Origin of the sequence: Mesorhizobium robiniae (assembly GCF_040545535.1) — a bacterium.
Taxonomy (GTDB): Bacteria; Pseudomonadota; Alphaproteobacteria; order Rhizobiales; family Rhizobiaceae; genus Mesorhizobium; species Mesorhizobium robiniae.
This window is the reverse complement of sequence record NZ_JBEPMC010000002.1, coordinates 1-456,132: the sequence shown is the minus strand read 5'-3', so window position 1 is coordinate 456,132 and position 456,132 is coordinate 1. Positions and strand designations below refer to the sequence as shown.

Here is a 456,132-nt window from a genome sequence, read left to right as displayed (position 1 = left end):
GCATCGTCGACGGCGCGGCGGCCGTTCTGCTCGGGTCCAAGAAGGCTGGAAAGACGCTCGGCCTGAAGCCGCGCGCACGCATCCGCGCATTCGCCAATATCGGCTCGGAACCGGTGCTGATGCTGACCGGTCCGGTCGACGTGACCGAGAAGCTGCTGAAGCGCGCCAAAATGAAGCTGACGGACATCGACTTGTTCGAGCTCAACGAGGCTTTCGCCTCGGTGGTGCTGCGCTACATGCAGGCTTTCGACATTTCGCACGACAGGATCAACGTCAATGGCGGCGCCATTGCCATGGGCCATCCGCTCGGCGCCACCGGCGCGATGATCTTCGGCACGGTGCTGGACGAACTGGAGCGCCGGAACCTGAACACCGCGCTGGTCACGCTCTGCATCGGCGCCGGCATGGGTACCGCAACGATCATCGAACGCGTCTGACGGGAGAGAGACCGATGAGCTACACCAATTTCACCCTTGACACCGACGCAGACGGCATCGCGCTGATCACCTGGGATATGCCCGACCGGTCGATGAACGTCTTCACCGAAGACGCGATGCTGGAACTAAACGCCATCGTCGACAAGGTGGCGAGCGACGCGGCGATAAAGGGGGCGGTGATCACCTCCGGCAAGGACACGTTTTCCGGCGGTGCCGACATCACCATGCTGCAGAAGATGCTGTCGAAGTTCGCAGCCGACAAAGCCAGGGACCTGGAAAAGGCGACCAAGGCGCTGTTCGACAATGCCGGCTATATGACCGGCCTGTTCCGCAAGCTAGAGACTTCAGGCAAGCCGTGGGTATCGGCGATCAACGGCACCTGCATGGGCGGCGCGTTCGAGCTGTCGCTCGCCTGCCACGGCCGTGTCGCAGCCGATTCCGACAAGGTCAAGATGGCGCTCCCCGAAGTGAAGATCGGCATCTTCCCGGGCGCTGGCGGCACCCAGCGGGTGCCACGGCTGACCGACCAGCAGCAGGCGCTGCAGATGCTGACCTCCGGCCAGACGCTGTCGCCGCAGAAGGCCAAGTCGATGGGCCTGATCCATGAGATCGCCGAGCCGCAAAAGCTGGTCGAGACCGCCAAGGCCATGATCAAAAATGGTTTGAAGCCGGTGGCGCCGTGGGACGAGAAGGGCTTCAAGCTGCCCGGCGGCCCGGTCTATTCGGTGGCCGGCGCCAATCTGTGGCCGCCGGCAATCGCTATCCTGCGTCGCGAGACCTATGGCAACTATCCTGCTGCCGCTGCCATCCTGAAATGCGTCTATGAAGGCCTGCTGGTCCCATTCGACACCGCCCTTCGCATCGAGCAGCGTTATTTCACCGAGATCATGCAGACCAGGGAAGCGGCGGCGATGATCCGCTCGCTGTTCGTCTCGCTGCAGGAACTGAACAAGGGCGCGCGCCGCCCGGCCGGCGTGCCGGAAACCAAGTTCAAGAAGATCGGCGTGCTCGGCGCCGGCTTCATGGGCGCCGGCATCGCCTATGTCACGGCCAAGGCCGGCATTCCGGTGGTGCTGCTCGACCGCGATACGGAAGCTGCCGCCAAGGGCAAGGCGCATTCGGACAACCTGATCTCGGATCAGGTCAGGAAAGGCCGCGCCAAGCCGGAGGACAAGGACAGACTGCTGTCGCTGATCACGCCGACGGCGGACTATGCCGATCTTGCCGGCTGCGACCTGGTGGTCGAGGCGGTGTTCGAGGATTCAGGCGTCAAGAAGGACGCTACCGAAAAGGCAGAGGCCGTGCTGAAGCCGTCGGCGGTCTTTGCATCGAACACCTCCACCATCCCGATCACATCGCTGGCGAAGAATTCGGCGCGGCCGAAGAATTTCATCGGCATCCATTTCTTCTCTCCGGTCGACAAGATGATGCTGGTCGAGATCATTTTGGGCAAGAAGACGGGCGACAAGGCGCTGGCCACCGCTATGGATTTCGTCCGCGCCATCAAGAAGACGCCGATCGTCGTCAATGACACGCGCGGCTTCTACGTCAACCGCTGCGTGCTGCGCTACATGTCGGAAGCCTACAAGATGCTGATCGAGGGCGTTCCGGCGCCGATGATCGAGAATGCGGCGAAGGCCGCCGGCATGCCGGTCGGTCCTTTGGCGCTCACCGACGAAACGGCGATCGACCTTGCCCAGAAGATCATGAAGCAGACCATGCGCGATCTCGGCGAAAAGGCGGTCGACCCGAAGCAGATGGCGCTGATCAACACGCTGGTCGATACGCATGGCCGTTTCGGCCGCAAGAACGGCAAGGGTTTTTACGACTATCCGCAAAAGCCTGCCAAGAAGAAGCTGTGGCCGGGGCTGAAGGATCTCTATCCGCAGTTGGCACCCGAAAAAGTCGACTACGAGGAACTGAAGCAGCGGCTCCTGGTCACCATCGCGCTGGAGGCGGTGCGGGTGATGGAGGAGGGCATCGTCACCGATCCGCGCGAAGCCGATGTCGGCTCGATCCTCGCCTTCGGCTTCGCGCCCTTCACCGGCGGCGTGCTGTCCTACATCGACGGCTTCGGTGCGAAGAAATTCGTCAAGATCGCCAAGGGTCTGCAGAAGAAGTACGGAGCCGAGTTCAAGGCGCCCAAGCTCCTGCTCGACATGGCGGAGAAGGGCGAGACCTTTTATCAGCGCTTCGATCCCTACGCGAAGGGCGAGGTGAAGAAGGCGGCATGACGCCGCCTTCGGTGGTGGACAAAATCTCGGCCACCGGTTAGAACGGGGAAGGTATTTTTTCCTGTTCTGAAGGAGAGCGAAAGTGCTCTCGCATGATCGCGTATGGGCCGCTATCGACGCTCTCGCCGAGCGCTATTCGCTCTCGGCGTCGGGGCTGGCGAAGCGCGCGGGCCTCGATTCGACTGCCTTCAACAAGTCGAAGCGGCTGTCCTCGGACGGGCGACCGCGCTGGCCGTCGACCGAATCGCTGGCCAAGATCATCGAGGCGACGGGCGCCTCGCTCGACGAATTCACGGGATTGGTCGAGGGCCGGGGCAAGCCCGGGCTCGGATCCCTGCCCGCGCAGAGGTCTTCCGTGCCGCTGCTCGGCTTCGCCCAGGCCGGCGCCGGCGGCTTCTTCGACGATGCCGGCTTTCCGGCGGGGCAGGGCTGGGACCTGATCGAGCTTCCGGCACAGGCGACCGAAACCTCCTATGCGCTGCAGGTCCAGGGCGATTCCATGCTGCCACTCTACCGCGACGGCGACGTCCTGATCGTCGAGCCGGGCGCCGCCACCCGCAAGGGCGACCGGGTCGTCGTCAAGACCAATGCCGGCGAGGTGATGGCCAAGGTCTTGGACCGTCAGACGGCCAAGTCGATCATGCTGGTCTCGCTCAATCCTGATCACCCCGACCGCGACATCCCAATGCGTGATGTCGAATGGGTGGCGCGGATTGTCTGGGCAAGCCAGTAGGGGCCGCCGGTGCGTCCGCTCCATGCCGCCGCGGCGGTGTTGACGATCCTGGCGACGGGGGCCGCGATCGTCGCCGGCGGTCGCGCCGTGCTGCATGACGAAAACGTCCGTGTCGCAGCTCGGGCGCAGGCCGGCATGGCGGCGCAATCCGAAGCGCCTGCTACATCAGCGATTCCCCGACCCGAGGTGGCAAGGCCGGAGGCGCATTCGAGGGCAATCGATCCCGAGGTCATCGCGCCGCCGCAGCTTCAGGCCGAAGAGCTTGAACGGGTCGAGCCGCGTGCGCCGCTGAGCGAGCTGGCGCTGGCCAGACCGCCCAAACCGCCCAAGCCGAAAATGCCCGACGACTGGAACGGGACGAAACTGTTTCAGCCGGTCGCGCCGGCCGCAGGAGTGATCGAGGCCAAGGGCTACTCGGTCGCGATTTCCGGTATCGAGATTGTCAGGCAGGACGAGACCTGCATCGACGGCGGCAAGTCCTGGACGTGCGGCACCCGGGCGCGAACGGCGTTCCGTGCTTTCCTGCGCGGCCGGGCGGTGGTCTGCACGGTGCCGCCCCAAGGCGGCCGTGATCTGATCGCCGCTGAATGCCGCGTCGGCAACCAGGATGTCGGCCAGTGGTTGATCGAAAACGGCTGGGCGCGCGCCGCCAAGAACGGTCCTTACGTCGAGGCCGGCGAGAAGGCGCGTACGGCGAGGAAGGGCATTTTCGGGCCGGCGCCCAGTCTCTCCGGCCTGCCTCCGGCGCCAGCCCCTGTCGCGGCTACGTCGCAGCCGATTCTCGATCCATCGGCGACGACGGCTACACCGCCAACCGAGACGGCGGCTACGCCGCCAGCTGACCAGCCAGCGCCTTCTGAATGAGCGCGCGGGTTTCTGCGGTGCCGTAGAGCGCGGCGAAGGAACCGAAGCGCGGGCCGCGCTCCTGTCCGATCAGCACCTGGTAGATCATCTGGAAGAAGGCGACGGAGACGCCGGGACCGCCTTCCGGGCTCTGCTTCGAATGGTCCTGATAGCGTTCGATTTTGCGCGCGACGTTGAGGGCGGCGTTCTGGATCACCTCGCCATCGGCGCCTGACGGCAATGCAGCGAGCGCTTCGGAGAGCTTCGTCAGCGCCTCGCGCTCGACCGCGTCGGCGGCGCGGTACACCTTGGCCGGCTTCACGAAATCGTCGAAATAACGGATCGCATATTCGGCCAGCCGGTCGAGCTCGGGGTGGGTCTTCGGCGTGACGCCCGGTGCATGACGCGAAATGAACCCCCACAGCACGTCCTTGTTCTGCGCGTTCGAAGCGCTGACCAGATTGAGCAGCAGCGCGAACGACACGGGCAGATCGACAACAGGCGGGTTACCATCATGCATATGCCAGACGGGGTTTCCCAGCCGCTCCTTCCACTCCTGCCGGCGATAGGCGGACAGAAACGCGTAATACTCGTCCACCGCCTTCGGAATGACGTCGAAATAAAGCTTCTTGGCCTGCCGCGGGCGTTGGTACATGTAGAGCCCGAGGCTTTCGGTCGGCGCGTAAGTCAGCCACTCGTCTATGCTCAGTCCGTTGCCCTTCGACTTCGAGATCTTCTGGCCGTTCTCGTCCAGGAATAGCTCATAGACGAAATGCTCCGGCGCCCGCCCACCCAGGATGTTGCAGATACGGTCGTAGATCACCGCATTCGTCTGGTGGTCCTTGCCGAACATTTCGAAATCGACGCCGAGCGCCGCCCAACGCATGCCGAAATCCGGCTTCCATTGCAGCTTCACATTGCCGCCGGTTATGGGAAGCGTCGTCTCGGTACCGTCATCGTCGAAAGTGATGGTGCCGGCCTTGGCGTCGACATGCTTCATGGGGACGTAAAGCACGCGGCCACTCTTGGGGGAAATCGGCAAGAACGGACTGTAGGTCGCTTGGCGCTCTTCGCCGAGCGTCGGCAGCATCACGTCCATGATTTTGTCGAAACGTTCGGCAGCACGCAGCAGGACTTCGTCGAAACGGCCAGCCTTGTAGTATTCCGTCGCGCTGGCGAACTCGTAGTCGAAGCCGAACGTGTCCAGGAAGCGGCAAAGCATTGCGTTGTTGTGGTCTGCGAAGCTCGCATAGTCGCCGCCGAAAGGGTTGGGGACGGACGAGAGCGGCTTGTGCAGGTGCGGTTCGAGTGCGGCGCGATCGGGGACGTTGTCCGGAATCTTGCGCATACCGTCCATGTCGTCGGAAAAGCACAAGATCTTGGTCTTGACCGTGTCCCCGGTGAGCACACGGAAGGCGTGGCGCACCATCGAGGTGCGTGCGACCTCGCCGAAAGTACCGATATGCGGCAGCCCCGACGGACCGTACCCGGTCTCGAACAGTACGATCTCGGGAAAGTCAGTGCCTTTGTAGCGCTCTACGATCTTCCTGGCTTCCTCGAACGGCCATGCTTTGCTTTCAGCCGCTGCCGCAAGCACCTCGGGATTGAGATCGATGATGTTTGATCCCGCCATGTCACTGTTTTCCAAATCATTCGCCGGCATCGCCGCAAACAAGGGGGCCGGACCAGGTTTTTCAACCGGTCTCTAGGCGCGCGTGCCGTGGGCGTCAACGATCGCAGCTCTTTTTCCTTGCGGCGTCGATGCCTCGTTCCTAACTTCGGAGCCCATTTGAGGAGTTTTTAAATGTCGTTGCCGCCGCATGAAGCCCTGATCTATCTGATGGTCATCACCTCCGCGTCCGATCGCGACATGACCGATGTCGAATTAGCGCGAATTGGCGACGTCGTTCGCTCGTGGCCGGTGTTCGAGGATTTCGACCACGACCGGCTGGTCGGCGTCGCCCAGGACTGCCAGAAGATGCTGCATGAAAAGGACGGACTGGAAGGCGTTTTAGCGCGCGTCTCGGAGGCACTGCCCGAGCGGCTGCTTGACACCGCTTATGCTGCAGCTTTCGAGGTTGCGGCCGTCGACCTCGAAATGCGCTTGGAGGAGGTGAGGGTGCTGCAACTCATTCGTCGCCAGCTCGATCTCGATACGCTCACCGTCGCCGCCATCGCCCGGGCCGCCAAGGCTCGCCTTCGCACGCTGACCTGATCCGGGTCCCGAAGGTTCAGAAAAAACTGACCGGGCCGGATCAGAAAAAACTGACCGGGAAATAGCGCAGATAGAATTCGGCGAAGATGCCCTTCACCGAAATCTCTTGCAATGCGTAATCGAACGCCGCGGCCAGCGCCGGATCGCCGGCCCTTGTGGCGATGGCCATGCCCGAGCCTAGATATTCGGGCGCAAGATAGGGGCCGCCAGCAAAGCGGCAGCAGGCCGCGGCATCCGAACCGCCCAGCCAGAAGGCGAAGCGCATGCCGTCGCCGAACGCCGCGTCGACCTTGCCGGCCTTGAGACCATCGTAGAGCTCTTCCGGCCGGTCGAAGGGGACGACCTGAACGCTGCCGAAATAATCGCGCAGCATCCGCTCATGCGCGGAGCCGACGACCACGCCGACGCGTTTGCCGCGAAGTCTGTCGAAGATCGGTTCTGTGAGCGCTTTTGTCTTCTGCATGATGAAGCGCGCCGGAAACTGCAGGTAAGAGCGCGAGAAAGCATATTTCGACCGCGACTCCGGCGTGGCGGCGATGCCGGCAATGATCGCTTCGCCTTCGCCCTTCTGCAGTGCCCCTTCGAGCTCGGCCCAGGGCAGCGCCTGGATCTGGCATTTTTCCGCCACGCCGAGTTCGGTGCAGATGGCGCGCGCCAGATCGACGTGGAAGCCGGACAAGCGGCCTGCGCCGTCGAGGAAATTGAAAGGCGGGAAATCGGTGGTGGTCAGGAATCTCAGACGCGGCAGCGCGGAAAGATCGGGCTTCGGCAGCCGCTCCTTGGCATCCCACAGCACCGGCACTTGCGGCTCCGCGGCACGCGCACCCGTGAGCCATTGTGCTCCCGTCATTGCCAGCATCAAGACGATGGACATCCACCGAATTACCACGATCGAGCTCCGTCCTGTCCTGTCCAATGTGGCTTTTGGTACGAAAATGACACAGGCACAACGGTTTTTGATTTCATCACGCCGATTTAGGGATATGCTTTGGCGAGCTTGCAAACATGTGTGGCGTCGGCTGGAAGGGCAGCTGCAAGGCGCTGTAAACAGAGGAGAGCAGGTTTGTAATCCGGGGTTGATGGCAAGGTGCAGGCCAAGCACTGGACCCGTTGATCTCAACGCGGAAGGCAACATGGGGTAGATGTTGCGATGGGCCACTTCGATAGAACACTGGAATTCATAGATCAGCTGCAGCACGCCAGTACGGCGGCGGCGGTCTGCGAGAAACTGCTTGGTATAACCTCGGAGTTCGGCCTGACGGCGCTGATGGCCGGGACGGTTCCGCAGCCAGGCACGCCGCGAGGCCAGCAAAAGAACCATGTGCTGCTTTGTGACTGGCCGGGAGAGTGGCTGGAGCGCTATGTGGCGCGCAACTACGTCGATCATGACCCCGTCGTCAGCCATATGAAGCAGCTCCAGGCGCCGTTCCAATGGCGGGAAGCGTCTCAGGGCATTCGCATCGACAAGAGCAGTGGCGAGGTCATGGGCGACGCCTGCGAATTCAAGCTGCGCGACGGCATGGCATTCCCGCTGGTCACGCTCGATGGTCAGATCGTCATGGTGTCGCTCGGCGGCGAGGCCGTGGAACTGTCGGAGGCCGAGTTCGGGCAGGTCTCGTTGGCGGCGACCTATGCGATCGGCCGCGCCATGCAACTCCATACGATGGCGGCCAAGACCATCGACCACGTCGAACTAACGCCGCGTGAGCGCGAATGCATGCAATGGGCCGCCGTCGGGAAGTCCGAATGGGAGATTTCACAAATTCTCGGCATTTCGGAACACACGTCAGAGAAACACCTTCTTAACGCCAAAAGCAAACTCGGCGCCGTCAACCGAGTGCAGGCGGTCGCGGAAGCGATAAGGCGCGGCTATATTAGCTAGCTCGGCCGCGCCGGCCTAGAAATTCTTGCCTACGTGATCGCGTAATTTTCTGGGGAAAGCCCGGCCGTATCTTCCTATTGAACCCAGGAGACGGCAGATGCTTTTTTCCCTTACCACACAGGAACTTATGGAACGCCCCGACCTTTGGGAGGCCGTTCATCGTTTGCGCTACAAGATTTTCGTCGAGGAAATGGGGTGGACCGACCTGCAGCGTCCCGACGGCCTTGAGGTCGATCAGTTCGACCACGACGAGGCGGTGCATCAGCTCGTCATTCGTAACGGCGAACTTGCCGGCTATCAGCGGATGTTGCCGACAACGCGGGCGCATCTTCTGACCGAGGTGCTGGCGGACCTCTATGAAGGGACGCCGCCGTCCGGGCCCAGCGTCTGGGAACTGACCCGCTATGCTGTGGCCCCGGGCTTTCGTGACGGCAAGCGCGGCGTATCGACGGTCGGCACCGAGCTCATTGCCGGCTTCGTCGAGTGGGGGCTGAAACGCAACGTCAATCAGGTGATCATCGAGTTCGAGCCGATGTGGGTCCTGCGGGCGCTGCAATTGCACTTCCTGGCGAAGCCGCTTGGCTACCAGCGCACCTATGGCAACCAGCAGGTCGTCGCCACGCTGCTCACCTTCAACGAGCATACGCTTGAGGTGATCCGTTCGCGTCGCAGTCATTTCGCGCCGGTGCTGGCCAGGGGGTATCCCGACAGGCTCGGACTGAGGCAGGCCTCGTGAGATGGAGATGGCCATGAACGTCCACACGCAAACAGAGTTCCGCAACCATACGCTGATCGTCACGGTGTCGTCGGATGACGGCCGGCCGGTCTTGGATAGGCGAGCCTATGAAAGCCTGGCCAAGACCTTCCATGAAGCCGCCGTCGACGACGATGTACGCGTCGTGGTGCTGCGCGGCCTCGCCGGCTGCTTCTGCCTCGGGGGCGACTTCTCCGAGTTCCTCGATGCCACCAAGCATCAACGGTTGATCGCCGCCGTCACCGACATGTTCCGCACGTTGGCGACGTTCCCCAAACCGGTCCTTGCCTGTGTCGATGGCGACGCCGTCGGCGTTGGCTGCACCATCCTGTTCCATTGCGATATGGTGATCGCATCTGATGAAAGCACGTTTCGGGTGCCGTTCGTCGATTTCGGCCTCGTGCCGGACGCAGCGACCAGCATCCTGGCGCCGCAGAAACTCGGTTATGCCGGCGCTTTCCGTTTCTTCTGCCTGGGCGACACGCTCAGTGCCGAGGACGCCAGGATGCTTGGCCTGGTCACGGAGATCGTGATGGGCGATGTCGAGGAAGCCGCGCTTGGCAGAGCCAGGCAACTCGCCAAGAAGCCGGTCGCCGCACTGTTGCAGACGCGCGACCTGCTCAAGGGCGACACAGGCGCGCTTTGCGATCGCATCGACCAGGAGATTTCGCTGTTTCAGCAGGCGTTGCAGGACGACACCACACTGCGGCGGCTGCAGCGGATTGCCCGGCTGGCGGCGTGATAAGTCATTCGGGAGAATGACAAGAATATTCCGTAATCATGCCGCGCGTCCTTGAGGCGCGCGGCAGTGCTCAGGCCCCCGTTCCCAGGAATGAAGGTCCTTCTCCGATGATCTTCTTGTCTTCTTTGCCGATGGTGTCGAGATCGCGCCCCTCATAGGGAAGCGACAGCAGAATGCGCCGGATGACGGCAAGTCGCGCGCGCCGCTTGTCATTGGCCCGCACGATAATCCAGGACGCGAATTCCTGGTGCGTGCGTTCGAACATGAGATCGCGCGCCTTGGTGTAGTCGTCCCATTTGGCGATGCCGGCAACGTCGATCGGCGAGAATTTCCAGCTTTTCAAAGGGCTCCAACGGCGATCGTGAAACCGCTCAAGCTGTGTTTCCCGACCGATGTTCAGCCAGAATTTGAAGAAATAAATGCCTTCGTTGCAGATCATCCGTTCAAAATTCGGCGTCTCGTCCAGGAACTTCTGATGCTGCTCCGGCGTGCAGAAGCCCATGACCGGCTCGACGCCGGCACGATTGTACCAGGAGCGATCGAAGGTGACGAACTCGCCGGATGTCGGAAAGTGCGCAACATAGCGCTGGAAATACCACTGTCCGAGTTCGGTAGGCGTCGGTTTGGTCAGCGCTACGTTGCGCGCTGTCCGGGGGTTCAGGTATTGGCGCAGCACGAAAATCGTACCGCCCTTGCCGGCGGCATCGCGTCCCTCGAACAGCGACATCACCCGCTTGCCGGTCGATTGCAGCCATGCCTGCGCCTTGACCAGCTCGATCTGCAGCCGTTCGAGCGTCTCGTCATACTCGTCGCTTTTCATTTTCTTGTCGTAGGGATAGCCGCCGGCGGTCAGCTTGTTGTCCTCGACCCAATCCGGAAGCTCGGGATTTTCGATGTCGAACTCGAACTCCTTGCCGTCGATCCGTATCTTCAGCGGACCAGCAACGGGCGCGGCGGCATCTTCCTTGGGATTTTTCATCGAGACGAACCTTTCCAGCTTCCGAACTCATGCTATTGGGAGCCTTACTGCATCAGCCCGAAAATCGGAATCGATTTTCGGAAAGAACGATGCAGCGGACTAAAGCTGGTAAAGCGTTCTTGTGCGTCCGATTGGACGCACAGCACCCTAATGCCGGTCCAGTGGCAAGTTTCCAACCGGCCGGCCGGTTGAGGCGGAGGCACGGCGCGCGCGAATGGCTGACAATGGCTGACATGGGCGCAGAACAGCGAAGCACGGCTCAAGCCATTGCCGTCCGGCTGTGGAACAGCCGCTGGCTGCTGGCTGCTGGCATCGTCGCGGTCTTGACGGTCTATGTCTTCGCATCCGGCTACGTGGTGATGCTGGCATGTGCCGGGTTGCTGCTTGTCGCCGCGATGCTGCCGACCGGCGCTCCGCGCCAGTCCGCCGAGGATGCCGCGGCGATAGAGACGAGCGGGCTGCAACAGCTGTCGGGAGAATATCTCGCGGCGGCCGTTGCCGATCCTCTGATCATTTTCGATCGCGCCGCCACGATCGTCCATGCCAACGCTGCCGCCTTTGCTGCCTTCGGCGGCATCGCACCGGGCATGTCGCTGTCGCTGAAATTCCGTGCGCCAGAGATGCAGGCCTTGCTGGACAGCATTTTAACGGGAGTCGCCGCTTCGGACGTCGTCGACTATACCGAAAAGCTACCGGTCGAACGTGCCTACCGGGTGAGTGCGTCCTCGGTCGGCCATGGCACCGACCTCTATGTTCTGGTCTTCAAGGACCAGAGTGAGGCGCGCCGGATCGACCGGATGCGCGCCGACTTCATCGCCAATGCCAGCCACGAACTGCGCACTCCGCTCGCCTCGATCTCCGGCTTTATCGAGACGTTGCGCGGCCCGGCCCGCAACGACCCGGCGGCACGCGAGCAGTTCCTGCAGATCATGCAGAACCAGACCGGCCGCATGGCGCGGCTGATCGACGACCTGTTGTCGCTGTCGCGACTGGAGATGAAACCCTATCTGAAGCCGGGAACCGAGGTCGACCTCCGCCAGACCCTCGACAGCGTCATCGATTCGCTCGGGCCGCTTGCAAGGGAGAACGGCATCGCCATCGAGCGGGAGTTCGCGGAAGGGCCGCTCGATGTGCCCGGAGATCGCGACGAACTTTTCCAGGTCTTCGAAAATCTGCTGGAAAACGCTTGCAAATATGGACAGTCAGGCGGGCGTGTCGTGGTGACGATTGCGCACAACGATGCCGGCCCCGAGCCGGGCATCGACGTCACTGTCAGAGACTTCGGTCCCGGCATTCCCGAGGAGCACATTCCGCGCATCACCGAGCGCTTCTACCGTGTCGATGTCGAGAACAGCAGGACCCAGAAAGGCACCGGCCTCGGCCTGTCCATCGTCAAGCATATCCTGACACGTCACAACGCCAGACTCTCGATCAAGTCGGAGGCGGGCAAGGGTGCTGCCTTCTCGGTTCATTTGCCGGCACACTAGCGCTGCGCTACGTATTAACGGGCTTTTTCTTTTTTCTGTCATCCGGCTAGCGTATCAGCGGGGATTCGAGGAAACGACTCACTATGGAAGGCATTTCCATGCAGTCCGTGCACATCGTCAGCGCCTATGACGAGGAGCTGAAATATCTGTCGAAGCGCATCGCCGCCATGGGCGGGCATGCCGAACGCATGGTCGAACAAGCGATTGCGGCCCTGGTCAACGCCGACCCCGGCCTAGCCCAAAAGGTGATCCGCGACGATCTCGTTCTGGACGAAGGACAGCGCGAGATCGACGACAAGGCGATTGTCATCATCGCCAAGCGTCAGCCGATGGCGACGGATCTGCGTGAGATCGTCGGCGCGATCCGTATCTCGGCGGACCTCGAACGGGTCGGCGATCTCGGCAAAAATGTCGCCAAGCGCGTGGTTGCCGTCACGGAAGGGCGCCAGCCGACCAGCCTGTTCCGTGGCATCGAGGCCTTGGCCGACCTGGCGTTGACGCAGCTCAAGGAAGTGCTCGACGTCTACGCATCGCGCTCGGTGGAAAAGATCGGTTTCGTGCGTGACCGCGACGACCAGATCGACGCGGTGTACACGTCCCTGTTTCGCGAGTTGCTGACCTACATGATGGAAGATCCGCGCAACATCACGCCTTGCACGCACCTGCTATTTTGCGCCAAGAACATCGAGCGGATCGGCGACCACGCCACCAACATCGCCGAGACGATCTATTACATCGTCACCGGCGACCAGATGCCGGCCGAGCGGCCAAAGGGCGACAAGACGGACAAGATTGTTCTACCGGCAGCGCTACCCGCTAAGTAAACGGCCCGCCTAAGGGCAGTAGGGCATCGCCTCGTGAGGCGCTTCTCTGCAATTCACCACATACTGCCGTACTGCCTTATTCCCCTATTCCCTTAACTACCTACTGCGCCGCCGCTCCGAGGCAGGCTGAAACGCAACGCGAGCATGGTACTTGCAATAGGGCCCGGTTTCGGCCGCGTCGTTGCCGCAGAAATGGAACTCTTCCGAAAGCGGATCGCCATTGGGCCATTTGCATGTCCGCTCGGTCAGCTCGACGAGTTGCAGATGCCGTGAAATCGGCACGACGACATTCTCGACCGGGCGGATGTAATGACGCGCGACAGGCTCGGCGTCGAATTGCGCCTGCAGCGCCGTCGCGCCGATCGACGTGGTGATATGCCGCGCGGTGCTCGCGGCCCGTGACACCGATTTCTGGATGCTCGATCCCTGTACACTTTTTTTCTGACGCGCCGGCGTGGCGGTTGAACGCCCGCGGCCCGACAGTTTCAGCCGATGCACTTTGCCGATGACCGCATTGCGGCTGACGCCTCCAAGCTGGGCGGCGATCTGGCTGGCACTTAGTCCCTCCGACCACAATTTTCTAAGAAGTTCTACTCGCTCGTCAGTCCAGTTCATGACCGCGCTCCTGCTGAGGCGTGAGGCAATCGGAATCCAATCCCGACCCGGCTTCTGCCGGGCAGACACCACATATATCGGGTGATTAGGTCCGCCGCACGAAATCTAGTTATTTCTCGACTACAATTACCTTATGCGCTGACTCGGTGACAAGAGTCCCGAGGGCAACACGAATCGGTTTTTTCGGTTTTCCCCAACTTGCCCGGTCGCTTATGAGCCGGCATCTGGCTGGGAGGCTTGTCGCGTGTCTTTGCGCGACGTTTTCGTTGACTTCATGGCCGAAAAACACGATAAGCCGCAAAGGCCGCCGCTTTGGCGGCTTTTTGATTTTCCGGTTCCGGAGACGCATATAATGAGCGGTTCGGCGCTTTTCGAGACCTTTACCCGCGCACCCCTGGCCTTCGACCACGGGGAAGGCACTTGGCTGATTACCGACAAGGGCGAACGATACCTCGATTTTGCTGGCGGCATTGCCGTGAATTCGTTGGGCCACAGCCACCCACATCTGGTCGCTGCACTTACAGAGCAGGCCGCCAAGCTCTGGCATATCTCCAACCTCTACGAGATTCCGCAGCAGAGACGGCTGGGTGAGCGGCTGGTCGACGCCACCTTCGCCGACAAGGTGTTCTTTACCAATTCCGGCGCCGAGGCGCTGGAATGTGCGATCAAGACGGCGCGGCGCTACCACTTCGTCAAGGGCCATCCAGAGCGTTTTCGTATTATCACCTTCGAAGGCGCTTTCCACGGCCGCACCCTGGCGACGATAGCGGCGGGCGGCCAATACAAATATCTCGAAGGATTTGGGCCCAAGGTCGAAGGCTTCGATCAGGTCGGTTTCGATGATATCGACGCCGCCGAAAAGGCGATCACGTCGGAGACCGCAGCGATCCTGATCGAGCCGGTACAGGGCGAAGGCGGCATCCGCCCGGTGCCGACACAGTCGCTGAAGCGGCTCCGGCAGCTCTGTGAGCAGCATGACCTGCTCTTGATTTACGATGAGGTCCAGTGCGGCATCGGCCGCACCGGAAAACTGTTCGCGCATGAATGGTCCGGTGTGACGCCTGATATCATGGCAATCGCCAAGGGCATCGGCGGTGGCTTTCCGATGGGCGCCTGCCTGGCCACCGACGAGGCAGCGGTCGGCATGACCGCTGGCGTGCATGGCACCACCTTTGGCGGCAATCCGCTGGCGATGGCGGTCGGCAACGCAGTGCTCGACGTGGTGCTGGAAGACGGCTTCCTGGAGGATGTCCAGCGCAAGGCGCTGTTGTTGAAGCAGGGGCTGGCGGGCGTTGCCGACGAATTCCCTGATGTCATCGAAGACATCAGGGGAACCGGCCTGATGCTCGGCCTGAAATGTGCGATGCCCAACACCAAGGTGAACACGGCGCTGCGCGATCAGCATCTGCTGACGGTTCCGGCGGGCGACAATGTCATCCGCCTGCTACCACCGCTCACCGTCACCGATGCTGAGATCCATGAAGCGCTCGACCGCATCCGCACCGGTGCCCGGGGCCTGGCGGACGCCATCGCCGCGGCTGCCGCGAAGTAACAGTCGAAAGACCCCAAATGAGCCTTCGCCATTTCACCGATCTTTCCGCCGTTTCCGAAGGCGATCTGCGCTTCATGCTGGATGATGCAGTCGTGCGGAAGGCAAAGCTCAAGGCCGGTGAGCGGACCAAGCCGCTCGAAGGCAAGGTGCTGGCCATGATCTTCGACAAGCCGTCGACGCGCACGCGTGTGTCCTTCGACGTCGGCATGCGCCAGCTCGGCGGCGAGACCATCATGCTGACCGGCACCGAGATGCAGCTCGGCCGCTCCGAAACCATCGCCGACACAGCCAAGGTGCTGTCGCGTTATGTCGATGCGATCATGATCCGCACTACATCGCATGACCGGCTGCTCGAGCTGACAGAGAACGCCACCATTCCCGTCATCAACGGGCTGACCGACGATACCCATCCCTGCCAGCTGATGGCCGACATCATGACCTTCGAGGAACATCGCGGTCCGGTTGCCGGCAAGACCATCGCCTGGACCGGCGACGGCAACAATGTGCTGCATTCCCTGCTGGAAGCCTCGGCGCGGTTCCGCTTCAACCTGAATGTCGCCGTGCCGGAAGGCAGTGAGCCGGCGCAGAAGCATATCGACTGGTCGAGGGCGCATGGCGGTAAATTCAATTTCACCCGCTCGCCCGAGGAGGCGGTGCACGAGGCCGACTGCGTCGTCACCGACTGCTGGGTGTCTATGGGCCAGGAGCACCGTGCGCGCGGCCACAATGTCTTTTCACCCTACCAGGTCAATGCGGCGCTGATGGCGAAGGCAAAGCCGGACGCATTGTTCATGCATTGCCTGCCGGCGCATCGCGGCGAGGAGGTCACCGACGAGGTCATCGACGGGCCGCATTCGGTGGTGTTCGACGAAGCCGAGAACCGGCTCCACGCCCAGAAGGCGGTTTTGGCCTGGTGCCTCGGCGCTTGATCCGGGCCACCCTGATCCAGGCCAGCTTGATCCGGCCCACCTTGATCCGGCAATGCGTGGTGCCTATCTCAGGCGCATCACGCAAATCGAGCGCGTTTCGACGCATGCGCCCCGGAGGGCGGCATGGCCGCGCCCCGGAGCTTTGTTATGTTGGAAACTCATCAATTGGCTGAACATCAACCCAAACTCGGCGAATTCGGCTACGCCGGCGACGATCATGTCGTGCCTTTTGAGGTCGGCCCGCTCGACGTGCGCGGCCGCACCGTCCAACTCGGGCCGATGCTCGACGCGATCCTCAGCCGTCACGACTATCCCGAGCCGGTCGCCCGCCTGTTGGCGGAAGCCTGCGTGCTGACGGTGCTGCTTGGCACCTCGCTCAAGTTCGAGGGCAAGTTCATCCTGCAGACCCGCACCGACGGGCCGGTAGACATGCTGGTCGCGGATTTTTCCACGCCGTCGGCGCTACGGGCCTATGCGCGTTTCGATGCCGACCGGCTGGAGGCGCTGACCGCCGCCGGCGAGTCCTCGCAGCAGACGCTGCTCGGCAGCGGCGTCCTGGCGCTGACCATCGACCAGGGCGCCCACACGCAGCGCTATCAGGGCATCGTCCAGCTTGACGGCGAGACGCTGGAGGAGGCCGCGCGCACCTATTTCCGTCAGTCGGAGCAGATCCCGACCGATCTCAGGCTCTCGGTGGCCAAGCTGTTGACCCCAGGCATCGGCGGCGCCCGCGAGCAGTGGCGTGCCGGTGGCATCCTGGCGCAATTCCTGCCGCAATCGCCCGAGCGCATGCGTGTGCCCGACCTTCCGGGCGGCGACGGCGATCCGCGCGACGAGATTCACGATCCGGTCGACAATTCCTGGCAGGAACTGCTGGCACTGCTTGGCACCATCGAGCCGACGGAACTGATCGACCCGACGATCGGCGCCGAGCGGCTGCTTTACCGGCTGTTCCACGAGCACGGCGTCCGCGTCTTCGGCGGCGTTCCGGTCGCCGACCAGTGCTCATGTTCCAAGGAGAAGATCCGCGGCATTCTCGAAGGTTTCTCCGCCGACGAGATCAGGGACAGCACCGAGGATGGCGGCATTCACGTCGCCTGCGAATTCTGCTCGAAGCAGTATGACTTCGACCCAGCGGAATTTACCGCGGCGCAGTGACAGCTGTCAGTTGACGGTGCGCCGTGTGCCCGGCAGGTCGAGCGAAAAGGCGGGGATGGCGATATCGAACGTCTCGCCCCGCTTGTTGCGCATCGTGTAGTGGCCAACCATGATGCCGGAAGGCGTCGGCAACGGGCAACCGGACGTATATTGATAGCTGTCGCCGGGGTTGAGCTCGGGCTGGTCGCCAACGACGCCGGCGCCGCGCACTTCCTCGACGCGGCCGGCGCCGTCCGTGATATGCCAATAGCGCGACAGAAGCTGAACGAACTCGTCCGACTGGTTGTCTATGGTCACGTGATAACCCCAGACATAGCGGTTCTCCGACGGGTCCGAGCGATCTTCCAGATAGAACGGCCTGACCAGCACTTCGATGTTGCGCGTGACGGCGCGGTACATGGATTACTCCGGTTGCTGCGGCAGGGAACATTTGTCCCGCTGCGCGGTTTGATGCGGGAGCGCAGACCCCGTTTGCCGACCTCAAAGCGCACGTGCCGAAAAACAATGTCATTTAAGTGACACATGACAATGCTGGTGTGCACAGACCGTGCCGGGCGACTCGGGCGCTCTGTCGACTACCACATCGGCCCGAAAATCGAGTTTGATTTTCGGGCCGATGCGTAGACTCAAATGCGTTAGAGCGTCCTTGGCGCGTCCAAATGGACGCGGCGCTCTCATGAAACGGCCGCAGGCGGCCTTTCCGGAGTGACCAGATCTCGATGGAACTGACTCTCGCAGCCGCCGTTGCATCTTCAGCCCTTCTTTTTTCAAATCTCGCCAGCATCATGCTCGCCTCGTCGCGGCTCAAGAAGCGGCAGGTCATCGCTGCACCCTCCGGGAAGCCGCCGCCTCTCTCGATCGTCGTGCCGTCGCGTGGCGTCGAGCCGTTCACCGAGGAGACGCTTCAGCGCGCCTTCTCGCTCGATTGGCCACACTATGAACTGATCTTCTGCGTCGCCCATGCCGACGATCCAGTGGTCAATCTCATCAACGCCGCTATTGCCCGTTATCCCCATGTGCCGGCGCGGCTGCTCACCGGCGATGACCGCATTAGCGCCAATCCCAAGCTCAATAACTGCGTCAAGGGTTGGGAAGCCGCACGCCACGACTGGGTCATCCTTGCCGACTCCAACGTGTTGATGCCCAAAGACTATATCCAGCACCTGATGGCCGCATGGCGGCCGACCACAGGCCTTGTCTGCTCGACCCCGATCGGCTCGCGGCCGGATGGCTTCTGGGCCGAAGTCGAATGCGCTTTTCTCAACACGCTGCAGGCGCGCTGGCAATATGCCGGCGAGGCACTTGGCCTCGGCTTTGCCCAGGGCAAGAGCATGCTGTGGAACAAGCCGATGCTTGACGCGAACGGCGGTATCCACGCGCTCGCCGCCGAGATCGCTGAGGACGCTGCTGCGACCAAGCTGGTCAATGGGCTCGGCTTGCGCGTCAATCTCGTCGCCTCACCGTTCGAGCAGCCGCTCGGCCAGCGTACATTTGGCGAAATTTGGTCGCGACAGGCCCGCTGGGCGCGGCTGCGCCGCGTCACCTTCCCGCTGTTCTTCGCGCCCGAGATATTAACCGGCGCGGCAATGCCACTGCTGTTGGCGCTGATCGCGGCGGCCAGTGCCGGCGTCAGCTTGCCCACCACGGCTTTATGCGTACTGCTGATTGCCTATCTGCCGGAATGCATGCTCGCCTGGTCCAAGGGCTGGTATCTCTCGCCACGCACCGTCACTGCGATGATCGTGCGGGATACGGTGCTTCCCGCCATCTGGGCACGTGGCTGGCTGGGCGGTGCTGTCGAATGGCGCGGCAATGCCATGACCATCCGCACCAAGGCTATGACCGAGTTGGAAGAAAGCGTCTGAGAAATCCCTGCCGCGCGGCGACTGCTATTTGGCTGATTTGAGTGCCTGCTCGACATCTGCGAGCAGATCGTCCGTGTCCTCAAGTCCGACGGACAGCCTCAGCGTGCCCGGCCCGATGCCGAGCTCGGCGCGCGCCTCATCGCTCAGATTCTTGTGCGTCGTCGTCGCCGGGTGGGTGATCAGGCTCTTGGCGTCGCCGAGATTGTTGGAAATCAGCACGATATCGAGCGCGTTCTGCAAGGCGAAGGCTGCCTGCTTGCCGCCCTTGACGTCAAGGCAGATCAGCGTCGAGCCGCCCGACATCTGCTTCTTGACGACCGCCGCCTGCGGGTGGTCGGCGCGGCCGGGATAGATAACGCGGGCGATTTCCGATCGCTCGGCAAGAAAATCCGCGATCTTGCCGGCACTTTCCGTCTGCTGACGCACGCGCAGCGGCAGCGTCTCCAGGCCCTTTAGCAGCGTCCAGGCGTTGAACGGAGACAGGCTGGGACCGGTGTGGCGGAAATAGTCGTGCAGGTTCTCGTCGATCCACTTCTTGTCCGACAGGATGATCCCGCCGAGGCAGCGACCCTGGCCGTCAATGTGCTTGGTCGCCGAATAGACGACGATATGGGCGCCGAGCTGCAACGGTTTCTGCTGCAAGGGCGTGGCAAAGACATTGTCGACGATCAGCCGCGCGCCGATCGAATTGGCAAGCGAGGCAACGGCTGCGATGTCGACGACTTCCAGCGTCGGATTGGTCGGGCTTTCAAGAAAGAACAGCTTGGTGTTGGGCCTGACCGCCTGTTCCCAATTGGCGATTTCGGTGCCGTCGACCAGCGTCGCCTCGATGCCGTATTTCGGCGCCAGCGTCTCGACCACCCAGCGGCAGGAGCCGAACAGCGCGCGCGCCGCCACGATATGGTCGCCGGCCCTGGCGCTGCACAGCAGCGCCGCCGTCACCGCAGCCATGCCCGACGCTGTGGCGCGGGCATCTTCGGCGCCCTCCAGCGCACACATGCGCTTCTCGAACATGTCGACCGTCGGATTGGCGTAGCGCGAATAGATGAAGCCCGGTTCCTCGCCCTTGAAACGGGCCTCGGCCGCTTGCGCGGTGTCGTAGACATAGCCCTGGGTGAGGTACATCGCCTCGGAGGTCTCGCCGAAACCGGAACGCAAGGTCCCGCTATGCACGAGTGCTGTCTGAGGTTTCCAATTGCGCTTCTTGCTTGTCATCACTTTTGTTCCAGACACAAAAAAACCGGCCGCGAAAGTCGCAACCGGTCCATACGGCCTTGCGGCCCGACGGTCCTTTAGCGACTTGTTTAACGTGGCTGCAAGCCGACCGGCCAAATCACCACGGGATAACGACCCTTTAGACCCGGACCTCGCTTGCGTCAATTGCCGGCATGATTAAGAGGTTTGTACCAGCAGGTTCCGCAAAAGCCTGCCCTTGGGTCTGACCTGAGGGCGTCTCACGGTTTTGCGGCATAAGACTGCAAGAAACGAGACCTTGCCCGGCCTTCAAGCGGAGCCAGACTTTGCGGCAGACAGGCATTCTTCCCGATCAGGACATTTCCGCACTGTTCCAGTCGGGTGCGCTGACGTCGCTGCGCGCGCTCGACGCCGACCAGATCCAGCCAGCCAGCCTCGACCTCAGGCTTGGCGACAAGGCCTGGCGGGTGCGCGCCTCTTTCCTGCCCGGCCCAAACCACAGGGTCGCTGAAAAACTCGACCGTCTGAAGCTGCACGAAATCAATCTCGCCGACGGTGCGGTGCTGGAGACGGGCTGCGTATATATCGTGCCGCTGCTCGAGAGCCTGGCGCTTCCGGCAAATATTTCGGCCTCGGCCAACCCGAAGAGCTCGACGGGACGGCTCGACATCTTCACTCGCGTGATGACCGATCGCGGCCATGAGTTCGACAAGATCGCTGCCGGCTACAACGGTCCGCTCTATCTGGAAGTCAGTCCGCGCACCTTTCCGATCGTCGTCCGCGCCGGCTCGCGGCTGTCGCAGATCAGGTTCCGCACCGGCAATGCGCTTTTGTCGGAAAGCGAGCTGCACGAATTGCACCGTGCCGAGACGCTCGTCGCCACCGAGCCACCCAACATTTCCGGTGGTGGCATCGCGCTGTCGATCGATCTCGATGGCGATAAGGATGGCCTGGTCGGTTACCGCGGCAAGCACCACACCGGGCTGGTCGACGTCGACAAGCGCGCCGCGCAGGATGTCGTCGACTTCTGGGAGCCGCTCTACAAGAGCGGTGCCGGCGAATTGGTGCTCGATCCGGACGAATTCTATATCCTCGTCAGCCAGGAGGCGGTGCATGTGCCGCCGCTCTATGCCGCCGAGATGACGCCCTTCGATCCGCTGGTCGGCGAATTCCGCGTCCACTATGCCGGCTTCTTCGATCCGGGCTTTGGCCATTCGGCGGCCGGCGGCACCGGCAGCAGGGCGGTGCTTGAAGTGCGCAGCCACGAAGTGCCGTTCATCCTCGACCACGGCCAGATCGTCGGGCGCCTCGTCTACGAGCACATGCTGAAGCGGCCGCAGGCACTCTACGGCACCGATCTCGGCTCGAACTACCAGGCGCAGGGCCTGAAACTGTCCAAGCATTTCCGCGCCGCGCGCTGATCGCCGATCACGATCAGACCGTGCTTGCCTGAACCCTGCGGGTCGTGCTTGGCTGTGTCCAGCCGTCAGGGTGGCTCTGAACCAAGGGAACAAAAAAATGCAGATTTCAAGATGGATCGCATCGGCAGCAACAGCCGCCATGCTGGTGATATCGGCCGGCTCCTTGTCGGCGCAAGCACAGGAAAAATTGAAGATCGCCACCGAAGGCGCCTATCCGCCGTTCAACACCATCACCGCGGACGGCAAGCTCGTCGGCTTCGATATCGACATCGCCGAGGCGCTTTGCGCTCAGATGAAGGTCGAGTGCGAACTTGTCACGCAGGACTGGGACGGCATGATCCCGGCGCTCCAGGCCAGAAAATTCGACGCCATCGTCGCGTCCATGAGCATTACCGAGGAGCGCAAGAAGCAGGTCTCCTTCACCAACAAATACTATACGACGCCGCTTTCGCTGGTGGCCTTGAAGGACAGCGATATTGCCTCGACCGAACCCGCCGCAGTCGCCGGCAAGACGGTCGGCGCCCAGGCTTCGACCACCCAGGCCGACTATGCCCAGGATGTCTATGGCAAGGCCGGCGCCGAGGCAAAGCTCTATCCGACCCAGGAGGAGGCGGTTGCCGACCTGATGAACGGCCGCCTCGATGCCGTCCTCTCAGACAAGTTCGTGCTGACGGACTGGATGAAGAAATCGAGCGACGGCTGCTGCAAGATGGTCGGTGACGTCAAGGGCACCGAGACGGAAGCAGGCATCGCCGTGCGTCAGGAAGACAATGCGCTGCGCGAAAAGCTCAACGCCGCCATCGATGCGATCGTCGCCGACGGCACCTACAAGAAGATCCAGGCCAAGTATTTCGACTTCGATATTTATTGAGAGTCAGCTTCGCTGGTCAGCCGCGAAAGAGATACTCTTTCGCGGCGCCCAAGCAGCCATGAAATTGGCCGATAAAGCGCAGTTCGCGTATGGCCAAACGCTTCCTGCCCCAAAACCCTTCGGTCTGTTTTTCCTCGTCGAGCGCCGCCTTTGAGCCGCGCTTCAAGAGGAACAACTGCTTGTTGAGGCAACCGAGAATATGGGCTCTGGCGGAGTCGATACCGCAAACCCTGCCATTGTCGTTCAGCCTGTCGCTGCGAAGCGCTGATGTCATGCGATCCGTGTTGCGCATCAGAAAGCCCACCTGCACTTTCGAATAGCCGGTTGCCAGAAGACGGCTTGTCATCGCCGAGCGGGCTTCACGGTAGGATTTCGGGCTGCATTGGCCGGCGCTAAAGACCACCGATGGCTGGATCAGGAGCAGGGCCAGGCCAGCGAACACAATGACAAGCCGCATTCTGTTCATTTCCAGCTCCCAAATTGTGACGCTGCCTCACAGCGCCCTCACCGCCACCTTCACCGGCTGCTCGATTTCGAGCGGATTGCGCAGCGGCAGGCCGAAATCCTTGGCCTCGATCTCGAACACGTCGCCGGCCTCGGTCCTGACGCCGTCGGCGAAGGACAGCGTCGCCGTGCCGAACATGTGCACATGCACGTCGCCCGGCTGCCGGAAGGCCGAATATTTGAAATGGTGATGTTCGAGATTGGCGATGGTGTGCGACATGTTCGCCTCGCCCGACAGGAACGGCTTTTCCCACAGCAGCTTGCCGTCGCGAACGATGCGCGAGGACCCCCTGATGTCGGCCGGCAAATCGCCAATCAGGATCTCCGGCCCGAAAGAGGCGTTGCGCAGCTTCGAGTGCGCCAGGAACAGATAGTTCACGCGCTCGGTGACGTGGTCTGAAAATTCGTTCGACAGCGTGAAGCCGACACGGAACGGTGCGCCGTCGTCGCCGATGACATAGATGCCGGCAACCTCCGGTTCCTCGCCGGCATCCTGGGCGAATGCGGGCGACAGAAGCGCCGCACCGGGCGCCACCGCCATGGTGCCGTTGCCCTTATAGAACCACTCAGGCTGGACGCCCGTCTGTCCCTTGGCCGGCTTGCCGCCTTCCAGTCCCATGCGGAACATCTTCATGGAATCCGTGAGCTGCTCCTCGCCGTCGGTGCTGAGCTTCTTGTGCATGGCATCGCGTGTCGCGGCAGAACCGAGATGCGTCAATCCAGTGCCGGTGAGGTGGAGATGCGCCGGATCGGGATGGTTGATCGGCGACAAAAGCCGTCCCTTTTTATAGGCGGCATCGAGGTCGATCGCTTCACCGAACCCTTTGCGCTCGATGAGAGCGACAAGTCCGCTGCCGGTGCGCGCAGCCTCCATTGCCAGCGAATAGACGCTGCGGGCGCCGTTAATGATCCTGGTCTTGCCGCCATTGCGGGCAACGACGCGAATCGTTTCGGCCTCGTCGAGGATCTGGGAGATCAGCATGATGTACCCTCTCTCTGGTGCTTTGGCCCGGCTGCCCATTTGGCAAACCCTGACCTGCGCGGCTCGGGACCAATCCGTGCCACGGGTGAAATTCTTCGTCCGGATTGCGCTCGCTGGCCTGGTCTCTCAGGAGACTTCTTCGCGCCGGCCCTTGCCGGCAGCCGCGATCTGACCCGTATGGTTTCCTCGTCCGGCCAGGTTTCTCCCGGCTTCAACCCTTGTTCTTGTTGTAGACGTCGAAGACCACGGCACCGAGCAGCACCAGGCCTTTGACTACCTGCTGCCAGTCGACATTGACGCCCATGATCGACATGCCGTTGTTCATGACACCCATGATGAAACCCCCGACCACAGCGCCGATGACCTGGCCGACGCCGCCCATCGCCGAAGCGCCGCCGATGAACACGGCGGCGATGACGTCGAGCTCGCTGCCGAGGCCCGCCGCCGGCACGGCTTGCCCCAGGCGCGCCGCGATGATCAGGCCGCCAAGCGCCGACAGCACGCCCATATTGACGAACACTAGAAGGGTCAGCCTTTCGGTCTTGATGCCTGATAGCTGCGCCGCCTTGGCATTGCCGCCCATCGCATAGATGCGGCGGCCGATCGTCATGCGTTTGGTGACGAAGACGAACAGGGCGATCAGCGCGCCCATCACCACAAGGACGATCGGGAGGCCTCTGTAGGTGGCGAACTGGTAGACCAGGAACAGCGCCAGGGCGCTGGTCACCAGGGTCTTGACGACGAACAGCATGAAGGGTTCGGCTTCATAGCCATGCCGCTCGCGGCTGCGCCGTGCCCTGAGCCCGAAGTAGGCATAGGCGAATACGGCGACGAGACCGATCACGATCGTCGTCATGTGCAGCGTCAACCCGCTGCCGACGATCGTCTTGCCGGCGGCGTTCACGACCGGCGGGATCAGCGTCAATGAACCGATCACATCAGGAATGAAGCCGGAGCTGAGCGCCTTGAAGCCGACCGGAAGCGGCCCCACGGAAGACCCGCCACCCAGCAGCGCCTGGCAGATGCCGCGGAAGATCAACATCCCGGCCAGTGTGACGATGAAGCTCGGTATTCGGTGATACGCGATCCAGTAGCCTTGCGCCGCGCCGATTGCGCCACCGACGATCAGGCAGATGATCGACACCACCAGCGGATTGCTCAAAGGGCCAAGCGGCCAGATGACCATCATCATCGCCGCGAGCGCGCCGATGAAGCCGGCGACGGAGCCGACGCTGAGATCGATATGGCCGGAGACGATCACCAAAAGCATGCCCAGCGCCATCACGATGATGAAGCTGTTCTGCTGCACCAGGTTGCTCAGGTTCACCGGCTTGAACAGCGTTCCGGACGTCGTGAACTGGAAGAAGAGCATGATGGCGATCAGCGCCAGGATCAGGCCGTATTCGCGCAGATTGGTGACCAGGGCCGAGACGGCAACGCGAGGTGTCTGTTGGAGGTCCTGGGCGACGCCGCTCTGCGGCCCCGGAGCGCTTTCGGTGCTCATGATGCTTTTCCTTCTCCCCGGACGATGGCGCGCATGATTTTTTCCTGATTTGCGTCGGCCGCGGCCATTTCTCCCACGATGCGCCCTTCATTCATGACGTAGATGCGGTCGGTGATGCCGAGCAGCTCGGGCATCTCGGACGAAATGACGATGATCGCCTTACCCTCGGAGGCAAGACGCGCGATGATCGTATAGATTTCATACTTGGCGCCGACGTCGATGCCACGCGTCGGCTCGTCGAGGATCAGCACTTCCGGATTGGCGAACAGCCATTTCGACAGCACCACCTTCTGCTGATTGCCGCCCGACAGATTGCCGGTCATCTGATAGACGCTGGACGAGCGGATGTTGGTCTTGGCCTTGTATTCGTTGGCGACGGCGAGCTCGCGCATGTCGTCGATCACGCTATGGCGCGACACGCCGGGAAGGTTGGCCAACGTGATATTGTGCTTGATATGATCGATCAGGTTGAGCCCGTAGGTCTTGCGGTCTTCGGTGACGTAGGCAATGCCGTGTTCCACCGCCTTGCTCACCGAAGAGATATCGATCGGCTTGCCTTTGAGGCGCACTTCGCCGGTAATGCGGCGGCCGTACGACCTGCCGAACAGACTCATCGCGAATTCCGTGCGTCCGGCGCCCATCAGCCCGGCGATGCCGACCACCTCGCCCTTGCGGACGTCGATGTCGATGCCCTTGATCACCTGCCGATCGGCGTGGATCGGATGATAGACCGACCAGTCCTTCACTTCGAGCACGGTCTCGCCGATCTTCGGCTCGCGCGGCGGGAAACGGTTATCGAGCGAGCGGCCAACCATCGAGGTGATGATGCGGTCCTCGCGGATGTCTTTCTTGGCCAGCGTCTCGATGGTCCGCCCGTCGCGGATGATCGTGACTTTGTCGGCGACCCGGTTGACCTCGTTGAGCTTGTGCGAGATCAGGATCGAGGTGATGCCTTGCCGCTTGAATTCGAGCAATAGATCGAGCAGCGCCTGGCTGTCCTTTTCGGACAGGCTCGCGGTCGGCTCGTCAAGGATCAACAGCTTCACTTCCTTGCTGAGCGCCTTGGCGATCTCCACCAGTTGCTGCTTGCCGACGCCGATATTGGTGATCAGCGTCTTGGGATCCTCCTTGAGGCCCACCTTCTTCAGCAGGGCGCTTGTGCGAGTCTCGTTGGCATTCCAGTCGATGACGCCATATTTTGCGTGTTCGTTGCCGAGGAAAATGTTCTCTGTGATCGACAGCATCGGCACCAGCGCAAGTTCCTGGTGGATGATGACGATGCCTTTGTGTTCGCTGTCATGGATGCCTTTGAAATGGCATTCTTCGCCACGGTAGATGATCGCGCCGTCATAGGTGCCGGACGCATACACGCCCGACAGCACCTTCATCAGCGTCGACTTGCCGGCACCGTTCTCTCCGACTACGGCGTGGATCTCGCCTTCTTCGACGCGCAAATTGACGTTGGACAGCGCTTTGACGCCGGGGAACGTCTTGGTGATGTCGCGCATCTCCAAAATCGTCGAGGTCATCAGGAATTAAGCTCCTCCGAGATCGGCAAAACATACCGGCCTCGCTGGTTAACGAAAAGGGGCCCTGCATTGCGCAGGACCCCAGTCTTCATATCAGAGATTACTTCAGCTCGTCGGCCTTGATGTAGCCGGAGTCGACCACCAGGGCCTGGTAGTTCGACTTGTCGACCTCATGTGGCGTCAGCAGGATCGAGGGAACGACCTTGACGTCGTTGTTGTAGGTCGTCGTGTCGAGGCCTTCCGGCTTGCCGCCCGAGAGCACCTTGTCGACGAGCTCGACCGTCGCCTTGGCGAGTTCGCGGGTGTCCTTGAACACGGTCGAGTACTGCTCGCCGGCGATGATCGCCTTGACCGAAGCGGTCTCGGCGTCCTGGCCGGTGACGATTGGCCATGGCTGGTCGGCCGTGCCGTAACCGACGGCGCGCAGCGAGGCGATGATGCCGCGCGACAGGCCGTCATATGGCGAGAGCACGCCATCGACGCGGCTGCCATCCGAGTAGTTGGCGGAGAGCAAATTATCCATGCGGGCCTGAGCGGTCGCCGCCAGCCAGCGCAGCGTGCCGACCTTGTCCATGCCCATCTGGCCGGACTTCACGACCAGCGTCTTGTCGTCGATCAGCGGCTGCAGCACCGACATGGCACCGTTGTAGAAGAAGAAGGCGTTGTTGTCGTCCGGCGAACCGCCGAACAGCTCGATGTTGAACGGACCCTTGTTCTCGGGATAGCCGAGGCCCTTGAGCAGGGATTTGGCCTGGATGACGCCGACGCCGAAATTGTCGAATGTCGTGTAGTAGTCGACATTCGCCGTCTTCTTGATCAGACGGTCATAGGCGACGACGACGACGCCCGCGTCAGCCGCCTTCTGCAGTGCGTCCGACATCGTGGTGCCGTCGATCGAGGCGATGATCAGCGCTTTCGGTCCTTTGGTGATTTCGTTTTCCAGCTGGCTGAGCTGATTGGGGATATCGTCCTGCGCATATTGCAGGTCGACAGTGTAGCCGAGAGCCTCGAGCTGGGACTTGACGGCGTCGCCGTCGTTGATCCAGCGCTGCGAGGTCTTGGTGGGCATCAGCACGCCGACGAGGCCTTCGCCTGCCTGTGCAGGCAACGTCATGGCCGCGATGCCAAGGGCCGCGACGGCGGCCAGTGTCTTGATGATCTTCACATTAACTCTCCCTGGTTGATGGACGCGCACCCTGGGTTTCGTGGGCCGCGCGATCGTGCAGGAGCGCCCAAACGCGCCGCTGCCGTCATATCGATCTCCGGTATCCTCCCAATCGGCCCTGAGACTCTGGTTCCAGTCGATGCGATTTTTCTCGCTGGCGACGGTCAAGCCTCAGGACCGGCAAAGGGTGTGGCTCTTTGCCATAACTGTCAAATGCGATCTTTGATGGTTGCTATACCGAAACTGATATATTGAAAGCCGACGAAGACCTGGCCGGATTGCCGGGTCGGCCACGAGCGGGACAAGAAAAGACCATGGCGGCGCTGCGGAATCCTGATGGACTTTCAGCCAGTTACGAAGAACTCTCCGGCGACGGAGAGATCCTGCTGCGCAGCGGCCTCAGCCTGCGCCACATGCGTATGATCGCAGCTCTCGACGACCATGGCCGGGTCAGTGCGGCAGCCCAGGTCATGAACATTTCTCAGCCCGCCGCCTCGCGCATGATCGCCGAGATGGAGGCCGTGCTCGATGTGAAACTGTGCGAAAGGCTGCCGCGCGGCATCACGCTGACGCCCTATGGCAAGGCGTTGGCGAGGCGCGCGCGTTCGATCCTACTCGAGATGCGTGAGGTCGACCGCGAGATTTCAGAGCTCAAGGCTGGCAAGGGCGGCTCGGTATTCCTGGGCGCGGTAACTGCCCCTGCGATCGAGCTCGCCGTGCCGGCGATCCGCGAAATCCGGCGCATCTATCCGCGCATCGAGATCACCATGCAGGTCGAGACCTCCAATGTGCTGGCGCGCGAGCTGATCGCCACGCGTCACGATTTCATCATCGCGCGCGTCCCCGACGACCTCAATCCGCGGCTGTTCGAGGCTCGCGTCATCGGCGTCGAAAAAGCCTGCCTGATCGTGCGCCGCGGCCACCCGCTCGCCAAGGGCAAGGCGGTGGGGCTGGAGGAGACCGCCGCGTACGACTGGGTTTTCCAGTCGGGCGGCTCGCCGCTGCGCCAGGCGATGGAAAGCAATTTCCTGAACCGCAACATCGCGCTGCCGGACCGCATCCTCAACACTAGCTCGCTGCTGCTCACCCTGGTCATGGTCGCGCAGTCGGATGCCATCGCGCCGGTGTCGATCCAGGTGGCGAAATTCATCCAAAACCCCGAGGGGCTGGCCGGCGCCATCGACGTCGTCCAGACCGAGTTCGACATCGAGGTCAGGCCCTATAGCCTGATCACCGTGAAGAATCGCGTGCTGTCGCCGGCGGCCAAGATGCTGCACGACTTCATTTTGAGAGAGGTGGGCTGACGGCTGGAGCGGGTAGCGAACCCGCATCAGGATCAGTGAACCCAACGGGTTAGTCGTGCCCTCCGGAGGCTGTTAACTCAAGCGATTCGTTGCATAGCTATCGCAGCTGTTCCGCTTGGCATCCAGGCGACAAATCGTACTTTCGCGGCACGGCTCGTCGGCCAAGCCGCTTCAATTCAGAATATCGCTCGGGTCGCCCACACCGCCGACGAGTTTGCTCTGTAGCAAAATCGATTGGCCAGCAGTCCTGCTCTTGCAGGCTAGCGCTGCTATGAGCTTGCAGAAGACCCGTCCGACGACCCCGGCAAACGATCGCGAATGGCTTCCTCGGTTCGCTTTGCCCCCGATTCCATGACTTTGCCGACCTTGCCTGCCAGTGTGTCGGCATCTCCACCCCAGCTTTGCCGGTCGGCCTCTTCCTTGACCGTTTCGTAAGCCTCGGCGGCAACTTGCTTTGCTTGCTCCAGACCGGTTTCGAAAACCTCCTCCGCACTGTCGCGAATTTTGTCGCGGTAGGCGCCAAGGTGCTCGTCCTCTGTGGCTGTGTGGGGCAGCATCACCCCGATGGCAGTGCCCAGCGCAAGTCCGACTGCGGCGATAGCCAGCGGTTCGCGCTCGAAGAGGTCTTGTGCCGATTGGCGCGTCCGAGCCGCTATCTCGCTGGCGCTTGAGCCGAGCTGTCCGGCGGTTTTTGTCGTCCTCTCCTTGGCGCCAGTTGCAGCGTTTGCTGCAGCTTCGGCCGCGCCGCTTGCTGCTGAGGTCACTGAACCGGCGGTATCGGAGAGCATCGCCCCTATACCGGACCCTTCGTTGCCCTGGCTGAAATCATCGCCGCGCAGGTCGGAGAAAGCGTCGGGAGCCATGCCTGTCCGATATGTGGCAGCAGCTGAACTGGTTCCTGACGTGCCGTTGCCAAGCATAAGCCACGCCAGCCCGGCTCCAATCAACGTCAGCGGCAACGGGTTGTCCCTGACTTGCGACTTGAGATTGCCAAGCATGGCAGGCCCTTCGCCGCCGGCGAACATTCCGGTAAATTCGTCGATCAATTGACCCGGTGTCATCTTGCTGCGGATCGAATCGGCGGTGTCTGCAATTTTCGCCCGGGCGATGTCGGCCTCGCGTTCGAGTTCGGCTGCGGATTTGTCGCTCATCTTATTTGATCCTTGATCACGCGCGCGTCGCGCTTCAGTTGGTCTTGTGTGCGACCGGGGGCCAGCTCGGAAGGTGCAATGCTTTTAGTGCCAGAACGCAAAAGAATGATTCCCAGTATCGCGACGACGATCCCGACCAGCAGCGAGGACCATCCCGCTCCCAACCCGGCACTCGCCAGGGCAATCACAAGTGCTTGCAAAAGCACCATCAAGGCCGCGAGGAGGCATATGGCGCCACCCAGAACCTCAGCCGCGCCAGCGCCGGCCTTGCTCATTTTTTCCGACATTTCGGCCCGCAACAGCATACTTTCGGTCTGAAGCAGCGTCGTGACCTGCTGTGCCAGATCGCTAACCAGGGTTGCGAGGCCACGGCTTTCCTGATTGTCGGTCATGGGTTCTGCTCCAGGTTTGCCCCCGCCCAGTCGTCGCCGGCCAAGTCACCGTCGCGCTGGTTGGAGGGCGGCGTCGGGTCGGGGGCCTCTGCCGATCGCAATACGGACTCGTCCGAGGTCGAAGCCGTTTCGGAAGGCCGATCTGTTGCCGATCGACGCTGTGTTTCGGTCGGGGCAGATGGCGGCGAGCTCTTGATAAATCGCCCCAGCGCCAAGCCTGCCAATACTGAACCGGCGATCATCGCCCCCGAGTTTTCGCGGCCGAACGACCGCATCTCGCCGAGAACATCTTCGAACGGTTTGTCCTTCAACGAAGATGAAAAGCGCTCAAGTGCGCCGGCGGCGTCGAGGGTGAACTTCGAAGCGGTCCGTTGATCATTATTGGCCAGATGCTCGCTTGCCGCTCGCAGCGCTCCGCTAAAGGCCTTCAGGTTGGAGCTGATATCGCGCTGTGTTCCCTCGGCCTGGCTGAGTAAGGCCTGCTTCGCTTCCGAGGCATAATCGCCCGCCTTATCGCGAGCGCCATGGAGTGCCTCCGTCGCGGTCTGCGCTTCCTGCTGAAACCGCTCGGACAACTCGCTTTTGGCAATTTCGAAATCGGCCGGCTTACGCCCCTGATCGTCTTCGCGCTGCATGGTATCTCTCCTATTGGAACCCGAGGAAGGAGAGGATCGCAAGCACGACGACGACAAGGCCGATGAGATAAATGACACTGTTCATGGTGGCAATCTCCTCCATTGCCTAACGAACTTGCCTGGGGCAAACAGGTTCCATCACTAGTAACTAAATTAGATATTTCTAAATGATATGTGAGCCTGGCAGACTTCCTGGAAAGTTCGCACACGTAGGTGTTCCAAGGAACGGACCCTGGTCCGCGTCTTGCGCATCGGACTTCAAAGGCCCATGGTCAGGCTGGTTTTATGGAGCACCAGGCCTAACCCGCATTGAGGTCAAAGCTCACCGGAAGGTCGTGGTCGATTGCACGATCAGCAATCATGTTTGCCAGGTCAGAATCAGAGACCGGACATGTCGGAACAATCTGTTTGAGGGCCTTTACGGCGAGCCCAGTCGATATGAAACTATGGCGCCGCCTCCGAATATTTATGTACTGTTCGATGAGGTTTTCGAGCTCGCGCATGCGCAATCCTTCTTGGACGTGAACCGTGCTTACTAAACCCAGCAGTAATCGATCCGGAGCGAGGGCTCATTCACATTGTTTATTTGGCCAGAAATCTTGATGCCGCATTCGTGCGCCCTGGCCGAGGCAGTCACCGCGGTTCATGAAAAAGATTTAGGTAGGTCGCATCAAAGTCGGCCAGCAACGCCAACCGCTCGAAATCCAGGATAACAATCCTCCTGTCTTTCCAGCTAACCAGGTCCGTTGCTCGAAGTTCCTGCAGCGTCCGGTTCACGTGAACTACAGATAGACCAAGCACGTCGCCCAATTCCGCTTGCGTTAGTGGGATCGCGAACGACTGGTCAGAGGCCAAGCCAACTATTTCTAACCGGATATACAACTCGCAAATTATATGTGCGAGATGCTGTTTGGCGGACCGACGGCCGAGGCAGGTTATCCAAGTTCGCTGGATTGAGGCATCGATGGCGGTTGAAAGCCAGAACATCCGGGTAAGATGTGGACTTCTATCCATCGCTGTGAGCAGGTCTTTGTGTCGAATGAAAACTACATCGCACGAGCCCAGCGCGCTCACGCTATGATCCATCATTTTTAGCAGTAAACTATGCAGATCGACAAAGTCTCCCGGGACGTGGATTGCCGTTATTTGACGCTTACCTTCCCGAATGGCCTGGTTTCGAACTGCGAAACCACTCGCGACAAGACAGCTTTCGGCAGGGCGGGAACCCTCCCTGACGATCTCCTCATCGGGTCCGAAAGTTACCGGCCGGACCGGAAGAGCGTCAATAAGCGCGATCTCGTCTGTCGGCAGGGTGTCGCGGCGGTCGAGCATACGAACCAAGAGGTCTTTGCCGAACATCGCGGTCCCTTTTACTAGGTCAGGAATCGAGTTCCAGCGGCTCGCGCCTCGGCTGATCGTGCCAGATGGCCTGCCGCAGGTCCCCAGCATCTACAACTTTGCCGGCTGTCGAACACGGATAGAAATGGTTTCTCTTATGCTCGAACTCGTCAATATATCGCTCGCCGGTAATGGGTCCCGGTTGTGAAAGTTTGATCATTGTTCGAGAACCGTTCTCTGCGTTCCGAGCTTCCGAGCCTCCCGATACAGGGTCTCGCGATCGTTACCGTGTTTGCCAAAAAGCTCGCGGATCTGCGGTATTGAAAGGCCAAACTTGTTGGCGAAATAGCGGAACTCAAATTCTCCGTCACTCGCGACGCGGTTTTCGCCGCCAGAACCTCTATTGCTCTTGTCTTCGGCCATTTTGGTGCCTCCCTGCTGGCCTTCAGATCAAGCGCAACGCGGATCAGCGTCTTTTGTTGCTGCTGCTTATTAGAATCACGGTATGTTCTGGAAGCTGATATACGCCGCCGACCAAGACTCGATCAGGTGGCCAAACCGCTGCGTGCCGGCGCCGACCGGCCCGAAACCGCGACGGTCGTCATCCTCAGGCGGAGCAAGGTGGAGCGGGTAGCGGGAATCGAACCCGCGCGTTCAGCTTGGGAAGCTGACAAGCTACCATTACATCATACCCGCGCAGCAGCCTCGTTACCACGCAAGCCGGCGTTCGGGCAATCGCTAAGCGTGCATTCGTGCCTTGTCAGCCGCCCGACCGTTACTCCGTCGTGGCAAGGGCATCGTCTACGGCAAAATCCGGCCAGTATTTCGAAATTGCCAGCGTGGCCCCGATTGAAGAGAAATGGCCATAGTCGAAATAGAGAAACTGGCCTGCGTCGGCGTAGGAGCAGCGTCCGGCGCTACAGAGGGATTCGAGCGGATCGATGAAGGTGGCGCCTTTGGTAAATGAGCGCACACGGTTGTTGATGTCGGGATCCATGGCCATCGGCCAGGATGTATCGTCCAGGTTTCCACGCTTTGCGAAGAACGCGATTTTCCGAACATCGGTTATGAACTGAGGAGACTGGCCGATGACAAACACGCGCACACCCAGCTCGCGAAGCGTATCGATCGTTTGCTGGAGACCGTCGAAACTCCTGGCCTCGTAGTCGGTCCACCGGCCGCTGAGCACAACCGTCTTGATGCCAGCGTCCTGAATAACCTTCAAAGCCTGCTGGTTGAACCGCATGCAATCCGGGCGCGCGTAGGAGAAGTAGGAGAGTATCGGCGGACAACCTGCGTAAGTATATTCCACGACGTTGGCCTGTAGTTGATTTGCGTTGGCGTCCAGGCCTGAGACATAGTGGGCGGCGAACGAGTCTCCCCACAACAACACCGTTCTTGAGAAGCCGCGAGTGCGCGTGCAATCCTCGATATTCCAGCTTTCGATCCGGCTGGAGCCCTCGTTGAAACAAGTGCCATTGAGCCAATCCCCGACAGGAATCTGCTGTTGAGCGTAGTCCGGAAACCGTTGCGGGAAGCCGTTGCCGAGCGCCCCGGCCGCCCCGCCAGCGCAAAGAAGAGCGATCGCGCCCGCTGAGAAGGCGAAGATAGGCACCGGGGCGGTGAAGCTCCTTTTCTGCCGAAACGGTTGCTCGATATATTTCCAGGAGAATGCCGCCAGTGCGAAGCTTGCCACCGTCATCGCAACGGTCATCGAGGGTTCGAGTTTTTGCAATGAAAGATAATGCGCGAATGCGTTGATCGGCCAGTGAACAAGATAAAGCGAATACGAGATGAGACCGATCCAGACCAGCGGCCGGACTTCGAGGATGCGGGTAACGACCGTCGAAGGGGTATTCTGGCCGACATAGATGAGGAGGGCCGTTCCGAGGCACGGATACAAAGCGTTGTAGCCCGGGAATGGGTCGCTCTCCGAAATCGTGAAGAAGCCGACGGCGAGAAGGCCAAATCCGGCCAGTCCGACCAGTTCAAGAAGAAACCGGTTGCTCAGGGGTGGGGGTCGTTTCAGCATGAGCACGGCGCCCAGCATAAGCTCCCAGATCCGTGTCGGCAGCAGGTAGAATCCGGCGTTCGGCGCCAGCCATGTCGCCATAACCGCCAGCACGAAGCTGCCGACAATGATCGGCAGGAGTACCGTCAGCCAGCGCTTCCCAAAATAGCGATAGATCAGGAACATCAGGATTGGGGCAAAGATGTAGTACTGCTCTTCGACCGAAAGCGACCACGTGTGCAACAGCGGTCGCAGCTCGGCATCGATCGAGAAGTAATTTGACGTTTTCCAAAAATAAATATTCGACCAGAACGTCGAGGCCGCTATGACGCTGAGGCTGAATTCGTGCAGATCTGACGGCAGAAGAATGAATAATGCCGCAATGCAGGTGAGAAGCATGACAAAGATCAGCGCCGGCAGAATGCGCCGGGCACGGCGCCAGTAGAAGCTGACGATCGAGAACTGGCCGCGTTCAAGGTCGTCCAGAAGGCTTCCGGTGATCAGGTAGCCGGATATGACGAAGAAAATATCGACGCCGGTAAAGCCGCCTGGAATTGCCGAGATTCCGAAATGGAACAATACAACCGGCAGTACAGCAACGGCCCGGAGGCCATCGATATCGCGCCTGTACTTCATTCAAGAGGCCCTGTGTTCGCAGGTCACGGTGACACAGCGCAATCCGTCCACAACAGGGCGATGAGTCTGGCAGATCGAGATCAACGGGTTACCCTCTGTCCTCCAATTTTGCTGCACTGCAACATAAGTGTCAAGCTTGGCGAACACACAATCCGCAAACCGCCGTGCTGAGCAACTGGATTCAGCGACCACCTTGATGCCAGCGCGGCAAGTGCGTATTTCTGGACCTGTACCCGAATCGGGTTAACCGAATCTGGAGACACGCCTTGTCCGCACTGACGCGCTTTCTTGGCGATACGCCGCTCCGGGTGCTTCTGAAGCTGCTGGTGGTATCGTTCCTCGTCGGCCTGGTGATGAACGCTTTCGGCTGGTCGCCGGCGGATGTGCTCTACGGCATCCGGAATTTCTTCGTCGATCTCTGGAATCTGGGTTTTCGCGCTATTGACCGTTTCCTCGGCTATATCCTGCTGGGCGCAGCGATCGTCATTCCGGCCTTCCTCCTGCTCAGGATCGCCAACTACCGGAAATAGGACATGGTCCCGAACCAGCAGTTCGCAGGATCACGTCAATCGGTCAGGCCTCACGCGAAGCCTGAAGCCACTTCGAACAGGATGGCATGGCGCGCGGCGAGCGCCGCCACGTCAGTCGAATAGCCGCCGCCGATAACGCCGCAGACCGGGATCCCGAGCCCGCGGAAATGACGGATCACCATGGTGTCGCGGGCGCGCAGTCCCTCGTTCGACAGCGACAACCTGCCAAGCCGGTCATCGGCATGGACGTCGACCCCGGCGTTATAGAAGACGATGTCCCAAGGCGCCATGGCGGTGAGTTCCGGCAGGATGGCGCCCAGTCTTTCGAGATAGGCCGCATCGCCAGTGCCGTCGGGCAGCGCGATATCAAGGTCGGAAGCGATCTTGCGCGTCGGATAGTTGCGGTCGCCATGCATGGAAAAGGTGAACACGCGCCGCTCGTCGCCGAGAATATCCGCCGTTCCGTCGCCCTGATGGACGTCGAGATCGACGATCAAGATGTTGCGGGCGGCAGCTTTGGAAAGCAGCACGAGTGAAGCAACCGCAACGTCGTTGAAGGTGCAGAAACCGGCCCCTTGCGCACGCCGCGCATGATGGCTGCCGCCAGCGGTATTGCAGGCGATGCCGTTCAGCAACGCCAGCCGAGCCGCCAGCACCGTGCCGCCCGTTGCCAGTTGCGCCCTGAGCGAGACCCGCGGGCTCACCGGAAAGCCGATCTCGCGCTCGATTTTTTCAGGCACTTCGCAGGCCAGCACCTGATCGACATAACAGGCGGCATGGGCAAGCTTCAGCCATAATGCCGGCGCCGGGCTCGGCATGTTGAACGCCTCGGATACGGCAAGTCCGCGCGCGCTCAAGGCTTCCATCAGCAGTGGGTACTTGCTCATCGGGAAGCGATGGTTGACGGCAAAACCGGCGTCGTAGTCGGGATGGTGAACGATCTGCAGGGGCATGAGCGGCAGAGGCCAGAGGCGAGTTTCGGTTGGCCGTAGCGGGATGAGTGGTTGCACGGCGTCGGGAAACTGAGGCACATCGGCTGTTCGATCAAGCCGCAATAGAGGAGCGGATACTGGATCAGGTGCCAGCAACGGCCAATGGCCGGACCTTTATCGTCACCAACCGCTCGGTGCTCACTATCGCGGTGCCGATGACGCTCGCCTATCTGACGACGCCGCTGCTCGGCATCGTCGACACCGCAGTGGTCGGGCAGTTCGGCGACGCTGCCCTTCTCGGTGGCCTGGCGGCAGGCGCCCTGGTCTTCGACGTCGTCTTCACCTCCTTCAACTTCCTGCGCTCCGGCACGACCGGCCTCGTCGCCCAGGCGTTGGGGCGTGGCGACGAACTGGAGGAACAGGCGGTGTTCTGGCGCGCGGTGCTGATCGCGGTCGTCGCCGGCATCGTGCTTGCCGCCCTTGCGCCATTGGTCGCCATCGCCGGGCAATGGTTCATGGATGCCGAGCCGCGCGTCAGCGAGGCGATGGCCGTCTATATCCGCATCAGACTGCTCGCCGCACCGTTCTCGCTGATCAACTACGCCATCCTCGGCTATGTGCTGGGGCGCGGCGAGGGCGGGCTGGGACTGATGCTGCAATTGGTGCTCAACGGCATCAACATCGCGCTCTGCATTCTGCTGGGGCTGGAACTCGGCTGGGGCGTTGCCGGCGTCGCCTGGGCGACCGCCACCGGTGAGTTCGTCGCCATGCTGCTTGGCCTGGCGATCGTCATCAGGCGTTTCTCGGCAGCACCCCGCCTGCCGCGCCATCGCATCCTCGATCTGTCGGCATTCCTGCGCATGATGTCGCTCAATCGCGACATCATGATCCGGTCGTTCTCGCTGCTCGCTGCTTTCGCGCTGTTCACCCGCCAGGGCGCACAATTCGGCACGGTGACACTGGCCGCCAACGCTGTGCTGATGAACTTTTTCCTTATCGCCGGTTATTTCCTCGACGGTTTCGCCACGGCAGCCGAACAGCTCGCCGGACGCGCCGTCGGCGCGCATGCCGCCATGCAATTCCGGCAGGCGGTGCGGCTGACCCTGTTCTGGGGCTTCGGGCTGGCGGCCACGGCGACGCTTGTCCTTTTGCTGGGCGGTACCGGCCTGATCGCCCTGATCACGACGTCACAAGATGTTCGCGCCGTTGCCGACATCTATCTGCCCTGGGCGGCATTCACCGCGCTCAGCGGCGTGCTGGCGTTTCAGATGGATGGCGTCTTCATTGGCGCGACCTGGTCGCGCGACATGCGCAACATGATGCTTCTGTCGTTCCTCATCTTCAGCGGTGCGCTGCTCGTCCTGGCGCCGGCCTTCGGCAATCACGGCCTATGGGCGGCGCTGCATGTCTTCCTGCTGGTGCGTGGCTTCAGCCTGCTTGCCATTTTGCGCTTGCGGATGCGGACGGCGTTTTAGCCAGTGTCCTAGGTCAACTTTCGCGCAGGGTGGAAAGCGATCCTATTCTCCATAAGTTCTGGCGTCAGCGGACCGCTTGCACTTCCAGTCGATTTCGTTACGTTTTTCGGCAGCTTGATGCAGCAATTGTTCTGGGGGAAGCCTGTGCGAAGTTACCTGCCATACGTCTTAGGCGCGGCGCTGGGGCTGCTCGTTGCGTTCATTCTTTCCGCAATTTTGGGCGTCGGCGGAACTGCTCAGTTGCTTCTTTTTGGATTGTTGCCTGCTATCGGCGGCGCCGCCTGCGAGCGGATCGTCAGTCGCAATTGACCCTGGACGAATGAGCGCAAAGGGGTTGTGAACGGATGCGTCTCGAACTGAAACATTACGCTTTAAAGCGCAATTTAGAGTTGCTTCGACGCCCAGAAGTCGAGGCGGCTGTCACGTAGATCGCGTACAGATTTGAGCCGCTCTTTTTCCACGAAGCGGACCATCCCTGCAAGAATGCGGCCCGGCAGCGAAGGTCCGGCATAGATCATGCCGGTGTAGAGTTGGACGAGATCGGCGCCGGCACGGATCTTTTCCAGTGCCGTCTCAGCGGTAGAGACGCCGCCGACGCCGATGATGGCGCGGTGCGGGCCAAGCAGTTTGCGCATCTTGGCCAACACGATGGTCGAGCGCTCGAACAACGGTTTTCCCGAAAGCCCGCCGGCCTCGCCGGCAAATTCGGCGTTGCGTAGATCCGGTCGCGCAATCGTGGTGTTGGAGACGATGATGCCGTCGATTGCTTTGTCGGTGACCTCGGCGGCGATGTCTTCCAACTCGGCCTCGACCAGGTCCGGCGCGATCTTGAGGAAAACGGGCGGTTGCGCCGCCGCACCCGCACGGGCGGCTATGACGCGCGAAAGGAGATCGCCGAGCTGCTGCCGCGCCTGCATGTTGCGCAGGCCGGGTGTGTTTGGCGACGAGATGTTGACCGTCAGATAGGTGGCGTATGGCGCAAACCTGATAACGCCGCGTTCATAGTCGCTGACGCGGTCTGTGCTGTCCTTGTTGGCGCCGATGTTGACGCCGACGATGCCGGGCCGACCCTTGCGGGCGGCAAGCCGTTTCTCAGCGGCTTCGTGCCCCTCATTGTTGAAGCCCAGCCGATTGATCACCGCTTCGTCCGATGTCAGCCGGAAGATACGCGGCTTCGGGTTGCCCGCCTGTGGCAGCGGCGTGATCGTGCCGACCTCCGCAAAACCGAAGCCGAGGCCAAGCAGGGGATCGGCAACCTCGGCGTTCTTGTCGTAGCCGGCAGCCATGCCGAGCGGATTGGGGAAATCGATGCCGCAGACGCTGACTTTCAGCCGGTCGTCGCGCACGGGACGCCCGGCGACCGGCAACCCGCATTTCAGCGCGGCGATCGACAGGCCGTGGGCGGCTTCAGGATCGAATGCGAACAGGAGCCTCTGGCCGAGCCGGTCAAACACGCTCATTCGGTCTCCAACGCCGGGAATTGGTGCAGGCCGTCGCTGCCGAGCGGCAATGGTTGCACCCAGACGACGGTCTTCAGCTCGAGCGGCCCGTAAAGATGCGGGAACAGCGCGCCGCCGCGCGAGACCTCGTATCTCAGCGCATCACCCAGCTTAGCTCCATCGATGGCGACCAGCAGCAGCCCGGTCTGGCCGGCAAAGTGTTTTGCTGCCGTTTCCTTGGCCTGGCCGGCGGTGGAAAAATGGATGAAGCCGTCGGCGACATCGATCGGCGCGCCGGTGAAGCGGCCGTCTCTTTCGGCCTCGCGCCACAGCGGTTCAGGTACTATCTTGTAGATAATCTGAGACATGATTGCGCTATAGTCCGAACCAACCATGCGGGGAAGGGTGCGCCAGAGTTCTTCCCCATTTCCGGCGCAAACATGCGATAATTGCGCTCGCTAGCCTATGGAGGACAATATGCGTCCGCAGCACGTCTTGATTCCCGCAGCGCTCGTCTCGCTCGTCGCGGCATCGGCCTTTTCCGAGGAAGCCGACCGCTACCGGCTGGAAAAGTCGGCCAACGGTTATGTCCGCATGGACACGCAGACCGGTGCGATGTCGATCTGCGAGGAACGTTCCGGCCAGCTCGTCTGCAAGATGGCGGCCGACGAACGCACCGCCTTCCAGGACGAGGTCGACCGACTGCAAAGTTCGGTCAAAGCGCTCGACGAGCGCGTCGTCAAGCTCGAAAACTCACTGTCCGCCCGCCTCGAGTCGACCTTGCCCAGCGAGGAGGATTTCAACAAGACGATGAGCTACATGGAGCGCTTCCTGCGCGGCTTCATGGGTATCGTCAAGGACATGGAAAAGGACAGCGGCGAAGATGGCGCCAAGCCCAATTCGCAAAAAACCTGAGCACCATGCGCCGGGAACCCGGCGCATGGCCTTTGCCGCTTGAAAACGGCTGATATCGCCGCATATTCGTTCGACAGATCCCGCAAGAAGCAGACAATCATCAATGGGATTCGGGGAGGGTCATGTGCCGTCAGGCTACACTTTCGTCATCGCCGACGACCATCCGCTTTTTCGCGGCGCGCTGAGAGAGGCGCTTGCCGGCGTCGGCAATGTTGCCGGCATTCATGAGGCCGGCGATTTCGAAAGTGCCAAGGCGCTGGTCTTGTCCAATGAGGATGTCGATCTGGTGTTGCTCGACCTGTCCATGCCGGGCGCGAGCGGCCTTTCCGGTCTGATCTCGTTGCGTGGCATCCATCCGACGGTGCCGCTGGTCGTGGTGTCGGCGCATGACGATCCGGTGACCATCCGGCGCGCACTCGATCTCGGCGCTTCGGGTTTCATCTCCAAATCGGCCAGCATGGAGGAGATCCGCAGCGCCGTGCGGTCGGTGCTTGCCGGCGATATTGCCGCGCCCACGGGCATCGATCTCGGCGTCGAGCGTGATCCCGAAATCTCCGATCTGATCAAGCGGCTGCAGGCGCTGACGCCGCAGCAGACGCGCGTGCTTGGCATGCTCGCGGAAGGACTGCTCAACAAGCAGATCGCCTACGAACTCGGAGTCTCAGAAGCGACGATCAAGGCGCATGTCTCGGCCATTCTGCAGAAGCTTGGCGTCGACAGCCGCACTCAGGCGGTGATCCTGCTGTCCAAGATCGGCAGCGACCCGCTGCCGGCAGCCAGCTGAGTTCGCATGCAGATTGACACCGTTACTCGGCCGCCGATGCCAGCGGCCTGACCCTGGCCATCATCGAGCGCAGCACCGCTGGTTTGAGAGGTTTGTTCATCACCGGCACGTCGAGCCTGCCGGCACTGGCGCGCACCTCGCTCGATCGGTCGGCGGTTACCAGCACGGCCGGCATGTCCTGGCCGTGTATCGCGCGCAGTTTAGCGATCACTTCAAGACCGGTCTCGCCGTCGAGATGGTAGTCGGCAAGCACGATGTCGGGGCGACGCATGACCGATCCCTCGAGATCCTCCGAGCCCGAAAACGTCTCGACGCTGCAGCCCCAGCCTTCGAGCAATAGCCGCATGCCGTCGAGGATGCGGGCGTCGTTGTCAATGCAGAGTACGCGGAGCCCGGCAAGCGAAGCAGCAGTGCGGACCGGCGCCTTCGCCGCGACCTCGCGCCGCGGCTCCTGCGCTGCCGCGACCGGCAGAATGACGGAAAAGCGCGTACCTTTGCCTGGGTTCGAAAAGATCCGGATTTCCAGGCGCAAGACGCGAGCGATGCGGTCGACGATGGAGAGGCCGAGGCCGAGGCCTTCGGCCTCGCGCGCACCCTCGTCGAGCCGGGTGAATTCGCGGAAGACCGTGTTCAGCTTGTCGCCGGCAATGCCGATGCCGGTGTCGATCACCTGTATCTCGACCAGTTCGCCGCGCCGCCGCACGCCGACTAGGACGTGGCCGTGGCGTGTGTATTTGACGGCGTTGGATATGAGGTTCTGGATCAGGCGGCGTAAGAGATTGCGATCCGTCATCACGCTGAGCGACGACGGCACGATCGTCAGGCCGAGCTTCCTCTCGGCGGCAAGCGGCTGGAAGTCGTTGCCGATCTGTCGCAGCAGTTCGCCCAGGCTGAAGACGGTGTCGTCCGGTTTCATCGCGCCGGCATCGAGACGGGAGATGTCGAGCACCGCGCCGAGAATGGTCTCGACCGATTCCAGCGAGGATTCGATGTTGATCGCCGCCTTGCCTGCCCGCCCCTTGCCGGCCTTTTCGATCAGCGACGAGCAATAGAGGCGGGCGGCGTTCAGGGGCTGCAGGATGTCGTGGCCGGCGGCAGCAAGGAAGCGCGTCTTGCCGAGATTGGCCTCCTCTGCCAGCATCTGCGCCTGTGCCAACTCCTCGTTGACGCGGGTCAGTTCGACGGTGCGGTCCTTGACGCGCTGTTCGAGCGATTCATTGGCGCGCTTGAGCGCCAGATCCTGCTCGACGCGTCCGGAGATGTCGGCATAGGTGGCGACGATACCGCCGTCAGGCATCGGGTTGGACCGCAATTCAAGGATGCGGCCGCTGGTCTTCAGCTCCATCTGCCAGGGGCTGACGAAACTGGTGAGGCGGTTGAGCATCGCCACCCGCTGGTCGGCCGGAATATCGCCACGCTCGGCAAGGTGGCGCAAGATGCGGTCGAGCGAGACGCCGACCTGGCCCATTTCGTCGGGCAGATCGAATAGCGCTCGATACTGGCGGTTCCAGCAGATCAGCCGGAAGTCCCTGTCGAAGACGGTGATTCCCTGCTCCATCTGGTCGAGCGCGATCTGCAGCAGGTCGCGATTGTGCTGCAGCGCCTCGGTGGCGTCGTCGAGCAGGCGGAAGGCATCCTTGGATTCGCGGTCGTTGCGGCGCAGCAGCAGCGACAGGATCAGCCGCGCCGAAGATGAGCCGACGGCACTCGCCAGAAGCTGCTCGGAGAAACGGATGACGTCCATGCTGGCCTGCTCGTTGCCGTGCAACGAAGCACCACTGCTCTCTTCGAACGTTTGAAATGACCGCTCGGTGCGTTCGACGCCGAGATAGCGCGCGATGGTATCCTTGAGGTCATTGACGGTGACAGTGGTGCGGAAGCGGCGCAGGCTCGGCATCGGGCTCGCCTCGCGCGGCACGAAGATCGACGCCTGGATGCGTTCCAGCGGCACAGAAGCGCGCGATAGCGAGCCGAGCACGAAGAACAGCGTGTTGATCGACAGGCTCCACAAGACGCCGTGGTTCAGCGGCTCGGCGACGGTGCCGAACAGCGCTTGCGGCCGCAACGCTTCGAAACCGAACAGGCCGTGGACGACGATGCCGGTATCGGAGGCAGCCAGCGACGGCAGCAGCAGCGTGTAGCTCCAGACGACGATGCCGGCGACCATGCCGAGTGCTGCACCCCTGCCGTTGGCGCCGCGCCAGATCAACCCGCCGATCAATGCCGGCGCGAACTGCGCGATCGCGGCGAACGACATCAGGCCGATCGAGGAGAGCCGCGCGCTGTCGGTGCTCTCGCGATAGTAGAGGAAGGCGATGAACAGCATGATGAAGATCGCCGCCCGCCGCACGTTGAGGATTAGTGTCGACCAATCCTCGTTCTCGGAAGTCGTGGTCCTGAGCAGGCGGCGCACGAACAGCGGAATGACGAGGTCGTTGGAGATCATGATCGACAGCGCGACGCTTTCCACGATCACCATCGCGGTCGCCGCCGACAGGCCGCCGATGAAGGCCGCCATGGCCAACAGATCGTGACCGCTGAGCAGCGGCAGCGACAAGACGTAGAGATCGCTGCTGGTTCTGGTGCCGACCAGCGCCAGGCCGGCGAGCGCAATCGGCGGCACGAAAAGGTTGATCGCCACCAGATAGAGCGGAAACACCCATGTCGCGGTGCGCAGCTCGGCCTCGCTGCGGTTCTCGACGATGGTGACGTAGAATTGGCGCGGCAGCATGATGATGGCGAAACCGCTCAAACATGTCAGCACCAGCCAGGTGGCGAGCGATGTGCTGTAGCTCATCGCCTGCTGCACTTGCGTATTCTCGGCGAGCTTGTCGACCATGTCGCCTGGGCCACCGAAGATCAGGAAGGTCACCATCAGGCCGATCGCCAGGAAGGCGGCGAGCTTGACCACGGTTTCGACCGCCACCGCCAGCACCAATCCGTCCTGGTGCTCGGTGGCGTCGGCGTGACGCGTGCCGAACAGCACCGCAAACAGCGCAAGCAGCATGGCGACGACGAGTGAGATGTCGCTGAGGAAGGGATCGAAAGAGGGCGGCGAGCCGGTATAATGCTCGACCATCAGGCTGACCGAGCCGGAAATCGCCTTCAACTGCAGCGCCATATAGGGCACTGCGCCGACCGTCGCGATCAACGTGGCGATCGCCGCTACGGCAAAACTCTTGCCGTAGCGGGCACCGAGGAAATCGGCGATCGACGTGATCTTCTCGGTCTTGGCCAGCCTGACGATACGCCGAAGCAACGGGAAGCCGAACACGAATACCAGCACCGGTCCGGTATAGATGCCGAGGAATTCGAGGCCGCGCTCGGAGGAAAGGCCGACCGAACCGAAGAATGTCCATGAGGTACAGTAGATGGCCAGGCTGAGCGCATAGATAAAGGGGCGGGCCTTGCCAGGCCCCGATGGCACCGAGCGTCGGTCGCCGAGGCTGGCGATGACGAACAGCAACGTCACATAGGCGATCGCGATGATGACGATGAACCAGCCCTGCACGGCCTGAAAATCCTCCCTTGCCGATTTTGCACCCGGCTTGCTGAGACGCAATCACAGCTTGGCGATCAAGTCCATCGCGGCTTTCGGCGCAGGATGGCAGCGGCTTCGACGATCCTGGCCGGTGGAAACCGTCTTTTGCGCATGTTGCAACCGGAGGTTTTTGCTATTGTGGCGTGGGCCGGACGAAGCGGGCAGAGGCGCCGGCACGGTCCGTCATGACAGGAGGGTCGAATGCTGAAAGAATTCCAGGAGTTCATTTCCCGGGGCAACGTGATGGACCTGGCCGTCGGCGTCATTATCGGCGCCGCCTTCGGCAGAATCGTCGATTCGCTGGTCAACGACATCATCATGCCCATCGTGGGCGCGATTTTGGGCGGACTGGACTTCAACAATTACTTCTTGGCACTGTCCTCTGCCGTCAACGCGACCTCGCTGGCCGAAGCCAAGAAGCAGGGCGCCGTTTTCGCTTATGGCAGCTTTATCACCGTGGTGCTGAACTTCATCATTCTCGCCTTCATCATCTTCTTGATGGTCAAGGCGGTGAATAATCTCCGCAGGCGGCTAGAACAGCAGAAGCCCGCCACCCCTACGGCTCCGCCGGCCGATGTCGCGCTGCTCACCGAAATTCGCGATCTCCTCGCCAGGAAATAATCCGAAGGCAGTTCGCTGGACCAAAACCCCGGTCGTTTTCGGCCGGGTTTTCTGTTTTCGCCTGCCGCAAAACACGCTAGCAGTCCGGAAGACGAAAACGGATCTATCATGACCTTGATCGAGAATTTGCGCGCCGAGGCTCGGGCCGCGCCGGAAAGCGGCATTGTCGCCGTCATGAATCGCGGCCGCGACCGCGACGGCATGATCCCGCTTTGGGCCGGCGAGGGCGACCTGCCGACGCCCGCCTTCATCACCGATGCCGCTGCCCGGGCGCTGGCCGGCGGCGAGACCTTTTATACCTGGCAGAGGGGCATCCCCGAGCTGAGGCAGGCGCTCGCCCGCTATTACATCAGGCATTTCGGCAGGAGCTTCGCCGAGGAAGAATTCATTGTCACCGGTTCGGGCATGCATGCCATCCAGCTGGCGCTCGACGCCGTCGCTGGGAAGGGCGACGAGGTCGTCTACCTGTCGCCGGCCTGGCCGAACTTCGCCGCTGCCGCCAGCCTGGCGGGCGCCATCCCGGTCGCGGTCACGCTCGACCAGTCCGGCAATGGCTGGTCCTGCGACGTCGGCAAGATCGAGGCGGCGATCACGCCAAGGACAAAGGCGCTGTTCGTCAACACGCCGTCCAACCCGACCGGCTGGACTGCCGACAGGGAGACGCTGCAGGCGATCCTCGACCTTGCCCGCGAAAGGGGCCTGTGGATCATCGCCGACGAGATCTATTCGCTGTTCCACTACGGCGACAGTCGCGCGCCTTCCTTCATCGACATCATGGCCGACGAGGATCGTATCCTGTTCGTCAACAGTTTTTCCAAGAACTGGGCGATGACCGGCTGGCGCGTCGGCTGGATCAAGATCCATCCTTCGCTGCAGCAGGTGTTCGAGAACCTGGTCCAGTATTCGACCTCAGGCGTCGCCCAGTTCATGCAGCGCGGCGCCGTCGTCGCGCTCGATGAAGGCGACGTCTTCATCGCTGAGCAGGTGGAGCGGGCAAGGGCTGCGCGCGACCTGGTCTGCGGCATCCTGGCTGCGACCGGCAGGGCACGCTTTACCGTCCCGCAGGGAGCGTTCTATCTGTTCTTCGCGGTCGACGGCATCACTGATTCACGCGCCACCGCCTTCGACATGATCGATCGCGCCAATGTCGGCCTGGCACCCGGAACCGCCTTCGGTCCCGGCGGCGAGGCCTTCCTCAGGCTGTGCTTCCACCGCCGCCTCGACCAACTCGAGGAAGCGGCGCACCGGCTGGCGAAGTGGATGAAGACTGCTTGAGGGCGCCGGAGCCTGAGGCGACCTCAGCCGCCGGACTTCGGCACCAGCAACGGAATGACGCGGTCGCTCTCGGCTACTGAAGGCCCGCCCGCCGAGCCGTAAGGAATGCCCAAAGCATCCCAGGTCTCGACCAGCGCGTCCTGAAGTTGCGCGATCAACTGATCCGAATGGAACGGCGTCGGCGTGATGCGCAGTCGCTCCGTGCCGCGCGGCACGGTCGGGTAGTTGATCGGCTGGATGTAGATGCCGTGGACGCCGAGCAGGCGGTCGCTGGCCATCTTGCAGAGCTCGGGATCGCCGACCAGCAGCGGCACGATGTGGGTAGCGGACTCCATCACCGGCAAGCCGGCGGCACCAAGTATCTCCTTGGTCCGTGTCGCCTGGCGCTGCTGCGCGTCGCGCTCGGCCTGCGAGCGCTTCAGATGGCGGATCGACGTGGTCGCCGCGGCGGCGATGGCCGGCGGCAGCGCCGTGGTGAAGATGAAGCCCGGCGCATAGGAGCGCACGGCATCGATCACGGCACTTGTGCCGGTGATATAGCCGCCGAGCGTGCCGAATGCCTTGGCCAGCGTGCCTTCGATGATGTCGATACGGTCGGCCAGCCCTTCGCGCTCGGTGATGCCGCCGCCGCGCGGTCCGTACATGCCGACGGCATGGACCTCGTCGATATAGGTCATGGCATTATAGCGCTCGGCGAGATCGACGATCTGCTTGATCGGCGCGATGTCGCCATCCATCGAATAGACGCTCTCGAAGACGATCAGTTTGGCGCGCTCGCGGCCCGCCGCCTGCAGCAGGCTTTCGAGATGCGCGACGTCGTTGTGGCGGAAGATCTTCTTCTCGGCGCCGGAACGCCGCACGCCTTCGATCATCGAGGCGTGGTTGAGTTCGTCCGAGACGATCAGGCAATTGGGCAGGAGCCGCGCAATGGTCGAGATCGAGGCTTCGTTGGAGACGAAACCGGAGGTGAAGACCAGTGCGGCTTCCTTGTCGTGCAGGTCGGCCAGTTCCAGTTCGAGTTCGACCAGCGGGTTGCTGGTGCCGGAGATATTGCGGGTGCCGCCGGCGCCAGATCCCATCTTGCCGGCAGCGTTCTGCATTGCGGTGATGACATCTGGATGCTGGCCCATGCCAAGATAGTCGTTGGAGCACCAGACGGTGATTTCCTGGGCGCGGCCGTTGGCTCGCCAGATGGCACGGGGGAATTTTCCTACGATGCGCTCGAGGTCGGCGAAGATGCGGTAGCGACGCTCGGCATGGAGTTGGTCGATCGCATCTTCGAAGAACCGCTGGTAATTCATATCGGCTTTCCAATTTTTGCGAGGGATCATAATCATTGCTCTATTCGACGTCCACCTGGCCTTTTTGGTCAAAATGCCACGCCCAAGGCCTGTTCCTAACGAGCGCGGATCATGGCCTATTCCCTTGATGTGCATGAATTTTGTTTCAAGACTATGCCACGCGCCGATGAGACCGGTTACCACAGATACTGATGGGCATGTACTAATGGCCTAGCGGCAGTCTTTCCAGTAAGGCGGGTGTTGAGACAGTTCCCGACAAATCTTGAGCAGCGAGGACATGGGATGACGGTTTTGGTGACAGGCGGTGCCGGCTATATCGGCAGCCATATGGTCTGGGAGCTGCTGGACGCGGGCGAGAGCGTCGTCGTCCTCGACCGGCTTTCGACCGGTTTCGAATGGGCGGTTGCGCCCGAGGCAAAGCTCGTCGTCGGCGATGTCGCCGACAAGGAGCTGGTCGGCTCGATCATCCGTGACAACAAGGTCGATGCGATCATCCATTTCGCCGGCTCCATCGTGGTTCCCGAATCGGTCGCCGATCCGCTCGGCTATTACGAGAACAACACCTGCAAGACCCGCACGCTGATCGAGACCGCGGTGCGCGAAGGCGTGCCCAATTTCATCTTTTCCTCGACCGCCGCCGTCTATGGCGGCGCCGGGCTGGAACCGGTGCGCGAGGATGCCCGCCTTGCACCGGAATCCCCCTACGGCCTGTCCAAGCTGATGAGCGAATGGATGCTGCGCGACGCCGCAATTGCCTACGGCTTGCGCTATACGGCGCTGCGCTATTTCAACGTCGCCGGCGCCGATCCGAAAGGCCGCACCGGCCAGTCGACGCCGGGCGCCACGCATCTGATCAAGGTCGCCGCCGAGACGGCGCTCGGCAAGCGACCGTTCATGCAGGTGTTCGGCACCGATTATCCGACACCCGACGGCACCTGCATGCGCGATTACATCCATGTCAGCGATCTGGCGGCAGCACACCGGCTGGCGCTCGAGCGGCTGCGCGCCGGCGGGACCAGCCTTGTCGCCAATTGCGGCTATAGCCACGGCTATTCGGTGCTCGAGGTGATCGACAGCGTTCGCCGCGTCTTTGGCCACGATTTCGAGGTGCGGATGGGCGAGCGTCGTCCGGGCGACGCCGCGGCGGTGGTTGCCAATTCGGAGCTGGCGCGCCGCGAACTCGGCTGGACGCCGCAGCGCGACGATCTCGACCAGATTGTCGCCGACGCGCTCGCCTGGGAGCGCATCCTGACCGGCAAGAATTCGGCGCGGAGCTGAGAGCGTTTCGGCCGTATTCGGTCCTTTGGGGGCGGCATGAAGATATTGGTCCTTGGCGCTGGCGTCGTCGGCACGGCCGCTGCCTATTACCTGGCCAGCGACGGCCACGAGGTAACCGTGATCGAGCGCCATCCGGCGGCGGCGCGCGGCACCAGTCGATCGAATGCCGGGCTGGTGTCGCCAGGCGACGCCACCGCCTGGGCTTCGCCCGCCGCGCTGAAAACATTCCTGCGCGCGCTTTACAACCATGATCTCGGCATCAAGGTGCGGCTGCGCTTCGATCCCTATTTTCTCGCCTGGAGCCTGCGCTTCCTCAGGCAGTGCACGCAGGCACGGCTGCGCGCAAACAGCCAGGTCAAGCTCCGCTTGGCGCTTTATTCGCGCGACTGCATCAACGCCATCTCCGCCGACACCGGCATCCACTATGATGAGCGCAAGAAGGGCATCCTCTATTTCTTCCGCTCGCAGCAGAGTTTTGACAGCGGCACCGACAATTATCGCTATCTCGCCGAACACGGCCTGCCGATCGAGATCGTCGGCCGCGACCGGCTGGTCGAGCTCGAGCCGGGCCTTGCCGGGGCCAAGGACAGAATAGCCGGCGGCGTCTATTCGCCGATCGACCAGACCGGCGATTCCAGCCAATTCACCCAAAACCTCGCTGCCTATGCCGCCGAGAAACTCGACGTCCAATTTCTCTACGGCACATCAGTCGAAGGCCTCGACATCGAAGGCGATCGGGTGCGCGCGGTGATGACCTCGGCCGGCCCGGTCGCCGGCGACGCCGTGGTCATCTCGATGGGGCCGGAAAGCGGCTTGCTCGGCCGCCGCTACGGCATCGATCTTCCGGTCTATCCAGTAAAGGGCTACACCGCGACGATCCCGCTGGAGGACGAGAGCAAGGGGCCGACCCTGGGCGGCGCCGACGAGGATCAGCTCATCGCCTATTCCAGGCTCGGCAACCGGCTGAGGCTTGCTTCAACCGCCGAGTTCACCGGCTTCGACCGCAGCCACAAACCGAGCGATTTCGCCGCCATGTTCAGGACCGGCAAGGAGCTTTTCCCGGGCGCCTTCGACGAGAAGAAGGCCGAACTTTGGGCCGGTCTGCGGCCAATGATGCCGAACTCGGTGCCGGTCATCGGCCGGGCCCGCTACCACAATCTCTATCTCGACACCGGTCATGGCCATGTCGGCTGGACCATGGCCTGCGGCTCGGGAAAATTCCTCGCCGATCTGGTCGCCGGCCGAAAGCCGGAGATCGATCCGCAAGGGCTGGCCTACAAGGGCTAGTGAGCGCGGCGCCCTGTCCGCATCATGTCTGTTTTCGGCCCTGCGCGTCGACCGCCGCATGCCACGAGCGGGCATAGTTCGCCCAGGCTGGATCGGCCGGCGGTTCGATCCGTTCGCCTTTGCCTTGGACCATTCTTTGGTCCGACGCCAGCAAGGCTGCGCCGATGCTGGTTCCGGTTGCTGCCTCGGACGCAATGACGGGGCGCCCTGTCGCTGCAGCAAGCATGCGCGTGAAAAGCCGGTTGCGGGCGAATGGACCCTCGACGATAGCAGGGCCGTCGGCGCCGATCAGATCGAGGCAGGTCGCGGTCATCAGCGCCAGATAGAAAGAGACGGCGGCAAAGCGCTGGCCGTTGCGGATGGCGTCGGCGTTGAGCCATGTGGCAACGTGGTGCGGGAACGGCCCCGAGCCCTGTTGTGTGGCCGGCAGCAGCAGGACCGCTCTGGCGAACACCGCCTCGACATCGTCTTCGGTCCAGTCTTCCGATTGGCCCTCCGTCAGCAGCGAAAACTCACGGCCGCCCATGAAGCGCGCCGAGGGAACTGGATCACCGAGCGCATTGACGTTGACCAGCGTGTCGCGCGTCGGGTCGAGTTCGACCTTCCTGCCACCGACCGCCATCGATACCACCCAGGTGCCGGTTGAGACGACGGAGAAAGGCGGCTTGTCGGACAGAATATGCGGCAGCAGCGAGGCGTTGGAATCGTGCAGGCCGCAAAACACCGGCGTCTGCGGGTCGAGCCCGGTTCGCGTGGCAAGGGCGGGCAGGATCGGGCCAAGGCGATCCTTCGCCGGCCGCACCGGCGCCATCAGCCGGCGCCATTGCATCTTGTCGACCAGCGACGAAAACTCCGCTCTCCACGGGTTCCACAGATCGGTGTGACAGCCGAGCGAGGTCACTTCGTTGGCAGCGACACCGGTCAGGCGCAACGCCCAATATTGCGGATACATCAGCATCGCGGCGGCTTTTGCGAACTCCGCCGGGAAGTTCCTCTGCTGCCAGAAGAACTGTGCGCCGAGATTGAGGCCGACCGGCAGGCGCGGCGTGCCCGTCTCGGCGAAAGCCGGACGGATCGCGGCGTAGTCCCCGGCAAGAGCGTCGGGTCCGGCGAATTCATAGTCGAGCACCGGCAGTGCCAGTTTGCCGGCAGCGTCGACCAGTACGCCCGTCGCGCCATGGGTGGTGATCGATATCGCGTCGATGCGCCGTTCGCGATTGATCCCGGCGAGGCTGTCGAGGATGAACGACCACAGCAGCTCGACATCGTGGTGCGGGTAGGGACCGTCGGCAACGGGTGCGTTGGCCATCCGGCGCAGCGCGACTTCGCGCATATCGGCGAGATCGACCAGCGCCACCTTGGCATTGGTCTTGCCGATGTCGATGACGGCGACGTGGCGGGTCATTCCATATGGAACATTGTTTCCAGCGGCACTGCCACCGGCTCGTTATCAGGCTTGGTTTCCATGATGTCGGCCATTTCGACCCACCAGCGCTGCATCACCGGGTGTTTCGGCAATTCGTCCATGCCGTGGCCGTCGCGGCGCCACAGCACGCCGAACAAAATGTTGGTCTCTTCGTCGAGATGGATCGAATAATCGGAAACGCCGGCCTGCTTGAGCAGCGTGATCAGCGACGGCCAGATGTCGTCGTGGCGTCTTTTGTATTCGGCCTTCATGCCGGGATTGAGCTTCATCTTGAACGCGTATTTCTCGGCCATCAGCTGAAGCGCTCCCGCCGCACGCGCCGCCAGACGATCGGCAGCGCGATGACGATGATCAGCAGCAGGCCGATGAAGATCGACATGACGATGCCAGGCACATTGAGCAGGCCGAGGCCGAAGGTAACCAGCCCCATGATGAAGGCGGCCAGCACCACGCCCACTATGCTGCCGGCGCCGCCCAGAATGCTGACGCCGCCGAGCACTACCATGGTGATGACTTCCAATTCGTAGCCTTGCGCGATCGACGGTCGGGTCGAGCCGAGGCGCGAGGTGATCAGCACCGAGGCGATGCCCGCCATCAGGCCGGTCAGGCAGAACAGGATGAATTTGATGCGGCCGACGCGCACGCCGGAAAACTGTGCCGCGACCGGATTGTTGCCGATGGCGAAGACGCGGCGGCCGAAACTCGTCCGGTGCAGCAGGAACCAATAGATGACGGCCGCGACGAGGAAGAACGCCAATTCGAACGACACCACCCACCAGACATAGCCCTGACCGAAGAAGGCGAAGCTCGAGGGATAGCCCTTATAGGCCTGGTCGCCGAGGACGATGAAGGCGATGCCGCGAAACAGGCTCATCGTGCCGATGGTGATGACGATCGACGGCAATCCCAGCCTGGTGACGAGCAGCCCGTTGAAGGCGCCGCAGCCGAGCCCGACCAGGATACCGATCGCCACCAGCACCGGCGTGCCGGCGCCGGCCTGCACCGCCATGCCCATCATCGTCGACGCCAATGCAATGATGGCGGCGACCGACAGGTCAATCTCGCCGGAAATGATCAGCAGCGCCATGGCGAGCGCGATCAGCGCCTTTTCGGTGAAGTTGAAGGTCAAGTCCGACAGCGACCACGCGTCGAGGAAATAGGGCGAGGCGAAGCTGTTGACGGCGAAGATGGCGACCGCCACCGCCACCAGCAGCGCCTCCCACGAGAAGATCGCCGCGTTGAATGGCTTGTCGAGCCGGTCGGGAATGTGGCGTGGGGCAGGGGTGTCGGTCATGCCGCTTCCGCCTTTTTGAGGATGATGCGGCCTTGCCGGCGTTCGCCGCGCGCGTTGAGCACCACTGCCAGGATGATGGCGCTGCCCGAAATCGCCATCTGCCAGAAGGGTGAGATGTTGATGACCGGCAGCGCGTTGGAGATGATGCCGAGGAACAGCGCACCGAGCACCGCGCCGCCGACCGAGCCGATGCCGCCGGCGATCGAGATACCGCCGATGACGCAGGCGGCGATGATGTTGAGCTCGTAGCCGTTGGCGACCTCGACCGAGGCGATGACGTAGCGCGAGATCCAGAGATAGCCGCAGAGACCGCCGATCATCCCCGAAATGCAGAAGACGATGAATTTGGTGCGGCCGACATCGATGCCGGCATAGACCGATGCGGTCGGGTTGACGCCGATGGCGTAGATCGAGCGGCCGAGCGCGGTGCGCGTCATCAAGAGGAAGAACAGTGCGATGACCAGTATGGCGATCCACGACAGGACCGGAATGCCGAGGAAAGCAGCGCGCTGCAGGCCGATGAAATCAGGGCTCATCTGATCGGCATTGACCCAGGCGCCGCCCGAAATGACGAAGGTGGCGCCGCGGTAGATGGTGAGCGTGCCGAGCGTCACTACGATCGACGGGATATTCAGCCGCCAGACAAGCAAGCCGTTGATCGCGCCGAGCACCAGTCCGACCAGTAGTGCGATGACGATCAGCAGCGGGATCGGGATTGCCGGATGCGCTGCGTTCAGCATCGCTACCACCATTCCGGTGAAGCACAGGTTCGACGCCATCGACAGGTCGATCGAGCGGGTCAGGATCACCACCATCTGTCCCAGCGCGAGGATCATCAGGATCGAGGTGTCGTTGAACACCTGGCGCAGATTTCCGAGGGCGGCAAAGCCCGGAAAGCGCATCGAGATCAGCCCGATCAGCACGACGATTGCCGCGAGCAACCAGACTTCGCGGTATTTGAGAAGAGCCTTCATGCCGCGATCCCCGCTGCCGTCTTGACCAGCGTTTCGGCGTCGAGCCCCTTATTGTCGTAGACCGAGGCGATACGGCCCTCGCGCATGACGACGACGCGGTCGGACATGCCGAGAATCTCGGGCAGTTCGGACGACACCATGATGACCGACAGGCCTTGCGTGACGAGCTCAGCCATGAAGCCGTGCACGGCGGCTTTCGAGCCAATGTCGATGCCTTTCGTCGGTTCGTCGAGGATGATCACCTTAGGCGCCGTCGCCAGCCATTTGGCGATCACGATCTTCTGCTGGTTGCCACCCGACAGCGTGCCGACATCCTGGCTGAGCGAGGAGGCGCGCAAATCGAGCCGCTCGGTATAGGAGCGGGCCAGCGCGAACTCTTCCGCGAGCTGTAGCACGCCCGATTTGGATGTGCGCTTGAGCGAGGGCAGCGAAATATTCTGGAAGATCGGCAGGCCGATCACCACGCCCTGCTTGCCGCGCTCTTCCGGCACATAGACGATGCCGGCATCGATCGAATCCGCCGCAGATTTCGGCACGATTGTCTTGCCTTCCAGCGTGATCGTGCCGCTGCTGGTGCGGGTGATGCCTGATATCGCCTGCATCACTTCGCTGCGGCCGGCGCCGACAAGGCCGTAGAAGCCGAGGATTTCGCCTCTATGCAGCTCGAAGCCGATGTCGTCGAACTCGGTCGGATGCGACAGGCCGGAGACGGTGAGCACCGGCGCGCCGATCTCGGCCCTGCGCTGCGGAAAGATATGATCGACGGCGCGGCCGACCATCATGCGCACGATCTGGCTCTGGCCGGCGTCCTTGATCAGGCCTTCGCCAACCATCTCGCCGTCGCGGAACACCGTATAGCGGTCGGCAATGCGGTAGATCTCGTCGAACTTGTGGCTGATGAACAGGATCGCCTTGCCCTCGCTTTTCAGGAACTCGATCAGCAAAAACAGCTCTTCGATCTCCTTCAGCGAAAGCGCTGCGGTCGGCTCGTCCATGATGACGATCTGCGCGTCGATAGACATGGCGCGGGCGACGGCGACGAGATGCTTGTTGGCGATGCCGAGGTCCTTCAGCCGCGCATCGGCGTCGATGTGCCCGGCACGCATCGTGTCCAGCACCTCGCGAGCGTTTTTGCGCATGGTGCGCCAGTCGATGGTGCCGAAGCGGGTGCGCGGCGCGTGGCCGAGAAAGATGTTCTCGGCCACCGTCAGGTCGTCGAACAACACGGTTTCCTGGTGGATGGCGGTGATGCCGTGCCCGAAGGCGGCATGGGCGCTGGGCAAGGTGACGGCCTGGCCGTCGATGCTGATGGTGCCAGTGTCAGGCTGATAGATGCCGGTCATGATCTTGACCAGCGTCGACTTGCCGGCGCCGTTTTCGCCGATCAGCGCGGTTACCTGGCCGGGATAGAGCGACAGGCTGACATCATGCAGCGCGCGCACGCCGGGAAAACTCTTCGAGATCCCGGACAGCGTCAGGCGCGGAGCCGGAGCCAAAGGCTGCTCGATCGTCGGGTTGAGTTGGGCTGTCGTGTCCATAGTCGTATCAAGCCCTGAAGCAAGGTTCGTTTGAAGGCGCGGCGGGGCCTGAGCCCCGCCGCGCAAGGTTGAAGGCTCCAGGATCAATAGATCTTGGAGAATTCTTCGATGTTCGACTTGTCGAACTTGAAGGGCGGAGCCATTGCAGCCGAATTGGTGTCGTCGAGCGTGACCTTGCCGACGCGGCCGATCGACAGCGTCGCACCCGGCTTGGCTTCTTCCTTCTTCACCGCCAGGTCATGGGCGAGGTAGACTGCCGAATAACCGAGATCGATCGGATTCCACAGCGCAACCGCCTGGCTGGCGCCGTTGTCGATGAACTTCTTGAACTCCGACGGCAGCGCCAGGCCGGTGACGTTGACCTTGCCGATCAGGTTCTCGTCGGTCACCACCTGGGCGGCGGCAACGACGCCGACCGTGGTCGGGGCGATGATCGCCTTGAGGTTCGGATAGGATTTTAGCAGGCCCTTGGCCTCGTCCGTGCTCTTGGCCGAGTCGTCGTCGCCATAGACGGTGGCGACGAGGTTGATCTTGGGGAATTTCTCCGGCAGCACCTTCTTGGCCGCGTCGATCCAGGCGTTCTGGTTGGTCGCGGTGGACGAAGCCGACAGGATGGCGACATCGCCGCCTTCCGGCAGATAGTCGGCGGCAAGCTTGATGATGGTCTCGCCGATCAGGTTGGTGTCGGACGGGTTCAGGTGAAGCTGGCGGCCTTCCGGGGCGACACCCGAATCCCATGAGATGACGGTGATGCCGCGATCCATCGCCTTCTTCAGCGCTGGAACCAGCGCGTCGGCGTCATTGGCCGAAATCGCGATGGCGTTGACCTTCTGGGCGATCAGCGAATTGATCACTTCGATCTGCGCTTCGGCGGTCGCCTTGGTCGGGCCGGTGTAGATGATGTCGACGCCGCCGAGTTCCTTGGCCGCCTCTTCGGCGCCCTTGTTGGCGGCATCGAAGAAGCCGTTGCCGAGTGACTTCACCACCAGGGCGATCTTGACGTTCTCGGCATAGGCGGCATTCACGAACATGGCGGCGGAGATCGCCGCCGTAACCATCAATTTCTTCAGAAAGCTCATCGAAAATCCTCCCTTGAGCGTTGCATTCCATCGCCGCTGCGAGCCTCAGGCCTGCAGCGAAGATTCTTCCTTATCGCCTAGCGCTGTGCGGGCGACGATCAGGGCCACTCCAGCGGCTTCCAGCATCTTGGCCTCGCGATCCTCGATGCCGTCGTCAGTGATGACGGTGGCGATGCGCGACAGCCCGCACAGGATCAGGCTCGAGCGTTTGCGGAACTTCGACGAATCGATCAGCACCACCAGCTCGTCGGCCTGATCGATCAGTTTCTGCTCGGCCTGAATCAGCAGCGGATCGCCTTCCATCAGGCCCAACGGCCCGAGCCCTTGCGCGCCCATGAACATGCGGCGGGCATAGAAATTGCGCGTCACGTCATTGTCGAAGGGCGACAGGATGATGTTCTGCTCGCGGTAGATGGTGCCGCCCGACAGCATCACCGTGTTCTTGGAATGCTTGAGCAGGTGCTCGGCGATCGGGAAGGAATTGGTGAAGATCGGCATGCGGCGGCCGGTCAGGAAATGCACCATCTGGAAGGTGGTGGTGCCGCCATTGATGATGATCGGCTCGCCGTCCTTGCAGAGTTCCACCGCATCCCGCGCGATCGCTCGCTTCTGCGAAGCGTTGATCGTCTCGTTGACCGAAAAGGGCCGGCCGGCAAGGCCGATGAACTGCGGTGGGGTGATCGCTTCGGCGCCGCCACGCACGCGGCGCAGGCGCTTTTGCACATGCAATGCGGCGATGTCACGCCGGATCGTCGCCTCGGACGAGTCCGTCAGGTCGACCATCTCCTGCACCGTCACCACAGGCTTTTCCTGGACGGCGGACAGAATGATCCTGTGGCGCTCTTTTTCGTGCATGGTTCCTCCCTGCCTCAGCATCTAGGCACCCAAAACGCGCAGTGTCAATCATTTCCGATCAGATAAATTGTTTGTGCAATGCAATATGATTGATATTGATCGTTTGTGATTGACAACGCCGCCGCTTGCGTAGAAATTCGGAAAAAAGGGACCGCGCCGTTTTGCGGTCTCGCGTCACGGGAGGATACCTATGCTCGACAAGCGCTCCGGCACGCGCCTCGCCAATCTTTGGGATGAGGCGAAAGCCCAGGCAATGAGCGAGCCGGAACGTCTCGTCTATCGCTCGAATGTTCTCGGCTCCGACAAGCGCGTCACCAACTATGGCGGCGGCAACACCTCTTCCAAGATCTGGCAAAAGGATCCGCTCACCGGGCAGAGCGTGGAGGTGTTGTGGGTCAAGGGCTCGGGTGGCGACAGCGCCTCGATCAAGCTGGACGGTTTCGCCACGCTCTACATGGACAAGCTCAGGGCGCTGAAGGGCCTCTATCGTGGCCTCGATCACGAGGACGAGATGGTGGGCTATCTGCCCCATTGTACGTTCAATCTTAACCCACGCGCGGCCTCGATCGACACGCCGCTGCACGCTTTCGTGCCGAAGCCCCATGTCGATCACATGCATCCCGACGCCATCATCGCCATTGCTGCGGCGAAGGATTCCAAGGCGCTGACCAAGGAGATCTTCGGCGACGCGATCGGCTGGCTGCCATGGAAGCGTCCGGGCTTCGAGCTCGGCCTGTGGCTGGAAAAATTCTGCGTTGAAAACCCAGAGGCTAAGGGCGTCGTACTGGCAAGCCATGGCCTGTTCACCTGGGGCGACACCCCTAGAGAATGCTACGAGACGACGATCTCGGTGATCAACCAGGCGATCGAATGGTTCGAGCGCAAGTCTGAAGGCAAGCCGATCTTCGGCGGCGAGGTGGTCAAATCGCTCGATGCACCGGCGCGTCGTGCCGTGGCAGCAAAACTGATGCCGAGGATCCGTGGCCTGATTTCGGAGAAGAGCCACAAGCTTGGCCATTTCGACGATTCGCCCGCCGTGCTCGAATTCGTCAATTCGAAGGATTTGCGTCCGCTGGCAGCGTTAGGCACGTCCTGCCCGGACCATTTCCTGCGCACCAAGATCCGGCCGCTGGTCATTGAGTTCGATCCCAAAACCCCGGATGTAGATGCCGTCATCGCCCGTCTGGCCGACGACGTGGCGGAATATCGCGTTGGCTATCAGGCCTATTATGACAGGTGCAAGCATGCGGATTCGCCACCCGTGCGTGATCCCAACGCCGTGGTCTATCTGATGCCCGGCGTCGGCATGTTCACCTTCGCCGGCGACAAGGCGACGGCGCGCATATCGGGCGAGTTCTATGTCAACGCCATCAACGTCATGCGCGGCGCCTCGACGGTGTCGACCTATGTCGGGCTGCCCGAGCAGGAAGCCTTCGACATCGAGTACTGGCTGCTAGAAGAGGCAAAGCTGCAGCGCCTGCCGAAGCCGAAGGCTCTTGCCGGCCAGATCGCGCTGGTCACCGGCGGTGCCGGCGGCATTGGCCGGGCAACGGCCAACCGGCTGCTGCGCGAAGGCGCCTGCGTCGTGCTGGCCGACATCGACGAAGCAGCACTTGCCAGCGCCAATGACGAGTTGGCCCAGGCTTATGGCAAGGATTTCGTGCGGCCGCTGGTCATCAATGTCACCGCTGAGGACCAGGTGATCTCCGGCTTCGCCGAGACGGCGGTCGAGTTCGGCGGCATCGATATTCTGGTGTCGAATGCCGGCCTGGCAACCTCGGCGCCGATCGAGGAGACGACGCTGGCACTGTGGAACAAGAACATGGACGTCTTGTCGACCGGCTATTTCCTCGTTTCGCGGGAAGCTTTCCGGTTGTTCCGCGCACAAAAGATCGGCGGCAACGTCGTCTTCGTCGCCTCCAAGAACGGTCTTGCGGCATCGCCCAACGCCGCCGCCTATTGCACGGCCAAGGCGGCCGAGATCCATCTGGCGCGCTGCCTGGCGCTGGAAGGCGCGGAAGCCCAGATCAGGGTCAATGTCGTCAATCCCGATGCCGTGTTGCGCGGCTCGAAGATCTGGACCGGCGAGTGGAAGGAACAGCGCGCCGCCGCCTACAAGATGTCGACCGACGACCTGGAGGAGCATTACCGCTCGCGCTCGATGCTGAAGCGTTCGGTGTTCCCCGAAGACATCGCCGAGGCGATCTATTTCTTCGCCTCCGACATGTCGGCCAAGTCGACCGGCAACATCGTCAATGTCGACGCGGGCAACGCCCAGAGCTTTACGCGATAGCGTCATGGCTCTGACAGTTGTTCTATTTGGTCGAGGTCGTGTTGCGAGGCTCCACAAGCCCTGCGCCGTCATCCTCGGGCTTGTCCCGAGGATCTGCGCTCCAAAGGGAATGTGACGCGATCCGGATCCATAGGCCTGTGGATCCTCGGGACAAGCCCGAGGATGACGCGCTTGGTGGGCGGATGAGGGTAGCGCCGACCGAGTGCTTTTTAGGAGGGAAACCGCAGTGTCCGAAACCATCATCTCCGCCGATGTCGTCGAAACGAGCAATGCCGCGCGTAAGGCCGACCTCAAGCGCGACTACGCCTCGCTCGGCGAACGGCTCGACCGGCGCGGCATCACCATCGACGCCATCCGCGACAAGGTCGAGAAATTCGCGGTCGCCATCCCGTCTTGGGGCGTCGGCACCGGCGGCACTCGCTTTGCCCGCTTTCCCGGCGCCGGCGAGCCGCGCGACATCTTCGACAAGATCGAGGACTGCGCCGTCATCCGGCAGTTGACGCAGGCGACGCCGACCGTCTCGCTGCACATCCCGTGGGACAAAGCCGATCCAAACCGGCTGAAACAGGCGGCCTCCCGCTTCGGCCTCGGCTTCGACGCGATGAATTCGAACACCTTCTCCGACGCCAAGGACCAGGAGCTTTCCTATAAATTCGGCTCGCTGTCGCATGCCGATGCCGCAACGCGCCGGCAGGCGGTCGAGCACAACCTCGAATGCATCGAGATCGGCAAGACCCTGGGCTCCAAGGCGCTGACGGTGTGGATCGGCGACGGCTCGAACTTTCCCGGCCAGGTCAATTTCGCTAGGGCGTTCGAGCGCTATCTCGACGCGATGAAGGAGATCTACGCCGGACTGCCGGACGACTGGAAGCTGTTCACCGAGCACAAGATGTATGAACCGGCTTTCTATTCGACGGTCGTGCAGGATTGGGGCACCAATTACATCATCGCCAAAGAGCTCGGCGACAAGGCGTTCTGCCTGGTCGACCTTGGCCATCATGCGCCCAACGTCAACATCGAGATGATCGTCTCGCGGCTGATCCAGTTCAAGAAACTCGGCGGCTTCCATTTCAACGATTCCAAATATGGCGATGACGACCTCGACGCTGGTTCCATCGACCCCTACCGGCTGTTCCTCGTCTTCAACGAGCTGGTCGATGCCGAGCTTTCCGGCGCCGACGGCTTCGATCCGGCCCACATGCTCGACCAGAGTCACAACGTCACCGATCCGATAGAGAGCCTGATGCTGTCGGCGGTCGAGGTGCAGCGCGCCTATGCGCAGGCGCTGCTGGTCGACCGCAAGGCGCTGGAAGGCTATCAGGACACCAACGACGCGCTGATGGCGACGCAGACGCTGAAAGCCGCCTATCGCACCGATGTCGAGCCGATCCTCGCCATGGCGCGGCTGAACACGGGCGGCGCCATCGATCCGGTCGCCGCTTATCGGGCGGCCGGTTACCGGGCCAAGGTCGCGGCGGAACGGCCAGCGGTTGCCGGCGGCAGCGGTGGAATTGTTTGATGTCAGGGTCGGTCTGAAAACGAAAAACCCGCCGGAGGCGGGTCACTGGCGCAAATCAGTATCGTGCCGGAATTACTAGCATAACTGCCGGCACAAAGCAAGAACAAAATGGCTGTGCCAAGCAGGACAGGGAGGGGCGCGAAGGATCGCGGCTTCATTCCAGCTTGGGTTCCTCGCCCCACGAAAGTGGGGAAAGGTGGCTCGGCGAAGCCGAGACGGAGAGGGGACCGCGCTCTACGAAGCCCCTCTCCGGCCGCTTCGCGGCCACCTCTCCCCACTTTCGTGGGGCGAGGAACCAGGTCTTGAGAGTTCGTAGAAGGTGCAAGCCTCGCGGAATCCTCATTAATGTCAGTAGACTCAACCTCTCCAAGCGGCTTTCTTAGGCGCATCCAACGCCCCTCGGAGAACGGCCATGCACCGCCGCACCCTAATCGCAATCAGCCTTTCCATCACCTTGACCTTTGCGCCGCTGGCGGCCGCCTTCGCCGCTTCGCCGCAGCCGGCGAAGGGTGAGCATGGCATGGTGGTGACCGCCCAGCATCTTGCGTCTGAAGTCGGCGTCGAGGTGCTGAAGAAGGGCGGCAACGCCGTCGATGCGGCGGTCGCCGTTGGATACGCACTGGCTGTGGTCTACCCGAACGCCGGCAATATTGGCGGTGGCGGCTTCATGACCATTCGCTTCAAGGACGGCCGCTCGACGTTCCTCGATTTCCGCGAGCGGGCGCCGCTCGCCTCGACGAAGACCATGTATCTCGACAAGGACGGTAAGCCGGTGAAGGGCGCCAGCTTGGACGGCTATCTCGCGGTCGGCGTGCCGGGTTCGGTGGCCGGCTTCGAGACCGCACGGGAAAAGTACGGCACGCTGACGCGGCAGGACCTGATGGCGCCGGCGATCCGCTATGCCAAGGACGGCTTCGTGCTGGAGCAGGGCGATGTCGCCTCGCTCGAAGGCGGCGCCGAGCGGCTGGCCAAGGACCCGGCCGCGGCCGCCATCTTCCTGAAGCCGGACGGCAAGCCTTATGCCATCGGCGAGCGCCTTGTTCAGGCCGATCTCGCCGCCTCGCTCTCAGCCATTTCGGAGCGCGGTCGCGATGCCTTCTACAAAGGGCCGATCGCCGACGGTATCGTCAAGGCGAGCGGGGAGAAGGGCGGCATTCTGGCCAAGGCGGATTTCGAGAACTATGCAGTCCGCGAACTCGAGCCGGTGACCTGCAACTACCGTGGCTATGAGATCACCTCCTCGCCGCCGCCAAGCTCCGGCGGCGTCATCATCTGCGAGATACTCAACGTGCTGGAGGGCTACCCGCTATCCTATCTCGGCGCGGGTTCTGCCGAAACCGTCAAAGTCATGGTCGAGGCGATGCGCCATGCCTATGTCGACCGCAACTCGGCGCTCGGCGACCCCGATTTCGTCGACAATCCGGTCGAAAAGCTGCTGGACAAGGCCTATGCGAAAGAAATCCGCGAGAAGATCGATCCGTTCCGGGCCGGCGTGTCGCAGGAATTGATGCCGAAGGGTTTTGGCGAGAGCCAGGAGACGACGCATTATTCGATCGTCGACAATGACGGCAACGCCGTCGCGGTGACTTATACGCTGAACGGCTCGTTCGGAGCCGGCGTCGTCGCCGACGGCACCGGCATCCTGCTCAACAACGAGATGGACGATTTCACCCAGAAACCGGGCGTGCCCAATCTCTATGGCCTTGTCCAGGGCGAGGCGAATACGATCGCCCCGAGGAAGACGCCGCTTTCGTCGATGAGCCCGACTGTGGTGGCCAAGGACGGCAAGCCGTTCATGGTCATCGGCAGCCCCGGCGGCTCGCGTATCATCACCATCACGCTGGAAGCGATCGTCAATGTCGTAGATCACGGCATGAACATCCAGGAGGCGATCGACGCGCCGCGCATCCACCACCAGTGGCTGCCCGATACGGTCTATATCGAGCCGTTCGGCCTGTCGCCGGATACCGAAAAGCTGCTTGCCGGCTTGGGCTACCACCTCGATGTCACCGAGACGACCTGGGGCCAGGCGGCTGGCATCCTGGTCGGCGGCAAGAGCCTGGCCGAGATCGAAAAGGGCGGCGGCGCCCGCTACAATGGCGCCATCGACAGCCGCGCCGCATCCGGCGAGGCAATCGGATATTGATTTGCCTGGTCAGATGACCAAGGTGATGGTGGACGCAATCAGCATCACCGCCGCGATGCCGACAAACACGGCATAGATACGGGGCCGGTCGAGCAGGAGCGCATTTCCGGATATCCAGGCCGCGGTGGCGCCGCCAAGCGCGTAAAGGAAGCCGTTACGGTGCCCCAAGGCCAGGGATGCGGCCATCAGGCCGCCGATGATGAGGGCGCCGAACACGATGATCACGGCAACCGCGTATTTCTCGAAATCGTTGCTGGCCACAGCCGGGCCCATCGCGTTCAACGTCGACAGGTCGTCCGGGTCGAAGGGGTTGGCCGACCCATATTCGTCTTGACCGACAGGCTCGCGCATCATTCATTCTCCTTGAAGCGGCAACAAATCACCAAGCCTTGCCGAGCGCAACTGGATCGCGCTGCGTGGAATGCGATCGGCACGGTCTTCAACACTTTCTGGCGGCGGCTTGCTACCGGTTTTTTGGATTTATGTTGGGTCGTCCTGCCGTTCCAGGGGGATCTGTCCAGCTGGAATCACCAGTCGGAGCCGTTTCAGCATGCAGTGCGTTCATGGAGGAAACATGATGCCGGAGCATCGGACCCAAAGTGGGGCCGGTTTGCGAAAATCCGTGTTCAGAAAAAAGCTCGAGCGGCGGTACGAATCGATTCGTCCGCCGCTCTGGAGCTGGATGCCTTTAGAACTTCATGCTGAGGCTGCCCTTGATAACGCGGCCTTCGCCATAGATGCAGCTGAGGTCTTCATTGCTGCCGGCCCTATAGCAGGTCGAATAGTAGGTCTTGTCGAACAGGTTGGAGACGTTGAGCGCGGCCTGCCAGCCATTCTTCTTGTAGCGCAGTGCTGCGTCGACCAGCGTGCGGCCGGGCACACTGACTGCGTTCGCGTTGTCGCCGAAGCTTGCACCAATGTACCGCACGCCCGCGCCGACGCTTAAGCCCTCAAGCGTTCCGTTGCCGACCTCGTAATTGGCCCACAGCGAGGCCTGGTGTTCCGGCACCATCGACGGGCGATTGCCAACGACGTCGGTGGTATCGCTGGTTATCTCCGCGTCGAGATAGGTGTAGGCGGCAGTCATGCTCAGGCCGAAAGCAAGGTCGGCATTGGCCTCGATCTCGAGGCCGCGATGGCGGACTTCTCCGGTCTGGACCTGGAAGAGGGGATCACTTGGATCGGTCGCCAGCACGTTGGTCTTGCGCAGGTCGAACAGCGAAGCAGTGATGAAACCGGGGAAGAAGCTTGGTTCGTACTTTACGCCGACTTCGTACTGCTTTCCCAGCGAAGGCTGGAATGCACCTCCAAACTGGGACTGGCCGATATTGGTGGTGAAGGATTCGGCATAACTGGCATAGGGCGTCAGACCGTTGTCGAAGAGATAGCCGACGCCGATATTGCCGGTGAAGGGGTGATCTTTCTGATCGTAGCTACCTGCGCTGCTGAGCCGGTCCCGGTTGGTATTGTCAACCCAGGCCTGCCTGCCGCCGAGGGTCAGGATCCAGTGATCGTCGATCTTGGACTGGTTCTGCGCATAGAGACCGACCTGGCTAATCGTCTGCACGCGATCCGTAATAATCAGGCTCGGCGGCGTGATCGGGATTGAGTAGTCCGGGTCCAGCGTGTCGAGCGGCGGACCCTCGCCGTAACCATTTTGCCCGTCGACCGACTGCCTGTTGTAGTCGAGACCGAACAGTAGCTTGTTTTCGACGGAGCCGAAGTTCGCCTTGTATTCGGCCTGGTTGTCGACGCTGAACAGCCTCGCCGTTTCTTCCACCGTGAACAGCGTGCGCGCCATCGTATGGTCGTTGATCATGTCTGGGCCGCCAAGCCATTCGCCATAGTAGAGCTGGCGGTAATCGGTCTCCTGCTGCGAATAGCGGAGGTTTTGCCGCACCGTCCAATTGTCGTCGAACTCATGGCTGAACTGGTAGCCGATCGAGCCGTGGTTGGCATCGAAGCGGTCGAAGTCCGGCGAGCCGGTGAAGAAATTGCGCGGCAGATTGCGGTACTCCGCCGGCAGAAACTGAATCGGCGTCAGCCGGTCCCACTGATAGTTGGCCAGGATGGTCAGCGAGGTCTGCGCATCCGGCTGCCATGTCAGCGCCGGCGCGACGAAGATGCGATCGTTGCGCGAATAGTCGGTTTGGATCTCCCCGTTGCGAACCAGCCCGGTCAGCCGGTAGGACCACACGCCGGCATCATCGATTGGCCCGCCGACATCGAGCCCGGCCTCGACCGTGTTGAAGCTGCCATAGCTGAGGAAGCCGTCATAGATCGGCGTACCCGTCGGCCGCTTGCTGATCGCGTTGACCATGCCGCCGGGCTCGTTCTCGCCATAGAGAACCGAGGACGGCCCCTTCAGCACCTCGACGCGCTCCAGTCCGTAGGGCTCGATCTTGAATCCGGAGAAGTCGATCACTTTCTGCGGCAGACCATCGCGGTAGATCGCCGAGGTGCAGAGGTCGAAGCCGCGGATCAGGCACTGGTCGAAGCGCTGGTCAATGCCCCATGGCGAAGTGGTGACGCCGGCAAGATAGGACAGCGCGTCTTCTAGCTGCCCGGGCTGGCGGTCGTCGAGCTGTTTGCGGGTCACCACCGATACCGACTGCGGAATTTCCCTCAGCGGCGTGTCGGTCTTTGAGCCGGTGGTGGTGTTCTTGGCGATATAGCCGTCATCCGGGCCGATCGGGCTGTCAGTCTGTCCCTCGATATTGATCGGGTTGAGCTCGACCGTATCTTCCTGCGTGAAGGCCTGGGTGCAGAGCAGGGTCGAGAGGCATATCGCAGCGATGAGGGTGCCTTGGCTTGGAATGCCGTTTCGCCGACCTGCCGCACGATATGCGCCCAACCTCATCGCGATCACCCTCACCGTCTGCGAAGCGCGCGGCATCGATTCGGCCTGCGCAACAAATGTTGACTCTCTTACTCATCTTCAATGTTGACTATTAAAGTCATGTTTCATAGTCAACCGGTATCGACGAACGCCAGCCAAATTGCGGAAATGCCCACACCGCGATGAAGAGAGAGACCAAGGACCGTGCCTGAACGTCACATCCAGACGGCCATCCACCCTGGCAACCGAATGACCCGGCGCGCGGCGTTCGGGCTTTTCGCGCTGCCCTTCACCGGCATTGTGCTCTCGACGGTCGAGGCGAAGCCGCTGCGCATCGTCTGCCTGGATGACGGGCTGGCCGAGACCTTGCTCATGCTCGGCGTCAACCCGGTGGCCATCGCCGGTCGCGACGTTTGGGAGAACTGGGTGGTCGAACCGCCGCTGCCGCCGGAGATCGCCGATGTCGGGACCTTGCTGGAACCCAATCTCGAACTGCTGCAGCAGCTTGCCCCGGACATCATCCTGGCGATGCCCTATCTCGACGGCATCAAGCCGCTGCTCGAACGCGTCGCGCCGGTGACGACGATCGGGCTCTATACCGAAGCGGGACAGCCCTATCAGCGCGCCATAGAGGCAACCCGCCAGTTGGCCAGGCTTGTCGGCAAGGAAAGGGAAGGCGAGGCGCTGATCGCTGCGACGGACGCCTATTTTTCCGAAGTTCGCCGGGAGCTGGCGCCGCTTTCGGCCCGACCGATCTATGTCGTCAGCTTCTTGGATCCGCGCAACGTACGCGTCTACGGCAGGAAAAGTCTGTTTCAGGAGGTGTTCGACCGTATCGGGCTGCGCAATGCCTGGACGGGCGAGACTAATTATTGGGGGTTTTCGACCGTCGGCATCGACGGTCTGGCGACCGCGAGCGACGCGCGCCTTGCCTATCTCGAACCCTTGCCCGAGGGCGCCGGCGGCACGCTGACCGAAAGCCCGGTCTGGAATGCCATGCCCTTCGTGCGCAACCGCTCGATCATGCGTCTTCCCGCCGTACTGATGTTCGGCGCGCTGCCGTCAGCCACCCGTTTCGCCCGCGTCTTGACCAAGGCGATGAGCGGGGAAGCTGCCCGTGGCTGAGGACGCAACAGCCTTGGTGGAGGGTGGCAAGCTGGCTGCCCAGACATGGCCGCGCCGCATGTTCGGCAATCAGCCGGTGGTCGCGATCCTGCTCTGTGCGGTGCTGTCAGTGGCAGCGGCTGCGGCAACTGTCTCCAATCTCACCGTGCAGCTGCCTTCGGCACTTTGGCTGCAATCGCTCACCGCCCCCGATATCGACGACATGCAGCAGGTTCTCGTCCACTATGCCTTCCTGCCCAGGCTTGCGGTCAGCCTTTTGTGCGGTGCCGCGCTTGGGCTAGCCGGGACCGTTCTGCAGCAAGTCTTGCGCAACCCGCTGGCCTCGCCGGAAACGGTCGGCGTCTCGGCCGGCGCCTATCTGGCTTTGGCCTTGGCGACGCTTCTGGCTCCCTCCCTGCTTGCCTACGGCCGCGAATGGGTGGCGCTAGCCGGCGCTTTCGTCGCCATTGCAGCCGTCTTCGCCCTGTCCTGGCACAAGGGCCTGTCGCCGCTTTCCGTCGTGTTGGCGGGGCTTGTCGTCAGCCTTTATGCAGGCGCGATCGGGGCAGCCCTCATCGTGCTGCGGCACGAATGGCTGACCAGCCTGTTTATCTGGGGCGCCGGTTCGCTCGGCCAGCAGGACTGGACGACGACGCTTTGGCTGTTGCCGCGCATCGGTGCCGCGGCTTTGGCGATCGGCCTGATGGTGCGGCCGCTGACCCTGCTTGGCCTCGACGATGAAGGCGCGCGCAGCCTCGGCCTTCCGCTTGGCGTATATCGCTTCGCCGGGCTTGGCGCGGCCGTCGCGCTGATCGCTTTCGTCGTCGCTGCCGTCGGCGTGGTCGGCTTCGTCGGCCTGGCGGCGGCGTCCCTTGCCCGCATTTGCGGCGCGCGCCGGCTGAGCCAGCGGCTGGTGATCGCGCCGCTCATCGGTGCAGCACTGTTGTGGGCCGCCGACCAAGCGGTGCAATTGGCGACCGGGCCGCAAGGCGACCTGCTGCCGACCGGCGCGATCACAGCCCTGCTGGGCGCGCCATTGTTGCTGTGGTTGCTGCCTCGCCTTGCGCTTGGCCTCGAGGTTCCGGCACTCACCGCGGAGCGCCTGCCCAGAATAGGCCGGCCCGGCCTCGTGCTGGCGGCGATCGGCCTGTCCCTGCTTCTGCTGCTCGGGCTGGCCTTGCTCTGCGGGCCGGGGCCGAATGGCTGGACGTTCGCCTTCGGCGATCAATTACAGCCCTTGCTGTCATGGCGGTGGCCCCGCGTGTCCGCCGCGTTTGCCGCCGGCGCAATGCTGGCGCTTGCCGGCCTGATGATGCAGCGGTTGACCGGTAATCCGATGGCGAGCCCCGAGGTGCTCGGCATCAGCGCCGGTGCGGCGCTCGGCATGATGATGGCGCTGTTTTCGCTCTCCGATGCGGGCCGCTCGGGCCAGACCGCGGCGGCAACCGTCGGCGCCTTTGCCGCTCTGCTGGTGACCCTGGCGATCGGGCGGCGCGCCGCCTATGCGCCAGAGCGCCTGCTGCTGGCCGGTGTGGCTTTGACGGCACTGTTTGACGCGCTGATCCTGGTGCTGACCGCCACCGGCGACCCGCGCGCCGTGAAACTCCTCAACTGGCTCACCGGCTCGACCTATGGCATCGATGCTGGGGCCGCGCTTCTGACCGGCGCCATCGCCTTTTGCCTGTTACTGCTCGCCCCGCTTTTCCTGCGTTGGCTGGATATGCTGCCGCTCGGCCACTCCGCCGTCCAGTCGCTTGGCGTCGATGTGCCAAAAACCCGGCTTCTCGTGCTGCTGATGGTCGCCGCGCTCACGGCTTCGTCGACGCTGATCGTCGGTCCGCTGACCTTCATCGGCCTGATGGCGCCGCATCTCGCCCGTCGCCTTGGGTTCGCCCGTGCGCTGCCGCAAGCCGCCGGCGCGGTGCTGGTTGGCGCTTTGATCATGGTCGCCGCCGACTGGATCGGCCGCACCGTTATCTTCCCGCGCCAGGTTCCGGCCGGGCTCGTCGCCACGCTTATCGGCGGCCCGGTGTTGATGTGGTTGCTGCGCCGCCGCTGATCCCGATGCAAGAGGCACCGATGTCCGAACGACTGATTTCGACACCCGCTTTGATCGCCGACACCACAGTCCACGATCTTGTTCCCGCGCGCGGCGGTGAACCCTATCGGATATTCCTGCATGTGCCGGCAAAACCAGAGCCACAGGCCGGCTGGCCGGTTCTCTACATGACCGACGGCAACGCCGTGATCGGCACCGCCGTCGACGCCATCCGCGCGCAGGCGGGTTACCCGCTCGGCACCAATGTCGAAGACGGGATCATCGTCGCCATCGGCTATCCCGTGGCAGGCGCCTACGATCCGCTCAGGCGCTCATGGGACCTCGGTCCGCCACCGGGCAAGACCTACCCGCCATTCCATGATGGCGGCCCGGAGGTCAGGACCGGCGGGGCGGAAGAATTCCTCGCCTTCATCGAGGACGAATTGAAGCCGTGGGTGGCGAGCCGCGCCAGGATCGACAGCGGCCGGCAGGCGCTTTACGGCCACTCCTTTGGCGGGTTGTTCGCGCTCTATGCCCTGTTCACTCGCCCTCTCACCTTCCAGACCTGGATCGCGGCCAGCCCAGCCATCTACTGGGAGGATCGCCTCATCGACCGCTTTCTCCAGTCGTTCGAAACCGCCGTGCCGGATGGCTTGAAGGCGCAGGTGATCCTGTCGGCCGGCGAATACGAGACGGAAAAGCTGGCGCCTTTCCAGATCGGCGCTGCGGACGAGGCAAAGCGCCTGGAGCACAAGAAGGAGACGCGCACCGACGAATTCGCGCGCCAGATGACGGAGCGCCTCAGCGCAATCCCCGGCCTGAGCGCCAGTTTCGAACTGCATGCCGGCGAAAACCACATGTCCATCCTGCCGGTCACGGTCAACCGTGCCGTTCAGGCGGCGTTCGCGGTGCATCATCCCTAAACACAAGGTGCTCGGGCGCGCCGGCGCGGCGCCGAGGGCGCCTCTGCCGGTCGCGGATCCAGATGTGTACCCGATATGAGGCCAGCTTGTTGACCATCGGGCCTGGCAAAGGCTCGCCCTCGCAAGGGCCGTGTTTGACAATGTCGGTGGGGAAGATTGGCCGGCGCCACTTTGGGGGGGCGTTGGGGTAGATTGCCTGATGGGCGCCGGCCAGGCGGAAATCAGGTCCGCCGCAAGGAAACATAGCAGGAATGGCGAGGTATGGCAGTGGTGTGATCGCGGAAGATGGTTCGCGCTTCCCGGATGCGGTGACCCATTATGGGTCAACATGTCTGGCACCTGAATTGCACCGTAGGCAATGCCGGGCAACACCCCGGCAATCGTCCCCGAATATGGGGCCTCGCCGCTTCGCAAATGGAGCGGCGGGCCTTTTTTGGTTGGCGCGCGGCGCATGGATGATTGAAACTTTCAGCCGGATTTAGCCATCGCCACGCCGAGGCGAGCGCGGCGCCGGCTGAACCCAAAGTCAGGTTTTCGCAGCACGCCTGGATTTACTATGCGGCGGGAGCCGGCGGCAGTTCGAACAGGTTGGCGCCATTGTCCTGGCCTCGTTCGACATAGCCGATTATTCGAAACCACTTTGCGACGTCCGGTCTCTGGAGCCAGCTGCGCGAGTGAATGGGGAGGTTGCCGGCAAGCGCCTGGATGTGGCGAATGTGCCGCTTGCAGAAGCGAACGGTCACGGCACTGAAGAAATCCTCCTGCGCGGCAAATAGCGTATCAGCGGCGTCGCTATGCTCGTGCCACGCGATGATCGCCACCGTGTCTTCGCCCTGGACAAGCGCGTGAGCACGGCCTTCTTTCAAGTTCATCATCAGATTGTCGTACGCGATCTTGCTGTCCTTGCCGGCCGCGGCGTACTCGTCCGAGATCCGCTTGGACAGATCACTGAAAACAGCTTCCAGATCTCCAACCGTTGCTGCGCGTGCTCTCATTTCTCCTCCTCGAGCCCCGGCAGGCAGTTTGCCCTAAGGAAGGGGGATCACCAAGCAAATCAAATCCGTCATTTGTCCGGTGCGAGCAAAGGTGTTTCGCCGGACGAGCCCAACCGTGTCGGGCGCAGGTAATGCTTGAAAGGCGGCGGGAATGCTACGCGACATGCCGTGTGGAGGCCATGCGCGGACGAACCCGATTGGCATGCTGGTGAGCAACACATGAGTGGAACCGGTCCAGACTTGAACCGTGAATTAGACCATGTCGTAGGCCACAGTCCGAGCGAACGTCTCGGCGATCGCGAGAACCGCAGCATGAATTGGACCGCTTGTAAGGCTAGGCATGATCGAAGCATCTACGATAAAGAGATTGTCGAGCGCTTTTAACCGCAAATCCGAATCGACGACAGCATCCGCATCCTTGCCCATCCTGCAGGTGCCGCAAGGATGATGGTGGGTGATGACCGACTGCGCTACGAAGTCGTCTATCTCGGCTACACTGTTCAGAGTCCCCGGCAGGAGTTCCCGCTCTCGCCAATCGGCGAGTTCATCTCGATGCCCGACCGCCCGTGCCGCCTCAAGAGCTTGGCGAAACAGTTCGCGGTCGCGACCGGTTTGCAAGTACGCGGGGTCGATGATCAGTCGATCGCCGATCTCTGCCCCGCTTATACCTATGCTGCCGCGACTCGTCGGATGGGTGATCCCGAACAGCAGCGAGTACGCCGTGCCGGCGGCGGGTGCCTGGAAGCATTCCGACACGATCGGAGCGATGCCGCAACCGACTACTATTTCAGGCTGCCCGTTAGCGGCGAAGGTGCCCGCTCGCATGTAGGCCATCGACTCGGAATGCTGGAGGCGTGACGGAGGAACCGGCTTGCGGGCTGCGTAAAAGTTGCCGGCGCCAAGCAGGTGGTCCTGCAGGTTTCGACCGACCCCCGGCATGTCGATCACACAGCCGACGCCCGCTGCGTCCAGCTTACCTTGCGGACCTATGCCCGAGCGCATCAGCAAAGCCGGACTTTCCAGTGCTCCTGCACAAAGCACAACCTGATCCGCAAAAGCTTCGACCAAACCCTGTCGCCCAACGATTTCCAGACTGCAGACCTGATTGCCGTCCAATTTGAGCCGCCGCACCCGGGCTTGCGTAAGGATGGTCAGGTTTGGCCGGCTTCGAACAGCTGGCGTCAGCCATGCGTCCGCCACTGTAACCCGCCGCCCGTCACGAATATTCAAGGAGTTGGGGGTAACACCGATCATCTCCCCGTTGTTGTGGCCCTGAAGCCGAGGCAGACCCAGCGATGCGCCTGCTTCAATGAAGGCGCGAGCAACCGGACTGACTTCATCCGCCGGCAAATAGACCGGCAACGGCCCCTCCTTGCCATGGATGCCGTCGCCACCAAGCGGGTGGTCTTCGATAGCCTGGAAAACAGGCAGAAGTCCCTCCCAACTCCAGCGGCTATCACCAGTCGTATCGGCCCAGGCCTGGTAGTCGGAAGGATGACCGCGCATATACCCCATGGCATGAAGGCAACTCGAGCCGCCGACCAACCGCCCGCGCGCCCAGCGATGTACCCGTCCCGCAGTCCCGGCTTGCGGCTCCGTGCGATAGTCCCAATCATAGTCGCGGCCCTGAAGCAGCGGCCACGCGGCAGGGTTCCATATGTCGGGATCCGCTGCCTCTGCGCCTGCCTCGATCAGCAGCACGCGGCGGGCTGGATCCTCGCTCAGCCGTGCTGCCAGCAACGCGCCAGCCGAGCCGCCGCCGACGATGGCAATATTGCAGTCCAGTCTCCGCTCAACATTGGCACTGGTCATCATCACTCCGTCTGGCGCTTACATGGCCCGGTAGCCGGCGTTCCGGTGTGGTGAAGGCCGGCGCACGGATCCGCATTAGGCGGATAGTCTCGATACGCAATATCGTGAACGGACGCGCCGTCAGACGCTTTCGACAACTCAAACTGCGCCGTCCATGGATCTCTTGGCGGCGGCTTTTGCCTTCAGGACGTGCTGCCTCGAGGCCTTGCGGGCGGCTTCCTCGTCGCCCGCGGCGATGGCTTCGACTATCTCCCTCATCTCCGTCAGGCTGCTTTGTGCTCTGCCTTCCAATGACATGGATCGTCCTCGAAAGAAGCTTATCCTGGCCACCAGACCGCGATGGACTTCCTCCAGGACCGGATTCCCGCAATTGGCCAGTATGATCGAATAGAAATCCGCGGCCGTCATCACCTGCGCCAGGCTGTCATTGCTGGAGGCCGCCTGTTCGAACGCGGACAGGGATCGCTTGAGTTCACGCAATTGTTCGGGGGAAATTCTCAAGGCGCATCGTCCCGCTGCTTCGACTTCCAGCAGCTCTCGAACTTCATAGATGGCGGTGGCCACCTCCCACGAAAGTGCCGGTATCGAGGGTCCGCGGTTGGGTACGATCTCGATCAGGCGCTCGGCCTCGAGACTGCGCAGGGCTTCCCTGAGGGAGGGGCGGCTGATGCCGAGTTCCGTGCACAGCTGACTTTCGATAAGCCGGCTTCCCGGCTGAAACAGCCCGGAAAAGATGGCCAGCCGTAGCTTGTCCACCGTCTCCTGCTGCACGGTTCGTGGCGAGATTCGAAAATTGAAATCTACGGGCATGGGTCAGTTCTCGTGGGCCGCCGAGTCGTTGTTGAGCATGATACGCCCGGCAGTGGGAGTTTGACAGCGGGATAGTCAGATTGTCAAATATGAAGATTGTCTGACAATCCTCTTGACGGGCATTGGCTTCCTATGATCCTTTTGCAGGGCACGGGCAGTGGCGGCAAGGATCATAAGCATGGCGGCAGATAGGCCTTCCGATCATTTGGACTCGCGACGTCTAGACATTGGCCGCATCGCCTTGAACGTGCGCGAGCAGGGCAACGGCCCATTGATGCTGTTCTTCCATGGAATAACCTCCAACTCCGCCGTCTTCGGGCCGCTGATGGCCAAGCTGTCCGATCGGTTCACGACCATTGCGGTTGACCAGCGGGGACACGGTCTCAGCGACAAGTCCGAAAGCGGCTACGAAGCCGATGACTACGCGGACGACATTGCCGGCCTGATACGGGTTCTCGACCGGGGCCGTGCCATCCTGGTCGGACATTCGCTCGGTGCCAGAAATTCCGTCACGGCCGCAGCGAAATACCCGGACCTGGTGCGGTCGGTCGTCGCGATCGACTTCACCCCGTACATCGAGACTGAAGCGTTCGACGCGCTGGAAGCGCGAGTGAACGCCGGGGACCAGCTTTTCGACAATGAAGCGGCCATCGAAGCGTATCTCGCCGGGCGCTATCCCAACATTCCCGCCGATGCCATCAAGATCAGGGCCCAAAGTGGCTATCAGCCGGTCGAAGGCGGGCTGCGGCCGCTGGCCTCCCCCGCGGCTATGGCGCAGACCGCCAGGGGCCTTCGATCGGACCTGGCGCCGGCCTATCGGGAGGTCACGAAACCTGTTCTCATCGTTCGGGGTGAGGCAAGCAAGCTGGTTTCCGCGGCGGCTCTGGCCAAGACAAGTCGCCTGCGGCCCGACCTGCCTGTCGTCGTCGTTCCGGGCGCCGACCACTACGTCAACGAGGTCTCTCCGGAGATTAGCCTGAAAGCCATCACGAACTTCATAGACGCCTGACAGCCAAGTGCCGACCTTTGTATGCAGCGAGATCAGAAAATGGCCAACGTAAATATAACTTCCGGCAAAACGCGTCGTGCCCAGATCGCCGGCGGCGGCTTTGCCGGCCTGACAGCCGCCATCGCTCTCAGGCAGAATGGCTGGGAGGTGACGCTGCACGAGAAGAGCTCTGAACTTAGGGCATTCGGCGCGGGCATATATCTCTGGCACAATGGCCTTCGCGTGCTCGAAGCGCTGGGTGCGCTGGACGACGTTCTTCAGGGCTCCCACACGCCTCCGACCTACGAGACGTGGATGCACAACAAGTCGGTCTCGAAGGAGACGTTTAACGGTCTCCCCTGGCGCATCATGACCCGGCGCCATCTGCACGATGCTCTGGTCAGTCGCGCTCGTGCCGTAGGTGTCGAGATGCGCGTCAATTCCGAAGCGGTCACCGCCGATCCGAAAGGTCGCCTTACCCTCGGTACTGGCGAGGTCCTGGAAGCCGACCTGATCGTCGGCGCCGACGGCGTCGGCTCCAAGGTCAGAGATTCCATCGGCTTCAAGCAGGATCGATGGAGCGCCACGGACGGTATCATACGCCTGATCGTGCCCCGCAAGAAGGAAGAGCTCGGCGATGGCGAGTGGGATAACACCATCGACATGTGGAACTTCAGCCCTCGGGTTCAGCGCATCCTCTATTCGCCCTGCAATAAGAAGGAACTTTACCTCGGCATGATGGCTCCGGCGGCCGATCCGCGCGGATCGCGCGTTCCGATCGATCTCGAGGTCTGGGTAGAGATGTTTCCGTTCCTCGAGCCGTGCCTCGTCGAAGCGGCGAAGCTCACGACCGCCAGGTACGACAAATACGAGACGACCAAGCTGGATAGCTGGACGAGAGGCAAGGTCGCGCTGGTAGGCGATGCCGCCCATGCAATGTGCCCTGCCCTTGCGCAGGGCGCGGGTTGCTCGATGGTCAATGCCTTCAGCCTGTCGCAAGACGTGGAGGCGGTTGGGTCCGTGGAGGACGCGCTGGTCGAGTGGGAGAAGCGCATCCGCCCGATCACCGATCGCTGCCAGGCTTTATCCGCCGATTACGCCGCGAATCGCTCGCTCTCGAAAGGAAACATGTTCACGCCGGCGGCTTTGGAAGCTGCCCGCTACGACCCAATCCGCCGCGTCTACTCATGGCCGCAGTAGCATCGGGCAACACGGGTCGAAAAGCTCGGCCATACCAAAAGCGCCTTCCCTTCAGGAGACGAGGATGACCTATTCTAGCGAAGTCGAAAAACACTATGAGGTCAGGGGGTGGTATTCCTCGGTCCAGGAAATCCGTCATGACGGCGGCAAACCGGGCGACAGCCTCGTCAAGATTGCGGCGGGCGTTGTCATACGCAATCCGTTTGCCGGAAAGTTCCTCGCCGAGCTGTCCGATCTGACGAATCCAAGCGCGGCCATAGGCCATGCGCTCGGTGAACGCGCCGTCGCCCTGCTCGGCAACAGGCAGGTGGAAAGCTATGGCAAAGGCGGTATCGCCGGCATCGCCGGCGAACAGGAGCATGTCGTCGCGTGCATCACCACGGTGTTCGGCGATCCGCTGCGCCAGCAGGTGGGTGGTGGCAAAGCCTGGATCTCGTCGGTGAGCAAGGTTGCTGTGGCCGGGACCACCATCGACATCCCGCTCGCCCACAAGGACGAGCTCTACATCCGGTCCCATTACGATGCCGTCACCTTTTGCGTGCCGGATGCCCCGCGCCCGGACGAGCTTCTGATCTGCGTGGCTGTCGCATCGGGTCCGCGTGTGCATCAGCGCGTCGGCGGCAAAACCGTCGCTGACCTCAAGGCTGCCGCTGTCTAGTCGATCGAAATTACTGAAAGGACGAAGTTTCCATGCCCCTGAACATCAAGGACCTCAAAATAACGTCTGGGGACTTCCAGCCGCTCGGCAAATTGCGCGACGAGCATGCGGGCGACAAGGGCAATGTATTGCCCAAGCTAAAGGTCAGCGGCGTCCCGGCAGGGACGAAAGAGCTCGCCGTCATCTGCCACGATCCGGACGCGCCATTGCCCAACGGTTTCACGCACTGGGTCGTCTACGGCATCGCTCCGTCGACCACCGACCTCTCGGACGCGCAGGAAAAATTTCGCGTGGGACCCAACGGCGCCGGCGGCATGCAGTATTACGGGCCTCAGCCGCCCGTGGGCCATGGAGAGCATCACTACTACTTCTGGGTCTATGCCCTGGACACTGAGGTCGAAGGGACGCCCACCAGGGAGGAGTTCCTCCAGAAATATGCCGGCAACATCATCGAGCAAAACCGGATCGTCGGCATCTACGAAAACAAGTGAATTCCTGCATCGGCGATCAATAACAACAATAAATATGATCGCGGATGCCATGCAACGGGAGAATTTGAAATGGCAGAGAATAAATCCGTCCACGCCAAGGTTTTCGAGGAGCTGGTTACGGCCACGAAAATCTTGGTAAACGAAGGGATTATGGATACTTTCGGCCACATCAGTGCCCGTGATCCGGAGGATCCCGAAAGCTTCTTCCTGGCACAGAAACTTGCTCCAAGCGTGATAACGGTCGATGACTTCCAGCGCTTCAACCTTGACGGCGAGACGTCGGACAATCGCCCCTCCTATCTGGAGCGCTATATCCATAGCGAGATCTATAAGGCGCGTCCCGACGTTCAATGCGTGCTCCACACCCATTCTCCGGCCGTGCTGCCTTACTGTTTCGTCGACCAGCCGCTTCGGCCCGTCACCCATATGGGCGCCTTTCTCGGCGATGCCGTCCCCGTCTACGAGATCCGCGACAAGCACGGCGACGAGACCGATCTCTTTGGCAACAGCCCGAGCGTCTGTCGGGACATCGCCGAAAGCCTCGGAAGCTATCCTGTCGTTCTCATGGCGCGTCATGGTGTCGTGAATGTAGGCAGTTCCGTCAGGCAGGTCGTCTTCCGCGCCTTCTATCTTGAGCAGGAAGCGGCAGCGCTCACGGCCGGCCTGCGGATCGGCACGATCAAGTATCTGTCGCCGGGCGAGATCGATACGGCGGGAAAGCTTGTCGGCGCGCAAATCGACCGGGGATGGGATCATTGGTCACAGCGTCTCAGGCAGGCAGGCCTGGCTTAGTGCCCCTGCCTTGAGGATTGCTTGGACCGTCCTGGTCTTTGCCAGGATTTTCCGGACTCCGTTCCAATAGTTCCCTGACGCAGGGCGTCAGACGAAGGCAATGAAACACCATGCCGCACGCGGAAAGTTACGATTACATTATCGTTGGGGCCGGATCGGCCGGCTGCGTGCTCGCCAACCGGCTGAGCGCTGATCCGAGATGTTCGGTGCTGTTGCTGGAGGCCGGCGGCTGGGACCGTGACCCCATGATCCATATCCCGCTTGGCTGGGGCAAGATCCTGACCGAGCGACGCCATGACTGGATGTATTTCTGCGAGCCGGAAGACAATGTCGGCGGGCGTAGGGTCGAGTGCGCGCGCGGCAAAGTCATCGGCGGATCGTCCTCGACCAATGCAATGGCCTATGTCAGGGGAAATCGCGGCGACTACGACCGCTGGGCCGCCAGCGGGCTCCATGACTGGTCGTATGACAAGGTGCTCCCCTACTTCAAGAAGCAGGAAAGCTGGGAAGGCGGAGAAAGCCATTTTCGCGGCGGAGCCGGCCCGGTCAACACTCAGTTCTGCCGTTACAAGGACACCCTGATCGACGCCTTTGCGCAGGCCAGCGTCCAGGCAGGCTATGAGCAGACGGACGACTACAATGGCGAGCTTCAGGAGGGTTTTGGCCGCCTGCAGATGACGATTGCAAAAGGTCGGCGCTCGTCGACCGCATCAGCCTATCTGCGGCCGGTGCTGAAGCGGCCAAACCTGACAGTCCTGACAGAAACGAATGCTACCAAGGTCGTGCTGGAGGGTGCGCGCGCCACGGGCGTCACAATCAACCACAAGGGGGGTGAACGCACCGTCGTCGCGCGCAAGGAAGTGCTGCTTGCCGGCGGCGTGATCAACACGCCGCAACTCATGATGCTGTCGGGCATAGGCGCCCAGGAGGAGCTTGCTGCTCACGGTATACAGACGAGGGTCAACCTGCCCGGGGTTGGCAAGAACCTGCAGGATCACGTCTCGGTCATTCTGATGTACCGGCGCCGGACTCCAGGCCCCTTCCTGCGCAACATGCGCGCCGACCGCATCGGGCTCGATTTCCTCAAGACTTACCTCACGGGACGAGGTTTTTCGGCGGATGTGCCCGGCGGGGTGGTCGCTTTCCTGAAGAGCGGTCCGGCGCGACCGTTGCCGGATGTGCAACTGCTCTTCACGGCGGCCCCGCTCGCCGCATGGCCATATCTCAAGCCGTTCAAGGCACCGTTTACCGACGGCTTCGCAACGCGGATCGTGGCGACACAGCCTGAAAGCCGGGGGGCGGTGAAACTGGCGTCGGCTGATCCTTCCGCGGCGCCTCTGATCCACCAGAATTTCCTCGCCTCGCCGAAGGATTGGGAGTCCCTCAGGGCTGGCTTCCGGGTGGCACGGGATCTCGCGGCGCAGCCCTCCATGCAGCCCTTCATCGAGGCGGAGTTTTTTCCCGGCCCGAACTGTCAGAGCGACGACGAGATCGACGAGCATATCCGCCGGACCTCCATCACCGTGCATCATCCGGCCGGGACTTGCCGGATGGGGGTCGATGCAGCCTCGGTCGTTGACCCGGAATTGCGCGTTCGCGGCCTCCAAGGTCTCAGAGTGGTGGACGCTTCCGTCATGCCCGACCTGGTCTGCGGAAACATCAATGCGGCAGTGATCATGATCGCCGAGAAAGCCGCCGACCTCATCGCGAGCTCAAAAGAAAGCGGGGCAGTGCAATGATCCGACGTATCGCCGTCATCGGTCTGGGGACGATGGGACCGGGCATGGCCGCCCGGCTCGCCAGAGGCGGTCTGCAGGTCGTCGCCTACGACGTTGCCCCGGCAGCGATCGAGCGCGCGCGATCCATGCTGAGTGTGGCCGAAACCGTTCTCGACTCGCTGGACATCGCGCCTCCGCCGGCCGGCGTTGGGACCGTTCGATTCACGGACGACATCGCCGACGCGGTGTCCGGCGCCGACCTGGTCATCGAGAACGTTCCTGAAAACATTTCGGTGAAGGCCGATGTCTATCGCACGATCGACGGGCTGATAGCATCCGATACGATCGTCGCGTCCGACACGTCGGGTATCCCGATCACCAAGCTGCAGGAGCATATATCGCATCCCGAGCGGATGGTGGGCATGCACTGGTCGAACCCGCCGCACATCATCCCGATGATCGAGGTGATCGCCGGCGAGAAGACCGCGCCGCAAACCGTGGCGACGATCCGCGACCTGATCCGCTCCATCGGCTTGCTGCCGGTGGTGGTGAAGAAGGACGTACCGGGCTTCGTCGAAAACCGCGTCCTCTATGCACTGCTGCGTGAGGCGGTCGACCTGGTCGAGCGCGGCGTCATCGATCCGGAAGATCTCGACACCTGCGTCTCGTGGGGCATTGGCTACAAAATCGCCGTTATCGGACCTATGGCGCTGCTCGATATGGCGGGCCTGGATATCTACAAATCCGTCTCGTCCTTCCTCAACGCCGATCTTTCCAATCGCGACGATGTCGCGCCGATGGTGTTGGAAAAGACGGAAGCGTCGAAGTTCGGCATCAAGTCGGGCGAGGGCATGTTCTCCTATACGCCCGAGCAGGCCAAGGCGCTGCAGAGCGAACGGGCGCGCAAACTCGTTGCGGTGCGGCGCATCCTGGAAGGTCGGGAGTAGCCGGTGGTGTATCGTTCTCACAGGGTCAGCAGGGCTGGGGAGGTCGCCACGGCGGCCATCCCAGCCATGTGTGCCTTTCCGGATCGAACGGTCCGGCCACGGCTGACGGCAGCGAATGGAGCGGCAAGCCATGCGCATTGAAACCATTCGAGCAGCCGACGGCCAGCCGTCCCGTATCCGCCATGACGACCTGATCTCGGCCAAGGGCGTTTCGGTGGTCTTGGCCAGGCAGCAGGTTCTGCAGAATATCGACCTTTCAGTACCGGAAGGGTCGTTTGTCTCGCTTATCGGTCCTTCCGGGTGCGGCAAGAGCACGTTGCTCAAGGTTCTGGCCGGGCTTGCAAATCCGACAAGCGGCAGCGTTTCGATCGCCGGGCTTTCGCCGGTGGAGGCGGCGCGCAAGCGCATGATCGGCCTCGTCTTCCAGGACGCCAACCTGCTTCCCTGGAAGAATGCCGTCGACAACGCATCGATGCTGCTCAGCATTGCTGACAAGTCGCTCTCACGCGCCGAGTTGCGGGCGCGCGGCCAGGAGATGCTGGAACTGGTGGGCTTGGGCGACAGCGCTCACAAGCGCCCGCATGAATTGTCCGGCGGCATGCGCCAGCGCGTCGCCATTGCACGCGCACTGGCGCTCGATCCGGCTGTGCTGCTGATGGACGAGCCATTCGGCGCGCTCGACGCCATTACCAGGGATTCGATGGGCCAGTCGCTGCTGGAGATCTGGCAGCGCACCGGCAAGACCATCGTGCTCGTCACCCACTCCATCGACGAGGCCATTCATTTGTCCCTCCATGTCCATGTTATGGGGATCAAGCCGGGGCGGATCACCGAGAGCCTCGACGTTGAGCTGCCCTATCCGCGCGATCTGTCGGTGACGGAGGATCCGGAGTTCGTCAGGCTGGCGGTTCAGTTGCGGACGATGTTGCGCGCCAGCCATCAACCGGGGGGCGTGTCGTGAGCGATCAACCCGTCACCAATCTCGCGCAGTCGCGGCTGGCCTCAGGCTGGAGTGCGGCGACAGCCAGCTGGCTTCCGGCGGTCATCCTTCTGCTGGCGACGATCATGGTGTGGGAAGCTGCGGTGCGGATCTTCGCCATATCCGCATTCATCATTCCCGCCCCGTCCGAGATCGCGCGATCACTGGTCGCGCAATGGGGAACGCTGATGCAAGCGACATTGGTGACGGCGGGCGAGATCCTGTTCGGTTTCCTCGTCTCCGTCGTGGTCGGCATCGCCATCGCACTGATCATCGTGCGCTTCGACTGGCTGGGGCGAGCGCTTTATCCGCTGGTGGTGCTGTTCCAGAATGTGCCCAAGGTTGCACTGGCGCCGATCTTCATCCTTTGGTTCGGCTACGGGCTCGCGCCCAAGATCGGGCTGATCCTGGTCATCGCCTTCTTTCCGGTGACGTTGTCGATGCTGGCGGGTATGCAGTCGGTCGATCGCTCGCTGCTGTCGCTGATGAATTCGGTCGGCGCCAGCCAGACGCAGATCCTGTTCAGGATCCGTGTCCCGCATTCGCTGCCGAACCTGATGGCCGGAACCAAGATCGCTGCGACGCTCAGCGTCATCGGCGCCATCGTTGGCGAATTCGCCGGCGCCTCGGATGGGCTCGGCTACGTCATCCAGTTCGCCTCGACCCAACTCGACACCGCACTGGTCTTTGCGGCCCTGTTCCTCGTTTCGGTGCTGGGCATCGCCTTCTACTACGCAGCCGAAATTCTCGAACGCATCGTGGTGCCGTGGGCACCGAAATTCAGCCAGTCCTAGTTTTCTGGGACAGTCAAAGTCAGGAAGGATCGATCGAATGCTGAGACGCTCACTGATCAAGGCAGCCACGTTTGTAGCCTTTGCCGGCGCGGTCGGCTTCTCCGGCGTGGCGCTGGCGAAAGACACCGTCAACGTCCAGCTCGACTGGGTGGTGCGCGGCAATCACGCCATGTTCTTCGTCGGCAAGGAAAAGGGCTTCTTCGCCAAGAACGACATCGAGGTGGCCGAGATCCGGAAGGGCTCCGGCTCGCCGGACGCCATGCGGTTGGTGGGCAACGAGAACGCGGATTTCGGTTTCGGCGATCTTCCAACCCTCGCCGTCGCGCGGTCGCAGAATGTCCCGGTGGTGGCGTTGACGGCCGTCAACCAGCATTCGCCGCTGGCGATCATCTCGCTCGCCAAGACGGTGAAGCTCACCAAGCCGGCCGATCTCAAAGGTCTTACAATCGGCATTCATCCGGCCGGCTCAACCTACATCTTCTTCAGGGGCTTCCTGGCAGCCAACGGTCTGACCGAGAAGGACATGACGCTGAACAGCGTATCACCGCCCTACGAAAGCTACCTGCTTCTGGGCCGGGTCCAGACCGTCGTCGGCTATGTCGACGCCGAGGTTCCCGAGCTTGAGGCCAAGGCCGGCGGTCCAGGCTCGCTCAGCATCATGATGGGCGCCGATTTCGGCTGGAAGGCCTACGGTTCCGGGCTGTTCACCTCGCAGAAGATGATCGAGGACAAGCCCGAAATCGTGGCCCGCTTCGTCAAAGCGTACAGGGAGGCGTTCGACTATGTCGTTGCGCACCCCGAAGAGGCAGCCGAGATCACTGCCAAGGCTGTACCCGGTTACGCGGACAAGAAGGACGTGCTGTTGGCGCAGATCAACGCCGATATCGCGTCGACCTTCACCAGTCCGGACACCAAGGAACACGGCCTTGGCTGGATGACGAAGACGCAGTGGGAGGAAACGCTGAAGACCCTTACCGTCCAGGGCGTGCTCAAGTCGCCTCTGTCCGCTGACGACGTCTTCACCGATAAATTCCTGGCGAAGGAATAGGCGCGGTGCCCCGGTCGGACCGATCAATGCGTGGCTACCTGCACACCAGCCTGTCCTCGGCCAAGCTGCAGGACACGTTGCGCATGCCCTTGGTCGCGTCGGTGCGGTCGAGCGTGATCTGCACGCGGGTCGCGTACGCCCGGCCTGAGAGACCGCACCATAGCCGCTCGACCGGCAGGTTCTCGCGTTTGTCGTTGAGAATGGTGAAGGTGCCGGTCTTGGCGTCGAACCAGAGTTCGATGCGAGCGCTCGTGCCCGGCTCGACCGTCGCGATCCCGGCCGAATACCAGTGGGCCAAGTCGGCATTGCAAGACAACCCATCATTGCCCGCATTCGAAATAGTCAACGGCACCATGTCGAGCCCTTCGGTGCCGGTGCGGACGATGACATCGTGCAACTCGACGGCGTTGGCGAAGGACGTGAACGCCAGCGCCGCCGGAAGGAGATAACGGATCTTCACTTTGCCTGAGCTCCATAGGGTGAATTTATCAGGCAGTCTATCTCGCTTATGCGCAATAACAATAAGAATATTGGTTGGTCAATCAAACAGAGAGGGTAACATGTTTAAGCTTCTGAAGAGCAATGTAAGTGCAGTTATATTGAGTGGAGCCTTGATGGGTGGCGCGCTTGCTGGCGAAGTCAAATCGATCGCTATCCTGACGCCTGAAGAAGGCACCGACTACGGTTGGAACCAGCAGGGCATCGATGCCGCCAACGCGGCCGGCAAGGCCGCCGGCGTCGAAGTGGTCGTGGCCCAGGGCCTCGGCTATGGCGATGTTCGTCCCACGTTGCGGGAACTGGCGTCCGACGGCGCCAGCCTGCTGATCGCCCACGCCAGCGGTTACAACACCTCGGCGCCTGAGATCGCCAAGGAGTTGAAGGTCCCGGTGGCGATCGTCGATACACCGACCGGCCTGGAGAAGGGTCTCGTCGCCGACTACACGCTGAGTGGTCACGAGGGCGCATATCTCGCCGGCCGTCTCGCCGCCAAGACGTCGCGCTCCAAGTCGGTCGGCATCGTCGTGTCGGGCGAACCGCCTTCGTGGAATTCGCAGTCGGCGGCGTTCGCGCAAGGCGTGAAGGCGGAGAACCCCGACGTCAAGATCACTTATGCGGTGATCGGTCCGGCCGCCTACAGCGATGCGGCCGGGGGCAAGCGCGTAACCGAAAGCGTGATCGCGTCGGGCGCCGACATTATCTTCGGCCAGGGCAATGGTTCGAGCTTCGGCATGCTGCAGGCGGTTGAGACGACCAAGGCGGCTGACGGCGGCAAAGTCTATTTCATCGACGTCATCGGCGACAAGTCGCCGATCGACAAGGGCTTCCTGCTGTCGTCGGTAGTGTGGAACATCGAGCCGGTCTACGCGGCGATGATCGCCGATCTCAAGGCCGACACGTTCGGCACCAAGAACTACACGATCGGCCTCAAGGACGACTCGGTCAAGCTGCTGCAGACCGCTGCGATCCCGGATGATGTCTGGAAGGATATCCAGGCCCTGCGCGAAGACGTCATTTCCGGCAAGATCAAGGTCGATCCGATCTATGACGCGACCGCCGTCAGGGCGCTGATGACAAGCGTCGCCCAGTAAGGCGAGCACAGGTCATCTGCCGGAGGGGCGAGCGATCGTCCCTCCGGAAGTTTCCCGTTTCTCAGGACTGGCTTTCATGAGCAGTGTTTCCTCATCGTCCCTCGACAATCGCGACATCGTCGCGCTCGAAGGCGTGACCAAACGCTTTCCCGGCATTGTCGCCAATGACAGCATCGACCTGTCGATCCGTCCCGGGGAGGTGCATGTACTTCTCGGCGAGAACGGCGCGGGAAAATCCACCTTGATAGGCATGCTGTCTGGACTGCAGCAGCCGGACGAGGGACGCATACTGGTCGACGGCCAGCCGACGCCGATCACCTCGCCGCGTCATGCGCTGGCGCTGGGCATCGGCACGGTGTTCCAGCACATGATGCTGGTACCGACACTGACGGTGGCGGAAAACCTTCTGCTTGGCGGGCCATGGTGGCAGCGCCCCAGGACCGAGGAGCTTGAGGCGCGCGTGGCCGAGATCACCCGCAGTCTGGGCATCACGGTCAAACTGCATGCCAAGGTGTCGGAGCTTTCGCTGGGCGAGCAGCAGCAGGTCGAAATCCTGCGCGCCGTGGTGCGCAATAGCCGCTTGCTGATCCTTGACGAATCCACCTCGATGCTGACGCCAAAAGGCATCGACGAGCTGGGCGCGCTGATGCGCCGACTTGTCGAGCAAGGGCTGGCGATCGTCTTCATCACCCACAAGCTCAAGGAGGCGGCGGCTTTCGGCGACCGCATCTCGGTGCTCAAGCTCGGCCGCAAAGTCGGGGAGATCCCGCCAGAGCGGTTTCGCGTGCTGGGCGAACAGGAGATCATCTCGGAGATCGTGGAATTGATGTTCGGCAAGCAGAAGGATGATCCGGAAGCCGTCGAGCGTCCCATCCGAACGGTCCGAGCCGAAGCGCCTCCGCTGCTTCAGGTTACCAATTTGGCGGTCGCGCCGACGGACAACGCACCTGGCCTGTCGTCGATCTCGTTCGACATTCGCCCGGGCGAGATCCTAGGCATAGCCGGCATAGACGGCAACGGCCAGAAGCAGCTGGCGGAAGCAATAGCCGGCCAGCGCACGGCGACCGGCGGCTGTGTGCGGCTGGACGGCGCTGCCATCGAGACATTGAGCGTTGGCGAACGCCGCCGGCGCGGCCTTCGCTACTTGACCGACGACCGGCTGGGCGAGGGCACTGTCGGCACCTTCCCTGTCTCGATCAACTTCTTTCTCAAGCAGGTCGGCGAGGCCCCGTTCTGGCGCAAGGGCGTCGAGCAGCGCGCTGAGATCGACAAGCGCGCCGGCCAGCTCGTGCGCGACTATGATGTGCGCACGCCCAGCCTCAAAACGCCCGTGGCGCGGCTGTCCGGCGGCAACATCCAGAAGGTGCTTCTGGCACGAGAACTCGCTGAAGGCGCAAAGGTGGTGATCTTCAACAAGCCGACCTACGGGCTCGACCTCGCCAACACGCTGGCGTCGCGCCAGCGCATCCGCGATACGGCGGCACGCGGCCTTGCCGTGCTCTTGATCTCCACCGACCTCGAGGAACTGCTTGGCATGTGCGACCGCATCGGCGTCATTGCCAATGGGGCGTTGGTAGGCATCGTCGAGAATGCCGACGACGCGCGCACCAAGGTCGGCCGCCTGATGATCGGACTTGCCGCATGAGCATCGATACCGCCCCCCAGGTCAATGTTACCGCGCTCGAAGCGACCAGCGGGGCGGCCACGCGTCGCGACATCCTGCATCGGCTGCTGATGACGCTCGGTCCGATCCTTATCGCTCTGGTGATAGCCGGCTGTATCCTGCTTGCAGTCGGCGTCAACCCGCTCGCCTATTATGGCTTTGTGCTGGAGAAAGGACTGTTCTCACCGCTCGGCATCCAGCAGACGCTGACGCGCATGGCGCCACTCCTGTTCCTTGCCGCCGGCCTGATCGTGGCCTTTCGCGCTGGCATGTGGAACCTGGGCGGCGACGGCCAATTCCTGCTCGGCGCGGTGACGGCGGCCGCCTGCGCCCCCGTGTTCGTTCAGATCATGCCGGGCTGGCTGGCGCTGACCTGCTCTTTCCTAATAGCCATGGCGGTGGCGATGATCTGGTCGCTGGTGCCGGCACTGCTGCGCGCCTACCAGGGCGTCAACGAGATCATTACCACTCTGATGATGACGTTCCTTGGCACCTCGCTTGCCAATGTTCTGGTCAAGCTGGTGTTTCGCGATCCTAACACGACCGTGCCGCAGACCCGCACGCTGCCCGTGGAGGACCGGCTGCCGCGCCTGTTCGAGACGACCATCACCAGTGGCCTGCTGCTTGGGCTGGCGGCGATCATCGTCGTGCATCTGGTGATGACCCGTACGGCGTTCGGGCTGAAGCTGAGGATCGTCGGCGCCAATCCGCGCGCGGCGGTCCACTCGGGGCTCAACGTCCCGGGCCTGACCGTTGCTGTCTTCGCCATTTCGGCTGGGCTGGCCGGGCTTGCCGGCGCTGTTGATATCGTCGGGGTCCAGGGCAATGTCCGTGCCGACTGGAATCCCGCCTACGGGCTCGCCGTCATTCCTGCCGTATTTCTCGCCCGCATGAACGGCTTTGCCGCGATCGGCTTCGTGTTCCTGCTTTCGGTGCTGTCGATAGGCGGCGAGAGCGCGGCGCGCAGGCTTGGCGTGCCCAATCATTTCACGCTGGTGCTGGTTTCCATCGTGCTGATCGTGCTCGCACTCGCCGAATATTTCGATCATCGATATAGCCAGTCGCGGAGGGCCTAGGCATGACCGGACTCTTCAACGAAGTCTTCCTCAGCGCGCTGCTGTTCGGCGCCGTCACCGCTGCGATCCCGCTGCTGCTTGCCGGGCTTGGCGAGCAGATCTCCGAGAAGGCGGGTGTGCTCAATATCGGCATAGAAGGGATGATGCTGGCCGGCGCCTATCTAGGCTTCGTCGGCGCCTTCTATTCGGGCTCGCTGTGGCTGGGCTTTCTCACCGGTGCCGCCGGCGGCGGCGCGGTAGCGCTTGTCATGGCGCTGCTTTGCGTGCGCATCGGGCTGAACCAGATCGTCATCGGCATCGCGTTGACCCTGGGGCTGGAAGGGCTGACGGCACTGCTCCACCACTTCCAGTTTTCACGCAGCTACCCGCGCCTGCCGGCGGCGGATGCAACCGTCATTCCACTGCTTTCAAAGATCCCGGTGATCGGGCCAGCATTCTTTCAACATCATCTGATCGTGTATCTCGCGGTCGCACTGGTTTTCGGCATGGCTTATGTCTACCGGCGCACGCAGTTGGGGCTCAACCTGCAGGCGGCGGGCGACAAGCCGGCCGCGCTCGATGTCGCCGGCATCGACGTCGTGCGGACCCGTACTGTCGCCGTGTTGACCACCGGAGCGCTGGCCGGGCTCGGCGGCGCCTATCTCGCTGACGTCGGGGCCGGGCTGTTCATTCCTTTCATCACCAATGGTGCAGGCTTTCTCGGCATCGTGCTGGCCATGCTGGCGCGCGGTCGCCCGATCTGGGTGCTGTTCGGCGCGTTGCTGTTTGGCGTGTGCCTGTCGCTGACGACGGCCATGCAGGTCGCCGGAATCAACATACCGACCGACATCATCCAGATGCTGCCGTTCCTGGCCGTGATGATCATGCTGGTGCTGTTTGGCCGGCGCGCCAGCCTGCCGGCTGCGCTTGGCATTCCATACGAGCGCGGTGCGCGCTGACCACGATTTCATGCGCGGACGGGACCCGCGCCAAATAGGAGGAAAGAATGTCGGATACCAAGGTCTACCTGCTCGACGGCGGCTCGCTCGTCCTTGATGGATATCATGTGTTCTGGAACCGGGGTCCTGGCGGCGAAGTGCGCTTCCCCGTCTATTCGATCCTGATCGAACATGCCGAGGGTCGGTTTCTGATCGACACCGGCTACGACTACGACCACGTGATGAAGGTGCTGCCGTTCGAAAAGCCGATCCAGGAAAAGCACCAGACCATTCCCGGCGCGCTGGCGCTGCTTGGCCTTGAACCGAAGGACATCGACGTCGTCGTCAACTCGCATTTCCATTTCGACCATTGCGGCGGCAACAAGTATTTTCCGCATGCCAAGAAGATCTGCCACCGGACCGAGGTGCCGCAAGCCTGCAATCCCGAACCTTTCGAGCATCTCGGCTACTCCGATCTGAGCTTTTCGGCGGAGGCCGCCGAAGCCCGTGGCGTGACAGCACAATTGCTTCCGGGAACGACGCGGGCGAATTCGACCTTCGAAGGCGTCGATGGCGACGTCGACCTTGCCAAGGGCGTCCGGCTGATCTCGACGCCGGGTCACTCGATCGGCCACTACAGCCTGCTGGTCGAGTTCCCTAGGCGCAAGCCGATAATGTTCACGATCGATGCGGCATATACGCAGAAAAGCCTCGAAACCCTGTGCCAGGCGGCCTTTCACATCGACCCCGTCGCAGGCGTCAATTCGATGCGCAAGGTGAAGAAGTTGGCCGAGGACCATGGCGCCGAGCTGATGTACTCGCACGACATGGAGAATTTCAAAACCTACAGGACAGGCACGCAATTCTACGGCTGATCGCCGTCAATCGGGAGACAACATGATGCGCTATCTCGAACACGCCGATCCGGTCATCACGTTGACCGCGGGGCCGGTGAACGCCTATGCCGAAGTGCTGCGCGGCCTCGGTCGCACGGTGCTCTACGATTACGACCCCGCGTTCCAGCTTTTCTACGAGAAGGTGGTCGACAAGGCGCAGAAGGCGATGCGCCTGTCGAACAAACCGGTCATCCTGCATGGCGAGCCGGTGCTGGGCCTCGAAGCCGCCGCAGCCTCGCTTATCGCTCCCAACGATGTTGTGCTCAACCTGGCGTCCGGGGTCTACGGCAAGGGGTTTGGCTATTGGGCGAAGCGCTATTCGCCACATCTCATCGAGATCGAGGTGCCCTACAATGAGGCGATCGATCCGCAGGCGGTTGAGGCAATGCTGAAAGCGCATCCCGAAATCACCGTCGTTTCCGTCTGCCACCACGACACGCCGTCCGGCACCATCAATCCGATCGACGAGATCGGTGCGCTGGTATCAGCGCATGGCGGCTATCTCATCGTCGATGCCGTCTCGTCCTTTGGCGGCATGAAGACGCATCCGCAGGATTGCAGTGCCGATATCTACGTCACCGGCCCGAACAAATGCCTGGGCGCGCCGCCCGGCCTCACGATGATGGGTATCAGCGAGCGGGCCTGGGCCAAGATGAAAGCCAACGAGGCAGCACCACGCGCGTCGATGCTCAGCATCGTCGACTGGGAGCATGCGTGGTCGAGGGACGCGCCGTTTCCATTCACGCCGTCGGTCTCGGAGATCAACGGTCTCGATGTCGCGCTCGACCTCTATCTCAATGAGGGACCGGAGGCGGTGTGGGCGCGCCATGCGCTCACTGCCAAGGCCATGCGCGCGGGAGTCGCCGCGATGGGCCTGTCGATCTGGCCTGCCAGCGACAGCATCGCGTCGCCGACCACGACTGCCGTGCGCACGCCCGAAGGCATCGACGAAAAGGCGCTTCGCCAGGCCGTGCGTGCCCGCTATGGCGTGGTTTTTTCGTCAGGGCGCGGCGAAACATTGGGAAAGCTGACACGCATCGGCCACATGGGTCCAACCGCCCAGCCGATCTATGCGATCGCGGCGCTGACGGCACTTGGCGGCGCGATGAACGCCTTAGGCCAGAAACTCGCGGTCGGCAAAGGCATCGACGCGGCGCTGGCCGTTATCGACGCCGACGCGTGAACAGACATCAGCAGATCACGGAACGAGGGAGCATTTTCATGACTGAGCGGCTCGCAGGAAAGACGGCGCTGGTTACGGGCGCCGCGCAGGGTATCGGCAAGGCCATCGCAGCGCGGCTTGCCGCCGACGGGGCAACCGTCATCCTCAGCGACATCAATGCCGAAGGCGCCAAGAGCGCGGCCGCGACTATAGGCGGAAAGGCGAGGGCGATCGCGGCCGACATTTCCGACCCGTCATCGGTGAAGGCACTGTTCGCCGAAATCCAGGCCCTGACCGGGGGCATCGATATTCTCGTCAACAACGCAAGCATTGTGCCCTTCATTGCCTGGGACGATGTCGATCTCGACCATTGGCGCCAAATTATCGACGTCAACCTGACCGGTACCTTCATCGTCAGCCGCGCAGGCACTGACCAGATGCGTGCGGCGGGCAAGGCCGGACGGGTGATCAGCATCGCATCGAACACCTTCTTTGCCGGCACGCCGAACATGGCGGCCTATGTCGCGGCCAAGGGCGGCGTCATCGGCTTCACCAGGGCGCTGGCCACCGAACTTGGCAAATATGGCATCACCGCCAATGCGGTGACGCCTGGTCTGATCGAGAGCGACGGCGTCAAGGTAAGCCCGCACAACGAGGCGTTCGGTTTCGTCGAGATGCTGCAAGCCGTAAAAGGCAAGGGACAGCCCGAGCATATTGCGGACGTTGTGTCATTTCTTGCCTCGGACGATGCGCGCTGGATGACGGGCCAGACGATCAACGTTGATGCAGGAATGGTCCGATATTAGGTCGTAACTCATAGGCGCGTAGCCACAGTCGGATTAAGGCAAGTTGGACCATAGCGAGGAAGTTGACTCGCGAGCTTGTCATAGCGGGTTGCGTTGTGAACCGGGTTGGCAAAGTCCGCGATGTGGCCGGCAAGATGCTGGCGAAGACAACTGATCGACATGCTGAAAGCTATCGCGACCAGGTCACGTTGGCGCTGCTCAATCCTCTGACCCGTCTTGGGGTCTCTGAATACGAGCAGGCAGCTCGGCGCGTTCTGGTCGGCCGTCCAAGTCGAGATGATCAGGCAGTCCTATCGTGGCAGTCAGCCTGGCGGGACCGCTGCGTGACCCGTGCGAACTGTGTCCGTGCTTTCGGGATCGATCTTCGTCAGCCGCGATCTCGCCTCGATGACGCGCCGTTGCGCGGCCCGTATTCTGCTGCACAGCGCGATATTGATACCGACACCGCAGTCTTCATCCAGCATCTCGTTCGCACGCTCGAGGGAGCGCTCCGCCCGGTTAAGCCGCTGTCGGGCTTTCGCCAGTTCCATATCCAACAGTTCCATGATTCCGAATCCATTGCGGTCCCTTCGGTTGGTAAACCGCTTGTGGTCGCCGTTGGTTCCGCCTGTTCGCGAGCATGGAGCCCAGACGGTCGATGTGGCTGGAACAGTTCTGGAGCGAGTGGTCGCGCCACTGGACCCAAGGTCGCGACGAATGAAACGCCGGCGCAATTCAACCCGCGCTACGTCCTTCAAAGCTGGGGGAATCGATTTTTACCAAGCGGTCTGCGGCCTCGACCGCAATTCGCATCCTGCTGCGCAGCGCGAGATTCTCGGCCAGCATTTCTTCAGTGCGTTGAAGCGCGAGTTCGGTCCGGTGGATGCGCTGCCTGGCATTGGCAACTTCGGATGTCAAAATATCGGCCGCTATCCCGTGGCCCCGGGGTTCCATCGTGTCCATGGATTTCCTAACACATGGGGGCCGACATGGTTCCCTGATGTCGTGCGAAACGGGGTGTCGCAGTTCCTCTATCAGTGGGGTGCGGGGGCGCAGCCACTGTTATGTTCAAGCGCTTGCTCCGCGCGCGATAGCCTATCGTTCCGCTACTGCGCTCATCTTCGGAGCGTTCCGGTGAAGCTCGGTTTAGTCTGCTCCGGCGCATTCGAAGCAGCCGGCGACAGGAAACCCATGGAAATCAACGGTACCCGTTTGCAACATGGCGCGACATGAACACCGGCCGTTGCTGCAACCAAGTATCCCGCAAAAAAACCCTTCGGGCCAAAAGTGTTACCGATGTCTCCGGTATAAACCGTAACCTATGTGTCCGGAACGGACCGGAATGGAATGGTGCCCAGAGGCGGATTCGAACCACCGACACGCGGATTTTCAGTCCGCTGCTCTACCAACTGAGCTATCTGGGCCTGTTCCGGCACGCGGGCAGTCTGCACACCGGATTTCATGAAGGCACCGCAGGCGCCCTTTGAAAGCGCGTGGGTTATAGCACGGGAATCCGGGCTGTCCAGCGCTTAAGCGTTGATTTCAAGCGGGAAACGAGGAGTTGCTCGACAGGCCGATTCATCGGGCGCGGTCGAGACCGGCGGACTGCTCCCGAACGGCTTCATTTGGGAGGATCGCCGTCCGTTTCTTCCTCATCGTCGCGGGCCGGAATGACGTAGGCGCCCTTGAGCCAGCGGTTAAGGTCGATGTCCTTGCAGCGCGCCGAGCAGAATGGATAGGTCTCGCGTGCCGATGGCTTGCCGCATTCGGGGCAGGGCCGCTTGGGGCGCAGCGGCGTGACCTTGTCGTCCGGGCTCATGGTTGCCCCGAGTTCATGGTTGCCCCGAAATTCATGGCCGAACCGACTGCCAGTTGGCGTGCACCTTGAACCCTTCGCCGGTCAGCAGCGCCACCGTCTCATAGAGCGGCAGCCCGACGACATTGGTGTAGGAGCCGACAAGCTTGACGACGAAGGCGCCGGCCAGCCCCTGCACGGCATAGCCGCCGGCCTTGCCGCGCCATTCTCCCGAGGCAACATAAGCGTCGATCTCGGCGCGCGGCAGCCGCTTGAAACGCACCCTGGTCTCGACCAGCCGCTGGCGCAGCTTGCCGCCCGGCGTGATCAGGCAGATGCCGGAATAGACCCGGTGCGAACGGCCGGACAGCAGCCCGAGGCAATTGGCGACGTCGTCGAATGTTTCGGCCTTGGGCAGAATACGCCGGCCGACGGCGACCACCGTGTCGGCGGCCAACACGAAGCTGGGCGCATAGTCCTCTTCGCTCTGCAGCGAGGCCAGCGCCTTCTCGGCCTTGTCCTTCGACAGGCGCTTGGCCAGCGAGCGCGGATGTTCGGCGCGCAGCGGCGTCTCGTCGACACCGGCCGGCAGCACGCGGTCCGGCTCGATCCCGGCCTGCTGCAAGAGTTCGATCCGGCGCGGCGAACCCGAGGCAAGCACGAGCTTCTGCAAAATGCTCATCGCGATCCCGGCCGAACTCTGGCGATCTTACTTGAAACGGTAGGTGATGCGGCCCTTGGTCAGGTCGTAGGGTGTCATCTCGACCAGGACCTTGTCGCCGGTCAGCACGCGGATGCGGTTCTTGCGCATGCGGCCGGCCGTGTGGGCGATGATTTCGTGTTCGTTTTCAAGCTTCACCCTGAACATCGCGTTGGGCAACAATTCCGTGACGACACCCGGAAACTCGAGGACTTCTTCCTTCGGCATTCGATACCTTTGCTTGGATGGGATTCCCAGCGCCTAGAACATGATGCCGAAAAGTGTGAAGCGGTTTTCGGACGACATCATGCTCTACTTCTTTAGAGGCGGATTCAGACTTCAGGTCGAACAGACCTGAAATCATCCGACTCCAGCCGGAATTTGGGCGGAACCTATATGATAATCGCGCGCTTGTGAACATGCTTAATCAGCGCCGTTTTTTGCTTCCGGCGCCAGAAAACGGCTGGATATCCGCGCCTTCAGCCGTTCGCGCACCTCGCGATAGGCGGCCATGATCTGCTCACGCGTGCCGCCCACGTCGGTGGGGTCCGGCATCGGCCAGTATTCGACGTCGACGGCAAGCGAGCGGGTAAGCTCGAGCGCGGTGTGATGCGCCTCCGGCGACAGCGTGACGATCAGGTCGAAATAGTCGTCCTCGAGGTCGTCCAGCGTTCTCGGGTGTCGCCCACCCAGCGAAAGCCCGTCCTCGGCCAGCACGGCGTCGACGAACGGGTCGCGTTCGCCGCCGCGCACCCCGGCCGATGCCACGAAAGTGGTCGTCGGCAGCGCCTTGCGCGCCAGCATCTCGGCCATCGGCGAGCGCACGGCGTTCATGCCGCAGACAAACAGGATCGAGCGGGGCAGGATCGCGCGGGGCAGAGGGGCTGGCAGTTCAGCCTCGCCAGTGCAGCACGCAGACCAGCGTGAACAGCCGTCGCGCCGTGTCGAAATCGATGTCGATCTTGCCGGCCAGCCGGTCCATCAACGTCTGCGAGCCCTCATTGTGCAGGCCGCGCCGGCCCATGTCGATCGCCTCGATCTGGCTGGGCGTCGAGGTGCGGATGGCGTCGTAATAGCTTTCGCAGATCATATAATAATCCTTGACGATGCGCCTGAGCGGCGTCAGCGACAGGATATGGGTGACCACGGTCGCGCCGTCCTCGCGCGTTACCGCGAAGACCAGGCGGGATTCGGCCAGCGACAGCTTTAGCCGGTAGGGCCCAGCGCCGTCGTCATTGACCGGCTGGAAGCGGTTCTCCTCGATCAGGTCGAAGATCGCCACCGCCCGCTCATGCTCGACATCGGGCGTCGAACGGCCGATCGACTCGTCGAGTTCGACATCGATCAGCCTGGCATGGGTTCGATCGTAGTCCGACATGTCAGTCTACATGTTCAGCCGGATAGTGACGGAGCGTCCATGCGCGTCGAGGCCTTCCGCCTTGGCCAGCGTGATGGCCGCCGGCGCCAGCGCCCGCAACTGCTCCGGCCCGAGCTTCAGGATCGAGGTGCGCTTGACGAAATCGAGCACCGAAAGTCCGGACGAGAAGCGCGCCGAGCGCGCCGTCGGCAGCACGTGGTTGGAGCCGGCGACATAGTCGCCGATGGCTTCCGGCGTATGGCGGCCGAGAAACACGGCGCCGGCATTGCGCATCCGCGCCAGGAAGGCTTCCGGCTCATCGATGGCAAGCTCGACATGTTCGGCCGCGATGCGGTCGACCAGCGGCAGCGCTGCCTCGATTCGGGGAACGAGGATGACGGCGCCGAAGTCGCGCCAGCTCGCCGCCGCCGTCGCGGCGCGAGGCAGGCTTTTCAACTGGCGTTCGACCGCCCGTTCGACCGCCGCGCCAAAGGCAGGATCGTCGGTGATCAGGATCGACTGCGCCGACACGTCGTGCTCGGCCTGGGCAAGCAGGTCGGCCGCGATCCAGTCCGGATCGTTGCTGCCGTCGGCAACGACGAGCACTTCCGAAGGCCCGGCGATCATGTCGATGCCGACGGTGCCGAACACCTGGCGCTTGGCCGCGGCGACATAGGCGTTGCCGGGTCCGACGATCTTGGCGACCGGCTTTATCGTTTGGGTGCCATAAGCGAGCGCGGCGATCGCCTGTGCGCCGCCGACACGGTAGATCTCGGAGATGCCGGCAAGATCGGCCGCCACCAGCACCAGCGGCGGCACCTCGCCGCCTGAGGCAGGCACAACCATGGCAATGCGCTCGACGCCGGCGACCTTGGCTGGAATGGCGTTCATCAGCACCGAGCTCGGATAGCTCGCCGTGCCGCCGGGCACATAGAGCCCGACCGCCTCGATCGGCGTCCAGCGCGAGCCGAGCTCGACGCCGGCGGCGTCCGTATAGCGGTCATCCTGCGGCAGTTGCCGCTGGTGATGGGCGCGGATGCGCTCGCGCGCGAATTTCAGCGCTTCGACCGTCTGCGGATCCGCCGCATCGTACGCCTTGGCAATGTCATCCTTGGAGACGGCAATGCCGAGCTTGGTCAGGTCGCCGCCGCCGAATTTTTGCGTGTAGTCGACCAGCGCCGCGTCGCCCTCGGCGCGCACTCGTGCGATGATCTCGCGCACCACCGCGTCGACGTCCGCCGAGACCTCCCGCTTGGTCAAAAGGAACGCGGCAAAACGCTGCTCGAAATCGGCATCGGACTGGCGAAGGGTGATGGCCATCTTGCGCTGCTCAGGCTCTGTGGAAGGGGCGCGAGGTCGCTTCCCAGGCGCCGCCGATGTCGGCGAGCCGCGCCTCGATGCATTCGACATCGAGCATGATCGCGCCGCCGCCTGAAAAGATCAGCTCGACAATGCCGGCAGGCTTGTCGAGGGCGAGGAAGCTGATCGCCAGCAGCGACAGCACCTCATCGGGCTTGTCGCGGGCAATGCCGCTGGTCTTGGCGCCGAGCACGCGGTCGAAATGCAGCACGCTTTGCCGCCGCTCATTGTGCTGGCGGAAGAAACCGGATTTCGCCTCCCAGACGAAGCGGTTCATGGTCATCACGAAGCGCTTGAGGGCCGGCATGTATTCGAGGTCGCCGACCTTCAGCACGGCGTCCTGGACATGGGCCGAGACGATGCTCAGATCCTGATCGTCGAGCGCGACAAGCTTGAGAGCCATGCGGATTTCGTACCTGAAAGTTGACTATTCAACCTCCTGTTAGAGCATGATCCCAGAAAGTGGAAACCGGTTTTTGGAAAAGATCATGCTCCAGGCAACAAAACAGCCGGTCTTGGCGATCCGTGCAACCGCGCCAATCGCTTCAGGTTTGCGCTGCCCTCATCGCCCTACCGGGCACGTCTCCCCGTATAGTGAAGGGGACAAGGACGCCTTGGCACAGGATTTCGCCAATCTCCAGAGTTGCAGAAACGGAGCCGAGGTTGTGGCCAGCCCCTTCTCCCCGTTTAGCCCTAGGGTCCTGCCGATTTCGGTTAAGCCGAGATCCGCTCGATTACTGCGCCGCAGCCGGACAGCTTTTCCTCCAGCCGCTCGAAGCCGCGGTCGAGATGATAGACCCGGTTGACCGTGGTCTCGCCCTCGGCCGCCAGGCCGGCGATGACCAGCGACACCGAAGCGCGAAGATCGGTCGCCATGACCGGGGCGCCCTTCAGCTTCGAGACGCCGTCGACGATCGCCGTCTGGCCGGAAAGCGTGATGTGGGCGCCGAGCCGGGCGAGCTCCTGGACGTGCATGAAGCGGTTTTCGAAGATTGTCTCCGTGATCCGCGACTTGCCCTTGGCCATGGTCATCAGGCCCATGAACTGCGCCTGCAAATCGGTCGGGAACGCCGGGAACGGTGCCGTCGCCACGTCGACCGGCGCAATGCCGGCGCCGTTGCGCCGCACGCGGATGCCGGAATTGGTCTGCGTGATTTCCGCACCCGTCTGCGAAATCACGTCGAGCGCGGTCTGCAGCAGGTCGGCGCGTGCGCCTTCGAGCACGACGTCACCGCCGGTCATGGCGACGGCCATCGCATAGGTGCCGGTCTCGATGCGGTCGGGTATCACCCTGACGCGGGCGCCCGAAAGCGCTTCGACGCCGTCGATGGTGATGGTCGCGGTGCCGGCGCCGGAAATCTTCGCGCCCATGGCGTTGAGGCAATCGGCAAGGTTGACGATCTCGGGCTCGCGGGCGGCGTTTTCGAGCACCGTCTCGCCCTTGGCCAACGACGCGGCCATCATCAGCACGTGGGTGGCGCCGACCGATACTTTCGGGAAGACGTAGCGGTTGCCGACAAGGCGGCCGTTCCTGGTCTTGGCGATGACATAGCCGGTGTCGACGTCGATATCGGCGCCCAGCACCTGAAGGCCTTCCAGGAAAAGATCGACCGGGCGCGTGCCGATGGCGCAGCCGCCGGGCAGCGACACCTTGGCCTCGCCCATGCGAGCAAGCAGCGGGCCGATCACCCAGAAAGATGCGCGCATCTTCGAGACCAGCTCGTAGGGTGCCGTGGTGTCGACGATGTTGCGGGCGGAGAAATTGATGGTGCGCGAATAGCCCTCCTGCTGCTTTTCGCGGCGGCCGTTGACCGAATAGTCGACGCCATGATTGCCGAGGATGCGGATAAGCTGCTCGACGTCGGCAAGGTGCGGCACATTTTCCAGGGTCAGCGTGTCGTCGGTGAGCAGCGAGGCGATCATCAGCGGCAGCGCGGCATTTTTCGCGCCCGAGATCGGAATTCTTCCGGCAAGCTTGTTGCCGCCGACAATTCTGATGCGATCCATTTGAAGAGGGTCCCCTCGGCCGAAAGGCCGGTTTTCAATCGGTTGAGTCTGTTGCGGCCCGTCTAGACCATTGGCCGGCTTGGTTCAAGAAACAGGATTCCCCACCCTGGACCCAGCCTGTTGATATAGGTCAATCCTTTTGCGTTTCCCTTAACGCGCCGAGCCCGTCCGGCCGCTTGTCGGCGTCCCCAGTGCGCCGCTTGTCGGCGTCCCCAGTGCGCCGCGAGCGCGACTGCGCCTTGCGCTTCTGCAGATTGGCGCGCAATTGCGCGGCGAGCCGGCTCTTGCGGTCGGCCTTGTCAGGTGGACCGTTCTTGTCAGGTGGACCGCTCTTATCAGGTGGAGTTGTCGTGTCGTTCATGGTCCCGTCCCGGCTAGCGATTAGAGCGACATGCGTCCGCCGCGCACTACGTACGCTCTAACACTTTGTATCTACGCATCGGGCTTTCCGAAAATCGATTCCGATTCTTCGGGCCGATGCGCCAGCCCGCCAATCAGGGATAGCCAACATTGTGGCGCCGCCATGTCCGGGAAATCTCCAGTCCCGGCTTTCAACATATGCCTTGCACCCGGCCTTGCGCTTGCCGGTTCGATATGGCAGAAGCCCCGCCATCAGCGGCTGCGGTAGCTCAGTGGTAGAGCACTCCCTTGGTAAGGGAGAGGTCGAGAGTTCAATCCTCTCTCGCAGCACCAGCCTATCCCATTGAAATTGCTCAACCCCTTGACACGCAAGGCCTTGCGTCCATTATCTTGTTACAAAGTTCGTAACAAACGGGGCGAGTGTTTCGTGGCTGGACGTAATCGGTATCTGCTTTTTCGGGACGGTCGCTATTACGCCCGGTTGGTCGTTCCTAAAGACCTTCGACCGTTTCTGGAGCGCAAGACCGAATTGCGCACCCCTCTTGGGGCAGACCGCCGCACCGCCTTGTCTAAGCTCCCCGGTGCCGTTGCTGTCCTTCAGCACCGTATAGCGATTGCGGAACGCGCTGCGGCAAAGGCGAGCGGCCATCGTGTCGAGATCGGCAGATATCCGCTCACCGTTCCGCAGATCGCCAGCCGGGACTACCTTTCACAAATCGAATTTGACGCGGAGCTTCGCGCGAATGATCGACGTTATGCGTTGGCGGGCGTCGACTATGACGAGGCTCACCGATTCCGTGATGGCTTCGCCGGCTTGCTTTCCGATGATGAGCTAGAGGAGTTGGTTGGTGCGCGTGTCGAGAAGTTTCGAATGCGCGGCCACCATAACGCGACAAAAGGCACTTCGGAATGGAGGACCATAGCGCAAGGTCTGTGTGTCTCGACCTATGAGTCTTTGCTGCGGCAGGATGAGCGCAACGAAGGGGATTTCAGCGGCACGCCGAAGCACCCGTTGCTGGCAAACGCCGAACCAGCCGCCGACGACCTCCCGCCTGTCCCGCTGAAGGGATTGCTGATCGATTATATCACTAGTCGCAAAGCAGTAGGAAAGGGCAGGGAAGCTGAAAGGCGCTGGACGCCCGTCTTCGCGGACCTCGCCAAATTCATTAGGCACAACGACGCGAGACGCCTGACTAAACAGAACCTCATTGATTGGCGCGATGAGCGTCTGAAGACGTTGAGCGCTAAGACGGTTGGCGACGTGTATCTTGCATCTGTGCGCACAGTCCTGTCATGGGCGGTCGGTAATGACCGCCTGGAATCGAACGTGGCCGAAAAAGTTCGGCAAGAAGTGCCGAAAAAGTCGCGCGATCGCGAAAAGGGTTTCACTCTGCCTGAAGCTGTCGCGATCCTCCGCAAGGCTCGCGACTATGTTCCTACCCGGACGGATAATCCCCGCACTACCGAATCGCCGCATACAACGGCCGCAAAGAGATGGTCACCAATCTTGTGTGCCTTCTCGGGCGCGCGCATCGCTGAGATTACTCAGCTTCGGAAACAAGACTTCCGTATGGAAGGCGAAACGCCGGTCATGCGTATCACGCCTGCTGCCGGCACTGTGAAGGCTGGCGGATACAGGGACGTGCCGCTGCATTCGCAAGTAATTGATATGGGCTTCATGAGCTTTGTCGAAGCCGCACCTGACGGTGCTCTTTTCCATTCCGGTGACAAGGAACAAATTACGGCGGCGCGCACCGTCGCCGGCCGAGTAAGTCAGTGGCTTCAATCCCTCGAATTGATCCCCGATGGTCTAAGCCCCAACCATGCGTGGCGGCATCGGTTCAAGACGGTCGGAACGGAACTGCAAATTTCTGGCCGCGTCCTTGACGCCATTCAAGGTCATGCCAGCAAGACGGCGGGTGACGATTACGGCGATGTGACGGTGGCGGCGAGGAAGGCAGCAATCGAGAGCTTCCCTCATTATGAGCTAGATAGCAAAAATCCCGAAAAGTCAATGGAATAAATTCCTAGATAGTGCAAATAAAGGACTTTGTTCCTATTCTCCTGCGTGAGACAATAATTCCGAAATGAGTTTTCGGAGTTGTTGTGCGTCCGCGTCCAGTTGAGTTTCTGAAGAGCATCTTCGGAAGCGGGATCGAAAAGAAGTCGGTTCCGCTTTCTGATTCATACGGCATGGAATCTATCTTCGGCACCCCGAACACGGTTGCTGGCCCTGCCATCAATGCCGCGACTGCTTTGCGCGTCCCGGCTGTCTATTCCGCTATCGTCCTGATCACTGACGCGATTGGTTCGCTCCCTGCCAAAGTCTTTCAAACGGCCGGTGGGGAAAAGCAAACTGCTGACACTCACCCCGCCTATCGCCTTGTTCATGACGAGGCGAACGATTGGACGTCCGCTGGCGCATTACGCGCCACGCTCACCGTCGACGCCCTTCTGCACGACCACGGCTATGCACTCGCCAATCGCGTTGGCGACGGCAAGGTCCAAGAGTTCAACCGCCTGGACCCGCGAAGCGTCACGATCAAGGCCGATGAGATCACCGGTGAACCTGTCTATGAGGTGCGCGACGGTAGCCGCGTTCGCCGCTACGGCTACCGCGACATTCTCCATATCTCGGCACCGTTAGGCTTGGCGCCGATCAAGGCCGGGCGCGAGGCCATCGGCCTTTCGAAGGTCATGGAACAATACGCGGGATCCCTCTTCGCCAACCGTGCCCGCCCGGGCGTCATCATCAAAAGCCCATTGAAGCTTGGCGACGAAGCCAAAAAGAGAATTCGCGACAGCTGGAACGCCGGTTTCCGAAACGACGGCAATGGCGGAACCGCTGTTTTTGACGAAGGCATGTCGTCTGAGACAGTCAACGCCATGACATCGGCGGATGCCGAGTTCTCCAAAAGTCGCGCTGACCAAGTTGTCGAAATCGCCCGCCTGTTCCGCGTGCCACCGCACCTACTTTTCGAGTTGTCGCGCGCCACGTGGGGAAATGCTGAAGAGATGTATCAGGCGTTCTTGGACCTCACACTCCGGCCATGGCTGGACGCTTGGGAGTGGGCATACGCTCGCGTCCTGCTGACGCCCCAAGAGCGCGCCAGCGGCTACTACGTCGAGTTCGTGATCGACGATCTTATGACCGCCAACGCCGCAACCCGCGCCGACGTCTATGCGCAGTATCGCGCCATGGGCGTCCTAACCGCCAATGAAGTCCGCGCCGGTTTGAACCGTGCGCCAATAGACGGCGGCGACACCCTCGACAATCCGAACATCACGCCCGGCAAGCCCGTCGGGGAGAACGACAATCGCAAGCCGGGCGAGGTGGCAGCATGAAGACCTACGCATTCAATGAGTTGATTTGGACGGCGTTTGTTGCCGCTCTGCTGATCGGGGCCGTGTTGCTGGTATGAGCTACACCACTTTCTTCGGCGACGGTGAGCGCACATTCGCGCTCACGCCCGATTTGATCCTTGAACTTGAACGCAAGACCGGCATGGGCATCGGCTCGCTTTGCCTGCGCTTTCCTGACCTCCATTTCCGCCACGCCGAGCTTGTCGAGATCATCCGACTGTCGCTGATAGGCGGCGGCGCGTCGCCACAAGAAGCCGCCGCGCTTGCTGACACCTACGCGGCGAAGCGTCCGCTCAAAGAATCCTTCCCGATCGCCGTCGCCGTGTTGCGGGCCGTCTGGTCTGGCACCGCCGCCGCCGCGCCGTCTGAAGGTGAGGCATCCGCCAATGGATAAGCTCGAAATCAAAGCCTCTTTCCGCGTGTCGGATGCCGGCGAAATCACCGGCCTTGCATGGCCGTTCGGCTCACCTGACAGCGTCGGCGACATCATTCAGAAGGGCGCGTTCAACAAGGCGGCGGCCATGCCGATCTTGTTCGAACATGACCCGAACCGTGTCGTCGGCAATTGGGAGTCCGTCGAGGAAACCGACGAAGGGCTTCAGGTCAAAGGCCGGCTCTTTCTCGACGGCGTGCCGCGCGCCCGTGACGTTCACACCAGCCTGAAGCTTGGTCGCGTCAACGGCCTGTCGATCGGCTTCCGCGCCACGGAAACCAAGACACGCGCGGACGGTAATCGAACCATCCTCGCCCTCAATCTCGCTGAAATCTCAATCGTCGCGAACCCTAGCCATCCGGACGCGCGAATTCTCACCGTCAAGTCCGCCGATGGCGCGGCACAATCCAAAGGAACTGAAATGCCCAATGAGAATACGGCACCCGCGCCGGAATACGCGGAACTTGAAAAGAAGGTGGCGGCCGTCGCCGATGAGGTGAAGACCGTCGCCAAGCTCACCGAACGTTTCGACAAGCTCGAAGCGAAGTTCAATCGCCCGTCCGCTGCCAACTCCAACGTCCCTGCCGCCGACAACGACAACGGGGTAACCGACGAACGCAAGGCGTTCCGGTCCTACCTTCGCGAGGGTAAAGACGCCAATGCGCTGGAACTGAAGACGCTCACCGTCTCGAACGACGCACAGGGCGGCTATCTCGCGCCGGCCGAAGTCTCGACCGACTTCATCCGCGATATTGCCGAGTTCTCGCCCATGCGCGCGCTCGCCACGGTTCGCCAGACGGCAGCGCCGTCTGTCATCGTTCCCAAGCGTATCGGTCGCACGAATGCCCTGTGGAAGGGCGAGCTTGCGCCGACGATTGGTAGCCAGCCCGGTTTCGGTCAGTTGGAAGTGCCGGTGAAAGAGATCGGCACCCATACCGACATTTCGAACTGGCTTACGGAAGATGCGCCGGCCGCTGAAGCCGAAGTTCGCCTTTCGCTTGCGGAAGACTTCGGCCAGAAGGAAGGCCTTGCCTTCGTATCTGGTGACGGCGTTCTGTCACCGCGTGGCTTCATGACCGTGACCGAAGTTGAGTTCACACTCAACGGCCACGCCACCAACCTGTCGGCCGACGCTCTGATTTCGCTCATGTATGCCATGCCGGCTGCCTACCGGAACCGTGGCACTTGGACGATGAATGGCACCACGCTTGGGACCATTCGCAAGTTAAAGGACAGCCAAGGCAACTACCTGTGGCAACCCGGTTTACAGGCTGGCCAGCCTGAAACGATCCTTGGCCGCCCCGTGGTCGAAATGGTCGACATGCCGAATGTCGAGGCCAACGCCTTCCCGATCGCTTTTGGCGACTTCGCCACCAGCTATCGCATCTATGACCGCCTGTCCGGCCTGTCGGTCTTCTCAAACCCGTATCTGCTTTCGACCGAAGGTCTGGTCCGCATTCACGCCCGCCATCGTGTCGGCGGCGACGTGGTGCAGCCCAAGGCGCTCCGCAAGCTGAAGATGGCAACGAGCTAAGGAGCAAATGACCATGCGTGATCTTGCAAACAACCTTGGCGCCGTGCTGGCGCTTTCCCCGGCCGTGCAGGCTGCCACCATCAAAGGCGTTGCTGTCGATCTACTCGGCTTCGAAAGTGCCATGCTTGTCGTGAATACCGGCGCTATCGTCGGCGCTGGCGACTACACCGCCAGGCTTCAGGAGTCCGACACGACCACTGACGCCGACTTTGTCGACGTAACCGCGCCGAAACTGATCGGCGCACTTCCGGCTAGCCTCACCGCAGATGGTGCCTTTAAACAGGGCTACATCGGCACGAAGCGGTATATCCGCGTCGTGGTGACGAAGAACAGCGGCACGTCGATTGCCGCTGGCGCTGTCGTCGTCAAAGGCCGTGCCCGCTCCAAGCCGGTGGCGTAACAATCATGCGGCTCGCATCTGACATCATCGCCATTCGGCACGCCGGTAAGGTGTTGCCGTTGCAGCCGTCATTGCGAGCCGCCCTGACCATTCATCGCAAGTATGGCGATAAGATCGTTGTTGCCGCCCTTCAAGAACTCAATCTCGGCACCATGACAGACATTGCCGTCATCGCCGCATCCGACGAACAAGGCGCGCGCCAGATCATCGGCAACAAGTTCGCCCGTGAAGGGTTTGCCGGTCTAGTTGAAATCCGCAAAGCGGTAGCTCGCCTGCTTAGGGCGCTCTATGCCGACGACTTCGAAGACGACCAACACCCTGCAGAAGTCAAAGCCGACACAACGGGCAAGCCGTTTGACCTTGGCGAGTTCCTTGAAGACCTCTTCGAGATCGGCACCGGCTGGCTAGGCTGGTCGCCTGCCGAGACCTGGGCAGCGAGCCCAAGGGAAATCCTTATCGCCCGGCGTGGCCTGATCGCCAAGCTGAAGGCCGTCAACGGCGTTGCTGACGACGCGCCCAAATATGGCAGCATCGAAGAAGTCACGCCCGAGCAGGTCAAAACCGGCTTGGCGACGCTGCGCGAACTAAGCGGCAATCCCTAAGTGAAAGCACCCTGAAATGTCCGATCCATTTGAAAAATACGCCCCTTCACCCGTCGGGCCGGCCACGCATGCCGTCGAAGTAACACCTAGCGACGATGCCGACCTTGCCACCATTCCGCGCGCGCTCTGGATTGGTGTAGGGGGCGACGTTCGCGTCACGACGATTGGCGGCGAGACAGTCACGTTCAAATCTGTTCAAGATGGAGCTTTCCCCGTCCGGGTGACGCGCGTCTACGCAACGGGCACGACTGCAACAGATATCGTGGCGGTCTGGTAAAACCATGCCTATCCTCCCGCCACGCATTTGCTCTTGCGGCAAGGTCGTCGCGTCTGGTGAGCGCTGCGCCTGTCAGATCGTGCGCGACCGTGAGCGCAGAGCCCGGTTCGATCGGACACGCCCCAATGCCCGCCAGCGTGGTTACACGCGTGAATGGGAGAAGGCGCGCGCCAACTTCATCGCCCTCCATCCTACCTGTCGCTACTGCCCAGCGCCGGCAACCGTGGTCGATCACGTCAAAGCCCATAAGGGCAACATGACCCTGTTCTGGAACAAGGCGAACTGGCAGCCGCTCTGCACGCCCTGCCATTCCAGCATCAAGCAGAGCAGGGAGCGGCGCACATGAGCGACGCAACCAAGCTCTGGGTTAACGTCATCCTTCTAGCCGCCCAGGACGCTCTGAAGGACAAGCAGGAACGCAAATGGTTTCGGCTATCGAACGCTGATTTCATCGAGGTCTGTAGCCTAGCCGGCCTCGACCCGGAAGCAGTGCGCGATCGTGCCACCGATGCCTTCCACCGTTACGACGAAGCCGAAGCGGCTGGCGTCAAGTTCAAAGCCGGCTCGAAGATACGCGGCTGTGCAACCAAGCCAGCCATCAAATATCTGCACGATGGTAAGTCACTCACCGTGTCGGAATGGTCGCGCCTCATTGGTATCAAGGATCGGACTATCCGCGCCCGCTTGCGAGCGGGCTATTCAATTGCTGAAACACTCGACCCAGCTTCTAAGCCAAAGTCCCGCACCTTCAACAGAGCGCACGTTCGCAAGCCTCGCCGCTTCATTTTGCCTGGTCGGCAGCCCAACCTTCATTCTATCAACGGCGTGTCCAAGAGCCTCGCACAATGGGCCAAGGAATACGGCGTTAGCTATGCTGTTCTCACACGCCGCTTGAGGCTTGGCGCTACACTTCAACACGCACTGAATCCCCCTCAGAGCCGGGCCAAGGTTCACACCATCAATGGCGTCGGCAAGACCTATGCCGAGTGGGCCAAACATATCGGCATCTCGATCGGCACCCTTCATCAACGAATGAGCCATGGGCGCACCTTGGCCGAAGCGGTCGCCATGGGCGGTCCGCGCGGCAACCGGGGGGTAGTCGACAACTTCCCTAGGGCGTCGGGGACCGGCGGGGGGAGCGTCGCGCAAGATCGCGCGCAAATAGAGTTTTCTGCAAACCCCGAAAAGACATCGCCATGACTATCGTTACCACGGCCGAATTGAAGGCCCATTCGAACCTTTCCGACGACGAATCCGACGCGCTTCTGACTCAGAAGATCGCGGCGGCGGAAGATTGGTGCGCCGGCTACATCGGCGCTGCCCTGGCTGACCTTGACCCGCTCCCGGCTGGTATCCGCGAAGCCATCCTTCGCATTGCCGCCGACCTATACGAGAACCGTGAGGCAACCGTGATCGGTGCAGGCGGCTCGACCCTGCCGTTTGGTGTTTCCGACCTACTGGCACCACACCGGACTTGGACCTTCTGACATGGCAAAATCCAGACAACTAGAGCGCCTTCAGCGGCGACTTGAAGCGATTCCGAAGTCAGTCCGGGAGGCGGTCGTTCCGGCGCTGGTAAAGAGTGCTGACGAGCTTGCCGACACCATGCGCCAGCTTGCCGAACCGTCGCGCGATACCGGCGCACTCATTGAGAGCATCGCCGTCACGCCACCCGGCCAATCGACGCCGCCGTATTCGCAGCCCGGTGGGATGCGGGTTGCTGGCGAATTGGAAGTGCTAGTGACGGCTGGCAACGAAGGCGTGCGCTATGGGCATCTGGTTGAATACGGCACCAGCTCGGCCGAAGCGCAGCCGTTCTTTTGGCCGGCGGTCCGTCTGACTCAGAAACGCACTCGAAATCGGACCCGGCGCGCCATTGGCAAGGCCGTTCGCGATGGATGGAACAAGCCATGAGCGAATTCACGATGCTTGAACCGACCACTGCACTTCAGATTGCCATCCGCGAACGGTTGATTTTGGACGCCAATGTTTTTGCCCTCGTTCCGCGAGAGAACATCCGCAGCAATTTCACCCGGCCCGACAAGATGCCGGCTGTCCTTATCGGCAACGGCACCACGGAACTGCACGGGCATGATTACGCGGGGCAGCGCGCGGCGTGGGTCTATCTCGACATTCACGTCTGGACAATCGGCGAAGGCTTGGACGCCACCAAGGCCCTGGCCTTCGCCGTCTCTAACTCGCTCGACCATAAGAAGCTCCAGATCGAAGGCGGCTATTGCGATCATTTCAAGGTAACGCGGATCGTTTACCCGCGTGATCCCAACCCCGACTACGGCCACGGCGTTCTGTCGGTTGAAGCCCTCATCCGGTGGGTGGTGTGATGCGCGCCGGGAAGCTCGACAGAACCATCGTCCTTCAGCGCCGGGTGCAATCGGTCGGTGACTCGGGAAACGTGCTGTCGTCCTGGACGACGATTGCCACGGTGCGCGCTGAATTGGTGCAGGCCACGGCGGATGAGTCGGCAACCGACTTTGGCGAGGCCGAAACCGACCTGTGCACGTTCCGCATCCGCTGGCCCGCCAGTGAGATCACAACGGCCGAACAGGTTTTCTATGCCGGCGCTGCCTACAACATCAAACACATTGTCGAGATCGGTAGGCGGCGTGGCCTCGAATTGCGGTGCGAGCGCATCCGCCTATGAGGGGAAGAAAGCCTTCCGGCATCGTCGCCGGCACCTCGCCAGTCACCAAAGTTCCTGCCGTCCCGGCTTGGCTGTCGAAAGACGCCAAAGCTGAGTGGCGGCGTGTCGCGCCGATCTTGGTCAATGAGCGCAAGGTGCTGACTGAGGCCGATCTTGGCACCCTGGAATCCTACTGCATCGCCACTGGCACCGTGCGTGAGGCGCACCGCGCTTTGAACCGTGACGGCCTTGTCGTCGCCGGCAAGCGCCATCCTGCATTCGGCATGATGAATGCCGCCCAGACAACCGCCCGCCTGTGCGCCGCCGAACTTGGCCTGACGCCTGTTTCGCGCTCCCGGCCTGCAATCCGTGACGACCAAGACAACAACGATGACAATCCGCTCGACATTTCCTGAGTGGATTTATGACGGCTCGCCGATTGACGATCCGCTAGGGCTCGGCGAACGCGCCGTGCGCTTCCTTCGTGCGCTGAAGCATCCGAAAAGCCGCGCGCCCAAACGGGCGTTCCAATTGGACGAATGGCAAGAGCGCATAGTGCGCCGCATCTATGGTCCGCGAGATGCACAAGGCAGGCGTCTTGTCTCGACGGTCGTGCTGCTCTTGCCCCGCGGAAATCGCAAGACCAGTCTCGCCGCGGCGCTTTCGTTGCTGCACACAATCGGCCCCGAGCGAGTGCCGGGCGGTGAAGCCATATTTGCGGGATCGGATCGGAACCAAGCTAGTATTGGCTTCCGAGAGGCGCTGTCGATTGTCTTCGCCGATAGCCGCATCACAACTGCCGTGAAGGTGTCCGACGCTGTCAATTCGGCGAAGTCGATCACCCTGAAGAAGGATGGCACCCGGCTCGAAACCATCTCAGCCGACGGCAACCGGCAGCATGGCCGGACGCCGAATTTCGTGCTTGCCGACGAACTCCATATCTGGCGCGGCAAAGAGCTTTGGGACGCGCTACGCACCGGCCTCGACAAGACCGACGACGCGCTGCTTGTCGTGGCAACCACTGCCGGACGTGGGCAGGAAAACATAGCTTGGGAGATCGTAGAAGACGCTCGGAAGGTGGCGCGTGGCGACGTTGTCGATCCGTCTATTCTGCCGATCCTATTTGAAGCCGACCGCGATTGCGATTGGCGCGATGAGAGGCTTTGGCATCGCATCAACCCCGGCTTAGTGCACGGCTATCCGTCATTGTCTGGTTTCCGGCAGCACGCCGAACGGGCCGAGCGCAGCGTTTCAGAACGCGAGAGCTTACGGCAACTGAAGCTCAATATTTGGCTGGACCACTCGACCGACCCGTTCGTTGATATGGCGATCTATGACCAGGGCAACGCCCCGGTCGATCTGGACACCCTTCGCGGCATGCCATGCTGGCTTGCCGTCGATCTATCCAACACGACCGATCTAACGGCCATCGTTGCCGCTTGGCGCACCGATGATGGCGGATACGTTGTGCATCCTTGGTTCTTCTGCCCGAGTGACAATCTTCGGCGACGTGCTGAGCGCGACGGCGTTCCTTACGTCTTGTGGCGCGACGATGGATTCATTTCCGCCACACCCGGTAACGTGGTTGATTACGATTACGTCGAGCAACGCATTCGCGACCTTTGTGCCGAGTTCGACGTGCAAGAGATCGCGTTCGATCCGTGGCAAGCTCGCCAGACTATTACACGTTTGCGCGCCGATGGCTTGCCAGCGCACGAAATGCGCCAAGGCTGGGTCACGATGGCGCCAGCCATCAAAGAGCTTGAACGGGCGATCATCGCCGGCAAATTCCAACACGGCGGACACCCCGTCCTGCGCTGGAACTTCAGCAACATTGCCGTCGAGACCGACAAGGCCGGCAACAAGACCTTTCACAAGGGCAAATCCACCGATCGCATTGACGGCGCACAAGCGGCGGCGATGGCCGTTGGTCGTGCCTTCATCGGCGAAAGCAACGTCTCTGCCTACAACGCGCCGGAAAGCGGCGGCCTGTTCATTTTCTGAAAGGATTACCTATGGCCAATGACGATCAAATCTTAGTTGTCTCGTTGGAAGCGAGGCTTAATCAGTTCGAAAAGAGCTTTCAGCGCGCCGTCCAGATATCGAACAAAAACTTCGGCGACATCGAACAGCGCGCGAAGACGATGACGTCGCGCCTGGACTCATCGTTCGCCAAAATCGGCACCGGGTTGAAGGGCGGCGCCATCGGCATGTTCACTGGTGTAGGTGCTGCCGCCACGGCAGCATTAGCGCCCATCGCGCTCTTTCAGAAGGCGCTCGATACCATCGATATCGCGTCGCACTTGGTCGACACGGCCGACCGTATCGGTCTGTCCACGACGGCGTTGCAAGAGCTTGGCTTTGGGTTTGCACAGGCCGGCGTTGAGCAGTCCGAATTTGAAACTGGAATGGAACAATTCAGCAAGCGCATCGGCGAGGCGGCGACGAAGGGCGGCGAACTGGCGAAAATTCTCAATACGAATGGCATCGCCATGCGCGATGCCAATGGGCAGATCAGGTCATCTGAGGATTTGCTGGGCAGCTACGCTGAGTTGGTTCGCAATGCGACAACCGAGCAAGAGAAAATGCTCCTCGTCACCGAAGCCTTCGGCCGTGGCGGGGGCGCTATGCTGGTTGGATTGAACGACGGCGCAAAAGGCATTCTCAACATGAAGAAAGCCGCCGAAGATGCCGGCGGCGTCATCGATGAGCAGCTATTGCGCCGCGCTGAAGAGATGGGCGACCGGTGGGATGCGGCGTGGCATCGCTTCACGGTAAGCTCGCAATCGGCCATCCTTACCGCCGTCGAAGGCCTCGACAGCCTTAACGGCCGGATGCAGGAATTCCTGAAGAACCGGCAGGCCGTCGAGATGGGAAGCATGGCGGGCTCGCTTGTCGGCAAGCCCGGCGACGTGCTGACCGGGCCAGGGAAGGGCGGCAAGCCAGACGCCATTGACGTGCGCAGTGCACAAGCTTTCGGCGGCGAGATCGCCAAGGCCGACGACAAGCTAATTGAGCATCTGAAAGCTCGCTACGGCGACGCCTCGCGCCGGGCAACCATCATTCCCGGTGAACCTAGCACGGGCGGGAAGGGCGGCGGCACGGCGAGGGCAGTATCGCCAGACAGTTTCGAACGTGAGATCGCCCAGACTCAAAGGCGCACCGCGATCTTGCGCGCCGAGACGGCGGCGCAGGCCAGCATCAATCCGCTCATTGACGACTATGGCGCTGCCGTCGATAAAGCTCGCATTAAGCAAGAGCTTCTGAACGCCGCACAGGAAGCGGGCAGAGCGATCACGCCAGAATTGGCGGCAGCCATTGACGCCACGGCGCAAGCTTATGGTGACGCCAGCGCCGACGCCCAGAGATTGGCCGACACGCAGGACGAGGCCAAGGAAAAGGCCAAGCAATGGGCCGACCTTCAGCAAGACCTTGTGGGCGGGTTCCTGCATGACCTGAAGGACGGCGTGAAGCCGGTTGATGCCTTGTTCAATGCAGTCAACAGGCTAGCCGACGTGGCTATCGACAATCTTCTGAAGAAGCTGTCTGAGGTGAAGGGTGCGAGCGGCGAGGGCGGTCTGTTCGGCGGTCTGCTAGGCTTTGTCGGCAATCTGTTCGGCTTCAGTGCTGGTGGCGAGGTAAAGGCCGATTCCTGGGCCGGACTGAGGCTTGCCGGCGGGGGTGGTGTCCGTGGTCCTGGCACCAGCACCAGCGATTCAATCCCGGCGATGCTTTCCGATGGCGAGTATGTCGTGAACGCCGCCGCGACCGCCAAGCACCGCCCGCTCATCGAGGCGATCAACGCCGACAGGCTGGTGGCGTTCGCAAGGGGCGGCGGCGTCGGTGATGACGGCAAGGCGGCTAGGCTCTGGCGGGCCGCCAACCAGAACGCCGCGCCTGCGATCAACATTTCAACGAACGTCACCGTGAACGCCCAAGGTGGCGATCCTGCCGCCAATGCTGACCTCGCCAAGCAGACGGCCCGTGAGACGAAAGAGGCTGTCCGGGCAGTAGTCATCGAGGAACTGTTGACGCAAAAGAGGCAAGGCGGCCTCATGACGGGGCGCTACGCATGAGTTGGGAAACCTTCAACCCGCCCGTCGCGCCGTCGTCAGGCACGCGCAACAAGCCTGAGATCAAGCTGCTCAAGGCTGATTTCGGTGATGGCTACACTCAGAGCTCTCCCGATGCCCTGAATCACGTCCGGCGCGTGCTGACGCTGGGCTGGGACTGCCTGCTGCCCTGGCAGAAAGATGAGATCGTTGAGTTCTTGGAAAAGCGCGGCGGCTATGAGCCGTTCTACTATACGCCCTCGAATGAGGATCTGCCGGTCAAGTGGACCTGCGAGGACTGGGACGACACCCGCGCCAACGACGGCTTCAAAGTGTCGGCCGTGTTCCGGCAGGACTTCACCATACAAATGTGAGCCTTTAGGAGCCGGCACGGCATCGCTAGCCGGAGGATGTTTCCTTGTCTCGCTTTACGTCACGCTTTTCGCAAGCCGGAAGGGTTTCCGGTTTTTGTTAAGGCGACACGAAAGACTCTTACTTACTTACTTTCTTACTTCTCTTATTACGTGTCCGTTTAACAAAAACCGGAAACACCCTCCGGCTAGGTGCAACGTCACGAAAACCGGAAACACCCTCCGGCTAGAGGTAGGACGATTTTCCCGACTTTTTATGCAGCGCCTCGCGAGATTAGCTACAATGTGTGGGCGAGGCGGGTAGCTCCCACTCATTGCCGACCGGGATTTTCACCGGGTCCCGGTCGGCCCCACGGTGAACGGTGAACGGTGAACGGTGAAATGACTTCTTACGATTGGCTCTGCCAAGAGCTAGACGCGCTCGACCACGTGAAGGTCGATGCGGTGATACCAGCCCAGACGCTTCAGGCATCGGCGACGCCCCTTCCTGCCCTGGTCCATTGGCGCGAGGCGGCGCGAAAGTGGCGGGCCCAAAATGTCGAGGTGGTAGCTGAATATGAACGACGGGAAGCGGAACGCCAGATGAACCTCATGCTACGTCTGACGTCTGAGAGAGCAGAGTTAGGGGAAAAAAGGCGCACATATTATCGTGACTACATGGCGAAGAGGCGCGCCGAGAGTGCAAAGGCACAAGGCCGGACAGTGAGACAATACCGCAGCCTGAAGGACATGACACCGGAAGAGCGCAAGGCTCACGAACGCAAGCTTGACCGGGAAAGGAAGGGCCGCAAGGCTGGCATCAATGCCCTATCCCTTCACCCGTTGTTCGGCCGATTCTAGGCGCTTGTCTGCATCCCGACCGCCAGAACGCTATAATGTAAGCGTCGAGATTGGTTCTCTCGACATTCCTGAAACTGCCACAACCCGCCCAAGGTCGTTCTCCCCTGCCTTGGGCGGTTTTTTGTCGAGACATAAGTAAATATTTACTTATGCTAACTATTTGAAATTATTCAATTTTATGACTTGACGAGTCACCGTGTGCTGATTCACATTCGGCCCTGTCGAAACACAAACAAGGGGTTTGGAATGGACCACTACCTGAGTGATGAAAACTGGAATGCCCTGGTCGATCGCCTCACCGGGCCGCATGACCCAAAAGCGCCCGGCTGGACGAAGCGTGACGAGGTTGTCGCGGCGCTCATGGATGCGAGCGTATGGCCGGCGAGGATTGCGGAAGAGGAGGTGGCATAATGGGCCTGCTCACAGATGCACCCGAGCCGATACGTGACGCTTTCAAGGCTTGGACAGAAGGGAGCCTCACCGGGTCAGAGCTCCGCGAGCACATTGACCAACTCGCCCTGACAGACCCCGCCGTAAAGAGCTTCCGCGAATCCAAGCTTTCGGCGCTCGATGGTTCAAACGATGTGGAATGGCGCGCTCTTTTGTAGGTGATCTTTGGACCGCACAATACATCCGGTTGCCCACGCCCTTGCCATGGGAAAGCCGCTGCTTAGCGGCGACGATGGTGCGCGGCGCTTTGTGCTCAACCATGGTTGCGCCTTTAACCCCGCGCCATTGCCGCGCGGGGTTCGAAAGTGCAGGCAGGGCACGTGCTTTGAAGCCACCGGTCGCTTTGTCATACGAACGCCGGATGCCGGTTTTGGGTATGTCGAGGGGTTCGCTATCGGTCCGGGGCACCTCGCGCCGGTTTGGCACGCATGGTTGACGAAGGACGGAACCGCCCTGGACCTGACATGGCCGGAGTCCATTTCAATGCGATCGTCCTACTTCGGCGTTGAGTTCGCGACGAAAATCCTTGCGGCTATGCTCGTTTCGCGAGGTTACGACGGAATCTTGGACCCAGTTGACGACGGACTAACGTCGGCTTTCGAAAAGGACAGAGCCATTTAGCTCTCCCATCCTCGCCGAACTACCAGAGGCCCGCCGCTCACCCCGGCGGGATATTGTAGCTGATGCCGTGGCTCCTCTCAGCGGCCCCACCGTTCGATCAAATTTCTGAAGAAGCCGGTCGATACGTAGCAGGTGGCGGAAGTGCGCCTCCATAGGTTGTTATTGCAGTCGCTCTTGATGTCGTGAGGAACGGGGCGATAGCCCTTCGATCTCATGCAGGTCGAAACGTAATCGGATTGTTCCCACATGTCGCCCTCGCTTGGCTTGTCTGGACCGTAAATCGCTACTTCATCGAGCCGGCATTGAGCGATAGCAACCTCTTTGCCATCGTCACACCCAGCCAGCGCCAACAGCGGCATCGCGACAAACCATTTGCTCATGAACATCCCTCCACCCGGCGGCGAGCCTAGACACTCGACCGGCATCCTGCAAATTTGCAGTCAGCGCTTGACTCTCGTGTTCTCTTTTTGTTCCTATACCATATGGTGAAGCGTAGCAGCGGGCCGTCGCCGGCTCGGATCGATCGCGAGTGGCCCCATCAAGTCGCGCTGCTCGACGACCTTTGCGTCGATCGGAATTTCACGCTGATCAGGGACTTTTGCCACCAGCGCGGACTAAGCTTCATGACGAGACACGCGACGGCGATCTGGTCGAACGGCAAGGAAGAGCTTTACCGGCTTCATTGCTTCGCCGATCCTGCATCGGCCGAAGCCTTCCGTGACCATTTCAACGGCATCATGTTCGACCCAAGGAAGGACCGGGCAGACGGGAAGGCGCGTGGTGCGTGGCACCGCAGCGAACCATGGCAGAAAGTGTCGGACGTTGGCCCGCTTAGTATTCCGGTCAGCCTGCGAGATTAGAGTGCTGATATGTGGGGAGGGGTCGCGGATCACAATCCGCACCCTTTCGGAGGCCCACTCTGTGCAGTAGGCTGTTACGCAAACGGGGGACGGAAGGTGGATTTGCCGGAGGCATCTAACGCAATCCTAGCCGCATTGGGCAGTGCATGGGTGCAATTTGCCTCAGACACTTTCTCTACGCTCATTGGGGTGATGGCAGGTTTTGCAGTATCAATCTATCTGAGTAGAAAGCAGATCCAGTATGACTCAAGAAAGGATCAAGAAACCGTAATACAGGTCGGTATTTCGAATCTGAAGCAGGTGGTATACGCTTGTGCTTCGAACCTAGAAAACCTGCTAAATATGAAATATCAGATGATAGGTGATTTGAAATCAGATTGCGATAAGGTGAGGCCGGCAATCAATGAGTTCCGAGATCCCAAGGAAATTGTAGCCATTTCAGAGCCGCTCAGGACATTCTTCGTAGGGTTCCCCAGATTAGGCGTGATGAAATTTCCAGACTATGATAAGTTTAGTGAATTCATAAATGACATACCTATGCTTCTTTCAATAATACACAAGACGGAATTCACCCTGGAAGATTTGAATAACAGAATAGCGTCTAGGAATTCCTTAATAGATAAGCACTCTATGAAAAATATGGATGGTTTAAATGCGCATGCCGTTTTCTATTTTCATCAGATGATACTGTCGGAGTCAGATAACATTATCCAGTATGTGGATGATGCTTTATTCTTTTCAGATTTGTTGAGTGAGCAGCTTATCAACTATATGAAATGTAAATATCCAGAACAGAGAAATATAAAATTCGCTCCGTCGGATCATCTGAAGGCGATTATGCCCCCAAAAGATTACGTTAAAACCTATCGGGACCAGTTTCGCGACTTCTCGACCATGCCCAAAAAAAAGAAGCTATTTACTCTTGCTGACGCCTTCTCGAAGCAATCCCTGTAGGTCGGTGTCGCGCGCAAAACCGCAGCGCGAACAACAAGGTGCTAGGAGATCGGCGACCAGAAGCCCGCCGCTCATCCCCGGCGGGCTTTGTTCTTTTATGCGGTATACTGCCGATTGAGTCGGGCAGTTATAGGGTGAACTCGAATGACCGAAAGCAATCTTGTCTACAACGAGCGGCTGAAGGCCCTTGCCGGCATGTTTCACAATCTGGCGGTGGCGTCGGTCACTGGCGGCGTTGTGTTGCCGCTGATCAATGCGAACTCCGGAGCGGATACGAACCTCACTTTTTTCGTCACGATCCCGGTAGGAATGGTGTTGGCCCTGTTCTTCGGCTTCTGGGGCCAAATCATGCTCAAAGACCTACAGGGCTAGGGCTGATAGCCTCCCTCTTGCTTGTGCATGGTGCTGCCGTCGCCTTCCTCGCACAAAACGATTCGCGATGGTTGAATGGTAAATTGGGGCAAACAGAATGGTTAAGGTGGTTGCTTGGGGTTCGACTTCGCGTCGAATTGGCGCGCTGTCTATATCCGTGGATCAAATGATTGGCATAATAGAGTCCCATAATATTAAGGAGGTAAGCGCTAAGAAGACCTATTGGAAGAAGACTATTCATTTTGAATCTATTGATGACATAAAGAAAAATAAGGCAAGGTTGTCAGGAAATCCGCTATTCTATCTTGATGGTGTTAATTTAGAATTCTCATTTGGAGCTGCAAAGTTATGGTTTTGGTTGAGTGACAAGGAGAGCCACAAAGAAGATCTAATGTTGTCTCTATATCATGAGCTTGCCGCCCATAAATCAAGCATGGACAAGATATTCGATTTTTGCTACAAGTTATATATTCCGACATTGACGTTTTTGCTTCTATCCGCGATTTTTAAGGGGAAATTTGAAAGCTACATTAATCTTAATGGCGATAAATTGGCGACGTTTGTATTTCTCCCCTGCCTTGCGATAGTCCTTATTAATGGGTCCAGAGTGTTGCGGAGCGGAATCACCTATACGCCGGTGCCAGGTTTCTGGACGCGGCATGGCAGCAACATTGCAGCCGGACTAATCGGCGCAATAGTTCTCGGCTGGCTTGGGGTAGTCGGAAAGATTTTGATGAGCGGCGCTAAGCCTTGAGCTTTAGCCGTGTTGGCACAAACGCTGACGGCCGCCTTTCAGAGACACGGGAAAGAAATGCCCCGAAAAAATCGCCAAACCGCCGCACGTCACAATGTTACAAAACGTCGTGTAACTCATTGAAATTAATAGCTTAAGCCAGAGTTCAATCCTCTCTCGCAGCACCATTCCAAGCCTTGTTTGATAACGAGCGCGAAGGCGCTGTCCGCTGCCTTCGCAGTACGGATTGATTTTCACGTCGCGACTGAACGATCAGGTGAGGCTTCTAGACCAGTCGTCTATCTGGCGCTCTGCCTCTTCCTTGGCGATGCCATACCGCTCCTGAATACGTCCTGCGAGTTGGTCACGATTGCCCTCGATGCGATCAAGGTCATCGTCGGTTAGGTCGCCCCATTGCTCCTTGGCCCTGCCTTTGAACTGCATCCATTTTCCCTTGATCTGATCCCAGTTCATGGAATTTCCTCCTTTGTTGCTCAGAGGAAATGCAAATGGACGCCACATGTTCCCGAACAGCGGATCGGCCATGACGATTATCGTTGGCGACGCAGCAAAAGCCGCCGGCCGGAGCCTGCGCGACGAATTGGCGTGGGATCGAGTGGAGACGATCCGCGTCTTAAAATCACACCCGCTCGACAGAAAATTCCCGGATCAACTGGCGCGTGCCAAGGCGATCGATATGACGTTGTCTGCATCCGCCTCCGGTAGATCGAACAGCATCGGGAGTTGGCGGGTCATGGCCATTTCAACGATCAGCTCTTCAATGGAAGCTGTCTGAAGGTCGGTCTCGACACTCTTCGAGATCATCGCAGCAAGCTTGTGGACCGGCACTGGTGCCGACTTTGCATGGTCGTCGAGCAACCTGCTGATTTCGATTACAACGTCTGCGTCAATGCTCTTTGGCAATTCGCGCATGGCTCTTCCTCCCTACCCATATCATGCGCGTGCCAGAGGCCCGAGTCTCGAAAAATCGACGTGTTGAGAGCATAGGCCGGTCCGTTTGCTTTGGCATACGCTCGGCCTGCGGCGAATGGCCGAGGCGCACCGGTGTCGCATATGGCAACGAAATCGCTCCTTTTGCGTTGGCCAACCATGCGTCGTTAGCAAACGTAACCAAAGGAGATTAAGCATGACAGCCGACGCGGCGAAGCTCTATCCCCGCCACCGGGATCGGATCTCCGGCAGCGAGGACTACATAGTAGCGCACTTTGCCCGGCAGAACGGCATCACCCCAGCGCAAGTCCATCAGTTGATCAAGAGGCATGGAAGCAACCGCACCAAACTGGTGGCCGCTGCGAAGGAGCTTCGCGCGTCGCTTCGAACGGATTCCCCTAAGGCGATCCCTTCGCGGCGTCGCGTCGGATACCTCAGCGCCGGTGTCGATGCCAGAAATGGTTTAGAAACACGGTGAGGAGACTGCCGAAAACAATCCAGCCGAGGATTTCGTTTGCTGAGTTTTCACTCCTGGCCGCCGTCGCCAGCTTCTGTTCGCGATCACTTGCGTCGATGGTCGCCCGCAGATCGGACCGGCTGCCGTGCCGAACCGAGTAGGCGCGTGTAAATTCAGCGCCCAATAGAAAGATCTCGGACGAATAAAACACCCACAGCAGCACAACCAGCAATGCGCCGGCTGCCCCGTATGACGATGCGATCGCGCTTGCTCCGATATACCAGCCGATCAGCGACTTGCCGATCGTGAAGAGAAACGCCGTCACCACCGCGCCGACGCCAACATCGCGCCATCGCAGTGCGCGGTCGGGCAGGACCTTGTAAATTGCCGCGAACAAAAGCGCGATCAGGGCAAACGAGACGATCCCGTTGATTGCACTCAGGATAGTGGTGCCGAAGGGCAGACGCTTGTTGATGATCTCGCCAAGCGCCGAGATTGCAGCGCTGGCGACCAGGGACACCAAGAGCAGGAAGCCGAGCGCCGCGACGAGGCCAAGGCTTGCGGCGCGGGCGCGCACAAACCCGGAAATCGATGTTCTGCCCGGTTTGACTTTCCAGATTTCGTTCAGCGCAACCTGCATTTCGCCGAACACGCCGGACGCGGTGACGAACAGCGCGACGAGGCCCACAATGGCAGCAAGGGTGCCCGCCGTTCGACGTGATGCGTTTTCGATTGTCGCTTGCAAAAGCTCGGCGCTCTGCGGACCCATCAGTCCCGACAGCTGGGCCGAAAGCGCCAGTTGCGCCGCATCGTTTCCGAAGGCCAGACCAGCGATGGCGACAACGATGAGCAGGATCGGCGCAAGCGAGGTTGTCGCATAAAATGCCATTGCTGCGCCGTGGCTTAGGGCATTGTCATTGATGAAGCCGAGAATGCTCTCCGTAAGGAGCATCCAGCCCTCTTTCGCCACATTCCACATGTTGCGTCACCTGCTTCTCAGCAAGCAATTAGAGGCAATACGGCAGCGGACCAGAGCAGCAATTGAGAAGTCCTGGCCCGTTTGAATCCGGAGTTTAGGTGATGGGTTTCAGGTTTTTGGGGCCGACCTGAGCCGAGGCCCTTTTCGTAAGACCATCCTGCGTCGGGAAGGCCGAGAACGCTGCGATGGCTAAAAAGATGGGAATCCCCAATTCGAGGATCTCCTCGAACACCATGGCGGTATAGGTCCGGGTGACGTGGATGTCGAGAAATGTGAGATTTGATGGCGCCCCGTCGAGAGCCTTGGAAAGAACAGTGCAACCGATAGCGGCGGCAATGGCAAAGGCAGTCGCCTCACCATGGCGAAGCCCGTGCACAAAGCTGCGGAAGCCGTCCCTCAGAAGCAAATAGACGGCAAAGCCGAGGATACCAACGATCGTCACGCCGATCAGCTTTTCCAACAGTGGAACGTTAGGCGAAATGTAGAGGGTGGTCTTGGAGATGTTGTAGGTCGTGAAATGCGCATGGAAGTCCAGCTCGCGCAGGCACATCGCGATCGGTATGGCAACGAGATACCACCGCTTGAACAGGTCCCGATAGGGCATTTCCCGGATAAGCGTTGCCACGACGATCAGATAGCCGGACGCCGAGAAGACCTCAATCGGACCACCCTCGCCGAGGTACACTTTTCGTATGGAGTCGGGAAGGAAGACGAGCGGCAGGGCGACGAGAACGACGAGCACCAGCAGGGCAAGGCCCATTTGGTTGAAATAATGGCCTTTACCGTAGTCGCGCGTTCTTTGGCTCCACGCCATGTCCATCTCGCCCATATCTGTCTTTAGCCGACTCTCTATTGATGGCGTTTCCACCCAATTTGAAAGATCGGGTCTTTGTCAAGTTTGCCGCACCTCATTCCGCCCGCTTGCCTTGGTGGCATAGGCCGAAAAAATGGGACTCGTCGTATGGCCGCCATGAGATCGGCGATGTATCGGCCGGGAGGTCGCCATGCCGAATCTTTTCCAGCAGCGTTGCAGTTCAGCAACAGTCGGCCGATCTGGGCGGACCATTTGTTGAAGCGGTTGCGCCCGGCACTTCCCCTCATCTCCGAACTGTATCCGGCCTGAACACCAATCCGCCCGCGGCGTACCACAAGAAATTGCCGATTGCGGCCGGTTTCGTTGGCAAAAGGTTACCGTTCCCTGCTATTCCCCCTTGAAAATCAAAAGCAGTGGACTTGCGCATGACCAATGTTGCCCTGACCGGGCTTGCCCGCGATCTCGCCAAGCGCGCCGCGGAAGGGCATCCGGTGCGCATCGGCGTCATCGGCTCAGGCGAGATGGGCACCGACCTGGTGACGCAGGGCATGCTTATGCCGGGCATTTCGGTGTGCGCCGTCTCGACCCGCCGCCCGCACACGGCACGTGATGCTGTTCGCATCGCCTATGGCGACGAGGCGATGGCACGGGAGGCCGATACGCCGTCGAAGGTCACCGAGGCGATCGAGAGCGGAAAGATAGCCATCACCTCAAACGAGCTGCTGGTAACCAATCCGCTAATCGACGTGGTCATCGACGCCACCGGCAAGCCGGGCGTCGCCGCCGATTTCGACCTGATGGCGATGGAGCACGGCAAGCATCTGGTGATGATGAATGTCGAGGCCGACGTCACCATTGGCTGTTACCTGAAGCAGCAGGCCGACCGGCTCGGCGTCGTCTATTCCGTGGGCGCCGGCGACGAGCCGTCGAGCTGCATGGAGCTGATCGAATTCGCCTCGGCGCTCGGCTACACCATCGTCTCGGCCGGAAAAGGCAAGAACAACCCGCTGAACCACGACGCGGTGCCCGACGACTATCGCGCGGAAGCGCTGCGTCGCAACATGAACCCGCGCATGCTGGTCGAATTCGTCGACGGCTCCAAAACCATGGTCGAGATGTGTGCCATCGCCAACGCCACTGGGCTGATGCCTGATGTTGCCGGCATGCACGGCCCCAAGGCCGACCGCGATGAACTGGCCAAGGTGCTTATCCCGCGCGCGGATGGCGGCATCCTGTCGAAGAAGGGCGTCGTCGACTACACTATCGGCAAGGGCGTGGCGCCTGGCGTCTTCGTCATCGTCGAGGCGACGCATCCGCGCATCATCGAGCGCATGGACGATCTGCATATCGGCCACGGACCCTATTACAGCTTCTTCCGGCCGTATCATCTGACCTCGCTCGAAGTGCCGCTCACCGCCGCCCGCATTGCGCTTTATGGCAAGCCGGACATGGTGCCGCTGCCGAGACCGGTTGCCGAGGTCTGCGCCGTGGCCAAGCGCGATCTCGCCGCAGGCGAGACGTTCGATGCGATCGGCGAGACCTGCTACCGCTCCTGGACCATGACTGTCGAGGAGGCTCGCGCCAACCGCGCCGTGCCCGTCGGCCTGCTCGAAGGCGGCAAGGTCCTGAAACCGGTCAGGAAGGGCGAGCTGCTGACGTCAGGCAATGCCGCGCCCGACCCGACGACCAGGCTTTTCGCCTTGCGCCGGCTGCAGGACGAGATGCTGTACGGGACCGCCTGAGCGATTACTTCCCCAGTTCGATCGACCTTAGCCGCGCGGCCTCCACGGCTTCTGTTAGCAGATTTGTCAGCCGCTCCTCGCCCATCAGCACCGCAAGCGCGGCGGCTGTCGTGCCATTGGGGCTGGTCACTTGCTGGCGCAGCACGCCCGGATCTTCGCCGCTTTCGGCGGCGAGCGAGGCGGCGCCATAGACCGTCTGCATGGCGAGCAGCCTGGCGGTTTTGGTCGGCAATCCGGCCTTCTCGGCCGCCACAGTCAGCGCTTCGATGAAATGAAAGATATAGGCGGGGCCGGACCCGGACACCGCCGTCACCGCATCCATCAGGCCTTCGTCGTCGATATCGGTCACTTCGCCGCTCGCCGAAAGCAGGTCGGCGACGAGGCGCTTGGTGTCGTCGGACACCAGCCTGTTGGAAAACACCACCATCATGCCCTTGCCGATGGCCGCCGGGGTGTTGGGCATGCAGCGCACGATTGGTGCGCGGTTCCCTAGAATGCCCTCGAAAGTGGCGACCGGCGTCCCGGCGGCAATGCTGACGAAGGTGGTGCGGCCATCATTGAAGCGCTGGTAAGCGGTGGTCACGTCGCGGATCACTTGCGGCTTGACCGCGATGACGACGAGGGCCGGCACCACGTCCGCTGGAATGCCTCCGGCATCCGCGGCAGCACTGCAGCCCAGCGCTTCGGCGCGCTTGCGCAGATCGGCATTGGGCTCGACCACGAAAACCGCCGCCGGGGCGAGCTTGCCGGATTTCAGCCAGCCCGAGAGCATGGCGTAACCCATATTGCCGCAACCGGCGAGAACGAGCCTGATCGTCATGGAAAACCTCCACTAGAGCAATTCCAGGAAAAGTGCGTAGCGGTTTTCGTCCGGAATTGCGTAAGAAAATACTTAGAGCGGTTCGGCGATTCTATCAAAAGCTGAACCGCTCTAGAAGGTTCTCCCATAGACGCTCGCGACTAAGCGGGAAAGCCCTCTTGGGAAGGATGGGTTCAGGACGGACCCTTAACCGCCATCGGCCGCAGCGACACCTGCCGGAGGCCGAACATGCCGAACACGAAGAATAGCCAGACCGGATCGGCGCGACGAAAGAAGAAGCTTTCGAGGAAGGCATTCAGCGCTGCGAACAGCACCACCATCATGAAGAAGTCGCCGAGATAGATGTTTTCCTTGCGCAAGGGGATACGCATGTAATCGCGCAGCGGTGCGATCAGGAACGTGTAGACCGCCACGCAGAGCGCCGGGATGCCCATCAGCACCGCAACATCGAGATAGCCGTTATGGCCGTGCACGATGGTTCTGATATCCCAGGCCCGGTCGAAGGGCTGGTCCTGGTTGAGCAGCAGCGGCGTGCCCCAGAAGCTCTCGTAGCCGTAGCCGGTCCACGGCCGCTTCGCCAGCATCTCGCCGGCGAACTCCCACAGCGTCGTCCGTCCGGTGTAGGTCAGGTCGGGAAAATAGAGTGCCGCCAGATGCTTCACCGGCGGCAGGAAGACGATGCCCAGCGTGGCGATCGCCGTGGCGATTACGGCCAGTGCAAACAGGATCGGCGTGCCGAGCCGCATGCCGATCAGCCCCGGCAGCACCACGATCAGAATCGAAAACGGCACCAGCCCGGCCGTCGTCTTGGAACCGGTGTGCAGCATGAAGATCATCGCCGCGCAAAAGATCGACGCGCCCCATAGCCGCTGCCCGCGGCGACAGAGATACAGCCCGGCGAAGCTGAAGCAGGCCATGACAGGCCCGGCGATGTTCTTGTGGGTGAACACGCCGCGCCACAGGCCGGCATGTTCCGGCTCCAGCGAAGCGGTGGTGTGCAGTGCTTCGTTCGGAAAAACGATGAGCCCGATGTAGGAGAGGCCCATCACGACGACTATGGTAAAAATGATGGCTTTCGAGAAAGCCTCTGCGCCGCGCGGAAGCGCCAGGATCGTCGCCATCGTCAAAATGCCGATCAGCGTGAAGAATGCGGCGCGCATTGCCGACGACGGGTCGGTCGCCATCACCACCGACAGCATGAAGAAGCCCAGCATCAGCAGCCAGGACGGACTGAGCAGCGAGCGCACCACGCGCGGGTCGGCAAAAGCCATCAGCGAGAAGATCGAGATCGCGCCAAGCGAGCCGAAGCCGAGCTGGTTGACGATGTCGCCACCATCCCCGGTCATTTCGGCGCCGGCCGGCTGGAACGGCCGGAACGACACCAGGATAACGGTGAACAGCAGCGCCGCGATCGCGGTCGCGATGCCGTCGCGCGTGAACGCCGCGCTGAGCGGCGCGCGCTCAGTTCTTCTCAGGCTGCCGGTATTGCTCATTGGCATATCCGAATTCGGCAAGCACGCGGCCGGCGGCGACATGAATGGGGTACAAGGCCGCTGCCAACGATCCCGTCCGCGCCAGCCTGATCGCGCCGCGAAACGGCGAGGCGGCAAGCAGCGCCAGGCTCTTCAAAAAAACCTTGGTGTCGGCGAACGGCGTGCCGGCCCGTTTCTTCTTCTCGACCAGTGTCGAGATGACGCCGTTGCGCAGGCTGCGGGCGCGTATCCAGTCGGCTTCGACGCGCCGGGCCGGGACGCTTTCGTGCACTTGTGCCTCGGCGCACCAGCCAAGCACAAAGCCTTTTTGTGCGGCACGGCTCAGGAAATCGGAATCGCCGCCGCCCATGAAGTTGAATTTCAGGTCGAGGAAGGGTGACCCCATGGCGGTGAGCACGTTGCGCCCGACCAGCAAATTGCCGGAGGAATAGAGCGCGGGCACGCGCCCGGTCTCCCGGTAGGGTGGCGCAAAGACCGGGTGCTCGGACCATCTGGCATGGGCCGGGTCGGCAAAGTCAGGTATTTGCGGGCCGCCGACAATGTCGGCACCGAGCGTCTCAGCCGTCTTGCACATGCGTTCGAGCCAGTGTGAATCGGCGATCTCGTCGTCGTCGATGACCAGCAGGTGCCTGAAATCGGGGAAGTGCAGGATTGCCGTCTGCCAGCCGGCATTGTAGGCGCTGCAATTGCCGCGCTCATGCGCGACGATCACCATGCCTGATATCTCGCCGCGTTCGAACAGCGGCAGCGCCGCCTTGGCGCCGGCGCGCGCCTCGGTTTCGTTTTCGATGACGATGAGCGCGAAGCGTCTGCCGGTTTGCTGGGCCTTGAGCGATGCCAGCGTTGCCAGCAGCTGCTCCGGCCGTTTGAAGGTCGGCAGCGTGACGACCGCTTCGACGGCTTCCGTGACAAGCCCCGGAGACCGCCCAATGATCGATACCGAACCGTCCGATGGCAAAGGGATCATCCGTGTCCAACCCGGGATGGTGAGTTGGGTCTCGATAGCATCGCGACGATAACGTTTCGTTAATCACCTTTGGCGGACAAGCCCGCAAATCGGCGACCTCGGGCCGCCAAATATCGTCACTTAATCAAGGCTTCACCGCGCTTTGCTAGCCGTATCCGCTCAGGATAGGTGAGATGCATCTGCTGTTCGCCACATCGATCGTGCCCGACGGCGCTCTTGCCTCGGGCTATGAGATCGCCAATGCCGCGATCATCGCCGCGTTGCGGCGTGCCGGCGCGCGCGTCACCGTGATCGGCTTCACCTGGCCGGGCAAGCCTGCAAGCGATCCGCAAAATACCATCGTGCTCGGCGCCGTCGATGTGCGCACCGAGAGCGCATCATCGCTGCAAAAGCTCGGCTGGGTTGCCAAGGCGATGCTCTCCGGCCTCACTTTCGCATCGGTCAAGCTGCGCGTGGTTACCGACAACGAGGTCCACGCCGCCATCGAGCGCGCCGGCCCCTTCGACGGCTATGTCTTGAATTCCGTGCAGTTCGCTGGCGCCTTCGAGAGCCTCTTCGGCGACCGGCCGTCGATCTTCGTTGCCCACAATGTCGAGCACAGTTCGGCGCAGCAGAACGCCGCTGCCGCCGCCGGTCTCTTCCAGCGCCTGTTGTTTCGGCGTGAGGCCAAGCTGCTCGAGGCCGTGGAAGAACGGCTTTGCCGCCGGGCGCGCTTCGTCTTCACATTGGCCGAGGAAGATCGCTCAGCACTCGGCGTCGCCTCCAACGACCGTTCGGCGGTGCTGCCGCTGGTGACTTGCGCCGAGCCGCCCGCGCAAAAGAAAACGCGCCGTATCGATTGCGACGCGGCGCTGATCGGCACCTGGACCTGGCAGCCGAACCGCATCGGCCTCGATTGGTTCCTGGACAAGGTGGTGCCGCATCTCAGGCCGGATTTCCGCATCAGGATAGCCGGCCGAGTGCCGTCGGGCGTCACGTCGGCACATCCCGGCGTTAAATTCGTCGGCCGCGTGCCGGAGGCGCAGGCTTTCGTGCGCAGTGCGGCTGTCATCCCGCTGATCAGCACTTCCGGCAGCGGCGTGCAGCTCAAGACCATCGAAACCTTCGAACTCGGCCTGCCTTCCGTCGCCACCAGCCATTCGTTGCGCGGCATCTGCTATCGCCCGGTCAATTGCACCGTGACCGATGATCCGGTTGCCTTCGCCGACGCTCTGCAAGCCGCCGCGGCCGATATCAGGGATGTCGACGGCAGCGCTTTCCACCACCGGCAGGTGAAGGCGCTCGATGCCGCAATCCGGCTCGGCCTGAAAAAGCTCGGGCCTGTCGGGCAGGAGGTGTTGGCATGAACATGCACACCGCCCGCGCCGCGTTCGGGGTCGACAGTTTGAAGTCGATCCTCGGCATTTCCGTTCTCGCCATCCGCTGGGACGATGCGGTCGCCCTGCTGGCCCGGTTGATTGCGGAGCGACGCTTCACCAAGGTCAGCTTTCTCAACGCCCACAACGCCAATGTCGCCTATACGGACCCGGTCTTTGCCGAGGCGCTCGACGATTTTCTCATCCTGCCGGACGGCGTCGGCGTCGATCTGGCGGCGAAACTGCTCTACGGAACGTGGTTTCCGGATAATCTCAATGGCACCGACTTCATTCCTGCCTTCCTGCAGGCGTCCGCCAGGCCACTGACTGTGGGGCTGCTCGGCGCGACGCAGGCCAACGCCGAGGCGGCGTCGAAGAAGCTGGCGGCGCTCGCCTTGCAGCACAGGTTCGTCGTCATCCACGACGGGTATTTCTCCCCCGCAGAGGAACCGGCAATCGTCGATCGCATCGCCAGATTGCGGCCGGACGTGCTGCTTGTCGCCATGGGCGTGCCGCGCCAGGAATTGTGGATCGCGCGCCACATCGATGCGCGCCACTGCACGCTGCCGATCGCAGTCGGCGCGCTGCTCGATTTCCTGAGCGGCGCGGTGCCGCGGGCGCCGCTGTGGATGCGCCGGCTCAGGCTCGAATGGCTGTTTCGGCTGTGGATCGAACCGAGCCGCCTCTGGCGCCGCTATGTGGTCGGTAATCCTGTGTTTCTGTGGCGCGTCGTCGGCCAGAAATTCTTGGGCAGGCCCGCCCCTGCCAGATCAGGCCGCGGAGCGGGCCATTGAACAGCCGGTTCGTACCGAGTTCTGCCGCCGGACCCGATGTCCTTAGCCAGACGCCTACGGCGGCCGTGGTTACGGCAAGCTATGCGCCGGATTTGGAGCGTTGCCGCCTGCTGTGCGAAACCCTCGACCGCTACATGTCCGGCGTGGCGCACCACTATATCCTTGTCGAGCATCGCGACGTGGCGTTGTTTCGCCAGTTGGAGAACAGCCGCCGCACCATCGTCGACGAGCGGGACCTGTTGCCGCACTGGCTGCATGCCTTCGACGATCCGCTCAGCCTGTTCCGCCGGCGCATCTGGCTCAGCCTGAAGACCATGCCGCTGCGCGGCTGGCATGTGCAGCAGCTTCGCCGCATCGCGATATCGGCGCACGCCGGGGAAGACGTGCTGATCTTCTGCGATTCCGATGTGGCGTTCCTAAAACCTTTCGACTGCAGCGCTTTCTGGCGCGACGGCAGGGTGCGTCTGTTCCGCCGCGACGGCATGCTGTCCGGCGAAGGCCATGAAGAGCATCGCATCTGGTCGCGCAATGCGGGCTCGGCGCTCGGCATCGAGCCGTCATTGGTCTCCACCCACGACTATATTTCGACGCTGATTGCATGGCGCCGCGAAACCGTGACGGCCATGTGCGCGCGGATCGAGAAGATCCATGGCCGCAACTGGGTCGAAATCGTCGGCGCTGTGCGCAAATTTTCCGAATGCATGATCTACGGCCGCTATGTCGACGACGTGCTCGACGGTGCTGGCCATTTCCACGGCTCGGAGGAGTTCTGCCGCGTCCACTGGACGGGAGAAGCGCTGTCGGATGATGAGTTCCGCCGCTTCGTCGCCGCCATGGCGCCGGAACAGGTGGCCATCGGCATGCAGTCCTTCATCGGCACGGATATCAGCCGCATCCGCCGCCTGATCGGGGTTGATTAGTTCCGGGTCAGACCCGATCACCCTGAACGATGGGTTCGATCGACTTTCCCTCTTCCCGGCAGGGGATGATGAAAGGCGGGGAAATAGCCTGCTACTGACGGAAGCGCAGGTTCCGTCGCGTGAGCTCGTTGACCGAGGTGCAGCCCATCAGCTTCATGCCGCGCTCGATTTCGATGTGCATCAATTCCAGTGCGCGTTCGACGCCGGCCTGCCCGGCCGCCGCCAGCGGGAAAAGATAGTAGCGGCCCAATCCGACAGCCTTTGCGCCCAGCGAGAGGGCCTTGAGCACATGCGTGCCGCGCTGGACGCCACCATCCATCATCACATCGATTCTGTCTCCCACCGCATCGACAATCTCGGCAAGCTGGTCGAACGCGGTACGCGAGCCGTCGAGTTGGCGGCCGCCGTGATTGGAGAGGACAATTCCGGTGCAGCCAATCTCGGCCGCACGCCTGGCATCTTCGACCGACATGATGCCTTTCAGGCAGAACTGTCCGCCCCAGTGCTGCACCATCTCGGCAACGTCGTCCCACGACATGGCGGGGTCCAACATCTCGGTGAAGTAGCGGCTGATCGACATCGCGCCGCCGCCCATGTCGACATGGCCGTCGAGCTGCGGCAGCTTGAAGCGCTCATGCGTGTAGTAGTTGATCGCCCATGACGGTTTGACCGCGAACTGGGTGATGCCAGCGAGATTGAGCTTGAAGGGGATAGCGAATCCCGTTCGCTTGTCACGCTCGCGGTTGCCGCCGGTGATGCTGTCCACGGTCAGCATCATCACCTCTACCCCGGCCTGCTTGGCCCGAGCCATCATCTCGCGGTTCAATCCGCGATCTTTGTGGAAGTAGAACTGGTAGACCTGCGGCCCATTGCTGATCTGGCGCGCCTCTTCAAGGCTGACGGTGCCGAGCGAGGAGACGCCGAACATCGTGCCATATTTCGCTGCCGCGGCCGCCACCGCACGTTCACCCTGATGGTGGAACAGGCGCTGGAGCGCCGTCGGCGAGCAGTAGACCGGCATCGCCAGCTTCTGACCCATGACGGTCACCGACATGTCCACATTGGTCACGCCGCGCAGGACGTTAGGCACCAGGTCGCAGTCGTCGAAGGCTGCCCTGTTGCGCCGATAGGTGACCTCGTCATCTGCCGCACCGTCAATGTAGTTGAAGATCGGTCTGGGAAGGCGCTGTTTGGCCATGCTGCGGAAGTCATGGAAGTTATGGCAGTTTCTCAGACGCATCTCATCACTCTGTTGGCCCATAACTCTATTGGCCCGGGCACAACTCCGTTGGCCTGAGTTCACCTGCCCGAAAGCACACTGCCGCGCAATGCCTAAGCTTCAAGACAGGATGGCATGCGATTGACTTCAAGCATCGCGGCCAGATGCCACCGATCGCGCATCGTCAGAGTCCCGCCAAATGGTGGGTGGCGTCAGTTGCCTAAAATCTGCCGGCCGGCTGCTGCAACGCGTTTCCCTTGATGTTCCCAAACGGGTTATGGCAGGCAAAACGGCGATGACCCTCGGCTTCGGCCAGTGGCGGCTCGATCTCGCTGCAAAGCGGCAGAGGCTGGAAACAGCGCGTGTGAAAGCGGCATCCGGCCGGCGGGCTGGCGGGGCTGGGCACATCCCCGGTGAGCAGGATGCGCCGGCGCGCCCTTTCCTGGTCCGGGTCGTGCAGCGGAACGGCCGAAAGCAGCGCCTTTGTGTAGGGGTGGCGCGGCGTTTCGTAGAGTTCCTCGCGCTCGGCAAGCTCCACGATCTTGCCAAGATACATTACCGCCACCCGGTCGCAGAGATGACGGACCACCGAGAGATCGTGCGAGATGAACAGGTAAGATATTCGCGTCATCTCCTGGATCTCCTTCAGCAGATTCAGGATTCCCGCCTGGATCGACACGTCGAGCGCCGAGACCGGCTCGTCCAGGATTACGAGATCCGGCTTTGCGGCGAGCGCGCGTGCTATGCCGATGCGCTGGCGTTGCCCGCCTGAGAACTCGTGCGGATAACGCGTGGCGTGCTCCGGCCCCAGTTTCACCAGGTCGAGCAGTTCCGCCACTCGCTCTCGCGTCTCCGCTTTTGACAGTTTCAGCATTCGCAGCGGTTCGGCGATAATATCGCCGGCCATCATGCCGGGATGCAGCGAGGCGTGCGGATTCTGGAACACGAACTGGATGTTTCTGCGCAGCGGACGCATTTCGGCGTCCGAAAGTCCTGCTATATCCCTGCCTCGAAAGACGATGCTGCCGCGCGTCGGTTTGATCAGTCGTGCCAGACACCGCGCAAGCGTCGACTTGCCGCAACCGGACTCGCCAACCAAACCGAGCGTTTCACCCTCTCTGAGATCGAACGAAATGTCGGATACCGCCTGGATGCGGGTTGGGGCGCCGAAGAAAGGCAAGTTGCCGCCGGTGGAGAATTCCTTCACCAAGCCCCGCACCGATAGCAGCGCGGGTTGGGCAGGCGCCACATCTCGGGGCAAGGATATGGCAGGAGCCGTCGCCATCACACGGTCTCTCCCGTTGTCCGAACCGGCGAAGAGACCTCGTCCGCGCGGTGACAGGCGACATCGACGTGACCGATCCGGCGCAGCAAGGGGTCCTGGTATTTGCACATGTCGACCGTCCGCCGGCAGCGTGGATGAAAGGCGCAGCCTTTGGGCAGGAAAGCGAGCGAGGGCGGCGCGCCGGGAATGGCGCTCAGCCGCGCCACGCGCTGTTCGATCCGCGGCAGGCTGTCCAGCAACGCGCGCGTATAAGGATGGCGCGGCGCCCTGAAGACGTCAGCAACTTCGCCGCACTCGACGATGCGTCCCGCATACATCACTGCGATCTTGTTAGCGACGCTGGCAACGACGCCGAGATCGTGGGTGACCAGAACCAGCCCCATTCGCCTTTCCGAGCACAGTCGCTGCAGCAATTCCATGATCTGCGCCTGGATCGTCACATCAAGCGCCGTCGTCGGCTCGTCGGCGATCAGCATTTGCGGATCGTTGGCCATTGCCATGGCGATCACCGCACGCTGGCGCATTCCGCCGGAAAACTCATGCGGATACTGTCCGGCCCGTTGTCTGGGGGAGGGGATCGAAACAAGATCGAGAAGCTCCACGGCCCGCTGCAAGCCTGCGCGCGCGCTGACGGAACGGTCGTGGATCCGCACCGCCTCGGCGATCTGTGCGCCGACGGTGAGCAGGGGATTGAGCGTTGTCATCGGGTCCTGAAATATCATCCCGATTCGTGCACCTCGATAGCGGCGCAGGAAACTTTCCGCTTGCCCGATCAGTTCTGCGCCGCGAAACTTTACCGAGCCAGTGACGCGCGCACGCGGCGGCAGCAGACCAATGACGGCCATCATGGTCGCGCTCTTGCCAGAACCCGACTCGCCGACCAGTCCCATGATTTCGCCGTCCTCGATCGTGAAGTCGACGTCGCGAACGGCAGGCAGCAAGGTTCGCGAGCGGCTTTCGAACGAGACGCTCAAACGCTCGACGGCGAGCAGGGGGGAGGCATTGCTCATCGCGACCTCGGATCGAGATAGTCGCGCAAACCGTCGCCGAGAAAATTGAAGCCGAGCACGATGCTGAGGATGGCGATGCCGGGACCGGCTGCGATCCACCAGCGGTAGAAATGCAATGCGCCCTCGGAGATCATCTGCCCCCATTCCGGAGTCGGTGGCACAGCCCCGAGGCCAATGAAGGAGAGGCTCGCCGCGAGCAGCACGATCTGGCCGAAATCCATGGTCGCGTTGACGATGACCGGGCTCCAGCACAGCGGCAGAATATGCTTGAACAAGATGCGCGGCGGACTGGCGCCCGAGGCGATCGCCGCTTCGACATGCTCGCGCTCCCGCACCGAGAGCACCTGCGCGCGCATCAGCCTCGCGTAGATCGGCCACCAGACGACGACCATGGCAATGGCGGCGTTGCCGAGGCCGGGTCCGAGCGAGGCGGTGACGGCCATGGCGAGCAGGATCGGCGGAAAGGAGAGCGTCACGTCGACGAAACGCATGATGGCCTCGTCGAGCAGCCCGCCGACGAAGCCGGCTATCGCGCCGAGCGCTGTGCCGATCAGCACCGAGCAGACGATGACCACCAAGGCGATAGGCAGCGATTGGCGCACGCCGTAGAGCGTTCGCGAAAACACGTCACGGCCGAGCGCGTCGGTGCCGAGCCAATTGGCGGCGTCGGGCGGCGTGAAGCGCTTGCCGGCGAGCATGGTCGGGTCGTAAGGCGCCCACCACTGTACCGTGAGCAGGATGATGAACCAGGCGATGATGATGACGCCGCCTATTATGACAGGCGCTGTTGCCCAGCGTGGCAGACGCACGGATCGAAGCGTATGCACCTGAATACTCATGCAGCCCCGCGCGACCCGAGTTTGACCCTGGGATCGACGGCCAGGTAAGCGAGGTCGGTGACGAGGTTGGTCAACAGGAATGCCGCTCCGCCAACGATGGTAACGCCGATGATGGCCGGATGGTCCAGCCCTTGGGCCGCCTGTACGGCATAGGAGCCGATGCCGGGCCAGGAGAAGATCGTTTCGGTCAGGATCGCTCCGGTAATAAGATATGCGAAGGAGAAGCCGAGGATCGTGAGCGTCGGCAGGATTGCGTTGCGCAGCGCGTGGTTCAACAGCACGCGCATGCGTCCGGCGCCTTTCGCACGGGCGGCGAGGATGAATTCCTGTCCGAGCACATCGAGCATCGATCCGCGCACCATGCGGGACACGATGCCGGTCACAGTCCAGCCCAGCGCCAGTGCTGGCAGGATGAGGTGCGTCAGCGCATCGCCGAATTTGGCGAAGTCGCCGGCAATCAGCGCGTCGATCGTGAACATGCCCGTGACAAAGGGCGGCGCCTCGGAGCGAGGATCAATCCGTCCCGGACCCGGCAACCAACCGAATTTGACGGAGAAGATGTAGAGCAGGATGAGGCCCGACCAGAATACCGGGATTGACGCACCCAGCAGCGCGAAAAGACGTGCGAAATGGTCGGCCAGGCGGTCGCGAAAATTGGCGGCCAACACGCCGAGTGTGATGCCGCTGATGCTGCCCACCAGCATCGCCGCGATAACCAGTTCCAGCGTCGCCGGCAGGCGCTTGAGCAGGTCTTCGGAAACCGGCCGTTTGGTGCGGAACGACGTGCCGAAATCGCCGGAAAGCAGGTTCTTCAAATAGATCAGATACTGTTCGGGCAGCGAGCGGTCGAGGCCCCAGCGTGCCTTTGCGGCTGCGACCACTGCCTCGTTGTGCATCTGCCGCTCGCCGATGAGCGAGGTCAGTGGGTCGGCATTGGTGAAGTGCGACAGTAGAAACGCCAGCGTGACGACGCCAAGCAGCAGGAGCGGCATCGCGATCAGACGTCTTGCTATGTAGCCGACCATCGCGATGCCTCTGAGTGCGAACCCTGCCTATTTACGGCTGAGCTCTGACAGCGGAAGGTTGCAGCAGGCGGAATAACGAACACCCTCGATGTTGCTGCGGTAGGCTAGCACCAGGTTCGGGCTGACGACAGGGACAATGATCTTGTCTTCGATCATTTGAAGCGCGATCTCATGATAGATGCCGTCGCGTTCGGCGTCCGACGCCGCCATAGCCTTTTTCATCAGGTCGGTTTCCTTTTGATTGAGCAAATCGACTTTGCCCTTTTGGCCGGCGCGGGTCAGCCAGAACGAATCCGGGATCATGCCGAAGAACTGGACGTACTGGGCCGAGCCGAAATAGTCAGGCGCGTAGAAGCGGGCCGAGAATGGCACGCCGGGGCTGGCGACCTGTTCGCGCCAGACGGCGGAAGCCACCGGTTGAATGTTGAGTTTCACATTGACCCGTGCCAGGTCCTGCTGGACCTTCTGCATCAAGAGCACGAGGTCGACACCGTAGACGTTGAGCTGCGCGACGGTGACGTCGAGCTCGAACCCGTCCGCCAGTCCGGCGGCGGCCAGCATGGACTTCGCCTTCTCCAGATCCTGCTTGGGCATCGGAAGATCGGCGGTGCCCGGGAAGCCGTTGGGTATCGGCGAAGCCTGCGGCTTGCCTTCGCCGCCGACCGTGAACTGGATGATGCCGTCATAATCGATCGCGTAGGCGAGCGCCTGGCGGACTTCCTTCGTCAGGGGAACCTTGTTGCCTTCGGCACCGGGACTGAACATGACGTAGATGAAGTTGTAGGACGGCACCGTTTTGATCGCCACATCCGGCGAAGAGATCGTTTTTGACGTGTCCGGATCGACCTGCATGGCGATGTCAGCCGCACCGCTTTGCAGCATCTGCGCCTGCGATACCGCGTCGGCGGTTTCGTCAATGACAATCTCGCCGATTGCCGGCGCCTTGCCCCAGAATTTGTCGTTGCGGACGAAGCGCAACTCGTCATCGGGTGCATAAGACTTCAGTACATAAGGGCCGCTGCCGGCTGAATTCGCCAGGAACCAGCCTTCCGCGGTGTCGGTCGTCGATGCGTCCGCATCAGCCTTGGCGCCCGCCGCAGCCGCGACGTCGCTGTTGATGATCACGGTATAGGGCGCGGTCAGCACGCCGATGAATTCGGAGTTGGAGCTTTCCATTGTGACGACCACGGTCTTCGGGTCGGGCGTGTCGATGGACTTGACCAGCGACATCATGAAGGAGGCGTCGGCCTTGATATTCTTCAGCCGTTCGTAGCTCCACTTGACGTCCTTCGATTCGACCGGGCTGCCATCGGAAAAGACCGCGTTGGGAGCAAGCTTGAAGGTGAACACGGTCTGGTCGGCGTTGACCTCCCAGCTTGTCGCCAGGAGCGGCTCGATCGACTTGTTGTCGGCGGCGAGCGAGACGAGGCCCTGATAGGCCGAGCTCAAATAGATCTGGCAGGTGTCGCAGAAGGCACGGCTCGGATCGAGTGAGTTGATCTCCAGGTGGCGTGCAATGATCAAGGGTTGGTCTTGAGCCAAGAGCGGGCCGGCGTGAAACGCGGTCGCGGCGGCAAGCACCAGCGCGGCCCCTCGGAATAATTTTGGAAAATTCAGTGCCATCGGATTCTCCCATTCGCAAATCGATGATCGTTCGGCTTGCGCTGATCGCAAGCCGGCAGGCGCCGTCTGACGGGTCTCATCCCGCTCTTTTCAAACCGTTCCCGTTCCCGCGAGAAATTCCCGCGCCACAGCCGTGACCCCGGCAGCGTCAAGCCTGTAATGTGCGTAAAGCGCCGCCGGCGGGCCGATCAGCGAGAATTCGTCGACGACCCCATGGCGCTGGAAGCGCACAGCCGGTCCGCCGGCGATCACTTCCGCAACGGCGCTTCCCAGCCCGCCAATGACATTGTGCTCTTCAACCGTCAGGATAGCGCCCGTATCGGCCGCGGCCTTGCGCACGGCCGATACGTCGAGCGGCTTGATCGTGTGCATGTCGAGAACGCGGACGCTCTTCCCTTCGGCCGCCAGCGTGTCGGCTGCGGCGAGGCTGGCATGGATCTGCGAGCCGGTCGCGATGATCGTGAGGTCGGTTCCGTCGCGCAGCATCTTTGCCTCGCCGAAACGGAAATCGATCGGCACTTCGGAGTAGACCTCCGCATCGCGTCCTCGGCCGAGCCGGATATACATAGCGCCCGGGTGATCCACGGACGCGCGCAGGATGGCCCGCAACTGGTTGGCATCCGCCGCGCAGACGATTGTGAGTTCGGCGATGCTGCGCATCATGCCGAGGTCTTCAAGCGAATGGTGGCTGGTGCCGTAAAAACCCATCGAGATGCCGGAATGGTGGCCGATGATGCGCACGGGCATGCGCGGATAGGCGCAGTCGGTCCGGATAGGTTCGGCGCAGAGGATGGCGCAGAACGAGGCGAAGGTCGCTACGTAAGGGATCATGCCGCACGAGGCCATGCCGGCGGCGGCGGTGATCATGTTGCGCTCGGCAATGCCGAAGTCGATGAAGCGATCCGGGTGACGCGCATGGAAATCGCGTGTGCGGCTGGAATTGGCGAGATCGGCGGTCGCTACCACGATACGTTCGTCGTGGTCGGCCAGCTCTGCGAGCTCTTCGCCGAGGATGAACGCCGGCATGAGCTTGTTCGGCGTGCCGCGTACCGACTTCTCATCTTTCAATGCTATTTCGGTGTCGCTGCCGCGAAACAGCGTGCTCTGGTCCTGGCCGGCATTGGACGTCACAGTGCTCATCACGCGTCCTCCCTCTGATAGGGTGTCAGCCCGGAAGCGATCTCGTTGTAGGCGTCGTCGTAGTCAGCGCCGACCAGATTGCCGACATGCCAGTTCAACGACAGTTCCATATGCTTGACGCCACGGCCCTTGATCGTGTCGGCGACGATCATCTGCGGTTTGCCATGACCGGCCGGCGCCAGCCCGTCGAGCGCCGCGAGAATAGCTTTGAAGTCATGCCCGTCGATGCGGCGGACATCCCAGCCGAAGGACTCAAACCGCCCATGGATCGGCTCAACCGACATGACCGCTTCCGTCGGGCCGTCGATGCACAGCTGGTTGCGGTCGACGATGGCGACCAGACCGCTCAGCTTGTAATGGCCGGCCGCCATTGCGGCTTCCCAGATCTGGCCTTCATTGAGCTCGCCGTCGCCGAGCATGACATAGGTTCGGTAGTCGCGTTTCTGCAGCCGTCCTGCGAGCGCCATTCCAAGGCCGATCGACAGGCCGTGCCCAAGAGAACCGGAGGAAAAATCAATGCCGGCTATCTTCTTCATATCCGGATGGTCGCCGAAGGCGCTGCCCAGTTTGGTGAAATTGTCGAGCAGCTTCGGATCGAAGAAACCAAGATCGGCCAGAACCGGATAGAGCCCGATCGCGGCATGGCCCTTGCTGAGTACGAAGCGATCGCGATCCGGCCATTTCGGCTTGCCTGGATCGTAACGGAGGTGCGCGTAATAGAGCGCTGCGAACAGTTCGGCGGCCGAAAACGTGCTCGAATAGTGACCCGCGCCAGCGATACGCGTCAGGCGCAGTGTCTCCAGCCGGATGAATTTCGCACGGTCCGCGAGAAATTCCTCCGAAACGTTGCGGCCACGGTCGGACCGGCGGTCAGTATCCAAACCTCAGCCTCCAAACTGATACATGATATATCAAACCACACGCGTCTGGCAGCGTCAATGCCGTGCAGCGCCATACATTGGCTTGCCTAGAGACGCGCGACGGCGGCAAGCGATTCATCCGCCGCTTGCAGCGCGGCGTCTATGTCGGCCTTGGTGTGCGCGGCCGATAGGAACATCGTGTGCGCCGGATGCATGTAGACCCCCCGCTCGAGCAGATTCAGGCAGAACGTGTTGCCGAGACGCCGGTCGGCGTCGTCTTCGAACAGGACAACCGGCATCTGCACGGGGCCACTCTGCCGCAACTTGAGGCCGTGGCGCTCTGCCTGCGCGTCCAGTCCGTCGCGCAGCCGCTGCCCCATCGCTTTCATGGTGCCGATGGCGTCGGTCCTTACCAGTTTGTTGATCGTGGCTATGGCGGCCGCCATCGACACGGATGCGGTCCAGAACGAACCGGTCGTGAAGATTTTCGTGGCGGCCTCGCGGAACCGGTCATTGCCCGTCACCGCTGCAAGCGCGTGCCCGTTTGCGATCGCCTTGCTCCAGGCGGCGAGGTCGGGCCTGACGCCGACCAATTCCCAGCTTCCGCCCATGTCGAGCCTGAAGCCGGCTCGCACGTCATCGACGATCAACGCCGCGCCGGCTTCGTCGGCGCGTGCCCGTGCCCGCTCGGCGAATTCGGCGGTTGGCAGAATATGCTCCTTGCCGAGGTCATGCTTGAAGGCGGAAACCATGATGGCGGCGAGATCGCCCTTGGCCTGCTCGACGGCCGTATCGAGGCTCGCCGGATCGTTATAGTCGAAATAGATGAGGTGGGCGCGATCCTCTTCGGTCACGCCGGCGACGGAGGGCGTGCACCACGGGATAGCTCCATGGTAGGCGCCACGTGCCAGCAGAACCTTGCGTCGTCCGGTGCCGGCACGCGCGATGGTGACGCAAGCGGTGGTGGCGTCGGTGCCGTTCTTGGAGAACATCGCCCAGTCGGCGTGCGGCACGGTTTGGACGACGAGTTCGGCCAGTTCGACCAACCGTTCGCTAGGCCCGTTCATGGCGTCGCCGCGATTTCGCTGGGCGGTTGCCGCCGCCTCAACGTCCGTGTCGTTATACCCGAGGATCATCGGTCCCCAGCCGCAGATGAAGTCGATATATTCGCGCCCTTTGGAGTCCCAGGTGCGGCAGCCTTCGGCGCGCGAAAAATACTGGGGATAGCCCTCAGGCAGCCGCGCGGCATTCTGATGGCCCCACATGCCCCCCGGGATGACGGCGGCGGCCCGAGCACGCAAGGCACGATCCACATCTGTGACCCGCTGGTCCATCAGCGTCTTCTCCGGTTTTGTCGTCCGGGCAAAGGAATTGCGCCGGCACGGCTGTAAGGCAATTGCCTGATTTGATATATCATGTATCAATGCGTTGCAAGTTGACGGCAAGCGTAGCGCGGGTCGACGCGGTTCGCTTCGTGAGAGTGTGGAGAGTGATGCAACCGATTTTTGGCGTGATCGCTGACGATCTTACCGGCGGCATGGAGACAGCTTCCATGCTGGTCGCGCTCGGCGTCGGTGTCGGCTTTGTCACCCGGCCCGAAATGGTGGCTCAAATCCCGCTCCAGCCCGCCATGGTGGTTGCGCAGAAGACGCGCGTTATTCCGGCTCCCGATGCGGTCGGAAAATCCGATGCCGCGGCACGCGCGCTGCTCGCCGTCGGCGTTCGCCAGCTTTTTTTCAAATATTGCGCCACCTTCGATTCGACTGACCAGGGCAATATCGGCCCGGTCGCCGACCGGCTCCTTGAACTGGCCGGCGAAACCAGGACCGCCTTTTGCCCTTCGGCGCCGGAAGTCGGCCGCTCGGTATTCAACGGACACCTGTTCGTCGGGTCCCAACTCGTCTCTGAATCGCCCAAACGCCTCGACCCGCTGACCCCGATGACCGATCCGGATCTGGTCCGCGTTCTGCAGCGCCAGACGAAGTCGCGCGTCGGTCTGCTGCCGCATCGCTTTATCAGGGGCGATTTCCAAGCGCTTCGCGAGTACGCCGACGATCTGGTCGAGCGGGGTATTCGCCATATGATCGCCGACGCCATCTACGAGGAAGACCTCGACGCAATTGCAGCACTTACACTCGACTGGAAGGTGATGACCGGCAACTCGCCGATCACCCAGCACTATCCCTCACTTTGGCGGAAGCGCGGCTGGCTCGACGAGGCACGACAAAAACCGGATCTTCCCGCCGTCGATGGAGCAGGGGTTGTCCTATCCGGCAGTTGCGCCGAGCGCACCCTCGAACAGCTCGCCGCCTTTGAGCAGTCCAGACCGGTGTATCGCATCGACATCACAAAAATCGAAAGCGCCGAAGGTGCGATAGGCGCTGCGCTGTCTTGGGCGGGCAAACATCTCGAAAGCGGTCCAGTGGCCTTGGCCACCTCCGCGTCAAATGAAGACGTCCGTATCGCTCAGGAAAAATATGGCCGCGACGGTGCAGCACATCTGGCGGAAGCCATACTCGGCGGCTTGGCGATCCGCTTGCGCGAAGCAGGCGTTCGCCGCTTCGTCGTCGCCGGCGGCGAGACATCCGGGACGATCGTCGAGCGGCTCGGCATCGACCGCTTGCGCATCGGATCGTATCAGGGTCCAGGGATCGCCCGCGCCACGACAGAGGAGGAAAGGCCAATCGCGCTTTGCCTCAAATCCGGCAAGCTCGGCCCCGTCGAGATGTTCCTCCCAACGCTGGAGTCGATGAAGAATGCGGGAAATTAGATGAGCGACCAGAATGAATTGAAGCAATCGATCTTGTCGGTCGTCCGTCGATTGGAGGACAAGGGCTTCAATCATGTCAGCACGGGAAACGTCAGTTGCCGCGCCGGCAATGGGATTCTGATCACGCCGACCGGCGGTAATAGCGGCAACATGAGTGCCGATCGCCTGGTCCAGATCGACTATGACGGAAGCGTCGCGGGCGAAGGGGTACCTTCCAGCGAATGGCACATGCACGTCTCGATCCTTCGCGCCTTTCCTGCCGCCAACGCCGTCATCCACACGCATGCCGATGCCTGCGTGGCACTCTCATGCCTGCGCAAACCGATCCCGGCATTCCACTACATGGTCGCGGGTTTCGGCGGGGAGGACATTAGATGCGCGCGCTATGCGACATTCGGAACCGCCGATCTCGCTGCCTCGGCGGTCGAGGCGCTGCAGAACCGGACCGCCTGCCTCCTTGCCAATCACGGCATGATCGCGATGGGCAAGACGCTCGACGCAGCCTTCAACGCGACCGTCAAGCTGGAAACGCTGGCGAGGCAATATCTTCTGGCACTGCAGGCGGGCGAGCCCGTGCTGCTGCCGGCTGAGGAGATGGCAAGGGTAGGCGCGCGCTACGGCAATTATGGGATTGGGTTGCTGCCGGGCTGATGGCCGGCTCGGGCTCAGTGGAGAACCAGCTTGCAAATCACCGGCCAGACAAAAATCATGTTCGTGCTTGCGCATCCAATCGGGCATGTTCGCGCCCCAGCTGTTTTGAACGCGCATTTCGAATCCACTGGCAAGAACGTCGCCGCTTCGCCGCTGCATGTTGCTCCCGAAGACCTTAACGGGGTCGTCGCCGCGATCCGTCACATGCGAAACGTCATCGGTTTCGGCACGACAATTCCGCACAAGATCGAGGTGATGCGTTTTCTCGATGAACTCACGCCGAATGCGAAAAATGTCGGGGCGGTGAACTTCACGCGCCGCGACAAGGACGGCCGCCTCATCGGCCACAACACCGATGGTCTCGGTTTCGTCGCCGGCTTGCGTCTCAACGACGTCGACCCCGCTGGCAAACGCATCCTCCAGCTTGGAGCCGGAGGTGCGGGACGAGCGGTCGCCTTTGCGCTCGCCGAGGCCGGAGCCGGCAAGCTGCGCATCAGCAATCGCGATGGCGGAAAGGGCCAGGCACTGGCCGAGGCCATTGCCGCGCACTATCCGAAGTGCGATGTGACGGCGGGACCTGCCGCTGCCGAGGATTTCGACGTTATCGTCAACACCACCTCGGTTGGCATGAAGGAAGATGATCCCATACCCGTCGATATCGATCGGCTGGCGCCTGCCACCGTGGTGGCCGACGTCATCATGACCCCTCTGGTCACGCGTTTGCTTGCCAGGGCCTCGGAGCGCGGCTGTAAGACAATCGGCGGCAAGATCATGCTCGACCAGCAGATGAACCTCGTCACCGATTTTCTTCGCGCATGAGCCAAGGCTCGGATTTTTTTGGGATTGCCGGTGGATGGGCCGTTAATATCGGCAACCACGCTTGACGGAACGACGGTTTGGTCGGCAAGCCGATTGGATGCCGAGACCGGTTCGAGGACAACGATGGCGGAACTGAGCGAAATCCAGACGACGAGCCTGTCATCCCAGATCTATCTGCGGCTGCGCCAGCAATTGATGTCGGCGCGGTTCCACCCTGGCGACCGCCTCAAGATTCGCGACCTGGCGCAAAGTCTCGGAACCAGCGAGACGCCTGTGCGCGAGGCGCTGTTCCAATTGGTCAAGGATGGCGCGCTCGAGATGAAACCCGGCTATTACATCCGCGTGCGCCGGGTCAACCTGAAGGAATATCTCGAGATCAGGGACATCCGCCTGCTTCTCGAACCTTATGCGGCCCAGCAAGCCCTGCCGCACATCGACAATTCGTTCATCGAGCAATTGTCGGCGACCCATGACAGGCTCGTCGAGGCGGAGCGGACGAAAGACTATCCGGCCGCCTTGCAAGCGAATTACGATTTTCATTTCTCCGTCTACCATAAGTCGCAGATGCCGCATCTGATCGAGATGCTGGAAAGGCTGTGGATCCAGATCGGACCGCTGCTGACCTTCCTCTACCCTCACGGCCACCCGACCTATGACGGCCAGCATCAGCATCTCAATGTCTTGAGCGCATTGAAGGCGCGCGACAAGAAGGCCCTGCGCAAGGCCTTTGAGCAGGATCTGATCGAAGGCGGCCGGAAATTCGTCGATTATCTCACCGAGATCGAGGGCAAGGACTTCTCCGACCGGGAAGAAACTCCGCGCCCGACGAGACGCAAGCGTGCCTGACTGTTGTGCCATGAGAGGGTGAAGCCAATGAATGTCCGCGACGGGAATCTGGCGCTTGCCGCGCGCGCAAGCAAGGTCATGGCCGGTGGTCACCTCAGCCCCAGTCGCAAGCTTGGCGCCTCGATCGCCTTTACCCGCGCTTCCGGCTGCTATCTCTTCGATGCGGATGGGAACCGCTACACTGATTTTCACTGTGGTTTCGGCGCAAATGTGCTCGGCCACTGCCATCCGGCGATCGCCGCGCGAGTTCATGCCGTATCGCATGACATCGACCTGATCGGCGCCGGCATCACCCAGCTGGAGGTTGAAACTTGCGAGGTCATCGCTCGCAATATTCCCTGCGCCGAACTTGTGTCGCTCTGCAGCAGCGGTTCGGAGGCGACCTTCCATGCGCTGAGGATCGCCCGTGCCTTCACAGGTCGCAAGAAGGTGATAAAATTCCAGGGCGGCTATCACGGCTGGCATGACGCCGTCGCCATGAACGTCCAGTCCGAATCCGGCGCGATTGGCCGCTACGATCCCTTGTGCGACGGGATCATGGAAGAGACGGCGCGCCACACAATTGTCCTGCCCTACAACGACGCAGGCGCTGTTGAAGCCTATCTGAAGGCCAATCCCGGTGAGGTCGCGGCGATTATCGTCGAGCCGATTGCCCACAATATCGGTTCGGTGATCGCCACCGATGCTTTTCTGTCCGACCTGCGCACGATCACGCGGGAGCAAGAGGTCGTGCTGATCTTCGATGAGGTGATCACGGGCTTCCGTCATGCTTTGGGCGGCTATCAATCGATCTGTGGCGTCACGCCCGACCTGGCCACCTTCGGCAAGGCGGCCGGCTCCGGCTATCCGATTGGCATCGTCGCCGGCCGCCGCGACATCATGGAATGCGTTGGCCGCACCGGGAAAGGGTCGGTGTTCATGGGCGGCACCTTCAACGGAACGCCATCGAGCCTCGCGGCGGTGCTGGCGACCATCGAGGAATTGTCGAAGCAGGGCACGTACGAACGGTTGTCGGCGCTCGGCATGCACATGCGAAAGGGCTTGGATGCGATCGCTTTGCGGCATGGGCTCGAAGCCCAGAGCGCCGGCTTCGGATCGGTGTGGCTGTTGTATTTCTTCTCGGGCGCCTACAGCCGCTACGACGATTTGCTGCGCAATGACGACGCGCTTGACCTCGCTTTCCGGCAGAAGATGATCGAGCACCGCTTGATAGGCCAGCCGCTGCCGTTGAAGCGGCTTTATCTCTCGCTCGCACACACGCCCGAGGTTCTTGATGAATCGCTCGGTGTCATCGACAGCATATTGGAGCGACTGATAGCGCGGCGCTAAAGCCGTCAGGAAACGGCGGCAAGCGGCCGGGCGCCGAGATAGGCGAGGATGCCTTCGCCGCCGCGCTCAATATCGCCCACGAGTGCTTCGCTTGCAGCGGCGCCGTCGCGCCTTTCGAGAGCCGCCATCACGTTCACATGCTCCTCGGCGCCCAGATAGTGGTCGTCAGCATGTTCGCGGTAGTAGACCTTCAGGATCGGTCCCATGGAAACCCATAGGTTCTCGATCTGTCCGAGCAGCATTTTCATGTTGCAAAGCTGGTAGACCCCGAAGTGGAATTCGCGATTGAGCCGGATCGAGTTGAAATTGTCATGCGCACGGCTCGCCTTGACGAACCGCGCGTGGCAGTCGGCCAGCCGCTCCACATATTGCGGCGTGGCATTGATTGCGCCCTCCCTGGTCGCCAGGCCCTCGAGCGCGATCCGTATCTTGCGGATTTCCAGATAGCGCCCCAGATCGAGATCGGGCACTGTCAGGAATCGGCCCGAGCGGATCTCCAGCCCCTGCTCGCTGACCAGGCGAAGGCATGCCTCCCGCACCGGGGTGACGCTGGTGCCGAGGCGTTCGGCGATGTCGTAGATGACGAGCCGCTCGCCGGGTGCAAAATCGCCGTCGATCAAGGCGGCGCGGATCGACGTGTAGGCCCGGGTCGAGAGATTGTCGGTGGCAAGCGGCTTGATGCTCACGAAGGTCCCCGATTCGACATGGTCTCGATCGCATATGATTCGATACCCTTAGCATCCAGCCTATAATGGGCATAGAGATGCGTCGGCGGTGCGATCAGGCTGTACTCGTCCATGATGCCATGACGCACCAGGCGCGGTGCGCCGCCGATGTCACCAAGCACCTCGGCGACTGCGCCTCCAAGGCCGCCGAGCACATTGTGCTCCTCGACCGTCATCAGGCAGCGTGAACGTCGCGCTGCTGCGATAACGGCGTCCCGGTCGAGCGGCTTTATCGTGTGCATGTCGATGAAGCCGACGTCGCGCCCGCCCGCCCGCAATGCGCGCACCGCGTCCAGCGACGGATGCACCATCGAGCCGCAGGCGATAATGGTGAGGTCGGCGCCCTCGTGATGGGTCACAGCCTTGCCGAACTCGAACAGCGCCGGTCTATCGTAGACGACCGGATCATGGCCGCGTGCGATGCGGAAGTAGATCGGCTCCGGCCAGGTCATCGATGCACGGATGGCGGCAGCGAACTGCGCCCCGTCGGCCGGCGAGACCACGGTCAGATCGGCAATGCTGCGCATGATCGCCAGGTCTTCGGTGGCGTGATGCGAGGTGCCGTAGAAGCCGAGGCTGATCCCGGCATGATGGCCGATCAGCCGGACAGGCAGAGCCGAATAAGCGACGTCGGTACGGATCTGCTCGCAGCAGAGCAGCGCCAGGAATGACGCGAAGGTCGCGGCAAAAGGCATGTGTCCGGTCGTCGCCAAGCCTGCGGCGGCAGACACCATATTCTGTTCGGAAATGCCGAACTGGAACAGCCGCTCCGGATATTTGCGGGCAAAGCCGATCAGTCCGTTGGAATATTGCAGGTCGGCCGTCACCGCGACGACCGGGCGACCTTCGGCGGCGAGTTCGTTCAGCGTGTCGGCAAGCACTGAAAGGCTCGGCGCGCGTGCGTTCAGTCCGCGATACTGCCAGCTTCCGGGATCGAGCGCCTCGCTCATTGCAAGCCTCCTCTCGCCCTGATTTCGGCCAGGACCTTCTCTTCGTCGCTCGGCGCGAGAAAACCGAGATGCCAGCCCGGTTCAGCTTCCATGAAGCCAACGCCCTTGCCCTTCATCGTATGGGCAATGATGCAGGCCGGCTTTTCGCGTACCTGCTCGGACTTCAGCCGTCGCAAAAGCAGCGTCAGGGCCTCAACGTCATGGCCGTCGACATCATGCACGTCCCAGCCGAAGCTGCGCCATTTGTCGGCGAGCGGTTCGATGTCGATGACGTCCTCGACCGTGCCGTCGAGCTGGTAGCGATTGCGGTCGACGATCGCCACCAGATGGCTGAGCCGGTGGTGGGCGGCCGACATCGCTGCGGCCCAGACCTGGCCCTCCTGCATCTCGCCATCGCCGAGGAGCACATAGACGTCGAAATCCTGGCCGTTGAGCCGACCGCCAAGCGCCATACCGACGCCGGCCGACAGCGCGTGGCCGATCGAGCCGGAACTGAAGTCGACGCCCGGCACCTTGCGCATGTCAGGGTGATCGCCGAGCGGGCTGCCAAGACGTGTGTAGCTATCGAGCCATTCCTTTGGGAAGAAATCCCACTCGGCCAGCAGCGGAAAGAGCCCGACCGCCGCATGGCCCTTGCCCATCAGGAAGCGGTCGCGACCGGGCCACTTAGGCTCGGCGCGCATGAGCCGCATGACCCCGCCGTAAAGAACGGCGAAAATTTCGGCGCAGGAGAAAACCGAGGAATAGTGACCGACTTTGGCGATCGAAATCAGCCGCACAGTCTCTGTCCGGACAAACAGGGAGAGCTCCTTGAGGCGGCGTGTTTCGGCCTCCGATAGCCCATTCGCGAGGCTCGGCGATGAACTCATTCCCATAAACCTCCGGTACGAAATTCGCTTGCAAGGCTGCTGATAGTGGTATCATATATGATATATGTGGCAGCAAGCCAAGCCCGGCTGGGCTGAATAAAAAAGAGGGATGAAGATGAAAATGCTCTCCAAAGTCATGGGAACGGCTCTAACCCTTCTGACGTCGACATTCATCGCTGCATCGGCCTTTGCCCAGGATCCTGCTACCTTCGTCTACGCCGATGCCGGCGAGCCCAGCACGATCGACCCTGCCAAGGCCAATGTGAATTGGGAGTTTACGGTCACCCGCAATGTCTATGACCGCCTTGTCGATTTCGATCTCGATGATCCATCGAAGCTCTTGCCGGCGCTCGCCACCCAGTGGAAGCAGGAAGGCACTGCCTGGACCTTCACGCTGCGCGAGGGCGTGACCTTCCATGATGGCAGCCCCTTCGACGCCAACGATGTCAAGGCGACACTCGACCGGCTGCTCAAGATCGGCCAGGGGCAGGCCTATCTGGTCGACGACATCGCCAGCGTGACGGTCGTCGACCCTAAGACGGTCAGGATCGAGACCAAGGCGCCGACCGTGTTCCTGGCATCTAATCTCAGTCGTATCGAAATGATCGCCGACGAGGACGTCGCCAAGCACAAAGACGATCTGGGCGAGGCCTGGTTCAGCGAGAACGCCAACGGAACCGGTCCCTACGCGTTCGTCGCCTGGACTCGCGGCACCCAAATCGAACTCAAGCGCAACGATAAATGGTGGGGCAAATTCCCGGCGAAGCCGTTCGACCGTGTGCTCGACCGCTTTGTGGCTGACGGTGCCAACCGGGCGCGCGGACTTGAAGGCGGCGAATTCGATCTCGCCAATTTCGTGCCGCTCGACGAGGCGCTGCGCATTGGCGGAACCAGCGGCTTCCACATGATCGAAGGCAACAATCTTTGGGCTTGGCCTGCCATCTATCTGAACATGGATCTCGCGCCGACCAACAACAAGGACTTCCGCAACGCGCTGGTGAAGGCGTTCGATTACAGCGCCATGGTTCAGTCCTTTCAGGGCAGGGCCGAAGTCGGTCGCGGACCGATACCGGCATGGTTCCCCGGCAGCCCGGAAAAGGGCGCGCCGGAAATCAAGACCGACCTCGATGCGGCGAAGGCGGCCCTCGCGGCATCCGGCCTGGCGAACGCGACGATGAAATGCTCGGTTCCAGCCGGCTTCCCGGAATTCCGCTTCGCCGCCACGGTTCTTCAATCGTCGGCGGCCCAGATCGGCGTCACGGTCGAGATCGAGGAAGCCCCCTTTGTCGAGGCGATTACCGCCATCAAGACCGACAAGAGCAATTGCTTCATCCTCGGCAATGCCAATTTGAGTCCGCAGGATGCGACAAAGTTCTTCTCCGCGCATTATCTCAAGGGCGGCTTCTACAATTCCGGGAAGTTCTTCGATCAGAGGCTTCAGGACCTCGTGGCCAAATTGCCCACCGTCGAGGATCCCGCTGAGCGTGCGGTGCTTCTGAAGCAGGCCGCGGAAATCGTCGTGGATGCCCACGCCATCATCTGGACGGCACGGCCCAAGACCGTTGTTCCGGAGCCCGACCGCATCGGCGGCTATCGCATCGATCCGGCCGAATACATCAACGCCCGCTTCTGGGAACTGTATAGCAAAGAATAGGCTGAGCACGATCGGAGCGACACGGGCATGATGAATTTCTTGATGAAGCGGCTGGCTTGGGGGGTGCTCGTGCTCCTGGCAGTCGCGGTCATCACCTTCTTCCTCAGCCGAGTCGTTCCCGCCGACCCTGCCGCCTTCCTGGCCGGCCAGAATGCGTCCGAGGCGACGGTGCAGCGGATCAGGACCGAACACGGGCTGGATCGCCCGATGGCCGAGCAGTTCGTGTCCTACATGGCCGGGCTGGTGCGGGGCGATCTCGGCGATTCCATCCGTACGAGGCGCAGCGTCAGCGCCGACCTCGCGCAATATCTCCCGGCGACCATCGAGCTTCTGCTGGTCAGCTTCGTCATCTATCTCGGGGCGAGTTTTTCACTTGCCGTACTAGCTGCCAAGAAGCCGGGCGGGATGGTCGACGGGTTCATTCGCCTCATGACCATGATCGGCACTGGCATACCCGTGTTCTGGCTCGGCATGACCTTGCAGTTCTTCTTTTTCTACAAGCTTCACTGGTTGCCGCTTGGCGCACGGTTTCCAATCCGCGAGTCGGCGCCGCCGGTCGTAACCGGCTTGATGCTGGTCGACTCCTTACTTGCGGGTAGCCTCTCGGCCTTTGCCGGCAGCGTGAAACATCTCGTTCTGCCGTCGCTGACGATCGTCGTGAACCTGCTTGCCGTGGGCACGCGGCTGTCTCGCGCGGCGCTCATCCAGGAGCAGAGCCGGCTCTATGTCCGAACCGCGCGCGGCAAGGGACTGGGTCCGCGAACGATCCTTTACAAACACATGCTGCGCAATGCGTTAAGCCCCATCCTCACCGCTACGACCATGCAGTTCGGCTATATGATAAGCTGGGTTATCCTCGTCGAGGTGATCTTTGACTGGCCCGGCATTGGCCTCTACGCCTACCAGTCGTTCCAGGTGTTCGACTACTCGCCGGTAATCGCGCTGGCCATCGTATCGACAGCCGGCTTCGTCATCATCAACCTCGTTATGGACTTGCTCTACCCGATCATCGACCCACGCGTACAGAGTGTCGGCTCGTGAGCGTTTCGACCGAATTCAAGCGCCACCGGCTTGCGCGCCCTAAAGGCATTCTGACGCCGCTGGCGCTGCTGGTTGTGGTCGTATTGGCGGCGTTCACATTGCTGCCCGGCTTGATTGCCCCGCACGATCCGGTCGCGCTGGCTATGGCCGATCGTCTCAAGCCGCCGAGCCTGGCGCATTGGTTCGGCACCGACGAGGGCGGCCGCGACATCTTTTCACGCGTCGTCTACGGCACCCGTTATTCGCTCGGCGTGGCGGTTGCCATCGTCTTCGCCTCTGCCCTGTTCGGCGTGGTCTATGGCGCGGTCTCCGGCATGGCGCGCGGCTGGGTCGACAATCTCCTCATGCGCATCGTCGATTTGTTCTTTGGTTTTCCCGCCCTGGTCTTGGCACTCGCAGTCGCTGCTTCCATCGGGCGTGGCCTCGACAGCGTCGCGCTGTCGCTCGCCATCATCTGGTGGCCGGGCTATGCCCGTCTGGTGCGCGGCGAGGTGTTGCGGCTGCGCGAGCGCCCGCATGTCGAAGCCGCACGCGCGCTCGGGGTCTCAGATCTGACCATCCTGCGCCGCCACATCATTCCTTTCGTCGCGCAGGAGGTAAATGTCCGCGTGACGACAGACATCGGCTACGCGCTGGTTGCCGTCACCGCGCTTTCTTTCCTTGGCCTTGGGGCGAATTCGCCGACTCCGGAATGGGGCTTGCTGATCCGCGACTCGCGCTCCTATTTTGGTTCGGCCTGGTGGTATTTGGTCTTCCCCGGCACAATGATCATGATCACTGCGACAGCCTTCTCGCTGATCGGCGACGCGCTGGCATCGAGGCGCGGCGTATGATCCTGTCGGTGCGTGACCTGGCTATCGGCTTTCGACGCCCGGGCGGCGAACTCAATGCGGTCGATCGTATTTCCTTCGATGTCGAGCAGGGTGAGACGTTCGTGATCATCGGCGAGTCGGGCTCCGGCAAGTCGCTGACCGGTATGTCGATCGCAGGTCTGCAGCCGCAGACGTCCTTCGTATCCGGCTCGATCCGCTTCAAGGATCGTGAATTGCTTAACCGCCCCGACGCCGAACTGCGCAAGACGCGCGGGCGTGAGATTGGGCTCATCTACCAGGACCCGCTCGGCTCGCTCAATCCGGTCTGGCCGATTGGAAATCAGATTGCCGAGGCGCTGACGGCGCATGGTCTCGCCAATCGTGCCGATGCGGCCAAGAGGGCCGTGGAAATGCTGGACCGTGTCCGTATCCCCGACCCGGTGCGTGTCGCCAGCGCCTATCCGCACGAGATCAGCGGCGGCATGCGCCAGCGCGCCATGATCGCCATGGCGCTGGCCGCCGGGCCCAGCCTGCTGATCGCCGACGAGCCGACGACGGCGCTGGATGTCACGATCAAAGCTCAGATGCTGGAGTTGCTGGCCGAACTCAAGCGCGAGATGGACCTCACCATCATCCTGATCACCCATGACATGGGCGTCGTGGCGGAGGTCGCGAACCGGATCCTCGTCATGTATGCCGGCAGGATCGCAGAAATCGGCCCGGCTGATTCCATCATGCGGCGGCCGGCGCACCCCTACACCGCCGCGCTGATGGCCAGCGCGATGATCTCCGAGACAACGCCGAAGCACGACCTCAATGCCATTGTCGGTGTCGCACCGGGATTGGGCGCTTTTCCGTCGGCCTGCCGGTTTCATCCGCGTTGTCCGATGGTTCAGGATGGCTGCCGCACCACCGAGCCACCGAAGCGGCCGTTCGGCGGTGTCCAGCTTGCCTGTCATCATCCGATCGCGTCGGCAGACGCCGCATCGTTGGTTGGGGCCTGAGCCATGGCGGCGCTTCTCGAACTCGAAAACATCACCAAGACATTCACGCAAAAGCGTGGCGGCAAGCGCGACGTGCAGGCCGTCGCCGGCGTGTCGCTTGCGGTCAGCAAGGGCGAGACGGTGGGGTTGGTCGGCGAGAGCGGCTGTGGCAAGTCGACCCTCGCGCGGCTGGCGCTGAAACTGCTCAACCCGACGGCCGGCCGAATCCTGTTCGACGGCGCCGATATCACCGGGATGAGCGGCCGGCAAATGCTCCCGGTTCGCCGCCGTCTGCAGGCGGTATTCCAGGATCCGCTCGCCTCGCTGAATTCGCGTATGACCATTGCCGAGATCATGCGGGAACCCTTCGACACCCATGGCATCCGGCTTGGAACCGGATTGCCGGCGCGCATACGCGAGCTTCTGTCCTTCGTCGGTATGGAGAATACAGACATACAGAAGCTGCCACCGCAGTTTTCCGGCGGCCAGCTTCAGCGCATCGCCATTGCTCGCGCACTGGCGCTCGAGCCGGACATCATCGTCGCCGACGAGCCGACATCGGCGCTTGATCCATCGATCCAGGCGCAGATCGTCAATCTGCTGCTGTTTATCCAACGCAAGCGGAAAATCTCTTATCTCATCATTTCGCACGACCTCGACGTGATCGGCCATGTCGCCGACCGAATCGCGGTGATGTATCTCGGCACGGTCATCGAACAGGGGCCTGCCGACCAGATCATGGCGCGGCCGCTGCACCCCTACACGCAGGCGCTGCTGTCGGCGGCGCCGACGCTTGCCGCGCGCCGACAGCGAGGCTGGAAGCGCATCGTGCTCCAGGGGGATCCGCCGAACCCCGCCAACGTGCCGTCCGGCTGCCGTTTTCATCCGCGTTGCCATCTGGCGCGCGACATTTGCCGGCTAATTACGCCGCCGCTCCGCGCCGTCGAGGACGGGCGTCTCGTTGCCTGCCATCTCGCGCCGGACGGGACCGCGGCGATAGGGGTCGAGATCGGCCGGGCGCGCAAGGGCGAGGCGGCGGCGTAGCGGGTAGGGAGGCTAAAACAATGAGCTGGAAGCAGGAAATCCACGCGACCGGATTAGGTTTTCCCGAGGGACCGGTGGCGCTCGCGGATGGATCGATCGCCTTCGTCGATCTGCTGCACGCCAAGATCAGGGCGTTCCGCGACGGTCATGTGCGCGAACTCGCCACGCTGCCGGGCGCCCCAAACGGCATGCGTCTCGGCAACGACAACAACCTGTACATCACTAACAATGGTGGCATCGCGCCGCTCTCGCTGGAACAGCTCAACTACACCGATCCGCAGATCCCCGGCTGCATCCAATGTGTGAAGTCAGATGGGAGTTGGAGCGATGTCGCGGTTGATCTGCCCGGCGCAAAGCCGTCGCGACCAAACGACCTGGTCTTCTCCCCGGAGGGTGAAATCATCTTCACCGACCCGCAGAACTGGGAAGTGCTTGGGGTCGACGATGGAGCCTACCATGGCGGCCAGCTGCTTGCCGTGGGCGCCGACGCGAAGGTGCGCCTGTTGGCGCCGATGACCGGATTCCCGAACGGCCTGGTCTTCCACCCGGACGGCTCGTTGCTGGTCGGCATCACCATGGAGCACAGGGTCGTGCGTTTTCCCTGGGACCATGGGCGCGTCGGCGCGATGGAGGAGTGGTGCCGGCTGGGTGACACCTTCAATCCCGATGGCATGGTGTTCCACGAGGACCGCCTTTTTCTCACCGGTAGCGGCGGCGACCAGATCGCAATCCTCGACACGGCCGGACGCGTGCTCGACATGATCGAAACCGGTCCCGGCAGCGATCCGACCAATTGCTGCGTCCATGACGGTAGGCTCTGGGTAACGCTTGGCCTTCCAGGCCAGCTCGTTTCATACGGGCTGTAAGCGATGGTTGCCACGATCCGATGTGTGCGGCCTCCGAGGTTCCCGCATCGACAAGTTCAGGCTGCCCTCAGCGTAGAGATCACAGCACACCCGCCTTCATCCTGAGTGCGAGCCAGCGAGCCCCGAAGGACGCACCACAACACTAGGGATATCGTATGTCGACAAACATCCCCTTTCTCCCCCCCGAACTGGGCTCCCTCAATATTGCGCCGCGCGTCGCGCGGCCCATGCATGCGGACGACCATTGGCACAGCAAGCCCTGGTACGAAGCCCCGCGTGACGACCCGGCGCTGCCCGAGGTCTACAGCTACACCGACGCGATATCCTATGATCCCGGCGACGAGGTGGTTTTTCACTCAAGCAGCACAGCTCCGGACTGGACGCTCGAAATCTACCGCGACGGCTTCGAGCCCGAGGCCGTCTACAAGGCGGAAGCCATCGAGGGCGTATTCTCGCCGACCCCAGAGGCTGCCTACCGCAACGGTTGCGGCTGGCCGGTCAGCCATCGCTGGAAGCTGCCGAATGATCTGCGCTCTGGGTTCTACCGCGTGGTCTCCACTTGCGCGCGGGCGAATGGCGGCAAATTCGTCCAGCATCATTTCTTTGTCGTGCGGCCGACGGAGAAGACCCGCCGCGCCAGGATTTTGATGGTGCTGCCGACAGGCACATGGACCGCCTACAACGACTTTGGCGGCGCCAATCATTATTTCGGCATAGTCGGGCCCGAGCGCAATCTGCCGTCGCCGGTACTGAGCACGCAGCGTCCATGGACGCGCGGCATCGTCTGGTTGCCGGCCGGTGCGCCGCGCATCTGCGCCGATCCATTGCCGGAGATGGGCGACGCGCCCCGTTACCCAATGAAGGAATGGGCCTTTGCCAACGGCTTCGGCCAATACTATGCGGCCGCCGGCTGGGCGCAGTTCGACCGGCACTTCGTGCTCTGGGCCGAGAAAGAAGGCTATGCGCTCGACATGATCACGCAGACGGACTTGCATTACCGTCCGGAACTTCTCGATGCCTATCCATGCGTGACGATCGTCGGCCATGACGAATACTGGACCCGCGAAATGCGTGTTGCGATTGAATCCTATGTCGATCGCGGCGGCCACCTGGCGCGGTTCGGCGCGAATTTCCTCTGGCAGATCAGGCTGGAGGACGATGGCAAGAGCCAGCATTGCTACAAGTTCAAGGCGATCGACGACGATCCGGTCAGTGGGACCGAGAATGCGCATTTGCTCACCACCGCGTGGGAAGACAAGGACGTGTGCTGGCCCGGCGCTTCCACGGTTGGGGTTAACGGCCTGCATGGCGTCTATGCGTCCTGGGGCGGCTTTGCGCCGCACGGTCAGAAAGGTTTTACCGTCTACCGGCCCGAGCATTGGGTCTTTGAAGGCACCGGCCTCCACTATGCCGACATCTTCGGCGACAAGGAGCGTATATTCGCCTACGAAGTCGATGGGCTCGACTATACGTTTCGCCATGGCCTGCCCTACCCGGTGCCGGTCGAAGGGCAGCCGGAGACGATCCAGATACTTGCCATGGCGCCTGCCGTGCTGGCCGAAGACGAGCCGGATGGCGAAGGCTTTCGCTACTATGTGCGCAGCAGCGATCATGAAGGCCTCGTCAAATGCGTGACGGGCGAGATCACGCCTGAAGGTTTGGCGCGCTACAAATACGGGTCGGGCATGATGGTGCACATGACCCGCGGCAAAGGCGAAGTGGTGACGGCCGCAACCTGCGAATGGGTCATGGGCCTGAAGCGCGGCGATCCGTTCACGCAGCGGATCACCCGCAACGTGCTCGACCGATTCATCCAGGGGTGAATTCAGGTCGGCTTTGGTCGCTCTACCCGGTCTGCAACTCGGCGTGCACGTCGTCCAGCGCGCGCGCGAGGCGAGTAACGAGAAATTCTACCTCGTCTTCGGTGACGATGTAGGGCGGACAGATGGCGATGACGTCGCCAACATTGCGCACGATCAGACCATGCGCGCGTGTCCTGCGCTCGACCATGGCGCCGACCTTGAGTTCGGCCGGGAACGATTGCCGCGTCGCCTTGTCGGCGACAAGCTCGACTCCACCGATGAAGCCTACCGAGCGTACATCTCCCACCAGCGGGTGCGATGCGATCCGCTGGAGGCCTGCGGCGAGCTTGCGCCCGAGCGACCTCGATACTGCCGGGAGATCCATCTCCTTGTAGATACGCAAGGCTTCGACGGAGATAGCGGCGGAAACCGGATGGCCAGAATAGGTAAAGCCGTGACTGAACAGGCCGTTGCGGCCGCTTTCCTCGGAAATTGCCTCGAACACCGGCGCTGAAACCACCACGCCGCCGATCGGCGCATAACCCGAGGAAAGGCCTTTGGCTATCGACATGAGGTCGGGCTGGACGCCAAAGGTCTCGCAGCCGAACCAGCTTCCCGTCCGTCCAAATCCGCAGATGATTTCATCGGACAGGTAGAGTATTCCGTGTCGTTTGACCACTTCGTGAATTGCTGGAAAATAGCCTTCTGGCGGCACGATGACCCCGCCCGCGCCCATCACCGGTTCGGCAATGAAGGCGGCGATGGTTTCGGGCCCTTCCGCAAGGATGAGGGCATCGAGCTCGCGCGCCAAGCGTGCGGAAAAATCGGCCTGCGTCTCGCCTTCCAATGCGTCCCGATAATAGTGCGGCCGGGCGGTATGGATTACGTTGCAGTCGGGCAGGTTGAAGGATTTGTGCATCGCCGGGAGACCGCTGATCCGCGCCGCCATCACCGTCGACCCGTGAAAGGCTCCGGTTCTGGCTATGATCTTGCGCCGTTCGGGCTGCCCGATCGCCGAATGGTAATACCAAGCCATCTTGACCATGGTGTCGACGGCCTCCGAGCCGCCGTCGGTGAAGAACATCCGCCCGCCCGGAATCGGAACAATTGTCGCCAACTCTGCTGCCAATTCGGCCACGAAGGGATTCGAGCGATGGTTGAATGTATGATAGACGGGCAGCGTCTCCAGCGCCGCAGCACCGGCCGCGGCCAGCCGCGCATTGCTGAATCCCAGGCTCGCGCACCACAGGGACGCCACCGCGTCCAGATACTTCCTGCCGTCGATGTCGATCACATGCGGGCCTTCGCCGCGCACGATCATCAGCGGGCCGGTCTCGGCGTGCCGCGCCGGGTCTGTCTGGGAATGGAAATGAAAACGTTTGTCGGCGTCTTCGAGGTCGGCCGAAGCGTTGGAAAGCACCATGAAAGCCTCCGTCAAGCTTATATCATATATGGTATATGATATCGCAGGTGTAAGCTCAAGCGTTTACTCCGCCCCAGCGTTGGGCCAGATGGAGGATAGCAGCGGTCTTTGATCCTAACTGGTTGCCATGAGGGCTCGCGCAGCCCGCCCCCCCGCCGGACGGGGGAGGCATGGAATCTCGCTACGCGTGGAGGTACATCCGCGGCACCCCCTCGAGACTTCTATTGCGCGGAACTCAGCACATATTCCGCCTTCGCGTCGTCGAAGCTGACGCTGACGCCATAGACCTCGACCGCCTTCTCAGGGCTGAGCCAGCCGCGATTGATGCTGCGCACCACCCGCTCGGGCGCCCGCGCTTTTGGGTCGCCGTAACCGCCGCCGCCCGAAGCCAGGAACATCAGCTTCTGTCCCTGCTCGCAGATTTCGGCGTTGAAGGCAGGCAGCGTCGCGACAGTGCCATCGGAAAGACGCTTTTCGCTGCGTGTCGGCGAGGCGGCATGGCCGCCAAGCACGCCCCGTGGGGGGAAGGTGGTGCCGTCGGCGGCGTAGACCAGGGTCATGTCGTGATCGACCGGATAAAACACTCCGCCGACCCCGGGAGAGCCTTCGAATTCGCCAAAGCCTTGCGTGTCCTTTTCGACGCCGCGCGACTCGATGACGAACGGGTACATAGCCTCATCGACCTCAACGGAATCGAGGTTGATCATGCCGCCGTTCGCAGGGCCGCAGTAGGTCAGCCACCCGTCATAACCATGGCGCGCGCCACTGCCGGCATACCCGACAAAGACCTGGTTCACATAGGGCTGGCCGTCCTTGAACGGATCGAAGCCTGAGACGACGCCGACACCGACCGGCAGGTGGCCTCCGCCTTCCGCCTGGCCGAACGGGGCGCCCATTTCGGAGAAGGCGCAGCTTCCGGCCGAGATCAGTCGATCGTTGACATTGGTGGTCGCAACCGACGTGCCGACGGGATAACGTGGTTTGCCGATGGCGCTGCCTTCGCGCATCAGCACCTTGATCCGGCTGGCGCTACCGTGGTTGTGTGGGATCGAGGCGTCGATATTGTTGAAGACGGCCATCCGGCAGGAGCCGGTGCAGGTGTTCTCGGTCAGGTTGAGGCCGCCAGGCACGTTGTCGATATTGTCGCGCACGTCGACCGTGATCATGCCCTCGACCGGATCGACGGTGACTTCGACGCACACCGGGATGCCGTCGTCGGCGACGCCGGGCACCGGATCATGGCGGGTCTGGTAACGGTATGTGCCAGCCGGCAGCTTCTTGATCTCTGCGATGGCCATCGTGCGGCCGTATTCGAACCAGTCTTCGACATAGGTGATAATTCCGTCGCGGCCATATTTGGCCAGCAACTCGCCAAGCCGGCGCTCGGCCGTCCTGCAGGCGCCGATCTGCGCCCTCAGATCGCCGAGCCACAATTCCGGTACGCGGTTACGCGTCAGGCCGATACGGATGACGTCGTCGATCTCCTTGTAGTCACGCATCATGCGCACGCAGGGGAAATGGATGCCCTCTTCGTAGATCGTTTTCGCGAAGGGCAGGTAGGTGGTCGGCACCGGCGCTCCGGTGTCGGCGTGATGCGACAGCGCCATCGCCCAAAACAGCGGCTCGCCGTCGAAGAACACCGGCATGCACAGGGTGAAGTCGGCGTGGTGCGTGCTTCCGTGATAGGGCGAGTTGTTGATGAAGATGTCACCCGGCCGAATATCGTCGAAAAGCTCGGTGATCGGCTTCGTCACCAGATCCATCGAGGCGACATGGATCGGCAACGCGTTCTCTGTCGAGACGATGCGGTGGTCGTAGGTGAGGATGGCGCAACTGAAATCGCGCGCATTCTTGATGACCGCCGAACGGCTGGCGCGCATCACGACAAGCGTCATCTCGCGCACGATCGCCTCGAAGCGGCTTTTCAGCACCGACATCAGCAGCGGATCGCTCCGCTTTGCGCTTTTCGCAGTCATCTCATCCATCATATCGTCCTTCACGGTAGGGCTGTCCATCAAGCGACCTCGACCAGAAAGTTTCCGTATTCGTCTGTTTGAGCCCTGTGTCCGTCCTTGAGCATCGCGGTGAATGTCGGCGTTTCGATCAGGCATGGACCGGTAAAACTCGCGCCTGCGCCGATTGTCTGTCCATCGAATACCGGGACGTCGACGGCGTCGCCGCGCTCATGCAGATAGAGTGCACGCCGGGCCTTCTGCACCGGCGCCGTTTTCTGCGGTTCGAAACGAAACTCGCGGTAGAGATTCTGTTCCGGCCTATGGCCGATCGCCCGCACTTTCCAGGTGATGAACTCGACCACGTCCTTGTCGGCGCGGATCGAGTAGATGCGTTCGTGCATCTTGTGGAAATCCTCGACCAGTTTGGGCAGGTCGTCATGCGAAATTGGCTTATCGCGGTTGAAATCCACCGAGATTTCCCAGGATTGATACTCGTAGCGGCCCATGAAGGAGAACTCGTATTGCCGCTGCGCCTTCGGGATGCCGGCGCCCTCGAGGAAGCGTTCGCCCTCGGCCTGGAGGCGGTCGAGCATCGCGTTGACCGCATCAGGATCGAAGCGCTTGCTGTCGGTCGGAGCAACCCCGCTCTGCTCCCAGCGGATATCGGAGATGAGGCCGCCGAAGGCACTGAGACCAGCGACATAGCGCGGTATCATGTAGCGTTTGAGCTGCAGGATATCGGCCATGTCGGCGATATGGCAGGGGGTCGCACCGCCACCGCAGACAAAGTAGCTTTCGCGCGGATTGATGCCTTCGCGAATGGTGATCTCCTCGATCGCTGCCACCATGTTGTGATTGCTGGTGGTGTGAATCGCGTGTGCGGCCGGCAGCAGGTCGATGCCGAGTCGGTCGGCGATGCGCTGCACGGCGGCCTCGGCTAGCTTGCGGTCGAGCTTGATACGGCCGCCCAGGAAGAAGTCCGGGTCGATGATGCCGAGCACGACATTGGCATCGGTGACGGTCGCGTCCTCGTTGCCATTGCCGTAACAGGCCGGACCGGGCCAGGCGCCGGCGCTGCGCGGGCCGACATGCAGCAGTCCGCCCTGATCGACCGAAGCGATAGAACCGCCGCCAGCGCCCACCGAACGGACATCGACCTTGGGGATGCCGAGCGAATCATCATGGATCATGGAGTCCGGCGTGACGATGAGCTGATGGTTGCGCAGCGCCGAGACATCGAAGGTGGTCCCGCCCATGTCGCCGACTATGACGTCCGGCTCCTCGGTGAGCGCCAGGGCCGCCATAGGGGCCAAGGTCGGGCCCGACATGACGCTGTAGATCGGACGCTTGATCATGTCGGGAACCGGCATCATGCCGCCGACGCAATTGGCGAGCAGCAGCTGGCCGCCGAAACCTTCGGCGGTGAGCGCGCCTTCCAGCGCTTTGATGTAAGTGCTGACGATCGGGCTGATCGAGGCGTCGATGACGGCAGCGATGATGCGCTTGTATTCGCGCGGCATCGGGTTGATCTCATGGCTGAGCGTAACAGCGACCTCCGGCCACTCGCGGTGGATGATGTCGCGAGCACGCAGCTCATGCGCCGGGTTGACGACCGACCACAGAAAGCCGACGGCGATCGCTTCGACGCCGAGCTTGCGGAATTTCCGGACGGCGGCGACGACATCGTCGTTCTCGAACGGTACGATTTCCTTGCCGCGCGCGTCGATGCGGCCGCGCACCGGCATTGTCAGGTTACGACTGATATAGGGCTCGGGATAATCGAGTTGCCATTCGAACGCGCCTTTGCGTGGACCCTCGCGTAGCACGAGGATGTCGAGATGGCCTTCGTTCACGAGCACGGCGGTACGCGCGACCTTGCGTTCTACCAGCGCATTGGTTGAGACTGTCGAGCCATGCACGATGATGCCGATACGGCCGATGAATTCCGCTGCCGTCATGCCCAGTTCGCGCGCGGCTACATGCAGCACGTCGATGAAGCCCTTGTGGAACTGACCCGGCGTCGTCGGCGCCTTGTAGAGCGTGATCCGGCCGGACTCGTCGGATACGAGACAGTCGGTGAAGGTGCCGCCGATATCGATGCAGGCTTGAAATGACATGCTGGACAATTCCTAGGATGAGCGGGAAGAACCACGGGACAGCTGGTCGAAGACCAGGCTGAGGATGATGATGGCGCCGATGCAGAGCTGCTGGATGTAGCCGTCGATGCGGGCGAGGTTCATGCCGTTGGACAGGACGGTGATGAACAGCGCGCCGGCGAGCGCGGAGCCGACACCGCCTTCGCCGCCACGCAAGCGTGCGCCGCCGATGACGGCGGCGGCGATCGTTTCGAGCGCCAGGCTGCCGCCGATATTGGGCTCTCCGGAGCCGGCACGGGCGGTGAGCAGGATCGCGCCGAACGCCGCGAGCCCGGAGCAGAGCATATAGGCGCCGAGCGTGTGCAGACGGACATTGATGCCGGCGACGAAGGCCATGCGCGGATTCGAGCCAATCAGATAAAGGCTGCGGCCGAAAACTGTGCGGCTCAGAATAATGCCGATGGCGGCCATCACCACAGCTGCCATGACCAGCGGGATCGGGACGCCGAGCACATTGGCATTGACCAGCCAGTCGCCGAGCTGCGGCGGGAAGCCGGAGACCGGAAACCCTTTCGTGACGGTGGAGCTCAGCGCCAAAAGGATATTGAAGGTGGCGAGCGTGACGACAAAGGGATTGATGCGCACAATCGAGACGAAAAAGCCGTTGAAGGCGCCGATCAGCAGCCCGACAGCCATGCCGACCAGCATGAAGACGCAGACGGCGAGCAGCGGATTGTCGGTGACCTGCACCATGGCAAGCGCGGCGACCACGCTGACATAGGAAACCGCCAAGCCGATCGACAGGTCGAGCCCGGCAGTTATCAGCACGATAACCTGGCCGAGTGTGAAGATAGCGAGGTAGCAGGTCTGCAGCGCGATGTTCCACAGATTGCCCGGAGAGGCGACGACCGGCTGATAAAGCGCAAAGCCGGCAAACACGACGATCGTCGGTACGAGGCGAATGAGGAACTCCACTCCGAACGACGTCCGGTTGAGCTTGGCGAGAACGCGGCTAGTCATATTTGCGGCGCCCCTTCAACAGCAACTCGCTGCACAGTGCCGCGATGAGCACGACGCCCAGAACCAGGGTCTGGTACTTGCTGTCGATCTTCAGCAGGTTCATCGAATTCGAAACGACTGAGAGGAACAGCGCGCCGGCCATGACGCGCTCGGCGCGTCCCGAGCCGCCGATCAGCGAGACGCCGCCGACCACCGCCGCAGCAATCGATTCCAGCACATAGGTGCCGCCGAAGGTCGACTGGCCCGAGCCGATGCGCGCGGTAAGCAGGATGCCGGTCAGCGCCGCAGCGGCGCCGCTCGCCGCGTAGACGGAAAGCAGGATGCGGGTGACCGAGACACCGGACTGACGCGAGGCGATCGGGTTGCTGCCGACAGCGTAAACATGGCGTCCGAAACTGGAGAGGCGCTGCACGGCGACGGTGAGCAGCACAACCACGATACCGACGACGACCACCACCGGCAGGCCGAACAGGAAGCCGCGACCGACTGCCGTCATAAAGAAATCCGGCATGCCGTAGATCGGGATGCCTTTGGTGACGTAGAATGTAGCGCCCGCGACGACGGAACTCATGGCTAGCGTGACCATGAACGGCGATAGGCCGACCAGCGCGACGAGCATTCCGTTAGCGAGGCCGATCGCAGCGCCGGTGCCTATCGCCAGCGCAACCGCCAGCACAACGGCCAGCACCTGCATCTCAGGCATCCAGGCGATCAGATAGCCCATCAGAAGCGCGGATTCGATCGAGGCGAAGGCGACGATGACACCGACCGACAGATCGAAGCCGCCTGCGATCATCACCAGCATCTGGCCCATCGAGATGATGGACAGGATCGACGCGTTGCGCAGCACATTGATGATGTTCTGCTGGCTGAGAAAGCGTGGTTGGATGTAAGCGCTGACGGCAATGACGATGGCGATCAAAAGCAGAATCAGCCCGCCATTGGCGAGCAGATGCATGGCCCTTTGCTTGTGGCCTGCGACAAAGGCAGTCATGGCCGCGCCTCGATGCCGACGACTTCGGCGGGCTGCTTGCCGAAGAAGCCGGCAAGCACTTCGGCCTCCGTCCGGCGCGCGCCTTCGAGTTCGGCGACGATTTCGCCCTCGTGCATGACATAAATCCGGTTGGAGAGATTGAGGATTTCAGGCAGTTCCGACGACGCCAGAAGGACGGCGGCGCCCGCCTCGGTCAAGTCGCGCAGCAATTCGTAGATTTCACCCTTGGCGCCGACATCGATGCCGACTGTCGGCTCGTCGAACAGGAAGACGCTGATGTCGCGCATCAAGCCACGCGCAAGCATCACCTTCTGCCGGTTTCCGCCCGAGAACTGGGCGACATTTTGATCCGGCATGAGCGGGCGGACATGAAGCGTTTCGAGAACCTGCAGGACCCTTCGCGCTTCGGTCTTCTTACGCAGCCATCCCTTGCCGCCGATCTCAAGCAGATCGAGCGCCGCAGCCGAGGCGTTCTCCTTGATCGGCCGGTTCGGCGCCAAACCGTCAGTGCCGCGATCGGCCGGAAAATAGCAGACGCCGCGCTGCAGCATCTTGCGCGGGGAGGGCGTTTCGGAGGCGCCGTCGCCAAGCGTGATGCGCCCGCCGGCAATCGCTTCGAGGCCGAAAACCAGCCGCCCGACCTCGCCTTTTCCACAGCCGACAAGCCCAGCAAGCCCGACAATCTCACCAGCGCGCACGTTAAGAGAGACGTCGCGCACCCGGCCATCGGCGCTGGACAGGCCGGAAATTTCCAAAAGGGTCTTGCCAGGTACGTGCTTGATGGATGGATAGAGGTCGCCGACCGGTCGCCCCACCATCATCTCGACCAGCTGCGCCTCGGTAACGCCGGCGCCTTCGACGGTCGCAACTTTCTTGCCGCCGCGCAGCACGGTGACGCGATCGGCGAGCTGGCGGATTTCACGCATGCGATGCGACACGTAGACAATGCCGACACCGCCACGTTTCAGCTCTGCAATCAGCTTGAACAGCGTGTCGGCATCAGTATCGGTCAGCGACGCCGTCGGCTCGTCGAGCACGAGGATGCGCGACTTCTCAAACAGAGCCTTGGCGATTTCGACCATCTGGCGCTGGGCGCGCGACAATTCGGCCACCATCCGCCCCGTTGGAATGTCGAAGCCGAGATCGGCAAGGAGCGCTCTTGCTTCGGAACGCATCTCGGATTTCCTAAGCAGCCCCAGGTGTTTGCGTTCCCGGCCGAGGAACAGGTTTTCTTCGACCGTAAGGTCGGGAATAAGGCTAAATTCCTGGAATACGGCGGCGATGCCGTTCTGTCGCGCGCCTTGCGGAGACATGCCGGAGATCTCCTCTCCGGCCAGCCGGTAGCGGCCATTATCCGGCGCGACATTGCCGGTGATGACGTTGATCAGCGTGCTTTTACCGGCGCCGTTCTCACCGAACAATACATGCAGTTCGCCGGGGAAAAGATCGAAATCGACTTGGTCCAGCGCCAGGGACGGGCCGTAGCGTTTAGAGATCGCGGTGAGTTCCAAGAGCGGAGCGTCAATCGCCATGAAAGGAAAATGCCATTTCTATCCAACGTCGAAAATGTGACCGGTGCATCGAAGTGGGGGCGAAGCAATTGCCGGAAATTCTCCCATCGCTTGCGCGCCCACTTGCAGGGAAGCGACCGCACCATTGCGCGGCCGCGATGTGTCGATCTATTCCGTATCGAACACCGGCTGCCAGTCGGCCGGCGCGTAGATTTGCGTCAGATCGACCTTGTCGATGTTGTCCTTATTGACCATGCCCGGCGTCGCACGCAGCACACGCACGTCAGGATGCGCTGCCAGGAACTCAAGTGGTTTCTTCTCCAGTGCCCGGACGGCAAGATCGACGCCGATGCGTGCCAGGATGACCGGGTATTCAGCGGCGAAGCCCAACACTTTGCCTTCCTTGATGCGGTCCGGCATCTTCTGGTCTTCCCAGGAAGAGACGACCTTGATGTCGTCACGGCCGGCTTCCGATATTGCGCTGAGAGCCGCCTCGGCTGTCGGAGCGCCGCCCCAGATCGCGGTCATCTCCGGATAGGTCTGCAGCGCGTCCTCTACCAGCGTGAGCTGTTCGGCAACGCCGGCCTCGCCGAACTTGGCTTCGAGCATCTCGACCTTTGTTCCGGCGATCGCTTCTTGAAAGCCCTTTAGATAGGTCTCGGCCCAGCCTGAATTCTGCGGGCCGGGGAACGCCACGACCTTGCCGCCTTCCGCACCAAGCGATTCCACGAGGTACTTTCCGGACAGGAGGCCTTTCTGGTGGTGGTCGGTGGTGATCAGCGCGGTGATCGGGTTGTCATAGATCGGGTTTGCGACGGCGATGATCGGAATGCCCTTGTCCATGCCGGCCTTGAGACGGCCAGCGACACCGGCTTCGGTGATGGCGCCAATCAGAATGGCATCCGGATTGGAAGCGAGGCAATCATCGAACTGAGCGAGCTGTTTCGGCAGTTGATCGTAGCCTCCTGCCTGGAAGGTATAAGCCCGTACGCCGAGCCGTCTGGCTTCATCGACAATGCCGTAATTAGAGGCGACCCAATAGCTGTCCTTCAGGTGCGGGAAGAGGACGCACAAATTCCACTTCTTGGACGCCTTTTCGAGCGGCACATATTTGATCGCCTCCATCGGCTTCTTATCCGGTCCGTCCGGGACGATCGTGAACGGCCACCAATCGGCGGCCATCGCTGGAAGGGAGAACGACAGCACTGTCGCCAGCGCCATTGCCGATGCAATTTTCGATCGCAGTCTCATCGCTTCATCTCCGTTGCTGATATTCACAGCCTTCGCGGATATCGAGCTGGGAATGCGCAAAGAGCCGGCGCCTAGCCTCGGATCAAGGCGAACCGCAGATGTTCGGAATGCATGTCGTTCCCAGATCAGCTATTCGCCGATTTCTCATATACGATATATGATGCATCACACTGCCACGCCGTCAAGTGATATTGTGCGTTACGTCTATCGTCGGAGAATTTGAGACAAGCTGGAAACCCTGGCGCGCATCTCGGTTGTCTGAGGCGGCGCCTCCGCAATGTCGTGCCGTCAGCTCAGCACGATGCCGCCGTCCACATTGAGCGTCTGGCCCGTGATGAAGGCCGCATCGTCGGAAGCAAAGAAGGCCACCGCTCCAACGACATCGTCCGGATCGCCGATGCGCCGCATCGCGGTCTTGTCTTGCCACGACTTCCGCACCGCCGGATCGTCCAGATTGACGCGTCCCATATCAGTCAGAATGATGCCGGGGCAAACGCAGTTCGCGGTGATGCCGTCGACACCGACCTCCTGCGCAAGCACGCGTGTGAAACCCATCACTGCCGCTTTCGAAGCGGAATAGTGCGCTTGCTCGGGTGCGCCGTGCTTGCCGCCGATCGATGCAATGTTGACGATACGGCCGTAACCGCGCTTTTTCATCAGCGGCAGGACCGCTTGTACGACAAGGAAAGTGCCCTTGGCGTTCACGTCCATGACGCTATCCCAGTATTCTTCCTTCAAGCCTTCGACGTCGCCGGAAATGAGGATGCCGGCATTGTTGACGACAGCGTCGAGGTGGCCGAATTCGACGCTGATCTTGTCGATCATCGCGGTGACCTGATCCTTGTTGCTGACGTCGGCGAAGACGATAACGGTCCGGCGACCCAGGCTCTCGATCTCCTTTACGACTTCGGCAAGCGCATCCTTTTGCCGCTCGATGTCGTTGAGCGCGACGTCGTAGCCCCGCTTTGCCATGCCGATGGCGATCGCCTTGCCAATGCCGCGACTGGCACCCGTGACCAGAATTTTGCGTGAAATATCAACCATTTCAATTGCTCCAGGATCATAGTGCGGTGTAGCCGCCATCGACAGTCAACACCGTGCCGGTGATGAAACTCGATGCGTCGGCGGCGAGAAACAGCACGGCGTTGGCGATTTCACGCGGCTCGCCGAGACGGTTCATCGGGGTCATCCGCATCCAGGTTCCGAACCATTCCGGATTGCTGCGGCCCTTCAGCGTGAGCTCGGTGGCCGTGTAGCCTGGCGCCACGGCGTTGACGCGGACGCCTTGCGAGGCCCATTCGACGGCAAGCGATTTGGTGAGCAGGTTTACGCCGGCTTTCGCGGCGTTGTAGGAAACCTGCGGTTGGGGATGTACGACGATCTCGCCGCACATCGACGAGATGTTGACTACCGCGCCACGGCGGGCCTCGACCATGCGCCTGCCGAAAAGCTGCGAGCAGGTGAACACGCCGCCGAGGTCGATGTCGATGACGGTTTTCCAGTCGTCCCAGCTCATCTCCGTCGCCGGTGCATTGCGGACCACGCCTGCGTTGTTGACCAGCACGTGCGGCACGCCGAACTCGCTGCAGATGGCCTCGCAGGCGCGCGCCACATTGTCCCGGTCGGTCACGTCGACGCGGACGAACCTGGCGGTCGCACCGGTCTTGGCGATGGCCGACGCGGTTTTCCTCCCTTCGGCCTCGTCCATGTCGGCAATCACAACATCGGCGCCTGCTGTGGCCAATCGCTCGGCGATGGCCCGGCCGATGCCGCGTGCCGCGCCGGTCACCACGGCGAGCCGTCCGTCCAGCCTGAAGTCACTCTCCATACACAAGATCCTCAGACGATTTCACGAACGGACTTCAGTGCCGGATAAAGCGCGAGATACTGTCTGTAGATGTCGTCGTAGAGCGCCGCTTCGCGTCGGCGCGGCTCAATCCGCCGGCCAGGCTTAACCATGGCGTCGATGCCCTCATCGATGCTGGCAAAATGACCAGCGCCGTGCGCAGCCAGTACGGCCGCACCGACCGACGGTGCATCGCGAGACGCCGGAACACAGACGGGCATGCCGGCCGTGTCCGCATGGATCTGCAGCCACAGGTCCGAGGCGCCGGCGCCGCCGCCGACGGTGATTTCTTCCCCGCGATAGCCGGCCTTCGCCATCGCGTCCAGAATTGCACGCGTACCGAAGCCGATGCCTTCCATGATCGCGCGGAAGATGTGGTGAGGCTCGTGCGCAAGGGTAAGGCCGACGATGGCGCCGCGTGACAGTGCGTCCGTATAGGGCGTTCGATTGCCCTGGAAATGGTCCTGCACGAGAAGGCCGTCGCAGCCAGGCTCCAAGCCAACGGCCTTCCTGTTCAGCTCGTCGAAATCCATCGTGCCGTTCATGAGCCGGCCGAGCCAGGCGATGATGGAGCCCGTAGAGGTCTGTCCGCCTTCAACGATGTAGCGCTTCGGATAGACGCAGTCGGGGTAGGTGCCCCAGATGCCCGGGGCGTGGAAAGGTTGCTCCGTAACCCCGAATTGCAGGTGCGACGAGCCCGTGATCAGCGCAAGCTGACCGGGCTTGGCGACACCCAACCCAATCATCCCGATCAGTGCGTCGGCTCCACCTTGCACGACCTTCACGGTGGTCGACAATCCGAGCTCGGACGCTGCTGCCGCTGACAAGGTGCCGATGACGCCGCCGGGTGCGACGATGCGCTGCGGCCATTTTTCCTGCAGCGCTGAAAGGCCGATCTTTTCCAGCATGCTCGTCGCCCAGCCGCCACGATCGGTCGAGTAGTGCCACCGCAGCGAGACGTTGTTCAGGCTGGCGGCCCGCTCGCCTGTAAGCTTGAGGGTCATGAAGTCCTGATACTCGCAGATCGTATAGGCCTTCTCGAATATCTCAGGCTCGTTGCGGGCCAGCCACAATGCCTTCGGGATCATCCACTCGGCGGAAACCGGGCCCTTGCCGCCGCCATTTGCCTTCAGCGCTTCGTCGCCGGTCGCCAGCACGGCATCGGCCTCGGCATTGGCGCGCACATCCATCCAGATGATCGCTGGGCGGAGTGGTTTGCCGTCGCGATCCAGTGCAACGACGGTGCAACTCGTCGTCGCCAGCGCGATGGCCTCGATATCGGCCGCGGCGATGTCCGCCTCATGGATAGCCCGGCGCGACGCCTCGACGAAGGCGCGCCACCAATCTTCGGGATTCTGTTCGGCGCGCGCGCCGCTGGAGAATTTGGTCTCATAAGGCACCGCGACGCTGCCGAGGCATGCGCCGGCGAGATCATAGACGCGGGCGCGCAGGCTTTCCGTGCCACCGTCGGCAGTCAGAAAATAAGGCATGTTCGCTCCTCCCAGGGTTTCGTCCGCTCAGCGCTCCTGTAACGACTTGAACGCAGCGAGCGCTTTGGCTCCGTACATGATGGCAGGGCCGCCTCCCATCTCGACGGCGACCTCTAGCGCCTCGATCGTTTCGGCCTCCGTCGCACCATGCTTGATGGCTGCGTCGACGTGGTAGACGATGCAATCCTCGCAGCCTTTCGAGACGGCGATGGCGACCGCGATCAGCTCCTTTTGCGCTGCCGAGAAGGCGCCCGCCGCCGTCGCAGCCTTCGAGACCCGCGCAAATCCGCCGAACAGGTCGGGACTTGCCTTGGCGAAGGCTGCCAGCCCCCGCTGGGCATCCTTCAGCTGTTCCCTGGCGTCGGTCATGGTCCTCTCCCTCTATCTCGTTCCCGAAAGGATGATGTTCACCACCTCGCCGGGCTGGTCCCATTGCGGCATGTGACCGGAGCGGGCAAACAGGTGCAACGCGACCCGTGGCGACACCGACATGGCGTGTCGCCACGGGATAATGCGGTCTTCGACGCCGACGAGAATGCGGATCGGGATCGCTTCGGCAAGCTTATTCACCCTGCCGAGCCGATCGACCGTCTGGCCCGCGGGGCCGACAATCGAGTCGGCCAGCGCGACCAGCCTTCCACGTGCGAGATCCTGCGCGAGTTCGCCAAGAGCAGCGGGCGACAGCTCCAGACGGCCAACGGTAAGCCGGCGAAGCAGATGCGCGATTTCGCCTGGTGTCTTGGCGTTTGCCATTCCGAAGATGAAGTCGGCGTCGATCTCAAGCCCCAGCCCGGCCGGCGTGATGAAGTCGAGGCAGCCAACGCGGCCGGGCAGTGCGCTTGCAAGGTCGATCGCGGCGACGGCTCCAAGCGAGTGCGCGACGATCTGGACCGATTGCCGTGACGCCACGCGGTCGAGAAACGCCTCGAGATCCACCGAAAGATCGTCGGCGGACGCCGCACCGATTTCCGTGAGACCATGAGCAGGCAGATCGGGAATCAGGACCCGCCGACCCGCACGCCTCAGCCCGGCGGCGACCGTGGCCCAGGTGGTACGATCACCGGCAAAGCCGTGCAGCAAAAGGATCGGCTCGCCTGTGCCCGACTGATTGTCGAGATACGCCATCCTTCCACGTGGCAGCTCGGCAAACAGCACGTCCTGGGTCGCCGCAGTGATTGCGGGCCTGATCGTCGCGCCGCCGATCGCCGCCAACACATCTGCCTTCTCGATCCGCGCTCGACGGCCGGTTCCCAAGAGTTGCCGTATATCCAGACCATTCTGTCGCGCGAGACGACGCGCCAGTGGCGTGGCGCGCACCGGCCCGTGTTCTGAATCTATCGGTGCGCGCGGCTGGTGGTCGCCGATCCCCGGGGATGCGCCGATGTTCTCTACTGACGGGGCGGCAGGATGCGTGGGTCCAGGCACATGCGACGCCACGGTACGAATACGCGCGATCGCATCGCCGACTGTGACTATGTCGCCTTCGCCGTGCAGGATGTCGACCAGCGTTCCGTCGGTCAAGGCTGGAAACTCGGCGACCGTCTTGTCGGTCTCGATCTCGATGATCGCCTCGCCACGGGTAAATGCCTCCCCCGGGGCTTTCAGCCATTTGACAATGCGGCCTTCTTCCATCGTCTCGCCGAGGCGCGGCATTTCCAGCTCGGTTTCGATCAGGCCTGTTTCCAGAGCGGGAGCTGTGTCGGCCGATGGCGGCTTTTCCGCGTCGGTGTCACCATCCGCCGCCGTCCAGTCCGGGCCTGCGCCGATGTCGATGCGGGCCAGCGGCGCGCCAACGGCCAGCACGTCGCCGGTCGAAGCCAGCGTCTCGTTGAGGATGCCGTCTCCCAGCGCCGGATACTCGGCCACGGTTTTGTCGGTCTCGATTTCGATGATAGCGTCGCCACGGCGAAACCGGTCACCTGGCTTGATCAGCCAGCCGGCGACCTTGCCTTCCTCCATCGTCTCGCCGAGGCGAGGCATCTTGAGGATGCGCTCGGTCATGCGACCAATCTTTCGGCCACCGCCGCAATGCCGGCTGCTGAGGGCACGCTGCCGGTTTCGAGTTCCTGCGAGACCGAGATCGGAATGTCCTCGCCCGCAACCCGCACGACTGGCTGCTCGAGGAAGTCGAAGCACTCTTCCGTAATGCGCGCCGACAGTTCGGCGGCAACGCCGCATGTCATCACGCCCTCGGAGACGACCATCGCCTTGCCAATGCGCTCGACATGTTCGCGGATCGTGTCGAAGTCGAGCGGGTTGAGCGTTCTGAGGTCGATGACGGTTGCTTCGATCCCTTTCTTGGCCAAGACTTCGGCGGCCGCCATCACATAGTGGACCTGGCGCGAATAGGTGACGATCACCAGGTCGTCGCCGTGCCGCCGCACCGCCGCCTTGCCCCACGGCAACGGCTCCGCGTCGAGGTCGACCTCTTCCTTGTGCGTGTAAAGTGCCTTGTGCTCGATGAAGACCACAGGGTCCGGCTTGGTCAGGCTTTGGCGTAGCAGATGATAGGCGTCGGCGACCGTGGCCGGCATGGCAAGCCGCAGACCCGGCGTGTGCATTACCCACGCTTCGAGGCTCTGTGAGTGCTGCGCGCCTGCCGACCGGCCAGTGCCTCCTTGCGTGCGAAGCACCATCGGGACGCCGATCTGGCCACCGAACATGTAGCGGATCTTCGCCGCCTGATTGGCGAGCTGGTCCATGCTCATGCCGAGAAAGTCGATGTACATCAGCTCGGCGACTGGCCTGAGCCCCGTCATGGCGGCGCCGACGGCAGCGCCGACGATGGCCGGCTCGGAAATCGGCGTGTCGATCAGGCGCTCTGGACCGTATGTCTTGATCAGGTCCTTGGTCACGCCATAGGCGCCGCCATAGAGGCCGACCTCCTCGCCGATCACCACGATCGACGGATCTTCCGACATGGCGTCGTCGAGCGCCTTGCGCAGCGCGTCACGATAAGTCAGCGAAATCATCAAGCTTCATCCCTAGCGAGCACGCGGTCAATCCGGACGCGCACCGGTTCCGGCTCCGGTTCTCCGGCCGCATAAACGTCGCGATACATCGAGGTCGTCGCCGGCGCCTTCGATGCGACCGCGAAATCGATAGTCGCGTCCATCTCCGCGGCAATCGCCTTGTCGAGCGTGTCGAGTGCCTCTGCCTCTTCGAGCCCGGTCGATATCAGCCGGTCACGAGCGAAGCGCACCGGATCCTTCGAGCGGCCGACGGCCTCTTCCTGCTCGTCACGATAAGGGCTCTTGTCCATCCGCGCGTGGCCGAAGAAGCGATAGCACTCGATCGACAGGAAGCCCGGCTTGCCGGCGCGCGCGTCGTCGATCAGCGCGCGCGCAGTGCTCCCGACCTCTTCCACGTCCAGACCGTCGACGACTGCGCCGTTCAGGCCGAAGGCCTTAGCGCGCTGGTCGAAAGCGGTGTTCTTCGTTGCCCGGTCGACGCGCGTGCCCATGCCGTATTGGTTGTTGATGCAGACGAACATGACCGGCAGGCCCCACAGCGCCGCCATGTTCATGCTTTCGTACAGAATTCCCTGCTGCATGGCGCCGTCGCCGAAAAAGGCGACCGACACCGAGTTCTTCTTGAAGTGCTTGCTCGACAGACCCGCGCCGACCACCGCCGGGATGCCGCCGCCGACAATGGCGTTGGCGCCCAGATGCCCGAGAGCCATGTCGGCGATGTGCATGGAGCCGCCTTTGCCATGGCAGTATCCGGTCTCCTTGCCGGCAATTTCGGCCATCATCGCTTTCGGATCCGCGCCGCGCGCCAGGAAGATGCCGTGCCCGCGGTGGTGGGTCGTGAAGCTGTCCTGCGGCTGCATCGCCGCGCAGACGCCCGCCGCGCCGGCTTCCTCGCCTATCGACAGATGCAGCATCGAGCCGGCCGACTGGCCACGCACGAACAACTCGCCGACGCGTTCCTCGAACGAGCGGATACGCCGCATCGTCCGGTAGAAATCGAGCAGGTTTGAGTTGGATGCCGCCTTTGCACGGCCGCCTTGCGTGATGCGTTGCTGGGTCTCGTTCATACCGGCCTCGCTCCTTTCTGTGTCAAAGAAGCTTCAGCTTCGTGGTTCGGGAGACGATCGCAACGGCAACCAGGATGATGATGCCTTTGACGATGCTTTGAATGTAGGTGTCCATTCCGATCAGGTTCAGGCCATTGTTGATGACTCCGATGAACAGCGCGCCGAAGAACGTGCCCACCACGGTCGCCGTGCCTGGCCGGAACATGGTCATTCCAATGAACACGGTAGCGAGGCCGTCGAGCAGGTAGCGCTCGCCGGCGTTCGGCTGTCCGGACCCCAGGCGTGCGGCCAGAAGGGCGCCGGCGACGGCGGCGAAGATGCTGCAAACGATCAATGCTGCGGCACGATAGAACCGTCCGTTGACGCCCGAGAGTTCGGCGGCCTTCAGATTTCCGCCGACCGCATAGATGTAGCGGCCGAAGATCGTGCGCTCCATCACAAACCATGCCAGCAGCACGAATATCACCATCGCATAGGCGAGCACCGGGATACCGAGGATCTGCCCCTGGCCGAGCCACAGATAGGTGCCAGGCAGCCCGCCATAGATCGCCCGGCCTCCGGTCATCAGGAAGTTGAGCCCGTAGAGGATCGACCCGGTCGCGAGCGTTGCGATCAGCGAGGGGATGCCGATGAACGTGACCAGCGCTGAATTGACGATGCCGACCATCAGTCCAGCGCCGATGCCTGCCAGCAGCGCGAGCGGCAAGGGCACATTCGAAATAAGCAGCAACGGTACCAGGATGCCCGACAAGCCGACCATATAGCCGACCGAAAGGTCCATTTCGCGGGCCGCGAATCCGAAAGTCAGGCCAGCACCGACAATGGTCAGCATCGAGATTTGCTGGATGATATTGAGCAGATTGGACGTCGTCAGGAAACGGTCGACACTCACGGCGAAACCAAGGAACAGAATCGCCAGCGCTATCAGCGTGCTGTACCTCAGCAACCAGTCCCTATGCTTGGGATCGGACGTTGCCTTCGCCGCGGCTTGTGAACCTGTTGTCATTGGGCATCTCCTGCCATGGCGGAAATGAAGCGTTTTTCCGAGAATGCGTTTTTCGGAATCGAGGCGCCGGGCCGGCCATTTGCGAAGGGCACGACGCGGTCGGCAACCTCGTTGATCTCATGCAGGTCGGACGAGGTGACGAGTACGGCGGTTCCGCCGGCAGCAAGGCGCTTCAGATGGCTGTGGATTTCGCGCTTGGCGCCGACGTCCACGCCTTCCGTCGGCTCGACGAAGATCATCAGCCTGTAGCGTTCGCCGGCGCCATAAAGCCATTTTCCGATCGAGACCTTCTGCTTGTTGCCGCCAGACAGGCTCTTGATCATCTGCCCGGGCGAGTTCGCCTTCACGTTGAGCTGCGCCATCACCTTTCGCGCCTCGCGGCCTTCACGGGAGGACGACAGAACGCCGGTCGCGCCGAAGGACGCATGCTGTGGGTGGACCATGGCCAGATTTTCGCGGACATCCCAATCCGCGACGAGGGAGTTCTCCATGCGCTGGTCCGGAATAAAGGCGACACCGCGCCGCTGCATGGACCGCGCGTCGATGCGGTCAAGTATCTCGCCCCTGAACCGGCAGGTGCCGGAAAACACGCCGGTGCCGGTATAGAGCGACCGCGCGAAGCCGAAGTGACCCGCCCCGGTCAGGCCGATGAGACCGACGATCTCGCCAGCTCGGATCGAGAACGTATCGACTTCGATGCCGCCGAGCTTCCAGTCTCGGATTTCGAGCACCGTATCCCCGAGCTTGCGTTGAATTTCGATGTGCCCGTTTTGCGCGTCCGATCCAGCCGAGCGCTGCAGCATCAGGTCGATCAGCCCGCCTTCGGAGGTTTCCGACGCCTGCAGCGTGGCAATATGCCGACCATCGCGCAGCACCGTGATCCGGTCGCTAAGCGCCTTCACCTCCGAGAGGAAATGGCTGATCAGTACGATGCCCACGCCTTGCGCCGGCAGGGTCTTGATGATTGCCCAAAGGCTTTCCTTCTCGCGTGCGGGAAGCGTGGCGGTGGGTTCGTCGAGAATGAGGAGCCGGATGTCGCCGCGCAACGCCCGCACGATCTCGATGATCTTCTGATCGGCCATCGGCAGGCTTTCGACGGGTAGATCGAGTTCGAGGTCTACCTGCGGAAACCAGCGGGTCATCAGCGCGCGTGCGCGCCGCCGCAGCTCTGGCTTGTTGATGATGCCGAGCCCGAGGCGGGGTTCGTCGCCGAGAAGTATGTTCTGGGCGCCGCTCAGACCGGCAACCAGGCTGCCTTCCTGCGAAACGTGAGCGATACCCTTGCGCAACGCGTCGCCAGCGCTGTGCAAAGTGACGTATTGGCCATCGATGGCGATCCGGCCGTCGGTCGGCTGCTGGCTGCCGCCAAGGATGCTGACGAGCGTGGTCTTACCCGCTCCATTTTCGCCGATCAGCCCATGCACTTCGTCGAAACGAAAATCCATGCTGACGCGATCGAGCGCGCGCGTTCCCGGATATTGCATGACGATTTGGGACAGGCTGACGGCCATGACTTGAAAAACCTGGGTTGACCCGTTGGGTCGCTTACGACGTGTCACTAACCAATCGACCCCGGCGCATGCCGGGGCCGATCGTGCAGGTCACTTCGGGAGGAAGTCCTTGCAGTTCTGCTTGGTGACGAGCGGCGCATCCATGTAGACCGTCTTCGAGGGAATGACGGTCGCCGGATCCTGCTTCTTCTCGACGATCGCCTCGAGCCATTCACCGGCCTGGGCGCCCATTTTCTCGAAGGGCTGGCTCACAGTTGCGATCATTAGGCTGTCGGGCTTGCAGATTTCGGCTACGGCGTTCGGATGCCCGTCGATGCCGATGACCTTGACGTTCTTGAGACCAGCAGCGGTCAGCGCGTTGATGGCCGCCTGCGCCGGCTCGTCCCATGGCGCCCACACGGCGTTGATTTCTTCGCCGAAGCGCGACGCATAGTCCTGCATCGTGCTGGTCGTATCCTCGAAGAAAGCCGTGTAGTCGATGTTATGCTCGGCCAGTACTTTCACGTCGGGATATTCCTTGAGGATCGTCTCCATCACATCCCCGCGCTTTCGGGTCCCGTGATGTTCGGCCATGCGCAGGAAGATGATGTTGCCTTTTCCGCCCAGTTCGTTCAGCAGATAGGGCGATACGTCAGAAGACATCGCCCAGTTGTTGGTGGTTACATCCACAAGAACGCCATCGATATAGCCGCTGTCGACCGTGATGATCGGAATCTTGGCGGCAATAGCCGCGTCGATCGCCGCGCGCGAGGCGCGAAGGTCAGCCATGGTGATGATGATAGCGTCGACGCCGCGCGACGCTGCGTCCTGCAGGTTGGACGCCGTGCGCTCGCCGGAGCCACCGCTGTCGAGCAGGCTGACATTCCAATCCGTCTTGCCCTTCTCCTTGACCCAGGCATCGAAGCCCGCCTTCACGCGCTGCTCCGATTGTGCCGCGGCGTTGGCATGTACCCAGGCCAGTTCCAAGGCATTTGCACCCACGGCGCTCATGAAAAACGTCGCCGCGGCGGCGGCAAGCGCCGCCTTCCTCAACAATCCAGACATCCGATCTCTCCTCCACCGCGGGTCATTGCATTGACCCGCTTCTCCATTCGCGCTGAGTAGCCGAATGTCCTAGATATGAATTGACCGAATTACAAAAGTCAAGTGAACTTACATTTGTAACAGAGCGGACGTAGCAGACCTACGTTGTAACAAGGAGGATGAGGAGTGGCCGAAGGCGACGAGGAGCTGATGGTGCGCGCCGCGTGGTTCTACTATGTGGGCGGGCTCAACCAGGAAACGACCGCGGCGCGCCTCGGACTGACTCGCGCACGGGTCAACAAGATGCTGTCCGAGGCACGCGAAAGCGGTCTCGTCAGCATCTCCATCGACCACCAGCGCATCGGTCTGCTGCCGGTCGAGACCCAGTTGCGCGATCGCTATGGTCTCGACTTTTGCATCGCGACGCCGGCTTTCGGCTTTGCGGCTGACGAGTTGGGCGAGCCCGAAGTGCGCAAGCAGATCGCTTTTCGCGCAGTCGGCGTGGCTGCGGCGAACTACTTGAAGGCGCTTCTGTCGGAAACCGAGACGGCAACGGTCGGCACCGGATGGGGCCGCACCATCGAGCAGATGACATTGCAGCTTGCCGGCGTAAGGGCGCCGAAGGCCCGCTTCATCTCGATTATGGGCTCGCTAACGGCAAACAACGCCTACAATCCTTTCGAGGTGGTGCACGCACTGGCGCGCCGGACCGGTGGCGACGGGTTCTTCCTGCCCGTGCCTTTCATTGCCGACAGCGTGGAAGACAAAAAGGTGCTGGTTTCGCAGCGAACCGTCGTGGAGGCGCTGAAGATCGCCCGTGGCGCGGACGTCTGCATCATCAGCGCCGGCGAGTTGACGGAGGATTCCCTGTTGCGCAGGCAAGGCATGCTTTCCACCGCCGAGCTTGAGAGCCTGCATGCCTGCGGGGCTGTGGGCGACACGAATGGCGTGTTCTTCGATCGGCATGGCCGGCAGGTTGATCACGAATTGAATCAGCGCACGATCGCCTTGAACTTCGACGATCTTGCCGCGCTGCGTGTCATACTTCTGATTGCCGGCAGCCAAAAGGTCGACGCGGCACACGCCTTGCTGCTGAGCGGTATCGTAAACGGGTTGATAATTGACGGCGATTCAGCCGAAATCCTGAATGCCGGAGACCGACCAGGCCGAAAACGAGATGTCGGTGGTGAAGGTTGAAAGAGTTTGAGGAGGCAGCGTTTCACCGCTGGGAGTTTCCATGAATTTCGACATTCCCGCCCGCACCGAAGATTACCGCGTCCGCATTGCCGACTTTGTCGAGCGTGAGATCCTGCCGCTCGAGGCCGACAAGACGTCCTATGACGCGCATGGAAATATTGCCTTGCCGCTGCTGGAGGGGCTTCGCGCCAAGGCGCGGATGGCGGGCCTGTGGTGCCTGCAACTCAAGCTGGAAAGCGGTGGCGCCGGTCTCGGCAAGATGGACATGGCCGTCTGCTACGAGGAGATGAACCGGTCGATCTTCGGACCCGTGGTGTTCAATTCGGCAGCGCCCGACGATGGCAATATGATGGTTCTGGAGGCGCTCGGCACGTCAGCACAAAAGGAAAAATGGCTGAAGCCGATCGTCGAGGGCAAGGTGCGCTCGGCCTTTGCCATGACCGAACCGCACCCCGGCGGCGGCTCGGACCCTTCGATGATCATGACGCGTGCCGAGCGGCGCGGCGACAAATATGTGGTGACCGGCCGCAAATGGTTCATCACCGGCGCGGAGGAGGCCAGCCATTTCATTTTGATCGCGCGAACCTCGGACGACCCGCGCCATGGTCTGTCGGCCCTGATGTTCCATAAGGACCAGCCGGGCTGGCGCATCACGCGCCGCATCGAGATCATGGGCCCGGAGGAGCATGGCGGGCATTGCGAGCTGGACTTCGATGGGCTCGAAATCCCTGTCGAAGACATGCTGGCCGGCGAGGGCAGGGGCATGAAGGTGACGCAGGTGCGGCTCGGCCCGGCGCGACTTACCCATTGCATGCGATGGCTCGGATTGTCCAAGCGCTGCGTCGAGATCGCGCGCGCCTACGCCGCCGAGCGCTACGGTTTCGGCCAGCGCCTCGCCGACCGCGAAAGCGTCCAGCTGAAGCTCGGCGACCTCGCCATGCGCATCGAGATCGGCCGCATCCTGGTGATGAAGGCTGCGTGGGAGCTGGACCGCGGCGGCTTTGCCCGCAAGGAAGTATCGATGGCCAAGGTCCAGGTCGCCAATGTGCTGCATGACGCAGCCGATGTGGCGATCCAGATCAATGGCGCGCGTGGCTATTCCAGGGACACGGTGCTCGAATGGATCTACCGCTATGCTCGCCAGGCGCGGCTGGTCGACGGTGCCGATGAGGTCCACAAGATGGTGCTGAACCGTTTCCTCAACGAGGAAGAGAAGGGCTTCTGGCGCTGGACTGTCGAAGGCGAGGCATAAGCGACGCGCGGTGGCGTCTCAGGAGGAAAAGATGGCGCAGCCGTTGAATGCGGATTTCGATCCTGCTGCATTGAAGGCTTTTCTCTCGAACCGCTTCGGCGACGCCGCAATGACGCTCGAGCGGATTGGCGGCGGACAGTCCAACCCTACCTACTTCGTCGATTATGGTGCGCATCGCATGGTGCTGCGCAAGAAGCCGGCCGGGCCGATCCTGCGCGGGGCGCATGCCGTCGATCGCGAGTTCCGCGTGCTTGAAGCGCTCGCACCGACCAACGTCCCGGTGCCCAGGCCGGTGCTCTATCTCAACGGTGTCGAGCCGCTCGGCACGCCCTTCTACCTGATGGAGCGGCTGGATGGTCGCGTCTTCCACGACTGTTCGCTGCCCGGCCTTTCGCCGGCGGAGCGACGCGGCGTCTATTTTGGCATGGCCGAAGCGATGGCCAAATTGCATGCTGTCCGTCCCGACGAGGTCGGTCTCGGCGACTACGGCCGGCCCGGCAACTATTTCGAGCGCCAGATTGGCCGCTGGACCAAGCAGCTCAGGGAGTCGCCGAGCGACAGAATTCCGGCACTCGAAGCGGTCGCCGACTGGCTGCCGCAGCATCTGCCCGCGGATGATGGGCGCGTGTCGATCGCCCATGGCGACTTCCGCCTCGGAAATCTGCTGTTCCATCCCGGCAAGCCGGAGGTGATCGGCATTCTCGATTGGGAGCTGTCGACGATCGGCCATCCGCTCGCCGATCTCGGCTTTTGCTCGATGGCCTGGCATTCGACCCCGGACGAATATGGCGGCATCCTCGGCCTCGATCATGCTGCACTCGGCATCCCGAGCCAGCGCGAATTCCTCGACTATTATTTCGCGCATGCCGTGCCCACTGCGCCCCTGGAACGCTTCCACCTGGTTTTTTCGCTGTTCCGTTTCGCGGTGATCTTTGTCGGCATCGCCGACCGGGCGCGGGCAGGCAGCGCGGCGTCGGCCGATGCCGCCAGCAAATGGCCTCTCGCCGGCCGCTTTGCCGTACGTGCCCAAGAGATCATCCAAGGAGCAAGACCGTGGAGCGCGGTCTGAGGGGAGCGTTCACGCCTGGTCCCACTCAATCCACCCGAGAGGCTCGCGAATGCCGGATCACGACCGGCTGGCCGCACTTCGCCGGCTGGCGACCAGCTTCAGCCAAGGCGCCAAATGGAAGGCGCTCATCAGCAAGTACATCATGACCATTCCGCTCAACGGCGACGCATCTTGCGCGGCCGAGCAGATCATGCCCGCATCACCGGTAACGGCCGTCAGCAGCGCCATGATCGCGAAGGTCGGCGCGGCCGCCAGCGATAACCAATCGCTGGCGCCGAGCGCGGCCGTGTTGTCGCTGCCGGCACAGGCACCCGCAGTTTCATGCCGAGCAGCAATCATCGTGCCGGACCTCCCGGGGAAATCGCCTGTCATCGCTGTTCTCCTTCGTGTCCCGCATCGTTCGCATCATATCGATACGCACCGTTTCGATATGGCGCGCTGGCTGTCGGTCTTGAGATAGACTAGGACCTGAGATCGAATGGTGAGAGTTACAACTGTGACGGGATTCCGATGGATTCGCTGATCACCGCTGCGGCGCGTGCACTGGCGACGGGTGATCCGCTCGGGGCCTTGAAGCGGGTCGCCCTGCGTGACGATGCTCCGGCGCTTGCGCTGCGTGGTATCGCGATGGCGCAGCTCGGCGATCTCGTTCGAGCAAAGGCTCTCCTCAAAAGTGCTGCGCGCGCCTTCGGTCCGAAAGCGGCTGTGGCCCGCGCCAGGTGCGTGGTTGCCGAAGCCGAGATCGCACTCGTCTCGCGCGACCTCGGCTGGCCGGCGAAGGCACTCGACGCCGCCAGATCGACGCTTGAAAAGCACGGCGATCGCGTCAACGCCGCGCATGCGCTCAACCTCGAGGTTCGCCGCCTGCTCCTGATCGGACGCCTCGACGAGGCCGAGCGCAGGCTTGCCGGGTTCGACCCTACACCGCTCCCACCCGCGTCGAGGGCAGCCCACGAGATGGTGGTTGCGGGGATCGCGATCCGCCGCCTCCAGACCAAAGCGGCGCGCGCGGCGCTCGCTCGCGCCGAGCATGCCGCGCGCGAGGCGGACATCCCGGCGCTGACGGCAGAAGTCGAAAGTGCATCCCTCGTGATGAACACGCCCGCGGCGCGCCTGATCGCGCGTGGCGAGGAGCGCCCGCTCCTGCTTGAGGAGGTCGAAGCGCTGCTCGCGTCGGGCGCGTTTGTCGTGGACGCCTGCCGCAATATCGTGCGGGACGCCGGCATGGTGGTCTCGCTCGCGACGCGCCCGGTCTTGTTCGCGCTTGCCCGCGCGCTGGGCGAAGCCTGGCCCGCAGACGTGCCGAGGAGCACGCTCGTCGCCCGCGCGTTCGGCGGCAAGCATGCCGATGAATCGCATCGCGCACGGCTGCGGGTCGAAATCGGTCGGCTGCGCGGGGAGCTGCGGCCGCTGGCGGACCTTAGCGCGACCAAGCGAGGCTTTGCGCTGAAGCCGCGCCGCGCAGGCGATGTCGCCGTGCTGGCGCCACCGGTCGACGAGCAGCATGCGACGGTGCTCGCTTTCCTTGCCGACGGCGAGTCGTGGTCGAGTTCGGCGCTCGCAATTGCGCTCGGAGCCTCCTCGCGCACCGTGCAGCGATCGCTCGAGCAGCTTGCCGCCGCAGGCAAGGTGCAGTCGTTCGGCCGCGGGCGAGCGCGCCGCTGGATGACCCCACCCGTGCCGGGTTTCCCGACAATCTTGTTACTCCCCGGCTCACTGTCGGGCTACTAGGATAGAACCATGAAACGATCTGCAGCCGAAATCCTCCGCGAATATGGACCCTTCCCGGGCGCCGACCAGGTGGCTGGGGTTACGTACGACGGTCAGCACGTCTGGTTTGCGTCGGGAGACAGGCTGAACGCCTTCGACCCCGCGAACGGCGAGGCGGTACGCTCGATCGACGTCGCCGCCCACGCAGGAACGGCCTTCGACGGTCAGCACCTGTTCCAGATCGCCGAAGACCGCATCCAGAAGATCGATCCGAAGACCGGCCAAGTGCTGGCCACGATCCCGGCGCCTGGTGGCGGCGGCGACTCGGGACTCGCCTGGGCCGAAGGGACACTTTGGGTGGGGCAGAATCGCGGTCGCAAAATCCATCAGATCGACCCCCAGACAGGGGCAGTTCTTCGCACAATCGATTCAAACCGTGTCGTTACCGGCGTCACCTGGATCGACGGCGAACTTTGGCACGGCACCTGGGAAGGTGACGAGAGCGACATCAGGCGGATAGATCCTGAAACGGGAAAGGTCCTGGAGAAGCTCGATATGCCGCCTGGAACAGGCGTTTCGGGGCTCGAATCCGATGGCGGCGATCAGTTTTTCTGCGGCGGTGGAAACAGCGGCAAGGTGAGAGCCGTCCGCCGGCCCAGGCCAGGCTCCGGCTCCTAAATCCCGATCGGCTCAACGAGCAGAGTAACCGAAGCGCCCTCGCGGGTGCGCTTCGACGAACCGTCTGCTGGGAACCGTCAGCATCGGTTGGCCACGATATGGCCGACTCGATCGCGGGAGCCCTTTTCCCAGCCGATTGCCTGTCACCGCGCCTCTGCTTTTCATCGCGCCAGCGCCGTTCCGCCGCCGTCACCGGTCCGCCAGATCAAAACAGTATACATTATAGACTTAAAATATCTTGCCAGGCGGTCCAGCCTATGCTCAACTTGTGCCGGACATAGGGCTGACAGGTCGAATCCAGCCGAGATAAGGCTGCATTTCAAAAGGCGCGACCGCGGGAACACAGCCGTAACCATATACGAAATCTTCGCATGGGAAGGCGTGGATGGCGGAGCCGATAGAGTTCAAACAGGTTGGCGAGGGCAATCTGCGTGCCCAAGTCTATCAGCAGGTCCGCCTGACCATACAGCGCGGCGAACTGGCGCCTGGCCAGAAGCTCGTCGATGTCGATATTGCCGCCCAGCTCGGCATCTCCAGGATGCCCGTCCGCGACGCGTTGATGCAATTGGTGCATGAAGGCTATCTCGTCGGCACGACGCGCGGCTTCACACTGCCCACACTTACTGCGACGGATATCGCCAACATTTTCGAGGTCCGCCGCCTGCTCGAACCAAGGGCCGCAGCGCACGCCGCACGCACACTTGACGCCGCTGGCCTCAAGACGCTGGCAGCCGCACTTCAGGAGGCAGAGGCGGCGGCCGTTGCCGGCGATGCCGCCCGCTTTTTCCAGGCCAATTCGGCATTCAGGAATTGCTGGCTCGGCGCCGTCGAGAACGACCGCCTTTCGCAAACGATTGCCCGCTTCGCCGACCACGTCCTCGTCGTCCGGTTGAAGACGCTGTCGCACCAACCGACGCAGGCCGTCATCGTTGCCGGCATGCGCGCCATCTACGAGGCGTTCGTCAAGCGCGACGCCGTCGCGGCTTACGACCGCATGACCCACTTCATCCAGAACGCCGAGGAGCGTTTCATGAAGCTGAGCCCAACGTTGCAGCAGTTCGACGACGAAGCTGTAGGCATCCCGCGGCAGGGAAAATCATGATCAGAAAGCAGCATCCGCTAAAAGGGCCGAACAGGTTCAAGCTCGGCGTCTTCTCGATGAACGCCGATGGCGGGCTGGCAATGACCACCGTTCCCGAGCGCTGGCGTGCCCGCTGGGAAGACAACCTCAATTCTGCCTGCATCGCCGATCGGGCCGGCCTGGAGTTTCTGCTGCCGATCGCCCGTTGGCGCGGCTTCGGCGGTTTGACGCATGTGCGGGAGTGGTCGTTCGAGACTTTCACCTGGGCGGCGGGTCTCGCCGTCGCGACGGAGAACATCGGTCTGTTCATGACGGTGCATGTGCCGCTGGTTCATCCCCTGCAGGCTGCAAAAGCGCTGGCGACGGTCGACCACATCTCCAACGGGCGTGCCGGCTTGAACATTGTCTGCGGCTGGAACCCGGACGAGTTCGCCATGTTCGGGCAGACGGTCGGCGATCGGACCTACGATCAGGCCGAGGAATGGATCAACATCATCGAGCGTGCCTACCAATCCAGGGAGCCGTTCGACTTCGGCGGCGAGTTCTATGATCTGAAGGGGGTTGTCAGCCGTCCGCCAAGCCTGCAGGCGCCGCGCCCGGTGACCATGAACGCCGCTTTCGGCGCGCCGGGGCGCAACTATGCGGCGCGCCATTGCGACTATTTGTTTTCGACATTTTCCGAAATTGCCGATGGCCGTGCCCATGTCGTCGATATCACCAACCGCGCCGCGGAGGTCGGACGCGAAGTCGGAGTCTACACGGTCTGCCACGTCGTCTGCCGGGAGACCCAGCAGGAAGCCGAGGATTATTACCGGCACTACGCGCTTGAATGCGCGGACGAAGGTGCGGTCGACGAGCATATGCGCAAGAAGAAGGAATTCGCGAATTCGCATGACGCGAAAGCCTTCACCGAATATCGGCAAAGGTTCGCCGGCGGTGCGGGAACGTTTCCGCTGATCGGCACACCGGAAAAGATCGTCGACGATCTCACTAAGATTATGGACCAGGGCTATTCCGGCGCCGCCCTCACATTCGTCAATTACACCTACGAATTGCCCTTCTTCTGTGACCGCGTGCTGCCGCTGATGCGCCAGGCCGGGCTTCGCGTAAATTGATGCCGGCGGCCGCCATTTCGACGCCATGGGCGCATGGGCACGACGCCATCAATCCACGCGCCTTCAAGCAGGCGATGCGGGCCGTGGCGGGGTCTGTCGCGATCCTCGCGTCGGAGCATGACGAGATCGGCTTTTGCGGCATCACGGCGACGGCCGTCTGCTCATTCAGCGCCGAGCCGCCTTCGCTGCTGGCCTGCGTCAACCGCAGCAGCACCTTTGCCTCGGCCATTCGCGAAGGCGTGCCCTTTTCCGTCAATCTTCCGGCCGGCGACCAGGAGAATGTCGCGCGCGCCTTTGGCGGCATGACCAAGGCCAAGGGCGTGGCGCGGTTCTCGTCCGGATCATGGGTGCGCGGCGAAACCGGCGCGCCTTTGCTTGTCGGCGCGCGGGCAATGTTCGAATGCCGGGTGGCCGAACTCATCGTGCGGGCGTCGCATATGATCGTCATCGGCATCGTCTCGGGCGTCGCGCTGGATCGCGCTGACCGATCGCCGGTCTTCTACGCGCATGGACGGTTCCTGACAGTAGGAGATGATGCCAACTGACTGCCACGTGGCAGCGCAGCGATTGCAATTTCAGATCGGCCCGATCGCGGGCCCAACATAAGCGAAGTGATCTATCAGAGGGAGTACGGCAATGCGCATTTGGAAGTCCCTTGTTCTGGCTGCACTTATGTCTGTCGTAGCGGGTATCGCCACGGCCGAAGAGGTTGTCCTCAATGCTGTGCATTTTACGCCGACGCAGAATGGCTACGCACAGAGTTTCCTGAAGTTCGTTCAGAAGGTGAACGAAAAGGGCAAGGGCGTGGTTCAGATCAATGTGCGTGGCGGGCCGGAGGTCGTTCCGCCGATTCAGCAGGGTGCGGCGCTCAAGAGCGGCCTGATCGATATGATCGACACGCCGGCAGGTCAGTTCCTGGAGCTCGTTCCCGAAGGCGAGGTTTTCTCCGCATCGACGAAGACGCCCTGGGAAGTTCGCGAGAATGGCGGCTGGGATTTCATCAGCGGAATTTTCGAGAAGAAGGCCAATGCCCATCTGCTGGCCCATGTCGACGCCGGCTCGGGCTTCAACATCTTCACCATCGACGAGCCAAAGCTCAACGATGAAGGCAGCATCGACTGGGCCAGCCTAAAGATCCGCTCGTCGCCGCTCTATCGTGATTTCCTTGAATCCTTGGGCGCAACCGTCATCGTGCAAGCGCCTGGAGACGTCTACACCTCGCTCGAGCGCGGCGTCGTCAATGCCAACGCCTACACGGTGTTTGGCTATGCGTCCTTCGGCTGGGACAAATTCACCAAATACCGCATCGACCCGCAATTCTTCAAAACCGATGTGCTGGTCTCGATCAACAAGACGAAATGGGACACGCTGTCGCCCGAGGCGCAGAAGCTGCTTGCCGATACGGCCGTCGAATACGAGCGAGAGAGCTACGACGCCAATCTTGCCGAGTCTGAGAAGCAGGCGCAGGCGATGATAGACGGCGGGCAGAAGGTGGTCAGCTTGACCGGCGCCGGCCGCGACAAATTCCTGGCGGCTGCCACGCAGGCGAGCTGGGCAAGAATGACCGAACGCGATCCCAGCAACATCGAGCAGTTGAAGAAATTCTTTCAGTAGCCCGAGCTGAGGGCGCCCTCGTGCGTCCCTGTCAAAGCTGGCATGAGGCCATCAGGAATGGACAGTTTGTTTGCAGCGATCGGGAAGTTGAGCCTTGCGCTGGCGGCGGCGGCAAAGGTGGTGCTTGGTCTGATCATCGTCGCAGTGGTCGCCGATGTGTGCGTCCGCAACCTGGGTCTGAGACCGCTTGCCTGGGCGGTGTCTGCGACGGAATATGGTCTGCTCTACGCGGCATTTCTGCCGATGCCCTGGCTGGTCCACAGCAAGGGCCATGTCTTCGTCGAGTTCCTGCGCAAGGCGCTGCCTGCACGGGCCCGGGCTGTGCTTGAAAAGCTGGTCTATCTCGCCTGCATCGGCGTCTGCCTCTACCTTGGCAGCGTCGCACTCACTTCGCTGATAAGCGCCGTGTCGGGCGGCGAATATGAGACGCGCAGCTTCGACATGCCGAAATGGCTGGTCTTTCTGCCCATTACGCTCGCCTTCTATCTCTCGGCGCTGGAATGGCTCAGATACTTGCTCGGCTATGACACGCTGTACACGCTCGACCCTCTGGAAATGGAAGGGCTCTGATCGATGGCCTGGCTGTTTCCATTCGCCGTGCTCGTCGGCGCCATCCTTGTGCTGATGGGCCTTGGGCTGCCGGTCGCCTTCGCGTTCTTCGTCACCAATGTGATCGGGCTGTATTTGTTCTTCGGCGGCTCGATCGGCGTGACACAGATGATCGCCAACTTCTCGGACGCCGTCTCGACCTATGCGCTTGCGCCGCTGCCGATGTTTCTTGTCATGGGCAGCCTGTTCTTCCGCTCCGGCCTCGGCGAGAAGGTCATCTACGCGCTCGACCTGTGCATCGGCAATCTGCGGGGACGTCTTGCCTATGTCGTGCTCGCCGCCGGCACGATCTTTTCGGCGCTGTCAGGCTCGAGCCTCGCCAATACCGGCATGATGGGCTCGCTGATGGTTCCCGAGATGCTGAAGCGGGGCTATAAGCCGCACATGGCCTACGGACCGGTGCTTGGTGCCGGAAGCCTTGCGGTCATCATCCCGCCATCCTCGCTGGCTGTCTTGCTCGGCTCGCTGGCCCAGATCGACGTTGGCGCGCTGCTCATAGCAGGGGCTCTGCCTGGGCTGCTTCTCGTCGTCATGTACGCGATGTTGATCTTCGCACAGACGAAGATCGACCCTGACGCCGCTCCGCACTATCCGGTGCCCGCCGTTCGTGCGGCCGAGAAGGTGAGGGCGGTTGCCGTCAACATCATTCCGATGAGCGTCATCGTGTTCATGGTGGTCGGCACGATCATCCTTGGAATAGCGACGCCGACGGAGTCGGCGGGGCTCGGATGTGCCGCCGTCTTCGCGTTGTTGTTTGTCTATCGAAGGTTCAGCTGGTCGGTTGTCTGGAAGTCGCTGGACGATGCGATGAAGGTCACGGGCATGACCTTCCTGATCATCTCGGCTTCGACGACGTTCTCGCAGATATTCGCCTTCTCCGGCGCGTCGAACGGCTTTATCCAGTTCATCGTGGGCTACGATCTTGGACCGTATTCCATGCTGCTCATGATGGTGCTCGTCATCCTGCTGCTCGGCATGTTCATGGATCAGGTCTCTATGATGCTGATCACGCTGCCGATCTTCCTGCCGATCGCCCAGCAATTCGGGTACGATCCCGTGTGGTTCGGGCTGATCCTGCTGCTCGCCTACGAAGTCGGCTTCACCACGCCGCCCTTTGGTCTGCTGCTGTTCATTATGATCGGCGTTGCACCGAAAGGCACGTCGCTCAAAACGGTCGCCATGTCTGCGGCGCCATACATCGCGCTGACGCTTCTGCTGATCCTGTTGATTGTCCTCTTTCCGCAGATCGCCCTCTTCCTTCCGAATTTGATCTAGCCGAACTCGATCCAGCAGGTGTCCACATGCGCTTTGCCTATCTCGCTTTCTTCCATGACGACCTCCCGGCAAGCCTGGCCATCGCCTGTGAAGACGTTGACGCGGTGCGGCGCGTAATCGCGACAACGCCGGGTCTTGCGCTTGCAAACATCTATCTGCCCGAAGTGGCGACGGACATGTTCAACAAGGATGGGCCGCCGCCGGTCTTTGGCTTCCAGCTCTATTTCGACGAGCTGGCGGACATGGAGGCGGCGCTCGCGCCGTCCGGCCATCTGCAGGCGCTCACCGCACCGGATGTGCTGTCGAGCATCGCCGGTTCGAGGCCAACGCAGCAGGCAATGTGCGTGCGTCCGTTCCCCGTCGATGACGCTGGCCTGAAGACGTCTGGACTGCCCTGCAGCTATCTTGTCCACTACCCCGGGCCGGCCGAAGACATGAATGCCTGGCTCTACCACTATGTGACGCATCATCCGCAATTGATGCGGGGCTTCCCCGGCATTCGCCACATCGAGGTTCTGTCGCGGCTCGATTGGTGCGGCTCGCTGCCCTGGCCGCGGGTCGACCATATGCAGCGCAACCGGGTCATGTTCGACAGTCCTGCGGCGCTGACGCACGCACTGCAATCGCCGGCGCGGCTGGAGATGCGCGCCGACTACAAGACCTTCCCGCCGTTTTCAGGCGGCAGCCTGCACTTTCCGATGTCGACGGAAGCCGTGCATCCTTAACCGCGGACCACCGCCAAGTAAGCGCGAACTGTTTTCGCCGACGCCGAAAAATCTCTGGAGATTTCATGTACGACTTTCGGAAAAAATGTGTCTCTCTCGATCGCCTCATCGGTACCTTCTGCGCCATCCCGCATCCGGTGGCGGTCGAAGTGGCGGCTGCAAGCGGGGTCGATTTCCTGTGCATCGACTGGGAGCATTCGCAGATTGGCCGCGAGCGGCTTGAGGATCTGGTCCGCGCCGCCGATGTCCACAAGGTTCCCGCGATGGTGCGTGTGCCGGGCCACACGCCGGAGTGGATCGCGGCCGCGCTCGACGCCGGTGCGTCAGGCGTCCTGGTGCCGCGCGTCTCGACGGCCGAGCAAGCGCGCATGGCGGTCATGGCCTGCCGTCACCCGCCTGTCGGCGCGCGCGGTGTCGGCCCAGGTCGCGCCGCTGGTTATGGGTACAGGATTCCAGATTACCTCAAGTCGGCCAACGATGTCCTGACGGTCGCCATCCAGGTCGAGACGGCCGAAGGCCTCGCCAACATCGACGACATTGTCCAGGTCGACGGCGTCGACGTGATCTTCATTGGCCCCGGCGACCTGTCGGTCTCGATCGACGCCATGGGGCCAGCCGGCCAGGACAAGCTCAATGCCGCGATCATCAGGATCGCGGCCGCAGCGCGCGCGGCCCACAAGGCCGTCGGCATCTTCCGTCCCTCGGCGGATGATGTCGGCAAATGGTCGAAGCACGGCATCAGCTTCTACATGCTGGCCAGCGACACCATGTTTCTCGGCGCCGGCCTTGCCGCCGGTGCGGCCTCCGCGCGCAGCGCCTGATAGCAAGAGATTGGCATGAAGATAATCAAGACCGACGGCGTGTTATCAGTCGAGGCAGAGCAACTGCGCTACCTCGACGGCTTGAACGCCGAGTTTATCGAAAAGACGCTCCTTACCGAGGATGCTCTGATCGAACAGTGCCGCGAGGCCGATGCATTGATGGTATTGCGGGAGCCGATCACGGCCCGCGTGCTGGCCGAACTGAAGAACCTCAAGGTCATCGGGCGGTTCGGCGTAGGCCTAGACTCGATCGACGTCGAAGCCGCCAGTCGTGCCGGTGTTCAGGTCACCTATGTGCCGGACGCCAATCTGGTGGAGGTCAGCACGCATGCGATGGCGCTGATCCTTGCCCTGACGCGCAGGCTGAAACAGTTTGACAGCGCAGTTCGCGCCGGCCGCTGGGCTGCAATGGCTGACGGCGCCGGCATCACGCGGCCGGACAGGCAGGTTCTCGGCCTGATCGGCTTCGGCCAGATCGGACGCCTGACCGCCGAGCGGGCGCGGGCGTTCGGCTATCATATCATCGCCTACGACCCGCATATGCCGGCAGAGCGCATAACGGCCGGTGGTGCTGAGCCGGTTGGTTTCGACGAGCTGCTTGCCAGGGCCGACATCGTCTCACTGCATGTTCCCGCAACACCGGAAACCAGAAACATCCTATCGGCCGAAGCCCTGTCGCGCATGAAGGAAGGGGCGATACTCATCAACGTGTCCCGTGGCGGCCTCGTCGACGAAGTCGCGCTGGCGGATTTGATCCGGCGCCGCCATTTGGCCGGCGCCGGCATCGACACATTCGAGCAGGAGCCGCCTTCGCCCGACAATCCGCTGCTGGCGCTGGACGCCGTGCTGGTCAGTCCACACGCGGCTCACTACTCGACCCAGTCTTACGCCGAGGTCCGCAACAAGGTGTTTGCCGATGTCGCATTGGTCCTGCGCGGCGGCAAGCCGGTCTATCCGGTCAACCGGGTGTGACTGCTCGCGGCAGCAAATAGGTTAGCCCCGCTTGGGCTTGTCGCGGCGCTCGACGATGTAGATGTGATCGGCCGCCAGGACCACGTCACCATGCTGGTTGATCACCTCGCAGCGCTCGATAACACGGCCGCAATCCGGCCGCTTCGGGTCGTCTTCCCTAGCCGAGATGGTGGTGCGGGTCTTGATCGTATCGCCGATGAACACCGGCTTGATGAAGCGCAACCTGTCATAGCCATAGGAGAAGGCGACCGGGTTGATGACGCTTGCCGTCAGTCCAACGCCGACCGAAAAGACCAGCGTGCCATGGGCGATGCGCTGGCCGAAAGGCGTCGTCTTCATGAACTCGGCGTCCATATGATGGGGAAAGAAATCGCCGGTATGGCCGGCATGGACGACGAAGTCGGTCTCGGTGATGGTGCGCCCGCTGGTCATGCGCGACGAGCCGATCTGGTAGTCTTCAAAGTAAAGCGTCTGCTCCATGTCAGGGCCTCGCCGCGATCGGTGTTGCCGGCGCCGCGCTCGATCGGTAAGCGGCCTCGACCAGCGCCATGGTGTTCCAGCCGTCCTCAACGGAACTGACCAGTTCGGCGTCTTCACCGCAAGCGTAGCGCTGGACATTGGCCATGCGGCCGACAAAGGCGTCCGGAAACCATTCGCCGACGAGCGGCACCGTAACCCAGTCGGAGCCGCCTTTCGGATAGATTTCAAGAATATCAGGCTCGCCGCGCGGATAGTCGAGATTGAGCCCGAGTTTGAGGTAGGCGGCGCCCTCTGTGCCGCAGATGCGGAACTCGCACGCTTGGTGTTTTCGGCCAAATTTGTGGTCATGATTGATCGACAGCGCACAGCGCACCGTATCGCCATAGTCGAGGATCGCGCTGGTGCGGGTTTGCGCAACCTTGTGGCCGGGATGACCGAGCGTCTTGGCGTGAACGCCCCGGGGATCGCCGAGCAATTGCCGGATCAGGTCGAGATAATGGATCGAATGCATGGCGATCTCGACGCGCGGCGCCTTGAGCAGAAACTCCCAGAGTTGCCAGGGCGTTGCCAGCGCCAGCCAGGCGTCGAAATCGACCACCTCGCCAAGCCAGCCCTTGGCGATCGCATCCTTCAGCGCCAGCATCATCGGCGCGAAACGGAGCTGGAAATTCACCGCAGCCTTCAGATCTTTGGAGCGGGAGATTTCAAGGATTTCGGTGGCCTCGGTAAGATCGCCGCCCATCGGCTTCTGGATCAGCGCCACGGCCCCGTCAGGCAACGCCCTGAGCACGCCGGCATGATGAACCGGCGGCGTCGCCAGATCGAAGACGACGTCCCCGTTCACCGCCGCTTCCTCGACCGACCGGTAAGCCGTGACGCCCCATTTTTCCGCGAGGTTTTTCGCCTTGGCGTGGTCGGGATCGAAAAGCCCGGCGACCGGAAACCCGGCTTTCGCATAGGCCGGGAAATGCGCATCGCCGACGATCGAGCCGGCGCCGAAAATCACGATCGGCCTCGGCTTCGACGGCTGCGCCCAGGACTGGGAGAGCGACGTAGGGTTGAAAACGCCGTCAGTCATGATGGAAGACTTCGTCCATCGAGGCCCACCATTCGCCGTCCTTGCGTGTCGGCAGCGGCTCCTGGCAAGGCATGCACAGCGCCCACCATTCCTGCGTCTTGGGATCCGCGGCCATCTTCGCCATGTCGGCGGCATAATCGGTGCCGTGATATTCGAAAGTACTGAACAGCAGGTGCTCCGGCTCCTTGAGGTAGATGGAATAGTTCCTGATGTTGCAGGCGGAGATCATGGCCAGCACATCGGGCCAGACGGCTGCGTGAAGCCGCACATACTCGGCGACCTTTTCCGGCTTGAGGCCGAGCACCATTCCCATCCGCTGCATGTCCGGCTCCCTATTTCGTTATGTCGGTCGTGAATTCCGCAATGCTCTTCGCTTTTACCGCGTCCCAATCCCAGTCGATGCCGATGCCGGGCTCGTTCGGCGCCAATGCGTACCCGTTCTCGATGCGCATTTTCTTGCCGGTCAGATCGTCAAGCTGGGGAATATACTCGACATATCGGCCGTTCTGAACCGCGCAGGTCAGGCTGACATGCAGTTCCATCAGGAAATGCGGGCAGACTGGGATGTCGAACGCCTCGGCCGCATGCGCCACCTTCAGCCAGGGCGTGATGCCGCCGATGCGGCCGACATCGACCTGCACGATCGAGCAGCCGCCTTTTTGCATATATTCGCGGAAATGCCGGATCGAATAGAGCGACTCGCCGATGGCGATCGGCGTCGACGTCGCATTCGACAGCCGCACATGGCCGTCTATGTCGTCTGCCGGCAGCGGCTCCTCGATCCAGGCGAGGTCGAGGTCGCGCAGCCGCTCCGCCCGGCGGATCGCCTCGTCGACCGAAAAGCCCTGATTGCAGTCGGTCATGATCTCGTAAGCATCGCCGACTGCTTGGCGCACCGCACTAAGCCTAGCAAGATCCTCGGAGCCGTGCGGCCTGCCGATCTTGACCTTGGAGCCGCGAAAACCCTTTGCCTTGGCGGCCAGCGCGTCCTCGACCAGCGCCTCGGTCTCGATATGCAGCCAGCCGCCTTCGGTCGTGTAGAGCGGACAGCGGTTCTTGGCGCCGCCGGCGAGCTGCCACAGCGGCAGGTTTTGCTTCTTCGCCCTGAGATCCCACAGGGCGGTATCGATGGCCGCCAGCGCCATGGCAGTGATGGCGCCGATCGTCGTAGCGTGGGTGGCGAATTCGAGCTCGTGCCAGATCGCCTCGATCATGTCGGCGTCGCGGCCGATCAGCCGCGGTGCAAGATGGTCGGACAACAGCCGCATCACCGAGGAGCCGCCGGTGCCGATCGTGTAGCTGTAGCCGGTGCCGACCGCACCGTCGGCGTCGGTGATTGTGACGATCGGCGTTTCCTGGCTGACGAAACTCTGGATCGCATCGGTGCGCTTGACCTTCGGCACCAGGTCGACCATGCGCAGTTCGACTTTCTCGATCTTGGCCATGATATCAACCTCGCAATGTCTTGCCGGTATCGGCAGAGAACAGATGGGCCTGCGACAGGTCCAGGCTCATTTTCACCCGGTCGCCAGCCTTCAGCGGTTTTGGATTGAGCATGCGCGATACCCAGTCGCTGCCGTTGAATTCGGCGAACACCAGCGTTTCGTTGCCGAGCGGCTCGGTGACGGTCACCGGCAGTTCCAACTGATGCACATCGGCATCTTCACCGGAGCTGATGCCGTGTCCCGTTGGATAGATATCGTCGGGCCTCAAGCCGAACACCACCTTGTCGCCGGTTTTGACATTGGCCTTGAACTGGCTGGGCAGGGGCAGCCTCTCGCCGCTGGCGAACAGCAATTGTCCGTCGTCGATTGTTGCCTCGTGCAAATTCATCGGCGGCGAGCCGATAAAGCCGGCAACGAAGCGCGTCTGCGGCCGGCGAAAGACCTCGTCTGGCGTGCCGACCTGCTCGATGAAGCCGTCGCGCATGATGACGATGCGGTCGGCGAGCGTCATCGCTTCGACCTGGTCATGGGTGACGTAGATCACCGTCGACTGGACCTTGGCGTGCAGCTTCTTGATCTCGGTGCGCATCTGCGTCCGAAGCTTGGCATCGAGATTGGACAGCGGCTCGTCGAACAGGAAGACGTCGGGATCGCGCACGATGGCGCGACCCATGGCGACGCGCTGGCGCTGTCCGCCCGACAGCTGCGACGGCCGGCGGTCGAGCAGTTGGTCGAGACCGAGAATACCCGATGCCTCGGCGACGCGGCGGTCCATTTCTTCTTTCGCGGCCCCCGCGATCTTCAGCGAGAAGCCGAGGTTCTCGCGCACGGTCATGTGCGGGTAGAGCGCATAGGATTGGAACACCATCGAGATGTTGCGCGAGCGCGGCGGCAGGTCGTTGACCATGCGGCCGCCGATCTCGATCAGCCCGTCGCTGATGTCCTCGAGGCCGGCGATCATGCGTAGGGTTGTCGACTTGCCGCAGCCGGACGGCCCGACCAGCGCGATGAACTCGCGGTCGGCGACTTCGAGGTCGATGCCGTGCACCACGGCCACCGGGCCGTAGCTCTTGGTGAGTTTCTTCAGGGATACGGTTGCCATGTCAGCCTTTCACCGCGCCGGAGGTGAGGCCGCCGACGAGGTGTTTCTGGACGATGAAGGTAAGCGTGAGTGCCGGTATGATCATAACCACGGCCAGCGCGCACATGCCGCGCCAGTCGATGGTGAATTCGGCCGTATAGTCGAGCAGGCCGACCGGCAGCGTCTGGGAGTTGATCGAGCGCGTCAGCTGCGAGGCCAGCGCGAATTCGTTCCACGAGGTGAGGAAGGCAAAGATGCCGGCTGAGGCGATGCCGGGCCCGGCGAGCGGGAACTCGACCTGCCAGAAAGCTTGCCAGCGCGTGCAGCCGTCGATCTGTGCGGCCTCGGCGAGGTCCTTCGGCACCTGGCGGAAAAAGCCGTCGATCAGCCAGATGGTGAAGGGCACATTGAGTGCGACATAGACCAGGATCAGCCCGAAATGCGTGTCGATGATGCCGAGCCGCGCAAAGACGAAGAACAGCGGCAGCGACAGCGCGATGCCGGGCACTGTGCGCGTCAGCATCAGGCCGAGGAACATCGCCGACTTGGCGCGGAAGCGATAGCGGGCAAAAGCATAGCCGCCGGCCATGCCGATGGCGATGGCGATCACCGTCGAGGTCACCGAGATGATCAGCGAATTGCGGAAATAGTCGAAGACCGGGATGCCGCCCTTGCCGACGCCGCTGAACATGGCGACGTAGGCGTCGAGCGAAAGCTCCTGCGGGATCCACACCGGCGGCTTGGCCATGATCTCAACGGTCGGCCGCAGCGATGACAGCACGATCCAGATGCCGGGCAGGCAGATGACCAGCATGGCCAGGAACAGCCCGATGCCGTGAGCGATGCCGAGCGCCTTGTTGCGGACGCGATGCAGGTTGTTTTGGTCCATCCTCACCACTCCGCCGCGATCTGCGTGCGCGCCGCGGCGAGCTTGCGGTAGAAATAAACGGTGAACAGGATCGACAGCAGAATCGAGAAATAGGCCATGGCGTTGGCCATGCCCATCCTGGCGTCGCTGTAGGCGGTGCGGGCGACGAGCGTCCAGACGAGTTCGGTGCGGCCGGCGGGACCGCCGTCGGTCATGATCTTGACGATGTCATAGGCGCGCGCGACGTCGAGCGAGCGGATGGTCATGGCGATGAAAGCAAACGGCATGATGAAAGGCCAGGTGACATAACGAAATGTCTGCCACGGCGTACAGCCGTCGACGCGGGCTGCCTCGACCGGCTCGCGCGGCATCGCTAGCAATCCGGCAAGGATCAGGATCGCAAACACCGAAGTCGACGACCAGATTTCGGCGGTGAGGATGGCGATGAAGGCGAGATTGCCGTCGATCAGCCACGGAATGGCGCGGTCGGTCAGGCCGAGCGCCTGCAAGGCGTTGTTCACCAGGCCGATATTGTCGTTGAACATGAATTTGAACTGGAAGCCGACCAGGATCGGCGAAAACATCATCGGGAACATCATGATGGTGCGCAGGACCCGCTGTCCGCGCGACGCCTTCTCAACCAGCAGCGCCAGCCCTAGCCCGATCAGCATTTCCAGATTGAGCGCCACCGTCAGCAGCACCACGGTGCGGGCGAAGGCGATCCAGAAATCCCCGTTGCTCAGGATGTTGACGTAATTGCGCGCGCCGATGAAGACCCAGAGTGTCTCCGGCTTGGTCAGCCGGAACGGCGTGAAGCTGGAGTAGAGCGAAAGCAGCAGCGGCAAGACCACCACCGCCGCCAGCACGATGACCGCCGGAAGCAGCAGCAGCAATGGCGGCGAGGGTCTCCAGCCTTTCATGTCGATCCGGTTCTGGTTGGTGCCCGGACACCGAAGGCCGTCATCGGCGAGCTCGGATCAAGACAAAGCGTGTTGCGCATGGTCGGTCTAGAAACGGTTCGGGGGCGCCGCTCTTCGATAAGCGCAGCGCCCCCGTGGGAGATGTCAAAGCTTGCCGGCGTCTTCGAGGATCTGGGTGGCTTTGGCGGCAGCGTCGTCCAGAGCCTGCTTGGAGGTCTTGTCGCCGAGGATGGCCGCCTGCAACTCGGGATAGACGGCGTTGGAGATTTCGATCCATTCAGGCGTCTGCGGCACGGCGAAAGCGTGCTTGGCCTGTTCCTGGAAAGCCGCAAGCACTTCCGTCTTGTAAGGATCGCCGGCCGCTTGCTGGATGTCCCAATCCCACACCGCGGTGCGGGTCGGCAGCGGTCCGCTTGCCGCTTCAAGCTTCTGACTGTCCTCGTTGGTCAGGAACCAGACCAAAGATGCCGCAGCTTCCTTGCTGGCACAGTTTTCGGTGACCGAAAACCCGTGATGCCCCGACCAGCCGGTGCGAATGCCGGCCGAACCCTTCGGCGCCACCTTCACCCCGACATTGCCGGCGACCTTCGACGATTTCGGATCGTTGAAGAACCCTGCCCAGCCCGGCCAGTCGAGATTGATGGCGACGGTGCCCGAGGCAAAGCCCTGGCCGAGATCGTCCCAGAGATAATTGGTGGTGCCGGCCGGCACCGCCTTGGCCTTGTAGAGATTGACGAACCAGTCGAGCGCCTGCACGCCGGCCTCCGAGTTGAAGGCGGGCTTGCCGTCCTTGTCGAGATATTCGCCGCCGTCGGCGATGAGCATCTCGTAGAAGCGGCCGTTGATCGCCTCTTCCTTGCCGGCGAACTGGGTGCCGTAGAAATCCGGCGGGCTGGCGAAGAATTCCGCCTGCTGGGCAACCTCGTCCCAGGTGTCGGGCGGCACCAGTTCGGTACCGTACTTGGCCTTGTAGGCGGTCTTCTTGGCTTCGTCCTGGTAGAGGCTCTTCTGGTAGTAGAGCGCCGAGACGTCGAACTGCGCGCGCGGCAGCATCACCAGCTTTCCGTCGAGCGTCGATGCCTTGATCGTCGACGGCACGAAGGCGCCTACCTCGTCCTTGGGCAGCAGCGCGTTGAGATCGGTGTAGATGTCAGGATATTGCGGCGCGAAGGACGAATGGTTCGAGCCGACGCACCAGTTGATGCTGCCGGACGCGATGTCCGACTTGATTTCCTTGTCGAGCTCGAAGTGGTTCTTCTTCGAGATCACGTTGACCTTGGCGCCGGTCAGCTTTTCCCATTCGCCGATGCGCCCGTAGAGCCCTTCATATTGCTGGCCGCCGATCAGCTTGGCGTCGATGGTGACGCCGTCGAACTTGCCTGGCAGTTCGGCAGCAAAAGCAGCGCCCGCATCAAGCGCAAGCAGCGCCACGCCGGCCGATAGGCCGTAAAACAATCTGGTCATTTGGTTCCTCCCAAAAGCCTGTGTCGGCGAACTCGTATCGATCCGACTGCAGCGCTTCATTCATATACAAACAAAACATTTATGCAGCCGTCAAGTTGAAAGTTCTTTCCGGATGCTGCCTTTGTGCGTATATGAAAGCCGAAATTCACTGGGGAGCGAATATGGCGGAGGACGAGGACGATGACCGATATCGTGCCCCAGCGCTGGACAAGGGGCTCGACATTCTCGAGCTTCTGGCCGGCGTCGACGGCGGCTTGACGCAAGCGGAAATCGCCAAGAAGCTCGACCGCAGCCCCAACGAGTTCTACCGCATGCTGGACCGGCTGGTGCGACGAGGCTACGTCACGCGGCCCGACGGCGATCGTTATTCGCTGACGCTCAAGCTGTTTGGCCTGGCGCAGCTGCACGCGCCGGTGCGACGGCTGGTTTCCTACGCGACGCCGCTGATGCGCGAGCTTGCCGAAACCTCGCAGCAGGCAAACCAGCTTGTCGTCTTCGATCGTGGTTCCGCCGTGGTGATCGCGCAGCAGGAAGCCCCTGATTACTGGGGCATCTCGATCCGCGTCGGCTCCCATATCAGCCTGTTCGACACCGGCTCCGGACATGTGCTGCTGGCCTTCCGCTCGCCGGAAGAGCGGCAGATGATGATCTCCGAATATCTGCGCAGCACCGACAGGCCGCCTCAGTCACCGGAGTTCTTTGCCCGCCTCGACCAAGTCCGCGAGCGCGGCTATGAGATGATGGCGTCGCTGCAGACCGCCGGCGTGTTCAATCTGACGGCACCCGTTCTTGGCTCTGACGGCAGGGCAATCGCGGCGCTGTCGATCCCCTATATAACACTGGTCAATGCCCCCAAGGCGCCCGACATTACCAGGACAATCGAATTGCTGCGGGCGGCGAGCGAAAAGCTCTCGCAACTGGCGGGATCGGCCGTCAGCTCGAAGTGAATTCTTATTTGAATGAAGAATTTCTCCGTGAGATGATCCCGAAACGCCAGAGGAGGAGCGCGCCGTCATGATCTTCGATACCCATCTGCACCTGATCGACCAGTCGGCGCTACGCTATCCCTGGCTCTCCGGCGTGCCGGCGCTCAATCGCGATTTTTCCCACGACGAATATGCAGTCCAGGCTCGCCGCGCCGGCATAGAGGGCGCGTTGCACATGGAGGTCGATGTCGATCCAGCCGACATCGAGGCCGAGACCAGCCATGTGAAGGCGCTGTCACAACAGAGGGGTGGTCTGTTGCGCGGCGCAATCGCCTCCTGCCGACCGGAAGAGCCTAGCTTTGCCGCCTATCTGGAGACACAGCGCGCCGATCCCTTCGTCAAGGGTTTCCGCCGTGTGCTGCACGTCATGCCGGACGAGCTGTCGGAAGGCGCGCTGTTTCGCGAAAATATCAAGCGGCTTGCCGGCACCGGCCGGACTTTCGATCTCGTCGTTCTGCCGCATCAAATCCCAAGAGCGATCGCACTCGCCGATCTCGCACCGGATGTGCAGTTCGTGCTCGATCATTGCGGTGTGCCCGACATCAAGGGCAGCGGCGAGCATCCCTGGCGCGAGCATATTGCGGAGATCGCGCGGCGTCCGAACGTCACGGCCAAGATCTCCGGCGTGGTCGCTTATGCGGATGCCGGATCCTGGACCGTCGATACCTTGCGCCCGTATGTCGAACATACGATCGGCTGTTTCGGCTGGGACCGCGTCGTCTGGGGCAGCGACTGGCCGGTCTGCACGCTTGGCGGCGGGCTTGCGACTTGGGTGGCGGCGACACATGCGCTGCTTGCGGGCGCAAGTGCCGGTGAGCGGTCAAAGCTGCTGTCGGCCAATGCCAAACGGCTGTGGCGTTTGTAGCCCGCCTCAGATCGTCGCCGAGACGTGCCTTTCGCGGCCGTAGAGCGAAACCAGCAATACGATGACCAGGCCAAGTGCTGCCTGCACGGTCGAGGGCCGGAAGCCAAGGCCGATCAGCAGCGTGTTGATCTCCGTCAGCACCAGCACGCCGGCGATGGTGCCGAAGTAATTGCCGCGGCCGCCGACAAGGGCGGCGCCCCCGACTACCACCGCCGCGATCGTCTGGAACAGATAGGGCTGGCCGACATCGCCATAGGCCGAGCCGGTGAAGCCGAGCAGCAGCACCCCGGCGGCGGCAGCGAAGAAGGCGCTTGCGGCATAGGTCACCATCCACATGCGGACCGGATCGATCAGCGCCAGCGGGGCAGCCCCGGGATTGCTGCCGAGCGCATAGAGGCGGCGGCCATAGGGCGTGCGTGCCAGCACCAGCGCCACCAGCAAGGTCAGCACCACCACGCATGGCACCAGCGCCGGCACCGGCAGCGGTCCGACCGAACCGCCGATCGAGACGAAGGCGGAAACGGCTGCAGGCGCCGATCCGGATGGAAAGCCGCCGGTCCATAGCAGGACGGCGCCTTGCACGATCATGCCGACGCCGAGCGTGACGATCAGCGGGTGGATGTCGAGCCCGCGCGAGATCAGGCCGTTCAGCGCCCCGATCAGGATGGCGAGTACGCCGACAATGACGCAGACAAAAGCAAAATTCCAGCCGGCGCCGTAGAGCTGTGCCGCAACGACATTGGCGAAGCCGATGATGAAGGGAATCGACAGGTCGATGCCGCCGAGAATGACGACGAGCGTTTGGCCGATCGATGCCACCGCCAGCAGCGAAGCGATGACCAGCAGCGCACGGATGGCAAACGGCGCGGAATACCCCGGGATGAGCAGCGTGCCGACAATCTGCAAGGCGGCAGCGACCGCAAAGGCGCCGGCAACGCGGGCATTGGTGGACTGAAACCAGGTCTGGCCCATGCTTCTCAGCCTTTCCGTCCCGAGAGCCGTTCCTGCAGCGCCGTCATGATGACGGCCACGACCAGAATGACCCCATAGGCGATCTGCAGCACATAGGTGGAGACGTTGAAGGCGGTCAGCACGCTCTGCAGCAGGAAGATGTCGACGGCGCCGATCGCGGCGCCTAGAAGTCCGCCGCGCCCGCCGGCAAGGCTGACGCCGCCGAGCGCCACCGCCGCGATCGCGATCAGCGTGTAGGTCGGTCCGATATTGGGATCGGCCGAACCGACCAGCGCCGTCAGCATCAGGCCCGCGCAGGCGGCGAGTATGCCTGTTATGACATAGGCGATGAGACGGACTTTGGTGACCGGAACGCCGGCCGTGTAAGCGGCCCGGTCATCGCTGCCCACCGCCATCAGCTGGTCGTAGTAAGGCGTCCGCCGCACCAGCCACCAGAACAGGAAGATCAGCGCCAGCGGCAGTGCCGACCAGGGCCCCGCCATAGCCTTCAGCCAGGCCGGCGCCGGGCCGATCGGCGCCGGCAGGATGGTCAGCGTCATGCCGGTGAGGATCAGATAGGTGCCGAGCGTCGCGACGATCGGCTGGATGCGAACGACGGTCGCCAAAAAGCCGTTGGCGGCACCGATGATCGCGCCAATCAAAAGCGCTGCCGGCACGATGACCAGCGGCGAAGACATGCCGAGCTTGAGAAACAGCAGCTGGATGACGATCGCATTGACGAAGCCCATCAGCGGCCCGACGGAAATGTCGATGCCGCCGCGCCCGGCCAGGATGACTGGAGCCGAGGCAAGTGCTGCCCCGATCAATGGTGCGGCGAGCCCGATCAGCGCGCCCCAGGCGGAAGGATGGAAGCGTGTCGGGTTGAGCAGCAGATTGACCGCGATCAGGATGACCAACAGCACGGTCGCGAAGCCCGCGCCACGCCATCGCTCCGCCATGCGCCTGAACGCGCTCATGCCGCGCGTCCGAACATGGCGGCGATCACCGTATCGCTTTTCATCTCGTCGCCGGTGATTTCAGCCGCTACCTGCTGTTCGCGAAACACCAGCACGCGATGGCAAAGCAGGAGGATCTCCTCGATCTCGCTCGACAGGATGACCAGAGCCATGCCGTCCGCCGCCAGTCCCCGGAAGACATCGTAGAGAACATGGCGCGTCGCCACGTCGACACCGCGCGTCGGATCGTTGAGGAGCAGGATCGCCGGCTCCAGTGCCAGCGCCCTGGCCAGCAGCACTTTCTGCTGGTTGCCGCCGGACAGCGTGGTGATCGAGGCATCCGGCCGCGGCGCGACGATGGAGAGTTTTTCGCGGTAGGCCTCGTAGCGCCGCCGCCGCGCAGTGAAGTCGAGCAGACCGAAACGCATGTCGTGCGACAGTGTCGAGACGGCAAAATTGTCGAGCACCGACTGGGTCGGAAAGATGCCGGTGGCACGCCGGTCGCGCGGCAAATAGGCGATGCCGCTGGCGACCGCCTTGCGGAAGCTGGTGATCGCGCGCGCGTCGATGGTCACATCGCCGCCGGCCGGCCCTTCCAGCCCGGCCAGTACTTTCAGGAATCTCTCCTGCCCGTGGCCGTCGAGACCGGCAAGACCGACGATCTCGCCCGGCGCAATGGTCAATGTCACGGGGCTTGCGCCCGGCGCGATCACCAGGCCGCGCACCGAAAGGCTGGCTCCATCAGCCATGCGCCAGCTCCGCCGCCGTGCGTGGCGCCATCGCCTTGAGAAGCTCGGAGGCGGTGGACGTGCCGCGCTCCTCGGTCGTCACCACGCTGCCGCCGCGCAGGACGGAAATCCGGTCGGAAAGCGCCATCACCTCGTCCATGCGATGGGTGATGAACAGGATCAGGCAGCCTTCCGAGGCGAGCTTGCGCATCATGGCGAAGACCGCCTCGCGGTCGGCGAAGTCAAGCGCGGCCGTCACCTCGTCAAGAATGAGAATGCGCGGGTTGCGGACTACCGCACGGGCAAGCACGACCAGCTGCTGAACCGCCAGCGGCAATTGCCCGGCCAATTGGTCGAGCGGAATCTCGGTCACCGCGAACCGTTTCAGCACCGCTTGCGCGCGCTGCCGCCGCTCGGCGCGCGGCACGGTGCGCGTCAGCAAGCCGTCGAGGCCGAGCAGGATGTTATCCGTCACCGAACGGTCAGGCGCGATCAGCACTTCCTGGAACACGGTGGCGAAACCGGCGGCCTGGAACGCCGCCGGCCCGAAGCCGGCAAAGGGCGCTCCGTCGAGCAGGATCGTGCCGCTGTCCGGCTGCACAATTCCCGACAGCAGCTTGACCAGGGTGCTCTTGCCCGAACCGTTCTCGCCCAGGATGGTGTGGATCGTGCCGGCGCGGAACGCGATGGAGGCATTCGCGAGAGCGACCGTTTCGCCATAGCGTTTCGAGACACCCTGGACTTCCAGCATGAGGGATTCCTGATAGGGAAAAGCCGGCTCAGCCTGCGCGGAGCCGGCTTCATGAACTTACTTGGCGCAGGCGTCCGGCACCTTCGAATAATCCCAGCCCTTGGTCGGCGCGGGATTGGCGAAATAGGCATCGAGCCATTCTTCCGGCATCGGATCCTTCGGCGGAACCGGGAAGATCGATACTGCGTCCGCCGTCATGCAGTCCTTGTACCAGGTGCCAAGGTCGGCATTGTGGACCGGCGGAATCGGGATCAGCAGCGTGTTGAGCTTTGGCTTTTGTCCGTCGAGCATGCGCGCTCCGATGCGGAACAATGTCTCGGCGGTCCAGTGCGGCAGAACCGCATGGCCTTCGAAGCGATATTTGTCCGGATTGGCTTTCCAGTAGCCGAGCGCGTCGCCGGTGATCGAGCCGGTGATGAGCGGGGCAGGGCGCCCGGCTTCGGCAAAGGCCTCGGCGACGACGCGGCTTTCGCTGCCCGTCGTCCACACCGCATCGATCGGCGCCGGATTGGTGGCGATCGCCTGCAGCACGGTCGTTTTGGTGACGTTCGCCGTCCAGTTGCCGTTGACGCTGCGCGAGACCTTGAGCTTAGGGTTCTCGGCCAGCGCCTTGTCGGCGCCCTGGCGCTCCTGCACGACGATCGGATGACCGGCGATGCCTTCGACCAGAAGCACGCTGCCGCCGTCCGGCAGTGCCTTGCCGATCGCCGTCATCATATCGTAGCCCCAGCGCGCATAGTTGGAATCGACATTGATGGCATTCGGGCTGGTCACCGACCCAGCCGCGGTGATGAAGGGGATGCCGGCTTTGGCGGCGGCATCGATGGCGTCGTCCAGTGCAGTCGCCGAGCCGGGGATCGAGGTTATGATCGAGCATTTCTTGTCGATGAAGGCGCGGATCTGGTTGATCTGCTGGCTGGCATCATTGTTGGAGTCCGACACTTCGAAGCTCGCCACCGTCCCGTCGGCGATCAATCCGTCGACAAGCCGCTTTAGCTCCTTGGTGACCGTGACGCGCCACGGATTGCCCTGGTAGGATTCCGAGTGGCACCATTTCCACGGCTTCGCCGGCGGCGTGAAATTGTCCCACGCCGATGGCAGGATTGTCTGCGGCGCGCCGTCATATTGCGCCTTCAGTTCGCTCGGCAATTCAGCGATCACGCCCGAAACGTCCTGGGCGCAGGCAATTGTCGTGATCGATGCAAGGGCGGTCGCAGCCATAAGGCTGCGGATCAGGCTGTTCATGTTCTCCTCCATTTAAGTTGTTTCAGGCTCCTCCACCGGCAACGCCGGACACCCGCGACGGGAAACTCTCCAGAAACAGGCGATTGAGATCGGCAACGACGCGGCCGGCATCGTGCTTTTCGGTCAGGCCGAGATTGATGCGATCGGACGCGGCCTGCTGGAAGGCCATGTAGCCATCGTGGCGTGGCCTGACCCAGGCGCCTTCGAGCGTGGCGCGCGTATCCTTGTAGAAATTGCCGGCGGCTGCATTGACGGCCGTATCGTCCCACGCCGCGGCATGGCCGGGCTGGCCGCCGGCCGCGGCATAGAGACCTTGCTGCACCTCGCCGCTAGCAATCCAGTAGGCAAAGTCGATGGCCGCCTGCCTCGCCTTCGAAAAGGCCGACACGGCAATGCCGGTTCCGCCGAGCGCCGAGCCGACCGGGCCGGCATTGCCGACGGCCGGAATGTCCGCGAAGGCCAGGCTGTTGGTCCGGAATCCAGCAATGGCATAGGAGACATAGCCATAGATCAGCGGCACGCAGGCGATCCGCGAGCCGGACCTGGCCATTTCCTCCAGGACGTCGATAGGGTCCATGCCAAGGCAGGCCGGATCGACGAGAGCTGCGATCTCGCGCATCATCTCGAAAACGCGGCGGCCCATCTCAGGGTTTATGTGGACGCCAGCTTCTTCGGCGGCGGGCCGGCCGAGATTGCCGGAAAGCGTGTAGAACACCATCAGCGAATGCGGCGGCCTCAGCGGCAACAGCACACGGCCTTGCCGCGTCAGATCGAGCACTTCGGCCCAGTTCGCCGGGGCGGCAGAAAGCACGTCGGGCCGCCACGCCTGTACCTGGCTCGCCGTATCGATCGGAAACGCCCACTGCCGGCCTTGCCAGTTGTAGCTCGGATAGGATCGGCCGACGCTGCCCGCCGCCAGTGCCGCACGCTCCGCTTCGCGGCCCGCGACATCGAGCGGCGCCAGGCAATTCTCGGCGGTGATCTGGCCGACATGCGGATGGTCGATGACGATCAGATCGTAGGCACGGGCCAGTTCCTCGACCGGGAAGGATTCGAAATCCTGCAGCGAGCGCTTGTCCCATTCGATGGTAACGCCGGTCCGTTCCTTCCACAGCGCCGAACAGGCGACCATAGGATCGTAGCCGCGCGGATGGCTCCAGGTCATGCCTTTGAGCCTCACGTCGCTCACAGCCCGAACTCCTTGCGGATCTTCGCGCTGTGCTCGCCGATGCGTGGCGCGGCCCGTTCGACCTTGGCGCGGACGCCGTCGACCCTGAGCGGCGAGCGCGTGGTGAGGATCGAGACGTCATCCTCGCGCGTCACCGTCTGCAGCATGTCAAGCACCTGAAAGCCCTCACTGGCCATCATCTCCGGCCAGGTCAGCACCTTGGCGCACCAGATGTCGGCAGGCTCGAGGATGGCAAGCCAGTCGTCGACCGTCTTCGTCGCGATACACTGGGCGATGATCGCCTTGATCTCGTCGCGGGCGGTGAACCATGTCGACGGCTGGTCGCGGTAGGGCGCTAGCTCTGCGAGCTCCAGAAGATCGGCGAGCTTCGGGATCGGCGTCATGGCGATCGCTAGATGGCCGTCCTTGGCCGGATAGACGCCGTAGGGCGCCGACAGATAGGCATGGGCACTGCGGAAAGCCGATCGCCGCGGCAGGCGGCGGCCGTCATTGAGATGAGTGGTCAGCACCTCGAACTGGAAGTCGACCAGCGCTTCGAGCAGACTGGTCTCGACATGGCTGCCCGTGCCGGTCACGCCGCGCCGCACCAGCGCGGCAAGGATGCCTTGCGCGGCGGCGGACCCCGCCAGCATGTCGGCAATCGCCAGACCAAAAGGCACCGGTCCCTGGTCCTCGTCGCCGTTGAGCCACATAACGCCCGAGCGTGCCTGCGCCAGCAGATCCTGCCCCGGTCGCTTGACCCATGGACCTTCCTCGCCATAGCCGCTGATCGACGCATAGACCAGACGCGGATTGATCTTGCGCACCGCCTCATAGTCGAGACCCAGGCGCTCGATGACGCCGGGCCGGAAATTCTGAATCAGCACGTCGGCCTTGGCCAGCAGGCCGCGCAGCGCCGCAAGGTCGGCTGCGTCCTTGAGGTCAATGGCGAGACTCTCCTTGGCACGATTGATGGCATGGAAGATGGTGGAATCGCCACCGATCTCGGTGTCGCTGAGATAAAGCCGGCGCGACAGGTCACCGCCATCCGGGCGCTCGATCTTGATGACGCGGGCACCGAGGTCGAGCAGCCGCAGCGAGCAGTAGGGCCCGGACAGGAACTGGCTCATGTCGACGACGACGAGCCCGGTCAATGGCAATTCGGCAGTGGCGGCCACCGCCTATTTCTCCGTCTTGCCGGCGAAATCGGCCGGATTGCGGTACTTCACCGTCTGCAGGTGCTCGCAATAAAGCACAAGCTCTCCTTCACCCTTGAAGACTTCATAGCTGGCGCGGATCAGCCCCATCTCCTTGTATTTGGGTTTCTTGTCGAGGTTGGAGCGGATCGAATAGATCGTGTCGCCGATGAACACCGGCTTGATGAAGCGCAATTTGTCGTAGCCATAGGAAAAGGCGTTGATGCAATTGGTGGCAACGAGCCCGAGCCCGGCCGAGAACACGAAGGCCCCGGCGACCAGGCGCTCGCCGAAAATGCCTTCCGTTTCGGCGAACATCTGGTCCTGCACGTAAGGGTGGATATCGAGCACCAGCGCGTTGAAAAGGTGGCTGTCGCCCTCGGCCATCGTTCTGCGTAGCGAGCGGATTTTCTGGCCGACCGGCCAGTCCTCGTAGAACCAGTTCTCCGCGTTCCAGACGGGGAGATCGGCGTGTTCCTTCGGCATGTTGGCGGGATGTGTCGACGCCACGCCCACGGTCGGCGCGAAACCAGTCATGACGGTATCCGTTGGAAGCATGGATCATCCGTCCGGGCGCGCCGCGGACCAGCGAATTGCATGATCGATCCTCCCGTCAATCTTCTTTTGTGAATACTATTTTCACATATGGGGTTGTGTTGCAAGCGTGAACAGGCGAAATTTTGCTCGGATCCGCAGCGGGCAACGCCGGCGGAACAAGGGAGGATTTGATGCAGAATGCCTGTCTGGTCTTCGTTGGCAGCCTCAACCGTGAGGCGCCTTATTTTCAGGGCGCGCGCGGTGTCGGGCTGGGTGTCTACAGCTTCGACGAAGAAACGCTGGAGACGAGGAAATTGGCCGAGACGGGTGACGTCGACAATCCGACCTTCCTGGCGGTGACGCCGGACGGCTCCCACATCTATGCCAACTCCGAAGTGTTCGCCTGGCGTGAAGGCGTGGTCTCGGCCTATCGCTTCGACAGGCAAACCGCCGCGCTGTCCTACGTCAACAAGCAGCCGAGCCTTGGCAGCATCACGGCGCACAATACCATCACACGCGACGGCACGAAGCTGCTGGTCGCCAATTACGGCATGGGCGAAGGCGGTCCCGATCGCTCGGTCGTTGTCTACGGATTGCGCGAGGATGGCGGCCTGACCGCACCGTTGTCGAGCGTCGCCCACGAGGGAACCGGGCCTGACACAGCTCGTCAGGAGCGCCCCCATGCTCACAGCGTCACCGAGACGGTTGCCGGCGGGGTGGCGATCGTCGCCGATCTCGGCATCGATCGGCTTGTCTCGTACCGCATCGGGCCTGACGGCAGCCTGACCAGACTGGCGGAGTCGGTGCTTGCCTCAGGCGCCGGCCCACGTCACGTGGCGCTGCATCCTGGCGGCCGCTTCGTGTTCGTCATGAACGAACTGGATTCAACGATAGTGTCGCTTGCGCTCGATGATGTGTCAGGAAGGCTCATCGTCATCGACACGAAGCCGGCCGTGCCGGCCGCGGCGCGCGACGGCAATCATTGCGCCGACATCCAGATGTCGCCCGACGGCCGCTTCCTCTACGGATCCAACCGCGGCCACGATAGCGTTGCGGTGTTTTCCGTCGACCAGCAAACAGGCGCGCTTGCGCTGGTCGATTACACCCCTTGTGGGGGCGCCACGCCGCGCAATCTGGCACTGACGCCCTCGGGCCGCCACCTCTTCTCCGCCAACCAGAACGCCGACCGCATCTCGATTTTCGCGCGCGACATGGCCACCGGCCGGCTGGCCGACACCGGACGATCGATCGGTGTCGGCACGCCGATGTGCGTGAAGATCGTGCGTTAAAGCCATCGGTCCTCCCAGGGCACGCACGGTCCTGTGATTTCGGCTGAGCCATCAGCGTGGTAGCTTCCAGTCGTTCCGCTCCGGAGGCGTCATGCGTACCAAGCTGCTAGAAATCACCCTCGCTATGCTGTTGCTGGTTGGCGGCGTTCCAGCCGGCCATGCGGAAGTGGCCGAGCGGCCGTCGCCTTCGGGTGGCGTTCTGTCGCTGCTTCCACCGCCCCAGATCTCCGATCATTCGATCGTGATCGCGGGACGTACACTGAACTATCAGGCAAAGGCCGGCACTCTGTCGTTGCTATCCGGCAAGGGCGACGTCACCGCGGAAATTTTCCATGTCGCCTATACGCTGCGTCCCGAGCCAGGCCGGGAACCTGATCCCAAGCGCCCGATCACTTTCGTATTCAACGGTGGTCCGGGCGCGGCTTCCGCCTATCTGCATCTCGGCGCGCTCGGCCCACGCGTAATGGCGACGGCGGCTAATGGGAGCTTTCTCCCATCGCCGCAGAAGCTTTTGGACAACCCGAATACATGGCTCGACATGACCGACCTGGTCTTTGTCGACCCGGTCGGAACCGGTTACAGCCGCGAGGCACCCGGCACCGAGGCACGCAGCTTCTGGGGCGTCAGCCAGGACGCCGCCTCGATGGGCGCCTTCATCAGGCTCTATCTGGCACAGGCGGGCCGCACCGCGTCGCCGGTATTTCTTGCTGGCGAAAGCTATGGCGGGTTTCGAGCGGCGCTGCTTGCCAAGACGCTTCAGGAAGATATCGGCATCAGTCCGAGCGGTATCGTGCTAATCTCGCCGGCGCTCGAATTCACCCTCGTGCGGCCAGACGAGTTCCAGCCGCTCCACTGGGCGCTTGAGCTCCCGTCGCTGGCGGCGGTGCGCCTGCGCAGTGAAGGCGTCACCGGTTCCGAGTTGCAGGAGCGGTTGGCCGATGTCGAACGCTATGCGCTCGGCGACTATCTCGTCGCGCTTGCCGGCGGGCTCGAAGAGGGTGGGCGCCTGGCGAGCCCGCGCGTGGCCGAAATCACCGGCCTGCCGCTCGAACTCGTCAAACGAAACTTTGCACGCATTCCCACCGCACTCTTCGCCAGGGAGTTTGCCCGGGCAAGGGGCAATGTTCTCAGCGCCTATGACGGCACCATCGAAACCGCGGACATCGCCCCGGAAAGCCTGAGGTACAGCGGCCCTGATCCGGTACTCGATCGAAGCGTGCCGGTGCTCACTTCGGCCTTTGTCAGCTATCTCAGGGAGGAATTGAAATTCCGCACCGATCTAAGCTACCGGCTTCTCAACCGTGAAGTCAGCGGCGCCTGGGATTACGGGACGAGCCCGACGCGCCAGGGCTATGCCGGCGTGATGGATGACCTTCAGCAGGCGCGCGCGTTAAACCCCGACCTCGGCGTTTTGATCGTCAACGGCTACACCGACCTGGTGACACCCTATTTGGTGTCACGCTACCTTGTCGGTCAGGTTCCTTCGCTTCCTGGCGCAAAGCCCATCCGCGTCGACCTGCTGGAAGGCGGCCACATGATGTATTTCAGGCCGGAGAGCCGGCGCGCGCTGAGAGAGGCCGCATCAGAGCTTTACCGAACGCCGAACTGAAACGGTTTTGTGAAGCAATTTTCGCTTTCCGAATTTGAAAGACGCGCTGGCCGCCTTCGAACGATGCGTGCGGCCATGAATGCGGCGATTGCGACCGGGTAGTCGATCATCATCTGATGGTCCTCGTCTAACCGGACGGGTCCAGCCGGCGTCACTGCGGGCGTGGCGCCGGCCTGAATGCCGGGCGAGAACTCTTTTCGATGAGCGCATTGACAAAAAATCTCTGTCGCAATAATCCAATATATTGGATGCAAAACGCAGATCACTTGCAAACAGAAGCATGCCGGGCGCGTGATGATCGTCGACAAACCTGGACCTGAGGATAGAAGCCAATGAACCTGGATCGCGTCATCACGGTCGTCGGGGCCCATGCCGAAGGCGAGGTGGGCCGGGTGATCACCGGCGGCGTCCTGCCGCCGCCCGGTGCCACGATGTTCGAGCGCATGGAGGCCCTAGAACGCGACAGCGCCTGGCTCCGCAACATGCTGCTGTTCGATCCGCGCGGCAGCGTCAATGCAGCCGTCAACCTGATCACGCCGCCGATACGCGCCGATGCCGATATCGGCATGATCGTCATGGAGTCGGATTATTTCGTGCCGATGTCGGGCTCGAACCTGATCTGCACGGTCACGGTCGCCCTCGAGGCGGGCATGATCCCGATGCGCGGCGCTGAGACCATTGTCAGGGTGGATACGCCGGCCGGCCTGGTCGAGGTAACGGCGGACTGCAGCGGCGGCAAGTGCCGCCGCATCACGTTCCGCAACGTCCCGTCGTTCGTCATGCATCGCGACCGGATGGTCGACGTGCCAGGGATCGGATCGCTGCGGGTCGATGTCGCCTATGGCGGCATGATCTACTGTATCGTCGATGCCGAGGATGTCGGCGTGACGCTGGCCCGCGACGAGGCGCGCGACCTGATCGAGCTCGGCGAGCGCATCAAGGCCGCCGCCGCCGAACAGCTTCCGTCGACCCATCCGGAGAACCCGTCGATCAACACCATCAACCAGACCGAGTTCGCTGGTCCGCTGCGGGTCGTCGACGGCGTGAAGACCTCGAAGAACGCCGTCGTCGTTTCTCCCGGCCGGCTCGACCGTTGTCCCTGCGGTACGGGAACCTCCGCGCGCATGGCATTGCTGCACGCACGCGGCGATCTCGCTGTGGGCGAGAAATTCCGGCATACCTCGATACTCGACACCGTCTTCGATTGCCGCATCGTTGAGACGGCCACGGCGGGCAATGTGCCCGCGGTGGCTACTGAGATCTCCGGGCGCGCCTGGCTGACCGGAGTGAGCCACTACGGGGTTGATCCGGAAGATCCCTTCCCGGAGGGCTATCGCCTGTCGGACACCTGGTTCAGGTAATCGCCGGCATAACTTCGCCGGCTAATCAGATTGCGCAAGGCCCATCATGCAACACGAACCGGACAGGCAAAAGCGATGACGAAATCTAAGAATACCGACCTGACCTGGCTCAACCCGCCACCACACCACGCGTTTTCCGGCAACACTTTAAATGTGCGCACCGGCAAGGAGACCGATTTCTGGCGCGAGACATTCTACGATTTCTGGCGCGACAGCGGTCATTTCCTTTATCGCCAGGTCGAAGGCGACTTCAGCGCCGAGGTCACGGTCAAGGGCGACTACAAGGTGCTCTACGACCAGGCCGGATTGATGGTCCGGTTGAGCGAGACGCACTGGATCAAGGCCGGCATCGAGTACACCGACGGGCTGATGTACTTCTCCGTCGTCGTCACCAACGATGCGTCGGACTGGTCGCTGGTCAGCATTCCGGCAAGTCCGGACGGCGTCAGGATTCGCTTGACCCGGCATGCCGAAGCGATCCGCGTTCAATATCTCGATGCGTCCGACGGCCACTGGAAGCCCGTGCGGCTTGCCTATTTCCCGCCTTCGAAAACGATCGATGTCGGCATGATGTGCTGCTCGCCGCAACGCGAAGGTTTCGAAGTCACATTCAGTGACTTTTCGGTCGGCCCGGCGATTTCGAGGGAACTCCATGACTGAGACACCCCAAGCGGTGCGAGCCGCGAGCCGCGCGCGTCGAGATGAGGGCAAGGTCCGCTGGGCGATCGTGGGAGCAAGCCAGATCGCCCGCTCCTGGGTCGCCAAGGCGATCCAGTCCGTGCCGGATGCGGAATTGGTGGCCGTTGTCAGCAGGAGTGCGCAGCGCGGCCGTGCGTTCGCCGACGATCTCGGGATACCGGTATCCGCGACAAGCCTTAAATCGCTTCTTGCCGAAACCGCTATCGACGCAGTCTACGTCTCGACGAACAATGACAGGCATTGCGACGACACGCTCGAGGCTGCGGCAGCCGGCCTGCACGTGCTTTGCGAAAAGCCGCTGGGGCTGACGCTGTATGATGCCGTCAAGATGGCCAGGGCCTGCGACAGCGCCGGCATAGTCCTGGCGACAAACCATCATATGCGTGGCGCGGCGACGCACAGGGCCATCCGCGACCTGGTGCAAACAGGCCAGATCGGCCGGCCGCTTGCCGCACGTGTGATGTATTGTGAATACCTGCCCAAGGAATTGCAGACCTGGCGCACGAAGGACAAGGAACAGGGTGGGGTCATCTACGACCTGACCGTGCACAATGTCGACGTTCTGCGCTTCGTCCTTGCGGACGAACCAGTCGAGGTCATGTCGATGAAGGCGAGCAGCCTGATCGGCGAGAATGGCGTGGAGGACCAGGTGCAATCCATCGTCAACTTCGCTTCCGGCTTGATTGCCTACATGCATGAGGGCCAGGTCTTCGCCCATCACGAGACTGCGCTTGAGATTCATGGCACCGAGGGGTCGATCTATGGCCGGGGCATCCTGGATGAGGCGCCGTCCGGTCGGGTCTATCTTCGCCGCGGCACCGAGATGACGGAAATCCCGGTCGAGACCGCCAACCTCTACGCCACTACGATCGCACAGTTCGATGCGGCAGTGCTTCATGGCGAACTACCGGCGGCGACGGGCTGGGACGGGGTCGCCTCGCTTGCCACGGCACTGGCCGTCAGGCGTTCGGCACAAGAGGGGGTGCGTGTGTCCGTGCCGCGCTTCGAGGGAAATCCGCCCGTTCCGGTGGCATGACATGCCCGTATAGGCGTGCAGCAAGGTCGATTTCAGGGTGGACTTTCAGATAGAATATTGTAGATTGGATACATTATTGCGAAAAGTGAGTCCAAGGAGAGACCAGACGATGACGCATTGGCAGGGGGTATTCCCGGCGGTTACGACCAAGCTCGACCAGGACGGTTCGATCAATCTCGAAGCGACGAAGGCAAGCATCAACCGTCTGATCGACAATGGCGTTTCCGGCATCATCGTCCTGCCGATGCTCGGCGAGAATGCGTCGCTGCTGCCGCAGGAGAAGGAAGCCGTCATCCGGGCTGCAAAGGAAGCCATTGCCGGCCGCGTTCCGCTTCTCTCCGGCTTGGCCGAGATTTCGACCGCAGGCGCGGTCGCCAGCGCCCGCAAGTTCCAGGATTACGGCGCCGAAGGGCTGATGGTTTTCCCGAGCCTCGGCTACAAGACCGACCCGCGCGAGACGGCGGAATGGTACAAGGCGATCGCCGGCGCCAGCGACCTGCCAATCATGATCTACAACAACCCGATCGCCTATGGCGTCGATGTTACGCCCGCCGTCCTCGAGGTGCTGGCCGATTGCCCGACCATCGTGGCGGTCAAGGAAGAGACCGGCGACGTGCGCCGCGTTACCGACATGTTCATCGCGCTGGGCAATCGCTTCGACATCTTTTGCGGCGTCGACGACCAGATCGTCGAGAGCATGTCGCTCGGCGCCACGGGCTGGGTTTCGGGCATGACCAATGCCTGGCCGAAGGAATGCGTCCAGATTTTCAACCTGTGCGCGGCCGGGAATTTTGCCGCGGCACGCGACCTCTATCGCGTCATGACGCCGTCCTTCCACCTCGATACGCATGTGAAGCTCGTTCAATACATCAAAATGGCCGAGCACCTCGTCTACGGCGCGCCCGAATGGACCAGGGCGCCGCGACTGCCGCTGACCGGCGAGGAGCGCGAGCGCGTCATCGCCACGATCACCGCAACGATCGAACAGCTCAAGCAGATGCAGTCACGCCGGGCTGCCTGATCTCACGCCAACGTCTGGGTCGAGGGGCAAAGCTCCGCGTCGGTTGCGCTTCCAAGCCGCAGCCGATGTGTCAGGGATGGACTGTATGGATAAAGTTCCAATGTTCGGCGTGTCCGACCTGAAGCAGACGCGCGATATGGCGCGGCGGCTGGACACTTCCTGGATCGGCGGCGGCTTTTCACGCGACGGCGGCTCCGAGATCGCAAACATCATGTCTCCCTTCGACGGGGAGACGATCAGCGAGGTCGCCTTTGCCAGCGAGAGGCAGGTAGATCTCGCGGTGCAGGCTGCCCGTACGGCGCTGACGGCGGATTGGGGCGGGATGGGGCACGAAGGGCGTGCGGCGTTGATCCGTGCGCTGGCGGACGCCATCGAAAAAAATCGGCTCGAATTGGCGCTTCTCGAAAGCCTCGACGTCGGCAAGCCGATCCTGCATTCCTACAATGACGATGTGCCGACGACGATCGGCGTGCTGCGCTGGTATGCCAGCCTGACCGAAACCGCCTACGATCTCAGCCCTGCCCGTCGCAAGGGCGTGCTCAGCCAGATCGTGCGCGAGCCGCAAGGCGTGGTCGGCATCGTCCTGCCCTGGAATTACCCGCTGACCACGCTGGCGCTGAAGATCGGCCCGGCGCTGGCCGCCGGCAACACGGTCGTCTGCAAGCCGGCCGACGATACGCCGCTCACCACGCTGCGGCTGGCGGAATTGGCGATCGAAGCGGGTTTCCCGGCTGGCGTCATCAATGTCGTGCCCGGCACCGGCGCGGTTGCCGGAAAGGCGCTGGGCCTGCATGGCGATGTGTCGGCGATCAACTTCACCGGCTCGACCGCTACCGGACGGCGCTTTCTGCACTATTCGGCCGATTCGAACCTGAAGGAAATTTCGCTGGAATGCGGCGGCAAGAATCCTGCCATCATCCTGCCTGACGTCAAATCGCTCGACCGTTTCGCAGACGAAATTTCGACCGGCTTTCTGATGAATTCCGGCCAGCTCTGTTCGTCGATATCGAGGGTTCTCGCTCCGCGCACGCTGGAAGCCGATCTTCGCGACATGCTTGTCGCGAAAATGAAGGAATGGCCGATCGGCGATCCGTTCGATCCGGCTACGCGCATCGGGCCGCTGGTCAGCGACGTCCATGCGGCCAAGGTCAATCGCGCCATCGACGTCGAGAAGCAGCGCAACAATGATTTCAGCGAGTCGGCAGCCGAAGTCACGGGCGCGTCGCCACGCCTGACAAAGCCGGTGGTGTTCTTCGACGTCGCCGAAAATGCCGATGCCTGGAGAGAGGAAATTTTCGGGCCGGTTTTGTCCGTCAGGTTCTACGATGAATTGGATGATGCCGTTCGCAGCGCCAATGACACGCAATATGGCCTGAGTGCTTATGTCTTCGGCGAGAATCCAGACGCAATTGGCGAGGCATCGGCCACGCTCGACGCAGGATTCGTGGCGATCAACGCCTTCTGCGAGGGCGACTTCACGACGCCGTTCGGCGGCTTCAAGACGTCCGGCTTCGGCGGCAAGGACAAAGGCATTCATTCGCTCGACCAGTATTCCCGGACCAAAAGCATCTGGTGGGCGACATAGGAACTCAGCCTGGCCCGAAACAACCGCCCAGGTGCAAGTGAAGGTAAGTTCGACATGGCTTCCAAGGCGTATGACTACATCGTCGTCGGGGCAGGTGCCGCCGGTTCGATCGTCGCCGCCAGGCTAGGCGAGGACAAGAGCGTTCGGGTGCTGGTGCTGGAGGCCGGCCCGAGCGACAATTCCATCTACGTTCGAATGCCGGCCGCCATGTCCTACCCGCTGACCGACCAGCGCCGGACCTGGAGTTTCGAGACAGGACCCGAGGCCGCGCTCGGCGAGCGCATGATCACGCATGTCAGGGGCAAGATGCTGGGCGGCTCCGGGTCGCTCAACGGCATGGTCTACGTCCGCGGCAATCCGCGCGACTTCGACGGCTGGGCGCAGGACGGTCTGCCGGATTGGTCGTATGCGCATTGCCTGCCCTATTTCAAGAGGCTGGAGACTTACGACAAGGGCGCCAATGCCTATCGGGGCGGCGATGGGCCCATAGCGATCACGACGCTCAAGGGCGATCTGCCGGTCTTCAAGGCGTTTCTCGAGGCTGGCCAACAGGCCGGCCATCCACTCAATCCTGACTACAATGCCTATCGCCAGGAAGGCGTCCATATCTACCAGGCAAATATCGACAGAGGCGTGCGGGCGAGCGGCGGCAGGGCCTATCTCAGGCCGGCCATGCGCAGGGGCAATGTCGAGCTGAAACTGAACGCGCTGGTGCATCGGGTTAATTTCGACGGCAAGCGCGCGGTCGGCGTTACCTACGAGACGGATGGCGCGGTCCACACCGTCGAAGCCGGACGCGAGGTGGTGCTGTGCGGTGGCGCCTTCAACTCGCCGCAGCTTTTGCTGCTGTCGGGCGTCGGTCGCTCAGACGAACTGGGCAGTCTGGGCATCAAGTCCGTCGCGGACGTGCCAGGTGTCGGCAAGGGGCTGGTCGACCATGTCGCCGTTTCGGTGCGTTACAGGGCATCGCGTCGGGGTGTCTCCCCTGCCATGGACCTGAACATGTTCAAGATGGGCCTGATCGGCGCGCAATGGCTGTTCCTGCGCTCCGGGCTCGGCGTGACAAATCTTTGGGAAGTCGGCACGTTCTTCAAGAGCAGTGCGGCTGCCGATTATGCCAACATCCAGCACGAATTTCTGCCGATGCTGGGCGAACTCATGCACGGCAAGGTCAATATCGAGGAGGGGTTCCAATACCAGACCTGCCTGATGCGGCCTAAGAGCCGAGGCGCCGTTACGCTGAAATCAGCTGACCCGCGGATGCATCCGTCGATCGTTTCCAATTACCTCGCGCATCCGCAAGACCAGCGGGATCTGATCGACGGCGTGCGTCACACCGACGAGATCATCCAGCAGCGCGCCTGGGACGGCATGCGCGGGCAAGCCTTGACGCCTGGGCTCAGAACGATGCCCGATGCCGAAGTGCTTGCCTGGCTAAAGGAAAACCTCGGCACGCAATACCACCCCTGCTCGACCTGCCGTATGGGCGTCGACGACATGTCGGTGGTCGACGCCAACGGAAAGGTGCACGAGACCGAGGGATTGCGTGTCATCGATGCATCGGTCATGCCGCGTATCACCAGCGGCAATTTGCACTGCCCGACGATGATGATTGCGGAAAAGCTTGTCGACCGCGTGCGCGGGCACGCGCCGCTGTCGCCAGAGGCGGCTGAGTATGCGGATCAGCGTTGATGCAATGCCGACATTGGACCTCAAGGAAATATTGGATACGATCCTGCGACAAGTAGAACGATTCTGAAAGCGCCGCTATGCCGACACCGCCTAAGCCTCTGTTGCAGCGCCAGACCGTAACCGCGATGGTGGCGGAATATATAGCCGCCAAAATTATTGGCGGCGATTATCCCGGCGGCCATCAGATCCGCCAGGAAGCGATTGCGGCCGAGTTGGGCGTCAGCCGGATTCCGGTGCGCGAGGCGCTTCTGCAACTGGAAGCCGAAGGTCTTGTTGTCATCAGGACGCATCGTGGCGCAGTCGTTTCCGATCTGTCGGCTGACGATGCGATCGACCTGTTCGACGCACGGCTTCTGCTGGAACCCTTCCTCGTCAAAAAGGCCATAGCGCGCCTATCCAATCAGGACATCGCCAATGCCGAGCGGGCGCTTCAGGATTACGAGGCTGCTATCGCCAGAGGCGATCCGAAGGAGCTTAGCCGTCTCAACTGGGCCTTTCACACGGCGCTGCTCGAACCGTCGATGCGGCCGCGTTCGATGGCGGTGCTTCAAACGCTCTACAGTTCGGCGGATCGCTATCTGCGCCTGCAGATCGAACCGTTGAAGGCGCAGACCAAAGCGCTGCAGGAGCATCGTGACATTTTTGAAGCCTATCGCCGGCGTGACGCGGTCGAGACATCGAGACTGCTCAAGAAGCATGTCGCCGATGCGGCCGATGAGATCGTCAGCCAGCTGAAGCGGGGCGAAGCAGCCGGCTGATCCTGCTTCAGCTGTATCGGCCTTTTTGTAGCGTCGAATCCTCCCTCCAAATCGACTGACGCGATTGCAGCCGAGCTGGATGGCCGGGACGCCTCCGCAAAATCTCCACAAGACATTAGAAGCCGAGCGGTAACGGACGATTTCGTTTGACTCCGATGATTATTGTATCCAATATCCTGTAAAGCAAGATTGTCGAAGCTGCCAACAAAAAAGGGGAACTCACCATGGCGCGCAAAGCAGGAGACGAGGTCAATACGGGCTTGTTCACGTCAGCAATCAGCAGGAGAGCCGCTCTTGCCGGGATGGCCGGCCTGGGAGCCGGGGCATTCCTGTTGAGACTGTCCTCGCTGCCTGCGCAGGCCGCCGCGGGCGGCGAACTCCAGGTCATGGCCTGGGAAGGCTATGACCTGACCAACGAGCTTTCTGACTGGCGCAAGGCAAATGGCGTGACGGTGGAGGCTACCTCGATCGCCAACCAGGATGACGTCCAGGCAAAGTTCGTGGCCGGCAACCCGCCGCCTATCGATCTGGCCGAATACAATCAGGCCTATGCCGATCTCTACATCAGGGAAATGAAGATCGTAAATCCGATCGATATGTCGAAGGTGCCGAACTACAATGCCGACAATCTCTTCGGCCAGTTTTACGACCAGCCGACATGGTTCGCCGACGGGCAACATTGGGGATCGCCTTATATCTGGGGCTTCAATACGATCCTGTTCAATGCCGACAAGCTGGCCAAGCCGGCATCCTATGCCGATCTGCTCGATCCCTCGCTCAAGGGCAAGATCGCCATCATGGACGACACGGTAAGCTCCTGGCCGGTGGCTGCGCGCGTTGCCGGCTTCGGTGACAAATATCCGCTGCTGACCAAAGACGAGCTCGGCAAGACTTTCCAGGAATTCTCCAAGTACCGCGCTCAGGCCCGCGTCATCGCCCTCAACCAGGGCGAGCTTGTCAACCTCATGGTTTCCGGCGAGGTCGTAGCAGCCCTTTGCGCCGATCCCTCGATCATCACGCAGACGGACCAGCAGAACATGAAGATCGAGATGGCCATTCCAAAGGAAGGTCCGATCCTGTGGGTGGACGCCTGGTTCATTCCGGTTTCGGCGGACAATATCGAGGCCGCTCACGCCTTCATCAACCAGTCACTCGATCCCGCGGTGCAGGCCAAGGTTGCCATGGCTGTAGTCCAGGCTCCGGTTTCCAGGAAGGCGGTCGCACTGCTTGATGAGAAGTCGCGCAGCCGCATCGACTATGACGCCATCGACACGATGTTCGCAGCCGGCCTGCCCGGCATTCCGCCGCGGGCGTCCGACACCCATGCCACCTATGACGACTGGATCGCGGCGTGGCAGGAATTCAAGGCAGGGATGTAGATATTCCCCGTTTCAACAGGTTGAATTGAGAATGGCTGTCGGCGTTGTTGCCGATAGCGCGTTCTTGCGTGGGATCGGTCCATGAAGGCATCAAGAATTACCGCATCGGCCCGAAAATCGCACTCGATCTTCGGAAAGCACGATGCGTAGATTTAAAGTGTTAGAGCGTCCTTTGCGCGTCCAAAAGGACGCGCGGCGCTCTAATATGGGCGGGCTGCTGGCGGCGCCCGCCGTTCTGTACATGGTCGTGTTTTTCGTCGTTCCGAGCCTGATCCTGTTCGTCTACAGTTTCTGGACGGCGGCCTCGTACAAGATCGTGCCGGACTTCGTGTTTTCGAACTATCTGAACTCGCTGATGTCGCCGCTGTTCTGGACGGTGACGATCAACGCCATCTTGATCGGGCTGGTCACGGCATCGATCACGCTGATACTGGCGATCCCGGTCGGCTATTACCTCGTCTATGTCAGCCGCTCCCAGGTCATTCTCTATCTCATCCTGATCACCTGGTTCTCCAGCTACCTCGTCCGCATCTATGCCTGGCGCACCTTGCTTGGCACCAGCGGCGTCCTCAACACCATTTTGATCCAGGCCGGCATCGTCGACACCCCGGTCGGGGTATTCCTGTTCAGCCGCTTTGCGGTCGCGATCACGCTGATCCACATTTACCTGCCATTCTGCATCCTGCTGGTGGTGTCGTCGCTCAGCGAGATCAAGAAGGATCTTGTCGACGCCGCGCGCGACCTTGGCGCCTCTCCGCTCGGGGCCTTCTTCCGCGTCATCGCGCCCAACGCCGCCAACGGCCTGGTCGGCGCCTTCATGCTGACCTTCGTCATGGTTGCGGGCGACTATGTGACGCCGCAGATGCTGGGCGGCTCGTCGGGCCAGACGACGGGGCTGCTGATCGCCGATCAGTTCCGCAAGACCGGAAACTGGCCGCTGGGGGCTGCCCAGGCCTTCCTAATGTTTCTGGTGTCGATCGTCATTTACTTCGCCGTGATGGGGCTTGGGCGCGCGACAGGCCTCGTCGTGAAGCGCCGGCCTGCAAAGAAAGCGGGAGCGTAGCGCAGTGGTGCTCAAATTGGTGGTCTGGTCGATCCTGGCTTTCTTGCTAATGCCACTGATGATCATCGTTCTCTTCTCTTTTCACGCGAGCCCTTCGCTGTCCTTTCCTTTTGCCGGCTTCAGCCTGCGCTGGTACGCTGATGTGCTCGGCAATGCCCAACTCGGCTCGGCTTTGGTCAAGAGCCTCACCGTCGCCGGCTTCACCGCCTTGATCACGCTGGTCCTCGGGGCGGCCGCCTCGCTTGCCTGGCTTCGCCTGGGGCATCGGGGCCGCGCCTTGCTGGAGGTGCTGTGCCTGACACCGATCGCACTGCCTGGCCTCTTCGTCGGCGTTTCGCTTCTGGTGCTGTTCGCGCAAGCCCGCGTCCAACTCTCGACGGTTACCATCATCATCTCGCATGTGGTGCTGGCCCTGCCCATCCTGATCGTGGCGATGCGCGCCAGGCTTGCTCTGTTCGACCCATCGCTGGAGGAAGCATCGCGCGACCTCGGCGCCAGCCAGATGCAGACCTTCGGCAAGGTGACGCTGCCTCTGATTGCACCGACCCTGATCGCCTCGGCCATATTGGCGTTTGCGGTGTCGTTCGACGAGTTCGTCGTGACCTCCTTCGTCGCCGGCACCGAGACGACGCTGCCCATGTATATCTGGTCGATGATGCGCCGCACTGTCACGCCGCTCATCAACGCCATTTCCACGCTGGCGCTGGCCTTCTCCATCGCCATCCTCTTCATCGCCTGGCTCATCGGCCATCTGCGCAGAAGATCGGCCGTCGCCGGCCGCACCGTGTCATAAGGATCGACAGGCATGACAATCCGCCCGCCCGTGATCGAGATCACCGCGGCTCAGAAAATGTTCGGCTCGTTTCAGGCGCTGAACGACATAGACCTGTCCATCGAACAGGGCGAGATCGTCACGTTGCTTGGTCCCAGCGGCTGCGGCAAGACGACCCTGATGCGGCTCATAGCAGGCTTCGAGACAGTGACTGCGGGTACCGTCAAGATCGACGGCAAGGATTGTGCCGACCAGCCGCCCGAGCGGCGGCCCGTGAACATGGTCTTCCAGCGCTATGCACTCTTTCCGCATCTCGACGTGTTCGAGAACGTCGCCTTCGGCCTCAAGGTCAAGGGCACGCCGAAGGCGGAAATTCGCGAGCGGGTCCAGCGCATGCTGCACATTGTGCAGCTCGACAGCTTCGCCAACCGCTATATCAACGAGTTGAGCGGCGGCCAAAGTCAGCGTGTGGCGCTCGCCCGGGCGCTCGTCAATGGTCCGAAAGTCCTGCTGCTCGACGAGCCGCTTGCCGCGCTCGATCTGAAAATCCGCCAGCACATGCTGGTCGAGATGAAGCGCATTCACGCCGAGACCGGCGCCACCTTCGTCTACGTCACGCACGACCAGGACGAGGCGATGATCCTGTCGGACCGCGTCGTTCTCATGGAGAAGGGCCGCATCGTGCAGATCGACCGGCCCGAAATCATGTACGCAGCACCAAAGTCGTTGTTCGCCGCCAAATTCCTCGGCGAAACCAATTTGTTTGAGGCGACGATGGCAAGCGACGATGCTTCCGGCATGACCGCCATCACTGGATCGGGGCTCCGCTTTCACAGCACTACCGTTCCCGCCGGTGAATTGCGCGGCAAGGTGATCGTCTCAATCCGACCGGAGTCCTTCCGCTTCAACAGGGACAACGACACCACGCAATCGGCGATGGGGCGGGTTGAGGATGTCATCTTCATCGGCAGCAGGTCGTTCTATACAATCTGCCTGGCTGACGGCGCCCGCGTTCGCGTTCAGGTCCAACGGAGTACCCGCACAAGCCTGCCGAAACCGGGTGAGACGGCAGAAATTTTCTGGGACGCCGAAAATGTCGTCATCCTTCCGCAATCCTGATTGCCGGCTGTCGATCAGATCCGCGGGAGACCAGCCGAAGCAACTTGGCCTGCCGGCAGTCATTTTCACGATGCGAGCAAACTGCCCCAGGCAGCGTTTAGCGCCTGAACCGACGGGTCTTCCTCGGCGGCGGTATCAGGGTATCCTGGCGCAGTTGGCGGCTGTGTAGGATGTGATTCGAGCCGAAATAGACGAAAATTGTCAGGCCGATCAATCCACGTGAAATGACGTTGTTGCACTCGGGGTCTACTGCTGTACCTTCGAAGCTTATGGAGGCGTGAGCTTTTATGCTGCTTGAGCGAGAGGGGCCGCTTGGAATTTTGTTGGCCAGGGCCGAGAGAGCTGCAGCCGGACACGGCGGCACCGTGTTGGTGGACGGCGAAGCGGGCGTCGGCAAGACTTCCCTCCTGCGCGAATTCGCGGAAAGCGCCGACGGGAACTACCGGATTCTATGGGGTTGGTGCGAGGCGCTCTTCACACCCCGTCCGCTCGGTCCTCTTCAGGACATGGCGCATCTGCTAGACCTCCGCGTGGCGGCGCTGCTCGAGGAGACCGCCGCGCCGGAGCGGCTTTTTCCGGCGTTGTTGAACGCGCTTCAGCACACCAGGGGCACGACCGTGCTCATTTTCGAGGACATGCATTGGGCCGACAATGCGACACTTGACCTGGTAAGATACCTCGGTCGCCGCGTCTCCCTGCTGCGCACGATGCTGGTGCTCAGCATGCGCAGAGACGAGATCAGTGCCGATCATCCTCTGACCCACGTGCTCGGCGATCTTCCGTCCGCCTCGGTGCGCCGCGTGACGCTGGAACCGCTGTCGCCCCAGGCGGTGACGGTGCTGGCCGAGCAGGCCGGCCGCTCCGTCGACGGGCTTTATCGCATCACCGAGGGCAATCCCTTCTTCGTAACAGAACTCCTGTCCAGCAGTGAGGCCGAACCGGGGCGCGTGCCCGATTCCATACGCGACGCGGTCTGGTCGCGCCTGGCGCGCCTGACCCCGGGAGAGCGCGAGGTGCTGGAGGTCATGAGCATCATGCCGGGCAGCGTTGAGCCGTGGTTGATCCGGGCACTTCTCGGAGACGAGACCGAAGTTCTCGTGGATCAGTGCGTGGGGCGGGGATTGCTGCGGCGGGATGCTCAGGGCGCGCTGACGTTTCGCCACGAGCTTGCCAGGGAAGCTACGCTCGACCGGCTTGCCCCGTCGGTCCAACGGTCGCTGCATGCGAAAGTCGAAGCGGCACTCTCCGAACTTCCGCCGGCGCAGGCAAGCGCCCTGTTGTCGCGACGGGTGCACCATGCCGGAGGCGCCGACAACGGCGAACGCGTCCTGGAGCTTGCACCGCAGGCCGCCGGCCAGGCCGCGCGCCTGGGCGCGCATAGAGAGGCGGCTTCACATCTGGCGACCGCACTCAGATACGTTTCAGAGGCTCCATCGGCGCTGGCCGCCCAGCTTTGTGAAGACTGGGCCTACGAGGCGGGCCTGTCACAGTTCGTCTACGACGAAATCATCGAGGCACGGCATCGCGCCATTGCGATCTGGCGGGAGCTTGGTCGCATCGACAAGGTCGGGGCCAATCTGCGCTGGCTGTCGCGTCTCCACTGGCGCCGCGGAGAGGGTCAGGAGGCGGAAGACTACGCGGATCAGGCCGTGCGCGAAGTGGAGAACCTACCGCCAGGACCGGAGCTGGCAATGGCCTACAGCACGCGCTCGCAGCTGCACATGCTGCACTATCGCTTCGACGAGGCGATCGAGTGGGGGGAGCGCGCGATCAGCTTGGCGGACCGGTTTGGTGAGGTCGAGACACGCGTCCACGCCTTGAACAATGTCGGCACAGCGCTGATGTTCGCCGACCGCCCGGGCGGTCGTGAGCGGCTGGAGGAAAGCCTTGCACTGGCGCTCGATCACGGGTTTCACGACCATGCGTCGCGAGCCTATACGAACTTCTCCGAATGCGCGGTGGTGGCCAAGGACTTCGCCTTGGCCGAGCGGCTGCTCGCCGAAGGGATTGCCCACTGCGCCAGGCACGACCTCGATTCGGCGGCGCAATACCTGCTCGGCAGGCAGGCACAGCTTCGCACCGAGCAGGGGCGCTTTCGCGAAGCCGAGACGATTGCCCAGGGCGTCATGAGTCTGGAGCGGCTGCCGATGGTGATGCACCTGCCGGCACTGACGGAACTCGGCAGGGTGAGGGTCCGCCTGGGCGAGCCTGATGGCCCGGCGTTGCTGGAGCAGGCGCTCCAGGAGGGTCTGACGACCGGCGAGGCTCAACGTGTCATACCGGTTCGCTTGGCGCTGGCCGAGGCTGCCTGGCTTGCTGAGGAGCCCGGCGCCAGCCGGGAGCCGCTGACGGCGCTTGCCGAAATGGATCTCGACAATTTCCGCCCGTGGGATATCGGCGAACTTGCAGTCTGGTGGCAGCGCTGCGGAATGGCGGGATCGCTGCCGGTGCCGATCGCCCGCATTCCTTTGCCGCAAGCTTTGGAACTCCGCGGCGACCCCATGGCGGCCTCGGCCGAATGGTCCCGCCTGGGTCTTCCCTATGAATCAGCGCTCGCCCTTATGCAGGTTCGCGGAAACGATGCCGGCGCGGCGCTGGCCCGCGCCGTGACCACATTCGAGGGCGTCGAAGCGCGCCCCGCCGCAGCGCTGGCACGAAAGCTGGCGCAGCGCATCGGGGCTGCCAATCAGCTGCCGAAGCAGCGTCGGGGTCCGTACACAGTGGCCAGGCAGCATCCACTGGGCCTGACGAGGCAAGAACAACAGGTGCTCACAATGATTGCTCAAGGTTTGGGCAACAAGGAGGCGGCACGGCGCCTTTCGCGCTCGCCGCGGACAGTCGAGCACCAGGTTTCCGCCGTGCTCGGCAAATTCAACGCAGCAAACCGGATGGAAATTCTGCTCCGCCTTCGCGGCGAGCCCTGGCTTTTGCCGCCGACAGGCGCACTGCAAGCCGGTGAAAATTAGGCAAGCCCGTGAAAACTAGGCAAGCTTGCGAAAACTAGGAAATCAGCTGCTGGGAAACTAGGTGACCGTACCGATGTGCGTGGGTCCCGCCGCGTGCAGGATGAGTTCATGAGTTTGGAACGGACTGCCTAGCAGTCCATGAGCTCGCCAATCGGAGGGAACAGCAATGGTCAGATATTCTACTGCATTTGCAGCGGTCTTGCTCGCCACCACGGGCATCGCCGCAGCCTCGGAACTTGCGCCGGGGAACGGCCACAGCATCCGTCTCGGCCACGTCAAGGGTGCCGTCTATTACACGGTCGAGCAGGGCGGCTACCGGGTCGTTGCAACTCTGGCTTCCAGGGCCGATGCAGTGCCGATGCGGTTCGTCTCCACGCTCGGACCGGGGCAACGCATGATGATCTCCGTGCCTCAAGCCGTCGGCCAGCCATCTCTCGATTTGGAGATCATGCGGGACGGCGCCACGGTTCTCGTGAGCGAGCCCGCCGCCACTCCGACGGCTGATCCGATGGAACAAGCATCGATCCAAGGCGCTCTCAACCGGTGAGCCGGTAGTATCAGCCGCTCAGTGCGGTCTCGACGGGCGAGGCGATGCAGGCCAGCCGAGTCCTCCGTCGCGAACGGCCCGGCAGACCAAACCTGGCGACCGCCGCCCATCGAGTGCTTCCCCAGAGTCCATGAGGTTCCCATGACCAGGATCGAAATGGCGCTCCTCGCCTTCACTTCATTCAATGCGGTTCGTGTTCTTGCATACTTTCCTCAGATGGCGGCCATTATCCGGGATACGAACGGTGCGACTGCGGTCTCTTATTGGACCTGGAGCCTTTTCGCCGCATCGCATCTTTCCACCGTCGTTTACGCCCTCGTAGCGGTGGGGGACTGGCAGATGGTGACGGTGTTCGCGATCAACGCCGTTTGCTGCATCGTCATCATCCTGCTCACGTTTCACAAGCGTCGCGAGCATCGCAGCCACCACCAACCGGATGGCGATGCGGATCCCGAACGCACTCAGCCCGAGGCCCTCAACCGCTTTCCCACCGCTTGGCGAACGTCGTGAAACCTCGGTGCGCCGCATACAACAACGCTTAGTCCCCGAAGCGCCAGAACCGCACGAAAATTGGGTAATTCCGCAAAGCAAGAACATGCCCGCGAAACCATTCGCCCATGGGGCGCCGATTTGCGCACCCGCCAGCCCGCTTCGGGTAGCGGTGGACGCAACAATCAGGGAGGGGTGCCATGTCAAGCTCGCTTCTTTTGTCGACGGCGATGCTCCAATTCCTGGCGGCCTACACGGTGATCACAATCACGCCTGGGCCGATCGGACTGGCTACCGGCAGCCTCGCCTCGCTGCATGGCTTCGGCAGGACGATCCCGCTGCTGGCGGGCATCGGCGCCGGAACCGCCGTTCTGGCGGTCCTGGTGGCGTTTGGCGCCGTTCACCTTGCTGCCTCCCTGTCGATGCCGACTGTCAAGATCGCAGGGGCGGCAGTCCTTGGCTGGATGGCACTGCGCATCGCCAGAACAGCGCCGCCTGCCACGGACGAAACGCCTCACAAACGGCAGGCCGGCTTGTTCGCCGGAGGGTTTCTCATCAGCTTTCTTTCGCCTGAAGCCGCCACTTTCTTCGCGGTCGCCTTCATGGGGCTGATGCTGCCGATCCAGAACCCGAGCGAGATGCTCCTGGTGGCGGCCGTCGTCGCGATCTTCGACATTGGCTGGTACGGGTTTCTGGCCATTGTCCTTTCGCGTCCGGCCGTGCGCGCTGCCGCAATGCGGCGTCACCGCGTTATCTGCCGGGTGGCGGGTGCCGTGCTCGCCATCCTGGCTGTCGTCACAGCTCTGTCCGCCTTTCAGTCCACCTGAGGAGCTACGCACGGCTATGCCGTCGGTCGGGAAGTTGCGCAGGATGTTTACCATTGGGGAACTGTCACTGAATGGCCACTAAGAGATTCCGGGTCGTTCTTTCAGGCACTTGGCCGAAATGGATTGGCGATACGCAGCCATTCACAGCAGAGTTCATCGGGCCATCCGTCAGCCCGGATGCTTGAAAGTTTCGCCAAACCAGTTCCGCCACTTAGGCTCGCTCTCCGCGGCGCGCTGCTCCGCGTCGTCGCCATAAAGATACAGGGCCATACTGGCATTTGCGCCGCCGTCGGAGCCGTGGGTTCCGATCAGGGCGATGCCGGGAGCAGGCGTATTCAGGCGCAGCATGATAAAGCGCTGCTTGTCGTCCTGCCGCACGCATTCGACTATGCCGGACAATCTCTCCGGCTGTTGCGGGCCCTCCCGCTCCTCGCCGACATTCGCGCCGGCGAGACCGAGCGTCTCGGTGAGCCGCCTCCAAATCGAGAGCTGGTCGGCCTCCGTGCTGGTCATGACGATGAAGCTGGCGGCCTTTTCGCCGGCGAAGTGCGAAAGGTAAACGCGCAGCACCTCGAAAAAGCCGGGCCAGCCGCCCTCGAATCCTTCCAATTGATCGTCCCAATCGTCGGTTGAGGCAAACAGTGAATGGATCATGCGAACAACGCAGCGATCACCCGACCGGCTGGTCACGGTGATCTCTGTTGCGACGGGCGGTGCCCCTTCGCTCCAGTCGCGTTCGACATAGCCGAAACGGAACGGCGGCTCCCAGATCGTCACTTCGCCGGTGGAGGCTCCATTTGGGCCGAAGTCGAAATGAAGCGCGCCGCCGACATGTTCTTCGATCCTGGTTTTTGTGAACCAGGCAGTGTTACCGGGACCTGTCGCCATTGCCCGCCACACCTGCTCGGGTGTCCCGGGCGCAATGAACTCCATCTCGACCCAGCGTTTGCCGGTTTCGTCTTTCTTGATTGGCATGGGAAACTCCTTTTCAGGGTTTGGCGTCGCCAGGGGCGGGATAGGACGCCACCACGAGCCGATGCGGCCGCCCGCCCAGCGCACTCTCGTCGTGATAACGAGCCGCGAGCGCAGCTACGGCCTTGGTGAGGTCGGCAGTGAAAGCCGCGCGATCGGCGGGCGATCTGAACCGGATCACCGTGTCGATCGAAAGCGTCGCGAGACGCTTGTCGCTTTGGCGGGCGGTCCGCCACAAGCCACCGACTTCGCGAATGATACGCGCCGCCAAGGCGATGAGATAACTGGCCGAAAGACGATCGTTGGTGCGTTCCGGATCGACCGCAATAGGACCCAACGCCGCCGGTGAGACGACATACGAAGCTGCGGTTGCGACCATCAGGCGTTCGGTCAGGCCGCCCCATTGACGTTCCTCAGCCGGCTCGACCAGCTTGCAGTCTTCCAGCGCCCGCAAATGATAGTTCACTCTCTGCCGCGTGAGGCCGAGCCGACCAGCAAGCGAGGCGGCCGACGCAGGTGCCGCAAGCTCCTGGAGTAGGAGGGTTTTCATCGGATCCAGGGCCAGCGCTGCCGCTGCCGGCAGCTCAATGACGTCGAGCTCAAGCATTCTCTTTTGTTGCATTGACAAAATATTTTGTCAATGCCGTGGCGACGAACGGTCAAGAGGCAGCTATGGCGCGTATTGCCTTGTCAGCAGCGCGCTCGATCCATGAAGGATGAAGGCGGACAGAGCGACCTGAGACACCGAGTCGGGCTTAGCGCCTTGGCGCCGCCCAGCCTAATCCCGCAGCAGATCGAACATCAGTTTGAAGAAGCGGTCCGCATCGACTTCGTGCGCAATGCGCGCATTGTCCTTTTCGCCACGCTCGCCCCAAAAATCGGCAACGGTCGCGCCGAATGCGTAGGTGCCCGACAGATTGACGCCGATGTGAGCGGGGCGCGTGCGCACCAGCGTCGGGTCGATAGCCAGCGCCAGCACCAGAGGATCGTGCATCGCCCCACCGACGCCCATCGAATTGCGGTGCAGCTTCTCGTAGAACAGCAGCCAGTCGTTGACGAGCCGGCCGAGCGGCGTGTCGATCGTCGCGAGCTCGGCATATTGCGGCGCCTCGATCAGCACCTGCATGGTGACATCGAGGCCGACCATCAGGATCGGCACACTACTGTCCAGGACGATCTTCAGCGCCTCCGGGTCGCAGAAGGCATTGAACTCGGTCGGCGTGATGATCTCGCTCTTGCGGTAGAACACGCCGCCCATCCAGATCAGTTCCTTGATCTTGGGCAGCACGTCGCGATGCTTGAGGATCAGAAGGCCGATATTGGTCAGCGGTCCGGTGGCGACGAGCAGGATCGGCTCGGGCGCGGCGCGCAATGTGTCGGCGAGGAAATCGACCGCATGCTGCTTGACCGGTTTGATCGTCGCCTGCGGCAGATAGGGCGAGCCTTCCAGACCGCTTGGCCCGTCGGCGGTGCCGAGCACCAAGGGCCGCGCCAATGGACGATGGCAGCCCTGCGCCACCGGCACGTCGCCGGCGCCGATGAATTCGAGGATCCGCAGCGCGTTGGCGGTTGTCTTTTCGACTTCGGCATTGCCGCAGGTCGTGGTGACGCCGAGCAGTTTGATGGCCGGTGAGCGATGCGCCATGACCAGCGCGATGGCGTCATCGTGACCCGGGTCGCAATCGAACAGGATGGGAGTTGCAGTGGTCATCGTATCGTCCCTCACGCCGCCCGCTCGTACTGCGCGACAGTCTGTTTGAACATGTCGAGGAAGCGCCGCCCGTCGAGGTCGGTGCAGATGCGGGTGGTCTTCGGTCCGCCGCCGGGCAGCAATTGCCGGCCGCGATAGGCAACGGTCTGTCCGCGCGCTATACGCCCGTCCAGCACGACGTCGACGAAAAGCGGCTCGGTCGTCGTGGCAAGGCCTGGATCGAAAGCCAGCGCCACGGTGATCACGTCGTCCATCGGGAACCCGACAAGGTCGAAGAATTCGCGCCAGATGTCGATGTAGATCGGAAAGCTGTCGGCGATCATTTCGAGAACGGGATTGTCCATGGCGCCAGCCTGCATGTCCGCGAGGTCGTCGCGCGTCAGCATCGAGGCGGCGACGCGGTTGTCCTCGCAGATGTCGAGCGGCACGAGGATCTTGTCGACATCGGCGTTCAGCACGATGCGCGAGGCCTCCGGGTCGGCCCAGATGTTGTATTCTGACAGCGGCGTGATGTTGCCGGGCGTTTGAAAATTGCCGCCGAGCACCAGCAGGCGCTTGAGCGCCTCCGTCAGGCGGGGCTCCTGCAGCAACGCCATCGCTGCATTGGTCAGCGGACCTGTCGTCACCAGCGTGATCTCGCCGGGATTTGCCATCACCGTTTCGATGATGAAGTCGACCGCGTGCCCAGGCGTTGCCTGGCGCGACGGGGTTGACGCCGGCGGGTTGAATTTCTTCAGGCGGTCGCCGAAGCGGGCGACGAGCCGCTTTTCGAAATGGACCGGCGCTTCCATGTCGGCCTTGGCGTTGCCGACGATCGGCCGCCATGCCCCGGCGTGAACCGGGATATCGTCGCGTCCGGCAAGCGCCAGCGTGTTGAGGACGACATTGGTGACCTGCTCGATCGGCCCGGCAGCACCGGTCACGGTGGTCACCCCTTCGAGCCGAAGATTTGGATTGGCCGCGGCAAACAGCACGGCGAGAATGTCGTCGCCTGCAGAATCCACGTCGAGGATTATGCGTTCCATGGATGGTTCCTTCATGAGGGATGTTTGCCGTCAGGCCCGGGATTCTTATCCACCGACAGCAGCCTTTGCATCGAAGCCAGCGTCTCCATGATGATCCTTGGCCGCGCCCGGTAGGAGAGGGCGAACAGCGCCGTGAGCGCGACGACATAAGGAACTGTGAGAACCAGGTAGGACGGAAAGCCGAACGTCTGCAGGCGCAGCGAAAAGGCATCGGCGAAGCCGAACAGCAGGCAGCCGGCCAGCACCTTGAGCGGATCGCCGTTGGAGAAGATCAGGATTGCGACCGCCATGAAGCCGCGGCCCGACGACATATTCTCGGTGAACATGGTGATGTAGCCGAGCGACAGATGCGCGCCGGCCAGCCCCGCCAGCAATCCGCACAGCAGCGACGCGATATAGCGGACGCGCGTGATCGAAATGCCGAGCGCCTCGGCGGCCTCGGGTTTCTCGCCGACGACGCGGATGTAAAGCCCGAGGCGGGTGCGGTTGTAGAACAGCACCAGCAGCGGCACCGCGATGAAGGCGACATAGACGATCGGCGTGAAGCCGGAGATCAGCGATACCCATGAACCGAGAAGGTCGCGGGCGCCGGGTATCTGGATTTTCGGCAGGCCGACGATACCTTGACCGACGATGGAGCCTCGCGTGCCGAAGATCGCCTTCATCAGCGAGATCGTCATGCCGCCGGCAAGGATGTTGAGCGCCAGCCCGACGACCACTTCATTGGCGCGGAAACTCACCACCAGAACCGCAAAAACCAGGGCAAAGGCGAGCGCTGCCACTACGCCGCAGGCGACCCCCAGCAGCGCGGAACCCGTCCAGATCGAGCCGAGGACGGCGAAGAAGGCGCCTGCCAGCATCTGCCCTTCGAGGCCGATGTTGAAAATACCGGCCTTGGTGGTGAACGAGCCGCCGAGCGCGACCAGGAGAATGGGCGCGGTGGTGCGAAGCGTCGCGGCGATCAGTGCGACATTGACGAGCTTGTCTAGAATTTCCATCGCCGCTCCCCAGCCTGGCTGTCGCCGCGGCGCCTGACCAGAACCTGCGCCGAGACGCTGAGTATGATCAGCGCCTGGATCACGGTTATGATCTCGCGCGACGCGCCAGTGTCGACCTCGAGCAGCAGCGATCCGTTGCGCAAGGCGCCGAAGAACAGCGCGGTGAAGATGGTGGCGACCGGCGAGCCATTGGCGAGTAGAGCAGCAATCAGGCCGTCGAAGCCGAAACCGGGAGCAAAACCTTCCATGAAGCGGTGATGGACGCCGAGCGTCTCGACGCCACCGGCCAGTCCGCCAATGGCGCCCGAAAGCAGCAGGACGACAAAGCCCTGCCGTTTCACGTTGATGCCGCCATATTCAGCGAATTTCGGCGCCGAGCCGACCATCGTCACGCCATAGCCCCAGCTGGTATAGCGGAAGACAAGTGCCGCGCCGATCGCCAGCACCAGACCGATGACCAGGCCCCAGTTCAGCCGCGAGAAGTCAAAGATCCCGGGCAGATAGGCTGTCGGCAGGATCGGCGGCGTCTCCGACCAGCCACCCGGCCGCTTGAACAGGAAGATGGTGAAATAGGAGGTGAGGAGCACCGCGACGTAATTCGACAGGATCGTTGAGACGACTTCGTTGGTGTTGTAGCGGGCGCGGAAATAGGCGGGGATGGCGACCCAGGCAGCACCCGCCACGACCGCGAGCGCCAGCGCTGCCAGCATGTGAATGCCCGCGGGCAGCGGAAAGGCGAAGCCGACCCATGCGGCAGCAAAGCCGCCGAGGAAAAGCTGGCCTTCGATGCCGACGTTGAACATGCCGCCCCGCAGGCCGACGCAGGCAGCGATGCCGCAGATCAGGATCGGCGTCGTCTGCAGCAAGGTGCCGGCAATCTTTGCCTGGTCGCCGAAGGCACCACGCAACAGCGTCATGAAGACACGGACAGGGCTTTCGCCGACCATGAGGATGATGATCGCGCCCATGAGCAGCGCTACGGCGACGGCTATGATCTGGCCGGAAACGGCACGCAAGCTGTCGTTCATCATGAAGACTCCGGCATCATGCAGTTTCCGCGGCGAATTCCGGCACGGCCACGCCTGCCATCATCATGCCGATGCGGTCCTCGTCGGCATCGTCGCCGGCGACCTCGCCCATGATCCGCCCGTTGAACATCACCAGGATGCGATCGGCAAGGGCGGCAAGTTCGTCGAGCTGCACGGAAATCAGCAGGATGGCGCGGCCGGCGGCGCGTTGGCGCATGATCTCGCCATGAATGGCTTCCTGCGCTCCGATGTCGACACCGCGCGTCGGCTGATCGATCAGCAGGAAGTCGGCGCCGTTGGTGAATTCGCGCGCCAGAACGACCTTCTGGATGTTGCCGCCCGAAAGCCGCTTGACGGCATCGCCTGATCCTTGTGCGCGAATATCGAAATCCCTGATCAGCTTGGAGGCGTTTTGGCCGATGGCGTTCCAGTGGAGCAGGCCACTGCTGCTCCACGGCGCGCGATGCTGGCGGCCCATCAGCATGTTTGCCGCAATCGAAGCATTGCGATCGACTCCGCGGACCATTCGATCGCCCGGAACATGCGCCAAGCCGGCCTCGCGAATTTCGGCGGGCGAGAGGGTGGCGAGGTTGCGGCCCTTCAGCTGGGCTACGCCATGGCTTGCCGGCCGCAGGCCCGAAAGCACCTCCGCCAGCTCCGTCTGGCCATTGCCCGCGACGCCGGCGATCCCCACCACCTCGCCGGAACGGACCTTGAAGCTGACGTTGCGCACCGCCGGCAGGCGGCGGTCGTCACGAGCCCAAAGTTCTTTGACCTCGAGGACCACCTCGCCGTGCTGCGGTTCGCGCGGACGGCGATCGAAGCTGACCTCGCGGCCGACCATCATGCGCACCAGTTCGTCCTTGCTGAGCTCAACTGTTGGGCGCGTCGCCACCCTCCTGCCGTTGCGCAGCACCGTCACGGTGTCCGAGACCTCCATCACCTCTTCCAGGTGGTGTGAGATGAAGATCACCGTCATGCCATCCGCCACGAAGCTGCGCAGCGTCTGGAACAGCTCACGGCTCTCCTGTGGCGTCAGCACCGCGGTTGGCTCGTCGAGAATGATGGTGCGCGCGCCGCGCACCAGCACCTTCAGGATCTCGATGCGTTGCTCTATGCCGACCGAGAGCAGTCCGACGCGCTCGGTCGGATCGACCCGCAGCCCGAAACGCTCCGACAGTTCGCGCGTGCGCGCAATCTGCGCGGCGTGATCGATCAGCCCATGGCGGCGGATCTCCATGCCGAGAAAAACATTGTCGGCAACCGAGAGCGAGGGAACTAGCTTGAAATGCTGATGCACCATGCCGAGACCGGCCTTGATGGCGACGGCCGGGTCGGCGACCACCGTCTCCTCGTCGTTCAGTCGGATTGAGCCTTCGTCGGGTTGCAGGAGGCCGAACAGGATGTTCATCAGTGTTGTCTTGCCGGCGCCGTTCTCGCCGATGATGGCGTGGATTTCGCCCCTGCGCACGGCAAGGTCGATGCCGTCATTGGCAACGAAGGCGCCAAAACGTTTGGTGATGCCCGTCAACGCGACGGCCATCCCAGCGACATTGGGGCCGGCAACATTGGCGCCGGCAGCATTGTTGCCGGCATTGTGAAGGGTCGGCGACCCCGGCACGTTCGACACCTTGCTTCTCGCAAATTGGACGCTGATCCGTCGCGGCAAGCCGCAGCGGATCAGCGTAGCGCTTTCCTGGGAGGATGCGCTGTTGTTGTTCCTACTTCGCCTTGGCAATCTCGATCTTGCCGTCGAGAATGGCTTTCTTGATCTCGTCCAGCTTCGTCGTCACGTCCGCCGGGATCGTCGGGGCGATATCGTCGCAGACCTTGACCTCGACGCCGCCCGAAGCCAGGTCGAAGGTGTGGGTGCCGGCGGTGACCTTGCGGCCCTCGACTTCGTCCTTGATCAGCGTGTAGACGGCGATGTCGCCGCGCTTCAGCATGCTTGCAAGCACGTTCCCGGGGGCCGTGCCGCACATGTCGATGTCGACGCCGATCGAGTATTTGTCGACCGCAGCACTTGCCTGCATCACGCCTTCGCCTGTCGGGCCGGCGACGTTGTAGACGATGTCGGCGCCCTGGCCGTAAAGCGCCTGGGCAAGTTCGCTGCCCTTCGCCGGATCGTCGAAGGTTCCGGCGAAGACGGAGTTCACCTTGACGTCGGGCGCGGCATATTTCGCGCCTTGCTCGTAGCCGCCGAGGAAGTTGCGGATCACGGGGATATCACGGCCGCCGACGAAGCCGATCGCCATGCCGTCGCCGATCTTGGGGAATTCGCTGCCCTTGGCCTCGATCATGCCGGCGAGCGCGCCGGCGACGAAGGATCCCTGCTCTTCCGCGAAATTGGCATAGATCATGTTGGGGTCGTCGAGCACGCCGTCGATAAATACGAAGCGCTGGTCGGGATAGGCTTTGCTGACCTTCTGCAACGAGTCCACCAGCTCCCAGCCCATCACGAAGATGAGGTCATACTGCTTGGCCTTGGCCAGGTTCTCGAACTGCTCCTCGTAGTCGAGCGCGCGATTGCCGGTGTCGACCAGCTTGAGGTCGATGCCGAAGTCGGTCTTGGCCTTGTTGAGGCCGTTGACGATGGAGACACCGAAGCCTTGTGCAAAATACCCCGAGATGGCGGCCACGGACACCTTGTCCTGTGCCGCGGCGGATCCGAACGACATGGCAAGCATCGTGCCGGCCATGAACAAACTTTTGAGCGCCCTTTTCATGTCATTCCCCTTCAGCTTTTTCAGCTTTTGAAGCCATGCCTTGACCACCCGCTTGTATGCCGAGACAACGGCTATTTCGTTGATGGTCATATGAGTTTATGAGCGGCCCCGCAGGCTGTCAATCGTCATCCGGTGCAGTTTCGTCGTGCCTTTTCTCGTCCCCTCCATGTCGAAGCTTGACAAATCCCGGCAAGGGATAATTGTTGGTACTCTAACGAGTTTGCGTGAACGACGAAATAAGGAGCGGACAATGCCGGCTGTGGTCGTCAGGAAATTTCTGGTTCAGGTCGAGGAGATCTTCCATGAGGGCGGGCCACCTGCGACACGCCCGCTCAAGCGCGGTGCGATCGTCGCTATTATCGCCAATCCTTTTGCCGGGCGGTATGTCGAGGAAATCACCGGCTTCATGGACGATCTGAAGCCGCTCGGTCTCGACATGGCGCGACGCTTGATCGATGCCATCGGCGACGGCGCCTCGGCAATCGAAGGCTATGGCAAGGGCGCCATCGTCGGTGCTGCCGGTGAGCTCGAACACGGTGCGCTCTGGCATAACCCCGGGGGCTACGCGATGCGAGAGTTGCTCGGAAACGCGAGGGCAATCGTGCCTTCGACCAAGAAGGTCGGCGGCCCCGGAACCCGGATCGACATTCCGATCACGCACATCAATGCCTCTTACGTGCGCAGCCATTTCGATGCGATCGAGGTCGGTATCACCGATGCGCCCCGCGCAGACGAGATGGCGGTCATCCTGGCGATGACGACAGGCGCGCGCGTTCATGCGCGGGTGGGCGGCCTTGCCGCCGCTGACATCAAGGGTGAGGACGGATTGAGATGAGCGCAGAAATCCGCCGGATCATCACCATCGTCGAGGAAACCCTGATCGAGGGCGGGCGTCCCGTCGATCCACCGACCCGCCGCGCGGCGGCCGTAGCCGTGATCCGCAACCCCTATGCCGGGACCTATGTCGAAGATCTGTCGATGCTGAGCGACATCGGCGAAGCGCTGGGCGACGTCCTGCCGAAGCGCGCGGTCGCCGCTCTCGGCATTCCCGGCGACCGGATCGAAAGCTTCGGCAAGGCAGCCGCCGTCGGCGCCGACGGCGAACTCGAGCATGCCGCCGCCATCCTTCATCCCAAGCTCGGCGCCCCGTTTCGCGGTGTGCTCGGCAAGGGTGCCGCGCTCATTCCCTCGTCGAAGAAACGTGGCGGTCTCGGCGTGCCGCTCGACATTCCGCTCGGCCACAAGGATGCGGCACGGGTGCGCAGCCATTTCGACGGCATGGAGGTTCGCATTCCCGATGCGCCACGTGCCGACGAGATCGTCGTCGCCATCGCGGTGACCGATTCCGGCAGGCCGCATCCGCGCGTTGGCGGGCTGACCAAGGACAAGATCATTGGCAAGGATGGCGTCAGCTAAACGTCGCTATCCCTGAATAACTTCAGGAACCCTTATTGCCGGCGGGGTGTTGCGGCTTCGACGGGTCTGTACCACGCCGTCGATGACGACCATTCCGATTCCCGGAAGGTTCCCCTGCGCCACGCTGTCGAGCATCCCGTCTCCGGCGCCGCCGATCGCCTGGTCGATGAAGATCAGGTCGGCGGCGCGGCCGACTTCGATCATGCCGCGATCATGCAATCCGCGGACGCGCGCCGTGTTGCCGCTGGCAAAGCAGAACGCCACTTCCGGCGCGACGCCGCCCAGCGAAGCCAGCATGGTGAGGATCCGCAGGATGCCGAGCGGCTGCACGCCGGATCCGGCCGGGCTGTCGGTGCCGACGATGATGCGGGAAAGTTCGCCGCGCTGCCTGGCGAGGTCGAGCACGAACAGTCCGGTCCGTAGATTGCCGTTGTGGACGATTTCCAGCGCCCGCGAGCCATTCTCGCAGATCTGCCGGATTTCCGCTTCGGGCAGTGCCGTCGGGCCGCCATTGACGTGCGCGACAATGTCGGCGTCGACCTCCAGCACGACCTCCGCACCGATGCGGCCGGAGCCGGGCAGAGACGGGCCGCCGGTGTGGGTCATCGAGGTCATGCCGTATTTACGCGCCCACGCGACCATCTGCCGGCCGGTCGGCCCGTCCTTGACGCCGCCGAGGCCGACCTCGCCGACGAGCGTCACGCCGGCTTCGGCGAGAGTGCGGAAATCCTCCTCGACCAGGCCGGGTTCCAGGATCGGCGCGCCGGCCAGTATCTTCATGCCGCTCGGGCGAAAATTGGAAAAGGTCCTCTGCGCCGCGATGGCCAGCGCCTTCAAGCCAACCAGATCGCGCGGACGGCCCGGCGTGTGGACCTCTCCCGCGGAGATCATGGTGGTGACCCCGCCATGCACAGTCGAATCCATCCAGCCGATCTGGTTCTGCCGCGGCGTCCAGTCGCCGGCCACCGGATGGACGTGATTGTCGATGAGGCCCGGAGCGACCGCGCAGCCCATTGCGTCGATCACAACGCCGGCAGCACTGGTATCAAGCGCGCCGGCTTTGCCGATCGCGGTGATCTTGCCGTCGACCGCGACGATCGTGTCGGCGTCGAGGATCGGACGGCCGAGATCGCCTGAGAGGACAAGGCCGATGTTGCGCACGACAAGCGTGTTGGATTTCGGGTCGAGCGACATCGGCACCTCGTCTGTTATCTCAGGGGAATGTTTCGGGACGCGCGTTATTTCCCGCCGTCGCCATTCGATGGATCGTCGTCATTGATGCGGTTGAGCAGGCGAAGCAGCGTCGCCTGTTCGGCGGGCGAAAGCGGCGACAGAAATCGCCGCCCGACTTCGACGCTGCGCTCAAGCCGGTCGAGTGTGTATCTGGTGCCCTTGTCGGTCAGCGCGATCATCGACAGGCGCTGGTCCGTATCGGAAGCGCTGCGGGTGATTAGTCCGTTCTTGAGAAGTTTGCGAACGACGATGCTGATGGTCGAGGGGTCCATCGCGGTCAGCCGTCCCAAATGGTTCTGCGAGACCTCGCCATGCTTGAGTATGGTGGCGAGGGCGGCGAATTGCGTCGGTGAAAGATCCTCGCCGGCCATGACTTGCTGGAAGCGCAGCGTTGCGCGCTGGTGTGCCCGGCGGATCACGTGCGCCGGATGACGGTCCAGCTCGTAGCCGGTCTTGGCATATCGCTGCAGCACTTGTTCGCGGCTCAGCGGCTTGGAACTGTCGCCCGGCCCTTTGGGTGCCGCACTTTCGGGTTGCGATTCGATGTCAGTCGTCACGCCGGGACTCCTCTGGTCGCTATCTCGGATGCCGCAGGCTCGAAAAAGCTCAAGCCGCAACACTCGCCGGTTGAAGCGACGTCCCGTCGCGAAGGGCTGCGACGACGCTTGCCGAATCGCTGACCACGCCGAAATGCGTCGCTATGTCGTAGAGCGAACTCTCCTGCTCGCGCGGTCCCGTCGCCGCACAGCAATCGCTTGGCACCACCACTTCATAACCCTGGAAAAAGGCATCATGGACGGTCGAGCGCACGCAGATGTTGGTGACCACGCCGAAGATTACCAATTGCTCGACCTGCATATCCTTAAGCGTCAGGTCGAGATCGGTTTGAAAAAATGCCGAATAACGCCGCTTGATCACATGGATTTCATCGTCGCGGGCACCGAGATCCTCGATGATCTCCGGCCCCCAGCTGCCCTCGACGCAATGCGGCGTTCGCTTCAGCCATTCGCGCTCGCGGCGCATGCCGACCCGGTGGGCATCGTGAACCCAGATCACCGGCACACCGCTGGCGCGTGCCGCCTCGATGACGGTCAATTGCGGTGCAACCAGCGTCTCGTATCCCGGCAGCACCATGGCGCCGCCGGGTTTGCAAAATTCATTGACCATGTCGATGACGATAATTGCTGTGCGTTGCGGATCGAGGCGCATCGCGTCATCGTGCCGATGTGAGGAAAAACTGTCCACGGGCATGGCGAGCTCCTTTGGTCGATCGTTGATACTCATACAAAAAACCGTCGCAGATGCCAAGTCAATCCCGATAGGGACAAAGGCTGGTCGCCGAGAGTGCGCAGGCCCACCGACAAAGGTCTGCGCCGTTTTCCGATGCGAAATGACCATTGACAAGGTTCCGCAATCGGGTGTTCGATTTGTATGACCATCAACGATATTAAATTCGCTGAATCTGCTGCGCCGAGGGCTGAGACATGAAGACGATCGTCACCGGATCCAGCGGTCTGCTTGGCCGTCATGTGGCTGCGGCGCTCGTCGCTGCCGGCCATGATGTGCTGGGCATTGATGCCGTAGCGCCGGGTGACGTGGCATGGCGGCATGCGACCGCCGACCTGACGGACCTGGGATCGGCGCTGCAGCTGGTGCGCGATTGCGACGCGGTGGTGCATGTCGCGGCCATCCCGCGCCCGACCGGACGAGCCGGCGGCGAAGTGTTCAAGACCAATATCGCGACCGCCTACAATGTCGTCGAGGCAACTGTCATGGCTGGCGCCACGCGCTTCGTCTATGCCTCGTCCTTCAGCGTTTTTGGCTATCCTTTCTTCGAGAAGCCGGTGCGCCCATCCTACCTGCCGGTCGATATGGACCACCCGGTCGGTGCGCAGGATCCATACGGCCTGTCGAAATGGCTCGGCGAGGAGATCGTCGACGCTGCGGTGCGCCGCGGCGCGTTCTCGGCTGTCAGCATTCGTATGCCATGGATCCAGACCCCGGCCAGCTTTTTCGCGGGCGTCGGCCCGCGCCGCGCCACCGCCGACAGCGCCCGCGACCTGTGGAGCTATCTCGACGCGCGTGACGCTGGGCAGGGCTTCCTGCAGGCCCTTGAATGGCAAGGCGACGGTCATCTCCGCGTTCTGCTGAGCGCAGCCGACACCTTCATGGAAGAGGAAACCGAGCCGCTCGTGCGCCGCGTCTACCCGGATGCCGTATTGTCGCGGCCTATCGCCGGCTACGGCGCCGTGCTCGATACGAGCCATGCGCGCGAAACGATCGGCTTCGAGCCAAGCCATTCGTGGCGCTCATACCCAAAGCCGGAGTCTGGCAAATGAAGCGATTCGACGAAAAGAGCGTGCTCGTCACCGGTGGCGCAGGCGCGATCGGCAGTGCGGCGGTAAGGCGCTTCCTCGATGAGGGGGCAAAGGTCGCGATTGTCGACCGCAATGGCGCCGCGGCGCAAACTTTGGCCCGGTCGCTCGGGGAGAACACCATTGCCATCGAAGCTGATGTCACCGACGAGGCAGATGTGCGGCGCGCCGTTGCAACGACCGTCGAGACGTTCGGCGGGCTCGACGCCGTGTTCAACAATGCTGGGATTTCCGGCGTCGTCGCTCCGGTTCACGAACTGCCCGTCGACGACTGGGACGCCATCATCCGCATCAATCTGCGCGGCATGTTCCTCGTCTTACAGGCGTCGCTTCGGGCGATGATCGCGGCCGGCAATGGCGGCTCGATCATCAATATGGGCTCGTCCATGGCCGGCTGGGACGTGCTCGCGGGCGGCGCCGGCTATGTCGCCTCAAAACATGGCGTGGTCGGCTTGACGCGGGTCGCGGCCATCGATGCCGCGCCCTATGGCATACGCGTCAACGCCATCTGCCCCGGTGTGATCGAAACGACGCTCGGCGTGCCGGCCAGCGACGGTGATTTCAAGAGCAGCGTGCAGCATTTTGCCGACCGCATCCCGCTGCGCCGCATCGGCCAGCCCGACGACGTCGCGGCCGCCGTCGCCTTCCTGGCTTCCGAAGAGGCCAGACACGTCACCGGCGCGGATTGGCTGATTGATGGCGGCCAGACCTTGCAGAGCTGGGCCAATGCGCCAGCCGGCGGCGCGTTTCCGAAATTCAGTTAGGTCGTCGTCATAAGGCGCCATTTGGCACAACAGCGGCCGTGCTGGCGCCGAGACGATCAATGCCATAACAATCCAACCGCGCCACTCGATGGGCTGGATCACGGAGGACCGGATGGCGACGGGACGTTGTCTCTGCGGCAGTGTGCACTACGAGATCGCGGGCAAGCTTGCTCAGCCGATCGCCTGTCACTGCTCACAATGTTCGCGCACCAGCGGCAACTTTGCCGCCATGGCAGCCTGTAAGTCGGTGGACCTCAGGCTTTCGGCCTCCGAGACCCTGAGTTGGTACCAGTCATCGGAAAATGTCCAACGCGGCTTCTGCTCACGTTGCGGCGGCAATTTGTTCTGGAAGGCCGCGCCGGGCGTGGAAACATATGTCACGGTCGGGACCCTCGATCGGCCGACCGGCCTTCGTCTCGGCGAACACATCTATGTCGGCTCGAAATCCGACTTTTACGATCTGACCGACGGTCTGCCCCAGAAACGCGAGTGGTAGCAAGCGGCTTCGCAACGTCCGTTGGAACGTTATTTGCCTGCCGGTCGTCAAACGCAGCGCTGACTTTCTTCCATTTGCATCGAGATTGGGTCGAGCGTTGCTTTGATCGCGACGACCTGCGTGTCACCGTAAGGGCCTGATCCAAGCCTGAGCAGAAGGAGGTTGACCATGGCCAGGATTGTACCCGTGCTCGATCTCAGCCGTCTTGAGCAGGGCGCGTCGGAGCGCCGGACCTTTCTGTTCGACCTGCGCACGGCGGCCCGCGATGTCGGCTTCTTTTACCTCAGTGGCCATGGAATTTCGACCGTGGAGACCGATGAGGTGCTCGATGCCTCGCGTCGGTTCTTTGCCTTGCCTGAAGCCGACAAGCTGGCCATCGAAATGGTCAAGTCCCCGCAATTCCGCGGCTACACGCGCACCGGTGGCGAACTGACCAGGGGAAAGGCCGATTGGCGCGAACAGCTCGACATCGGCGTCGAGCGTCGAGCCATTCCACAGGGGCGAGGCATTCCTGCCTGGACGCGGCTGCAAGGGCCGAACCAATGGCCTTCGGCCCTGCCGGAACTCGAGCCGGCGCTGCTGGCATGGCAGACCAGGGCGACGGCGGTGGCGATCCGCCTGCTGAAGGCATTCGCGTCGTCGCTCGACCAGGCCGAGGACGCTTTCGATCCGATCTATAGCGGTGAGCCCAACCATCGCATGAAGATCGTGCGCTATCCCGGACGCGACGCAACCGGCGACGACCAAGGCGTCGGCGCGCACAAGGACGGCGGGTTCCTGACGCTCCTGCTTCAGGACGAGAACAAGGGGCTGCAGGTCGAATATAACGGAAGCTGGGTGAATGTGGATCCGATCGCCGGAACGCTGGTGGTCAACATCGGCGAGCTCCTCGAACTGGCGTCGAACGGCTATCTCAGGGCGACGGTGCACCGTGTCGTCACGCCGCCGGCCGGCGTCGAGCGGATCTCAGTTCCGTTCTTCTTCAGCGCCCGGCTCGATGCGACCATCCCGTTGCTCACTCTGCCTGAAGAACTGGCTGCCGAAGCACGCGGACCGGCGAGCGACCCGGACAATCCGCTGTTTCGCGATGTCGGGACCAATGTGCTGAAAAGTCGCCTGCGCTCGCATCCTGACGTGGCGCGTCGGCACTATGCAGATCTCCTCGAGACGAGGACGTCGCCGGTCTGAAGCGTCGGAGCAATAGAACAGAAGTTTTCGTCATTCCGGCTGCTTTGGAATTTTATTCGTCGCCAACGCTCCCAAACAAGTCCAAACAAGTAAAACTGTTCGGCGGTTTCCTCCCATTCCGCTGAACGGTGTTCCCCTCTGAAGGTTGTAACCTTCTTTTGGCCGGGCCGCATTCGCGCCCGGCCTTTTTTCATGCGGTTTCGGCATATCACCTGTCGGTCCTCGAATCGTGAACCTGGGAGCGGGCCTGCCGGCCTTTGCCGTAAGCGATCCATATGCGCCTGCATTCGACACTGCGTCGCGTAGGAGGCCGCAGATGCACGAAAACGCGCGATCGAAAAAACCGGGTGACGTCGCATGACGGCCGACGCCCTGTTGTCGCCGGCAACGCTATCCGGCTTCGTGTTCGGCCTCGGGCTGATCTTTTCCCTTGGTCCACAGAACCTCATGCTGATCCAGGCAGGATTGACGCGCAGCCATCCTTTCGCGGTCGCTTCCACGGGCTACGTCTCGGAGATCGCCCTGGTGACTATGGGGATCGGTGGATTTGGAACGCTGCTGACCGACAATCCGGCGATCTCCGGCATGCTGCAGGCCGCATGCGCCGGATTTCTCGCCTGGTGGGGCGCGCGCACCTTGCTCGCGGTCAACGGGACATCCCACATCGAGACTGTTGCGTCAGGCCGCAAATCCCGATTGCGTGCGATCGGCTCGATGCTTGCCGTCACCTGGCTCAATCCACTGGCCTGGTTCGAGGCGATGTTTCTCGTCGGCGTGCTCTCGTTCAGCTATGGCAGCGAGGAACAGGTGGGGTTCGCTGCCGGGTTCCTCGCGGCCTCCGCGATCAAGTTCTATGGCTGGAGCCTGGCCGGGGTGAGCCTGTCGCGCCGTTTCGACCGGCCGATCTACCGCAAGCGGATGGATGCGGTCGCAGGTCTCGTTCTGATCCTGGCAGCCCTTCTCCTGGCGGCAAACATCCTGAACGGGGCTTGAGCTGACCGCCAGACCTTTCGCGAGACAGCGCCGTACATCGCCTTCAGCGCGTGTGCCGCACGAGATAGGGTTCGACCAGGGCGCGTATTTCCGCTGCCGGCGCCGCTTCGCCGGCAGCATCCAGCGCTCTTTCATAACGTGCATACTCGTCGACCGCGGCTTCAAAATCACGGCGTGCCAGCCGCTCCTTGATCAGCGCCTTGCAGACCGGTCCGGCATCCGGATAAAGGTCTAACGTCCTCATATAAATCGAGTGCGCTTCATGGGCGTTGCCGGTCGCCTCGAGCCGCTGGCCGACCCGCAATCCGAAATCGATCAGGTCGCGGCGGACTTTTTCGGCGGCAGCGAACGACCAGAAACTGGTTCGCTCGTGCAGAAACAGCGGACCGGGAAATGCGCGGAAGAGCGCCTCGGCGTCCGGGCGCAGTCCGGCCGCGTCGCCATTGGCGGTCGTGACGGCCTTTAGCCGTGCATCCCAGTCGGCAAGGTCGACCCAGACCTTGTCCGACGCGAGGCGAAGCTTGCCTTCGCGCTGCGCGATGAGATCGGTCCGCCCGAGCAGCTTACGCAGCCGATGCAGCGCCTGCTCGCAGGCCGCCCGCGCCTGATCGCCGTCGAGGTCGGGCCACAGCCAGTCCTGAAGCGTCTCCAGCGAGCAGGTGTTGTCTTTCGAGATCGCCAGCACTCGGAGGATGTCGAGGGCCTTCGTCGGTGGCTTGGCGCCGAGATGGAGAGGCTTTCCATCGAGTTCGAGCCGAAAGCCTCCGAGAACGTGGACCTTGAGCGGCCATGGCCAGGCCGCGGGTCGCCGCTGCGGTGCGTCCAGCCGCCGTTCCTGAATCAGCGACCGGCAAAGTTTCGGTTCGATGCCGCGGTCCAGCGCGTCGCCAAGCAGTTCGGCGAGCAAATCAGGAACGTTGAGGAGCACCATTGGCCAGCTGACGTCGCGGATCGCTTCGATAAAGGCCTTCAGCCGGTCGCCATAGTGCGGGCTCTGGTCCCACAGGTTCTCCAGCGCGACTGCTGCCAGAATGCATATCTCGGTCCGTTTGCGGGCGCCGCCGTTCAGTCGCGGCAGCAGATCGCGGAGAAAAGTGGCGGCTTCGCGCGGCTTCCTATCGGCCAGCAGCACTTGGAACTTTGTGATATAGTGCGCCCAGCGCTCGACCATCGGCTCGTTGGCGGCCTCGCTCGCCGCCATGAAGCGCTCGCAATCCTGATAGGCGGCCGCGAAATCGCCCTGCCTGGCATGAAGCGTAGCGTAGCAATTGGCGACGACAGCGACCTGCGTGCTGAAACGGCTGTCGGCGGTCTCGGCCAGACGCTCGACCACTTGGTGGAACTCGGCAAAGTCGTTGCGGAACTTCATCTGCATCTGAAGATGGTAGAGGCCGCCAAACTCCACGCCCTTGAGCGACTCGCGCTCACCGATGGCGATTGCCTCCCGCAACGCCGCTTCGGCCGAAGGATAGGGAAAACCCCGCCTCTTGTATGGGAAATACCGGCCGCTCTTGGCCCCAAACTCGACCAGCCACATGCCGAGGACCCAAGGCGACACCTCCTTGTCGCTCAAATCCTCGACAACGCTGTCGACGGCCTTCGTGAACAGATCGGCCCGCATGGTCGATACCGAATGCTCGATCAGGGATTCGCTGGCAAGCAGCCGCAAGCTACTTGGATCGTGCTCGGGATTCCGGGTCAACCGCTCCAGAAGTTCGGTTTCCAGCGCTTGTCCGGCCGGGCTGTTGCCATAGTAGTCGTCGCCGAAGTTCAGCGCCCGCACCATGCCGATGCGCACCAGCATCGCTTCCTTTGAGGGCAGTTCCGGCAGGCCGCGCTCGATGATTTCGAATGCCCGGCGGGTCCAGGCCGAAAGACCCTCATAGGTTCGCCAGCTATCGGACTTGACCAGCACCGCGCGCGACACCGTGAGGCAAAGCCCGCGCTGATCGTCGGCCTCGCCAAAGGCGCGCCATGCCTTCGATAGCCAGTGCTCTGCCGCGGCGTCGTCCGGCATGTGGGCCACGCCCAGCCAATAGAAATGCCAGCCGTTCAGGACAGTTTGCGGCAACCGGCCGACCCATTCGATGAAGGTTGTCCGATGTCCCTGCGCCAGCACGGCCTCTGCCCGGCTCAGCATGAGCTCGCTCGCCCGCTCCCAGTCCTCTGCCTGCAAGGCCAGGTGTATGGCTTCGTCATAACGATCGGCGTCCGCGAGGACCTTTGCCGCCCTTTGTTTGAGCGATTTCTGTTCATCCGCCGAGATACGCTGTGCGAAGCGTCGGTCGAGGAAGTCTCGCAAGAGGTCGTGCAGGTGGAAGACGTCGCGGCTGTTTTCCGTCCGGGTGACCATTAGTTGCCGCTTGTAGAGCCTGTCGAGCAGCTTTCCCGCTTCGCCCGACCCGATCATTACGTCTGCCAGTTCGGCGCTGATTTCGGGCAGGAGATTGAGTTTCAGCAGCATGTCCTGATCGGCGGCTGGAAGGGAAAGGAAGAAATGTCGGCCGAGGGCGTCCGACAACGCGTTCTGGCCGCCGGGTGCTGCCCCGTTCGTGTCGTCGGGTCCGACCGCCGAGCCGTGATCGGCGAGGAGAGCCAGCCCGATCGCCCAGCCGCGTGCCGCTTCGACGTCCACTGAAACGGCGCCGTTCTTGGAACGCAGCTTGATGAAATCGCGCGCTTCCGATGTCGAGAATTCGAGCGCTCGTCGATCGACAATGGCCATTTGGCCCTTGAGAACCAGGTCGCCCAGCTCCTCCTGAGGCAGCGTGCGCGAGACGCAGATGCAGCGGACCGTCTCAGGAAGTTCATGGAACATCACGGAAAGCACCGCCCGGAATTCGGGCGTGTCGGCGTCGTGCAAATCGTCGAGGACCAGGATGGTGCCGGGCCTTAGCCGCGTGAAATAGGCTCTGAAGAAGCGCCTGGCGAACTCCTTCGGCTGCTCGGCATATTCGACGCCGAAAACCGGCATGCTTCCGACCGCAGGCGAGGCGATCGACTGCCCCAGATATTGAAAGAAGCGCGCAATATCTTGGTCGCCCTCATCGATGCGGAACCACACATGCGGTGCCTCGACGCTTTCGAGGTAGTCGATGACCGCTGTCGTCTTGCCGTAGCCGGCCGGCGCGGCCACCCAGCACACGCCCGATCGTGATTTCAGCTCGATCGCTTCGAGGACGCGGTTCCGCCTCAATATCCTGGCGCTGCGTGGCGCCGCCAGTTTGGCGATTCGGCCTGTGCCCGTGTGCGGGCGTCTCGCATCGGCTTCAATGCTGTCTAGGGGGGTCATGGGGGCTCCCGCTCGACCAATCATAGAGCGTCGGTCGTGCCGCCATGACCGTCCCGCCGCCCAGATTGACCTTAGGGTAGCGTAATCACGCGACAATTCGTAGTGCCTTCGCGGATGAAGCGGCAATGGCCGATTCTGGGGGTGCGGAGCTCGATGTCCGGGCAACCGGAAACCAGGCAGCAGACCGGGCCGAATTGCGAGAGGGAATGCGCGGGCGGTGGATCCCCCAACCCATCTTCGGCCAAATGGGGTAGAATATCGGATCATTGCTATTTTCTCCGATTGGGGAGCTCATGGGCTGCCGGGCAGTCCCTTCCAACTCACGAGCTCATCCTGCCCGCGGCAGCATCCGCGCACATCGGTACGGTCACCTAGTTTCCGAGCAGCCGATCTCCTAGTTTTCGCGGATTTGCCTAGTTTTTAGTCATGCCCAGTGGCTTCGCAGATGAAGCGGCAATGGCCGATTTCGGACTGGGAACCTACCGGAAATCGGAAGCAGACCGGGCCGAATTGCAAGGGGGAGCAGGCGACCGGTGAATCCCGCACTCCATCTTCGACAGTCCGCTCCAGCGGCCCGCGCGCGGATCGTCCGCGCTGCCGCACGCGACCGTGCAGGGCGCGCAGCCGATCGAGAGATAGCCTTTTTCGAGGAGCGGATGTCGGGGGAGATGATAACGGTCGAGATAGGCCTCGATCTGCTGGCGGGTGAAGCGGGCAAGCGGATCGATCTTCAGGCGTCCGTCAGTCTGCTCGAGCGTCGGAACATCCGCGCGAAGCCCGCCATGATATCGCTTGCGACCGGAAATCCAGGCCTTGAAACCGGCCAGGGTATTTTCGAGCGGCAGAACCTTGCGGATGTGGCAGCATCGGTCCGGATCGCGGCGGTGCAGCGATCCAGCGCCGTCGAACACCCGCAAGGCATCCGCCTGAGGCCTGACGACACGCAGATCGGTGAGGCCGAGCAGACGTGTCAGCTGAGCGCGATAGGCGATCGTTTCGGCGAACAGCTTTCCGGTATCGAGTGTGATGACGGGAAGCGAACGGTCGATCGAGGCCGCCATATGCAGCAGCACCGCGGATTCGGCGCCAAACGAGGACACGAGCGCTATGTTTCCACAGAACAGGTCTGTGATAAGCGGCGCCAGCAGCTCGGGTCCATCGAGATGGTTTAGCTCTTCGATGACGGCTTCATACATGGCGGTTCTCCCGATCGAAAACGGTGGTGGCGTGACAAAGCCGGCTCATAGCTTGGCCACGAAATCGAGGATCGCCTCGCGGTCGGCATCCCCAAGGTCGAAGAAGCGGTCGCGCACGATCTGCGCTGTCCCGCCATGGGCAAAGACGGCATCGCGCAGCGTGGTCGCGCGGCCGTCGTGCAGGTAGCGCTGGCGCAGTCGGATTCCGACGAGCGGTGTCGTCCGCCATTCAGCGCCGATGGCATCGCCCTGGACGATCTTGTCATCGAGCGCCGGCCCCATATCGTGCAGCAAAAGGTCAGAGTAGAGCTGGACTTCGCCGTCGACGCCCTCCAGTGCCGGCACATGGCATTTGGCGCAGCCGACCGAGGCGAAAAGCCGTCCGCCATGGCTGCCAAGCATCGCGCTTTGGCTCGATGAAGGTGATGCGGCCCGGAAGGTCGCGGAGAAGGGGATCAGCGCCCCATAGGCCAGGGTCGCCGACAGAGCCGCCCCGACGAGGCCCACGCCGATCAGGCGCCAGGCGCCGCCGGCCTCTCCAAGCCGGCCGACACGGGTGGTGATGCCAAGCGCGATCATCACCATGAGGAACAGGAACTGGTCGATGTCGAGGATGACGCGACGCAGTTGCGGATCGAGGGTTATCTCCGAATTGAGCATCACCACGCCGATGAACGCGACGATGAACCATGGGAACGGGATCGGCGCCGCCTCTTGCGCCTTGTTGCGGCTGCGAAAGACCAGGCTGGCGGCCAGCAGAAGCGGGACGAGCATCAGCACCTTGCTGAGCTTGACCAGCGTAGCGGTATTCAGCGCGTCGTCGGAAATGGCGAAGGAGGCGCCGTAGACCTGCGCCAGCTCGAAAATGCTCGCCCCGACGAACACGCCGTAGAGGCGGTCGTCGAGATGCGGCAGCCATCCGCCCAGGAACATGACCGGATAGGCGAGCAACGCCACGGTGCCGCTCAGCGTGATCAGGGCGATGGCGATGCCGGCACTCTGGTCGCGCGCACGCACGAGCGCGGCCATGGAGAGGATCGCCGCGGCGCCGCAGACGGCGCTGCCGACCGCAACAAGCAGCGCGATCTCGGCGTCGAGCCTGAACAGCTTGCGCGCGATGGCGTAGAGCAGCGTCAGCACCAGGATCAGTTCGATAGCAGCCACGGCGAGCGGCATGAGCCCCAGATCCAGGAACAGCCGCGTCGTGATACGGAAGCCGACCAGCACCACGGCAAGCCGCAGCAGGTAGCGCTTGGTGAAGTCGAGCCCCGGCCGCAAGACGTCTGGACAGGCGAAGCTGCTGCCGATCATGAGCCCGAAGAGCATGGCGACGAGGACCGGGTTGCGCGACAGCGGCTCGCCCAATCCGCCGGCGATCCAGCCGGCCGCAAAGGCAAGTGCCGCAGCAACGATGACGCCAGGCAAGACCGGGCGCATTTTTCCGGGCGCATGGGAGAGCGTCAGCGCGAGGCTCATGGCTTTGCCCCGTCGGGCAGGCGGAGCGTTCGCAGATAGAAGGCGACCGCCTCGATCTGTGCGGACTCGTCTTCGATCGGCAGCGCCCCCGCCTCGCGGCTGACAGTTGCGCTGGCGATGCCGAGTTCGTTTGCGAAAGCGTTCGCCACCATGTCTTCGAGGGTGGCTATATCAGCCTTCCAACCGTATCGGCCGACCCGCGATGCGCCTCGGGCGTCGACGACATGATGCGCGCGGCCTTTGATGCCGTCGCCCTTGCTGATCGCCTGCGCTTCGATGACGCTGTCGGGTATCTCGTCGATCCCAGCGATACCGTAGAGGGCGAGCGGCATGCGCAGCGAAATCACATTGGCTTGGCTTGGCATCGCCGCCGACACGATCCTCATGCCATCACGCAACGCATGGCGTCGGGCGACCGGACTGTTGGGATGATCGATCGGAACCGTGCGCCCAGAGCCCGGATCCATATGGGCTATTCTGCGCGCAAAGTGGCTTTCATCGATGCTCGCACCGCCAGGGCCGGGATGGCAGGCCACGCAGGACGTTGCATTGAACAATGGGCCGAGGCCCATGCGCGGCGTGAAATCGGTCTGGAACGACTTTTTTCCGCGCGCCGCAAGATTGGCGTCGGCGGCAGCGCTCTGCGTCCCCTGCATCGCTGCCGCCGCGCCGTGCTCGTCGAAGGCCCCAACCTCAACGAGCGCCCCTTCGAGGCCCGGAAATCCCGGTACCTCGCCGCCAATCGTTATCCAGATATGCTGCGCGTCCGCCGACGTCGCGATCGCGCGTAGGCGATCGGCTCCCAAGGGGCCGATCCCTGGAACCTCGATCGTCGCGCGGGCGAGAAGCCGGCCGTCCTGGCTCAGACGCAGCAACGAACCGTCGCCGCGATTGGCGACGAACAGATCGGAACCGCCGGCGAGAGTCGTGTGGCTCGAGAATTGCGGATTGGCAATTTCGGGAATGGCAGCGGCGACGTCGACCGGACGGTCGAATTCCGGCAGTGAGATCGTGCGGGTCCTGGCGACCGTGAAATGCCGCCGGTCGTCCTCCAGTTCAAGCAGCACCAGCCGGTCACGGCCGGGATCGGCTACGTAGAGAGCGCGGTCCGGGTTCCATTTGAAGGCAACGCCGATCACGCCGGGATCGTCACCGATGTCTTGGCCGGCGCTCGCTGCGCCCAGGCCGGCGCTCAGCGTGCCCAGGCCGGTGCTTACTGTGCCCGGATCGGCCAAGCCGTCGACGCCATCCTGGACATGGATCTGAACCACGCTCCCATCCGCGGTGACGGCGGCGAACACGGCAAAGCCGCTGCCGTCCGGCGACGGACCGAGAAACGCCGTTCCGAGCGCGCCCGTCTGCATTCCGCCTGATGTCAGCTGGCCACTTGCCCGATAATTCAGCAGCTTGCCAAGCCAGCCGCTGGGCTGTCCTTTCGGCGTCTGCTCGCGATCGGTTTGCCGGCCGGCGAATACGCCGCCGGCCTCGCGGCTTGGTGCGTTGGCAAGTGGCGCACCGTCGGGGTCGACGACCGTGACACTGCCCTCGCCATTAATCCCGTTCGGCGCATTCGCTATCCAGGGTCGTCCGAACGCGTTGTTGATCGAAACATATCGCGGTCCGGACGCAGCGGCGAAGCGCGCGGTTCGCGCCTTGGCATTGTACCGCCGATTGAGAAATCGTTCGCTCTGCGTCGTGTAGAGCTGAACCCTCGCATCTCGGTCGTTGCCGGCGAGGTCTCGCGGAACGATGATGGTGCCAGCAGAATTGCCCGCGCGCGCGTCGATCGACAGGATCGCTCCGGCCTCAAGTGCCGGATCGCCCGGCGGTGCGCCGAAGTTGCTGCCCACGGCAACGAGAACCCTGAGCGGATCGAGCACCCGCCCTTCGCGCGTTGCCATCAGGAATTCCGGATTCCCCGGTATCGGCCCGCCGATATGAAAGCGCCCCACCTCGCGCACGCCGGCCACCTCAGGCAGCCCGACCGCGACGACACGAGCGCTCAGCCGCCAATGGGGGATCTGGTCTCCAGCAAGTGCCGGAGTCGGCAGCAGGCCGAAAAGCATCGCCGCCGTCGCCATATTCCAGAGAAAAGAAAACCCCGACAGAGAAGAAAATCCCGACGGCGCGAACCATCGCCGGGGCCGACGAGTTCCGGCAAAATCAGCTCTGGGTACTGCACTGCCCTTTGGCATGGCGATGTCTCCGGCATCGGCAGTTCTGCACGCATGGTGGTGCTTATCGGCCGAAACTTTGACACGCCCGCGCATACGGATGACTTACGGGTTCCGTCGTGGTTCACAGCAATCGCCATGCTGCGCCGGCATGGCCAGGCATGGCGCCTATGCAAACCCGTTGGCAAAGCCGTATCGTGGCGCATTGAAGTTGCCGCCGAGTGATCGCAATGTCCCGAACCATCAGAACGCTCGCACTTGAGGAAGTGGAAACCCTTGTCGACTGGGCGGCGGCGGAAGGCTGGAATCCCGGCCTCGGCGATGCCGTGGCGTTCCACGCGGCGGATCCCCAGGGCTTCATTGGCGCCTTTGTCGATGGCGAGATGGTGGCCGGAATTTCGGCCGTCGCCTATGGTGACGATTTCGGCTTCATCGGCCTCTACATCTGTCGGCCTGACAGGCGCGGCGAGGGCCATGGCAAGGCGGTCTGGGACGCCGGCATGGCGCGGCTCGGCAACCGCACCATCGGCCTCGATGGTGTCGTCGAACAGCAGGCCAACTACCGCAGCATGGGCTTTGCGCTGGCCTATCGGACCATCCGGTTCGTCGGACCGCCGAATGTTTCGGCGGGCGCCGACGGCGGCATTCGCGCCATAGGCCCGGAACTCTTGGCCGATGTCCTGGACTACGATAGCCGGTTCTTTCCCGCACCGAGACGATCCTTCCTCGAACGCTGGCTGCGCCCGCCGCATGTGTCGCTTGCGATCGTCAGGGGCGGCGCGATCGAGGGATACGGCGTCGCGCGCCGATGCCGGGACGGCTGCAAGGTTGGGCCGCTCTTCTCCAACAGCCTGGATGCGGCAAGCCGTCTCTTCGCCGCGCTCGCCGGCGTCTCCGGACCCGGAAATATCCATCTCGACGTTCCCGAGACCAGTGGGGACTTTGCAGCCTGGCTGACGTCGGCGGGTTTTCAACCGGGCTTCGAAACGGCTCGAATGTACAAGGGAAAAGCGCCTCAGCTCATGCAGGCAGGGGTCTTTGCGATAACGACCTTGGAGCTGGGCTGAGGCGTCGATTAGCGTCCCTCATCCAGCCGGTCGCGCAGCATGCTCCAGGGGAGCAGCATGTTTGGCGCATGCCGCATCAGGCTGTGGAGCGGGATCGGCGACGGCGGCGCAAATGGCAGCGGCAAGTCCTGTGGCTTCGCGCCATCAGCCCAATCGGCAAGCACCTTGCCCATGCTCGTGGTCATGGCGATGCCGCGCCCGTTGCAGGCAAAGCCTGCGATCAGGCCGGGCCCGAGATCGACGAGGCGCGGCAGGAAGTCGGGCTCGACGGCAGCCATCCCCGACCAGCTATATTCAAGCGGCGAGATCTCCGGGAGGTCGAGATGCTTTACCAGCCGCCGCCAGATCGCTTGCGGCACCCGCGCTTCGGCGCCCGGACCAAAACTATGCATGCCGCCGGTTATCAGCCTGTTTTCGCCATCGAAGCGGAAGGTGAAAAGATTGCGCCTGGTGTCGCCGACGCCTTGCCTGCCGGGAAGCAGGCGAGTGCGACATTCGCGCGGCAGCGGAGCCGTCGCGATCTGGAAGATTTTCAGCGGGAAATAGGTTCGCTCAAGCGTGCGGTTCAGCGGCCCGCCATAGGCGTTGGTGGCAATCAGCACCTTTCCGGCGCGTACCGAGCCCGACGCCGACTTCAAAACCCAGCCATCCCCTGTGCGATCGATCGATACAACGCGCGTATGCTCGAAGATGCGTGCGCCGGCGTTTTCCGCCGCATCGGCGAGTCCGCGCGCATATTCGACCGGATTGATGACACCGCCCGAATTGTCCATCCAGCCACCGACATAGCCGTGAACGCCGGTCAGCTCTTCGATCGCCTGCCTGTCCAGCGTAACAGCCGGCCTTCCGCGCCTTGCCCATTGCTCGGCGCGCGATCTGGTTTTTTCGAGAGCGGTCTGTGAATGGGCCGGTTGTATCCATCCGCTCTGGACCGCGTCGCATTCGATACCGTGCCGCCTGATCAGGTCGAAGACGAGGTCGGCGCTGCCGGCCGCGAAATCGATGAGGCGTTCGCCGCGTTCGGGGCCGAGCTGGGCAATGATATCGTCCGGGTCCCTTTTCGCGAAATTCGGCACGACGAAGCCGGCATTCCTGCCGGTCGCGCCCCAGGCGATGATTTCCGCTTCGAGGACGGCGACCGAGATGCCTTTTTCGGCGCTGTGCAGCGCGGTGGAAAGGCCTGCGAAACCGCCGCCGACAATTGCCAGATCGACATCGTATGCGCCTTCGAGGGCGGGCCGGTCACGGCGGTTGCGGCTGACGGCATGCCAAAGGGAAACGCCGGGTGACGCGGCAACGTCGATCATGACTTGGCAATGCTCTCGTCCGGAGCCTCTTTCGCGCGCTTGCCGAATCTTGGACGCCGCGGCCTGTCGCCAAACAGGCCGTTCGGCCTGACCAGAAGGATGACGCACAGCATCACGCCGATGGCGACGATCTGCAGCGAGGCGGCGCGGGCCTGCTGTTCCGGCGAGAACAACACGCTGGTCAAGGCTCCCGATCCGGCCCATATCGCCCAGACCAGGATGCTGCCGATGACGGCGCCTGTGTTGCTGCCCGAACCGCCGACGATCAGCATCACCCAGACCTGGAAAGTCAGTGCCGGCAAATAATTGTCCGGCGCGATGAAGCCGGTGAAATGCGCCTGCAACGCGCCGGCCAGTGCCATGATGGCCCCGCCGACGGCAAAGGCCTGGACACGATAGAACCGTGCGCTTTTACCCAGGGATATCGCGGCCTGCTCATCCTCGCGGAGCGCCTTCAACACGCGCCCCCACGGGCTGCGTGACAGATGCTCCAGCGCGAGATAGACGATCAGCGTCACCACCGAGACGACGGCAAGGTTCGACAGGTTGAACAGCAACGGCGTTTCGGCAAGGCCGCCGAACGGACGCGGGATGAAGCCGATGCCGAACGGGCCGCCGGTCAGTTTTTGAGCGTTGAGCGCCACCAGCTGCACGACGACGGCGACGCCGAAGGTGGTGATTGCCAGATAGTCCGATCTCAGGCGCAGCGTGGCGATACCAGTGATCGCGGCGGCGATGCCGCCCACCAGCATCGCGCCGAGCCAGCCGACAAGGATCGGCAGGCCGAAGCCGCCCAGACGCGCGGCATCATCGGGCGTGGTCAGCAGCGCCGAGGTGTAGGCGCCGATGGCGACAAAGCCGGCGACCCCAACATTGAAAAGCCCCGTCAGCCCCCATTGCAGGTTGAGCCCGAGCGTGACGAGCGAGAAGATCAGCGCGGTGGTCAGGAAGAAAGCGCCATAGCCGAGCAAATCCATCAGCGTTCTCTCACTCCGAAAAGGCCGATGGGCCGCACGAACAGCACAGTCATCAGGATGATGAAGGAGACGGCCGCCCGCCATTCGGCGCCGATCAACTGCACCGCGCCCGCTTCCGCGAGACCGATGATCAAGCCGCCGAGGACGGCGCCAGGCACGCTGCCGATGCCGCCGAGGATGGCGGCCGCGAACATCGGCAGCAGCATGTCGAAGCCCATGAATGGGCGGATCTGGATGAGAATGCCGATCATGACGCCGGCGACGCAGGCAAGCGCCCCGCCGACGATCCAGGTGACGCGCACGACCTTGGCGACGTCGATGCCGACGATGCGGGCCAGCGCAGCGTTCTGGCTCAATGCCTGCATGGAGCGGCCGGTTTGCGTGCGGGTCATCAACAGATGCACGCCGAGCACGAGAACGGCGGTCAGCAGCAGCAGCGCAATCTGGTCGGGGGTGATGCGAATGCCGAAGCCGACCGGCATGGCGATCTGGATCGCCCGGCTGAAATAGGTCGGTCGCGAGGTGAAGATGAATTCGAGCAGGCTTCTCAGCGCCATCGAGGCACCGAAGCTCGCCATCACCACGATGATCGCCTGGCCCTTGGCGCGCAGCCGCGCGAAAAGGACCAAGTCAAGCAGCAGCGCCAGCAGGCCGGTGATCGCCATGCCGAGCACCACCGCGGCGATCAGCGGCCAGCCGAAGGAGAGGGGAGCGATCGGCGCGATCTTGCCGAACATCGCGCCGATGGCGCCGACGATGGCGAGCGTCGCATAGGCGCCCCAGGCCATGAAGTCGCCATGCGCGAAGTTCGAGAAGCGCAGGATCGAATAGGTGAGCGTCACGCCGATGGCGCCGAGGCCGATCATCGAACCTGCCAGCAGTCCGTCGACGACAAATTGCAGGTTCATGCCGCACTTCCTTTGCCGGAGTGCCGGTCTCTTTCAGGATCGAGGCGGCGCTGGCCAAGGTAGAGTTCGGCGACGACCGGATCGTTCCAGAGCTCGGAGGCGATGCCCTCGTGCCGGTCCTTGCCTTCGACCAGCACATAGGCACGATCGCCGATGGCAAGCGCTGCCTTGGCGTTCTGTTCGACCAGGAGAATAGTGACGCCGGATATGCGTATACCGGCCAGCATCTCAAACACCATCGCCACGAATTTCGGCGACAGGCCGGCCGACGGCTCGTCGAGCACCAGCACCTTGGGATGGACGATCAATGCCCGGGCGACAGCCAGCATCTGCCGCTGTCCGCCCGAAAGGTTGCCGGCGACGGTCCTGCGCTGACGGGCGAGATCGGGGAAGGCCGCATACATTTCCTCGACGCGGGCAGGGGTCTCGCGCGGCTTCAGGATGCCGCAGGCGACCTTCAGATTGTCCTCGACGGACATCAGCGGAAAGATGTTTTCGGTCTGCGGCACGAAGGCCAGGCCAAGGCGGACCATGGTGTGGGCGGGTGCGGCAGTGATATCCTTGCCGTCCAGCCGGACCGTGCCGCCGGTGATCGGGACAAGGCCGGCGATCGCCTTGATCAAGGTCGACTTGCCGGCGCCGTTGGGACCGAGAACGACGACGATCTCGCCCTTGGCGACGGTGATCGAGGCGCCGCGCACGATCGGCACGCCTGGCTCGTAGCCGGCTTCGAGATCGCGGACATCGAGAACCGTTTGGCTCATGCCGCGCCTCCGAGATAGGCCTCGATGACGCGCGGGTCGCGTGCCACCTCGTCTGGAGTGCCTTCGCACAGAAGCTGGCCGCTCGCCATGACCAGCACGCGATGGCAAAGCCGCGTCACCATATCGATATTGTGCTCGATCAGCAGGAAGGTGATGCCGCTCCTGTTGATGTCGCGAATGCGGTCGATGATGACTTCGAGCAGCGTCGCATTGACGCCGGCCGCAGGTTCGTCGAGCAGGATGATCGCCGGGTCGGCCATCATGACGCGGGCGAGTTCGAGCAGCTTGCGCTGGCCGCCGGAAAGCACGCGCGCCGGTTCGTATGCAAGGCGGGCAAGCGTGACGAGCTCGAGCAGCTCGATGGCTCTCGTCTCGGCAGCCCGCTCTTCGGCGGCGACCCGCCGTGGCGTCAGGAAATTGGCGAGCAGCCGCTCCCCGGCCTGTCCCTGCGCCGCCAGCATGACGTTTTCGATCAGCGTCAGGTTGGGCAGCGGCCGAGGAATCTGGAAGGTGCGGCCAAGGCCGCGGCCGATACGGCGATGAGCAGCTTCCCCCGATACGAGTACGCCGTTGAGGAGAATTTCGCCGCTGGTCGGCAGGATGCTGCCGGCCAGCAGGTCGAACATCGTCGTCTTGCCGGCGCCGTTCGGGCCGATAAGGCCGAGTATTTCACCCGGCTGGACATCGAACGAGACATTGTTGACCGCAACGAGGCCGCCGAAGCGCCTGACGACGTTCCTGGCCGTCAGAACTGGCGTGCGGATCTCCTCCTGCCGTCCTGTCGTGTCGCTCATCAATCCCTCTGGCCGAAAGCGTTCTTCGCCGCCTATTATTTGATTTGTGATCACACTTGCTTTGATCACGCTATTCGGCTTTAATTTCTTCCGCAAGCCGAAAACGCCAAGACCGGGACTGCCCATGCAGAAGGCCGCCATCGAACGGAACAACGAAACGATCGCAGCCCAGCTTACGCCGGTCGGCCGCGAGACCGTGCAGGATCGCGTCTATTCGGAGCTGCGCCGGGCCTTGATCGGCGGCCTTTTCGAGCCAAGCCAGGTTCTGACCATCCGTGGCCTTGCCGACGCGCTGGTCACCAGCACCATGCCGGTGCGCGAGGCGCTCGGACGGCTGATCACTGAAAAGGCGCTGGAGGCACTTCCCAACCGTTCCGTGCGCGTGCCGCCGATCACGCTGGAGCGTATCGACGATCTCTTGCGCGCCCGCTCCCTGATCGAGGGCGAAGCCATCGCGCTGGCCGCCACGCGCATGAACCCGCGCCAGATTGCGTCGGTCGAGGCCATGCTCGGCGAGTGGGACGAAATGCGGGCACTGAAGCACAAGAAGGAAATCGATCGCGAGGCGACGCTCAACCAGAGCTTCCACTTCGAGATCTACCGCTGTTGCGGTTCCGCCGTGCTGATCCCGATGATCGAGAGCCTCTGGCTGCAATCCGGGCCCTGCATCCGCGTCGCCATCTATGCCTTTTCCGATGCCGGCGAGGTCGATACCGCCCATTATCACCGCAGCATCGTCGCAGCGCTCGCGAGGCAGGATGCTCAAGCAGCGCGCGAGGCGCTGGTGGCCGACATCAGCCGGCCCTTTGCCTTCCTGCGCGACAAGCTGCAATCGGCGAAAGGCCAGACATGACCATGCCCGCTATCAGGATCACCGAGCCACGCTCGAACCTTTCCGTGACGGCGCTGCTGTTGCCTGAAAAGGCGCCCGACAACGCTGCCTTCCTGCTGGCCTATCTCGACAAGCCGCGCGTCGTTGCCGGCATCCATGCGATGTGGACGGGGCCGGAAATCTCCTGCCCGGTTCCTTCAGCGGATATTGAGGGCCAAACCTATGCCAGGCCGTTGCCGGCGGAGAACGCAACGCTGACGCCGCAGCCGGGCGACATCGTGCTATCCTACGTGCCGCCCCGCATGTGGGGCGGCAGTCCGAATGCGATTTTCGACATCGGCTTGTTTTACGGACAGGGCGCGCGCCTGCTGTTCCCGATCGGCTGGCTTGCCGGAAGCGTGGTCGCGCAGGTGCATCCCGAGGAGCGCGACCGCTTCGCCGCCGCCTGCGGCGTGATCCGCCGCAATGGCGCCTGCGACATCACCTTCACCCGTGTGGAGATATGAATGGCTGAGGACGACGACAGTTTCGAACTCTTCGATCTTCGTGTCGAGGCGGTTATCCCCGAGGGCAAGCCGATCTATTGCGGCGCCAAGGCGGGTGATTATTTCGAGCTCAAGGGCGAGATGCTGTCGATGCCGGCGGGGCAGGGTTTTTCGATCTATTCGATATCAGCCGTGCTGCCTCTGCTCGCGGCCAAACAGCGCCCGACCCACAAGAACGACTGGATGACGTCGGACGCCGAGATCGCCTGTCCCGATCCCAATTGCGCCAGCCGGCTGAGGATCGTCAGGACTGGCAAGCGCCGGTTCAGCCATGCCGAGACCACGGCGGTGCCGCTGCCGAAGGAGAATGACCAGAGATGACCGAAAAGTCGTTCGAGCTCAGCCCCGGCTATACGATTTCGCGCGTCATTCGCGGCGGCTGGCAGCTTGCCGGCGGGCACGGCGCGATCGACCGCGAACAGGCGGTGACCGACCTGATCGCCACTTTTGATGCCGGCATCAGGACCTATGATTGCGCCGATATCTATACCGGCGTGGAGGAACTGATCGGCGCGGCGCGGCTGCGGCTTGCCAATGAGCGCGGTCTCGACGCCGCCGCCAAAATGAAGGTTCACACCAAGCTGGTGCCTGACCTGGAAAGGCTTGCAAACATTAGCCGCGACTACGTCAGAGGCATCGTCGACCAGTCGCTGCGGCGGCTGAAGACGGAGCGGCTCGATCTCGTGCAGTTCCACTGGTGGGATTATGCGCTGCCCGGTTACGTCGATGCGATGGATTGGCTCAACGACCTCCGCAGCGAAGGCAAGGTGCGCAATGTCGGCACCACAAATTTCGACACGCCGCATTTGGCCGAGATCCTGGCCGCCGGTGTGCCGCTGGTCAGCCAGCAGCTGCAATATTCCGTGCTCGATCAGCGGCCGGCCAACAGCCTTGCGGCACTCGCCAAGCAAAACGGCGTCAGTTTCCTCTGCTATGGTTCGGTGGCGGGCGGCTTCCTCAGCGACAGATGGCTTGATGTCGCCGAGCCGCAGACGCCGCTCGAAAACCGGTCGCTGGTCAAATACAAGCTGATCATCGACGATTTCGGCGGCTGGGAGCTTTTCCAGGAGCTGCTTCGCACACTGAAGGCCGTCGCCGACCGCCACGGCGTCGACATAGCCACCGTCGCCAGCGCCTGGGTGTTGGAGCAGCCGCAAGTCGCAGCCGTCATCGTCGGCGCCCGCAACCAGGCGCACGCCCTTGCCAATGCCGGGATCATGGACGTCGCGCTCGATGCCGAGGACCGGGCGCGGATCGCCGCCGTGATCGAGCAAAGCCGCGGCCCCCTGGGCGATGTCTACACGCTGGAACGCGACCGCCACGGCCGCCACGGCTCGATCATGCACTACAATCTGAACGCAGGCCGGATATGAGCACAGCCATGGACGAGAAGTCTTCTCTGCTTTCCCGCGCCAGCGCCGAGGTCGTCGATCTCCACCGCTTCTTCGTCGACTGGTTCGTTGCAGGGAGCGCGGACAGGGCGGATTTCAGCCGCTTCGAACGCGTCATGGCCGAAGGCTTCCAGATGGTTGCGCCGGACGGCCAGATCCTCGATCGCGACGCAGTGCTCGACCACGTCAGGACAAGCCGCGCTACCTGTGATGGCGACTTCACCATTTCGATCGAAGACATCAGGGCCAGCTGGCAGGCCGACGACGCGATAGTCCTCTGCTACGTCGAAACGCAGCAGCGCGCCGGCAAGACCAGCCGCCGTCGCTCGAGTGCCGTTTTCACCACCAGTTCATCGGCGCCCAATGGCGTTGAATGGCGACATCTGCATGAAACCTGGCTGCAGGTGCCGGAAGGCTAACAGGCTCAAGACATCAATGAGAGTCGTGTAACGAAAGGGGAACAACAATGAAAAAGACGATACTTCAGATCACCACCGCGCTGGCTCTGCTGACAGCCGCCGGTGCAGCGCAAGCCGCCGATTGTAAGATCACGGTCGGCCTCGTCATGGAACTGACCGGCCCGGCCGGCGAATACGGCCAGGCCGGCGCCAAGTCGGTCGAAATGGCCTTCCGCGATATCAATGACGCCGGCGGCGTGCGCGGTTGCGACCTCGCGACCGACACCCGTGACAGCCAGAGCCAGGGCAACATTGCGGTCGACGCCGCAACCCAGCTTGTGCAGGTCAAGAAGGTGCCGGTGATCATCGGCGGCATCATCTCCTCGGTGTCGATTCCGATCCTGACCTCGGTCACCGCTCCTGCCAAGATCGTCCAGGTGTCGCCCGCTTCCTCGTCGCCGACGCTGACGGCGCTCGGGCGCGACGGCAAGACCAACGGCATCTTCTTCCGCACCATCACCTCGGATGCGCTGCAGGGCGTCGCCGCAGCCAAATACGCCATCGACAAGGGCTTCAAGAAGCTGTCGGTCATCCACGTCAACAACGACTTCGGCGTCAACATGGTGGCGGAATTCTCGCGCGCCTATAAGGCGCTTGGCGGCACCATCGTCTCCGACACGCCCTATAATGAAAAGCAGTCGAGCTATGCCTCGGAAGTCACGGCGGCAATGGCCGGCGAGCCCGACGGGCTTTATCTCGTCAGCACGCCTGTCGATGGCGCGACCATTGCCCGTACCTGGATCTCGCAGGGCGGTGTCCAGAAGTTCCTGCTCAATGATGGCATGAACAGCCCGGACTTCATCGAATCCGTCGGCGCCGATTACCTGAAAGACGCTTATGGCACTTCCTCGGGCACCAGCCCGACCGCGTCGACCGAATATTTCACCAAGAACTACAAGGAATTTTCGGGCATCGAACCATCGAATCCGGCAGCCGACCGGTCCTATGATGCCGGCGCCATCGTCGGCTTGGCAATCGCCATTGCCGGTTCCGAGGAGCCGGCCAAGATCAAGGACGCGATGTACAAGGCGGTCGACCCGGCCGGCACGCCGATCTACGCCGGCAAGGACGAGTTCGCCAAGGCGCTCGGCCTGATCAAGGATGGCAAGCCGATCCGCTACGAAGGCGTCATCGGCCCGGTCGCCTTCGACAAATACGGCGACATCACCGGCCCGTTCCGCCTCTGGAAGATCGTCGACGGCAAGGTGACGACCGACGGCGAAATGACGACGGATGACGTCAACGCCCTGCAGGCGAAGCTTCAGTAAGGCGCCTATATCTGTCCGGCATCATTTCATCGAGGTTGATGCCGGACACTTGCATCGTCCTGTTTGTACCCGAGCGTTCGCCGGTTAGTCCGGGATGGAAATGACCACCGCCCTGGCCGCCGGCATCATCCAGGGACAGGCGTAATAATCGGCAATGCGGTTTATGACCCCGTCGACCGCCTCGATCCGAACCGGATGGGCTGGTTTCCAACCGTCTTCGCCGCGGTGGAGCACGAGCAGCACCGCTTCGCCATCGATCTCACCAGTCACAATCTTCCAGGTCATTTGGGCATTTTCGTACTCGACAAAATAGGGCGATTCCGACAGCCGGCCCTTGAAGCAATCCGCAACCCGCAATTGGGCATCGGCGCTGGTCAACGCCCGCACGCCGTCCCAGTCACGGCGGTTGAAGAGTTCGACATAACGGTTGAGCAATTTTGAAAGCTCGGGATCGCGCTGGGACTCCGAACGGACGATTGGTTTGTTTGGCAGCATCGCCAGCTTGGAGCGTCCACGGCTCAACGCCGCCTTGACGCCACCCACGGTCGAGTCGACGAGGCCGGCGATCTCTTCCAGCGAATAGTCGAATACATCCTTGAGCAGGACGCAGGCGCGTTCCTTGGGCGGCAGGTGGATCACCAGCCGTTCGATCGCGCGATCGGCGCCCTGGCCCGCCGGTTCGACCGGCAGGATGATCTCGTCTTCGACGAAATTGGCCTCCGCACGCTCGCGCGCCTGTCTGCTTCGCAGGAAATCGATGCAGCGATTATGCGCAATGCGAAACAGCCAAGGGCGAAGGGAGCTCGGATCGTCAAGTTTCTCGATCTTCCGATAGGCTTCAAACAGCGCTTCCTGCATAACGTCTTCGGCATCAAGCGTCGAATCTGTCATGCGTGCGCAGTAGCGATGCAATCGTCCACGCAAATGCGTGACCGTCTCCAGGAAGGCGGCGTAGCGGACGTCAAAAAGTCCGGTGGGATCGATTCTTGGCTGCATCTTCATGGCATCAATATCCAGTGACGGATCATCGTGGGATATAGGTCAGCGTGATGACGCCGTTCTCGAACCGGTGCGTGTTCACAAGCTCCAGCTTGACCAGGGACGGGTCGACATCCTGGAAAGCGCGTTTGCCCTGGCCCACACGGGTGGGCACGATGGAGAGCTGATACTCGTCGACAAGCTTGTTGGCGAGCAGCGTCTGGTCGAGATTGCTCACCCCATATTTCAATATGTCCCCGCCGGCCTGCTGCTTGATCCGAGCGATTTCGGCGGCGACATCACCCACGATCAGCGACGCGTTCCAGCTCACGTCTTTGAGGCTGCGCGATGCGACAAGCTTCTTCAGCCCGTTCATGCGATCCATATACTTGCTGCCCTTGACCTGCGGCCAGCGCGCCGAAAACATTTCATAGGTCACGCGACCGAGCAGGAAAAAATCCGCCTCGCCAGCCTTTTGGTAAGAATGCTCCCTGGCTTCCTCGTCGAAGAAGGGCGAAGCCCAATCCATTGGTGCTTCGATGACGCCGTCCAGCGAAACGAAGCTGCCCACGATCAATTTTCTCATTGCATGTCTCCGGTTGCGCAGCAGGCCTTCCCGTCATGATCGAGAACCGGCGAACGAACCGGTCCCTCGATCGTGACAAGGCCGATAGCTAAGACGGTCCCGGTACGATTTTGGATACGTGCTTGAAGATCGTTTGAGCTAATAGAGCGGCTTGGCCATGTGCCGGGGCGTTGGCCATTCGGTCGTGATCCCGGGCTGCACCGGCCGCTCCAAATAAGTCGACAGAACCACGTAGCTTCGCGTCGAGGTGACGCCGGGCGTTTCGTAAAGCCGCGACAGCAGGCCTTCGAGCGCCCGAGTATCCTCGGTGCGGACCTTGATCAGCATGCATGTGTCGCCGGCCACTGAATGAATCTCCTCGACTTCCGGGTGCTCGGAAATCGCCATCAGTTCGGGGGTCTTTCCCCAGCCCTTGGTGTCGATGTGCACAAAAGCGAGCAACGGCTTGCGCACTGCCTTGGGATCGATGATTGCGGCGGTGTTACGGATGGCGCCGCTGCGCCGAAGCCGCTTCACCCGTTCATGGGCTGCCGGCGGCGACAGGCCGACCCGTTCGCCGAGCTCGGCATAGCTGATCGTGGCGTCGCCGACCAGGACGCCTAATATTTTTCGGTCGGTTGCGTCGACATCGCGGGCAGTAGGCCTGTTCTGCGGAATGCCATCTGTTTCTTCATCCATAATGAAATTCCTTGTTGATACAGAATTTAATACGGCCACTATCGCTGTATGACGAACAGTGATCAAGTCGCAACATTGACGGCAAGGCCGCCTATCCCGGCACTCGCTTATCTGCTCACCGGATGCATTGCCGTGATCGGCTCGAACTCGCTGGTTCTCGGTCCGATAGCACCGGCGGTGGCCGCGTCGTTTGCGACAAGCGTGCCGGCCGTCATGATCGCGTCCGCCGCGTTCGGTCTCGGAACATCCGCCAGCGCCTTGTTCCTGGCGCGCTATATCGATCGGCTTGGCGCTCGCCGCATGCTGCAAGGGGCCTTGCTGCTGCTTGCGATAGCGCTCCTCGCCAGCGCCGCTGCGCCGACGGTGACGGCGCTGGTTTCGGCCCAGCTTCTCGCCGGCGTCGCCGCTGGCGTCGCCATGCCGGCAATCTATGCCAGCGCCGCGGCGATCGCGCCGCCTGGCCGCGAAAGCGGGACGATCGGCGTCGTGCTGACCGGATGGACGCTCAGCATGGTGGCCGGCGTGTCATTGTCGGCGGTGCTTGCCGACCTGCTGCATTGGCGCGCCGTTTTCGCGGCTGTCGCGGTGCTTGCGGCGCTCGCGTTGATCGGCCTTACGCTAACGTCGCTGAGCGACGTCAGGAAAGGCGGCCCGGCGCCGACGCCGCTCGGCGCTTTGGCCGTGCCGGGCATAGTGCCGCTTCTGGTTGCCTGCGGCGCCTTCATGACCGCCTTCTACGGCGTCTATGGCTATCTCGGCGATCACCTTCACAACGGATTGGGACAGCCAGTCAGCGCTAACGGCTTGGCCGCACTCGCCTATGGCGCCGGCTTCGGCATGGGGGCACTTCTTGACGGCGTCATCGATCGGCTGGGTGCGCGACGCGTCATGCCGTTCGCCTATCTGCTGGTCGCAATCGTCTATGTCGCGCTTGCCGCATCAAGCGGCAGTTTCGGCTTGACCATCGCGATGGTGGCGGTCTGGGGCCTCGCCAATCACTTCGGACTGAACGTCCTGGTGATGCGCCTTTCGGCGCTCGATCCGGCGCGGCGCGGCACGATCATGGGTTTGAACAGCGCGGTGACCTATCTCGCGGTGTTTGTCGGCACCACGGCCTTCGGACCGCTCTATTCCAGCTTTGGTTTTGCGGCATCGGCCGTGGTTGCAGCGTTGCTCATGCTGGTTGCCGCTTCGGCGGCGGCGTGGCATTCGCCGCGGTAGTCGCGGACTATCGCAAGTCGCCGGTTTAAGCCACGCGGCGGCAAAACTTGCGCGCCGCTCCCGCCTGTCGATAAATGCAAATGAAGGTGCCACAGCGTCCGGAATGGCGCTGTATACCGATATCCGGCTGTGAACCCGTCTGGACATGCGATGAACACGACGCTTGAAATCACCGCCGCCCCTTCGCCGAAAGAGCTCGCTTTTCTCGGCGAGCGGCTCAGCGCGTTCAACGACAGCGATGTCGGCACGGCCAACAGGGAGGCGCTCGCCGTGTTCGTGCGCGACGAGCACGGTGCGGTTGTCGCCGGCATCTCGGGATACACCGCCTGGGGCTGGCTCTATGTGCAATGGCTGTGGGTCGATGAGCGATTGCGCGGCCAGCGCATGGCCGGCCGGATGCTGGACGCAGCCGAACAGGAAGCCGTCGCGCGCGGCTGTCATGGCGCCCTGATCGACACGTTCAATCCGAAAGCGGCCAAGGCTTATGAGCGTCAGGGATATCGGCCCTTTCGGCGTGCTTCCCGATTTTCCCGTCGGCCGCGCCCGCGTCTTCCTGCAGAAGAAATTGTTGGCTTAGAGCATCTTGCTCTAGTTAGCCGGCGAGGCGTCCGCCGCGCATCGGCTGTGGCACACCGGTGGTGGTCGGAAAGCTGATCGGCAGGCCCCTGAGCACGCGAACCGCAAGGAAGGCAAAGCACTCCGCCTCCACCGCGTCGCCTTTCCAGCCGAGCGCCTCCGCCGGCACGGCTTCGACGCCGGCGCGGCTGGCAAGCATGGCCATGATCGTCGGGTTGTGACGGCCGCCACCGCTGACCACCAGCCTCTTCGGCCGATGCGGAAGGAGGTCGAGCGCCTTGCCGACGGCGGCGGCGGTGAATGCCGTCAGCAGCGCTGCGCCATCCTCAGCGTTCATCCCGTCCGCCATGGCCGCGCCGAAATCGAACCGGTCCAGCGACTTTGGATAGGGCTTGGCCAGATAGGGATGCTGCAACAGTTTGGCCAGCCGGGCTTCGTCCACTGTGCCGGTCCGCGCGAGCGCACCGTCGCGGTCCATCTCGCCAAGCCCCTTCGCCTTGATGAAATCGTTCAGCGGCGCGTTGGCCGGCCCGGTGTCGAAGGCGACGACATTGTCCTTGCCGTCCCACCAGGTGATGTTGGCGACGCCGCCGAGATTGAGCACGGCCGTGTCGCCGCTGGCGTCGGTATCGCGTAGCAGCGCGGCGTGATAGGCGGCGGACAGCGGCGCGCCTTGCCCACCGGCGCGCATGTCGGCCGAGCGGAAATCATAGGCCACTTTGGTGCCCAGAATGGCATGCATCAGGGCACCATCGCCGAGCTGTCGGGTCTGGCCGAGCCGGCCGACTTGCGGAGCGCGATGCAGCACGGTCTGGCCATGAAAGCCGACGACCCCGATATCGGCCATCGACAGCCCGTAGCTTTCGACCAGGTTCTTGACGGCTGCGGACTGGGCGCGCGTCAGGGCTTCTTCAGCTTCGCGAAAGATCGCCGGCTCCGGTCCGGCGAAATTCCACCCCCTGGCTTGGCGCAGCGTCTCCTCCAGCAGGGTCCGGATCGATCTGGGGTAGGGTGCGAGCGTGTAGGTGCCGAAATCCTCGATCCGTTCGCCGTCGGTCTTGATCAGTGCAACATCGATATTACCGTCCAGCACGGTGCCGGTCATCAGGCCGACGGCCCAGATCGGTTCCCCAGTTTTCGCAATCATGATTTGTTAGGCTCCGTTGACGAGGTCGCCGACCGATTGGCGAAGAGCTGCGATTCCGTTGTTGAAATGATGTGTCGGATGGATCCGGCTGGTGAGCAAGGTCCATGCCTTGCCTTGTCGAAGTCGATCCACAGCCCCGGTATCCGCACGGCTTCACAATGCCTTTTCGCCTACTGCCTTTCGCAGGAAACCTCCGGCATTGCCAAGTGCCTTGCGCGCTTCTTCGACGCTCATGCCGGTCATCGTCACCAGTATCGCCAGCTTCACGTCATTGCCGGTCTGGTCGAGCGCCTGTCGTGCTTGGCGTGCCCCGCAACCAGTCGTCTGCATCACGATCCGGACCGCTCTGGCGAGGAGCTTTTTGTTGCTGGGATTGAGATCCACCATCAGGTTTTGGTAGCTCTTGCCAATGCGGATCATGCTGGCGGTCGTCAGCATGTTGAGAACCAGTTTTTGCGCCGTCCCCGACTTCAGCCGGGTCGAGCCGGCGAGAACCTCAGGGCCGACAAGCGGAGAGATGGCGATGTCGGCAATGCCGGCGATGGTCGATCCGGGATTGCAGGAGAGCGCCACAGTTGTGGCCCCCACTTGCCTTGCATAGGTCAAGCCGCCGATCACATAAGGTGTGCGCCCGCTGGCAGCGATACCGACCACGACATCGTCGGCGGTCAGCTTGATCTCCTGCAATGCTCTCATGCCTTGTTTCGGATCGTCCTCGGCGCCTTCCGCGGCCCGCGCCAGCGCCTTGGAGCCGCCAGCGATCAGGCCGAGAACCATATCCTCGCGCACGCCAAATGTCGGCGGACACTCCGAGGCGTCGAGGAGCCCCAGTCGGCCGCTCGTGCCGGCGCCCATATAGACAAGCCGCGCACCTTTTTGAAACGCAGTAACGATCCGGTCTACCGCCGCAGCAATTTCCGGGATGACCTTCTCGACGGCGGCCGGAACGCCGCTGTCCTCGTCATTGATCCTGTGCAGAACCTCGATGGTCGGCAATAGGTCGATGTCCATCGTCTTTGGGTTCCGCTCCTCGGAAACCAACCGCCCCAGCTTCGACATCAATTCTTGTTGGCCCATCCGCCTGCTTTCAAGTTCTTGCCGTCGGCCCTAAATAATGTGATGCCGCGCCGAGTGCCAACCAGTACCAGCTGGCTCGGTTTTGTGTCGGCCATTCCTGTTCAAATGCGGACCGCGCCGTTGCATTATCTGGCCGGGCGTCGGTATTTCGTCGCTCAGCCGGTCGACCTCGGCCGCGGTCCAAGAAGCTGGACTCGCGCCGAGAGGGTGCGGCTTTCGGAACTACCGGCCCAGAAGGTTGCGCTCGACTGTCTTGAGATGGGCAAGCATCGCTTGGTTGGCGCCTTCCGGATCACGATGCAGCAATGCGTCCAATATGGCCTGATGCTCGTCGCAATAGGTTTGCCGCCGCTCTTCCGAAAACGAACGTTTCTTCATTTCGAACCAGGGCGACTGGTTGCGGATCGTGCGCATGAGATTATGGATCTCTTTCAGGAAATCATTGCGGCAGCATGCAAAAACGCGGTGATGGAATTCGGCGTCCCAATGCTCGAAGTTCGGCATGTCCTCGGCCTCGCATGCGGTCTGGTGTGCTTCACGAACCGCGTTCAACTCCGCCATGCTGGCGTTGGTCGCGGCGAAGGCCGCCGCGGCCGGTTCCAGCAACTGCCTGATCTCCATCATGTCGGCAGGGCTGGTGCCCTCCATCCGCGCGACTGTCGCTGCGATGGAGCCCGGATTGGTTGCGGTCAGGAAGGTGCCTCTTCCCACATGCCGGACAACCGTTCCGTCGTCCTCCAGGAAACCGACGGCGCGCCGCACCGTATTGCGCGCGACGCCGAACTCGACCGCCAAATCGCGCTCGGGTGGCATCCTGCCGTCTTCAAGCCATTCCCCGGATGAAATCCGCTTCTTGAGCATTGTGGCGATGTCGTTGGCGACGAGCTTGGGCATCCGGCAAATGTTCTTATCTGATCCAATGTTGAGCCAATAGTATCAGCGTTTGCACCGTTGGTCTAGCGCCTGAGCGAATCCAGGCGCCTATAGTGGCGTATTTTATCGGGTTCTCCTCAAAACTCCTCTTGCAGCCTAAACCAATCGGCGGTAGCGTGTAGTGAAAGAGCGGATATTGGCTCATAAAAGGTTCAGGGAGAGACGGGATGAGGGTCGCGACATTTTCGATCGCAGGTGAGCGTCGCGTCGGAATTGTCGACCTCGACAGTCAGTCGGTCGCCCCTTTTGATATCCCCGTCGAGCAGGCACAATTGGGAGTGCTGGCGCTATTGCGGCGGAACGGGGCCGGGATGCCGCGGACGCTTTCACCGCTGCCGCTCGCGCAGGTCGAACTCGACGCACCAATACCGCTGCCTGCCCGCAATATCTTCTGCGTCGGCAAGAACTATTACGAGCATGCGCACGAATTTGCGCGCAGCGGCTTCGATTCGAGCGCCGGTTCAGGCGCCATTCCACAGCACCCGATCATTTTCTCGAAAGTCCCGGAATCGGTCGTGGCAACGCATTCGAGCGTGCTGATCGACCCTTCCGTGTCGACGGCGATCGATTATGAGGCGGAACTGGCCGTCATCATCGGCAAAGGCGGGCGCGGCATTTCGAAGGCGGACGCTTACGATCATGTCTGGGGCTACACGATCGTCAACGACGTCACCGCGCGCGATCTGCAAGGCAAATACAGCCAGTGGCTGATCGGCAAGTCGCAGGATACTTTTTGCCCGATGGGGCCGTGGGCGATCACCAAGGACGAGTTCGATCTAGAAAACGCCTCGGTGCGCTGTTTCGTCAACGATGATCTTCGCCAGAACTCCAAAATATCGCTGCTCATCTTCGATATTCCGACGATCATCTCGACGCTGTCGCAAGGCATCACCTTGAAGCCGGGCGACATCATCGCCACCGGCACGCCGGTTGGCGTCGGCATCGGCTTCGATCCGCCGAAATATCTCAAGGCCGGCGATCTTGTCCGGGTCGAGATCGACGGCATCGGCACGCTGGAGAACCGGATCGTGGAGCGGGTCCAATGACGACTGTCACCGTCGGCCAGATTGTTGCTGAAGTCACCGGCGAGGGTCACCCGGTCGTCATGATCCACGGCCTCGGCGGGACATCGAACATGTTCCAGCCGCAGATGGAGACGCTCTCGGTCTACCGTGTCATCCGGCTCGATCTGCCGGGTTCCGGGCGCTCGGCAAAGCCGCTCGAGCCGCTGACGATCCAGATCATGAGCGAAGCCGTCATTCGCGCCATGGCTGGCATAGGCGTGACGCGAGCCCATTTCGTCGGCCATTCCATGGGCACGATCGTGTGTCAGCAGATTGCAGTAACCCAGCCGTCGCTGGTGAGTTCGCTGGCGCTGTTCGGTGCACTGGCCGAGCCCATCGAGGCGACGCGGCAAGGCCTTGGCAACCGGGCACGGCTGGCACGCTCGGGCGGTATGGCCGACATTGCCGACCAGATCGTCGCCAATGCACTATCGGCGCATACCAGGGAAACGTCGCCCGCAGCCGTCGCCTTCGTGCGCGAATCCATCACCAGGCAGGATCCGGAATCCTACGCTCGCACCTGCGAAGCCCTGGCCAAGGCGACGGCCGTCGATGTCAGGCGGATTTCGGCGCCGACCTTGCTGGTCACCGGCGATGCCGACATGGTCAACCCGATGAGCGTCGGCCAGGCGCTTGCCGACAGGATTAAGGGGGCCATATTCTCGTCTCTCGATCGGTGCGGACATTGGGCGACGGTAGAGTGCCCCCGCGAAAGCAGCCAGAAGCTCGCCGATTTTTTGAGACGCGTTGATAGGTGAGGATCGGAATTCGGGCGTAAAAAAGTGCGCTCGACAGTTTGGGAGGTTTTCTGATGGCAGACGACGGCTGGAACGGCAACGGTTCGGGCAATACGCTCTTTACCAATGTGCGTGTGCTCGATGCGACCGGGGAGTATCCATACACCGGCGAAGTGCTGGTCCAGGGTAACCGCATCAAGCAGATCACCAAGGGCTCATCGCGCTTTGGCTCCTCCTCTGCGTCGTCGTCCTATGCCGGCGCGCCCGCAGGTGTCACGACGATCGACGGCATGGGCGCGACGTTGATGCCCGGCATGATCGACGCGCATCTGCATTTGTCCTGGAACAACGCACCCGGCATCGACCCGATCCAGATGATGGAGGTCGAAGAGCACATGCTGGTCACCATGGAGATGGCCAAGCTGGTGCTCGATGCCGGCTTCACCGCGGGCAGGGGGGCGGCAGCCGCCAAGCCCCGCCTCGACGTCGTTGCCAAGAAGTTCATCAACCAGGGTCGCTTCCCAGGCCCGCGTTACCTCGCGGCGGGGCCGGAAATCACCACCGTCGGCGGCCTCGGCGATTCCGCGCCTTCGCACATCCCGCATGAAGGCCTCAACCTAGGCATCGTCGTCTCGGGTCCCGAAGAGATCCGCCGCACGGTGCGCCAGTTGATCAAATACGGCGTCGATTCGATCAAGCTCAATCTGTCCGGCGAGAGTATCACCGGCATGGGCGCCGAAGAGACACCGATGTCGGAGGAAGAGGTTGCCATGGCCGCCTCCGAGGCACGCTGCCGTAACAAGGTGCTGTCGGCCCATGCGCGTTCGTCCGGCTCGGTCAAACAATGCATCCGCCACGGCATCCAGAACATCTACCATGCCTCGTTTGCCGACGAAGAATCGCTCGACATGCTCGAGGCGGCGAAGGACAAGCATTTCGTCGCACCCGGCATTGCCTGGCTGATCAACACCGCGCGCCATGCCGAGCAGTGGGGCATCAAGCCCGGATCGCCGCTGTCGCTCGAATATGAGCGCGAACTCGAAATGTGCGTCGACACGATGAAGAAGATGCACCGGCGCGGCATCCGCGTGTGCATTGGCGGCGACTATGGTTTTGCCTGGACGCCGCAAGGCACCAACGCCAAGGACATCCATACCTTCGTCGAGATGCTCGGCTTCTCGCCGATGGAAGCGATCCAGGCCGGAACCAAATATGGCGGCCAGATCATGGGCATGGGTGATGAACTCGGCATGATCAAGGAAGGCTATCTCGCCGACCTCCTGCTGATAGACGGCGACCCGATTGCCGACGTGCGCATCCTGCAGGACAAGAACCGCATCCTCGCCATCATGAAGGACGGCAAGTTCCACAAGGCGCCGCGCTTGAATGAGCAGCGCCGCCGGCTGACGGCATGAGCATCCTCGACCAGCCATCGTCGTCGTCCCAGCTATCCTCCTCGTCAGTGGCGGGTGGGGGCATGACGCGCCGGCAGGCATGGGGCCTTTTCTGGCTGCTTGCCGCCGCGCTCATCGCATGGCTGGTCTTCGCCGTCTGGCCGGCTTGGCTGAACGCCATCCTGATCTCGAAGAAGGCTTTCGTCAGCGCGATCCTCAACGGGGTCACACTGGCTGGCCTCTATTTCCTGGTTGCCAGCGGCTTTACGCTGATCTTCGGGCTGATGCGCAATGTCAATCTTGCGCATGGCTCACTTTATCTGCTCGGCGCCTATATCGGTTACGAAGTGGCGAACCGCACCGGCTATTGGCTGCTGGGTGTCGCCGCCGGCTTCATCGTTCTGGCGGCGGTCGGCATCGTCATGCAGATTTTCGTCTTCCGTCGCCTGGAAGGCGACGACCTGCGCCAAACGCTGGTCAGCATCGGCATCTCGATCGTCGCCGCCGACCTGATGCTGGCCGTCTGGGCCGGCGGCACCTATCAGATCGCGGTGCCGGAATGGCTCGACGGTGCACTGACGCTCCCGGTGATCACCGCGGTGCGATCGAACGGCGCATCGGTTTTTCTCACCTATCCGCTCTACCGCCTTGTCGTGCTGGCGGCGGCGATCGTCATCGGCGTCGGTCTCTGGCTGATGCTGAACAAGACGCGCGTCGGCATGATGATCCGCGCCGGCGTCGATGATCGCGCCATGCTGTCGGCCTCCGGCGTCAACGTGCATGCAGTATTTGCCATCGTCTTTGCCGTCGGCGCCGGGCTTGCCGGCTTTGCCGGCGTCGTCGGCGGCTCGGCGCTCTCGGTCGCGCCCGGCGAAGATATCCGCTATTTGCTTGCTTCGCTTGTCGTCGTCATCGTCGGCGGCATGGGCTCGATATCAGGCGCCGCTATTGGCGCACTGCTGATCGGCCTCGCCGAGCAGATTGGCCTCGTCTATTTCCCGACTTACGGCATCGTGCTCACCTTCGTCATCATGGTGGTGGCGCTGGCCGTCCGGCCGCAAGGCATCATGGGGAAAGCGCGATGAGCCTGACCCTTGCCGCGGATGCCCGAGCGCCCCAACAGACATGGCTGGAAAAACTCGGCCCGGGCCACATTATCCTGGCCGTTGCCCTGGTCCTCTATCCGCTGGTGGCATCGGATTTCTTCCTGACGCAGATCGGCGGCTATTCGCTTATCTTCGGCATGCTCGCTTTGTCGCTGATGATGCTGGCGGGTTATGGCGGCATGGTCAGCCTGGCGCAGATCACCGTCGCCGGCATCGCCGCCTATGCCATCGCCATCCTCGGCAACAACAATTCGAACGTGCTCGGCTTCGGCTGGCCGTGGTGGCTGGCGGCGCCTTTCGCTGTAATGGCGGCCGCGGTGGCATCGGCGCTGATCGGCTGGATCTCGGTGCGCACCGAAGGCATCTACACCATCATGATCACGCTGGCGATCGCCACCGCCACCTACTATTTCGCCCAGCAGAACTACGCGATCTTCAATGGCCATTCCGGATACGCCGGCATCCACGCTCCCTCGTTCTGGGGCATCAACTGGCGCGATCCGAAAGCCTTCTATTACCTCTGTCTCGGTTTTGCGGTCCTGTCCTATGCGGCCATATTCTACGGCTCCCGCTCCACCTTCGGCTTGACCTTGCAGGCGATCCGCGACAACCCGCGGCGGATGCGCGCGCTAGGCTATGACGTCACCGCGCACAAAGTCTTCGCCTGGTTCCTCGCTGGCATCATTGCCGGTCTGGCCGGTGTGCTCCTGGTCTGGTTCAACGGCCGCGTTTCGCCCGGCACCATCGGCGTGGACGCCGCGCTCGATGTGCTGATCATCGCCGTCATCGGCGGCTTGCGGCATCCGATCGGCCCTTTCTTCGGCGCGCTCGTCGTAGTCCTGATGCAGACCTTCGCCATCGACATCGTCGGAGCCGAGCGTTTCAACACGCTGATCGGCCTTGTCTTCCTGGTGATCGTCTTCGTCTCGCCAGACGGAATTCTTGGGTTGTGGGGGAGGATCAAACCGCATCTTGCCCAGGAGTCCTTGCGTCCCGGCCCCTAGTCGCCGGGATGGAATGAACCACTGCGAAAACGTCAATCAAAGGGAGGAAAACATGAGGATACATCGACGCACACTGCTTGCGCTGGCGCTGGCGACTGGGCTGGTCGCTCCGTCGCTTTCGCTTGCTGCCGACGACACGATCAAGATCGGCCTGCTCGCCACCTTCGAGGGCCCATTCACGGTACTCGGCGAAGATGGAGAGCGTGGCGCGAAGACGGCGCTCGACGAGGTCAACGGCATGGTCGCCGGCAAAAAGGTCGAGATCGTCAAAGGATCGTCCGACGCCTCTCCGGACAGCGCCGTGCGCGCAGCGCGCAAGCTGGTCGAGCAGGACGGCGTCAAGGTGCTGGTCGGTCCGCTTTCGGGCGATGAGGGTCTGGCCGTCAAGGACTATGCCAAGACCCAGCCGACCGTGACATTCCTCAATGGCGCCTCGGCAGCCCAGGACACGACATTCCGCAATCCGGCGGACAATTTCTTCCGCTTCGGAACGGACGGCGCCCAGTGGATGGCGGGCCTAGGCACCTATGCCTTCACCGACAAGGGTTACAAGCGGGTCGCCACCGTCGCCGAGGATTATTCCTTCCCGTACACGCAGGTCTTCGGCTTCATGGCCGAGTTCTGCAAGGCCGGCGGCCAGGTGCCGTCCAAGTCCTGGGTGCCGATCGGCAACAAAGACTACTCCTCCGTCATCGCCGCCATTCCCGACGATGTCGACGCCATCTATGTCGCACTCGGCGGCGCCGATGCCGTGAATTTCCTGACGCAATACCAGCAGTCCGGCGGCTCGGCACCCTTGATCGGTGGCTCCATTACCGTCGACCAGACCGTGCTGACCTCGAAGGGCAAGTTGCGTGACGTCCTGATCGGCACGCCGGCCGCCGGCCCGACTGCCGATACCAACGACTCCCCATCGTGGACGAAATTCGTCGAGCAGTACAAGAAACAGCCCGGCGCCTTCCCGTCGCCCTCGCTCTTTGCCCATGCCTATTACATCAACATGAAAGCCGCGCTGCTCGGCCTCGACAAGGTCGGGGGCGACGTGTCCGATGGCGGCGCAAAGCTGCGAGATGCACTTTCGACGCTTTCGTTCGAGACGCCGACCGGCAAGGTTTCGCTCGACAAGAACCGTAACGCGATCGCCGACATCTACCTGACCGAGGTCACCGAAGGTTCGGATGGCAATCTCATGAACAAGCTGATCAAGGTTATTCCGCAGGTCAACCAGACCCTCGGAATACCGGAGGCGGATTTCACTGCGCTTGGCGCCGTCAGCCGTGACAATCCGAGCTGCCCGTAACCGGCCGTAACGCGGGAGCGATCGCCAGTGGCCGAAAACGACATGGCAGCCCGTCTGCAGGGAACCGGTGCCTATGCACTGGAACTGGACGGCGTTGCGCGTCATTTCGGTGCTCTGGTGGCGCTCTCGGGCATCAATATGAGGATCGCGGCCGGCGAACGGCGCGCGGTTCTCGGCTCCAACGGCGCCGGCAAGACCACACTGTTCAATGCCGTGACCGGCGACTTTCTGCCGACCGCGGGCCGCATCCGTTTTTTCGGCGAGGATATCACCGACCTGCCGCCGCATGAACGCATCCGGCGTGGCCTGAGGCGCACCTATCAGATTTCGCAACTGTTCAAGGGCCTGTCGGTCCTCGATTCCATCTTCCTGGCATGCCGGGGCGTGTCGCGCCGGCGGTTCTCGTTGCTTCGACCCAAGGCAACCGACGTCAACAGGGTGCAGGCGGAATCGATCCTGCACGCTGTGCATCTGGAAGCCTGGCGCGACGCGCTGGTGGCGACGCTCAGCCATGGCCAGCAACGGCAGTTGGAGATCGCATTGGCGCTGGCCGGTGCACCTCGCTTCATCCTGTTCGACGAACCGGCGGCAGGGCTGTCGCCGACCGAGCGCCGCGATCTGGTGGCGATCCTCAATGGGCTGCCGAAGCATATCGGCTATGTTATCATCGAACACGATCTCGACGTTGCGCTGCGTGTCTCGGAGTATGTTTCGATGATGCACAATGGCCGCTTGTTCAAGGAGGGCACGCCGCAAGAGATCGAAGCTGATCCGGAGGTCCAGGAAATCTATCTCGGAGGCAAGCATGGCTGAACGCCGCGTTCCTGCCGGCCCCATATCTCCGTTCGGCCCAACGCCTCCGTCCAGGAAGGCGGTCCTCAGAATAGAGGATCTGCAAGTCTATTACGGCGAGAGCCATGCGCTGCAGGGCGTGTCACTGACGTTGGACAGCGGCGTACTGTCGGTCGTCGGCCGCAACGGCATGGGCAAGACGACGCTCTGCAACACTATCACAGGCTTGAAGCGCGCGCGCTCCGGGTCGATCCGGGTCAACGGCCGCGAGATTTCCTCACTCGAACCGCATGAGATTCACCGGCTCGGTGTCGGCTACGTACCGCAGGGCCGCCGCGTCTGGCCAAGCCTGACGGTCGACGAGCATCTGCGCCTCGCGGCCGGCAACCGGCGTGATGCGAATTGGACGGTCGAGCGCGTCTATCAGATCTTTCCGCGCCTCGCCGAACGCCGGACCAATGGCGGATCGCAGCTCTCGGGCGGCGAACAGCAGATGCTGGCGATCTCGCGCGCGCTGCTGAGCGACCCCAAGCTGCTGGTCATGGACGAGCCGACCGAGGGGCTCGCACCTGTCATCGTCGAGCAAGTCGAGCGAATGCTGGTGACGCTGGCCGAGGAAGGCGAGATGGCGATCCTCGTCATCGAACAGAATATCGGCGTCGCCACCGCTGTGTCCGATCGCGTCGCCATTATGGTCAACGGGCGCGTCAACCGGGTCATGGATGCCGCAGCACTTGCCGCCGACCGTGAACTGCAGCAGCGACTGCTCGGTGTCGGCCGCCATTCAGACGAGTCCGCTATGACGCCAGCGGCGGCGGCACAGGCGCAACAACAGCTGGCCGAAGTCTATCGCATCGATCGAGGTGCTTCGCAGGACGCTGCTCCGCAGGACGGTATCTACCGCCCGGTGACCGAACTGCCGAACCGCTGGAATGTGCCGGTGACGGCGATGCGGCAAGCGGCGGTCGAGAAGGCAGCGCCGCAGGACGAGCTGAAAAAAATCTTCGCCATACCCTTCGCCGAGCGCATCGGCAGGACCGTTCTGGTCGCCGGCACTTTCGACACCAAGGCCAAGGAACTGCGCTTCGTCGCCGATCGCCTGAAATCGCTGGGTGTGCCGGTGCGCACCGTCGACCTGTCGACGTCGGGAAAGCCGTCGAGCGCCGATGTTCCCGCCATGCAGGTCGCCGGCATGCATGCGCTGGGGTCTTCGGCCGTTTTCATCAATGATCGCGGCGGTTCGGTAAGCGCCATGGCCGAAGCCTTTGCGCGCTGGATCGAGCGCGAGCCGCGCATCGGCGGGGTTATTTCGGCGGGCGGTTCCGGCGGCACCACGCTGGCCACGGCTGGCATGCGCAGGCTGCCCGTCGGTATACCTAAGCTGATGGTCTCGACGGTCGCCGCCGGCGACGTCGCCAAATATGTCGGTGGGGCCGACATCATGATGTTCCATTCGGTGGCAGACGTTCAGGGGTTGAACTCGATTACCGAACAGGTGCTTTCCAACGCCGCGCATGCGATGGCGGGTATGGTCGCGCAGCTTCCCAATGCCGAGGCATGGGAGGCCAAACGCAAGCTGGCGCGTCCGGCCGTCGGCATCACCATGTTCGGCGTCACCACGCCGGCAGTGCAGGCGGTGACCAAGCGTCTTGAAGCGGACTATGACTGTCTTGTCTTCCATGCCACCGGAATTGGTGGGCGCGCCATGGAAAATCTCGGTGACTCCCGGCATCTCTCAGCCTTCCTCGACCTGACCACGACCGAAGTCGCCGACATGATTGTCGGCGGCGTGTTCCCGGCGACCGACGACCGCTTTGGCGCGGCGATCCGCACCGGCTTGCCCTATGTCGGCTCGACCGGGGCGCTGGACATGGTCAATTTCGGCCCGCGCGATACGGTGCCGGAGAAATTCAGAAGCCGTAACTTCGTCATCCACAATCCGAATGTCACGCTGATGCGGACCACGCGCGACGAGAACCGTGCCTTCGGCGAATGGATCGGCGCGCGGCTCAACGCCATGAATGGCCCGGTGCGGTTCCTGCTGCCGGAGGGCGGCGTGTCGATGCTCGACGCCCCAGGCCAGCCGTTTCACGATCCGGAGGCCGACAATGCGCTGTTCGAGGCGATCGAGAAGACCGTCCGCCAGACGCCGCTGCGCCATGTCGAGCGCGTCCGGTCGAACATCAACGAACCGTCTTTCGTCGACGCAGCCATCAACGCGTTCCACGCGATCACGCCGAAATTGCAGAGGCGGGCGTGATGGTTTTCGCGTTGGCGGATTATGGAATTGATGCCGGTCGCCGGTGGCTGACCGCATCCTGTTTGGGAGGGTAGAAAGAATGGCCGCGCAGACCTTTGGCGCTTTCCTTTTGTGGCTGATCATTGCCGCGATCGTCGTGGTGATCGCCGTCTATGTTCTCAGATGGCTTTATCGTCGCTCGACCAAGGAGACGGCGTTCGTGCGCACCGGCTTCATGGGCGAGAAGGTGGTGGTCAATGGCGGCGCCTTCGTCATTCCGGTGCTGCACGAAATCACGCCGGTCAACATGAATGTCTCGCGCATCGAGGTGCGCCGCGAAGATGGTTTTGCGCTGATCACCAAAAACCGGATGCGCGTCGATCTGGTCGCCGAGTTCTTTGTCCGTGTCGGGGCGAGCCGCGAGCTGGTTGCCGCAGCCGCTCAGACGCTCGGCCGCCGTACGCTGCAGCCCGACAGTCTGCGCGAACTGCTTGAAGGCAAGTTTGCGGGCGCCATGCGCACGGTCGCGGCCCAGATGACGCTCGAGGAGATGCACGAACTGCGCGGCGACTACGCCGCCAAGGTCCGCCAACTCGCCTCGGAATCGCTCGCCGCCAACGGGCTCGAACTGGAGAGCGTCGCCATCGTCGACCTCGACCAGACCAGCCTCGAATATTTCGACCCCTCCAACGCCTTCGACGCCGAAGGCCTGACCCAGCTCACCGAATCGATCGAGACCCGGCGCAGGATGCGCAACGAGATCGAGCAGCGCACGCTGGTCGATATCCGCAACCAGAACCTCGACACCCAGCGCAAGGTGCTGGAGATCGACCGCGACACCGAATATGCCCGCCTCGAACAGGAGCGCGAAGTCGAGATACGCCGCGCCTCGCAGCGTTCCGAACTCGCCATCGAGCGCGCACTGCGCGACCAGGAGTCGGAGCAGGCGCAGCTTTCTTCGCGCGAAGCGGTCGAGAAATCGCGCCTCAACCAGGAACGCAACATCACCGAGGAGCGCATCAAGAACGAAGAAGACACCCAGCGCCGCGAGATTGCCCGACGCCGTGCGCTCGATGAGACGGAAATGAAAATGCGCGAACTGACCGAGCGCGAGCAGATAGCGCTCGAGCTTGCGCTGGAGAAGGCGCGCATCGAGCGTGAAGGCACGCAGAGCCAACTGGAGATCGAGCGCAAGAAGGCGCTCGAAATCGCCGAGCTCGAACGTCAGATCGCCTTGGCGGAAAAAGCGCTCGAGGTCACCAGGGCCGAAGCGGAAAAACGCCGCGCCGAAATTGTCGAGAACCAGACGACCGAAACGGCCCGTATCGATCAGGAGCGCGCCATCGACGAAGTGAGGATTGCGCGGGAGCGTCACCTCGAAGCGCTGCAGATCGCCAAGCGCCAGGCTTTCGAGGAAGCCGAGATATCTGCCAGCGAAGAGGTCGAGCGCGCCCGCATCACCACCGAGCGCGGCATCGAGGAAGCCCGGCTGATCAAGGACCGTGACCTGCGCCAGCTTGGTGTCGACCGCGATCAGAAGATCGAGATCGCCGAGATCCAGAAGGCCATCGACATCGCCAAGAAGACGCAGGAGCGGTCTTCTGCGATCGCTGCTTCGGAAGCGGTCCGCGCCAAGGCCATCCAGGCCGAGGAACAGGCCTTCACCGCCCGCGAGCGCGAGATCGCCGAGCGCCGCAAGCTGACCGACCTGATCGCCGCCGCCCGTGAGGCAGAGCGCGAGGCCCTGCGCATAACCGCGGCGGCCGATGCCGAGATGAAGGCTGCCAAAAGCCTCGCCGAAGCCCAGAAGATCGCTGCCGTCGCCTCGGCCGAATCCGAAAAGATTCATGCCCTTGCCGCGGCCCAGCGCTACGAGGTCGACGCCGCCGGTCACCGCCAGCTCAACGAGGCCGAAAACCTGCTCTCCAATGAGGCTCGCGCCGGCCGTCTCCGCGGCAAATTGCTCGACCATATGGAAGGCATCATCCGCGAAAGCGTCAAGCCGATGGAGAAGATCGAGGGCATCAAGATATTGCATGTCGATGGCATCAATGGCGGCCCCGGCGGCAACCGCAACGTCACCGACGAAGTGATCGATTCGGCGCTGCGCTATCGGGTACAGGCGCCGATGATCGACAATCTCATGAAGGAGATCGGCATCGAGGGCGGTTCGCTCGGACGGATGACCGACGTTTTGCGCGATGCCAAGGACATTTCGAGCCTGACCCGCGACAAGAAAGGCAAGGGCAAGATCAGCAAGGATGACGATGACGATCGCGACCGCTGACTTGATCGTGCAGTCCATGCGGTTCGCAATCGAATCGGAATGTCTCGGCCGCTTGTGTCACGCTGGCGGCTGCCCGGCATGACCAAGGTCTATGTTTCCTCGGTCATTCCGGCGCCGGCGGCGGAGGTCTGGAAGGTCGTTCGCGATTTCAATGGGCTGCCAAGCTGGGCGCCGTTCGTCACCGAAAGCCGCATCGAGCAAAATGCGCATCCCGACCAGATCGGTTGTATCAGAAATTTCGTGCTCAGGGATGGCGGGCGGATTCGCGAAAGATTGCTGGCGCTGTCCGACTATGACCTGTCCTGCAGCTACGCGATCCTGGAAAGCCCGATGGCGGTGGAAAATTACATCTCAACGCTGTCGCTGACGCCGATCACCGACGGCAATTTGACCCTGGCCGAGTGGCAGGCGGAGTTCGACTGCGCCCCCGAGCGCGAGGCGGCGCTGACGCACCAGATCGGCACCGGCGTATTCCAGGCTGCGCTCAGCGCACTCAAGCAGCGCTTCGGGCGCTGACGCCTGCGCTATGGTTCAAGTCCGCCAGAGCACGATCATCGATGCGCCGATCGAGGACGTCTGGTCCATTTTGCGCGACTTCAATGGCCATGAGCGCTGGCATCCAGCGGTCTTATTCAGCGAGATCGACGGGGGCGAGCCGGTCGATGCGGTGGGGTCGGTGCGTCATTTCCGGCTGGCCGACGGCGGCGAATTGCGCGAGCAGCTTCTGGCGCTGTCCGATAAGGACTTTCGGCTGAGCTATTGCCTGCTCGAAGCACCGCTGCCGCTGATGGGTTATGTCGCATCGATCCGACTGAAGCCGGTGACCGACGGCAACGCCACCTTCTGGGAGTGGCGCTCCGAGTTCCATCCACCGGCGCATCGCCGCGACGAGCTGGTCAAGCTCGTCACCGAGGGCATCTACCAGGCCGGTTTTGAGGCTATTCGCAATCTTTTGCGTCGAAAGCCGACGATCCCACCTACCCACGCGAGAGCGCCGGTGGTCGCTCCGACACCATCGGCAGCCCTGCCGCGGAGCGCTCCGGCAATATCTTCCGGGCCCACATCTTCCGGAGCCACGACTTCGGGCCTGATCGAGAGAACCAGGGCGATCCTCGTCGAGCGCTATGGCGGGCCGGAGGTGCTGCAGCTGAAAGACATCGCATTGCCGCCGCCCGCGCCGAACGAGGTGCAAATTCGTCATACGGCGATCGGCGTCAATTTCATCGACGTCTATTGCCGCACCGGCTATTTCGACCTCCTGCAGCCGCCTGATGTGCCCGGCATGGAGGCTGCAGGCGTCATTGAAGCGCTTGGTTCGGAGGTTTTAGGCTTTTCAGCCGGCGACCGCGTCGCCTATGCCTGCCCGCCGGTCGGCGCCTATGCCGAGCGGCGCAACATGGCGCCCGATCTGCTGGTTCGGCTCTCGGACGACGTTTCGGACGAGACTGCAGCAGCGAGCCTGCTCAAAGGCGTCAGCGCGAGTTTCCTGCTGCACGACGTCCATGCCGTGCAGCCAGGCTCCGTCGTTCTCATTCACGCCGCCGCCGGCGGTATCGGCCAGCTTCTGGTGCAGTGGGCCCGCCATTTAGGGGCAACGGTCATTGCCACGGTATCGAGCGACGACAAGGCGCGGATCGTCGAACGTCTTCGCGCGCATCACGTCATCGTTTATTCGCGCGATAATTTCGCTGAAGCCGTTATGCGCCTGACCGGCGGCGCTGGTGCCGATGTCGCCTATGACGCGGTCGGCAACGACACGTTCGGCGGTTCACTAGCGGCACTCGGCATTCGCGGCCATCTCGTCAGTTTCGGCCAAGCCTCCGGACCGGTCGGCAACTGGGATATCGGCCGATTTGCATCGAAGTCGATCACCATATCGCGTCCCAATTACGCCCATTATACCGACACTCCGGCAAAGCTTTCGCCGCACGTCGATCGTTTCTTCGCAGCGCTACGGCAAGGCTTCGTCAGGATCGAGCCCCCCAGACGCTACAGCCTGACCAATGCCGGCGAGGCCCACCGCGACCTCGAATCCAGGCAGACCACGGGCGCATTGATGCTGGTGCCGTAGCCACCGCTCTGCTCAGTACACCCGCTAGACCGGCATCACTGTGCCTCCCGCGCAAACAAATGTTGACAAAGTCATCTGTTGTCCTTCATATCAGAAGGCCTTCAGTCGAACAGGCCGGTGAAGTGATGGACGACCTTGGAGCACAGGAACAAGCGGTTCTGGATCTCATCGCGGCGAACCCGTTCGCCGGCCAGCAGGACATAGCAACCGCGCTAGGCATCGCCCGCTCGACCGTCGCGGCCCACATCATGCAGCTCGTCAACAAGGGTTACATTCTCGGCCGTGGCTATGTGTTGCCGGCCTCCAAGCGTATGATCTGCATCGGCGGCGCGGTTCTGGACCGCAAATACCACGCCAAGAAGGATCTGATCTTCGAGACGTCGAACCCTGTCGACGGCTATCGCAGCTTCGGCGGTGTCGCACGCAACGTCGCCGAGAACCTTGTCCGCCTCGGCGTCGACGTCAGCTTCGTCTCGATTGTCGGTGACGATGAAACCGGCCGCTCGCTGGTGCGGCATTTGCGCGACCTCGGCGCCGACGTCAGCCAGGTCATCACCACCACGGAACGACCGACGGCCGAATATGCGGCCATCCTCGATCCCAACAACGATCTCGTGCTCGGCATTGCCGACATGGAGATCTTCGATCTGTTTTCGCCATCCTATCTCGACCGCTTCTGGCCGCATCTCGCTTCGGCGACCTGGGTGTTCATCGACTGCAACCTGCCGGCCGCGACGATCGAAGCGCTGATGTCACGCAAACAGGGCGCGCGCTTCAAGCTCGCCGTCGACACGGTCTCGTCGCCGAAATCCGCACGCTTGCCGAAGGACCTGACCGGCATCGACCTGTTGTTCACCAATCACGACGAGGCCAACGCGATGCTTGGCATCGCCGACGCCGACAAGCGGCTGAAGCCGAAGGAAGCCGCGGCGGCGCTGCGCGCGGCAGGTGCTGCCGAGGTCATCGTGACCATGGGCGCGCATGGATTTGCGGTGGCGACCGAAAGCGGCTTGGCGACGATGCGTTCCGTCCCCGCCCGCGCCGTCGACATCACCGGCGCCGGCGACGCGATGATTGCCGGCACCATGTACAAGGTGCTTTCGGGCGATCCTGTGCTCGACGCAGCGCGGACAGGGGCGCTGCTCGCCACGCTGACCACCGAGAGCGAATCCAGCGTCCATCCTGATCTGTCGCCGCGCTTCCTCACCGCCGGCATGTACCGCATTCCCGCCTAAAACGAGACGACCGAAAGCGAGACCATGAAACCTTCTTCCCTTATCCACCTGAACGACGAAGTCGCGGCAGCACTTCGAGACGGCCGCGCGGTGGTGGCGCTGGAATCGACGATCATCACCCATGGTATGCCTTATCCTGCCAATCTGGAGACCGCGCGCGGCGTTGAAACCGTGGTCCGCGAGAACGGCGCCGTGCCCGCCACGATCGCGGTGGTCGCCGGCAAGATCAAGGTCGGGCTTGACGACCGTGAGCTGGAACGGCTTGCCGCGGCTAAAGACGTGGTCAAGGCGTCAGGGCGCGACCTCGCCGCCATCATGGTGGGCGGCGGCTCGGCCGGAACCACCGTCTCGGCGACGATGCGGATCGCTGCGCTCGCCGGCATCGGCATTTTTGCGACCGGCGGCGTCGGCGGCGTGCATCGTGGCGCCGAGGCCACTTTCGATATCTCGGCCGACCTGACCGAACTCGGCCAGACCGGCACGACCGTCGTCTGCGCCGGCGTGAAATCGATCCTCGATATTGCAAAAACGCTGGAATATCTGGAGACACAACGCGTGCCGGTGATTGCCTATCAGAGCGACGACTTCCCGGCCTTCTATACGCGCTCCAGCGGACTGAAGGCCGATCACCGCCTCGACACGCCGGAGGACATTGCGGGGGCCATGCTGCTGCACGAGCAGATCGGCTCGGGCACCGGCATCCTCGTCGCCAATCCGATTCCTGAGGCGGATGCGCTCGATCCGGCCTTCATCGACAGCACGATCGCCGCGGCCGTGGCCGAAGCCGGGACACGCGGCATCGGCCGCAAGGAGCTGACGCCGTTCCTGCTCGCCCGCATCAATGAGCTTTCGCAAGGCCGCAGCCTGAAGGCCAATATCGCGCTGGTCCGCAACAACGCCGCGCTCGCCGCTCGCGTCGCAGTAGCGCATGCGCGGTTAAAGGGCATGAAATAGAGGCGCTATCGGCCTTCGATTTCAGCCGGTGAAAGATCGAAGACCCGCCCGGCATTGAGGATATTGTTCGGGTCGAACACCGCTTTCAAGCGCCGCATGGCCGCGATCTCGGTATCGCTGCGCACTAGGTGCAACCATTCCTTCTTGTCGAGGCCGATGCCATGCTCGGCCGAGACGCCGCCGCCGGCCGCGGCGACGCCACGATAGACGATGTCGTACGCCGCCGCCGGATCCACGGTGCGCACCTGATAGTGCAGATTGCCATCGCCAAGATGGCCGAAGACGTAGATGTCGGCGCTGGGGTCGACAGCCCTGATCGCGGCTTCTGCTTCTTGCAGGAAAGCCCCCATCCTTGCCAGCGGGATGCTGATGTCGACGCCGATCAGGCCTTTCATTGAAAACAGGAAGCGGTTGGCATCCTCGCGCACCGCCCACAGCGCACGGAACTCGCGCGGCGACTGCGAGACGACCACGTCGTCGACCATGCCGTCCTCGACCGCCTGCATCAGAACAGCAGCAAATCGGTCGCCGTCGCGCTCGGGCTCGTTGCCCTGGATCTCGGCCAGCACATAGACGGGTGACCCCACGGGCAGCGGCGCCGGTGCATCCATCCCGGCGACCATGGCACCGTAGAGCGGCGCGAAATTCACCTCATAGGCCGACAGCAACGGCCCGAGCTTCTGCCTGAGCAGCGCAAGCAGCGCGATTGCCGCATCGAGCGACGCAAGCGCGCAGAAGGCGTTGACCTCGGTGGCCGGCTTCGGGTGCAGCCGCAGGCAAGCGCGCGTGACGACGCCGAGCGTGCCTTCGCTGCCGATGAAGAGCTGGTTGAGGTCGTAACCGGAATTGTCCTTGGGCAAGCCCTTGAGCGAGGTCAGGATGCTGCCGTCGGCAAGCACAACTTCCAGGCCGAGCACCTGCGCGCGATACATGCCGTAGCGCAGCACGCGAATGCCCCCGGCATTGGTGGCGACATTGCCGCCGACCGTGGCCGTGCCGCGCGCGCCGATGTCGACGCCGAACAGCAAGCCGGCCGCATCGGCCGCGTCCTGCACCATTTGCAGCGGCGCGCCGGCCTCGGCGATGATCGTCGCCGCCTCGCGGTCGACAGCCTCTATCGCAGTCATCCGCTCCAGCGACAGCACCGCCTCGCCGGGCTGGATGCGCGCAGCACCCGCAAGCCCGGTCCGGCCACCCTGGACGACAAGCCTCTGCCCCGCCTCGTTGCAGAGGCGCAGAATGTCCGACACCTCGCCGGCAGTACGCGGACGCAAGACGAACTCCGGTGGTGCGCCGGCTTTGCCGTCTGGATCTTCCCTGTAACGTGGTCCTGCCTCGTCGGCTGAAACAATCGCTGACCTGTCCAGCCGCTTTTTCAGCCGCGACAGGAGTTCGGCAACCCTCTGGGACATGGCGCTCACTCGTCTGCCCTGGGCGCCTCGGCGTCGGCGCGAATGAGCTTGATGTCCGCCCCCGCCGCCCAGGCGCCGATATCTTCCCGGCGCAGTGCCGCTGCCATCATATCCGGAAACAGATCCGGCGTGCAGGCGAAGACGGGAATACCAAGTGCCGCGACCGAACCTGCCATCGTGGGATCGTAGCCGGGCCGGCCCTGATCGGTCAGCGCCAGAAGCACGACGACATTGACGCCAGATCGAACCAGCGCGGCCAGCCGCCGCAGCAGTTCCTGGCCGTTGCCGCCCTCATAGAGATCGGTGATCAGCACCAGATGCGACTTGGTTGGCCGCTCGATACGGTCGGCGCAGTATGCTACGGCCTGATTGATATCAGTACCGCCGCCAAGCTGCACGCCGAACAGCACTTCGACGGGGTCGCTGAGTTCCTCGGTAAGGTCGACGATGGTTGTGTCGAAGCAAACGAGTTTGGTGCGAACAACCGGCAGTGAGGCCATGACGGCTGCGAAGATCGAGGCGTAGATCACCGAGCTTGCCATCGAGCCGGACTGGTCGACACAGAGAACGACTTCGTCGAGATCGACCAGCCGGCGCTGCTTGCGCATGAAACCAACCAGCTTCTCCGGAACGATCGTCTTGTGCTCGGGTTGGTAGTGGCGAAGGTTAGTCGAGATGGTGCGCTGCCAGTCGATATCGCGCGAACGCGGGCGGTTGGTACGCCTCGACCGGTCGAGCGCGCCGCGTATCGCCTCAGCGGTCTTCTGCTCCAGCTTTTGCATCAGCTTGGCGACGATATCGGCGATGATCGTGCGGGCGATGTCCTTGGTCTTGGCCGGCATGATCGAGCGCAGCGAAACCAGGTCGGCGACCAGGTTGACGTCCGCCTCGATCGCCTTGAGGAATTCCGGCTCCATCAGCATCTGCTTCAAGTCGAGCCGTTCGAAAGCATCTTTCTGGACGATCTGAACGACCTGCGCGGGGAAGAAGGAGCGAATGTCGCCCATCCATTGCGCAACGCGCGGCGCCGACCGGCCGAGCCCACCGCGCCGCTTGCGCGGGTCGCTGGCCGCCGCGTTGACGCCGTCGCCATAGAGTGCGTCGAGCGCCGCCGAAAGTCGTTTGTCGTCGCTGGAAAGTGCCGCCGACGCCTCGTCATCGGCGCCGATCGCCAGTCGCCAGCGGCGCTCCCTTCCGCCATCGGCAGTGAGTGGGCCGGGCTCATTCATTTCGCTCTCGTCATCCATTGCCGTTTTGTCCCATGAGCAACGGTCCAAGCAGCTCCAGGTGCCGGCGCCATGCCTCGCCCCCATCCGGCGACGGCGTCAGGCCAGCCGGCAGGCGCGCAGCGCGGCCGAGGACCGCTTCGATCAGCCGGCGGCGTTCCATGCTGTCCAGATTGGAAAAGACACGGCGCAGCAATGGCAGGTGCGCGATGAAAGCATCTTCGTCCAGGGATTTGAGCCACCCATCGACCGCACCGCGCAGACCCTCGTCATAAATCAGCCGTTGACCGGCTGTGCTGAAGAACTCTTCGAAGAACCCGGCCGCTTCGGCCACCGGAGTGCCCGGCGACAGGCGTCGCCCGAGCAGCCCGGCAGCGGCTTCGGCGGACAGGCGACCGGCCTCGTAGAGAAGGTGCGCGGCACATCCTGCCAGCAACGCCGTCGACCGTGACCCCTCCAGCACGGCAGCCAGCCCGCTGCGCCATCCGTCCAGCACGTCTTGCCCGGGCTCGACCAGTCTGATCGCCTCATCGGCCATGCGCATCGCACCAACCAGTGTCGCGGCGGCTTGCTCATCCAGATCTCGCGCAGCATAGGGAAGCGCGATCGCGCCTTCGACGATCAGCCGCTCCATGAGGCCGGACAGCCGGTTCGTCTCCGTCTTGCGAGCCTCGCCGTAACGGATGATGTCGGCGAGCGGCGGCACCGACGCCAGGATCTCCAGGCATTCGCTGCTGTGCGCCGCTCGCGCCTCCAACGCCGCGAGGCCTGCGCTCGAAGCTTCCGACAGGCCTGCGGTGATGGCGCTTTGGACCAGTGCCGCGAGCGTGTCGAGGGTCGCTGCCGTTTCGATCATCTGGATCAGGCGGCCGTTGGCAGCCTTTTCGATGGTCGGCCCGTAAATCAGGTTCTCGACCAGACGGACGGAATATTCCGGATCCCATGCCAGCGTCCACCGCTCGCGAAACGTGCCACGACTGCGGCCACTGTCCGTCAATCTGCCCCAATGCACACCAAGCACGTTCAGCCGATGCAGCAGTGTCGAGCGAAACAGCCCGCTATCACTTCGCAGGTCTACGGATAATTCCCGCTCCAGCGCCTCGGGCTTCAGCCGCGCGGCCTTCTGGTTGCGCTGCAGATCCTCGATCAACGGCGCCAACGGCGTGTCGGGTGGGATTTCCCCGACGTCGGCACCCAGAAGCAGTTCGGCCTCGACCAGCGTCCACAGCAACGCCTCGCCATTGAACAGAGCCGCAATCGCGGCGTCGCGCAATTCCTCGAACCCGGGTTTGGGTCGTTCGCGAATTGCGGCGAGCGCCCGGGCGAGCCGCTCGGCTTCGATCAGCGAGGCAGTCGAAATCAGGTGACCTTTCGCCCGCAACACCGCCGCGATCATTGCAAGCCACAGGGTTGCCGCATCGTGACGGCCGCGCGTGCGCCAAAGATGCTTGCACCAGCCGGGTGCGACGACGCCCGCGCCATAGCCGTAGCCCAGCGCCAGACGCGGTCCCGTCCACGGCGCCCATGTCATCGTGCTCTTGCGTCGCGCGATCCCCTTGAGCAGGGCTTGATCGTTTTTCTGCGAGTGTGTGGCCTGCAGTGCCGGCACATGCCATGCCCCGCAGACGACAGCGACAGATCCGTCGAATTCCTTTCGCGCAGCGGCGATTTCGAGCCGCATATGCGCTTCGCGCTGGGCCTCGAACTCAGCGATCGGACCCTCGCCGTCCCGCAGTGTCGTCATCGCATCGGCGATAGCCGCGAATATAGGGCCGGGTTCCGGGTTCTGTTCAATGATGTCGGACCACCAGCTTTCGCCGTCCTCATAACCGGCAGCCCTTGCGAGTGTACCTATCGGGTCACGCCGATGCGGGGCCGCGTCGCCGTCCTCGCCGCCGGCTTCGTCCGTGGGCTCGGCTCTGTCGGGATCGTCGGTCTTGTTCGCGCCATCCGTCACCGCCGCCGTGAACCGCGCCGACGACGGCAGGTCGATAAACCGCAACGTCGCCTTGTGGCCAACCGCCCACAGCACCGCTTGGTATTCGGGCGAGAACTCAGCGAAAGGCCAGAAGCTTGTCGAAGCCGGATCGTCCTCGGGATAGCAAAGCAGCGCCACCGGCGGCTGCATTTCCGGGCGCGCCAGCAAGTGCAGCAGCGGGGAGGCGTCGATCGGCCCCTCGATCAGCACGGCGACCAGCTTCAAATCCCGTAGCGCCTGCACCAGGCTGTCGGCGGAACCCGGCCCGTGATGGCGTATGCCGAAATAGGCGATGTCGCCGTGTCCCACGGCGTCAGATCGCTGCGTTCAAGGCCGCGTAGTAGCCGGCATAGTCCGGCCGCTTCTTCAGCACTGTTTCCAGGTATTCCTCCAGCACAATCTTATCCTGCACCGGATCTTTCACGATCGCGCCGACAAGGCTGGCGGCTAGACCTTCGGCGCCGAGTTTGCCGCTGTCGAACCACGCCGCCTGGCTGAGCCCGCCAACCATCGTCGCAATTGCCTCTGCCGTCGACAGCGAGCCCGAGGGCGTCTTCAGCGTCACCTTGCCATCCGCGGTCGCACCGGAGCGCAATTCGCGGAAGATGGTCAGGACACGGGCGATCTCCTCGCCGACATTTTTCGGCACCGGCAGGTCGAGCCCGCCAGCCATTTCGTCAACCCGTTTGGAGACGATCGCCACCTCTTCCGCCATGTCTTCGGGCAATGGCAGCACGACGACATTGAAGCGACGCTTGAGCGCCGAGGAGAGTTCATTCACGCCCTTGTCGCGGTTGTTTGCCGTGGCAATGATGTTGAAGCCGCGCTGGGCATAGATCGATGTGTTCAATTCCGGAATCGGCATCATCTTTTCGGAAAGTACGGTGATCAGCGTGTCCTGAACGTCCGAGCCCATGCGGGTCAGTTCCTCGAGGCGGCAGAGCTTGCCGGTTTGCATGGCGCGGTACAGCGGCGTCGGCACCAATGCTTCCTGGCTCGGGCCCTTTGCCAGAAGTTGCGCATAATTCCAGCCATACCGGATCTGGTTCTCGTCGGTGCCGGCCGTGCACTGCACGATCAGTGTCGAGTCGCCCATGATGGCGGCGGCGAGATGTTCAGACACCCAGGACTTGGCCGTTCCGGGCACGCCGAGCAGCAACAGCGCGCGGTCGGTGGCGAGCGTTGCCACCGCGGTTTCCATCAGTCGGCGACGACCGACATATTTTGGCGTCACCGGCGTGCCGTCACCGGCCTTTCCGCCCAGAAGATAGGTCAGCACAGCCTGTGGCGAGAGGCTCCAGCCGGCAGGCTTTTGCCTGTCGTCACCGCGCGCCAGCGCCTGCAGTTCAGAGGCATAGGCCTGCTCGACCGGGAGACGGATGGCAGCGTTCATTTGTATTCTCCGGATTGATCATGTGTCGGTTCTAGATTGATATTCGGCCAGCGCCGCGTTGAGACGCAGGACACTGAGTGATGGGGCCGCGGGCGGCATGCCGGCTGCGACAACGTCGTCGATCAATTTGGCTGCTGTGGTCGCAGTGGCAAGAAAGCCCATCGTTTCCACCATTTCGTCGGCGCCCCGCCGCACGGCATCGTCGTTTCCCGCAACGGCGGAACGCAACGCCAGCAGGGTCTGGCTATTCGTCAGGTCGCCCCATTCCAGCCAACTTGCTTCCATGCCTTCGGCAAGATTGAGAGCACCAAGATAGTTCGAGTCTTTCAGGATCAACCTGATGAGGACACGCTTTCTGCGGCTGTCCAGACGCGGCATGAGGTGCAACACGAACAGCGCCGGTTTGCCGCCATCGGCGACAAGCATGTCCGCCATACGCGTCACCGCGGCGTCGCTCCCGGAAGCGGCGACCATTCGTGCGATCAGGATGTCGGCATTGGTGTCGGCGCCGAATTGCCAGGCCCCTAGGAATTCGGGTTCCGTAGTGCCGACCCGTGCGGCAAGGTCGACGAGATTGCAGGTCTCGAACAATTCGGCGCGGCGCTTTTCCTGCGCCGGGGATTTGAGTTTCGCCGGCGTGTAGGTGGTCCGGCGGCGGATGAAGCCGGATTTGCCTTCGCCGATGAAGGCGGCGAGTTCGACTGCGGGATCCTCCGCCCCGCCTTCGCTCGAATGGCCGTGCTCGCCCAACCTTGCCAGCAACCGGCTAGCCAGTTCCTGCACCTTGCCGGAACGGTCGGTGGCAAGGCTTTTCAGGAACGGCGCGTCCTCGGCATTGAGGCCGAAGCGCATCAGTTCGATGAGCGCAAGCCTGATTTCTGCCGGTTCACCCGATGCCTTGGCCTCGATCAGCGTTCGAGCCGAAGCCGGTTCACTGCGGCGCATATCGGCCAGCGCGATGCGGCGCGCGGCGGGATAGAACTCATCCCAGTTTTCCGCCGTGAGTTTCTCTTGCGGGGCATGTCTTTCTCCATCCACGCTGGCTTGCCAGTCGATCCAGGGAGCGTAGACGTCCGGGCTGTTCTGATCTGACGCTGACGGCATCCAGTCCATCGGATGAAGCACGTAGCCACGGCTGGCGACAAGCGCCACTACGCGCGTCTTGCGCCTTGCGTCTGCGGCTTGTTTCAGGCCGGCGCGCAAAAGCGGCCGCAACCGCTCCGGCAGCATTGGCAAGGCAAGCCCGGGCAGCGGCGGCCGCCGCTTGAGCGTCTTCGGCGCCGCCGGCCGCAAGGCGACGTCGAGCGCTTGCGCTGCAACTGCCAGGAGCCTGCGCTCCTGCTCGTCGGCATTTGCGCCGCCGGCGATTGCCTTCCAGGCGGTCGGAGCCAGATCGAAAGTGGCTCCGCCGGTGATCCAGCAGTCGCGCATTGTCGCCAGGCCTGCTTGCTCGCCCTCATTCACGACAGGTCAAGCCTCCCGAACCCGCTTTGCGCCGCCAGAAGATCAAGCCGGGCGCCATCCCAGAGCGCTGCCGTGGCCGCAAGGTCGAGGCCGAGCAATGTCTGATTGACAGCGCCGGCGATCGGCAAGGCTATCCCTTGCGCATCGTCCGCGGCCTGCCACCAGCCTGTGCCCCGGTCGTCGACCAGGATCGCACCAGGCGGCAGTATGAGAGGACAATCGGTAGTCCAAGGCGCAGCCTCCTGATGGGAAGCATGCGTGGCAAGTGGGTCCTTTGCAGCGCCAAAGGTGAAATCAGGCCACGCGCCGGACATCACTTCACCCATGCGCTCCGCCACCAATGCGCGCAGCGGCTTGCGTGATGGATAGAAGACCAGCCGTGCATCGAAACGATCACCCGGAGCAAAAGCGTTGGACCGGCGTCCGGCAGAAGCCGGAAAATAATCGAGCAGCACGGCAAATTGCGGGATGGTGCTCTTAAGATCGAGCAGCCAGGTCGAATGACTGACGAGACCGTCGCGGCGGCTCTCGATCTTCTCGCCCAGAACTTCCCAGAAGCTTTCGACCTGTCTTGCATCGGGATTGGCCAGAACCTGTTCGCGGGTTTCGGACGTCGATACGAGGCGTTTCAGCTCAGGGTCGTCGGGGGCCGACCGCCACGCCTTGGCCAGCAGCACAAGCTTTCCGAGCTCGCGGATTGCGGCATCGGGTCTTTCCTCGCTGCGCAGCGCCATCAGCCGCGATGGGATCTCGTCGACGCGACCGGCAAGCGCGGTCGCCTTCATGTCGACCAGCCGCGCGGCAATCCGGCGGCAACGGTCGCTGCTCGCCTCGATAAAGCTCGAAAGGCCAAGCCGCAACTGATCGGCGATCCATTGGTCGAGCTCATCCAGCGCCGCCGATACCGCTTGTCGTGTGTCCTCCGCCCGCTTGCGCTGCGCTGCCTCGCGACGCTCCACAGCCGCAACGTCTTCGACGGCGACGCTCTCGTCCGCCCGTGCCGCTTCATCAATGCTCTTGACTGCCGCAGCGGGTATCGATTGCGCTGGCGCCGGCGTCGTCTTTCTGCGCCGGCCAAGCCAGTCATTCACCCATTCCGGCGTGGATTCGGCCGCGGCAAAACTGACTGGCGCGGTGGCAGCAATCCACATCAGGGCCAGCGTGTGCTTGCACGGGAATTTTCGCGACGGGCAAGTGCATTTGTAACCGTGATCGCCTGTGTCGACCACCACCCGATAAGGATTGGAGCCGGAACCCTGGCATTCACCCCAGATGAGCGCCTGCTGCTCATTGCGCTCGAGTCGCGGCCAGTTCGATCGCTTGGTCAGCTTGGAGGCGGCGCTCAGCGACGCTTGATCAGGAGCAAGCGCCTCAATGGTCTTCAAATCGAATTCCAAGCCGCGCCCCTCGTGACTCGAACCAAACGCCCTGTCGCCAGCATAGATAGCCGTTTGTGAAGAATTATTGTAGCTCCCGCGAAGTGAAGATCGATACGTCTCGGCCCTTGTTCCTAGGTGCCCGAATCCGCCTGATTCGTAAGCGAGGTCTACCGCCATTCGGGTCCCGGGCAATTGCAAATGTCGCGCCAACCCTGGGCGCGATTAGCGAGCAGGGCGGCAGACTGATCGGGGCTGCGGCAGGTCGACAGGTGTGGCATTTCAAATGGGCGCCGGCCTGCACGATGCCTCTCCCGCAGGCCAGTTTTTTGCCTCCTCAGTGTAATTTGAATCACGCGGCGCTTGACTCCGGCGGCGCCTTGTGAAAAATTTTGCATCAACTGATAAAAATATCTCAGGGCGGAAATGGTTGGTTTTGGAAACGGCCTCCTGCGCGACGATGAAACCAGTATGGCAACGCGTGCCGCCTGGCTTCATTATGCTGGCGGCCTGACCCAGTCGGAGGTCGCCAAGCGGCTTGGCCTGACCAGTCTCAAGGCGCATCGCCTGATTACCAAGGCCAACCAGGAAGGGCTGGTCAAAGTCTATATCGACGGCGAAGTGTCGGAATGCGTCGCGCTTGAGGACGATTTGTCCAGCCGTTACGCCCTCGATTATTGCGAGGTCGTTCCCGACTTCGACGGCGAAGACCTGCCACTCAAGGCGCTCGGCATTGCCGGCGCGCAGTTTCTCAAGCGCGAGATCGAACGCGGCGAGGATACGCTGATCGGCGTCGGTCATGGCCGCACGCTCGCCGCTTGCGTGGAGTATCTGCCGCGCATATCGGCCGAAAAGACCCGCTTCGTCTCGCTGCTTGGCGGCCTGACGCGCAAGTTCTCGGCCAATCCGCACGATGTCATTCACCGTCTGGCCGAACGGACCGGCGCGGAAGCCTATGTGATGCCGGTGCCGATGTTCGCCAACACGGTCGAGGATCGAACCGTGCTGCTCGGGCAGAAGGGCATCAGCGAAGTCTTCGATCTCGGCAAGGCCGCCGACCTGCTCATTGCCGGTATCGGCACTGCCGAGCGCGAGGCGTCGCTGGTCGCCACCGGCATGATCGAGAAGGGCGAAATGGAGGAGATCCGTCGCAAGGGGGGCGTCGGCGAATTGCTCGGCCATTTCTTCGACGATGCTGGAAAAGCGGTCGAGACGACGCTTTCCAACCGGGCGCTGGCGCTGGCGCGAGAAGATATCAGCAATCGCAGGATTGTCGCCGTTGCCGGCGGCAAGGTGAAGGTTCGTGCCATCAAATCGGTGTTGGAGGGCCGCTATCTCAAGGGCTTGGTCACCGATGAGCGGACGGCGCGATCACTCGTGGAGCAGACGCCGGTCGGGTAGCCGGCAACTATTCGATTGAAACTACCCTGTGGAGGAGAAGACAAATGCATGAGAAAGAAAAAGACCTGATCGATGCGTTCCTGCGCGGACAAGTCGATCGTCGTGGGCTGATCAAGGGCCTTGGCGCAATGGGCCTTGCCGCCGGCACGGCCGGCACGCTGCTCAATCTGGGGCAGACCCGCGCGCTCGCCGCGGATTTCGACTGGCAGGCGCACAAGGGCAAGACCATCAAGCTCTTGCTCAACAAGCATCCTTATGCGGATGCGATGATCGCCAACCTCGAAAACTTCAAGAAGTTGACCGGCATGGAAGTCGTCTATGACGTGTTTCCAGAAGACGTCTATTTCGACAAGGTCACCGCTGCGCTGTCGGCCAGCTCGCCTGAATACGATGCCTTCATGACCGGCGCCTACATGACCTGGACATACGGCCCGGCCGGCTGGATCACCGACCTCAACGAGTGGATCAAGGATCCTGCCAAGACCAACCCGAACTATGCCTGGGACGACTTCCTGCCCGGTGTCAGGAAGTCCTGCGCCTGGAACGGCCAGCCCGGCGGAGTGCTCGGCTCCGACGATGCCAAGCAGTGGTGCATTCCGTGGGGTTTCGAACAGAACAACATCACCTACAACAAGGCGATGTTCGAAACGGCCGGTGTCACCGTTCCCGGCAATATGGACGAGATGGTCGCTGCGGCGGCCAAGCTCACCAAGGATGTCGGTGGCGGCGTTTACGGCATCGGCGTGCGGGGCTCGCGCTCCTGGGCGACGATCCATCCCGGCTTCCTGTCGGCTTATGCCAACTTTGACCAGAAGGACCTGAATGTCTCGGCCGATGGCAAATTGTCCGCCGCGATGAACACTGCCGAATCCAAGGCCTTCCACAAGCAGTGGGTCCAGATGATCCAGGAGAGCGGCCCCAAGGACTGGTCGACCTACACCTGGTATCAGGTCGGCACCGATCTCGGTGCGGGCGCCTCGGCAATGATTTTCGACGCCGACATCCTGGGTTACTTCATGAATGGCGGCGATAACAAGATGGCCGGCAAGCTCGCCTTTGCCAGCTTCAAGGCCAACCCGGCCGCCAAGGCGCCGACGCCAAATATCTGGATCTGGTCGCTGTCGATGTCCAACTTTTCGAAGGACAAGGACGCTACCTGGTACTTCATGCAATGGGCATCCGGGCCCGAGCACGCGCTGTTTGGCGCGACCAAGATGGACTTCGTCAATCCGGTCCGCCAGTCGGTCTGGAAGGACGAGATGTTCCGCGAGAAGCTGAACAAGAGCTATCCGGGCTATGTCGAGATGTTCGACGTCTCGGCGCCGGGCGCCAGCATCAAGTTCACGGCGCAGCCGCTGTTCTTCGACTTGACCACCGAATGGGCGGCGACGCTGCAGAAGATGGTGGCCAAGGAAGTGCCGGTCGACGAAGGCCTCGACATGCTGGCCACCAGCGTCGACGGCCAGCTCAAGGAAGCCGGGCTCGGCTAAGTCCAAGCGAACGGCTGACCCGCTTTTGCGGGTCAGCCAGGCATTCCAATGCGAAGCGGCGCTTGGAGCAACGGGCCCAAAAGTGGAAACCGGTTTTGGGAAAATCCGATGCTCAAACATTGGCGGTGCCGCCACTCGCCCAACCGGCCGCCTAGCTCCCTGGGCGGCCGGCAGGGGCGAAGCAACAGAGATGACGGAAACACCACGATGACTGCGGCGACAATGCAAAGAAACAGGCCTTCCGGCTTCAGGATCAGCAAGAGGGTGCTGCCCTATGTGCTCAGCCTGCCGGCCTTGCTCGTCTGCATCGGCATCCTGATCCCGTTCTTCACATCGGTGGTCTATTCGCTCCAGCGCTACCGGCTGAGCCAGCCCTGGGCGCGGCAGTTCAACTGGGGCGACAACTACATCTCCTTTTTCACTGACCCGAGGTTCTGGAACACGCTGGAGATATCGCTGCTCTATGCCGGTATCACCGTCCTGCTCGAACTGCTTCTCGGTCTCGGCATCGCCCTGCTGCTGCAGAAGCGTTCGACGCTGAACAACTTCATCTCGATCATGCTGTTGATGCCGCTGATGACGGCGCCGGCGCTGGCCGCGCTGATGTGGAAGCTGATGACCAATCCCGGCTTCGGCGTGCTGAGCTATCTCGCCAGCTTGATCGGATTGCAGGATTTCCGCTGGGCCTCGTCGCCGTCGACCGCACTTTTCACCGTGGTCCTCGTCGACATCTGGGTCTACACGCCCTTCATCATGATCCTGCTGCTTGCCGGCCTGCGCAGCCTGCCGACGCAGCCCTTCGAGGCGGCAGCACTCGACGGCGTGCCGAGGAGTTTCGTGTTTTTCCGCATCACCTTGCCGATGCTGACACCCTACATCCTGACGGCGGCGCTGTTCAGGCTGCTGGATTCCATCCAGCAGTTCGACATCATCTATGCCATGACCCAGGGCGGTCCGGGCGATACGCTGACCGTCTTCCAGGTCGAGGCCTATCTCAACTTCTTCCAGTCGACCAATGTCGGTCGCTCGGCAGCGCTGATGATCATCCTGTGGGCGATCACCTACTTCCTGTCCAACATTTTCATCAAGAACTGGCTGCGGCTGCGCGAACGCGCTCGCGGCCAGGCATAGGAGGCCGGGATGGAACACACCTCGCTTCTCGAACGCATCCTGCGCGGCGCGGCACTCACACTGGTCGTGATCTTCTTCATGTTCCCGATCGTCTGGATTTTCATGATGTCGTTCCAGACCAACGAGACCATCCTGCGGATTCCGCCGCAGCTTGTCTTCAAGCCGACGCTGGCCAATTACACCGCGCTCATCACCGGAAAGCTGACGACGGCGGCCGGCACGCTCGACATCGCCTTCATGCGCAACCTCTGGAATTCGGTGTTCCTGTCGGTCACCTCGGTCGCGGTTGCGCTGCTGCTCGGCGTCCCGGCTGCATACGCCTTTGCGCGGCATAAGTTCCGCGGCTCGGAGGACATCGCTTTCACGCTGCTGTCGTTCCGGTTTGCCCCGGCGCTGCTGGTGCTCCTGCCGCTCACCCTCTATTTCCAGAAGCTTGGATTGGCCAACACCTATATCGGGCTGATCTGGGTCTATCAGCTGATCTGCCTGCCGCTAATCCTGTGGATCGTGCGGGGCTATTTCGAGGACATCCCGGCCGATATCGAATACGCCTATCGCATTGCCGGTCATTCCTGGTTCGCCACCTTCCGCAAGATCGCGCTGCCGCTTGCCGGCCCCGGCATTGCGGCTGCCGGCCTGCTCGCCTTCATCTTCGCCTGGAACAATTTCGTCTTCGCGCTGGTGCTCGCCTCGGCCGACAAGCAGCCGGTGACGGTCGGCGCGCTGGCTTTCATCACCTCCTCCGGCATCCAGTATGGCCAGATCTCGGCGGCGATCGTGCTGTCGATCACGCCGACGCTGGCACTCGCCCTCTATGCGCAGCGCTATCTCGTCGAAGGCCTGTCGCTCGGCGCGGTAAAGGGATAGTTCTCATGGCCAGCCTCGAACTGAGAAATGTCGTCAAGCGCTACAAGAGCCAGACTGTTCTCGACAATCTGTCGCTGACCGTCGCCGACGGCGAGACCCTGGTCCTGTTCGGACCGTCCGGCGCCGGCAAGACGGTGCTGCTGCGGCTCGTCGCCGGCGTCATCGATCCCGATGAAGGAAAGGTACTCATCGGCGGCGAAGACATGACCGACCTCGACGCCGAGTTCCGCGGCGTCGGCATGGCGTTCCAGAATTTCGCGCTGTTTCCGCACATGACAGCCTTCGACAACATCGCGACGCCGCTGGAAGCCAGCCGCTCGTCGCAAAGTGCGATCAAGGCCGGCGTCCAAAGCGTCGCCAACCTCCTCAAGATCGGCCATGTGCTCAGCCATAAACCACGGGCGCTGTCCAACGGCCAGAAGCAGCGCACCGCGCTCGCCCGCGCTCTGGTCGGCTCGCCGCCGGTGCTCCTGCTCGACGATCCCCTGCGCAACGTCGATGCCAAACTGCGCTTCGAAATGCGGCTCGAACTGCCGAGGCTGCTGGCCGACCGTGGCGCGACCGTCGTCTACGTCACCCAGGACTACAAGGAGGCCATGGCGCTCGGCGATCGCATCGCGGTGATGTCGCAAGGTGTCATCAAGCAGCTCGGCACGCCCGAGCAGATCTATCGTGAGCCGGCGAACATCGAGATCGCGCGGCTGTTCGGTGATCCGACCATCAACCTGCTCGACGTCAAGCCATCGCGCGATGCCAAGGGCATCTATGTCGGCCTGTCGAATGTCCAGGTCCATCTGACGGGCGCCTATGACGCGACGGTCGGCCGCGATTGCGTGATCGGCTTGCGGCCGGAGGCGCTGAGCTTCGTCGACGAAGGCACGCCGGCCGCCGTTCCGGTGACCGTCGAGGCCGAGACGCCGCTCAACGAAAAGATCGTCACGCTGGTGCGTACCGTGCGTGGCCGCGAAATCCTGGTCTCCCGTCCGGCCGGGGCACCGGGTCAAAGCGAGGGCAGGGCCCATATTGCCGTCGACGGCAAAAGCGCCCTTTTGTTCGACCGTGCGAGCGGCGACCGCATCGGCTCGAAGAACGTCGTCAATTTGCGCAGCGGAGAAGCGGCATGAGCCAGAGCGCACTCGCCATTTCAGGCGTCGACAAGTTCTACGGTCCGATCGATAGGGGCGTGCATGCCGTCCAGAATCTGACGATCGAAATCGACAAGGGCGAGATCGTCGCACTGCTCGGCTCGTCCGGTTGCGGCAAGACCTCGACATTGCGCATGATCGCCGGCTTCGAGGAGGTCTCGCGCGGCACCATCTCGGTTGCCGGCCGCAAGGTGCACACGCTGCCGCCGGTCAAGCGCAATGTAGCGATGGCGTTCGAGGGCTATTCGCTCTATCCGCCGCTGACGGTGCGCGAGAACATGGCGTTTGCGCTGAAGGCGGCCAAGCTGCCGAGAAGCGAGGTTGACGCGAAGGTTGCCAGCATCGCCAAGCTGCTCGAGATCGAGGACATTCTTGAGCGCTATCCGAGCTCCATCTCCGGCGGTCAGCAGCAACGCGCTAGCCTCGGCCGGGCGCTGATCCGCGAGGCGAACCTGCATCTGCTGGACGAGCCGATGGGCCAGCTCGAACCGCAGCTTCGCGCCGTGCTGCGCGGCCGCATCAAGCACTTCATCAAGGAGCGTGGCTTGACCGCGATCCTGGTCACCCACGACCAGACCGAGGCCAACGCTTTGGCCGACCGGATCGCGGTGATGGAGGGCGGCGTGCTGCAGCAGTTCGACACGCCAGACATGATCAAGCAGCGGCCGGCCAACCTTTTCACCGGCACCTTCGTAGGCGAGCCGCCGATGAATGTCTTCGAGGCTTATGTCGGCACGGCTGCCGACAAGATCAATCTGCGACTGCCCGACGGGCTTTCACTCGACTATGACAAGGACGCGTTCAGCGGCTCGGTTCGCGACGAATTGCTCAAACGGGAGCGGGTCGTCATCGGCATCAGGCCCTATGCGGTTCGCCGCTCGAAGGACGGCGTGCCGGCCACGGTTTCGGCCAACCAGTGGCTCGGCGACCAGACGCATATCGCGGCGGATTTCGCCGGCGGCTCGCTGGTCCTGGTCGAACATGACCGGACCCGGCTGGAGCTTGGCGCGCCGATCAAGGTCAGCATCGATCCGAAGAACCTGCACGTCTTCGACCAGGCCAGCGGCATGGCCATTTCGCACGGCATGGAGCTTGCCTGATGCGGGAGGTGCTGATCGGCATCGACGCCGGCACGTCTGTCATCAAGTCCGTCGCCTTCGACACGGCGGGCCGGCAGCTCGCGGCCACGGCGGTGCCGAACCGCTACGAGACATTGCCGGGCGGTGGCGCCGAGCAGGATCTGGCGCGCACCTGGGCCGACACCGCGACCACATTGCGCCAACTTGCCGACAAGGTCCCCGACCTCGCCAGCCGCACCATTGCCATCGCCGTGACCGGTCAGGGCGATGGCACCTGGCTGATCGACAAGGACGGTGAGCCGGTCGCGAAGGGCTGGCTATGGCTCGACGCGCGCGCTGCAGGGATCGTCGAGGAGATCCGCGCGCGACCCGATGATCGGCTCCGCTTCGAAAAGACCGGCAGCGGTCTGGCCGCCTGCCAGCAGGGATCGCAGTTTGCCTTCATGAAGCGCAACATGCCCGAAATGCTTGGCCAGGCGGCGACGGCGTTCCACTGCAAGGATTGGCTCTATTACAAGCTGACCGGCGAGCGCGCCACCGACCCGTCGGAAGGGACCTTCACCTTTGGCGACTTCCGCACGCGCGGTTACAGCGACGAGGTGCTCGATGTGCTCGGCGTCGCCGATCTCAGGCATCTGCTGCCGCCGATCGTCGACGGCACCAGACATAGCGTCGGCCTGTCGACGGCGGCTGCCGAGGCGTCCGGGCTGCTTGCCGGTACGCCTGTCGTGCTCGCCTATGTCGACGTGGTCTGCACCGCGCTCGGCGCCGGCTTGCTCGATCGCGAGCGCAAGCCCGGCTGCTCCATCATTGGTTCCACCGGCATGCATATGCGGCTTGCGCAGACGCCGGACGAAGTGCTGCTCAATGAGGCCGCGACCGGCTACACCATGACGATGCCGGCGCCTGGGGTCTTTGCGCAAATGCAGTCGAACATGGCGGCGACGCTCAACATCGATTGGGTCCTCAGCCTCGCCTCCGGCATCCTCGCTTCGCAAGGCATCACGCGCACCAATGGCGAGATGATCGCGCTGGTCGATGACTGGATATCGTCATCCGAGCCTGCCTCGCTGCTCTACCAGCCCTATGTGTCGGAAGCCGGCGAGCGCGGGCCATTCGTCGATGCCAATGCCAGGGCCGGTTTCGTCGGCATTTCGTCGCGGCACGGCTATGCCGACATGGTCCGTGCCGTTTTCGAAGGACTGGCATTCGCGTCGCGCGATTGCTATGCCGCGATGGGGCCGCTGCCGAGCGAGATCCGGCTGACCGGCGGTGCGGCCAGAAGCCCGGCTCTGCGCAGGATCCTGGGTGCCGTCGTCGGCGCCGACATTCGCACCAGCCAACGCGAGGAAGCCGGTGCGGCGGGTGCGGCGATGATCGCTGCGGTCTGCGTCGGCCAATACAAGTCGATGGACGAATGCGTCGGCGAATGGGTCACGCCGCTGCTGGGTGCGGCGGAACCGAGCGACCGAGAACTTGCCGCGATCTATGAGCGGGCGGTTCCGTCCTACACATTGGCGCATGAAGCGCTGCGGCCGGTCTGGCGTTCGATGGCCGCATCCAAGGCAAATTGAGAAGTCGAGCATGCGTAAGAAGATTGCAATCATTGGCGACCGCTTCATGCTTCCCGAAGTGTTTCGCGAGAAAATCGAGAAGGCCTGCGGCGACAATCTCGACATCCGCACCCTTGAGACTGCATGGCCCGACGAGCCGATGGAATTCGGCAATGCGGCGCTCGGCCTCGACAAGGTCAACGAATATTTTGGCGATCCGGACGAGGTGGTCGATTTCATCGGCGACGCCGAGATCTTCGTCACCCAGCTTGCGCCGCTCTCCGAGACCATGATGCAGCGCCTGCCTACACTCAAACTGGTTGCGGTATCGCGCGGCGGCCCGATCAACATCGACATGACTGCTGCCAAGGCCCACGGCATCACCGTCGTCAATGTGCCCGGCCGCAATGCAAGTGCTGTGGCCGAGTTCACCATCGGCGCCATCCTTGCCGAGACGCGGCTGATCCGGGTCGGGCACGAAGCCCTGCGCAAAGGGGAATGGCGCGGCGATCTCTACCGGGCCGACCGTACCGGCCGCGAGCTCAACGAAATGACAGTCGGCGTCATCGGCTACGGCAACATCGGCACCCGGCTGGTCCGCCTTTTGCGCGCCTTCGGTTGCCGAATTTTAGTGTCCGACCCTTATGTGCAATTGAGCGCCGAAGACCGCAATGCCGGCGTTGAACTGGTCGCGCTCGACGATCTCCTGTCCCGCTCCGATGTGGTCACGCTTCATTCCCGGGTAACCGAGGAGACCCGCGGGCTGATCAACAAGGACTCCATCCCGCGGATGAAACCCGGGGTGATCTTTGTCAACACCGCACGTGGGCCGCTGGTCGACTATGACGCGCTCTACGATGCGCTTGTCTCAGGCCATATCGGCAGCGCGATGCTGGAAACGTTCGCGGTCGAGCCGGTGCCTGCCGACTGGCCGCTGCTGCAGCTCCCGAACGTCACGCTGACGCCGCATATCGCCGGCGCGTCGGTGCGCACGGTGACCTACGCGGCCGAGCAAGCGGCCGAAGAGGTGCGCCGCTTCATCGCCGGGCTCCCACCGGTCAACCCATGCTGAGGTCGCGGCTGCCATGAAGTCCTTACGCATAGAGGATTCGGCGAGATGAGCGGCGCTACTGAAATCGTCGACCTGTTCGTCATCGGCGGTGGCGTTAACGGCGCCGGCATCGCGCGCGACGCGGCCGGCCGCGGCTTGTCTGTCGTTCTATGCGAGAAGGACGACCTGGCCGAAGGCACCAGTTCGCGATCGGGAAAGCTGGTCCATGGCGGCCTGCGCTATCTCGAATATTACGAGTTCCGTTTGGTGCGGGAGGCTTTGATCGAGCGCGAAGTGCTGCTTGAATCCGCGCCACACATCATCTGGCCGATGCGCTTCGTGCTGCCGCACAGCCCTGACGACCGGCCGGCCTGGCTGGTCCGGCTAGGCCTGTTCCTCTACGATCATCTCGGCGGCCGCAAGCGGCTGCCAGGCACCCGAACGCTGAACCTGCGCACCGCGCCCGAAGGCGCACCGATCAAGGATGCGTTCAAGCGCGGTTTCGAATATTCCGATTGCTGGGTCGATGACGCCCGTCTCGTCGTCATCAATGCGCTCGACGCCGCGGAACGGGGAGCCAAGGTCCTTACCCGGACCGCCTGCACCGCGGCCCGCCGCGAAAACGGCCTGTGGTCGGTGGAGATGCGCGACAGTCGAACCGGCGTCAGGACGAAGGTTCGGGCGCGCGCGCTGATCAACGCCGCCGGTCCTTGGGTCAACGACATCATCAACCGCGTGGCCGGTCAGAATTCCAAGCGGAACGTGCGCCTGGTCAAGGGCAGCCACATCGTCGTGCCGAAGTTCTGGGAAGGGCGGCAGGCCTACCTCATCCAGAACAGCGACAAGCGTGTGATCTTCATCAATCCTTACCAGAACGATCTGGCGCTGATCGGCACCACCGACATTCCCTATGATGGGCGGCCTGAAGGGGTGACTGCGGATACCAGCGAGATCGACTACCTGATCAGGGTGGTCAACCGCTATTTCAAACGCGAGCTTGCCCGCAGCGATGTCATCTATTCGTTCTCGGGCGTCAGGCCGCTCTATGACGACAACGCCGACAATCCGAGCGCGGTGACGCGTGACTATATTTTCGAACTCGACGCGCCGGCCGGGCAGGCGCCGCTGCTCTCCGTCTTCGGCGGCAAGATCACCACCTTCCGCAAACTGGCCGAGCATGCGCTGGACCGGATCGCCCCGTTTTTTCCGAAAATGGGCAAGCCATGGACATCGAAAGGCTATCTGCCTGGCGGCGATATCGCCAATGCCGACTTCGAACAGTTTCTCGGCGACCTCGGCCGCGAATATCCCTGGATGCCGGCATCTCTGGTCAAGCATTATGGCCGGCTCTACGGCACCAGGACGCGCGTTCTGATCGGTGCGTCCCGGTCGCTAACTGACCTGGGCCGGTGCTTCGGCAAGGATTTCTTCGAACGCGAAGCCAATTATTTGTTCGAGCACGAATGGGCGCTGACATCAGCCGATATTCTCGAACGGCGCACCAAGCATGGGCTGCATCTGTCCGCCGCAGAAAGAGCCGCCTTCGAGGTCTGGTGCGCGAGCCGGCTGGTGAAAGCAAGCTGATGACCTTTACGCTTTCCCTCAACACCAATCCGCTGGTCAACCGTTTCGCCGAACCGGACGATCTTATCGACGCGATCGCCTACGATATCGGCATCCGGGACGTGCAGCTCACGCATGAATTCGTCAATCCCGGCTGGCCGGCAGCGACGATCTCGAAATTCGTCCGCCTGTTCCGCGCCGCGCTCGACCGCACCGGCGTGCGCGTAACGTCAGGGATGACCGGCCCCTACGGAAGGCTCAACCATTTCGGTCATCCCGACGCCGACGTGCGCCGCTACTATGTCGATTGGTTCAAGACCTTTGCCGACATTTCGGCCGAGCTCGGCGCCAGCGGCATGGGCACGCAGTTCGCGATCTTCACCCACAGAGATTTCGACGATCCGGAGCGTCGCGCGCGGCTTTTCGACATCGCGCTGGAATGCTGGCGCGAGGTCGCCGAGCATGCCAAGGCGGCCGGATTGAGCTACCTCTTCTGGGAGCCGATGTCGGTCGGCCGCGAATTCGGTCACACGATCGAGAGCTGCCGCTCGCTGCAGAACGAGATCGAAGCAGCCGGCATGGCTATACCGATGGAGATGATGGTCGATATCGACCATGGCGATGTGACCTCGAGCAACCCAGACGACATCGATCCCTATGCCTGGGCCGAAGCGTTTCCCAAGGTATCGCCGATCATCCACATCAAGCAGTCTTCGATGAATAAGGGCGGTCATTGGCCGTTCATTGCCGCCTACAACAAGGACGGCCGCATCACGCCGGAAAAATTCCTGGAGACGGTTCGCCGTGGCGGCGGCGTCGACAACGAGATCTGCCTCGAACTGTCATTTCGCGAGCGTGAACCGGTCGATCACCAGGTCGTCGCCATGATCCGCGAGTCGGTCGACTACTGGGCGCCGTTTATCGAGACCGGCAGGGCGGCACTCTTGCCGAAAGCCGGATAGATGAACAGGAGCCGATGCGGCTCCTGTTCAGAACCAGAATACGTCAGCCGAATTTCGGATCGAGGCTGCCCGACTTGTAGCGCTTGGCCATTTCCGAGACCGGCAGCGGCTTGATCTTGGGAGCGTTGCCGGCGGTGCCGAACTGCTCGAAGCGCTCCTTGCAGAGCTTCCTCATGGCGGCCATTGCCGGCGTCAGGTATTTGCGCGGGTCGAATTCGCTCGGGTTCTCGGTCAGCACTTTGCGGATCGCGCCGGTCAGCGCCATGCGGTTGTCGGTGTCGATGTTGATCTTGCGCACGCCGTGCTTGATGCCGCGCTGGATCTCCTCGACCGGCACGCCCCATGTCGGCTTCATCTGGCCGCCATATTTGTTGATGATCTCCTGCAGCTCTTCCGGGACCGAGGACGAGCCATGCATGACGAGGTGCATGTTCGGCAGGCGGCGGTGGATCTCTTCGATCACGTTCATGGCCAGAACCGCGCCATCCGGCTTGCGCGAAAACTTGTAGGCGCCGTGGCTGGTACCCATGGCGACGGCCAGCGCATCGACATGCGTGTCCTTGACGAACTGCACCGCCTGCTCCGGATCGGTCAGCAGTTGGTCGTGGCTGACGGCGCCTTCAACGCCATGGCCGTCTTCCTGTTCGCCGCCGCCCATTTCCAGAGACCCGAGAACGCCGATCTCGCCTTCCACCGATACGCCGCCCCAATGCGCCATGTCGACGACACGGCGCGTGATGCCCGAATTATAATCATAGTCGGCCGGCGTCTTGCCGTCCTCCTTCAGCGATCCGTCCATCATCACCGAGGTGAAGCCATACTGGATCGCGGTCACGCAGGTGGCTTCGTTGTTGCCGTGGTCGAGATGCATGCAGACCGGAATATCGGGATGGATCTCGACCAGCGCGTCGATCAGCTTGGCCAGCACGACGTCGTTGGCATAGGCCCGCGCCCCGCGGCTCGCCTGGAGGATAACAGGCGATTTGGTCTCCTCGGCTGCCTCCATGATGGCGAGGCCCTGTTCCATATTATTCATGTTGAACGCGGGCACGCCATAGCCGTGTTCGGCGGCATGGTCGAGCAATTGTCTCAATGTGATGCGAGCCACCCAATAGTCTCCCGTATTTGGTTTCAAGCCTATGGTTACGGGCCTTACAATCGTCGTTCAGCCCACTGATGCTTCTGGCCGGATTTCCAGTGAACCGCAACCTTTGGCCATGCCGCCGAGGAGCAATTCTTGTTACAGGACAGCAATCAGAGGCGAATAATATCCCAAAGAAATGTAACATCATCACAAAAAAATTGGCGCCTATGCGATTTCCTCTGTTATAATAGCCTTGGCTCCCCGGTTCCGCCACCGCGGATTCGCAGCGGACCGGAATTCAGGAAACAGGCTGGACAATGAAGAGCGACGGCCGGCGCCAAGGCATTATGGATTTTCTGATGGACACCGGCACAGCCAGTGTCGATGACCTTGCCTCGCGCTTCGGCGTATCGAAGATGACCGTTCATCGCGATCTTGACGAGCTTGAAGAAAGCGGTTTCCTGCGCAAGGTGCGCGGCGGCGCCTCGATCCAGCCGAGCGGCCTGTTCGAGAGCGATTTCCGCTACCGTCAGAAGCAGGCCGGCGAAGAAAAGCAGCGCCTGGCGGCTGCCGCCGTGGCGATGATCGAACCGGGCCAGACGGTGATTATCGACGACGGCTCGACGGCCGGCGGCATTGCGCGTCACCTTGCGGATCTCCGCCCGCTTACCGTGATCTCGAACAATCTGGCTGTCATACAGGATCTGGCAGGCGTCGGTGGGATCATCTTGATCGCGCTCGGTGGCCAGTACAGCAAGAAGTTTCACGGTTTCTTTGGCCTGCTTGCCGAGGACACGTTGAGGTCGTTGCGCGCCGATGTGGCCTTCCTGTCGTCGTCGGCCATCCATGGCGCTTCCGCCTTCCACCAGGACCAGGAAGTGGTCCACACCAAGCGGCTGATGATGGCCGCCGCCGCGCGCAAATATCTGCTGGTCGATCACGGCAAGTTCGGCCGCACGGCGCTACATTTCCTGACCGATCTCAAAGCGTTCGACGCCGTCTTCACTGGTCGCGAACTGGGACCGCAGATGCGCGAGGCGTTGGATGGCGCCGGCGTTTCGCTAAGAATAGTCGAGAAGGACTAGACCATGATCCCGAAAAGTGGGAACCGGTTTTCGGAAAGATCATGGTCAAAGAAGAAGATAGAGCCCCATCCCGCCACGCGGGATGGAACAGGCTCTAGAAGGAGGACGCATGGTCTACTGGGTCGGCACAAGCTGGAAAATGAACAAGCGGCTCGCGGAGGCGATCGATTTCGCCGATGCGCTGGCAAGATTCGTTCCCGGTTTCGACGACCGCATCCAGCCCTTCGTCATCCCGCCTTTCACGGCGGTCCGCGAGGTCAAGAAAGCGTTGGCGACGACGCGGGTCAAGGTCGGCGCACAGAACATGCACTGGGCCGACGCCGGCGCCTGGACCGGCGAGATTTCGCCCGTGATGCTGACGGATTGCGGGCTCGACCTCGTCGAACTCGGCCATAGCGAGCGGCGCGAGCATTTCGGCGAGACCGACAAGGCGGTCGGCCTCAAGACCGCAGCGGCGGTAAAGCATGGTTTGATACCGCTGATCTGCGTCGGCGAGACGCTTGCCGAGCGCGAAGGCGGGCGGGCCAATGCCGTGCTGACCGCGCAGGTGCAAGGCGCGTTGCAATTCCTTGAAGGCGAGGCAAGGGGAGAAAAAATCCTGTTTGCCTATGAGCCGGTCTGGGCGATCGGCGACAAGGGCATTCCGGCAAGTGCCGACTATGCCGACAGGCAGCAGGCGCTGATCAAGAAAATTGCCGGCGACCTTCTGCCGGCCATGCCGCCGGTGCTTTATGGCGGCAGCGTCAATCCGCAAAATGCCGCCGAGTTGGTCGGTCAGCCTCATATCGACGGGTTGTTCATCGGCCGCTCGGCCTGGCAGGCGGAAGGCTATATCGACATCCTCGGACGCGCCTCGGCAGCGATCTGAACCAATCTAAAAAAACATTCAGTCAGGAAAGGACACGACATGAAAATAGCCATTGGAGCCGACAGCGCCGGCAAGCCGCTGCTCGACGTCATCGCCGCGCATCTTGCCACCAAACCCGGCCTCGCCGTCAGCGACCTCAGCCAGGCCGGCTACTATGCCGACCTGTCGCAGAAGCTCGCCCAGACCATTCTCGACGGCGAGAACGATCGCGGCATCCTGTTTTGCGGCACCGGCATCGGCGTTTCGATCTCGGCCAACAAGGTACCCGGCATTCGCGCAGCACTTACCCACGATACTTACTCCGCCGAACGCGCGGCGAAATCCAACAACGCGCAGATCATCACCATGGGCGCCCGCGTCATCGGCCCGGAATTGGCCAAGTCGATCGTCGACGCCTGGCTCGCATCGGAGTTCGACGAAAAGGGACCGTCGGCCGGCAATGTCCAGGCGATCGACAGGCTGGACGCGGCGAAACTGGGCTAGAGCGCTTCATCGTTTCACGGAAACGCCGAACCGCTCTATCTCTTTGTTTTTGCGCAATTCCGGACGGAAAACCGTTTCACACTTTTCCTGGAATTGCTCTAACCCAGGCTTTTCCGCATCGCACCGATGACGGTGACTGCCGACGCGGCGCCGGGGTCGATGTGCCCGAGCGATCGTTCGCCGAGCCGCGACGAGCGGCCCTTCGCGGCGATCATGTCCTTGGTCGCCTCGGCGCCCCGTTCGGCCGCTTGAAGCGCCGCCGCAAGGCTTTCGGACACGGTCTTGCCTGCGGCATGCGCGGCCGCCGCGGCTTGCGCCGCCGGCAGCCAGGCATCGACCATCGTCTTCTCGCCGATTTCGGCCTTGCCGCGATCCTGGATGCCTTGCGCCATCGCCTGGAACAGGGCGATGATATCGTCGCTCGCCAAAGTCGCCTTGCCCTTGACGGCGGCCGCACCACGCATGAAGGCCGTAGCATAAAGCGGGCCTGACGAAGCGCCGACGGCGTTGAGGAACGACTTCGCCGCCGTGTTGAGCAAGACCGTCGGCTCGGTCGCCGCGAGCTCGAGCGGCGCCAGCGCATCGCGCACCGCCCCGAAACCGAGCGCCATGGCGATGCCATGATCGGCGTCGCCGATGACGCCGTCGAGTTGGCAGAGCCTGTCCTTGTCGGCTTCGATCGCCACCGCGATCGCATCGAACATCCTTTTCAGTTCAGCTGTGCCGATGGCGATCATGGAAGGTCCTTTCAGCCGGCGCGGAACATGGCGCAGTCACAAGGATGGTCGAGCATCGTCTGCAATTCGCCGTCGAGATGCATCAGCGTCACCGAGGCGCCGGCCATTTCGAGCGAGGTGCAATAATTGCCGACCCAGGTCGCGTGAACTGACACGCCGATGTCATCCAGCCGACGCTTCACGCGCCGGTTCATAATGTAGAGTTCCATCAGCGGCGTCGAGCCGAGCGAATTGACGAGTACCGCGACCTTGTCGCCACGGGCCGGCGCCATCTCGTCGAAGATCTTGTCCAGCATCTCGTCGGTGATCTCGTCGGCTGTTTTCAGTTTTCCGCGCGCAATGCCCGGCTCGCCATGAATGCCCATGCCGATCTCCATCTCGTCCGGACCGATCTCGAAATTCGGCCGGCGGGTCTGCGGCAGCGAACAGGGCGACAGCGCCACCCCCATGGTGAAAGTGTGGTCGTTGGCCTTCCGGGCGATGCGCTCGCATTCATCGAATGAGAGCATCCGGTCGCAGGCGGCACCGGCAGCCTTGAAGATGAAGAAATTGCCGGCAACACCGCGCCGCTTTTGCCGCTGGTCACGCGGCGCCGATGCCACGTCGTCGGTGGTCAGCACGGTGCGCACCTCGATGTCATCCATCGCCGCCATCTCTGCGGCCATGTCGAAATTCATCACATCGCCGGCATAGTTGCCATACATGAACAGCACGCCGCCGCCGCCGCTGGCCGCCTTGGCGCATTCGAGGATCGGGTCCGGCGGCGGCGACGCGAAGACATTGCCGATCGCCGCCGCGTCGGCCAGCCCCTTGCCGACGAAACCGAGGAAGGTCGGCTCGTGGCCCGAGCCGCCGCCGATGACGAGGCCGACCTTTCCGTCTCGCGGCCCGTCACGGGCGATGATGGAGCGCGGACTTCCCTCAGCGCTTTTGAGATGGCGGGGATGCGCGGCGAGAATCCCTTCCAGCATCTCGTCGACGGTGCGGTTGCCGTCATTGATGATCTTCTTGGTCTGCACCTGCATCCTCCCGATTTCGGTATTTTCGCAGATAGTACAGCGTGTTACCGGGATTTCCACCCGGGGACGGACATTTCACGCGGCGATGCGTTCCCGCGCGGCCAGGATCTGCACGCAGGCATTGGCTGCCTCTTTGCCCTTGACCTGGAAGTGTTCGAAGAAGAAGCGGTGATGCTCCGCACCGTCATGGTAGTTGTGCGGGGTGAGCACCGCCGAAAGCACCGGTACGCCGGTGGACAATTGCACATTCATCATGCCGTCGATGACCGCGCTCGCCACGAATTCATGCCGGTAGATGCCGCCATTGACCACGAACGCCGCGCCGAGGATCGCTGCGTAGCGACCGGTCTCGGCAAGCGTCTTGGCATGCAGGGGAATCTCATAGGCGCCCGGCACATCGAAGACATCGACGGCAAAGCGTTTCTCCCCGAGAACCGCCAGCTCCGCCCCGAACGCCTCGACGCACTGGTCGACGATGTCGGCGTGCCAGCGCGCGCGAATGACAGCAACGCGGACAGTTTCGTAGTCTTTTGGGGAATGCTGATTCATGGGTCCATCCTTCCGTTTCGAACCAGAATCAGGACGCACGATACGGAATCCGAACCGCGAAAGCGGAACCGTCTCCCGTTCGTTCTCTTCCATCCGGACTATGACCGTCGGCTCCGGAGTCGCACCGGATCTGCTGACCTTCCCCGTATCAGAGAAGCGCTCGCGGGCTTGGGTCCCCCGCGCATGACCCCGAAAACCGGAACGGTTTTCGGAAAGGAATCATGCGCAACTAGGAGTCCTTACCGCCGGTGGGGACTTTCACCCCGCCCTGAGAACATTGACGGTGTTTGTATGGAAGGGCAGGGCGATCCTGTCAACCGCCGAGCCCATCGCGGATGGCGCAGAAATAGCGATCGGTTCCGACCTGGCCGCCCTTCAGCGCAATTTCCAGCCCTTCGATTGCCTTGACGCGCGAATGGGCGACGCAGAGCGGCGATCCCGGCGAGGCCGGCAGCGGCATCCTGACCGTCAGCGCATCAACGCCCATCTGGCCGAGTGCATGGCTCGACGTGTCGCCGCCGGCGATGACCACGCGCTGCAATTTCTGCTCGATCGTCAGCTCGCGAAGAAGTTCGCCGAGGCCGCGACCAAGCTTGTGGCGGGCGCCTTCCTGCCGGTCGATTTCGGCGCCCCGGTCGGCTGCTGGTCCAAGCGCCGTGTAGACGACGACGCTGCGCCCGGCTTCCAGGCTGGCACGGCCAACTGCTGCCGCGCGCGCGATCGCGTCGCCGGAGGCTTCGGAAACCAGTTCGATAGGATCCACCTCGATCCCGTCGAAACCGTCCGTCAAGGCATGCCGTATCTGCCGCTCCGTTGTCGGCGAGCAACTGCCCGAGACCACCGCGATCCGGTCGGCCGCACCCGGCGGCGAAAAGCTGGGCTCGGCACGGACGGTATGGTTCGACGCCCATTCAGCCAGCAGCGCATATTCGATGCCCGAAGAGCCGACGACGAAAGCGCCGCCAGGCCTGCGAACGCGCCATATCTCTTTGCCGGCAAGCGCCTGACTTCCTAGACTATCGACATCCAAAAGCACGATGTTGATGCCGTCGGCGAGCAAGCGATCGAACGCTTCCGAGCGGGACGCCGACTGCAGCGTCGCTAGGTCGACCAGGCCCGAGCTGAGATCCGTCTGGCGCGACAGATGGATCAGCAGGTCGGATTCATCCATTGGCGTGGTCGGGTGGCGGCTCATCACGGGATGGCGATCGATACGGAAATATTTTTCGCGGTAGGCCGCGAACAGATGGCCGAAGGCGGTGTAGCGCTTGAGTTGCGGCGCGCCGACCACCAGCGGCACGCTGTCTTGGCTGAAAACCGAGCGGCCGATCTCGACGGCCCGACCGATGCTGCCGATCGTCGGGCTGGAATCGAAGGTCGAGCAGATCTTGTAGTGGCAGATTTCGGCGTTTAGGGTCTTCAGCCAGGCGAAGGCGCGCTTGAGATGCGTGTCCATCCACTGCGGCGTCTCGCTGCGGCTGGTGCCGGCCAGGCCTATAGCCCGGCAATGGCTGAACTGCGAAAGCAGGGCCTCGTCCGGCTGGTGCATGAACAGCACAGTCGGCACACCACCAAGCTCAAGCGCCTCCATGACGTCGGTCGAGCCGGTGAGGTCGTCGCCATAATAGCTGAGAAGCAGGTTTTGCATGGCGTCAGGCCGCTTTGCCGTCGCCGAATTTCTCGATCGACCGCGCCAGTTCTGGATGGGTCAGCGCGAACTCCGCCAGCGGAATGCCCTCGACCGCCGCCTGCCAGGCTTGCTGCACGGCGCGCACGCCGGCGCCCGGCCCGTCTGGATGGCTGACGATGCCGCCGCCGCAGAGATATAGAAGATCGACCGTTCGGCCGGTTCGCTCGAAGGTCTCGGGGGCCTGTCCGCCCCACTGGCCGGAGCCGGCGACCGGCAATGCGCAATCATCAGCCGAAAAGATCGGCGTGGTCACCGCCTTGAAGGACTCGACGAATGACCAGTCCGGCTCCCAGTATTTCGAGGCGATGCCGTTGATCTGGAATTGGTCGACGCCGAGCAGCCGCCAGAACTGCTGCCAGACCTTGAAGTCCATGCCGAGGCCGGGGTGACGGGTGAGGATGTCCCAGCCGTTGCGGTGGGCATGGATCACTAGGCTGGAGCGCTTTCTGAGGAAAGCCATGCCGCCGAAGCCGACGGAGTTGATGTTCACCACCGCGCAATTGCCGCCGGCCTTCGCCACCAGATCGTGGTTTCGCATCATCTCGTCAGGGTCGGCATGCGAAATGCCGAAAGCATACATCACCTTCTTGCCGGTCTTTTGCTCATGGTCGAGGACGAGCGGCATGACCGCCTTCACCCGTTCCGACAGAGGCGAATAGGCCGGGCTCATCAGCTTCTCGTCGTCCTTGATGAAATCGACGCCGGCGGCGATCAGCTCGCCCACCATTGCGGCCGTCTCGTGAGGCCGCAGCCCAAGCGCCGGTTTGACGATCGTTCCGATGATCGGGCGGTCCTCAACACCGGTCAGCCTACGGCTGCCTGCGACGCCGAACTGCGGGCCCGGATGCGCGCCCCGGTATTCCTCCGGCAGCTTCATGTCGACGATGCGAATGCCGGACAGGCCCTTGATCGAAAAGGCGCCGCCGATGGCAATGGTCATCAGCGCTGAAAGGTCGGTGCCGATGGCATCCAGCGGAAACGCGATGTCGACATCCGCGCGCTTGAAAGACCCGTCGCCGGCTTCGGGAAGCGACGGACGATCGGCGTCCGGCAGATGCCGTATCGCCAGGACACGCGCCGCGACCCGCGCCTTGAGCTCTTCGGTCTCGCCGGCCAGCGCGACAAAGGTTCCGGTCGACTGGTCGCTGGCGATCTTGGCCGCCAGCGCCTCGATGCTCGCCGAGGTCTCGATGCGATAGGTGAGGGTGATCATAGCTCGAAAAAAGTTCCCTGATCTTCCAAATCTGGTATAATGAGTACATAAGTATTGCAAGCGATATCCTGCTTGGGCAGGCATTCCGGGAATCGTGGCGACAATGCTAAACAGACACCGGTCCAAGGAGTGATTCGCGGCGATGAACCGTTCGGAGCCGATCGTCCGGCGCAAGCTTTCCGACGAAGTATTTTTGAGACTGAAGCGCTTGATCACCAGCGGCGAATTGCAGCCGGGTGACGACATGCCGTCGGAGCGCGAGCTGATGGAGCGCTTCGAGGTCGGCAGGCCGGCGATCCGCGAGGCGATGCAGGCGTTGAGCAATATGGGTCTCGTCGCGATCTCGCATGGCGAGCGGGCGAAAGTGCTTCAGCTGACCGCCAAGTCGATCATCAAACAGGTCGATGGCGCGGCCAAGATCATCCTGTCGTCGTCGAAGGACACGCTCGAACACCTCAAGAATGCCCGCATCTTCTTTGAGCGCGGCATGGTCAGGGAAGCCGCCGAAAAAGCCACAGCCGAGGATGTGCAGCAGCTCAGGGCGACGGTTGCCGAACAGCGCAGCTTTCGCGGCGCTTCCGAAGCCTTCATATCCGCCGACATGAAGTTTCATACCCAGATCGCGGCCATATCCAGCAACCCGATTTACGTTGCGGTCAGCGAAGCCATGCTTGGCTGGCTGAAGGAATATCACACCGAAATGCTGATCTGGACCGGCAAGGAAAATTTCACGTTGACCGAGCACGAAGAGATCATTGAGCGTATCGAGCAGAAGGACGCCGACGGCGCCGAGAAGGCGATGATCAAGCACCTCGAGCGCTCACGCGCGCTCTATGTGATGAATTCCGGCAACTGAGTTCACCCGATCCGGGTGATCGTGTAGGGCGCCATCACAAGCTGGCCTTGGCCAAGCACGGAAACATCAACCGTCAAATCGTTCGCCGTCAGGTTCGCCAGCCACATGACGGTCTCGCCCGAGGCAGAACGGCCAGCCAGCGCGAGCACCTTGGTCTCGTCGCTCGTGCTTGTCGCAACATGCGCAAGGCCGGCCATTTCACAAAGCCCCTGTACGGCCTGGAAGATCGGCCTGACATCACCTTCGCCGGCGGGTTCCCCTGAAGCCGCCAGTACACCGAACGGTCCGGTAAAACCGGACAACGTGAGCATCTCCAGCCCGGCCGGGGCGACGCGTGCGGCATAGCCGATCGTCCACGCTGCCGCGAACAGGCCGGCATGGCGAGGATCCCGATCGGCCATGGCGATGCGTTGATTATGCGGATTGGCCTTGGTCGCGCCGCCATAGGGGTTCTGCCGCATGGCGATGGTCGATGGGCCGATCCGGTAGGGTTTTGGCCCGAAGATCGCCCGCGTCGAGGCGGTGATGAAAGGCAGCGCCTCCAGCGATTGCATGACGCTGAGATCGTCGGCGGCGTGCACGATCGGGCAGGTGCAATGGGTGACGAAATCGAGCATGTCGGCGGGAACGCGCTTGCGGTTGAGTTCGGTGAAATAGCTGAACATGCCACCGCCGAGGCGGATATCGGGAAAGGCGCGGCGGGCGGCAGAATAGACGTCTTCGAGCGGCGGACATTCAGGCCATGCGCTGCCCGGCGGCGTCGACTGCCGGTCGACCGAAGGCGAAACGGCAATGGCCGAGAGCTTCAGTCCGGCTTGGCGGACCATACCGGCGGCGCCCGAAAGCTCGGCATCGAGATCGCCAACGCAGGAAACGACGCATTCAAGCGTCGTTTTAGCCGGATAGGCTGCGGCGAGCCGGGCGTAGGCCTGCAAGGCGTCGAGGCCGTGGCCGCACGTCGGGTCATAGTGGAACATCAGCTGTTGCGGGCCAAGCTCGGACAATGTCGAAAGGTTTGCCAGCGCGGCATCGACCTCGTCCGGGTAGATGATCACGCCGATATCCGGCAGCAGCGATCCGGCCTCGCCGAGCTCGACGCGGACAGGTTCGGCGGCTGTTGCGACAGCCGGCGCCTTCACGGCGCCGGAGATGCGCAAGCTGATCGTCTGGTGCACAGTCTCGCCGGCAGGCAGCACATAGGGCCATGGCAGCGCGAGCGGACGGACATAGGTCTTGTAGGAGGCATCCGACCAGTTCCTCTGGTCCTCCATCTCAAACGCGTCGCCTTCCATCCGGCATTCGGCGGTGACGCCCGGCCGGACTTCATGGGTGATCGCCCGCAAATCCTTGAAGGGCTGCCAAGGGTCGATCAAAAACGGAAGCTTTGTTTGCACCACGCTGCCGTCGGTGTGCTCGACCGTGACCGGGCTGCCGGCCAGGCCGGCGATTGGGTGCAGGATGCAGAAGCCGCAGCGATTGGTCTCGAAATCGTTTTCGGGAAGCGCGCTCACGTCGAAAACCAACTGGCCATCGGCGGAAGCCTCGATCGTGGCGCGAAAGTCGAGCCGGCTTCCCTTTGGTCCGACGCAACTTGCCGAATAGCTGACGGAGAAATTATCGGCACCCTGGTCTACAGTCAGGTCCGTGAGCGCCGGCTCGTAGGTGCCCCAGTCGCGATCCCTGACGATATAGGCGATGGCACGCAGCACTTCGACGCCGCCATAGCGGATGGTGCGCAGATTGCCATTGACGAACTCCGCGGTGAGCGCGCCGGCGCGCAACCTGACGGGCTCGGCCTCGACCGCGGGCGTGCCATAAAGGAGGAAGGCGTCGGCGGTCATCTGAGCAGAGCGTCGAGCTGTACCGGTTCACGGCTCGCAGCCCCCGCATAGGCGGCCTCGACCAGCGCCAATGTCCTAAGATTGTCCGCACCCGAAGTTGCCGGCTCGGTCCCGTTCGCCAGGCAGTCGACCCAGTGCTTTTGAATGGCGACGACGCTTTCCTGGATGTTGTGCCACGGTCGCGATGCCCAAGGCAGCAGCGGCGGCGAGACGTCACTGATCGCCGTTCCGCTCCTGCCGGTGACGGTAAGCTGGTAATCCTGTGCAAGCCGGATCGTGCCGTCGCCACCGTCGATCTCGACCAGCGTCTGCGGAAACGGCTCGGTCGCGAGCTTGGTTGCATAGCTGCAATCGACCACGGACGTTGCGCCGCTCTTGTGGTCCATCAGCATGGTAGCGACGTCCTCGCCTGCGATCTCAGGATTAATGCGAGCGGTGCGTGTCGTGATCGTCGAAACGTCGCCCAGCAGAAATCGGGCAATGTCGAGGATGTGGATGCCAAGATCCTCGATGATGAAGCGCTTTCCCGTCGCAAGATAGGGCTGGCCGGAAAACACATCATAGGCCGAGCGGAACGAGATCCGTCCAAAGAAGGGCGTGCCGATGTCGCCGCTGTCGAGCACCGCACGCACCGCCTGGATCGGTGACTGCCAGCGAAAGTTCTCGTGCACCATCAGCGGCACGCCTGCGTCAGTGCAGGCCTTCACCATGGCCTTTGCGTCGGCAAGCGACGGTGCGAACGGCTTTTGACAGATAGCCGGAACGCGGTGCCGCGCCGCCATCTCGACAAGCGGACGGTGGCTCGGCGCGGTGGTGGCGATGTCGACGAAGTCGAGCGTCTCGCCCGCGAACATTTCCGCCGCGTCGGCGTAGCGCTTCGCAATGCCGAACTGGTCGCCGACGATCTTCAGCCGTTCTGGATCGCGGTCGCAGATGGCGACGATCGCAGCACCCGCGATATCGCGCCAGGCGTGCATCTGGTTGATTGCAAAGAAGCCGCAGCCGATCAGCGCTCCCCGCAGTTCCGCCATGTTCAGCCCGCCTTTGCCATCTGCATCAGTGTAACGCGTTGTTGCAGCCGGCGCTGCGCCTGGTCGACAACGACGGCGACGATAATGACGAGGCCCTTGATCACCATCTGCCAGAAGGAGCTTACGCCCATCATCACCAGCCCGTCGGAGAGAATGCCGATGACGAAGGCGCCGACGATGGTGCCGCCGATCGTGCCGCGGCCACCCGACATCGAGGTGCCGCCGAGCACTGCCGCGGCGATGGCGTTCAGCTCGAAGCTTTCGCCGGTCGCCGGATGCGAGGCCATCAATTCGGACGAGATGATCAGGCCGACGATCGCCGCACAGAAACCGGAGAACATGTAGACGAACATCTTCACCATGTTGACGCGGACGCCCGAAATCCGCGCCGCCCGCTCGTTGCCGCCGACGGCGAAGATGTGGCGGCCGAGCGGGGTGTATTTGGCGAGATAGGCGGCCCCAAGTGCTACGACGACAAGAATCCATATCGAGACCGGCAGGCCGAGCAGCCGGCCGGCGCCGAGGAAACCGAACCCCGTCGTGCCCAGATCGGGCTTGCCGACGAGGTTCGGAAAAGTGCGGCCATCGGACGATAGCAGCGCCAGGCCGCGCGCGACATAGAGCACGCCGAGCGTGGCGATGAACGGCGCGACGTTTAGCCTGGTGATCAGCAATCCATTGACCGCGCCGATCAATATGCCGACCGCCAGCGTGATCAGCGCGATCTCGAAGACGTTGAAATAGATCGTGTAGCCGACCTGCAGGTCGATGCCGTTAAGCACGAGATAGCCGGCCACCATGCCGCACAGGCCGACGATCGAGCCGACCGAGAGGTCGATGCCTCCGGTAATGATGACGAAGGTCATGCCCATGGCCAGGAACGCGTTCAGCGCCACGTGCTTCGACATCAGGATCAGATTGGCCGCCGACAGGAAATTGGGTGCTGCGATCGAGAAGAAGATCAGGACGGCGATCAATGCGATGAACGTCCTCGCCTTCATCAGCGTCAGCAGGACGGAGCCGTTCGAGGCGGAGGCAACAGCCGCCTTGGCCGGGATGTCAGTCATGGGCGGGGCTCTCCGTGTGCGGGACCGGTCCGTGGCCAAGCGCCGATGCGGCGACGAGTGCCGCTTCCGTCGCCTCGGCGCGATCGAACATGCCGGTCAGTTTTCCATTGCTCATCACCGCGATCCGGTCGGACAGCGCCATCACCTCGTCGAGATCGGAGGTGGCGAACAGTATGCCCAGTCCGTCGCGGGACAGTTTGCGCATGGTGCGAAAGACGTCGGCCTTGGCGCCAACGTCGATGCCGCGGCTCGGCTCGTCCATCAGCAGCACCTTCGGTCCGGTGAGCAGCGCCTTGCCGATCACCACCTTCTGCTGATTGCCGCCCGACAGCGACGAGACCTCTTGCGCCGGATTGGCGACCTTGATCGCCAGCTCCCGCACCATCTGCGTCACCGCCTGGTTTTCCTTGGCGCCGCTGATATGGAACAGACGCACAAACCGCGACAGGCTGGCCAGCGTCAGGTTGCTGGCAACCGAGAGGATCGACACCAGCCCTTCGCGCTGACGATCCTCGGGGATCAACGCCAGCCCGCGCCGGATCCGCCGTGTGGTGTCGCGTTCTCTGACCTTCTTGCCGGCGATGAAGATCGCCCCGGTCGCATGGCCATGGCGTCCCATGATGCAGTCAAACAGCTCGCTGCGTCCGGCGCCCATCAGGCCATAGATGCCGAGGATCTCGCCGGTGCGCAGCGACAGCGAGACATGATCGACCGCAAGCCCGCCCGTCACGCGCGGCAGGCAGATGTCCTCGGCGCGGAATATCTCTTCGCCCGGAACATGACCGTCGGCCTTGGCAAAATCCTTGGCGTCCGAGCCGATCATCTGCCGCACGATCCACTGCGTGTCGACGTTTTTCATCTTCTCCTGGCCGGTGATGCGCCCATCGCGCAGCACGGTGATGTAGTCGCCGATGCGGATCAGCTCCTCGAGCCGGTGCGAGATGTAGACGATCGCCACGCCGCGCGCCTTGAGGTCGGCAATCACCTTGAACAGGATCTCGACTTCCGCCGCACTCAGCGCCGAGGTCGGTTCGTCCATGATCAGGATGCGCGCATCGAGCGAAACCGCCTTGGCGATCTCGACCAGCTGCTGCTGGCCGATGCGCAGGTCCTCGACCAGCATGTCGGGCCGGATGCCGGCTTCCAGGCGCTCGAGGAATTCCGCCGCGCGGCGCTCTTGCTTTCGGCTGTCGATCTTGCGGAACCGGTTGGTGATCTCGCGGGTGGCGAAAATGTTTTCGGCGACGGTCAGGTTGCCGAACAGGTTCAGCTCCTGAAACACCATGCCGATGCCACGGTTCACCGCGTCCCCGGATGACGAGAAGGAAACCTCCTCGCCCTCCAGGAGTATGCGGCCGAGCGTCGGCTGTTCGACGCCGGCGATGATCTTCATCAGCGTCGATTTGCCGGCGCCATTTTCGCCGACGAGCACATTGACCGCGCCCTTGCGCACCTCGAAATTCGCGCGCTTGACCGCGACGGTGCCCGAATAGACCTTCGAGACGTCTTCCAGCTTCAGGATGACATCGTGATCGGCGATGGCATTCATGGCTTTGGCCCGATCTCTGCCTCCGCCGGCGTCACCAGCGGCAAGTCCTGACCGCTGCCCATGACATAGGCGCCGACAACCCTAATGCTTCGACCCTCCAGCGCTTCGCGCGGCAGTTTGGAAAGCACCGTCTTGTCGGCATGGATGTTAAACGCCTTGCCGAACTGGGCGAAGTCGATCTGGTTGGTGAAATCGTTGAACTGGATGAAGTCGAGGCTGTCGCGCAGCGCGGTGCCACGCACCGCGGGTCCGATCTGCACCCGTGCATCGGCCTTGCCGTCGCCGTCGGCATCGACATCCATGGTTGCCGCGCGTGACTGTGTATTCGCCGCAACAATCTTGCCTTCGAGGCGAACCGCGAAGGTCCATGGCGAATTCGCCTGCTTCTTCGGATTGCCATACTTGGCGCCGGCAGCCGCTGGATCGGCTTTTGCCAGGGCGTGAACCTCGGGAAATGGCCCGGCCTTCTGCCTGATATAGGGTACCACCTTGGCAGCCCAGATATCCCCGACCATCTTGTCCGCATTGAAGGCAGGGGCATTGCCACCGTTTTCCCCGGACGGTGTCGGCAGGATCTTGCAGGCGGTCAGGCTGATGCCGAGTATCGCTGCAAGGATCGGCGCGGCGAGGATCGGCCAAGTCTGCTTGTTCAACATGTCGGCTTGTTCGGCATGGCGGTCAGGGCACCCAGGAAAATGGAAGCAAGGGACGAGCCGGAAGCTCGTCCCTTGCGATTGATGTCACGCCGGCTCAGTTGGTCAGCGCGAAGGTTTCCAGCTTGGCGGCATTGTCGCCATTGATCAGCACGCAGTCCATCAGCTGCTTTTCCTCGGCCGGAGACTTCTTGTTCTTGATGAAGTCGTTGGCCTGTTCGACCGCCATCTGCGCTTGCGCGAAGGCCGGCTGCAGGACGGTGGCCTTGATGCCGCCTGCGGCGATCGAGTCGCGCACGTCGTTCGATCCGTCGAAGCCGACGACGATGACGTCCTTGCGTCCGGCGGCGGCAAGCGCTGCATAGGCGCCCATCGCCATCGTGTCGTTGCCGGAGATCACGCCCTTGATGTCAGGATTGGCCTGGAGGATCGATTCCATCTTGGAATAGGCCTCGGTCTGGCTCCAGTTGGCCGACTGCTGCGCCACCATCTTCAGGTCCGGATAGTCGTCGATGACGTCGTGATAGCCCTTCGAGCGGATACCGGCATTGGTGTCGGATTCCTTGCCGACCAGCTCGACGAAATTGCCCTTCTCGCCCATCAGCTTGACGAACTCCTGCGCGCCGAGCTGGGCGCCCTGGTAGTTGTTGGAGACAATCTGCGCGACGGCGACGCCGGTGGCGTTGATCTCGCGATCGATCAGGAAGGACGGAACGCCCGCGTCCTTGGCCTTCTGCACGGCGGCGACCGTGGCGTCGGCGCCGGCATTGTCGAGGATGATCGCCTTGGCGCCGCGGCCGATCGCCGTGTCGATCAGCTCCGACTGCTTGTTGGCGTCGTCGTCATGGACGAGCACCAGCGCTTCATAGCCGAGTTCCTTGGCCTTGGCTTCCGCGCCGACGGCTTCGGCCTTGAAGAACGGATTGTCGTGCGATGGCGTGATGATGGCAATGAGATCCGCCGCATAAGCGGGTGCAGCGGTGCCAAGCGCCAGCATGCCGGCAAAAGCCGCAAGCGTCATTCTGCGAGTGAGTTTCATGAATTCCTCCCGTTTGAAAAATATGCCTTGATCAACCCAAGGCTGCTGTCTGCATGCAATTCATTTAGATGGCGCGGGCGCGGATAGACTGGGTTCAAAGCCGTTTGCTGGTTAATCTCAACGGAACGTCGCTCCCAGCCATCCTCCACCCCAGGCCCGAATTTGCTTCGAAGTCTGATGGTCCGAGCCACCACACAGCTAAGCCAACTGGTATAATGAGTCAATCACTAATTCAGGTGACATGTGTCGGCCCGCCCGCGACTTTCCTTCTCCCACAAGGAGAAGGAAAAGGTGATCTCAGGTGATGCGCTGAATACTCGCTGCAATCTCTTCCGGTTCGAACACCCGTTTCCAGTCGTCGCGCATCAAGACCGGCTTGCCGAATTCGATGGCCTTGTTGCAGGCATCGGAGAACACGCCCTTGGTCTCGCCGAAGATGACGGCGCCGAGCACGTTCATGTGGCCGAGCAGGAAGTCGAGCGCGGCCTGCTGTTCGACGCCGCGCGCGACGACCTCGTCGACGGCTTCCTTCATGACGACGAGCAGCGAGGCGCAGACGGTCTCCGAAAGACCCGGCTCGAGCAGTGCCATCTGGTCGACCGTGACGCGATGCGAGCGCATGACAGGAGCCCAGATGATCTTGGCGATCGCTTCGCCCTTGGCGAAATCCTCCTCCGGCCCCTGCATCAATGCGCTGACCATATGCTGCTTGGCCTTGACGCCGCCGAAATAGTCCTTCTTGGCCGCCATGTCGGTCTCGTCGTTGAAAATCGGCGGATGGCAGGGATGGGTGACGAAATAGGTCAGGTCCGGCCGCTTCGGCAAATGGCCGGCGAAAGGTGCTGCAGCGTCGAGCACGACGACCATCGTGCCCGAAGCAAGCTTGCTCTCGATGCTGGCCGCGACCTTGCCGATATGGGTGTCGGGAACCGCCAGGATAACCACTTCGGCGCTATCAAGGGCTTCATCGGCGCTGACCGCGTCGATGCCCAGCCCCGTCTTCAGCCGCTCGCGGCCGGCGTCGCTAACCTCGACATGGCGTATCGTATAGGGAGAGCCGCGAAAATTGGTCGACAGGCGGTACCCCATTTTGCCCCCGGCACCGAACAGCGCAATCGTCGTCATCTAACCGTACTCCTGATCTCGAACGATGGCCTTGCCGATCGTCATCTTGTTAACTGGTATAATCACACTACCATTGCTTTGCAATCCGAATAGGATGGAATGCGGGCTATTTACGACGGCCCACCCTTCGCCGGCGCCGCGGGGCCGTCGTCATCGCTCGCTGGGTCGACAGACGTTCGCCGCGCCATCGCCTGTCTGCCGGCAAGAGCGAGGACGAAGATGACGACGATGCCCTGGACGATGTCCTGGGCGCCGGGAGGCAGGCCGACGATCTGCATGGTCGTGACGATCAGGACGAGAAGAATGCTGGCAAACAAGGTGCCGACCGCGGTCGCCGAACCGCCGAAGATGAGGGTTCCGCCCAGCACCACCGCAGCGATCGACTGCAGCAGATAGGGCTGACCCATCTCGAGGAAGGCGCCGCCGATATAGGCGCCGAGCAGCAGGCCGTTAAGCGCCGCCAGCACCGACGAGATGATGAATGCCGACGCAATTATCGGGCCGTTCCTGATAGCAGTCAGCCGCGCAGCGGTGCGGTTCTGGCCGACCGCCGACAGCAAATGCCCGAACACGGTGTAGCGCAGCACGAAGGACGCTATCGCTACGCCCAGGATTGCGACGATGGCCATGATCGGCACGCCGGAAATGCGGCCTGTCGCCAGGTATTTGAGTGCCGGGCTGACGGCGAAGCCCGATATCGCCCGGTTCGACAGCAGCGTCGCGGTCGCAAGCACATAGCCGGTCGCCAGCGTCGCGATGATTGCCGGTATGCCGAGCTTGACGACGAGCAGCGCATTGAGGGCGCCGACGGCGAGGCCGAGCAGGATCGCGGCAAGAACGCCGATGGCGAGGTTGGCGTCCTGCCCCTTGATGGTGAGCAGCGCGACGAAGGCGCTGAGCGTTATCACCGAGGCGACCGAGAGATCGATATTGCCGCGCCCTGTGGTCACGACGAACATCTGGCCGATGCCGACGACGGTCAGGAACGACGCCGAAAGCATGATGCCCGACAGGCTGGACAGGCTGAAGCGGTTGGTGACGACGGCAAGCACCAGCCACAGGACCAGCACGCCGATCGCCGACCAGACCCAGCGGTTCCGCTGAGCCCAGATGCTGAAGGCGATCAGCGCGTTCACTGTTCGCTCCTGCGGTCTGCGGTCAGGCTGCGGAGCGTCAGCAGCGCGATGAGGATCAGCCCTTGCGTTGCGGCGTTGAAATCGCTGCTGACGTTCAGCATGCCGAGCAGCGCTCCGATCAGCGACAAGGTGACGGCGCCGACGACGGCGCCAACCGGCGAAATGGTCCCGCCCAGCAAGGCGCAGCCGCCCATGACGACGGCAGCGACGCTGAGCAGCGTGAACGAATTGCCGGAATTGATGTCGCTCGCCGTGTTGATCGCCGTCAGCGACAGGCCGGCGGCAGCGGCAAACAGCCCCGCCACGAGATAGCGCACCAGCGCATAGCGCGTCGGCGACCATCCGGAGCGGATCATCGCGGCCGGATTGTTGCCGAAGCCGCGCAGCACCACGCCGAGCGGCAACCGGTCGATCACCAAGACGATCACCGCGACGATGCCGATCATGATGATGGAGGTTGGCACGAAGCCCACCGACCAGTTGACCAGCGCCGACAGCCATTCCGAACTGGTACCGCCGGGCGTCGGCTGCAGCGAATAGCCCAGGCCCATCCAGATGAACGAGGCACCGAGCGTGACGACAATCGCCGGGATCTTTCGCGCCTGGATCAAGCCGCCCAGCCCCGCGTAAGCCGCCACGGCTGCCACCAGCGCTATGGCGCCAAGCCATGGCTGATCATAAAGCAGCGTCGCGCTGAGCACGCTGACCAGACCGGCGAACGCGCCGACGCCGAGGTCGATCTCGCTGCCGCCGACGATGAACATCTGCGCTGCCGTCACCAGCACCAGCGACAGCGCCGGAAGCAGGAGCAGGTCAAGCCCGAAGATCGAGGCGACCGCCGGGTTGGCCCAGATCATGACGGCCAGAACGACGGCGAGGCCGATGAACGGCGCCGCATTCACCAGGCGACGGGCAAGCCTCGCCGCAATTCCGCTCCCGTCTCGATCACCGGCAAGCTTGTCGGTGGGCTGGGCGAAGGATGCCCCGACGATTGCCGATTCCGTGATCGCATCGCCGGCCAGTTCCCTGACGATCCGTCCGCCGGCGAAGACCAATACGCGATCGCAGGCAAGCAGTTCGGCATCCTCGGTGGTATGCCAGACCAGCGCCCGTCCGCTGCGCGCAATCTCGTTGCAGAGCCGGTAGAAATCCTGCTTGGTGGCGATGTCGACGCCCCGCGTCGGGTCGTCGAGAAGGATGATCGGCGTGTCGGCGACCAGCGCCCTGGCGACCAGCGCCTTCTGCTGATTGCCGCCGCTCAAATCGGTGATATCAGAATCGAAGCGCTTGTCGTCGAGCCGCAGCCGGCTGGCCGCGCTGCTGGCCGCATAGCGGTTGACGCGGTCAGAAACGAGACCCAGCGCCGGGCGGCGGGCTAGGGCGCCGATGCTGATGTTCGACAGCACGCTCCACAGGGGAAACACGCCTTCCTTCTGGCGGTCTCCTGCTATGAAACCGGCTTCAGCATGTCTTGAGACCGCACCCTGTTTGCGATCAGGCTTGAAGATCGCGTGCAGTAGGTCCTTCTGGCCGCTGCCCTCGAGGCCGGCCAGGCCGATGATCTCGCCGCGGACGATGTCGAGATCGCGACCGAGATCGGCCGTCAGAGAACCGGAAAGCCGCACCAGCACGTCTGCCGTGGAGGCGGCGGTGGCGGCGTGTTGATGGATCGGATTGGCGTCGCCGCCCATGAGTTGCACCAGCTTGCCGATCGACGCGTCCGCGACATGGCCGTGCCATGCGGTGCGTCCGTTGCGCAGCACCACGATTTGCGTGGCGATGTCGATGATTTCCTGGAGCTTGTGGCTGATGAAAATGAAGGCGAGGCCCGATTTCGCCCGCTCGCGGACGAAAGCCCTAAGCTGTCTCGAACGATCAAGATCGAGAGAAGATGTCGGCTCATCGAGAACGATGAGCTTGACGCCGGGCGTTGCTGCCGCGCGCGCAATCTCCACCATTTGCCGTTCGGCGATGGAGAGGTGGCCGACCTCGGCGTCGACGTCGATGCCGTTTCCGGGGAAGACCGCGTCGAGCGCCGAGCGGGCTCGGGTCCTGTAGAGCGTTCTCCAGCCAGGCCGGCTCGCCGCGTCCTCGGGCGTTTCCAGAAAGAAATTCTCGGCGACGGAGAGATTGCCGCACAGCGACAGTTCCTGGTGCACCATGCGGATGCCGCGCTTTTGCGCCTCGGCTGTGTCGTAGTCGCTGAAGTTCACCACCTCGTCAGCAAACGAAATCGAGCCCAGCGTCGGCCACATCGTGCCGCACAGGATGCGCATCAACGTGGATTTTCCTGCGCCGTTGCCGCCGACGAGCCCGATCACATCCCCGGCATGGACGGAAAGATCGATCCCGGCATTCGCCAGCGTTGGCCCGAAACTCTTGCTTATCTGGGTAAGCGAGACGACGCTGTGCCGGGCGGGAGCGGGCGCCAACGCAGCGCCTGCCTGATCGGCAACGGCAAGGTGGGACATTCTCGTCTCCGTTCTTTTAGAGTCGGGATCGGGCGCGGTCCGTCGAAGACGCACCCGATCAAACGAGGGCTAATGCATGTCGCGCAAAAGTGCGCAGCGGTTTGCGGTAACGACATGCATAAAAACATGACCCTTAAAGCGCGTCGCCTTTATCCGTTCAAACGCGACGCGCTTTAAGGCCGGGTTACTTGGTCAGGAGATTCTCCTTGACCCAGTCCAGCGAATAGCTGGGGCTGATGATCTGCCCGCCCGGCAGCTTCGCGTAGTCCTTGAGGTTGCCGTCGTCGACGGTTGCCACCGGCATGATCATCAGCTTGGGCGCTTCGGCCCCCTTTAGAAGCGACAGGCCGAGCCAGAACGCCGCGCCGCCGATGCCCGGCGTGGTGTTCATCGAGATGGTCTTGTAGCCATTCTTGGCGTTTTCTTCGGCCCACCATTTGACGAAGTCGGTGCCGCCGCCGCCCTCGATGATCGGCATCTTGCCCTCATACTCGCCGCCATACTGGACGAAGGCCTGCGCGATGCCGACATCGTCGCTGCCGCCCTGGGCAAGCACCGCGTCGACATGCGGCAGGCTGGGCAGGACGTTGGCGATGGCCGCCTGCGCGACCGAGGCGGTCGCCTGGCCATAGACGGTCGCCAGCACCTTGACATCAGGATATTTGGCAAGCACCGCCTGCTGCGCATTGTACATATCGTTGTCCGGTGCCGAGCCTTTGACGCCGCGCACCTGCAAAATGCTGCCCTTGCCGCCGAGCATCTTGATGACGGCCTCGGCCTGGGCTGCCTTGTAGCCTTTGAAGTCGAAATTGAGCTGGTAATTGCAAGGCGCAGACGCCACCGAATCGAAGGAAACGACAATGATGCCGGCGGCGCAGGCCTTCTGGATCACGCCGTTGACCGCAGTTTCCGAGGCTGCGTCGACAGCGATCACATCGACCTTCTTGAGGATCAGTTCGGCTATCTGGCTGTTTTGCTGCGCCACCGAGCCGTCGCCATTCATGATGATGTAATCGGCGATCTGCCCGGCGGCCTTCGCTTCCTTGGCCGAGGCTTCGAACGCCTCCACCATCTGGTGCCGCCAGGTATTGCCGTAGTAGGCATTGGCGAGCGCGATGACCGGCGCGTCGGGCGACGCCATTGCCGGCAGCACGGAAACACTCGCTAGCGCAGCGCTGGCAAGCGCCGCCATAATTGAAAACTTCATGGTATTTCCTCCCAAAAAAGACCGGCCAACATGGTCGGCTTGCCTGTCATTCCACTATAGCGCACCCTCCGGAAGGCGCTATATCAGGTACATGTTATACCAGCATACCAAATAGGCAAGCCGGCCCGGAACGTCCTTCGGTGCATTGTTGAGAGCACGGCATCAGCCTTGACCGATCGGGCGGATCGTTCGCCGTTCCAGCCGGTCGATGATGCGTGTTCTCACTCCGTCGATGGCAACGGCGACGAAGATGATCGCGGCCGTCACCAGCGGATAGATGTATGGATCTGCATTGATGATGTTCAGCCCGTTCTGGACCGTCTTGATGAGGACGGCGCCGAACACGGTCCCGAGTACGCTGCCGCGCCCGCCAAATAGCGAGACGCCGCCGAGCACCGCCGCGGCAATCGCCGAAAACTCGATCTGATCGCCATATTTAGGGCCGACCGCGCCGATTTGTGTAATCGATACAAAGCCGCCAATGCCAGCGCAAACACCGGAGATGACGAAGCAGAGGAAGACGATGCGGCGTACCGCCAGACCAGCCTTGCGAGCCGCTTCCGGATCGCCGCCGACCGCATAGACCTGACGGCCGAAAGATGTCTGGTGCAGCACCACCCAGGCGACGGCAAAGACGGCAACGAATGCAATGATCGCCGAGGGGATGCCGAACAGGGATGCGCGGTTGAGATTGGTGATCTGATCGGAAAACATCAGCGTGCGTGTATTGGACAGCCACATGGCGATGCCCCGCAGAATGAACAATGTGGCCAGAGTAACGATAAAGGACGCAACTCCGAGCCATGTGATGATGGCTCCGTTGACGGCGCCGAGCAGACCCGCCACCACGATCACGGCGAGCAGGCCCTGCGGCCAGGCAATGTCGCCGCCATAAAGAGCGAGAAGGCTTGCGGTCAGGTACATGCTGGCGCCGACGGACAGGTCGATCTGTCCGGTGAGAAGAACGAACGTCATGCCGATGGCGAGGATGGCGATGGGCGCCGCCTGGACGATGATGTTTCGGAAGTTCGCGACGGCCAGGAAGCGATCGGACATCAGTCCGAAGACGACCAGGAGAATGATAAAAAGGACATAAGGGGCATTCTGCAGGATAAGCAGGATGGCTCGATAGCCGGGTTTCATTGGACGGCCTCGATCTTTGCGGCAGGTATCTTTCCGGCAAGTATCTTTCCAGCAAGTCCGGTCGCTGCCGTCATAATCGCCTCACGATCGAAATTCTGCCGTTCGAACGAGCCCGTGAGTTCGCCGCGCGAGATCGTCAGGACGCGATCGGAAAGGCCGAGCAGTTCCTCGATCTCGGACGAGATCAGCAAGACGGCGCTGCCATCTTCCACCAACCGGTTGATGATCCGGTAGACCTCCTGCTTCGCTCCGACGTCGATGCCGCGCGTGGGCTCATCCAGGACAAACAGGCGCGGCTTGCGTCGCAGCCATTTGCCGATCACCACCTTCTGCTGATTGCCGCCCGATAGATGCTTGACGAGCGTATCGTCGACGCGGGTGGTGGACAGATGCATGGCCGTACCCATCTCGCTTGCGGCTGCCGAGATCCGGCTGCCGGAGAGCAGGCCAAGCATGCCGGAAACGCTATCAAGCGATGCAAGCACGATGTTTTCGGCAATGCTGAAATCCATTATCAGCCCTTCGCCACGCCGATCTTCCGTCAGGAATGCCATTCCCGCCGTCATCGCCTTGGCGGGCGAGGGATCGTGAAGCTTCTGGCCGTCGAGATGAATGGTCCCGCTTGAAAAGCGATCGAGTCCGAAGAGCATACGCGCCAGCTCCGAGCGGCCAGACCCCATCAGACCTGCCAGGCCGACGATCTCGCCGGCATGAATGTCGAAGGAGATGGCCTCACAAACGCCGGGCTGGCTGAGACCGCGAACCGACAGAACCGTTTCTGCCGCCGGCCTGGCCTTGCGTTCCGGGTAGATCGCGTCGATCGAGCGGCCGACCATCATCGAGATGATCTGCTGCATCTCCAGCGTCGGGCGCGCGCCGCCGCCCGCTACGCGACCGTCCCGGAGCACGATTATGCTCTCGCAGACGGACATCACGTCCTCAAGAGCATGACTGATATAGATAATGCCGATGCCACGGTTCTTCAGTCTGCCGATAATGGCGAACAGTCGCTCGACCTCCGGTCGGGTCAGCGATGTCGTGGGCTCATCGAAGATGATCAGCTTTGCGCTGCGTGACAAGGCCTTGGCGATCTCAACCAGTTGCCGTTCGCCTTGGCTCAGCTTCGAGACCGGCGTCGAGGGGCTATGATCAAGGTCGACCTGCAGCAGCAATTCAGCCGTGCTACGGCGGATCCGCGATCGATCGATCAGCGGCAGGCCGGCGCGGCGTGGGAAGGCATCGATGAAAAGATTTTCCTCGATCGTCAGGTTGGGAAAGAGGTTCAACTCCTGATGGATGAAGGCGATCCCAGCCGCCGTGGCTGCCTTTGGATTTGCCGGCTGGTACGACAGGCCTTCAAGCCGCATCGTGCCGGAATCGGCCTGATACACGCCGCCAAGAATATTCATGCTTGTGGACTTGCCGGAGCCGTTTTCACCGACCAGCCCCAGCGCCGCGCCCCGATCGACGGCAAACTCGACGCCATGGAGGACCGTGACTCCAAAGAACGACTTGCTGAGGCCTTCGACTTCCAGGAGAGGTGCCACGATATCGTCCTCAACGTCCTGTCAGCAGCCGGTGGCGCAGCGTGTCGACCATCGCCGCCAGCAGGATGACGCCGCCCTTGATGATGTAGATCGCAAACAAGGATGATCCGAGCAGCTTCATCGAGGTGTCGATCAGCAGCAGAAAGAGTACGCCGAATACCGTCCAGACGATCTTGCCCTTCCCGCCGAACAGGCTTGTTCCACCGATGACGACAGCACCGATCACATCCAGCAGGATTTTTTCGCCTGCGATGGGCGAGCCCGTCTGCATACGCGAGGCGTACATCATGGCGGCTACCGAAGCGCATGTGCCGCTGATGATGAAGGTGATCATGATCGTGCGGCTGACGGGAATGCCTGAAACCCGGGCAGCGCTTGCGTTGGCGCCGACCGCGTAGGCCCAGCGTCCGAATTGCGTCCGCGACAGCAGCATATGGGCAAAGACGGCGATGACAGCCGTGAGAATTACCGTATAGGGAACACCCGCCAGGTCGCCCGTGGCGAAGGCTGCAAAACTGTCCGGCAGGTTGGCGATGGAGGACGATGTCGAACGGAAGGTGACGTACCAGATCGCCAGCCCGGCAACGAACATGCGCGTGGCGAGTGTCACGATGAAAGACGGCATGTTGAGTTTCACCACGGACAAGCCGTTAATGGCGCCGATCGCAAAGCCGACGAGTAGCATGGCCACGATCGCACCGGGAACGGCGAACACCGACCCGGCCAGATAACCACCCGTCCCCGTCATGATCGATGCGCCGACGACTGCTGCCAACGACACAATCGCCGTTACGGAAAGGTCGATACCGGCGACGATCAGCACGAAGGTCTGACCGATAGCGACAACCAGCAAAGGCATCATGTCTCCGAGGATATTCGAAGCCACTTCCCATGACAGAATTTCAGGCACGAAAGGATAGATGGCCGCGACATAAACGACGCAGAGCACCAGAACGAAGTACTCCGAAAGCAGAAGCTTTGCCAACCTCAGCGCGCGGGCTTGTTTATGCGCCGGAAACAGCGTCTCCGCTGGCGGTACGGCAGCCATCTCAACTCCCATGAATGCATGATGCGATACGGATATTTCCGGAGTGGACCCATGGAAACCGCCACGGGCCCGTTGCCGGGAGAAATGCCGTTTCGGCTCAGCCGGGGTTCTTCTCCTTCCACAGGATGTAGCCCCACATCTCGCCCTGCTTCTCGGCTATATTGGCCTGGGTGATTGCAAAACCCGGGTCGATCAGCAGTTTTTCGACCGTCTTGTCGGCCTGAAGATCAAGGATTGCCTGAATGGCAAGTTCGGTTTCCAGGAACAGGTTCTGCACGCCGCAGGATTCCATGTAGCCGTCCTTCATGAGGCCATAGGCACTCGGGAACCCGTCGAAGCCGGCAAAGATCACGTGCCCTTCTTCTCCTATCTTGTGCCACTTGTCGGCCGACTTCAGCGCTTGCTGGATCTGCGGGATCAGGAAGTCCGAAGACGTGAACAGAAAAGAGATGTCGGGATTGGCCTGGAGTGCATTGGTCAAGCCGGCAAAAGCGGTATCGGCATTCCAATCAGTCGGGATCTTGGCGACAACCTCGATGACATCGGGAAATTGCGCGACAGCTTCTTCGAATCCGTCGCGGCGTTGAATGGCGTTTGGATCTCCGAGGTCGCCGATCAGGATGGCCGCCTTGTGCTTCTGGCCGGATTTCTTGGCGACGTCACAGGCATATAGGACCGCATCGCGGGCGATCTTCTGATTGTCCGCCTGAATGGCGACCGAAAATGCGTCTGACGGCGCCGGCGGCCGATTGAAATGCACCATCGGGATCTTGGCCGCGTTCGCGGCCTTGATCGCAGGAATGACGGCGTTTGAATCGGTCTGAACGATGATGATGCCGTCGACCTTGCGGGCGATCGCGGCGCGGACCTGTTCGAACTGCTTGTTGTCGTCCTTGTCCGAGATGGCTTCCATGATTTCGAAGCCGCGTTTCTTTAGGTCGTCGCGAATGATCTGGATGCCTGCGACCCAGAACTCCGAATAGAGCCCGTCGAAAAGGACAGCGATCGTTTTTGTCCCCTCCGCGCGCACGGCAAGCGTCATGCCACTGGTGGCGGCAAGGCTGGCGAGTGTCGCCACGGTGAATTCACGTCTTGTCAGCGCCATGAAGTTCTCCTCCCAAGAAACTCGGCTCATTTTCGGCAACCGTGTTGCCGCTCGGACTGGCGATATATCGACACCGACCCGTGGCTGGACGTTAGGTCATCATATATGTAATGTCAACCGGCGAAAGAAGCCTTGTTTGTCGATGCGATTCGGATCGATATGCCGGGAAGAGTGATCACGGAATGGAGGGGCAGATGGAGCCGGTCCAGAAGAAGAAGTTGTATGTGGAGGTGCTTGACCGGTTGATGGCGGCAATCTCGACGTCCGAGTTTCCGCCTGGTTCTCAATTGCCTTCGGAAAAAGAGCTGATGACGATGATCGGCGTGGGGCGGCCATCGATCCGGGAAGCAATGCTGTCGCTGCAGCAGATGGGGCTTATCAAGATTTCCCACGGAGAACGTGCCCGCGTGATCAACCCGACGCCCGAGGTGATCGTCGATCAGGTCTCCGCGGCAATGGTGATGATGCTTGCGACGAACTCTCGTGGCCTGGAAGAACTCAAGGAAGTCAGACTCTTACTGGAAACCGGCCTTGTCCGGATAGCCACGCGGCGCGCCACAGCCAAGAATCTGGAGCGTCTTGCCGAGACCTTGCGTCACTTGCATGACGCAAAGGGCGACCAGGCGCGATTTGTTGCTGCCGACATGCAATTCCATGAAGTCATCGCCGAAATGAGCGGCAATTCGATGATAGCGGCGGTGGCAAAGGGAATGCTTGAGTGGTTGTCTCGATTCAAGCGGGACCTTGTGGCGGTCAAAGGTGCCGAGCGTCTGACGGTCGAGGAGCACGAACGGATCTACAAAGCGATCGCCAGCGGCGATGCCGAAGGCGCGAGCGCCGCCATGGCCGAGCATATTGGTCGCGCCAATGAGCTCTATTCGAAACTGGCCGGCGGCGGGGCCGGCTGAATATTCCGATTGGCGGAATTTTTTGCCGGAAAAAGTCATATGATGACATAATGTCTTTTTGGTGCTAACGCTCGTCGCCATGAGTGTTATTGCAGCCGGGACGCGTGCATTGACGGGTCGAATCTCTGCCGCCTATCTGATCGAAACCCGCTACCCGCTGGAGGTGGCTGCAGCTGCAATGGCGGGCGAGCAATCGAGTGGAACGTTCCGGACCGTTCCGGGAGAGACGCCGGAGCTTCTGCAGAGGTTTGGAGCCCGCGTCGAATTCATCAAGGATATCGCAGAGGTCGAGACGGAGGCATTGCCGTTTTCGCGTTCGCCGAAAACGCTCGGTGACGCCAAGCTTCGCCGGGCAAAGATCGGGCTTTCCTGGAACATTGAAAATACAGGCACCGTTCTTGCTTCGGTATGGTCGACGGTTCTCGGCAACCTGTTTGAATTGCACCATTTTTCGGCCATGAGGCTGCTGGACGTCGCTTTTCCCGATGTCTTTGCCGATGCCTATCCAGGACCGGCTTTCGCTGTCGCGGGAACACGTCGCCTGACAGGTATCGAACGGCGTCCGCTGATCGGCACGATCGTCAAGCCGAGTATTGGCCTCTCGCCGGAGGCAACGGCGGCCCTTGCCGACACGCTGATTGCCGCGGGCCTCGATTTTATCAAGGACGACGAGCTCATGGGCGATCCACCGCATTCGCCGTTCGAATACCGGTTTGAAGCGGTCATGGCGGTGATAGACAGGCACGCCGACAGAACGGGCCGCAAGGTTATGTATGCGGCCAATATTTCCGGAGATTTCGATGCCATGCGTCGTCAGCTGGATCTGATCGAGCGTCGTGGCGGGACCTGCGCCATGCTTGTCCTGAATTCCGTTGGCCTGTCGGGCGTCATCGAGGTGCGCCGTCATTCCGCCGTTTCGCTGCACGGTCATCGTGCCGGCTGGGGCCTCTTTGGCCGTTCCCCCGACGTGGGCATGACCTATCTCGCCTATCAGAAGTTCTGGCGGCTGGCCGGCATCGACCACATGCATGTCAATGGACTGTCCAACAAATTCTGTGAGCAGGACGAGTCGGTGATGGCCTCGGCTCATGCCTGCCTGACGCCGATGTTCGAGCGGGCGGACCGCCCCGATATAGCGATGCCGGTGTTTTCGTCCGGACAGACGGCGGTGCAAGCGGCAGAGACTTACAGGAGGCTTGGCTCAAACGATTTCATCTATTGCTGCGGCGGCGGCATCATGGCGCATCCAGGTGGACCGGCCGCGGGTGTCCAAAGCCTCCACGATGCTTTTGATGCCGCGGCGGCAGGCATTCCCGCGCATGATTATGCCGCCACACATCCAGAGCTTGAAGCCGCGCTGCAAGCGTTCGGTTAAATCTGCGCCATCGGCGCTTCATCAAGACAAATGGGAGAGAAGGAAATGACAATATCCGTAGCGTTGCTTGGAGCAGGCGGGAAGATGGGCTTCCGCGTGTCTCGCAAGCTGATCGAAGCGGGCTACGATGTCCGCGCCGTAGAGGTCGGCGATGCGGGCCGCTTACGCTTGGCGGAGGCCAACATCCACGCTGTCGCCATGGAAGAGGGCATTCCCGGCGCCAAGGTCGTGGTGATGGCTCTGCCGGACAATATCATTGGCCAGGTGGCGCGGCAGATTTCGCCGATGCTAGCGAAAGGCACCATGCTTCTCATTCTCGATGCCGCGGCACCATACGCCGGCGACCTGCCGAAGGATCGGCCGGATCTGACCTATTTTGTCGGCCATCCCTGTCATCCGCCCTTGTTCAACGACGAGACGGAGTGGGCGGCTCGCCGCGACTATCATGGCGGCATCGCTAGGCAATCGATCGTCTGCGCCCTGATGCAAGGCCCGGAAGAGCACTACGCGCTTGGTGAAGAAGTGTGCAAAGCGATGTGGTCGCCGATCATCGAAAGCCACCGCGTGACCGTCGAACAGCTGGCGATCCTTGAGCCCGGTCTGTCGGAAATGGTTGCCATGCCATTCGTCGACACCATGGTCGAGGCTGTCTCGGAATGCGAGCGCAAATACGGCATTCCCAGACAGGCTGCCCTTGATTTTCTGATTGGTCATCTGAACGTCGAGATCGCCATGTGGTTCGGCTTCTCTCCGAAAGTACCGTCCGATGCTGCACTGCGCCTGATGCGGTTCGCCAAGGGCGTCGTGGTCCGCGACGACTGGCGCGAGGCGCTGTCGCCGGCCAAGGTGAAGGAAGCCTCCGAACTGATCGTCTACGGCAAGGGGGCCTGAGCGCTGCCTTCGACGTCGCGCATCATATCGGTTTCGACCGCACTTTTCGACGGTTATTCCATGGAGTTGGCCATCGCGGAAATAGCGGCGGCCGGCGCCCATCATGTCGAGCCGGCCTTCATTCGCGGTTATGTCGATTTCGATGAAGGCATGTTTACCGGCACAAAGGCGGTGAAGCTGCGCCGGACGGCAGGGAATGCCGGGCTTCGGATCAACGCCGTGTCGGCTCATCTCGACCTGTCGGGGCCTGATGCGGTGGATGCGTTGTCCCGACGGATCGCCTTCGCTGGCGGTCTCGGCGCATCCTTCCTGATTACCAATGCAGGCCCAATGATGAACCGGGCGATTATCCGCAGAACGATCGATGTCGTTTTGCCGAGGCTGGAACGAGCCAATATCGTTCTGGCGCTTGAAAACCCCGGACATGGCCATGGTGACTTGCTCGGCAGCGCTCAACTTGGGGCAAGCTTCATCCGCGAAATCGGATCACGGCATGTACGCCTGAACCACGACGCCGGAAACGTCTTCACCTATAGCGGCGAGACACTGCAGCCGGCGCAAGATATCGCGGCCGCCATCGACACGGTCGGTCATGCTCATCTGAAGGATATTGTCAGCACCGGGGCCGGGTGGGCATTCTGTGCCGTCGGTGACGGCTCGGTTGGCTATGGCCCGTACTGGGCAATCCTTCCCGCGACGCTGCCGGTCAGCATCGAACTGCCATTGCGACTGGAGCGCCCACAGCGCCATGATCCGCAGCGGCGAAATACCCCTGTCGATATCGCCACCATTCGCAGCGCCCTGCAGCGCTCACTGCATTTCGTAAGCTCGCTGGAGATCGCACAGAGCCGCGATTTCCGAACTACGACCGTGCCGAACCCGCGTCCTCGCGGAACTACCTAACCGCGTTCGGGAAACATCGCCTTCAAGCCTTCGCGCGACGCTTTGGCGACGCCGCGTTCGGTGATCAGTCCGGTGACCAGCCGCGCCGGCGTCACGTCGAAGGCCGGGTTCGCCGCGGGCGTCGTCTCCGGCGAGATGCGGACCTGCGCAAGCTCGCCATTTACGGTCTTGCCCCAAACCAGCGAGACCTCGTCGCTGGAGCGCTGTTCGATCGGGATTTCGGCCAGCCCGTCGCCCACCGTCCAGTCGATGGTCGGCGAGGGCAGCGCGACATAGAACGGCACGTCGTTGTCGGCCGCGGCCAGCGCCTTCAGATAGGTGCCGATCTTGTTGCAGACATCGCCGTCGGCGGTGGTGCGATCGGTGCCGACGATAACCATGTCGATCTGGCCGCGCTGCATCAGATGGCCGCCGGCATTGTCGACGATCAGCGTATGCGGCACGCCGTGGCCGGCCATCTCCCATGCCGTCAACTGGGCGCCCTGGTTGCGTGGGCGCGTTTCGTCGACATAGACGTGAACGGGAATGCCCGCTTCCGTTGCCAGATAGATCGGCGCCGTGGCGGTGCCATAGTCGACGGTGGCCAGCCAGCCGGCATTGCAGTGGGTCAGGATGTTGACCGGTTCGCCAGGCTGCTTGCGCGCCGCGATTTCCTTGATGATTTCAAGTCCGTTGACGCCGATGGCGCGGTTGAGGCCGACATCCTCGTCGGCGATTTCGCCTGCGCGCTGGTAGGCGGCCTGGGCACGTTGTTCGGCTGGCAGGGGTCGCAAGAAACCTCGCATTTCATCGAGCGCCCAGCGCAGATTGATCGCGGTCGGGCGCGTTTCGTGCAAGATCTCCCAGACGCCGTCGAGTGCTGCATCGGAAGGGTCGTCGGCCATCTGCATGGCGACGCCATAGGCTGATGTGACGCCGATCAGCGGCGCGCCGCGCACCCACATGTCGCGGATCGCCGTTGCGATGCCGGCAACGGTGCCGACTTTCTCCACGCGGAAATCATGCGGCAGCCAGCGCTGGTCGATGATCTCCACCGAACGTCCGTCGTCGCTCAGCCAGATGGTGCGATAATGGCGGTCGCCGACGTTCAAATCCTGTTCTCCTGTTCGATCAGCGTGGCCAGCGTGTTGACCTCGTCGATGCTGTGAATCTGGCGCCGGTTGACGGCGATGTGACGGCCGAATTTCAGCGCCTTTGCCTCACATGTGGCGCGAAGATCGGCGTCGGCAATGGTCTCGAAGTCCGCATTGTGCGCAAGGCCCAGTATGCGCCGGTGCACCTCGACGCCGGCAAAGCCCAGCATGTCGGTCCAGACCTGTTGCAGCATGTGATCGAGCGCCTGTTCGGCGCCGAGCCTGTCGCCCTGATCCTCGAACAGGCTCTTCTGGTAGAGCATGCCGGTGCGCTCGGTTCGCCACAGATGCGAGAACTCGCTGCGGAACACCGACCATGTCTCGACCGTCACATCGAGCAGATAGGCGCGCATAGCGTCGCGCTTTCCGCTCTGCTCATGGCCGCGCTGCGAGAAGAACGCCATCCAGAAATTGGCAAGCAGCATGCCGACGTCGAAGGCGATCGGCCCGTAGAAGGCGAATTCGGGATCGATCATTCGCGTTTCGGAGTCGGTGACCATGATCGAGCCGGAATGCAGGTCGCCGTGCAGCAGTGTCTCCGCATTGGCCGCGAAGATATGCTTCAGCCGCTGCGCCTCGACCTTGAGATCGCGATCGGCGCGCAACTCGGCGACGATGCGGTCGAGTTGTGGGCTCGTATGCCGATTCAACTTGGCATCGAAATAGGGATCGGAGAAAACCAGGTTCTCGGTGATGTCGCAAAGCTCGACATTGTCGGCAAACAGCGCCAGGTCCGCCTTGCGATCCTTGGTCGCCATCGAGAGGTCGGAGCCACGAAACAGGGTGCGGGCCATGAACAGGCCGATGTCTCTTGCGATACCAGGCAGTTGCCGGCCTTCGATCAGCGCGCGCCGCAGGATGATGTGCGGCGACAGATATTCCATGATGATCAGCGCTTGGCCCTCGTCGAAGTAATAGATGGCAGGCACCGAACCGGGCGCTCTCGCCTCTTGCCGCGTCAGCGCGTGATATTCGAAGAAGGAGCGCTTCAATGGCAGCGGCCAGCTGTCGCCGACGAGGCGGACATAGGGCAGGGCCTGCTTGACGACGGCAGCACCCGTGGCGCCCTCAACGATGAAGACCAGGTTCAGATTGCCGTCGCCGACCTCGCGGACCTTCCAGCGGGCCGTGTCCTTGCCGATACGCGAACACAGGGCCTCATTGGCGCCGAGCCGTGCCGCCAAGGTCTCGACCGACAGTGCTTCGAACGGCGATTTCCCAGTCATCCTCACCCTCCCGCTTAGGTGCTCCCATCATAGTGAAGCCATGGCGGTTGGTCCAAGCTAGGAAGCTCTCTGGCAATTGTCAATCGTGTTGACAATTGCCGATATAGCCCATAGCGTCGTGGCCAGGGAGGAACGAATGGGCAATGATGCCGTGTTCCGCGTGGACGGCCTGAGGAAATCCTTCGGCCATATCGAGGTGCTTGGCGGCGTCTCGCTCGAATTGCATGCCGGCGAAGTGACCGTGCTGATGGGCGCTAACGGCGCTGGCAAATCCACCCTCGTCAAGATCGTCAGCGGCGTCTACCAGCGCGGCGGCGGCATGATGAGTCTCGCCGGTCATGAGTTCGCGCCGAAAACCCCGGCCGAGGCGATCCGCGCCGGCGTCGTCACCGTTCATCAAAACATCAATGACGGTGTCGTCGCCGACCTTGACGTCGCCACCAACTTAACGCTGGACAGGCTGAGCGGCAGCGGCGCGCCAACGCTGTTCAATCCGGGTCGGGTGCGTCGCGAGGCAAAAGCCGTTGCCGACCGCATGGGTCTTGCCATCGACCTAAAAGCCCGGATCAGCGATCTCTCGCTGGCCGACCGACAGATGGTGGCGATTGCCCGCGCCATGGCGCATCAGCCGAAAGTGCTGATCCTCGACGAGCCGACCTCCTCTCTGTCCAGCGCCGAGGCAGACCGGCTTTTCGCGCTGCTCGACCGGCTTCGCGAGCACGGTGTCGCGATCCTCTACATCTCGCACCGCATGTCCGACATCAGGCGGCTTGCCGATCGTATCGTCTCAATGCGCGACGGTGTCGTCTCAGGTGTTTTCGACCGCAAGCCGCTCGATTATGAAGGCGCGGTCAACGCCATGCTCGGCCGCAAGATCCACCTCGACCGGATCGTCGCCAGGAATTCGGCCAAGCCTGTCCTGACGATCGACGGGTTGCGGATTGCAGAAGGTTCCAGGCCGATCTCGCTGACGCTCGGTGATGGCGAGGTCGTCGCCATCACCGGCCTTGTCGGTGTCGGCAAGACCGCGCTCGCCGAGACGTTGTTTGGCGTGCGCAAGCCGCTCTCCGGCACGATGATGCTGAACGGCAAATTCTATGCGCCGGGATCGACGGGCGAAGCGATCGCCGCCGGCGTGTTTCTCGTCGCCAAGGACCGCGCGACGAGCGGGATCGTCGGCGATTTCAACATCCAGGAAAACATCAGCCTGCCGTTCCACAAACGGATGTCGCGCCTCGGCGTACTCAAGCGCCGGATCGAGCGCGCCACCGCCCGTCGCCAGATCCAGGAGCTGGGCATCGTCTGCCGCTCGGAGAAGGACGAAATGTCGGCCCTTTCCGGCGGCAATCAGCAGAAGGTGATGGTCGCCCGCTGGATTTCGCAGGCCGCAAAACTGTTTATTCTGGACGAGCCTTTTCAGGGCGTCGACATTTCGGCCAGGCGCGATATCGCAGCCAAGCTGCGAGCGAGCGCGAGCGGCCGTGCGACGCTGCTGTTCGTCACTGAACTCGACGAGGCGCTGGAGACCGCCGATCGCATCCTGGTGATGTCGGAGCAGACAATCGTTGGCGAACATCGCAACGCCGACATCGACCTCGATCGCCTGCTGGCCGAAGTGGCGGGCGGGCCGTTGCACAGCGCGGCCTGAAAAGGGCCGGATGGTGAGAATTGGAATGGAGAGGGTATGAGTTCGGGTTGGATTGAGATGGCAGCCGCGCGCGACCATGCCATCCGCTATGGCTTCATCGTTTTGCTGTTCGGGTTGATCGCCTATTTCGCCATCGCCGCCGATGGCTTTGTCTCGCCGCAAAGTGCCGTCTTCATCTTCCAGTCGGTCGCCATCACCGGCGTGCTGGCGCTTGGCGTCACCGCCACGCTGGTCGTCGGCGGCTTCGACCTGTCGATCGGCTCGGTCGCCACCAGCGCCATGATGGCGGCAGCCTATGTCATGGTGGTGCTGGAGCAGAACGCTGTCGTCGCGGTCATCGCCTGTCTCGCGATCGGCGTCATCGTCGGCCTCATCAATGGCTGGCTGATCGTCTATATGCGCGTGCCGGACCTTCTGGCGACGCTCGGCATGATGTTCCTCCTCGTCGGCTTGCAGCGCATTCCGACCGAGGGCCGCTCGATCGCCACCGGCATGACGATGCCCGACGGCTCGGTCGCCAACGGCACGTTCAGCGCCGCATTCCTGGCACTGGGCCGCCACCGCTTCGATTTCTTCATCCCGAACCTCATCCCGGTTTCGGTGGTGGTCCTGCTCGTGCTTGCAGCGCTGATCTGGTTCTTTCTCGAATACACCCGTTTCGGCCGCATGATGTATGCGGTCGGCAGCAACGAACGGGCTGCCGAGCTCGCCGGCGCGCCTGTCAAGGCATACAAAATCTGGGCTTACGTTATTTCAGGAGTTTTTGCTTCGATCGGTGGCATTTTGCTTGCCGCCCGGCTTGGACGTGGCGACATCGCCTCGGGTAATAATCTCCTGCTCGACGCAGTGGCTGCGGCGCTCATAGGCTACGCGGTTCTCGGGGCCGCCAAGCCGAACGCCTTCGGCACGGCCGTCGGTGCGGTGTTTGTCGGCGTGCTGCTGCAGGGCCTGACGATGATGAACGCGCCCTACTACACGCAGGATTTCATCAAGGGCGTGGTTCTCGTGGTCGCCCTTGTCTTCACCTTCGCCCTTTCCGGCAGGGGCAAGGGGTAGGATTTCGATCGGCTGAAATTTGAGTTCAACAAGTGGAGGAAACAACATGAAGATCACAAGAAGACTTTTGGGCAAGGCAGCGCTTGGGCTTGCCGGCGCCGCGCTGCTGATGCAGACGCCGGCGATGGCGCAGGACAAGCCGGCGCCTTTCGACAAGCCCGGCGCCGTCAAGATCGCGCTGGTCCGCTATCTCTCGACCGGCGACTTCTTCCAGGCCTACCTTTCCGGTGTCGAAGCGCAGGCCAAGGCGCTTGGCGTCGATCTGCGCGTCCTCGACAGCCGTCAGGATGCCGCCCTTCAGGCAGACATGGTCGACCAGGCCATCGCGCTCGGCGTCCAGGGTATCATCATCCAGCACGGCCTGACGGAATCGATGAAGGAAGCCGCCCAGCGCGCGGTCGATGCCGGCATCAAGGTGGTCGCGTTCGACGTCAATGTCGAAAACCCCAAAATCCCGCAGATCGAGCAGTCGGACCGCGATCTCGCCCGCCTCGCCCTCGAACAGGCGATCAAGGACAATGGCGAGAGCTGGAAGGCCGGCTATGTCTACGTCGCCGGCATCGCGCCGCTCGACCGCCGCAACGAGACCTGGGTCGACTTCAAGAAGAAATATGCTGGGATCAACGAGGCGGCGATGTTCGGCACGCTCGACAATCCGATCGCCAATTCCGTCGCCAACCAGGCTCGTTCGGTGCTGTCGGCCAACCCCGACATCAAAGTGATGTTCGCGCCCTATGACGAATTCGCCAAGGGCGTGAAGATCGCTGTCGACGAGGCCGGCTTGAGCAAGGACATCAAGATCTATTCGGCCGACATCTCGACGTCCGACATTGCCGCGATGCGCGAGCCCGACAGCGCCTGGGCGGCAACCGCGGCGACCAATCCGGCCGTCGTCGGCCAGGTTTCGGTGCGCGCGCTGGCGCAGCTTTTGGCCGGCGAAGACCCCGGCCATAACGTCATCGTGCCGCCGACGCTGATCACCCAGAAGGATCTGATCGACAAGGACATCAAGAACATGGAAGACCTCTCGGCCAAGCTGCCGCAGTTCGCCCATGCCGATGTCGCGATGCCGGCCTGGATGCCGAACCCGAACGCGAAGTAGCTTCGAGACAAAGCCCTCAACACTTGAACCTAGCCGCTTGCAGCAAGCTTGCTGCGGGCGGCTTTGTCTTCACAGCGAGGGTGCTGATAGCATCGCCTGGCTCTACTCGTTGAACAGATCGGAATGTGAGCCGGTGCGAGCAAGCTGGAGCTCGTCACCGGCAACACGATAGATCAAGAGCCAATCTGGTTCTATGTGAGCGTCACGATAGCCTTTCCAGTCGCCCTTCAGCGAGTGGTCCTTGTAGCTCGCCGGTAGTTCATTCCCGGCGAGTAGGAGGCCTAGCAGTTCGCGCAATTTCCCAAGGTCCTTGCCCCGCTTCTCCGCACGTTTCACGTCGCGACGAAATTGCCCGGAGCGAACGGGCGTCAGCACATCAGATTCCCAAATCCTTGAACAACTCCTCGGCCGAGGCGAAACGCTTGCCCTTGCCCTGCTCCAATTCGACCATAGCCTTTCGGGTGGTTGCGTTCGGCACTTTCACCGGAAAGGGAAATTCCTTGTCGGCGGCGACGCGGACAAGAAGTAGGCGGATGGCGTCGGAAACGGACAATCCCATTGCCGCCAGGGCCTCTGTTGCCTGATCCTTTGTCGCCGCATCGATCCGAGCGCGGACTACAGTATCCGTTGCCATGTTGTGACTCCCTAGTGTGAGCCACAATGTAGCTACAAAATACCAATTTGGCAAGTTGGTTGATCCTTACCTCAGCGCCGCCGCGATGTTGCCGCCGTCCACCGTCGTCACGTCGGCGGTGGTCCGCTCGGCCAGCGCGTGATGCAGGAAGGCCTGGGCCACGTCCTCGGCCGTCACTTCCTGCCCGAGCAGATTGCCCGACATGTATTCCTTTTCCGATACGCCGCGCGCGCCCGAGCGGCTGGCGATCATGGCGTCGGTCAAAAGCCCGGAACGGATGCGGTCGGCGTTGACGGCATTCGAGCGGATCCCATGCGCGCCATAGTCCAGGGCATATTGCCTGGACAGGAACAGCGTCGCCGCCTTCGGCACGCCATAGGCGCCGAACTTCGGGCCCGGATTGATTGCCTGCTTGGAGGTGTTGAATAGAAGCACGCCGCCGGTGCCCTGTTCGAGCATGATGCGCACCGCATTCTGCGCCGCCGACTGGTGGGCGAAGAAGTTGAGTTCGAAGCTCTTGCGCAAAGTGGCGTCGTCGAGCTCGCCGATCCTGCCTTCCCACGCCGCACCGGCATTCGAGACGAGAATGTCGAGGCCGCCATAGATGGCGACCGCTCTGTCGAACGCAGCGCGCATCTGCGCCGGATCGGTGATGTCGGCGCCGATCCCGATCGAACTGTTGCCCGCTCTCTTTGCCGCTTCCGCCGCCCTTGCCGCGTCGAGATCGACGACGACGGCATGGGCGCCGTTGTCGGCGAACAGCTTTGCCGTGGCGGCACCGATCGCGCCGGCGCCGCCGGTGACCAGCACGACCTGGCCGGTCAGCGGCTTCGGCTTGTTGGAGGCGAGCTTGGCCTGTTCCAGCGACCAGTATTCGAGCGGAAACAGATCGGCTTTGGAGAGCGGCCGGAAATCGCCGACCGCTTCGGCTCCACGCACCGCCTCGATCCACATTTCACCGACGTCGGAGGCGATCTTCGCGTCCTTCAGCGTGCGGCCATGGCCAAACATGCCGAGACCCGGCACCAGCGTCAGGCGCGGCATCTGGTCGAGCATCGTGCGCTTCACATCGTCGAGCGCGTCGTTGGTTTCGAAGTAGGCGCGATAATCCTTGGCAAATTGCTCGACATGTTGGCCGATGACGGACTTGTAGTCGCCGATCTTGTCCGCGTCGGGTGCCGGCAGCGCCATCGGTCCGGTCTTGATGCGGATCGACAGGTCGGGTGTCGATACGCCGCGCCCGGCATAGTCGGCAATCCTGGCCGAATTGATGAAATCGACGATCGCGTCCGAGGTGCGGAAGTCGCTGATCATGCGGTCGAAGCGGCCTTCGCCGCGCGCTACCGCCACTGCGCCGCGCAGCATCGGCGCAATGTCCGCAGGCTTCGCCAGCCTGGCCGGCAAGTCCGCCTTTTCGGTGCGCGGCTTGCCGTGGCTGGCGATGAAATCCTCGGCGACGGTCACATAATGGATCATCCGATCGTAGGCCTGTTTGGCATCGTCGCCGAAGGTGAAAATGCCGTGCTTGTCGAGGATCAGGCCTTCGACATCAGGGTTGGCGTCGAAGACATCGGCCGCCGCCTTCGCCAGGTCGAAGCCCGGCATAATGTAGGGCACGAATCCCATCTTGTTGCCGAAGACTTTCTTGCTCAACGCCTCGCTGTCGTCCTGGTCGACGATGGCCAGAACGGCGGTCGAGTGCGTGTGGTCGACGAATTTGTGCGGCAGGAAGGCGTGCAGCAGCGTCTCGACCGAAGGGTTGGGCGAAGACGGGTCGATGAGGTTCACCCGCTGCAGGGCGACCATGTCCTCGTCGGGGAGTTTTTTGAGCGACCGCGCCTTAAGCAGGGCGCCAAGCTTGACCGCCGGCAGGCCTTGCGGCTCGATGACGCCCATGTCCCAGCCGCTGCCCTTGACGCAGAGCACGTCCCATTCGTCGCCGACGAGATCGGTGGCCTTTGTCTTGCAGGAAGTGTTGCCGCCGCCATGCAGCACAAGCCGCGGTTCGCCACCCAGAAGCCTGGTCGTATAGACGCGCAGCGCCAGGTCGCGACTGACGCCCTTTTTTGCATAGTCGGCAACCAGCTTCTCCGCCTCGCCGTCATTCCACAGGTTCATCATGTTCGCTTCGTCCGATTTCTCTTTTTGTTGTGAACAGGAACGCCGCGACGCTTTGATGACAATGCGCCCGCGGCGGAGTTTTGCTTAATCTAGGCGACCTTCTCCGCTGCCGATCCGGCATGGTCGAGCAGCCGTCGCGCCATCCGGGCGCCGACCACCAGATGCGTGCACAGCCCACCCGCGATCGCCGCCACCAGCGGTCCGAACTTGCTGTCCTCCTGCACCACCACGAGGCGCTTTTCAATCTTGCGCAGCGATGACAGCTCTGCCGAAATGACCCTTCGGTTGTAGCTGCAGTCGAGCGCCTTGCCTTGACCGTCGATGATCTGGCCGGCGATAACGCCGGCAGCGCCGGCCCGCCGCAGCACGTCCATTTCGCTTGTCGTCAGCGCGCCGCATTTGACGACATGGCTGTCGGCGTCGACTGTGCCGACCGAGTAAAGCGCCAGGTCGCATTGACTGATACCCGACAATTGCTCGCGGATCACCGGCTCGGCGCGCAGGCCGCGTGCCAGTTCTTCCGTCGTCAGCACCAGCGGCGCGTAGAAGTTGAGCCCCTGTGCGTTGAGCCGGCGCGCGATTTCCATGGTGCATTGGTCGGGACGGTAGGAATAGGGGGCTCCGAGATTGCCGCAGAGCTGCACCACCGTGACATCCTGCAGATCGGCATAGGACATGACGTCGGCGATCGTGTAAACGGTCCGCCCCCAGGCGACGCCAATACGGTCGCCTTTCTTGACCAGTTCGAGAAAGACGCTCGCTGCCAGCACAGCAATGTCGGTCGAAGGATCGGCGACATGGCCGTTTTCCGGTGCGATCCAGACGGCGTCGAGCTTCAACGCGTCTTCGAGCTTGCGCGCCAGGACGTCGTCGGTGAAAAGCTGGGTCGAAGTCGAGATATTGACGATGCCGGTCTCGCGCGCCTTGCGCAGATACATGGCTACCGAGGCTCGGGAAATTTTGAGCTGGCTCGCCACCTGGTCCTGGCGCAGGCCGTGGGCATAGTAGAGCCAGGCGGCCTTGTGAATAAGCTGTTCTGCCGGTCGGATCGCCATGCCATCTCCTCGCTGACATTATTCATGGCTCTCGACAAAAGTCAAACAGATGGACACATACTGCCGTCTCTTCACAAGCAGGGTAACCGCTATGCTGACGCACTTCGCATAACGAAAGGCGAGGAGAGGCCGGGGCGCAGGAATCCAAAAACTACTCTTAATGTCAATAATTGCGCATTTCTTGTTACTACTGTACCATATGCCACCAAACAGGAGGTTCGAGAATGAACGTATCATTGGGAGACCGCTGGGAGACGTTTGTGTCCAACATTGTGAAGCGCGGCCGCTACGGCTCTGCCAGCGAAGTCGTGCGCGAGGGCCTGCGCCTGGTCGAGGAACGCGAGGAAAAGCTGAAGGCGCTACGCGCCATGCTGGACAAATCGCTTGCTGATGACGGCGAAGCGACTGAGCAAGATATTGATGCTGCCTTGGAAGCCAAGGCTGAGCAACTCGCAAAGGAAGGCTTCTAGGAGTGCCACGGCTGCGCATGTTGCCGTCGGTTCAGACAGATTTGATCAATATCTTTGAATACATCACTCGGGAAAGCGGCAGCGTGGTGCTTGGCCGCCGTTTTGTGGGTGCTCTGCGCCAGAAATGCCGTGATCTGGCGAGTTTGCAGGCGACGATCGGTCGTGCTCGTCCCGATCTCCGGCCGGACATCCGGAGTTTCGCTTTCCGGGGATACGTCATTTTCTTCCGTTATAATGGAGATTGTTTCGAGGTGGCGAACATCATCGAAGGGCATCGCGATATCGATAGTTTGTGGTCAGAGAATGAAGGGCATGGGCGTCAGGAGTAGCTGAAGCGACCTTGCTCGCCAGTGGCCGAGGCTAGAAGCGTTCGAAAAAATGGGGAGGACGGGATGGCCAATCCCTACGAACAGGATCTCGACAGGAATCCAGCCAATCACCAGCCGCTGACACCGCTCAGCTACCTCGAGCGGGCGGCAAAGACCTTTCCCGACCATGTGGCGATCATCCATGGCCGCCAGCGCACGACCTATCGCGATTTCTGGCGGCGATCGCTGAAGCTTGCCTCGGCGCTCGCCAAGCGCGGCATCGGCAAGGGCGACACCGTCACCGTCATGCTGTCCAACACACCGCCGATGCTGGAAGCGCATTTCGGCGTGCCGATGACCAAGGCGGTGCTGCATTCGCTCAACACCCGCCTCGATGCCGCGGTCATCGCCTTCCAACTCGACCACGCCGAAACCAAGGTGCTGATTGCCGATCGCGAATTCGCAAATGTCGTCGGCGACGCGCTGGCGCTGGCTAAGGTAAAACCGCTGGTTATCGACTATGACGATCCCGAATACGCGGCCGATGCCCCCTATCCCAAGGGCCAGCGGATCGGCACGCTCGACTATGAGGATTTTGTCGCGGGTGGCGACGAGGACTTCGCCTGGTCGATGCCCGACGACGAGTGGGACGCCATTGCGCTCAACTACACTTCCGGCACGACAGGCAATCCGAAGGGTGTCGTCTACCACCATCGCGGCGCAGCACTGATGGCCTACGCCAACACCATCCACGCCGGCATGGGCAAGCATGCGGTCTATCTGTGGACGCTGCCGATGTTCCACTGCAATGGCTGGTGCTTTCCGTGGACGCTGGCCGTGCAGATCGGCACCCATGTCTGCTTGCGCTGGGTGCGGCCGAAGCCCGTCTACGATGCCATCGCCGATCACGGTGTCACCCATCTGTGCGGCGCACCGGTGGTGATGTCGGTGCTGATCAATGCCAGGGAAGAGGACAAGCGGCAATTCCCGCAGACGGTCACCTTCAACACCGCCGCAGCACCGCCGCCGGAAGCGGTGCTGTCGGGCATGGCCGATGCCGGCTTCGTCGTGACCCATCTCTATGGCCTGACCGAGACCTATGGCCCGGCCGTTGTCAACGAATGGCATAGCGAGTGGGATGGGCTCGAAAAGGGTCTCAGGGCGGCCAGTAAGGCCAGGCAAGGCGTGCGCTATGCCGCGCTCGAAGATCTGACGGTGATGGACCCCGAGACGATGGCGGAGACGCCGGCCGACGGCGAGACCATCGGCGAGGTCATGTTCCGCGGCAACATCGTCATGAAGGGCTATCTGAAGAACCGCAAGGCGAGCGACGAAGCCTTCGCCGGCGGCTGGTTTCACTCGGGTGACCTCGGTGTTATGCATCCCGACGGCTACATCCAGCTCAAGGACCGCTCCAAGGACATCATCATTTCCGGCGGCGAGAACATCTCCTCGATCGAGGTCGAGGAGGCGCTCTACAAGCACCCTGCCGTCGCCTCCTGCGGCGTCGTCGCCAGGCCCGACGACAAATGGGGCGAGGTGCCGGTCGCCTATGTCGAGCTGAAGCCGGGCAGGACGGCGACCGAGGCCGAGATCATCGACCACTGCCGCGCGCTGCTCGCCCGTTTCAAGGTCCCCAAGACGGTGTTCTTCGCCGAAATCCCGAAGACCTCGACCGGCAAGATCCAGAAATTCAGGCTGAGGGAGATGGCGAAGGGGTCTGTGCCGCAGCTTTGAGCCAGCGGCCGTCGACGCTCCAGAATGAATGAACCTCGAAAGGTCGCAAGTCTCACATTTCAGACAATTTCTAGCGAAGGTGGGAGAGTACGTTGAGCAGCTTGCCGGTCGGATCGGCAATGAAGAAACGCCTTACGCCCCACGGTTCGTCGGTCAAATCATAGACAACTCTGCAACCGATCTCGTTGGCGCGAAGGTACACCTCATCGACATTGTCGACCTCGATCGACAGATCGGGCACGGGAGTGCCTGAGCCGCCCTCGCTGGCGATGCTGACCTGGGGGATGGTTGTTTCGCGGGACGCCAGCGTGACGAGCCACCCGTGGTCCATGACGGTATCGAGCCCGAAGAGGTCGGAGTAGAATTTCCGAACATCCGGAATGCTGTCTGTCGCGATATTCGTGACGATGCGCAGTACGGTCATCCCATGATCTCCTTTTCCGCGGCATTGGATGACAATACATAGCCGCGTGGGGGACCGCGTCGATAGCGGGGTGCCTGTGCACTGACCGCAACAGGCTTCATTAACGCTGATCACGCCCAACTGGCGTCAACGGATGTCACCAATCGCCCAAGACGATATTGTCGCAGTTGACATCCAGTCGATTTCGAATTACGAGTGACGAAATTCAAAATTCGTCATTCGTAAGAGATAACTAAACAAGATGCACGATACCCTCGATACGGCCGACCTGGTCCGGCAGGAGAACGTCGCGCGCATCCTCGATTGCGCAGAGCGACTGTTCCGCCACTACGGCTACGGCAAGACCAATGTCGCTGACATAGCGCGCGAACTCGGCATGTCGACGGCTAACATTTACCGTTTCTTCGCCTCGAAGGTCGAGATCCACCAGGCCGTTTGCGGCCGCATGCTCGCCACCTGCTACCAACTGACCTACGACGCCTGCCATAGTCCGGGAACCGCCAGCGAAAAGCTTCGCTGCTACGCGCAAACGCACTATCAGTGGACCCGCGACACCATGCTCGACCAGGAGAAGGTGCACGAAATGGTCGTCGTTGCCATCGAACGCGATTGGCATGTCATCGAGAAGCATATCGACCGGATCCGTAGCCTGGTGGCGGAGGTGATCAGCGACGGGATCGCAGCCGGCGAGTTTGCCGAGCAGGACCCGGAAGTCGCTTCGCGGTGCTTCGGCGCAGCTATCATCACCCTCTGTCACCCGCAGATGGTCGCCCAGTGCCTTGCCAAAGAGAACCGGGCAATGCCGGACGAGCTTATCGAGTTTGCGATCAGGGCCTTGAAGAAATGACCGGCGGCGACCGCCGGTCTCGACAATTCCATCTCCAGTTCGGGAGTACGCAAGTGCCTTTGTCCAAATCCATCATGAACAGGCTGTCGGCCGTCGGTCCGGCTCTGGTCGTCGTCGCGGGGCTTGGGCTCGCCGGCTGCTCGCAGGAAAAAGTGGAAGTCAAGGACACCGTCCGGCCGGTCAAGGTCGTCGAGATCGCCAAGGCGAACGATACCCGTGAGCTCTCCTACTCCGGATCGGTGCGCGCCCGCACCGAGATGAATCTCGGCTTCCGCATCAACGGTAAGATCACCGAGCGCCTGGTCGACATCGGCCAGCGCGTGAAGCCGGGCGACGTTCTGGCCCGCATCGATCCCGCCGACTACGACCTTTCGGTCAACAGCGCCGAGGCCAGCCTCGAGGCCGCCGAGCGGCAGGTCGAGACAACAGGCCTTGCCCGTCGTCGCGCCGAACAGTTGTTTGCCAAGAACTTCGCATCGAAATCGCAGCTCGAACAGGCGACGCTCAGCTATGACCAGGCGGTCGCCACCCGGAACTCCGCCCGCTCAACGCTTGACCAGGCAAAAAACCAGGTCCTCTACACCGACCTCAAGTCCGACAGGAACGGCATTGTCACAGCAGTCACCGCCGATGTCGGTCAGGTGGTCGGGTCCGGCACGCCAGTTGTGACCGTTGCCGTCGATGGCGAGAAGGAAGTGCTGATCGCCGTTCCGGAAATGGATATCGCCCAGTTCAAACCGGGCAAGGAAGTCAAGGCAGGCTTCTGGTCCGACGACGCGCTGACGCTCGACGGCAAGGTCCGCGAAGTCGCTGGCAGCGCCGATCAGCAGTCGCGTACCTTTGCCGTTCGCGTCAGCCTGCCCAACGATCCGCGCGTGCTTCTCGGCATGACCGCCAACATCGAAGCTTCGGCGGCCAACAACCGCCCACAAAGCGTATCGATCCCGTTGAGCGCGCTGGCGCAAAAGGATGGCCAGCAGATCGTCTGGACCGTGGACCGCAACGGCGAGACCGTCCACGCGCGTCCGGTCAAGGTCGCCGAATTCACCGCCGACGGCGTGCGTGTCGCCGAAGGTTTGAAACCCGGCGATGTCGTCGTTGCGGCGGGCACACAATTCATGGCCGAAAATCTGAAGGTCAAGCTGACCGGTGATGCGGTGCAACAGTCCGCATCGGCGGACGATGATGGTAACGCCGCCAAGCGCCTGCGCTGACGGCTGGCAGATAAAACCGGCTTTTCCTCGCCTCGGCGCAAGCCACGAGGTCAAGCGGTTCATGGTTTCCGGGCGGCAGGGTGCCCGATTGTCGAGACGTCGGATCGATGTAACCCCCCAACATCGATCCTCGCGTCCCACAGCGATGAGTGTCTCTCCGCTCGGAAAGCCTCGCCGCCCGGAAGCCAGCATTAGAAGTTCCGTGGGCATGCCACGAGCGTGCGCTGACGATCAGACAAATGGACTGGCGCTATGACCACCGACACCAATGAAAAGCGGCCCTTCAACCTTTCGCGCTGGGCAATCGGGCATCCGAGCATTGCGCGGTTCCTGTTCGGCCTGATCATCGTTGCCGGTGCGCTCGGCCTGATGCGCATGGGCCAGAAGGAAGACCCGGATTTCACCTTCCGCGTCATGGTCGTCCAGGCTGTCTGGCCGGGTGCCTCGATCCAGGACATGGAGGACCAGGTCGTCAACAAGATCGAGCGCAAGCTGCAGGAAACGCCGCACCTCGATTTCGTCCGTTCCTACACGCGCGCCGGCAGCGCCATCATCACCTTGCAGGTGAAAGGCGACACCAATCCCGCTGAGGTCGCGGATGCCTTCTACCAGGTTCGCAAGAAGGTCGGCGATATCGCCAATGAGTTGCCTCAGGGGCTGCTTGGGCCCTACTTCAACGATGAGTTCGGCGACACTTTCATCACTTTGCATTCGATCAGCGGCGACGGCTACACCTATCCCGAGCTGAAGAAATTGGCCATCCAGGCGCGTGACATGCTGCTGACGACGCCCGGCGTCGAGAAGGCCGTGATCATCGGCGATCAGCCGGAAAAACTCTATATCGACGTTTCGTCCAAGGTGCTTGCCGAGCGTGGCCTGACGCTGACCGACCTGCAGAACGCGATCAAGGGCCAGAACAATGTCGATCCGGCGGGCTCGGTCGATACCGGCACGAACTCGGTGCGCATTTCGGTCGAGGGCGACGTAACCAAGGCTGCCGACATCCGCGAACTTCGCTTGCGCGCCGGCAACCAGGTGACGCGCCTGGGCGACATCGCCACCGTGACCTCGGGCCTCGAGGATCCCTATCAGCGCAAATACCGCTTCAACGGCCACGACAGCGTCCAGGTCGGTGTCGTCATGGCCAAGGGCTTCAATGTCACCGATGTCGGCAAGGACGTCGAGGCGACCTATCACCGCTTCGAAGAGGCGCTGCCTTACGGCGTTGCGGTCGATCAGATCGCCGACCAGCCGGAAGTCGTGCGGGAAGCGGTGGGTGAGTTCATGAAGGCGCTTGGCGAGGCGCTGCTGATCGTGCTTGTCGTCTCGTTCCTGACGATCGGCTGGCGCTCGGGCCTGGTGATCGCGATCACCATTCCGCTCGTCCTGGCCGCTACCTTCGCCATCATGTACGAGATCGGCATCGATCTGCAGCGCATTTCGCTCGGCGCGCTGATCATCGCGCTCGGCCTGCTCGTCGACGACGCGATGATCGTCGTCGAAATGATGGAACGAAAGCTCGAGGAGGGACTGGTCAAGGTCGAGGCGGCGAGCTTCGCCTATACCTCCACGGCCTTCCCGATGCTGACCGGCACGCTGATCACCACTGCCGGCTTCATCCCGGTCGGCTTCGCCGCCTCGACCGCCGGTGAATATGTGCGCACGCTGTTCTATGTCGTCGGCATCGCGCTGGTCGTGTCCTGGTTCGTGGCGGTCTATTTCACGCCGTGGCTCGGTAACATGATCCTCAAGCAGCGAAAACACGCCGGCAACCATCACGACGTCTTCGACACGCGCTTCTATCGCCGGCTACGCGCCACCGTCAGCTGGTCCGTGCGCCACCGCATCATCGTGCTGGTCATGACGTTGGTGACCTTCGCAACCAGCCTTTGGGCGTTCCAGTTCATCCCGCAGAATTTCTTCCCGCAGTCGTCGCGTCCGGAAATCCTTGTCGACCTCTGGCTGCCGGAAGGCACCAGCATCAAGGAAGTCGAGACGCAGGCCAAGGCGCTTGAAACCAGGATGATGGACGACAAGGACAAGCGCTTCATCGCCACCTATATCGGCGAGGGCGCGCCGCGCTTCTTCCTGCCGCTCGACCAGCAGCTTCGCAATCCGAACTTCGCCCAGCTTCTGGTGATGGCCAATGACGAACCGGCCCGCGAACGGCTGATCGTCAAGCTGCGCACCATTCTGGCCGAGGATTTTCCGTCGATCCGTGCCAAGGTCGACCGCCTGTTCCTCGGACCGCCCACCGGCTGGCCGGTGCAGATGCGAGTCATGGGACCGGATCGCCAGGAGGTGCGCCGCATCGCCGACGAGGTGAAGGCGAAGTTCCAGGCAAATCCGCTGCTCGGCGCCGTCCACGACGACTGGCTGGAGCCGGTGCCGGAGATGAAGCTGGTGATCGACCAGGATCGCGCCCGTGCGCTCGGCGTCTCCTCGCAACGCATCCGCCAGATGTTGCAGGCAACCATGTCGGGAGCGCCGCTCGATGATTTCCGCGACGGCGAGGAGACCGTTTCGATCGTCGCTCGCGAACCGGAAGCGAGCCGTCACCTGCTGTCGGCGGTCGACTCCGTTTCTATCCCGACGGATTTCGGTGGCTTCGTGCCGCTATCCCAGGTTGCCAAGGTCGTTCCCGTGCTGGAGCAAGGCGTCGAATGGCGGCGCGACCGCCTGCCGACCATCAGCGTGCGTGCCACGCTGCCGGACGGCGTGCAGTCGAACGATGTCGTGATGAAGATGTACAGCGAGATGCAAGGCCTGCGCGACGGCCTCGCACCCGGCTACAACATCGAGATTCAGGGCGGCGCCGAGGATTCGGCCGAGAGCCAGGCCTCGATTGCTGCAAAAGCTCCAATCATGCTGGCCGTCATCGTCGTACTGCTGATGATCCAGCTGCAGCACTTCGGCAAGGCGATGCTGGTGCTGGCGACCGGTCCGCTCGGCATCATCGGTGCAGCCGCAGCACTTTTGATCAGTGGCGCGCCGTTTGGTTTCGTCGCCATCCTCGGCGTGATCGCGCTGCTTGGCATCATCATGCGCAACTCGATCATCCTGGTCGATCAGATCGACCAGGATATCGCGGCCGGCATGGAGCGCTCGGAGGCCATCATCGGCTCGGCAGTCCGCCGCTTCCGGCCGATCATGCTGACGGCGCTGACCGCGGTCCTGGCGCTGATCCCGATTTCGCGCGGCGTCTTCTGGGGTCCGCTCGCTTATGCGATGATGGGCGGCATTCTCGTCGCTACGGTGCTGACCATTCTTGTCCTTCCGGCAGGCTACGCCTTGTTCTTCGGCCGGGAGCGCAAGAAGGCCGGCGACGCTGAGCAGGCGGCCGAGCCGGAGTTGGCAGACAACGACGACAGGCCGCGACTGCCCCTAGCTGCCGAATAGAGTGCCGCCGAATGGAGCTGTTGGCAGATGTGACGTCCCGGTCTGGGTGAACACCTCCACGCCATCGATCCGGCGGTGCCTTCGGCGGCTACAAGATGAGCGGCTACGGCCGCGAGGGCGGCGCCGAGCACCTCGACGAGTATCTCAATACCAAGGGCGTGTTCATCAAGATCGATTGAGTGATCCGCCGATTGGCCCTGACACGAAAAAACCCGCCTCGGCGGCGGGTCATCATCGGCACGAATCATTAGCACAGCTAAATTAATAGCATAGCTGCAGGCACAAAGCAAGAACAAAACATGCGGGGATCAAGCGTGCATCGCGCGCTTGATCCCCTCAGGCGGGGTCAGATGACGAATAGCCAGTTGGCGAGCAGCATCACCACGACGCCGGCGATCAGCGTCAAATAGGGCAGGATGCCCGCCTTTCTGACCGCGAGATCGGACGACGTCATGCCGAGATCAGCGAGCATGTGATCGGGGAATTTGCCTTTGTCCTGAATGTAATGCCGGAAGCAGAACACCGGGATGATCAGCGCCGCCGTGATCAATCCTGCCCACAGTGCCATTGGGTTCCAGACCTTGGCCCCGGCGCCCATGAAGATCATGTTGACATAGGCAAAGATGGCGCCGAGGCCGAGCAGCCAGCTCGGTGCCTTCCAAGGCCGCGCGATGTGGCCGTTGTCGATGCGGTGGATCCAGCCGGCGTTGAGGTTGAGGAAGTTGAAGATGATGTAGCCGCAATTCGACACGGCGAGGATGAAGAAGAAACTCGTCGCGTCGGCCGAGGCGATGGCCAGCACGGCCAGGTTGAAGATCAGGTCGGTCCACATCGCCCGCGTCGGGGCGCCATGCTCGTTGACATGGCTGAGATAGCGCGGCAGCCAGCCATCGACCGAGCCTTGGTAGAGCGTGCGCGAGGAACCCGCCATCGCCGTCATGATGCACAGCACCAGTGCCAGGATCATCAGCATCACCAGCAGGCTGTGGATCAGCTGTCCGCCACCGACCATGCCTGCCAGCGCATCGGCGACGCCGGAGCCGTCGACGATCGGGGTTGCCAGCATGCCGTTCAAGCCGAGCACGCCCTGGAAGGTGAACGGCACCAGGATGAACAGCAGCATGCACAAGAGGCCGGAATAGAAGATCGCCTTGAACGTGTCGGTGCCAGGCGTCTTGAACTCCGACGTGTAGCAGACGGCGGTCTCAAAGCCGTAGGTCGACCAGGCGGCGATGAACATGCCGCCGAGAACGAGCGTCCAGCCGGCGATGTTCCACGCCCCGGGCTCCGGCGCGTAGGCGGCTGCCAGCGGCACCAGCGGCGAAAAGTTCGCCCAGTCGATCTGGCCGGTGATGATCGGCACGACGCCGACGATCAGCATCGGGATGATCACGAATAGGCCGATATATTTCTGCACGTTGGCCGTGCCCAGGATGCCGCGGTGCTGGATGGAGAAGATGATCAGCATCAGCACCGCGCCGATGAAGAAGGTGGCGTTGAAGGTGAAGGAGACCGGACCCAGCGTGTGCCCGTAGAGCGTCCAGGTGCGGATCGCCGGTGTGGCGGCCGCGGTCACCGCCGTGATGGCGTCGGCAGCACTCGTTCCGGCATGAGCCGCGATATAGGCGGCGACTTCCGGCGAGGTGTCGGTAAACAGCGGCACCGGCGCCAGCGCGTTGAGGATATAGGCGGCGGCGATCGAGCAGCCAAGCGACAGCACCGGCGACCAGGCGAACCAGTTGCACCACACCGATAGCGGCGCGATGAACTTGGAATAGCGCAGCCAGGCGGTGGCGCCATAGATCGAGGCGCCGCCGGACTTGTTTGGAAACAGGCCGGCGATCTCCGCATAGGTGAAGGATTGCAGGAAGCCCATGATCATGGACATGGTCCAGATCAGGAAGGCCAGCTTCCCGGTCGTCCCGGCAATGCCGCCGATCGAAAACAGGACAAGGGCGGGAACGCCGCTTGCCACCCAGAAGGCGCCGCGCCAATCGATGTTCCGGTGCAGCTTCCCTTCGGCAGCCGGCGCCAAGGCAGAGACTATCGTGCTCATATGTGTGAATTCCCCTTTTTGATGTTCCCCATCGGCGGCGACCGCGACCGCGCGAGGCGTCACCGACGCACGCGTTGAACGACCTCAGGCGTTTTCCGCTCAGTGGTATTTTTTTCTTAGCAGTGAAGATTGATCCGTCACGCTTTCACGTCAAGCTTTTTGTGAAGCTGTGCACATCGCAGGTGTGGAACATGCGCCGGCGGCACGCGCCGCCAGCTTATACAGGCGAGAAATCGACTTTTGCACGCGTATGGCTCGCGCCATTCCCGATCCTTGAAACCGGCGTTAGGAGCGCGGTCTGGTCTTTTGCGGGTCGTAATGGGCGAAGGCGACGACCCGCGCCGGCAGCCGCTTGCTGTGGCCGTCGAGCTTGCCGATCTCGACCTCGGTGCCAATGGCGGCATGGGTGACGTCAAGCCTGGCCAGCGCGATATTCTTGTTCAGCACCGGCGAACGCATGCCCGAGGTGACCTCGCCGATCTGGGCGCGGCCGATATGGACGCAATCGCCATGGCCGACCGCGACGTTGGCGTCGATGTCGAGGCCGACCAGTTTCTTCTGCGGGTTTTCCTTGCGCCGGATCAGCGCCTCGCGGCCGATGAAATCGTCGGTCTTGGTCTTCAGCGGCACGGTGAAGCCGATGCCGGCCTCGAACGGATCGGTCTGGTCGGAAAATTCATGGCCGGCAAAAATCAGCCCGGCCTCGATGCGCACCATGTCGAGCGCCTGCAGCCCCATCGGCTTCAAGCCGTGCGGCTGGCCGGCCTCCCAGATGGCATCGAACACCTTCTCGGCGTCGCGCGGATGGCACCAGATCTCGTAGCCGAGTTCGCCGGTGTAGCCGGTGCGCGAGACAACGACCGGAATGCCGTTGCCGCCGCCGATACGGGCAACGGCGAAGCGGAACCATTCGAGCTCCTCGATCGATGGCTGCAGCGGCGAGGTCCAGATGATCTCCTTGAGGATGTCACGGCTCTTCGGCCCCTGCACGGCGACATTGTGCATCTGATCGGTGGACGAGCGCACCAGCACGTTGAGGCCGAGTTTAGTCGCCGTCTCACGCAGCCATTCGCCGGAAAGCTCGTCGCCGCCGACCCAGCGGAAATTGTCCTTGCCGAGCCTGAGCAGCGTGCCGTCATCGATCATGCCGCCATGGTCGTAGCACATGGCGGAATAGACGACCTGGCCGACGCCGAGTTTTTTCACGTCGCGGGTCAGCGTGTATTGCAGCAGCGCTTCGGAATCCGGACCGGTGACCTCGAACTTGCGCAGTGGCGACAGGTCCATGATCACGGCATCCTGCCGGCAGGCCCAGTACTCGTCGATAGCCCCTTCTTTGGCGAAGGAATTGGCCAGCCAATAGCCCCTGTACTCGACGAAGTTGCGGGTGTGCTTGGCAAAGCTCGAATGAAAGGCTGTCTCGCGGGTCATTTTCGGTTCCGAATCGGGCGTCATGCGTCTGGCGATCGCTCGCGAGAATTTGTGCTGGCCGGAATAGGTTCGCACATGGATGTCGGTCAGGTTCCAGCCATTGGCCGGCGTGGTGTCGTCAGGGCAGGCGGACGAGACGCAGACGATGTCGGTAAGCGCCCGCAGCAGCACATAGTCGCCCGGCCGCGACCACGGCTCGTCGGAAACCATGACGCCATGCGCGTCGATCGCCGTGTTGAAGAAGAAGTTGATCGCCATCCAGCCCGCGCGGGGATTTACGCCTTTGTCCGAGAGCGCGCGGTTGAAATTCTCCGAGCAGTTGGGATGACCGGGATAGCCGATGTCGTCGTAATATTTGGCCGCACAAGCGAGCGCGAATGCATCATGCCGGCCGCATGTGTCCTGCACCACCTCGACCAGCGGCTCCATGTCCTGGTCGTAGTATTTCGAATGCAAGCCGGGCATCGGATAGCTCGAACCCATCAGCGTGCGGGTCGTCGTCACGTCGAGCGGATGGTCGCGTCCCTTGTCGAGCTTGCGGGCGGAAAAGCACTGGAAGTCGGTGCACTGGCGCCCGTCGACATCGATGATCTGTAGATAGTCGCCCGCCTTGACGAAGTAGGATTCCGCGGTCGCCGAATGGACGCGCAAATCGAGCACCGGATCGGCGAGCGGATCGCCCAATTGCGACTTCGCCGCCGGACGGATGGTGGCGCGGCGCACGATGACGCTGAGCGGCGTCGCAGTGTCGTGGCCATCGACCAGCATCGGCCCGCCAGGAGCGGCGATCAGCATCGCGCCGTCGCGGGCGACGGTAAAACCCTGTTCGGTGCCGGCAGGGGTGGCGCCGCTGAAGACCCGCACCGCCTTTGGCTGATCAAGCTGCACCTGGCGTCGCTCGAGCCCCCGGCGCAAGGAAGCGAGGCTGTCGTCGCCATCGGCCAGCAGCGCCTTGATGCCGGCGGCATTGCTGTTCGATTTCTCACCGAGAATGCCTGCGTCGGTGGTGCCGCTCTTGTCCCATGCCAGCAGTTCGCAGGCCTGCCCGCCTTCGACATTGCGCACGGTGATGGTGTCACCGGCCTCGATATCGATGAGCACCGCGCCATTGCCTTGAACGGAATAGCGCTCCATGCCGGCCGGCAGCGCAATCTGGCCGGGCCTAAGGACGAGGCTCGGCCGGGGCGGTCCGGCTGCGACGGCGGGGTAGGGCGACTGGCTCATCTCGACCCTGTGGTTTAGGAAATAAGTTTGCCTGTACGTGAAATTATTTTAGCAGCAAGAATAGGCTCGGAAGGCTGGATTTGGCAAGGCGAAGGGTGTCGCGCGGGGCTCGGTCGGTTCAGGTTGAATTTCTCGCCGATCAGCCTTGTCTTCCGAACGTCGGCGCTGCCCCTCATCTGGCTGCCGCCATCTTCTCCCCGTAAACGGGGCGAAGGACGCTCCCATCGCCGCTTTCGCCAATCTCCAACGTTCCAAAAAAAAATGGCGCCGGCGTCGCGGCCAGCTTCTTTCTCCCCGTTCACGGGGAGAAATGCCCGGCAGGGCAATGAGGGGCAGCGCCAAACTCCGCAATTACCGAACTAAAGTTCCTCGGAATACTCGATCTCGACACCATACTCCGCAGCCGAATCCAGCATCGTGTGCCACAGACTTTCAGCAAACGTTGCAAACACCAAAACGTTGAACGCCGCCTGTCCGTCCGGCTTGTCCGCGCCGCGCCAGAGCGTAACGCTGGTATGATCCATTGAGGTCGCAGCAGCAGCCCCAACCGGGAACGCCATGGGGTGCAAATCGATCGACGACAGCTTGGCCAGCATCGCCCGCGCCTTGGCGCCGGAGATGCTGATCAGCACTCGCGCATGCGATTGGTCCGACAGCGAGGCGGAAGATGCAAACGCCTGAGCGAGTGTTTCAGCCGTGTGCTTGCCGCCCTTCGACAGAACGAAGAACTGATCCGGTCCCGACCACACGAGCACGGCGTCCGAAGCGCTGACCACCTTCGGCACATCCGGAGCCGCCATGCCGAAACGGGCTTTGGCGTCGCTTGCCAGGTCCGCCGCTTTCCCGCGCCGCGCCATGATCTGGATCAGGTCGAAATTGCGGATCTCGGTGAGCGAAATGCCCGGCGTGACGCCGCGCGCACCATAGGCGCCTTCAACAAGTGCGTGCTCCAGTGGACTGCGAGAAACCCATGAAAACTCAGCCACGCTGGCGCCCTCCATCCGGATCGTAGAAGACGGGATTGCACAGTTCGACATCATAGTCTTCGCCGCGCAGCGGGTCATGCGCATGGACGATCTCGCCGATCCGCTCGCGGCCGCGCTCGACAAGCGCCAGCCCGATCCACTGGTCGAGCGTCGGCGAAAAGCATACCGACGTGACATAACCCTGGTCGTTGGCGGAACCTGGTATCTCGCCCTTCGGAATGATATGCGCGCCGGAGCGCAGGCGGCGTGTCTTGTCCGTCGGCTTGATGCCGACCACCACCTGCCGGTCCGGCGCAACCAGCGCCTCTCGTCCGGCCATGACGCGGCCGATAAAATCCTTCTTGGTCGACATCATCTTGCCCAGGCCGAGGTCGGCGGCGGTCGTGGTGCCGTTCAGCTCCGGCCCGGCGACATGGCCCTTTTCGATGCGCATGACGCCGAGCGCCTCGGTGCCGTAGGGCGTCACGCCGAATGGTTTGCCGGCCAGCATAAGGTTGCGCACAAGCGCGTCGCCGTAGCGGGCCGGAACGGAGATCTCGAACGCCATCTCGCCGGAGAACGAGATGCGGAACAGCCGCGCCCTGATGCCGCCGCGCAGCGCCACTTCGCGCGCGCCCATGAACGGAAAGCCCTCGTTCGACAGATCCTCGGCCGGATCAACGATTTCCCGAAGCAGGTCCCGGGTCTTTGGCCCGGCGATTGAGAATTGCGCCCACTGGTCGGACACCGACGTCAATTGCACGTCGAGTTCAGGAAACAGCACCTGCCGGCAGAATTCGAGATGCTGCATCACCGGCCCGGCCTTGGCAGTAGTGGTGGTCAGGAAATAATGGCCTTCGGCCAGCCGCGACGTGGTGCCGTCGTCATAGACCATGCCGTCCTCGCGCAGCATCAGCCCGTAGCGCGCTTTTCCCACAGCCAGACTGGAGAAGGTGTTGATGTAGACGCGGTCGAGGAAGGCGCCGGCATCCGGGCCGTGCACGTCGATCTTGCCGAGCGTCGAGACGTCGCAGAAGCCGACGCCGCCGCGCACCGCCTTGACCTCGCGGGTAACGGACTCCAGCCAGTCCTTCTCGCCGGCGCGCGGATACCATTGAGCGCGCTTCCACAGGCCGGTGTCGACGAATACCGCGCCTTGTTCGGCCGCCCAGTGGTGCGACGGCGTCAGTCGTGTCGCATGGAAGTTCTCGTCGCGATGATGGCCGGCGAAGGCACCGATGGCGACCGGCACATAGGGCGGACGGTAGATCGTCGTGCCGGTCTCGGGGATCGATTTGCCCGATACCGCCGCCATAATGGCGAGGCCGGCGACGTTCGAGGTCTTGCCCTGGTCGGTAGCCATGCCGAGCGTCGTGTAGCGCTTCAGATGCTCGACCGATTCAAAGCCCTCGCGCTGCGCCAGTTCGATGTCCGAAGCGGTGACGTCATGCTGATAGTCGACAAAAGCTTTGCCTTTACCGGCGACATGCCAGAGCGGGGTCAGCGAAAAAGCCTCATCATTGGCAACTGGCGGCGTGCCGGCATTGCCGCTGCGCCCGGCGCTCTGTGCCGCAGCCGCACCGGCGGCAAACCCCTGGCGCAGGCAGGCGCCGAGGCCGAAGGCGCCGTTGGCAGCACCTGCGGCCACCATGCCCAGAGGAGCGCTGTCCGGCACGAAGGCCGATATGTCGTCCTGCCATTTCGGCCGCCCGCGATGGTAGGAGGTCAACCCGACCGCCGGGTTCCAGCCGCCGGAAACGGCAAGCCCGTCGACCTCGACCTCGGCGCGTGCGCCGCGGGTGAGCGATACCGAGATTTTTCGGACACCGTCCTTCCCGCCATCGACCGCGCTGACCGAACCGTTTAGCACCGGGAAACCGCCTTTCGAGGCGAGCGAACGATGAGCAGGGGAAACATCCGGCCGCGCATCGACGACCGCTGCGATCTGCAATCCGGCGCCAAGTGCCCTCTCGACCGTGCGCCAGCCATCCTCATTGTTGGTGAACAGCGCGATGCGTTTGGCCGGCGTCGCCGCATAGCGCGCGACATAGGTCCGCATCGCCGAAGCCATCATCACGCCGGGCGTGTCGTTGCCGGCAAAGACGATCGGCCGTTCGATGGCGCCGGCGGCAACGATTGAGCGCTTTGCCACGATCCGCCACAGCCGCTGGCGCACCTGATGCTCCGGCGGGGAGGGCAGATGGTCGTTGACGCGTTCGATCGCGCCATAGGTGCCGCCATCATAGACGCCGATCAATGTCGTGCGGTTCATGATACGGACATCGGGCAGCGTGGCGAGCTCGGCCAGCGTGCGCGAAATCCATTCGGCCGCCGGCATGCCGTCGATCGTGCCGCCGTCGGCGAGCAGACGGCCGCCGAGCGCAAAATCTTCCTCGCACAGGATGACGCGGGCGCCAGATCGGCCGGCAGCAAGTGCTGCCGCGAGCCCGGCCGGGCCGGAACCGGCGATCAGCACGTCGCAATGCGCCCAGGCCTTATCGTAATGGTCGGGATCGGCGACGCCAGCCGCGCGGCCAAGACCGGCGGCGCGGCGGATCGCCGGCTCATAGATCGCTTCCCAGAATTTTGCCGGCCACATGAAAGTCTTGTAGTAGAAGCCGGCAACGAAGATCGGCGCGAACAACTGGTTCACCGCCATCAGATCGTGCCGCAGCGACGGCCAGCGGTTCTGGCTGGCCGCTTCGAGACCGTCGTAAAGTTCTGCCGTGGTCGCTTTGGTGTTCGGTTCGCGGCGCGCGCCCGTTCGCAGCTCGACCAAGGCGTTGGGCTCTTCCGAACCAGCGGTCAGGATGCCGCGCGGCCGGTGGTATTTGAACGAGCGGCCGACCAGCCTGACGCCGTTGGCAATCAGGGCCGAGGCAAGCGTGTCGCCTTCGAAGCCGGCAAAGGTTTTGCCGTCGAAGCGAAAATTCAGCGGTGCCGAACGATCGATAAGGCCGCCCGATGAGAGACGATTGGGTTGGCTGGAAATCACGATTGCCGGCCTTCCGTCGCTTTGACGTTATGCAGGAGCGTCGCGCTGCCCCTCACCCTCCCCCTTGTGGGGAGGGTCGCTGCGAAGCAGCGGGGTGGGGGTGCGGCGCCGACCCCCACCCGGACCTGCGGTCCGACCTCCCCACAAGGGGGAGGTAGGGAGCTCGCGATCTTCGCGGCAGCGCAAACTTCGACAGGAGAATTCATTTCGCAACCTGCCTTGCACCTACGCCCGCCGCCGGCTCGATCGACGAAATCTCGTGCGTCAGCGTGTTGCGCGTGACCTTCAGCCAGGCCCGGCAGCCGCCGCCATGGTACCAATGTTCGCTCATCGCACCGGCGACATTGTCGCGCAGATAGACGTAGTCGAACACCTCGTCCTCAGAGGCGCCGGCCGCCGGACGCGCCGGCTTGGCATCGCCGAGATAGGTGAACTCGCCAAGTTCTCTTTCGCCGCAGAAAGGGCAGACAATACGCATGTTTTCCGGGCCGTCCTCAGTGCAGGTTCGGTTGGGCGCCGACGCCCTTTTCATCGATCATCGCGCCGCGGCGGAACCGGTCGAGGCGGAACTGCGCCGCCTCCTTGTGCAATTCGTCGCGCGCCAGAAGATGGGCAAAGACAAAGCCGGAGCCCGGCGTCGCCTTGAAGCCGCCATAGCACCAGCCGGCGTTGAGATAGAGCCCGTCGACCGGCGTCTTGTCGATGATCGGCGAGCCGTCCATCGACATGTCCATGATGCCGCCCCACTGGCGCAACAGGCGCACGCGGCCGATCATTGGCATCAGCGCCATGCCGCCCTCGCAGACGTCTTCCATGACCGGCATGTTGCCGCGCTGGGCATAGGAATTGTAGCCGTCGATGTCGCCGCCGAAGACCAGCCCGCCCTTGTCGGACTGGCTGACATAGAAATGGCCGGCGCCGAAGGTCATGACGTTGGGGATCAGCGGCTTGATCGCTTCGGAAACGAAGGCCTGCAGCACATGGCTTTCGATCGGCAGGCGCAGTCCAGCCATCGCCGCGACGCGCGATGAACTGCCGGCGACGGCCATGCCGACCTTGCCGGCGCCGATTGTGCCGCGCGAAGTCTCGACGCCGGTCACCTTGCCATTGGCGTCCCGCACAAAGCCGAACACTTCGCAGTTCTGGATGATATCGACGCCGAGCGCGCTCGCCGCATGGGCGTAGCCCCAGACCACCGCGTCGTGGCGCGCCGTGCCGCCACGTCGCTGCAAGAGGCCGCCTTGCACGGGAAAGCGCGCATTGTCGAAGTTCAGGAACGGCATCATCTTCCTGACCGCCGCCAGGTCGAGCAGTTCGGCATCGATGCCGTTGATGCGCATGGTGTTGCCGCGCCGCGCATAGGCGTCGCGCTGCGCGTCGGAATGATAGAGGTTGATGACGCCGCGCTGGCTGACCATCGTGTTGTAGTTGAGGTCCTGCTCCATGCGCTCCCACAGCTTCATCGACAGCTCGTAGAAACCGGTATTGCCGGGCAGCCCGTAATTGGAGCGGATGATGGTGGTGTTGCGGCCGGCATTGCCGGAGCCGATCCAGCCCTTTTCCAGCACGGCGACATTCCTGATGCCGTACTCGCTGGCCAGGAACCACGCCGTCGCCAGGCCGTGGCCGCCGCCGCCGATGATCACCACGTCGTAATGATCCTTAGGGCTGGCATCGCGCCAGGTGCGCTGCCAATTCTTGTGGCCGGAAAAGGCGGCGCGGGCGAGGGAGAAGATCGAGTATTTCATAAATCTATTCCGAGGTCGCTCGCGCTACGCAGGATCTTTCTTGACGCATCGGAACCATCCGAAAACCGCTTCGCACTATTCGGTCCGATGCTCTAGATGTCCAGCGTGTGGTCGCGCTCCCACTGGGTGAAGTGGGAAGCATAGGAATTCCATTCCTGGTGCTTGAGCTTTAGGTAAGCCGACGAGAATTCCTCACCCAGCGCCGCCTTGAGCGATTTGTCGTTGTCGAACTCGCGCAATGCATCGAGCAGGTTGAGCGGCAGCTTCGGCGCGCCCTCCACCGTATGTCCGTGCTGGTACATGTCGATGTCGTAGCGCCTGCCGGGATCGGCCTTCGAGCGGATGCCGTCGAGTCCGGCGGCGATGATGACGGCCTGCAGCAGATAGGGGTTTGCCGCGCCATCGGGCAGGCGCAGCTCGAAGCGGCCGGGGCCAGGCACGCGTACCATATGGGTGCGGTTGTTGCCGGTCCAGGTCACCGAGTTCGGCGCCCAGGTGGCGCCCGAAATGGTACGCGGCGCGTTGATGCGCTTGTAAGAATTGACGGTCGGGTTGGTGATCGCGGCTAGTGCCGAGGCATGCTTCATGATGCCGCCGAGAAAATTCCTGCCCTTCTCCGACAGGCCGAGCTCCATGGCATTATCGGCAAAGACATTGGTCTTGCCGTCCTTGTCCCACACCGAGATGTGGGCATGGCAGCCATTGCCGGTCAGGCCGGGGAATGGCTTCGGCATGAATGTTGCGCGCAGGCCGTGCTTTTCGGCAACGGACCTCACCATGAACTTGAAGAAGGAGTGCTTGTCGGCGGTCGCCAGCGCATCGTCGAAGGCCCAGTTCATCTCGAACTGGCCGTTGGCGTCCTCATGGTCGTTCTGGTAGGCGCCCCAGCCGAGCGCCAGCATGTGGTCGCAGATCTCGGCGATGACATCATAGCGGCGCATCACCGCCTGCTGGTCGTAGCAGGGCTTCGACGCCGTGTCGTATTCGTCGGAAATCGTCTTGCCGTCCGGCGAGATCAGGAAGAATTCGGCCTCGACGCCGGTCTTGATGTGCATGCCGTCGCCGGCCGCCTCGCCAATCAGACGCTTCAGCGTGTTGCGCGGCGCCTGGGCGACCGACTTGTCGTCCATGATGCAATTGGCGGCGACCCAGGCGACCTCCGGCTTCCACGGCAGCTGGATGACCGAATCCGGATCCGGCACCGCCAGCATGTCGGGATGCGCCGGCGTCAGGTCGAGCCAGGTGGCAAAGCCGGCGAAGCCGGCACCGTCCTTCTGCATATCGGCGATGGCTTGCGCCGGCACCAGCTTGGCACGCTGCCCGCCGAACAGGTCGGTGTAGGAAATCATGAAATATTTGACGCCGTTCTCTTTGGCGAATGCGGCGAGATCGTTCCCCATTATAGTTCCTCGCTTATGGAATTTTTGGTGGTCTTATATCCTAGAAGCCGTTCTTCCCCGGTATCCAGTTGGTGCCGGCCAGCGGCACGCCGGCCATGGCGGCGGCTTCGATGGTGAGCGCGACGAGATCCTCGGGCTCGAGATTGTGCAGGCTGTTCTTGCCGCAGGCGCGGGCGATGGTCTGCGCCTCGAGCGTCATCACCTTCAGATAATTCGCCAATCGCCGTCCGGCAGCGACCGGGTCGACCCGCTTCATCAGTTCGGGATCCTGCGTGGTGATGCCGGCCGGGTCGCGTCCCTCGTGCCAGTCGTCATAGGCGCCGGCGGTGGTGCCAAGCTCGTTATACTCCGCTTCCCAGCGCGGATCGTTGTCGCCGAGCGCGACAAGCGCCGCCGTGCCGATCGAAACCGCATCGACGCCGAGCGCCAGCGCCTTGGCGACATCGGCGCCGTTGCGGATGCCGCCGGAGACGATCAGCTGCACCTTGCGGTGCATGCCGAGATCCTGCAGCGCCTGCACCGCCGGCCTGATGCAGGCAAGCGTCGGCTGGCCGACATTCTCGATGAACACTTCCTGGGTTGCGGCGGTGCCGCCCTGCATGCCGTCGATCACGACGACGTCCGCGCCAGACTTCACCGCTAGGGCTGTATCGTAGTAGGGTCGTGCGCCGCCAACCTTGACGTAGATCGGCTTTTCCCAGTCGGTGATTTCGCGCAGTTCCAGGATCTTGATCTCGAGATCGTCGGGCCCGGTCCAGTCGGGATGGCGCGAGGCCGAGCGCTGGTCGATGCCCTTCGGCAGCGTGCGCATCTCGGCGACCCGGTCGGAGATCTTCTGGCCAAGCAGCATGCCGCCGCCGCCGGGCTTGGCGCCCTGGCCGACGACGATCTCGATCGCATCCGCCCGGCGCAAATCACGCGGGTTCATGCCGTAGCGCGACGGCAGATATTGATAGACCAGCGTCTGCGAGTGACCGCGCTCTTCCTCGGTCATGCCGCCGTCGCCGGTGGTCGTCGAGGTGCCGGACAGCGTCGCGCCGCGCCCCAAAGCTTCTTTGGCCGGACCGGACAGCGAGCCAAAACTCATGCCGGCGATGGTGATCGGGATTTTCAGCTCGATCGGCTTCTTGGCATGGCGCGAACCCAGCACGACACTGGTGTCGCAACGCTCGCGATAGCCTTCGAGCGGATAGCGCGAGATCGAGGCGCCGAGCACCAGCAGGTCGTCGAAATGCGGCAGCCTGCGCTTGGCGCCGGCGCCGCGGATGTCATAGATGCCGGTCGCCGCAGCGCGGCGAATCTCGGAGAGCGTGTAGTCGTCGAAGGTCGCGGATTTGCGCGGCGTCGTCGGCGGGTTGCGATAGGTCATTGAGCCTCAATACGCGTCGGCGTTGTCGATGTTGAAATTGTAGAGCGTGCGCGCCGAACCGTAACGGGTGAATTCCGTCGCTTTGACGCCGGTCACGCCGGCACGGTCGAGCAGGCCTTGCACGAATTCCAGATGCTCGGGACGCATTTCCTTGGCGATGCAATCGGCGCCGAGGCTGCTGACCTTGCCGCGCACGAACAGCCGCGCCTCGTAGATGGAATCGCCGAGCGCGTCGCCGGCATCGCCCAGCACCACCAGATTGCCCGACTGCGCCATGAACGCCGACATGTGGCCGATATTGCCATGGACGACGATGTCGATGCCTTTCATCGAAATGCCACAGCGCGACGACGCATTGCCTTCGATGACCAGCAACCCGCCCCGGCCGGTGGCGCCGGCATACTGGCTGGCATCGCCTTTCACCGTTATCGAGCCCGACATCATATTCTCGCCGACGCCAGGTCCGGCCGAGCCATGCACGGTGATGGTGCTGCCGTCGTTCATGCCGCCGCAATAATAACCGACGCTGCCGCGGATATCGATGGTGATCGGCTGGTCGACCCCGACGGCGACCGAGTGGCTGCCTTTCGGATGAAGTACTTCCCAGGCGGTCTCGTTCGAACCAGGGGTCAAATCGTGAAGCGCCTGATTGAGATCGCGCAGCGGCATTTCGCTGAGGTCGAAGACACGCGATGCATGGTTTTGATCCCGCGCGGCCTTGGAGACGTTGATTGCTGGCATGAACTCAGTGCTCCCAGAAATAGACGGTTGCGGGCTCGGGTTCCCAGACCCTCGCATTGTCTATGCCGGGCAGTTTGGTGAGCGCGCGATATTCCGAGCCGAAGGCGACATACTGGTCGGTCTCGGCCATGACGGCAGGTTTGCAGGCGATCGGATCGCGCACCACGCCAAAGCCGTTCTTGGTGCCGACGACGAAGGTGAAGAACCCGTCGAGGTCGCTCAGCGTGCCTTCCAGCGCCTCGCCGAGATTCTTGCCATGCGCCATCTGCGAGGAGAGATAGGCGGCCGCGACCTCCGTGTCGTTCTCGGTCTCGAATTTCATGCCTTCGCGTATCAGCTCGCGGCGGACATTGTTGTGATTGGACAGCGAACCATTGTGCACAAGGCACTGGTCGGCGCCGGTCGAGAACGGATGCGCGCCCATTGTTGTGACAGCCGATTCGGTCGCCATGCGGGTATGCCCGATGCCGTGCGTGCCGGTCATGCTGCTGACGTCGAAACGATCGACGACCGCCTCCGGCAAGCCGACTTCCTTGTAGATCTCGACAACGTCGCCGGCACCCATGATGCGGATATCCGGGCGAAGCGTCTGAATGGCCTCGCGCGCTTCATCGATCTTGGCGGGGGTGGTCCTGACGACGGCATGGGTCGACTTCACTGCAATGCTGACCGGGGCTCCGATGGCCTTGGCCAGTTCGGCGTCGAGGCCGCGGAAGTCGCGCTCCGGCTTTGCCGACTGGATGGTGATTTTGGCCTCGTTGCCTGTTGGCGCGCCGTAGATGGCGATGCCGGCGCTGTCGGGACCGCGATCGCTGAGCGAGATCAGCATCTGCGACAGCATTGAGCCGAGCTGGGGCTCGAGCGACTTGTCCTTCAAAAACAGTCCGACGATTCCGCACATGTCAGGCTCCTGAGATGAGGTATGATTTAGGTGCTACCAGCTTCATAAGTCCAATTCAACTCGCATGAAAGTTTTTTTCATCTTGGACAAGTCGTCTGGCGCAAATGACGCGCCAGGCGACCCGTTGGTAGCTTAATGGCGGTCGATCGCCTTTCTGGTTTCCTCTCCGGTGCGATCCGCAGCCATATCGGCTTCGATTTCAGCGTTCTCGTGGCGCGTCTGGAGGACGTGCCACCCGATCCAGAAGACGAGGCCGATGATGACCATCACGACCTCGGAGCCCTGAAAGGGATAGATCGCGCCGACGTCCTTGAGATCGACGGCCCAGCTTTCCATTCCATTGGTCGACATTGCGAATTCTCCTTGTCCTTTGACTATTTCATCATGGCCTTTTCGGCGGCTCCCACTTCGCGCACCGACGCCTCGAACGCATGGTTGAGGGCAAAGTCGACGCCCTCGAGTTCGACCTTCGCCGGTACGCGCAGGAGGTTCATGCTGTTGAGGATCTTGCAGACGATAAAGGTGGGGACGAAGCCGAGCACGAACATCAGCACCGCGCCAGCGAAGTTGCCGAGCGGGTTGATGTGCGCGAAGCCCTCATAGGGTGAGGACGGCTGTCCCCACAGCATGAAGCCCGCCACGACGACCCCGAGGAACCCGCCATAACCATGCACGGCGACGGCGCCTACCGCATCGTCGATCTTGAAGCGACGCTCGACGAAGTAGTGTAGCTTGTAGCAGATGCTAGGGACGATCGCGCCGATCAGCATCGCCTGGATCGGGTGGTAGAGGTCGTTGCCGGCCGAGGTTGCAATTACGCCGCAGAGCCCCATGGAGAATGTCCAGAACGGGTCGCCTTTCGAGACGATGTAGCCGGCCAACATACCGCCAGACAGCGACATTAGGAAATTGAAGGTAATCGCCGAGAGCGTGGTCGGCGCGAGATAGATGTTGGTCGCCGTCCAGGTCTCGCCGGTGATCTGGCCGGCAATCGTGGCCGGGCTGATCAGCGGAATGTTGCACGCGGCATAGAAGCCCCAGAAGCCGGTGAAAATCAGGAACAGGCCGATCGTGACCAGCCACACATTGTGGGGCGGGATGTCGCGCGCCGTACCGTCCGGCCTGAATTTACCGATGCGCGGTCCGAGCACGATGAGAAAGGCGAGCGCCGCTCCGCCCGCGATTGCGTGCACGACCCCCGACGCATACGCATCATGATAGCCCCAGAGCTTCACCATCCAGCCTTGCGGATGCCAGCCCCACGACGCGTCGAGGATCCACAGGACCGAGCCGACCAGCACCGCGACGATCCAGAATGCGCCAGAGCGCGCGCGCTCGATGATCGAACCCGAGACGATCGACGCCGTGGTGATGGAAAACAGCAGGAAGGCGCCCCAGAACACGCCGTTAAGGCGATGCCACAGCGCGGCATCGGTAGGGGTAACCCCCGTCTCGCCTGGATTGACACCGGAGAGGTGGGTGCCCATCAGCGGATTCCATGGTTCGGCAAATGGTGCGGTGACAAGCCCGCCCGCGATGCCCGGCCCATTGGGGAAGCCGAAATAGATCCACCAGCCGAAAAAATAGAAGGTGATCGTGACGAGCGGGATCGCCATTGCGTTCTTCATAAGCGTTTTCAGATGATTGCGTCGGCGCGACACGCCGACCTCATACATGCAGAACCCGACATGGATGAGGAACATCATGACGATGGTCACCCAGTAATAGAATTCCGTGAAAATGGTTGTTAGCGCGTTGAGATTCCCTTCCATTTCATGTCCCCTCCGTTCAGTTGCGTTCCTTGCCTCTCAGTAAAACTTTTTGCATCTTAGTATTGCGCGCTTTTGGAGTTTTGAGTCAATATGCGCGGACCGTCCCAGGGCACCGCAGTCCCCTGCAGTGGCGGAACGTCGGCAATCGTGTTGAGGAGAAGCAAGTCCATGACCGCATCCTGGAGATTTTCGACCTTGGCGGATCGCCATCGCGCGCTCGGTTCGAAGCTCGAAGACTGGAGCGGGATGGGCACCGCCTGGACCTACGACAAGGATGCCGACGAGGAATACATCTCCATCCGCACCAAGGCCGGGCTGATGGACGTGTCGGGCCTGAAGAAGGTCCACATCACCGGGCCGCATGCCTCGCATCTGATCGACCTGGCGACGACGCGCGACGTCGAGAAAATATATCCCGGCAAGTCGGCCTATGCCTGCATGCTCAACGAGGCCGGCAAGTTCACCGACGACTGCATCCTCTACCGCACCGGCCCGAATTCCTGGATGGTCGTGCATGGTTCGGGCACCGGCCATGAGGAGTTGCAGCGGGCCGCCATGGGCCGCGATGTCTCGCTGCGCTTCGACGACAATCTGCACGACCTTTCGCTGCAGGGGCCGACATCAGTCGACTATCTGGCAAAGCATGTGCCGGGCATTCGCGACCTCGCCTATTTCCACCACATGCAGACCCGGCTGTTCGGTTTTCCGGTGATGATCTCGCGCACCGGCTACACCGGCGAACGCGGCTACGAGATTTTCTGCCGTGGCCAGGATGCCGGCACGATCTGGGATACCATCCTCGATGAGGGCAAGAGCGCCGGCATCATCCCGTGCCGGTTCACCACGCTCGACATGCTGCGTGTCGAGAGCTACCTCTTGTTCTACCCCTACGACAATTCGCAGAAATATCCGTTCGAGAACGAAGGCCCCGGCGATACGCTTTGGGAACTCGGCCTCGATTTTACCGTCAGCCCAGGCAAGACAGGCTTTCGCGGCGCCGAGGAGCACTACCGCCTCAAGGGCAAGGAACGGTTCAAGATCTTCGGCGTGCTGCTCGAAGGCAAGCAGCCGGCCGACGAGGGCGCACTGGTCTATCGCGACGGCAAAAAGGTCGGCGTGGTGACCTGCGCCATGTATTCGCCGCTGGTCAAGAAATCGATGGGCATCGCCCGGCTCGACGTCGACTGCGCCGTCCAGGGCACCAGGCTCGAGATCCGCAACCAGAGCGGCGCCATCAGCGCGACGGCTGAGCCGCTTCCGTTCGACGATCCGAAGAAGACCAAGCGCACGGCGAAAGGCTGAGGCATACTGAGAGAATGGCAGCGAAAAGCATCATCAGCAGGCCGGTCTACGGAACCCTGTCCCCGCAGCCCGGCAAGCACCATCTTTTCGTCGCGGATGCAGAGGGTGCGCTGGCGATAACAGACCTGGCGTCCAAGGCGCCCGCCGGCTTCTTTGCCGATGCCCACATCATCTTCATCCCCGGCCCCAGCCCCGACCATGACGGCAAGCAAGTCGCCGCACTCGAGGCGCTGAAGCCGGCGCAGTTCTACCAGGGGCCTTCCTTCGCCAGCGCTTTGCCGCGGCTGAAGCAGACGCTGGCCAACGCGCATATGGGCCTGCGCCTCTATCTCGCCGGCACGGAAGGGCTGATCGGCCAGGCCATGCAGGTCGCGCTCGAAGCCGGCATCGACCATACCTCGATCCAGACCGAGCATCGCGGCTCGCTGGCGCGCCGCATGCAGTGCGTCCATTGCAAGGGCATCACCGAAAACGTGACGACGCAGCCGGCGACCTGTTCGCATTGTGGCCTGCTTCTCCTGGTACGCGATCATTATTCCAGACGCCTCGCGGCATTCCAGGGCGTCTGCATCAATGCGGAAGACCGCAGCGAAATTCCTCCGGCGGAGGAGATCTTTCGATGAGCACCGGCACCACCAAGCTTGACGTCGTGGTGAGCGATGTCGTTCCGGTCAACGAACTGGTGACGCGCTTCCATTTCCGCAGGCGTGACGGCGCGCTGCTGCCGACATTCTCCGGCGGTGCCCATGTCGTCGTCGAAATGCGCGATGGTGAGCGGACCCGGCTCAATCCCTATTCGCTGATGGGCTCGCCGCTCGACACGCGCGAATACACGATCTCGGTGCGCCGCGACGATGTCGGCCGCGGCGGCTCGCTGTTCATGCACAGGAATGTCAGGCCCGGCATGGAGATGGTGATCAGCTATCCGGTCAATCTGTTCTCGCTCGATCTGCGCGCCAGGAAGCATCTGATGCTGGCTGGCGGCATCGGCATCACGCCGTTCATGGCGCAGACCGCGCAGCTGGCGGCGCAAGGCGGCAATTTCGAGCTGCACTACACCTGCCGCACCGCCTCGCTCGGCACCTATGCCGATGTGCTCAGAGAGCGTTACGACCGCCGGGTCAGGCTCTACCGCGACGACCGCGACGAGCGCATCGAGCTCGACCGGCTGTTGTCGTCGCAGCCGCTCGGCACGCATCTCTATGTCTGCGGCCCGTCGGGCATGATCGGCTGGGTGCGCGATCGCGCAGCAAGCCTGGGCTGGCCGACGGAGACCGTCCACTTCGAGCATTTCGCGGCCCCGCAGCCTGGCGCGCCGTTCGACGTGACGCTGGCGGTCAGCGGCAAGACGATCCGCGTCGGCGAGCAGCAGAGTCTGCTTGAAGCGATTGAGGCCGCCGGCGTCGATCCGCCCTATCTCTGCCGCGGCGGCGTCTGCGGCCAGTGCGAAACCAACGTCATCTCGCATGACGGCAAATTCATCCACAACGACCATTGGCTGAGCGAGGAAGAGCATCGTTGCGGCAAGAAGATCATGCCTTGCGTCTCGCGCTTCGAGGGCAGGTCGCTGGTGCTGGAAAGATAGGAGGCGAGCTTGGGCATCACCTTTCGCAAGGAAACGTTCCGCGACGACTTCACCTTCAGGAACAGCCCGGAGCACATCAGGCGGTTTCCGTTCCCGTTCCATGAAGACGGCTACATGTATGCGGTCAACATCGAGCCGCATGTTGTGGGGCCGAAGGGCAGCGTGCTCGAAAACCTGATCGACGTCGACGAGCACTATGTCGCCGAGATGCAGGACCGCGCGCTGGTACTGGCCGAGGATCCACTGCGCTGCCAATCGCTGCCGCATATGACGCTGGCCGGCTGGGATCTGCTCGAACTCCTGATGGAACAGCAGGCGCTGGGTTATCCCGAGCACTTCACGCTGACGCGCGACGGCGACAAATGGCGCTGGATAAACCGGCCGCTCGGCATCGACGACACCTTCACCTTCGGCGACGTGTCGACGCTGCCTTATGGACCGATGGAATACATTACGCGCCAGAGCCAGGGCGACTTCTGCATCCTCGACCAGCGCGACGGCAATCTGTGGATGGACGCCGGGATGGTCACCACCCAGGCCGACTGGTCGCTCGATTTCGACATCGGCATGAACTTCTTCGAATGGCACGCGCCGGTGCCGCTGGCGCATGAGAAGGGAATTTTCATCCGGGCGCTGAAGTTCCTCACCAACATCCAGCAAGGCAAGCCGGCGCGGCGCCTGAACTGGACGATGACCATCAATCCGCGCCTCGACACCAGCCCGGAAAACTATCACAAATGGGGTCCGGATCGGGCGACGGTGACATCAGAAAATGTTGGCGACAAAGTCCATCTGCGCGTCGAGCTGCAGAGTTTCTGGCGGCTGCCGCGCTCAAACGGCATCGTCTTCCCGATCCGCTGCTACCTGATCAAGATGGACGAATTGGTGACGCAGCCGAAATGGGCGCGGCGCCTGCACCGCGTCATCCGCGACCTGCCCGAAGAGCTCGTCAATTACAAAGGCCTGACGCGCTATCGCCCGACGCTGCTCGAGTGGCTGTCGAAGCTGGATGATGGCAGCCCGACGAGCCCGGGCTTTGGGCCGGATTGAGTTTTTCTGCGCTTGTCAGCGCGCTCCCCCTCAGGATTTGGGTTCCTCGCCCCCGCGAAGCGGGGAGAGGTGGCCGCGAAGCGGCCGGAGAGGAGGCCTTCGTAGAGCGCGGCTCCCCCTCTCCGTCTCGGCTTCGCCGAGCCACCTCTCCCCCACTTTCGTGGGGGCGAGGAACCCAAGCTAGAGTCTCACCCCGCACTGCTCTGCGGATAACAGATGATCGACAAATAGCGCATCGGCAGAACCGTCAGCACTTCCGGTCCGTGCGGTGCATCGGCGTCGAAGAACAAGCTGTCCCCCGGCTTCATCGGGTAGAGATTGCTGCCATGCCGATAAACGACCTCGCCTTCCAGCATGTAGAGGAACTCCATGCCTTCATGCTGGAAGGTCGGAAACACATCGGAATCCTCGGTCAGCGTGATCAGATAGGGCTCGACGACAACGCCGCTGGTGTTCGAGCCGATATGGCCGAGAAGATTGTACTGGTGGCCGGCGCGCGTGCCGCGGCGCTCGACATCGAGCCCTTCGCCGGCCTTGACGAAGACGGCGCTGCGCTCCTCCTCGAAGCGGCGAAAGAAGGCGGTGACCGGAACGCCGAGCGCCCGCGACAGCGCCTGCAGCGTCGTCAGCGACGGCGAGGTGATGCCGTTTTCGATCTTCGACAGCATGCCCAGCGAAATGTCGGTGGCGACAGCAAGATCGGCGACGGTGATGCCGAGCTTCTTGCGGAACGCCCGCACCTCGCGGCCGATCGCCACCTCCAGGACTTTTTCACGGATGTCGCGAACGGCGTGCGGGTCCTGGGTCAGCGGCGCCCGGATCGTTGCCGCGCCCTTCGGCAATGGCTTGGTCTTGGCGGGAGCTGTCCCATTCCTGAAGTTCGAAGCCTTCTTCGCCATGTCGCCACCCCGGGGTTCTCAGGATTTATTTCACTCACGGTGAACATATTCGCTGCGGGTAGCTGAGCGCAACTGCGGCAGCAAGCCGCTTCACGTCGACCCTCATGCGGGCCGGATTTCCGCCGTCAGCAGTTCTGCTGAAATCCGACCCGATGAAACGCGGTTTCAGCAGAAGGCCTGTTGACAGTATCGAAGGGGCAATTACTGTCCCTGTCAGTGAAATTTGTTTCGTTAGGGAAATGAGAACGGGAGGCCTGCAATGAAAAGTCGTGTTGCCGTCATTGGAGCCGGACCGTCCGGCATGGCCCAGCTTCGAGCCTTCAAGTCGGCAGCCGACAAGGGCGCGGACATCCCGGAAATCGTCTGCTTCGAAAAGCAGTCCGACTGGGGCGGCCTATGGAACTATACCTGGCGCACCGGCCTCGACGAGCATGGCGACCCGGTACATGGCTCGATGTACCGTTATCTCTGGTCGAACGGGCCGAAGGAATGCCTCGAATTCGCCGACTACACGTTCGAGGAGCATTTCGGCCGGCCGATCGGCTCCTATCCGCCGCGTGCGGTGCTGTGGGATTACATCAAGGGCCGCGTTGAAAAATCCGGCGTGCGCGAATGGGTGCGCTTCAACAGCCCGGTGCGCATGGTGACGTTTTCGGACACGACGAAGAAGTTCACCGTCACCGCGCATGACCGCACCAACGACGTCACCTATTCGGAAGAGTTCGACAACGTCGTTGTCGCCTCAGGGCATTTCTCCGTGCCCAACGTCCCTTATTTCGAAGGCTTTTCGAGCTTCAATGGCCGCATCCTGCACAGCCACGATTTCCGCGACGCCATGGAATTCAAGGACAAGGACATCCTGATCATCGGCCGCTCCTATTCGGCCGAGGATATCGGCTCGCAATGCTACAAATACGGCGCCAAATCGATCACCTCCAGCTACCGCTCGAAGCCGATGGGCTTCAAATGGCCTGACAATTGGCAGGAAGTGCCGCTGCTGCAGAAGGTCGTCGGCAAGACCGCGCATTTCAAGGACGGCAGCACCAGGGATGTCGACGCCATCATCCTGTGCACCGGCTATCTCCATTCCTTCCCGTTCCTGACCGAGGATCTGAAGCTCAAGACGGCCAACCGCATGTGGCCGGACGGGCTCTATGAGGGCGTCGTCTGGGAGAAGAACCCGCGGCTGTTCTACATCGGCATGCAGGACCAATTCTACACCTTCAACATGTTCGACGCGCAGGCCTGGTTCGCGCGCGACGTCATCATGGGCCGCATCAAGCTGCCTTCGGCAGAAGTGATGGCGGAACACGGCGCGAAATGGCGGGCGCGCGAGGAAACGCTGGAAGACGCCGAGCAGATGATCTGGTTCCAGGGCGACTACACCAAGGAGCTCATGGAGCAGACCGACTATCCCGGCTTCGACGTCGAGGCTGTCAATCAGACCTTCATGGAGTGGGAGCACCACAAGATGGAGAACATCATGACATTCCGCGACAATGCCTACCGTTCGCTGATGACCGGCACGATGGCGCCGTTGCACCATACGCCCTGGCTGCAGGCGATGGACGATTCGATGGAAAGCTATCTGGAAGTGAAAGGGGTGGCGGCGGAGTAGGCCGGTATTATGGAGAAGACCCACCAAATATGATGTTTACATCATCGTTATAGAGGTGTACATCATCATACATGGTGACCCGTTCAGACTGTGATCGACCGAACGCCGTTGCCGGTCTTGTGGGCAAGCACCGGGAGCTTACAGCCCTGCGCGACAAATACCGCGCCGAGATCAAAAAGCTGGCCATCGACATAGACCATCTGGACGCGGCAATGAGGCTGTTCGATCCGAACGCCGACACGTCCCCGATAAAAAAGTACGTGACCAAGCATCGCGCCGAGAAAGGCTCTGTGAAGCGGTTTCTGCTCAACACAATGCGAGAGGCAACGGAGCCGCTGACATCGCGCCAGATCACCGAGATGTGGGTAGCAGATCGCGGCCTTGTCGCCGACGATGCAACCTACGCCGCGATAAGAAACGGATTGGAGCCTGCATAAAAACGTGCGTCGGCCAAGGGCTGGTTGTCGAATGCGGCTGGTCGGAAGACCACGACGCCAACGGGCCTTACACGCTCTGGAAACTAAAACGGGGCGGCCAGTAGGTCGCCCTTTTTCTTTGTTCTGGACCGTTCAATTCTTTGACCTTCTGGTAAAATCGTACCCGTTTTGTCCTCCTCTGTTCTTATGCTCTGTGAATTGAGAGCTAGAAGACTTGTACGTACCTTGGATTCTGTGCGATAAGAGAGCAGAGAATCAGACCTGACAGGTGTTGATATGGCAAACGAACTTCTTGAAGCGGCAAAGCGGGAGGCAGACAGCCTTCGGGCCATGCTTGCCAAGGACCCTGTTTTCCAGAAGCTCCAGATCGTCCAGAAGCTTATCGACAGCTACGAGGCGTTCGACGCCATGGATAGGGCCAAGCCGATCACGGCGGCGGCGAGGTCGCCGAAGGCGGCCTCGGTAGCCCGCCCCGGGACGAAGTTGGCACAAGTGGAGAATTTGGTGATCGTCCACACCATTTCCACCGGCCTTCGCGCCACTTCCGGGCAGCTTCTCCCGATTGTCGTTAATGCAGGGATTGAGCTTGGAGGGCAGGTGCCGGCCAAGACTCTTTCCTCCATGCTGAGTAACTCCAGCCGGCTGAACAATCTTCCCGGCCACGGTTACGGGCCTGCGGAATGGGGCGAAAGCCCCGGCCCGGGAGCCGAAAAAGACAAAACGCCCGCCGATCTTCTGGCAGACGTTTCATCGAATACCAGCCACGTGCCGCAAGGCCCCATGCTGGTGCACCAGACAGGGGGGAACTAGGTGTCCCTGTTTGGCAATCTTTCCGCTACCTACGGCAGACCCGGCGCTGTTGGCCCCGGGAGAACGGAGAAAACCATGTCTACTGCATCACCGCGCTTCGGCGTTATCCGGACTGCCGCACCACCGGCAGGATCGGTTCCGAGGAAGTTAATACCGTAATCATGGGCAGGCCGACAACGCGTCGGCCTGCTTCGTTTCTTATAACACACCAGAATCTACGCCTCAACCTTTTCAGGCGCGCTTGGCAATATGGCGCTGCCAATACCCGCACCATTGATTGGACTTCGGCGCGACGCCGACCGCACTCACTGCCGTTGCAAATTGGTTTCCATTGGCTTCGCGGCGGTTGTCCTCTCGGCGGCGTAGTCACCATCCGTTTCCGACCAGCGTATTTGCGGAAGGCCGTCCGGGCTTCCGTATCCGACATGCGCATAACCTTGACCAGAGGGAGAGGGTCTTGGCGGCAGGAGAGAGGAGGAAATGTTGAGGCATATCGAATCCGATGATGTTGCACATCGGATATAGGACATTGAATCTGCAAATGCAAGGGTATATATCACCATTCATGATGTTTTTTCTGGAGAAATGATGATGGCGGACAATTCCCTCACTGCGCCCTACGAAGAACGGGCGAAAAACATACTGAAAGGCGAACTGAAGCGCCGGGGGATAACCTACGCGCTGCTCGCCGAGAAATTGAAGGAAAAGGGCGCGCATGAGAACGAGCGCAATCTGGCGAACAAGATAAGCCGTGGCAGCTTCACCGCCGCATTTTTCATGATGTGCATGGATGTGATCGGCGTCCGCCAAGTCAGCTTGGAAATCTAAACGGTGCTTGATCTTGATTTAGCGACAGCTAATAGCTAAATCCCTGCTGCGCCCCTTGGCGGTCGCTTGATCGCCTGTAGTTTAACGGTAGAACGCTTGATTTTCAATCTTGAGGTGTTGGTTCGAAACCAGCCGGGGGCGCGCCCTTCCTCTCTCAGATAACCGCATATGATGCATTTGGTGAGTTTTCTCCATAATACCGGAGTAGGCCATAAGCCGCCCACCGCGCCACTGACAAGATGGTCGCGATTGCGGGCAGCGCGCGCCATCTTCATACGCGCGCTGGCCAGACAGGAGGGCCAGAAATTATAGTTTCACGCCGACGCTCGCCAGGAAGCTTTCCATACGGTTGTCAACCTCAGCCTTCGTCTCCGCCCACGCTGGGACCGACTGGAGAAGATTGTCGTGCCAGGCCATGAGGTTCGGATACTCCCGGAAGGGAGGCTTTGAACGATCGATCTGCGAAAAGGGCCCCCGCAATATCGATATCAGCAAGGGTCAGAGCTTGGCCAACCATGAACTTGCGGCCTTCAAGATGCTGGTCGAGCACCTTCGCTGCGGCGCGAATCTTGCCCTCGGCGAACGCGATGAGGGGCTCGTTCTTCGGTAGGCCCATGACCGTCTTCCCGACCCGCTCATCGAAGAGGGTGGTTGCGAAGATGCGCCATTGCTCGCCTGACCAGAACATCCACTGAAGGACCTGAAAGCGATCTTTTTCCGTGGTTCCGACCAGCGGCGAGTTTATCTTGTTAGCCAGATAAAGATTGATCGCGGCGGCCTCATAGAGAATGAAATCGCCATCTTCCAGAACCGGCGTCAGACCGTGTGGATTGAAGCGCGATTTGAACTCGTCGGTCTGGCTTTCGCCCTTAAACAGATCGACGTTCACGCGTTCCAACTTGATGCCCATGATCTTCGCAGCGGTGTTAACGCGGCGCAAGCTGCCCGAGCCCGCATCACCATAGATCTTGATTGCCATAACTCTTCCTTTCAGTTCCGGGCCCGCGACCGGGCGGCCGAATACCGATTCTCACATTCCTCCTTCGAATGGTATTGGCGCCTACAGAATACTATCTATTCTTCCTTGGAATGAATCGATGTATTGTGTGCGTGGTGGGTCGTGGCCTAGTCAGCAAGCTCGATCGACGCCCGGTCGGGATAAAAAGCGAGATAGCCCGCGATGTCGCCAACCGCTTCCCTTTTTGCGGTCGGCCATATGTCCTTTCGACCGCGAATCTACGTCAGTTAAGCAATCAGGTAAGATCGGAAACCGTTATGTCTTCTATTCTTCTGAGGAATGAAAGTGGTGGATAAGTTGGACGCGATGCGGATGTTCGTGCGCGTCGTCGAAAGCGGAAGCTTTTCAAAGGCAGCGCGGGACCTCAACGTCAGCCAGCCGACCGTCAGCAAACAGCTCGCTGCTCTTGAAGCGCGGCTCGGGACGCAACTCCTCGTGAGAAATTCCCGTGCCCTTGCCGTGACGCCCGCAGGGCAGGACTATTACGAGGCCACCGTCCGTATCCTTCAGGATCTCGACTTCGTCGAAGAGAGAGTCCTTGAAGGGCAGTCGGCCCCTTCAGGGCTGGTTCGCGTGACCCTCTCGCCAGCCTTCGGGAGGATGTTCGTTGTTCCCCGGCTGGCGGATTTTAGGAACCGTTTCCCCGACGTCGCGATCGAGATGGAAGTCTCCGGACGGCACCTTGACCTTATCGAGGAGGGAATAGACGTCGCGATCCGTATCGGTCGGCTTTCGGATTCAGCACTCGTCGCCCGGCGCATCGGCGATATGCGGATGATAACCTTGGCCTCCGCCGACTATTTTGCCCAACACGGCACGCCGCGAACGTTAGACGAACTGCGCAACCACCAGCGTATCAGCTATGTCTACCAGGGCGATATCATTGGGTGGGGCTTCCACGTAGACGGCCGGCAGGTCACGGTCGACGGTGGGGGAGCGTTCCGCACAAATGACGCCGAGCATGTCCGCGGCGCGGTCCTCGCGGGCCTCGGCATCGCCCATCACGCGAGTTGGTTGTTCACGGATGTGTTGGCCTCCGGCGAGGTCGTACGAATTCTGGACCAGCATGCGCCGCCGCCCTTCCCGATCAACGCTGTGACCGCTGCAGGACGGCGCATGCCCTCCCGAGTGCGGCGGTTCATCGATTTTCTCGCTGCGATTTGCGCCAAGGAGCCAGAATTAATGATAGGCGACTGTTAGCCCGTCATGGAGCGGACAGCTCCGGGTTGGCCCTGCACGGGAGGACGCTGAACAGGCCTTTGTCGTCGGTCCAGTCGGCCATTGGCGACCATCCCGCTGCGCGCAGCAACAAGGTAGCGGCCGCATGGCTGTACTTGTGGCTATTTTCAGTATGGATGGTTTCGCCGGCCTCTACCGCCTAACGCGCTGATTGGGTTTGAATCATAGGCAGACTCACCATGGAATTTTCTGCTCGCAACCGGTGACTTTCACAAGCAACGCATCGACTATGCGAGGCTCGTTAAAAATCATCTCATTGTACGTCGCGACTTGTTTCGCCGCACTATGGCCATTGTGCCGCCACGATCCGTGATTACCTCAAGGGTACACCGACCGTTCTTCTTGTCTTTTTCGACGTTGACGGCGCAGCGTTGGAAGGTAGATCTGTCCGAAGGCATCTGGACAGCTAGACAAGGAACGGAGGGGGACCTGGCGTCACTCCAGAGCACACGTGAATTCTTGGCTTGCGGAGGCGTTCTCCTTTCGGGCAGACGACCTTTGTCGAAAATGATCGCGGGGCTTGGCTTGGCGGCGACAGTCGCAATCGTGCCTTGGCCGCTCTATTCGGGAGTTATGGCCAACGGAGTGACCGAGTTCGCGGTTGCCACTGCCATTCCGTCTCCTTTTCTGGATTTCCTCTCATCCGCCCCCGAGTTCGATCTAGGCGCCACGCCGACCTCCGGACGCGAGGGAGAACGCACGCTGGCCGAGGCCCTGAAAAGCACCGTCTCCATTCTTTCCGAAGGCGCCGAACAGATCGTCACCGGCATGGCGGTGCACGAGTTCGGCAAGCACAAGGTGTCGCAGCACGTCGCCAGTGAAATCCTGCGCGCAGCGAAGGACACCCAATTTCCCGCCGATACGCTTTTTGCGATCGCCGAGAAGGAATCCTCCTTCGATATCAACATTCGCCCGCCGAAAGGGTCGGCACTTGGTCTTATGCAATTCCTCGACCAGACATGGCTCGAGGCCGTGAAGAACCACGGTGCAGAATTCGGCCTGGGCGAAGAAGCGGAACTGATCCGGACCCGCCCCGACGGCAAGCGCGAACACCATTTCGTCGAGGACAAGGCCGAAGAACAGCGCATTCTTGAGATCAGGCGCGATCCCTATCTGTCGGCCGCACTTGCGGCCAAGAACCTTCTTGCGGCCAAGGAAACTATCGAAGCCCGTCTTGAGAAGGTCATGGACGAAAGGGATCTCTACCTCCCCCATTTCCTTGGCACGAACGGGGCAGCAACGCTCCTGTCGAATGCTGATGAGAAGCCAAATGTCAAAGCCAGCAAACTCTTCCCCAAGGCGGCGCGCTTCAATACCGCGATATTCAGAGCCAACGGAAAACAGCTCACCGTCGGCCAGTTTCACCAGCGCATGCGCTCCTTCTTGGAAGCCCGCATCGGCAAATACAGCGATGTCGAGACCCGCGTGAAAGAGGCTGACCTGTCGTCCTGGACAGCCGACATCGAAAATCTCGTCTACGCTTTGAGCGAACGGCTGACGATGGCGAGGCAGCGATACCAGCCAGGCTGAGCGGTTTCATTTCGGAGGGCCTTCCGGCCTCCCGGCACCCGACCAAGCCGGGATCGGGCGACTGCGCCGGTCCTAAGGATCGGAAAGTCCGAATGATATTGGAACTAAGCGGCTCCTTGATGGTTTGATTTCCCACGCAGCTTTGCGGGCCGAACCCAATGACAGGGGGATCAGGAAACGCCGGACATCGGTTTTGCCAGCGGCGATCCCGTCGGAGATCGGGGCGGAACCCCATCCTCCGAGCTTCCGCCGGCATGTCTCAGCCGGCCGAGCCACAAGCCGATCAATTGAGGATCGCCGGATGAGAGGTCCGCGATGTCGTCAACTGTCCCAGGCCCAACTGCTGCCTTAGGCCCAATTTTCTCGGGCAAATCATCCAGCCTGCTTGCGACGGTCGGCCTCTTTGTCGTTGCGCTCGTCGTGACGGCCACCGTCGGTTTGCTGCGGCAGCCGCGACAATACCGCGTCGATCCCCCGGTATCGGCGGCACTTGAAGGATTGCGCCTGATGCCGAACGGCATAGCGGGCGCTCCTCCGGAAGTTTATTTTGCGCTGGGCCAACCCTATGAGAGGACGGCTTACGACCTTAACCAGGGCAAGCGCCTCTATTCCTGGTTCGGCTGCTCATCCTGTCATGGTGACGGAGAAGGTGGGACCGGGCCATCGTTTCTGGATGGGTGGTGGCTCTACGGGCCATCGATGGTCTCGATTGCGGCTTCCATTCGTGATGGGCGCCCGCACGGCATGCCGGCGTTCCGCGACAGGATGACAATCGCTGAAATCTGGCAGCTTGCCGGCTACATCAAAGCCGTCGGGGCCTATTCCGCCAAGCTGACCGCGCCCAGCCGCAACGACGAGCGGCAGACGCGGCCGGCCGAGAACCGTGCCCCGGCTGCGATCCTCTTCGAGCAGGATCCGGCTCCGGTCCATCCAGAGCAGGGGCCGTCGCCTTGAAAAGAGCCGCGATTTCCCTCTCGCTCCTGCTTTTGCTTTCAGGATGCGGCGGCGTTCAGTCGGCTCTCGACGCGCACGGGCATAACGCGATCCTTCTCAAAGGCCTGATCGTCTTCGTCGTGGCGACCTGTTTCGCCGTGTGGATCGTCGTCATGCTCGTGCTTGTCTGGTCGCTCGTCCGCCGCCGTGATCGGCAAGCGATGGACGATGGAAGTCTGGATCGACGCATGACGATAGCCGTATCCGGAGCGGTCGCGGCGACGGCGCTCATCATCAGCGGCTTGACGATCGCCAGCTTTTACACGACGCGTGGCCTCGATCCGGCTCGGGACGCCGACCTGACGATCCGTGTCCGCGCCCAGCAATGGTGGTGGCAGTTCATTTACGAAGACGCCGATCCAGCGCGGTCCTTCCAGACTGCCAACGAAATCCATATTCCGGTCGGAAAAGACGTGCGTGTGCTGCTCGAAAGCAGCGACGTCATCCACTCCTTTTGGGTGCCGAGCCTTGCGGGAAAGCAGGATCTTATCCCGGGGCGAGAGAACATCCTGACGTTTCGGGCGGAGCGGCCAGGCGTCTATCGCGGTCAATGCGCCGAGTTCTGCGGGCTTCAGCACAGCCATATGGCTCTTTTTGTCATCGCGGAAGATGAGGAGCGCTACCGGCAATGGGCCTCAGCCCAGCGGAAAGAGGGGCTGGAGCCGCGCGAGCCGGAAACGGCCGCCGGCAAAGCCGCGTTCATGGCGAGGCAATGTTCGGCCTGCCACACGATCCGCGGGACCGAGGCATCCGGAATCACCGGTCCGGATCTGACCCATATGGGAAGCCGCCGCACCATCGCCGCCGGGCTGCTAGAGAATACCCGCGGCTCGCTTGCAGCCTGGATCGCCGACCCGCAGACGCTCAAGCCCGGAAACAACATGCCGATAGTGCCGCTCTCGGCTGACGAATTGCGGCAGATCTCCGCCTATATGGGTAGCCTGAAATGACGATCGAGCAGAGATCGTCGGCAGCGACCGACGTCGATCTGGACGATGTCGAACTCGACCGTCGGCTCGATCGGACATGGGCCCGACGGACGGGCTTTTGGGGTGCAATCGCTGCCGTCGACCACAAGGTGATCGCGCGGCGCTACATCGTGACCGCATTCGTGTTTCTTATCCTCGGCGGCATGCTCGCGCTTGCGATGCGCATCCAGCTGGCGCAGCCGGAGGCACGCTTTATCGATGCGGATCGCTACAACCAGATCTTCACCATGCACGGCTCGAACATGATGTTCCTGTTCGCCGTGCCGGTGATGGAGGCCATGGCGGTCTATCTCGTGCCGCTGATGGTCGGCACCCGCAATATAGCCTTCCCGAGGCTGAACGCCTTTTCCTATTGGATATTCCTGGCCGGCGGACTGCTGCTCTGGATCTCCTTTGCGCTCGACACGGCGCCGGACGTCGGTTGGTTCGCATACGTGCCTCTCTCGGGGCCTGAATATGGCTCGGGCAAGCGCGCTGACATCTGGGCGCAGATGATCACTTTCACCGAATTGTCGGCGCTCGCGGTCGCGGTGGAAATTGTCGTAACCGTTTTGAAGCAGCGCGCGCCGGGCATGTCGCTCGATCAAATACCGCTGCTGGTCTGGTCCATGCTCGTCATGGCGTTCGTCGTTATCATGGCGATGCCGGCCATCGTGTTCGAGAGTTCGACCCTGATCATGGACCGGCTTGTCGGAACGCAATTCTACAATCCTGCCGAAGGTGGCGATGTGCTGCTCTGGCAGCACCTGTTCTGGTTCTTCGGCCATCCGGAGGTTTACATCATCTTTCTGCCGGCGGTCGGCATGGTTTCAGCGATCCTGCCGACATTCGTGCAGCGTCCGATATTCGGTTATCTACCGCTGGTGATGGCGCTGATCGCGACCGGAGTGTTGGCGTTCGGGCTGTGGGTGCATCACATGTTCGTGGTCGGCCTGCCCAGGCTCGGTGAAAGCTTTTTCACCGCATCGAGCATGGCGATCGCTATACCCGCGGGCGTCCAGATCTTCTGCTGGCTGGCAACGCTCTGGGCGGGGCGGCCGGTATTCAAGACGCCCCTGCTCTTCGTGATCGGCTTCATCGTCACATTCGTGATCGGTGGCCTGACCGGCGTTATGGTGGCGTCGGTGCCGTTTGACGCTCAGGTCCACGACACCTATTTCGTCGTCGCGCACTTCCATTACGTTCTGATCGGCGGCGCGATCTTTCCCTTGATCGCCGGCATCTACTACTGGTTTCCCAAGATGACCGGCCGGATGATGAGCGAGCGGCTCGGGCGGTGGGCATTCTGGCTGATCTTCGTCGGCTTCCAGCTTACCTTTTTCCCGATGCACATTCTCGGGCTGCAGGGCATGCCGCGCCGCATCTACACCTATCAGCCGGAGATGCCCTGGGGCGGGCTTAATCTGTTCATCAGCCTCAGCGCGGTCATCCTGTCCTCAGGCTTTCTCGTCTTCTTCATTGACGTCATCCGCAGTTGGTCGGCCGGCCGGCCGGCCGGGCCGAATCCATGGAACGCATCGTCCCTTGAATGGGCAATGAATTCGCCGCCTCCTTCCTATAATTTTCGGCGCATTCCGGTCGTCGATGCGCGCGATCCTCTTTGGTGTGGATCTGATGAACTGCCGGTGGCGTCCGGCCTGCGCACCGATCGTCGCGAACTTTTGATCAGCAGCGTCGTCGAAGCCCTGCCAGAAGCGCGCGAGTCGTCGCCGCGGGATTCCGTCTGGCCATTCTGGGCGGCCATCGCCACGTCGATCATGCTGATCTGGTCGATGTTTTCGCCCTGGGCCATCGTCTGGGGCTCCATCCCGATTGCGATCACCCTGATCGGATGGTTCTGGCCAAAGGGCATTGCGGAGGATGAGTCGTGAAGGAACGGCCGGTCCTGGACGTCTCGAAACTGCCGCTGCACGGCATGGGAACAGCAAGTCCCGCCTGGTGGGGCACATGCACCTTCATGCTCATCGAGGGATCCGCCTTCGGCCTCGCCATAGCCGTCTATTTTTACCTGATGAGCCTGGCGCCGCACTGGCCGCCCGATGCGCCACCGCCCGATCTGTTTGCCGGAACAGGTCTGACAGTTCTGCTCCTGGCAAGCGTCGTGCCGAACGTCCTCGTATCCCGTTGGGCGCAACAGAGGAAACTGCGAAGGGTTCGCATCGGCCTCATCGTGATGGCGCTGTGCGGCATAGCGCCACTGGCGCTGCGCATCTTCGAATTTCCGGCTCAGCATGTGAGCTGGGATGAGAGCGCCTACGGCTCGATTGTATGGACCATACTTGGCCTTCACACCGTCCATATCATCACGGATCTTATCGATACGCTGGTGTTGACGTGCCTGATGTTTTCTCGGCACGGCGACAACACTCGCCGATATGGTGATGTCGAAGACAATGCGCTCTATTGGAACTTTGTCGTCATTGCGTGGCTTCCTCTGTATGCCTGCATCTACTGGGTGCCACGTCTATGAGTATCGGAACGGCGAGGTATATCGGATTTTTGGCGCCGGGCGCATGGGCGATCAACACCCAACTCGGCCAAATGCTTCCCCATCTGGACTGTGCCAGCAGCACAGGCTGGACGGCTGGCACGGCATTCGCCGCTACCGTTCTGGCGCTGACGGGCGTGCTCGTCGCGCGCAACGATGGCGTTTCGACAGCGTCTAGAACGAAGCTCTTTATCAGCAGGCTGAATGTACTCCTCGGCCTTGCCTTCGCCTTTGCGCTTGTCCTGCAGGGGGCAGCTACGCTGCTGCTGAGTGCATGCGAACGCTGACCGCCATCATGCTGCTTCTGATGAGCGTCAGCCAAGTGGCGGCGCATGACGGGGACGCGCATGGCTCGGCATTCGTCTGGACTTTCGATCCGTGGATCGTCGTTCCGATAGCCGTTGCCGGCGCCCTCTACGCAGCCGGTTCATTCAGGCTGGCGCAGCGGTCGAACAGTCGTCAGTCCCTGATCAGATCCGCAGCCGCCTATTGGTTGGGATGGATCGTGCTGGCAGCTGCCTTGGTATCGCCTCTGCACTATCTGGGCGAGCACCTGTTCACCTTCCATATGATCGAGCATGAGCTCGTCATGGCGGTTTCGGCGCCACTTTTTGTGCTCGCGCGACCAATCGGCGTGCTGCTCTGGGGCCTGCCGCGGTCGATCCGGCATCTGGTTCGCAGCGCCATGAAAACGGCTGTTGTAGGAAAGACCTGGAACGCTTTGGGCACAGGACCCGGCGCAACCATCCTGCACGGCGTCGCCATATGGGCCTGGCATGCGCCAGTCCTGCTCGACGCAACGGTGAGCGATATAACGCTTCACCGGCTGCAGCATCTGAGCTTCTTCATCACGGCGGTCCTCTTCTGGTGGGTAATGGTCTGGCGAAGCGACCGCGGCTTTGCCTCGTGGCACCTGTTCCTCACCATGTTGCATACCAGCATTCTCGGCTCCCTGATCGCGCTTGCACCGCGCGCCATCTATGTGGCGCAAACGCGAACCGCCGATGACTGGGGCCTTACGCCGCTCGAAGATCAGCAATTGGCAGGCATCCTGATGTGGGTGCCCGGCGGCATCATCTATGCCGGAGCGGCGCTGACGATGCTTGCGCTGTGGATCGCGAATTCGGGCAAGGGAGGTCTCGATGCCAGTCGTTCCCCTTCGCCCTGACTTCCGTGCTGTTTTGGCGAGCGCCCTGCTGGTGTTGCTGTCGGTCGGGATCGGAGCCAACCTCATCAAAGACCGGGAGCAGCGTCGCTCGGTGGCGATGGCGATGACCGGTGGTGATCCGTCACGGGCCCCGGCGATTTTCCGCAGGTATGGATGTGGAGGATGCCACGTCATCCCCGGCATTTCAGGCGCGGACGGCAAGGTCGGCGGCCCGCTTGTCGATCTGCGGCAGCAGGTCTATGTCGGCGGGGTCGTCAACAACACCCCGGACAATCTCGTCCAATGGATCGTTTTCCCGCAGCGCTTTTCACCGCGGTCGGCGATGCCCGCAACCGGTATTTCGCAAGCAGAGGCGAGGGATCTTGCGGCCTATCTCTACGCACGCTGAGTCAAGGATGCGGCGTTGGCCGTGCCGGTAGCGATTTGATGTAGCGTGCGATCGCCACGCGGTCGCTTTGCGGCAGTTGAGCGATATTGGAGACGACATCGACCATCGACGATCCCAAGCGCCGGCGTTCCGGCGTTCTCCCGCTCGTCAGAATTTCTGCTATCTCGGTCTCGGACCAGTGGCCAATATGGTACGGTGTGATATTCGGTGCAAATCCCGTACCCTCAGGATCGGGACCTCCCGCGAACCGCGTCGACGGCTTGATTGCTCCCAGGATGTTGCGTGTCGAATGGCAGTCGTCACAATGCCCAAGCACCTCTACGAGATAGGCGCCCCGGTCATGAAGGGGATCGCCGTTCAGGCGTGCCTCTGATCCGCCCTCGTCGAAAAACAGCAGTTTCCAGAGGCCAAGAAGGCGGCGGATCCGAAACGGCAGAGGCAGGTCGTGCGGCGGCGGCCGCCCCGAAACGGCCGGCAGCGTTCGCAAATAGGCATAGAGATCCCCAACGTCCTCGATGCGCATGCCCGTGTAATTGGGATAAGGGAACGCGGGATAATAATGTTCATCCGCCGGCGAGATGCCGGAGATCAATGCATTTGCCAGATCGGCGGCCGACCATGATCCGATTCCATCGATGAGGTCAGGTGAGATATTGGGAACACGGAACGTTCCGAAGGGGGATGCGAGCGCCAGACCTCCACCGAGATTGAGCGGATCGGATTGACCAGGCCTCGCATGGCAGGAACCGCACCCTGCCGCAGCAAAGACGAGCCGCCCGCGAGCCGCATCGCCTTCCATCAATGTTCGATCGCCAGGCGCGAACCGAGGGGTCGCCGCCGTGATGAACCAAAGTGTAGGAAGCAACCCCGCGATGATGACGGCGAGCACCCATAACCAGCGTAGAGTGCTCGCTCGGCTACGGTTCGCCAGTAGGCGATGCTCGAGCAAGACACCCCGAAGCGCTGCGTCACGAGCGGGGCCGTTGCCGTCTTTTGTCATCGGTTCATCGCGCTTGGGCAGCTGGAGCTCACAGCGTTCGAAATTTCCGCCACCTCAGCGGCATGACTAGAACAAATGCCCGAGACACAAGTTCCCGATTTCTGGCGCGCGGGATGAGTAAGAACCGATCCGGCGTATGATCTGGTTCAGGGCGGCCACACCGAGGCGGGCGGATCTCTATCTATCGCTGCATCGTCGAAGTTTGCAGCAGCTCCACGAGCCAAGCGACGCCCTCGTCACGCATCGCCACCTGCGGCACGACGATGTTTATGGGGAAGCGTCCGAGTTGCAACGGTGGATCAACACTGGCGACGCCGAACCGCGCGGCATGCATTTCGACGAAGCGGCGTGGCAAGGCTGAAATCAAATCACTCCCCGCCAGAATGGCCAACGCAAACAAGAAGTTCGGCACTGTCAGCGCCACCTGCCTGGAGAGGCCATGGCTGGCCAGCACATTGTCGACAAAGCCATGTGTATCGCCCGTATGCGAGACCACCAGATGCTGCATGGCGCAGTAGCTGGTCAGCGTCGGGCCTGCCACGAAAGTGTGACCTTGACGCGCCGCAATAACGAAGTCCTCCTGGTAGAGCAGCCGATGCGCAAAGCGGGCCGGGAACTCGGCCTGGGGAATGACGGCGATGTCCATGTCGCGGGCTTCCAGCTCAGCCAGCGCATCGCGCCAGGCCAGATCCGGTGCCGGCTCGCCCTGTCTCGGCAGCAATTGCCGAATGCTGATCACCACGCCGGGAGCGGTCCCGGCCAGTAGCTCGAGCAGCGGTGGCAGAAACACCGACGACACCCCATCAGGCGCACCGATGGTAAAGCGTCGCGTTGAACGCGATGGATCGAATGGCGCCGCCGTCGCCACCACACCGCGAATGCGCGCCAGTATGTCAGCGATCGACGCGGCCAGTTCCTCAGCGCGGTCTGTTGGGACAACACCCTTCGGGGTCCTCAGAAACAATGGATCGTCCAGCAGCGTGCGCAGTCGACCGAGGCCGTGACTGATTGCTGAGGGCGAAAGGTTCAGTCGCTGAGCCGACCGCCCGACGTGGCGTTCCTCCATGACCGTCTCGAACAGTACGAGCAGGTTGAGGTCGATTCTGGAGAGGTCAATTTGGTTCAGCATATTCCTGAAATCATATCATTGGATTCATCACATGAGAAGTGACACTCATGGCCATGGCAACGCCGTTGAACAACACCGAAAGGAAGAACCGATGCCAACCGACACGCTTTTATTCGCACCAGCCTCAGGCTCCCGGGAGCCTCCATGTACGACCATGGCCATTTCCCGCAGGGCAGCCATGACGATGGCGCTCGCTGCACCACTGACGATGCGCGCAGCCCAGGCCACTCCGGCGGCAGAGTCTGTGCTGTCCGATATCATCCAACGCACCGAGGAACAGGCGGCAGCCTTCATGGCCGGCGACATGATGAGATGGGCGAGCCTCATCCGGCTCGATGATGACTTCACTCTGATGCAGCCGTTCGGTGGACCGGCCAGCCACGGTTTTGACGGCAGTCCCGAGCGTTTGGCCGAGCTTGCCCGTTTCTTCCGCAATGGCGGTGGAAAACTGGAGGTGGAAAAATCTTATAGCAGCGACGAGCTGATCGTGCTGGTGATGATCGAGCGCCAGCATGGCGAGGTTGGAGGCTTGCCGGACCAGGACTGGTCCTTGCGAGTCACTCAAGTCTATCGCCGGCATGGATCGGATTGGCGCCTCGCCCACCGGCATGCCGACCCACTGGTCGGCAAGATTGGGTTGGAGCAGGCGGCGGTTCTGGCGAGGGGCGCCTGATGTCCTCTGGATCGAAGCGATCGGCTTCAGCGGAAGCCTGTTCACCATCCTCACCTATTCAATGAAGGAGATGCTGTGGCTGCGCCTCACGGCCGTGCTGAGTTGCCTGAGCTTCGCCACCTATGGGGTCATGATCGAAAGCTGGCCGCTGATCCTCATGGAGATGACCCTGCTTCCGATCAACCTTTGGCGGCTAAACGAGTTGCGCCGGGCAGATCTACTTACGGACGATCCGCGGAACTGACCATACTGGCCCAGGCGTTGAACCGACGGTCGGCGATGATCCGCGGGCGGAATCGGCCTCGGACAGCGCGATGAACACCTCCTGTCCGACATCGCGTGTGCCGACCGTGGGCGCAGATGATGATCATCGCCATAGACGCCAAGCCCTTCAAATCCTTGTGCAGAGATATTAGTTGCTGCGAGCCTCGCGCACGTCTTTCGTCGCCTCAATGATCCGCTCGAGCAGGGCATGGAGATCGTCGCGGTGGCCGCTGCGGCCGGCGGGTCCATTTTCATCGGAAGTCATGACCACGGTCAGCGCGCGCCCGGGCACAACATAGATCATCTGCCCGCCATACCCCCACCCGTAGAAGACCGCTTCGCCTGCGATCTGACGGATGAACCAACCATAGCCATAACCGTCACCGGTGAAACGGGAAGCGGTGCGTGGCTGCCAGGAGAGCTTGATCCAATCGGCCGGCACGAGCTGCCGTCCGCCGCGGCTCATCCCGCCATTGCGGTAGAGCTCGCCAAAGGCGAGCAGCGAGCGCGGGCTCATGGCCATCTGGTTGCCGCCGAGGTAGATGCCCTGCGGGTCCCGGTCCCAGGCGGCGATTGAAAAGCCCTCCTGCGGCCCCAGCCATTCGCGCGCCAGTTCGAGCGTTGAGCGGCCGGTCCGGCGCGTCAGGATCGCCGAAAGGAGATGGGTCGAGCCGGTGGAATAGAGCATGGTACCGCCCGGTTCGTCGTCGAAGGGCATGGCGAGCGCTGCCCGCACCCAGTTGTCGCTTGCCACCCAGCGCCCGTAGTTTGGGCCGGAGGTCCGACCCAGCCCTGCTTGCATGGAAAGCAGATGACCGATCGTAACCTGCTGGAGCCGCGGATCCACGTCGGCGGGCAGGTCGGCCTGAAGAAGCGGAGCGATCTTCTGGTCAGTGCCTTGGAGCATGCCCTTGTCGATGGCGATGCCGACGAGTGCGGAGATGATCGACTTGGAGGCGGATTTTATGTTGGCCGGACGTGCCGGAGAGTGGCCGCGATAGCCACGCTCCGCGACCACCGCGCCCTCATGCGCGATGGCGACCGTGCGCAGCGGCGTCAGGCGCTCGGCCTCATCAAAGAGCTTTTCAAGCCGCTTCTCCAGGCCATCCGCACCGTGAGCAGCGACGGATAGAATGAGGAGGAAGGCTAGAATCACGGTGGGGCGCTTCAGCATGAAGCCAGCTTGGGATGCATTTTGGGCAAGACGAAGGTGGGGCGGCGGCAAAGACGCCTGCCTTGCAGAAGATAGTCGGATATGACAGGCCGCTTGGCGTGCGTCCGGAGCAAGGGAGCGGCTATTCGAGCATAAGCAGCTCTACGACCGGGAGTTTCTGACCCCGTTCCAGTTATTCTCGGCACACCTGATGAACGACTGCTGTGCGCCCAAACTCAGCCGTTGCGACCGGTTTCGCCACATTCCATAAGCAGACATTGGATCCGTGCCATACTAGAGTCATCGCGGCACCAAAGAAGTGCTGCCGTCAAAATTGCTATTCCCCGAGCTGAGTCAACCACGGCACCTCCGGCACCCGACGACCAGTGCGGTTTCTTCGCATTCGGCGACCTGCTTGGCTGGCTGAGCCAACTATTTCGTATACTTGATGGAGATATTGTCCGTTAATACTCTCCCAAGGGCGGTTGGGGACTGAGTCGCGCGTCTTCCGAAAGAAAAGTGGCCCGATACAGATGGTAGTCGCGGCATCTTGATGTTCGCTCAACTCATGAGCGAGATGCTGACGCCAACGACCTTTGAGAGCTTCCGTGTTTATTCGCTGGATACAACAGCCCGCGTTGATGAGGCCCTTGATCTGATTGCCGATGTAGAGGACCAGCGGGTGCCGCGTGCCGTCCTTGACCCTGTTATCGAGGAAATGAAGTGGTCTTTTGCGAAGGATCCCGCAGTGCGGAGCCTTGCGGCCGACGAGATAGAGTCGCTTATCACTCTGCTCGGCACGAGCTTTTCACTGGATGATTTCGCATCTCACCTGTGGCTGATCGAGAAGCTGATTGCCGACAAATACAAGGCGACTCTTGAGCGACTGTTGCTGGAATTGTTTGATCAGCCGAGGCAGAGGATGGATTACCGCAAGCTGGTTGGCTTCTATTGCTCCCATCTCCTGAACCTTGGCTACGAGCGCAATCACATCCGTCACGTCGTAGATGAAACCTTCTTCGAGAAGACCGTTGTGCGAATGGGCCGCAAAACCCTGGAAAAGTTCCTGAGCAAGTTCGACGGCAAGAACCGCCGGTACATCGTACGTGTCGGCGTGACCCGCGACCTCGGCAACTACCTGAGAGGCCTGGACTTCAATGCCTTTCAGCGGGTTGCCGGAAGCGCTTGTGAGCCCACGCTGGACGAGAACACCAACAAGGATGTTCTGGCCTGGGTGTTCGAGTGGACGGCGGACACCCTCGACCCCGAAGCCGCTATGGATTCTGCCTATCAATTCCTCAGTGCCCAGCGCGCTATTTCCTTCCTGGACCCATACGGAATGCACTGCGAGTGGGGTGACACTATGCACATCACACTCCATCGCGCCAAATCGGGCGAGGCCATTACCAAGACCGACTTTCTGGAGAACAAGCCTCGGCCGCTTCCGCTCAAGAAGAACCTGCGAGTCACCCGCGCCCGCACGATAAGCAACTATGCCGCTGACATTGCCCGGAATTTCGACGAAACGTCGACCGAAAGGCTACTCAGCTCCATCCGGACCGCTGCGTTGGCAAGGACATCGTTCAACCCGGAAAACCGGCTTATCTCGCTTTGGTCCGCGATCGAGGTGTTGTTGAGCGAACCGCGCGAGGTGGCCCGTATCGTTCACTACGCAAAACTTATCGTGCCCTGCATTGTTATGCGCCATACGCGGCGCCAAGTCATCGCTGTCTATAACGAGCTGCTTCCGCGATACCGCAACCGGCTCAATAAGATCACCCGCGAGATGGAAACCGAGGCACACGGCCAGGACGCCTTTGCCGAGCTGGTATTCCTCGAAGAGAACGTGGAATATCAGAAGAGATTGTGCGGCTTGCTGAGCGACAATCCGCTGGCGCTCCATCGGGTCTACAAGCTCCAGCGCGACTACAAGAACATCGGGGCCGTGAATGGTACGATGGACGACCATTACAACCGTGTCCGCTGGCAGATCCACAGGGTCTACCGTGCCCGCAACCAGTTGGTTCACGCCGGCCTGATGCCCAGTTATCTAGAATCAGTGATCCTCAACCTTGCCGAATACTACCGCTCCGCCGTCGTCACTATCGTTGGACGTGCCAAAAAGGAGGAGGAGCTCTCTGACATCGACCAAGTGGTTTCAGAGATCGGCATCAAGTACCGTATCTTGCGCAACTTCTTCAGGAAGGCCAAGGCGGACACGTCGTTGACGAAAGAGCATGTCAGCAAGCTCATGGACACAAAATAGCTCTTGCCGGCTCAATCAGCTCGCCCTGCTAGCCAAATAACCGGACGCAAAGCGGTCGGGACAACGCTGGATGCGCAGGTCGGCTATCTGCGTCAGTTATCCGAAGTGCGACGTTCCGCGTGCGGCCCCCCAACGAATTCCACGATCCTCGGTGTTTTCGATGGCATGATCTTCCTCAAGGGACCAATGGCTGGGGCGCCTATAGAGGAGGCCCCGGCCCTTCAGGCACGACGCAACGGCGCAAATAGTGTTTGCAGCGCCGCATCGTCGAATGCGTCAGCGATCTGCGTATCGCGGCTCCTGACTGACGAGGAGGGGGCCGCCGTGCTGTCGCTCTCGATCTCGATCTTGCGCTCCCAGGCCTTCTCACTGGCGCGTTTGATAGCCTCCTCAGAGATGCCGGTGCGCTTGCCCAGCTTCTCTAGGACCTCGATATGCTCATCCACGGTCGACTCCGAGTCCATATCGCGCAGTACCTTGTCAATCTCTTCGAACTCGCGACGGATCCCGGATGCGATGGCTTCTTTGATCACAGGGCCAAGGTAATACCTCCACTCCTCGTAGGCGTCGGACAACTTGTCCAGATCCTCCGAAGTGAGCGAATTCCCGTCGATCATGTTGGCGGCGCCCTCCTCAAGAATGTCGGCAAGTTCGGCTGCCTGAGGCAGCTCATCGAAGTATCCAGTGCCCCTTAGCTTTCCGACAAGGATGAGCAGATTGTCTGCGTCTCGCCATGCATCCCAACCATCTACGGGATTGCCCGCCAGTGTACTGATGATCGGCAGAAAGTTGTCGTCGGCGCTCGCATACCACCAGTCGATCATTAACTCGACACGTTCCACATTGGACAGGCCAGTCGGAGCGTAGGTCACGCTATGGGCGCTCGTCTGGATCTTGAGCCATACCGGAAGCGTCAGAAACGCGCGGGCGATTGGAAGGAAGGCGCGGGCTAGTGCGGCGCGCCCGGCTGGCATCGGTCGCGTTCGCGCCGTAGCCAGGCGCGTGCCATGCTCCCAAACTCTTTGTGCCCACTCGCTTTGCACTGATGCCTGCGCTGCGAGGGTAAGCAACGTGTAATCGTCGAGGTAACTCTGGAGATAGTCGCGCACCGAGGGATTCACGAAGCTCACCATCGTACCGACGATCTTGATGAAACCGCCTTCGAGAATCTTAAGCGATTCCTCGAAATCCTTTGGATCCTGCGACGCGCCATAGTGATCCGAGAGGACACGGTGGTACGATGCATAGGCCGCGCGCAGCCTCTCGATCTGCACTCCGAACTCGCTGCAGAAAAAGAGCGTCATAAGCAAGTGGCGGCAGGTCGTGGGGATATGCTTGCGGAACGGTATGTCCCATAGCTGCGTGGGATTATCGAGCGCCGCTAGAAAGACGGCCGGGTAGTCCTCTGCGGTATAGTCGGCCACACGCGCCCCTTCGGTCATCAGGGCGATCAGGCGCGGCGAGTAGTTCTTGTGGTCGACGATCGACGCGATCTTTCCGCTGTCGATCAGCGTGTTGATGTGCGTCTGCGGCGTGCCGGTGACGAGCAGGTGATTGTAGAGAATCCGCGCCTTGATCCGCCGAGTGTACACTCCGACATCGAGTAGGTACCGGCTGATATCGAGCTGCCGGTCAGCCAGATGCTCGGAATGCCGTTTCGCTTCCTCAAAGATAGGCGCGCGCGTGGTAAGGATGAAACGCGCGTTCGGCGATTTGCGCACGCGCGTAATGAAGCGCGCAAGGTGGGAATCCATTTTTGAAAGCGCATTCTTATCTAGCGCGACCCGCCCAAGGAAGTCATCGAAATAGAAAATCTGCTTCTTCTTATCGGTAATTGTGGTCAGGCCGTCGTCGAGTTGCCGGATAGCCTTCAGTTCCCAGCCGTCACCGAGATGCGCATAGCAGAGCATCTCGGCCAGCGTCGTCTTGCCGACTCCGGGCGGTCCCGAGATGATTAGGACGTGCTGCTTCTCCAGAATGTCCTGCGCCGCGTTGAAGCTAGGATTTGGCGCGTACACCCGTACCTTCTCTACGATTTCGTCCCTGGTGATGTCGTTGAAGCTGTGCAGTGCGGCATGCAGGACGCGCTCGAGCACTGCCGTACCCGACAGCCATAGCTTGATGTGCGACTTCACGATATCGGGGTGTTTGCGCAGAAGGCTATTCAGGTCGCCAGGGCCAAAGATATCGTCCTCGCTCTTGAGCCCCGGCCCGATGATGCCCGCAAGCTCGGCCTTGTTCTCAGGTGAAAGCGGGCAGGAAGTGGTTAGGATGTACCGGTTCGGCGTGAGGCGGTCGATCGACGCGCGCTCCTTTTTCATCGCCTTCTTGAGCCCGCTCCAGCGGGTGCCCGCATAATGTTTGGACTGCAACACCGTTTTGAAACCTCCGGCAGCGTGACGGCCGTCCATCCCGCCATCGGGGCCGGGCGCAAACGCCTCGAAACGAATGCCGAGCTCCTTGCCGATGAGATCGCGCGAGAGGTCCTCGAAATCCGCATAAGATAGCGCGGAGAAGTCGTACGTCATTAGGCTGGTTCCTTGTGAGCAGCACGGTCGGCGCATGCGCGTCGATTGCTTCCGTAGTGAGCCTTCTTCTATGGGCGTGTTGCTGCCGTCTAAGAGCCAGCCTGACCAATCCCCGATGACGATTTAGTACGTCACATTAGCTCAGACAACGTCTGCTCGTTGTGTGCTGCCGGCCGCCATCGACATTACTTGTCGGACTATGTCAGCTAGTTCGACATCAACGAGTTCTGTACCAAGACTGGCCAGTTACTCGAAGACTTGGTCCTTCGAGTGAAGTTCGGCCTGCTGCCTGACGGCCCGAGCAATATCGGAGCACATAGGAGCGGCAAGTAGTCCGGACGTTGAGACTTGCCAATTGTAGACCTCAGCTCCACAGTCAGACGTCCGCTATCCTCTATCCCAATGACGGAACCTGTCAGTCCGCTATCAGCCCCAGAGCTGACATTTTTGCGATCAGCTTGGCAAGGGCAGCTTCTGGAAGCCGACGTTTCGCAGCGCGCGCCCTCTATTCCGGCTATCCCAGCCTTGCCCGTGCCTTCGCCGTCCAGGCGTTGAACAGCCGGTCGGTGACGATGCCGATGAAGGCGATGGCGAGGCCAGCGACAATGCCGCGGCCGGAATCGGCCTTGGAGAGCGCGATGAACACCTCCTGGCCGAGGTCGCGCGTGCCGACCATGGCGCAGATGATGATCATCGCCAGCGCCATCAGGATCGTCTGGTTGACGCCGAGCATGATCTCGGGCAACGCCAGCGGCAGTTGTACCCGCAGGAACGTCTGGCGCTTGGTGCAGCCCGAAACCTTTGCCGCCTCGATCAGTGCCGGTGGCACCTGCCTAAGGCCGTGATTGGTGTAGCGGATGGCCGGCACCACGGCGAAGGCGACGGTGGCGATCATCGCCGTCACGTCGCCGACACGAAACAGCATCACCACCGGGATGATGAAGCAGAACGACGGCAGCACCTGCAGCGTGTCGATAACAGGCGTGACGATCTTCTCGACACGGTCGCTGCGTGATGCCATCAGCCCGATCGGGATGCCGATCAGGCAAGCGATGAAGGCCGAGATGCCGCAGAGGTAGACCGTCGCCATGGTTTTTTCCCAGAGGCCGGTCACCGCGCAGAACACGGTCAGCGCGGCGACGAGGGCGGCGAGGCGAAGGCCGCCGAGCTGGTAGCCGGCAAGGCCGAGCAGGAACACCGCGCCCAGCCATGGAAAGCCCTCGCAGAAGGCGCGCACCGGGTTCAACACATTGAGGATGAGCACCACGCGGAACGCCTCGATCGTGTCGAAGAAGTTGATCGTGATCCAGCTCACCGCCGTCTTCCACAGGGGTGCGGTGGTGAAGGTGATCGCCTTCGGCACCGCGGCGAAGGCCGGCACGAACAGGCCAAGCAGCGTCGTGACCGCAAGGACTGCGATGGCCAGCGTCAGATTGGGGTAGCGCCGCCAAAAGCTCGGGCTCACCTCCTGATAGACATGGCCCTGCGCGTGATTGCGCGCTATCGCCTGGCTCAGCCGGTCGAGCGCGATCGCCAGCGCCACGATGGCGAGGCCGGCTTCCATCGCCTCGCCGACCTTCAGCGCCCTGAGCGCCAGCAGCACGTCGTAACCGAGGCCGCCGGCGCCGATCATCGAAGCGATGATCACCATATTGAGCGCCAGCATGATGACCTGATTGACGCCGACCATCAGCGTTGGACGCGCCGACGGCAAAAGCACGCGCCACAGTTTCTGGCGCGCCGTGCAGCCGGCCATCTCGCTGAAATCGTCGATTTCGGACGGCACCCGCGACAGTCCCAGCATTGTCGCGCGCACCATTGGCGGCGTCGCGAAAATGGCCGTCGCGATCATCGCCGAAACCGGGCTGTTGCCGAACAAAAGCAGCATCGGGATCAGATAGGCGAAGGTCGGGATGGTCTGCATCAGATCAAGGGCAGGGGAGATCAACAGCCTCTCCGCCCATGGCTTGCGCCACGCCCAGATGCCGACGAACAATCCGGTGACGATGCAGAACGGCACGGCGATGGAGATCAGCCCCAGCGTCAGCATGGCGCTGGTCCATTGGCCGAACAGCGCAATGTAGAGAAAACAGCCGCCGACCAGCGCGCCGAGCTTCCAGCCACCGGCGGCGCGTCCGGCCAGGAATGCAGCGATGCAGACGCCAGCCCATGACAGGCGCGGCAGAACGACCATATCCGCGCCATGGCCGATCTTGAAATTCTTGGCCAAAAGATTGAGAGCGAAATCGAGCGGCACGTTGAGCGCCGCGGTGATCGACCGCGTCAGCCAGACGAGATTCCGCTTCAGCCAGTTCATCAACACGCTGACCCAGTCGGCAACGGGAACGACTGCATCGGCCGGATAGTTGACGGCCCAGGACAGCCTGTTCTGCAGCAGGAACACGATGAGCACGGCGGCAAGCGCGCAGGCCCAGATAACCAGCCAGGTCTGAACCGGCCGGGGTCTCGCTGCGCTGGCGCTTGCAGTCACCGTCATGCGCCGGCCCCATGACGATCGATGCCGGCCAGAAGATCGATCACCGCTTGCGGCGTGACCTCGCCGATCGGCTTGCCGGTGCCGTTGACCACTGCGAACGGCTTGCCGGCCGAGACGATGTCGGCCGAAAAACTTGATATCTTGGCATCCGGCGTAACCGCGCCGCCATGCTCGGTGCCGTCGCAGGCGCGCATCAGGCTTCGCGCCGAGATCACCTTGGCGCGGTCGACGTCGCGGGTGAATTCGGCGACATAGTCCGTCGCCGGATTGACCACCAGCTCTTCCGGCGTGCCGATCTGGATGACCTCGCCGTCCTTCATGATGGCGATGCGGTCGGCCAGCCGGATGGCCTCGTCGAAATCATGGGTGATGAAGACGATGGTCTTGTGCAGCATGGTCTGCAGCCGCATCAGCTCGTCCTGCATCTCGCGGCGGATCAGCGGATCGAGTGCCGAGAACGGCTCGTCGAGAAACCAGATCTCCGGCTTGGTGGCGAGACTGCGGGCGATGCCGACACGCTGCTGCTGGCCACCGGAAAGCTCGCGCGGATAGAAATGCTCACGGCCGCGCAGGCCAACAAGCTCGATCACTTCCCGCGCGCGTTTCTCGCGCGTAGGCCGATCCTGCCCCTGAATGCCCAGGGGAAAGGCGATGTTCTCCAGCACGTTCAGATGCGGCAGCAGGGCGAAATTCTGGAACACCATTCCCATCCGGTGGCGCCGCAATTCGATCAGCGCGGCATCGGAGATCTTCAGCAGATCCTTGCCCTCGAACTCGACCTTGCCATGCGTCGGCTCGACCAGTCGCGACATGCAGCGCACCAGCGTCGACTTGCCCGAGCCCGAAAGCCCCATGATGATGAAGATCTCGCCCTGGCGGATTTCGAGGTCGACGGCGCGCACCGCCCCGACCAGCCCGGCCGCAGCGACGTCCGCCATGCTGGCTGCGCCGTTGCGCTGGCGGATGAAATTGGCCGCGTTCGCGCCGAACAGTTTCCAGACGTTGCGGCAGGCAAGTTTTATCGGGCGGGCATCCCTTGGCGTGCCCGCCGCTTGCGGCACCTGTTCAGTCGTATCGGCCATGCAGTCGTCCTTCTGGAATATGGGATAGAGACCCGGCCATGAATGACCGGGTCTCGCAGTTTCCAGTTGGAACGATCACTGCGCCCAGGCTTTCCAGTCGGCTTCATGGGCGGCGATCCAGGCGGCGGCGACGTCTTCCGGCGTCTTGCCTTCGAGGTCGATCTCGCCGCTCATCTTGTTGAGCTCGTCGGTGTCGACCGTGTAGTTTTTCGCGACCTTGTAGGCGACCGGCCATTTGTCCTTCATGCCCGCCCAGGAATATTTCCAGATCTCGCCATGCGGCTTGCCGCAGTCATATTTGGCGTCCGGGTTCGTGCCCCATTTCGGATCGGTATAGCACTCCGCCGTATGGTCGGGGAATTCGACCCATTCGCCCTTGTATTTAGCCGGTGCCCAATGCGGCGAATAAACCCACAGCATGATTGGCGCCTTGCGCTGATAGGCCGAATCCAGTTCGGCGAACATCGCCGCATCGGTGCCGGCATGGATGACGGTGAAGGGCAGTTTCAGCGCCTCGACGCGTTCGTCGTCAAAGCCTTCCCATGTCACGGGACCGCCGAGATAGCGCCCCTTCGGCGCGGTTTCCGCCGTGGAAAAGGCCTCGGCGCATTTCGGGTCCTTCAGCGCCTCCCAGTTCGGCAGGCCCGGGCATTTCTCCTTCATATATTCGGGATACCACCATTCTTCCTTGGCCTTGGGCCCGAGTTTGCCCAGGCGTTCGGTCTGCCCGGTCGCATCCGACGCCTTCATGGCTTCGCCGGCCGTCGTGTCCCAGAATTCCATGGCGACAGCGAGATCGCCATTGGTAAGTCCGGTGGTCAGGCTGGAGAGATAATCGGCAGTCGGGTACTCGACCGTGTAGCCAAGCTTTTCAAGAATGCCGCCGAGGATCTTCGCGTTGAGATTGACGCTGGTCCAGTCGAACAGCGCGATCTTGATCGGGTCGTTGGATTCCGGCGCCGCAGCCTGGGCCGAAGGCGTCAGCACACTTGCCGCGGCAAGTGTTAAGGCTCCCATTGATAGTCTGGAAATCATACTCCGCAGTGGCATGCTTGTTCTCCTGTCAAGCTCTGGTGGAAGTTATCGTTCGTTCCCTTCTGGCGTCTTTTTTTGATTGTGTTGGCAAAGCCGGTCGTTGCGCAAGACCCAATGGCACGACATTACTGTCGGCGCGGAGGAAATAGTGCCCAATTCGATAAGGATGTCGTGCGGGACGGGTCGCGTCATGACTGCCGAGCTGCCGAAGCAGTGATCCGCGGATCGATCGCCGGTCTTGCGGCGCCCTCAAGCTTGCGAGCCATCAAGGTCCCATGATGTCGGCTGCCGGCGGTCACCGACGCCATTTTCATGGGATGAAATTATATATACCAACGTTCATGTCGCGCAACGACTAACGCCGTGCCGACCATGAAATTCGAACGGCGCACTGCCGTCCGACTATCCTCACGACATGATCAGGCCGCCATCGACATTGATGGTCTGGCCGGTGATGTAGGCGGCGTCGTTGCTGGCCAGAAAGCTGACCAGACCGGAAACATCCTCGCCGCTGCCGGCACGGCCCATCGGGATATTCTTTACCCATTCGGCCATCAGCTCGCCGGGCTTGTAATTGCCCATCAGCTTGCCCCACGCAGCGTCGTTGTAGGCCCACATGTCGGTGTCGATGATGCCGGGGCAGATTGCGTTGACGGTGATCTTCTCCTTGGCCACTTCCTTGGCCAGGCTCTGGGTGATGCCGACGACGCCGAATTTCGACGCGGCATAATGCGGCGTGTAGATAAAACCCTGCCGCGCCTGGCCGGAGGCGGTGTTGATCAGGCGTCCGCCATCGCCATGCTTGCGGATGCGCGCGATCGCCTCCTGGCAGCACAGGAATACGCCCTTGGTGTTGACCGCCATCACCTTGTCCCATTCGGCCTCGGTCATCGCCTCGATCCGGGCGATGGTGATGACGCCGGCATTCTGCACCGAGATGTCGACGCGGCCGAACTGCTCTTCGGCGAGATCGTAGAGGGCAGCGACCTCGTCCTTTTTGGTCACGTCCATGCGCAGCGATGCGACCTTGGCGCCTTCCGCCTTGAGGGCAGCGGCGACCTCTTCGACGCGCTGGTCGATAGCGCTGACGACGACCGCAGCACCTTCCGCCGCGAAGCGCCTGGCCATTGCCGCACCGATGCCGCCGCTGGCGCCTGTGATGACCGCCGTCTTACCTTCAAATCGCTTCTGCATTTTCTCTCCTACCAGCAGACGAAGCCGCCATCGACGATCAGGTCGATGCCGGTGACGAAACTAGAAGCGCGGCTGGCCAGGAACACGGTCGGGCCGACCATCTCTTCCGGCGCCGCCATGCGCCCCATCGGGGTATCGCGCTCGAAGATCCTGACCTGTTCGGCAACCTCCGGCCGCTTGTTCATCGGCGTCAGCGTGTAGCCGGGGCTGACGACGTTGACGCGCAGGCCGCGATCGGCCCATTCCATGGCGAGACTCCTGGACATGTGGATGACGGCGGCCTTCGACGAATTGTAATGCGCCTGGGTCAGGCCCCGGTTGACGATCGAGCCCGACATCGAGGCGATGTTGATGATCGAACCCTTGGCGCGCGTCAGCATCGTGCGCGCTTCGGCCTGACAGGACAGGAACACGCCGCTGACATTGACATCATAAAGCTTCTGCCATTTCTCCAGCGACAGCGTCTCCGCCGGTTCGGCTCCGGCAATGCCGGCATTGTTGACGGCGATGGTTAGCGCACCGAGTTCCTTCTCCGTGCGCTCGACCGCCGCCGCGAGATCGGCCTCTGAAGTCACGGTGCCGGTCAGCACCAGTGCCTTGCGGCCGAGCTGCGAGATCCTGTGCGCAGTCTCCTCCAGCCCGCCCTTTGAGGCATGACCGAAACAGGCAATGTCGGCGCCGGCCTCGGCCAGGCCGATGGCGATTGCTTGCCCGATGCCGCTGCCGGCGCCGGTGACGAGAGCAACGTCCCCATGAAGATCGAAGAGTTTCATCGAAATGTTTCCTGTTGAGCCGCCGGTGCTGCCTAGGGAATGAAGGGGCGCCAGTCCTAGCTGGCGCCCCGCGCGGTCCGGTGCTTGGGAGGATATCACCTGCTGCGCTTTGTTCCGATTCCCGGTTACGCCTTAGCTCGTGGCAAGTTCCATGACGGCAACGTTGCTGGCCTCGCTGCGGTCGAGAATGCCGCGCTGGCGGCCACGGCTCAGCACCAGCACGCGATGCGACAGGCCGAGCACTTCCTCGAGGTCGGAGCTCACCACCACCACCGCCATGCCGGAGCGGGCGAGGTCGGCGATGACGTCATAGATCGCCGCACGCGCCCCGACATCGATGCCGCGTGTCGGCTCGTCCAGGATGAACACCTTGGGCGGCCGTGAAATCCATTTGGCGATGATCACCTTCTGCTGATTGCCGCCGGAAAGCTTGCTGATCGCCTGGTTCGGCCGGCCCTTGACGCCGAGCCTGGAGATGCCTGCCTCGGCGAATTTCTGCACCGCCCTCGGAAACACCCAGCCATTCGGCGCGACATGGTCGAAATTGCCGATCGCCAGATTCTCGCCGATGGTCTGGTCGAGCACCACGCCTTGCGCCTTGCGGTCTTCCGGCACCAGCACGACGCCGGCCTTGATCGCCGCCGCTGGGCCATTGAGATGCACCGGTTTGCCGGCGACGCGCACCGAGCCGGACGAAATCGGATCGGCGCCGGCAATCGCCCGCACCAACTCTGTGCGGCCGGCGCCGATCAACCCGGCGATGCCGAGGATTTCGCCGGCCCGCACCGAAAAGCTGACATTGTTGAAGCTGCGTTCCGGCGAGGATAGGTTCTCGACTTCGAGCAACATCTTGCTGCCCGGTTCAGAGAGCGGCGGAAACATCCGTTCGACGCTGCGGCCGACCATCTGCTCGACCACGGTGCGCACCGGAATGTCGGCGCGCTCGTGCCGGGCGACGATGCGCCCGTCGCGCATCACCACCACGCGGTCGGCGATCTCAGCGATCTCGTCCAGCCGGTGGCTGATATAGATGAAGGACATGCCTTCCGCCTTGAGCTTGCGGATCTGCTGGAACAGGAGTTCCGTTTCTTCGCTGCCAAGCGCTGCTGTCGGTTCGTCGAAGATCAGAAGCTCGGCATTGAGCGTCAGCGCTTTTGCGATCTCGACCTGCTGCTGGGCGGCGATGCGCAGCGTGCGCACCTTGCGCTCCGGCGAGACATCGAGGCCGAGGCGCCTCAGTTGCGCCGATGCTTGCGCATTCATCGCTGCGCGGTCGATGCGGCCGCCGCGCATCAGCAGCCGCCCGACATAGACGTTCTCGGCCACCGACAGGTCCGGCAGCAGCTTCAATTCCTGGTGGATCATGCCGACGCCGGCATCGATCGCCGCGGCGGGAGAGACGGGGGAATAGGGTTTCCCCCGCCATGTGATGGTGCCGGCATCGGGTTTGGTCGACCCGGCGATGATGTTCGAAACGGTGGACTTGCCGGCGCCATTTTCACCAAGCAGCGCCACGACCTCACCCGGCCGCACCTCGAAGCTCGCATCGGCCAGGACCTGGACCGGTCCATAGCTCTTGCAGAGGCCGCTGACGAAGAGCCCCAGATGCGGGGTCTGCGTATGGCTGGGATCCGAGGACATCGTTCCGCTACCGATTGTCAGGGATGCTTGGCGATGAACTGATCGACATTGTCCTTGGTGGTCAGCGTCGCGTCCTGCAGCTGTTCTGCGGGAACGGTTTCGCCGGCCACCAGCTTGATCGCCGCATCGACGGCAAGCCGGCCCATGCCTTGTGTCTGCTGCGTCGCGGTCACGTCGAAGACGCCGCCTTTCAATGCCTTGAGCGCCGCCACGTCGCCGTCGAAGCCGGCAACCCAGACCTTATGACCGGGATTCGCTACCTTGACCGCCTGCGCGGCACCGAGCGCCAGCGCATCGGCCTGGCCGATGACGATCGACACGTCTGGATGCGACTGTAAGAGATCCTGGGTCAGCTTGAAGCCTTCGTCCTGATGCCAGCCTTCGCTCCACAGCTCGCCGACCACCTTGATGTCGGGATAGGCGCTCAGTGCTTCGCCGCAACCCTTCGAGCGGTCGACCTCCGGCGTCGTGCCTTTCTGGCCATGGATGATGATCAGCTCGCCTTTGCCGCCGGCCTGCTTGGCGATGTAGTCGCAAACCGCCTTGGCTGATGCCACGCTGTTGGTGGCGATGAAGGTGTCGCCCGGCGCGCCCTCGGCATTGCGGTCGACGTTGATGACCGGGATGCCGGCAGCTTTGGCCGTCTTGGTCGGCACGGTGGCGGCGGTGGCGCCGGCCGGGATATAGATCAGCGCATCGATGTTCTGCGTGATCAGGTCCTGCACCTGGCTGACCTGGGTCGCTGAATCGCCCTTGGCGTCGACGGTGATGATTTCGATGCCCTTTTCCTTACCGTAGGCTTCGACTGACTGCTTGATCTGGTTGAAGAAGTCGGCCTGCAGATTGGCGACGGCAAGGCCAAGCTTCTTGGCCTCCTTGGCCGATGCCATGTCGGACAGTCCGAGCAGCGGAATGACGGCTGCGGCAGCAAGCAGCAATGAACGTTTGGTCAGCATGTGTTTCCTCCGTTGATGTTCAAATCTGTTCCGCCGCGCATCACCGCGCCCTTGGCCGAACAACTCCCAGTTCGGATCACCGATCCGTTTTCGCCCGGACACCCGGGTGAATCTCATTGCGCCCCGCTCTTCATTGCGCTCTACGCCGCCATGTATCCGTGGCCACCGCCAGCGCGATCACCACGCCGATCACCACCTGCTGGATGAAAGGCGACACGCCGAGCAGGTTCAGCCCGTTGCGCAGCACGCCGATGATGAGCACGCCGATCGCGGTGCCGCCGATCGAGCCAACGCCGCCCGACAGGCTGGCGCCGCCGATCACCACCGCCGCGATCGTGTCAAGCTCGTAGCCGAAGCCGGAGCTCGGCTGGACGGAATCGAGCCGCGCTGCAAGGACAATGCCGGCGAGCCCGGCCAGCACGCCGCAGATCGCGTAAACCCAGTTGGTCAGCGACTTGACCGGTATGCCGGACAGCCGGGCGACCTCGGCGCTGCCGCCGATCGCGTAGAGGCTGCGGCCGGTCGCGCGATAGTTCAGGAAGATCGCGAAGATGATGGCCAGCACGATCATCAGCCCGACGGTGACCGACAGGAAGCCGAAATGGCGGATGATCGACAGGCTGGTGAACCAGTCGGGAAAGCCGATAATCTGCGAGCCGTCGGTGATCATGTTGGCGAGACCGCGCGCCACGGACATCATGGCCAGCGTGGCGATGAAGGGCGGCAGCTTGGTTACGGTCACGAGCAGGCCTGAAACCAGCCCGCAAAGTCCAGCAACGACAAGTGCCGTGACGATGCCGGCGGGCATGCCGAGGTTAAGGTGGTCGGGATGGGCGACGAAGCCCATCACCATGGCGGCGAGCGCTAACACGGAGCCGACGGACAGATCGATGCCGCCGATCAGGATGACCAGCGTCATGCCGATCGCCATGATGCCGAGCACGGTGACCTGGTCGAGGACATTGAGAATGTTGCGCACGGTCAGGAATGTGTCGGTGGTCAGCGACAGCGCAAGGCACAGAAGAACCAGTCCGATCAACGGCCCCATGGTTCCGGCGAACAGGGTCGAGAGCTTCGCGCCCGCCGCGGTTGGCGTGCCCGGGCCGGCCTTCAAGTCGCTTGCACCGTTGCTCACAGCCATTTTTGTCTCCTCCATCAGCAATCCGGCGTTGCGTCGCCGGCTTACTCTTGTTCACCAGGCACCTCCCCGTGAACAATTTATCTTTGATATGCAATTTTGTTCAGCTAAACTGTTCGTCGGAAAATTGTCAAGGCCCGCCGCATCATTCCACGCCAGTTTGCGCCACCAGCCGGTTTGTCTTACGGAAGGGCACGAAATGCCGCGTTTCGGGTCTGGTCTCATCCTGCGAATTCATTTCGGTTGATTGAGGCAGGGCAGGTCGGCCAAGACAAAGTAAATGTTGACCATTTTGGATTTCATCTCGCGTTGTGGACGATATCCGGTCGATGTCTTAGATCTTGAATGCTGGGTACGCAGAACGATTTGCATCGCTCGGTCGGATGCGCCGTCTGAATGACATCGAAGGATCCGCGGGAGGGCAAAAAGATGGCGATGACGGAAAATGACAAGGCCTCGCGCTTCCCGGATGCCGAGCTGAAGGCCCGTGCCGCGTGGCACTATTATGTCGAGGGCCTGACGCAGGAGAGGATTTCGGAGATCCTCGGCATCGGTCGCATCAAGGTGCATCGCATCCTCTCCGCTGCGCGTGAGGAGGGCATTGTCCAGTTCCGCATCCGCGACAGCGTCGTCGAATGCATGGTGCTGGAAGAGGCCCTGAAGCAGCGTTTCGGCCTCAGCCAGGCCGTTGTGGTGCCGTCGGCCGCCGATCGAAGCAACGCACCGCTGATGATCGGCCATGCCGCGGGCGCCTATCTGGCCGACAATGTGAATGCCGGCGATGTCATTGCACTGGGTTGGGGGCGGACGCTGAAATTTGCCATCAACGAACTGCCGCGGCGGCCGATCGCCAGGACGACGGTGGTCTCCATGCTGGGCGGCCTGACGCATGCCCAACCGCTCAACCCGACCGAGAGCGCCTGGGAATTCGCCGAAAAGATCGGCGCCGAGTGCTTCCTGCTGCCGGTGCCGGTCTATGCCGACCGGCCGGAGCAGCGCGACGCCTTCATGAGCCAGCGCAGCGTTCAGGACGTCGTCTTTCGCGCGCGCCGGGCAAACATCGCCGTGCTCAGCGTCGGATCGTTTTCAAACGACAGCCCGATCGCCAATTACGGCTTCATCAAGCCCAGCGAACTCGAGGAGCTGCAGGCGGCCGGCGCAGTTGGCGATATATTATGTCATTTCATCGACGCCGAGGGGCGGCTAGTCGACCATGAGGTCAATCGCCGGGTCTGCGCCTATCCGCTGCAGGATCTGGCGGACATCCCGGCCATCATCCTGGTCTCGGGAGGACAGGAAAAGATTGCCATCATGCGGGCGGCGCTCGCCAACACCAAGGTATCGGTTCTGATCACCGACGAGGATGCGGCCAAGGGCCTGCTCAACCGCTAAGCCTTTCCAAGCGCCTCGAGGCGGGCATGGATGTCGCGCGTCGCCTGATAGAGGTCGCGGTAGATTTCTTTGCGCGCGCGGTAATCGGAGACCAGCCCTTCGACCGGGGCGACATGCCTGGTCGGCGGCGCCGTCATCGCCTCGGCCGCAGCCTCAGGCGAGGCAAACCATCCGAGAGCCGAGGCCGCTAGCATGGCAGCACCCAAGGCTGCCGCCTCGTTGACGGGCGAAACGAAGAGCGGCCGCTCAAGCACGCTTGCCATGATCTCCATCAGCAGCGCGCAATTGGTGCCGCCGCCGGCGGCAATCATCGCCGCCGGCTTACCGCCGGCTTGAGCTTCCATCGCCTCGCTGGCGATCGCCTGCTCGAAAGCGATGCCTTCCAGAACTGCGCGGAAGAGATGCTCCGGTTGGTGATCGAGCGACAGGCCGACGATCGCGCCGCGCGCAGCACCATCCCAATAGGGGCTCATGACACCGGCCCAATAGGGCATGACGAGCAGGCCCTCGCTGCCGGCGGCAACGTCGACCGCCGCTCTCTCCAGGGCTGCGGCCGACGGCGAGCCGGTCGTGCGCACGATCCAGTCGACCAGCTGCATGCCCGACCGCAGCACCGTCTCCAGCATGAATCCCGAGCCAGTCGGTGAGACCAGCGTTCGAAACGCATCCGACGTCCTGATCCCATGGGAATAACAGCCGCTGACGACGCCTGAGCCGAGCGAAAGATAGCTTTTGCCTTCGCCGTGGACACCCATGCCGAGGCCCATTGCCTGGCCATCGCCGGCGCCGGCGACAACAGGCGTGCCAGCCTTCAGGCCGGTCAGTCGGGCCACGCTTTCATTGAGCCCGCCGCAGATCGTGCCGGGCGCGACCAGTTCCGGCAACTGGTCCGGCCGCAGCCCGGCGGCCGCAACGAGCTCAGCGTGCCAGGTGCTGGTTTTGATGTCGAGCAGCCCGAGCGGATCCGCACTTGCCGTGCTGGTGACCAGACGCCCGGTCAGCCGGTGGACGAAGAAGCCATGCACATCGACGAGTGAAGCTGCCTCGCCGAGCGCTTGCGGCTGGTGTTCGACAAGCCAGCGAACAGCATAGAGCGCCGGCGTCGGGTCCGGCGGCTTGCCGCTCCAGTCGCGGATCGTCTCGCGACCGAGTTCCGCCGACAGCCTGATGACTTGCGGGCGGGCGCGCTCGTCCAGCCACAGGATCGCCGGAATAAGCGGCTTGCCGGCATGATCGATCAGCGTGAAGGTCTCTCGCTGGTGCGCGATGGAGATCGCCGCCACCTGTGAAGCGCCAACCGCCTCAGTGACCTGCCTTAGTGCACCGACCAGTGCGGTCCACCAATGTTCGGCATCCTGCTCGAAATGGCCAGGCTTGGGATTTGAAAGCGGATAGGCTTCGCGCGCCTGGAACAGCTCCTTGCCGTCGCGGGTGAAAGCGATCGCCTTCACGGCCGTGGTCGAGGCGTCGATCCCGATTACGACATCGTCCATCAGGCAATGATCCGGTGGAGTCAGGCTGCGTTTGTAACGAACCGCCCGTCCGACTGGTCGAGACGACGGCGGATCTGGGTTATCACCATCGAATCGTCGGGTACACAGTTTTCATAAGTGAGGAAATCGCCCGTCTTGACCGGCTTGACCACCTTGGCTCGCTCGGCGAGGCCGAGCGGCAGGGCGCCGCGGGCGCGCGCGTCCTCCCAGGTCATGGCGAAGCCGCGATAGTCGTTCTCGCCGATCATACCCAGCGACTGGCCGAGGCCAAGGTCGCTCTTGGCCACAGCCACCGCCTCGGCGACCGGATGGTCGAGCGGCTCCATGTCGGCGCGCTTGTAGACAACGGCGCGTGCCGCCGACAACGGCACTTCCAGGCTGGTCAAATGATAGGGACGGAAGATCGTGAAATAGGGGCCCTTGCCGACCTTGAGGTCGACCATGCGCTCCAGCACGCGCGGATGCCTTGTCTCGATGATGCAGAACACGCCGGGCGCCACGCCCTTGCCGATCGAATAATCGACGACGCCCTTGCGGTGCAGCACGCCGCCATCCTCGCGCGGGCAGAGCACGCTGGCCAGTTCCTCCAGCGTCGCGGTCGGGCCGTGCATGCCCGGCACGTCGGGTACCAGGCCGGTGGCATTAGCGATCGCCACCATCTCGATCGCCGTCTTCGAACCGTCGACGAACTCGACCAGCATGCGCGCATTCATGTTGCGCTCGGCGGCCTCCTTCTCGTAGTCGGCCGGCATGGCGTCGATCTTCAGCGGATTGTTCTTGCCCTTGCCGGCGGCGATGATGTTGAAGCCGAGGCTCCTGGCAAAGCCGATGATCTCCAGCGTGCAGGCCGGCTCGTCGCCGGCCGCACCCGTATAGACGACCCCGGCCTTGCGCGCTTCCTCTTTCAGGAAACGGCCGATGGTGATGTCGGCCTCGACGTTGAGCATGACGATGTGCTTGCCGTTCTTCATCACTTCGAGCGCGAACAGCGTGCCGATGTTGGGATTGCCTGTCGCGTCGATAATGACGTCGATGCGGCCGGCGGCGGCGAGTGCGTGCAGGTCTTCGGTCACCGCGATCTTGCCGGCCTCGATGGCGCGGTCGATGGCCGCTGCATTGCCGGCCTGCACGATGTCGGAGCGGTCGTGGCCGGCGAGCAGCGCCGCGTCGATCGCCGCCTGCGGCCTGACCTCGGAAATGGCGCCGATGCGCATGCCCGGCATCAGCGCCACCTGGACGACGATGTCGGTGCCCATCTGCCCTGCGCCGGCAAGCCCGATGGTGATCGGTCCCTGCTTTTCAGCGCGCTGCAAAAGTTCCGCTGCGAATTGCGGATGGGACATATCGCTTCCTCCAATTCCTGACGCGCCGCAGCGCCGAACTCATCTTTTGAACATTCCTATTTCCATTTGAAAAATATTTCAATCGGCAATTCGGCAAATCTTCGACGAGCGGTGCCTATATTGGCACCGCGAACTGCACCAGGGATTCGCGGAGGGGCAGCGTCGGATCACCGCAATGCGACGCAGACGCATAGCCTCAGCAACTGCTTTCTGCAGTCACTGCGGCTATTGGATTTCAGCGGACGTTGGGGGAGAACAGCTCAGAAATAGCCGTCCGACGCGGCCGTGGCTTCCTTCGGGATTTCGACGCCGTCGACAAGGATCTTGTCGACCAGTTCATGGTGGAAGCACACCAGCCCCTTGATGCGCTCGGCTTCGTGCACCGGTTCGGGATAGTACCAGACGAGGTTCTCGTGGCGCTTCTTGGGAGTCGTCACGTGATAATAATTGGAGATGCCCTTGTAGGGGCAGCGCGAAATGTAGCGGCTGGGCGCGAACATATCGAGCCGCGTGTCCGAGATCGGCAGATAGTGGCGCACCGGATGGCCGGTCTCGAACAGGAACACGCCGCGCCGGGAATCCGCGACCTGCTCGCCGTCGAGGATGACCTGCACCCGCCGTGACGAGGGCAGGCAGTCGACCCGGCGGAATGGGTCGCGGGCATGGACGAAAATCTCTTCGTCCTCCTCGAACCAGTGCCCCATTTTGCTCCAGTAGAAGGACATGTAGTCCGCTATCGGCGGGCAGCCCTTGACCGGGTTGAGGTAACGCCAGGCACCGTCCTCGACCAGCGTGATGCCGGTGTTCAGCGAATAATGGGTGGCCACGCCCTTGAACGGGTTCTCCGTTGTCGTCCGGCTGGGCAGCAGGAACTCCTCGCGCACGTCGCCGATCGGGAAGTAATAGACCGGCAGATGATCGGACTCGTAGAAGACCAGCGCCTTGGTCGTGTCGGCAACGATTATCGAGCCGACCTGTACGCGCAGCCGCTTGGGGCAGGGCATGGTGAAGGCGACGTAGCCAGGTTCGAACTCGTACTGCTCGATCGTGTCGAGCAAAGGAAAATGCGGCCCCCGGCCGCGCAAATGGGGCTTGCGAATGGTAGTCTCCCGTTTCTTTTCTTTCGCGATCTGGCGTTGGTGAGCGGTCATGGTCCGCCTATCGACACGCGGTCGAGCAGCAGCCCGGCGGCGATCGGCGGCAGGCCGCTGACATTCTTGCGCACAGGTACCAGCAAGTCCGGGAAATAGCTGAAGATCACCGGCGTCTCGTCGAGCAGCAGTTTCTGGATCTCGGAGGCAGCATTGCGCTGCGCGCCGATGTCGAGCGCCTTCAGATAACTGGTGACCAGGCCGTCATAGGCGGAGCTCTTGAAGTGCGCCGCATTCCACGGCCCGTCGCTGACCAACGGGCTTTTCAGGAATACGTTCGGCACGCTGCGATGCGCGTAGTCGGTGATGCCAAGCGGGCTGTCCAGCCAGTCCGACTGGCCGAACACCGCCTTCCCGTAATATTTGTCCTGATCCTCGATGTTGAGCGCGATGCGGGCGCCGATCTCCTTGGCGAAGTTCTGGAACAATTGCGCATAGCCGGGGATGTCCGAATAGCGCAGCGTCGTCAGCGTCATATCGAAGCCGCTGGCCAGTCCCGCCGCTTCGAGCAATTGCTTGGCCTTGGCGATATCCTGCGTGCGCTGCGGCACCGACTTGTCGGTCGCCGGAAAGGCCGGCGCGAACGGGCTGTCATTGCCGGTCGCGGCCATGCCGCGGCACAGCCCGTCGACCAGTTTGCTGCGATCGATGCTCAGGGCCAGGGCCTGGCGCACCCGCTTGTCGGTGAAGGGCGCCATGTCGCAGCGCATGTGCAGCTGTCGGTGGGCGGTCGAGGCCACGCGCAGCACCGTGATGTCGGGATTGTTCAGCATGACCTGGCTGACATCGAGCGGAATGGCATCGAGAAGGTCGACCTCGCCCGCCTGCAGCGCCAGGATGCGCGGCTGCACGTCGCCGTAGAACTTGAACTCGAGACGATCGGGAAGCGCTTTTTCACCCCAATAGTCTGGATTGCGGATGAAGGTCGCGCCAACCTTCGGCGTGTAGGTTTCGAGCCGGAAAGGACCGGTCCCCTCGAAGGTTTTTTCGTAGTCGCCCTTGTAGCTCGCCGGCAGGATGACGGCGTTGTAGTTGTCGATCGACACCGAGTAGGGAAAGCTGCCGTTCGGCGCGTCGAGATGGAAGGCGACGGTGTGGTCGTCGACCTTCTGGGTGCCGCCTTTCGATAGCAGCCCCTTGAACACCGACAGCGCGTTGGACGAGCCGCTCGGGTCGGCGAGGCGGTCGAACGTCGCAACGACATCGTCGGCTTTGAAATCCTCGCCATTGTGGAACTTGACGCCCTTGCGCAGTTTGAAGGTCCAGACACTGCCGTCCTCGTTCGGCGCCCAGCTTTCCGCCAACACCGGCCGCAGCGTCAGGTCTGGTTCGGTGACGCAGAGAAATTCGGCGGTCTGGAAAACCAGCTGATAGCTGCCGCTGTCGTAATAGGTGACCGGATCGATTGCCCCGCCCGGCGTAGCAATGCCGGCGCGGACGGTTCCGCCCGGCGTGCCGGCAGCGCGTGCCTTTTGGGTGCCGAGACCGGCGGCGGCAACGATGCCGCCCAGGAACGGCAGTGACAAGCCGAGCATGCTGCCATGGCGAAGGAAATCACGGCGGTCGATTCTGCCGGCCAGGAGTTCGTCGACAGCGGAATTTTCGATTGAGCTCAGGTTTCTGCGGGCGATATCGATCGTCTTGAAATGCTTCGGCATGGCTGCATTCCCTCGCGTCTCGTGGGGCTTTGCCATCTAGTTCATTGTTGACCGCGACCGAAAAGCGATATTTTTTGATAGGGGTCATCGAAATTTTCGATGCAGGAGCCGGCCATGGATACTGAAAACCTGCGCAGTTTTCTCGAGGTTGCCACCCATGGCAGTTTCACCGTCGCAGCCAACCGGCTCAACCTCGCACAATCGACCGTCAGCGCGCGGATCCGGGGTCTCGAGGAGCAATTGGGGCGCCGGCTTTTCGTTCGCGATCGCGACGGCGTCACGCTGACACCGGCCGGCCGGCAGTTCCTGCCGCATGCCTCCTCGATTACGCGCACCTGGGAACAGTCAAGGCAAGATATCGCGGTTCCCGATGGCTACGAGACGCTGCTGCGGCTTACCGCTCCCGCCTATCTGTGGGATCTGATCACCTCGCCATGGGTCGAATGGATGCGCGCCAGGCGACCGAACGTTGCGTTGCGGCTCGAAGGCAGCTTTCCTGACCTGGCGATCGATCAACTGGCGGAGGGCCTGCTCGACATCTGCATCCTTTATCTGCCGCGACCGCATCCCGGCATCGCCTATGAAACGCTGGCGGTCGATCAGGTCGTCCTTGTCCAGCATGCGGCACAGACCAGGCCTTGGACCGAGAACTACATTCTCATGGACTGGGGGCTGGAATTTCGCATCGAGCATGATCGCGCCTTCGGCTCGATGGTGAAGCCGGCAATATCGGCTGGGCTGGTGTTCATCGGGCTGCAGCATGTTCTGTCGCAGCAGGCTGCCGCCTATCTGCCGCTGAGCGCGGTCAGCGGCCACATCGAACGTGGCGAACTCCGGCGCATCGAGGGTGCGCCGGTGTTCCAAAGACCGATCTATCTCGCCTATCCGAGCAATCCAGCCTCGTCCGATGTTCTTGAGGTCGCGCTGTCCGGACTGCGGACGCTGGCAAAGAACTGGTCGGGCGATCAGGGTTTTTCGGAAAATGACCGCGCTTTCAGCATGGCCGATTGAGCAGCGTCCTGGCGGCGATCAGGCGGGTTCCGTTTCGGCGGTCTTCGGCATTTGCAGCATTGCCAGCTCAACGTAGGGAATATGGCAGCGGATCGTGTGGCCGGGCTTAGCCTCAGCCAGCGGCGGCTCCTGCTCCTCGCAGATCGCTCCGATCTTGCGCGGGCAGCGCGTGTGGAATACGCAGCCCGACGGCGGATTGGTGGCGCTGGGGATTTCGCCGTCGAGACGAATGCGCGACGTCTCGCCCTGGTCCAGCTTGGGAACCGCCGACAGCAGCGCTTCCGTGTAGGGATGATGCGGGCCGGCAAAGACATCTTCGGAGGGACCCAGCTCCATGATCCTTCCAAGATAGAGCACAGCGATCTGGTCAGAGAGATAGCGAACGACCCCCAGATCGTGTGAGATGAAGACATAGCTGACATGCTCCTTCGACTGCAGGTCGGCGAGCAGGTTGAGGATGGCCGCCTGCACCGATACGTCGAGCGCCGAAGTAGGTTCGTCGCAGACGACGATGCGCGGGTCACCGGCGAAAGCGCGGGCGATGGCGACGCGCTGTTTCAGTCCGCCCGAAAGCTGGCGAGGCTTGACGGCAAGATGCCGGTCGGTAAGTCGAACCGAACGGACGAGTTCGTCCAGGCGTGCCTCCAACGCCTTGCCGCTGAGGCCGGCCAGTCTCTTCAGCGCCCGGCTGATGAGATGACGGATCGAATGCGAGCGGTTCAGCGCCGAATCCGGATTCTGGAAGACGATCTGCAAGGCTTTGATCTGGTCCGCGCTGCGGCTGTCCAGTCGAGGCGCCAGCTTCTTGCCCTCAAGCTCGATTATGCCGCCTTGGTCCGGCTGCACCAGGCCGAGCAGCAGCCTGGCGAAGGTCGTCTTGCCGCTGCCGGATTCGCCGACCAGGCCAAGCGTTTCGCCGGGCCTGAGGCTGACCGAGACGTCCTTCACCGCCCGCAGCGCATGACCGTGGCTGGCATAGGTCTTGCTCAATCCCTCGACATTGAGGACTGGCTCGGATTTGGCTTTCGGCCTGTCAGTGGCGACATCGCTTGGGGTGGCGCGCGGCAGCGATTGCGCCTGTTCGTGATAGTGGCAGCGCGACAGCCGGCCGCCCAGATCGTAGAGCGGCGGCAATTCGTTGCGGCAGCGGTCGGTGGCGAGCGCGCAGCGATCGGCGAAGGCACAGCCTTTGATTGCCGCGCCGATGCCGGGCAGGAATCCCGGAATGGTGTCGAGGCGACCATGATCCTTGCGCTGGCCGCCGCGCGGCAGGCAGCGCAGCAGGGCGACCGTATACGGGTGGCGCGGATCGTTGAACACGACGTCGGTCGGCCCTTCTTCCACCAGCATGCCGGCGTAGAGGACGCCGACCCGGTCGCACATGTTTGAGACGACTGCGAGATTGTGACTGATGAACAGGATCGAAGCCGACAGCTCCTGCCGCAGCTGTGCGATCAGGTCGAGCACTTCGGCTTCCACCGTCGCGTCGAGACCGGTCGTCGGCTCGTCGAGGATCAGCATGGTCGGGTCCTTGGCAAGCGCCATGGCGATGGCCACCCGCTGCTGCATACCGCCGGAAAGCTGGTGGGGATAACGCTGCATGACGCTGGCCGGATCGGAAATGCGCACCCGGTTCAGCATGGCGATCGCCCGGTCGGTGCCGGCCTGTCCCGAAATGCCGCCGAGCTCGAATATCTCCGTCAACTGGCGGCCGACGCGGATCGATGGGTTCAGCGCCTTGCCGGGATCCTGATAGACCATCGACACGCTTTCCGCGCGGGCGCGGCGCAAGGCCTCGGCGTCGAGCTTCATGATGTCTTGGCCGTCGAGCGAGATCGCCCCACCTGATATCGAGCCGTTTCTCGGCAGATAGCGCACCACGGAGAGCGCCACGGTGGATTTGCCGCAGCCGGATTCGCCGACCAGCCCGTAGGCTTCGCCCTGCCTGATGGTGAGGCTGAGGTTGCGCAGCACCGCCCGGTTGCGACCACCGACGCGGTAAGCGACGGAGAGGTCGTGCAGTTCAAGCGCGTTGGCGGGCTCAGTCATTGAGAGCCCCCTGCACGCCGTCGGTAACAAGATTGACGCCGATCACCAGCGAAGCGATGGCGAGTGCGTCGAACAGCACCGTCCACCAGAAGCCGCCGCCGATCATGCCGTAATTGCTTGAGATCGAGAGCCCCCAGTCGGGCGACGGCGGCTGGATGCCAAAGCCCATAAAGCTCAGCGTCGCAACCGCGAAGATCGCATAACCGAGGCGGACCGTCGTTTCGACCAGGATCGGCGGGATGACGTTCGGCAGGATCTCGACGAACATCGTATGCAGCGCGCTTTCGTGCCGGAGCTGGGCGGCGGCGACATAGTCGAGCTCGCGTTCGGCAAGCACCGCCGAGCGCACCGTGCGTGCGATGATCGGCGCAAAGCTGAGGCCGATGACGACGATGACCGTGGCCTTGGAGGTGCCGAGCGCGACGATGGCCAGCAGCGCGACGATGACCACCGGGATCGCCATGAACGCTTCGAGGATGCGGCTGATGACGTCGTCGACGATGCCGCGAAAATAACCGGTGAACAGGCCAAGCGCCGTACCTGCCACGGTCGCCAGCAATGTAGCCAGCGGCGCCACGGTCAGGATGTCGCGTGAGCCGACGATGACGCGCGAGAAGACGTCGCGGCCGATCTGGTCGGTGCCGAACCAGTGCTCGGCCGAAGGCGGCGCCAGCGCGTTGATGATGTCGTCCGCAAGCGGATCGTAGGGTACGAAATGTTCACCGAACAGCGCGCAGATGACCCAGAACAGCACGATGGCGAGGCCGGTGAGAAAGATGCCGGAGCGCAGCAGCGAATAGAACACCTCCGCCATGGGCCCGCGCCGGCCCGTATTGTCAGGCGGCAAGGTGCTGGCGGGACTGTCGGTGGCGCTCATTGGTCTGTCCCTAGCCGGATGCGCGGATTGAGCACGGAATAGAGGAAGTCGGCGGCCAATGTCGCAACCGCATAGACGATGCCGATGGTCAAGATGCCGGCCTCCAGGACCGGGAAATCCTTGCCGCGCGCAGCAGTGAAGATCAGTGATCCGATCCCTTGATAGCGAAACAGTGTTTCGATCACGACGAGGCCGCCGATAAGATAGCCGGTCTGCGTTGCGATGACCGTGATGGTCGGCAGCAGCGCGTTGCGCAGCACGTGCCTCCAGATCACCGTCCGCCACGGCAGCCCCTTGAGGACCGCCGTCCGCGTGTAGTCGGAATCGAGCGCCTCGATCATGCCTGAGCGTGCCATTCTGGCGATATAGCCGAACAGCACCAGGAACAGCGGCAGGGCAGGCAGGATCAGGTAATAAAGCTGGGTGAAGAAGCCGGCGTCGCGCGGCCATGCGGCAGAGATTGGCAGCCAGCGAAGCCAGACCCCGAAAATCAGAATGAGGATGATGCCGGTTACGAATTCGGGCAGCACCGTTACCGACAGTCCGCCGAGGCTGATGATGCGGTCGAGCGGGCGGTTGAGATTGAGCGCAGCAATGACACCGCCTAGAATCCCGATCGGCACGACCAGTATGAAAGCGACCGCTGCCAGCTTCATCGAATTGCCGAGCGCATCGATGACGAACGGTGCCACCGGCGAGCGGAAAATATAGGACGTGCCCATGTCGCCCTGCACGAAATTCGATATCCAGCTCCAATATTGGGTGAGCAGCGGCCGATCGACGCCGAGCGTGTGATTGAGCGCATCGACGGCGCGCTGGTCGGCAAACGGACCCAATATGGCGCGCCCGACATTTCCGGGCAGCACCTGGCCGCCCAGAAACACCATGATGCTAAGCAGGAACAGCGTGACAAGCGACAGGAAGACACGCCGGACAAGGAAGGAGAGAATGGCTAATACTCCTTGCGGAGCCAGCTTCAGGCAGGAACTGGCCGTTAGAGGATCTGGCTTTCCCTCCCGTTCAGGCTTTCGACGCCTTGTCGAGGAACAGCTGCGACATGGCGGTCGGCTGCACGCCGGTCACGCCCTTCACCGTCGCCGTCAGGTAGTCGTAGAAATAGCCGAAGATGACGGGTGTTTCCTCAAGCAGCAGCTTCTGGATCTTGCCAGCGTCCGCCTTTTGCGCTTCGAGATCAAGGGCGGCGATGTAGCTGGTCGCCAGCGTATCGTAGTCCTTGTTCTTGAAGTGCGCCGCATTCCAGGTGCCTTCGCTCTTCAACGGTGCGGCGAGATAGACGTTGGGCACGCCGCGGTGGCCGTAGTCGGTGATGCCCATCATCGAATCCAGCCAGTTCGATTTGCCGAACACCGCCTCGCCGTAATAGGCGCTCTGGTCGAGGATGTTGAGCTCGAGCTCGATGCCGATCTCCTTGACCGCGTTCTGGATGAGCTGGGCGTATTCGGGGATTTCCAGATAGCGCTCGGTGGTCAGCGTCACCTTGAAGCCCTTGCCGGCGCCGGCCGCTTCCATGAGCTGCTTGGCCTGCGCAATATCCTGCTGGCGTTGCGGCACGGTCGGGTCGGTCGAGGGATAGGCGGCGGCGAACGGACTGTCATTGCCGGCTACGGCGCGGCCTTTCATCAGGCCGGCAACCAGCTTGTTGCGGTCGAGGCTGAGCGCGATGGCGCGTCGCACGCGCGGATCCTTGAACGGATCCGCATCGCACTGCAGATGCAACTGTTGATGCGCGACCGATTTCAGGCTGATGATTTCGATGCTCGGATCGCTTAGCAGGCCGACGCCGGCCAGCACCGGGAGCTGGTTGATGATGTCGACCTGACCTCCTTGCAGCGCCAGGATCTGCGGCTGCATGTCGGCGAAGAAGGTGAACTCGGTGCGCTCCGGCAACGCCTTCGGGCCCCAGTAATCCTCGTTGCGGACGAACGACGCCCCGACCTTCGGCGTGTATTTATCGACCCTGAACGGCCCTGTGCCGTCGAAGCTCTTCTCGTAATCGCCGACATAGCTCGCCGGGATGATGACGGCGTTGTAATTGTCGGACGACACCATGTAGGGAAAGTTGCCGTTCGCCGCGTCGAGGTGGAATTCCACCGTGTAGTCGTCGACCTTCTTGGTCGCGCCCTTTTTCAAGATGCCGTTGAACACCGACAGCGCGTTGGAGGAGTTGGCCGGATCGGCGAGCCGATCGATGCTGGCCACTACGTCTTCCGCCTTCATCTCGCCGCCGCTGTGGAACTTCACGCCCTTGCGCAGCTTGAACGTCCACACAGTGCCGTCGTCGTTCGGTTTCCAGCTTTCCGCCAGAGCCGGCTGCAGCACGAGGTCCGCACCATCGATGCAGAGGAATTCGGCGACTTGCTGCAGCACCACCAAGCCGCCGGCATCGGCGATGCTTACCGGATCGATCGCCGCGGCGGGCACGCTGCTTGCCACGCGGATGGTGGCACCGGGCGCTCCCTGGGCACGAGCGAGCGACGGCATGGCACCAAAGCCGGCGGCAGCACCGATGCGGCCCAGAAGCGGCAACGACAGGCCGAGCAGGCTGCCGTGGCGAATGAAGTCGCGGCGGCTGACCCTGCCGTCGACAAGCCCGTCTATCAGATGATTTTCGAGCGGCGAGCGACTGCGCCTGAAGAAGTCGAGAATGCGATAGTCCTTGCTCATGGGTTTGACCCTTTCCCCTTTGTTCTTATGATTGACGAAAATCCGTGGAGTTCTCCGTATCCCGGCCGTCAACGAGCGTTGTTGACCGGGGCCTTAGTATGCGGTCTTTTTCGGTCCACCCGCTGAATGCGGCAGAGGCTTGGATTTTCGAGGCATTGCTTCCACCCATTCTGTCCGCAATACCCGATCGTTGTCACGGCTCGAGGCTTCTCTTGTTGTATCCTTTTCCTGTTGGTTGGTGTCATCACTCCTAGTTCAACGGCAGACGGCGATAAGTCCCCGGCTTGGCCGGGTCGTGATACTTGTTGCACGGCCCGTTCTCGGCAAAGTCGCGGTGGCAAGCGGCGAGGTTTTCGCGCGACAGCGTGACGCCGAGGCCGTGACCTTCCGGCACCCGAACGACATTGTCCTTGGGCGAAAACGGGCCTTCCACGGTGATATCCATCGGCAGCATGCGAAACAGCGACTGGTTGGGCTCCCTGATCCAGCCGAGTGCGGCGCAAAGATGCAGGTAGGCGGCGCTGCCGATGCCGCTGTCGCCGCTATAGCACCAGTAGTCGATGCCGGCATGTTCGCAGGCACCGACGAAGCGCAGCAGGCGGCCGATGCCGCCATGCGTGGTCGGATTGCCAACGAACGCATCCGGCACCTTCGCCTCCATGGCCCGCGCAATGTCGATATTGTGCGTCGAGAACGGGATCGAGCAGTGGCGGCGCAATTCGCGCATCGCCTCGATGGTCGCCACCGGGTCTTCCCAGTTGCGCACGCCGAGTTCCTCCAACGGCCGCGCCAGCAGCCTGGCCGTCGCCAGCGAATACGCCTGGTTGGAATCGATGCGGATCATCGCATCGTCGCCGAGCTTTGTGCGGATCAGCTCTACCATTCTCAACGAGATCTTCGCATCCCCAGTCGAGAACTTGCCTTCAAAGTAGGTCGTTCCGTGGGTCTCGTGCAGCTCGACGCAATAGTCGGCGACCGCTTCCGGCGTTCTTTCGCCTTTCACATCAGGACCATCGCCGCGCAGCGAGAAATAGTCGGTGAACGGGATATCCTTGCGAACGGCGCCGCCGAGCAGCTGGTAGAGCGGCTGCTTCCATGCCTTGCCGCGCAAGTCCCAAAGCGCCATCTCGATGGCGCCGAAGGCCATGATGCGGGTGCGGTCGTTGATCGACTGGACCCCGGTCCAGTAGGGCAGGCAGACATTCTCAGCGCCCGCGATGTCGAAAGCGTCGCGGCCGACCAGTCGTGCCGCAAGATTGTCACTGATGATTGCCGCCGCGGCCGGCGACGGCGCTTCGCCCAGACCGATCAGTCCGTCCTCGGTCTCGACCTCGACAATGGTCGGCGAGAACCCGTCGAGCTCGCCGAACACCCAAGCGTAGGGCGCTTCGAGCCGGAGGTTGATTGGCGTTGCGGTGATCCGGCGGATCTTCATCTCAACTGCCGACCTCGAAGAAGGGTCTGCCAAGCAGCTCTGGAACGACGTCAATACCGAGACCCGGTCCGTCCGGAATGCCCATGCGGCTACCCGAAACCGGCGGCATGTTCGATGCGGTGCGCACCGTCACCCATTCGTGGAAGGCGATGGCGTGCAGCCGGCGCTCCTCCGGCGTTGACAGCGACAGATGTGCCATGGCTGATGTGTCGATCTCAGCGCCGCCGGTATCCTCGACGGTGATCATGAAGCCGAGATCGACGGCAAGATCGCGGATCTGGCGCGTCTTGGTGACGCCGCCCAGCCGCGAGATTTTCAGCGTCAGCCCGTCGGCAGCGCCCTTGCGATGGATGTCGAGCATGTCGTCCAGCGAGGCGACGGATTCGTCGAGCACCATCGGCTTGTCGAGGGAGCGGCGAACGGACATGCATTCGTCGATCGTGGTGCAGGGCTGCTCGAACGTGTAGTCGATGGCGCGCGTCGCGTCAGTGAACTGGCGCGCCTGATAGGGCGTCCAGCCGGCATTGGCGTCGCAGAAGATCACCGTCCCCTTCGGCACCGAAGCGGCGACCGCGGTGACGCGTTCGACGTCGTCATGGACGTTGCCGCCGACCTTGACCTGCAGCCGGTGAAATCCGTCCTTGACGATGCGCTTGGCGAGTGCGGCCATCGCGTCGACCGTGCCGTGGGTGACGACCTTGTAGAGTTCGGCCGTCTCGCTTTCGCGCCCGCCGAGCAGCGTCACCACAGGCACATCGGCGGCACGTGCTGCCAAATCCCAGCACGCCATGTCGAGCGCGGACTTGATGTAGGGATGGCCCTTGAACACCGTATCCATCAGCCTGCCGATACTTGCCAACGCACGGGGATCTTGCCCGAGCAGGTGCGCTGCGATTTCCATGACGCCGGCGCGCGTGCCGGCCGCGAAGGCGGGGGAGTAGAAATTGCCGAGCGGCGCCATCTCGCCCCAGCCGGTGAGGCCGCTGTCGGAAGTGATGGCGACGATTACCGCGTCGAATGCGTCGGCGATACGCCCTTTTGACATGCGGTAGGGCCCGTCCACGAAGGGCTGCACGACATGGTAGGCTTTGATGGTTTTGATCCGCAATTTCTTTGTCCGTTGTCAGATTCGCTTCTGGCGCGATGATTGGTGCTTCACGCCTCTCCCGGCCGCTTGCGTGGCAAGCCGGCGCGATCGGCCCCTGCGCCCTTGGATTCGAGGCTGCGCGCATAGGTGAGCAGCTCCTCGAAATCGAGGTCGATATGCTCGCGGGCATGGCGCTGGGCTGCGTGCATGTCGGCGCCCTTCAGCAGCCGCACATAAGTCTCGTGGACGTCCGCGGCAGGCACCGGTTCGTTGCGTGCGCGCTGGTGCAGGGCGAAATACATCTGCAGCCGGCTCGTCAGGCGCTGCCAGGTCTCCAGCAGCACCGAATTGTCGGCCCATTCGTAGATCAGCCCGTGCAGTTGCAGCGCCGTTTCGATCTGGCGGGTTGTGTCGAGATCGCGCGTCGCCTGCTTCACCGCCTCGTGGCGGCGGTCAAGCTCGTCGAAGAAGCGCTGGTCGCGAAGCGGCCAGGTCAGTTCGATGGCGAACTCGTCCAGCACCTTGTTGAGCGAATAGGCATCGTCGATGTCCTTGGCGGCCACGTCGATGACGAAGGTTCCGGCGTAGGGAATGCTGGTCAGAATGCCTTCCTGCACCAGCTCTCGCATCGCCTCACGCAACGGCGCGCGGCTCACCCGCATCTGCTCGGCAATCCTGAGCTCGTTGAGCTTCTGTCCGGGTTCCAGTTGGCCTGTCAGGATGGCGCGCCGAAGCAGCGCCACGATCTCGGCGCGTCTTGTCGTATCCGCGATCGGACTGAAATCTGCCTGTCCCATTCGGCCACTCCGGAGTGCATTTTCCGGAGACAAGCAGATTGTCGACAATCTAGCAAGGGTCGTTTCCGAATTCCGCCTCGGAGCAGGAGTGGGCGCCCTCGGTCTCAGGCAGCGCGGCCGTAAAAACCGATCCGCTCCTCTTCGCTGAACATCACGCCTGATTTCTCATAGTAGGAAAACACCGCGATCATGCGTTCGCGTTCGCCTTCGACAGTGGTGACGCGATGGGCGGTGTTCTTGCCACGAAAGACATTGAGCGTGCCTGACTTCATGCGCAGTATCTTTGCCTCGGGGTCCCGCCCTTCGAGCAGCCTGGCAACGCCGTCGTAGTTGGGATTGTCGTCCGAGCGGAGATCGGTGCGGTATTCGAGGTCGCCGCCGCGCTGCGATGCCTGCAACAAAAGCGTCGTGGTGAATTCCGAGCGATCGAAATGCCAGTTCAGCGCCTCGCCGGCGCGATAGGCCATCACATTGGTGCGCGCCAGCGGGTCTTGCATGACATGCAGCCGCGTCTTCCCCATCGCCGCGGCCAGGAAGCGCAGCAGCGGTTCGTATTCGTAGATGGCGAGCACGAGGCTATCAGGAATCTGGTCGGCGCAGACCGTATGGCTGATGGTCTCGACCTTACGCAGGGCGGGGTGGTCGGGAGCGAGTTCCGGGATATCGGGCTTGAAGTAGATATTATGCATCCGCCGGTGCACGTGCGACCGAGCCGCCATGACGGGTTGGATTTGCTGCACCGCCCGTTCGGCCACGCCGGGCCGCAAAAAACCTTCGAGATTGAACATGCCGTCGGCTTCCAGCGCCGCCGCCGAGGTCTCCACGAGGCGCTTCCACTCAGCGCTGCCCTCACGGTCGAGCGGGTACCGCTCCAGATCGAGAATGTCTTTCATCGTTTTGTGCTCCAAGGTTCGAGCGCCAGAAGACGGCAAAAAAATCTTTCTCTCAACAGCGAAAATTATTAGTCTTGCGCAGGAAAAACTTATGGAAGGCGCGCATGGAACGGCTCCCCCCGCTGAATGCGATCAAGGCCTTCGAGGTCGCCGCGCGGACCGGCAGCTTCACTTTGGCCGCTACCGAACTCGGCGTGTCCTCGGCGGCGGTCAGCCAGCAGATACGCAATCTCGAGACCTGGTTCGGCAAGCAGCTGTTCGTGCGCAGCGGCAACCGCATAGCGCTGACCGACGCCGGCCACGCAATCTATCCGCAAACGGCACGCGCCCTGGGCGACATTGCGGCGATCGGGCGGCGCATGCTGGATGGAAACCTGCGGACGCGTCTCGTCGTCAGCGTGCCGTTTTCGCTGGCAGAATTGTGGCTGGCACCAAGGCTGGCCGTGCTTCTAGACACGTTCCCGCAAATGGCGATTGACGTTAGGGTCGAAGACGATCCCGTCGACCTGGTGCGCCAGAACATCGATCTTCGCATCAGCTACGGCGATTATCACTATCCCGGTTTACGGATGACCCGTCTGATCCATGATGACGTCCTGCCAGTCTGCGCGCCGGACTTCTGGCAGAGATATGGCAACGGTGCATCCAGCCTGGCGGATGTGCATGAGAGCCTGTTCATCCACACCAACTGGGGTCCGACCTATGCCTCGCATCCGACATGGGCGGACTGGTTTTCGGCGTCAGGCGGCAGCCGCGCGCCTGATCCATCGCATGGGCGGCGTGTCGGTCTGTCCAGCCTGGCGATCGTCTCGGCGAGGCTTGGTCTCGGAATTGCCCTTGGCCAGCGGATCATGGCCCGCGCCGATCTGGAAGCAGGCCGTCTGATCGCGCTCTCGTCGGTATCTCTGCGCCTCGGCCATCCCTATTGCGCTTTCATGCCTGCGGCCAAGGCCGATCGCGCCGATGTCGCCGGCCTTGTCGAACTGCTTGGAGCAATTCCAGGAAATGTGCCTAGCGGTTTTCCCGGGAAAAGCCCATCGCGCTTTCCTTAGAGGAATTCCAGGAAAAGTGTGAAACGGTTTTCCGTCCGGAATTGCGCAAAAAACAAAGAGATAGAGCGGTTCGGCGTTTCCGTGAAACGATGAACCGCTCTAGGGAATTGCGGAAGAACACAGCAAGGCGGCGCCCTTGGCGTGGGAACCGAGGGCGCCGCTGGACCGGACCTGACGGGGGGTTATCAGGTGGCCGGTTTCTGTGGCAGCGGCGAGACAGGCATTCCAGGGCCGATCTTTTGCAGATTGCCTGTTATTATCTGGTCGCCTTCCGATACGCCGCTTGAGATAGCGATGAGATCGCCATTGGTCGGCCCGAGCGAAACGATGCGCTGATCGACCGTATTGTCCTTGCCGACGACGTAGAGGTATTTGCCGAGCTGGCTCGATCCCAGAGCCGTCTGCGGCACCATCAATGCATCGGGCTGCTGCTTGATGTGCAGCCTGACGCGAACATATTGGCCCGGCAGCAGCGTGAACTTGGCGTTGCCGATCGTCGCCCGTGCGGTGATGGTGCCAGTCGAACGATCGATCGTGTTGTCGATGAAGGTGAGCTGACCTTTGTGGCGCGGTTCCGTATCGCCGGGAAGCAGGACGTCGACATCGATGGGTCCCGCCGCGCGGGCTTCCTCGATCTGCGCCAGATCCGTTTCGCTCGGATTGAAGGTGACATAGATCGGGTCGAGCTGCACCAGTGTGTTGAGCACCGTGCCGGCGACACTGACCAGAGTTCCGATAGAGGCCTGGTTACGGCCGACGCGCCCGGCGAATGGCGCCTTGATCTCCGAATAGCTCAGATTGAGCTCGGCTGTTCGCACAGCCGCCTGGTTCACGGCGAGCGAGGCCTGGGCCTCGCGCAAGCTGCTGGTACGCTGGTCGAACGCATCCTTGGCGATGTATCCGCTCTTGGCGAGCTCGGTGCCGCGGCCAAGGTTGGAACGCGCATAGTCGAGCGTTGCTTCGTCACGTTGGACCTGAGCCCTTGCCTGGTCGAGGGCAACGTGGAAATCCTCTGGAGCGATCTTGTAGAGAAGGTCGCCTTTCTTGACATCGCTGCCGTCGGGCGCGACCTGCTCCTGCAGATAACCCGGCACGCGCGCTTGCAGAGTGATGCTGCGGATCGGCTCGGTGCGGGCCGCATAGTCGAGATAGATCGGGATCGTCTTCTTGACGACGCTTACCACCGGCACCGGCATGACAAACGCTGCGGGCTCGGTCGCCGCGGGTTCGGGCGTCGCTGCTCCTGCCGTACCGGCGTTGAGGCCGAAATTGCCCATGTCGAGCAAATGAACGCTCGCCATCGAGATCGCCCCCAGGGCGACAGCCCCTCCCAACGCAATTTTCCATTTACGCATGATCAATTCTCCAATCCTATTCGGCCGCTTCGGCCAATCGCTCGAAAGCGGGTTCGGCAGTTGGTTCAGTCGGTTCGGCAACAGGTTCACTCTTGCTGCCGCGCTCGCGCAGCTGCTCGATCACCGCATAGAAGACCGGCACGAACACCAGCGACAGGATCGTCGCCGCGACCATGCCGCCAAAGACGGTGGTGCCGATAGACTGGCGGCTCGCTGCACCAGCGCCTGTTGAGTACATCAGCGGCAGCACGCCCAGGATGAAGGCGAAGGCGGTCATCAGGATGGGTCGCAGCCGCAGGCGCGCCGCTTCCATCGCGGCGTCGACGATGCTGAGACCTTCCTCGCGCCGGCGCCGGGCAAACTCCACGATCAGAATGGCATTCTTCGCCGCCAATCCGATCAGCATGACGAAGCCGATCTGCGAATAGACGTCGATCTGCATGCCACGCATCAACAAGGCGACAAAGGCCCCGAACAGGGCAAGCGGCACCGCCAGCAGAACCATGAAAGGCATGGCCCAGCTCTCATATTGGGCGGCGAGGATCAGGAAGACGAAGACCATGGCGAGACCGAAGACAATCGAGGCGATCGATCCGGCCTTGAGCTCCTGATAGGTGATGCCAGTCCATTCGTAGCCGAAATCCTTCGGCAGTGCCGTGGCAGCGGCACGTTCCATCGCGGCGACCGCTTGTCCGGAGGAGTAACCGGGTGCAGCACCGCCGTTGATCAGGGCCGACGCATTGTTGTTGTAATGCGGGACGGTTTCCGGGCCGACGATAGGCACCAGCTTGCCGAGTGTGCTCAACGGCACCATGCCGCCAGAGGCATTGCGCACATAGAGCCGTGAAATGTCGGCAGCACCCGCACGCGCATCCTTGTCGGCCTGGATCGTCACCCGGAAGGTGCGGCCGAACAGGTTGAAGTCGTTCACATAGAGCGAGCCGAGATAGATCTGCAGCGTGTTGAACACGTCAGGCAGGCTGAGGCCGAGCAGCTTCGCCTTGTTACGGTCGAGGTCGTAGTTGAACTGCGGCGTCGAGGTCGAGAACGACGAGAACAATTGCTGCGGGTTGAGCTCCGGCTGCTTGCGCGCCTCCGCGAGCACGGCTTGTGTCGCATCGTTGAGCGCAGCGCTGCCGCGACCGGTCAGATCCTGGACCTGGAATTCGAAGCCGCCGGTCGTGCCGATGCCAGGGATCGAAGGCGGATCGAAGCTCAGCGCGAAGGCTTCCGGAAGCTCCATAAGCTTCGAGCGCACGTCGGCGACGAGCTTCGAGGCGCTCTGGTCGGGGCCGCGTTCGTCCCATGGCTTCAGGATGGCGAATTCCACCGCCGAGTTCGACTGGGCTGCGTTGGTGAGGAAGTTCAAGCCGCTGATCGAGCCGACGATATCGACGCCGGGAGTGTTCTGCAGGATGGCGCGTGCCTTGCGGGCTACGGCGTCGGTGCGCTCCAGCGATGCCCCATCCGGCAACTGGATGACGACGAAGAAATAGCCCTGGTCCTCGACCGGGAGGAAGGTCGAGGGCAGGCGCTGCCAGACGAAATAGGTCGCGACAAGCCCGGCCGCGAACAGCCCGAGCATGATCCAGCGCAGGCGGATGAGGAAGCGCACACCATGGGCATAGGCATGCGACAGCCGCTCGAAGCCCGTGTTGAACCAGCGGAACAGCACGAACTGGGTTGCCGGGCGGTGGCGCAGGAAGGCGGCGCTGAGCGCCGGGGTGAGCGTCAGCGAGACGAAGGCGGAGATGCCGAAGGAGATCGCCACCGTCAGCGCAAACTGGTTGTAGAGCCGGCCGGAAACGCCGGGTATGAAGGCGACCGGCACGAACACGGCCATCAGCACGGCGGTCGTGGCGATGATCGGGCCGGTGACCTCGGCCATCGCCGCGCGCGTGGCAGCCAGCGGTTTGAGGCCGGCTTCCAGCTGGCGCTCGACATTCTCGACGACGACGATCGCATCGTCGACGACGAGGCCGATCGCCAGCACCATGCCGAGCAGGCTGAGCATGTTCAGCGAGAAGCCGAACATATACATGACGACGAGCGTGGCGATCAGCGACACGGGAATCGCGATCGTCGGGATGATCGTGGTGCGCCAGCTCTGCAGGAAGATGAACACCACCGCGACGACCAGGACCAGCGCCTCGCCGAGCGTGACCAGCACGTCGTGCATCGACGCCGAAACGAAACGTGTCGTATCGTAGTGCATCGCGTAGCTGACGCCCTTCGGGAAGCGGGCTGACAGTTCCTGCATCTTGTCCTTGACGCGCTGCTGCAGATCGAGTGCGTTCGAGCCGGGCATCTGGTAGACCGCGAGCACCACGGTCGGGTCCTCGGCAAAGAAGGCCGACGACGAATATTGCAGGGCGCCGAGTTCGATGCGCGCAACGTCGCGCAACCGCACCAGCGAACCGTTGGCGGCATCGGCGCGCACGACGATATCGCCGAATTCCTTTGGATCGCTCAGTCGGCCGACCGCGTTGACCTGCATTTCGAAAGCGGTGCCGGCCGGCGCCGGCGACTGTCCGATCTTGCCGGCCGCGACCTGGACATTCTGCTCGGCGATGGCGTTTTGGACATCGACAGCGGTGATGCCGAGATTGGCGAGCTTGTCGGGATCGAGCCAAACGCGCATCGAATAGCGCCGCTCGCCGAAGATCTGCACGTCGCCGACGCCGGGCAGGCGCTTCAGCGGATCGACCACTTGCAGGTAGGCGAGGTTGCTGAGCGCGACCGGATCGACGGAGCCGTCGGGTGAGGTGAGATTGACGATCAGGACGAAATTCGGATTCTGTTTCTTGATCGTCACGCCGCCCTGGTTGACGATGGCCGGCAGCGAGGACGCCGCCTGCGACACGCGGTTCTGGACGTCGACCGCGGCCGTGCTGAGCGAATAGCCGACGTCGAAGGTGATGGTGATCGTCGACGAGCCGTCATTGGAGCTCGACGATGACATATAGGTCATCCCCTGAACGCCGTTGATCTGCTGTTCGAGCGGCGTCGTGACCGTGTCGGCCACGACTTGCGCACTGGCGCCCGGATAGTTGGCGCTGACCACGACCTGAGGCGGTGTTATGTCGGGAAACTGCGAGACAGGCAGCAGGAAATAGCAGATCGCCCCGGCGAGCACCATGATGATGGCGATCGACGATGCGAAGATCGGTCGGTGAATGAAGAAGTTTACCATGACACATACGCCTCGCCCGATGCTCTCGCCTCACCAAAGGCCTTGGCCACTCTGGACAGCCGCCGGATGCGCCTTTGACCCGAATCCTCCAGAAAGCCCCGATCTTCCACAAAGCGATGCGGCGCCTTGCGGGCGTAGCCTTGCGTATCCGCCAGGGTACGCAGCATCGTCTCGAAAGAGCGCGGGTCGACACGGTCGGCCTTCATCAGCATGCGGATCATCGGATCCTTCACAACTTCGTCGATGGTCAAATCCTTGCGCTGCGACATCGTAGCGGCTCCTGGCTTGCGATCCCGGGCGTACGCCGCAGATCGTGTGGTCTTCTTATTCGCGGCCAAAAGTCGCCTGGGGCGCAGTTTCATGCCTGGGCCTTTTCGGCGGAGGCTATTCACAGGCGCCTGCGAGATTTGACACGAGGCAATTGAGGTGTTACCAGTAAGTAACATCTAGAAGTTACAGACCGGTAACACCCTAGTCAAGAGGTGCACCGAGGGATTTTTCGGAAAACCCGAAACCAAGGAGGTTTTGATGGAAGACGGTACTGCGGAGCGCATCCGCCCCCGGGATCGGATCCTGGAGACGGCACGGGATATGTTCCACAAGCATGGCATCAAGGGCGTCGGCGTCGACGCGATCACTGAGGCCGCCGGCACCAACAAGATGACGCTCTACCGACATTTCGAGTCCAAGGACGATCTGGTCATCGAGTGCTTGCGGGCGACAGCATGCAGCGCCAACGCGATGTGGCAGAAGTTCGAGGCCGAGCATCCGGGCGACAAGCTTGCGCAATTGCATGCCTGGGTTCGCATGGCTGCCGATTGCCTGTTGACGGACGGCCGCGGCTGCGACATGGCGAACGCCGCCATCGAACTGAGCGAAACCGACCATCCCGCCCGTCGGGTGATCAAGGAACTCAAGCAGGCCCAGCGCGACCGTCTGGTTAGCCTGTGCCGGGACGCTGGCGTCGGACAGGCCGAGCTTCTTGCGGACACGCTGTCGCTGCTGCTTGAAGGCGCCCGCGTCAGCATGCAAAGCGTCGGCGCCGAAGGCCCGAGCGCTCAATTCGTCCGCATGGCGGAAGGCTTGATCACCTCTTTCAGGGCCAGATAGTCTCGCAACTGGCGAAACGATCGGTAGCGTGTTCATTGCGAGCCGCGCCGCCGACTGCTCTTTTGCCCGTTCGACTGTACCGTCATCGCGCTTCTCCTTTGCCGGTCTGTCGCCGCACCACCGGCGCGACCTGTTGCCTGTCGGTGAGGATAGGACCGATAGCGAATTGGCGAGAGTGACAAGTGTGACGGGATTCCGGCCGATCCGCTGATCGCGGCTGCAATATGCCCTACCGCTCGCCGAACAAGCCGGTGGCGATCGCCGTTGATGGGTCATTCGACGCGCGGACCGACAATTGTGTCGGTGACGGTCATGAACCAGCCTGGGCCCATCAGCCGGAGCCGGAATAAAAAAGCCCGCTGCCGGGAGGAGGTGGCAGCGGGCTTGATTTCGAATACGGCACGGGAGGAGGTGTACCGCACTCAGCGCCGGCATCGCATCTGGGAGGAGTAGATGGCCGACACCTGCGAAACTACCGATTGCCCAATGATTCGGCAACAACGAAAGATGCATGGCAGATGTGCAGATTTGCGGTATCAACCGAATTTTAACCATCGGGCAGAGTGGCCGTTGCCTTGCGCGGGGTCACTGGACCGGGACGTTTTCCCTAAAGATCAGGCGCGGCTCGATGAATTTCCTGGTCAGATAGGGCGCCGATGACGCGATCGAGCCGAGCAGGCGAATGACCGACTGCTCGGCAATCAGCCGCGCGTTCTGGTCGATGACGACGTCGAGCAGATCATCGACGAGATAGCCGCGTGTTGCCCGTGTAAGGTCGTGGCAGATGAACACCGGCCTCCTTTGCGGCTTGGCTTCCAGCAGCGCTTTCGCCACCCCGGAACGTCCGGCACCGACGCAGTAGATGCCGAGCAGCTCCGGCTCGTTGTGCAGCGCCTTCATCGTCGCGGTGTAGCTGATATCAGGCTCGTCGTTGATCTCGACGGCGCTGGTGACGGTCAGATTGGGGAATTCCTCGCTGAGCACGGATCGAAAGCCCATTTCGCGTTCCTCATGCCCGCGATAGGAGCGTGAGCCGACGACCATTGCCAGATGGCCCGGGCGCCCACCCAGGAAACGTCCCATCAACAGCGCGGCGGTGCGCCCGGCCACACGGTTGTCAATGCCGACATAGGCGGATCGCGGCGCGCCCGGCACGTCGGAGACCAGCGTGACCAGGCGGATGCCGGCCTCGACGATCTCGCGCAGGATGTTGCGCGTTCTCGGATGATCGATCGCGATGACGCCAACGCCGTTCGCCCTAAGCGAGAGGTTTTCGACGGCCGATTGCAACGCGCTCGGCGAGATGCCGGCGAGCTCGTGGATCCGGCAGGAGGCGACGAGCGGCAGTCGCGCCGCATAGTCCTCGATATGACTTGCCAGATCCATCATGAAGGCATTGGAGCCGATCGGCAGGAAGAACTCGAGATGCGCTGGCCGCGAGGGCAGCACGACCTGATCCACGACCGGCAAATAGCCGAGCTGCTTGGCCGCCTCCATCACCCGCTGCCGGTTGGCAGCACTTGCGCCCGGCCGGTTGTTCAGCACCCGGTCGACCGTCGCGGTCGACAGCCCGCAGCTTCTGGCGATATCCGCAACGGTGGCTTTCATGGTCGCAGTCATAGGAGCTGATGTGATCCCGTGCCAGAGATACAGCCAACCGGCTTGCGCCTGGCCGCTTAGCCCGGCGATTGCTTCCCCTGCACGATGGCTTCGTGGATCTGCTCGTCGGACATGCCGGTGATGATCCGTTCGACCTCAGCGACGCTGGTGTTCTTCGGGTCGATGTCGTCGGCGACCACCTTGCCGCGGCGCATGACGACGATGCGGTCGACCACCTGGAAGACGTGATGGATATTATGGGCGATGAAGATGCAGGAATGGCCCGAATCGCGGGCGCTGCGCACGAAGCTCAGCACGCCTTGCGTCTCGGCGACGCCTAGATTGTTGGTCGGCTCGTCGAGGATGATGAGGTCGCTGTCGAAATGCATGGCGCGCGCGATCGCCACGGCCTGCCGCTCGCCGCCGGAGAGCGAGCCGATCGGCGTGGTCGGCGGAATGTTCTTCGAGATCCCGACCTGCTTGAGCAGGTCGCGGGCGACAACGTTCATCGCCTCCTGGTCCATGCGGTTGAGGAAACGCGGCGGCTTGATCGGCTCGCGCCCAAGGAACAGGTTGCGCGCGATCGACAATTGCGTGACCAGTGCCGAGTCCTGGTAGATCGTCTCGATACCGTGGGCGATGGCATCGCTGGTGCTGCGCAGGTCCACCTTCTTGCCGCGGATGAAGATATCGCCGCTGGTCAGCGGAACCGCACCCGACAGGACCTTGATCAGCGTCGATTTGCCGGCGCCATTGTCGCCGAGCAGACCGACGATCTCCCTTTCGTTGACATGGAAATTGGCGTCCACGAGCGCCTGCACGCGGCCGTAGGACTTGCGGATGTTTTCCATGCGGACAAGCGGTTCAGCCATGGTTCAAGTCCCCGCCTGATGCCGGCGTTCCAGCCATGAGTGAAGCGCCATCATGCCGAGGATGATTGCGCCGATGAAGATGTTGTAGGCAAGGCCCGGCACGCCGATCAGCACGATGCCGTTGCGCATGACGCGCAGGATCAGGATGCCGAGCACGGTGCCGATGATGGTGCCGCGACCGCCGGTCAGCGCGGTACCACCGATCACTACCATGGCGATCACTTCGAGCTCGTAGCCGGTGCCACTGTTGGGATTGGCCGCCGAGGTGCGCAGTGAGCTGATCACGCCGGCAAGCGAAGCCATGACCGACGACAGGATGAACAGGCCGATCTTGACGCCGCTGACGTTGACGCCGCGCGCCCTCGCTGCCTGGGGGTTGCCGCCTGCCGCCTGGATCCAGTTGCCGGTCCGGCTCTGCGTCAGCACGTAGCCGAGTGCGATTGCCGCGGCGATGAACCAGAACAGCGACATGTAGATGCGGAACGGCCCGATGAAGAAATCACCGACCAGCACCTCGGCGAGCCAGCTGCCTTCGGCGCTCCAGGTGCGCTGCGGAAATCCGTTGGTGACGAACAGGGCGGTGCCGCGCACCACCAGCAGCATGCCGAGCGTCACCAGGAAGGACGGGATCTTGAGCTGCGTCACGAACCAGCCATTGACCAGCCCGATGAGCGCGGCAACCAGCAAGGCCACGACGAAGCCGGCTTCCAGCGAGGTGAGGCCGCTGTTGAAAAGCGTCCACATCAAGACAGGCGAGAAACCGAACAGCGAGCCGACCGAGAGGTCGAATTCGCCCGATGTCATCAGCAGCGTCATCGCCAGCGCAATCAGGCCGAGCTCGACGGTGAAGGCCAGTATATTGCTGATGTTCTGCGGCGACAGGAAGTCGTGGTTGAACCCCCAGAACACGGCGAGCTCGACGACAAGCAGCACGAAGGGCCCGAATTCCGGCCTGGCGATCGAGCGTTGGATGATGGAACTGTTTTCCACGTTGGACCCGCGACATGGTTGGAACTGGCCAAGCCCGGCACCGCAGGACGCGCTTTCGGGCTCGGCGGGATGAAGGAGATGATCGCGGCAGTCGTGCCGCGATCATCCCGATCGCGGTGTTATTTCCCGGACAGGATGTCGTCGTAGACCTGTGCGGTGTCCTTTTCGTAGAGCGCGCCGGTGATCACGTCGAAGCCGGGGGGAATGCCGCTGGCGGCCATGTTGGCGAGCGAAAGCGCCACATAGCTGGTCGCCTGCGGATCCTGCCACTGCCCGGCATTGACGTAGCCGGTCAGCACCTCCTGGGTGGTGTCGAGCGAGTTGCCCCAGCCGACGACAGGGATTTCGCCCGGCTTGATGCCAGCCTGGTCGAACACCCGCTTGATCGAGCCGGTCACCAGATCGCCGAGACCGATGATCGCCTTGACCTTGGCCCGGTTGGCGGTGAGATAGTCGACCATGCGGTTGATCGCTTCGGCCTGATCGAGCGTGGCTTCGGTGATCTCGTAAGTGATGCCGAGCGGCTCGAACACGCTCTTGATGCCCTCTTCTTCCTGGACACCATAGGTGGCGCCCGGGATTTCGACCGGCATCCAGACGAAATCGCCCTTCTTCACCAGGCCCTTGTCGACCAGATACTGCGCCCAGTTCTTGCCGAAGGTGACGTTGTCGCCGCCGACATAGGCGTTGAAGTCCGCCTTCGGATCGGGCGTGTTGAAGTTGATGATCGGGATGTTCGCCGCCCGTGCTTCCTTAGCGAGCTCGATAAGGCTGCCCGGGTCGGGGCTGGTGGTGGTGATGCCGTCGGCCTTCGCAGCGATGGCCGCGCGAACCGCCTCCTGCTGGGACGCCACGTCGCCATTGTGGAACGAGGTGTTGACGGTGTTGCCGGTGTCCGTCGCCCACTGCTTGGCGCCGGCGAGGAAGTAGGTCCAGACCGGGTCGGCCGGCCCGCCATGCGAAATCCAGTAGAAGGTCTTGGCCTGCGCCGCCGCCGGAATGGCCAGCGCCACTATCAAGCCGAATACAAATAGTCGTAGCTTTGTCAGCATTTGATTTCCTCCCATTTTGAAAACTGCCTCCACCTCCGACGACGATCAGGCAAATCCTGATCGCATTCTTGCCAGCGCCGATCTGGATGCATCAGAGCATCCGCTTTTTCGACATATGGCAAGCCTCCATTTGCCAGTGGTAGTTGGCGCAACCCGAGGCGCCATCAGCAGTCCCATCAGATTGCATCAGTTTGGCTGATATTTTCCAGGCAGTTGGCTCCTCGAAATTTCATTGGGGGCAAGGTCTGTCCTGCGCGGATCAGGATGAGCACAGCGGTCCGAGCGGGCAAACGTCCCAACCGAGCTTCGGCAATCGACCCTGAGCGCTATGCTTGTAGCAGATGATGAGCCTCCATCGGGTGGATAGAACTGGGCAGCGCTTTGCCTGGAAGCCAACAGTGCGATACGAGGAGCCTCGGCAGCGGGTCCATGCTGTCTTAACCTGAGGGACGAGCTCAATTGCGCGAACGTTTGCTCGAGATCGACGGGGGGCTGCTCCTAACCCTCGATGCTCTCCTGAAGGAACTGAACGTCACCCATGCCGCAGCTCGGCTCGGCATCACGCAACCTGCTCTTTCCGCTCGTTTGCTTCGGCTGCGGCAGTTGTTTGGCGACCAACTCTTGATCCCGGCATCATCCGGCCGCGGGATGGTGCCGACACCGCACGCCGCCGCGCTCCAGCCCGAACTCGCCAAGCTGATCGAACGATTGCGCGAGTTCGCCAACGTGGCGCAGTTCTTCGATCCCGCCACCAGCCGCCGCGTCTTCCGGATCGCCGCAACGGACAATCCGGCGGCCATCCTCGCACCGGAGCTCATCCCTTTCCTGAAGGCGAAGGCACCTCACATCCGCCTCGCTTTTGTACTTCCGGACAAGGCTCGGATCGCCGCTCACCTCGAGCAGGGTGACATCGACCTCTTCATCGGCGCGGCCGAGGATGTGGCGGGTGGACTGATCGGAAGGACGCTGTTCGACGAAGCGTTCGTCACGGCACAGCGCAAGGATCATCCAAGGGGTAGCAAGCCTTTCGATCTGGATGAATTCTGCTCGCTTGACCACCTCCTGATTTCGACCAGCGGAGGCAGCTTCTCCGGCATGATCGACGAGGCGCTGGCCGCCCTCGGACGTGAGCGTCGGGTCTCGGTCTCTATCCAGAGCTATGCGCTTGCCCCCTTGGTGCTGATGGGCAGCGACTGCATCTGCACCCTGCCGCGCCGTTTCCTGCAGCGCTTCACCACGTCGCTCGATCTCTTCGAGCCTCCCCTGGCCCTCGCCAAGTTCCAGATGTCCGCATTTTGGCATCAGCGCATGAGCGGCGATCCCGCTCATGGCTGGCTGCGTGAACAGGTGTTTCAGACGGCGCGGGCCCAAGGCCGCTAAGCGGGCCTGGTGATCGCTTGCCCCTGCAGCCTCGGTCCTTGGCTACAGCCCTTGGCTTCCTTGCCGGTTTCGGTACTCGGCTGGATGCCAGGTGAACGAGCCGCCGCCCTCGGCGCGGATGTGCCCGACGCCGGGAAATGGAAGATGAGGCGCGGCAACGAGTTGGCGAGCGTCTGCGAAGGACGCGAAGGTCTTCTCCCGCACTGCTGCCGCCTCTCCCGGGTTAACGTCGTATAAGATGGTGACAGCAGGATCGGGAAACTGCACGGCCGCGACGTGGATGACGTCGCCGATAAATGCGATCGAATGCCCCTTGCTTGATACCGTGAAAAAGGCACTACCCGGCGTGTGACCGGGATGCAGCGTCGCCACGATTCCCGGGAGGATTGTTTGGTTGTCGGAGAACGTCCTCACCTTGCCCGCCCGCTGATAGACGCCGATCGTCTTTTCGGCTTCGTCGAAGTACTGGCGGGCGTAGCCTGTTTTTTCCGAGTTCGACGCGTCCAGGAAGAAGGTGAGATCGGGTGCTCCGACGTGAACCGTTGCATTGACGAACACGGGCTTGCCGTCAGCGACAAGGCCGCCCGTATGGTCGGTGTGGATATGAGTGATGAGGATGTCGGTGATATCCTGCGGCATGACACCGATGCTGGCGAGGCTGTCGCGCAGCTTCCCGCCGTAGCCTGGGCCGAAGAGTTGCCCCGAACCTGTGTCGACAAGGGTTAGCCGCGCGCCGTCCCGGATCAGGAAGGCGTTGATGGAAGCTTCCACCGGATTGGACAAGAAGGCGTGGTTGAGGTGCTCGTCGACCTCCTGAGGTGAGGTCCCTGTCAGGAGGGCGTGCAGGTCCTGCGGAACGGTACCGTCGGACAAAGCAACGATGCCAAGGTCGCCGAGCGGAAACGTGTAGGTATCAGTGGTCTGCGAGTAAGCCCCAGTGGGGCTAGGTGCCGCGCTCTCGGAAAAAGCCGGCACGGCCGCGCCGAGGAGCAGGCTTATGGCGGTCGAGGCGAAAAGGATACGCAAGGTCATGATTGCTGAGGTCCTGGTTGTGATTGTCGGTGGACCTTGCTTACGGCTTGTGCGTTTCTGATTGAAATTCGATAGCTGGATCGGACCTATCGACGAGCCTTATACCTCTCGAAGCGAAGACCTCGCGTGGAGTCCCACATCGGCCTGAAGAATTCAGAACCGATAGGTTAGACCGCTCTGGACCGCATTGGTGCTGGTTTGCTGGCCAACTGGATGATTAATGGTCCTGTCTCAGATGAGGTCGGCCTTGGCGAGGTCGCGCATCAGATGGCTGGCGCCGTAGGTCCAATGCGGACAGTCCGGCGACAGCCGCACGCGGTTGACCAGCGCGCCGAATTTCTCCGATGAGATGGTGACGATGTCGCCGATTTTATGCGTAAAACCCTTGCCCTTTTCGCCACGGTCCTTCGACGGCACGAACATGGTGCCGAGATAAAGCGCCAGTCCGTCGGGATATTGGTGATGCGGCCCCATCGCGGCGGCGACCAGTTCCTCCGGCGAACGGCTGATCTCGGCCATCGAGCTGGCGCCCTCCAGCGAAAATCCGTCTTCGCCCTCGACCTTCAGGCGCACGATGGCCTGCTTTACGTCGTCGATGGAAAATGTCGCGTCGAACAGCCGGATGAATGGTCCAAGCGAGGCTGAGGCATTATTGTCCTTCGCCTTGCCGAGCAGCAGCGCCGAGCGCCCTTCGACATCGCGCAGATTGACGTCGTTGCCGATTGTTGCGCCGACGATCTTGCCGCTGCTGGCCGCGATCATCGCGATCTCGGGTTCGGGGTTGTTCCATGTCGACACCGGATGCAGGCCGACATCGGCGCCGAAGCCGACCGAGGCCATCGGCTGGCATTTGGTGAAGATCTCGGCGTCGGGGCCGATGCCCACTTCCAGATACTGCGACCAGGCGCCGCGCTGGATCAGCTTGGCCTTGATCTCCATCGCTTCGGGCGAGCCGGGCTTGAGCTTCGACAGATCATGGCCGATCAGCCCGGCGATATCGGCGCGAATGGCGTCCGCCTTCTCGGCCGAGCCGCGCGCCTGCTCCTCGATGACCCGTTCGAGCAGGCTGACGACAAAGGTGACGCCCGATGCCTTGATAGCCTGCAGGTCGACCGGAGAAAGCAGGTATGGTTTTTCCGGATCGCGCGCGGCCTGGAAACTGTTGGCGGCGATTGCGTCAAGCGACCCGATCGGTTCGCCCCTGGCAGCGTGGACGTAGCCTGCCGGATCCGGCATCTCGCAGACGTCGCGCACGGTTGGTGCCATGCTCGATGTGATGTCGAAGATGGTGCCGTCGCGAACAGTGACCACCAGCGGGTACGATGCATCGCTGGCCCTGGCGCGGCCGATGAAAAGGCCCTCGGCGGGCAGGTGCGTCGGGTTGGTCATGGTTCAAAACTCCTCTATGTCTCGTCCTGCCGCGACGGTCTTTCCCGGCCGTGCGGCTCGATCGCACCGGCCTGGTCGGTATCGGCGCGGCACTTTCAACAAATTCCGTCGAAAGGTCTATCCCGTCCTTGAGCCGGGCGCCGCTATCCGGCGCTGCTGTGCCCCTGGACCCCAATCGAGTGCGATGTGCCCCAATGGAGAGGCGGAGATGTCCGTTCAAAACCATTGAGGCGCGGCTCGGCTATTCGGCGGCTTCGCGTACGGGGATCAAGCGCCTCTCGACCTGCTGGAGATGCAGGCGCATCGCCGTCGCCGCGCCGCCGAGGTCGCGCTCGGCGATCGCTTCGACGATCCGTTCATGGTCGGCAAAGCTGTGATGGTCTGCCGGAGGGCGGGCGCCTTCTGAGCGAAGACGTCCCCAGACGACGGTTCGGCGCACGGCGTTGAGCACATCGAACAGGCCGAGCAGCACATTGTTGCGGCTCGCCTGCGCAATCTGCCGGTGGAGCAGATTGTCGATATTCTCGTATTGCCGCCATGTGACGGCTTCCCGCGTCTGCACCAGCGATTGCCGCATCGAGGCGATATCCGAAAGCGTTGCGTGCAGCGCCGCTTCGCGCGCAATCTCGGGCTCGATGATGAGGCGCGCGCGCATCACGTCGGCCGGATTGGTGCGCCCGGCGATTTCCGAAATCCCGATCGTCTCCTCGACTGGTCCGCTGCCGACGAAAGTGCCCCTGCCAACATGACGCCAGATGCGGCCGTCCTTCTCGAGCACCGCCAGCGCCTTGCGCAGATCGCCGCGCGATACGCCGAGGCTCTCGGACAATTCGCGCTCGGCAGGCAGCCGCGTCTCACCGGCATGGTCCATCTGGGCAAGATAGGCCTGAAGCTGAACCAGGGCGGCGTGACCGCCATTTCCGGCATCGTCCATTAATTTAACCAATTCGCCTAAGATTTCCCTTTGCTGGTGTTAAAACGATTAGCGTAAACCGTCAACTGCCGAGTTTTCTGGGCCATCGTGTCCGAGATGGTGCAGTTTCTCCTTGACCAATTCGCCCCTTAGCCTTAACCAATCAAGGCAATGGTTACAAAAAACGGGAGGAATGACAATGGCCAGCATCACCAGACGTATCATCCTTGCCACCGCTTTTGCTGCGGCCCTGGCATGTGCAATGCCCTTGTCGGCCGCAAACGCAGGTGACATGCGCATCGCATTCGGCGACCTTCCGGGTATAGAATCCATCCAGACACTCGCCGCGATAGAGCGCGCCAAGGAACGCGGCGTGAATGTCGAGCTCATTGTTCTCAATGACGAGGATCTGGCAGCCCAGGCCATTGTCGGCGGCCAGGCCGATGTTGGCATCGGCGCGCCCTATACTCTTATCCAGAAGGTGGGTGTGCCGATCCGCATCTTTGCGCAGATATCCACGCTGCGCTTCTTTCCTGTCGTCAACAGCGAATTCTACAAGGAATGGAAGGATCTCGACGGGCAGGAAGTCGCCGTTCAGGCGCGCGGTTCCGGCACCGAGGCGGTCATGCTGCTGATGGCGAAGAACCACGGCATCAAGCTCGGCAACATCAGCTATGTCCCGGGTTCCGAGGTTCGCCGCAATGCGCTGCTCCAGGGAACGCTGAAGGCGTCGATCGTCGATGCCGCCAACAGGCGCGCGCTCGAGGCCGAAGCTCCCGGCAAGTTCATCGTCTTGCCGGTCGAGGATCTCGGCGCCTCGGACGAAGCGCTTTTCGCGACCGCAGACTATCTGAAGAACAACGCCGCCGATGTCGATATCCTGGTCGAGGAACTGATGAAGACCGCGCGCGAAATCACCGCGAACCCGGCGGTGCCGGTCGAGCTCCGCAACAAGTACAAATTGCTGCCGGATCTCGGCGCGGAAGCGGATGGCGAAATCACCGAATACTACAAGGAAACTGCGAAAGCCGGCAGCCTCGCGCTGAATGGCGGCGGAGCGGATGCGGCCGCCGACGACTTCGCCTTCTTCAGCCTTGCCGGGCAGATCGAAGGCGATCCCGCAGGCCTCAAGGTCGAGGACTTCTGGGATGTCTCCGCACTCGACCGTGCTGTCGCCAAGCTCGGCAAGAAATAGGCGGCCTGCCTGATGGCCGTAAGCATCAGAACCGACGGCGAGGCTGCCAGCCTCGCTCCTCTTTCCAACCGCAGTGCAACGGGCGCGTCGTGGGACCAGCCGATCCTGCTCAGGCTCGTGTCGATCGTCCTGTTCGCAGGGGTTTGGGAAGTGGCCGGGCGCATTCCCGTCAGCTTCGCCTTCCCGACTTTTTCCGACACGATCATCGCGTTTTTCGGACTACTCGCCGATGGCAGCCTGGCAACTGCCTACCTTTCGACACTGCAGCCGCTGGTGCTCGGCGTCGTCCTGTCGGCGTTCCTGGGTGTCGGTCTCGGCACGATCTGCGGCTTGTGGCGCACCGGCGAATGGCTGGTGATTCCCGTGTTCATCGTGCTTCAGGCTGCACCCGTCGCCGCCTTCATTCCGATGGTTACCTTCGTCTACGGCATCGGCATGACCGCCAAAACGCTCGCCGTCATGATCCTGGCGCTGCCGGTCATCGTTCTCAACACCTACAAGGCCGTTCGCAACGTTAACGAGTCGCTGCTCGTCATGTGCCGATCGTTCCTGGGCACACGCTGGCAGACCATCGCCAAGATCATTCTCCCGGATGCCAGCCCGGTAATTTTTGCCGGCTTGCGCCTCGGCGTCGCTGCCGGCTTCGTCGGCGTGGTGCTCGCCGAACTGCTGATCACCCCGACCGGCATCGGCGATCTCATCACCTTCCACCGCTCGCGCGCAGATTACGCCGAGATGTATGCAACAATCGCCTCGATCATTGCGCTTTCAACCCTGACGCTCGTCTTTCTGCAGTGGGTGGAAGTCCGTGTTTTCAGGCCCGAGAGTAGAGGTGCTTAACATGGGCGCGACCGCATTGCGAAATGGACCGTCGCCGGTTCCCGCACCGATCGATTCAATCGTGGAAGTGAGAGGAATTTCCAAGACCTACGGCAATGTCGAAGCCTTGCGCGGCATCGATCTCGACTTTCCCAGGGGCAAGCTGACAAGCCTTCTCGGACCCAGCGGTTGCGGAAAGACGACGCTGTTGAAGATCATAGCGGGGCTGATACGGGCCGATGGCGGCACCGTCGCGATCAACGGCAAGCGCGTCAGCGCACCTGGCCCCGAACGCGCTTTCGTGTTCCAGGATTTTGCGCTGATGCCTTGGGCGACGGTGACGCGCAACGTGGCCTTCGGGCTGGAATTGCGCGGCACCAACAAGGCCGAGCGCGAGGAGACCGCCCGCCGCTACATCGCCGAAGTCGGCCTCGCCGGCTTCGAGGACAAATATCCGCACGAGCTGTCGGGCGGCATGCGCCAGCGCGTCGGCCTGGCGCGGGCCTTGTCAGTCGATGCCGACGTCCTGCTCCTCGATGAACCGTTTTCGGCGGTCGACGAGCAGAACCGGCGCAAGTTCCAGGAAGACCTGATCAGGCTGCGCACCAACCAGAACAAGACCTTCATCTTCGTGACGCATTCTATCGAGGAGGCGGTCTACATCTCCGACCGCATCGTGTTGCTGTCGCCGAGACCCGGCCGGGTTTCGCAGATCATCGAACCGGCAATCGACCGCTCCGGCGACCCGGAGCGCATTCATCGCGACAGGCACTATCTCGATACGGTCGACGAGATCTGGCAGGGGCTGAAGCAGTATGTGGAGTGACCGGCCATGACCTTGTTTGGCTACCGAGTACCAATGATGGCGTCCCTGCTCGTCTGGTGCGTCGTATGGGAAGTCGTCGGCCGGCTGGACCTTATCTTTCTGCTGCCGCCGTTTAGCGACGTGCTGGCTGCAGCGTTCAACCTCGTGCAGACCTCGTCCTGGCAGAGCGCGACGGTCACGACCCTTCGCGCCTTCGCCATGGGCATGGTCCTGTCGATCGTCATCGGCGTGCCTCTGGGCATCCTGATGGGACGCGTCAAGATCGCCGACGATCTGCTCGGCATGTGGGTCAACATCTTTTCAAGCGCACCGCTCTCGGCCATCGTCCCGGTGCTGATGATCCTGTTCGGCTTCGGCGAGAAGACGATCGTTGCGGCGGTGTTCCTGTTTGCGATCTGGATCATCGTTCTCGACACCCGCGCCGGGGTCCGCCATATCTCGCCGTCGCTGATCGAAATGGCGCGTTCCTATGGCGCCTCACGCCCGGCGCTCTATACCAAGATCATCCTGTGGGCGGCACTTCCGGAAATCCTTGCCGGCATCCGCCTCGGCCTCATCCGCGGCGTCAAGGGCGTCGTCATCGGCCAGTTGCTCGTCGCCATCGTCGGTTACGGTGCGCTGTTCGAGACCTTCTCGCGAAATTTCCGCATGGCCGAATTCTGGGCCTTGACCATCATCCTTTTTGCCTTCGCCCTGCTGATCGCCGAACTGATCGAGAGGGCCGAAGCCAAAGTCGAATACTATGCAGGAGCAAGACAGTGAACATGCACGGCACGACCTCAAGCTACGTCATCGAACCGACCGCAATCCCGGGCATTCCGGTGGCGGGAACCGACAAGATGTTTCCGGTGCACCGGGTCTATTGCGTCGGGCGGAACTACGCCGCGCATGCCGTCGAGATGGGACACGACCCCAACAAGGAGCCGCCGTTCTTCTTCCAGAAGAACCCCGACAACCTCAATGTCAGCGGAGAATTTCCATATCCCCCGGCCTCCAACGATGTCCATCACGAGATCGAAATGGTCGTGGCGCTGAAAAGCGGCGGTACGGATATCGCGGTCGAAAGGGCTCTGGACTGCGTGTTCGGTTATGGCGTAGGCCTCGACATGACGCGGCGCGACCTGCAAGGTAAGGCGAAGGACATGGGCCGTCCATGGGAGGTCGGCAAGGCCTTCGAGGCGTCGGCGCCATGCACGCCGTTGGTTCCGGCAAGCTCGATCGGTCATCCAAACCAGGGCGCGATTTGGCTGGACGTCAATGGCGGGCGCAAACAGACCGGCGACCTCAACCAGATGATATGGAAAGTTCCGGAAATGATCAGCTATCTCTCAGGCCTTTTCACGCTGATGCCCGGGGACATCATTCTTTCCGGCACGCCGGCGGGCGTCGGCGCGGTCATTCGCGGCGATGTTCTTCGCGGTCATATCGATGGCGTCGGCGACCTAGAGGTTCGCGTTGTCTGAAGCGTCGATCATTGAACGGCTTGCCGCCGGAGCGGATGATGCGCCGGCGATTTCGGCACCCGACAGGATTACGCTGACTCATGGCGGACTGCGCCGCCTGATCTCCGAAACGGCAGCGCAGCTCAATGCAATGGGCCTCGGCCGTGGCGACCGGGTGGCCATCGTGCTGCCGAACGGGCCGGAGATGGCGACTGCCTTTGTAGCGGTGGCCGCGGCGGCGTCCACGGCGCCGCTCAACCCGGCCTACCGGGCCGACGAGCTCGATTTTTATCTCTCCGACATCGGTGCCAACGCAATCCTGGTCGCCGAGGACGAAAGCGGCCCGGCGGTCGCGGTTGCCGAGCGTCTCGGCATAGCTGTGCTGAGGCTGGTCGCGCGGCGTGACGCGCCAGCCGGCAGTTTTGAGGTCGAGGGCAAACCGGTTGGTCCGTCTGTTTCGCCCGGCCTGGCTGAGGACGGCGACATCGCGCTGTTGCTGCACACCTCAGGCACCACGTCACGACCCAAGCTGGTGCCGCTCAGCCACGCCAATCTCGCCGCCTCGGCCGCCCATATTGGCGCCACGCTCGGCCTGACATCAGGTGATCGCTGCCTAAACATCATGCCGCTGTTCCATATCCATGGGCTGATCGCGGCGGTGCTGTCTTCGCTTGCATCAGGTGGCAGCGTCTTCTGCACGCCGGGCTTCAACGCGCTGCGCTTCTTCCATTGGCTGGGCGAGGCACGGCCGAGCTGGTACACGGCGGTGCCAACCATGCATCAGGCGATCCTGCCGCGCGCGGCGCGCAATGGCGAGGCGCTGGCGATAGCGCCTCTCCGCTTCATTCGCTCGTCCTCGGCATCGTTGCCGGCGCAGGTGATGGCCGAGCTCGAAGCGACTTTTGGCTGCCCGGTGATCGAATCCTACGGCATGACCGAGGCCGCGCACCAGATGGCCTCGAACCGGTTGCCGCCGGGTCTGCGCAAGCCGGGCAGCGTCGGCGCCGCTGCCGGACCGGAGGTGGCGGTGATGGCGCCGGACGGGCAATTGCTGAAGCCCGGTGAAACCGGCGAGATCGTCATTCGCGGACCCAATGTCACGACGGGCTACGAGAAGAATCCGGACGCTAATGCCACCGCCTTCGCGCATGGCTGGTTTCACACCGGCGACCAGGGCGTGCTCGACGAAGACGGCTATCTGCGCGTCACCGGCCGGCTCAAGGAGATCATCAACCGCGGCGGCGAGAAAATCTCGCCGCTCGAGGTCGACGACGTGCTGATGGACCATCCGGCGGTGGCGCAGGTCGTCACCTTCGCCACGCCACACGACAAGCTCGGTGAGGAGGTCGCGGCGGCGATCGTGCTGCGCGAAGGCATGGCCGCCACCGAAGGCGATATTCGCAGCTTTGCCGCGATGCGGCTTGCCGACTTCAAGGTGCCGCGCATTGTCCTGATCCTGGACGAAATCCCGAAAGGCGCGACGGGCAAGCTGCAGCGCATCGGTCTCGCGACCAAACTCGGTCTTGCCAAACCCGGGTTGGGATAATGACGCGGATCACCATTTTTGGCGCCGGCGCGATCGGCGGCTATCTCGCGGCCAAACTGGCCATGGCCGGCCGAGTCGATCTGTCGATCGTCGCGCGCGGCGCGCATCTCGACGCGATCAGGGCGAACGGGCTTCGCCTGATCGAAGACGGTCATGAATCCATCGCCTCTGTCAGGGCCGCCGCGCAGGCGCAGGAACTGGGCGTCCAGGACTATGTCGTGCTGGCGCTCAAGGCCCATTCGGTCGCACCAGCGCTCGACCAAATCGCGCCGCTGCTGGGCGAGGGGACAGCCGTCGTCACCATGCAGAATGGCGTGCCGTGGTGGTACTTCCACAAGATCGGTGGGCCGCTCGACGGCACGCGGTTGCAAGCGGTGGATCCCGGCGGGGTGATCTGGGACCGGCTTGGGCCTGATCGCGTCATCGGCTCGGTCGTCTACCCCGCTGCCGAGGTAGATGCGCCCGGCCTAGTCCGCCATATCGAGGGAAAACGCTTCTCGCTTGGTGAGCCCTCGGGCGAGAGGAGCGAGCGTGTCACCCGGCTTGCCGAAGAAATGGTAGCGGCGGGGCTGCAGGTGCCGGTTCGCGACGACATTCGCGGCGAAATCTGGGTGAAGCTCTGGGGTAATCTCTCCTTCAACCCGATTTCTGCGCTGACCGGCAGCACGCTTGCGGCAATCGCTGCCGACGAGGCAACCCGCACGCTTGCCCGCGCCATGATGCTGGAAGCGCAGGCGATCGGCGAAAGCCTCGGCGTCCGTTTCCCGATATCGGTCGACCGCCGCATCAAGGGGGCCGGCGACGTCGGCGAGCACAAGACCTCGATGCTGCAGGATCTGGAGCGCGGCCGACCGATGGAGATCGATGCGCTGGTGACGGCGGTCCAGGAGCTTGGCCGGCTGACTGGCCAGCCGACGCCCACCGTCGACAATGTGCTGGCGCTGGTGCGCCGCCTCGCCATCGAGCGCGGCTGCTATCTGACGTAAGACATGGGTCATCAGACGCTCGCCTTTAGGAGACGGGCCGAATGCCCTTGTGAAGAAAGAAGCTTCACGGCTTTTCTGTCAAAGGAAACGAAGACTTCCCCACCTAGCCAGCTACCATCATAGGCAATCACACCATCAGCAAAATCACCACCAGCATCAAGGACCGATAGACCAGCTTCAACTGCGGGCCGATTGACCACGACATTTTCCGTATTCAGCAAGGCACGGATCGCGGCTGAAATGTCCTCACCAGCAGTCTTATATTGGCGGGCCAAGACCCACGTGAATTCACAGAGGGATTGTAAGCTTACAGCCACGATTTCAGCGGTTGCCAGCAACTCGACAGCGGCACTCGCCTGCTTGGCATCGTCCGCCACATAGGCGCGGAGCAGAACATTCGTATCAGCCGTGATCTTCATTCCTTGCCGGCCCCGGCGGCCGCACCAGCCTCGGCAATTCCCTCATTGATTTCCTCAATAGTGAGAACCTGGCCATTCGTCTTCCCTTTCAGGAAGCCATGAAGGTCGCGAAACGATCCCCTCGGCCGCGATGCTTTTAGCTCTGCCCGACCATCCGGTAGCAAATCCAGTTCAATTTTTTCTCCCGGCTTGATGCCCAGGTGTTGGAGCACATCTTTCCGAAAAGTGACCTGCCCCCGTGCCGTTACGGTCAGTGTCGTCATCGTAGAATCTCCCGATTGGCTAACCCTGAAACGTAATGCAAAAGTGCATTACATTCAAGTGTCGGCCTTGCCGGCCATCCGCGTGTGGGCCGGCCCATCGAACCAATTTGCAGGCGCCTCCGCATTTTTCCGTTTAATTTGTTCCGTCTTTGTTCTAAAAATCGTCGGACACAAAATGCCGGACGGGATCAGCCATGAACGAGCTGCCTTCATTCGGAATCGGCAAGAACGGCCAGACTTTCTTCCGCTGGGACGAGCCGGACCAGCGGCGCAACGATCGGCTGTTTTTCGCCGTTCTTTTGGAAAGCGCGATCGCTACACCGCTGGCGCTGAAGGCGGCTGGCTGGCAACGTGAGTTGGGCCTGCGCGGCAAGCTCAATCCGGCAAAGCAGTTGCATATCTCGCTGTTTGGGCTCGGCGATCATGACGGATTGCCAATGTCGCTTGTGGAAGCCGCCTGCCGCGCCGGCGGCCTCGTTCAGGCAGCATCGTTCGACGTCTCCTTCGATCGCCTGTCGGCCTTCGGCGGCGGCGCCTTGGTGCTGCGCGGCAGCGACGGCATCCCAGCATTGCAAACCTTTTGGCGCAGCCTCGCCGCTACGCTCTCCGACAGCCCGCTGAAGCACTTCGTGGCGAATTCCTTCGAACCTCATGTCACCTTGCTGCGCGACAGGACGCGTATCGCGAAGCCAGGCGAACGGGTCATCGAACCGATCCGCTGGACGGTGCGGGACTTTATGCTCATCCACAGTTTCTTGGGGCAGGGCCGGTATCAACTCTATGGCCGCTGGCAATTGAGCGACCAGGACGACGCCCTGGCCGCCATGTGAGAAAACGCGGTGTCAGATCGTCTTGACGTATTGCGCAAGCTGGTCGGCCACGGTGCCCCAGCCATCGAAAAAGCCCATCTCCTCGTGGTTGTTGCGCGTGGCTTCGTCGCGGTGGATGGCGGTCGCGGTGTAGCGCGTCGCCTTGCCTTCCGGCTGCAATGATATGACCGCTGTGATGAATGGGTCTCCCGACGGCCGATAGCCAGGCAGCAGCGCATCGGTCCATACCAGCCGCTCGTTCGGCACGATGTCGAGATAGCAGCAATGGCGGTCGTTTACCTCCTTGCCGTCCGGCGACTGCATGCGGGTCCTGAACAGGCCGCCGGGCCGAAGATCGATCTCGCAATCCGTGATGGTCCACGGCCTCGGTGTGAACCATTGGCGGACATGCTCGGGCTTGGTGTAGGCGGTCCAGAGCAGTTCTCGTGGCGCGTCGACGACGCGTTCGAGAACGAGGTCCAGTCTGGGGTCCGGTTTGAACACGATGCTCATATATCTTTCTCCTTGAGTGTCATGACGTAGGCGTCGAATTGGTCGAGGCGGCGCTCCCACAGCGCACGCTGCTCTGCCAGCCAATTTTCCGCGAGCTTCAGCGGCTCGGGCGCAAGCCGGTAGGTCCTGACGCGGCCGGCTTTTTCGGAATGCACCAGCCCGCAGCCTTCCAGCACCTTGAGATGCTCGATGAAGGAGGGCAGGGCCATGTCGAATGGCTGCGCAAGCTCGCTGACCGAGGCGGGGCTTCTGTTCAGCCGCTCGACAACCCGGCAGCGCGTCGGATCGGAAAGCGCGCGGAAGATGCCGTCTATCGGCGGGATGCTAGCGGTCTGTGGGCTTGTTGAAACGGTCACGTCGTTCTCGCGCCTCTGATCATGGCCAAAGCTGGTTCGGAAAATACTTAGGAAAATCCCTTAGTGTTTGCAAGCGCAAAATTCGAAGATGCTGGCGGTGCCGCTGGCAAAGTGGGACGTGCGGTTTTAGGGTGCGGTCGGAATCGACAAGCGATCAGCCCGAAGGCAAAATTTTGACCATCACGATGTACGGCATCACCAATTGCGATACGATCAAGAAGGCGCGTGTCTGGCTGGAAAGCCACGACGTCGCCTATCGCTTTCACGATTACAGGGTCGAAGGGTTGGACGCTGACCGGCTGGACGAATGGTCCGGCAAGGTTGGCTGGGAAATCCTGCTCAACAAGGCGAGCACGACGTTTCGCGAGCTGTCCGACAAGGACAAGCTGAACCTCGACGAGAAGAAAGCCAAGGCGCTGATGCTGACCAAGCCGACGATGATCAAGCGGCCGGTGCTGGAGATCGGCAACCGCATACTGGTTGGCTTTAAGCCTGATGTCTATCAGCAGGCGGTAGGCGGGTTGAAGTAGGCGTAGCCGGGGCGGCAACGCTTTTCACAAGCTCGCTATTTTCATGACGACTAGGGTCTGTACTCAATTAGGATTCCCGCCAGCGCAGAGTTGTGATTCAAGGCTTCCGAATCGAGTGGAGGCATTGATGCGGAAGCAGCTCTAT

General features: G+C 62.2%; 423 protein-coding genes, 4 tRNA genes, 6 pseudogenes and 2 riboswitches (1 of these 435 only partly in view). Of the genes and pseudogenes, 217 read left to right on the top strand and 216 right to left on the bottom strand.

The genetic code is table 11. From position 1 onward, the window contains the following. The 4 genes from ABID19_RS06580 to ABID19_RS06565 form a co-directional block, all read left to right on the top strand. Positions 1-437, top strand: the 3' portion of a protein-coding gene (locus tag ABID19_RS06580; RefSeq protein ID WP_354488985.1) for an acetyl-CoA C-acetyltransferase. Its footprint begins 772 nt before the window's first position; the window shows 437 of its 1,209 coding nt (coding positions 773-1,209); its start codon lies off the left edge, out of view; it ends in the stop codon at positions 435-437. A 14-nt stretch (positions 438-451) separates the two neighbouring features. Then, entirely contained in the window at positions 452-2,671 is a 2,220-nt protein-coding gene (locus ABID19_RS06575) for a 3-hydroxyacyl-CoA dehydrogenase NAD-binding domain-containing protein (protein WP_354488983.1), read from the top strand. Positions 2,672-2,753: 82 nt separating this feature from the next. Beyond that, a complete protein-coding gene (locus tag ABID19_RS06570) occupies positions 2,754-3,404 on the top strand; it encodes a S24 family peptidase (RefSeq protein WP_352933900.1) in 651 nt (216 codons plus the stop codon). 9 nt (positions 3,405-3,413) lie between these two features. Further along, the gene (locus tag ABID19_RS06565; RefSeq protein ID WP_354488981.1) at positions 3,414-4,268 is read left to right on the top strand and encodes a thermonuclease family protein; all 855 of its coding nucleotides are present in this window, start codon (positions 3,414-3,416) and stop codon (positions 4,266-4,268) included. Here ABID19_RS06565 and ABID19_RS06560 read toward each other — a convergent pair. Then, positions 4,231-5,880, bottom strand: coding sequence for a lysine--tRNA ligase (locus ABID19_RS06560; protein WP_354488979.1), 1,650 nt, complete (start codon positions 5,878-5,880; stop codon positions 4,231-4,233). The genes ABID19_RS06565 and ABID19_RS06560 overlap by 38 nt on opposite strands. A 171-nt stretch (positions 5,881-6,051) precedes the next feature. Here ABID19_RS06560 and ABID19_RS06555 point away from each other — a divergent pair, with 171 nt between their 5' ends. Further along, entirely contained in the window at positions 6,052-6,462 is a 411-nt protein-coding gene (locus ABID19_RS06555) for a tellurite resistance TerB family protein (RefSeq protein WP_352933892.1), read from the top strand. Between the two features lie 40 nt (positions 6,463-6,502). Here the strand turns inward: ABID19_RS06555 and ABID19_RS06550 are convergent, their stop codons facing one another. Next, entirely contained in the window at positions 6,503-7,336 is an 834-nt protein-coding gene (locus ABID19_RS06550; RefSeq protein WP_354488977.1) for a transporter substrate-binding domain-containing protein, read from the bottom strand. A 276-nt stretch (positions 7,337-7,612) separates the two neighbouring features. Here ABID19_RS06550 and ABID19_RS06545 point away from each other — a divergent pair, with 276 nt between their 5' ends. The 3 genes from ABID19_RS06545 to ABID19_RS06535 all read left to right on the top strand — a co-directional run bounded on the left by ABID19_RS06545 (position 7,613) and on the right by ABID19_RS06535 (position 9,840). After that, positions 7,613-8,344 carry a helix-turn-helix transcriptional regulator gene (locus tag ABID19_RS06545; protein WP_354488975.1) on the top strand — a complete coding sequence of 244 codons (732 nt, stop codon included), beginning with the start codon at positions 7,613-7,615 and terminating at the stop codon, positions 8,342-8,344. Between the two features lie 97 nt (positions 8,345-8,441). Beyond that, positions 8,442-9,080, top strand: a complete 639-nt coding sequence (locus tag ABID19_RS06540) for an acyl-homoserine-lactone synthase (RefSeq protein ID WP_354488973.1) — start codon at positions 8,442-8,444, stop codon at positions 9,078-9,080. 13 nt (positions 9,081-9,093) lie between these two features. Next, positions 9,094-9,840 carry an enoyl-CoA hydratase-related protein gene (locus ABID19_RS06535; RefSeq protein WP_354488971.1) on the top strand — a complete coding sequence of 249 codons (747 nt, stop codon included), beginning with the start codon at positions 9,094-9,096 and terminating at the stop codon, positions 9,838-9,840. A 70-nt stretch (positions 9,841-9,910) separates the two neighbouring features. Here ABID19_RS06535 and ppk2 read toward each other — a convergent pair whose 3' ends face one another. After that, positions 9,911-10,819, bottom strand: a complete 909-nt coding sequence (gene ppk2, locus ABID19_RS06530) for a polyphosphate kinase 2 (RefSeq protein WP_354488969.1) — start codon at positions 10,817-10,819, stop codon at positions 9,911-9,913. A 224-nt stretch (positions 10,820-11,043) separates the two neighbouring features. Between ppk2 and ABID19_RS06525 the strand changes: the two genes are divergently transcribed. Beyond that, complete coding sequence (locus ABID19_RS06525) at positions 11,044-12,306, top strand: ATP-binding protein (protein WP_354488968.1); 1,263 nt, start codon at positions 11,044-11,046, stop codon at positions 12,304-12,306. 98 nt (positions 12,307-12,404) lie between these two features. After that, the gene (phoU, locus tag ABID19_RS06520) at positions 12,405-13,130 is read left to right on the top strand and encodes a phosphate signaling complex protein PhoU (RefSeq protein ID WP_352934453.1); all 726 of its coding nucleotides are present in this window, start codon (positions 12,405-12,407) and stop codon (positions 13,128-13,130) included. Positions 13,131-13,226: 96 nt separating this feature from the next. Here phoU and ABID19_RS06515 read toward each other — a convergent pair whose 3' ends face one another. Further along, positions 13,227-13,745, bottom strand: a complete 519-nt coding sequence (locus tag ABID19_RS06515) for a GcrA family cell cycle regulator (RefSeq protein ID WP_354488966.1) — start codon at positions 13,743-13,745, stop codon at positions 13,227-13,229. A 352-nt stretch (positions 13,746-14,097) separates the two neighbouring features. On the opposite strand from ABID19_RS06515, the gene ABID19_RS06510 reads away from it, so the two are divergent. From ABID19_RS06510 to ABID19_RS06500, 3 genes are all read left to right on the top strand, one after another. Next, positions 14,098-15,297, top strand: a complete 1,200-nt coding sequence (locus ABID19_RS06510) for an aspartate aminotransferase family protein (protein WP_352933871.1) — start codon at positions 14,098-14,100, stop codon at positions 15,295-15,297. Positions 15,298-15,314: 17 nt separating this feature from the next. Then, positions 15,315-16,226: an ornithine carbamoyltransferase gene (gene argF, locus ABID19_RS06505; protein WP_354488964.1), complete on the top strand. Its 912-nt coding sequence runs from the start codon at positions 15,315-15,317 to the stop codon at positions 16,224-16,226. Between the two features lie 123 nt (positions 16,227-16,349). Further along, complete coding sequence (locus tag ABID19_RS06500) at positions 16,350-17,384, top strand: Hsp33 family molecular chaperone (protein WP_354488962.1); 1,035 nt, start codon at positions 16,350-16,352, stop codon at positions 17,382-17,384. Between the two features lie 6 nt (positions 17,385-17,390). Here ABID19_RS06500 and apaG read toward each other — a convergent pair whose 3' ends face one another. Continuing rightward, positions 17,391-17,783, bottom strand: coding sequence for a Co2+/Mg2+ efflux protein ApaG (gene apaG, locus ABID19_RS06495; RefSeq protein WP_354488960.1), 393 nt, complete (start codon positions 17,781-17,783; stop codon positions 17,391-17,393). 320 nt (positions 17,784-18,103) lie between these two features. On the opposite strand from apaG, the gene ABID19_RS06490 reads away from it, so the two are divergent. Beyond that, positions 18,104-19,249, top strand: coding sequence for a ceramide glucosyltransferase (locus ABID19_RS06490; RefSeq protein ID WP_354488958.1), 1,146 nt, complete (start codon positions 18,104-18,106; stop codon positions 19,247-19,249). A gap of 24 nt (positions 19,250-19,273) precedes the next feature. On the opposite strand, the gene ABID19_RS06485 is transcribed toward ABID19_RS06490, so the two are convergent. Then, positions 19,274-20,464 (bottom strand): O-succinylhomoserine sulfhydrylase, encoded by a 1,191-nt coding sequence (locus ABID19_RS06485; protein WP_354488956.1) that lies wholly within the window; start codon positions 20,462-20,464, stop codon positions 19,274-19,276. A 57-nt stretch (positions 20,465-20,521) separates the two neighbouring features. Continuing rightward, positions 20,522-20,599, bottom strand: a riboswitch (SAM riboswitch). Positions 20,600-20,769: 170 nt separating this feature from the next. Here ABID19_RS06485 and ABID19_RS06480 point away from each other — a divergent pair. Both ABID19_RS06480 and ABID19_RS06475 read left to right on the top strand, forming a co-directional pair. After that, positions 20,770-21,864 carry a 2'-deoxycytidine 5'-triphosphate deaminase gene (locus ABID19_RS06480; RefSeq protein ID WP_354488954.1) on the top strand — a complete coding sequence of 365 codons (1,095 nt, stop codon included), beginning with the start codon at positions 20,770-20,772 and terminating at the stop codon, positions 21,862-21,864. 97 nt (positions 21,865-21,961) lie between these two features. Beyond that, positions 21,962-22,735, top strand: a complete 774-nt coding sequence (locus ABID19_RS06475; protein ID WP_354488952.1) for an ABC transporter substrate-binding protein — start codon at positions 21,962-21,964, stop codon at positions 22,733-22,735. A gap of 16 nt (positions 22,736-22,751) precedes the next feature. On the opposite strand, the gene ABID19_RS06470 is transcribed toward ABID19_RS06475, so the two are convergent. From ABID19_RS06470 to chvE, 5 genes are all read right to left on the bottom strand, one after another. Next, positions 22,752-23,201: a hypothetical protein gene (locus ABID19_RS06470; protein WP_354488950.1), complete on the bottom strand. Its 450-nt coding sequence runs from the start codon at positions 23,199-23,201 to the stop codon at positions 22,752-22,754. 27 nt (positions 23,202-23,228) lie between these two features. Continuing rightward, a complete protein-coding gene (araD1, locus tag ABID19_RS06465) occupies positions 23,229-24,221 on the bottom strand; it encodes an AraD1 family protein (protein WP_354488948.1) in 993 nt (330 codons plus the stop codon). A 211-nt stretch (positions 24,222-24,432) separates the two neighbouring features. Beyond that, positions 24,433-25,725, bottom strand: coding sequence for a multiple monosaccharide ABC transporter permease (gene mmsB / locus ABID19_RS06460; protein WP_352933843.1), 1,293 nt, complete (start codon positions 25,723-25,725; stop codon positions 24,433-24,435). Beyond that, positions 25,722-27,254, bottom strand: coding sequence for a multiple monosaccharide ABC transporter ATP-binding protein (gene mmsA / locus ABID19_RS06455; RefSeq protein WP_352933840.1), 1,533 nt, complete (start codon positions 27,252-27,254; stop codon positions 25,722-25,724). The genes mmsB and mmsA overlap by 4 nt, the downstream gene beginning before the upstream one ends. A gap of 100 nt (positions 27,255-27,354) precedes the next feature. Further along, positions 27,355-28,419 (bottom strand): multiple monosaccharide ABC transporter substrate-binding protein, encoded by a 1,065-nt coding sequence (gene chvE, locus ABID19_RS06450; RefSeq protein ID WP_352933837.1) that lies wholly within the window; start codon positions 28,417-28,419, stop codon positions 27,355-27,357. A 314-nt stretch (positions 28,420-28,733) separates the two neighbouring features. Here chvE and ABID19_RS06445 point away from each other — a divergent pair, with 314 nt between their 5' ends. Next, the gene (locus ABID19_RS06445; protein WP_354488945.1) at positions 28,734-29,723 is read left to right on the top strand and encodes a LysR family transcriptional regulator; all 990 of its coding nucleotides are present in this window, start codon (positions 28,734-28,736) and stop codon (positions 29,721-29,723) included. 269 nt (positions 29,724-29,992) lie between these two features. Here the strand turns inward: ABID19_RS06445 and ABID19_RS06440 are convergent, their stop codons facing one another. From ABID19_RS06440 to ABID19_RS06410, 7 genes are all read right to left on the bottom strand, one after another. After that, on the bottom strand, positions 29,993-30,874 hold the full coding sequence (locus ABID19_RS06440; RefSeq protein ID WP_354488943.1) for a hypothetical protein: 882 nt from the start codon (positions 30,872-30,874) through the stop codon (positions 29,993-29,995). Next, on the bottom strand, positions 30,871-31,266 hold the full coding sequence (locus ABID19_RS06435; RefSeq protein WP_354488941.1) for a phage holin family protein: 396 nt from the start codon (positions 31,264-31,266) through the stop codon (positions 30,871-30,873). The genes ABID19_RS06440 and ABID19_RS06435 overlap by 4 nt, the downstream gene beginning before the upstream one ends. Next, the gene (locus ABID19_RS06430) at positions 31,263-31,901 is read right to left on the bottom strand and encodes a hypothetical protein (RefSeq protein WP_354488939.1); all 639 of its coding nucleotides are present in this window, start codon (positions 31,899-31,901) and stop codon (positions 31,263-31,265) included. The genes ABID19_RS06435 and ABID19_RS06430 overlap by 4 nt, the downstream gene beginning before the upstream one ends. Before the next feature lie 633 nt (positions 31,902-32,534). Next, on the bottom strand, positions 32,535-33,260 hold the full coding sequence (locus ABID19_RS06425) for a Crp/Fnr family transcriptional regulator (protein ID WP_354488937.1): 726 nt from the start codon (positions 33,258-33,260) through the stop codon (positions 32,535-32,537). A 195-nt stretch (positions 33,261-33,455) separates the two neighbouring features. Continuing rightward, positions 33,456-33,662, bottom strand: a complete 207-nt coding sequence (locus ABID19_RS06420; RefSeq protein ID WP_352936947.1) for a DUF3606 domain-containing protein — start codon at positions 33,660-33,662, stop codon at positions 33,456-33,458. A gap of 199 nt (positions 33,663-33,861) precedes the next feature. Beyond that, positions 33,862-33,935 (bottom strand) — tRNA-Gly (locus ABID19_RS06415). Between the two features lie 79 nt (positions 33,936-34,014). Further along, the gene (locus ABID19_RS06410) at positions 34,015-35,886 is read right to left on the bottom strand and encodes an acyltransferase family protein (RefSeq protein ID WP_354488935.1); all 1,872 of its coding nucleotides are present in this window, start codon (positions 35,884-35,886) and stop codon (positions 34,015-34,017) included. A 266-nt stretch (positions 35,887-36,152) separates the two neighbouring features. Here ABID19_RS06410 and ABID19_RS06405 point away from each other — a divergent pair, with 266 nt between their 5' ends. Further along, positions 36,153-36,416 (top strand): DUF6460 domain-containing protein, encoded by a 264-nt coding sequence (locus ABID19_RS06405; protein ID WP_352936949.1) that lies wholly within the window; start codon positions 36,153-36,155, stop codon positions 36,414-36,416. A gap of 50 nt (positions 36,417-36,466) precedes the next feature. Here the strand turns inward: ABID19_RS06405 and ABID19_RS06400 are convergent, their stop codons facing one another. Further along, the gene (locus tag ABID19_RS06400) at positions 36,467-37,369 is read right to left on the bottom strand and encodes a histone deacetylase family protein (protein ID WP_354488933.1); all 903 of its coding nucleotides are present in this window, start codon (positions 37,367-37,369) and stop codon (positions 36,467-36,469) included. Between the two features lie 116 nt (positions 37,370-37,485). Here ABID19_RS06400 and ABID19_RS06395 point away from each other — a divergent pair, with 116 nt between their 5' ends. Both ABID19_RS06395 and ABID19_RS06390 read left to right on the top strand, forming a co-directional pair. Then, positions 37,486-38,823 carry an MATE family efflux transporter gene (locus ABID19_RS06395; protein ID WP_354489484.1) on the top strand — a complete coding sequence of 446 codons (1,338 nt, stop codon included), beginning with the start codon at positions 37,486-37,488 and terminating at the stop codon, positions 38,821-38,823. A gap of 117 nt (positions 38,824-38,940) precedes the next feature. Further along, the gene (locus tag ABID19_RS06390) at positions 38,941-39,132 is read left to right on the top strand and encodes a hypothetical protein (RefSeq protein WP_352937062.1); all 192 of its coding nucleotides are present in this window, start codon (positions 38,941-38,943) and stop codon (positions 39,130-39,132) included. Between the two features lie 74 nt (positions 39,133-39,206). On the opposite strand, the gene ABID19_RS06385 is transcribed toward ABID19_RS06390, so the two are convergent. Both ABID19_RS06385 and ABID19_RS06380 read right to left on the bottom strand, forming a co-directional pair. Beyond that, on the bottom strand, positions 39,207-40,283 hold the full coding sequence (locus ABID19_RS06385) for a quinone-dependent dihydroorotate dehydrogenase (protein ID WP_354488931.1): 1,077 nt from the start codon (positions 40,281-40,283) through the stop codon (positions 39,207-39,209). Continuing rightward, complete coding sequence (locus ABID19_RS06380; protein ID WP_354488929.1) at positions 40,280-40,630, bottom strand: DUF952 domain-containing protein; 351 nt, start codon at positions 40,628-40,630, stop codon at positions 40,280-40,282. The genes ABID19_RS06385 and ABID19_RS06380 overlap by 4 nt, the downstream gene beginning before the upstream one ends. A gap of 109 nt (positions 40,631-40,739) precedes the next feature. On the opposite strand from ABID19_RS06380, the gene ABID19_RS06375 reads away from it, so the two are divergent. Further along, on the top strand, positions 40,740-41,177 hold the full coding sequence (locus ABID19_RS06375) for a hypothetical protein (RefSeq protein WP_354488927.1): 438 nt from the start codon (positions 40,740-40,742) through the stop codon (positions 41,175-41,177). Positions 41,178-41,301: 124 nt separating this feature from the next. Further along, positions 41,302-41,961, top strand: a complete 660-nt coding sequence (locus ABID19_RS06370; protein ID WP_352936954.1) for a response regulator transcription factor — start codon at positions 41,302-41,304, stop codon at positions 41,959-41,961. Positions 41,962-41,983: 22 nt separating this feature from the next. On the opposite strand, the gene ABID19_RS06365 is transcribed toward ABID19_RS06370, so the two are convergent. Further along, positions 41,984-45,472: a PAS domain-containing hybrid sensor histidine kinase/response regulator gene (locus tag ABID19_RS06365; protein WP_354488925.1), complete on the bottom strand. Its 3,489-nt coding sequence runs from the start codon at positions 45,470-45,472 to the stop codon at positions 41,984-41,986. 231 nt (positions 45,473-45,703) lie between these two features. On the opposite strand from ABID19_RS06365, the gene mscL reads away from it, so the two are divergent. Then, positions 45,704-46,123: a large conductance mechanosensitive channel protein MscL gene (gene mscL / locus ABID19_RS06360; RefSeq protein WP_354488923.1), complete on the top strand. Its 420-nt coding sequence runs from the start codon at positions 45,704-45,706 to the stop codon at positions 46,121-46,123. Between the two features lie 108 nt (positions 46,124-46,231). After that, complete coding sequence (locus tag ABID19_RS06355) at positions 46,232-47,398, top strand: pyridoxal phosphate-dependent aminotransferase (protein ID WP_354488922.1); 1,167 nt, start codon at positions 46,232-46,234, stop codon at positions 47,396-47,398. 23 nt (positions 47,399-47,421) lie between these two features. Here ABID19_RS06355 and hemA read toward each other — a convergent pair whose 3' ends face one another. Then, positions 47,422-48,699, bottom strand: coding sequence for a 5-aminolevulinate synthase (gene hemA, locus ABID19_RS06350; protein WP_354488920.1), 1,278 nt, complete (start codon positions 48,697-48,699; stop codon positions 47,422-47,424). A gap of 282 nt (positions 48,700-48,981) precedes the next feature. Between hemA and galE the strand changes: the two genes are divergently transcribed. Both galE and ABID19_RS06340 read left to right on the top strand, forming a co-directional pair. Further along, positions 48,982-49,977, top strand: a complete 996-nt coding sequence (gene galE, locus ABID19_RS06345; RefSeq protein WP_354488918.1) for a UDP-glucose 4-epimerase GalE — start codon at positions 48,982-48,984, stop codon at positions 49,975-49,977. Between the two features lie 36 nt (positions 49,978-50,013). Beyond that, positions 50,014-51,264, top strand: coding sequence for a D-amino acid dehydrogenase (locus ABID19_RS06340; protein WP_354488916.1), 1,251 nt, complete (start codon positions 50,014-50,016; stop codon positions 51,262-51,264). 22 nt (positions 51,265-51,286) lie between these two features. Here the strand turns inward: ABID19_RS06340 and ABID19_RS06335 are convergent, their stop codons facing one another. From ABID19_RS06335 to ABID19_RS06305, 7 genes are all read right to left on the bottom strand, one after another. Further along, complete coding sequence (locus tag ABID19_RS06335) at positions 51,287-52,669, bottom strand: FGGY-family carbohydrate kinase (protein ID WP_354488914.1); 1,383 nt, start codon at positions 52,667-52,669, stop codon at positions 51,287-51,289. Further along, complete coding sequence (rhaM, locus tag ABID19_RS06330) at positions 52,666-52,983, bottom strand: L-rhamnose mutarotase (protein WP_354488912.1); 318 nt, start codon at positions 52,981-52,983, stop codon at positions 52,666-52,668. Before rhaM ends, ABID19_RS06335 begins: the two co-directional genes overlap by 4 nt. Then, the gene (locus ABID19_RS06325) at positions 52,983-53,984 is read right to left on the bottom strand and encodes an ABC transporter permease (RefSeq protein ID WP_354488910.1); all 1,002 of its coding nucleotides are present in this window, start codon (positions 53,982-53,984) and stop codon (positions 52,983-52,985) included. The genes rhaM and ABID19_RS06325 overlap by 1 nt, the downstream gene beginning before the upstream one ends. Beyond that, positions 53,981-54,958, bottom strand: a complete 978-nt coding sequence (locus ABID19_RS06320; protein ID WP_354488908.1) for an ABC transporter permease — start codon at positions 54,956-54,958, stop codon at positions 53,981-53,983. The genes ABID19_RS06325 and ABID19_RS06320 overlap by 4 nt, the downstream gene beginning before the upstream one ends. Beyond that, positions 54,955-56,496, bottom strand: a complete 1,542-nt coding sequence (locus ABID19_RS06315; RefSeq protein WP_354488906.1) for a sugar ABC transporter ATP-binding protein — start codon at positions 56,494-56,496, stop codon at positions 54,955-54,957. Before ABID19_RS06315 ends, ABID19_RS06320 begins: the two co-directional genes overlap by 4 nt. A gap of 83 nt (positions 56,497-56,579) precedes the next feature. Then, on the bottom strand, positions 56,580-57,575 hold the full coding sequence (rhaS, locus tag ABID19_RS06310) for a rhamnose ABC transporter substrate-binding protein (RefSeq protein ID WP_352936966.1): 996 nt from the start codon (positions 57,573-57,575) through the stop codon (positions 56,580-56,582). A 45-nt stretch (positions 57,576-57,620) separates the two neighbouring features. Next, positions 57,621-58,430: a DeoR/GlpR family DNA-binding transcription regulator gene (locus ABID19_RS06305; RefSeq protein ID WP_354488903.1), complete on the bottom strand. Its 810-nt coding sequence runs from the start codon at positions 58,428-58,430 to the stop codon at positions 57,621-57,623. Between the two features lie 190 nt (positions 58,431-58,620). Here ABID19_RS06305 and ABID19_RS06300 point away from each other — a divergent pair, with 190 nt between their 5' ends. From ABID19_RS06300 to ggt, 3 genes are all read left to right on the top strand, one after another. Then, positions 58,621-60,723: a bifunctional rhamnulose-1-phosphate aldolase/short-chain dehydrogenase gene (locus ABID19_RS06300; protein ID WP_354488901.1), complete on the top strand. Its 2,103-nt coding sequence runs from the start codon at positions 58,621-58,623 to the stop codon at positions 60,721-60,723. Between the two features lie 226 nt (positions 60,724-60,949). Next, the gene (gene rhaI, locus ABID19_RS06295) at positions 60,950-62,242 is read left to right on the top strand and encodes an L-rhamnose catabolism isomerase (protein WP_354488899.1); all 1,293 of its coding nucleotides are present in this window, start codon (positions 60,950-60,952) and stop codon (positions 62,240-62,242) included. A 412-nt stretch (positions 62,243-62,654) separates the two neighbouring features. After that, positions 62,655-64,388 (top strand): gamma-glutamyltransferase, encoded by a 1,734-nt coding sequence (gene ggt / locus ABID19_RS06290; protein WP_354488897.1) that lies wholly within the window; start codon positions 62,655-62,657, stop codon positions 64,386-64,388. Positions 64,389-64,397: 9 nt separating this feature from the next. Here the strand turns inward: ggt and ABID19_RS06285 are convergent, their stop codons facing one another. Both ABID19_RS06285 and ABID19_RS06280 read right to left on the bottom strand, forming a co-directional pair. Continuing rightward, complete coding sequence (locus ABID19_RS06285; RefSeq protein WP_435528693.1) at positions 64,398-64,742, bottom strand: hypothetical protein; 345 nt, start codon at positions 64,740-64,742, stop codon at positions 64,398-64,400. A 334-nt stretch (positions 64,743-65,076) separates the two neighbouring features. Next, the gene (locus ABID19_RS06280; protein ID WP_354488895.1) at positions 65,077-67,248 is read right to left on the bottom strand and encodes a TonB-dependent siderophore receptor; all 2,172 of its coding nucleotides are present in this window, start codon (positions 67,246-67,248) and stop codon (positions 65,077-65,079) included. Between the two features lie 228 nt (positions 67,249-67,476). Between ABID19_RS06280 and ABID19_RS06275 the strand changes: the two genes are divergently transcribed. The 3 genes from ABID19_RS06275 to ABID19_RS06265 are packed head-to-tail and all read left to right on the top strand — an operon-like array spanning position 67,477 to position 71,292. Then, positions 67,477-68,352, top strand: a complete 876-nt coding sequence (locus tag ABID19_RS06275; RefSeq protein ID WP_354488894.1) for an ABC transporter substrate-binding protein — start codon at positions 67,477-67,479, stop codon at positions 68,350-68,352. Continuing rightward, the gene (gene fhuB / locus ABID19_RS06270) at positions 68,345-70,390 is read left to right on the top strand and encodes a Fe(3+)-hydroxamate ABC transporter permease FhuB (protein WP_354488892.1); all 2,046 of its coding nucleotides are present in this window, start codon (positions 68,345-68,347) and stop codon (positions 70,388-70,390) included. Before ABID19_RS06275 ends, fhuB begins: the two co-directional genes overlap by 8 nt. 20 nt (positions 70,391-70,410) lie before the next feature. Next, positions 70,411-71,292, top strand: coding sequence for an alpha/beta hydrolase (locus tag ABID19_RS06265; RefSeq protein WP_354488891.1), 882 nt, complete (start codon positions 70,411-70,413; stop codon positions 71,290-71,292). Positions 71,293-71,846: 554 nt separating this feature from the next. On the opposite strand, the gene ABID19_RS06260 is transcribed toward ABID19_RS06265, so the two are convergent. The 3 genes from ABID19_RS06260 to ABID19_RS06250 form a co-directional block, all read right to left on the bottom strand. Continuing rightward, positions 71,847-72,287, bottom strand: a complete 441-nt coding sequence (locus tag ABID19_RS06260) for a hypothetical protein (RefSeq protein ID WP_354488889.1) — start codon at positions 72,285-72,287, stop codon at positions 71,847-71,849. A 252-nt stretch (positions 72,288-72,539) separates the two neighbouring features. Then, the gene (locus ABID19_RS06255) at positions 72,540-74,099 is read right to left on the bottom strand and encodes a GMC family oxidoreductase (RefSeq protein ID WP_354488887.1); all 1,560 of its coding nucleotides are present in this window, start codon (positions 74,097-74,099) and stop codon (positions 72,540-72,542) included. Between the two features lie 138 nt (positions 74,100-74,237). Then, positions 74,238-74,870 carry a GntR family transcriptional regulator gene (locus tag ABID19_RS06250; RefSeq protein WP_354488885.1) on the bottom strand — a complete coding sequence of 211 codons (633 nt, stop codon included), beginning with the start codon at positions 74,868-74,870 and terminating at the stop codon, positions 74,238-74,240. A 211-nt stretch (positions 74,871-75,081) separates the two neighbouring features. Between ABID19_RS06250 and ABID19_RS06245 the strand changes: the two genes are divergently transcribed. The 10 genes from ABID19_RS06245 to ABID19_RS06200 all read left to right on the top strand — a co-directional run bounded on the left by ABID19_RS06245 (position 75,082) and on the right by ABID19_RS06200 (position 84,524). Next, entirely contained in the window at positions 75,082-75,918 is an 837-nt protein-coding gene (locus ABID19_RS06245) for an alpha/beta fold hydrolase (protein ID WP_354489482.1), read from the top strand. A 39-nt stretch (positions 75,919-75,957) separates the two neighbouring features. Then, a complete protein-coding gene (locus ABID19_RS06240) occupies positions 75,958-77,097 on the top strand; it encodes an FAD-dependent oxidoreductase (protein WP_354488883.1) in 1,140 nt (379 codons plus the stop codon). Positions 77,098-77,161: 64 nt separating this feature from the next. After that, positions 77,162-77,755 (top strand): amino acid synthesis family protein, encoded by a 594-nt coding sequence (locus ABID19_RS06235; protein ID WP_354488882.1) that lies wholly within the window; start codon positions 77,162-77,164, stop codon positions 77,753-77,755. A 32-nt stretch (positions 77,756-77,787) separates the two neighbouring features. Continuing rightward, positions 77,788-78,246 carry a YbhB/YbcL family Raf kinase inhibitor-like protein gene (locus ABID19_RS06230; RefSeq protein ID WP_354488880.1) on the top strand — a complete coding sequence of 153 codons (459 nt, stop codon included), beginning with the start codon at positions 77,788-77,790 and terminating at the stop codon, positions 78,244-78,246. A gap of 69 nt (positions 78,247-78,315) precedes the next feature. Beyond that, positions 78,316-79,038 carry a class II aldolase/adducin family protein gene (locus ABID19_RS06225; protein WP_354488878.1) on the top strand — a complete coding sequence of 241 codons (723 nt, stop codon included), beginning with the start codon at positions 78,316-78,318 and terminating at the stop codon, positions 79,036-79,038. Between the two features lie 110 nt (positions 79,039-79,148). Continuing rightward, positions 79,149-80,777 (top strand): GMC family oxidoreductase, encoded by a 1,629-nt coding sequence (locus ABID19_RS06220; protein ID WP_354488877.1) that lies wholly within the window; start codon positions 79,149-79,151, stop codon positions 80,775-80,777. Beyond that, positions 80,774-81,703: a 5-formyl-3-hydroxy-2-methylpyridine 4-carboxylate 5-dehydrogenase gene (fhmpcd1, locus tag ABID19_RS06215; protein WP_354488875.1), complete on the top strand. Its 930-nt coding sequence runs from the start codon at positions 80,774-80,776 to the stop codon at positions 81,701-81,703. Before ABID19_RS06220 ends, fhmpcd1 begins: the two co-directional genes overlap by 4 nt. 130 nt (positions 81,704-81,833) lie before the next feature. After that, complete coding sequence (locus ABID19_RS06210; protein WP_354488873.1) at positions 81,834-82,664, top strand: ABC transporter ATP-binding protein; 831 nt, start codon at positions 81,834-81,836, stop codon at positions 82,662-82,664. Next, positions 82,661-83,476 (top strand): ABC transporter permease, encoded by an 816-nt coding sequence (locus tag ABID19_RS06205; RefSeq protein ID WP_354488871.1) that lies wholly within the window; start codon positions 82,661-82,663, stop codon positions 83,474-83,476. Before ABID19_RS06210 ends, ABID19_RS06205 begins: the two co-directional genes overlap by 4 nt. A 37-nt stretch (positions 83,477-83,513) precedes the next feature. After that, complete coding sequence (locus ABID19_RS06200; protein WP_352936986.1) at positions 83,514-84,524, top strand: ABC transporter substrate-binding protein; 1,011 nt, start codon at positions 83,514-83,516, stop codon at positions 84,522-84,524. 34 nt (positions 84,525-84,558) lie between these two features. Here the strand turns inward: ABID19_RS06200 and ABID19_RS06195 are convergent, their stop codons facing one another. Then, complete coding sequence (locus ABID19_RS06195) at positions 84,559-84,984, bottom strand: hypothetical protein (protein WP_354488869.1); 426 nt, start codon at positions 84,982-84,984, stop codon at positions 84,559-84,561. Between the two features lie 154 nt (positions 84,985-85,138). Between ABID19_RS06195 and ABID19_RS06190 the strand changes: the two genes are divergently transcribed. From ABID19_RS06190 to ABID19_RS06155, 8 genes and pseudogenes are all read left to right on the top strand, one after another. After that, on the top strand, positions 85,139-86,113 hold the full coding sequence (locus ABID19_RS06190; RefSeq protein ID WP_435528692.1) for a putative B6 ABC transporter substrate-binding protein: 975 nt from the start codon (positions 85,139-85,141) through the stop codon (positions 86,111-86,113). 76 nt (positions 86,114-86,189) lie between these two features. Beyond that, the gene (locus ABID19_RS06185) at positions 86,190-87,758 is read left to right on the top strand and encodes a putative B6 ABC transporter ATP-binding protein (protein WP_354488865.1); all 1,569 of its coding nucleotides are present in this window, start codon (positions 86,190-86,192) and stop codon (positions 87,756-87,758) included. Further along, on the top strand, positions 87,755-88,852 hold the full coding sequence (locus tag ABID19_RS06180) for a putative B6 ABC transporter permease subunit 2 (RefSeq protein WP_354488863.1): 1,098 nt from the start codon (positions 87,755-87,757) through the stop codon (positions 88,850-88,852). Before ABID19_RS06185 ends, ABID19_RS06180 begins: the two co-directional genes overlap by 4 nt. A gap of 2 nt (positions 88,853-88,854) precedes the next feature. Beyond that, positions 88,855-89,790 (top strand): putative B6 ABC transporter permease subunit 1, encoded by a 936-nt coding sequence (locus tag ABID19_RS06175; protein ID WP_354488861.1) that lies wholly within the window; start codon positions 88,855-88,857, stop codon positions 89,788-89,790. Between the two features lie 47 nt (positions 89,791-89,837). Beyond that, positions 89,838-90,644: a 4-pyridoxolactonase gene (pldA, locus tag ABID19_RS06170; RefSeq protein ID WP_354488859.1), complete on the top strand. Its 807-nt coding sequence runs from the start codon at positions 89,838-89,840 to the stop codon at positions 90,642-90,644. 25 nt (positions 90,645-90,669) lie between these two features. Then, positions 90,670-91,848, top strand: coding sequence for a pyridoxamine--pyruvate transaminase (gene ppaT / locus ABID19_RS06165; RefSeq protein WP_354489480.1), 1,179 nt, complete (start codon positions 90,670-90,672; stop codon positions 91,846-91,848). A gap of 38 nt (positions 91,849-91,886) precedes the next feature. Continuing rightward, the gene (gene pldH / locus ABID19_RS06160; RefSeq protein ID WP_354488857.1) at positions 91,887-92,633 is read left to right on the top strand and encodes a pyridoxal 4-dehydrogenase, SDR-type; all 747 of its coding nucleotides are present in this window, start codon (positions 91,887-91,889) and stop codon (positions 92,631-92,633) included. 134 nt (positions 92,634-92,767) lie between these two features. After that, positions 92,768-92,818: pseudogene (locus ABID19_RS06155) on the top strand (hypothetical protein); the annotation flags it as partial. A 117-nt stretch (positions 92,819-92,935) separates the two neighbouring features. Here the strand turns inward: ABID19_RS06155 and ABID19_RS06150 are convergent. The 12 genes from ABID19_RS06150 to ABID19_RS06095 form a co-directional block, all read right to left on the bottom strand. Beyond that, positions 92,936-93,178 carry a hypothetical protein gene (locus tag ABID19_RS06150; RefSeq protein ID WP_354488855.1) on the bottom strand — a complete coding sequence of 81 codons (243 nt, stop codon included), beginning with the start codon at positions 93,176-93,178 and terminating at the stop codon, positions 92,936-92,938. Positions 93,179-93,347: 169 nt separating this feature from the next. Then, entirely contained in the window at positions 93,348-93,575 is a 228-nt protein-coding gene (locus ABID19_RS06145; RefSeq protein WP_354488853.1) for a hypothetical protein, read from the bottom strand. Positions 93,576-93,960: 385 nt separating this feature from the next. Beyond that, a tRNA-Phe gene (locus tag ABID19_RS06140) sits at positions 93,961-94,036 on the bottom strand. 197 nt (positions 94,037-94,233) lie between these two features. Next, on the bottom strand, positions 94,234-94,431 hold the full coding sequence (yacG, locus tag ABID19_RS06135) for a DNA gyrase inhibitor YacG (RefSeq protein ID WP_352937315.1): 198 nt from the start codon (positions 94,429-94,431) through the stop codon (positions 94,234-94,236). A gap of 31 nt (positions 94,432-94,462) precedes the next feature. Continuing rightward, on the bottom strand, positions 94,463-95,089 hold the full coding sequence (locus ABID19_RS06130) for a Maf-like protein (RefSeq protein ID WP_352937314.1): 627 nt from the start codon (positions 95,087-95,089) through the stop codon (positions 94,463-94,465). Between the two features lie 27 nt (positions 95,090-95,116). Continuing rightward, positions 95,117-95,335, bottom strand: a complete 219-nt coding sequence (infA, locus tag ABID19_RS06125; RefSeq protein ID WP_006200926.1) for a translation initiation factor IF-1 — start codon at positions 95,333-95,335, stop codon at positions 95,117-95,119. A 195-nt stretch (positions 95,336-95,530) separates the two neighbouring features. Next, positions 95,531-95,998: an arsenate-mycothiol transferase ArsC gene (locus ABID19_RS06120; RefSeq protein WP_354489478.1), complete on the bottom strand. Its 468-nt coding sequence runs from the start codon at positions 95,996-95,998 to the stop codon at positions 95,531-95,533. 1 nt (position 95,999) lies between these two features. Continuing rightward, a complete protein-coding gene (locus ABID19_RS06115) occupies positions 96,000-96,485 on the bottom strand; it encodes a UPF0262 family protein (protein ID WP_354488851.1) in 486 nt (161 codons plus the stop codon). Positions 96,486-96,491: 6 nt separating this feature from the next. Then, positions 96,492-97,784: a histidinol dehydrogenase gene (gene hisD, locus ABID19_RS06110; protein ID WP_354488849.1), complete on the bottom strand. Its 1,293-nt coding sequence runs from the start codon at positions 97,782-97,784 to the stop codon at positions 96,492-96,494. A gap of 10 nt (positions 97,785-97,794) precedes the next feature. After that, positions 97,795-98,226 carry a DUF2948 family protein gene (locus ABID19_RS06105; protein WP_352937310.1) on the bottom strand — a complete coding sequence of 144 codons (432 nt, stop codon included), beginning with the start codon at positions 98,224-98,226 and terminating at the stop codon, positions 97,795-97,797. A gap of 311 nt (positions 98,227-98,537) precedes the next feature. Beyond that, complete coding sequence (gene murA, locus ABID19_RS06100) at positions 98,538-99,830, bottom strand: UDP-N-acetylglucosamine 1-carboxyvinyltransferase (protein ID WP_354488848.1); 1,293 nt, start codon at positions 99,828-99,830, stop codon at positions 98,538-98,540. A 130-nt stretch (positions 99,831-99,960) separates the two neighbouring features. Beyond that, positions 99,961-100,191, bottom strand: a complete 231-nt coding sequence (locus ABID19_RS06095) for a hypothetical protein (protein WP_354488847.1) — start codon at positions 100,189-100,191, stop codon at positions 99,961-99,963. Between the two features lie 257 nt (positions 100,192-100,448). Here ABID19_RS06095 and ABID19_RS06090 point away from each other — a divergent pair. The 21 genes from ABID19_RS06090 to ABID19_RS05990 all read left to right on the top strand — a co-directional run bounded on the left by ABID19_RS06090 (position 100,449) and on the right by ABID19_RS05990 (position 115,311). Further along, positions 100,449-100,523, top strand: a tRNA-Thr gene (locus ABID19_RS06090). Positions 100,524-100,617: 94 nt separating this feature from the next. Further along, positions 100,618-102,213 (top strand): tyrosine-type recombinase/integrase, encoded by a 1,596-nt coding sequence (locus ABID19_RS06085; RefSeq protein WP_354488846.1) that lies wholly within the window; start codon positions 100,618-100,620, stop codon positions 102,211-102,213. An 83-nt stretch (positions 102,214-102,296) separates the two neighbouring features. Then, positions 102,297-103,535 (top strand): phage portal protein, encoded by a 1,239-nt coding sequence (locus ABID19_RS06080; protein ID WP_354488845.1) that lies wholly within the window; start codon positions 102,297-102,299, stop codon positions 103,533-103,535. Between the two features lie 25 nt (positions 103,536-103,560). Continuing rightward, positions 103,561-103,947 (top strand): gene transfer agent family protein, encoded by a 387-nt coding sequence (locus tag ABID19_RS06075; RefSeq protein ID WP_354488843.1) that lies wholly within the window; start codon positions 103,561-103,563, stop codon positions 103,945-103,947. Then, the gene (locus ABID19_RS06070; RefSeq protein ID WP_354488841.1) at positions 103,940-105,520 is read left to right on the top strand and encodes a phage major capsid protein; all 1,581 of its coding nucleotides are present in this window, start codon (positions 103,940-103,942) and stop codon (positions 105,518-105,520) included. The genes ABID19_RS06075 and ABID19_RS06070 overlap by 8 nt, the downstream gene beginning before the upstream one ends. A gap of 13 nt (positions 105,521-105,533) precedes the next feature. Beyond that, positions 105,534-105,920 carry a hypothetical protein gene (locus ABID19_RS06065; protein ID WP_354488839.1) on the top strand — a complete coding sequence of 129 codons (387 nt, stop codon included), beginning with the start codon at positions 105,534-105,536 and terminating at the stop codon, positions 105,918-105,920. A 5-nt stretch (positions 105,921-105,925) separates the two neighbouring features. Then, on the top strand, positions 105,926-106,522 hold the full coding sequence (locus ABID19_RS06060) for a hypothetical protein (RefSeq protein ID WP_354488837.1): 597 nt from the start codon (positions 105,926-105,928) through the stop codon (positions 106,520-106,522). A gap of 16 nt (positions 106,523-106,538) precedes the next feature. Beyond that, entirely contained in the window at positions 106,539-106,799 is a 261-nt protein-coding gene (locus ABID19_RS06055) for a spike base protein, RCAP_Rcc01079 family (protein WP_354488836.1), read from the top strand. A 4-nt stretch (positions 106,800-106,803) separates the two neighbouring features. Beyond that, positions 106,804-107,145, top strand: a complete 342-nt coding sequence (locus ABID19_RS06050) for an HNH endonuclease signature motif containing protein (RefSeq protein ID WP_354488834.1) — start codon at positions 106,804-106,806, stop codon at positions 107,143-107,145. Next, a complete protein-coding gene (locus ABID19_RS06045) occupies positions 107,142-107,999 on the top strand; it encodes a hypothetical protein (RefSeq protein WP_354488832.1) in 858 nt (285 codons plus the stop codon). The genes ABID19_RS06050 and ABID19_RS06045 overlap by 4 nt, the downstream gene beginning before the upstream one ends. Then, positions 107,996-108,286 carry a head-tail connector protein gene (locus tag ABID19_RS06040; protein WP_354488830.1) on the top strand — a complete coding sequence of 97 codons (291 nt, stop codon included), beginning with the start codon at positions 107,996-107,998 and terminating at the stop codon, positions 108,284-108,286. The genes ABID19_RS06045 and ABID19_RS06040 overlap by 4 nt, the downstream gene beginning before the upstream one ends. A 1-nt stretch (position 108,287) precedes the next feature. After that, positions 108,288-108,713: an HK97-gp10 family putative phage morphogenesis protein gene (locus tag ABID19_RS06035; protein ID WP_354488828.1), complete on the top strand. Its 426-nt coding sequence runs from the start codon at positions 108,288-108,290 to the stop codon at positions 108,711-108,713. Next, on the top strand, positions 108,710-109,141 hold the full coding sequence (locus tag ABID19_RS06030) for a DUF3168 domain-containing protein (RefSeq protein ID WP_354488827.1): 432 nt from the start codon (positions 108,710-108,712) through the stop codon (positions 109,139-109,141). Before ABID19_RS06035 ends, ABID19_RS06030 begins: the two co-directional genes overlap by 4 nt. Next, positions 109,141-109,461 carry a head-tail adaptor protein gene (locus tag ABID19_RS06025; protein WP_354488825.1) on the top strand — a complete coding sequence of 107 codons (321 nt, stop codon included), beginning with the start codon at positions 109,141-109,143 and terminating at the stop codon, positions 109,459-109,461. Before ABID19_RS06030 ends, ABID19_RS06025 begins: the two co-directional genes overlap by 1 nt. After that, positions 109,458-109,856, top strand: a complete 399-nt coding sequence (locus tag ABID19_RS06020) for a phage terminase small subunit P27 family (protein ID WP_354488823.1) — start codon at positions 109,458-109,460, stop codon at positions 109,854-109,856. Before ABID19_RS06025 ends, ABID19_RS06020 begins: the two co-directional genes overlap by 4 nt. After that, entirely contained in the window at positions 109,831-111,444 is a 1,614-nt protein-coding gene (locus tag ABID19_RS06015) for a terminase large subunit (protein ID WP_354488821.1), read from the top strand. Before ABID19_RS06020 ends, ABID19_RS06015 begins: the two co-directional genes overlap by 26 nt. An 11-nt stretch (positions 111,445-111,455) precedes the next feature. Continuing rightward, complete coding sequence (locus ABID19_RS06010; protein WP_354488819.1) at positions 111,456-113,516, top strand: hypothetical protein; 2,061 nt, start codon at positions 111,456-111,458, stop codon at positions 113,514-113,516. Next, positions 113,513-113,866 (top strand): phage tail protein, encoded by a 354-nt coding sequence (locus ABID19_RS06005; protein WP_354488818.1) that lies wholly within the window; start codon positions 113,513-113,515, stop codon positions 113,864-113,866. The genes ABID19_RS06010 and ABID19_RS06005 overlap by 4 nt, the downstream gene beginning before the upstream one ends. A 378-nt stretch (positions 113,867-114,244) precedes the next feature. Continuing rightward, the gene (locus ABID19_RS06000; protein ID WP_354488816.1) at positions 114,245-114,703 is read left to right on the top strand and encodes a hypothetical protein; all 459 of its coding nucleotides are present in this window, start codon (positions 114,245-114,247) and stop codon (positions 114,701-114,703) included. 246 nt (positions 114,704-114,949) lie between these two features. Beyond that, positions 114,950-115,114: a hypothetical protein gene (locus ABID19_RS05995; protein WP_354488814.1), complete on the top strand. Its 165-nt coding sequence runs from the start codon at positions 114,950-114,952 to the stop codon at positions 115,112-115,114. Then, positions 115,114-115,311, top strand: coding sequence for a hypothetical protein (locus ABID19_RS05990; protein ID WP_354488812.1), 198 nt, complete (start codon positions 115,114-115,116; stop codon positions 115,309-115,311). The genes ABID19_RS05995 and ABID19_RS05990 overlap by 1 nt, the downstream gene beginning before the upstream one ends. 540 nt (positions 115,312-115,851) lie before the next feature. Here ABID19_RS05990 and ABID19_RS05985 read toward each other — a convergent pair. Next, positions 115,852-116,154: a hypothetical protein gene (locus ABID19_RS05985; protein WP_354488811.1), complete on the bottom strand. Its 303-nt coding sequence runs from the start codon at positions 116,152-116,154 to the stop codon at positions 115,852-115,854. Positions 116,155-116,397: 243 nt separating this feature from the next. On the opposite strand from ABID19_RS05985, the gene ABID19_RS05980 reads away from it, so the two are divergent. The 4 genes from ABID19_RS05980 to ABID19_RS05965 all read left to right on the top strand — a co-directional run bounded on the left by ABID19_RS05980 (position 116,398) and on the right by ABID19_RS05965 (position 118,714). Next, on the top strand, positions 116,398-116,634 hold the full coding sequence (locus tag ABID19_RS05980; RefSeq protein ID WP_354488809.1) for a hypothetical protein: 237 nt from the start codon (positions 116,398-116,400) through the stop codon (positions 116,632-116,634). A gap of 96 nt (positions 116,635-116,730) precedes the next feature. Continuing rightward, positions 116,731-117,588 (top strand): hypothetical protein, encoded by an 858-nt coding sequence (locus ABID19_RS05975; RefSeq protein ID WP_354488807.1) that lies wholly within the window; start codon positions 116,731-116,733, stop codon positions 117,586-117,588. 144 nt (positions 117,589-117,732) lie between these two features. Then, entirely contained in the window at positions 117,733-117,960 is a 228-nt protein-coding gene (locus ABID19_RS05970) for a hypothetical protein (RefSeq protein ID WP_354488805.1), read from the top strand. A 97-nt stretch (positions 117,961-118,057) separates the two neighbouring features. Further along, positions 118,058-118,714, top strand: a complete 657-nt coding sequence (locus ABID19_RS05965) for a hypothetical protein (RefSeq protein ID WP_354488804.1) — start codon at positions 118,058-118,060, stop codon at positions 118,712-118,714. A gap of 252 nt (positions 118,715-118,966) precedes the next feature. On the opposite strand, the gene ABID19_RS05960 is transcribed toward ABID19_RS05965, so the two are convergent. Both ABID19_RS05960 and ABID19_RS05955 read right to left on the bottom strand, forming a co-directional pair. Next, on the bottom strand, positions 118,967-119,167 hold the full coding sequence (locus ABID19_RS05960; protein WP_352937345.1) for a CsbD family protein: 201 nt from the start codon (positions 119,165-119,167) through the stop codon (positions 118,967-118,969). Positions 119,168-119,362: 195 nt separating this feature from the next. Next, positions 119,363-119,626: a hypothetical protein gene (locus tag ABID19_RS05955; RefSeq protein ID WP_354488802.1), complete on the bottom strand. Its 264-nt coding sequence runs from the start codon at positions 119,624-119,626 to the stop codon at positions 119,363-119,365. Positions 119,627-119,840: 214 nt separating this feature from the next. Here ABID19_RS05955 and ABID19_RS05950 point away from each other — a divergent pair, with 214 nt between their 5' ends. Further along, positions 119,841-120,122 (top strand): DUF3606 domain-containing protein, encoded by a 282-nt coding sequence (locus ABID19_RS05950; RefSeq protein WP_354488800.1) that lies wholly within the window; start codon positions 119,841-119,843, stop codon positions 120,120-120,122. Here the strand turns inward: ABID19_RS05950 and ABID19_RS05945 are convergent. Further along, positions 120,079-121,080 (bottom strand): YihY/virulence factor BrkB family protein, encoded by a 1,002-nt coding sequence (locus tag ABID19_RS05945; RefSeq protein ID WP_354488798.1) that lies wholly within the window; start codon positions 121,078-121,080, stop codon positions 120,079-120,081. The genes ABID19_RS05950 and ABID19_RS05945 overlap by 44 nt on opposite strands. A gap of 94 nt (positions 121,081-121,174) precedes the next feature. Continuing rightward, the gene (locus tag ABID19_RS05940; protein ID WP_354488796.1) at positions 121,175-121,909 is read right to left on the bottom strand and encodes a hypothetical protein; all 735 of its coding nucleotides are present in this window, start codon (positions 121,907-121,909) and stop codon (positions 121,175-121,177) included. A gap of 410 nt (positions 121,910-122,319) precedes the next feature. On the opposite strand from ABID19_RS05940, the gene ABID19_RS05935 reads away from it, so the two are divergent. Then, on the top strand, positions 122,320-123,636 hold the full coding sequence (locus tag ABID19_RS05935; protein WP_354488794.1) for an NAD(P)H-dependent oxidoreductase: 1,317 nt from the start codon (positions 122,320-122,322) through the stop codon (positions 123,634-123,636). A 4-nt stretch (positions 123,637-123,640) separates the two neighbouring features. Here the strand turns inward: ABID19_RS05935 and proC are convergent, their stop codons facing one another. From proC to ABID19_RS05920, 3 genes are all read right to left on the bottom strand, one after another. Next, positions 123,641-124,456 (bottom strand): pyrroline-5-carboxylate reductase, encoded by an 816-nt coding sequence (gene proC, locus ABID19_RS05930; RefSeq protein ID WP_354488792.1) that lies wholly within the window; start codon positions 124,454-124,456, stop codon positions 123,641-123,643. 173 nt (positions 124,457-124,629) lie between these two features. Continuing rightward, the gene (locus ABID19_RS05925; RefSeq protein ID WP_354488790.1) at positions 124,630-125,949 is read right to left on the bottom strand and encodes an O-antigen ligase family protein; all 1,320 of its coding nucleotides are present in this window, start codon (positions 125,947-125,949) and stop codon (positions 124,630-124,632) included. Beyond that, on the bottom strand, positions 125,918-126,916 hold the full coding sequence (locus ABID19_RS05920) for a glycosyltransferase family 2 protein (protein WP_354488788.1): 999 nt from the start codon (positions 126,914-126,916) through the stop codon (positions 125,918-125,920). Before ABID19_RS05920 ends, ABID19_RS05925 begins: the two co-directional genes overlap by 32 nt. Before the next feature lie 173 nt (positions 126,917-127,089). Between ABID19_RS05920 and ABID19_RS05915 the strand changes: the two genes are divergently transcribed. From ABID19_RS05915 to ABID19_RS05905, 3 genes are read left to right on the top strand one after another with little or no spacing between them, the layout of a single operon-like run. After that, entirely contained in the window at positions 127,090-128,262 is a 1,173-nt protein-coding gene (locus tag ABID19_RS05915) for a glycosyltransferase (RefSeq protein WP_354488787.1), read from the top strand. Continuing rightward, positions 128,259-129,065 (top strand): WecB/TagA/CpsF family glycosyltransferase, encoded by an 807-nt coding sequence (locus ABID19_RS05910; RefSeq protein WP_354488785.1) that lies wholly within the window; start codon positions 128,259-128,261, stop codon positions 129,063-129,065. Before ABID19_RS05915 ends, ABID19_RS05910 begins: the two co-directional genes overlap by 4 nt. Next, entirely contained in the window at positions 129,062-129,985 is a 924-nt protein-coding gene (locus tag ABID19_RS05905) for a DUF6492 family protein (RefSeq protein WP_354488783.1), read from the top strand. Before ABID19_RS05910 ends, ABID19_RS05905 begins: the two co-directional genes overlap by 4 nt. Positions 129,986-130,076: 91 nt before the next feature. Here the strand turns inward: ABID19_RS05905 and ABID19_RS05900 are convergent, their stop codons facing one another. The 9 genes from ABID19_RS05900 to ABID19_RS05860 form a co-directional block, all read right to left on the bottom strand. Then, the gene (locus tag ABID19_RS05900; RefSeq protein ID WP_354488781.1) at positions 130,077-131,225 is read right to left on the bottom strand and encodes an alpha-hydroxy acid oxidase; all 1,149 of its coding nucleotides are present in this window, start codon (positions 131,223-131,225) and stop codon (positions 130,077-130,079) included. Positions 131,226-131,424: 199 nt separating this feature from the next. Continuing rightward, positions 131,425-132,489, bottom strand: coding sequence for an ABC transporter ATP-binding protein (locus ABID19_RS05895; RefSeq protein WP_354488779.1), 1,065 nt, complete (start codon positions 132,487-132,489; stop codon positions 131,425-131,427). After that, complete coding sequence (locus tag ABID19_RS05890) at positions 132,489-133,499, bottom strand: ABC transporter ATP-binding protein (RefSeq protein ID WP_354488777.1); 1,011 nt, start codon at positions 133,497-133,499, stop codon at positions 132,489-132,491. The genes ABID19_RS05895 and ABID19_RS05890 overlap by 1 nt, the downstream gene beginning before the upstream one ends. Next, positions 133,496-134,326: an ABC transporter permease gene (locus ABID19_RS05885; protein WP_435528691.1), complete on the bottom strand. Its 831-nt coding sequence runs from the start codon at positions 134,324-134,326 to the stop codon at positions 133,496-133,498. The genes ABID19_RS05890 and ABID19_RS05885 overlap by 4 nt, the downstream gene beginning before the upstream one ends. Before the next feature lie 8 nt (positions 134,327-134,334). Continuing rightward, positions 134,335-135,363, bottom strand: coding sequence for an ABC transporter permease (locus ABID19_RS05880; RefSeq protein ID WP_354488773.1), 1,029 nt, complete (start codon positions 135,361-135,363; stop codon positions 134,335-134,337). Between the two features lie 27 nt (positions 135,364-135,390). Continuing rightward, entirely contained in the window at positions 135,391-136,986 is a 1,596-nt protein-coding gene (locus tag ABID19_RS05875; RefSeq protein WP_354488771.1) for an ABC transporter substrate-binding protein, read from the bottom strand. A gap of 90 nt (positions 136,987-137,076) precedes the next feature. Then, positions 137,077-138,126 (bottom strand): transketolase family protein, encoded by a 1,050-nt coding sequence (locus tag ABID19_RS05870; protein ID WP_354488769.1) that lies wholly within the window; start codon positions 138,124-138,126, stop codon positions 137,077-137,079. Beyond that, the gene (locus tag ABID19_RS05865; RefSeq protein ID WP_354488767.1) at positions 138,126-139,007 is read right to left on the bottom strand and encodes a transketolase; all 882 of its coding nucleotides are present in this window, start codon (positions 139,005-139,007) and stop codon (positions 138,126-138,128) included. Before ABID19_RS05865 ends, ABID19_RS05870 begins: the two co-directional genes overlap by 1 nt. 86 nt (positions 139,008-139,093) lie before the next feature. Further along, positions 139,094-140,320: an aminotransferase class III-fold pyridoxal phosphate-dependent enzyme gene (locus ABID19_RS05860; protein ID WP_354488765.1), complete on the bottom strand. Its 1,227-nt coding sequence runs from the start codon at positions 140,318-140,320 to the stop codon at positions 139,094-139,096. A gap of 158 nt (positions 140,321-140,478) precedes the next feature. On the opposite strand from ABID19_RS05860, the gene otnK reads away from it, so the two are divergent. From otnK to ABID19_RS05835, 5 genes are all read left to right on the top strand, one after another. Then, a complete protein-coding gene (gene otnK / locus ABID19_RS05855; RefSeq protein WP_354488764.1) occupies positions 140,479-141,756 on the top strand; it encodes a 3-oxo-tetronate kinase in 1,278 nt (425 codons plus the stop codon). Further along, positions 141,757-142,407: a class II aldolase/adducin family protein gene (locus ABID19_RS05850; RefSeq protein WP_354488762.1), complete on the top strand. Its 651-nt coding sequence runs from the start codon at positions 141,757-141,759 to the stop codon at positions 142,405-142,407. A 30-nt stretch (positions 142,408-142,437) separates the two neighbouring features. Then, positions 142,438-143,226: a shikimate dehydrogenase family protein gene (locus ABID19_RS05845; protein WP_354488760.1), complete on the top strand. Its 789-nt coding sequence runs from the start codon at positions 142,438-142,440 to the stop codon at positions 143,224-143,226. A gap of 123 nt (positions 143,227-143,349) precedes the next feature. Further along, positions 143,350-144,072 carry a GntR family transcriptional regulator gene (locus tag ABID19_RS05840; RefSeq protein WP_354488758.1) on the top strand — a complete coding sequence of 241 codons (723 nt, stop codon included), beginning with the start codon at positions 143,350-143,352 and terminating at the stop codon, positions 144,070-144,072. Positions 144,073-144,099: 27 nt separating this feature from the next. Continuing rightward, complete coding sequence (locus tag ABID19_RS05835) at positions 144,100-145,401, top strand: aspartate aminotransferase family protein (RefSeq protein WP_354488756.1); 1,302 nt, start codon at positions 144,100-144,102, stop codon at positions 145,399-145,401. A 5-nt stretch (positions 145,402-145,406) separates the two neighbouring features. Here the strand turns inward: ABID19_RS05835 and ABID19_RS05830 are convergent, their stop codons facing one another. From ABID19_RS05830 to ABID19_RS05820, 3 genes are read right to left on the bottom strand one after another with little or no spacing between them, the layout of a single operon-like run. After that, positions 145,407-146,087 (bottom strand): GntR family transcriptional regulator, encoded by a 681-nt coding sequence (locus tag ABID19_RS05830; RefSeq protein ID WP_352937273.1) that lies wholly within the window; start codon positions 146,085-146,087, stop codon positions 145,407-145,409. Beyond that, positions 146,084-147,076, bottom strand: coding sequence for a transketolase family protein (locus ABID19_RS05825; RefSeq protein ID WP_354488754.1), 993 nt, complete (start codon positions 147,074-147,076; stop codon positions 146,084-146,086). Before ABID19_RS05825 ends, ABID19_RS05830 begins: the two co-directional genes overlap by 4 nt. Continuing rightward, complete coding sequence (locus ABID19_RS05820; RefSeq protein ID WP_354488753.1) at positions 147,073-147,945, bottom strand: transketolase; 873 nt, start codon at positions 147,943-147,945, stop codon at positions 147,073-147,075. The genes ABID19_RS05825 and ABID19_RS05820 overlap by 4 nt, the downstream gene beginning before the upstream one ends. A 121-nt stretch (positions 147,946-148,066) precedes the next feature. On the opposite strand from ABID19_RS05820, the gene ABID19_RS05815 reads away from it, so the two are divergent. From ABID19_RS05815 to ABID19_RS05785, 7 genes are all read left to right on the top strand, one after another. Then, entirely contained in the window at positions 148,067-149,599 is a 1,533-nt protein-coding gene (locus ABID19_RS05815; protein ID WP_354488751.1) for an ABC transporter substrate-binding protein, read from the top strand. 27 nt (positions 149,600-149,626) lie between these two features. Continuing rightward, positions 149,627-150,640 carry an ABC transporter permease gene (locus tag ABID19_RS05810; RefSeq protein WP_352937268.1) on the top strand — a complete coding sequence of 338 codons (1,014 nt, stop codon included), beginning with the start codon at positions 149,627-149,629 and terminating at the stop codon, positions 150,638-150,640. Positions 150,641-150,687: 47 nt separating this feature from the next. Beyond that, positions 150,688-151,473, top strand: coding sequence for an ABC transporter permease (locus ABID19_RS05805; RefSeq protein WP_354489476.1), 786 nt, complete (start codon positions 150,688-150,690; stop codon positions 151,471-151,473). Further along, positions 151,473-152,456, top strand: coding sequence for an ABC transporter ATP-binding protein (locus ABID19_RS05800; RefSeq protein ID WP_435528700.1), 984 nt, complete (start codon positions 151,473-151,475; stop codon positions 152,454-152,456). The genes ABID19_RS05805 and ABID19_RS05800 overlap by 1 nt, the downstream gene beginning before the upstream one ends. A gap of 3 nt (positions 152,457-152,459) precedes the next feature. Continuing rightward, positions 152,460-153,479: an ABC transporter ATP-binding protein gene (locus tag ABID19_RS05795; protein ID WP_354488746.1), complete on the top strand. Its 1,020-nt coding sequence runs from the start codon at positions 152,460-152,462 to the stop codon at positions 153,477-153,479. A 20-nt stretch (positions 153,480-153,499) separates the two neighbouring features. After that, positions 153,500-154,345 carry an SMP-30/gluconolactonase/LRE family protein gene (locus ABID19_RS05790; RefSeq protein WP_354488744.1) on the top strand — a complete coding sequence of 282 codons (846 nt, stop codon included), beginning with the start codon at positions 153,500-153,502 and terminating at the stop codon, positions 154,343-154,345. A 155-nt stretch (positions 154,346-154,500) separates the two neighbouring features. Continuing rightward, positions 154,501-156,168: a N,N-dimethylformamidase beta subunit family domain-containing protein gene (locus ABID19_RS05785; protein WP_354488742.1), complete on the top strand. Its 1,668-nt coding sequence runs from the start codon at positions 154,501-154,503 to the stop codon at positions 156,166-156,168. A 22-nt stretch (positions 156,169-156,190) separates the two neighbouring features. On the opposite strand, the gene ABID19_RS05780 is transcribed toward ABID19_RS05785, so the two are convergent. The 17 genes from ABID19_RS05780 to ABID19_RS05700 all read right to left on the bottom strand — a co-directional run bounded on the left by ABID19_RS05780 (position 156,191) and on the right by ABID19_RS05700 (position 177,333). Continuing rightward, complete coding sequence (locus ABID19_RS05780) at positions 156,191-157,570, bottom strand: aminotransferase (protein WP_354488741.1); 1,380 nt, start codon at positions 157,568-157,570, stop codon at positions 156,191-156,193. A gap of 221 nt (positions 157,571-157,791) precedes the next feature. Further along, positions 157,792-159,585: a hydantoinase B/oxoprolinase family protein gene (locus ABID19_RS05775; RefSeq protein WP_354488739.1), complete on the bottom strand. Its 1,794-nt coding sequence runs from the start codon at positions 159,583-159,585 to the stop codon at positions 157,792-157,794. Beyond that, complete coding sequence (locus ABID19_RS05770) at positions 159,585-161,642, bottom strand: hydantoinase/oxoprolinase family protein (RefSeq protein WP_354488738.1); 2,058 nt, start codon at positions 161,640-161,642, stop codon at positions 159,585-159,587. The genes ABID19_RS05775 and ABID19_RS05770 overlap by 1 nt, the downstream gene beginning before the upstream one ends. Before the next feature lie 12 nt (positions 161,643-161,654). After that, positions 161,655-162,641, bottom strand: a complete 987-nt coding sequence (locus ABID19_RS05765) for an ABC transporter permease (RefSeq protein ID WP_354488736.1) — start codon at positions 162,639-162,641, stop codon at positions 161,655-161,657. Beyond that, positions 162,634-163,635 carry an ABC transporter permease gene (locus ABID19_RS05760; RefSeq protein WP_354488734.1) on the bottom strand — a complete coding sequence of 334 codons (1,002 nt, stop codon included), beginning with the start codon at positions 163,633-163,635 and terminating at the stop codon, positions 162,634-162,636. Before ABID19_RS05760 ends, ABID19_RS05765 begins: the two co-directional genes overlap by 8 nt. After that, positions 163,632-165,167 (bottom strand): sugar ABC transporter ATP-binding protein, encoded by a 1,536-nt coding sequence (locus ABID19_RS05755; RefSeq protein WP_354488732.1) that lies wholly within the window; start codon positions 165,165-165,167, stop codon positions 163,632-163,634. Before ABID19_RS05755 ends, ABID19_RS05760 begins: the two co-directional genes overlap by 4 nt. A gap of 147 nt (positions 165,168-165,314) precedes the next feature. Then, positions 165,315-166,397, bottom strand: coding sequence for a TMAO reductase system periplasmic protein TorT (torT, locus tag ABID19_RS05750; protein WP_352937250.1), 1,083 nt, complete (start codon positions 166,395-166,397; stop codon positions 165,315-165,317). A gap of 288 nt (positions 166,398-166,685) precedes the next feature. Continuing rightward, complete coding sequence (locus ABID19_RS05745) at positions 166,686-167,441, bottom strand: SDR family NAD(P)-dependent oxidoreductase (protein ID WP_354488730.1); 756 nt, start codon at positions 167,439-167,441, stop codon at positions 166,686-166,688. A gap of 16 nt (positions 167,442-167,457) precedes the next feature. Beyond that, positions 167,458-168,225, bottom strand: coding sequence for an SDR family NAD(P)-dependent oxidoreductase (locus ABID19_RS05740; protein ID WP_354488728.1), 768 nt, complete (start codon positions 168,223-168,225; stop codon positions 167,458-167,460). 11 nt (positions 168,226-168,236) lie between these two features. After that, on the bottom strand, positions 168,237-169,733 hold the full coding sequence (locus tag ABID19_RS05735) for an FGGY-family carbohydrate kinase (protein WP_354488726.1): 1,497 nt from the start codon (positions 169,731-169,733) through the stop codon (positions 168,237-168,239). A gap of 27 nt (positions 169,734-169,760) precedes the next feature. Continuing rightward, positions 169,761-170,102 carry a carboxymuconolactone decarboxylase family protein gene (locus tag ABID19_RS05730; protein ID WP_354488724.1) on the bottom strand — a complete coding sequence of 114 codons (342 nt, stop codon included), beginning with the start codon at positions 170,100-170,102 and terminating at the stop codon, positions 169,761-169,763. Positions 170,103-170,114: 12 nt separating this feature from the next. Beyond that, on the bottom strand, positions 170,115-171,734 hold the full coding sequence (locus ABID19_RS05725) for an acetoin dehydrogenase dihydrolipoyllysine-residue acetyltransferase subunit (RefSeq protein WP_354488722.1): 1,620 nt from the start codon (positions 171,732-171,734) through the stop codon (positions 170,115-170,117). Next, positions 171,731-172,705, bottom strand: a complete 975-nt coding sequence (locus ABID19_RS05720; RefSeq protein ID WP_354488720.1) for an alpha-ketoacid dehydrogenase subunit beta — start codon at positions 172,703-172,705, stop codon at positions 171,731-171,733. Before ABID19_RS05720 ends, ABID19_RS05725 begins: the two co-directional genes overlap by 4 nt. Beyond that, positions 172,705-173,772: a thiamine pyrophosphate-dependent dehydrogenase E1 component subunit alpha gene (locus ABID19_RS05715; RefSeq protein ID WP_352937241.1), complete on the bottom strand. Its 1,068-nt coding sequence runs from the start codon at positions 173,770-173,772 to the stop codon at positions 172,705-172,707. Before ABID19_RS05715 ends, ABID19_RS05720 begins: the two co-directional genes overlap by 1 nt. A 22-nt stretch (positions 173,773-173,794) precedes the next feature. Next, positions 173,795-174,778, bottom strand: a complete 984-nt coding sequence (locus ABID19_RS05710) for an ABC transporter permease (RefSeq protein ID WP_354488718.1) — start codon at positions 174,776-174,778, stop codon at positions 173,795-173,797. Then, positions 174,775-176,289 carry a sugar ABC transporter ATP-binding protein gene (locus ABID19_RS05705; RefSeq protein ID WP_354488716.1) on the bottom strand — a complete coding sequence of 505 codons (1,515 nt, stop codon included), beginning with the start codon at positions 176,287-176,289 and terminating at the stop codon, positions 174,775-174,777. The genes ABID19_RS05710 and ABID19_RS05705 overlap by 4 nt, the downstream gene beginning before the upstream one ends. Positions 176,290-176,379: 90 nt before the next feature. Further along, on the bottom strand, positions 176,380-177,333 hold the full coding sequence (locus tag ABID19_RS05700) for a sugar ABC transporter substrate-binding protein (protein ID WP_354488714.1): 954 nt from the start codon (positions 177,331-177,333) through the stop codon (positions 176,380-176,382). A 165-nt stretch (positions 177,334-177,498) separates the two neighbouring features. On the opposite strand from ABID19_RS05700, the gene ABID19_RS05695 reads away from it, so the two are divergent. The 3 genes from ABID19_RS05695 to ABID19_RS05685 are packed head-to-tail and all read left to right on the top strand — an operon-like array spanning position 177,499 to position 180,830. Continuing rightward, complete coding sequence (locus tag ABID19_RS05695; protein WP_354488712.1) at positions 177,499-178,509, top strand: sugar-binding transcriptional regulator; 1,011 nt, start codon at positions 177,499-177,501, stop codon at positions 178,507-178,509. A gap of 40 nt (positions 178,510-178,549) precedes the next feature. After that, positions 178,550-179,761, top strand: a complete 1,212-nt coding sequence (locus tag ABID19_RS05690; protein WP_354488710.1) for an acyl-CoA dehydrogenase family protein — start codon at positions 178,550-178,552, stop codon at positions 179,759-179,761. Positions 179,762-179,792: 31 nt separating this feature from the next. Next, a complete protein-coding gene (locus ABID19_RS05685; protein WP_354488709.1) occupies positions 179,793-180,830 on the top strand; it encodes a phosphotransferase family protein in 1,038 nt (345 codons plus the stop codon). Positions 180,831-180,887: 57 nt separating this feature from the next. Here ABID19_RS05685 and ABID19_RS05680 read toward each other — a convergent pair whose 3' ends face one another. Next, positions 180,888-181,202, bottom strand: coding sequence for a hypothetical protein (locus ABID19_RS05680; protein WP_435528690.1), 315 nt, complete (start codon positions 181,200-181,202; stop codon positions 180,888-180,890). A 138-nt stretch (positions 181,203-181,340) separates the two neighbouring features. On the opposite strand from ABID19_RS05680, the gene ABID19_RS05675 reads away from it, so the two are divergent. The 11 genes from ABID19_RS05675 (at position 181,341) to ABID19_RS05625 (ending at position 191,430) form a co-directional block, all read left to right on the top strand. Further along, a complete protein-coding gene (locus tag ABID19_RS05675) occupies positions 181,341-182,561 on the top strand; it encodes a helix-turn-helix domain-containing protein (RefSeq protein WP_354488707.1) in 1,221 nt (406 codons plus the stop codon). A gap of 9 nt (positions 182,562-182,570) precedes the next feature. Then, positions 182,571-183,218, top strand: a complete 648-nt coding sequence (locus tag ABID19_RS05670) for a Vgb family protein (protein ID WP_352935749.1) — start codon at positions 182,571-182,573, stop codon at positions 183,216-183,218. 385 nt (positions 183,219-183,603) lie between these two features. Further along, positions 183,604-184,320: a GntR family transcriptional regulator gene (locus ABID19_RS05665; protein ID WP_354488705.1), complete on the top strand. Its 717-nt coding sequence runs from the start codon at positions 183,604-183,606 to the stop codon at positions 184,318-184,320. Next, positions 184,320-185,414 (top strand): LLM class flavin-dependent oxidoreductase, encoded by a 1,095-nt coding sequence (locus ABID19_RS05660; RefSeq protein WP_127205677.1) that lies wholly within the window; start codon positions 184,320-184,322, stop codon positions 185,412-185,414. The genes ABID19_RS05665 and ABID19_RS05660 overlap by 1 nt, the downstream gene beginning before the upstream one ends. Next, positions 185,414-185,959 (top strand): flavin reductase family protein, encoded by a 546-nt coding sequence (locus tag ABID19_RS05655; protein WP_354488703.1) that lies wholly within the window; start codon positions 185,414-185,416, stop codon positions 185,957-185,959. Before ABID19_RS05660 ends, ABID19_RS05655 begins: the two co-directional genes overlap by 1 nt. Before the next feature lie 127 nt (positions 185,960-186,086). Beyond that, positions 186,087-187,028 (top strand): TRAP transporter substrate-binding protein DctP, encoded by a 942-nt coding sequence (dctP, locus tag ABID19_RS05650; RefSeq protein ID WP_354488701.1) that lies wholly within the window; start codon positions 186,087-186,089, stop codon positions 187,026-187,028. Positions 187,029-187,085: 57 nt separating this feature from the next. After that, positions 187,086-187,598, top strand: coding sequence for a TRAP transporter small permease (locus ABID19_RS05645; RefSeq protein ID WP_354488699.1), 513 nt, complete (start codon positions 187,086-187,088; stop codon positions 187,596-187,598). A 3-nt stretch (positions 187,599-187,601) separates the two neighbouring features. Next, positions 187,602-188,912, top strand: a complete 1,311-nt coding sequence (locus ABID19_RS05640) for a TRAP transporter large permease (RefSeq protein ID WP_127289457.1) — start codon at positions 187,602-187,604, stop codon at positions 188,910-188,912. Between the two features lie 26 nt (positions 188,913-188,938). Next, a complete protein-coding gene (locus ABID19_RS05635) occupies positions 188,939-189,637 on the top strand; it encodes a hypothetical protein (protein ID WP_354488697.1) in 699 nt (232 codons plus the stop codon). A gap of 65 nt (positions 189,638-189,702) precedes the next feature. Beyond that, a complete protein-coding gene (locus ABID19_RS05630) occupies positions 189,703-190,458 on the top strand; it encodes an HpcH/HpaI aldolase family protein (RefSeq protein ID WP_354488695.1) in 756 nt (251 codons plus the stop codon). 15 nt (positions 190,459-190,473) lie between these two features. Further along, positions 190,474-191,430 carry a C-terminal binding protein gene (locus ABID19_RS05625; RefSeq protein WP_354488693.1) on the top strand — a complete coding sequence of 319 codons (957 nt, stop codon included), beginning with the start codon at positions 190,474-190,476 and terminating at the stop codon, positions 191,428-191,430. Between the two features lie 21 nt (positions 191,431-191,451). Here ABID19_RS05625 and ABID19_RS05620 read toward each other — a convergent pair whose 3' ends face one another. From ABID19_RS05620 to ABID19_RS05585, 8 genes are all read right to left on the bottom strand, one after another. Next, entirely contained in the window at positions 191,452-191,910 is a 459-nt protein-coding gene (locus ABID19_RS05620; protein ID WP_354488691.1) for a MaoC/PaaZ C-terminal domain-containing protein, read from the bottom strand. 1 nt (position 191,911) lies between these two features. Continuing rightward, positions 191,912-192,988 carry a Gfo/Idh/MocA family protein gene (locus tag ABID19_RS05615; RefSeq protein WP_354488689.1) on the bottom strand — a complete coding sequence of 359 codons (1,077 nt, stop codon included), beginning with the start codon at positions 192,986-192,988 and terminating at the stop codon, positions 191,912-191,914. Next, positions 192,981-193,310: an L-rhamnose mutarotase gene (locus ABID19_RS05610; RefSeq protein WP_354488687.1), complete on the bottom strand. Its 330-nt coding sequence runs from the start codon at positions 193,308-193,310 to the stop codon at positions 192,981-192,983. Before ABID19_RS05610 ends, ABID19_RS05615 begins: the two co-directional genes overlap by 8 nt. 10 nt (positions 193,311-193,320) lie before the next feature. Next, positions 193,321-194,433 (bottom strand): mandelate racemase/muconate lactonizing enzyme family protein, encoded by a 1,113-nt coding sequence (locus tag ABID19_RS05605; protein ID WP_354488686.1) that lies wholly within the window; start codon positions 194,431-194,433, stop codon positions 193,321-193,323. Positions 194,434-194,437: 4 nt separating this feature from the next. Beyond that, positions 194,438-195,535: an ABC transporter ATP-binding protein gene (locus ABID19_RS05600; RefSeq protein WP_354488684.1), complete on the bottom strand. Its 1,098-nt coding sequence runs from the start codon at positions 195,533-195,535 to the stop codon at positions 194,438-194,440. A gap of 1 nt (position 195,536) precedes the next feature. Further along, a complete protein-coding gene (locus tag ABID19_RS05595; RefSeq protein ID WP_354488682.1) occupies positions 195,537-196,403 on the bottom strand; it encodes a carbohydrate ABC transporter permease in 867 nt (288 codons plus the stop codon). Positions 196,404-196,405: 2 nt separating this feature from the next. Continuing rightward, positions 196,406-197,302 (bottom strand): carbohydrate ABC transporter permease, encoded by an 897-nt coding sequence (locus ABID19_RS05590; protein ID WP_354488680.1) that lies wholly within the window; start codon positions 197,300-197,302, stop codon positions 196,406-196,408. A 144-nt stretch (positions 197,303-197,446) separates the two neighbouring features. Then, a complete protein-coding gene (locus ABID19_RS05585) occupies positions 197,447-198,766 on the bottom strand; it encodes a type 2 periplasmic-binding domain-containing protein (protein WP_354488678.1) in 1,320 nt (439 codons plus the stop codon). A 161-nt stretch (positions 198,767-198,927) separates the two neighbouring features. On the opposite strand from ABID19_RS05585, the gene ABID19_RS05580 reads away from it, so the two are divergent. Together ABID19_RS05580 and ABID19_RS05575 are read left to right on the top strand one after the other, a co-directional pair. Next, on the top strand, positions 198,928-199,713 hold the full coding sequence (locus ABID19_RS05580; RefSeq protein WP_354488676.1) for an IclR family transcriptional regulator: 786 nt from the start codon (positions 198,928-198,930) through the stop codon (positions 199,711-199,713). Positions 199,714-199,780: 67 nt separating this feature from the next. Next, entirely contained in the window at positions 199,781-200,617 is an 837-nt protein-coding gene (locus ABID19_RS05575) for an amidohydrolase family protein (protein ID WP_354488674.1), read from the top strand. A 6-nt stretch (positions 200,618-200,623) separates the two neighbouring features. Here the strand turns inward: ABID19_RS05575 and ABID19_RS05570 are convergent, their stop codons facing one another. Genes ABID19_RS05570 through ABID19_RS05535 form a run of 8 tightly spaced genes read right to left on the bottom strand, consistent with a single transcriptional unit; the run spans position 200,624 to position 208,149 of the window. Continuing rightward, on the bottom strand, positions 200,624-201,589 hold the full coding sequence (locus tag ABID19_RS05570; RefSeq protein WP_354488672.1) for an ABC transporter permease: 966 nt from the start codon (positions 201,587-201,589) through the stop codon (positions 200,624-200,626). Between the two features lie 5 nt (positions 201,590-201,594). Beyond that, a complete protein-coding gene (locus ABID19_RS05565) occupies positions 201,595-202,545 on the bottom strand; it encodes an ABC transporter permease (protein WP_354488670.1) in 951 nt (316 codons plus the stop codon). Next, positions 202,542-203,273 carry an ATP-binding cassette domain-containing protein gene (locus ABID19_RS05560; RefSeq protein WP_354488668.1) on the bottom strand — a complete coding sequence of 244 codons (732 nt, stop codon included), beginning with the start codon at positions 203,271-203,273 and terminating at the stop codon, positions 202,542-202,544. The genes ABID19_RS05565 and ABID19_RS05560 overlap by 4 nt, the downstream gene beginning before the upstream one ends. Further along, positions 203,266-204,003: an ATP-binding cassette domain-containing protein gene (locus ABID19_RS05555; RefSeq protein ID WP_354488667.1), complete on the bottom strand. Its 738-nt coding sequence runs from the start codon at positions 204,001-204,003 to the stop codon at positions 203,266-203,268. Before ABID19_RS05555 ends, ABID19_RS05560 begins: the two co-directional genes overlap by 8 nt. Before the next feature lie 57 nt (positions 204,004-204,060). Continuing rightward, positions 204,061-205,248: an ABC transporter substrate-binding protein gene (locus tag ABID19_RS05550; RefSeq protein WP_354488665.1), complete on the bottom strand. Its 1,188-nt coding sequence runs from the start codon at positions 205,246-205,248 to the stop codon at positions 204,061-204,063. A gap of 22 nt (positions 205,249-205,270) precedes the next feature. After that, complete coding sequence (locus tag ABID19_RS05545) at positions 205,271-206,437, bottom strand: extracellular solute-binding protein (RefSeq protein WP_354488663.1); 1,167 nt, start codon at positions 206,435-206,437, stop codon at positions 205,271-205,273. Next, positions 206,434-207,594 carry a CaiB/BaiF CoA transferase family protein gene (locus ABID19_RS05540; protein WP_354488662.1) on the bottom strand — a complete coding sequence of 387 codons (1,161 nt, stop codon included), beginning with the start codon at positions 207,592-207,594 and terminating at the stop codon, positions 206,434-206,436. The genes ABID19_RS05545 and ABID19_RS05540 overlap by 4 nt, the downstream gene beginning before the upstream one ends. Before the next feature lie 3 nt (positions 207,595-207,597). Beyond that, the gene (locus tag ABID19_RS05535) at positions 207,598-208,149 is read right to left on the bottom strand and encodes a MaoC family dehydratase (protein WP_354488660.1); all 552 of its coding nucleotides are present in this window, start codon (positions 208,147-208,149) and stop codon (positions 207,598-207,600) included. A 191-nt stretch (positions 208,150-208,340) separates the two neighbouring features. Between ABID19_RS05535 and ABID19_RS05530 the strand changes: the two genes are divergently transcribed. From ABID19_RS05530 to ABID19_RS05450, 17 genes are all read left to right on the top strand, one after another. Then, a complete protein-coding gene (locus ABID19_RS05530; protein ID WP_354488658.1) occupies positions 208,341-209,438 on the top strand; it encodes a lactonase family protein in 1,098 nt (365 codons plus the stop codon). Positions 209,439-209,529: 91 nt separating this feature from the next. Continuing rightward, positions 209,530-211,047 carry a S10 family peptidase gene (locus ABID19_RS05525; RefSeq protein WP_354488656.1) on the top strand — a complete coding sequence of 506 codons (1,518 nt, stop codon included), beginning with the start codon at positions 209,530-209,532 and terminating at the stop codon, positions 211,045-211,047. A 332-nt stretch (positions 211,048-211,379) separates the two neighbouring features. Then, on the top strand, positions 211,380-212,408 hold the full coding sequence (locus ABID19_RS05520; protein WP_354488655.1) for a proline racemase family protein: 1,029 nt from the start codon (positions 211,380-211,382) through the stop codon (positions 212,406-212,408). A 75-nt stretch (positions 212,409-212,483) separates the two neighbouring features. After that, a complete protein-coding gene (locus ABID19_RS05515) occupies positions 212,484-213,068 on the top strand; it encodes a DUF1349 domain-containing protein (protein WP_354488653.1) in 585 nt (194 codons plus the stop codon). Then, on the top strand, positions 213,061-214,143 hold the full coding sequence (locus ABID19_RS05510; RefSeq protein ID WP_354488651.1) for a Gfo/Idh/MocA family protein: 1,083 nt from the start codon (positions 213,061-213,063) through the stop codon (positions 214,141-214,143). The genes ABID19_RS05515 and ABID19_RS05510 overlap by 8 nt, the downstream gene beginning before the upstream one ends. A 109-nt stretch (positions 214,144-214,252) precedes the next feature. Then, positions 214,253-215,164 (top strand): dihydrodipicolinate synthase family protein, encoded by a 912-nt coding sequence (locus tag ABID19_RS05505; RefSeq protein WP_354488649.1) that lies wholly within the window; start codon positions 214,253-214,255, stop codon positions 215,162-215,164. Between the two features lie 85 nt (positions 215,165-215,249). Continuing rightward, positions 215,250-216,749 (top strand): aldehyde dehydrogenase family protein, encoded by a 1,500-nt coding sequence (locus ABID19_RS05500; protein WP_354488647.1) that lies wholly within the window; start codon positions 215,250-215,252, stop codon positions 216,747-216,749. A gap of 54 nt (positions 216,750-216,803) precedes the next feature. Beyond that, the gene (locus ABID19_RS05495; protein ID WP_354488645.1) at positions 216,804-218,441 is read left to right on the top strand and encodes a choline dehydrogenase; all 1,638 of its coding nucleotides are present in this window, start codon (positions 216,804-216,806) and stop codon (positions 218,439-218,441) included. 77 nt (positions 218,442-218,518) lie between these two features. Beyond that, entirely contained in the window at positions 218,519-219,199 is a 681-nt protein-coding gene (locus tag ABID19_RS05490) for a GntR family transcriptional regulator (protein ID WP_354488643.1), read from the top strand. A gap of 224 nt (positions 219,200-219,423) precedes the next feature. Beyond that, entirely contained in the window at positions 219,424-220,578 is a 1,155-nt protein-coding gene (locus ABID19_RS05485) for an ABC transporter substrate-binding protein (protein WP_354488641.1), read from the top strand. Positions 220,579-220,720: 142 nt separating this feature from the next. Then, complete coding sequence (locus tag ABID19_RS05480; protein WP_354488639.1) at positions 220,721-221,641, top strand: ABC transporter permease; 921 nt, start codon at positions 220,721-220,723, stop codon at positions 221,639-221,641. Between the two features lie 4 nt (positions 221,642-221,645). Further along, positions 221,646-222,434, top strand: a complete 789-nt coding sequence (locus ABID19_RS05475; protein ID WP_354488637.1) for an ABC transporter permease — start codon at positions 221,646-221,648, stop codon at positions 222,432-222,434. Positions 222,435-222,446: 12 nt separating this feature from the next. Continuing rightward, positions 222,447-223,532, top strand: a complete 1,086-nt coding sequence (locus ABID19_RS05470) for an ABC transporter ATP-binding protein (protein WP_354488636.1) — start codon at positions 222,447-222,449, stop codon at positions 223,530-223,532. A 287-nt stretch (positions 223,533-223,819) separates the two neighbouring features. Further along, positions 223,820-226,498, top strand: coding sequence for an ATP-binding protein (locus tag ABID19_RS05465; protein ID WP_354488634.1), 2,679 nt, complete (start codon positions 223,820-223,822; stop codon positions 226,496-226,498). Between the two features lie 166 nt (positions 226,499-226,664). After that, complete coding sequence (locus tag ABID19_RS05460) at positions 226,665-227,045, top strand: hypothetical protein (RefSeq protein WP_354488633.1); 381 nt, start codon at positions 226,665-226,667, stop codon at positions 227,043-227,045. Between the two features lie 141 nt (positions 227,046-227,186). Continuing rightward, positions 227,187-227,555, top strand: a complete 369-nt coding sequence (locus tag ABID19_RS05455) for a hypothetical protein (protein ID WP_354488631.1) — start codon at positions 227,187-227,189, stop codon at positions 227,553-227,555. A 179-nt stretch (positions 227,556-227,734) separates the two neighbouring features. After that, positions 227,735-228,361 carry a LysE family translocator gene (locus ABID19_RS05450; RefSeq protein ID WP_354488630.1) on the top strand — a complete coding sequence of 209 codons (627 nt, stop codon included), beginning with the start codon at positions 227,735-227,737 and terminating at the stop codon, positions 228,359-228,361. Positions 228,362-228,529: 168 nt separating this feature from the next. On the opposite strand, the gene ABID19_RS05445 is transcribed toward ABID19_RS05450, so the two are convergent. The 8 genes from ABID19_RS05445 to ABID19_RS05410 form a co-directional block, all read right to left on the bottom strand. Beyond that, positions 228,530-229,420, bottom strand: a complete 891-nt coding sequence (locus tag ABID19_RS05445) for an SRPBCC family protein (RefSeq protein WP_354488629.1) — start codon at positions 229,418-229,420, stop codon at positions 228,530-228,532. After that, the gene (locus tag ABID19_RS05440) at positions 229,350-229,940 is read right to left on the bottom strand and encodes a helix-turn-helix domain-containing protein (protein WP_354488627.1); all 591 of its coding nucleotides are present in this window, start codon (positions 229,938-229,940) and stop codon (positions 229,350-229,352) included. Before ABID19_RS05440 ends, ABID19_RS05445 begins: the two co-directional genes overlap by 71 nt. A 171-nt stretch (positions 229,941-230,111) precedes the next feature. Further along, the gene (locus tag ABID19_RS05435) at positions 230,112-231,044 is read right to left on the bottom strand and encodes a nucleoside hydrolase (protein ID WP_354488626.1); all 933 of its coding nucleotides are present in this window, start codon (positions 231,042-231,044) and stop codon (positions 230,112-230,114) included. 11 nt (positions 231,045-231,055) lie between these two features. Then, a complete protein-coding gene (locus tag ABID19_RS05430; RefSeq protein WP_354488625.1) occupies positions 231,056-232,069 on the bottom strand; it encodes a nucleoside hydrolase in 1,014 nt (337 codons plus the stop codon). Between the two features lie 11 nt (positions 232,070-232,080). Next, positions 232,081-233,067 (bottom strand): ABC transporter permease, encoded by a 987-nt coding sequence (locus tag ABID19_RS05425; RefSeq protein WP_354488623.1) that lies wholly within the window; start codon positions 233,065-233,067, stop codon positions 232,081-232,083. Then, positions 233,055-234,098: an ABC transporter permease gene (locus ABID19_RS05420; RefSeq protein ID WP_354488622.1), complete on the bottom strand. Its 1,044-nt coding sequence runs from the start codon at positions 234,096-234,098 to the stop codon at positions 233,055-233,057. Before ABID19_RS05420 ends, ABID19_RS05425 begins: the two co-directional genes overlap by 13 nt. A 13-nt stretch (positions 234,099-234,111) precedes the next feature. Continuing rightward, the gene (locus ABID19_RS05415; protein ID WP_354489471.1) at positions 234,112-235,638 is read right to left on the bottom strand and encodes an ABC transporter ATP-binding protein; all 1,527 of its coding nucleotides are present in this window, start codon (positions 235,636-235,638) and stop codon (positions 234,112-234,114) included. Positions 235,639-235,816: 178 nt separating this feature from the next. Beyond that, positions 235,817-236,821 (bottom strand): BMP family lipoprotein, encoded by a 1,005-nt coding sequence (locus ABID19_RS05410; RefSeq protein ID WP_354488620.1) that lies wholly within the window; start codon positions 236,819-236,821, stop codon positions 235,817-235,819. Between the two features lie 250 nt (positions 236,822-237,071). On the opposite strand from ABID19_RS05410, the gene ABID19_RS05405 reads away from it, so the two are divergent. Together ABID19_RS05405 and ABID19_RS05400 are read left to right on the top strand one after the other, a co-directional pair. Then, entirely contained in the window at positions 237,072-237,656 is a 585-nt protein-coding gene (locus ABID19_RS05405; protein WP_354488618.1) for an amino acid synthesis family protein, read from the top strand. Continuing rightward, positions 237,653-238,237 (top strand): amino acid synthesis family protein, encoded by a 585-nt coding sequence (locus ABID19_RS05400; RefSeq protein ID WP_354488616.1) that lies wholly within the window; start codon positions 237,653-237,655, stop codon positions 238,235-238,237. The genes ABID19_RS05405 and ABID19_RS05400 overlap by 4 nt, the downstream gene beginning before the upstream one ends. Positions 238,238-238,243: 6 nt before the next feature. On the opposite strand, the gene ABID19_RS05395 is transcribed toward ABID19_RS05400, so the two are convergent. The 3 genes from ABID19_RS05395 to ABID19_RS05385 are packed head-to-tail and all read right to left on the bottom strand — an operon-like array spanning position 238,244 to position 240,721. Beyond that, a complete protein-coding gene (locus ABID19_RS05395; protein WP_354488615.1) occupies positions 238,244-239,431 on the bottom strand; it encodes an amidohydrolase family protein in 1,188 nt (395 codons plus the stop codon). A 44-nt stretch (positions 239,432-239,475) separates the two neighbouring features. Beyond that, positions 239,476-240,027, bottom strand: coding sequence for a MarR family winged helix-turn-helix transcriptional regulator (locus ABID19_RS05390; RefSeq protein WP_354488614.1), 552 nt, complete (start codon positions 240,025-240,027; stop codon positions 239,476-239,478). 49 nt (positions 240,028-240,076) lie between these two features. Beyond that, a complete protein-coding gene (locus tag ABID19_RS05385; RefSeq protein ID WP_354488612.1) occupies positions 240,077-240,721 on the bottom strand; it encodes a cysteine hydrolase family protein in 645 nt (214 codons plus the stop codon). A 233-nt stretch (positions 240,722-240,954) separates the two neighbouring features. Here ABID19_RS05385 and ABID19_RS05380 point away from each other — a divergent pair, with 233 nt between their 5' ends. From ABID19_RS05380 to ABID19_RS05360, 5 genes are all read left to right on the top strand, one after another. Then, positions 240,955-241,809 (top strand): NAD-dependent epimerase/dehydratase family protein, encoded by an 855-nt coding sequence (locus ABID19_RS05380; RefSeq protein WP_354488610.1) that lies wholly within the window; start codon positions 240,955-240,957, stop codon positions 241,807-241,809. After that, the gene (locus ABID19_RS05375) at positions 241,806-242,609 is read left to right on the top strand and encodes an SDR family NAD(P)-dependent oxidoreductase (protein ID WP_354488608.1); all 804 of its coding nucleotides are present in this window, start codon (positions 241,806-241,808) and stop codon (positions 242,607-242,609) included. The genes ABID19_RS05380 and ABID19_RS05375 overlap by 4 nt, the downstream gene beginning before the upstream one ends. A gap of 112 nt (positions 242,610-242,721) precedes the next feature. Next, on the top strand, positions 242,722-243,105 hold the full coding sequence (locus tag ABID19_RS05370) for a GFA family protein (protein ID WP_354488606.1): 384 nt from the start codon (positions 242,722-242,724) through the stop codon (positions 243,103-243,105). Between the two features lie 168 nt (positions 243,106-243,273). After that, positions 243,274-244,293 carry an isopenicillin N synthase family dioxygenase gene (locus ABID19_RS05365; protein WP_354488604.1) on the top strand — a complete coding sequence of 340 codons (1,020 nt, stop codon included), beginning with the start codon at positions 243,274-243,276 and terminating at the stop codon, positions 244,291-244,293. Positions 244,294-244,650: 357 nt separating this feature from the next. Beyond that, positions 244,651-245,286, top strand: a complete 636-nt coding sequence (locus ABID19_RS05360; RefSeq protein WP_354488602.1) for a LysE/ArgO family amino acid transporter — start codon at positions 244,651-244,653, stop codon at positions 245,284-245,286. Between the two features lie 43 nt (positions 245,287-245,329). Here ABID19_RS05360 and ABID19_RS05355 read toward each other — a convergent pair whose 3' ends face one another. From ABID19_RS05355 to ABID19_RS05340, 4 genes are all read right to left on the bottom strand, one after another. Beyond that, entirely contained in the window at positions 245,330-248,578 is a 3,249-nt protein-coding gene (locus tag ABID19_RS05355; RefSeq protein ID WP_354488600.1) for a hypothetical protein, read from the bottom strand. A 479-nt stretch (positions 248,579-249,057) separates the two neighbouring features. Further along, positions 249,058-249,774: a phosphoadenylyl-sulfate reductase gene (locus ABID19_RS05350; protein WP_354488598.1), complete on the bottom strand. Its 717-nt coding sequence runs from the start codon at positions 249,772-249,774 to the stop codon at positions 249,058-249,060. Positions 249,775-249,819: 45 nt separating this feature from the next. Next, positions 249,820-251,250: a putative sulfate exporter family transporter gene (locus ABID19_RS05345; RefSeq protein WP_354488597.1), complete on the bottom strand. Its 1,431-nt coding sequence runs from the start codon at positions 251,248-251,250 to the stop codon at positions 249,820-249,822. Further along, on the bottom strand, positions 251,247-253,316 hold the full coding sequence (locus ABID19_RS05340) for a di-heme oxidoredictase family protein (protein WP_354488596.1): 2,070 nt from the start codon (positions 253,314-253,316) through the stop codon (positions 251,247-251,249). The genes ABID19_RS05345 and ABID19_RS05340 overlap by 4 nt, the downstream gene beginning before the upstream one ends. Before the next feature lie 338 nt (positions 253,317-253,654). On the opposite strand from ABID19_RS05340, the gene ABID19_RS05335 reads away from it, so the two are divergent. Next, entirely contained in the window at positions 253,655-254,491 is an 837-nt protein-coding gene (locus ABID19_RS05335) for a GNAT family N-acetyltransferase (RefSeq protein WP_354488594.1), read from the top strand. A gap of 8 nt (positions 254,492-254,499) precedes the next feature. Here the strand turns inward: ABID19_RS05335 and ABID19_RS05330 are convergent, their stop codons facing one another. Genes ABID19_RS05330 through ABID19_RS05310 form a run of 5 tightly spaced genes read right to left on the bottom strand, consistent with a single transcriptional unit; the run spans position 254,500 to position 259,241 of the window. Further along, positions 254,500-255,798 (bottom strand): NAD(P)/FAD-dependent oxidoreductase, encoded by a 1,299-nt coding sequence (locus tag ABID19_RS05330; protein WP_354488593.1) that lies wholly within the window; start codon positions 255,796-255,798, stop codon positions 254,500-254,502. Further along, positions 255,795-256,778 carry a branched-chain amino acid ABC transporter permease gene (locus ABID19_RS05325; protein WP_354489469.1) on the bottom strand — a complete coding sequence of 328 codons (984 nt, stop codon included), beginning with the start codon at positions 256,776-256,778 and terminating at the stop codon, positions 255,795-255,797. The genes ABID19_RS05330 and ABID19_RS05325 overlap by 4 nt, the downstream gene beginning before the upstream one ends. Next, positions 256,775-257,683 carry a branched-chain amino acid ABC transporter permease gene (locus tag ABID19_RS05320; protein WP_354488591.1) on the bottom strand — a complete coding sequence of 303 codons (909 nt, stop codon included), beginning with the start codon at positions 257,681-257,683 and terminating at the stop codon, positions 256,775-256,777. Before ABID19_RS05320 ends, ABID19_RS05325 begins: the two co-directional genes overlap by 4 nt. Further along, entirely contained in the window at positions 257,680-258,447 is a 768-nt protein-coding gene (locus ABID19_RS05315) for an ABC transporter ATP-binding protein (protein WP_354488589.1), read from the bottom strand. Before ABID19_RS05315 ends, ABID19_RS05320 begins: the two co-directional genes overlap by 4 nt. Beyond that, complete coding sequence (locus ABID19_RS05310; RefSeq protein ID WP_354488587.1) at positions 258,444-259,241, bottom strand: ABC transporter ATP-binding protein; 798 nt, start codon at positions 259,239-259,241, stop codon at positions 258,444-258,446. The genes ABID19_RS05315 and ABID19_RS05310 overlap by 4 nt, the downstream gene beginning before the upstream one ends. A gap of 124 nt (positions 259,242-259,365) precedes the next feature. Here ABID19_RS05310 and ABID19_RS05305 point away from each other — a divergent pair, with 124 nt between their 5' ends. From ABID19_RS05305 to ABID19_RS05280, 6 genes are read left to right on the top strand one after another with little or no spacing between them, the layout of a single operon-like run. Beyond that, positions 259,366-260,094, top strand: a complete 729-nt coding sequence (locus tag ABID19_RS05305; RefSeq protein ID WP_354488585.1) for a GntR family transcriptional regulator — start codon at positions 259,366-259,368, stop codon at positions 260,092-260,094. Continuing rightward, a complete protein-coding gene (locus ABID19_RS05300) occupies positions 260,091-260,579 on the top strand; it encodes a DUF3830 family protein (RefSeq protein ID WP_354488583.1) in 489 nt (162 codons plus the stop codon). The genes ABID19_RS05305 and ABID19_RS05300 overlap by 4 nt, the downstream gene beginning before the upstream one ends. After that, positions 260,580-260,939, top strand: a complete 360-nt coding sequence (locus tag ABID19_RS05295) for a TIGR04076 family protein (protein WP_095483805.1) — start codon at positions 260,580-260,582, stop codon at positions 260,937-260,939. Continuing rightward, entirely contained in the window at positions 260,936-261,991 is a 1,056-nt protein-coding gene (locus ABID19_RS05290) for an aldo/keto reductase (RefSeq protein ID WP_354488581.1), read from the top strand. The genes ABID19_RS05295 and ABID19_RS05290 overlap by 4 nt, the downstream gene beginning before the upstream one ends. Further along, complete coding sequence (locus ABID19_RS05285) at positions 261,988-262,428, top strand: DUF4440 domain-containing protein (protein ID WP_435528689.1); 441 nt, start codon at positions 261,988-261,990, stop codon at positions 262,426-262,428. The genes ABID19_RS05290 and ABID19_RS05285 overlap by 4 nt, the downstream gene beginning before the upstream one ends. Before the next feature lie 47 nt (positions 262,429-262,475). Then, on the top strand, positions 262,476-263,735 hold the full coding sequence (locus ABID19_RS05280; RefSeq protein WP_354488579.1) for an ABC transporter substrate-binding protein: 1,260 nt from the start codon (positions 262,476-262,478) through the stop codon (positions 263,733-263,735). 84 nt (positions 263,736-263,819) lie between these two features. Here the strand turns inward: ABID19_RS05280 and ABID19_RS05275 are convergent, their stop codons facing one another. From ABID19_RS05275 to ABID19_RS05265, 3 genes are all read right to left on the bottom strand, one after another. Beyond that, positions 263,820-264,737 carry a sigma-70 family RNA polymerase sigma factor gene (locus ABID19_RS05275; protein WP_354488578.1) on the bottom strand — a complete coding sequence of 306 codons (918 nt, stop codon included), beginning with the start codon at positions 264,735-264,737 and terminating at the stop codon, positions 263,820-263,822. A gap of 22 nt (positions 264,738-264,759) precedes the next feature. Then, positions 264,760-265,299 (bottom strand): dihydrofolate reductase family protein, encoded by a 540-nt coding sequence (locus tag ABID19_RS05270; RefSeq protein WP_354488576.1) that lies wholly within the window; start codon positions 265,297-265,299, stop codon positions 264,760-264,762. Positions 265,300-265,437: 138 nt separating this feature from the next. Then, positions 265,438-265,977 carry an Lrp/AsnC family transcriptional regulator gene (locus tag ABID19_RS05265; protein WP_354488574.1) on the bottom strand — a complete coding sequence of 180 codons (540 nt, stop codon included), beginning with the start codon at positions 265,975-265,977 and terminating at the stop codon, positions 265,438-265,440. Between the two features lie 48 nt (positions 265,978-266,025). On the opposite strand from ABID19_RS05265, the gene ABID19_RS05260 reads away from it, so the two are divergent. Both ABID19_RS05260 and ABID19_RS05255 read left to right on the top strand, forming a co-directional pair. Next, positions 266,026-267,198 (top strand): MFS transporter, encoded by a 1,173-nt coding sequence (locus ABID19_RS05260; protein ID WP_354488572.1) that lies wholly within the window; start codon positions 266,026-266,028, stop codon positions 267,196-267,198. Between the two features lie 150 nt (positions 267,199-267,348). Then, positions 267,349-267,775, top strand: a pseudogene (locus ABID19_RS05255) (GNAT family N-acetyltransferase). Between the two features lie 15 nt (positions 267,776-267,790). Here the strand turns inward: ABID19_RS05255 and ABID19_RS05250 are convergent. The 4 genes and pseudogenes from ABID19_RS05250 to ABID19_RS05235 form a co-directional block, all read right to left on the bottom strand. Further along, positions 267,791-268,921 carry an anhydro-N-acetylmuramic acid kinase gene (locus ABID19_RS05250; RefSeq protein ID WP_354488570.1) on the bottom strand — a complete coding sequence of 377 codons (1,131 nt, stop codon included), beginning with the start codon at positions 268,919-268,921 and terminating at the stop codon, positions 267,791-267,793. 6 nt (positions 268,922-268,927) lie between these two features. Continuing rightward, positions 268,928-269,058 (bottom strand): annotated as a pseudogene (locus ABID19_RS05245) (esterase); the annotation flags it as partial. 16 nt (positions 269,059-269,074) lie between these two features. Continuing rightward, positions 269,075-269,998 carry an N-acetylmuramic acid 6-phosphate etherase gene (murQ, locus tag ABID19_RS05240; RefSeq protein WP_354488569.1) on the bottom strand — a complete coding sequence of 308 codons (924 nt, stop codon included), beginning with the start codon at positions 269,996-269,998 and terminating at the stop codon, positions 269,075-269,077. 222 nt (positions 269,999-270,220) lie between these two features. Beyond that, positions 270,221-270,892 carry a FadR/GntR family transcriptional regulator gene (locus tag ABID19_RS05235; protein WP_354488567.1) on the bottom strand — a complete coding sequence of 224 codons (672 nt, stop codon included), beginning with the start codon at positions 270,890-270,892 and terminating at the stop codon, positions 270,221-270,223. Between the two features lie 206 nt (positions 270,893-271,098). Here ABID19_RS05235 and ABID19_RS05230 point away from each other — a divergent pair, with 206 nt between their 5' ends. The 13 genes from ABID19_RS05230 (at position 271,099) to ABID19_RS05170 (ending at position 287,114) form a co-directional block, all read left to right on the top strand. Continuing rightward, entirely contained in the window at positions 271,099-271,977 is an 879-nt protein-coding gene (locus tag ABID19_RS05230) for a fumarylacetoacetate hydrolase family protein (RefSeq protein WP_354488565.1), read from the top strand. Continuing rightward, positions 271,974-272,753 (top strand): alpha/beta fold hydrolase, encoded by a 780-nt coding sequence (locus ABID19_RS05225; protein WP_354488563.1) that lies wholly within the window; start codon positions 271,974-271,976, stop codon positions 272,751-272,753. The genes ABID19_RS05230 and ABID19_RS05225 overlap by 4 nt, the downstream gene beginning before the upstream one ends. Before the next feature lie 53 nt (positions 272,754-272,806). Continuing rightward, the gene (locus tag ABID19_RS05220; RefSeq protein WP_354488561.1) at positions 272,807-274,147 is read left to right on the top strand and encodes a metal-dependent hydrolase family protein; all 1,341 of its coding nucleotides are present in this window, start codon (positions 272,807-272,809) and stop codon (positions 274,145-274,147) included. Positions 274,148-274,209: 62 nt separating this feature from the next. Then, positions 274,210-275,211 (top strand): branched-chain amino acid ABC transporter permease, encoded by a 1,002-nt coding sequence (locus ABID19_RS05215; RefSeq protein WP_354489465.1) that lies wholly within the window; start codon positions 274,210-274,212, stop codon positions 275,209-275,211. After that, entirely contained in the window at positions 275,208-276,236 is a 1,029-nt protein-coding gene (locus ABID19_RS05210; RefSeq protein ID WP_354488559.1) for a branched-chain amino acid ABC transporter permease, read from the top strand. The genes ABID19_RS05215 and ABID19_RS05210 overlap by 4 nt, the downstream gene beginning before the upstream one ends. A 52-nt stretch (positions 276,237-276,288) precedes the next feature. Further along, positions 276,289-277,536, top strand: a complete 1,248-nt coding sequence (locus ABID19_RS05205; protein WP_354488558.1) for an ABC transporter substrate-binding protein — start codon at positions 276,289-276,291, stop codon at positions 277,534-277,536. 42 nt (positions 277,537-277,578) lie between these two features. Beyond that, a complete protein-coding gene (locus tag ABID19_RS05200; RefSeq protein ID WP_352936160.1) occupies positions 277,579-278,349 on the top strand; it encodes an ABC transporter ATP-binding protein in 771 nt (256 codons plus the stop codon). After that, on the top strand, positions 278,342-280,588 hold the full coding sequence (locus ABID19_RS05195; RefSeq protein WP_354488557.1) for an ABC transporter permease: 2,247 nt from the start codon (positions 278,342-278,344) through the stop codon (positions 280,586-280,588). The genes ABID19_RS05200 and ABID19_RS05195 overlap by 8 nt, the downstream gene beginning before the upstream one ends. A 79-nt stretch (positions 280,589-280,667) precedes the next feature. After that, positions 280,668-282,854, top strand: a complete 2,187-nt coding sequence (locus ABID19_RS05190) for a flotillin domain-containing protein (RefSeq protein ID WP_354488555.1) — start codon at positions 280,668-280,670, stop codon at positions 282,852-282,854. A gap of 78 nt (positions 282,855-282,932) precedes the next feature. Next, entirely contained in the window at positions 282,933-283,370 is a 438-nt protein-coding gene (locus tag ABID19_RS05185; protein ID WP_354489463.1) for an SRPBCC family protein, read from the top strand. A 10-nt stretch (positions 283,371-283,380) separates the two neighbouring features. Next, complete coding sequence (locus ABID19_RS05180; protein WP_354488554.1) at positions 283,381-284,925, top strand: SRPBCC family protein; 1,545 nt, start codon at positions 283,381-283,383, stop codon at positions 284,923-284,925. 125 nt (positions 284,926-285,050) lie between these two features. Further along, the gene (locus tag ABID19_RS05175) at positions 285,051-286,160 is read left to right on the top strand and encodes a carbohydrate kinase (protein WP_354488552.1); all 1,110 of its coding nucleotides are present in this window, start codon (positions 285,051-285,053) and stop codon (positions 286,158-286,160) included. Between the two features lie 24 nt (positions 286,161-286,184). Next, positions 286,185-287,114: a pseudouridine-5'-phosphate glycosidase gene (locus ABID19_RS05170; protein ID WP_354488550.1), complete on the top strand. Its 930-nt coding sequence runs from the start codon at positions 286,185-286,187 to the stop codon at positions 287,112-287,114. A 5-nt stretch (positions 287,115-287,119) separates the two neighbouring features. Here ABID19_RS05170 and ABID19_RS05165 read toward each other — a convergent pair whose 3' ends face one another. Genes ABID19_RS05165 through ABID19_RS05140 form a run of 6 tightly spaced genes read right to left on the bottom strand, consistent with a single transcriptional unit; the run spans position 287,120 to position 295,984 of the window. Then, positions 287,120-288,526 carry an FAD-binding oxidoreductase gene (locus ABID19_RS05165; RefSeq protein ID WP_354488549.1) on the bottom strand — a complete coding sequence of 469 codons (1,407 nt, stop codon included), beginning with the start codon at positions 288,524-288,526 and terminating at the stop codon, positions 287,120-287,122. Positions 288,527-288,531: 5 nt separating this feature from the next. Beyond that, positions 288,532-289,773, bottom strand: coding sequence for a VWA domain-containing protein (locus ABID19_RS05160; protein WP_354488547.1), 1,242 nt, complete (start codon positions 289,771-289,773; stop codon positions 288,532-288,534). Continuing rightward, positions 289,766-292,039, bottom strand: coding sequence for a DUF5682 family protein (locus tag ABID19_RS05155; protein ID WP_354488546.1), 2,274 nt, complete (start codon positions 292,037-292,039; stop codon positions 289,766-289,768). The genes ABID19_RS05160 and ABID19_RS05155 overlap by 8 nt, the downstream gene beginning before the upstream one ends. A 4-nt stretch (positions 292,040-292,043) precedes the next feature. Beyond that, the gene (locus tag ABID19_RS05150; protein WP_292508277.1) at positions 292,044-293,123 is read right to left on the bottom strand and encodes an ATP-binding protein; all 1,080 of its coding nucleotides are present in this window, start codon (positions 293,121-293,123) and stop codon (positions 292,044-292,046) included. An 18-nt stretch (positions 293,124-293,141) separates the two neighbouring features. Beyond that, complete coding sequence (locus ABID19_RS05145; RefSeq protein WP_354488544.1) at positions 293,142-294,587, bottom strand: DUF5691 domain-containing protein; 1,446 nt, start codon at positions 294,585-294,587, stop codon at positions 293,142-293,144. Beyond that, complete coding sequence (locus tag ABID19_RS05140; RefSeq protein ID WP_354488542.1) at positions 294,584-295,984, bottom strand: SWIM zinc finger family protein; 1,401 nt, start codon at positions 295,982-295,984, stop codon at positions 294,584-294,586. The genes ABID19_RS05145 and ABID19_RS05140 overlap by 4 nt, the downstream gene beginning before the upstream one ends. Positions 295,985-296,389: 405 nt before the next feature. Between ABID19_RS05140 and ABID19_RS05135 the strand changes: the two genes are divergently transcribed. The 10 genes from ABID19_RS05135 to ABID19_RS05090 all read left to right on the top strand — a co-directional run bounded on the left by ABID19_RS05135 (position 296,390) and on the right by ABID19_RS05090 (position 308,205). After that, positions 296,390-297,364: a sugar-binding transcriptional regulator gene (locus ABID19_RS05135; protein ID WP_354488540.1), complete on the top strand. Its 975-nt coding sequence runs from the start codon at positions 296,390-296,392 to the stop codon at positions 297,362-297,364. Between the two features lie 44 nt (positions 297,365-297,408). Continuing rightward, positions 297,409-298,854, top strand: coding sequence for an ABC transporter substrate-binding protein (locus ABID19_RS05130; protein ID WP_354488538.1), 1,446 nt, complete (start codon positions 297,409-297,411; stop codon positions 298,852-298,854). Positions 298,855-299,061: 207 nt separating this feature from the next. Further along, on the top strand, positions 299,062-299,985 hold the full coding sequence (locus ABID19_RS05125) for a carbohydrate ABC transporter permease (RefSeq protein ID WP_354488536.1): 924 nt from the start codon (positions 299,062-299,064) through the stop codon (positions 299,983-299,985). Between the two features lie 9 nt (positions 299,986-299,994). Then, positions 299,995-300,852, top strand: a complete 858-nt coding sequence (locus tag ABID19_RS05120) for a carbohydrate ABC transporter permease (protein WP_123146898.1) — start codon at positions 299,995-299,997, stop codon at positions 300,850-300,852. 5 nt (positions 300,853-300,857) lie between these two features. Continuing rightward, positions 300,858-301,976 (top strand): ABC transporter ATP-binding protein, encoded by a 1,119-nt coding sequence (locus tag ABID19_RS05115; protein ID WP_354488534.1) that lies wholly within the window; start codon positions 300,858-300,860, stop codon positions 301,974-301,976. Then, positions 301,973-303,097, top strand: a complete 1,125-nt coding sequence (locus ABID19_RS05110) for an ABC transporter ATP-binding protein (RefSeq protein WP_352936046.1) — start codon at positions 301,973-301,975, stop codon at positions 303,095-303,097. The genes ABID19_RS05115 and ABID19_RS05110 overlap by 4 nt, the downstream gene beginning before the upstream one ends. Continuing rightward, entirely contained in the window at positions 303,097-304,650 is a 1,554-nt protein-coding gene (locus ABID19_RS05105; RefSeq protein ID WP_354488531.1) for an FGGY-family carbohydrate kinase, read from the top strand. The genes ABID19_RS05110 and ABID19_RS05105 overlap by 1 nt, the downstream gene beginning before the upstream one ends. 10 nt (positions 304,651-304,660) lie before the next feature. After that, complete coding sequence (locus ABID19_RS05100; protein ID WP_354488529.1) at positions 304,661-305,701, top strand: 2-hydroxyacid dehydrogenase; 1,041 nt, start codon at positions 304,661-304,663, stop codon at positions 305,699-305,701. Between the two features lie 45 nt (positions 305,702-305,746). Next, complete coding sequence (locus tag ABID19_RS05095) at positions 305,747-307,264, top strand: glycerol-3-phosphate dehydrogenase (RefSeq protein WP_354488527.1); 1,518 nt, start codon at positions 305,747-305,749, stop codon at positions 307,262-307,264. Continuing rightward, positions 307,264-308,205, top strand: a complete 942-nt coding sequence (locus ABID19_RS05090) for a sugar phosphate isomerase/epimerase family protein (RefSeq protein ID WP_354488526.1) — start codon at positions 307,264-307,266, stop codon at positions 308,203-308,205. The genes ABID19_RS05095 and ABID19_RS05090 overlap by 1 nt, the downstream gene beginning before the upstream one ends. A 43-nt stretch (positions 308,206-308,248) precedes the next feature. Here ABID19_RS05090 and fba read toward each other — a convergent pair whose 3' ends face one another. Further along, entirely contained in the window at positions 308,249-309,313 is a 1,065-nt protein-coding gene (gene fba / locus ABID19_RS05085; RefSeq protein WP_095483847.1) for a class II fructose-bisphosphate aldolase, read from the bottom strand. 293 nt (positions 309,314-309,606) lie between these two features. On the opposite strand from fba, the gene ABID19_RS05080 reads away from it, so the two are divergent. From ABID19_RS05080 to derI, 3 genes are all read left to right on the top strand, one after another. Next, positions 309,607-310,374: a DeoR/GlpR family DNA-binding transcription regulator gene (locus ABID19_RS05080; RefSeq protein ID WP_354488523.1), complete on the top strand. Its 768-nt coding sequence runs from the start codon at positions 309,607-309,609 to the stop codon at positions 310,372-310,374. Positions 310,375-310,483: 109 nt separating this feature from the next. Next, positions 310,484-311,242 carry a triose-phosphate isomerase gene (locus ABID19_RS05075; RefSeq protein ID WP_354488522.1) on the top strand — a complete coding sequence of 253 codons (759 nt, stop codon included), beginning with the start codon at positions 310,484-310,486 and terminating at the stop codon, positions 311,240-311,242. A 39-nt stretch (positions 311,243-311,281) separates the two neighbouring features. Continuing rightward, a complete protein-coding gene (derI, locus tag ABID19_RS05070; RefSeq protein WP_095483850.1) occupies positions 311,282-311,725 on the top strand; it encodes a D-erythrulose-4-phosphate isomerase in 444 nt (147 codons plus the stop codon). Between the two features lie 98 nt (positions 311,726-311,823). Here derI and dhaL read toward each other — a convergent pair whose 3' ends face one another. The 5 genes from dhaL to oiaX all read right to left on the bottom strand — a co-directional run bounded on the left by dhaL (position 311,824) and on the right by oiaX (position 316,933). Beyond that, on the bottom strand, positions 311,824-312,462 hold the full coding sequence (gene dhaL / locus ABID19_RS05065) for a dihydroxyacetone kinase subunit DhaL (protein WP_354488519.1): 639 nt from the start codon (positions 312,460-312,462) through the stop codon (positions 311,824-311,826). 11 nt (positions 312,463-312,473) lie between these two features. Continuing rightward, the gene (locus tag ABID19_RS05060; protein WP_354488517.1) at positions 312,474-313,481 is read right to left on the bottom strand and encodes a dihydroxyacetone kinase subunit DhaK; all 1,008 of its coding nucleotides are present in this window, start codon (positions 313,479-313,481) and stop codon (positions 312,474-312,476) included. Between the two features lie 75 nt (positions 313,482-313,556). Continuing rightward, a complete protein-coding gene (locus ABID19_RS05055) occupies positions 313,557-314,030 on the bottom strand; it encodes a 6,7-dimethyl-8-ribityllumazine synthase (RefSeq protein WP_354488515.1) in 474 nt (157 codons plus the stop codon). Positions 314,031-314,107: 77 nt separating this feature from the next. Further along, positions 314,108-314,310, bottom strand: a riboswitch (FMN riboswitch). Positions 314,311-314,343: 33 nt separating this feature from the next. Then, positions 314,344-315,678 (bottom strand): four-carbon acid sugar kinase family protein, encoded by a 1,335-nt coding sequence (locus ABID19_RS05050; protein WP_354488513.1) that lies wholly within the window; start codon positions 315,676-315,678, stop codon positions 314,344-314,346. A 4-nt stretch (positions 315,679-315,682) separates the two neighbouring features. After that, positions 315,683-316,933 carry a 3-oxo-isoapionate-4-phosphate decarboxylase OiaX gene (oiaX, locus tag ABID19_RS05045; RefSeq protein WP_354488511.1) on the bottom strand — a complete coding sequence of 417 codons (1,251 nt, stop codon included), beginning with the start codon at positions 316,931-316,933 and terminating at the stop codon, positions 315,683-315,685. 142 nt (positions 316,934-317,075) lie between these two features. Between oiaX and ABID19_RS05040 the strand changes: the two genes are divergently transcribed. Next, positions 317,076-317,789, top strand: a complete 714-nt coding sequence (locus tag ABID19_RS05040; protein WP_354488509.1) for a transcriptional regulator NanR — start codon at positions 317,076-317,078, stop codon at positions 317,787-317,789. 2 nt (positions 317,790-317,791) lie between these two features. Here ABID19_RS05040 and apnL read toward each other — a convergent pair whose 3' ends face one another. The 14 genes from apnL to ABID19_RS04970 form a co-directional block, all read right to left on the bottom strand. Next, the gene (apnL, locus tag ABID19_RS05035; RefSeq protein WP_354488507.1) at positions 317,792-319,630 is read right to left on the bottom strand and encodes a D-apionate lactonase; all 1,839 of its coding nucleotides are present in this window, start codon (positions 319,628-319,630) and stop codon (positions 317,792-317,794) included. Then, entirely contained in the window at positions 319,627-320,661 is a 1,035-nt protein-coding gene (locus ABID19_RS05030; protein WP_354488505.1) for a Gfo/Idh/MocA family protein, read from the bottom strand. The genes apnL and ABID19_RS05030 overlap by 4 nt, the downstream gene beginning before the upstream one ends. 2 nt (positions 320,662-320,663) lie before the next feature. Further along, complete coding sequence (locus ABID19_RS05025) at positions 320,664-321,728, bottom strand: ABC transporter permease (protein WP_127205350.1); 1,065 nt, start codon at positions 321,726-321,728, stop codon at positions 320,664-320,666. Further along, positions 321,721-323,277, bottom strand: a complete 1,557-nt coding sequence (locus ABID19_RS05020; RefSeq protein WP_354488503.1) for a sugar ABC transporter ATP-binding protein — start codon at positions 323,275-323,277, stop codon at positions 321,721-321,723. Before ABID19_RS05020 ends, ABID19_RS05025 begins: the two co-directional genes overlap by 8 nt. Then, positions 323,274-323,933 carry a DUF2291 family protein gene (locus ABID19_RS05015; protein ID WP_354488501.1) on the bottom strand — a complete coding sequence of 220 codons (660 nt, stop codon included), beginning with the start codon at positions 323,931-323,933 and terminating at the stop codon, positions 323,274-323,276. The genes ABID19_RS05020 and ABID19_RS05015 overlap by 4 nt, the downstream gene beginning before the upstream one ends. A 94-nt stretch (positions 323,934-324,027) precedes the next feature. After that, the gene (locus ABID19_RS05010; protein WP_354488499.1) at positions 324,028-324,969 is read right to left on the bottom strand and encodes a D-ribose ABC transporter substrate-binding protein; all 942 of its coding nucleotides are present in this window, start codon (positions 324,967-324,969) and stop codon (positions 324,028-324,030) included. A 297-nt stretch (positions 324,970-325,266) separates the two neighbouring features. Next, positions 325,267-326,094, bottom strand: coding sequence for a phosphogluconate dehydrogenase C-terminal domain-containing protein (locus ABID19_RS05005; protein ID WP_354488497.1), 828 nt, complete (start codon positions 326,092-326,094; stop codon positions 325,267-325,269). Positions 326,095-326,204: 110 nt separating this feature from the next. Beyond that, a complete protein-coding gene (locus ABID19_RS05000; protein ID WP_354488496.1) occupies positions 326,205-327,230 on the bottom strand; it encodes an ABC transporter permease in 1,026 nt (341 codons plus the stop codon). Continuing rightward, entirely contained in the window at positions 327,227-329,701 is a 2,475-nt protein-coding gene (locus ABID19_RS04995) for an ATP-binding cassette domain-containing protein (protein ID WP_354488494.1), read from the bottom strand. The genes ABID19_RS05000 and ABID19_RS04995 overlap by 4 nt, the downstream gene beginning before the upstream one ends. Positions 329,702-329,885: 184 nt before the next feature. After that, on the bottom strand, positions 329,886-330,908 hold the full coding sequence (locus ABID19_RS04990) for an ABC transporter substrate-binding protein (protein ID WP_354488492.1): 1,023 nt from the start codon (positions 330,906-330,908) through the stop codon (positions 329,886-329,888). A 162-nt stretch (positions 330,909-331,070) separates the two neighbouring features. Then, complete coding sequence (locus ABID19_RS04985) at positions 331,071-332,051, bottom strand: ABC transporter permease (protein WP_354488491.1); 981 nt, start codon at positions 332,049-332,051, stop codon at positions 331,071-331,073. Continuing rightward, a complete protein-coding gene (locus ABID19_RS04980; RefSeq protein ID WP_354488490.1) occupies positions 332,048-333,598 on the bottom strand; it encodes a sugar ABC transporter ATP-binding protein in 1,551 nt (516 codons plus the stop codon). Before ABID19_RS04980 ends, ABID19_RS04985 begins: the two co-directional genes overlap by 4 nt. A gap of 10 nt (positions 333,599-333,608) precedes the next feature. Then, positions 333,609-334,646: an ABC transporter permease gene (locus tag ABID19_RS04975; protein WP_354488488.1), complete on the bottom strand. Its 1,038-nt coding sequence runs from the start codon at positions 334,644-334,646 to the stop codon at positions 333,609-333,611. A 97-nt stretch (positions 334,647-334,743) separates the two neighbouring features. After that, entirely contained in the window at positions 334,744-335,751 is a 1,008-nt protein-coding gene (locus ABID19_RS04970; protein ID WP_352936095.1) for a sugar ABC transporter substrate-binding protein, read from the bottom strand. Positions 335,752-335,945: 194 nt separating this feature from the next. Here ABID19_RS04970 and nanR point away from each other — a divergent pair, with 194 nt between their 5' ends. The 4 genes from nanR to ABID19_RS04950 all read left to right on the top strand — a co-directional run bounded on the left by nanR (position 335,946) and on the right by ABID19_RS04950 (position 339,828). Further along, positions 335,946-336,659: a transcriptional regulator NanR gene (gene nanR / locus ABID19_RS04965; RefSeq protein WP_354488485.1), complete on the top strand. Its 714-nt coding sequence runs from the start codon at positions 335,946-335,948 to the stop codon at positions 336,657-336,659. Positions 336,660-336,768: 109 nt separating this feature from the next. After that, positions 336,769-338,034, top strand: a complete 1,266-nt coding sequence (locus ABID19_RS04960) for a ribulose-bisphosphate carboxylase large subunit family protein (protein ID WP_354488484.1) — start codon at positions 336,769-336,771, stop codon at positions 338,032-338,034. A 45-nt stretch (positions 338,035-338,079) separates the two neighbouring features. Then, complete coding sequence (locus tag ABID19_RS04955; protein ID WP_354488482.1) at positions 338,080-338,925, top strand: phosphogluconate dehydrogenase C-terminal domain-containing protein; 846 nt, start codon at positions 338,080-338,082, stop codon at positions 338,923-338,925. A gap of 60 nt (positions 338,926-338,985) precedes the next feature. Next, positions 338,986-339,828, top strand: a complete 843-nt coding sequence (locus tag ABID19_RS04950) for a sugar phosphate isomerase/epimerase family protein (protein ID WP_354488480.1) — start codon at positions 338,986-338,988, stop codon at positions 339,826-339,828. On the opposite strand, the gene mtnA is transcribed toward ABID19_RS04950, so the two are convergent. Continuing rightward, positions 339,825-340,919, bottom strand: coding sequence for an S-methyl-5-thioribose-1-phosphate isomerase (gene mtnA, locus ABID19_RS04945; protein ID WP_354488478.1), 1,095 nt, complete (start codon positions 340,917-340,919; stop codon positions 339,825-339,827). The genes ABID19_RS04950 and mtnA overlap by 4 nt on opposite strands. Beyond that, positions 340,916-342,187: an S-methyl-5-thioribose kinase gene (mtnK, locus tag ABID19_RS04940; RefSeq protein WP_354488476.1), complete on the bottom strand. Its 1,272-nt coding sequence runs from the start codon at positions 342,185-342,187 to the stop codon at positions 340,916-340,918. The genes mtnA and mtnK overlap by 4 nt, the downstream gene beginning before the upstream one ends. 136 nt (positions 342,188-342,323) lie before the next feature. Between mtnK and ABID19_RS04935 the strand changes: the two genes are divergently transcribed. From ABID19_RS04935 to ABID19_RS04925, 3 genes are read left to right on the top strand one after another with little or no spacing between them, the layout of a single operon-like run. After that, a complete protein-coding gene (locus tag ABID19_RS04935) occupies positions 342,324-343,835 on the top strand; it encodes a sugar ABC transporter ATP-binding protein (RefSeq protein ID WP_354488474.1) in 1,512 nt (503 codons plus the stop codon). 36 nt (positions 343,836-343,871) lie between these two features. Further along, a complete protein-coding gene (locus ABID19_RS04930; RefSeq protein WP_354488473.1) occupies positions 343,872-344,891 on the top strand; it encodes an ABC transporter permease in 1,020 nt (339 codons plus the stop codon). Between the two features lie 46 nt (positions 344,892-344,937). Then, the gene (locus ABID19_RS04925) at positions 344,938-345,993 is read left to right on the top strand and encodes a substrate-binding domain-containing protein (protein WP_354488471.1); all 1,056 of its coding nucleotides are present in this window, start codon (positions 344,938-344,940) and stop codon (positions 345,991-345,993) included. Positions 345,994-346,095: 102 nt separating this feature from the next. Here the strand turns inward: ABID19_RS04925 and ABID19_RS04920 are convergent, their stop codons facing one another. The 4 genes from ABID19_RS04920 to ABID19_RS04905 form a co-directional block, all read right to left on the bottom strand. Next, the gene (locus ABID19_RS04920; protein ID WP_354488470.1) at positions 346,096-346,368 is read right to left on the bottom strand and encodes a type II toxin-antitoxin system RelE/ParE family toxin; all 273 of its coding nucleotides are present in this window, start codon (positions 346,366-346,368) and stop codon (positions 346,096-346,098) included. Position 346,369: 1 nt separating this feature from the next. Then, on the bottom strand, positions 346,370-346,627 hold the full coding sequence (locus ABID19_RS04915; RefSeq protein ID WP_354488468.1) for a type II toxin-antitoxin system RelB/DinJ family antitoxin: 258 nt from the start codon (positions 346,625-346,627) through the stop codon (positions 346,370-346,372). Positions 346,628-346,693: 66 nt separating this feature from the next. Next, the gene (locus ABID19_RS04910) at positions 346,694-348,748 is read right to left on the bottom strand and encodes a bifunctional aldolase/short-chain dehydrogenase (RefSeq protein ID WP_354488466.1); all 2,055 of its coding nucleotides are present in this window, start codon (positions 348,746-348,748) and stop codon (positions 346,694-346,696) included. 89 nt (positions 348,749-348,837) lie between these two features. After that, complete coding sequence (locus ABID19_RS04905) at positions 348,838-349,803, bottom strand: sugar-binding transcriptional regulator (RefSeq protein WP_354488464.1); 966 nt, start codon at positions 349,801-349,803, stop codon at positions 348,838-348,840. Positions 349,804-350,027: 224 nt separating this feature from the next. Between ABID19_RS04905 and ABID19_RS04900 the strand changes: the two genes are divergently transcribed. From ABID19_RS04900 to ABID19_RS04890, 3 genes are all read left to right on the top strand, one after another. Continuing rightward, positions 350,028-350,273: a type II toxin-antitoxin system ParD family antitoxin gene (locus ABID19_RS04900; RefSeq protein WP_354488463.1), complete on the top strand. Its 246-nt coding sequence runs from the start codon at positions 350,028-350,030 to the stop codon at positions 350,271-350,273. A gap of 2 nt (positions 350,274-350,275) precedes the next feature. Beyond that, positions 350,276-350,602, top strand: a complete 327-nt coding sequence (locus ABID19_RS04895) for a type II toxin-antitoxin system RelE/ParE family toxin (RefSeq protein WP_354488461.1) — start codon at positions 350,276-350,278, stop codon at positions 350,600-350,602. Positions 350,603-350,665: 63 nt separating this feature from the next. After that, positions 350,666-352,318 (top strand): acyl-CoA synthetase, encoded by a 1,653-nt coding sequence (locus tag ABID19_RS04890; RefSeq protein WP_354488459.1) that lies wholly within the window; start codon positions 350,666-350,668, stop codon positions 352,316-352,318. A 70-nt stretch (positions 352,319-352,388) separates the two neighbouring features. On the opposite strand, the gene ABID19_RS04885 is transcribed toward ABID19_RS04890, so the two are convergent. Next, positions 352,389-352,742: a VOC family protein gene (locus ABID19_RS04885; RefSeq protein ID WP_354488457.1), complete on the bottom strand. Its 354-nt coding sequence runs from the start codon at positions 352,740-352,742 to the stop codon at positions 352,389-352,391. Between the two features lie 241 nt (positions 352,743-352,983). Here ABID19_RS04885 and ABID19_RS04880 point away from each other — a divergent pair, with 241 nt between their 5' ends. The 4 genes and pseudogenes from ABID19_RS04880 to ABID19_RS04865 form a co-directional block, all read left to right on the top strand. Next, complete coding sequence (locus ABID19_RS04880) at positions 352,984-353,589, top strand: TetR family transcriptional regulator (RefSeq protein ID WP_354488455.1); 606 nt, start codon at positions 352,984-352,986, stop codon at positions 353,587-353,589. Positions 353,590-353,642: 53 nt separating this feature from the next. Next, positions 353,643-354,803 (top strand): efflux RND transporter periplasmic adaptor subunit, encoded by a 1,161-nt coding sequence (locus ABID19_RS04875; protein WP_354488453.1) that lies wholly within the window; start codon positions 353,643-353,645, stop codon positions 354,801-354,803. A 252-nt stretch (positions 354,804-355,055) separates the two neighbouring features. Then, the gene (locus ABID19_RS04870) at positions 355,056-358,202 is read left to right on the top strand and encodes an efflux RND transporter permease subunit (RefSeq protein WP_354488452.1); all 3,147 of its coding nucleotides are present in this window, start codon (positions 355,056-355,058) and stop codon (positions 358,200-358,202) included. Positions 358,203-358,242: 40 nt separating this feature from the next. Then, positions 358,243-358,381: pseudogene (locus tag ABID19_RS04865) on the top strand (aldehyde dehydrogenase family protein); the annotation flags it as partial. Between the two features lie 167 nt (positions 358,382-358,548). On the opposite strand, the gene ABID19_RS04860 reads toward ABID19_RS04865, so the two are convergent. The 12 genes from ABID19_RS04860 to ABID19_RS04805 all read right to left on the bottom strand — a co-directional run bounded on the left by ABID19_RS04860 (position 358,549) and on the right by ABID19_RS04805 (position 374,804). Next, the gene (locus ABID19_RS04860; protein WP_354488450.1) at positions 358,549-360,258 is read right to left on the bottom strand and encodes an APC family permease; all 1,710 of its coding nucleotides are present in this window, start codon (positions 360,256-360,258) and stop codon (positions 358,549-358,551) included. 285 nt (positions 360,259-360,543) lie between these two features. Next, complete coding sequence (locus ABID19_RS04855) at positions 360,544-362,913, bottom strand: DUF1989 domain-containing protein (protein WP_354488448.1); 2,370 nt, start codon at positions 362,911-362,913, stop codon at positions 360,544-360,546. A 359-nt stretch (positions 362,914-363,272) separates the two neighbouring features. Then, on the bottom strand, positions 363,273-363,899 hold the full coding sequence (locus ABID19_RS04850; protein WP_354488447.1) for a sarcosine oxidase subunit gamma: 627 nt from the start codon (positions 363,897-363,899) through the stop codon (positions 363,273-363,275). Further along, complete coding sequence (locus ABID19_RS04845; protein ID WP_354489461.1) at positions 363,892-366,870, bottom strand: sarcosine oxidase subunit alpha; 2,979 nt, start codon at positions 366,868-366,870, stop codon at positions 363,892-363,894. Before ABID19_RS04845 ends, ABID19_RS04850 begins: the two co-directional genes overlap by 8 nt. A 205-nt stretch (positions 366,871-367,075) precedes the next feature. Next, the gene (locus ABID19_RS04840) at positions 367,076-367,351 is read right to left on the bottom strand and encodes a sarcosine oxidase subunit delta (RefSeq protein ID WP_354488446.1); all 276 of its coding nucleotides are present in this window, start codon (positions 367,349-367,351) and stop codon (positions 367,076-367,078) included. Positions 367,352-367,367: 16 nt separating this feature from the next. Beyond that, the gene (locus tag ABID19_RS04835; protein WP_354488444.1) at positions 367,368-368,621 is read right to left on the bottom strand and encodes a sarcosine oxidase subunit beta family protein; all 1,254 of its coding nucleotides are present in this window, start codon (positions 368,619-368,621) and stop codon (positions 367,368-367,370) included. A 92-nt stretch (positions 368,622-368,713) separates the two neighbouring features. After that, a complete protein-coding gene (glnT, locus tag ABID19_RS04830) occupies positions 368,714-370,021 on the bottom strand; it encodes a type III glutamate--ammonia ligase (protein WP_354488442.1) in 1,308 nt (435 codons plus the stop codon). Between the two features lie 40 nt (positions 370,022-370,061). Beyond that, the gene (locus ABID19_RS04825) at positions 370,062-371,390 is read right to left on the bottom strand and encodes an FMN-binding glutamate synthase family protein (protein WP_352936143.1); all 1,329 of its coding nucleotides are present in this window, start codon (positions 371,388-371,390) and stop codon (positions 370,062-370,064) included. A 6-nt stretch (positions 371,391-371,396) separates the two neighbouring features. Then, entirely contained in the window at positions 371,397-372,131 is a 735-nt protein-coding gene (locus ABID19_RS04820) for a GXGXG domain-containing protein (protein ID WP_354488439.1), read from the bottom strand. 4 nt (positions 372,132-372,135) lie between these two features. After that, complete coding sequence (locus ABID19_RS04815) at positions 372,136-373,032, bottom strand: class II glutamine amidotransferase (protein ID WP_354488437.1); 897 nt, start codon at positions 373,030-373,032, stop codon at positions 372,136-372,138. 132 nt (positions 373,033-373,164) lie between these two features. Then, the gene (locus tag ABID19_RS04810) at positions 373,165-373,383 is read right to left on the bottom strand and encodes a hypothetical protein (protein ID WP_027152229.1); all 219 of its coding nucleotides are present in this window, start codon (positions 373,381-373,383) and stop codon (positions 373,165-373,167) included. Between the two features lie 23 nt (positions 373,384-373,406). Beyond that, the gene (locus ABID19_RS04805) at positions 373,407-374,804 is read right to left on the bottom strand and encodes an ammonium transporter (protein WP_354488435.1); all 1,398 of its coding nucleotides are present in this window, start codon (positions 374,802-374,804) and stop codon (positions 373,407-373,409) included. A 168-nt stretch (positions 374,805-374,972) separates the two neighbouring features. Here ABID19_RS04805 and ABID19_RS04800 point away from each other — a divergent pair, with 168 nt between their 5' ends. Genes ABID19_RS04800 through ABID19_RS04785 form a run of 4 tightly spaced genes read left to right on the top strand, consistent with a single transcriptional unit; the run spans position 374,973 to position 378,741 of the window. Further along, positions 374,973-376,106: an aminomethyltransferase family protein gene (locus ABID19_RS04800; RefSeq protein ID WP_354488433.1), complete on the top strand. Its 1,134-nt coding sequence runs from the start codon at positions 374,973-374,975 to the stop codon at positions 376,104-376,106. A 14-nt stretch (positions 376,107-376,120) separates the two neighbouring features. Further along, on the top strand, positions 376,121-376,729 hold the full coding sequence (locus tag ABID19_RS04795) for a dimethylamine monooxygenase subunit DmmA family protein (protein WP_354488431.1): 609 nt from the start codon (positions 376,121-376,123) through the stop codon (positions 376,727-376,729). After that, positions 376,726-377,691: a PDR/VanB family oxidoreductase gene (locus ABID19_RS04790; RefSeq protein WP_354488430.1), complete on the top strand. Its 966-nt coding sequence runs from the start codon at positions 376,726-376,728 to the stop codon at positions 377,689-377,691. The genes ABID19_RS04795 and ABID19_RS04790 overlap by 4 nt, the downstream gene beginning before the upstream one ends. Before the next feature lie 9 nt (positions 377,692-377,700). Next, positions 377,701-378,741 (top strand): heme-dependent oxidative N-demethylase family protein, encoded by a 1,041-nt coding sequence (locus ABID19_RS04785; protein WP_354488428.1) that lies wholly within the window; start codon positions 377,701-377,703, stop codon positions 378,739-378,741. A gap of 188 nt (positions 378,742-378,929) precedes the next feature. Here the strand turns inward: ABID19_RS04785 and ABID19_RS04780 are convergent, their stop codons facing one another. After that, positions 378,930-379,640, bottom strand: coding sequence for a helix-turn-helix domain-containing protein (locus tag ABID19_RS04780; protein WP_354488426.1), 711 nt, complete (start codon positions 379,638-379,640; stop codon positions 378,930-378,932). Positions 379,641-379,899: 259 nt separating this feature from the next. Here ABID19_RS04780 and ABID19_RS04775 point away from each other — a divergent pair, with 259 nt between their 5' ends. From ABID19_RS04775 to ABID19_RS04765, 3 genes are all read left to right on the top strand, one after another. After that, positions 379,900-381,258: an NAD(P)/FAD-dependent oxidoreductase gene (locus ABID19_RS04775; protein WP_354488424.1), complete on the top strand. Its 1,359-nt coding sequence runs from the start codon at positions 379,900-379,902 to the stop codon at positions 381,256-381,258. Between the two features lie 71 nt (positions 381,259-381,329). Beyond that, a complete protein-coding gene (locus tag ABID19_RS04770; RefSeq protein WP_354488422.1) occupies positions 381,330-381,695 on the top strand; it encodes a hypothetical protein in 366 nt (121 codons plus the stop codon). Positions 381,696-381,971: 276 nt separating this feature from the next. Further along, positions 381,972-382,505, top strand: coding sequence for a hypothetical protein (locus tag ABID19_RS04765; protein WP_354488420.1), 534 nt, complete (start codon positions 381,972-381,974; stop codon positions 382,503-382,505). Between the two features lie 365 nt (positions 382,506-382,870). Here the strand turns inward: ABID19_RS04765 and ABID19_RS34330 are convergent. Further along, positions 382,871-382,997 (bottom strand): annotated as a pseudogene (locus tag ABID19_RS34330) (IS1595 family transposase); the annotation flags it as partial. Between the two features lie 93 nt (positions 382,998-383,090). On the opposite strand from ABID19_RS34330, the gene ABID19_RS04760 reads away from it, so the two are divergent. Continuing rightward, entirely contained in the window at positions 383,091-383,333 is a 243-nt protein-coding gene (locus tag ABID19_RS04760) for a DUF6471 domain-containing protein (protein WP_354488418.1), read from the top strand. A 72-nt stretch (positions 383,334-383,405) separates the two neighbouring features. Then, positions 383,406-383,474 (top strand) — tRNA-Glu (locus tag ABID19_RS04755). Between the two features lie 217 nt (positions 383,475-383,691). Here the strand turns inward: ABID19_RS04755 and ABID19_RS04750 are convergent. Beyond that, positions 383,692-384,312 (bottom strand): glutathione S-transferase family protein, encoded by a 621-nt coding sequence (locus ABID19_RS04750; RefSeq protein ID WP_354488416.1) that lies wholly within the window; start codon positions 384,310-384,312, stop codon positions 383,692-383,694. Between the two features lie 327 nt (positions 384,313-384,639). Between ABID19_RS04750 and ABID19_RS04745 the strand changes: the two genes are divergently transcribed. Continuing rightward, positions 384,640-385,551, top strand: coding sequence for a LysR family transcriptional regulator (locus ABID19_RS04745; protein ID WP_354488414.1), 912 nt, complete (start codon positions 384,640-384,642; stop codon positions 385,549-385,551). Positions 385,552-385,555: 4 nt separating this feature from the next. On the opposite strand, the pseudogene ABID19_RS04740 reads toward ABID19_RS04745, so the two are convergent. Beyond that, positions 385,556-385,714: pseudogene (locus ABID19_RS04740) on the bottom strand (L-histidine N(alpha)-methyltransferase); the annotation flags it as partial. A gap of 161 nt (positions 385,715-385,875) precedes the next feature. Between ABID19_RS04740 and ABID19_RS04735 the strand changes: the two are divergent. The 8 genes from ABID19_RS04735 to ABID19_RS04700 all read left to right on the top strand — a co-directional run bounded on the left by ABID19_RS04735 (position 385,876) and on the right by ABID19_RS04700 (position 393,146). Next, a complete protein-coding gene (locus ABID19_RS04735; RefSeq protein WP_354488412.1) occupies positions 385,876-387,120 on the top strand; it encodes a transglycosylase SLT domain-containing protein in 1,245 nt (414 codons plus the stop codon). 315 nt (positions 387,121-387,435) lie between these two features. Continuing rightward, positions 387,436-388,074, top strand: coding sequence for a c-type cytochrome (locus ABID19_RS04730; RefSeq protein WP_354488410.1), 639 nt, complete (start codon positions 387,436-387,438; stop codon positions 388,072-388,074). Next, positions 388,071-389,063 carry a cytochrome c oxidase subunit II gene (gene coxB / locus ABID19_RS04725; protein WP_354488409.1) on the top strand — a complete coding sequence of 331 codons (993 nt, stop codon included), beginning with the start codon at positions 388,071-388,073 and terminating at the stop codon, positions 389,061-389,063. Before ABID19_RS04730 ends, coxB begins: the two co-directional genes overlap by 4 nt. Then, on the top strand, positions 389,060-390,973 hold the full coding sequence (ctaD, locus tag ABID19_RS04720; protein ID WP_354488407.1) for a cytochrome c oxidase subunit I: 1,914 nt from the start codon (positions 389,060-389,062) through the stop codon (positions 390,971-390,973). Before coxB ends, ctaD begins: the two co-directional genes overlap by 4 nt. Continuing rightward, positions 390,970-391,572, top strand: a complete 603-nt coding sequence (locus ABID19_RS04715; RefSeq protein WP_354488405.1) for a cytochrome c oxidase subunit 3 — start codon at positions 390,970-390,972, stop codon at positions 391,570-391,572. Before ctaD ends, ABID19_RS04715 begins: the two co-directional genes overlap by 4 nt. After that, complete coding sequence (locus ABID19_RS04710) at positions 391,569-391,877, top strand: hypothetical protein (protein ID WP_354488403.1); 309 nt, start codon at positions 391,569-391,571, stop codon at positions 391,875-391,877. Before ABID19_RS04715 ends, ABID19_RS04710 begins: the two co-directional genes overlap by 4 nt. After that, positions 391,865-392,758, top strand: a complete 894-nt coding sequence (locus tag ABID19_RS04705) for a cytochrome c oxidase assembly protein (protein ID WP_354488402.1) — start codon at positions 391,865-391,867, stop codon at positions 392,756-392,758. The genes ABID19_RS04710 and ABID19_RS04705 overlap by 13 nt, the downstream gene beginning before the upstream one ends. Then, positions 392,733-393,146 (top strand): c-type cytochrome, encoded by a 414-nt coding sequence (locus tag ABID19_RS04700; RefSeq protein ID WP_354488400.1) that lies wholly within the window; start codon positions 392,733-392,735, stop codon positions 393,144-393,146. The genes ABID19_RS04705 and ABID19_RS04700 overlap by 26 nt, the downstream gene beginning before the upstream one ends. Before the next feature lies 1 nt (position 393,147). Here the strand turns inward: ABID19_RS04700 and ABID19_RS04695 are convergent, their stop codons facing one another. After that, positions 393,148-393,990 (bottom strand): cytochrome c, encoded by an 843-nt coding sequence (locus tag ABID19_RS04695; RefSeq protein ID WP_354489459.1) that lies wholly within the window; start codon positions 393,988-393,990, stop codon positions 393,148-393,150. A 337-nt stretch (positions 393,991-394,327) separates the two neighbouring features. After that, the gene (locus ABID19_RS04690; protein WP_354488398.1) at positions 394,328-395,275 is read right to left on the bottom strand and encodes a LysR family transcriptional regulator; all 948 of its coding nucleotides are present in this window, start codon (positions 395,273-395,275) and stop codon (positions 394,328-394,330) included. Between the two features lie 154 nt (positions 395,276-395,429). On the opposite strand from ABID19_RS04690, the gene ABID19_RS04685 reads away from it, so the two are divergent. Next, a complete protein-coding gene (locus ABID19_RS04685; protein ID WP_354488396.1) occupies positions 395,430-395,948 on the top strand; it encodes a YybH family protein in 519 nt (172 codons plus the stop codon). Next, entirely contained in the window at positions 395,854-396,192 is a 339-nt protein-coding gene (locus tag ABID19_RS04680) for a YgjV family protein (protein ID WP_354488394.1), read from the top strand. Before ABID19_RS04685 ends, ABID19_RS04680 begins: the two co-directional genes overlap by 95 nt. Positions 396,193-396,360: 168 nt before the next feature. Here the strand turns inward: ABID19_RS04680 and ABID19_RS04675 are convergent, their stop codons facing one another. Continuing rightward, the gene (locus ABID19_RS04675; RefSeq protein WP_354488392.1) at positions 396,361-397,386 is read right to left on the bottom strand and encodes a serine hydrolase domain-containing protein; all 1,026 of its coding nucleotides are present in this window, start codon (positions 397,384-397,386) and stop codon (positions 396,361-396,363) included. Between the two features lie 547 nt (positions 397,387-397,933). On the opposite strand from ABID19_RS04675, the gene ABID19_RS04670 reads away from it, so the two are divergent. Further along, positions 397,934-399,631: a hypothetical protein gene (locus ABID19_RS04670; protein WP_354488391.1), complete on the top strand. Its 1,698-nt coding sequence runs from the start codon at positions 397,934-397,936 to the stop codon at positions 399,629-399,631. 221 nt (positions 399,632-399,852) lie between these two features. On the opposite strand, the gene ABID19_RS04665 is transcribed toward ABID19_RS04670, so the two are convergent. From ABID19_RS04665 to ABID19_RS04625, 9 genes are all read right to left on the bottom strand, one after another. After that, complete coding sequence (locus tag ABID19_RS04665; RefSeq protein WP_354488389.1) at positions 399,853-402,159, bottom strand: nSTAND3 domain-containing NTPase; 2,307 nt, start codon at positions 402,157-402,159, stop codon at positions 399,853-399,855. A 514-nt stretch (positions 402,160-402,673) separates the two neighbouring features. Further along, positions 402,674-404,656, bottom strand: a complete 1,983-nt coding sequence (locus ABID19_RS04660; RefSeq protein ID WP_354488387.1) for an ABC transporter permease — start codon at positions 404,654-404,656, stop codon at positions 402,674-402,676. Beyond that, complete coding sequence (locus ABID19_RS04655) at positions 404,653-405,738, bottom strand: quaternary amine ABC transporter ATP-binding protein (RefSeq protein WP_352937745.1); 1,086 nt, start codon at positions 405,736-405,738, stop codon at positions 404,653-404,655. Before ABID19_RS04655 ends, ABID19_RS04660 begins: the two co-directional genes overlap by 4 nt. Positions 405,739-405,813: 75 nt before the next feature. Beyond that, a complete protein-coding gene (locus ABID19_RS04650; protein ID WP_354488385.1) occupies positions 405,814-406,788 on the bottom strand; it encodes an ABC transporter substrate-binding protein in 975 nt (324 codons plus the stop codon). 393 nt (positions 406,789-407,181) lie between these two features. Continuing rightward, the gene (locus ABID19_RS04645; RefSeq protein ID WP_354488383.1) at positions 407,182-407,967 is read right to left on the bottom strand and encodes an SDR family oxidoreductase; all 786 of its coding nucleotides are present in this window, start codon (positions 407,965-407,967) and stop codon (positions 407,182-407,184) included. An 8-nt stretch (positions 407,968-407,975) separates the two neighbouring features. Continuing rightward, complete coding sequence (locus ABID19_RS04640) at positions 407,976-408,740, bottom strand: SDR family oxidoreductase (RefSeq protein ID WP_354488382.1); 765 nt, start codon at positions 408,738-408,740, stop codon at positions 407,976-407,978. A gap of 132 nt (positions 408,741-408,872) precedes the next feature. Next, a complete protein-coding gene (locus ABID19_RS04635; protein ID WP_354488381.1) occupies positions 408,873-410,381 on the bottom strand; it encodes a sugar ABC transporter ATP-binding protein in 1,509 nt (502 codons plus the stop codon). Positions 410,382-410,398: 17 nt separating this feature from the next. Further along, complete coding sequence (locus ABID19_RS04630) at positions 410,399-411,337, bottom strand: sugar ABC transporter substrate-binding protein (protein WP_354488379.1); 939 nt, start codon at positions 411,335-411,337, stop codon at positions 410,399-410,401. Positions 411,338-411,467: 130 nt separating this feature from the next. Then, a complete protein-coding gene (locus tag ABID19_RS04625) occupies positions 411,468-412,478 on the bottom strand; it encodes an ABC transporter permease (RefSeq protein ID WP_354488377.1) in 1,011 nt (336 codons plus the stop codon). A 426-nt stretch (positions 412,479-412,904) separates the two neighbouring features. Here ABID19_RS04625 and ABID19_RS04620 point away from each other — a divergent pair, with 426 nt between their 5' ends. Next, positions 412,905-413,867 carry a sugar-binding transcriptional regulator gene (locus ABID19_RS04620; protein WP_352937756.1) on the top strand — a complete coding sequence of 321 codons (963 nt, stop codon included), beginning with the start codon at positions 412,905-412,907 and terminating at the stop codon, positions 413,865-413,867. Here the strand turns inward: ABID19_RS04620 and ABID19_RS04615 are convergent. From ABID19_RS04615 to ABID19_RS04600, 4 genes are all read right to left on the bottom strand, one after another. Beyond that, positions 413,864-415,360: a xylulokinase gene (locus ABID19_RS04615; protein WP_354488375.1), complete on the bottom strand. Its 1,497-nt coding sequence runs from the start codon at positions 415,358-415,360 to the stop codon at positions 413,864-413,866. The two genes, ABID19_RS04620 and ABID19_RS04615, sit on opposite strands and share 4 nt — an antisense overlap. A gap of 20 nt (positions 415,361-415,380) precedes the next feature. Next, the gene (locus ABID19_RS04610) at positions 415,381-416,703 is read right to left on the bottom strand and encodes an NAD(P)H-dependent oxidoreductase (protein ID WP_354488374.1); all 1,323 of its coding nucleotides are present in this window, start codon (positions 416,701-416,703) and stop codon (positions 415,381-415,383) included. A gap of 260 nt (positions 416,704-416,963) precedes the next feature. Further along, complete coding sequence (locus ABID19_RS04605) at positions 416,964-417,854, bottom strand: DUF427 domain-containing protein (RefSeq protein ID WP_354488373.1); 891 nt, start codon at positions 417,852-417,854, stop codon at positions 416,964-416,966. After that, complete coding sequence (locus tag ABID19_RS04600; protein ID WP_354488371.1) at positions 417,851-419,512, bottom strand: ABC transporter substrate-binding protein; 1,662 nt, start codon at positions 419,510-419,512, stop codon at positions 417,851-417,853. Before ABID19_RS04600 ends, ABID19_RS04605 begins: the two co-directional genes overlap by 4 nt. Before the next feature lie 114 nt (positions 419,513-419,626). Between ABID19_RS04600 and ABID19_RS04595 the strand changes: the two genes are divergently transcribed. Beyond that, positions 419,627-420,523 carry a LysR family transcriptional regulator gene (locus tag ABID19_RS04595; protein WP_354488369.1) on the top strand — a complete coding sequence of 299 codons (897 nt, stop codon included), beginning with the start codon at positions 419,627-419,629 and terminating at the stop codon, positions 420,521-420,523. Between the two features lie 18 nt (positions 420,524-420,541). Here the strand turns inward: ABID19_RS04595 and ABID19_RS04590 are convergent, their stop codons facing one another. From ABID19_RS04590 to ABID19_RS04555, 8 genes are all read right to left on the bottom strand, one after another. After that, entirely contained in the window at positions 420,542-422,572 is a 2,031-nt protein-coding gene (locus tag ABID19_RS04590) for an ABC transporter ATP-binding protein (RefSeq protein ID WP_354488368.1), read from the bottom strand. Further along, positions 422,565-423,449: an ABC transporter permease gene (locus tag ABID19_RS04585; protein ID WP_354488366.1), complete on the bottom strand. Its 885-nt coding sequence runs from the start codon at positions 423,447-423,449 to the stop codon at positions 422,565-422,567. Before ABID19_RS04585 ends, ABID19_RS04590 begins: the two co-directional genes overlap by 8 nt. Then, complete coding sequence (locus tag ABID19_RS04580; protein WP_354489457.1) at positions 423,446-424,399, bottom strand: ABC transporter permease; 954 nt, start codon at positions 424,397-424,399, stop codon at positions 423,446-423,448. The genes ABID19_RS04585 and ABID19_RS04580 overlap by 4 nt, the downstream gene beginning before the upstream one ends. A gap of 70 nt (positions 424,400-424,469) precedes the next feature. Next, positions 424,470-426,134, bottom strand: coding sequence for an ABC transporter substrate-binding protein (locus ABID19_RS04575; RefSeq protein WP_354488364.1), 1,665 nt, complete (start codon positions 426,132-426,134; stop codon positions 424,470-424,472). Positions 426,135-426,384: 250 nt separating this feature from the next. Further along, positions 426,385-427,569 (bottom strand): mandelate racemase/muconate lactonizing enzyme family protein, encoded by a 1,185-nt coding sequence (locus tag ABID19_RS04570; RefSeq protein WP_354488363.1) that lies wholly within the window; start codon positions 427,567-427,569, stop codon positions 426,385-426,387. A 1-nt stretch (position 427,570) separates the two neighbouring features. Next, entirely contained in the window at positions 427,571-428,677 is a 1,107-nt protein-coding gene (locus ABID19_RS04565) for a mandelate racemase/muconate lactonizing enzyme family protein (protein WP_354488362.1), read from the bottom strand. A 47-nt stretch (positions 428,678-428,724) separates the two neighbouring features. After that, the gene (locus ABID19_RS04560) at positions 428,725-429,453 is read right to left on the bottom strand and encodes a GntR family transcriptional regulator (protein ID WP_354488360.1); all 729 of its coding nucleotides are present in this window, start codon (positions 429,451-429,453) and stop codon (positions 428,725-428,727) included. 104 nt (positions 429,454-429,557) lie between these two features. Beyond that, a complete protein-coding gene (locus ABID19_RS04555; protein WP_354488358.1) occupies positions 429,558-430,346 on the bottom strand; it encodes a HalD/BesD family halogenase in 789 nt (262 codons plus the stop codon). Between the two features lie 104 nt (positions 430,347-430,450). On the opposite strand from ABID19_RS04555, the gene ABID19_RS04550 reads away from it, so the two are divergent. Further along, complete coding sequence (locus ABID19_RS04550; RefSeq protein ID WP_354488356.1) at positions 430,451-431,398, top strand: LysR substrate-binding domain-containing protein; 948 nt, start codon at positions 430,451-430,453, stop codon at positions 431,396-431,398. A gap of 185 nt (positions 431,399-431,583) precedes the next feature. Here ABID19_RS04550 and ABID19_RS04545 read toward each other — a convergent pair whose 3' ends face one another. Genes ABID19_RS04545 through ABID19_RS04535 form a run of 3 tightly spaced genes read right to left on the bottom strand, consistent with a single transcriptional unit; the run spans position 431,584 to position 436,215 of the window. Further along, a complete protein-coding gene (locus ABID19_RS04545) occupies positions 431,584-432,753 on the bottom strand; it encodes an efflux RND transporter periplasmic adaptor subunit (RefSeq protein WP_354488354.1) in 1,170 nt (389 codons plus the stop codon). 16 nt (positions 432,754-432,769) lie between these two features. Then, positions 432,770-435,946: an efflux RND transporter permease subunit gene (locus tag ABID19_RS04540; RefSeq protein WP_354488353.1), complete on the bottom strand. Its 3,177-nt coding sequence runs from the start codon at positions 435,944-435,946 to the stop codon at positions 432,770-432,772. Beyond that, positions 435,940-436,215: a hypothetical protein gene (locus tag ABID19_RS04535; RefSeq protein ID WP_354488351.1), complete on the bottom strand. Its 276-nt coding sequence runs from the start codon at positions 436,213-436,215 to the stop codon at positions 435,940-435,942. Before ABID19_RS04535 ends, ABID19_RS04540 begins: the two co-directional genes overlap by 7 nt. A gap of 259 nt (positions 436,216-436,474) precedes the next feature. On the opposite strand from ABID19_RS04535, the gene ABID19_RS04530 reads away from it, so the two are divergent. Continuing rightward, entirely contained in the window at positions 436,475-437,056 is a 582-nt protein-coding gene (locus ABID19_RS04530) for a TetR/AcrR family transcriptional regulator (RefSeq protein WP_352937777.1), read from the top strand. A 585-nt stretch (positions 437,057-437,641) separates the two neighbouring features. Here the strand turns inward: ABID19_RS04530 and ABID19_RS04525 are convergent. The 4 genes from ABID19_RS04525 to ABID19_RS04510 form a co-directional block, all read right to left on the bottom strand. Continuing rightward, complete coding sequence (locus ABID19_RS04525; RefSeq protein ID WP_354488349.1) at positions 437,642-438,664, bottom strand: LacI family DNA-binding transcriptional regulator; 1,023 nt, start codon at positions 438,662-438,664, stop codon at positions 437,642-437,644. A gap of 68 nt (positions 438,665-438,732) precedes the next feature. Continuing rightward, on the bottom strand, positions 438,733-439,527 hold the full coding sequence (locus ABID19_RS04520) for an ATP-binding cassette domain-containing protein (protein WP_354488347.1): 795 nt from the start codon (positions 439,525-439,527) through the stop codon (positions 438,733-438,735). 3 nt (positions 439,528-439,530) lie between these two features. Continuing rightward, entirely contained in the window at positions 439,531-440,517 is a 987-nt protein-coding gene (locus ABID19_RS04515; RefSeq protein ID WP_354488345.1) for an ABC transporter permease, read from the bottom strand. Between the two features lie 119 nt (positions 440,518-440,636). Then, on the bottom strand, positions 440,637-441,569 hold the full coding sequence (locus ABID19_RS04510; RefSeq protein ID WP_354488343.1) for a substrate-binding domain-containing protein: 933 nt from the start codon (positions 441,567-441,569) through the stop codon (positions 440,637-440,639). A gap of 459 nt (positions 441,570-442,028) precedes the next feature. On the opposite strand from ABID19_RS04510, the gene ABID19_RS04505 reads away from it, so the two are divergent. Further along, entirely contained in the window at positions 442,029-442,949 is a 921-nt protein-coding gene (locus ABID19_RS04505; protein WP_354488342.1) for a LysR family transcriptional regulator, read from the top strand. Between the two features lie 42 nt (positions 442,950-442,991). Here ABID19_RS04505 and ABID19_RS04500 read toward each other — a convergent pair whose 3' ends face one another. From ABID19_RS04500 to ABID19_RS04490, 3 genes are all read right to left on the bottom strand, one after another. Continuing rightward, the gene (locus tag ABID19_RS04500) at positions 442,992-443,981 is read right to left on the bottom strand and encodes an MBL fold metallo-hydrolase (RefSeq protein WP_354488340.1); all 990 of its coding nucleotides are present in this window, start codon (positions 443,979-443,981) and stop codon (positions 442,992-442,994) included. A gap of 231 nt (positions 443,982-444,212) precedes the next feature. Further along, the gene (locus ABID19_RS04495) at positions 444,213-445,370 is read right to left on the bottom strand and encodes a fumarylacetoacetate hydrolase family protein (protein WP_354488338.1); all 1,158 of its coding nucleotides are present in this window, start codon (positions 445,368-445,370) and stop codon (positions 444,213-444,215) included. 241 nt (positions 445,371-445,611) lie between these two features. Then, positions 445,612-446,304 carry a FadR/GntR family transcriptional regulator gene (locus ABID19_RS04490; protein WP_354488336.1) on the bottom strand — a complete coding sequence of 231 codons (693 nt, stop codon included), beginning with the start codon at positions 446,302-446,304 and terminating at the stop codon, positions 445,612-445,614. A gap of 178 nt (positions 446,305-446,482) precedes the next feature. Here ABID19_RS04490 and ABID19_RS04485 point away from each other — a divergent pair, with 178 nt between their 5' ends. The 7 genes from ABID19_RS04485 to ABID19_RS04455 are packed head-to-tail and all read left to right on the top strand — an operon-like array spanning position 446,483 to position 453,097. Next, a complete protein-coding gene (locus ABID19_RS04485; protein WP_354488334.1) occupies positions 446,483-447,478 on the top strand; it encodes an ABC transporter substrate-binding protein in 996 nt (331 codons plus the stop codon). A gap of 12 nt (positions 447,479-447,490) precedes the next feature. Continuing rightward, positions 447,491-448,318: an ABC transporter permease gene (locus ABID19_RS04480; protein WP_354488332.1), complete on the top strand. Its 828-nt coding sequence runs from the start codon at positions 447,491-447,493 to the stop codon at positions 448,316-448,318. Position 448,319: 1 nt separating this feature from the next. Beyond that, positions 448,320-449,123 carry an ABC transporter ATP-binding protein gene (locus tag ABID19_RS04475; RefSeq protein WP_354488331.1) on the top strand — a complete coding sequence of 268 codons (804 nt, stop codon included), beginning with the start codon at positions 448,320-448,322 and terminating at the stop codon, positions 449,121-449,123. A 6-nt stretch (positions 449,124-449,129) separates the two neighbouring features. After that, positions 449,130-449,885, top strand: coding sequence for an ABC transporter permease (locus ABID19_RS04470; RefSeq protein ID WP_354488329.1), 756 nt, complete (start codon positions 449,130-449,132; stop codon positions 449,883-449,885). 2 nt (positions 449,886-449,887) lie between these two features. Then, complete coding sequence (locus ABID19_RS04465; protein ID WP_354489455.1) at positions 449,888-450,586, top strand: fumarylacetoacetate hydrolase family protein; 699 nt, start codon at positions 449,888-449,890, stop codon at positions 450,584-450,586. Then, the gene (locus tag ABID19_RS04460) at positions 450,579-452,111 is read left to right on the top strand and encodes an acyl--CoA ligase (protein ID WP_354488328.1); all 1,533 of its coding nucleotides are present in this window, start codon (positions 450,579-450,581) and stop codon (positions 452,109-452,111) included. The genes ABID19_RS04465 and ABID19_RS04460 overlap by 8 nt, the downstream gene beginning before the upstream one ends. Beyond that, complete coding sequence (locus ABID19_RS04455; protein WP_354488326.1) at positions 452,111-453,097, top strand: 2-dehydropantoate 2-reductase; 987 nt, start codon at positions 452,111-452,113, stop codon at positions 453,095-453,097. Before ABID19_RS04460 ends, ABID19_RS04455 begins: the two co-directional genes overlap by 1 nt. Before the next feature lie 11 nt (positions 453,098-453,108). Here ABID19_RS04455 and ABID19_RS04450 read toward each other — a convergent pair whose 3' ends face one another. Both ABID19_RS04450 and ABID19_RS04445 read right to left on the bottom strand, forming a co-directional pair. Beyond that, positions 453,109-453,516 (bottom strand): type II toxin-antitoxin system VapC family toxin, encoded by a 408-nt coding sequence (locus ABID19_RS04450; RefSeq protein ID WP_354488324.1) that lies wholly within the window; start codon positions 453,514-453,516, stop codon positions 453,109-453,111. After that, entirely contained in the window at positions 453,513-453,779 is a 267-nt protein-coding gene (locus ABID19_RS04445; RefSeq protein ID WP_354488322.1) for an AbrB/MazE/SpoVT family DNA-binding domain-containing protein, read from the bottom strand. Before ABID19_RS04445 ends, ABID19_RS04450 begins: the two co-directional genes overlap by 4 nt. Positions 453,780-453,973: 194 nt before the next feature. Between ABID19_RS04445 and ABID19_RS04440 the strand changes: the two genes are divergently transcribed. After that, complete coding sequence (locus ABID19_RS04440; protein ID WP_354488321.1) at positions 453,974-454,609, top strand: 2'-5' RNA ligase family protein; 636 nt, start codon at positions 453,974-453,976, stop codon at positions 454,607-454,609. 12 nt (positions 454,610-454,621) lie between these two features. Here ABID19_RS04440 and ABID19_RS04435 read toward each other — a convergent pair whose 3' ends face one another. Both ABID19_RS04435 and ABID19_RS04430 read right to left on the bottom strand, forming a co-directional pair. Next, a complete protein-coding gene (locus ABID19_RS04435) occupies positions 454,622-455,101 on the bottom strand; it encodes an SRPBCC family protein (RefSeq protein ID WP_354488319.1) in 480 nt (159 codons plus the stop codon). Further along, positions 455,098-455,457 (bottom strand): ArsR/SmtB family transcription factor, encoded by a 360-nt coding sequence (locus ABID19_RS04430; RefSeq protein WP_354488317.1) that lies wholly within the window; start codon positions 455,455-455,457, stop codon positions 455,098-455,100. Before ABID19_RS04430 ends, ABID19_RS04435 begins: the two co-directional genes overlap by 4 nt. A 173-nt stretch (positions 455,458-455,630) precedes the next feature. Here ABID19_RS04430 and ABID19_RS04425 point away from each other — a divergent pair, with 173 nt between their 5' ends. After that, a complete protein-coding gene (locus ABID19_RS04425) occupies positions 455,631-455,987 on the top strand; it encodes an ArsC family reductase (protein WP_354488315.1) in 357 nt (118 codons plus the stop codon). Positions 455,988-456,132 lie beyond the last annotated feature (145 nt).

What these genes read in the sequence shown, in the direction of transcription:
- ABID19_RS04790 (WP_354488430.1), top strand. Translation starts at nt 376,726, where the DNA reads ATGAGCACCGGCACCACCAAGCTTGACGTCGTGGTGAGCGATGTCGTT.
- ABID19_RS05095 (WP_354488527.1), top strand. Translation starts at nt 305,747, where the DNA reads ATGAGCGGCGCTACTGAAATCGTCGACCTGTTCGTCATCGGCGGTGGC.
- ABID19_RS04470 (WP_354488329.1), top strand. Translation starts at nt 449,130, where the DNA reads ATGACCTTGTTTGGCTACCGAGTACCAATGATGGCGTCCCTGCTCGTC.
- ABID19_RS06440 (WP_354488943.1), bottom strand. Translation starts at nt 30,874, where the DNA reads ATGAGCGACAAATCCGCAGCCGAACTCGAACGCGAGGCCGACATCGCC.
- ABID19_RS05600 (WP_354488684.1), bottom strand. Translation starts at nt 195,535, where the DNA reads ATGGCAACCGTATCCCTGAAGAAACTCACCAAGAGCTACGGCCCGGTG.
- ABID19_RS05455 (WP_354488631.1), top strand. Translation starts at nt 227,187, where the DNA reads ATGACCAGGATCGAAATGGCGCTCCTCGCCTTCACTTCATTCAATGCG.
- ABID19_RS04840 (WP_354488446.1), bottom strand. Translation starts at nt 367,351, where the DNA reads ATGCGTATTGTCTGCCCTTTCTGCGGCGAAAGAGAACTTGGCGAGTTC.
- mtnK (WP_354488476.1), bottom strand. Translation starts at nt 342,187, where the DNA reads ATGACTGGGAAATCGCCGTTCGAAGCACTGTCGGTCGAGACCTTGGCG.
- ABID19_RS04905 (WP_354488464.1), bottom strand. Translation starts at nt 349,803, where the DNA reads ATGGCGATCCGACCGGCAGAACAGCTTATTCACAAGGCCGCCTGGCTC.
- ABID19_RS06280 (WP_354488895.1), bottom strand. Translation starts at nt 67,248, where the DNA reads ATGAGGTTGGGCGCATATCGTGCGGCAGGTCGGCGAAACGGCATTCCA.
- nanR (WP_354488485.1), top strand. Translation starts at nt 335,946, where the DNA reads ATGGAGCCGGTCCAGAAGAAGAAGTTGTATGTGGAGGTGCTTGACCGG.
- ABID19_RS05295 (WP_095483805.1), top strand. Translation starts at nt 260,580, where the DNA reads ATGGCTGAGGACGACGACAGTTTCGAACTCTTCGATCTTCGTGTCGAG.
- ABID19_RS04910 (WP_354488466.1), bottom strand. Translation starts at nt 348,748, where the DNA reads ATGATGAACCTGTGGAATGACGGCGAGGCGGAGAAGCTGGTTGCCGAC.
- ABID19_RS05670 (WP_352935749.1), top strand. Translation starts at nt 182,571, where the DNA reads ATGAAACGATCTGCAGCCGAAATCCTCCGCGAATATGGACCCTTCCCG.
- ABID19_RS06130 (WP_352937314.1), bottom strand. Translation starts at nt 95,089, where the DNA reads ATGAGCATTTTGCAGAAGCTCGTGCTTGCCTCGGGTTCGCCGCGCCGG.
- ABID19_RS05305 (WP_354488585.1), top strand. Translation starts at nt 259,366, where the DNA reads ATGCAGAAGGCCGCCATCGAACGGAACAACGAAACGATCGCAGCCCAG.
- ABID19_RS05125 (WP_354488536.1), top strand. Translation starts at nt 299,062, where the DNA reads ATGACTGCGGCGACAATGCAAAGAAACAGGCCTTCCGGCTTCAGGATC.
- hisD (WP_354488849.1), bottom strand. Translation starts at nt 97,784, where the DNA reads ATGGCCATCACCCTTCGCCAGTCCGATGCCGATTTCGAGCAGCGTTTT.
- ABID19_RS04640 (WP_354488382.1), bottom strand. Translation starts at nt 408,740, where the DNA reads ATGAAACTCTTCGATCTTCATGGGGACGTTGCTCTCGTCACCGGCGCC.
- ABID19_RS05980 (WP_354488809.1), top strand. Translation starts at nt 116,398, where the DNA reads ATGACGAGACACGCGACGGCGATCTGGTCGAACGGCAAGGAAGAGCTT.
- ABID19_RS05410 (WP_354488620.1), bottom strand. Translation starts at nt 236,821, where the DNA reads ATGAAAAGGGCGCTCAAAAGTTTGTTCATGGCCGGCACGATGCTTGCC.
- ABID19_RS06000 (WP_354488816.1), top strand. Translation starts at nt 114,245, where the DNA reads ATGACTTCTTACGATTGGCTCTGCCAAGAGCTAGACGCGCTCGACCAC.
- ABID19_RS05270 (WP_354488576.1), bottom strand. Translation starts at nt 265,299, where the DNA reads ATGAGAAAATTGATCGTGGGCAGCTTCGTTTCGCTGGACGGCGTCATC.
- ABID19_RS06230 (WP_354488880.1), top strand. Translation starts at nt 77,788, where the DNA reads ATGCCCCTGAACATCAAGGACCTCAAAATAACGTCTGGGGACTTCCAG.
- ABID19_RS04575 (WP_354488364.1), bottom strand. Translation starts at nt 426,134, where the DNA reads ATGAGCAAGGACTATCGCATTCTCGACTTCTTCAGGCGCAGTCGCTCG.
- ABID19_RS06515 (WP_354488966.1), bottom strand. Translation starts at nt 13,745, where the DNA reads ATGAACTGGACTGACGAGCGAGTAGAACTTCTTAGAAAATTGTGGTCG.
- apnL (WP_354488507.1), bottom strand. Translation starts at nt 319,630, where the DNA reads ATGACCGCCGACGCCTTCCTCCTTTATGGCACGCCCGCGGTCGAGGCC.
- ABID19_RS06185 (WP_354488865.1), top strand. Translation starts at nt 86,190, where the DNA reads ATGAGCAGTGTTTCCTCATCGTCCCTCGACAATCGCGACATCGTCGCG.
- ABID19_RS04890 (WP_354488459.1), top strand. Translation starts at nt 350,666, where the DNA reads ATGGCCAATCCCTACGAACAGGATCTCGACAGGAATCCAGCCAATCAC.
- ABID19_RS06005 (WP_354488818.1), top strand. Translation starts at nt 113,513, where the DNA reads ATGAGTTGGGAAACCTTCAACCCGCCCGTCGCGCCGTCGTCAGGCACG.
- glnT (WP_354488442.1), bottom strand. Translation starts at nt 370,021, where the DNA reads ATGGGGAACGATCTCGCCGCATTCGCCAAAGAGAACGGCGTCAAATAT.
- ABID19_RS05370 (WP_354488606.1), top strand. Translation starts at nt 242,722, where the DNA reads ATGGCGACGGGACGTTGTCTCTGCGGCAGTGTGCACTACGAGATCGCG.
- ABID19_RS05560 (WP_354488668.1), bottom strand. Translation starts at nt 203,273, where the DNA reads ATGGCTGATGGAGCCAGCCTTTCGGTGCGCGGCCTGGTGATCGCGCCG.
- ABID19_RS04665 (WP_354488389.1), bottom strand. Translation starts at nt 402,159, where the DNA reads ATGACGTACGACTTCTCCGCGCTATCTTATGCGGATTTCGAGGACCTC.
- ABID19_RS04710 (WP_354488403.1), top strand. Translation starts at nt 391,569, where the DNA reads ATGAGTATCGGAACGGCGAGGTATATCGGATTTTTGGCGCCGGGCGCA.
- ABID19_RS05850 (WP_354488762.1), top strand. Translation starts at nt 141,757, where the DNA reads ATGAGCGACCAGAATGAATTGAAGCAATCGATCTTGTCGGTCGTCCGT.
- ABID19_RS05990 (WP_354488812.1), top strand. Translation starts at nt 115,114, where the DNA reads ATGGGCCTGCTCACAGATGCACCCGAGCCGATACGTGACGCTTTCAAG.
- ABID19_RS05825 (WP_354488754.1), bottom strand. Translation starts at nt 147,076, where the DNA reads ATGAGCGAGGCGCTCGATCCCGGAAGCTGGCAGTATCGCGGACTGAAC.
- ABID19_RS05915 (WP_354488787.1), top strand. Translation starts at nt 127,090, where the DNA reads ATGCATCTGCTGTTCGCCACATCGATCGTGCCCGACGGCGCTCTTGCC.
- ABID19_RS05605 (WP_354488686.1), bottom strand. Translation starts at nt 194,433, where the DNA reads ATGGCCAAGATCGAGAAAGTCGAACTGCGCATGGTCGACCTGGTGCCG.
- ABID19_RS05735 (WP_354488726.1), bottom strand. Translation starts at nt 169,733, where the DNA reads ATGCCTTATTTTCTGACTGCCGACGGTGGCACGGAAAGCCTGCGCGCC.
- ABID19_RS05690 (WP_354488710.1), top strand. Translation starts at nt 178,550, where the DNA reads ATGAATTTCGACATTCCCGCCCGCACCGAAGATTACCGCGTCCGCATT.
- ABID19_RS06325 (WP_354488910.1), bottom strand. Translation starts at nt 53,984, where the DNA reads ATGACCGACACCCCTGCCCCACGCCACATTCCCGACCGGCTCGACAAG.
- ABID19_RS05705 (WP_354488716.1), bottom strand. Translation starts at nt 176,289, where the DNA reads ATGGCCGTCAGCCTGTCCCAAATCGTCATGCAATATCCGGGAACGCGC.
- ABID19_RS05040 (WP_354488509.1), top strand. Translation starts at nt 317,076, where the DNA reads ATGAACCGTTCGGAGCCGATCGTCCGGCGCAAGCTTTCCGACGAAGTA.
- ABID19_RS05220 (WP_354488561.1), top strand. Translation starts at nt 272,807, where the DNA reads ATGGCAGACGACGGCTGGAACGGCAACGGTTCGGGCAATACGCTCTTT.
- ABID19_RS05955 (WP_354488802.1), bottom strand. Translation starts at nt 119,626, where the DNA reads ATGCGCGAATTGCCAAAGAGCATTGACGCAGACGTTGTAATCGAAATC.
- ABID19_RS05970 (WP_354488805.1), top strand. Translation starts at nt 117,733, where the DNA reads ATGACCGAAAGCAATCTTGTCTACAACGAGCGGCTGAAGGCCCTTGCC.
- ABID19_RS04995 (WP_354488494.1), bottom strand. Translation starts at nt 329,701, where the DNA reads ATGTCCCACCTTGCCGTTGCCGATCAGGCAGGCGCTGCGTTGGCGCCC.
- ABID19_RS05355 (WP_354488600.1), bottom strand. Translation starts at nt 248,578, where the DNA reads ATGACCCCCCTAGACAGCATTGAAGCCGATGCGAGACGCCCGCACACG.
- ABID19_RS05920 (WP_354488788.1), bottom strand. Translation starts at nt 126,916, where the DNA reads ATGATCCCTTTGCCATCGGACGGTTCGGTATCGATCATTGGGCGGTCT.
- ABID19_RS04545 (WP_354488354.1), bottom strand. Translation starts at nt 432,753, where the DNA reads ATGCGTAAATGGAAAATTGCGTTGGGAGGGGCTGTCGCCCTGGGGGCG.
- ABID19_RS06010 (WP_354488819.1), top strand. Translation starts at nt 111,456, where the DNA reads ATGGCCAATGACGATCAAATCTTAGTTGTCTCGTTGGAAGCGAGGCTT.
- ABID19_RS05720 (WP_354488720.1), bottom strand. Translation starts at nt 172,705, where the DNA reads ATGATTTCGCTGACTTATCGTGACGCGCTGCGCAAGGCGCTCGACGAC.
- araD1 (WP_354488948.1), bottom strand. Translation starts at nt 24,221, where the DNA reads ATGCTGATCTCCCAGATCCTCGACGAGGCCGAAACGATTCGCGTCGTT.
- ABID19_RS06560 (WP_354488979.1), bottom strand. Translation starts at nt 5,880, where the DNA reads ATGGCGGGATCAAACATCATCGATCTCAATCCCGAGGTGCTTGCGGCA.
- ABID19_RS04955 (WP_354488482.1), top strand. Translation starts at nt 338,080, where the DNA reads ATGACAATATCCGTAGCGTTGCTTGGAGCAGGCGGGAAGATGGGCTTC.
- ABID19_RS05360 (WP_354488602.1), top strand. Translation starts at nt 244,651, where the DNA reads ATGACGGCCGACGCCCTGTTGTCGCCGGCAACGCTATCCGGCTTCGTG.
- ABID19_RS06535 (WP_354488971.1), top strand. Translation starts at nt 9,094, where the DNA reads ATGAACGTCCACACGCAAACAGAGTTCCGCAACCATACGCTGATCGTC.
- ABID19_RS06510 (WP_352933871.1), top strand. Translation starts at nt 14,098, where the DNA reads ATGAGCGGTTCGGCGCTTTTCGAGACCTTTACCCGCGCACCCCTGGCC.
- ABID19_RS05840 (WP_354488758.1), top strand. Translation starts at nt 143,350, where the DNA reads ATGGCGGAACTGAGCGAAATCCAGACGACGAGCCTGTCATCCCAGATC.
- ABID19_RS05770 (WP_354488738.1), bottom strand. Translation starts at nt 161,642, where the DNA reads ATGTCATTTCAAGCCTGCATCGATATCGGCGGCACCTTCACCGACTGT.
- ABID19_RS05280 (WP_354488579.1), top strand. Translation starts at nt 262,476, where the DNA reads ATGAAAAAGACGATACTTCAGATCACCACCGCGCTGGCTCTGCTGACA.
- ABID19_RS05200 (WP_352936160.1), top strand. Translation starts at nt 277,579, where the DNA reads ATGGCAGCCCGTCTGCAGGGAACCGGTGCCTATGCACTGGAACTGGAC.
- ABID19_RS06470 (WP_354488950.1), bottom strand. Translation starts at nt 23,201, where the DNA reads ATGAACAGAATGCGGCTTGTCATTGTGTTCGCTGGCCTGGCCCTGCTC.
- ABID19_RS06020 (WP_354488823.1), top strand. Translation starts at nt 109,458, where the DNA reads ATGAGGGGAAGAAAGCCTTCCGGCATCGTCGCCGGCACCTCGCCAGTC.
- ABID19_RS05010 (WP_354488499.1), bottom strand. Translation starts at nt 324,969, where the DNA reads ATGAAACTCACTCGCAGAATGACGCTTGCGGCTTTTGCCGGCATGCTG.
- ABID19_RS05935 (WP_354488794.1), top strand. Translation starts at nt 122,320, where the DNA reads ATGACCAATGTTGCCCTGACCGGGCTTGCCCGCGATCTCGCCAAGCGC.
- ABID19_RS05740 (WP_354488728.1), bottom strand. Translation starts at nt 168,225, where the DNA reads ATGGAGAGTGACTTCAGGCTGGACGGACGGCTCGCCGTGGTGACCGGC.
- ABID19_RS04975 (WP_354488488.1), bottom strand. Translation starts at nt 334,646, where the DNA reads ATGGCTGCCGTACCGCCAGCGGAGACGCTGTTTCCGGCGCATAAACAA.
- ABID19_RS05115 (WP_354488534.1), top strand. Translation starts at nt 300,858, where the DNA reads ATGGCCAGCCTCGAACTGAGAAATGTCGTCAAGCGCTACAAGAGCCAG.
- ABID19_RS05795 (WP_354488746.1), top strand. Translation starts at nt 152,460, where the DNA reads ATGGCGGCGCTTCTCGAACTCGAAAACATCACCAAGACATTCACGCAA.
- ABID19_RS06340 (WP_354488916.1), top strand. Translation starts at nt 50,014, where the DNA reads ATGAAGATATTGGTCCTTGGCGCTGGCGTCGTCGGCACGGCCGCTGCC.
- murA (WP_354488848.1), bottom strand. Translation starts at nt 99,830, where the DNA reads ATGGATCGCATCAGAATTGTCGGCGGCAACAAGCTTGCCGGAAGAATT.
- ABID19_RS05745 (WP_354488730.1), bottom strand. Translation starts at nt 167,441, where the DNA reads ATGGTTGATATTTCACGCAAAATTCTGGTCACGGGTGCCAGTCGCGGC.
- ABID19_RS04900 (WP_354488463.1), top strand. Translation starts at nt 350,028, where the DNA reads ATGAACGTATCATTGGGAGACCGCTGGGAGACGTTTGTGTCCAACATT.
- ABID19_RS04435 (WP_354488319.1), bottom strand. Translation starts at nt 455,101, where the DNA reads ATGAGCATCGTGTTCAAACCGGACCCCAGACTGGACCTCGTTCTCGAA.
- ABID19_RS05655 (WP_354488703.1), top strand. Translation starts at nt 185,414, where the DNA reads ATGCCGGCGGCCGCCATTTCGACGCCATGGGCGCATGGGCACGACGCC.
- ABID19_RS04500 (WP_354488340.1), bottom strand. Translation starts at nt 443,981, where the DNA reads ATGACCTTGCGTATCCTTTTCGCCTCGACCGCCATAAGCCTGCTCCTC.
- ABID19_RS05860 (WP_354488765.1), bottom strand. Translation starts at nt 140,320, where the DNA reads ATGGACCAGCGGGTCACAGATGTGGATCGTGCCTTGCGTGCTCGGGCC.
- ABID19_RS05215 (WP_354489465.1), top strand. Translation starts at nt 274,210, where the DNA reads ATGACGCGCCGGCAGGCATGGGGCCTTTTCTGGCTGCTTGCCGCCGCG.
- ABID19_RS05025 (WP_127205350.1), bottom strand. Translation starts at nt 321,728, where the DNA reads ATGACTGACATCCCGGCCAAGGCGGCTGTTGCCTCCGCCTCGAACGGC.
- ABID19_RS04855 (WP_354488448.1), bottom strand. Translation starts at nt 362,913, where the DNA reads ATGAGCCAGTCGCCCTACCCCGCCGTCGCAGCCGGACCGCCCCGGCCG.
- dhaL (WP_354488519.1), bottom strand. Translation starts at nt 312,462, where the DNA reads ATGATCGCCATCGGCACAGCTGAACTGAAAAGGATGTTCGATGCGATC.
- ABID19_RS05940 (WP_354488796.1), bottom strand. Translation starts at nt 121,909, where the DNA reads ATGGGCGAGATGGACATGGCGTGGAGCCAAAGAACGCGCGACTACGGT.
- ABID19_RS06400 (WP_354488933.1), bottom strand. Translation starts at nt 37,369, where the DNA reads ATGCCCCTGCAGATCGTTCACCATCCCGACTACGACGCCGGTTTTGCC.
- ABID19_RS06255 (WP_354488887.1), bottom strand. Translation starts at nt 74,099, where the DNA reads ATGACCAGTGCCAATGTTGAGCGGAGACTGGACTGCAATATTGCCATC.
- ABID19_RS04730 (WP_354488410.1), top strand. Translation starts at nt 387,436, where the DNA reads ATGTCGTCAACTGTCCCAGGCCCAACTGCTGCCTTAGGCCCAATTTTC.
- ABID19_RS05235 (WP_354488567.1), bottom strand. Translation starts at nt 270,892, where the DNA reads ATGCCCAAGCTCGTCGCCAACGACATCGCCACAATGCTCAAGAAGCGG.
- ABID19_RS05225 (WP_354488563.1), top strand. Translation starts at nt 271,974, where the DNA reads ATGACGACTGTCACCGTCGGCCAGATTGTTGCTGAAGTCACCGGCGAG.
- ABID19_RS04475 (WP_354488331.1), top strand. Translation starts at nt 448,320, where the DNA reads ATGGGCGCGACCGCATTGCGAAATGGACCGTCGCCGGTTCCCGCACCG.
- ABID19_RS05730 (WP_354488724.1), bottom strand. Translation starts at nt 170,102, where the DNA reads ATGACCGACGCCAGGGAACAGCTGAAGGATGCCCAGCGGGGGCTGGCA.
- ABID19_RS05675 (WP_354488707.1), top strand. Translation starts at nt 181,341, where the DNA reads ATGGATTCGCTGATCACCGCTGCGGCGCGTGCACTGGCGACGGGTGAT.
- ABID19_RS05765 (WP_354488736.1), bottom strand. Translation starts at nt 162,641, where the DNA reads ATGACTAGCCGCGTTCTCGCCAAGCTCAACCGGACGTCGTTCGGAGTG.
- ABID19_RS04930 (WP_354488473.1), top strand. Translation starts at nt 343,872, where the DNA reads ATGAGTTCGGGTTGGATTGAGATGGCAGCCGCGCGCGACCATGCCATC.
- ABID19_RS05700 (WP_354488714.1), bottom strand. Translation starts at nt 177,333, where the DNA reads ATGTCTGGATTGTTGAGGAAGGCGGCGCTTGCCGCCGCCGCGGCGACG.
- ABID19_RS06060 (WP_354488837.1), top strand. Translation starts at nt 105,926, where the DNA reads ATGCGGCTCGCATCTGACATCATCGCCATTCGGCACGCCGGTAAGGTG.
- ABID19_RS06070 (WP_354488841.1), top strand. Translation starts at nt 103,940, where the DNA reads ATGGATAAGCTCGAAATCAAAGCCTCTTTCCGCGTGTCGGATGCCGGC.
- ABID19_RS05535 (WP_354488660.1), bottom strand. Translation starts at nt 208,149, where the DNA reads ATGACTGGTTTCGCGCCGACCGTGGGCGTGGCGTCGACACATCCCGCC.
- ABID19_RS05395 (WP_354488615.1), bottom strand. Translation starts at nt 239,431, where the DNA reads ATGTCGCTCGACCCGAAATCCAACACGCTTGTCGTGCGCAACATCGGC.
- ABID19_RS04585 (WP_354488366.1), bottom strand. Translation starts at nt 423,449, where the DNA reads ATGAGCGCCACCGACAGTCCCGCCAGCACCTTGCCGCCTGACAATACG.
- ABID19_RS04970 (WP_352936095.1), bottom strand. Translation starts at nt 335,751, where the DNA reads ATGGCGCTGACAAGACGTGAATTCACCGTGGCGACACTCGCCAGCCTT.
- ABID19_RS05020 (WP_354488503.1), bottom strand. Translation starts at nt 323,277, where the DNA reads ATGAATGCCATCGCCGATCACGATGTCATCCTGAAGCTGGAAGACGTC.
- ABID19_RS05195 (WP_354488557.1), top strand. Translation starts at nt 278,342, where the DNA reads ATGGCTGAACGCCGCGTTCCTGCCGGCCCCATATCTCCGTTCGGCCCA.
- ABID19_RS04530 (WP_352937777.1), top strand. Translation starts at nt 436,475, where the DNA reads ATGGAAGACGGTACTGCGGAGCGCATCCGCCCCCGGGATCGGATCCTG.
- ABID19_RS05780 (WP_354488741.1), bottom strand. Translation starts at nt 157,570, where the DNA reads ATGGTGCTTTCCAACGCTTCGGCCGACCTCGAAGACGCCGACAAACGT.
- ABID19_RS05725 (WP_354488722.1), bottom strand. Translation starts at nt 171,734, where the DNA reads ATGACCGAGCGCATCCTCAAGATGCCTCGCCTCGGCGAGACGATGGAG.
- ABID19_RS04780 (WP_354488426.1), bottom strand. Translation starts at nt 379,640, where the DNA reads ATGGCGAAGAAGGCTTCGAACTTCAGGAATGGGACAGCTCCCGCCAAG.
- ABID19_RS05500 (WP_354488647.1), top strand. Translation starts at nt 215,250, where the DNA reads ATGGATAAAGTTCCAATGTTCGGCGTGTCCGACCTGAAGCAGACGCGC.
- ABID19_RS05880 (WP_354488773.1), bottom strand. Translation starts at nt 135,363, where the DNA reads ATGGTCGGCTACATAGCAAGACGTCTGATCGCGATGCCGCTCCTGCTG.
- ABID19_RS06335 (WP_354488914.1), bottom strand. Translation starts at nt 52,669, where the DNA reads ATGACCCGCCACGTCGCCGTCATCGACATCGGCAAGACCAATGCCAAG.
- ABID19_RS05520 (WP_354488655.1), top strand. Translation starts at nt 211,380, where the DNA reads ATGAACCTGGATCGCGTCATCACGGTCGTCGGGGCCCATGCCGAAGGC.
- ABID19_RS05555 (WP_354488667.1), bottom strand. Translation starts at nt 204,003, where the DNA reads ATGCTGGAAGTCCAGGGTGTCTCGAAACGCTATGGCGAAACGGTCGCT.
- ABID19_RS06575 (WP_354488983.1), top strand. Translation starts at nt 452, where the DNA reads ATGAGCTACACCAATTTCACCCTTGACACCGACGCAGACGGCATCGCG.
- ABID19_RS06385 (WP_354488931.1), bottom strand. Translation starts at nt 40,283, where the DNA reads ATGAGCGTGTTTGACCGGCTCGGCCAGAGGCTCCTGTTCGCATTCGAT.
- ABID19_RS05330 (WP_354488593.1), bottom strand. Translation starts at nt 255,798, where the DNA reads ATGATCGACGTTGCCGCGTCACCCGGCGTTTCCCTTTGGCATGCCGTC.
- ABID19_RS05340 (WP_354488596.1), bottom strand. Translation starts at nt 253,316, where the DNA reads ATGCTTTTCGGCCTGCTGCCGACTCCGGCACTTGCTGGAGACCAGATC.
- ABID19_RS06235 (WP_354488882.1), top strand. Translation starts at nt 77,162, where the DNA reads ATGACCTATTCTAGCGAAGTCGAAAAACACTATGAGGTCAGGGGGTGG.
- ABID19_RS05715 (WP_352937241.1), bottom strand. Translation starts at nt 173,772, where the DNA reads ATGAACGAGACCCAGCAACGCATCACGCAAGGCGGCCGTGCAAAGGCG.
- ABID19_RS04560 (WP_354488360.1), bottom strand. Translation starts at nt 429,453, where the DNA reads ATGGGACAGGCAGATTTCAGTCCGATCGCGGATACGACAAGACGCGCC.
- ABID19_RS06390 (WP_352937062.1), top strand. Translation starts at nt 38,941, where the DNA reads ATGCAGCAATTGTTCTGGGGGAAGCCTGTGCGAAGTTACCTGCCATAC.
- ABID19_RS06265 (WP_354488891.1), top strand. Translation starts at nt 70,411, where the DNA reads ATGTCCGAACGACTGATTTCGACACCCGCTTTGATCGCCGACACCACA.
- ABID19_RS05960 (WP_352937345.1), bottom strand. Translation starts at nt 119,167, where the DNA reads ATGAACTGGGATCAGATCAAGGGAAAATGGATGCAGTTCAAAGGCAGG.
- ABID19_RS06320 (WP_354488908.1), bottom strand. Translation starts at nt 54,958, where the DNA reads ATGAAGGCTCTTCTCAAATACCGCGAAGTCTGGTTGCTCGCGGCAATC.
- ABID19_RS05630 (WP_354488695.1), top strand. Translation starts at nt 189,703, where the DNA reads ATGTACGACTTTCGGAAAAAATGTGTCTCTCTCGATCGCCTCATCGGT.
- ABID19_RS05075 (WP_354488522.1), top strand. Translation starts at nt 310,484, where the DNA reads ATGGTCTACTGGGTCGGCACAAGCTGGAAAATGAACAAGCGGCTCGCG.
- ABID19_RS05815 (WP_354488751.1), top strand. Translation starts at nt 148,067, where the DNA reads ATGCTCTCCAAAGTCATGGGAACGGCTCTAACCCTTCTGACGTCGACA.
- ABID19_RS05300 (WP_354488583.1), top strand. Translation starts at nt 260,091, where the DNA reads ATGACCATGCCCGCTATCAGGATCACCGAGCCACGCTCGAACCTTTCC.
- ABID19_RS05550 (WP_354488665.1), bottom strand. Translation starts at nt 205,248, where the DNA reads ATGAACAGCCTGATCCGCAGCCTTATGGCTGCGACCGCCCTTGCATCG.
- ABID19_RS05260 (WP_354488572.1), top strand. Translation starts at nt 266,026, where the DNA reads ATGACGAACAGTGATCAAGTCGCAACATTGACGGCAAGGCCGCCTATC.
- ABID19_RS05310 (WP_354488587.1), bottom strand. Translation starts at nt 259,241, where the DNA reads ATGAGCGACACGACAGGACGGCAGGAGGAGATCCGCACGCCAGTTCTG.
- ABID19_RS05755 (WP_354488732.1), bottom strand. Translation starts at nt 165,167, where the DNA reads ATGGCGATTGACGCTCCGCTCTTGGAACTCACCGCGATCTCTAAACGC.
- ppk2 (WP_354488969.1), bottom strand. Translation starts at nt 10,819, where the DNA reads ATGAAAAATCCCAAGGAAGATGCCGCCGCGCCCGTTGCTGGTCCGCTG.
- ABID19_RS04760 (WP_354488418.1), top strand. Translation starts at nt 383,091, where the DNA reads ATGATGATGGCGGACAATTCCCTCACTGCGCCCTACGAAGAACGGGCG.
- ABID19_RS05080 (WP_354488523.1), top strand. Translation starts at nt 309,607, where the DNA reads ATGAAGAGCGACGGCCGGCGCCAAGGCATTATGGATTTTCTGATGGAC.
- ABID19_RS05910 (WP_354488785.1), top strand. Translation starts at nt 128,259, where the DNA reads ATGAACATGCACACCGCCCGCGCCGCGTTCGGGGTCGACAGTTTGAAG.
- ABID19_RS05345 (WP_354488597.1), bottom strand. Translation starts at nt 251,250, where the DNA reads ATGAGCCTCGCGCTGACGCTCTCCCATGCGCCCGGAAAAATGCGCCCG.
- ABID19_RS06300 (WP_354488901.1), top strand. Translation starts at nt 58,621, where the DNA reads ATGCTCGACAAGCGCTCCGGCACGCGCCTCGCCAATCTTTGGGATGAG.
- proC (WP_354488792.1), bottom strand. Translation starts at nt 124,456, where the DNA reads ATGACGATCAGGCTCGTTCTCGCCGGTTGCGGCAATATGGGTTACGCC.
- ABID19_RS05160 (WP_354488547.1), bottom strand. Translation starts at nt 289,773, where the DNA reads ATGGATGACGAGAGCGAAATGAATGAGCCCGGCCCACTCACTGCCGAT.
- ABID19_RS05290 (WP_354488581.1), top strand. Translation starts at nt 260,936, where the DNA reads ATGACCGAAAAGTCGTTCGAGCTCAGCCCCGGCTATACGATTTCGCGC.
- ABID19_RS04685 (WP_354488396.1), top strand. Translation starts at nt 395,430, where the DNA reads ATGGCCATTTCCCGCAGGGCAGCCATGACGATGGCGCTCGCTGCACCA.
- ABID19_RS04750 (WP_354488416.1), bottom strand. Translation starts at nt 384,312, where the DNA reads ATGGCAATCAAGATCTATGGTGATGCGGGCTCGGGCAGCTTGCGCCGC.
- ABID19_RS06355 (WP_354488922.1), top strand. Translation starts at nt 46,232, where the DNA reads ATGACCTTGATCGAGAATTTGCGCGCCGAGGCTCGGGCCGCGCCGGAA.
- ABID19_RS04675 (WP_354488392.1), bottom strand. Translation starts at nt 397,386, where the DNA reads ATGCTGAAGCGCCCCACCGTGATTCTAGCCTTCCTCCTCATTCTATCC.
- ggt (WP_354488897.1), top strand. Translation starts at nt 62,655, where the DNA reads ATGCACCGCCGCACCCTAATCGCAATCAGCCTTTCCATCACCTTGACC.
- ABID19_RS05580 (WP_354488676.1), top strand. Translation starts at nt 198,928, where the DNA reads ATGGCGGAGGACGAGGACGATGACCGATATCGTGCCCCAGCGCTGGAC.
- ABID19_RS05810 (WP_352937268.1), top strand. Translation starts at nt 149,627, where the DNA reads ATGATGAATTTCTTGATGAAGCGGCTGGCTTGGGGGGTGCTCGTGCTC.
- ABID19_RS05640 (WP_127289457.1), top strand. Translation starts at nt 187,602, where the DNA reads ATGGCCTGGCTGTTTCCATTCGCCGTGCTCGTCGGCGCCATCCTTGTG.
- ABID19_RS04555 (WP_354488358.1), bottom strand. Translation starts at nt 430,346, where the DNA reads ATGAAAGACATTCTCGATCTGGAGCGGTACCCGCTCGACCGTGAGGGC.
- ABID19_RS06555 (WP_352933892.1), top strand. Translation starts at nt 6,052, where the DNA reads ATGTCGTTGCCGCCGCATGAAGCCCTGATCTATCTGATGGTCATCACC.
- ABID19_RS06550 (WP_354488977.1), bottom strand. Translation starts at nt 7,336, where the DNA reads ATGTCCATCGTCTTGATGCTGGCAATGACGGGAGCACAATGGCTCACG.
- ABID19_RS05835 (WP_354488756.1), top strand. Translation starts at nt 144,100, where the DNA reads ATGAATGTCCGCGACGGGAATCTGGCGCTTGCCGCGCGCGCAAGCAAG.
- ABID19_RS05615 (WP_354488689.1), bottom strand. Translation starts at nt 192,988, where the DNA reads ATGACTGACGGCGTTTTCAACCCTACGTCGCTCTCCCAGTCCTGGGCG.
- ABID19_RS06015 (WP_354488821.1), top strand. Translation starts at nt 109,831, where the DNA reads ATGACAATCCGCTCGACATTTCCTGAGTGGATTTATGACGGCTCGCCG.
- otnK (WP_354488764.1), top strand. Translation starts at nt 140,479, where the DNA reads ATGCAACCGATTTTTGGCGTGATCGCTGACGATCTTACCGGCGGCATG.
- ABID19_RS06475 (WP_354488952.1), top strand. Translation starts at nt 21,962, where the DNA reads ATGCAGATTTCAAGATGGATCGCATCGGCAGCAACAGCCGCCATGCTG.
- ABID19_RS04825 (WP_352936143.1), bottom strand. Translation starts at nt 371,390, where the DNA reads ATGACCTATCGCAACCCGCCGACGACGCCGCGCAAATCCGCGACCTTC.
- ABID19_RS04570 (WP_354488363.1), bottom strand. Translation starts at nt 427,569, where the DNA reads ATGAAGATCCGCCGGATCACCGCAACGCCAATCAACCTCCGGCTCGAA.
- ABID19_RS05610 (WP_354488687.1), bottom strand. Translation starts at nt 193,310, where the DNA reads ATGCAGCGGATGGGAATGGTGCTCGGCCTCAAGCCGGAAAAGGTCGCC.
- ABID19_RS04915 (WP_354488468.1), bottom strand. Translation starts at nt 346,627, where the DNA reads ATGGCAACGGATACTGTAGTCCGCGCTCGGATCGATGCGGCGACAAAG.
- ABID19_RS05170 (WP_354488550.1), top strand. Translation starts at nt 286,185, where the DNA reads ATGAAACCTTCTTCCCTTATCCACCTGAACGACGAAGTCGCGGCAGCA.
- ABID19_RS04485 (WP_354488334.1), top strand. Translation starts at nt 446,483, where the DNA reads ATGGCCAGCATCACCAGACGTATCATCCTTGCCACCGCTTTTGCTGCG.
- ABID19_RS06540 (WP_354488973.1), top strand. Translation starts at nt 8,442, where the DNA reads ATGCTTTTTTCCCTTACCACACAGGAACTTATGGAACGCCCCGACCTT.
- ABID19_RS05415 (WP_354489471.1), bottom strand. Translation starts at nt 235,638, where the DNA reads ATGGCCGTCGCGTTGACGGGCATCACCAAACGTTTTGGCGCCTTCGTT.
- ABID19_RS05175 (WP_354488552.1), top strand. Translation starts at nt 285,051, where the DNA reads ATGGACGACCTTGGAGCACAGGAACAAGCGGTTCTGGATCTCATCGCG.
- ABID19_RS05820 (WP_354488753.1), bottom strand. Translation starts at nt 147,945, where the DNA reads ATGAGTTCATCGCCGAGCCTCGCGAATGGGCTATCGGAGGCCGAAACA.
- ABID19_RS06490 (WP_354488958.1), top strand. Translation starts at nt 18,104, where the DNA reads ATGGAACTGACTCTCGCAGCCGCCGTTGCATCTTCAGCCCTTCTTTTT.
- ABID19_RS06285 (WP_435528693.1), bottom strand. Translation starts at nt 64,742, where the DNA reads ATGATGCGCGAGCCTGTCGGTCAAGACGAATATGGGTCGGCCAACCCC.
- ABID19_RS05110 (WP_352936046.1), top strand. Translation starts at nt 301,973, where the DNA reads ATGAGCCAGAGCGCACTCGCCATTTCAGGCGTCGACAAGTTCTACGGT.
- ABID19_RS04510 (WP_354488343.1), bottom strand. Translation starts at nt 441,569, where the DNA reads ATGCTGACAAAGCTACGACTATTTGTATTCGGCTTGATAGTGGCGCTG.
- ABID19_RS06410 (WP_354488935.1), bottom strand. Translation starts at nt 35,886, where the DNA reads ATGAAGTACAGGCGCGATATCGATGGCCTCCGGGCCGTTGCTGTACTG.
- ABID19_RS04795 (WP_354488431.1), top strand. Translation starts at nt 376,121, where the DNA reads ATGGCAGCGAAAAGCATCATCAGCAGGCCGGTCTACGGAACCCTGTCC.
- ABID19_RS04450 (WP_354488324.1), bottom strand. Translation starts at nt 453,516, where the DNA reads ATGAAGATCACGGCTGATACGAATGTTCTGCTCCGCGCCTATGTGGCG.
- ABID19_RS06275 (WP_354488894.1), top strand. Translation starts at nt 67,477, where the DNA reads ATGACCCGGCGCGCGGCGTTCGGGCTTTTCGCGCTGCCCTTCACCGGC.
- ABID19_RS06420 (WP_352936947.1), bottom strand. Translation starts at nt 33,662, where the DNA reads ATGGCCGAAGACAAGAGCAATAGAGGTTCTGGCGGCGAAAACCGCGTC.
- ABID19_RS04870 (WP_354488452.1), top strand. Translation starts at nt 355,056, where the DNA reads ATGACCACCGACACCAATGAAAAGCGGCCCTTCAACCTTTCGCGCTGG.
- ABID19_RS05485 (WP_354488641.1), top strand. Translation starts at nt 219,424, where the DNA reads ATGGCGCGCAAAGCAGGAGACGAGGTCAATACGGGCTTGTTCACGTCA.
- murQ (WP_354488569.1), bottom strand. Translation starts at nt 269,998, where the DNA reads ATGGGCCAACAAGAATTGATGTCGAAGCTGGGGCGGTTGGTTTCCGAG.
- ABID19_RS04480 (WP_354488332.1), top strand. Translation starts at nt 447,491, where the DNA reads ATGGCCGTAAGCATCAGAACCGACGGCGAGGCTGCCAGCCTCGCTCCT.
- ABID19_RS06260 (WP_354488889.1), bottom strand. Translation starts at nt 72,287, where the DNA reads ATGAGAGCACGCGCAGCAACGGTTGGAGATCTGGAAGCTGTTTTCAGT.
- ABID19_RS05565 (WP_354488670.1), bottom strand. Translation starts at nt 202,545, where the DNA reads ATGAGCGCGTTCAGGCGCATGGCGGAGCGATGGCGTGGCGCGGGCTTC.
- ABID19_RS04660 (WP_354488387.1), bottom strand. Translation starts at nt 404,656, where the DNA reads ATGACGGTGACTGCAAGCGCCAGCGCAGCGAGACCCCGGCCGGTTCAG.
- ABID19_RS06430 (WP_354488939.1), bottom strand. Translation starts at nt 31,901, where the DNA reads ATGCAGCGCGAAGACGATCAGGGGCGTAAGCCGGCCGATTTCGAAATT.
- ABID19_RS04490 (WP_354488336.1), bottom strand. Translation starts at nt 446,304, where the DNA reads ATGGACGATGCCGGAAATGGCGGTCACGCCGCCCTGGTTCAGCTTCAG.
- ABID19_RS04525 (WP_354488349.1), bottom strand. Translation starts at nt 438,664, where the DNA reads ATGAAAGCCACCGTTGCGGATATCGCCAGAAGCTGCGGGCTGTCGACC.
- ABID19_RS05890 (WP_354488777.1), bottom strand. Translation starts at nt 133,499, where the DNA reads ATGAGCAATGCCTCCCCCCTGCTCGCCGTCGAGCGTTTGAGCGTCTCG.
- mmsA (WP_352933840.1), bottom strand. Translation starts at nt 27,254, where the DNA reads ATGACCTCGACGATTTTGGAGATGCGCGACATCACCAAGACGTTCCCC.
- ABID19_RS06200 (WP_352936986.1), top strand. Translation starts at nt 83,514, where the DNA reads ATGCTGAGACGCTCACTGATCAAGGCAGCCACGTTTGTAGCCTTTGCC.
- ABID19_RS05625 (WP_354488693.1), top strand. Translation starts at nt 190,474, where the DNA reads ATGAAGATAATCAAGACCGACGGCGTGTTATCAGTCGAGGCAGAGCAA.
- ABID19_RS06545 (WP_354488975.1), top strand. Translation starts at nt 7,613, where the DNA reads ATGGGCCACTTCGATAGAACACTGGAATTCATAGATCAGCTGCAGCAC.
- ABID19_RS05680 (WP_435528690.1), bottom strand. Translation starts at nt 181,202, where the DNA reads ATGACAGGCGATTTCCCCGGGAGGTCCGGCACGATGATTGCTGCTCGG.
- ABID19_RS05375 (WP_354488608.1), top strand. Translation starts at nt 241,806, where the DNA reads ATGAAGCGATTCGACGAAAAGAGCGTGCTCGTCACCGGTGGCGCAGGC.
- ABID19_RS04465 (WP_354489455.1), top strand. Translation starts at nt 449,888, where the DNA reads ATGCACGGCACGACCTCAAGCTACGTCATCGAACCGACCGCAATCCCG.
- ABID19_RS04615 (WP_354488375.1), bottom strand. Translation starts at nt 415,360, where the DNA reads ATGGACGATGTCGTAATCGGGATCGACGCCTCGACCACGGCCGTGAAG.
- ABID19_RS05895 (WP_354488779.1), bottom strand. Translation starts at nt 132,489, where the DNA reads ATGGCGACGGCTCCTGCCATATCCTTGCCCCGAGATGTGGCGCCTGCC.
- ABID19_RS05495 (WP_354488645.1), top strand. Translation starts at nt 216,804, where the DNA reads ATGGCTTCCAAGGCGTATGACTACATCGTCGTCGGGGCAGGTGCCGCC.
- ABID19_RS05585 (WP_354488678.1), bottom strand. Translation starts at nt 198,766, where the DNA reads ATGACCAGATTGTTTTACGGCCTATCGGCCGGCGTGGCGCTGCTTGCG.
- pldA (WP_354488859.1), top strand. Translation starts at nt 89,838, where the DNA reads ATGTCGGATACCAAGGTCTACCTGCTCGACGGCGGCTCGCTCGTCCTT.
- ABID19_RS06305 (WP_354488903.1), bottom strand. Translation starts at nt 58,430, where the DNA reads ATGCACGAAAAAGAGCGCCACAGGATCATTCTGTCCGCCGTCCAGGAA.
- ABID19_RS04820 (WP_354488439.1), bottom strand. Translation starts at nt 372,131, where the DNA reads ATGCCAGCAATCAACGTCTCCAAGGCCGCGCGGGATCAAAACCATGCA.
- ABID19_RS05130 (WP_354488538.1), top strand. Translation starts at nt 297,409, where the DNA reads ATGCATGAGAAAGAAAAAGACCTGATCGATGCGTTCCTGCGCGGACAA.
- ABID19_RS05510 (WP_354488651.1), top strand. Translation starts at nt 213,061, where the DNA reads ATGACTGAGACACCCCAAGCGGTGCGAGCCGCGAGCCGCGCGCGTCGA.
- ABID19_RS06210 (WP_354488873.1), top strand. Translation starts at nt 81,834, where the DNA reads ATGCGCATTGAAACCATTCGAGCAGCCGACGGCCAGCCGTCCCGTATC.
- rhaM (WP_354488912.1), bottom strand. Translation starts at nt 52,983, where the DNA reads ATGGCCGAGAAATACGCGTTCAAGATGAAGCTCAATCCCGGCATGAAG.
- ABID19_RS04650 (WP_354488385.1), bottom strand. Translation starts at nt 406,788, where the DNA reads ATGCCACTGCGGAGTATGATTTCCAGACTATCAATGGGAGCCTTAACA.
- ABID19_RS05250 (WP_354488570.1), bottom strand. Translation starts at nt 268,921, where the DNA reads ATGATTGCGAAAACTGGGGAACCGATCTGGGCCGTCGGCCTGATGACC.
- ABID19_RS05380 (WP_354488610.1), top strand. Translation starts at nt 240,955, where the DNA reads ATGAAGACGATCGTCACCGGATCCAGCGGTCTGCTTGGCCGTCATGTG.
- ABID19_RS04620 (WP_352937756.1), top strand. Translation starts at nt 412,905, where the DNA reads ATGGCGATGACGGAAAATGACAAGGCCTCGCGCTTCCCGGATGCCGAG.
- ABID19_RS06105 (WP_352937310.1), bottom strand. Translation starts at nt 98,226, where the DNA reads ATGGCTCTCAAGCTTGTCGCGCTCGACGATCAGGATCTGAGCATCGTC.
- ABID19_RS04810 (WP_027152229.1), bottom strand. Translation starts at nt 373,383, where the DNA reads ATGTCGACCAATGGAATGGAAAGCTGGGCCGTCGATCTCAAGGACGTC.
- ABID19_RS05030 (WP_354488505.1), bottom strand. Translation starts at nt 320,661, where the DNA reads ATGGCGGAACTGCGGGGAGCGCTGATCGGCTGCGGCTTCTTTGCAATC.
- ABID19_RS06220 (WP_354488877.1), top strand. Translation starts at nt 79,149, where the DNA reads ATGCCGCACGCGGAAAGTTACGATTACATTATCGTTGGGGCCGGATCG.
- ABID19_RS04535 (WP_354488351.1), bottom strand. Translation starts at nt 436,215, where the DNA reads ATGTCGCAGCGCAAGGATTTGACCATCGACGAAGTTGTGAAGGATCCG.
- ABID19_RS05900 (WP_354488781.1), bottom strand. Translation starts at nt 131,225, where the DNA reads ATGCGTCTGAGAAACTGCCATAACTTCCATGACTTCCGCAGCATGGCC.
- ABID19_RS06175 (WP_354488861.1), top strand. Translation starts at nt 88,855, where the DNA reads ATGACCGGACTCTTCAACGAAGTCTTCCTCAGCGCGCTGCTGTTCGGC.
- ABID19_RS05320 (WP_354488591.1), bottom strand. Translation starts at nt 257,683, where the DNA reads ATGAACCTGCAATTTGTCGTCGACGGACTGCTGGCAGGTTCGATGATC.
- ABID19_RS04770 (WP_354488422.1), top strand. Translation starts at nt 381,330, where the DNA reads ATGGTGACCCGTTCAGACTGTGATCGACCGAACGCCGTTGCCGGTCTT.
- ABID19_RS06055 (WP_354488836.1), top strand. Translation starts at nt 106,539, where the DNA reads ATGTCCGATCCATTTGAAAAATACGCCCCTTCACCCGTCGGGCCGGCC.
- yacG (WP_352937315.1), bottom strand. Translation starts at nt 94,431, where the DNA reads ATGAGCCCGGACGACAAGGTCACGCCGCTGCGCCCCAAGCGGCCCTGC.
- ABID19_RS04935 (WP_354488474.1), top strand. Translation starts at nt 342,324, where the DNA reads ATGGGCAATGATGCCGTGTTCCGCGTGGACGGCCTGAGGAAATCCTTC.
- ABID19_RS04990 (WP_354488492.1), bottom strand. Translation starts at nt 330,908, where the DNA reads ATGAAGTTTTCAATTATGGCGGCGCTTGCCAGCGCTGCGCTAGCGAGT.
- ABID19_RS05505 (WP_354488649.1), top strand. Translation starts at nt 214,253, where the DNA reads ATGACGCATTGGCAGGGGGTATTCCCGGCGGTTACGACCAAGCTCGAC.
- ABID19_RS06435 (WP_354488941.1), bottom strand. Translation starts at nt 31,266, where the DNA reads ATGACCGACAATCAGGAAAGCCGTGGCCTCGCAACCCTGGTTAGCGAT.
- ABID19_RS06150 (WP_354488855.1), bottom strand. Translation starts at nt 93,178, where the DNA reads ATGGAACTGTTGGATATGGAACTGGCGAAAGCCCGACAGCGGCTTAAC.
- ABID19_RS05525 (WP_354488656.1), top strand. Translation starts at nt 209,530, where the DNA reads ATGCGTACCAAGCTGCTAGAAATCACCCTCGCTATGCTGTTGCTGGTT.
- ABID19_RS05465 (WP_354488634.1), top strand. Translation starts at nt 223,820, where the DNA reads ATGCTGCTTGAGCGAGAGGGGCCGCTTGGAATTTTGTTGGCCAGGGCC.
- ABID19_RS05425 (WP_354488623.1), bottom strand. Translation starts at nt 233,067, where the DNA reads ATGGAAATTCTAGACAAGCTCGTCAATGTCGCACTGATCGCCGCGACG.
- ABID19_RS06025 (WP_354488825.1), top strand. Translation starts at nt 109,141, where the DNA reads ATGCGCGCCGGGAAGCTCGACAGAACCATCGTCCTTCAGCGCCGGGTG.
- ABID19_RS04765 (WP_354488420.1), top strand. Translation starts at nt 381,972, where the DNA reads ATGGCAAACGAACTTCTTGAAGCGGCAAAGCGGGAGGCAGACAGCCTT.
- ABID19_RS04835 (WP_354488444.1), bottom strand. Translation starts at nt 368,621, where the DNA reads ATGAAATACTCGATCTTCTCCCTCGCCCGCGCCGCCTTTTCCGGCCAC.
- hemA (WP_354488920.1), bottom strand. Translation starts at nt 48,699, where the DNA reads ATGAATTACCAGCGGTTCTTCGAAGATGCGATCGACCAACTCCATGCC.
- ABID19_RS05365 (WP_354488604.1), top strand. Translation starts at nt 243,274, where the DNA reads ATGGCCAGGATTGTACCCGTGCTCGATCTCAGCCGTCTTGAGCAGGGC.
- ABID19_RS06030 (WP_354488827.1), top strand. Translation starts at nt 108,710, where the DNA reads ATGAGCGAATTCACGATGCTTGAACCGACCACTGCACTTCAGATTGCC.
- torT (WP_352937250.1), bottom strand. Translation starts at nt 166,397, where the DNA reads ATGAGACTGCGATCGAAAATTGCATCGGCAATGGCGCTGGCGACAGTG.
- ABID19_RS04885 (WP_354488457.1), bottom strand. Translation starts at nt 352,742, where the DNA reads ATGACCGTACTGCGCATCGTCACGAATATCGCGACAGACAGCATTCCG.
- ABID19_RS06145 (WP_354488853.1), bottom strand. Translation starts at nt 93,575, where the DNA reads ATGGACACGATGGAACCCCGGGGCCACGGGATAGCGGCCGATATTTTG.
- ABID19_RS06065 (WP_354488839.1), top strand. Translation starts at nt 105,534, where the DNA reads ATGCGTGATCTTGCAAACAACCTTGGCGCCGTGCTGGCGCTTTCCCCG.
- ABID19_RS05285 (WP_435528689.1), top strand. Translation starts at nt 261,988, where the DNA reads ATGAGCACAGCCATGGACGAGAAGTCTTCTCTGCTTTCCCGCGCCAGC.
- ABID19_RS05710 (WP_354488718.1), bottom strand. Translation starts at nt 174,778, where the DNA reads ATGACAACAGGTTCACAAGCCGCGGCGAAGGCAACGTCCGATCCCAAG.
- ABID19_RS05420 (WP_354488622.1), bottom strand. Translation starts at nt 234,098, where the DNA reads ATGATGAACGACAGCTTGCGTGCCGTTTCCGGCCAGATCATAGCCGTC.
- ABID19_RS05870 (WP_354488769.1), bottom strand. Translation starts at nt 138,126, where the DNA reads ATGAGCACTGTGACGTCCAATGCCGGCCAGGACCAGAGCACGCTGTTT.
- ABID19_RS05205 (WP_354488558.1), top strand. Translation starts at nt 276,289, where the DNA reads ATGAGGATACATCGACGCACACTGCTTGCGCTGGCGCTGGCGACTGGG.
- ABID19_RS06225 (WP_354488878.1), top strand. Translation starts at nt 78,316, where the DNA reads ATGGCAGAGAATAAATCCGTCCACGCCAAGGTTTTCGAGGAGCTGGTT.
- ABID19_RS04815 (WP_354488437.1), bottom strand. Translation starts at nt 373,032, where the DNA reads ATGTGCGGAATCGTCGGACTGTTTTTGAAGGACAAGTCGCTCGAGCCC.
- ABID19_RS05180 (WP_354488554.1), top strand. Translation starts at nt 283,381, where the DNA reads ATGGTTCAAGTCCGCCAGAGCACGATCATCGATGCGCCGATCGAGGAC.
- ABID19_RS05775 (WP_354488739.1), bottom strand. Translation starts at nt 159,585, where the DNA reads ATGGACAGCCCTACCGTGAAGGACGATATGATGGATGAGATGACTGCG.
- ABID19_RS04805 (WP_354488435.1), bottom strand. Translation starts at nt 374,804, where the DNA reads ATGGAAGGGAATCTCAACGCGCTAACAACCATTTTCACGGAATTCTAT.
- ABID19_RS04600 (WP_354488371.1), bottom strand. Translation starts at nt 419,512, where the DNA reads ATGCCGAAGCATTTCAAGACGATCGATATCGCCCGCAGAAACCTGAGC.
- mmsB (WP_352933843.1), bottom strand. Translation starts at nt 25,725, where the DNA reads ATGAGCACCGAAAGCGCTCCGGGGCCGCAGAGCGGCGTCGCCCAGGAC.
- ABID19_RS05135 (WP_354488540.1), top strand. Translation starts at nt 296,390, where the DNA reads ATGGTTGGTTTTGGAAACGGCCTCCTGCGCGACGATGAAACCAGTATG.
- galE (WP_354488918.1), top strand. Translation starts at nt 48,982, where the DNA reads ATGACGGTTTTGGTGACAGGCGGTGCCGGCTATATCGGCAGCCATATG.
- ABID19_RS05515 (WP_354488653.1), top strand. Translation starts at nt 212,484, where the DNA reads ATGACGAAATCTAAGAATACCGACCTGACCTGGCTCAACCCGCCACCA.
- ABID19_RS04595 (WP_354488369.1), top strand. Translation starts at nt 419,627, where the DNA reads ATGGATACTGAAAACCTGCGCAGTTTTCTCGAGGTTGCCACCCATGGC.
- oiaX (WP_354488511.1), bottom strand. Translation starts at nt 316,933, where the DNA reads ATGATCACCCTCACCTATCGCATCGAGACCTCGGCGAGCATCGAGGCG.
- ABID19_RS06485 (WP_354488956.1), bottom strand. Translation starts at nt 20,464, where the DNA reads ATGACAAGCAAGAAGCGCAATTGGAAACCTCAGACAGCACTCGTGCAT.
- ABID19_RS05100 (WP_354488529.1), top strand. Translation starts at nt 304,661, where the DNA reads ATGCGTAAGAAGATTGCAATCATTGGCGACCGCTTCATGCTTCCCGAA.
- ABID19_RS05995 (WP_354488814.1), top strand. Translation starts at nt 114,950, where the DNA reads ATGGACCACTACCTGAGTGATGAAAACTGGAATGCCCTGGTCGATCGC.
- ABID19_RS06095 (WP_354488847.1), bottom strand. Translation starts at nt 100,191, where the DNA reads ATGAACGACACGACAACTCCACCTGATAAGAGCGGTCCACCTGACAAG.
- ABID19_RS05685 (WP_354488709.1), top strand. Translation starts at nt 179,793, where the DNA reads ATGGCGCAGCCGTTGAATGCGGATTTCGATCCTGCTGCATTGAAGGCT.
- ABID19_RS05435 (WP_354488626.1), bottom strand. Translation starts at nt 231,044, where the DNA reads ATGACCACTGCAACTCCCATCCTGTTCGATTGCGACCCGGGTCACGAT.
- ABID19_RS06425 (WP_354488937.1), bottom strand. Translation starts at nt 33,260, where the DNA reads ATGTTCGGCAAAGACCTCTTGGTTCGTATGCTCGACCGCCGCGACACC.
- ABID19_RS04700 (WP_354488400.1), top strand. Translation starts at nt 392,733, where the DNA reads ATGCCAGTCGTTCCCCTTCGCCCTGACTTCCGTGCTGTTTTGGCGAGC.
- ABID19_RS04550 (WP_354488356.1), top strand. Translation starts at nt 430,451, where the DNA reads ATGGAACGGCTCCCCCCGCTGAATGCGATCAAGGCCTTCGAGGTCGCC.
- ABID19_RS06040 (WP_354488830.1), top strand. Translation starts at nt 107,996, where the DNA reads ATGACTATCGTTACCACGGCCGAATTGAAGGCCCATTCGAACCTTTCC.
- ABID19_RS05635 (WP_354488697.1), top strand. Translation starts at nt 188,939, where the DNA reads ATGCGCTTTGCCTATCTCGCTTTCTTCCATGACGACCTCCCGGCAAGC.
- rhaS (WP_352936966.1), bottom strand. Translation starts at nt 57,575, where the DNA reads ATGAGCTTTCTGAAGAAATTGATGGTTACGGCGGCGATCTCCGCCGCC.
- ABID19_RS05385 (WP_354488612.1), bottom strand. Translation starts at nt 240,721, where the DNA reads ATGCCCGTGGACAGTTTTTCCTCACATCGGCACGATGACGCGATGCGC.
- ABID19_RS05620 (WP_354488691.1), bottom strand. Translation starts at nt 191,910, where the DNA reads ATGGAGCAGACGCTTTACTTTGAAGACTACCAGATCGGCTCGTCGCGC.
- ABID19_RS04635 (WP_354488381.1), bottom strand. Translation starts at nt 410,381, where the DNA reads ATGTCCTCGGATCCCAGCCATACGCAGACCCCGCATCTGGGGCTCTTC.
- ABID19_RS04605 (WP_354488373.1), bottom strand. Translation starts at nt 417,854, where the DNA reads ATGACCGCTCACCAACGCCAGATCGCGAAAGAAAAGAAACGGGAGACT.
- ABID19_RS04860 (WP_354488450.1), bottom strand. Translation starts at nt 360,258, where the DNA reads ATGAGCACGATAGTCTCTGCCTTGGCGCCGGCTGCCGAAGGGAAGCTG.
- ABID19_RS04775 (WP_354488424.1), top strand. Translation starts at nt 379,900, where the DNA reads ATGAAAAGTCGTGTTGCCGTCATTGGAGCCGGACCGTCCGGCATGGCC.
- ABID19_RS04610 (WP_354488374.1), bottom strand. Translation starts at nt 416,703, where the DNA reads ATGTCCCATCCGCAATTCGCAGCGGAACTTTTGCAGCGCGCTGAAAAG.
- ABID19_RS05925 (WP_354488790.1), bottom strand. Translation starts at nt 125,949, where the DNA reads ATGAGCAATACCGGCAGCCTGAGAAGAACTGAGCGCGCGCCGCTCAGC.
- ABID19_RS05950 (WP_354488800.1), top strand. Translation starts at nt 119,841, where the DNA reads ATGACAGCCGACGCGGCGAAGCTCTATCCCCGCCACCGGGATCGGATC.
- mscL (WP_354488923.1), top strand. Translation starts at nt 45,704, where the DNA reads ATGCTGAAAGAATTCCAGGAGTTCATTTCCCGGGGCAACGTGATGGAC.
- derI (WP_095483850.1), top strand. Translation starts at nt 311,282, where the DNA reads ATGAAAATAGCCATTGGAGCCGACAGCGCCGGCAAGCCGCTGCTCGAC.
- ABID19_RS05090 (WP_354488526.1), top strand. Translation starts at nt 307,264, where the DNA reads ATGACCTTTACGCTTTCCCTCAACACCAATCCGCTGGTCAACCGTTTC.
- ABID19_RS05490 (WP_354488643.1), top strand. Translation starts at nt 218,519, where the DNA reads ATGCCGACACCGCCTAAGCCTCTGTTGCAGCGCCAGACCGTAACCGCG.
- ABID19_RS05105 (WP_354488531.1), top strand. Translation starts at nt 303,097, where the DNA reads ATGCGGGAGGTGCTGATCGGCATCGACGCCGGCACGTCTGTCATCAAG.
- ABID19_RS04520 (WP_354488347.1), bottom strand. Translation starts at nt 439,527, where the DNA reads ATGGCTGAACCGCTTGTCCGCATGGAAAACATCCGCAAGTCCTACGGC.
- ABID19_RS06190 (WP_435528692.1), top strand. Translation starts at nt 85,139, where the DNA reads ATGGGTGGCGCGCTTGCTGGCGAAGTCAAATCGATCGCTATCCTGACG.
- ABID19_RS05165 (WP_354488549.1), bottom strand. Translation starts at nt 288,526, where the DNA reads ATGTCCCAGAGGGTTGCCGAACTCCTGTCGCGGCTGAAAAAGCGGCTG.
- ABID19_RS06380 (WP_354488929.1), bottom strand. Translation starts at nt 40,630, where the DNA reads ATGTCTCAGATTATCTACAAGATAGTACCTGAACCGCTGTGGCGCGAG.
- ABID19_RS06035 (WP_354488828.1), top strand. Translation starts at nt 108,288, where the DNA reads ATGGCAAAATCCAGACAACTAGAGCGCCTTCAGCGGCGACTTGAAGCG.
- ABID19_RS04540 (WP_354488353.1), bottom strand. Translation starts at nt 435,946, where the DNA reads ATGGTAAACTTCTTCATTCACCGACCGATCTTCGCATCGTCGATCGCC.
- ABID19_RS06115 (WP_354488851.1), bottom strand. Translation starts at nt 96,485, where the DNA reads ATGTCGGACTACGATCGAACCCATGCCAGGCTGATCGATGTCGAACTC.
- ABID19_RS06500 (WP_354488962.1), top strand. Translation starts at nt 16,350, where the DNA reads ATGGCCGCGCCCCGGAGCTTTGTTATGTTGGAAACTCATCAATTGGCT.
- ABID19_RS05050 (WP_354488513.1), bottom strand. Translation starts at nt 315,678, where the DNA reads ATGCAAAACCTGCTTCTCAGCTATTATGGCGACGACCTCACCGGCTCG.
- ABID19_RS05230 (WP_354488565.1), top strand. Translation starts at nt 271,099, where the DNA reads ATGAGGGTCGCGACATTTTCGATCGCAGGTGAGCGTCGCGTCGGAATT.
- ABID19_RS05645 (WP_354488699.1), top strand. Translation starts at nt 187,086, where the DNA reads ATGGACAGTTTGTTTGCAGCGATCGGGAAGTTGAGCCTTGCGCTGGCG.
- ppaT (WP_354489480.1), top strand. Translation starts at nt 90,670, where the DNA reads ATGCGCTATCTCGAACACGCCGATCCGGTCATCACGTTGACCGCGGGG.
- ABID19_RS05570 (WP_354488672.1), bottom strand. Translation starts at nt 201,589, where the DNA reads ATGGGCCAGACCTGGTTTCAGTCCACCAATGCCCGCGTTGCCGGCGCC.
- ABID19_RS05150 (WP_292508277.1), bottom strand. Translation starts at nt 293,123, where the DNA reads ATGAACGCTGCCATCCGTCTCCCGGTCGAGCAGGCCTATGCCTCTGAA.
- ABID19_RS05530 (WP_354488658.1), top strand. Translation starts at nt 208,341, where the DNA reads ATGCAGAATGCCTGTCTGGTCTTCGTTGGCAGCCTCAACCGTGAGGCG.
- ABID19_RS06315 (WP_354488906.1), bottom strand. Translation starts at nt 56,496, where the DNA reads ATGGACACGACAGCCCAACTCAACCCGACGATCGAGCAGCCTTTGGCT.
- ABID19_RS05210 (WP_354488559.1), top strand. Translation starts at nt 275,208, where the DNA reads ATGAGCCTGACCCTTGCCGCGGATGCCCGAGCGCCCCAACAGACATGG.
- ABID19_RS05335 (WP_354488594.1), top strand. Translation starts at nt 253,655, where the DNA reads ATGTCCCGAACCATCAGAACGCTCGCACTTGAGGAAGTGGAAACCCTT.
- ABID19_RS05120 (WP_123146898.1), top strand. Translation starts at nt 299,995, where the DNA reads ATGGAACACACCTCGCTTCTCGAACGCATCCTGCGCGGCGCGGCACTC.
- ABID19_RS06375 (WP_354488927.1), top strand. Translation starts at nt 40,740, where the DNA reads ATGCGTCCGCAGCACGTCTTGATTCCCGCAGCGCTCGTCTCGCTCGTC.
- ABID19_RS05440 (WP_354488627.1), bottom strand. Translation starts at nt 229,940, where the DNA reads ATGCTTGAGCTCGACGTCATTGAGCTGCCGGCAGCGGCAGCGCTGGCC.
- ABID19_RS05590 (WP_354488680.1), bottom strand. Translation starts at nt 197,302, where the DNA reads ATGAAAGGCTGGAGACCCTCGCCGCCATTGCTGCTGCTGCTTCCGGCG.
- ABID19_RS04950 (WP_354488480.1), top strand. Translation starts at nt 338,986, where the DNA reads ATGGAGTTGGCCATCGCGGAAATAGCGGCGGCCGGCGCCCATCATGTC.
- ABID19_RS05875 (WP_354488771.1), bottom strand. Translation starts at nt 136,986, where the DNA reads ATGGCACTGAATTTTCCAAAATTATTCCGAGGGGCCGCGCTGGTGCTT.
- ABID19_RS04735 (WP_354488412.1), top strand. Translation starts at nt 385,876, where the DNA reads ATGGCCATTGTGCCGCCACGATCCGTGATTACCTCAAGGGTACACCGA.
- ABID19_RS05480 (WP_354488639.1), top strand. Translation starts at nt 220,721, where the DNA reads ATGCGTAGATTTAAAGTGTTAGAGCGTCCTTTGCGCGTCCAAAAGGAC.
- ABID19_RS05015 (WP_354488501.1), bottom strand. Translation starts at nt 323,933, where the DNA reads ATGTTGAACAAGCAGACTTGGCCGATCCTCGCCGCGCCGATCCTTGCA.
- ABID19_RS04495 (WP_354488338.1), bottom strand. Translation starts at nt 445,370, where the DNA reads ATGACCAACCCGACGCACCTGCCCGCCGAGGGCCTTTTCATCGGCCGC.
- phoU (WP_352934453.1), top strand. Translation starts at nt 12,405, where the DNA reads ATGCAGTCCGTGCACATCGTCAGCGCCTATGACGAGGAGCTGAAATAT.
- ABID19_RS05665 (WP_354488705.1), top strand. Translation starts at nt 183,604, where the DNA reads ATGGCGGAGCCGATAGAGTTCAAACAGGTTGGCGAGGGCAATCTGCGT.
- ABID19_RS05470 (WP_354488636.1), top strand. Translation starts at nt 222,447, where the DNA reads ATGACAATCCGCCCGCCCGTGATCGAGATCACCGCGGCTCAGAAAATG.
- ABID19_RS06050 (WP_354488834.1), top strand. Translation starts at nt 106,804, where the DNA reads ATGCCTATCCTCCCGCCACGCATTTGCTCTTGCGGCAAGGTCGTCGCG.
- ABID19_RS05460 (WP_354488633.1), top strand. Translation starts at nt 226,665, where the DNA reads ATGGTCAGATATTCTACTGCATTTGCAGCGGTCTTGCTCGCCACCACG.
- ABID19_RS04625 (WP_354488377.1), bottom strand. Translation starts at nt 412,478, where the DNA reads ATGGCTGTGAGCAACGGTGCAAGCGACTTGAAGGCCGGCCCGGGCACG.
- ABID19_RS04645 (WP_354488383.1), bottom strand. Translation starts at nt 407,967, where the DNA reads ATGCAGAAGCGATTTGAAGGTAAGACGGCGGTCATCACAGGCGCCAGC.
- ABID19_RS05005 (WP_354488497.1), bottom strand. Translation starts at nt 326,094, where the DNA reads ATGACGACGATTGCGCTGTTCGGTGCCGGGGGCAAAATGGGGTACCGC.
- ABID19_RS04705 (WP_354488402.1), top strand. Translation starts at nt 391,865, where the DNA reads ATGCGAACGCTGACCGCCATCATGCTGCTTCTGATGAGCGTCAGCCAA.
- ABID19_RS05450 (WP_354488630.1), top strand. Translation starts at nt 227,735, where the DNA reads ATGTCAAGCTCGCTTCTTTTGTCGACGGCGATGCTCCAATTCCTGGCG.
- ABID19_RS04670 (WP_354488391.1), top strand. Translation starts at nt 397,934, where the DNA reads ATGAGCGAGATGCTGACGCCAACGACCTTTGAGAGCTTCCGTGTTTAT.
- ctaD (WP_354488407.1), top strand. Translation starts at nt 389,060, where the DNA reads ATGACGATCGAGCAGAGATCGTCGGCAGCGACCGACGTCGATCTGGAC.
- ABID19_RS05965 (WP_354488804.1), top strand. Translation starts at nt 118,058, where the DNA reads ATGGTTAAGGTGGTTGCTTGGGGTTCGACTTCGCGTCGAATTGGCGCG.
- ABID19_RS06180 (WP_354488863.1), top strand. Translation starts at nt 87,755, where the DNA reads ATGAGCATCGATACCGCCCCCCAGGTCAATGTTACCGCGCTCGAAGCG.
- ABID19_RS05275 (WP_354488578.1), bottom strand. Translation starts at nt 264,737, where the DNA reads ATGAAGATGCAGCCAAGAATCGATCCCACCGGACTTTTTGACGTCCGC.
- apaG (WP_354488960.1), bottom strand. Translation starts at nt 17,783, where the DNA reads ATGTACCGCGCCGTCACGCGCAACATCGAAGTGCTGGTCAGGCCGTTC.
- ABID19_RS05350 (WP_354488598.1), bottom strand. Translation starts at nt 249,774, where the DNA reads ATGTATGAAGCCGTCATCGAAGAGCTAAACCATCTCGATGGACCCGAG.
- ABID19_RS05190 (WP_354488555.1), top strand. Translation starts at nt 280,668, where the DNA reads ATGGCCGCGCAGACCTTTGGCGCTTTCCTTTTGTGGCTGATCATTGCC.
- ABID19_RS05945 (WP_354488798.1), bottom strand. Translation starts at nt 121,080, where the DNA reads ATGTGGAATGTGGCGAAAGAGGGCTGGATGCTCCTTACGGAGAGCATT.
- ABID19_RS05595 (WP_354488682.1), bottom strand. Translation starts at nt 196,403, where the DNA reads ATGGACCAAAACAACCTGCATCGCGTCCGCAACAAGGCGCTCGGCATC.
- ABID19_RS04800 (WP_354488433.1), top strand. Translation starts at nt 374,973, where the DNA reads ATGACCGCATCCTGGAGATTTTCGACCTTGGCGGATCGCCATCGCGCG.
- ABID19_RS05055 (WP_354488515.1), bottom strand. Translation starts at nt 314,030, where the DNA reads ATGAATCAGCATTCCCCAAAAGACTACGAAACTGTCCGCGTTGCTGTC.
- ABID19_RS05985 (WP_354488811.1), bottom strand. Translation starts at nt 116,154, where the DNA reads ATGAGCAAATGGTTTGTCGCGATGCCGCTGTTGGCGCTGGCTGGGTGT.
- ABID19_RS06525 (WP_354488968.1), top strand. Translation starts at nt 11,044, where the DNA reads ATGGCTGACATGGGCGCAGAACAGCGAAGCACGGCTCAAGCCATTGCC.
- ABID19_RS05265 (WP_354488574.1), bottom strand. Translation starts at nt 265,977, where the DNA reads ATGGATGAAGAAACAGATGGCATTCCGCAGAACAGGCCTACTGCCCGC.
- ABID19_RS04630 (WP_354488379.1), bottom strand. Translation starts at nt 411,337, where the DNA reads ATGCTGACCAAACGTTCATTGCTGCTTGCTGCCGCAGCCGTCATTCCG.
- ABID19_RS04455 (WP_354488326.1), top strand. Translation starts at nt 452,111, where the DNA reads ATGACGCGGATCACCATTTTTGGCGCCGGCGCGATCGGCGGCTATCTC.
- ABID19_RS05400 (WP_354488616.1), top strand. Translation starts at nt 237,653, where the DNA reads ATGAGCGCAGAAATCCGCCGGATCATCACCATCGTCGAGGAAACCCTG.
- ABID19_RS04690 (WP_354488398.1), bottom strand. Translation starts at nt 395,275, where the DNA reads ATGCTGAACCAAATTGACCTCTCCAGAATCGACCTCAACCTGCTCGTA.
- dctP (WP_354488701.1), top strand. Translation starts at nt 186,087, where the DNA reads ATGTCTGTCGTAGCGGGTATCGCCACGGCCGAAGAGGTTGTCCTCAAT.
- ABID19_RS04880 (WP_354488455.1), top strand. Translation starts at nt 352,984, where the DNA reads ATGCACGATACCCTCGATACGGCCGACCTGGTCCGGCAGGAGAACGTC.
- argF (WP_354488964.1), top strand. Translation starts at nt 15,315, where the DNA reads ATGAGCCTTCGCCATTTCACCGATCTTTCCGCCGTTTCCGAAGGCGAT.
- fhmpcd1 (WP_354488875.1), top strand. Translation starts at nt 80,774, where the DNA reads ATGATCCGACGTATCGCCGTCATCGGTCTGGGGACGATGGGACCGGGC.
- ABID19_RS05785 (WP_354488742.1), top strand. Translation starts at nt 154,501, where the DNA reads ATGTCGACAAACATCCCCTTTCTCCCCCCCGAACTGGGCTCCCTCAAT.
- ABID19_RS06045 (WP_354488832.1), top strand. Translation starts at nt 107,142, where the DNA reads ATGAGCGACGCAACCAAGCTCTGGGTTAACGTCATCCTTCTAGCCGCC.
- ABID19_RS05575 (WP_354488674.1), top strand. Translation starts at nt 199,781, where the DNA reads ATGATCTTCGATACCCATCTGCACCTGATCGACCAGTCGGCGCTACGC.
- ABID19_RS04590 (WP_354488368.1), bottom strand. Translation starts at nt 422,572, where the DNA reads ATGACTGAGCCCGCCAACGCGCTTGAACTGCACGACCTCTCCGTCGCT.
- ABID19_RS05405 (WP_354488618.1), top strand. Translation starts at nt 237,072, where the DNA reads ATGCCGGCTGTGGTCGTCAGGAAATTTCTGGTTCAGGTCGAGGAGATC.
- ABID19_RS04655 (WP_352937745.1), bottom strand. Translation starts at nt 405,738, where the DNA reads ATGGCCGATACGACTGAACAGGTGCCGCAAGCGGCGGGCACGCCAAGG.
- ABID19_RS04440 (WP_354488321.1), top strand. Translation starts at nt 453,974, where the DNA reads ATGAACGAGCTGCCTTCATTCGGAATCGGCAAGAACGGCCAGACTTTC.
- ABID19_RS05760 (WP_354488734.1), bottom strand. Translation starts at nt 163,635, where the DNA reads ATGACTGCCTTTGTCGCAGGCCACAAGCAAAGGGCCATGCATCTGCTC.
- ABID19_RS05185 (WP_354489463.1), top strand. Translation starts at nt 282,933, where the DNA reads ATGACCAAGGTCTATGTTTCCTCGGTCATTCCGGCGCCGGCGGCGGAG.
- ABID19_RS06445 (WP_354488945.1), top strand. Translation starts at nt 28,734, where the DNA reads ATGGCGGCGCTGCGGAATCCTGATGGACTTTCAGCCAGTTACGAAGAA.
- ABID19_RS05315 (WP_354488589.1), bottom strand. Translation starts at nt 258,447, where the DNA reads ATGAGCCAAACGGTTCTCGATGTCCGCGATCTCGAAGCCGGCTACGAG.
- ABID19_RS05430 (WP_354488625.1), bottom strand. Translation starts at nt 232,069, where the DNA reads ATGGAACGCATAATCCTCGACGTGGATTCTGCAGGCGACGACATTCTC.
- pldH (WP_354488857.1), top strand. Translation starts at nt 91,887, where the DNA reads ATGACTGAGCGGCTCGCAGGAAAGACGGCGCTGGTTACGGGCGCCGCG.
- ABID19_RS04985 (WP_354488491.1), bottom strand. Translation starts at nt 332,051, where the DNA reads ATGAAACCCGGCTATCGAGCCATCCTGCTTATCCTGCAGAATGCCCCT.
- ABID19_RS04445 (WP_354488322.1), bottom strand. Translation starts at nt 453,779, where the DNA reads ATGACGACACTGACCGTAACGGCACGGGGGCAGGTCACTTTTCGGAAA.
- ABID19_RS04925 (WP_354488471.1), top strand. Translation starts at nt 344,938, where the DNA reads ATGAAGATCACAAGAAGACTTTTGGGCAAGGCAGCGCTTGGGCTTGCC.
- ABID19_RS06240 (WP_354488883.1), top strand. Translation starts at nt 75,958, where the DNA reads ATGGCCAACGTAAATATAACTTCCGGCAAAACGCGTCGTGCCCAGATC.
- infA (WP_006200926.1), bottom strand. Translation starts at nt 95,335, where the DNA reads ATGCCGAAGGAAGAAGTCCTCGAGTTTCCGGGTGTCGTCACGGAATTG.
- ABID19_RS04680 (WP_354488394.1), top strand. Translation starts at nt 395,854, where the DNA reads ATGGATCGGATTGGCGCCTCGCCCACCGGCATGCCGACCCACTGGTCG.
- ABID19_RS05790 (WP_354488744.1), top strand. Translation starts at nt 153,500, where the DNA reads ATGAGCTGGAAGCAGGAAATCCACGCGACCGGATTAGGTTTTCCCGAG.